General features: G+C 73.4%; 440 protein-coding genes, 4 tRNA genes and 1 pseudogene (2 of these 445 only partly in view). 286 read left to right on the top strand and 159 right to left on the bottom strand.

Annotated features, from left to right (window positions below; translation table 11 throughout):
• The 5 genes from EBO35_RS15265 to EBO35_RS15245 all read right to left on the bottom strand — a co-directional run.
• A protein-coding gene (locus EBO35_RS15265) for a TetR/AcrR family transcriptional regulator (protein ID WP_122818473.1) crosses the window boundary here: on the bottom strand, positions 1-164 show its beginning. Its footprint begins 403 nt before the window's first position; the window shows 164 of its 567 coding nt (coding positions 1-164); the start codon lies at positions 162-164; the stop codon falls past the left edge of the window.
• 79 nt (positions 165-243) lie between these two features.
• Positions 244-858, bottom strand: a complete 615-nt coding sequence (locus EBO35_RS15260) for a TetR/AcrR family transcriptional regulator (RefSeq protein WP_122818472.1) — start codon at positions 856-858, stop codon at positions 244-246.
• A gap of 73 nt (positions 859-931) precedes the next feature.
• Entirely contained in the window at positions 932-1,552 is a 621-nt protein-coding gene (locus EBO35_RS15255) for a TetR/AcrR family transcriptional regulator (protein WP_122818471.1), read from the bottom strand.
• A gap of 18 nt (positions 1,553-1,570) precedes the next feature.
• Positions 1,571-2,371 carry a purine-nucleoside phosphorylase gene (locus EBO35_RS15250; protein ID WP_122818470.1) on the bottom strand — a complete coding sequence of 267 codons (801 nt, stop codon included), beginning with the start codon at positions 2,369-2,371 and terminating at the stop codon, positions 1,571-1,573.
• Positions 2,372-2,544: 173 nt separating this feature from the next.
• On the bottom strand, positions 2,545-2,997 hold the full coding sequence (locus tag EBO35_RS15245; protein WP_122818469.1) for a gamma-glutamylcyclotransferase family protein: 453 nt from the start codon (positions 2,995-2,997) through the stop codon (positions 2,545-2,547).
• An 81-nt stretch (positions 2,998-3,078) separates the two neighbouring features.
• Here EBO35_RS15245 and lpdA point away from each other — a divergent pair, with 81 nt between their 5' ends.
• The 4 genes from lpdA to EBO35_RS15225 all read left to right on the top strand — a co-directional run bounded on the left by lpdA (position 3,079) and on the right by EBO35_RS15225 (position 7,746).
• A complete protein-coding gene (lpdA, locus tag EBO35_RS15240) occupies positions 3,079-4,479 on the top strand; it encodes a dihydrolipoyl dehydrogenase (RefSeq protein ID WP_122818468.1) in 1,401 nt (466 codons plus the stop codon).
• Between the two features lie 23 nt (positions 4,480-4,502).
• On the top strand, positions 4,503-5,894 hold the full coding sequence (locus EBO35_RS15235; RefSeq protein ID WP_122818467.1) for an NAD(P)H-quinone dehydrogenase: 1,392 nt from the start codon (positions 4,503-4,505) through the stop codon (positions 5,892-5,894).
• A gap of 131 nt (positions 5,895-6,025) precedes the next feature.
• Complete coding sequence (locus EBO35_RS15230; protein ID WP_122818466.1) at positions 6,026-7,243, top strand: SpoIID/LytB domain-containing protein; 1,218 nt, start codon at positions 6,026-6,028, stop codon at positions 7,241-7,243.
• A gap of 14 nt (positions 7,244-7,257) precedes the next feature.
• Complete coding sequence (locus EBO35_RS15225) at positions 7,258-7,746, top strand: GNAT family N-acetyltransferase (protein ID WP_122818465.1); 489 nt, start codon at positions 7,258-7,260, stop codon at positions 7,744-7,746.
• Between the two features lie 9 nt (positions 7,747-7,755).
• Here the strand turns inward: EBO35_RS15225 and EBO35_RS15220 are convergent, their stop codons facing one another.
• From EBO35_RS15220 to EBO35_RS15170, 11 genes are all read right to left on the bottom strand, one after another.
• Positions 7,756-11,154, bottom strand: coding sequence for a pyruvate carboxylase (locus EBO35_RS15220; protein ID WP_122818464.1), 3,399 nt, complete (start codon positions 11,152-11,154; stop codon positions 7,756-7,758).
• 54 nt (positions 11,155-11,208) lie between these two features.
• Complete coding sequence (locus EBO35_RS15215; protein ID WP_122818463.1) at positions 11,209-12,681, bottom strand: PH domain-containing protein; 1,473 nt, start codon at positions 12,679-12,681, stop codon at positions 11,209-11,211.
• A complete protein-coding gene (locus tag EBO35_RS15210; protein ID WP_122818462.1) occupies positions 12,678-13,166 on the bottom strand; it encodes a PH domain-containing protein in 489 nt (162 codons plus the stop codon). Before EBO35_RS15210 ends, EBO35_RS15215 begins: the two co-directional genes overlap by 4 nt.
• Positions 13,167-13,195: 29 nt before the next feature.
• Positions 13,196-14,416, bottom strand: a complete 1,221-nt coding sequence (locus EBO35_RS15205; RefSeq protein ID WP_122818461.1) for a hypothetical protein — start codon at positions 14,414-14,416, stop codon at positions 13,196-13,198.
• Positions 14,413-15,111, bottom strand: a complete 699-nt coding sequence (locus tag EBO35_RS15200) for a hypothetical protein (RefSeq protein ID WP_122818460.1) — start codon at positions 15,109-15,111, stop codon at positions 14,413-14,415. Before EBO35_RS15200 ends, EBO35_RS15205 begins: the two co-directional genes overlap by 4 nt.
• Positions 15,108-16,322, bottom strand: a complete 1,215-nt coding sequence (locus EBO35_RS15195) for a hypothetical protein (protein ID WP_122818459.1) — start codon at positions 16,320-16,322, stop codon at positions 15,108-15,110. Before EBO35_RS15195 ends, EBO35_RS15200 begins: the two co-directional genes overlap by 4 nt.
• Positions 16,323-16,338: 16 nt before the next feature.
• Positions 16,339-17,571 carry a hypothetical protein gene (locus EBO35_RS15190; protein ID WP_164477990.1) on the bottom strand — a complete coding sequence of 411 codons (1,233 nt, stop codon included), beginning with the start codon at positions 17,569-17,571 and terminating at the stop codon, positions 16,339-16,341.
• Positions 17,568-18,209, bottom strand: coding sequence for a hypothetical protein (locus tag EBO35_RS15185; protein ID WP_122818457.1), 642 nt, complete (start codon positions 18,207-18,209; stop codon positions 17,568-17,570). The genes EBO35_RS15190 and EBO35_RS15185 overlap by 4 nt, the downstream gene beginning before the upstream one ends.
• Positions 18,206-19,333: a hypothetical protein gene (locus tag EBO35_RS15180; RefSeq protein WP_122818456.1), complete on the bottom strand. Its 1,128-nt coding sequence runs from the start codon at positions 19,331-19,333 to the stop codon at positions 18,206-18,208. The genes EBO35_RS15185 and EBO35_RS15180 overlap by 4 nt, the downstream gene beginning before the upstream one ends.
• Positions 19,334-19,437: 104 nt before the next feature.
• Complete coding sequence (locus EBO35_RS15175; protein ID WP_122818455.1) at positions 19,438-21,228, bottom strand: acetyl/propionyl/methylcrotonyl-CoA carboxylase subunit alpha; 1,791 nt, start codon at positions 21,226-21,228, stop codon at positions 19,438-19,440.
• A gap of 127 nt (positions 21,229-21,355) precedes the next feature.
• The gene (locus EBO35_RS15170) at positions 21,356-22,552 is read right to left on the bottom strand and encodes an oxygenase MpaB family protein (protein WP_122818454.1); all 1,197 of its coding nucleotides are present in this window, start codon (positions 22,550-22,552) and stop codon (positions 21,356-21,358) included.
• A 57-nt stretch (positions 22,553-22,609) separates the two neighbouring features.
• Here EBO35_RS15170 and EBO35_RS19760 point away from each other — a divergent pair, with 57 nt between their 5' ends.
• From EBO35_RS19760 to EBO35_RS15155, 3 genes are all read left to right on the top strand, one after another.
• On the top strand, positions 22,610-23,221 hold the full coding sequence (locus tag EBO35_RS19760) for a TetR/AcrR family transcriptional regulator (protein ID WP_206422576.1): 612 nt from the start codon (positions 22,610-22,612) through the stop codon (positions 23,219-23,221).
• 64 nt (positions 23,222-23,285) lie between these two features.
• Positions 23,286-24,476: an acyl-CoA dehydrogenase family protein gene (locus tag EBO35_RS15160; RefSeq protein WP_122818453.1), complete on the top strand. Its 1,191-nt coding sequence runs from the start codon at positions 23,286-23,288 to the stop codon at positions 24,474-24,476.
• A 72-nt stretch (positions 24,477-24,548) separates the two neighbouring features.
• Positions 24,549-25,817, top strand: coding sequence for a glucose-1-phosphate adenylyltransferase family protein (locus tag EBO35_RS15155; protein WP_122818452.1), 1,269 nt, complete (start codon positions 24,549-24,551; stop codon positions 25,815-25,817).
• A gap of 53 nt (positions 25,818-25,870) precedes the next feature.
• Here the strand turns inward: EBO35_RS15155 and EBO35_RS15150 are convergent, their stop codons facing one another.
• Entirely contained in the window at positions 25,871-26,473 is a 603-nt protein-coding gene (locus EBO35_RS15150) for a Maf family protein (RefSeq protein WP_122818451.1), read from the bottom strand.
• An 80-nt stretch (positions 26,474-26,553) separates the two neighbouring features.
• Between EBO35_RS15150 and EBO35_RS15145 the strand changes: the two genes are divergently transcribed.
• Both EBO35_RS15145 and EBO35_RS15140 read left to right on the top strand, forming a co-directional pair.
• On the top strand, positions 26,554-27,300 hold the full coding sequence (locus EBO35_RS15145) for a response regulator transcription factor (protein ID WP_122818450.1): 747 nt from the start codon (positions 26,554-26,556) through the stop codon (positions 27,298-27,300).
• Positions 27,301-27,406: 106 nt separating this feature from the next.
• Entirely contained in the window at positions 27,407-28,318 is a 912-nt protein-coding gene (locus EBO35_RS15140) for a glucose 1-dehydrogenase (protein WP_122818449.1), read from the top strand.
• A gap of 36 nt (positions 28,319-28,354) precedes the next feature.
• On the opposite strand, the gene EBO35_RS15135 is transcribed toward EBO35_RS15140, so the two are convergent.
• The 4 genes from EBO35_RS15135 to EBO35_RS15120 form a co-directional block, all read right to left on the bottom strand.
• Positions 28,355-29,224, bottom strand: a complete 870-nt coding sequence (locus tag EBO35_RS15135; protein WP_122818448.1) for an NAD(P)H-hydrate dehydratase — start codon at positions 29,222-29,224, stop codon at positions 28,355-28,357.
• Positions 29,221-29,967: a histidine phosphatase family protein gene (locus tag EBO35_RS15130; RefSeq protein ID WP_122818447.1), complete on the bottom strand. Its 747-nt coding sequence runs from the start codon at positions 29,965-29,967 to the stop codon at positions 29,221-29,223. Before EBO35_RS15130 ends, EBO35_RS15135 begins: the two co-directional genes overlap by 4 nt.
• Before the next feature lie 179 nt (positions 29,968-30,146).
• The gene (locus EBO35_RS15125; protein ID WP_122818446.1) at positions 30,147-30,401 is read right to left on the bottom strand and encodes an acyl-CoA carboxylase subunit epsilon; all 255 of its coding nucleotides are present in this window, start codon (positions 30,399-30,401) and stop codon (positions 30,147-30,149) included.
• Positions 30,398-32,017: an acyl-CoA carboxylase subunit beta gene (locus EBO35_RS15120; protein ID WP_122818445.1), complete on the bottom strand. Its 1,620-nt coding sequence runs from the start codon at positions 32,015-32,017 to the stop codon at positions 30,398-30,400. The genes EBO35_RS15125 and EBO35_RS15120 overlap by 4 nt, the downstream gene beginning before the upstream one ends.
• Before the next feature lie 59 nt (positions 32,018-32,076).
• On the opposite strand from EBO35_RS15120, the gene EBO35_RS15115 reads away from it, so the two are divergent.
• From EBO35_RS15115 to EBO35_RS15085, 7 genes are all read left to right on the top strand, one after another.
• A complete protein-coding gene (locus EBO35_RS15115; RefSeq protein WP_122819835.1) occupies positions 32,077-32,883 on the top strand; it encodes a biotin--[acetyl-CoA-carboxylase] ligase in 807 nt (268 codons plus the stop codon).
• A gap of 75 nt (positions 32,884-32,958) precedes the next feature.
• Positions 32,959-33,465 carry a PH domain-containing protein gene (locus EBO35_RS15110; RefSeq protein WP_122818444.1) on the top strand — a complete coding sequence of 169 codons (507 nt, stop codon included), beginning with the start codon at positions 32,959-32,961 and terminating at the stop codon, positions 33,463-33,465.
• A complete protein-coding gene (locus EBO35_RS15105) occupies positions 33,452-34,441 on the top strand; it encodes an adenylate/guanylate cyclase domain-containing protein (protein ID WP_122818443.1) in 990 nt (329 codons plus the stop codon). Before EBO35_RS15110 ends, EBO35_RS15105 begins: the two co-directional genes overlap by 14 nt.
• A 209-nt stretch (positions 34,442-34,650) precedes the next feature.
• On the top strand, positions 34,651-34,983 hold the full coding sequence (locus EBO35_RS15100; protein WP_317983501.1) for a winged helix-turn-helix domain-containing protein: 333 nt from the start codon (positions 34,651-34,653) through the stop codon (positions 34,981-34,983).
• Positions 34,984-35,048: 65 nt separating this feature from the next.
• Positions 35,049-36,203 carry a 5-(carboxyamino)imidazole ribonucleotide synthase gene (locus tag EBO35_RS15095; RefSeq protein WP_122818441.1) on the top strand — a complete coding sequence of 385 codons (1,155 nt, stop codon included), beginning with the start codon at positions 35,049-35,051 and terminating at the stop codon, positions 36,201-36,203.
• Between the two features lie 4 nt (positions 36,204-36,207).
• Positions 36,208-36,726, top strand: a complete 519-nt coding sequence (gene purE, locus EBO35_RS15090) for a 5-(carboxyamino)imidazole ribonucleotide mutase (protein WP_122818440.1) — start codon at positions 36,208-36,210, stop codon at positions 36,724-36,726.
• Between the two features lie 5 nt (positions 36,727-36,731).
• Positions 36,732-37,955: a heparan-alpha-glucosaminide N-acetyltransferase domain-containing protein gene (locus EBO35_RS15085; protein ID WP_122818439.1), complete on the top strand. Its 1,224-nt coding sequence runs from the start codon at positions 36,732-36,734 to the stop codon at positions 37,953-37,955.
• Here the strand turns inward: EBO35_RS15085 and EBO35_RS15080 are convergent.
• The 4 genes from EBO35_RS15080 to EBO35_RS15065 all read right to left on the bottom strand — a co-directional run bounded on the left by EBO35_RS15080 (position 37,930) and on the right by EBO35_RS15065 (position 42,174).
• Entirely contained in the window at positions 37,930-40,053 is a 2,124-nt protein-coding gene (locus tag EBO35_RS15080) for a xanthine dehydrogenase family protein molybdopterin-binding subunit (protein ID WP_122818438.1), read from the bottom strand. The two genes, EBO35_RS15085 and EBO35_RS15080, sit on opposite strands and share 26 nt — an antisense overlap.
• Positions 40,050-41,069, bottom strand: a complete 1,020-nt coding sequence (locus EBO35_RS15075; protein ID WP_122818437.1) for an FAD binding domain-containing protein — start codon at positions 41,067-41,069, stop codon at positions 40,050-40,052. The genes EBO35_RS15080 and EBO35_RS15075 overlap by 4 nt, the downstream gene beginning before the upstream one ends.
• Positions 41,066-41,572 carry a 2Fe-2S iron-sulfur cluster-binding protein gene (locus EBO35_RS15070; RefSeq protein WP_122818436.1) on the bottom strand — a complete coding sequence of 169 codons (507 nt, stop codon included), beginning with the start codon at positions 41,570-41,572 and terminating at the stop codon, positions 41,066-41,068. Before EBO35_RS15070 ends, EBO35_RS15075 begins: the two co-directional genes overlap by 4 nt.
• A gap of 170 nt (positions 41,573-41,742) precedes the next feature.
• Entirely contained in the window at positions 41,743-42,174 is a 432-nt protein-coding gene (locus tag EBO35_RS15065) for a CoA-binding protein (protein ID WP_241153723.1), read from the bottom strand.
• A 131-nt stretch (positions 42,175-42,305) separates the two neighbouring features.
• Here EBO35_RS15065 and EBO35_RS15060 point away from each other — a divergent pair, with 131 nt between their 5' ends.
• The 6 genes from EBO35_RS15060 to EBO35_RS15035 all read left to right on the top strand — a co-directional run bounded on the left by EBO35_RS15060 (position 42,306) and on the right by EBO35_RS15035 (position 49,576).
• Entirely contained in the window at positions 42,306-44,540 is a 2,235-nt protein-coding gene (locus tag EBO35_RS15060; protein ID WP_122818434.1) for a chemotaxis protein CheA, read from the top strand.
• Positions 44,537-44,956, top strand: a complete 420-nt coding sequence (locus EBO35_RS15055; protein ID WP_122818433.1) for a chemotaxis protein CheW — start codon at positions 44,537-44,539, stop codon at positions 44,954-44,956. The genes EBO35_RS15060 and EBO35_RS15055 overlap by 4 nt, the downstream gene beginning before the upstream one ends.
• Before the next feature lie 80 nt (positions 44,957-45,036).
• Positions 45,037-46,602, top strand: coding sequence for a methyl-accepting chemotaxis protein (locus EBO35_RS15050; protein WP_122818432.1), 1,566 nt, complete (start codon positions 45,037-45,039; stop codon positions 46,600-46,602).
• A 57-nt stretch (positions 46,603-46,659) separates the two neighbouring features.
• Entirely contained in the window at positions 46,660-47,553 is an 894-nt protein-coding gene (locus EBO35_RS15045) for a hypothetical protein (protein WP_122818431.1), read from the top strand.
• A gap of 83 nt (positions 47,554-47,636) precedes the next feature.
• Positions 47,637-48,752 (top strand): protein-glutamate methylesterase/protein-glutamine glutaminase, encoded by a 1,116-nt coding sequence (locus EBO35_RS15040; RefSeq protein ID WP_122818430.1) that lies wholly within the window; start codon positions 47,637-47,639, stop codon positions 48,750-48,752.
• Positions 48,749-49,576, top strand: coding sequence for a CheR family methyltransferase (locus tag EBO35_RS15035; protein WP_122818429.1), 828 nt, complete (start codon positions 48,749-48,751; stop codon positions 49,574-49,576). The genes EBO35_RS15040 and EBO35_RS15035 overlap by 4 nt, the downstream gene beginning before the upstream one ends.
• 14 nt (positions 49,577-49,590) lie before the next feature.
• On the opposite strand, the gene csrA is transcribed toward EBO35_RS15035, so the two are convergent.
• The 5 genes from csrA to EBO35_RS15010 form a co-directional block, all read right to left on the bottom strand.
• Positions 49,591-49,827, bottom strand: a complete 237-nt coding sequence (csrA, locus tag EBO35_RS15030; protein ID WP_122818428.1) for a carbon storage regulator CsrA — start codon at positions 49,825-49,827, stop codon at positions 49,591-49,593.
• A gap of 75 nt (positions 49,828-49,902) precedes the next feature.
• On the bottom strand, positions 49,903-50,304 hold the full coding sequence (gene fliW, locus EBO35_RS15025) for a flagellar assembly protein FliW (RefSeq protein ID WP_241153722.1): 402 nt from the start codon (positions 50,302-50,304) through the stop codon (positions 49,903-49,905).
• Positions 50,305-50,324: 20 nt separating this feature from the next.
• Positions 50,325-51,197, bottom strand: a complete 873-nt coding sequence (locus tag EBO35_RS15020) for a flagellin N-terminal helical domain-containing protein (RefSeq protein ID WP_164477989.1) — start codon at positions 51,195-51,197, stop codon at positions 50,325-50,327.
• 14 nt (positions 51,198-51,211) lie between these two features.
• Positions 51,212-52,612, bottom strand: coding sequence for a flagellar hook-associated protein FlgK (gene flgK / locus EBO35_RS15015; protein WP_122818425.1), 1,401 nt, complete (start codon positions 52,610-52,612; stop codon positions 51,212-51,214).
• Positions 52,612-53,091 (bottom strand): flagellar protein FlgN, encoded by a 480-nt coding sequence (locus EBO35_RS15010; protein ID WP_122818424.1) that lies wholly within the window; start codon positions 53,089-53,091, stop codon positions 52,612-52,614. Before EBO35_RS15010 ends, flgK begins: the two co-directional genes overlap by 1 nt.
• Positions 53,092-53,378: 287 nt before the next feature.
• On the opposite strand from EBO35_RS15010, the gene EBO35_RS15005 reads away from it, so the two are divergent.
• The 34 genes from EBO35_RS15005 to EBO35_RS14840 all read left to right on the top strand — a co-directional run bounded on the left by EBO35_RS15005 (position 53,379) and on the right by EBO35_RS14840 (position 79,994).
• Positions 53,379-54,311, top strand: coding sequence for a sigma-70 family RNA polymerase sigma factor (locus EBO35_RS15005; protein WP_396954351.1), 933 nt, complete (start codon positions 53,379-53,381; stop codon positions 54,309-54,311).
• Positions 54,312-54,667: 356 nt separating this feature from the next.
• On the top strand, positions 54,668-55,453 hold the full coding sequence (locus EBO35_RS15000; RefSeq protein WP_122818423.1) for a flagellin N-terminal helical domain-containing protein: 786 nt from the start codon (positions 54,668-54,670) through the stop codon (positions 55,451-55,453).
• A 127-nt stretch (positions 55,454-55,580) separates the two neighbouring features.
• On the top strand, positions 55,581-56,900 hold the full coding sequence (fliD, locus tag EBO35_RS14995) for a flagellar filament capping protein FliD (RefSeq protein ID WP_122818422.1): 1,320 nt from the start codon (positions 55,581-55,583) through the stop codon (positions 56,898-56,900).
• Positions 56,901-56,926: 26 nt separating this feature from the next.
• A complete protein-coding gene (locus EBO35_RS14990; RefSeq protein ID WP_122818421.1) occupies positions 56,927-57,298 on the top strand; it encodes a flagellar export chaperone FliS in 372 nt (123 codons plus the stop codon).
• Between the two features lies 1 nt (position 57,299).
• The gene (locus EBO35_RS14985; RefSeq protein ID WP_122818420.1) at positions 57,300-57,644 is read left to right on the top strand and encodes a hypothetical protein; all 345 of its coding nucleotides are present in this window, start codon (positions 57,300-57,302) and stop codon (positions 57,642-57,644) included.
• A gap of 47 nt (positions 57,645-57,691) precedes the next feature.
• A complete protein-coding gene (locus EBO35_RS14980) occupies positions 57,692-58,075 on the top strand; it encodes a response regulator (protein WP_122818419.1) in 384 nt (127 codons plus the stop codon).
• Positions 58,072-58,527 carry a chemotaxis protein CheX gene (locus tag EBO35_RS14975; protein WP_122818418.1) on the top strand — a complete coding sequence of 152 codons (456 nt, stop codon included), beginning with the start codon at positions 58,072-58,074 and terminating at the stop codon, positions 58,525-58,527. The genes EBO35_RS14980 and EBO35_RS14975 overlap by 4 nt, the downstream gene beginning before the upstream one ends.
• 68 nt (positions 58,528-58,595) lie before the next feature.
• Entirely contained in the window at positions 58,596-58,964 is a 369-nt protein-coding gene (locus tag EBO35_RS14970; RefSeq protein ID WP_122818417.1) for a response regulator, read from the top strand.
• On the top strand, positions 58,961-59,455 hold the full coding sequence (locus EBO35_RS14965) for a hypothetical protein (RefSeq protein ID WP_122818416.1): 495 nt from the start codon (positions 58,961-58,963) through the stop codon (positions 59,453-59,455). Before EBO35_RS14970 ends, EBO35_RS14965 begins: the two co-directional genes overlap by 4 nt.
• A gap of 115 nt (positions 59,456-59,570) precedes the next feature.
• Positions 59,571-59,930 (top strand): flagellar basal body rod protein FlgB, encoded by a 360-nt coding sequence (locus EBO35_RS14960; protein ID WP_241153720.1) that lies wholly within the window; start codon positions 59,571-59,573, stop codon positions 59,928-59,930.
• Positions 59,930-60,322: a flagellar basal body rod protein FlgC gene (locus EBO35_RS14955; RefSeq protein WP_122818415.1), complete on the top strand. Its 393-nt coding sequence runs from the start codon at positions 59,930-59,932 to the stop codon at positions 60,320-60,322. The genes EBO35_RS14960 and EBO35_RS14955 overlap by 1 nt, the downstream gene beginning before the upstream one ends.
• A complete protein-coding gene (fliE, locus tag EBO35_RS14950; RefSeq protein WP_122818414.1) occupies positions 60,322-60,660 on the top strand; it encodes a flagellar hook-basal body complex protein FliE in 339 nt (112 codons plus the stop codon). The genes EBO35_RS14955 and fliE overlap by 1 nt, the downstream gene beginning before the upstream one ends.
• Positions 60,660-62,243, top strand: coding sequence for a flagellar basal-body MS-ring/collar protein FliF (gene fliF, locus EBO35_RS14945; RefSeq protein ID WP_122818413.1), 1,584 nt, complete (start codon positions 60,660-60,662; stop codon positions 62,241-62,243). Before fliE ends, fliF begins: the two co-directional genes overlap by 1 nt.
• Positions 62,243-63,256: a flagellar motor switch protein FliG gene (gene fliG, locus EBO35_RS14940; protein ID WP_206422575.1), complete on the top strand. Its 1,014-nt coding sequence runs from the start codon at positions 62,243-62,245 to the stop codon at positions 63,254-63,256. Before fliF ends, fliG begins: the two co-directional genes overlap by 1 nt.
• Complete coding sequence (locus EBO35_RS14935; protein WP_122818412.1) at positions 63,240-63,932, top strand: FliH/SctL family protein; 693 nt, start codon at positions 63,240-63,242, stop codon at positions 63,930-63,932. Before fliG ends, EBO35_RS14935 begins: the two co-directional genes overlap by 17 nt.
• Positions 63,929-65,245 (top strand): FliI/YscN family ATPase, encoded by a 1,317-nt coding sequence (locus EBO35_RS14930; RefSeq protein WP_317983499.1) that lies wholly within the window; start codon positions 63,929-63,931, stop codon positions 65,243-65,245. The genes EBO35_RS14935 and EBO35_RS14930 overlap by 4 nt, the downstream gene beginning before the upstream one ends.
• Positions 65,242-65,712 (top strand): flagellar FliJ family protein, encoded by a 471-nt coding sequence (locus EBO35_RS14925; protein ID WP_122818411.1) that lies wholly within the window; start codon positions 65,242-65,244, stop codon positions 65,710-65,712. The genes EBO35_RS14930 and EBO35_RS14925 overlap by 4 nt, the downstream gene beginning before the upstream one ends.
• The gene (locus EBO35_RS14920) at positions 65,709-66,689 is read left to right on the top strand and encodes a transglycosylase SLT domain-containing protein (RefSeq protein ID WP_122818410.1); all 981 of its coding nucleotides are present in this window, start codon (positions 65,709-65,711) and stop codon (positions 66,687-66,689) included. The genes EBO35_RS14925 and EBO35_RS14920 overlap by 4 nt, the downstream gene beginning before the upstream one ends.
• On the top strand, positions 66,689-68,032 hold the full coding sequence (locus EBO35_RS14915; protein WP_122818409.1) for a flagellar hook-length control protein FliK: 1,344 nt from the start codon (positions 66,689-66,691) through the stop codon (positions 68,030-68,032). Before EBO35_RS14920 ends, EBO35_RS14915 begins: the two co-directional genes overlap by 1 nt.
• Positions 68,033-68,041: 9 nt before the next feature.
• Positions 68,042-68,506 carry a flagellar hook capping FlgD N-terminal domain-containing protein gene (locus EBO35_RS14910; RefSeq protein ID WP_122818408.1) on the top strand — a complete coding sequence of 155 codons (465 nt, stop codon included), beginning with the start codon at positions 68,042-68,044 and terminating at the stop codon, positions 68,504-68,506.
• A 52-nt stretch (positions 68,507-68,558) separates the two neighbouring features.
• Positions 68,559-69,416 carry a flagellar hook-basal body complex protein gene (locus EBO35_RS14905; RefSeq protein ID WP_122818407.1) on the top strand — a complete coding sequence of 286 codons (858 nt, stop codon included), beginning with the start codon at positions 68,559-68,561 and terminating at the stop codon, positions 69,414-69,416.
• Positions 69,417-69,577: 161 nt separating this feature from the next.
• A complete protein-coding gene (locus EBO35_RS14900) occupies positions 69,578-69,910 on the top strand; it encodes a flagellar FlbD family protein (RefSeq protein WP_122818406.1) in 333 nt (110 codons plus the stop codon).
• Complete coding sequence (locus tag EBO35_RS14895) at positions 69,910-70,677, top strand: motility protein A (protein WP_122818405.1); 768 nt, start codon at positions 69,910-69,912, stop codon at positions 70,675-70,677. Before EBO35_RS14900 ends, EBO35_RS14895 begins: the two co-directional genes overlap by 1 nt.
• Before the next feature lie 2 nt (positions 70,678-70,679).
• On the top strand, positions 70,680-71,552 hold the full coding sequence (locus EBO35_RS14890; RefSeq protein ID WP_122818404.1) for an OmpA/MotB family protein: 873 nt from the start codon (positions 70,680-70,682) through the stop codon (positions 71,550-71,552).
• Positions 71,549-71,992 (top strand): flagellar basal body-associated FliL family protein, encoded by a 444-nt coding sequence (locus tag EBO35_RS14885; RefSeq protein ID WP_122818403.1) that lies wholly within the window; start codon positions 71,549-71,551, stop codon positions 71,990-71,992. The genes EBO35_RS14890 and EBO35_RS14885 overlap by 4 nt, the downstream gene beginning before the upstream one ends.
• Before the next feature lie 156 nt (positions 71,993-72,148).
• Positions 72,149-73,111, top strand: coding sequence for a flagellar motor switch protein FliM (locus EBO35_RS14880; RefSeq protein ID WP_241153719.1), 963 nt, complete (start codon positions 72,149-72,151; stop codon positions 73,109-73,111).
• Positions 73,108-73,944 carry a flagellar motor switch protein FliN gene (gene fliN, locus EBO35_RS20240; protein ID WP_122818401.1) on the top strand — a complete coding sequence of 279 codons (837 nt, stop codon included), beginning with the start codon at positions 73,108-73,110 and terminating at the stop codon, positions 73,942-73,944. Before EBO35_RS14880 ends, fliN begins: the two co-directional genes overlap by 4 nt.
• Positions 73,945-73,953: 9 nt before the next feature.
• On the top strand, positions 73,954-74,514 hold the full coding sequence (locus EBO35_RS14870; protein ID WP_122818400.1) for a FliO/MopB family protein: 561 nt from the start codon (positions 73,954-73,956) through the stop codon (positions 74,512-74,514).
• Positions 74,511-75,392: a flagellar type III secretion system pore protein FliP gene (gene fliP, locus EBO35_RS14865; RefSeq protein ID WP_241153718.1), complete on the top strand. Its 882-nt coding sequence runs from the start codon at positions 74,511-74,513 to the stop codon at positions 75,390-75,392. Before EBO35_RS14870 ends, fliP begins: the two co-directional genes overlap by 4 nt.
• Positions 75,389-75,658 carry a flagellar biosynthesis protein FliQ gene (fliQ, locus tag EBO35_RS14860; protein WP_122818399.1) on the top strand — a complete coding sequence of 90 codons (270 nt, stop codon included), beginning with the start codon at positions 75,389-75,391 and terminating at the stop codon, positions 75,656-75,658. The genes fliP and fliQ overlap by 4 nt, the downstream gene beginning before the upstream one ends.
• A gap of 13 nt (positions 75,659-75,671) precedes the next feature.
• On the top strand, positions 75,672-76,439 hold the full coding sequence (locus EBO35_RS14855; RefSeq protein WP_122818398.1) for a flagellar biosynthetic protein FliR: 768 nt from the start codon (positions 75,672-75,674) through the stop codon (positions 76,437-76,439).
• Positions 76,436-77,590, top strand: coding sequence for an EscU/YscU/HrcU family type III secretion system export apparatus switch protein (locus tag EBO35_RS14850; protein ID WP_122818397.1), 1,155 nt, complete (start codon positions 76,436-76,438; stop codon positions 77,588-77,590). Before EBO35_RS14855 ends, EBO35_RS14850 begins: the two co-directional genes overlap by 4 nt.
• A gap of 89 nt (positions 77,591-77,679) precedes the next feature.
• The gene (gene flhA, locus EBO35_RS14845; RefSeq protein WP_122818396.1) at positions 77,680-79,728 is read left to right on the top strand and encodes a flagellar biosynthesis protein FlhA; all 2,049 of its coding nucleotides are present in this window, start codon (positions 77,680-77,682) and stop codon (positions 79,726-79,728) included.
• Complete coding sequence (locus EBO35_RS14840; RefSeq protein ID WP_122818395.1) at positions 79,725-79,994, top strand: hypothetical protein; 270 nt, start codon at positions 79,725-79,727, stop codon at positions 79,992-79,994. The genes flhA and EBO35_RS14840 overlap by 4 nt, the downstream gene beginning before the upstream one ends.
• Before the next feature lie 96 nt (positions 79,995-80,090).
• Here EBO35_RS14840 and EBO35_RS14835 read toward each other — a convergent pair whose 3' ends face one another.
• Positions 80,091-80,375: a hypothetical protein gene (locus EBO35_RS14835; protein ID WP_122818394.1), complete on the bottom strand. Its 285-nt coding sequence runs from the start codon at positions 80,373-80,375 to the stop codon at positions 80,091-80,093.
• A gap of 89 nt (positions 80,376-80,464) precedes the next feature.
• Here EBO35_RS14835 and EBO35_RS14830 point away from each other — a divergent pair, with 89 nt between their 5' ends.
• Positions 80,465-81,043 carry a Dps family protein gene (locus tag EBO35_RS14830; RefSeq protein WP_122818393.1) on the top strand — a complete coding sequence of 193 codons (579 nt, stop codon included), beginning with the start codon at positions 80,465-80,467 and terminating at the stop codon, positions 81,041-81,043.
• Positions 81,044-81,131: 88 nt separating this feature from the next.
• On the opposite strand, the gene EBO35_RS14825 is transcribed toward EBO35_RS14830, so the two are convergent.
• From EBO35_RS14825 to EBO35_RS14815, 3 genes are all read right to left on the bottom strand, one after another.
• Entirely contained in the window at positions 81,132-81,821 is a 690-nt protein-coding gene (locus EBO35_RS14825) for an HAD family hydrolase (protein ID WP_122818392.1), read from the bottom strand.
• Between the two features lie 68 nt (positions 81,822-81,889).
• The gene (locus tag EBO35_RS14820; protein WP_122819823.1) at positions 81,890-82,765 is read right to left on the bottom strand and encodes a crotonase/enoyl-CoA hydratase family protein; all 876 of its coding nucleotides are present in this window, start codon (positions 82,763-82,765) and stop codon (positions 81,890-81,892) included.
• The gene (locus tag EBO35_RS14815) at positions 82,762-83,997 is read right to left on the bottom strand and encodes an LCP family protein (protein WP_122818391.1); all 1,236 of its coding nucleotides are present in this window, start codon (positions 83,995-83,997) and stop codon (positions 82,762-82,764) included. The genes EBO35_RS14820 and EBO35_RS14815 overlap by 4 nt, the downstream gene beginning before the upstream one ends.
• 174 nt (positions 83,998-84,171) lie before the next feature.
• On the opposite strand from EBO35_RS14815, the gene EBO35_RS14810 reads away from it, so the two are divergent.
• The gene (locus EBO35_RS14810; RefSeq protein ID WP_122818390.1) at positions 84,172-85,659 is read left to right on the top strand and encodes an LCP family protein; all 1,488 of its coding nucleotides are present in this window, start codon (positions 84,172-84,174) and stop codon (positions 85,657-85,659) included.
• 41 nt (positions 85,660-85,700) lie between these two features.
• Here the strand turns inward: EBO35_RS14810 and EBO35_RS14805 are convergent, their stop codons facing one another.
• Entirely contained in the window at positions 85,701-86,399 is a 699-nt protein-coding gene (locus EBO35_RS14805) for a hypothetical protein (protein ID WP_122818389.1), read from the bottom strand.
• Positions 86,400-86,484: 85 nt separating this feature from the next.
• Between EBO35_RS14805 and EBO35_RS14800 the strand changes: the two genes are divergently transcribed.
• The 7 genes from EBO35_RS14800 (at position 86,485) to EBO35_RS14770 (ending at position 96,389) form a co-directional block, all read left to right on the top strand.
• Complete coding sequence (locus tag EBO35_RS14800; RefSeq protein WP_122818388.1) at positions 86,485-87,462, top strand: glycosyltransferase family 2 protein; 978 nt, start codon at positions 86,485-86,487, stop codon at positions 87,460-87,462.
• Positions 87,459-88,358: a glycosyltransferase family 2 protein gene (locus EBO35_RS14795; RefSeq protein ID WP_122818387.1), complete on the top strand. Its 900-nt coding sequence runs from the start codon at positions 87,459-87,461 to the stop codon at positions 88,356-88,358. The genes EBO35_RS14800 and EBO35_RS14795 overlap by 4 nt, the downstream gene beginning before the upstream one ends.
• A 6-nt stretch (positions 88,359-88,364) precedes the next feature.
• Positions 88,365-89,561 carry a UDP-galactopyranose mutase gene (gene glf / locus EBO35_RS14790; protein ID WP_122818386.1) on the top strand — a complete coding sequence of 399 codons (1,197 nt, stop codon included), beginning with the start codon at positions 88,365-88,367 and terminating at the stop codon, positions 89,559-89,561.
• A complete protein-coding gene (locus EBO35_RS14785; RefSeq protein ID WP_122818385.1) occupies positions 89,558-91,588 on the top strand; it encodes a glycosyltransferase in 2,031 nt (676 codons plus the stop codon). Before glf ends, EBO35_RS14785 begins: the two co-directional genes overlap by 4 nt.
• Positions 91,585-92,481, top strand: coding sequence for an ABC transporter permease (locus tag EBO35_RS14780; RefSeq protein ID WP_122818384.1), 897 nt, complete (start codon positions 91,585-91,587; stop codon positions 92,479-92,481). Before EBO35_RS14785 ends, EBO35_RS14780 begins: the two co-directional genes overlap by 4 nt.
• Positions 92,481-93,278, top strand: coding sequence for an ABC transporter ATP-binding protein (locus EBO35_RS14775; RefSeq protein WP_122818383.1), 798 nt, complete (start codon positions 92,481-92,483; stop codon positions 93,276-93,278). The genes EBO35_RS14780 and EBO35_RS14775 overlap by 1 nt, the downstream gene beginning before the upstream one ends.
• 276 nt (positions 93,279-93,554) lie before the next feature.
• On the top strand, positions 93,555-96,389 hold the full coding sequence (locus tag EBO35_RS14770; protein ID WP_122818382.1) for an FG-GAP-like repeat-containing protein: 2,835 nt from the start codon (positions 93,555-93,557) through the stop codon (positions 96,387-96,389).
• Between the two features lie 24 nt (positions 96,390-96,413).
• On the opposite strand, the gene EBO35_RS14765 is transcribed toward EBO35_RS14770, so the two are convergent.
• Complete coding sequence (locus tag EBO35_RS14765; protein WP_122818381.1) at positions 96,414-97,154, bottom strand: TIGR03089 family protein; 741 nt, start codon at positions 97,152-97,154, stop codon at positions 96,414-96,416.
• A 53-nt stretch (positions 97,155-97,207) separates the two neighbouring features.
• Between EBO35_RS14765 and EBO35_RS14760 the strand changes: the two genes are divergently transcribed.
• Positions 97,208-98,293 carry a mannose-1-phosphate guanylyltransferase gene (locus EBO35_RS14760; RefSeq protein ID WP_122818380.1) on the top strand — a complete coding sequence of 362 codons (1,086 nt, stop codon included), beginning with the start codon at positions 97,208-97,210 and terminating at the stop codon, positions 98,291-98,293.
• A 50-nt stretch (positions 98,294-98,343) separates the two neighbouring features.
• On the opposite strand, the gene EBO35_RS14755 is transcribed toward EBO35_RS14760, so the two are convergent.
• The 3 genes from EBO35_RS14755 to cofD are packed head-to-tail and all read right to left on the bottom strand — an operon-like array spanning position 98,344 to position 101,129.
• Positions 98,344-99,114 (bottom strand): DUF3105 domain-containing protein, encoded by a 771-nt coding sequence (locus EBO35_RS14755; RefSeq protein ID WP_122818379.1) that lies wholly within the window; start codon positions 99,112-99,114, stop codon positions 98,344-98,346.
• Between the two features lie 54 nt (positions 99,115-99,168).
• Complete coding sequence (gene cofE / locus EBO35_RS14750) at positions 99,169-100,134, bottom strand: coenzyme F420-0:L-glutamate ligase (RefSeq protein ID WP_122818378.1); 966 nt, start codon at positions 100,132-100,134, stop codon at positions 99,169-99,171.
• Positions 100,134-101,129: a 2-phospho-L-lactate transferase gene (cofD, locus tag EBO35_RS14745; RefSeq protein WP_122818377.1), complete on the bottom strand. Its 996-nt coding sequence runs from the start codon at positions 101,127-101,129 to the stop codon at positions 100,134-100,136. The genes cofE and cofD overlap by 1 nt, the downstream gene beginning before the upstream one ends.
• Positions 101,130-101,409: 280 nt before the next feature.
• On the opposite strand from cofD, the gene EBO35_RS14740 reads away from it, so the two are divergent.
• From EBO35_RS14740 to EBO35_RS14730, 3 genes are all read left to right on the top strand, one after another.
• A complete protein-coding gene (locus EBO35_RS14740; protein WP_122818376.1) occupies positions 101,410-101,664 on the top strand; it encodes a WhiB family transcriptional regulator in 255 nt (84 codons plus the stop codon).
• Between the two features lie 187 nt (positions 101,665-101,851).
• On the top strand, positions 101,852-104,731 hold the full coding sequence (locus EBO35_RS14735; RefSeq protein ID WP_122818375.1) for a glycosyltransferase family 2 protein: 2,880 nt from the start codon (positions 101,852-101,854) through the stop codon (positions 104,729-104,731).
• On the top strand, positions 104,728-106,131 hold the full coding sequence (locus tag EBO35_RS14730; protein WP_164477988.1) for a DUF5719 family protein: 1,404 nt from the start codon (positions 104,728-104,730) through the stop codon (positions 106,129-106,131). The genes EBO35_RS14735 and EBO35_RS14730 overlap by 4 nt, the downstream gene beginning before the upstream one ends.
• Before the next feature lie 33 nt (positions 106,132-106,164).
• Here EBO35_RS14730 and EBO35_RS14725 read toward each other — a convergent pair whose 3' ends face one another.
• The gene (locus tag EBO35_RS14725) at positions 106,165-106,617 is read right to left on the bottom strand and encodes a metallopeptidase family protein (RefSeq protein WP_241153717.1); all 453 of its coding nucleotides are present in this window, start codon (positions 106,615-106,617) and stop codon (positions 106,165-106,167) included.
• Between the two features lie 49 nt (positions 106,618-106,666).
• Between EBO35_RS14725 and EBO35_RS14720 the strand changes: the two genes are divergently transcribed.
• The 16 genes from EBO35_RS14720 (at position 106,667) to EBO35_RS14645 (ending at position 125,754) form a co-directional block, all read left to right on the top strand.
• Positions 106,667-107,026: a DUF3499 domain-containing protein gene (locus EBO35_RS14720; RefSeq protein ID WP_122818372.1), complete on the top strand. Its 360-nt coding sequence runs from the start codon at positions 106,667-106,669 to the stop codon at positions 107,024-107,026.
• Between the two features lie 18 nt (positions 107,027-107,044).
• Complete coding sequence (locus tag EBO35_RS14715; RefSeq protein ID WP_122818371.1) at positions 107,045-108,418, top strand: phosphomannomutase/phosphoglucomutase; 1,374 nt, start codon at positions 107,045-107,047, stop codon at positions 108,416-108,418.
• Entirely contained in the window at positions 108,418-108,603 is a 186-nt protein-coding gene (locus EBO35_RS14710) for a Trm112 family protein (RefSeq protein WP_122818370.1), read from the top strand. The genes EBO35_RS14715 and EBO35_RS14710 overlap by 1 nt, the downstream gene beginning before the upstream one ends.
• 4 nt (positions 108,604-108,607) lie before the next feature.
• Positions 108,608-109,639 (top strand): SIS domain-containing protein, encoded by a 1,032-nt coding sequence (locus EBO35_RS14705; RefSeq protein ID WP_122818369.1) that lies wholly within the window; start codon positions 108,608-108,610, stop codon positions 109,637-109,639.
• A gap of 147 nt (positions 109,640-109,786) precedes the next feature.
• Positions 109,787-110,890, top strand: a complete 1,104-nt coding sequence (locus tag EBO35_RS14700) for an acyltransferase family protein (protein ID WP_122818368.1) — start codon at positions 109,787-109,789, stop codon at positions 110,888-110,890.
• Between the two features lie 69 nt (positions 110,891-110,959).
• Entirely contained in the window at positions 110,960-111,916 is a 957-nt protein-coding gene (locus tag EBO35_RS14695) for a DUF808 domain-containing protein (protein ID WP_122818367.1), read from the top strand.
• Between the two features lie 115 nt (positions 111,917-112,031).
• The gene (gene ahcY / locus EBO35_RS14690) at positions 112,032-113,480 is read left to right on the top strand and encodes an adenosylhomocysteinase (protein WP_241153716.1); all 1,449 of its coding nucleotides are present in this window, start codon (positions 112,032-112,034) and stop codon (positions 113,478-113,480) included.
• Positions 113,481-113,571: 91 nt separating this feature from the next.
• Positions 113,572-114,294, top strand: a complete 723-nt coding sequence (gene mtrA, locus EBO35_RS14685) for an MtrAB system response regulator MtrA (protein WP_122818365.1) — start codon at positions 113,572-113,574, stop codon at positions 114,292-114,294.
• Positions 114,295-114,306: 12 nt separating this feature from the next.
• Entirely contained in the window at positions 114,307-115,929 is a 1,623-nt protein-coding gene (gene mtrB / locus EBO35_RS14680; protein WP_241153715.1) for an MtrAB system histidine kinase MtrB, read from the top strand.
• Positions 115,926-117,671, top strand: coding sequence for an LpqB family beta-propeller domain-containing protein (locus EBO35_RS14675; protein WP_122818364.1), 1,746 nt, complete (start codon positions 115,926-115,928; stop codon positions 117,669-117,671). The genes mtrB and EBO35_RS14675 overlap by 4 nt, the downstream gene beginning before the upstream one ends.
• Positions 117,672-117,757: 86 nt before the next feature.
• Positions 117,758-118,489, top strand: a complete 732-nt coding sequence (locus tag EBO35_RS14670) for a ComF family protein (RefSeq protein ID WP_241153714.1) — start codon at positions 117,758-117,760, stop codon at positions 118,487-118,489.
• A 385-nt stretch (positions 118,490-118,874) separates the two neighbouring features.
• A complete protein-coding gene (gene hpf, locus EBO35_RS14665; protein ID WP_122818362.1) occupies positions 118,875-119,501 on the top strand; it encodes a ribosome hibernation-promoting factor, HPF/YfiA family in 627 nt (208 codons plus the stop codon).
• Positions 119,502-119,645: 144 nt separating this feature from the next.
• Positions 119,646-120,317, top strand: coding sequence for a response regulator (locus EBO35_RS14660; RefSeq protein ID WP_241153713.1), 672 nt, complete (start codon positions 119,646-119,648; stop codon positions 120,315-120,317).
• 40 nt (positions 120,318-120,357) lie between these two features.
• The gene (locus EBO35_RS14655; RefSeq protein WP_122818361.1) at positions 120,358-121,584 is read left to right on the top strand and encodes a winged helix-turn-helix domain-containing protein; all 1,227 of its coding nucleotides are present in this window, start codon (positions 120,358-120,360) and stop codon (positions 121,582-121,584) included.
• A gap of 62 nt (positions 121,585-121,646) precedes the next feature.
• Positions 121,647-124,472 carry a preprotein translocase subunit SecA gene (gene secA, locus EBO35_RS14650; protein WP_122818360.1) on the top strand — a complete coding sequence of 942 codons (2,826 nt, stop codon included), beginning with the start codon at positions 121,647-121,649 and terminating at the stop codon, positions 124,470-124,472.
• A 109-nt stretch (positions 124,473-124,581) separates the two neighbouring features.
• Complete coding sequence (locus EBO35_RS14645; RefSeq protein ID WP_122818359.1) at positions 124,582-125,754, top strand: hypothetical protein; 1,173 nt, start codon at positions 124,582-124,584, stop codon at positions 125,752-125,754.
• Positions 125,755-125,785: 31 nt separating this feature from the next.
• On the opposite strand, the gene EBO35_RS14640 is transcribed toward EBO35_RS14645, so the two are convergent.
• Together EBO35_RS14640 and EBO35_RS14635 are read right to left on the bottom strand one after the other, a co-directional pair.
• Entirely contained in the window at positions 125,786-126,355 is a 570-nt protein-coding gene (locus EBO35_RS14640; RefSeq protein ID WP_122818358.1) for an Rv3235 family protein, read from the bottom strand.
• Positions 126,352-126,966: a LysM peptidoglycan-binding domain-containing protein gene (locus EBO35_RS14635; RefSeq protein WP_164477987.1), complete on the bottom strand. Its 615-nt coding sequence runs from the start codon at positions 126,964-126,966 to the stop codon at positions 126,352-126,354. The genes EBO35_RS14640 and EBO35_RS14635 overlap by 4 nt, the downstream gene beginning before the upstream one ends.
• Before the next feature lie 208 nt (positions 126,967-127,174).
• Between EBO35_RS14635 and EBO35_RS19545 the strand changes: the two genes are divergently transcribed.
• Positions 127,175-127,711, top strand: coding sequence for a hypothetical protein (locus tag EBO35_RS19545; protein ID WP_164477986.1), 537 nt, complete (start codon positions 127,175-127,177; stop codon positions 127,709-127,711).
• Between the two features lie 19 nt (positions 127,712-127,730).
• On the opposite strand, the gene EBO35_RS14625 is transcribed toward EBO35_RS19545, so the two are convergent.
• From EBO35_RS14625 to EBO35_RS14610, 4 genes are read right to left on the bottom strand one after another with little or no spacing between them, the layout of a single operon-like run.
• Entirely contained in the window at positions 127,731-128,063 is a 333-nt protein-coding gene (locus EBO35_RS14625; protein ID WP_122818356.1) for a sec-independent translocase, read from the bottom strand.
• 3 nt (positions 128,064-128,066) lie between these two features.
• On the bottom strand, positions 128,067-129,230 hold the full coding sequence (locus EBO35_RS14620) for an Mrp/NBP35 family ATP-binding protein (RefSeq protein ID WP_122818355.1): 1,164 nt from the start codon (positions 129,228-129,230) through the stop codon (positions 128,067-128,069).
• Positions 129,231-129,241: 11 nt separating this feature from the next.
• Positions 129,242-129,769 carry a DUF1003 domain-containing protein gene (locus EBO35_RS14615; protein WP_122818354.1) on the bottom strand — a complete coding sequence of 176 codons (528 nt, stop codon included), beginning with the start codon at positions 129,767-129,769 and terminating at the stop codon, positions 129,242-129,244.
• Complete coding sequence (locus tag EBO35_RS14610) at positions 129,762-131,009, bottom strand: magnesium transporter MgtE N-terminal domain-containing protein (RefSeq protein ID WP_122818353.1); 1,248 nt, start codon at positions 131,007-131,009, stop codon at positions 129,762-129,764. The genes EBO35_RS14615 and EBO35_RS14610 overlap by 8 nt, the downstream gene beginning before the upstream one ends.
• A gap of 231 nt (positions 131,010-131,240) precedes the next feature.
• On the opposite strand from EBO35_RS14610, the gene EBO35_RS14605 reads away from it, so the two are divergent.
• Entirely contained in the window at positions 131,241-132,203 is a 963-nt protein-coding gene (locus EBO35_RS14605; protein WP_122818352.1) for an alpha/beta hydrolase family protein, read from the top strand.
• A 148-nt stretch (positions 132,204-132,351) separates the two neighbouring features.
• Complete coding sequence (locus tag EBO35_RS14600; protein ID WP_164477985.1) at positions 132,352-134,343, top strand: RCC1 domain-containing protein; 1,992 nt, start codon at positions 132,352-132,354, stop codon at positions 134,341-134,343.
• Positions 134,344-134,354: 11 nt separating this feature from the next.
• Here the strand turns inward: EBO35_RS14600 and EBO35_RS14595 are convergent, their stop codons facing one another.
• Genes EBO35_RS14595 through EBO35_RS14580 form a run of 4 tightly spaced genes read right to left on the bottom strand, consistent with a single transcriptional unit; the run spans position 134,355 to position 138,409 of the window.
• Positions 134,355-135,497 (bottom strand): hypothetical protein, encoded by a 1,143-nt coding sequence (locus EBO35_RS14595; RefSeq protein ID WP_122818350.1) that lies wholly within the window; start codon positions 135,495-135,497, stop codon positions 134,355-134,357.
• Positions 135,498-135,504: 7 nt separating this feature from the next.
• Entirely contained in the window at positions 135,505-135,762 is a 258-nt protein-coding gene (locus EBO35_RS14590; RefSeq protein ID WP_241153712.1) for a DUF6752 domain-containing protein, read from the bottom strand.
• Entirely contained in the window at positions 135,750-137,366 is a 1,617-nt protein-coding gene (locus tag EBO35_RS14585) for a methyltransferase domain-containing protein (RefSeq protein ID WP_122818349.1), read from the bottom strand. Before EBO35_RS14585 ends, EBO35_RS14590 begins: the two co-directional genes overlap by 13 nt.
• A complete protein-coding gene (locus EBO35_RS14580) occupies positions 137,363-138,409 on the bottom strand; it encodes a glycosyltransferase family 2 protein (RefSeq protein ID WP_164477984.1) in 1,047 nt (348 codons plus the stop codon). Before EBO35_RS14580 ends, EBO35_RS14585 begins: the two co-directional genes overlap by 4 nt.
• Positions 138,410-138,493: 84 nt before the next feature.
• Between EBO35_RS14580 and EBO35_RS14575 the strand changes: the two genes are divergently transcribed.
• The 4 genes from EBO35_RS14575 (at position 138,494) to EBO35_RS14560 (ending at position 144,288) form a co-directional block, all read left to right on the top strand.
• A complete protein-coding gene (locus tag EBO35_RS14575) occupies positions 138,494-140,542 on the top strand; it encodes a DUF6077 domain-containing protein (RefSeq protein WP_122818347.1) in 2,049 nt (682 codons plus the stop codon).
• 85 nt (positions 140,543-140,627) lie between these two features.
• Positions 140,628-141,827 carry a hypothetical protein gene (locus EBO35_RS14570; protein ID WP_122818346.1) on the top strand — a complete coding sequence of 400 codons (1,200 nt, stop codon included), beginning with the start codon at positions 140,628-140,630 and terminating at the stop codon, positions 141,825-141,827.
• Positions 141,824-142,339: a hypothetical protein gene (locus EBO35_RS14565; protein ID WP_127480758.1), complete on the top strand. Its 516-nt coding sequence runs from the start codon at positions 141,824-141,826 to the stop codon at positions 142,337-142,339. Before EBO35_RS14570 ends, EBO35_RS14565 begins: the two co-directional genes overlap by 4 nt.
• Positions 142,336-144,288 (top strand): endonuclease/exonuclease/phosphatase family protein, encoded by a 1,953-nt coding sequence (locus EBO35_RS14560; RefSeq protein WP_122818344.1) that lies wholly within the window; start codon positions 142,336-142,338, stop codon positions 144,286-144,288. Before EBO35_RS14565 ends, EBO35_RS14560 begins: the two co-directional genes overlap by 4 nt.
• Before the next feature lie 22 nt (positions 144,289-144,310).
• Here the strand turns inward: EBO35_RS14560 and EBO35_RS14555 are convergent, their stop codons facing one another.
• Both EBO35_RS14555 and EBO35_RS14550 read right to left on the bottom strand, forming a co-directional pair.
• Complete coding sequence (locus EBO35_RS14555) at positions 144,311-144,709, bottom strand: DUF2304 domain-containing protein (RefSeq protein ID WP_122818343.1); 399 nt, start codon at positions 144,707-144,709, stop codon at positions 144,311-144,313.
• The gene (locus EBO35_RS14550; RefSeq protein WP_241153711.1) at positions 144,706-145,551 is read right to left on the bottom strand and encodes a glycosyltransferase family 2 protein; all 846 of its coding nucleotides are present in this window, start codon (positions 145,549-145,551) and stop codon (positions 144,706-144,708) included. The genes EBO35_RS14555 and EBO35_RS14550 overlap by 4 nt, the downstream gene beginning before the upstream one ends.
• 233 nt (positions 145,552-145,784) lie before the next feature.
• Here EBO35_RS14550 and EBO35_RS14545 point away from each other — a divergent pair, with 233 nt between their 5' ends.
• From EBO35_RS14545 to EBO35_RS14525, 5 genes are all read left to right on the top strand, one after another.
• A complete protein-coding gene (locus tag EBO35_RS14545; protein ID WP_122818341.1) occupies positions 145,785-146,975 on the top strand; it encodes an acyl-CoA dehydrogenase family protein in 1,191 nt (396 codons plus the stop codon).
• 103 nt (positions 146,976-147,078) lie between these two features.
• Positions 147,079-148,362 carry a phospholipase D-like domain-containing protein gene (locus tag EBO35_RS14540; RefSeq protein ID WP_122818340.1) on the top strand — a complete coding sequence of 428 codons (1,284 nt, stop codon included), beginning with the start codon at positions 147,079-147,081 and terminating at the stop codon, positions 148,360-148,362.
• A gap of 8 nt (positions 148,363-148,370) precedes the next feature.
• A complete protein-coding gene (locus EBO35_RS14535; RefSeq protein WP_164477983.1) occupies positions 148,371-150,536 on the top strand; it encodes an acyltransferase family protein in 2,166 nt (721 codons plus the stop codon).
• A gap of 97 nt (positions 150,537-150,633) precedes the next feature.
• On the top strand, positions 150,634-150,825 hold the full coding sequence (locus EBO35_RS14530) for a DUF5302 domain-containing protein (RefSeq protein WP_122818338.1): 192 nt from the start codon (positions 150,634-150,636) through the stop codon (positions 150,823-150,825).
• 144 nt (positions 150,826-150,969) lie between these two features.
• Positions 150,970-151,503: a MaoC family dehydratase gene (locus tag EBO35_RS14525; RefSeq protein WP_122818337.1), complete on the top strand. Its 534-nt coding sequence runs from the start codon at positions 150,970-150,972 to the stop codon at positions 151,501-151,503.
• 130 nt (positions 151,504-151,633) lie between these two features.
• On the opposite strand, the gene EBO35_RS14520 is transcribed toward EBO35_RS14525, so the two are convergent.
• From EBO35_RS14520 to EBO35_RS14510, 3 genes are read right to left on the bottom strand one after another with little or no spacing between them, the layout of a single operon-like run.
• Positions 151,634-152,401 (bottom strand): adenosylcobinamide-GDP ribazoletransferase, encoded by a 768-nt coding sequence (locus EBO35_RS14520; protein ID WP_241153710.1) that lies wholly within the window; start codon positions 152,399-152,401, stop codon positions 151,634-151,636.
• Complete coding sequence (gene cobT, locus EBO35_RS14515; protein WP_122818336.1) at positions 152,398-153,426, bottom strand: nicotinate-nucleotide--dimethylbenzimidazole phosphoribosyltransferase; 1,029 nt, start codon at positions 153,424-153,426, stop codon at positions 152,398-152,400. Before cobT ends, EBO35_RS14520 begins: the two co-directional genes overlap by 4 nt.
• 51 nt (positions 153,427-153,477) lie before the next feature.
• Positions 153,478-154,659, bottom strand: a complete 1,182-nt coding sequence (locus EBO35_RS14510) for an MFS transporter (RefSeq protein ID WP_122818335.1) — start codon at positions 154,657-154,659, stop codon at positions 153,478-153,480.
• A 105-nt stretch (positions 154,660-154,764) separates the two neighbouring features.
• On the opposite strand from EBO35_RS14510, the gene EBO35_RS14505 reads away from it, so the two are divergent.
• From EBO35_RS14505 to EBO35_RS14495, 3 genes are all read left to right on the top strand, one after another.
• The gene (locus EBO35_RS14505; protein WP_164477982.1) at positions 154,765-155,403 is read left to right on the top strand and encodes a DUF6758 family protein; all 639 of its coding nucleotides are present in this window, start codon (positions 154,765-154,767) and stop codon (positions 155,401-155,403) included.
• Positions 155,404-155,473: 70 nt separating this feature from the next.
• Positions 155,474-156,352, top strand: a complete 879-nt coding sequence (locus EBO35_RS14500) for a PHP domain-containing protein (RefSeq protein ID WP_122818334.1) — start codon at positions 155,474-155,476, stop codon at positions 156,350-156,352.
• Complete coding sequence (locus EBO35_RS14495) at positions 156,349-156,960, top strand: MarC family protein (RefSeq protein WP_241153709.1); 612 nt, start codon at positions 156,349-156,351, stop codon at positions 156,958-156,960. The genes EBO35_RS14500 and EBO35_RS14495 overlap by 4 nt, the downstream gene beginning before the upstream one ends.
• A 21-nt stretch (positions 156,961-156,981) precedes the next feature.
• Here the strand turns inward: EBO35_RS14495 and EBO35_RS14490 are convergent, their stop codons facing one another.
• A complete protein-coding gene (locus EBO35_RS14490; protein ID WP_122818333.1) occupies positions 156,982-157,761 on the bottom strand; it encodes an SDR family NAD(P)-dependent oxidoreductase in 780 nt (259 codons plus the stop codon).
• Between the two features lie 61 nt (positions 157,762-157,822).
• Between EBO35_RS14490 and EBO35_RS14485 the strand changes: the two genes are divergently transcribed.
• Both EBO35_RS14485 and EBO35_RS14480 read left to right on the top strand, forming a co-directional pair.
• Positions 157,823-158,614, top strand: coding sequence for a ParA family protein (locus EBO35_RS14485; RefSeq protein ID WP_122818332.1), 792 nt, complete (start codon positions 157,823-157,825; stop codon positions 158,612-158,614).
• A gap of 5 nt (positions 158,615-158,619) precedes the next feature.
• Positions 158,620-159,333 carry a L,D-transpeptidase gene (locus tag EBO35_RS14480; protein WP_164477981.1) on the top strand — a complete coding sequence of 238 codons (714 nt, stop codon included), beginning with the start codon at positions 158,620-158,622 and terminating at the stop codon, positions 159,331-159,333.
• A gap of 21 nt (positions 159,334-159,354) precedes the next feature.
• Here EBO35_RS14480 and EBO35_RS14475 read toward each other — a convergent pair whose 3' ends face one another.
• On the bottom strand, positions 159,355-159,828 hold the full coding sequence (locus tag EBO35_RS14475) for a hypothetical protein (RefSeq protein WP_122818330.1): 474 nt from the start codon (positions 159,826-159,828) through the stop codon (positions 159,355-159,357).
• A 105-nt stretch (positions 159,829-159,933) separates the two neighbouring features.
• Positions 159,934-161,535, bottom strand: coding sequence for a DEAD/DEAH box helicase (locus tag EBO35_RS14470; RefSeq protein ID WP_122818329.1), 1,602 nt, complete (start codon positions 161,533-161,535; stop codon positions 159,934-159,936).
• A 109-nt stretch (positions 161,536-161,644) separates the two neighbouring features.
• Between EBO35_RS14470 and EBO35_RS14465 the strand changes: the two genes are divergently transcribed.
• Entirely contained in the window at positions 161,645-162,382 is a 738-nt protein-coding gene (locus tag EBO35_RS14465) for a ferritin-like fold-containing protein (RefSeq protein ID WP_122818328.1), read from the top strand.
• A gap of 22 nt (positions 162,383-162,404) precedes the next feature.
• On the opposite strand, the gene EBO35_RS14460 is transcribed toward EBO35_RS14465, so the two are convergent.
• The 3 genes from EBO35_RS14460 to EBO35_RS14450 form a co-directional block, all read right to left on the bottom strand.
• Positions 162,405-162,719, bottom strand: a complete 315-nt coding sequence (locus tag EBO35_RS14460; protein ID WP_206422573.1) for a hypothetical protein — start codon at positions 162,717-162,719, stop codon at positions 162,405-162,407.
• A gap of 36 nt (positions 162,720-162,755) precedes the next feature.
• Entirely contained in the window at positions 162,756-162,977 is a 222-nt protein-coding gene (locus EBO35_RS14455; RefSeq protein ID WP_122818327.1) for a DUF3107 domain-containing protein, read from the bottom strand.
• Between the two features lie 73 nt (positions 162,978-163,050).
• Positions 163,051-163,641: a TetR/AcrR family transcriptional regulator gene (locus EBO35_RS14450; protein ID WP_122819810.1), complete on the bottom strand. Its 591-nt coding sequence runs from the start codon at positions 163,639-163,641 to the stop codon at positions 163,051-163,053.
• Between the two features lie 227 nt (positions 163,642-163,868).
• Between EBO35_RS14450 and moeZ the strand changes: the two genes are divergently transcribed.
• The 3 genes from moeZ (at position 163,869) to EBO35_RS14435 (ending at position 166,215) form a co-directional block, all read left to right on the top strand.
• Complete coding sequence (gene moeZ, locus EBO35_RS14445; RefSeq protein WP_122818326.1) at positions 163,869-165,086, top strand: adenylyltransferase/sulfurtransferase MoeZ; 1,218 nt, start codon at positions 163,869-163,871, stop codon at positions 165,084-165,086.
• 124 nt (positions 165,087-165,210) lie between these two features.
• On the top strand, positions 165,211-165,531 hold the full coding sequence (locus EBO35_RS14440) for an MGMT family protein (protein WP_206422572.1): 321 nt from the start codon (positions 165,211-165,213) through the stop codon (positions 165,529-165,531).
• Between the two features lie 102 nt (positions 165,532-165,633).
• Positions 165,634-166,215 carry a DoxX family protein gene (locus tag EBO35_RS14435; protein ID WP_122818324.1) on the top strand — a complete coding sequence of 194 codons (582 nt, stop codon included), beginning with the start codon at positions 165,634-165,636 and terminating at the stop codon, positions 166,213-166,215.
• An 87-nt stretch (positions 166,216-166,302) separates the two neighbouring features.
• Here EBO35_RS14435 and EBO35_RS14430 read toward each other — a convergent pair whose 3' ends face one another.
• From EBO35_RS14430 to EBO35_RS14420, 3 genes are read right to left on the bottom strand one after another with little or no spacing between them, the layout of a single operon-like run.
• Entirely contained in the window at positions 166,303-167,703 is a 1,401-nt protein-coding gene (locus tag EBO35_RS14430; RefSeq protein ID WP_122818323.1) for a YlbE family protein, read from the bottom strand.
• Entirely contained in the window at positions 167,700-169,145 is a 1,446-nt protein-coding gene (locus tag EBO35_RS14425) for an FdrA family protein (protein ID WP_122818322.1), read from the bottom strand. The genes EBO35_RS14430 and EBO35_RS14425 overlap by 4 nt, the downstream gene beginning before the upstream one ends.
• Positions 169,142-169,843: a DUF2877 domain-containing protein gene (locus EBO35_RS14420; RefSeq protein ID WP_206422571.1), complete on the bottom strand. Its 702-nt coding sequence runs from the start codon at positions 169,841-169,843 to the stop codon at positions 169,142-169,144. Before EBO35_RS14420 ends, EBO35_RS14425 begins: the two co-directional genes overlap by 4 nt.
• A gap of 124 nt (positions 169,844-169,967) precedes the next feature.
• Here EBO35_RS14420 and EBO35_RS14415 point away from each other — a divergent pair, with 124 nt between their 5' ends.
• From EBO35_RS14415 to EBO35_RS14340, 16 genes are all read left to right on the top strand, one after another.
• Positions 169,968-171,191 (top strand): PucR family transcriptional regulator, encoded by a 1,224-nt coding sequence (locus tag EBO35_RS14415; protein ID WP_206422570.1) that lies wholly within the window; start codon positions 169,968-169,970, stop codon positions 171,189-171,191.
• Between the two features lie 353 nt (positions 171,192-171,544).
• Positions 171,545-172,906 (top strand): uracil-xanthine permease family protein, encoded by a 1,362-nt coding sequence (locus tag EBO35_RS14410; protein WP_164477980.1) that lies wholly within the window; start codon positions 171,545-171,547, stop codon positions 172,904-172,906.
• On the top strand, positions 172,903-173,718 hold the full coding sequence (locus EBO35_RS14405; RefSeq protein WP_122818319.1) for an FAD binding domain-containing protein: 816 nt from the start codon (positions 172,903-172,905) through the stop codon (positions 173,716-173,718). The genes EBO35_RS14410 and EBO35_RS14405 overlap by 4 nt, the downstream gene beginning before the upstream one ends.
• A complete protein-coding gene (locus tag EBO35_RS14400) occupies positions 173,715-174,239 on the top strand; it encodes a (2Fe-2S)-binding protein (RefSeq protein ID WP_122818318.1) in 525 nt (174 codons plus the stop codon). Before EBO35_RS14405 ends, EBO35_RS14400 begins: the two co-directional genes overlap by 4 nt.
• The gene (gene cutA / locus EBO35_RS14395; protein ID WP_122818317.1) at positions 174,236-176,653 is read left to right on the top strand and encodes an aerobic carbon-monoxide dehydrogenase large subunit; all 2,418 of its coding nucleotides are present in this window, start codon (positions 174,236-174,238) and stop codon (positions 176,651-176,653) included. The genes EBO35_RS14400 and cutA overlap by 4 nt, the downstream gene beginning before the upstream one ends.
• The gene (locus tag EBO35_RS14390) at positions 176,650-177,312 is read left to right on the top strand and encodes an SRPBCC family protein (protein WP_122818316.1); all 663 of its coding nucleotides are present in this window, start codon (positions 176,650-176,652) and stop codon (positions 177,310-177,312) included. The genes cutA and EBO35_RS14390 overlap by 4 nt, the downstream gene beginning before the upstream one ends.
• A gap of 11 nt (positions 177,313-177,323) precedes the next feature.
• Positions 177,324-178,736: an amidase gene (locus EBO35_RS14385; protein ID WP_122818315.1), complete on the top strand. Its 1,413-nt coding sequence runs from the start codon at positions 177,324-177,326 to the stop codon at positions 178,734-178,736.
• A gap of 22 nt (positions 178,737-178,758) precedes the next feature.
• Positions 178,759-180,069, top strand: a complete 1,311-nt coding sequence (locus EBO35_RS14380; RefSeq protein WP_206422569.1) for a cation:proton antiporter — start codon at positions 178,759-178,761, stop codon at positions 180,067-180,069.
• Between the two features lie 96 nt (positions 180,070-180,165).
• The gene (locus tag EBO35_RS14375) at positions 180,166-181,704 is read left to right on the top strand and encodes a SpoIIE family protein phosphatase (RefSeq protein WP_122818314.1); all 1,539 of its coding nucleotides are present in this window, start codon (positions 180,166-180,168) and stop codon (positions 181,702-181,704) included.
• Positions 181,705-181,754: 50 nt separating this feature from the next.
• Positions 181,755-182,417 carry a lysophospholipid acyltransferase family protein gene (locus EBO35_RS14370; protein ID WP_122818313.1) on the top strand — a complete coding sequence of 221 codons (663 nt, stop codon included), beginning with the start codon at positions 181,755-181,757 and terminating at the stop codon, positions 182,415-182,417.
• 90 nt (positions 182,418-182,507) lie between these two features.
• Entirely contained in the window at positions 182,508-184,625 is a 2,118-nt protein-coding gene (locus tag EBO35_RS14365) for a hydantoinase/oxoprolinase family protein (RefSeq protein WP_122818312.1), read from the top strand.
• Positions 184,625-186,613: a hydantoinase B/oxoprolinase family protein gene (locus EBO35_RS14360; protein ID WP_206422568.1), complete on the top strand. Its 1,989-nt coding sequence runs from the start codon at positions 184,625-184,627 to the stop codon at positions 186,611-186,613. The genes EBO35_RS14365 and EBO35_RS14360 overlap by 1 nt, the downstream gene beginning before the upstream one ends.
• A 13-nt stretch (positions 186,614-186,626) precedes the next feature.
• The gene (locus EBO35_RS14355; RefSeq protein ID WP_122818311.1) at positions 186,627-187,343 is read left to right on the top strand and encodes an NAD(P)H-binding protein; all 717 of its coding nucleotides are present in this window, start codon (positions 186,627-186,629) and stop codon (positions 187,341-187,343) included.
• Positions 187,344-187,387: 44 nt separating this feature from the next.
• Complete coding sequence (locus EBO35_RS14350; protein WP_122818310.1) at positions 187,388-188,134, top strand: SDR family oxidoreductase; 747 nt, start codon at positions 187,388-187,390, stop codon at positions 188,132-188,134.
• A 146-nt stretch (positions 188,135-188,280) separates the two neighbouring features.
• Positions 188,281-190,020, top strand: coding sequence for a M14 family zinc carboxypeptidase (locus tag EBO35_RS14345; protein ID WP_122818309.1), 1,740 nt, complete (start codon positions 188,281-188,283; stop codon positions 190,018-190,020).
• Positions 189,990-191,567 carry an Ig-like domain repeat protein gene (locus tag EBO35_RS14340; RefSeq protein WP_122818308.1) on the top strand — a complete coding sequence of 526 codons (1,578 nt, stop codon included), beginning with the start codon at positions 189,990-189,992 and terminating at the stop codon, positions 191,565-191,567. The genes EBO35_RS14345 and EBO35_RS14340 overlap by 31 nt, the downstream gene beginning before the upstream one ends.
• A gap of 69 nt (positions 191,568-191,636) precedes the next feature.
• Here the strand turns inward: EBO35_RS14340 and EBO35_RS14335 are convergent, their stop codons facing one another.
• On the bottom strand, positions 191,637-192,281 hold the full coding sequence (locus EBO35_RS14335) for a response regulator (protein ID WP_122818307.1): 645 nt from the start codon (positions 192,279-192,281) through the stop codon (positions 191,637-191,639).
• Positions 192,278-193,291 carry a sensor histidine kinase gene (locus tag EBO35_RS14330; RefSeq protein ID WP_241153708.1) on the bottom strand — a complete coding sequence of 338 codons (1,014 nt, stop codon included), beginning with the start codon at positions 193,289-193,291 and terminating at the stop codon, positions 192,278-192,280. The genes EBO35_RS14335 and EBO35_RS14330 overlap by 4 nt, the downstream gene beginning before the upstream one ends.
• 140 nt (positions 193,292-193,431) lie before the next feature.
• Between EBO35_RS14330 and EBO35_RS14325 the strand changes: the two genes are divergently transcribed.
• The 4 genes from EBO35_RS14325 (at position 193,432) to bar (ending at position 197,709) form a co-directional block, all read left to right on the top strand.
• A complete protein-coding gene (locus EBO35_RS14325; protein WP_122818305.1) occupies positions 193,432-193,983 on the top strand; it encodes a hypothetical protein in 552 nt (183 codons plus the stop codon).
• The gene (locus EBO35_RS14320; RefSeq protein ID WP_122818304.1) at positions 193,970-195,502 is read left to right on the top strand and encodes a potassium/proton antiporter; all 1,533 of its coding nucleotides are present in this window, start codon (positions 193,970-193,972) and stop codon (positions 195,500-195,502) included. The genes EBO35_RS14325 and EBO35_RS14320 overlap by 14 nt, the downstream gene beginning before the upstream one ends.
• Before the next feature lie 130 nt (positions 195,503-195,632).
• Positions 195,633-196,568: a carbamate kinase gene (locus EBO35_RS14315; protein ID WP_122818303.1), complete on the top strand. Its 936-nt coding sequence runs from the start codon at positions 195,633-195,635 to the stop codon at positions 196,566-196,568.
• Between the two features lie 46 nt (positions 196,569-196,614).
• Positions 196,615-197,709, top strand: coding sequence for a barbiturase (gene bar, locus EBO35_RS14310; RefSeq protein ID WP_122818302.1), 1,095 nt, complete (start codon positions 196,615-196,617; stop codon positions 197,707-197,709).
• 99 nt (positions 197,710-197,808) lie between these two features.
• Here bar and EBO35_RS14305 read toward each other — a convergent pair whose 3' ends face one another.
• The 3 genes from EBO35_RS14305 to EBO35_RS14295 all read right to left on the bottom strand — a co-directional run bounded on the left by EBO35_RS14305 (position 197,809) and on the right by EBO35_RS14295 (position 199,994).
• Positions 197,809-198,105, bottom strand: coding sequence for a hypothetical protein (locus EBO35_RS14305; RefSeq protein WP_122818301.1), 297 nt, complete (start codon positions 198,103-198,105; stop codon positions 197,809-197,811).
• Positions 198,106-198,133: 28 nt separating this feature from the next.
• Positions 198,134-198,727: a DJ-1/PfpI family protein gene (locus EBO35_RS14300; RefSeq protein WP_241153707.1), complete on the bottom strand. Its 594-nt coding sequence runs from the start codon at positions 198,725-198,727 to the stop codon at positions 198,134-198,136.
• A gap of 79 nt (positions 198,728-198,806) precedes the next feature.
• Positions 198,807-199,994, bottom strand: coding sequence for a CaiB/BaiF CoA transferase family protein (locus EBO35_RS14295; protein WP_122818300.1), 1,188 nt, complete (start codon positions 199,992-199,994; stop codon positions 198,807-198,809).
• Between the two features lie 83 nt (positions 199,995-200,077).
• On the opposite strand from EBO35_RS14295, the gene EBO35_RS14290 reads away from it, so the two are divergent.
• From EBO35_RS14290 to EBO35_RS20235, 3 genes are all read left to right on the top strand, one after another.
• The gene (locus EBO35_RS14290; RefSeq protein ID WP_122818299.1) at positions 200,078-203,299 is read left to right on the top strand and encodes an ATP-dependent helicase; all 3,222 of its coding nucleotides are present in this window, start codon (positions 200,078-200,080) and stop codon (positions 203,297-203,299) included.
• The gene (locus tag EBO35_RS14285; RefSeq protein WP_241153706.1) at positions 203,296-206,523 is read left to right on the top strand and encodes an ATP-dependent DNA helicase; all 3,228 of its coding nucleotides are present in this window, start codon (positions 203,296-203,298) and stop codon (positions 206,521-206,523) included. The genes EBO35_RS14290 and EBO35_RS14285 overlap by 4 nt, the downstream gene beginning before the upstream one ends.
• An 85-nt stretch (positions 206,524-206,608) precedes the next feature.
• On the top strand, positions 206,609-206,743 hold the full coding sequence (locus tag EBO35_RS20235) for a hypothetical protein (RefSeq protein ID WP_263457636.1): 135 nt from the start codon (positions 206,609-206,611) through the stop codon (positions 206,741-206,743).
• Positions 206,744-206,830: 87 nt separating this feature from the next.
• Here EBO35_RS20235 and EBO35_RS14280 read toward each other — a convergent pair whose 3' ends face one another.
• Positions 206,831-207,919, bottom strand: a complete 1,089-nt coding sequence (locus EBO35_RS14280; RefSeq protein WP_122818298.1) for an FAD-dependent oxidoreductase — start codon at positions 207,917-207,919, stop codon at positions 206,831-206,833.
• Positions 207,920-207,981: 62 nt separating this feature from the next.
• Here EBO35_RS14280 and EBO35_RS14275 point away from each other — a divergent pair, with 62 nt between their 5' ends.
• Both EBO35_RS14275 and nudC read left to right on the top strand, forming a co-directional pair.
• Complete coding sequence (locus EBO35_RS14275) at positions 207,982-208,170, top strand: hypothetical protein (protein ID WP_122818297.1); 189 nt, start codon at positions 207,982-207,984, stop codon at positions 208,168-208,170.
• The gene (gene nudC / locus EBO35_RS14270; RefSeq protein WP_122818296.1) at positions 208,167-209,099 is read left to right on the top strand and encodes an NAD(+) diphosphatase; all 933 of its coding nucleotides are present in this window, start codon (positions 208,167-208,169) and stop codon (positions 209,097-209,099) included. Before EBO35_RS14275 ends, nudC begins: the two co-directional genes overlap by 4 nt.
• Before the next feature lie 34 nt (positions 209,100-209,133).
• Here the strand turns inward: nudC and EBO35_RS14265 are convergent, their stop codons facing one another.
• Entirely contained in the window at positions 209,134-209,379 is a 246-nt protein-coding gene (locus EBO35_RS14265; protein WP_122818295.1) for a mycoredoxin, read from the bottom strand.
• Between the two features lie 77 nt (positions 209,380-209,456).
• Here EBO35_RS14265 and EBO35_RS14260 point away from each other — a divergent pair, with 77 nt between their 5' ends.
• The 6 genes from EBO35_RS14260 (at position 209,457) to EBO35_RS14240 (ending at position 213,331) form a co-directional block, all read left to right on the top strand.
• A complete protein-coding gene (locus tag EBO35_RS14260) occupies positions 209,457-211,487 on the top strand; it encodes an ATP-dependent DNA helicase UvrD2 (protein ID WP_122819798.1) in 2,031 nt (676 codons plus the stop codon).
• A 310-nt stretch (positions 211,488-211,797) separates the two neighbouring features.
• The gene (locus tag EBO35_RS14255; protein ID WP_122818294.1) at positions 211,798-212,040 is read left to right on the top strand and encodes a hypothetical protein; all 243 of its coding nucleotides are present in this window, start codon (positions 211,798-211,800) and stop codon (positions 212,038-212,040) included.
• Positions 212,041-212,224: 184 nt separating this feature from the next.
• Positions 212,225-212,533: a WhiB family transcriptional regulator gene (locus tag EBO35_RS14250; RefSeq protein WP_122818293.1), complete on the top strand. Its 309-nt coding sequence runs from the start codon at positions 212,225-212,227 to the stop codon at positions 212,531-212,533.
• Positions 212,534-212,615: 82 nt separating this feature from the next.
• Complete coding sequence (locus EBO35_RS19540; RefSeq protein ID WP_164477979.1) at positions 212,616-212,780, top strand: hypothetical protein; 165 nt, start codon at positions 212,616-212,618, stop codon at positions 212,778-212,780.
• A 29-nt stretch (positions 212,781-212,809) separates the two neighbouring features.
• Positions 212,810-213,076, top strand: coding sequence for a hypothetical protein (locus tag EBO35_RS19535; protein ID WP_164477725.1), 267 nt, complete (start codon positions 212,810-212,812; stop codon positions 213,074-213,076).
• Positions 213,077-213,160: 84 nt separating this feature from the next.
• On the top strand, positions 213,161-213,331 hold the full coding sequence (locus EBO35_RS14240) for a hypothetical protein (protein ID WP_164477978.1): 171 nt from the start codon (positions 213,161-213,163) through the stop codon (positions 213,329-213,331).
• A gap of 44 nt (positions 213,332-213,375) precedes the next feature.
• Here the strand turns inward: EBO35_RS14240 and EBO35_RS14235 are convergent, their stop codons facing one another.
• Together EBO35_RS14235 and EBO35_RS19530 are read right to left on the bottom strand one after the other, a co-directional pair.
• Positions 213,376-214,218, bottom strand: a complete 843-nt coding sequence (locus tag EBO35_RS14235) for a hypothetical protein (protein WP_164477977.1) — start codon at positions 214,216-214,218, stop codon at positions 213,376-213,378.
• 174 nt (positions 214,219-214,392) lie between these two features.
• Complete coding sequence (locus EBO35_RS19530; RefSeq protein ID WP_091115022.1) at positions 214,393-214,551, bottom strand: DUF5679 domain-containing protein; 159 nt, start codon at positions 214,549-214,551, stop codon at positions 214,393-214,395.
• Positions 214,552-214,714: 163 nt separating this feature from the next.
• On the opposite strand from EBO35_RS19530, the gene EBO35_RS14230 reads away from it, so the two are divergent.
• The 3 genes and pseudogenes from EBO35_RS14230 to EBO35_RS14220 all read left to right on the top strand — a co-directional run.
• Positions 214,715-215,509, top strand: coding sequence for an enoyl-CoA hydratase/isomerase family protein (locus tag EBO35_RS14230; protein ID WP_122818290.1), 795 nt, complete (start codon positions 214,715-214,717; stop codon positions 215,507-215,509).
• Positions 215,510-215,862: 353 nt separating this feature from the next.
• The gene (locus EBO35_RS14225) at positions 215,863-216,906 is read left to right on the top strand and encodes a PHP domain-containing protein (protein ID WP_122818289.1); all 1,044 of its coding nucleotides are present in this window, start codon (positions 215,863-215,865) and stop codon (positions 216,904-216,906) included.
• Positions 216,907-216,915: 9 nt separating this feature from the next.
• Positions 216,916-217,326 (top strand): annotated as a pseudogene (locus EBO35_RS14220) (M48 metallopeptidase family protein); the annotation flags it as partial.
• Positions 217,327-217,456: 130 nt separating this feature from the next.
• Here the strand turns inward: EBO35_RS14220 and EBO35_RS20040 are convergent.
• Entirely contained in the window at positions 217,457-218,071 is a 615-nt protein-coding gene (locus EBO35_RS20040) for an NUDIX hydrolase (protein ID WP_241153705.1), read from the bottom strand.
• Positions 218,068-219,486, bottom strand: coding sequence for a zinc-dependent metalloprotease (locus EBO35_RS14210; protein ID WP_122818287.1), 1,419 nt, complete (start codon positions 219,484-219,486; stop codon positions 218,068-218,070). Before EBO35_RS14210 ends, EBO35_RS20040 begins: the two co-directional genes overlap by 4 nt.
• A 45-nt stretch (positions 219,487-219,531) precedes the next feature.
• Here EBO35_RS14210 and EBO35_RS14205 point away from each other — a divergent pair, with 45 nt between their 5' ends.
• From EBO35_RS14205 to EBO35_RS14175, 7 genes are all read left to right on the top strand, one after another.
• Positions 219,532-219,960: a molybdenum cofactor biosynthesis protein MoaE gene (locus EBO35_RS14205; protein ID WP_122818286.1), complete on the top strand. Its 429-nt coding sequence runs from the start codon at positions 219,532-219,534 to the stop codon at positions 219,958-219,960.
• A 64-nt stretch (positions 219,961-220,024) separates the two neighbouring features.
• Entirely contained in the window at positions 220,025-220,282 is a 258-nt protein-coding gene (locus tag EBO35_RS14200; RefSeq protein WP_164477976.1) for a hypothetical protein, read from the top strand.
• Between the two features lie 52 nt (positions 220,283-220,334).
• Complete coding sequence (locus EBO35_RS14195; protein ID WP_122818285.1) at positions 220,335-221,429, top strand: YlbL family protein; 1,095 nt, start codon at positions 220,335-220,337, stop codon at positions 221,427-221,429.
• A 7-nt stretch (positions 221,430-221,436) separates the two neighbouring features.
• Positions 221,437-222,051 carry a PPA1309 family protein gene (locus EBO35_RS14190; RefSeq protein WP_122818284.1) on the top strand — a complete coding sequence of 205 codons (615 nt, stop codon included), beginning with the start codon at positions 221,437-221,439 and terminating at the stop codon, positions 222,049-222,051.
• Positions 222,048-225,053 carry a UPF0182 family membrane protein gene (locus EBO35_RS14185; RefSeq protein ID WP_122818283.1) on the top strand — a complete coding sequence of 1,002 codons (3,006 nt, stop codon included), beginning with the start codon at positions 222,048-222,050 and terminating at the stop codon, positions 225,051-225,053. Before EBO35_RS14190 ends, EBO35_RS14185 begins: the two co-directional genes overlap by 4 nt.
• A 50-nt stretch (positions 225,054-225,103) precedes the next feature.
• Positions 225,104-225,177, top strand: a tRNA-Met gene (locus tag EBO35_RS14180).
• Positions 225,178-225,366: 189 nt separating this feature from the next.
• Positions 225,367-225,657, top strand: coding sequence for a putative quinol monooxygenase (locus EBO35_RS14175; RefSeq protein WP_122818282.1), 291 nt, complete (start codon positions 225,367-225,369; stop codon positions 225,655-225,657).
• Between the two features lie 86 nt (positions 225,658-225,743).
• On the opposite strand, the gene EBO35_RS14170 is transcribed toward EBO35_RS14175, so the two are convergent.
• Both EBO35_RS14170 and EBO35_RS14165 read right to left on the bottom strand, forming a co-directional pair.
• Positions 225,744-226,421: a response regulator transcription factor gene (locus EBO35_RS14170; protein WP_122818281.1), complete on the bottom strand. Its 678-nt coding sequence runs from the start codon at positions 226,419-226,421 to the stop codon at positions 225,744-225,746.
• The gene (locus EBO35_RS14165) at positions 226,418-227,641 is read right to left on the bottom strand and encodes a sensor histidine kinase (protein WP_122818280.1); all 1,224 of its coding nucleotides are present in this window, start codon (positions 227,639-227,641) and stop codon (positions 226,418-226,420) included. Before EBO35_RS14165 ends, EBO35_RS14170 begins: the two co-directional genes overlap by 4 nt.
• A gap of 212 nt (positions 227,642-227,853) precedes the next feature.
• Here EBO35_RS14165 and EBO35_RS14160 point away from each other — a divergent pair, with 212 nt between their 5' ends.
• The 3 genes from EBO35_RS14160 (at position 227,854) to EBO35_RS14150 (ending at position 231,647) form a co-directional block, all read left to right on the top strand.
• Positions 227,854-228,795, top strand: a complete 942-nt coding sequence (locus EBO35_RS14160) for an ABC transporter ATP-binding protein (RefSeq protein ID WP_122818279.1) — start codon at positions 227,854-227,856, stop codon at positions 228,793-228,795.
• A 95-nt stretch (positions 228,796-228,890) separates the two neighbouring features.
• On the top strand, positions 228,891-229,616 hold the full coding sequence (locus tag EBO35_RS14155) for an ABC transporter permease subunit (protein WP_164477975.1): 726 nt from the start codon (positions 228,891-228,893) through the stop codon (positions 229,614-229,616).
• 339 nt (positions 229,617-229,955) lie between these two features.
• Positions 229,956-231,647, top strand: a complete 1,692-nt coding sequence (locus tag EBO35_RS14150; RefSeq protein ID WP_122818277.1) for a phytoene desaturase family protein — start codon at positions 229,956-229,958, stop codon at positions 231,645-231,647.
• A 28-nt stretch (positions 231,648-231,675) separates the two neighbouring features.
• On the opposite strand, the gene EBO35_RS14145 is transcribed toward EBO35_RS14150, so the two are convergent.
• On the bottom strand, positions 231,676-232,083 hold the full coding sequence (locus tag EBO35_RS14145; protein WP_122818276.1) for a DUF6463 family protein: 408 nt from the start codon (positions 232,081-232,083) through the stop codon (positions 231,676-231,678).
• A 75-nt stretch (positions 232,084-232,158) separates the two neighbouring features.
• Here EBO35_RS14145 and EBO35_RS14140 point away from each other — a divergent pair, with 75 nt between their 5' ends.
• The 3 genes from EBO35_RS14140 to EBO35_RS14130 all read left to right on the top strand — a co-directional run bounded on the left by EBO35_RS14140 (position 232,159) and on the right by EBO35_RS14130 (position 233,367).
• Positions 232,159-232,731 (top strand): TetR/AcrR family transcriptional regulator, encoded by a 573-nt coding sequence (locus EBO35_RS14140; protein WP_122818275.1) that lies wholly within the window; start codon positions 232,159-232,161, stop codon positions 232,729-232,731.
• A 130-nt stretch (positions 232,732-232,861) separates the two neighbouring features.
• Positions 232,862-233,155, top strand: a complete 294-nt coding sequence (locus tag EBO35_RS14135) for a hypothetical protein (RefSeq protein ID WP_122818274.1) — start codon at positions 232,862-232,864, stop codon at positions 233,153-233,155.
• Positions 233,156-233,293: 138 nt separating this feature from the next.
• Positions 233,294-233,367 (top strand) — tRNA-Met (locus EBO35_RS14130).
• 56 nt (positions 233,368-233,423) lie between these two features.
• Here the strand turns inward: EBO35_RS14130 and EBO35_RS14125 are convergent.
• On the bottom strand, positions 233,424-233,906 hold the full coding sequence (locus tag EBO35_RS14125) for a hypothetical protein (protein ID WP_122818273.1): 483 nt from the start codon (positions 233,904-233,906) through the stop codon (positions 233,424-233,426).
• 123 nt (positions 233,907-234,029) lie between these two features.
• Positions 234,030-234,539: a MarR family winged helix-turn-helix transcriptional regulator gene (locus tag EBO35_RS14120; protein ID WP_164477974.1), complete on the bottom strand. Its 510-nt coding sequence runs from the start codon at positions 234,537-234,539 to the stop codon at positions 234,030-234,032.
• Between the two features lie 89 nt (positions 234,540-234,628).
• Here EBO35_RS14120 and EBO35_RS14115 point away from each other — a divergent pair, with 89 nt between their 5' ends.
• The 3 genes from EBO35_RS14115 to EBO35_RS14105 all read left to right on the top strand — a co-directional run bounded on the left by EBO35_RS14115 (position 234,629) and on the right by EBO35_RS14105 (position 236,829).
• A complete protein-coding gene (locus EBO35_RS14115; protein ID WP_164477973.1) occupies positions 234,629-235,117 on the top strand; it encodes a PadR family transcriptional regulator in 489 nt (162 codons plus the stop codon).
• Entirely contained in the window at positions 235,114-236,013 is a 900-nt protein-coding gene (locus tag EBO35_RS14110; protein WP_122818271.1) for a CPBP family intramembrane glutamic endopeptidase, read from the top strand. The genes EBO35_RS14115 and EBO35_RS14110 overlap by 4 nt, the downstream gene beginning before the upstream one ends.
• Positions 236,014-236,214: 201 nt before the next feature.
• On the top strand, positions 236,215-236,829 hold the full coding sequence (locus tag EBO35_RS14105; RefSeq protein ID WP_122818270.1) for a lysoplasmalogenase: 615 nt from the start codon (positions 236,215-236,217) through the stop codon (positions 236,827-236,829).
• Between the two features lies 1 nt (position 236,830).
• Here EBO35_RS14105 and EBO35_RS14100 read toward each other — a convergent pair whose 3' ends face one another.
• The gene (locus EBO35_RS14100) at positions 236,831-237,310 is read right to left on the bottom strand and encodes a winged helix-turn-helix domain-containing protein (protein ID WP_122818269.1); all 480 of its coding nucleotides are present in this window, start codon (positions 237,308-237,310) and stop codon (positions 236,831-236,833) included.
• Between the two features lie 56 nt (positions 237,311-237,366).
• Here EBO35_RS14100 and EBO35_RS14095 point away from each other — a divergent pair, with 56 nt between their 5' ends.
• Positions 237,367-238,236 (top strand): S41 family peptidase, encoded by an 870-nt coding sequence (locus tag EBO35_RS14095; RefSeq protein WP_122818268.1) that lies wholly within the window; start codon positions 237,367-237,369, stop codon positions 238,234-238,236.
• A 28-nt stretch (positions 238,237-238,264) separates the two neighbouring features.
• Here EBO35_RS14095 and EBO35_RS14090 read toward each other — a convergent pair whose 3' ends face one another.
• From EBO35_RS14090 to EBO35_RS14075, 4 genes are all read right to left on the bottom strand, one after another.
• Positions 238,265-240,145 (bottom strand): FtsX-like permease family protein, encoded by a 1,881-nt coding sequence (locus EBO35_RS14090; protein WP_122818267.1) that lies wholly within the window; start codon positions 240,143-240,145, stop codon positions 238,265-238,267.
• Between the two features lies 1 nt (position 240,146).
• Entirely contained in the window at positions 240,147-240,902 is a 756-nt protein-coding gene (locus EBO35_RS14085; RefSeq protein WP_122818266.1) for an ABC transporter ATP-binding protein, read from the bottom strand.
• 145 nt (positions 240,903-241,047) lie between these two features.
• Positions 241,048-241,713, bottom strand: a complete 666-nt coding sequence (locus tag EBO35_RS14080; protein ID WP_122818265.1) for a response regulator — start codon at positions 241,711-241,713, stop codon at positions 241,048-241,050.
• Positions 241,710-242,993, bottom strand: a complete 1,284-nt coding sequence (locus EBO35_RS14075; protein WP_164477971.1) for a sensor histidine kinase — start codon at positions 242,991-242,993, stop codon at positions 241,710-241,712. Before EBO35_RS14075 ends, EBO35_RS14080 begins: the two co-directional genes overlap by 4 nt.
• Before the next feature lie 169 nt (positions 242,994-243,162).
• On the opposite strand from EBO35_RS14075, the gene EBO35_RS14070 reads away from it, so the two are divergent.
• Positions 243,163-244,887 carry an alkaline phosphatase gene (locus EBO35_RS14070; RefSeq protein WP_164477970.1) on the top strand — a complete coding sequence of 575 codons (1,725 nt, stop codon included), beginning with the start codon at positions 243,163-243,165 and terminating at the stop codon, positions 244,885-244,887.
• Positions 244,888-244,938: 51 nt separating this feature from the next.
• Here the strand turns inward: EBO35_RS14070 and EBO35_RS14065 are convergent, their stop codons facing one another.
• From EBO35_RS14065 to EBO35_RS14055, 3 genes are all read right to left on the bottom strand, one after another.
• Positions 244,939-245,712 carry a carboxymuconolactone decarboxylase family protein gene (locus EBO35_RS14065; protein ID WP_122818262.1) on the bottom strand — a complete coding sequence of 258 codons (774 nt, stop codon included), beginning with the start codon at positions 245,710-245,712 and terminating at the stop codon, positions 244,939-244,941.
• A gap of 168 nt (positions 245,713-245,880) precedes the next feature.
• Positions 245,881-246,918, bottom strand: a complete 1,038-nt coding sequence (locus tag EBO35_RS14060; protein WP_122818261.1) for a GmrSD restriction endonuclease domain-containing protein — start codon at positions 246,916-246,918, stop codon at positions 245,881-245,883.
• On the bottom strand, positions 246,915-247,943 hold the full coding sequence (locus EBO35_RS14055; RefSeq protein ID WP_122819791.1) for an MsnO8 family LLM class oxidoreductase: 1,029 nt from the start codon (positions 247,941-247,943) through the stop codon (positions 246,915-246,917). The genes EBO35_RS14060 and EBO35_RS14055 overlap by 4 nt, the downstream gene beginning before the upstream one ends.
• A gap of 84 nt (positions 247,944-248,027) precedes the next feature.
• On the opposite strand from EBO35_RS14055, the gene EBO35_RS14050 reads away from it, so the two are divergent.
• On the top strand, positions 248,028-249,953 hold the full coding sequence (locus EBO35_RS14050) for a glycoside hydrolase family 9 protein (RefSeq protein ID WP_164477969.1): 1,926 nt from the start codon (positions 248,028-248,030) through the stop codon (positions 249,951-249,953).
• 18 nt (positions 249,954-249,971) lie between these two features.
• Here the strand turns inward: EBO35_RS14050 and EBO35_RS14045 are convergent, their stop codons facing one another.
• Together EBO35_RS14045 and EBO35_RS14040 are read right to left on the bottom strand one after the other, a co-directional pair.
• Entirely contained in the window at positions 249,972-250,772 is an 801-nt protein-coding gene (locus EBO35_RS14045) for an SDR family oxidoreductase (protein ID WP_122818259.1), read from the bottom strand.
• Between the two features lie 28 nt (positions 250,773-250,800).
• Entirely contained in the window at positions 250,801-252,015 is a 1,215-nt protein-coding gene (locus tag EBO35_RS14040) for a lipase family protein (RefSeq protein ID WP_122818258.1), read from the bottom strand.
• Positions 252,016-252,149: 134 nt separating this feature from the next.
• On the opposite strand from EBO35_RS14040, the gene EBO35_RS14035 reads away from it, so the two are divergent.
• From EBO35_RS14035 to EBO35_RS14010, 6 genes are all read left to right on the top strand, one after another.
• Positions 252,150-252,452, top strand: coding sequence for a chorismate mutase (locus tag EBO35_RS14035; protein ID WP_122818257.1), 303 nt, complete (start codon positions 252,150-252,152; stop codon positions 252,450-252,452).
• 238 nt (positions 252,453-252,690) lie between these two features.
• Positions 252,691-254,187 (top strand): DUF3375 domain-containing protein, encoded by a 1,497-nt coding sequence (locus EBO35_RS14030; protein WP_122818256.1) that lies wholly within the window; start codon positions 252,691-252,693, stop codon positions 254,185-254,187.
• Positions 254,184-254,963 carry a DUF4194 domain-containing protein gene (locus EBO35_RS14025; RefSeq protein ID WP_122818255.1) on the top strand — a complete coding sequence of 260 codons (780 nt, stop codon included), beginning with the start codon at positions 254,184-254,186 and terminating at the stop codon, positions 254,961-254,963. The genes EBO35_RS14030 and EBO35_RS14025 overlap by 4 nt, the downstream gene beginning before the upstream one ends.
• A complete protein-coding gene (locus EBO35_RS14020; protein WP_122818254.1) occupies positions 254,960-258,475 on the top strand; it encodes an ATP-binding protein in 3,516 nt (1,171 codons plus the stop codon). Before EBO35_RS14025 ends, EBO35_RS14020 begins: the two co-directional genes overlap by 4 nt.
• A gap of 115 nt (positions 258,476-258,590) precedes the next feature.
• On the top strand, positions 258,591-259,919 hold the full coding sequence (locus EBO35_RS14015) for a PP2C family protein-serine/threonine phosphatase (RefSeq protein ID WP_122819789.1): 1,329 nt from the start codon (positions 258,591-258,593) through the stop codon (positions 259,917-259,919).
• A gap of 71 nt (positions 259,920-259,990) precedes the next feature.
• Complete coding sequence (locus tag EBO35_RS14010) at positions 259,991-260,182, top strand: DUF1918 domain-containing protein (protein WP_122818253.1); 192 nt, start codon at positions 259,991-259,993, stop codon at positions 260,180-260,182.
• A 16-nt stretch (positions 260,183-260,198) separates the two neighbouring features.
• On the opposite strand, the gene EBO35_RS14005 is transcribed toward EBO35_RS14010, so the two are convergent.
• Positions 260,199-260,963, bottom strand: a complete 765-nt coding sequence (locus EBO35_RS14005; RefSeq protein ID WP_122818252.1) for a PIG-L deacetylase family protein — start codon at positions 260,961-260,963, stop codon at positions 260,199-260,201.
• A 77-nt stretch (positions 260,964-261,040) separates the two neighbouring features.
• Entirely contained in the window at positions 261,041-261,964 is a 924-nt protein-coding gene (locus EBO35_RS14000; protein WP_122818251.1) for a TIGR01777 family oxidoreductase, read from the bottom strand.
• A 124-nt stretch (positions 261,965-262,088) separates the two neighbouring features.
• Between EBO35_RS14000 and EBO35_RS13995 the strand changes: the two genes are divergently transcribed.
• The 4 genes from EBO35_RS13995 to EBO35_RS13980 are packed head-to-tail and all read left to right on the top strand — an operon-like array spanning position 262,089 to position 264,898.
• On the top strand, positions 262,089-262,877 hold the full coding sequence (locus tag EBO35_RS13995) for an ABC transporter substrate-binding protein (RefSeq protein ID WP_122818250.1): 789 nt from the start codon (positions 262,089-262,091) through the stop codon (positions 262,875-262,877).
• A gap of 59 nt (positions 262,878-262,936) precedes the next feature.
• Complete coding sequence (locus tag EBO35_RS13990) at positions 262,937-263,728, top strand: amino acid ABC transporter permease (RefSeq protein WP_122818249.1); 792 nt, start codon at positions 262,937-262,939, stop codon at positions 263,726-263,728.
• The gene (locus tag EBO35_RS13985) at positions 263,728-264,498 is read left to right on the top strand and encodes an amino acid ABC transporter ATP-binding protein (RefSeq protein ID WP_122818248.1); all 771 of its coding nucleotides are present in this window, start codon (positions 263,728-263,730) and stop codon (positions 264,496-264,498) included. Before EBO35_RS13990 ends, EBO35_RS13985 begins: the two co-directional genes overlap by 1 nt.
• Before the next feature lie 40 nt (positions 264,499-264,538).
• Complete coding sequence (locus EBO35_RS13980) at positions 264,539-264,898, top strand: hypothetical protein (RefSeq protein WP_122818247.1); 360 nt, start codon at positions 264,539-264,541, stop codon at positions 264,896-264,898.
• 20 nt (positions 264,899-264,918) lie between these two features.
• Here EBO35_RS13980 and EBO35_RS13975 read toward each other — a convergent pair whose 3' ends face one another.
• The 5 genes from EBO35_RS13975 to EBO35_RS13955 all read right to left on the bottom strand — a co-directional run bounded on the left by EBO35_RS13975 (position 264,919) and on the right by EBO35_RS13955 (position 267,887).
• Positions 264,919-265,866, bottom strand: coding sequence for a hypothetical protein (locus EBO35_RS13975; protein ID WP_122818246.1), 948 nt, complete (start codon positions 265,864-265,866; stop codon positions 264,919-264,921).
• 79 nt (positions 265,867-265,945) lie between these two features.
• Positions 265,946-266,362, bottom strand: coding sequence for a hypothetical protein (locus EBO35_RS13970; RefSeq protein WP_122818245.1), 417 nt, complete (start codon positions 266,360-266,362; stop codon positions 265,946-265,948).
• A gap of 62 nt (positions 266,363-266,424) precedes the next feature.
• Positions 266,425-267,045 carry a dihydrofolate reductase family protein gene (locus EBO35_RS13965; protein WP_122818244.1) on the bottom strand — a complete coding sequence of 207 codons (621 nt, stop codon included), beginning with the start codon at positions 267,043-267,045 and terminating at the stop codon, positions 266,425-266,427.
• The gene (locus tag EBO35_RS13960) at positions 267,045-267,542 is read right to left on the bottom strand and encodes an SRPBCC family protein (protein ID WP_122818243.1); all 498 of its coding nucleotides are present in this window, start codon (positions 267,540-267,542) and stop codon (positions 267,045-267,047) included. The genes EBO35_RS13965 and EBO35_RS13960 overlap by 1 nt, the downstream gene beginning before the upstream one ends.
• Positions 267,543-267,545: 3 nt before the next feature.
• Positions 267,546-267,887 carry an ArsR/SmtB family transcription factor gene (locus EBO35_RS13955; RefSeq protein WP_122818242.1) on the bottom strand — a complete coding sequence of 114 codons (342 nt, stop codon included), beginning with the start codon at positions 267,885-267,887 and terminating at the stop codon, positions 267,546-267,548.
• A 78-nt stretch (positions 267,888-267,965) separates the two neighbouring features.
• On the opposite strand from EBO35_RS13955, the gene EBO35_RS13950 reads away from it, so the two are divergent.
• Entirely contained in the window at positions 267,966-269,639 is a 1,674-nt protein-coding gene (locus tag EBO35_RS13950; protein WP_122819787.1) for a bifunctional 3'-5' exonuclease/DNA polymerase, read from the top strand.
• Between the two features lie 65 nt (positions 269,640-269,704).
• The gene (locus EBO35_RS13945; RefSeq protein WP_122818241.1) at positions 269,705-269,959 is read left to right on the top strand and encodes a hypothetical protein; all 255 of its coding nucleotides are present in this window, start codon (positions 269,705-269,707) and stop codon (positions 269,957-269,959) included.
• A gap of 45 nt (positions 269,960-270,004) precedes the next feature.
• Here the strand turns inward: EBO35_RS13945 and EBO35_RS13940 are convergent, their stop codons facing one another.
• Positions 270,005-271,801: an alkyl/aryl-sulfatase gene (locus EBO35_RS13940; RefSeq protein WP_122818240.1), complete on the bottom strand. Its 1,797-nt coding sequence runs from the start codon at positions 271,799-271,801 to the stop codon at positions 270,005-270,007.
• A gap of 191 nt (positions 271,802-271,992) precedes the next feature.
• On the opposite strand from EBO35_RS13940, the gene EBO35_RS13935 reads away from it, so the two are divergent.
• The 5 genes from EBO35_RS13935 to EBO35_RS13915 all read left to right on the top strand — a co-directional run bounded on the left by EBO35_RS13935 (position 271,993) and on the right by EBO35_RS13915 (position 276,362).
• Positions 271,993-272,898 carry a DUF1838 family protein gene (locus tag EBO35_RS13935; RefSeq protein ID WP_122818239.1) on the top strand — a complete coding sequence of 302 codons (906 nt, stop codon included), beginning with the start codon at positions 271,993-271,995 and terminating at the stop codon, positions 272,896-272,898.
• Positions 272,899-273,119: 221 nt separating this feature from the next.
• Positions 273,120-274,382, top strand: coding sequence for an HNH endonuclease signature motif containing protein (locus tag EBO35_RS13930; RefSeq protein ID WP_122818238.1), 1,263 nt, complete (start codon positions 273,120-273,122; stop codon positions 274,380-274,382).
• A gap of 237 nt (positions 274,383-274,619) precedes the next feature.
• Positions 274,620-275,234, top strand: a complete 615-nt coding sequence (locus tag EBO35_RS13925) for a superoxide dismutase family protein (RefSeq protein WP_122818237.1) — start codon at positions 274,620-274,622, stop codon at positions 275,232-275,234.
• A gap of 49 nt (positions 275,235-275,283) precedes the next feature.
• On the top strand, positions 275,284-275,757 hold the full coding sequence (locus EBO35_RS13920) for an SRPBCC family protein (protein WP_122819785.1): 474 nt from the start codon (positions 275,284-275,286) through the stop codon (positions 275,755-275,757).
• Between the two features lie 134 nt (positions 275,758-275,891).
• Entirely contained in the window at positions 275,892-276,362 is a 471-nt protein-coding gene (locus EBO35_RS13915; protein WP_122818236.1) for a tRNA (cytidine(34)-2'-O)-methyltransferase, read from the top strand.
• Between the two features lie 15 nt (positions 276,363-276,377).
• Here EBO35_RS13915 and EBO35_RS13910 read toward each other — a convergent pair whose 3' ends face one another.
• Complete coding sequence (locus EBO35_RS13910) at positions 276,378-278,015, bottom strand: ABC-F family ATP-binding cassette domain-containing protein (RefSeq protein ID WP_122818235.1); 1,638 nt, start codon at positions 278,013-278,015, stop codon at positions 276,378-276,380.
• A gap of 281 nt (positions 278,016-278,296) precedes the next feature.
• Here EBO35_RS13910 and EBO35_RS13905 point away from each other — a divergent pair, with 281 nt between their 5' ends.
• Both EBO35_RS13905 and EBO35_RS13900 read left to right on the top strand, forming a co-directional pair.
• A complete protein-coding gene (locus tag EBO35_RS13905) occupies positions 278,297-280,888 on the top strand; it encodes a glycoside hydrolase family 3 C-terminal domain-containing protein (RefSeq protein WP_122818234.1) in 2,592 nt (863 codons plus the stop codon).
• 21 nt (positions 280,889-280,909) lie between these two features.
• Positions 280,910-282,376, top strand: a complete 1,467-nt coding sequence (locus EBO35_RS13900) for a right-handed parallel beta-helix repeat-containing protein (protein WP_122818233.1) — start codon at positions 280,910-280,912, stop codon at positions 282,374-282,376.
• 44 nt (positions 282,377-282,420) lie between these two features.
• On the opposite strand, the gene EBO35_RS13895 is transcribed toward EBO35_RS13900, so the two are convergent.
• Positions 282,421-284,094, bottom strand: a complete 1,674-nt coding sequence (locus EBO35_RS13895; RefSeq protein WP_122818232.1) for an MXAN_6640 family putative metalloprotease — start codon at positions 284,092-284,094, stop codon at positions 282,421-282,423.
• Positions 284,095-284,252: 158 nt separating this feature from the next.
• Positions 284,253-284,651, bottom strand: a complete 399-nt coding sequence (locus EBO35_RS13890) for an adenylyltransferase/cytidyltransferase family protein (RefSeq protein WP_122818231.1) — start codon at positions 284,649-284,651, stop codon at positions 284,253-284,255.
• Positions 284,652-284,695: 44 nt separating this feature from the next.
• Between EBO35_RS13890 and EBO35_RS13885 the strand changes: the two genes are divergently transcribed.
• Both EBO35_RS13885 and EBO35_RS13880 read left to right on the top strand, forming a co-directional pair.
• Complete coding sequence (locus EBO35_RS13885) at positions 284,696-285,958, top strand: DUF445 domain-containing protein (protein ID WP_122818230.1); 1,263 nt, start codon at positions 284,696-284,698, stop codon at positions 285,956-285,958.
• 154 nt (positions 285,959-286,112) lie between these two features.
• Positions 286,113-286,361: an RNA-binding S4 domain-containing protein gene (locus EBO35_RS13880; RefSeq protein ID WP_122818229.1), complete on the top strand. Its 249-nt coding sequence runs from the start codon at positions 286,113-286,115 to the stop codon at positions 286,359-286,361.
• Between the two features lie 34 nt (positions 286,362-286,395).
• Here the strand turns inward: EBO35_RS13880 and EBO35_RS13875 are convergent, their stop codons facing one another.
• From EBO35_RS13875 to EBO35_RS13865, 3 genes are all read right to left on the bottom strand, one after another.
• Entirely contained in the window at positions 286,396-286,764 is a 369-nt protein-coding gene (locus EBO35_RS13875) for an FKBP-type peptidyl-prolyl cis-trans isomerase (protein WP_122818228.1), read from the bottom strand.
• Between the two features lie 54 nt (positions 286,765-286,818).
• Complete coding sequence (locus EBO35_RS13870) at positions 286,819-287,250, bottom strand: CBS domain-containing protein (protein WP_122818227.1); 432 nt, start codon at positions 287,248-287,250, stop codon at positions 286,819-286,821.
• A gap of 94 nt (positions 287,251-287,344) precedes the next feature.
• Positions 287,345-288,223, bottom strand: coding sequence for an inositol monophosphatase family protein (locus tag EBO35_RS13865; protein ID WP_122818226.1), 879 nt, complete (start codon positions 288,221-288,223; stop codon positions 287,345-287,347).
• Between the two features lie 35 nt (positions 288,224-288,258).
• Between EBO35_RS13865 and EBO35_RS13860 the strand changes: the two genes are divergently transcribed.
• Complete coding sequence (locus tag EBO35_RS13860) at positions 288,259-288,699, top strand: DUF2231 domain-containing protein (protein WP_122818225.1); 441 nt, start codon at positions 288,259-288,261, stop codon at positions 288,697-288,699.
• 18 nt (positions 288,700-288,717) lie between these two features.
• On the opposite strand, the gene rsgA is transcribed toward EBO35_RS13860, so the two are convergent.
• The 3 genes from rsgA to EBO35_RS13845 are packed head-to-tail and all read right to left on the bottom strand — an operon-like array spanning position 288,718 to position 291,570.
• Entirely contained in the window at positions 288,718-289,710 is a 993-nt protein-coding gene (gene rsgA / locus EBO35_RS13855) for a ribosome small subunit-dependent GTPase A (protein ID WP_122818224.1), read from the bottom strand.
• Positions 289,711-289,720: 10 nt separating this feature from the next.
• Positions 289,721-290,998, bottom strand: coding sequence for a 3-phosphoshikimate 1-carboxyvinyltransferase (aroA, locus tag EBO35_RS13850; protein WP_122818223.1), 1,278 nt, complete (start codon positions 290,996-290,998; stop codon positions 289,721-289,723).
• 47 nt (positions 290,999-291,045) lie between these two features.
• Complete coding sequence (locus EBO35_RS13845; RefSeq protein ID WP_122818222.1) at positions 291,046-291,570, bottom strand: DoxX family protein; 525 nt, start codon at positions 291,568-291,570, stop codon at positions 291,046-291,048.
• 50 nt (positions 291,571-291,620) lie between these two features.
• Between EBO35_RS13845 and EBO35_RS13840 the strand changes: the two genes are divergently transcribed.
• From EBO35_RS13840 to rsrA, 4 genes are all read left to right on the top strand, one after another.
• Positions 291,621-292,385 (top strand): SOS response-associated peptidase, encoded by a 765-nt coding sequence (locus EBO35_RS13840; protein ID WP_122818221.1) that lies wholly within the window; start codon positions 291,621-291,623, stop codon positions 292,383-292,385.
• Positions 292,382-293,041, top strand: a complete 660-nt coding sequence (locus EBO35_RS13835; protein ID WP_122818220.1) for an alpha/beta hydrolase family protein — start codon at positions 292,382-292,384, stop codon at positions 293,039-293,041. Before EBO35_RS13840 ends, EBO35_RS13835 begins: the two co-directional genes overlap by 4 nt.
• 63 nt (positions 293,042-293,104) lie before the next feature.
• Positions 293,105-293,755, top strand: coding sequence for a sigma-70 family RNA polymerase sigma factor (locus EBO35_RS13830; RefSeq protein ID WP_122818219.1), 651 nt, complete (start codon positions 293,105-293,107; stop codon positions 293,753-293,755).
• Positions 293,752-294,042, top strand: a complete 291-nt coding sequence (gene rsrA / locus EBO35_RS13825) for a mycothiol system anti-sigma-R factor (protein ID WP_122818218.1) — start codon at positions 293,752-293,754, stop codon at positions 294,040-294,042. The genes EBO35_RS13830 and rsrA overlap by 4 nt, the downstream gene beginning before the upstream one ends.
• A gap of 81 nt (positions 294,043-294,123) precedes the next feature.
• On the opposite strand, the gene EBO35_RS20370 is transcribed toward rsrA, so the two are convergent.
• The 5 genes from EBO35_RS20370 to EBO35_RS13805 form a co-directional block, all read right to left on the bottom strand.
• Positions 294,124-294,198: a 50S ribosomal protein bL37 gene (locus tag EBO35_RS20370; RefSeq protein ID WP_369759046.1), complete on the bottom strand. Its 75-nt coding sequence runs from the start codon at positions 294,196-294,198 to the stop codon at positions 294,124-294,126.
• 88 nt (positions 294,199-294,286) lie between these two features.
• Positions 294,287-294,667, bottom strand: a complete 381-nt coding sequence (locus tag EBO35_RS13820) for a thioesterase family protein (RefSeq protein WP_122818217.1) — start codon at positions 294,665-294,667, stop codon at positions 294,287-294,289.
• Positions 294,667-295,200 carry a GNAT family N-acetyltransferase gene (locus tag EBO35_RS13815; protein ID WP_122818216.1) on the bottom strand — a complete coding sequence of 178 codons (534 nt, stop codon included), beginning with the start codon at positions 295,198-295,200 and terminating at the stop codon, positions 294,667-294,669. The genes EBO35_RS13820 and EBO35_RS13815 overlap by 1 nt, the downstream gene beginning before the upstream one ends.
• A complete protein-coding gene (locus EBO35_RS13810) occupies positions 295,193-296,887 on the bottom strand; it encodes an acetolactate synthase (RefSeq protein ID WP_122818215.1) in 1,695 nt (564 codons plus the stop codon). The genes EBO35_RS13815 and EBO35_RS13810 overlap by 8 nt, the downstream gene beginning before the upstream one ends.
• Before the next feature lie 49 nt (positions 296,888-296,936).
• On the bottom strand, positions 296,937-297,797 hold the full coding sequence (locus EBO35_RS13805; RefSeq protein ID WP_122819783.1) for a DUF2785 domain-containing protein: 861 nt from the start codon (positions 297,795-297,797) through the stop codon (positions 296,937-296,939).
• Positions 297,798-297,869: 72 nt separating this feature from the next.
• On the opposite strand from EBO35_RS13805, the gene EBO35_RS13800 reads away from it, so the two are divergent.
• Complete coding sequence (locus EBO35_RS13800; RefSeq protein ID WP_122818214.1) at positions 297,870-299,399, top strand: PAS domain-containing sensor histidine kinase; 1,530 nt, start codon at positions 297,870-297,872, stop codon at positions 299,397-299,399.
• 131 nt (positions 299,400-299,530) lie between these two features.
• On the opposite strand, the gene EBO35_RS13795 is transcribed toward EBO35_RS13800, so the two are convergent.
• The gene (locus EBO35_RS13795; RefSeq protein WP_011755173.1) at positions 299,531-299,782 is read right to left on the bottom strand and encodes a WhiB family transcriptional regulator; all 252 of its coding nucleotides are present in this window, start codon (positions 299,780-299,782) and stop codon (positions 299,531-299,533) included.
• Positions 299,783-300,011: 229 nt separating this feature from the next.
• Between EBO35_RS13795 and EBO35_RS13790 the strand changes: the two genes are divergently transcribed.
• Genes EBO35_RS13790 through EBO35_RS13780 form a run of 3 tightly spaced genes read left to right on the top strand, consistent with a single transcriptional unit; the run spans position 300,012 to position 301,567 of the window.
• Positions 300,012-300,428 (top strand): hypothetical protein, encoded by a 417-nt coding sequence (locus EBO35_RS13790; RefSeq protein ID WP_122818213.1) that lies wholly within the window; start codon positions 300,012-300,014, stop codon positions 300,426-300,428.
• 33 nt (positions 300,429-300,461) lie between these two features.
• Positions 300,462-300,920, top strand: coding sequence for a MarR family winged helix-turn-helix transcriptional regulator (locus EBO35_RS13785; protein ID WP_122818212.1), 459 nt, complete (start codon positions 300,462-300,464; stop codon positions 300,918-300,920).
• Positions 300,917-301,567 carry a maleylpyruvate isomerase family mycothiol-dependent enzyme gene (locus EBO35_RS13780; protein ID WP_122818211.1) on the top strand — a complete coding sequence of 217 codons (651 nt, stop codon included), beginning with the start codon at positions 300,917-300,919 and terminating at the stop codon, positions 301,565-301,567. The genes EBO35_RS13785 and EBO35_RS13780 overlap by 4 nt, the downstream gene beginning before the upstream one ends.
• 38 nt (positions 301,568-301,605) lie before the next feature.
• On the opposite strand, the gene EBO35_RS13775 is transcribed toward EBO35_RS13780, so the two are convergent.
• The 3 genes from EBO35_RS13775 to sodN all read right to left on the bottom strand — a co-directional run bounded on the left by EBO35_RS13775 (position 301,606) and on the right by sodN (position 303,470).
• Positions 301,606-302,421: an RNA polymerase sigma factor SigF gene (locus EBO35_RS13775; RefSeq protein ID WP_122818210.1), complete on the bottom strand. Its 816-nt coding sequence runs from the start codon at positions 302,419-302,421 to the stop codon at positions 301,606-301,608.
• Entirely contained in the window at positions 302,421-302,846 is a 426-nt protein-coding gene (locus EBO35_RS13770) for an ATP-binding protein (protein ID WP_122818209.1), read from the bottom strand. The genes EBO35_RS13775 and EBO35_RS13770 overlap by 1 nt, the downstream gene beginning before the upstream one ends.
• A 231-nt stretch (positions 302,847-303,077) precedes the next feature.
• Positions 303,078-303,470: a superoxide dismutase, Ni gene (sodN, locus tag EBO35_RS13765; RefSeq protein ID WP_122818208.1), complete on the bottom strand. Its 393-nt coding sequence runs from the start codon at positions 303,468-303,470 to the stop codon at positions 303,078-303,080.
• A 105-nt stretch (positions 303,471-303,575) separates the two neighbouring features.
• Between sodN and EBO35_RS13760 the strand changes: the two genes are divergently transcribed.
• From EBO35_RS13760 to EBO35_RS13745, 4 genes are all read left to right on the top strand, one after another.
• Positions 303,576-303,932: a S24/S26 family peptidase gene (locus tag EBO35_RS13760; protein WP_263457634.1), complete on the top strand. Its 357-nt coding sequence runs from the start codon at positions 303,576-303,578 to the stop codon at positions 303,930-303,932.
• Positions 303,933-304,128: 196 nt separating this feature from the next.
• Positions 304,129-305,310: an NAD(P)-dependent malic enzyme gene (locus EBO35_RS13755; protein WP_206422565.1), complete on the top strand. Its 1,182-nt coding sequence runs from the start codon at positions 304,129-304,131 to the stop codon at positions 305,308-305,310.
• A 60-nt stretch (positions 305,311-305,370) separates the two neighbouring features.
• Positions 305,371-306,339 (top strand): zinc-binding dehydrogenase, encoded by a 969-nt coding sequence (locus EBO35_RS13750; RefSeq protein ID WP_122818205.1) that lies wholly within the window; start codon positions 305,371-305,373, stop codon positions 306,337-306,339.
• A complete protein-coding gene (locus EBO35_RS13745) occupies positions 306,336-307,019 on the top strand; it encodes an SDR family oxidoreductase (RefSeq protein ID WP_122818204.1) in 684 nt (227 codons plus the stop codon). The genes EBO35_RS13750 and EBO35_RS13745 overlap by 4 nt, the downstream gene beginning before the upstream one ends.
• A gap of 4 nt (positions 307,020-307,023) precedes the next feature.
• On the opposite strand, the gene EBO35_RS13740 is transcribed toward EBO35_RS13745, so the two are convergent.
• The 3 genes from EBO35_RS13740 to EBO35_RS13735 all read right to left on the bottom strand — a co-directional run bounded on the left by EBO35_RS13740 (position 307,024) and on the right by EBO35_RS13735 (position 311,576).
• A complete protein-coding gene (locus EBO35_RS13740) occupies positions 307,024-307,626 on the bottom strand; it encodes an acetoacetate decarboxylase family protein (RefSeq protein ID WP_122818203.1) in 603 nt (200 codons plus the stop codon).
• 22 nt (positions 307,627-307,648) lie between these two features.
• Positions 307,649-307,825: a DUF6104 family protein gene (locus EBO35_RS19525; protein ID WP_164477967.1), complete on the bottom strand. Its 177-nt coding sequence runs from the start codon at positions 307,823-307,825 to the stop codon at positions 307,649-307,651.
• A gap of 97 nt (positions 307,826-307,922) precedes the next feature.
• Positions 307,923-311,576, bottom strand: coding sequence for a multifunctional oxoglutarate decarboxylase/oxoglutarate dehydrogenase thiamine pyrophosphate-binding subunit/dihydrolipoyllysine-residue succinyltransferase subunit (locus EBO35_RS13735; protein WP_241153994.1), 3,654 nt, complete (start codon positions 311,574-311,576; stop codon positions 307,923-307,925).
• Between the two features lie 330 nt (positions 311,577-311,906).
• On the opposite strand from EBO35_RS13735, the gene EBO35_RS13730 reads away from it, so the two are divergent.
• Together EBO35_RS13730 and EBO35_RS13725 are read left to right on the top strand one after the other, a co-directional pair.
• Positions 311,907-312,551: a hypothetical protein gene (locus EBO35_RS13730; protein WP_164477966.1), complete on the top strand. Its 645-nt coding sequence runs from the start codon at positions 311,907-311,909 to the stop codon at positions 312,549-312,551.
• Positions 312,548-313,498 carry an LCP family protein gene (locus EBO35_RS13725; RefSeq protein WP_122818200.1) on the top strand — a complete coding sequence of 317 codons (951 nt, stop codon included), beginning with the start codon at positions 312,548-312,550 and terminating at the stop codon, positions 313,496-313,498. Before EBO35_RS13730 ends, EBO35_RS13725 begins: the two co-directional genes overlap by 4 nt.
• Before the next feature lie 213 nt (positions 313,499-313,711).
• Here the strand turns inward: EBO35_RS13725 and EBO35_RS13720 are convergent.
• Positions 313,712-313,784 (bottom strand) — tRNA-Arg (locus tag EBO35_RS13720).
• 123 nt (positions 313,785-313,907) lie between these two features.
• On the opposite strand from EBO35_RS13720, the gene argS reads away from it, so the two are divergent.
• The 24 genes from argS (at position 313,908) to EBO35_RS13600 (ending at position 336,769) form a co-directional block, all read left to right on the top strand.
• On the top strand, positions 313,908-315,563 hold the full coding sequence (gene argS, locus EBO35_RS13715) for an arginine--tRNA ligase (RefSeq protein ID WP_164477965.1): 1,656 nt from the start codon (positions 313,908-313,910) through the stop codon (positions 315,561-315,563).
• Positions 315,560-316,957, top strand: coding sequence for a diaminopimelate decarboxylase (gene lysA, locus EBO35_RS13710; RefSeq protein ID WP_122818198.1), 1,398 nt, complete (start codon positions 315,560-315,562; stop codon positions 316,955-316,957). Before argS ends, lysA begins: the two co-directional genes overlap by 4 nt.
• 64 nt (positions 316,958-317,021) lie before the next feature.
• Positions 317,022-317,969: an alcohol dehydrogenase catalytic domain-containing protein gene (locus EBO35_RS13705; protein WP_122818197.1), complete on the top strand. Its 948-nt coding sequence runs from the start codon at positions 317,022-317,024 to the stop codon at positions 317,967-317,969.
• 65 nt (positions 317,970-318,034) lie between these two features.
• On the top strand, positions 318,035-319,342 hold the full coding sequence (locus tag EBO35_RS13700) for a homoserine dehydrogenase (RefSeq protein ID WP_241153704.1): 1,308 nt from the start codon (positions 318,035-318,037) through the stop codon (positions 319,340-319,342).
• A complete protein-coding gene (gene thrC / locus EBO35_RS13695; RefSeq protein ID WP_122819779.1) occupies positions 319,342-320,466 on the top strand; it encodes a threonine synthase in 1,125 nt (374 codons plus the stop codon). The genes EBO35_RS13700 and thrC overlap by 1 nt, the downstream gene beginning before the upstream one ends.
• A 5-nt stretch (positions 320,467-320,471) precedes the next feature.
• Positions 320,472-321,380: a homoserine kinase gene (thrB, locus tag EBO35_RS13690; RefSeq protein ID WP_122818196.1), complete on the top strand. Its 909-nt coding sequence runs from the start codon at positions 320,472-320,474 to the stop codon at positions 321,378-321,380.
• A 237-nt stretch (positions 321,381-321,617) separates the two neighbouring features.
• A complete protein-coding gene (gene rho / locus EBO35_RS13685; protein WP_455429446.1) occupies positions 321,618-323,657 on the top strand; it encodes a transcription termination factor Rho in 2,040 nt (679 codons plus the stop codon).
• A 113-nt stretch (positions 323,658-323,770) separates the two neighbouring features.
• Positions 323,771-324,142 (top strand): response regulator transcription factor, encoded by a 372-nt coding sequence (locus EBO35_RS13680; RefSeq protein ID WP_122818195.1) that lies wholly within the window; start codon positions 323,771-323,773, stop codon positions 324,140-324,142.
• Between the two features lie 128 nt (positions 324,143-324,270).
• Positions 324,271-324,486: a 50S ribosomal protein L31 gene (gene rpmE, locus EBO35_RS13675; protein WP_122818194.1), complete on the top strand. Its 216-nt coding sequence runs from the start codon at positions 324,271-324,273 to the stop codon at positions 324,484-324,486.
• Positions 324,487-324,588: 102 nt separating this feature from the next.
• On the top strand, positions 324,589-325,662 hold the full coding sequence (gene prfA, locus EBO35_RS13670) for a peptide chain release factor 1 (RefSeq protein WP_122818193.1): 1,074 nt from the start codon (positions 324,589-324,591) through the stop codon (positions 325,660-325,662).
• Entirely contained in the window at positions 325,659-326,498 is an 840-nt protein-coding gene (gene prmC, locus EBO35_RS13665) for a peptide chain release factor N(5)-glutamine methyltransferase (protein WP_122818192.1), read from the top strand. The genes prfA and prmC overlap by 4 nt, the downstream gene beginning before the upstream one ends.
• A 28-nt stretch (positions 326,499-326,526) precedes the next feature.
• Positions 326,527-327,186 (top strand): L-threonylcarbamoyladenylate synthase, encoded by a 660-nt coding sequence (locus EBO35_RS13660; protein WP_122818191.1) that lies wholly within the window; start codon positions 326,527-326,529, stop codon positions 327,184-327,186.
• Positions 327,187-327,189: 3 nt separating this feature from the next.
• Complete coding sequence (locus EBO35_RS13655; protein ID WP_122818190.1) at positions 327,190-328,356, top strand: glycosyltransferase family 4 protein; 1,167 nt, start codon at positions 327,190-327,192, stop codon at positions 328,354-328,356.
• A 127-nt stretch (positions 328,357-328,483) separates the two neighbouring features.
• Positions 328,484-328,981: a hypothetical protein gene (locus EBO35_RS13650; RefSeq protein ID WP_122818189.1), complete on the top strand. Its 498-nt coding sequence runs from the start codon at positions 328,484-328,486 to the stop codon at positions 328,979-328,981.
• Between the two features lie 13 nt (positions 328,982-328,994).
• Positions 328,995-329,225 (top strand): AtpZ/AtpI family protein, encoded by a 231-nt coding sequence (locus tag EBO35_RS13645; protein WP_122818188.1) that lies wholly within the window; start codon positions 328,995-328,997, stop codon positions 329,223-329,225.
• Positions 329,226-329,247: 22 nt separating this feature from the next.
• Positions 329,248-330,054, top strand: a complete 807-nt coding sequence (atpB, locus tag EBO35_RS13640) for a F0F1 ATP synthase subunit A (protein ID WP_317983493.1) — start codon at positions 329,248-329,250, stop codon at positions 330,052-330,054.
• Between the two features lie 83 nt (positions 330,055-330,137).
• Complete coding sequence (locus tag EBO35_RS13635) at positions 330,138-330,356, top strand: ATP synthase F0 subunit C (protein WP_122818187.1); 219 nt, start codon at positions 330,138-330,140, stop codon at positions 330,354-330,356.
• Between the two features lie 45 nt (positions 330,357-330,401).
• Entirely contained in the window at positions 330,402-330,932 is a 531-nt protein-coding gene (locus tag EBO35_RS13630; RefSeq protein WP_206422814.1) for a F0F1 ATP synthase subunit B, read from the top strand.
• Positions 330,932-331,744 (top strand): F0F1 ATP synthase subunit delta, encoded by an 813-nt coding sequence (locus EBO35_RS13625; RefSeq protein WP_122818185.1) that lies wholly within the window; start codon positions 330,932-330,934, stop codon positions 331,742-331,744. Before EBO35_RS13630 ends, EBO35_RS13625 begins: the two co-directional genes overlap by 1 nt.
• A gap of 45 nt (positions 331,745-331,789) precedes the next feature.
• Entirely contained in the window at positions 331,790-333,433 is a 1,644-nt protein-coding gene (gene atpA, locus EBO35_RS13620; protein ID WP_122818184.1) for a F0F1 ATP synthase subunit alpha, read from the top strand.
• A gap of 2 nt (positions 333,434-333,435) precedes the next feature.
• Positions 333,436-334,350, top strand: coding sequence for a F0F1 ATP synthase subunit gamma (locus EBO35_RS13615; RefSeq protein ID WP_122818183.1), 915 nt, complete (start codon positions 333,436-333,438; stop codon positions 334,348-334,350).
• A 5-nt stretch (positions 334,351-334,355) separates the two neighbouring features.
• A complete protein-coding gene (atpD, locus tag EBO35_RS13610) occupies positions 334,356-335,813 on the top strand; it encodes a F0F1 ATP synthase subunit beta (protein ID WP_122818182.1) in 1,458 nt (485 codons plus the stop codon).
• A gap of 1 nt (position 335,814) precedes the next feature.
• Positions 335,815-336,219, top strand: a complete 405-nt coding sequence (locus tag EBO35_RS13605; RefSeq protein ID WP_122818181.1) for a F0F1 ATP synthase subunit epsilon — start codon at positions 335,815-335,817, stop codon at positions 336,217-336,219.
• Positions 336,220-336,316: 97 nt separating this feature from the next.
• Positions 336,317-336,769 carry a DUF2550 domain-containing protein gene (locus tag EBO35_RS13600; RefSeq protein WP_122818180.1) on the top strand — a complete coding sequence of 151 codons (453 nt, stop codon included), beginning with the start codon at positions 336,317-336,319 and terminating at the stop codon, positions 336,767-336,769.
• Between the two features lie 25 nt (positions 336,770-336,794).
• Here the strand turns inward: EBO35_RS13600 and EBO35_RS13595 are convergent, their stop codons facing one another.
• Positions 336,795-337,742 carry a lytic transglycosylase domain-containing protein gene (locus EBO35_RS13595; protein WP_122818179.1) on the bottom strand — a complete coding sequence of 316 codons (948 nt, stop codon included), beginning with the start codon at positions 337,740-337,742 and terminating at the stop codon, positions 336,795-336,797.
• Between the two features lie 56 nt (positions 337,743-337,798).
• Complete coding sequence (locus tag EBO35_RS13590; RefSeq protein WP_122818178.1) at positions 337,799-338,374, bottom strand: cob(I)yrinic acid a,c-diamide adenosyltransferase; 576 nt, start codon at positions 338,372-338,374, stop codon at positions 337,799-337,801.
• 133 nt (positions 338,375-338,507) lie between these two features.
• On the opposite strand from EBO35_RS13590, the gene EBO35_RS13585 reads away from it, so the two are divergent.
• A complete protein-coding gene (locus tag EBO35_RS13585) occupies positions 338,508-338,816 on the top strand; it encodes an STAS domain-containing protein (protein WP_122818177.1) in 309 nt (102 codons plus the stop codon).
• Positions 338,817-338,922: 106 nt separating this feature from the next.
• The gene (locus tag EBO35_RS13580; RefSeq protein WP_122818176.1) at positions 338,923-340,944 is read left to right on the top strand and encodes a protein meaA; all 2,022 of its coding nucleotides are present in this window, start codon (positions 338,923-338,925) and stop codon (positions 340,942-340,944) included.
• Positions 340,945-340,956: 12 nt separating this feature from the next.
• On the opposite strand, the gene EBO35_RS13575 is transcribed toward EBO35_RS13580, so the two are convergent.
• Positions 340,957-341,256, bottom strand: a complete 300-nt coding sequence (locus tag EBO35_RS13575; protein WP_122818175.1) for a hypothetical protein — start codon at positions 341,254-341,256, stop codon at positions 340,957-340,959.
• A gap of 87 nt (positions 341,257-341,343) precedes the next feature.
• Here EBO35_RS13575 and EBO35_RS13570 point away from each other — a divergent pair, with 87 nt between their 5' ends.
• The 4 genes from EBO35_RS13570 to EBO35_RS13555 all read left to right on the top strand — a co-directional run bounded on the left by EBO35_RS13570 (position 341,344) and on the right by EBO35_RS13555 (position 344,245).
• Positions 341,344-341,532 carry a hypothetical protein gene (locus EBO35_RS13570; RefSeq protein ID WP_122818174.1) on the top strand — a complete coding sequence of 63 codons (189 nt, stop codon included), beginning with the start codon at positions 341,344-341,346 and terminating at the stop codon, positions 341,530-341,532.
• 37 nt (positions 341,533-341,569) lie between these two features.
• A complete protein-coding gene (locus EBO35_RS13565; RefSeq protein ID WP_122818173.1) occupies positions 341,570-342,094 on the top strand; it encodes a ferritin in 525 nt (174 codons plus the stop codon).
• Positions 342,095-342,168: 74 nt separating this feature from the next.
• Positions 342,169-343,107 carry an FAD-dependent oxidoreductase gene (locus tag EBO35_RS13560; protein WP_241153703.1) on the top strand — a complete coding sequence of 313 codons (939 nt, stop codon included), beginning with the start codon at positions 342,169-342,171 and terminating at the stop codon, positions 343,105-343,107.
• Between the two features lie 10 nt (positions 343,108-343,117).
• Positions 343,118-344,245 (top strand): PAS domain-containing sensor histidine kinase, encoded by a 1,128-nt coding sequence (locus EBO35_RS13555; protein ID WP_122818171.1) that lies wholly within the window; start codon positions 343,118-343,120, stop codon positions 344,243-344,245.
• 18 nt (positions 344,246-344,263) lie between these two features.
• Here the strand turns inward: EBO35_RS13555 and nucS are convergent, their stop codons facing one another.
• Positions 344,264-344,941 (bottom strand): endonuclease NucS, encoded by a 678-nt coding sequence (nucS, locus tag EBO35_RS13550; protein ID WP_122818170.1) that lies wholly within the window; start codon positions 344,939-344,941, stop codon positions 344,264-344,266.
• A gap of 38 nt (positions 344,942-344,979) precedes the next feature.
• Between nucS and EBO35_RS13545 the strand changes: the two genes are divergently transcribed.
• Complete coding sequence (locus tag EBO35_RS13545; protein ID WP_122818169.1) at positions 344,980-345,510, top strand: GNAT family N-acetyltransferase; 531 nt, start codon at positions 344,980-344,982, stop codon at positions 345,508-345,510.
• Positions 345,511-345,564: 54 nt separating this feature from the next.
• Entirely contained in the window at positions 345,565-347,385 is a 1,821-nt protein-coding gene (locus EBO35_RS13540; protein ID WP_122818168.1) for a 3-hydroxyacyl-CoA dehydrogenase family protein, read from the top strand.
• An 18-nt stretch (positions 347,386-347,403) separates the two neighbouring features.
• Here EBO35_RS13540 and EBO35_RS13535 read toward each other — a convergent pair whose 3' ends face one another.
• Positions 347,404-347,895, bottom strand: coding sequence for an SRPBCC family protein (locus tag EBO35_RS13535; protein WP_241153702.1), 492 nt, complete (start codon positions 347,893-347,895; stop codon positions 347,404-347,406).
• A gap of 52 nt (positions 347,896-347,947) precedes the next feature.
• On the opposite strand from EBO35_RS13535, the gene EBO35_RS13530 reads away from it, so the two are divergent.
• Together EBO35_RS13530 and EBO35_RS13525 are read left to right on the top strand one after the other, a co-directional pair.
• Positions 347,948-348,727: a hypothetical protein gene (locus EBO35_RS13530; RefSeq protein WP_241153701.1), complete on the top strand. Its 780-nt coding sequence runs from the start codon at positions 347,948-347,950 to the stop codon at positions 348,725-348,727.
• A gap of 3 nt (positions 348,728-348,730) precedes the next feature.
• A complete protein-coding gene (locus EBO35_RS13525) occupies positions 348,731-349,510 on the top strand; it encodes an endo alpha-1,4 polygalactosaminidase (protein WP_122818166.1) in 780 nt (259 codons plus the stop codon).
• Positions 349,511-349,541: 31 nt separating this feature from the next.
• On the opposite strand, the gene EBO35_RS13520 is transcribed toward EBO35_RS13525, so the two are convergent.
• On the bottom strand, positions 349,542-350,084 hold the full coding sequence (locus EBO35_RS13520) for a CGNR zinc finger domain-containing protein (protein ID WP_122818165.1): 543 nt from the start codon (positions 350,082-350,084) through the stop codon (positions 349,542-349,544).
• A gap of 38 nt (positions 350,085-350,122) precedes the next feature.
• Between EBO35_RS13520 and EBO35_RS13515 the strand changes: the two genes are divergently transcribed.
• A complete protein-coding gene (locus tag EBO35_RS13515; RefSeq protein WP_122818164.1) occupies positions 350,123-351,100 on the top strand; it encodes an EamA family transporter in 978 nt (325 codons plus the stop codon).
• A gap of 51 nt (positions 351,101-351,151) precedes the next feature.
• On the opposite strand, the gene EBO35_RS13510 is transcribed toward EBO35_RS13515, so the two are convergent.
• From EBO35_RS13510 to mce, 3 genes are all read right to left on the bottom strand, one after another.
• Positions 351,152-352,339 (bottom strand): coiled-coil domain-containing protein, encoded by a 1,188-nt coding sequence (locus tag EBO35_RS13510; protein WP_206422563.1) that lies wholly within the window; start codon positions 352,337-352,339, stop codon positions 351,152-351,154.
• 159 nt (positions 352,340-352,498) lie between these two features.
• Entirely contained in the window at positions 352,499-353,836 is a 1,338-nt protein-coding gene (gene ccrA, locus EBO35_RS13505) for a crotonyl-CoA carboxylase/reductase (RefSeq protein ID WP_122818163.1), read from the bottom strand.
• Positions 353,837-353,978: 142 nt separating this feature from the next.
• Positions 353,979-354,425, bottom strand: coding sequence for a methylmalonyl-CoA epimerase (gene mce, locus EBO35_RS13500; RefSeq protein WP_122818162.1), 447 nt, complete (start codon positions 354,423-354,425; stop codon positions 353,979-353,981).
• 166 nt (positions 354,426-354,591) lie between these two features.
• Here mce and EBO35_RS13495 point away from each other — a divergent pair, with 166 nt between their 5' ends.
• Positions 354,592-355,782: an acetyl-CoA C-acetyltransferase gene (locus EBO35_RS13495; RefSeq protein WP_122818161.1), complete on the top strand. Its 1,191-nt coding sequence runs from the start codon at positions 354,592-354,594 to the stop codon at positions 355,780-355,782.
• Positions 355,766-356,737: a methylmalonyl Co-A mutase-associated GTPase MeaB gene (meaB, locus tag EBO35_RS13490; RefSeq protein WP_122818160.1), complete on the top strand. Its 972-nt coding sequence runs from the start codon at positions 355,766-355,768 to the stop codon at positions 356,735-356,737. Before EBO35_RS13495 ends, meaB begins: the two co-directional genes overlap by 17 nt.
• A 6-nt stretch (positions 356,738-356,743) precedes the next feature.
• On the opposite strand, the gene EBO35_RS13485 is transcribed toward meaB, so the two are convergent.
• Positions 356,744-357,982: an endonuclease/exonuclease/phosphatase family protein gene (locus EBO35_RS13485; RefSeq protein ID WP_122818159.1), complete on the bottom strand. Its 1,239-nt coding sequence runs from the start codon at positions 357,980-357,982 to the stop codon at positions 356,744-356,746.
• 80 nt (positions 357,983-358,062) lie between these two features.
• Here EBO35_RS13485 and EBO35_RS13480 point away from each other — a divergent pair, with 80 nt between their 5' ends.
• Together EBO35_RS13480 and EBO35_RS13475 are read left to right on the top strand one after the other, a co-directional pair.
• Positions 358,063-359,004 (top strand): co-chaperone YbbN, encoded by a 942-nt coding sequence (locus EBO35_RS13480; RefSeq protein ID WP_122818158.1) that lies wholly within the window; start codon positions 358,063-358,065, stop codon positions 359,002-359,004.
• A complete protein-coding gene (locus tag EBO35_RS13475) occupies positions 359,001-359,780 on the top strand; it encodes an EI24 domain-containing protein (RefSeq protein WP_164477964.1) in 780 nt (259 codons plus the stop codon). The genes EBO35_RS13480 and EBO35_RS13475 overlap by 4 nt, the downstream gene beginning before the upstream one ends.
• A gap of 123 nt (positions 359,781-359,903) precedes the next feature.
• Here EBO35_RS13475 and EBO35_RS13470 read toward each other — a convergent pair whose 3' ends face one another.
• The gene (locus tag EBO35_RS13470) at positions 359,904-360,809 is read right to left on the bottom strand and encodes a LysR family transcriptional regulator (RefSeq protein WP_122818156.1); all 906 of its coding nucleotides are present in this window, start codon (positions 360,807-360,809) and stop codon (positions 359,904-359,906) included.
• Between the two features lie 72 nt (positions 360,810-360,881).
• Here EBO35_RS13470 and EBO35_RS13465 point away from each other — a divergent pair, with 72 nt between their 5' ends.
• On the top strand, positions 360,882-361,823 hold the full coding sequence (locus EBO35_RS13465) for an EamA family transporter (protein WP_122818155.1): 942 nt from the start codon (positions 360,882-360,884) through the stop codon (positions 361,821-361,823).
• A gap of 233 nt (positions 361,824-362,056) precedes the next feature.
• On the opposite strand, the gene EBO35_RS13460 is transcribed toward EBO35_RS13465, so the two are convergent.
• From EBO35_RS13460 to EBO35_RS13440, 5 genes are read right to left on the bottom strand one after another with little or no spacing between them, the layout of a single operon-like run.
• Positions 362,057-363,085 (bottom strand): NUDIX hydrolase, encoded by a 1,029-nt coding sequence (locus tag EBO35_RS13460; RefSeq protein WP_122818154.1) that lies wholly within the window; start codon positions 363,083-363,085, stop codon positions 362,057-362,059.
• Positions 363,086-363,137: 52 nt separating this feature from the next.
• A complete protein-coding gene (glgB, locus tag EBO35_RS13455) occupies positions 363,138-365,357 on the bottom strand; it encodes a 1,4-alpha-glucan branching protein GlgB (protein ID WP_122818153.1) in 2,220 nt (739 codons plus the stop codon).
• The gene (locus EBO35_RS13450; protein ID WP_122818152.1) at positions 365,354-366,772 is read right to left on the bottom strand and encodes a maltokinase N-terminal cap-like domain-containing protein; all 1,419 of its coding nucleotides are present in this window, start codon (positions 366,770-366,772) and stop codon (positions 365,354-365,356) included. The genes glgB and EBO35_RS13450 overlap by 4 nt, the downstream gene beginning before the upstream one ends.
• Positions 366,769-368,496 (bottom strand): maltose alpha-D-glucosyltransferase, encoded by a 1,728-nt coding sequence (gene treS / locus EBO35_RS13445; protein WP_122819771.1) that lies wholly within the window; start codon positions 368,494-368,496, stop codon positions 366,769-366,771. Before treS ends, EBO35_RS13450 begins: the two co-directional genes overlap by 4 nt.
• Before the next feature lie 20 nt (positions 368,497-368,516).
• Complete coding sequence (locus EBO35_RS13440) at positions 368,517-370,517, bottom strand: alpha-1,4-glucan--maltose-1-phosphate maltosyltransferase (RefSeq protein ID WP_122818151.1); 2,001 nt, start codon at positions 370,515-370,517, stop codon at positions 368,517-368,519.
• 233 nt (positions 370,518-370,750) lie between these two features.
• On the opposite strand from EBO35_RS13440, the gene glgP reads away from it, so the two are divergent.
• Complete coding sequence (gene glgP / locus EBO35_RS13435) at positions 370,751-373,372, top strand: alpha-glucan family phosphorylase (protein WP_122818150.1); 2,622 nt, start codon at positions 370,751-370,753, stop codon at positions 373,370-373,372.
• A 12-nt stretch (positions 373,373-373,384) separates the two neighbouring features.
• Here the strand turns inward: glgP and glgX are convergent, their stop codons facing one another.
• Entirely contained in the window at positions 373,385-375,535 is a 2,151-nt protein-coding gene (glgX, locus tag EBO35_RS13430; RefSeq protein WP_206422562.1) for a glycogen debranching protein GlgX, read from the bottom strand.
• 70 nt (positions 375,536-375,605) lie between these two features.
• Here glgX and EBO35_RS13425 point away from each other — a divergent pair, with 70 nt between their 5' ends.
• From EBO35_RS13425 to EBO35_RS13370, 13 genes are all read left to right on the top strand, one after another.
• Positions 375,606-376,409 (top strand): enoyl-CoA hydratase/isomerase family protein, encoded by an 804-nt coding sequence (locus EBO35_RS13425; protein WP_122818148.1) that lies wholly within the window; start codon positions 375,606-375,608, stop codon positions 376,407-376,409.
• A gap of 91 nt (positions 376,410-376,500) precedes the next feature.
• Positions 376,501-376,827, top strand: a complete 327-nt coding sequence (locus tag EBO35_RS13420; RefSeq protein WP_127480631.1) for a hypothetical protein — start codon at positions 376,501-376,503, stop codon at positions 376,825-376,827.
• Between the two features lie 294 nt (positions 376,828-377,121).
• Positions 377,122-378,183, top strand: coding sequence for an Ig-like domain-containing protein (locus tag EBO35_RS13415; RefSeq protein ID WP_122818146.1), 1,062 nt, complete (start codon positions 377,122-377,124; stop codon positions 378,181-378,183).
• Positions 378,184-378,479: 296 nt separating this feature from the next.
• Positions 378,480-379,259: an electron transfer flavoprotein subunit beta/FixA family protein gene (locus EBO35_RS13410; RefSeq protein ID WP_241153700.1), complete on the top strand. Its 780-nt coding sequence runs from the start codon at positions 378,480-378,482 to the stop codon at positions 379,257-379,259.
• A gap of 36 nt (positions 379,260-379,295) precedes the next feature.
• Entirely contained in the window at positions 379,296-380,258 is a 963-nt protein-coding gene (locus tag EBO35_RS13405) for an electron transfer flavoprotein subunit alpha/FixB family protein (protein ID WP_122818144.1), read from the top strand.
• Between the two features lie 100 nt (positions 380,259-380,358).
• A complete protein-coding gene (locus EBO35_RS20225; RefSeq protein ID WP_263457633.1) occupies positions 380,359-383,310 on the top strand; it encodes a DEAD/DEAH box helicase in 2,952 nt (983 codons plus the stop codon).
• A 10-nt stretch (positions 383,311-383,320) separates the two neighbouring features.
• Positions 383,321-384,220 carry a phosphotransferase family protein gene (locus tag EBO35_RS13395; RefSeq protein ID WP_241153699.1) on the top strand — a complete coding sequence of 300 codons (900 nt, stop codon included), beginning with the start codon at positions 383,321-383,323 and terminating at the stop codon, positions 384,218-384,220.
• Between the two features lie 42 nt (positions 384,221-384,262).
• Entirely contained in the window at positions 384,263-385,513 is a 1,251-nt protein-coding gene (locus EBO35_RS13390) for a glutamate-5-semialdehyde dehydrogenase (protein WP_122818142.1), read from the top strand.
• Positions 385,514-385,565: 52 nt separating this feature from the next.
• Complete coding sequence (locus tag EBO35_RS19520; RefSeq protein ID WP_164477963.1) at positions 385,566-385,721, top strand: hypothetical protein; 156 nt, start codon at positions 385,566-385,568, stop codon at positions 385,719-385,721.
• A gap of 1 nt (position 385,722) precedes the next feature.
• Entirely contained in the window at positions 385,723-386,355 is a 633-nt protein-coding gene (nadD, locus tag EBO35_RS13385) for a nicotinate-nucleotide adenylyltransferase (RefSeq protein ID WP_263457632.1), read from the top strand.
• The gene (rsfS, locus tag EBO35_RS13380) at positions 386,352-386,750 is read left to right on the top strand and encodes a ribosome silencing factor (protein WP_122818141.1); all 399 of its coding nucleotides are present in this window, start codon (positions 386,352-386,354) and stop codon (positions 386,748-386,750) included. The genes nadD and rsfS overlap by 4 nt, the downstream gene beginning before the upstream one ends.
• On the top strand, positions 386,740-387,372 hold the full coding sequence (locus tag EBO35_RS13375) for a histidine phosphatase family protein (protein WP_122818140.1): 633 nt from the start codon (positions 386,740-386,742) through the stop codon (positions 387,370-387,372). The genes rsfS and EBO35_RS13375 overlap by 11 nt, the downstream gene beginning before the upstream one ends.
• Positions 387,373-387,423: 51 nt before the next feature.
• Positions 387,424-387,499: transfer RNA gene (locus EBO35_RS13370), tRNA-Ala, on the top strand.
• A 95-nt stretch (positions 387,500-387,594) separates the two neighbouring features.
• Here EBO35_RS13370 and EBO35_RS13365 read toward each other — a convergent pair.
• Complete coding sequence (locus EBO35_RS13365; RefSeq protein ID WP_122818139.1) at positions 387,595-388,059, bottom strand: DUF1801 domain-containing protein; 465 nt, start codon at positions 388,057-388,059, stop codon at positions 387,595-387,597.
• Between the two features lie 137 nt (positions 388,060-388,196).
• Here EBO35_RS13365 and EBO35_RS13360 point away from each other — a divergent pair, with 137 nt between their 5' ends.
• Positions 388,197-388,631, top strand: coding sequence for a helix-turn-helix transcriptional regulator (locus EBO35_RS13360; RefSeq protein ID WP_122818138.1), 435 nt, complete (start codon positions 388,197-388,199; stop codon positions 388,629-388,631).
• A gap of 14 nt (positions 388,632-388,645) precedes the next feature.
• On the opposite strand, the gene EBO35_RS13355 is transcribed toward EBO35_RS13360, so the two are convergent.
• Positions 388,646-389,824 carry an acyl-CoA dehydrogenase family protein gene (locus tag EBO35_RS13355; RefSeq protein WP_122818137.1) on the bottom strand — a complete coding sequence of 393 codons (1,179 nt, stop codon included), beginning with the start codon at positions 389,822-389,824 and terminating at the stop codon, positions 388,646-388,648.
• A gap of 104 nt (positions 389,825-389,928) precedes the next feature.
• Here EBO35_RS13355 and EBO35_RS13350 point away from each other — a divergent pair, with 104 nt between their 5' ends.
• The gene (locus tag EBO35_RS13350; protein ID WP_122818136.1) at positions 389,929-390,537 is read left to right on the top strand and encodes a TetR/AcrR family transcriptional regulator; all 609 of its coding nucleotides are present in this window, start codon (positions 389,929-389,931) and stop codon (positions 390,535-390,537) included.
• A 66-nt stretch (positions 390,538-390,603) separates the two neighbouring features.
• Here EBO35_RS13350 and EBO35_RS13345 read toward each other — a convergent pair whose 3' ends face one another.
• The gene (locus EBO35_RS13345; RefSeq protein WP_122818135.1) at positions 390,604-390,897 is read right to left on the bottom strand and encodes a YiaA/YiaB family inner membrane protein; all 294 of its coding nucleotides are present in this window, start codon (positions 390,895-390,897) and stop codon (positions 390,604-390,606) included.
• Between the two features lie 147 nt (positions 390,898-391,044).
• Here EBO35_RS13345 and EBO35_RS13340 point away from each other — a divergent pair, with 147 nt between their 5' ends.
• On the top strand, positions 391,045-391,575 hold the full coding sequence (locus EBO35_RS13340) for a Dps family protein (protein ID WP_122818134.1): 531 nt from the start codon (positions 391,045-391,047) through the stop codon (positions 391,573-391,575).
• Between the two features lie 22 nt (positions 391,576-391,597).
• Here EBO35_RS13340 and EBO35_RS13335 read toward each other — a convergent pair whose 3' ends face one another.
• Positions 391,598-393,049, bottom strand: a complete 1,452-nt coding sequence (locus tag EBO35_RS13335; protein WP_122818133.1) for a flavin-containing monooxygenase — start codon at positions 393,047-393,049, stop codon at positions 391,598-391,600.
• A gap of 71 nt (positions 393,050-393,120) precedes the next feature.
• Here EBO35_RS13335 and EBO35_RS13330 point away from each other — a divergent pair, with 71 nt between their 5' ends.
• The 6 genes from EBO35_RS13330 to holA all read left to right on the top strand — a co-directional run bounded on the left by EBO35_RS13330 (position 393,121) and on the right by holA (position 402,092).
• On the top strand, positions 393,121-394,095 hold the full coding sequence (locus tag EBO35_RS13330) for an AraC family transcriptional regulator (protein ID WP_122818132.1): 975 nt from the start codon (positions 393,121-393,123) through the stop codon (positions 394,093-394,095).
• Between the two features lie 132 nt (positions 394,096-394,227).
• Positions 394,228-396,726 carry a leucine--tRNA ligase gene (gene leuS, locus EBO35_RS13325; protein ID WP_122818131.1) on the top strand — a complete coding sequence of 833 codons (2,499 nt, stop codon included), beginning with the start codon at positions 394,228-394,230 and terminating at the stop codon, positions 396,724-396,726.
• A 26-nt stretch (positions 396,727-396,752) separates the two neighbouring features.
• Complete coding sequence (locus tag EBO35_RS13320) at positions 396,753-397,619, top strand: DegV family protein (RefSeq protein ID WP_122818130.1); 867 nt, start codon at positions 396,753-396,755, stop codon at positions 397,617-397,619.
• A gap of 96 nt (positions 397,620-397,715) precedes the next feature.
• A complete protein-coding gene (locus EBO35_RS13315; protein WP_122818129.1) occupies positions 397,716-398,759 on the top strand; it encodes a ComEA family DNA-binding protein in 1,044 nt (347 codons plus the stop codon).
• A 13-nt stretch (positions 398,760-398,772) separates the two neighbouring features.
• Positions 398,773-401,100, top strand: a complete 2,328-nt coding sequence (locus EBO35_RS13310; protein WP_241153698.1) for a ComEC/Rec2 family competence protein — start codon at positions 398,773-398,775, stop codon at positions 401,098-401,100.
• 32 nt (positions 401,101-401,132) lie between these two features.
• Positions 401,133-402,092 carry a DNA polymerase III subunit delta gene (gene holA / locus EBO35_RS13305; RefSeq protein WP_122818128.1) on the top strand — a complete coding sequence of 320 codons (960 nt, stop codon included), beginning with the start codon at positions 401,133-401,135 and terminating at the stop codon, positions 402,090-402,092.
• A gap of 77 nt (positions 402,093-402,169) precedes the next feature.
• On the opposite strand, the gene rpsT is transcribed toward holA, so the two are convergent.
• From rpsT to EBO35_RS13285, 3 genes are all read right to left on the bottom strand, one after another.
• On the bottom strand, positions 402,170-402,430 hold the full coding sequence (gene rpsT, locus EBO35_RS13300) for a 30S ribosomal protein S20 (RefSeq protein WP_122818127.1): 261 nt from the start codon (positions 402,428-402,430) through the stop codon (positions 402,170-402,172).
• Between the two features lie 392 nt (positions 402,431-402,822).
• A complete protein-coding gene (locus EBO35_RS13290; protein WP_241153697.1) occupies positions 402,823-403,776 on the bottom strand; it encodes a phosphotransferase in 954 nt (317 codons plus the stop codon).
• Positions 403,777-403,897: 121 nt separating this feature from the next.
• Complete coding sequence (locus EBO35_RS13285; RefSeq protein WP_241153696.1) at positions 403,898-404,815, bottom strand: sterol desaturase family protein; 918 nt, start codon at positions 404,813-404,815, stop codon at positions 403,898-403,900.
• A 56-nt stretch (positions 404,816-404,871) separates the two neighbouring features.
• On the opposite strand from EBO35_RS13285, the gene lepA reads away from it, so the two are divergent.
• The 10 genes from lepA (at position 404,872) to EBO35_RS13235 (ending at position 419,405) form a co-directional block, all read left to right on the top strand.
• A complete protein-coding gene (gene lepA / locus EBO35_RS13280) occupies positions 404,872-406,785 on the top strand; it encodes a translation elongation factor 4 (protein ID WP_122818124.1) in 1,914 nt (637 codons plus the stop codon).
• On the top strand, positions 406,782-407,696 hold the full coding sequence (locus EBO35_RS13275) for an aminoglycoside phosphotransferase family protein (protein WP_122818123.1): 915 nt from the start codon (positions 406,782-406,784) through the stop codon (positions 407,694-407,696). Before lepA ends, EBO35_RS13275 begins: the two co-directional genes overlap by 4 nt.
• A gap of 187 nt (positions 407,697-407,883) precedes the next feature.
• Positions 407,884-408,855: an alpha/beta hydrolase family protein gene (locus EBO35_RS13270; protein WP_164477962.1), complete on the top strand. Its 972-nt coding sequence runs from the start codon at positions 407,884-407,886 to the stop codon at positions 408,853-408,855.
• A 77-nt stretch (positions 408,856-408,932) separates the two neighbouring features.
• A complete protein-coding gene (locus tag EBO35_RS13265; RefSeq protein WP_122818121.1) occupies positions 408,933-409,583 on the top strand; it encodes an MOSC domain-containing protein in 651 nt (216 codons plus the stop codon).
• Positions 409,584-409,801: 218 nt separating this feature from the next.
• On the top strand, positions 409,802-411,580 hold the full coding sequence (locus EBO35_RS13260) for an AMP-dependent synthetase/ligase (protein WP_241153695.1): 1,779 nt from the start codon (positions 409,802-409,804) through the stop codon (positions 411,578-411,580).
• Between the two features lie 68 nt (positions 411,581-411,648).
• Positions 411,649-412,338 (top strand): hypothetical protein, encoded by a 690-nt coding sequence (locus tag EBO35_RS13255; protein ID WP_241153694.1) that lies wholly within the window; start codon positions 411,649-411,651, stop codon positions 412,336-412,338.
• Complete coding sequence (locus tag EBO35_RS13250; RefSeq protein WP_122818119.1) at positions 412,338-413,882, top strand: DNA polymerase Y family protein; 1,545 nt, start codon at positions 412,338-412,340, stop codon at positions 413,880-413,882. Before EBO35_RS13255 ends, EBO35_RS13250 begins: the two co-directional genes overlap by 1 nt.
• Positions 413,883-413,909: 27 nt before the next feature.
• A complete protein-coding gene (locus EBO35_RS13245; RefSeq protein WP_122818118.1) occupies positions 413,910-417,323 on the top strand; it encodes an error-prone DNA polymerase in 3,414 nt (1,137 codons plus the stop codon).
• A 57-nt stretch (positions 417,324-417,380) separates the two neighbouring features.
• Entirely contained in the window at positions 417,381-418,613 is a 1,233-nt protein-coding gene (gene hemW / locus EBO35_RS13240) for a radical SAM family heme chaperone HemW (RefSeq protein WP_122818117.1), read from the top strand.
• 27 nt (positions 418,614-418,640) lie between these two features.
• On the top strand, positions 418,641-419,405 hold the full coding sequence (locus tag EBO35_RS13235; protein ID WP_122818116.1) for a TM2 domain-containing protein: 765 nt from the start codon (positions 418,641-418,643) through the stop codon (positions 419,403-419,405).
• Positions 419,406-419,420: 15 nt separating this feature from the next.
• On the opposite strand, the gene EBO35_RS13230 is transcribed toward EBO35_RS13235, so the two are convergent.
• The 4 genes from EBO35_RS13230 to EBO35_RS13215 all read right to left on the bottom strand — a co-directional run bounded on the left by EBO35_RS13230 (position 419,421) and on the right by EBO35_RS13215 (position 422,176).
• On the bottom strand, positions 419,421-420,266 hold the full coding sequence (locus tag EBO35_RS13230) for a DUF3097 domain-containing protein (RefSeq protein WP_122818115.1): 846 nt from the start codon (positions 420,264-420,266) through the stop codon (positions 419,421-419,423).
• Between the two features lie 72 nt (positions 420,267-420,338).
• Positions 420,339-420,539, bottom strand: coding sequence for a hypothetical protein (locus tag EBO35_RS13225; protein ID WP_122818114.1), 201 nt, complete (start codon positions 420,537-420,539; stop codon positions 420,339-420,341).
• Positions 420,540-420,568: 29 nt separating this feature from the next.
• Positions 420,569-421,417, bottom strand: coding sequence for an MBL fold metallo-hydrolase (locus EBO35_RS13220; protein WP_241153693.1), 849 nt, complete (start codon positions 421,415-421,417; stop codon positions 420,569-420,571).
• Positions 421,418-421,462: 45 nt separating this feature from the next.
• On the bottom strand, positions 421,463-422,176 hold the full coding sequence (locus EBO35_RS13215) for a hypothetical protein (protein ID WP_122818112.1): 714 nt from the start codon (positions 422,174-422,176) through the stop codon (positions 421,463-421,465).
• 132 nt (positions 422,177-422,308) lie between these two features.
• Between EBO35_RS13215 and hrcA the strand changes: the two genes are divergently transcribed.
• From hrcA to EBO35_RS13200, 3 genes are read left to right on the top strand one after another with little or no spacing between them, the layout of a single operon-like run.
• Entirely contained in the window at positions 422,309-423,331 is a 1,023-nt protein-coding gene (hrcA, locus tag EBO35_RS13210; protein ID WP_122818111.1) for a heat-inducible transcriptional repressor HrcA, read from the top strand.
• Between the two features lie 52 nt (positions 423,332-423,383).
• Entirely contained in the window at positions 423,384-424,550 is a 1,167-nt protein-coding gene (gene dnaJ / locus EBO35_RS13205) for a molecular chaperone DnaJ (RefSeq protein WP_122818110.1), read from the top strand.
• Between the two features lie 8 nt (positions 424,551-424,558).
• Complete coding sequence (locus EBO35_RS13200; RefSeq protein ID WP_122818109.1) at positions 424,559-425,299, top strand: 16S rRNA (uracil(1498)-N(3))-methyltransferase; 741 nt, start codon at positions 424,559-424,561, stop codon at positions 425,297-425,299.
• A gap of 430 nt (positions 425,300-425,729) precedes the next feature.
• On the opposite strand, the gene EBO35_RS13195 is transcribed toward EBO35_RS13200, so the two are convergent.
• Positions 425,730-427,064, bottom strand: a complete 1,335-nt coding sequence (locus tag EBO35_RS13195; RefSeq protein WP_122818108.1) for an HNH endonuclease — start codon at positions 427,062-427,064, stop codon at positions 425,730-425,732.
• Positions 427,065-427,289: 225 nt separating this feature from the next.
• Positions 427,290-428,225 carry a Gmad2 immunoglobulin-like domain-containing protein gene (locus EBO35_RS13190; protein WP_122818107.1) on the bottom strand — a complete coding sequence of 312 codons (936 nt, stop codon included), beginning with the start codon at positions 428,223-428,225 and terminating at the stop codon, positions 427,290-427,292.
• 118 nt (positions 428,226-428,343) lie between these two features.
• Between EBO35_RS13190 and EBO35_RS13185 the strand changes: the two genes are divergently transcribed.
• Positions 428,344-428,688 (top strand): histidine triad nucleotide-binding protein, encoded by a 345-nt coding sequence (locus EBO35_RS13185; RefSeq protein ID WP_122818106.1) that lies wholly within the window; start codon positions 428,344-428,346, stop codon positions 428,686-428,688.
• Positions 428,689-428,704: 16 nt separating this feature from the next.
• Here EBO35_RS13185 and EBO35_RS13180 read toward each other — a convergent pair whose 3' ends face one another.
• Positions 428,705-428,995: a hypothetical protein gene (locus tag EBO35_RS13180; protein ID WP_122818105.1), complete on the bottom strand. Its 291-nt coding sequence runs from the start codon at positions 428,993-428,995 to the stop codon at positions 428,705-428,707.
• Positions 428,996-429,117: 122 nt separating this feature from the next.
• On the opposite strand from EBO35_RS13180, the gene EBO35_RS13175 reads away from it, so the two are divergent.
• From EBO35_RS13175 to EBO35_RS13160, 4 genes are read left to right on the top strand one after another with little or no spacing between them, the layout of a single operon-like run.
• The gene (locus EBO35_RS13175) at positions 429,118-430,146 is read left to right on the top strand and encodes a PhoH family protein (RefSeq protein ID WP_122818104.1); all 1,029 of its coding nucleotides are present in this window, start codon (positions 429,118-429,120) and stop codon (positions 430,144-430,146) included.
• The gene (gene ybeY / locus EBO35_RS13170; RefSeq protein ID WP_122818103.1) at positions 430,143-430,622 is read left to right on the top strand and encodes an rRNA maturation RNase YbeY; all 480 of its coding nucleotides are present in this window, start codon (positions 430,143-430,145) and stop codon (positions 430,620-430,622) included. The genes EBO35_RS13175 and ybeY overlap by 4 nt, the downstream gene beginning before the upstream one ends.
• A complete protein-coding gene (locus EBO35_RS13165) occupies positions 430,619-431,932 on the top strand; it encodes a hemolysin family protein (RefSeq protein WP_317983487.1) in 1,314 nt (437 codons plus the stop codon). Before ybeY ends, EBO35_RS13165 begins: the two co-directional genes overlap by 4 nt.
• Entirely contained in the window at positions 431,925-432,284 is a 360-nt protein-coding gene (locus tag EBO35_RS13160; RefSeq protein ID WP_122818102.1) for a cytidine/deoxycytidylate deaminase family protein, read from the top strand. The genes EBO35_RS13165 and EBO35_RS13160 overlap by 8 nt, the downstream gene beginning before the upstream one ends.
• Positions 432,285-432,303: 19 nt before the next feature.
• Here the strand turns inward: EBO35_RS13160 and EBO35_RS13155 are convergent, their stop codons facing one another.
• Complete coding sequence (locus EBO35_RS13155; RefSeq protein WP_164477961.1) at positions 432,304-433,395, bottom strand: FUSC family protein; 1,092 nt, start codon at positions 433,393-433,395, stop codon at positions 432,304-432,306.
• Positions 433,396-433,489: 94 nt separating this feature from the next.
• Between EBO35_RS13155 and EBO35_RS13150 the strand changes: the two genes are divergently transcribed.
• From EBO35_RS13150 to EBO35_RS13130, 5 genes are read left to right on the top strand one after another with little or no spacing between them, the layout of a single operon-like run.
• Positions 433,490-434,872: an FAD-binding oxidoreductase gene (locus EBO35_RS13150; RefSeq protein ID WP_122818100.1), complete on the top strand. Its 1,383-nt coding sequence runs from the start codon at positions 433,490-433,492 to the stop codon at positions 434,870-434,872.
• The gene (locus tag EBO35_RS13145; RefSeq protein ID WP_122818099.1) at positions 434,869-436,152 is read left to right on the top strand and encodes a class I SAM-dependent methyltransferase; all 1,284 of its coding nucleotides are present in this window, start codon (positions 434,869-434,871) and stop codon (positions 436,150-436,152) included. Before EBO35_RS13150 ends, EBO35_RS13145 begins: the two co-directional genes overlap by 4 nt.
• Before the next feature lie 13 nt (positions 436,153-436,165).
• Positions 436,166-436,972 (top strand): siderophore-interacting protein, encoded by an 807-nt coding sequence (locus EBO35_RS13140; protein WP_122818098.1) that lies wholly within the window; start codon positions 436,166-436,168, stop codon positions 436,970-436,972.
• Entirely contained in the window at positions 436,969-437,907 is a 939-nt protein-coding gene (gene era / locus EBO35_RS13135) for a GTPase Era (RefSeq protein WP_122818097.1), read from the top strand. The genes EBO35_RS13140 and era overlap by 4 nt, the downstream gene beginning before the upstream one ends.
• 15 nt (positions 437,908-437,922) lie before the next feature.
• A complete protein-coding gene (locus EBO35_RS13130; RefSeq protein WP_122818096.1) occupies positions 437,923-438,582 on the top strand; it encodes a pentapeptide repeat-containing protein in 660 nt (219 codons plus the stop codon).
• A 62-nt stretch (positions 438,583-438,644) separates the two neighbouring features.
• On the opposite strand, the gene EBO35_RS13125 is transcribed toward EBO35_RS13130, so the two are convergent.
• Genes EBO35_RS13125 through EBO35_RS13115 form a run of 3 tightly spaced genes read right to left on the bottom strand, consistent with a single transcriptional unit; the run spans position 438,645 to position 441,179 of the window.
• Positions 438,645-439,466, bottom strand: a complete 822-nt coding sequence (locus EBO35_RS13125) for a septum formation family protein (RefSeq protein WP_241153692.1) — start codon at positions 439,464-439,466, stop codon at positions 438,645-438,647.
• A 26-nt stretch (positions 439,467-439,492) separates the two neighbouring features.
• Positions 439,493-440,293 carry a septum formation family protein gene (locus tag EBO35_RS13120; protein ID WP_241153691.1) on the bottom strand — a complete coding sequence of 267 codons (801 nt, stop codon included), beginning with the start codon at positions 440,291-440,293 and terminating at the stop codon, positions 439,493-439,495.
• A gap of 58 nt (positions 440,294-440,351) precedes the next feature.
• Positions 440,352-441,179: a sigma-70 family RNA polymerase sigma factor gene (locus EBO35_RS13115; RefSeq protein ID WP_164477960.1), complete on the bottom strand. Its 828-nt coding sequence runs from the start codon at positions 441,177-441,179 to the stop codon at positions 440,352-440,354.
• A 350-nt stretch (positions 441,180-441,529) separates the two neighbouring features.
• Here EBO35_RS13115 and EBO35_RS13110 point away from each other — a divergent pair, with 350 nt between their 5' ends.
• Both EBO35_RS13110 and EBO35_RS13105 read left to right on the top strand, forming a co-directional pair.
• Positions 441,530-443,467, top strand: coding sequence for a SpoIIE family protein phosphatase (locus EBO35_RS13110; RefSeq protein ID WP_122818093.1), 1,938 nt, complete (start codon positions 441,530-441,532; stop codon positions 443,465-443,467).
• Positions 443,468-443,589: 122 nt separating this feature from the next.
• The gene (locus EBO35_RS13105; RefSeq protein ID WP_122818092.1) at positions 443,590-443,946 is read left to right on the top strand and encodes an STAS domain-containing protein; all 357 of its coding nucleotides are present in this window, start codon (positions 443,590-443,592) and stop codon (positions 443,944-443,946) included.
• A 55-nt stretch (positions 443,947-444,001) separates the two neighbouring features.
• Here EBO35_RS13105 and EBO35_RS13100 read toward each other — a convergent pair whose 3' ends face one another.
• Together EBO35_RS13100 and EBO35_RS13095 are read right to left on the bottom strand one after the other, a co-directional pair.
• Positions 444,002-444,487, bottom strand: a complete 486-nt coding sequence (locus EBO35_RS13100) for a flavodoxin family protein (RefSeq protein WP_122818091.1) — start codon at positions 444,485-444,487, stop codon at positions 444,002-444,004.
• A gap of 64 nt (positions 444,488-444,551) precedes the next feature.
• On the bottom strand, positions 444,552-445,364 hold the full coding sequence (locus EBO35_RS13095) for a sigma-70 family RNA polymerase sigma factor (protein WP_122819755.1): 813 nt from the start codon (positions 445,362-445,364) through the stop codon (positions 444,552-444,554).
• Between the two features lie 118 nt (positions 445,365-445,482).
• On the opposite strand from EBO35_RS13095, the gene EBO35_RS13090 reads away from it, so the two are divergent.
• The 3 genes from EBO35_RS13090 to EBO35_RS13080 are packed head-to-tail and all read left to right on the top strand — an operon-like array spanning position 445,483 to position 448,776.
• Positions 445,483-447,399 carry a PAS domain S-box protein gene (locus EBO35_RS13090; RefSeq protein ID WP_241153690.1) on the top strand — a complete coding sequence of 639 codons (1,917 nt, stop codon included), beginning with the start codon at positions 445,483-445,485 and terminating at the stop codon, positions 447,397-447,399.
• A complete protein-coding gene (locus EBO35_RS13085) occupies positions 447,396-448,160 on the top strand; it encodes an ATP-binding protein (RefSeq protein WP_122818089.1) in 765 nt (254 codons plus the stop codon). The genes EBO35_RS13090 and EBO35_RS13085 overlap by 4 nt, the downstream gene beginning before the upstream one ends.
• A 43-nt stretch (positions 448,161-448,203) precedes the next feature.
• Positions 448,204-448,776 (top strand): sugar O-acetyltransferase, encoded by a 573-nt coding sequence (locus tag EBO35_RS13080; protein WP_122818088.1) that lies wholly within the window; start codon positions 448,204-448,206, stop codon positions 448,774-448,776.
• A 163-nt stretch (positions 448,777-448,939) separates the two neighbouring features.
• Here the strand turns inward: EBO35_RS13080 and EBO35_RS13075 are convergent, their stop codons facing one another.
• Together EBO35_RS13075 and EBO35_RS13070 are read right to left on the bottom strand one after the other, a co-directional pair.
• The gene (locus EBO35_RS13075) at positions 448,940-450,442 is read right to left on the bottom strand and encodes an FAD-dependent oxidoreductase (protein ID WP_206422561.1); all 1,503 of its coding nucleotides are present in this window, start codon (positions 450,440-450,442) and stop codon (positions 448,940-448,942) included.
• 28 nt (positions 450,443-450,470) lie between these two features.
• Positions 450,471-450,483: the end of a YihY/virulence factor BrkB family protein gene (locus EBO35_RS13070; RefSeq protein ID WP_122818087.1), read on the bottom strand. The gene runs 1,091 nt beyond the window's last position; only the last 13 of its 1,104 coding nucleotides appear in the window; its start codon lies beyond the right edge, outside the window — the gene reads right to left on this strand; it ends in the stop codon at positions 450,471-450,473.

Raw genomic sequence — 450,483 nt, 5'->3', positions numbered from 1 at the left:
TGGTGATAGATCGCGGTGCGGCCGAGGTCGGCGCGCTGGGCGATCGCGGCCATCGTGATGGCGTCGAAGCTCCGCTCGCCCATGAGGTCGGCGAACGCCTCGAAGACCCGCTGCCGCAACGACGCGCGGTGCTGCTCGAGGGTCTCGCCGGTGATGCGGGGCACGGGGCGAAGGGTAGCCGGACCCCGGCCGGACCCTGCCGGAGCCGGGCCCTGACCGGGCAGCGCCGGGGCGGGGCGTGTCTCAGGCCGGCACCGGGGCGAGCAGCATCGCGGTGGCCATGCTGGTCAGGTTGACGATGAAGCGCTCGGTGTCCAGGCGCCGCTCGTCGTCGGTGCGGGCCCGGTCCGCGGCGGAGCGGAGCACGAAGCCCGTGAGCAGGTGCAGCCGGTGGCGGCGCAGCACCTCGTCCATCGGCGGCATCCGCTCGATGATCAGCTCGACGACCTCCCAGCCGCCGGTCGACTCCAGGACGGTGGCGATCGCGCCGTCCGAGGGCGCGTGGCCGTCGGCGAGCAGGTCGGCGACGATCATCAGGTAGCACCGGCCGCGCCACCCGGCCTCGGCCAGCTCCACCACCGGGCGCACCAGTGCCTCGATCGCGGCCGCCAGGTCGCCGGGATGCAGCCTGGCCAGACCGAGCAGCTCGAGCTCGCGGGGCCGCAGGACGGCCGACTGCTGCTCCAGCGCCGCGACCAGCAGCCGATCGCGCGATCCGAAGTGGTAGTGGACGGCGCCCCGGTTGCGCTGCCCCGCCATCCGGGTGATCTCCAGCAGGGAGGCGTTGGGGACGCCGTTCTGCGCGAAGGCGCGCAGGGCTGCGTCGACGAGCAGCTGCCGGGTGTCGGTCGAGGACATGGCTGGTGCCTTCGGGCGGGAACGGCCCCGGGCGGCCTGCCCGGGGCTCTCAGCGTACGACGCTTCGGGCGGGTCAGTCGGGGACCGGTGCGGTGAGCATCGCGCTCGCCATCGAGACCAGGTTGGCGATGAACCGGTCGATGCCCATGCCGGGCGCGGAGCCGTCCGCCGGGACCCGGTCGGCGGCGGAGTCGAGCACGAACCGGGCCAGCAGCGCGAACCGCTCGTCGCGCACCGCGTCGTCCATGGGCGGCAGCCGCCGGGAGAGGCCCTCGAGGACCTCGTAGCCGCCGGTCTCCGCGATCAGCGCCGCCACCGGCGCCGACATCGTGGTGCGGGCCTCGTAGGCGACCTCGGCGAGGATCTTGAGGTAGCAGCGGCCGCGCCAACCGTTCTCGGAGAGCTCCACGACCGGGCGGATCACCGCCTCGAGCACCGGCGCGACGTCGTCCTCGGAGTGCTCCTGGGCCCGGGCCAGCAGCTCGCGCTCGCGGGTGCCGAGGATCGCCGCGGGCGCCTCCAGGGTGGCCAGGAGCAGGCGCTCGCGGGAGCCGAAGTGGTAGTGGACGGCGCCGCGGTTGCGCTGCCCGGCCATCCGGGTGATCTCCAGCAGGGACGCGTTGTGGATGCCGTGCTCGGCGAAGGCGCGCAGCGCTGCGTCGATGAGCAGCTCTCGGGTGTCGGCGGCCGACATGGTCCCTTCCCTGGGATATCAGATCCTGGGGACGACCTTCCCGAGCAGCTCGCCCATGCGTGACGCGGCGGCACGTCCGGCCGAGAGGACCTCCTCGTGGTTGAGGGGCTCCCCGCTGATGCCGGCCGCGAGGTTGGTGACAAGGCTGATTCCGAGAACTTCCAGGCCCGCCTCGCGTGCCGCGATGGCCTCCAGCGTAGTGCTCATCCCCACGAGGTCGCCGCCGATGGTCCGTACCATCCGCACTTCGGCAGGCGTCTCGTAGTGCGGGCCGGGGAACTGGACGTAGACGCCCTCGTCGAGGGTGGGGTCGATCTCGCGGCACAGGGCCCGCAGCCGGCTCGAGTACAGGTCGGTCAGGTCCACGAAGTTCGCGCCGTGGATGGGGGAGCGGCCGGTCAGGTTGATGTGGTCGCTGATCAGGACCGGCTGACCGGGCTCCCAGGTCTCCTTGAGGCCGCCGGCCCCGTTGGTCAGCACGATGCTGCTGCAGCCGGCGGCGGCCGCCGTACGCACGCCGTGCACGACTGCGTCGACGCCCCGGCCCTCGTAGTAGTGGGTACGGCTGAGGAAGACCAGCAGGTTCCGCTCGCCCGAGCGCACCGAGCGGATCTTCCCGGAGTGCCCGGCCACGGCGGCCGGGCTGAACCCGGGCAGGTCGGTCGTCGCGATCTCCGCGGTCGGCGTCCCCAGGGCGTCGACGGCGGGCAGCCAGCCGGACCCGAGGACCAGCGCCACGTCGTGGCGCTCCACCCCCGTCAGCTCGGCGAGGGTGCGGGCGGCCTGCTCGGCCAGGGCGTGCGGGGACTGATCGCTCACGGGCGCACTCTAGGTGGCGGGTGCTCGGGGGTGAAGTCCCGCCTGGGGGCTGCGGTGAGCCTGCCACGGTTTGAGTCGCGGAAACGGTGGCTAGGTCACCGCTGGTGGGGGTCGGAGCGGATCGCTTCAGCCGGGGAAGTCGCCGAAAAGCGGGTGGGGTGGGGAAGGCCCCCTCACAACCCCGTCGACCGGCACGGCCGCGCCCGCAGGGCGGCGACGTAGTCCGCGGGGGCGCCGGCGGCGTCGGCGGCGTCGGCGAGGGCGCCCAGGTGCAGGGCGGAGGGCAGGCCGCCCTCGTAGGCGTCGAGGACGTAGGTCCAGGCGACCACCTCGCCGGTCATCGTCGCGACCCGGACCTTGGTCTTGCGGTAGAGCCCGTAGTCGGCGGACTCCCAGCCGTCCAGGGTGGTCTCGTCCTTGCGGGTGACGTCGTAGACGGCGACGAAGACCTGCTCGAAGGAGTCCTGCACGATCGTGGGGAGGGCGCCGTTCCAGCCGTGCTCCTCGCCGCCGAAGGTCAGCCGCCAGCCCTCGAGCCAGCCGGTGGTCCGCAGCGGGGAGTGCGGACAACGTTCGCCCATCCGCGCCGGGTCGAGGTTGGTCCCGTAGGCGGCGTAGAGCGTCACGGCCCTCAGGCTAGGGCATGGTCCGCCGGGACGGGACGGCCCGCGTTGGGCCGAGGCAGTCGACGGTCCTAGGCTGGGGCCGTGAGCTCCCACTTCGATGTCCTCGTCCTTGGTGCCGGCCCTGGTGGCTACGTCGCGGCGATCCGCGCCGCGCAGCTCGGCAAGTCCGTTGCCGTGGTGGAGGAGAAGTACTGGGGCGGTGTCTGCCTCAACGTCGGCTGCATCCCGTCCAAGGCGCTGCTGAAGAACGCCGAGCTGGCGCATGTGCTGGCCCACGAGAAGGACAAGTTCGGCATCGAGGGCGACGCCACCATGTCCTACGGCCCGACCCACAAGCGGTCGCGGCAGGTGAGCGCCGGCATCGTCAAGGGCGTCCACTTCCTGATGAAGAAGAACAAGATCACCGAGATCAACGGGTGGGGCACGCTCACCGGCCCGAAGGCCGTGGACGTCAAGGACGCCGACGGCAACGTCGCCTCCTACACCTGCGACGACCTGATCATCGCGGCCGGCGCCCAGGTGCGGATGCTGCCCGGGATGCAGAAGAGCCAGAACGTCGTCACCTACGAGGAGCAGATCCTCGACGAGAACCTGCCCTCCTCGATCATCATCGGCGGCTCCGGCGCGATCGGCGTCGAGTTCGCCTACGTGATGAAGAACTTCGGCGTCGACGTGACGATCGTGGAGTTCCTGGACCGGATGGTCCCCACCGAGGACGCCGACGTGTCCAAGGAGCTGCTCAAGCACTACAAGAAGCTCGGCGTGAAGGTGCTGCTCTCGACCAAGGTCGAGAACGTCGAGGACACCGGCTCCGGCGTCAAGGTCACGGTCAGCCCCGCGGCCGGCGGCGACCAGCAGGTCCTCGAGGCCGACAAGATGCTCGCCGCGTTCGGCTTCGCGCCGCGGGTGGAGGGCTACGGCCTGGAGAACACCGGCGTCGAGCTCACCGAGCGCGGCGCGATCGCCATCGACGACTTCGGCCGCACCAACGTCCAGGGCGTCTACGCGATCGGCGACGTCACCGGCAAGATGATGCTCGCCCACGTCGCGGAGGCGATGGGCATCGTGGCCGCCGAGACCATCGCCGGTGCCGAGACGATGCCGGTCGCGTTCGACTTCGTCCCGCGCGCGACGTACTGCCAGCCGCAGGTGGCCTCCTTCGGCTACACCGAGGCGCAGGCCAAGGAGAAGGGGTACGACGTCAAGACCGCGACGTTCCCGTTCTCGGCCAACGGCAAGGCCCAGGGCCTGGGCGAGGCCGTCGGCTTCGTCAAGCTGATCGCGGACGCCGAGCACAACGAGCTGATCGGCGGGCATCTGATCGGCCCCGACGTGACCGAGCTGCTGCCGGTGCTGACCCTGGCCCAGACGTGGGACCTGACCGCCGACGAGGTGGCCCGCAACGTCTTCGCGCACCCGACCCTCGGTGAGTCCGTGAAGGAGGCCGTCCACGGCCTCGCCGGCCACATGATCAACTTCTGATCCGGGCGGACGAGCAGATGGCGATGGACCGCGCGGTCATCCTCGGCGGCGGCCCGGGCGGCTACGAGGCCGCCCACGTGGCGGCCCAGCTCGGCGCCGAGGTGACGATCATCGACTCCGACGGCGTCGGCGGCTCCGCGGTGCTCACCGACTGCGTGCCGAGCAAGACCCTGATCGCGACCGCCGAGGTGATGAGCGACCTGGGCGGCGCGGCCGAGCTCGGCATCGCCTTCGAGGACCAGGAGGGTGACGCGGCGAGCACGATCCGGGTCGACCTGGCCAAGGTCAACGCCCGGGTGAAGCGGCTGGCCACTGCCCAGTCCAGCGACATCGAGCGCCGCCTGGTCCGCGACGGCATCCGCATCGTGCGGGGCCGCGGTCGTCTCGACGGCCCCGGCCGCGTGGTGGCGAGCCTGGCCGACGGTGGCGAGGAGACGATCGAGGGCGACGCGGTGCTGGTCGCGACCGGCGCCGCCCCGCGCACGCTGCCGACCGCGCAGCCGGACGGGGAGCGGATCCTCACCTGGGAGCAGGTCTACGACCTCACCGACGTGCCCTCGGAGCTGATCGTGGTCGGCTCCGGCGTCACCGGCGCCGAGTTCGCCAGCGCCTACCTCAACCTCGGCATCCCGGTCACGCTCGTCTCCTCCCGCGACCGGGTGCTGCCCGGCGAGGACGCCGACGCCGCCGCGGTGCTCGAGGACGTGCTGCGCCGTCGCGGCATGAACGTGCTCTCCAAGTCCCGGATGGAGTCGGTCTCCCGCACCGGCGACACGGTCACGGTCACGCTCACCGACGGTCGGACGGTGGAGGGGTCGCACTGCATCCTCGCCCTCGGCTCGATCCCGAACACCGCCGATCTGGGCCTCGAGGAGGCGGGCGTCGTGCTCAAGGACGGCGGCTTCGTGAACGTCGACCGGGTCTCGCGGACCTCGGCCCGCGGGATCTACGCCGCCGGCGACTGCACCGGCGTGCTGATGCTGGCCTCGGTCGCCGCGATGCAGGGACGGATCGCGATGGCGCACTTCCTCGGCGACACCGTGCACCCGCTGGACCTGAAGAAGGTCTCCTCCAACGTCTTCACCGCCCCCGAGATCGCCACCGTGGGCTGGTCCCAGCAGGCCGTCGAGGCTGGCGAGATCGACGCCGAGGTCGTCACGCTGCCGATGTCGGGCAACCCGCGCGCCAAGATGCAGGGCGTCCGCGACGGCTTCGTGAAGCTCTTCTGCCGCCCCGGCACCGGCACGGTGGTGGGTGGCGTCGTCGTCGGCCCGCGGGCCAGCGAGCTGATCCACCCGGTCGCGCTCGCGGTCTCGGAGTCCCTCACCGCCGACCAGCTCGCCGGTGCGTTCACGGTCTACCCCTCGGTCAGTGGCTCGGTGGCCGAGGCCGCCCGGCGCCTGCACCGGGTCTGACGCACGCGGCGCCGCTCCCGGGACGGGACCGCCTCGTCGCGCCGCTAGTCCGGTACGCGACAGGTTTGCCAAGGTCCGGGCCGGTGTGCTCCGATCGGGAACCCGTGCTCGTTCCTCCCCCTGGAGTGCAGATGTCGTTCCCCCGGTCCCGGCGCGCCGCGCTGACCGCCGCCAGTGCCGCCCTCGCCCTGGCCGGCACCCTGGTCGCCGGCACCCCCGCGGTCGCCCGCGACCAGGTGGTGCCGGTCCCCGCCGGCGCCACGACGATCGTGGCCTCCGGCCAGGGCTACGGCCACGGCCACGGCATGTCCCAGTACGGCGCGAAGGCCGCCGCGGAACGCGGCGTCGGCTACCGCCAGATCCTCGCGCACTACTACCCCGGAACCCGGTGGGGCACCGCCCGCGGCAAGATCAAGGTCCTGATCACCGCCGACACCACCAGCGACGTGCGCGTCGACACCCGCTCGCGGCTCAGCGTCAAGGCCGTCGGTGCGCGCAAGAGCTGGCGCCTGGACAAGGGCAGCGACAAGGCCCGCCGGACCGCCGCGCAGTGGCGGATCAAGGGGGCCGGCTCGGGACGCAGCACGATCGCCTGGAAGGCGAAGGGCAAGGGCTGGCGCACCTGGCGCACCGTGCGCGGCGACGCCGAGTTCTCTGCCGGCGGCCGGGCGATCACCCTGCACACGTCGAAGGGCAAGGTCACCTACCGCGGCACCCTGCGCTCGGCCTCGCCGGCGAAGTCCGGCAAGTCCAGCAAGAACCGCGACACCGTCAACATCGTCGGCCTGGAGCCCTACCTGCGCGGCGTCGTCGCCGACGAGATGCCGGCCCTGTGGCACCCGAACGCGGTCCGCACCCAGGCCGTCGCAGCGCGCTCCTACGCCGCGTACGAGCGGCACTTCGACAGCCACGGCTACTTCGACGTCTACGACACCACCTCCGACCAGGTCTACGGCGGCGTGCCCGCCGAGCACCCGGCCGCCACCCGGGCGATCAAGGCCACGGCGAAGAAGGTCCTCACCCACGGTGGCCGGCCGGCGTTCACCCAGTTCTCCTCCAGCAACGGCGGCTGGATGCTGGCCGGCAACGCTCCCTACCTGGTCTCCGGGCCGGACGGCTACGACCCGGTCAGCACCTGGCAGGTCTCGATCCCGCTGGACCGCTTCGCCGCCCGCTGGCCCTCCGCCGGGGCCATCCAGAACCTGAGCGTGACGACGTACCCGGGCGCCGGCGGCTGGGTGCAGACCGTGACCATCGACGGTGCCCGCAACGACTACACGATCTCCGGCTCCGACTTCCGGACCTGGGCCGGCCTGCGGGCCGCGCACTTCACGCTCGCGGCCGGCTGAGCCCGGGGCGAGCGTTGGCGGCCGAGCTGACCCGGGTCGGGCCCGAGGACTGGCGGCGCCTGCGGGCGGTGCGGCTGGCTGCCCTGGCGGAGTCCCCGGAGATGTTCGGCTCCACCTGGGCGAGGGAGCAGGCGTTCGACGAGGCGGAGTGGCGCAGGCGGGCGGCCCGGCCGGCGACCTTCCTCGCGTCCCGAGACGGCGTCGACGTCGGCATGGCCGGCGTCTACGAGCTCGACGGCGGGTGGTGCGTCATGGGCATGTGGCTGGCCCCGGCCGCGCGGGGCACGGGTGTCCTCGAGGCTCTCGTCCACGCCTGCGAGTCCGTCGCGCAGGAGGCGGGGGCGACCACGCTCGCGCTCGGCGTGATGGAGGACAACCCCCGCGGCCGGCGCGCGTACACCCGCCTCGGCTACGCCTTCACCGGCGCCAGGGAGCACGTGCGCGACGGCCGCGAGGAGCTGATGATGTCCAGGACCCTGCCGTCGTCGCGACAGTCGGTGTGAGCCGCCGGCTCAGCCGACCACCAGCACCAGGTCGCCGCCCTCGACGGCCTGGGTGCTGCCCAGCGCGATGCGCTGCACAGTGCCGGCGACCGGCGCGGTGATCGCCGCCTCCATCTTCATCGCCTCGATCGTGGCCACGGTGTCGCCGGCCTCGACCCGGTCGCCCTCGGCGACCGCGAGGGTCACCACGCCCTGGAACGGCGCGGCGACGTGGCCGGGCTGGCCGGAGTCGGCCTTCTCGGCGGCCGCGACCTCCGCGGAGACGCTGGTGTCGCGGACGCTGATCGGGCGCAGCTGGCCGTTGATCAGCGACATCACCGTGCGGAAGCCGCGCTCATCGGGCTCGCTGACGGCCTGGACCCCGAGGATCAGGGTCTTGCCGGCGTCCAGCTCCACGTCGTGCTCGGTGCCGCTGCGCAGGCCGTAGAGGTAGTCCAGGGTCGGCAGCACCGAGGTGTCGCCGTACACCGCGCGGCCCTCGTTGAAGGTCTTCGTCGGGCCGGGGAAGAGCAGCTCGTTGAGGGTGCGGCGCCGGGTGGGGCTGCTCTCGCTCGAGGTGCCGGCGAGGCCGGCCTCCTGCTCCGCGCTGAGCTCCTCGTCCTGGGGCTGCCAGCTGCGGCCCTCCAGGGCGCGGGTGCGGAACGGCTCGGGCCAGCCGCCGGGCGGGTCGCCGAGCTCGCCGTTGAGGAAGCCGATCACCGAGTCGGGGATGTCGAACTTCTGCGGGTGCTCCGCGAACTCGGCCGGGTCGGCGCCGACGGCCACCAGGTGCAGGGCCAGGTCGCCGACGACCTTGGAGGACGGGGTCACCTTCACGACGTTGCCGAGGATGTCGTTCGCCGCGGCGTACATCTCCTCGACCTGCTCGAACTTCTCGCCCAGGCCCAGCGCGATGGCCTGCTGGCGCAGGTTGGAGAGCTGGCCGCCGGGGATCTCGTGGCGGTACACCCGGCCGGTGGGGGAGGGCAGCCCGGACTCGAACGGCGCGTAGACGCGGCGGGTGGCCTCCCAGTACGGCTCCAGGGCGTTGACAGCGGCCAGCGAGAGGCCCGTCTCGCGCTCGGAGTGGTCGGTGGCGGAGACCAGCGCGGACAGCGCCGGCTGGGACGTGGTGCCGGCCATCGAGGCGCAGGCCGCGTCGACGGCGTCGACGCCGGCCTCGATCGCGGCGGTCAGCGTCGCCAGCTGGCCGCCGGGGGTGTCGTGGGTGTGCAGGTGCACCGGCAGGTCGAAGTTCTCCCGCAGGGCGGTGACCAGCCGCCGCGCCGCCGGGGCCCGGAGCAGGCCGGCCATGTCCTTGATCGCCAGGACGTGGGCGCCGGCCTCGACGATCCGCTCCGCGAGCCGCAGGTAGTAGTCGAGGGTGTAGAGCTTCTCGCCCGGGTCGGAGAGGTCGCCGGTGTAGCACAGCGCGACCTCGGCGACCGTCGTGCCGGTCGCGCGGACCGCCTCGATCGCGGGGCGCATCTGCTCGACGTCGTTGAGGGCGTCGAAGATCCGGAACACGTCGAGCCCGCTGGCCGCGGCCTCCTGGACGAACGCGTCGGTCACCTTCGTCGGGTACGGCGTGTAGCCGACCGTGTTGCGCCCGCGCAGCAGCATCTGCAGGCAGATGTTCGGCACCGCCTGGCGCAGCTTGCTCAGCCGGTCCCACGGGTCCTCGCCCAGGAACCGCAGCGCCACGTCGTACGTCGCGCCGCCCCAGGCCTCCAGGGACCACAGCTCGGGGGTCGTGCGGGCCACGTGCGGCGCGACCGTGAGCAGGTCGCGGGTGCGCACCCGGGTGGCCAGCAGCGACTGGTGGGCGTCGCGGAAGGTGGTGTCGGTGACGGCGACCCGGGTCTGCTCGCGCAGCCGCCGGGCGAACTCCTCGGGGCCGACCTCGAGGAGCAGCTGCCGGGTGCCGTTCGGGGCCGGGACGTCCAGGTTGGTGTCCGGCAGCTTGGTGGCGGGGTCGACGCTGACCGGCGCCGGGCCGTGCGGCTGGTTCACCGTGACCTCGGCGAGGTAGGTGAGGAGCTTGGTGCCCCGGTCGCCGGAGCTGCGCGCCTGGAGCAGCTGCGGGTGGCTCTCGATGAACGAGGTGGTGACGTTCCCGGCGACGAAGTCGGGGTCGGCGAGCACCGCCTGGAGGAAGGCGATGTTCGTGGAGACCCCGCGGATGCGGAACTCCGCGATCGCCCGGCGCGCCCGGGCGACTGCCTTGTCGAAGGTCCGGCCCCGGCAGGTGAGCTTGGCCAGCATCGAGTCGAAGTGCGCGGAGACCTCCGCGCCGGTGTACGTCGTACCGCCGTCGATGCGCACGCCCGCGCCGCCCGGCGAGCGGTAGGTGGTGATCACCCCGGTGTCGGGGCGGAAGTTGTTGGCCGGGTCCTCGGTGGTGATCCGGCACTGCAGGGCCGCGCCTCGCACCGTGATGCTCTCCTGGGACAGGCCCAGGTCGGCGAGCGTCTCGCCGGCGGCGATGCGCAGCTGCGACTGCACGAGGTCGACGTCGGTGACCTCCTCGGTCACGGTGTGCTCGACCTGGATGCGCGGGTTCATCTCGATGAAGACGTAGTTGCCGTGCGGGTCGAGCAGGAACTCCACGGTGCCGGCGTTGCGGTAGCCGATCTCGCGGGCGAAGCGGACCGCGTCCGCGCAGATCCGGTCGCGGAGCTCCGGGTCGAGGTTCGGCGCCGGGGCGATCTCGACGACCTTCTGGTGGCGCCGCTGGACCGAGCAGTCGCGCTCGTAGAGGTGGATGACGTTGCCCTCGGCGTCGGCGAGGATCTGCACCTCGATGTGGCGCGGCTCGACGACTGCCTGCTCGATGAAGACGGTGGGGTCGCCGAACGCCGCCTCGCCCTCGCGCATGCAGGTCTCGACGGCCTCGCGCAGCCGGCTCGGGTCGTCGACCCGACGCATGCCGCGCCCGCCGCCGCCGGCGACGGCCTTGACGAACAGGGGGTAGGGGAGGTCGGCGGCGGACTCGACCAGCGCGTCGACGTCGGTGGACGGCTCGACGCTGGCCAGCGTGGGCACGCCGGCCGCCTTCGCGGCGGCGATGGCGCGGGCCTTGTTGCCGGTCAGCTCCAGGACGTCGGCGGTGGGGCCGACGAACGTGATCCCGGCGTTGGCGCAGGCCTCGGCCAGGGCGGGGTTCTCGGAGAGGAAGCCGTAGCCCGGGTAGACCGCGTCGGCGCCGGCGCGGACGGCGGCGGCGACGATGGTCTCGGGGTCGAGGTAGGTGCGCACCGGGTGGCCGCGCTCGCCGATCTCGTAGGCCTCGTCGGCCTTGAGCCGGTGCTCGGAGCCCCGGTCCTCGTAGGGGAAGACCGCCACCGTGCGCACCCCGAGCTCGTAGGCCGCACGGAACGCCCGGACCGCGATCTCGCCGCGGTTCGCCACCAGCACCTTGGAGAACATGGCGCACACGCTAGCGGGGCGAGCGGGCCGGCACCGCCCGAGGTGTCCGGCGTCTCACGGCGGTCCCACGATCCGGAACTGGGTGACCAATCCCGGCGTAGCGGCCGAGGCCAGCGCGACCGCCTCGGGGCCGGGGAGGTCGGGCACCTCGACGGCCTGGTCGCCGCCCGCGGTGGTGGCCAGCAGCGTGACCAGGCCCGCGCGCCGCTGGGTCCAGGTCTCGCGCAGCACCCACCCGATGACGGCGTCGGTCTGGAGCACCTCGCGGCGTCGGACGACGCTGCCGCTGCGGGCCACCAGATGCCGCTCGGTGAGCGCGTGGCCCAGGGAGGCGGCCCGGTCCCGGGCCAGCAGCGGCGCGACCCCGAGCGCGAGCGCGCCGGCGCCCAGCAGCCACGGGCTCGTCCCGGCCAGCAGCACCAGCGCCGCCGCGGTGGCGGCGACCCCGGCAGCGGGGCCCAGCGCGCGGACCCAGCGGCGCCGCACCGCGGCGGGGCCGTGCGGACGCAGCGGGTCGGTCAACGGCCGGTGGCTGCCGAGCACCGCCGCGGCCACCCCGGCGGCCACGGCGTACGGCGCCGGCGGGACGAGGGTGCTGCTGCCGCGCTCCTCCCGGTCCAGCCCGGTGACGATGGCCTGCACGGTCGCGGCGCCGGCCAGCCGCAGGCCGACCGGCTCGGCCAGCGTGACCCCGGCGACCCGGTCGTCGTCGAGGGTGGTCTCGCGGGTGGTGAGCGCGCCGCGCCGCAGGTGCCAGGACCGGCCCCGGTGCGAGAGCCGGAGGTCCCAGTTGGCCGCCAGGTAGCCCACGACCGCGAGCGCGGAGACCGCCGCCGCCACGACCAGGGCTCCCGCGGCCGCGAGGCCGAGCGCCGGCAGGCTCGCGGGCCGGCCCTCGACGTCGAGGACCCGCCAGGCTCCGAGGGAGTCCAGGACCTGGGCGCCGACGCCCAGTGCGGCCGCGGCCGCGACCAGCCCGGTGCTGGTCAGCGGGGCGTACCGGACCCAGCGCGGGTCGAGGCGCAGCGCGACCGGGGAGTCCTCGGCGGCCGGGGCCGGGTCGGCCGGGACCCCGCCCAGCAGCTGCTCGCGCAGCCGGCGCGCCGCGGCGACCGGGAGACCGTCGAGGTCGAAGCCGTCCTCGTCGGTGGACCCGGTCCCGATCCGCATCGTCGTCAGCCCCAGCAGCCGGTGCGTCGGGCTGGCGGTCAGGTCGACGGTGCGCACCCGGTCGACGCGGGTGGACAGCAGCCGGCGCTGCAGCAGGCCGGTGCGCAGCTCGACCCGGTCGGCGGTCAGCCGGTAGCGGGTGGTCAGGTAGCGCAGCACACCGAGCGCGACCGGGACCACCACGCCGAGGACCTGCCAGATGCCGGCGCCCGTGGCGCGGCCGGCCACGAAGGCGCCGATCAGGACCGGCAGGAAGCGGACCAGCTCCTGGACCGGGTGGACGACCAGCATCCGGGGGTCCAGCCGCTGCCACTGCTCGGTGCCGGCACCCTCCGGGTCCGGCGCCGCCCCGGTCACGTCGCGTCCCCCTCGACGGCGTCGGCCTTGCGGGTCAGCTCCTCGGCCAGGCTGCGGGCCCGGTCGTCCGGCAGCCCCTCGATGAGCAGGGCGCCCGCCGCCGAGGCGGTCGTGACCCGGACCGAGGCGAGCCCGAAGAGCCGGTCCACCGGACCCTGGGTGTGCTCGACGGTCTGGATCCGTGACATCGGTGCGATCCGGCGCTCACGGACCCACCAGCCGGTCTGGGTGTAGACAGCGGTGTCGGTGACCTCCCAGCGGTGCACGCGGTAGCGCCACTGCGGCACGACCACGGCGTACGCCGCCACGGCGAGCGCGAGCGGGACCAGCAGCCACCAGCGCAGCAGGTCGGTCAGCACCACGCCGGCCGTGAGCGCCGCCACCAGCACCAGGCCCTCCGCGACCGCGACGCAGCGCCACATCAGCCGCGCCCGCGGGGAGGCCCGTTCCTGCGGCTCGCGGAGGTCGGACCTCGGGGTGCCCATGGCGACGAGGGTAGAGAACCCGGCCCGGGCTAGCCCCGGCGGTCGAGGAGCCGGCCGAGCAGGTCGGGGTCCAGGGAGCCGTAGCCGGTCGTGCTCCACGGGCCGAGGTCGAGACGGAAGTAGTGGGCGGGCCGGCCCTCGGACACGAAGTCCAGGACGTCGGACGGCTCCTCGCCGGCCTCCAGGGCGCCGGCGCACGGCGCGCAGGCGGGCACCCGGATGGTGAGGTCGCCGTCGCGCCAGCGCACCGGCGCCGCCGTCCCCTCGTGCAGCGGGTTGAAGTAGCAGCCGGGCGACGGGCTCCAGCCGCGCCCGCGCGCCGCAGCGGCCAACGCCGACCGGCCCCGGCCCGCGAGCACGGTCGCGCCGACCGCGTCGGCGGGGGAGTGGTCGCGGTCCAGGATCCGGCGGGCGACGTCGTAGTGGTCCAGCGCCGCCTGCCAGGCCGCCAGGGAGGCGGCGCGGCGCGGGTCCAGCTCGGCGGCGTCGATCGCCTCGCCCAGGGCGAGCACGTCCGCCTGCGCGCGCGACTCGTTGCGCCGGTCCTCCGCCGCGCGCACGGTGCTCAGCACCGCCGGCGGGAGCGTGAAGGACGCGCCGGTGGCGGACGGCGGTGCGGGCAGGGTGGCCGGGAAGCGTCGGCGGTGGCGGACGGTGCCGACCACCGCGACGACCAGGACCAGCACCGCGAGCAGGAGGCCCGCGACATCGGATCCGCTCCCGTCGTCGCCGGCCGGAGCGGCCGGGGTGGGGACGGTGCCGGTCTCGCTCCCGGTGTCGGTCTCGGCTCCGGTCTCGATGCCGTTCAGCTCGTCGTGGAGCCGGTCGGCGTCGCCGGACTCCAGCAGCTCCAGGGCCCGCAGCGTCTGGGCGCCGAGGTCGTCGGGGTGCTCGGATCCGGCGACCGCGGAGACCGTGAACAGTCCGGAGTCCTCGGGATAGGCGACGAGGTCGAGCCGGTACGGCTCGTCGGCGATGCGTGCCTCCGGCACGACGTAGATCCCCGAGCGGCCGGTGTCGTCCCGAATCGTGTTCGCCAGCTGGTCGGGATCTCCGCTGGTCAGCGGGTCGCGGTGGTCGAGCTCGACGAGGACGACGTAGGTGGGCGTCGGGGCATCGACGACCGCCTCCTCGAGACGCGCCTCCTGGGCGGGCGGGACGTCCTTGCGCAGGGCGGGCGCGACCCAGACCCCGTCCTTGCCGAGCTCGGCCTCGATCTCCTTCAGCAGCGGCTCGTCGATCCGGGTCATGGCCCGGCCTCCGAGGCCACGCGGGAGCGCGTGGCGACGGCGCCGAGGGCGCCGAGGAGGAGCAGCCCGAGGTAGCCGAGGAACGCGAAGCTCAGCCCGGCAGCGAGGCCGCCACGGGCGCCTCCCCAGTAGTCCGAGCCGGGCCGAGGCTCCCCGGGGCGGGCGGGCTCCGAGGCGGCCAGCTCAGTGACCAGGCGGGTCAGGGCGGCGGCGGGCCGGCCCTTCCCGTCGGCCTCGAGTACCGGCTTCTGGTAGCCCAGCGCCGCGACGGTCGGCGGGGCGGCCGGGGAGACGAGCGCGTAGACCCCCTCGCGGCCGACGCCGACGCGCAGCTGGTCCATCGCGCTCTGCGGCTGGGCGTAGCCCGCGTCCGTGGTCTGGTCCCACCAGACCACGAACATCGGCACCGGGGAGCCGGCGATGATCTCCTCGATCGCGTCGACCTCGCCCTCGCTGAGCTCGCCGCGCAGCTCCGGGCCGACGTAGAAGCCGGTCTCCGGCACGGCCTCGACCGCGGCCCGCACCCGGTCGCCGGGCGTGGAGGCCCTGGCTGCGGCCAGGACTGCCTCGTCGTAGGCGTCCGGCTCCGGCGCGGCCTCGTGACCGGGGACCAGCCCGGCGAGCAGGCCGGCGCCCAGGGAGACGACGAGCGCCAGCGCCACGGTGGCCGGTCGCAGCCGGTGGCGCCGGCTCACCGGGACCGCCGCTCGCCGGCGACCTGCCGGGTCAGGTCGGCGAGGTCCGCGGTCAGGCTGCCGTACCCGGTGCGGGCCCACACGGTGTCCTCCTCGTAGTACGGCCGGCCTCCGCGGCGGACCACCAGGGCCGCCGGGGCCTGTCCGCCGGCGAACGCGCGCCCACACGCCCGGCACACCGGCACCTCGACCTCGGTGTCGCCGAAGCGCCATTGTGCCGAGCGCTTGGCGGCTCCGTGCAGTGGGTTGACGTAGCAGGCGCGGTAGGAACGCGCGCCGTGGACGAGGACGTGCCGTCCGGCCCGGACCAGCACCAGGGCGCCCACGACGTCGCGCAGGTCCGTCGAGCGCAGCAGCGGCTCGGCGGCCTCCCGGGCCAGCGCCGCCTGGTCGCTGCGCGGTCCGGCGGGGGCGGTGGCCAGGGCCTCGGCGAGCGCGGTCAGGCCGGCGTCCGCCTCGGCCCGGACCTCCGCGACGTCCGGGGGGACGAGCTCGCGGGCGGTGTGGACCAGGGCCGGGCGTCGCCGCCAGCCCGGCCAGCCGTGCAGGCTCTGCAGGAGCACCGCCAGGAGCAGGCCGCCGACCGTGGATCCGACCATCCAGCGCTTGCCGGCGGTCCAGTCCACGGGCGACGACGGCGACGCGTACTCCTCGGACCAGGCAGGCGTCTCGTACGGCGTCAGCTCCCGCTCGCGGGCGGCGAGGTCGTCGACGAGCCCGCCGTCGAGGGTGCTGTCCCCCCAGAGCGCGTTGCTGTCGGGCCCCACCGGCTCGGCGAGCGCCGTGCGCAGGATCGTCTCGACGTCGACGGTCGGGCTGAGGATCCGGACCCCGGCGGCGTCCGCGACCGTCTCTCGGTCCTCGGTCGCCTGGAGCTCGAAGTGCGTCTCGTCCCACGCGGTGCCGACCAGTCGGATGCCGGTCACGGCCTGCTCGGTGGCGACCACGTAGAGCCCGGGCTCGTCGATCCGCCGGCTCAGCGCGGTCGCGAGGTAGCGGCCGGACTCCATCCCGGCGTCCACCTCGGGCGGGGTCTCGACGACCGCGACGTAGGTCCGGAACGGCACCCGCGCCACGAGGCGGGCGATCCGGTCCATCCCCTCGTCGGTGTCGCCACCGCCGAGGGTCTCGTGGACGATGACCGGGTCGCGGCGCAGCGCGTCCGCGAGCGCCGCGACGGTGTCCGGGTAGGGAACGTCGGCCGAGATCATCCGTGCACGGACCCGGTCACCGGCGGCCGTGCAGGGCCGTCACGAGGTCGGGCTGGAGCGCGCCGTACCCGGTCGAGGCCCATGGCTCGACCCCGGAGTCGAAGTAGTGGACGGGCTCGCCACGACGCTCGACGTCGAGGGTCTCCGGCTCCCGCCCGGCCCGGAGCGCGGCTCGGCAGGCCTTGCACAGCGGCACCTGCAGCCGGCGCCCGCCGCTCTCGACGTCGTGGGTCCCCGTGGGGGTGTCGTGCAGCGGGTTCAGGAAGCAGACCGGGCCGGGGGTGAAGGCGCGTCCGGCACGGGCGTCGGCGAGCGCCTGCCGGCCGCGCCGCGCCAGCACCAGGGCGCCGACCACGTCGAGCACGCCGGCCATCCCGTCCGGGGCCTCGCCCCGCCCGGTGGCCCGGCGCCGCAGGACCTGCTTCGCCGCGTCGTAGTGGTCGAGAGCCGCCTGCCAGGACGCGGTCGCGTCGGTGGCGCCGATCTCGGCGTCGTCGATCGCCTCGCCCAGGGCGAGCACCTCGGCGTCCGCGGTCCTGCCGAGCTCCCGGTGCCGGGCCTCGCGGATCCTCACGACGGCCGACGCGGGCAGCACGTAGGGGCGGTCGGCCTTCACGCGGCGCCGCTCGGACCTCGAGCGCCACCGGGTGATCCGGTTCCACACCACGGCTCCCACCACCGTGACGATCAGCGCCGCGACGAGCAGACCGGTGAGGTCCGGGTCGTCACCGGGCCCCGGTCGGCTCGTCGCCTCCTGCTCGGTCCGGTACTCGGCGTTCCGCTCGGCCACGGTCTTCTCGTAGGTCCGGGTGAGGGCGGCGGGGTCCGTGCCGAGCAGCTCGGTCGCCTGCCGGAAGGCGGCTCCGAGCGTCTCGTGGTCGGTCATGTTGACGGTTCCGAGGAGCTCGTAGTCCATCTCGCCGTCCGGCGCCGGGGGCAGGCCCCACTGGCGGCCCTCGAGCTGGATCCCGCCGTACCCGGGCGAGCCGAGGAACTGCGTCGTCGACAGGTACTGGCCGGGCTCGGGGTGCTGGGCGTGCAGCCGGGTCAGCAGGTCGGCCGCCTTGCCGGCGTACGCGTCGTTGGTGGCCAGCGGCCAGGCGACCACGAAGACGGGCGTGTCGCTCGCGGCGACCTGCTCGGTGATGGCCGCCAGGTCGTCGGCGGAGAACTGGCCGGCCAGGTCGGGGTGGACGAAGACCCCGTCGTCGCTCAGCCCCTCGTGGATGAGTGTCAGGTCGTCGTTCATCCGCTCCTCCGTCGGCGCCATCGCCAGGTCACGATCAGGGCCGCCCCGCTCGCAGTCAGGCCGATCATCGCTCCGAGCGCGACGCCGGCAGCGATCGGGCCGCCGGAGCCGCTCGACTCGTCCTCGCGCCACTCGGTCTGCTGCGCGGTCTCGATCAGCTCGGGCAGGGTGGCGGCGGGGTCGCCCAGGAAGTCGTTGGAGTAGACGCCCGAGTAGGCGTAGCCCCCGGTCGTCAGGACCCGTCCGGTCTGCGGCCCCTGCCAGACCAGGATCAGCGACCGCTCCTCGCCCAGCGCCGCCTCGAGCTGGGCGTCGACGGTCATGGCGTCGTCCCCGACGTGCCGGCTCTCGGACCACACGATGACCCGCACCGGCACCCGGTCCGCGGCCGCGACCGCGGCCTCGACCCGAGCCTCGCCGGCCTCGTCGAGCATCGAGCGTCCGTCGGGGGCCACGTGCACGCCGTCGTCCCGGATCTCCGCGACCGCGTCCCGGACCCGGTCGCCGGGCGGGAACTCCGCGACGGCCCGGGTGTCCTGGGACGTGGCCACGGCGCCCCCCGAGCCGGCGCCGGCGAGCAGCCCGAGCACCAGGGCGCCCGTGGCCGCGAGCGGCCGCGGCGCCCAGCCCGAGCTCATCGGCGCTCCGTGCGCAGGACCTCGCGCCACAGGTCGCTGGTGAGCGATCCGTAGCCGGTGCGCGCCCAGACCGAGGTCCCGGCGTAGTAGGGCTGGTCGCGACCCCGGCGGCGGCGATCGAGGAGCGGGTCGAGGGGAGCGTGCCGGTCGATGGACCGGGCGCAGCGCGTGCAGACCGGGACCTGCTCCCCACCCCCGACCTCCCGCTCGGACCGGGCAGCGCCGTGCAGCGGGTTGACGTAGCAGCAGCGGTACGGCTCGGCGTCCCGCTTCTCCAGGGCCCGCAGTCCGGTGCGCGCCAGCACCAGGGCGCCGACGACGTCGAGGTCCTCGGTGGAGTCGAGGAGCTGCTCCGCCGCGGCCCGGCAGCCGAGAGCGGTCTCGAGCTGGTCGCCGGTGATCCCGGTCCGGGCGGCGCGGGCGGCGAGCCGGTCCACGGCGGACGCTGCCTGCCGGCGTACGCCGTCGACGTCGAGCGGCTCGGTCGCCGGCGCCGGATCCGGCGGCCGGACGCCGATCGGCCCGGTGCTCGCCCGGGTCCTCCCGGCCGCGCCGGTGCCGGGGGAGGAGCGCAGGGCGCGGTAGGCGAGGGTCGCGACCGTGAGCCCCACCGCGACGCCGACCAGCGCCGGCATGCTGACGTCGGCACTGTCGGGGCCGCCGTCGTACTCCGGGTTGTTGGCGACCCAGATCTCGGAGGTGTACTCGTCGAGCTGGTCGTCGCTGAGCCAGGGCTCGACGTAGGGCGGGATCGTCGTCCCGCCCGCGACGTCGAGGGCCAGCGCCGCGGTCGTCGCCGCGCTCACCTCCTGCTCGTCGTCCAGCCGGTCGCGCACCTCGCTGCTGCCCTGGTAGGTGGCGAGGCTCATCTGGATCTGGTCGTCGTCGTGGTCCGGGTCCAGGTCGCCCCAGACGCCGACGTGACCGATCCCGAGCGTGGTGTGGACGACGTACACGCCGTCCTGGCCGACCCCGGCGTGGACCAGGCTGGCGAGCTCCTCGTCGGGCCTCGTGCTGGTCACGTCCTGCGGGGTCCTGGTCAGCACCACGAAGACCGGCACCTCGGCGGCGTCGGCCTTCTCCCGCAGTGCGGCGACGATCTCCCGGGTGTGGCCGTTGCCCATCACGCTCTCGACCAGGACCGGGTCCTTCTCGAGAGCCGCGACGATCTCGGGGACGGTGTCGGCGAACCCGTCCGCCGCACCGGCTCCGCCGGGGGCCGTGATGCTCAGTCCTTGATCTCGCAGATCACGGCGCCGTTGGTGACGGTGGCCCCGACCTCGGCCTGGAGGCCGGTGACCGTGCCGGCCTTGTGGGCCTTGAGCGGCTGCTCCATCTTCATGGCCTCCATGACCACGATGACGTCGCCCTCCGCGACCTCCTGGCCCTCCTCGACCGCGATCTTGACGATCGTGCCCTGCATCGGGCTGGTCACCGCGTCGCCGCTGGCCGCCGCACCGGACTTCTTGCCGCCCGCCCGCTTCGGCTTCTTGGCGCCGCCGGTGCTGCTGCCGGCACCGAGCCCGGCGAGCCCGCCGGGCAGGACCACCTCGAGACGCTTGCCGCCGACCTCGACGACGACCTTGTGCCGGTCCTCGGCCTCGGCGGCCTCGCCGGCGTCGCCCGAGTAGGGCTCGATCTGGTTGTCGAAGTCGGTCTCGATCCAGGTCGTGTAGACGGCGAACTCGCCCTCGCCCGACGGCGTCGAGGCCCCGACGTACGCCGGGTCGGAGACCACCGCACGGTGGAACGGGATGACCGTCGGCATGCCGTCGACGACGAACTCGTCGAGGGCCCGGCGGGAGCGCTCCAGCGCCTGGGTGCGGTCGCGACCGGTGACGATCAGCTTCGCGATCAGCGAGTCGAACGAGCCCGGGATGGTCTGGCCGTTCTCGTAGCCGCCGTCGAGCCGGATGCCGGGGCCCTGGGGCGGGGTCCACGCGGTGAGGGTGCCGGGGGCGGGCATGAAGTTGCGGCCGCCGTCCTCGGCGTTGATGCGGTACTCGATGGCGTGGCCGCGGATCTCCGGGTCGTCGTAGCCGAGCTCCTCGCCGGCCGCGATCCGGAACATCTCGCGGACCAGGTCGATGCCGGTGACCTCCTCGGAGACGCAGTGCTCGACCTGGAGACGGGTGTTGACCTCGAGGAAGGAGATCGTGCCGTCCTGGCCGACCAGGAACTCGCAGGTGCCGGCACCGACGTACCCGGCCTCGCGCAGGATCGCCTTGGAGGACTCGTAGAGCTCGGTGACCTGCTCCTCGCTCAGGAACGGCGCGGGCGCCTCCTCGACGAGCTTCTGGTTGCGGCGCTGCAGCGAGCAGTCGCGGGTGGAGACGACCACGACGTTGCCGTGGGAGTCGGCCAGGCACTGGGTCTCGACGTGGCGCGGCTTGTCGAGGAACTTCTCGACCAGGCACTCGCCGCGCCCGAAGGCGGTGACGGCCTCGCGGACCGCGGACTCGTAGGCGTCGGGGATCTCCTCGAGCGTCCGGGCGACCTTGAGGCCGCGGCCGCCGCCGCCGAAGACCGCCTTGATCGCGACCGGGAGCCCGTTCTGCTTCGCGAACTCGACGACCTCGTCGGCGTCGGCGACCGGGTCCTTGGTGCCGGGGGCCAGCGGGGCGTTCGCCTTGGCGGCGATGTGCTTGGCCTTGGCCTTGTCGCCCAGGGCCTCGATCGCCGCCGGCGGCGGGCCGATCCAGATCAGCCCGGCGTCGATGACGGCCTGGGCGAAGTCCGCGTTCTCGGCGAGGAACCCGTAGCCGGGGTGCACGGAGTCGGCGCCGGAGCGCTGGGCGACAGCGATGATCTTGGCGATGTCGAGGTAGGACTCGGCCGGGGTCGAGCCGTCGAGGGAGTGCGCCTCGTCGGCCATCCGGACGAACACCGCGTCGCGGTCGGGCTCGGCGTACACGGCGACGCTGCCGATCCCGGCGTCCTTGCAGGCCCGGATGACCCGGACCGCGATCTCGCCGCGGTTGGCGATGAGGACCTTCTGCAGAGGCTTGCTCTCCGGCACCTGAACTCCTGGTCGTGATGGCACTGCGCGACACGGCTGATGTCGCCGGGGGTCGTCGGCGACTCCGCGCGGCAGGCTACCGCCTGGGGCCTGTGGGCCGGTCACAGGCCGGATCGTGGGCAGCGGCTCAGGCGGCCGGACCGGGGACCGCGCCGTCGGTGCCCCACCGGGCCACCTGGCGCTCGAAGACCCGCTCCCCGTGCGCCGCCAGGCGCTCCCGGCCCCCGGGGAGCCGCCCGACGAGGTGGCTCCACCACAGGTTGCTGGCCACCCGCGCCACGCCGTACCAGGGCACGCGCAGCGGCAGGCCGAGGTCGCGCATGGCGGCGGGCCCGAGCAGCCAGGTCCCGGCGGAGAGGGCGCGCTCGCGCTCGTAGCGGGCCCGCCACGCAGGCAGGCCGATGCCGTCGGTCATGTGCACCAGGGCCCGGGCCAGGGTCCGGCTGTTCTGGTCGGGCGGCGGGTCGTGGGAGAGGAAGTGGTAGAGCAGCCGCCGCCCGCGGCGCTCGGTGTGCGGCAGCCAGTCCTCGTCGACCCCCATCAGCCAGCCGACGTAGGACCACAGGTGCATCACCGCCCGGGCGTCGGCTCGGGAGACGCGGACGCCCAGCAGCCGCAGGTGCAGCAGGAAGCTGGTCGAGAAGACGCCGAGGGTGCTGGCCTGGTCGTACTGGTTGATCGGCACCCCGCGCTCCGCCCAGTCCCAGGTGGGGTCCTGCTCGAGCTGGTGGTTCACGAACCCGTGCATGACCCGCACGTGCAGCGCGAGCCGGTGCCCCTCGGCGCCCTCGGCCAGGCCGCCCGGCGCGGTGACCGCCCGCCACCAGGTCGTGGTCTCGGCGATCCGGCGCAGCGCCTCCGCACCGGTCAGCCGCCCGGTCCGGGCCAGGGGCTCGAGCGCCGCTGCTGTGCGGTAGCCGCCCAGCAGCGACCCGTACGCCAGCACCACCCCGGCGTCCGCGCCGAAGGCCCGGCAGGCGCGGGCGCCCCGGGCCAGCAGTGCGTCGTCGACCCAGACGGGGCGCACCCGCACCGCGTCCAGGAACGCCCGCAGCGGCGCGGGCACGTCGGCCCCGTCGGGAACGCCGTGCGCGAGGGCGTCGTGGACCTGGCGCATGGAGACGGTCCGGTCCTCGCGCACCGCCCGGGCCAGCGCGGCGGCCGGTTCGTCGCGGCGCAGCAGCCCGGCCGCCAGTGCGGCGACCTCGGCGGGGGTGGGCCGGGCGCCGGGTCCGGACAGCAGTCGCAGCGGCGCTGAGGCACGCTCGGCCCACTGCCTGTCGGGAGCGAACCGGGTGGGTGTCCGTGCCGGTGCCGGAGTCATGGGGTCACGCTAAAGTGAGCAAATGCTCAGGTTCTACTCGCGTTCCAGGAGCGGTCGATGAGCCGGCCCGGAGGTCGGCAGGAGCCGCGTCAGGCGCGTTCGCGGGAGATGGTCGACCGGATCCTGCTCGCCGCTGCTCAGGTCCTGGCAGAGCGCGGGTACGGCGGACTGAGCACGAACCGGGTCGCCGAGGTGGCCGGCGTGAGCGTCGGCTCGCTGTACCGCTACTTCCAGGACAAGGACGACCTCGTCGAGCACCTGCGCGAGCGGAGCACGGCCGACGTCCTGGAGGCGCTCGGCGCGGGCATGGCCGAAGCCGTCGCCCTGCCGACGCGGGACGCCGTACGCCACGTCGTCGCGACGCTGGTGGCGGGCCTCCAGCGTCACCGCGCGGTCATCTCCGCGCTCATCAACGAGGTCCCGCTCGGCTCGCACGGCAACGTGCTGCCCGACCTGGAGCGCCAGCTGGCGCACGTCACCCGGATGTTCGTGGCGAGCCATGCACCGGGGCTGGAGCCCGCCGAGGCCGAGGCGCGCATCTACCTCGCCATGGGAATCACGCTCACCACGAGCCTGCGGATCGCGCTGGAGCCGCCGCCGGGCATCACCGAGGAGCGGCTGGTGGACCTGACCGCCGAGCTGCTCGAGGTCGGGCTCCTCCTGCCCTGAGTGCTGCCCCGAGTGCTGGCCGCAGACGGTTAACAAACGCTAACCTCGCGGCTAGCATGCCGTCATGAGCACCGGATACGAGCTGTCCCGCGAGCACGAGGACTTCCGGCACAGCGTCCGCGAGTTCGCGGACGCCGAGATCACGCCGCACGCCGGGCAGTGGGACCGCGACCACCACTTCCCGGTCGACGTCGTGCGCAAGATGGGCGGGCTCGGGCTGTTCGGGCTGACCACCCCCGAGGAGTACGGCGGCGCCGGCGAGGACGGCGACTTCACCAGCCTGTGCGTGGCGATCGAGGAGATCGGGCGCGCCGACCAGTCGATGGGGATCACGCTCGAGGCCGCGGTCGGCCTCGGCATCAACCCGATCCTCACCTACGGCACCGAGGAGCAGAAGCAGGCCTGGCTGCCCGACCTGGTCGCGGGGGAGCGGCTCGCCGGCTTCGGGCTGACCGAGCACGCCGGCGGCTCCGACGCCGGGGCCACCACGACCAGGGCCGTGCTGGAGGACGGCGAGTGGGTCGTCGACGGCGCCAAGCAGTTCATCACCAACTCCGGCTCCGAGATCACCAGCCTGGTGACCGTGACCGCCCGCACCGGGGTCGTCAGGAACGCCGCGGGCGAGGAGCGGCCCGAGCTCAGCGCGATCATCATCCCGGCCGGCACCCCCGGCTTCACCGCGGAGAAGGCCTACGACAAGCTCGGCTGGCACGCCTCCGACACCCATCCGCTCTCCCTCGACGGCGTGCGGGTGCCCGAGGCGAACCTGCTCGGGGTGCGGGGTCGCGGCTACGCGCAGTTCCTGGCCACCCTCGACGACGGGCGGGTGGCGATCGCCGCCCTCGCCGTCGGCTGCATCCAGGCCTGCCTGGAGATGAGCGTGCAGTACGCCGGGGGCCGGGAGGCCTTCGGCGGGCCGATCGGCCGCAAGCAGGGCGTGGCCTTCCAGATCGCCGACCTGGAGGTGATGCTGCGGGCGAGCCGGCTGCTCACCTACCAGGCCGCGGCGATGAAGGACGCGGGCGCGCCGGTCCGGGAGTTCAAGCAGGCCGCCGCGGTCGCCAAGCTCTACGCCACCGAGTCCGCGGTGACCGCGACCCGGATCGCCACCCAGGTCTTCGGCGGCTACGGGTTCATGGAGGAGTACCCGGTGGCCCGCTTCTACCGCGACGCCAAGGTGCTCGAGATCGGCGAGGGCACCTCGGAGATCCAGCGGATGCTCATCGCCCGCGGCCTCGGCCTGCCGGTCGAGTAGCCGCGCGGGGGCACCGAGGGGGGCACCGGGGGGCACCGCGGGCCGTAGCCACCTCCGTGTGAGGATCGATCTATGACCCGGCACACCTTCCGGCCCCGCGTGCTCGCGATCATCCAGGCCGGCGGCGCCGGCGGACGCATGGATGTGCTGACCCGCGAGCGCGCCAAGCCCGCCCTCCCGTTCGCCGGCGTGTACCAGCTGATCGACTTCCCACTCTCCAACCTCGCCCACAGCGGGGTCATCGACGTGTGGGTCTCGGTGCAGTTCCAGGGCTCCACGCTCGAGGAGCAGGTCGCGAACGGCCGGCCCTGGGACCTGGACCGCAACCACGGCGGCCTGCGGCTGCTGCCACCCCAGCAGGGCACCGGCAGCCTGGACGAGGACGGGTTCGCGCAGGGAAACGCCGACGAGCTCTACCGGATCCGCGACCAGATCGAGGAGTTCGCGCCGGACGTGCTCGCGGTGCTGAGCGCCGACCACATCTACCGGCTCGACTTCGCCGAGGTCGTCGAGGCCCACCTGGCGGCCGAGGCCGAGTGCACGGTCGTCACGACCACGGTGCCGGTGGGCGACCGGGCGAGCGACCACGCGGTCGTCGAGTCCGAGGACGGGCGGGTGACCCGGTTCGACTACAAGCCCGACGAGCCCGGCACCGACGTCGTGGCGACCGAGGTCTTCCTCTACGACCCCGCGGTCCTCGCGACGGTCCTCGACGAGCTGCACGTCGAGCTCAGCCGCAGCCAGGACGCCGACGAGGGCGGCGAGGAGGGCGACACCGGCCTCGGCGACTTCGGGGAGCACCTGCTGCCCCGGCTGGTCGAGCGCGGGCGCACCGTCGTGTACCCCCTGGACGGCTACTGGCGCGACCTCGGCCAGCCGCACCTGTACCTGCGGGCGCACCACGAGGTGCTCTCCGACGACCTCGGGGTCTTCGCCGAGCCGGGCTGGCCGATCCTGACCCGGCAGCCGCAGCGGATCCCGGCGCGGGTCCTGGACGGTGGCTCGGTCTCCGAGAGCCTGCTCAGCCCCGGTTGCCGCATCGCCGGGACGGTACGCCGCAGCGTGCTGGGGCCGGGCGTCGTGGTCGAGGCCGGGGCGGAGGTCCACGACAGCGTGGTCGCCGCCGACTCGGTGGTCCTCGCCGGGGCGCAGGTGTGCTGGTCCCTGGTCGACACCGGCTGCGTCATCGGCGCCGACGCCGCCCTGGGCTCCCCGCAGGACCCGGGGGAGGCCGCGCTCGACGACCCCGACCTGATCACGATCGTGGGCCGGGACTCCACAGTCGACGGCGGCGTCCGGCTGGCGCCCGGCAGCAGGCTGGAGCCGGGCACCACGGCCTGAGCGGCCGGGCACCCAGCCGTGGTGCTCAGGCCGTGGTGCTCAGGCCGGGGTGCTCAGCGCGGCGCCCAGAGCTCGGTCCAGGAGTGGCCCAGCTCCGCCACCAGCTCCCGCAGCAGCGGCAGGCTGACCCCGACCACGTTGTGGTGGTCGCCCTCGATGCCGGTGACGAACGCTCCGCCGAGCCCGTCGACCGTGAACGCCCCCGCGACGTGCAGCGGCTCGCCGGTCGCGACGTACGCCGCGATCTCGTCGTCGTCGACGTCGGCGAAGTGCACGACTGTCGAGGCCGTGGCCGAGGCGACCCGGTCGGTGGCGGCGTCGCGCAGGCAGTGCCCGGTGCGCAGCACGCCGCTGCGCCCGCGCATGTCGCGCCAGCGACGGACCGCCTCCTCGGCGTCGGCGGGCTTGCCCAGCGCCGCCCCGTCCAGCTCCAGCACCGAGTCGCAGCCGAGGACGAGCGCGTCGGCCGGGACCTCCGCTCGCGGGGCGACCGCTGCGCACTTGAGCTCGGCCAGCTGGAGCGCGAGCTCGGCCGGCGGCAGGTCGGCGAGCTGGGACTCGTCGACCCCGGAGACGACGACGAGCGGGTCGAGGCCGGCGCTGCGCAGCGTGGCGAGGCGGGCGGGGGAGGCGGAGGCGAGGACGAGCGTGGTCACGCCGGCGAGGTTACGCACCCGGTTCGACCGACTTTCAGGACACCCAGCGGCGGGGCCCCGGCGTCGTTAGTCTCCTGCCCATGGACGGGGACGCGCAGTGGACGGCGGTGATCGTCGAGGACGACCCGGACGTGCGGGACCTCATCGACATCGTGCTCACCCAGTCCGGCTTCCGGACCGTCGTGGCGGGCGACGGGCCGGCCGGCGTCGAGGCGGTGCGTGAGCACCGGCCGCTGCTGACGACGCTCGACGTCAACATGCCCGGCATGGACGGGTTCGCGGTGGCCAAGCGGCTGCGCGAGTTCAGCGACACCTACCTGATCATGATCACCGCGCTCTCCGACGAGATCGACGTGGTCCAGGGGTTCGAGGCCGGCGCCGACGACTACCTGGTCAAGCCGTTCCGGCCGCGGGAGCTGCGTGCCCGGGCGGACTCGATGCTGCGCCGGCCGCGCCCGCACGCGGTGCCCGCGGCCGCGGAGGCGGCGCAGGTGCCCGACGCCGACTGGGTCCGGTTCGCCGACCTGGCCCTCGACCCCGGCAGCCGCGCGGTGACCGTCCGCGGCGTGCCGGTCGAGCTGGACCGTCCGGAGTTCGACCTGCTGGCCTCGCTGCTGGAGACCGGCCCGCGGGTGCGCAGCAAGGCCGACCTGGTGCTCACGATGCGCGGGCGGTACGCCACGTCGTACTTCGTCACCGAGGCCGACAAGAACTCGGTCGAGGAGCACCTGGCCAGCCTGCGGCGCAAGCTGGGGGACCAGTCCGGGCGGGCCCGCTACGTCGAGGCCGTGGGCGGCGTCGGCTACCGGATGGCCGAGCCGGGCTGAGCCGCGGTCCCGGGGCGGGGCCCCGGGATGGGTGGGGGCGTCGTGGGTACCTGCGCGCCGCCACGCGCGCCGGACCGTCGGGCGCGCCGGACCTCCAGGAGCCCCGATGTCGCAGCAGCGCCCCGAGACCACCGACCCCCAGCGGCAGCACGACCAGCCCGACACCGCGGGCGAGCAGCTGCCCCGCCCCGGGTCCGAGGAGTCGGTCACCAGCCGGATGGGCGAGCAGCCCGACCACGGCGAGGAGACCTACCGGGGGACCGGCCGGCTGGCCGACCGGGTCGCGCTGATCACCGGCGGCGACTCCGGGATCGGCCGCGCGGTGGCCCTGGCATTCGCCCGCGAGGGCGCCGACGTGGCGATCACCTACCTGCCCGGCGAGGACGAGGACGGACAGGAGACCGCGAAGCTGGTCGAGGACGCGGGGCGCCGCGCGCTGCTGGTGCCCGGCGACCTGACCTCGGAGGACTTCTGCGCCGAGCTCGTCGACCGCACGGTCGCGGAGTTCGGGCGCATCGACGTGCTGGTGAACAACGCGGCGTACCAGATGGCGCAGCCGGGCGGGATCGCCGACATCACCACCGAGCAGCTCGACCGGGTGATGAAGACGAACCTGTACGCGCTGTTCTGGATGTGCCAGAGGACGCTGCCGCACATGGCGCGGGGCGGCTGCATCATCAACACCTCCTCGGTGCAGTCCTCCTCGCCCTCGCCGGAGCTGCTGGACTACGCCACCACCAAGGCCGGCATCGTCAACTTCACCCGCGGCCTGGCGCAGCTGGTGGCCGCCGACGGCATCCGCGTCAACGCGGTAGCGCCGGGGCCGATCTGGACCCCGCTCATCCCGGCGACGATGCCAGCGGAGGAGGTCGAGTCCTTCGGCACCCAGACTCCGCTGGGCCGCGCCGGCCAGCCGGCCGAGGTGGCGACGGCGTTCGTCTACCTCGCCTCGGCGGAGTCCAGCTACATCACCGGCGAGGTGATCGCGGTGACCGGGGGCCAGCCGGTCACCATGTGACAGTGCCGGATGGGGCCGGACGCGCGGCGGGGCCGGTCAGCCGACCTCGCCGAGGACCTGGGGGATTTCGGCCAGCAGTTCACGGGCGAGGTAGCCCACGGTCCCCAGCCGGGCGGCCAGCCGCTCGCCGGCGCGAGCGTGCAGGTGCGCGGCCCAGACGGCCGCCTGCTCCGGCCCCGCGCCGCGGGCCACGAGCCCGGCGATCAGGCCGGCCTGGACGTCGCCGGAGCCGGAGACGCCCAGCCCGGGACCGCCGCCCTGGATCACCCAGCACCGGCCGTCCGGGGCCGCCACGAGCTTCTCGGTGCCGCCGCAGAGCACGACGGCGCCGGTGCGCTCCGCGACCGCGCCGGCGACGGCGCCCACCTCGTCGGGCCCCGGCGCCTCATCCCGCTCGCCGAGCCGAGCCAGCTCGCCGGGGTTCAGGTTGAGCACGGCCCGACCCTCGAGGCGACGCAGCGCGTCGGGGTGGTCGACGAGGTAGGCGGTCGCGAGCGCGTCCAGCACCACGGGGGACTGCACCTGCTCGAGCAGGCGTCCGCACAGCTCGCCGGCGGCGTCCGGGTCGAGGAACCCGGGGCCGGCCAGCAGTACGTCGCAGCTCTCGAGGGAGCCCTTCAGGTCCGCGGCGGCGTCCGGCGCGATGCTGCCGTCCAGCTCGCGCAGGCCGGTCACGGCGGACTCGGGGACCGCCGCGCCGAGCACGGCCACGTGCCGGTCGACGGTGGCCAGGGCCAGCTTCCCGGCCCCGGCGCGCAGGGTCGCCTCGCCGGCCAGCAGCACCGCGCCGGCGGTGGCGGCCGCTCCGGCGACCACCAGGACCTGTCCGCGAGCGTGCTTGCTCTCGCCCGGTGCGGGGAGCGGCCAGTCCCGCAGCACCGCGGGGGTGACGACGACGGGACTCATGTCCGACCGCCCTTGCCGGCCTCGCGGGTGACATCTGTCGGCGAGGCCTCCACCGCGGAGGTGTCCGCGAAGGACTCCAGCTCCAGCCACGGCCCGCGCCGGCAGTAGGTGGTCATCGACGCGTTGGGGATCGGGGTGCTCCGGTCCAGGTCCAGGACCTCCTCCTCGCTCAGGCCGTCGAGCACGTAGCGGAAGGTCATGATCACCGCCTGGTGGCTGAACAGCCAGACCCGCTCGCCGTCGAAGCCGTGCCGCAGGTCGTCCAGGAGACCCCGCACCCGCTGGGCGACGTCGGCCCAGCTCTCCCCGCTGGGCGGCTGGTAGTAGAACTTGCCGAGCCGCTGGCGCCGGGTCGCCTCCTCCGGGTGCCGGGCGCGGATCCCCGTCCCGGTGAGCCCGTCCAGGACGCCGAGGTCGCGCTCGCGCAGCCGCTCGTCGTGCTCGAGCGCGGGCGCGTCGCGCAGCTCGGCCAGGGCGAGCCGCGCGGTGTCCCGGGCCCGCAGGTACGGCGAGCTGATCGCGACCGTCGGCGCCAGCTCGCCGGGCTGCTCGCGCAGCCACGCCCCGAGTGCCGCCGCCTGGTCCCGGCCGGTCGCCGACAGCTCCACGTCGGCGTCCCGCGCGTCCAGGTCCAGCTCCTCGGCCCCGGCCTTCCGGGCCCGGGCGTCCGCCTCGTTGCCGACGCTGTTCCCGTGCCGCACGAGCACCAGCTCGGCGGGTCCCTCGTCCCATCTCGGTCGCACTGCGCGCCTCCTTCGACGGCGCTCAGTACCCACTTCGACGGTGCCTACTGAGGGGGCCTACTGAGGGGGCCTACTGAGGGGGCCTACTGAGGGGGCCTACTGAGGGGGCCTACTGAGGGGGCCTACTGAGGGGGCCTCCTGGCGGGGGCCCCTGGCCGGGGCTCACCGGCCCTGGGGGATCAGCGCGGCAGGCCGCTGGTGCGCCAGCCGCCGAGCCCGTGGGCTGGCAGCTGCGGGGTCGAGACCTGGCGCACGCCGCGGGCCGGGTGGCCCCAGGTGGCCCGGGGACCGCGTGGCGCGGGCGCCCCGCCGCCCAGCGAGGAGAGGACCGCGACGATCGCCGCGACCTCCTCCGGCGTGGCGTGCGGGCTCACCACCCGCAGCAGCGGGCGGGCCGCCTCGGGCGTCGTGGGGCCCTGCTCCTCGGCGCTCACAGCGGGATGTTCCCGTGCTTCTTCGCCGGCAGCGTCTCCCGCTTGGAGCGCAGCAGCCGCAGCGAGCGGACGACCTCCGCGCGGGTCTCGTGCGGGGGGATGACCGCGTCGACGTAGCCGCGCTCGGCCGCGATGTAGGGGTTCGCCAGCGTGGTCTCGTACTCGTCGATCAGCTCGGCGCGCTTCGCCTCCACGTCCCCGCCCTCGGCCTCGACGGCCTTGAGCGTCTTGCGGTGGATGATGTTGGCGGCGCCCTGGGCGCCCATCACGGCGATCTGCGCGGTCGGCCAGGCGATGTTCATGTCGGCGCCGAGGTGCTTGGACGCCATCACGTCGTACGCGCCGCCGTAGGCCTTGCGGGTGATGATCGTGACCAGCGGGACCGTGGCCTCGGCGTAGGCGTAGATCAGCTTGGCGCCGCGGCGGATGATGCCGTTCCACTCCTGGTCGGTGCCCGGCAGGAAGCCTGGGACGTCGACGAACGTGAGCACCGGGACGTTGAACGCGTCGCAGAAGCGCACGAAGCGCGCGGCCTTCTCGGAGGCGTCGATGTCCAGGCAGCCGGCGAACTGCATCGGCTGGTTGGCGACGACGCCGACCGGGCGGCCCTCGACGCGGCCGAAGCCGACGATGATGTTGGGCGCGAACAGCTCCTGGACCTCGAGGAAGTCCTCCTCGTCGAGGATCGCGCGGACGACGTCGTGCATGTCGTAGGGCTGGTTCGGCGAGTCCGGGATGATCGTGTCGAGCGAGCGGTCCAGGTCGGAGATCTCCAGGTCGGCCTCCTCGTCGAAGGCCGGCAGCTCGTCGAGGTTGTTCTGCGGCAGGTAGCTCAGCAGCGCCTTGACGTACTCGATGGCGTCCTCCTCGTCGGAGGCCATGTAGTGGGCGTTGCCGGACTTGGTGTTGTGGGTCCGGGCGCCGCCCAGGTCCTCCATCGAGACGTCCTCGCCGGTGACGGTCTTGATCACGTCCGGACCGGTGATGAACATGCCCGAGGTCTGGTCGACCATGACCGTGAAGTCGGTGACGGCGGGGGAGTAGACGTGCCCGCCGGCGCAGTTGCCCATGATCAGGCTGATCTGCGGGATCACGCCGGAGGCGTGCACGTTGCGCTTGAAGATCTCGCCGTACAGGCCCAGGGAGACGACGCCCTCCTGGATCCGCGCGCCGGCGCCCTCGTTGATGCCGACCAGCGGCGAGCCGGTCTTCATCGCGAGGTCCATGATCTTGGTGATCTTCTCGCCGTACACCTCGCCGAGCGAGCCGCCGAAGACCGTGAAGTCCTGGGAGAACGCGCACACCTGGCGGCCGTTGACAGTGCCGTAGCCGATGACGACGCCGTCGCCGTAGGGGCGGGTCTTCTCCAGGCCGAACGCGGTCGAGCGGTGCCGGGCCAGCTCGTCGATCTCGACGAAGGAGCCCTCGTCGAACAGCAGCCCGACGCGCTCGCGCGCGGTCAGCCGGCCCTTGGCGTGCTGCTTCTCGACAGCGGCCGCCGAGCCGGCGTGGACCGCCTCGTCGATGCGGCGGTCGAGGTCAGCGATCTTGCCGGCCGTCGTGTGGATGTCGATGTCCTGGGGGACTTCGGTGCCTTCGCCGGGCTGTGCGCTCACTGGTGTGGTCTCCTCGTTGGCGTCCGTGCTGGCCGTGGGTCAATGTAGTGCCCGTGATCATGGACGCGGGAGCACGCCCACCCCTCGACGGGACCCGGCTCGCCGCGGCCGCCGCCGACCGGCTTCCCGGGATGGGCGTCGAGGTGGCCGAGGAGGTCACCTCCACGAACGCCGTCGTCGCGGAGCGGGCCCGGGCGGGGGCGCCGGAGGGCCTGGTGGTGGTGGCCGAGCACCAGACGGCGGGCCGGGGGCGGCTGGACCGCTCCTGGCAGATGCCGGCCCGCGCCGGTCTGGTGTTCTCGGTGCTGCTGCGCCCGAGCGTCCCGGCCCGGTCCTGGCCGTGGCTGCCGCTGCTGACCGGCTGCGCCCTCGGTGCGGCGCTGCGGGCCGACGGGTACGCCGCCGGGGTGAAGTGGCCCAACGACGTGCTGATCGGGGAGCGCAAGGTCGCGGGCATCCTCGTGGAGCGGGTGGAGACTCCGGCCGGGGCGGCCGCGGTGGTCGGGGTGGGGCTCAACGTCGACCTGCGGGCCGAGGAGCTGCCGGTGCCGACCGCGACGTCGCTGGCCCTCGAGAGCGGTGCCGCGCCGGACCGCGTCGAGCTGCTGGTGGGGCTGCTCGCGAGCCTGCGGGCGGCGTACGACCGGTGGCAGGCGGGCGGGGAGCGGGGCCAGGCCGAGCTGCTCGCCGCCTACCGGGCGGCCTGCGTGACGCTCGGGCGCGACGTCCGCGTCGAGCTGCCCGGCGGGGGCGTGCTGCTCGGGCGCGCGAGCGGGATCGACCCCGACGGGCGGCTGGTGGTGGCCGGGCCCGACGGGCCGGTGCCGGTGGGCGCCGGGGACGTCGTGCACGTGCGTCCGGTCTGAGCGCGGACCCGGCGGCCCCGCGGCGCCGGTGAGTGCCGGGTCACATGGGAGCGCCGAGGGTGCGATGATCTGGCCGTGGCCATCTCTGCGAAGCTGCTGAACGAGGGCGAGCGCATCGTCGTCAGCAGCCGGACCCATGTCAAGGCACTGCTGGGCCCGCTGCTGACGCTGGTCGGGCTGCTCGCCGTCGGCGTCGCGGCCCAGGTCCTGATCGACCGCGACTTCGTGACGTGGGCGGTGTGGGTCCCGGTGGCGTTCCTCGCGCTGCGCTTCGTGGTCTGGCCGTTCCTGGAGTGGCTCACCTCGGCGTACGCCTTCACCGACCGTCGGCTGATCACCCGCACCGGCGTGCTCACCCGCCGCGGCCACGACGTGCCGCTGTCGCGGATCAGCGACGTGGAGATCGAGCTGCACCTCATCGACCGGCTGCTCGGCTGCGGGACCCTGGTGGTCAGCGACGCCAGCACCCACGGCCGCGTGGTGCTGCCGGACATCCCGCGGGTCGAGGAGACCAAGCGCCGCGTCCACGAGCTCCTGCACAGCCAGGGCACGGAGGCCACCACCCGCGATGAAGCAGTCTGAGGGCGGCGCCGAGCAGCCCGGGAGCCTCTCTCGCCGCGTGCTCGGCCACGACCCGGTCTACACCGCGAGCGAGGTGGCCGCCGAGACCGGCGTGAGCATCGAGCAGGCGCGTCGGCTGTGGCGCTCGCTGGGGTTCCCCGAGTACGGCGCGGACACGGCGTTCACGACGGCGGACGCCGAGGCGGTCTCGGTGATCGTCGACATGGTCGGCTCGGGGCTGGTCGACTTCGACCTCGCCGTGAACCTGACCCGGGCGATCGGCCAGACCATGGCCCGCCTGGCGGACTGGGAGACCACCGCGCTGCTGCCCCGCATCGAGGAGCTCGCGGGGACCGACGCCGGGACCGAGACCCGGGGGGACGCGGCTCGGCGGATGGTCGAGGAGCTCGGCGGCCCGTTCGAGGAGCTGCTCGTCTACGTGTGGCGCCGCCACCTCGCCGCGTCGATCGCCCGGGTGGAGGCGCTCAGCGCGAAGGAGGAGGACCTCCACACCACCCAGCTGACTGTCGGGTTCGCCGACATCGTCAGCTTCACGGCCCTGTCGAACGAGCTCTCCGAGGACCGGATCGGCGACCTGGTGGAGCTCTTCGAGTCCCGCTGCGCCGACGTCGTGGCCGCGCAGCGCGGCCGGATCATCAAGAGCATCGGCGACTCGGTGCTCTTCGTGAACGACGACGCGGTGGCCGGCTACGACACCGCCGAGGGGATCATCAACGTCATCGGCCGCGACCCGCGGATGCCCGACGTCCGCGTCGGGCTGGCCAGCGGGCTGGTGGTGATGCGACTCGGCGACGTGTTCGGCCCGCCGGTCAACATGGCCGCCCGGCTCACCGCTGTCGCGCGGCGCAACCGGATCATCATCGACGCCCGCACCGCCGAGCTGCTGCCCGACGAGGAGTTCGAGACCCGTCGGCTCCCGGCCCGGCCGGTCCGCGGCTTCGGCCTGATCGAGCCGGTCGCCGTCCGGCGGCACTGACGGGCCCGGGCTGCTGGTCGAGCCGCGAGCGCCAGCGAGCGTGTCGAGACCCGGTCGGCGTGGTCTCGACACGCTCAGGCGCCAGGGCGCCTTCGCGGCTCGACCGCCGGGCGTGGCCGATCCGGCCGGGCCCGTGTTCGAAGTGGCAGGAAGAGGACAGTGGCACTTTGTGTCAAACGCCTGCCGGTCGCCGCTCGGTCTTCTAGGTTGTGCGGGTGTTCGAGGTCCAAGACATCCGGCTAGACCCGGAAAGCCGCCGCGTTTGGAAGGGTGGCGACGAGGTCGCCATGTCTCGCAAGGAGTTCGACCTGCTCGCCGCGCTGATCTCGCGCGCCGGCGACGTGGTGACCCGCGAGGAGCTCATGCGTGACGTGTGGAAGACGAGCTTCTGGACCTCGTCGAAGACCATCGACGTGCACCTGGGCTGGGTTCGCCGCAAGCTGGGGGACGACAGTCGTCGGCCGCACCTGATCACGACGCTGCGGGGCCGCGGGCTGCGCTTCGAGGTGGCGGTGCCGGAGCGCCACGGCGCGCTGTCCTGACCCGGCCGGTCCCGAGCCGGGAACGGGCGTCGGGCGGTGCCGGGTGAGCCTCTAGAGTTCAGCCCGTGCCTGCCCCCACACTCGCCGTCATCGGCGGCGGTCAGCTCGCCCGGATGCTGGCGGAGCCCGCCAACGCGCTGGGACTGCCGCTGCGGCTGCTCGCGGAGGCCGAGGGCGTCTCCGCCGCCCAGGTCGTGCCCGACCAGATCGTCGGCGACTACCGCGACCTCCCCACCCTGCGGAAGGTGACCAGCGGCGCCGCCGTGGTCACCTTCGACCACGAGCACGTCCCGACCGAGCACCTGCGCGCCCTCGAGGCCGAGGGGATCGCCGTCCGCCCCGGGCCGGACGCGCTGGTGCACGCGCAGGACAAGGGAGTGATGCGGGCCCGGCTCGCCGAGCTGGGCGTGCCCTGCCCGCGCAACGCGCTGGTCGACTCGGTCGCCGACGTCGAGGCGTTCGGGTTCCCGTGCGTCCTGAAGACCACCCGGGGCGGGTACGACGGCAAGGGCGTCTGGTTCGTCCACGCCGCCGAGGACTGCGCGGAGCCGCTGCGGGTCGCCCGGGAGAGCGGCGTCGGGCTGCTCGCCGAGGAGCTGGTCGAGTTCCGCCGCGAGCTCTCCGCGCTGGTTGCTCGCTCGCCCAGCGGCCAGGCTGCGGCGTACCCCGTCGTGGCCAGCACCCAGAAGGACGGCATCTGCCACGAGGTGATCGCCCCGGCGCCCGACCTCGACCCCGAGCTGGCCGTCTCCGCCCAGGCGGTCGCGCTGCGGATCGCGGGCGAGCTCGGCGTCACCGGCATCCTCGCCGTCGAGCTGTTCGAGACCACCGACGGCCGGATCCTCGTCAACGAGCTGGCCATGCGCCCGCACAACACCGGGCACTGGACCCAGGACGGCGCGGTCACCAGCCAGTTCGAGAACCACCTGCGGGCCGTCCTCGACCTGCCGCTGGGCTCGCCCGCCCCGCGGGCCCGCTGGACGGTGATGGTCAACATCCTCGGCGGCCCGGACCCGGAGGTCGGCCGGCTCTACGACGGCTACCCGCACGCGCTGGCCCGCGACCCGCGGCTGCGCGTCCACCTGTACGGCAAGGAGCCGAGGCCGGGCCGCAAGGTCGGGCACGTCAACGCCTACGGCGACGATCTCGAGGACTGCCTGGAGCGGGCGCGGCACGCCGCCGCCTGGTTCCGCGGCGACCTCGGCAACGAGAGCGAGTGAAGCGATGAGCGACCAGCCCCGCGTCGGAGTCGTGATGGGCTCGGACTCCGACTGGCCGGTGATGCAGGCGGCGGCCGAGGCCCTCGCGGAGTTCGACATCGCCCACGAGGCCGACGTCGTCTCCGCCCACCGGATGCCCGAGGAGATGCTGGCCTACGGCAAGGAGGCCGCCGGTCGGGGCCTGTCGGTGCTCATCGCCGGCGCCGGCGGCGCGGCACACCTGCCCGGGATGCTGGCGGCGGTCACCCCGCTGCCGGTGATCGGCGTCCCGGTGCCGCTGCGTCACCTCGACGGGCTGGACTCGCTGCTCTCGATCGTGCAGATGCCCGCGGGCGTGCCGGTCGCGACGGTGGCGGTCGGCAACGCCCGCAACGCCGGGCTGCTCGCCGTCCGCATCCTCGCCGCCACCGATCCCGGGCTCCAGCAGCGGATGGTCGACTTCCAGGCCGAGCTGCGCACCAGCGCCCACGAGAAGGGCACGGCCGTGCGCAGCGCGGCCGGCCCCCGCCGCGTCGGGTTCTGACGCCGATGGCGCGGGTGCCGGCGGCCACCACGCGCTTCGGGGGGCGCTTCGAGGGGCGCTTCGAGGGGCGCCTGGTCGGGCTGGACGTCGCCCGGTGCCTGGCCCTGCTCGGGATGGTCGCCACCCACGTGCTCGACCCGTTCGGGCCGGACCGGGAGCTCGAGCCGGCCCAGTGGCTCGCCGGCGGGCGGGCCTCGGCGCTGTTCGCGGTGCTCGCGGGCGTCACGGTCGCCCTGGCCACCGGGGGTCGGCAGCGGTTCGCGGGCCGGGAGCTCGGCGCCCGGTGCGCGGGACTGGCGGTGCGGGCACTGCTGGTGGCGCTGCTCGGCCTCGCCCTGGGGGTCCCGGACTCCGGGCTGGCGGTGATCCTGACCTACTACGGCGTGCTGTTCCTGCTGGCGCTGCCGTTCACCGCGCTCGGTCCGCGCGCCCTGCTGGCGCTGGCCGGGGCGTGGGCGGTCGTGGTCCCGGTGCTCTCGCACCTGGTGCGGCCCGAGCTGCCCGAGCGGGGCTGGGAGAGCCCCGACCCCGGCCAGCTCGCCGAGCCCGGCCGGCTCCTCGCGGAGCTGCTGCTCACCGGCTACTACCCGGCCCTGCCCTGGCTGGCCTACCTCCTGGTGGGGATGGCAGTGGGACGGCTGGACCTGCGGGCGCGCACGGTGCAGCGGGTCCTGCTCGGCGCGGGGCTCGCGACCGCCGTGCTGGCGACGGTGGTCTCCCGGCTCCTGGTGGCGTGGGCGGCGACGCCGACGGTCGAGGGCGAGACCGCTGCCGCCACGGCCGCCCGGCTCGCCGACGCCCCCGCGGGCCTGTACGGCACCACCCCGACCGGCGGGTCCTGGCAGTGGCTGCTCGTCGCGCACCCGCACAGCGCCACGACGTTCGACCTGGCCCAGACGACCGGCAGCGCCGTGGCCGTGATCGGCGGCTGCCTGCTGCTCGTCGGTGCCCTCGGGGAGCTGCCGCGCGAGGCGCTGCGGGTCCTCGCCGGGGCCGGCACGATGACGCTGACCCTCTACAGCCTGCACGTGCTGCTGCGCACCGACGCCCTGTGGCCTCCCGACGACGCCTTCCACTGGCACGCGCTGGTGCTGCTCGCGATCGGGGCCCTGTACGCCGCGGTGCGGCGCCGCGGGCCGCTGGAGCGGGCCGTCGGCGCCGCAGCCACCGCGGCGACCCGGCTGGTCCGGGGGAGCCCGGAGGTCAGTCCAGGAACCGGTCGGCGGTGATCGGGATCTCCCGCACCCGGACGCCGGTGGCGTGGTAGGTCGCGTTCGCCACGGCAGCCGCGGTCCCGACGATCCCGATCTCCCCGATGCCCCGGGCTCCCATCGGGTTCGCCAGCGGGTCCTCCTCGTCGAGCCAGTGCGCCTCGAAGCCGGTCACGTCGGCGTGCGTCGGGACGTGGTAGGTCGCGAGGTCCTGGGTGACGAAGTGGCCGGTGCGCGGGTCGCGCCACGCCTCCTCGTGCAGCGCCGCCCCGAGGCCCATCGTCAGGCCGCCGAGCAGCTGGGAGCGGGCCGTGGCCGGGTTGATGACCCGGCCGAGCGAGTAGACCCCGACCAGTCGCGGCACCCGGACCTCACCGGTGAGGCGGTGCACGCGGGCCTCGGCGAAGACCGCGCCGAAGGCGTACATCGCGTGCGTCTCCTGGTTCGGGTTGTCCGCCGCCGAGACGGTCGTCTCCAGGCCCGGGTCGGGGGAGCTCCCGTGGTCGGCGCAGAACTGCTGGGCCGCCGCCACGACCGCGGTGCCCCACGAGCTGGTGCCCGAGGACCCGCCGGCCACGGTGGCGGGCGGCAGCCGGCTGTCGGCGATCTCCAGCTCGATGGCCTCGAGGGGGCAGCCGAGAGCGTCCGCCGCGATCTGCGCGAGCACCGTGCGTGCGCCGGTGCCGATGTCCACGGCGGCCACCGCGACGGCGTACCGCCCGTCGGGCAGGGACCGGATCCGGGCGGAGTTCCCCGGCATCTGGCTGGTCGGGTAGGCGGCCGACGCGACGCCGGTGCCGACCCACCAGTCGCCGTCCAGGGTCGCGCGCGGCTCGGCCGGCAGGGCCGACCAGCCGATCAGCTCCGCGCCGCGCTCCAGGCACTCGACCAGCCGGCGCGAGTTCCACGGGTTGCCGGTCTCGGGGTCGATCGCGGGCTCGTTGCGGACCCGCAGCTCGACCGGGTCGATGCCGCAGGCGACCGCGAGGTCCTCCATCGCCATCTCCTGGGCGAACATCCCCGGCATCTCGCCGGGCGCCCGCATCCACGACGGCACTGTCACGTCCAGGCGGGCCAGCCGGTGGCTGGTGCGGCGCGCGGACGCGGCGTACATCATCCGGGTCGGGGAGGCCGTCTGCTCGGCGAACTCGCGCACGGTCGAGGTCTGCTCCAGCACCCGGTGCTCGATCGCGGTGAGGGTGCCGTCGGCACGGGCGCCGAGGCGGAACTTCGAGATCGTGGCGGTGCGGTATCCGGTCATGCCGAACATCTGCTGCCGGGTCACGGCGAGCCGGACCGGGCGGCCGCCGGTGGTCCGGGCGGCCAGGGCAGCCGCCACCTCGTGGCTGTGCGGCTCGCCCTTGCTGCCGAAGCCGCCCCCGACGTACGGCGCCAGCACCCGGACCTGCTCGGGCTCCAGGCCGAGCATCGGCGCCAGCGCGGCGACCACCCCGTGCACGCCCTGGGTGGAGTCGTGCAGGGTCAGCACCGCCTCGCCCGGCGGAGGCTGGTCGAGCCAGCGGGCGACGAGCGCGTGCGGCTCCAGCGGGTTGTTGGCCTCGTAGGCGGTGCGGTAGGTCTCCTCGACGACCACGTCGGCCTCGGCCAGCGCGGCCTCCACGTCGCCGTCCTCGGTGTCGGTCGGCATGCTCGGGTTGACCACCTCGGGACGGTAGGTGGCGTTGTCCTCGCGCAGCTCGGCCTCGTGCGGCTCCACGCTGTAGGAGACCCGCACCAGCGCGGCGCCCTCCCGGGCGGCCTCGGAGGTCTCGGCCAGCACCACTGCCACGATCTGGCCGCGGTAGCCGACCGCGTCGTCCTGGAGGATCCGCAGCTCGCCGTTCTCGGCGTCTGCCAGCCGCGGGGCGTTGGTGTGGTCGAGCACCGAGACCACGCCCGGGTGCGCGAGCGCGTCGGCCGCGTCGACCGACCGGATCCGGCCGCGGGCGACGGTGGCGAGCACCAGCCAGGCCTGCAGCGGGTCGTGGATGCCGCTGGCCGCGCCGTGGTCGACGGCGTACGTCGCGCGGCCGGTGACCTTCTCGGGGCCGTCGTGGCGCGGGACCGGGGTGCCGATCGACCGGGGTGTCACGGGCTGGGTGCGGACCTCGGTCATCGCTGGTTTCTCCTCGTGATCTCGCGGGCCAATTGCCCGAGCACCAGCACTGTCGCGTTGCGGACCATCGCTGCCTTGTACGCCGTCTGCTCGTCGGTGCTGGCCGCCTCCAGCTCGGCCTCCGCCGCCGCGCGGACCGCTGCCTCGTCGATCGGGCCGCCGCGCAGCCGCTCCTCGGCGACCTCGGCCCGCCACGGCTTGTGCGCCACGCCGCCCCAGGCGATGCGGACGTCGCGCACGGTGCCGTCGGCTGCCAGGTCCAGGCCGGCGGCGACCGAGACCAGCGCGAACGCGAACGACGCCCGGTCGCGCGCCTTGTGGTAGCCCGAGCTCCGGGCGAGCGTGGAGTCGGCGAGCTCGACGGCCGTGATCAACTCCCCGTGCCGCAGGGTCGTGTCGTCCTGGGGGCGGTCGCCGGGCAGCCGGTGCAGCTCGGCGTACGGCATCCGGCGCTCGCCGTCCGGGCCGAGCACCACCACGGTGGCGTCGGTCGCGGCGAGCGCGACCGCCAGGTCGGAGGGGTGCACGGTGACGCAGTCCGGGCTGGCGCCGAGGATCGCGTTGTAGCGGCCGTAGCCGCCGATCGCCGAGCAGCCGGTGCCGGGCTCGCGCTTGTTGCAGGGGGTGCTGACGTCCTGGAAGTACACGCAGCGGGTGCGCTGGAGCAGGTTGCCGGCGGTGGTCGCCTGGTTGCGGATCTGGCCGGACGCCCCGGACAGCAGGGCGCGGGCGACGGCCGGGAAGCGGCGTCGCACCTCGGGGCGGGCGGCGAGGTCGCTGTTGCGCACCGAGGCACCGACCCGGAGGCCGGTGCCGCCGTCGGGGAGTTCGACCTCCTCGACCCGGTCCATCCCGAGCCGGCTCACGTCGACCAGCGCCCCGGGGCGGGCCACGCCGAGCTTGAGGTGGTCGACCAGGTTGGTCCCGCCGGCGAGGAACCGGGCGTCCGGGTCGCCCGTGACGGCGGCGACCGCCGAGGCGGCGTCGTCGGGGCGCAGGTAGGTGAGCTCCCTCATGCGCCCGCCGCCTCGCGCACCGCGGCGAGGATGCCGGCGTACGCGCCGCAGCGGCACAGGTTGCCGCTCATCCGCTCCCGGATCTCCTCGTCGGTGAGCTCGGGGTCGGACCCGAGGTCGTCGGTGACCGAGCTGGGATGGCCCTGGCGGACCTCGTCGAGGACGCCGACCGCTGAGCACACCTGTCCGGGGGTGCAGTAGCCGCACTGGTAGCCGTCGTGGTCGAGGAAGGCCTGCTGCACCGGGTGCAGGTCGTCGCCGTCCCCGAGCCCGGCGGCGGTGACGACCTCGGCGCCGTCCTGGGCGACGGCCAGGGTGAGACAGCTGAGGTGGCGCCGGCCGTCGAGCAGCACCGTGCACGAGCCGCACTGGCCGTGGTCGCAACCCTTCTTCGGCGAGATCACGCCGAGCCGCTCCCGCAGCGCATCGAGGAGGGTGGTCCGGGTGTCCACCGTGACCGAGCGGCGTTCGCCGTCGACGGTGAGCGTGATGTCGGCGTCCATGGCCGGCCCGGTACCCGCCGGTGCGGGTGCTCACCGGTGCGGGTCCGGTCGGCTCGGTCCGGGCCGTCCGGGGGCAGCGGTGAGCCTGCCACCGTTTCTGGTCGGGTTTCGGTGGCCAGCTCACCGCAGCCGCCGCAGCCGCCGCAGCCGCCACAGCCGGGTCAGCCGGGTCAGCGACGGCCCCACTCGATGGCGGGACAGGTGTCCATGACCATGGCCAGGCCGGCCGCGGTGGTGCGCGCGAAGGCGGCCTCGTCGATCACGCCGAGCTGGAACCACACCGCCCGGGCGCCGATGGCGACGGCCTGGTCGGCGAACTCGCCGGCCGCCTCCGAGCGACGGAACACGTCGACGACGTCGACGGGGAACGGCACTTCGGCCAGGCTCGCGTAGCCCTGCTCCCCGAGCACGGGGCGGGCGTCGGGGTGGATCGGGACGATCCGCTTGCCGCGCTGCTGGAGCAGCGCGGCAATGCCGTACGCCGTGCGCCCGGGGTCTCCGGAGAGGCCCACGACCGCCCAGGTCTCGCACTCGTCGAGCATCAGCGAGATCGCCGCGGGGTCCTGCCAGCCGCTCGTGCTCCCGGTAGCCCCGTCAGTCACACCGTCAGTCACACCGTCAGTCACACCGTCAGTCATGGCGTCAGCCTGCCACCGGGCCGGTCGTTTGGCTCAGGTGCGCCGGATCCGGACCGATAGGGAGGTGCTGCTCACGACGGAAGGCACGCCGCCGCATGGATGACATGGACGAGATCGTCCAGGAGTTTCTCGTGGAGAGCTACGAGAACCTGGACCAGCTGGACCGCGACCTGGTCGCGCTGGAACGGGCGCCGGGGTCGCGCGAGCTGCTCGCGAGCATCTTCCGCACCATCCACACGATCAAGGGCACCAGCGGGTTCCTGGCGTTCGGCCGGCTCGAGGCGGTGACCCACGTCGGCGAGAACCTGCTCGCGCGGCTGCGCGACGGCCAGATGTCGATGACGCACGGCACCACCGACACGCTGCTCGCGATGGTCGACGTCGTCCGCGAGCTGCTCGCCTCGATCGAGACCGGCGGAACCGAGGGCGACGTCGACGTCGCCGCCGTCGTGGCCCGGATCTCGGCGACCCTGGACGGGGAGCCCGCCCCCGCCGAGCCGGAGCCGGCTCCAGCGCCCGAGCCCGCCCCCCAGCCGGAGCAGGCTCCCGAGCCCACCCCGATTCCCGAGCCCGCCCCGGTCCCCGAGCTCGCGGCCACCCCCGAGACCCCGCGCCGCAACGCCGCGGACGCCTCGGTCCGCGTCGACGTCGACCTGCTCGACGCGCTGATGCGCCTGGTCGGCGAGCTGGTGCTCACCCGCAACCAGATCGTGCGCCAGGCGGGCGAGCAGGCGGCGGCACCGGAGATGGCCAGCGCCGCGCAGCGGCTGAACCTGATCGCCAGCGAGCTGCAGGAAGGCGTGATGCGCACGCGCATGCAGCCGATCGACCACCTGTGGTCGAAGCTGCCGCGGGTGGTCCGCGACCTCGGCTCCGCGCTGGAGAAGTCCGTCATGCTGGTGATGGAGGGGCAGGACACCGAGCTCGACCGGTCCCTGCTGGAGTCGGTCAAGGACCCGCTCACCCACCTGGTGCGCAACGCCGTCGACCACGGCCTGGAGGTCCCGGCCGAGCGGGTCGCCGCCGGCAAGCCCGCCGAGGGCGTGCTCACGCTGCGCGCCTACCACGAGGGCGGCCAGGTCGTCGTCGAGGTCTGCGACGACGGGGCCGGCATCGACCCGGCCCGGATCGCCGCGAAGGCCGTCGAGCGGGGGCTGCGCACCCAGGCCCAGATCGACTCGATGTCGCAGGCCGACGTCCTCCAGCTGATCTTCCTGCCGGGCTTCTCCACCGCCGCCGCCGTCACCAACGTGTCCGGCCGCGGCGTGGGCATGGACGTGGTCCGCACCAACATCGAGTCGATGGGCGGGACCATCGAGGTCGAGTCCGTGCTCGGCCGCGGCACCACCTGCCGGCTCCGGATCCCGCTGACCCTCGCGATCGTGCCGGCGCTCACGGTCGAGTGCGCCGGCGACCGCTACGCGATCGCCCAGGTGAACCTGCTGGAGCTGGTCGCGCTGGACGCCGACCGGGCGGCCACCGAGGTCGAGGACGTCAACGGCGCGGACGTCTACCGCCTGCGCGGGACGCTGCTGCCGCTGGTGCGGCTGGCCGACGTCCTGGGCGTGGAGTCGGTCCGGTCCGACGGGCACGTGCTGATCGCGGTCCTGCAGGCCGAGGGCAAGCGCTTCGGCCTGGTCATCGACCGGGTCCTGAGCACCGAGGAGATCGTCGTCAAGCCGCTCACCTCGCGGATCAAGGAGCTCGGGATCTACTCCGGGGCGACGATCCTGGGTGACGGCCGGGTGGCGCTGATCCTGGACGTGCCGGTCCTCGCCCGCCGGGTCCTGTCCACCGAGACGCTGGAGCGGGTGGCCGGTCAGGCCCGGGCCGTCGAGGCGCCCGCCGAGGTCACCGACTCCCAGCGGATGCTCGTGGTCGGCATCGGCGGCGAGCGCCGGGTGGCGATCCCGCTGTCCTCGGTCACCCGCCTGGAGCGGATCTCCAGCGCGTCGGTGTCGCAGGTCGGGAGCCGCGAGGTCGTGCAGTACCGCGGCGCGATCCTGCCGCTGCTGCGCCTGGCCCGCCACCTCGGTGCGTACGGCGCCGAGGAGGGCGAGGAGCTGACGGTGGTCGTGTACTCGGCGGGGGAGCGGAGCGTGGCGATCGTGGTGGAGGAGATCGTCGACATCGTCGAGGAGGAGGCCACCGTCCGCAGCGACGTCGACGACCACGGCCTGCTCGGGTCCGCGCTGGTGCGCGACCGCATCGTCGAGCTGCTCGACGTGCGCGCCGCGATCCTCGCCGCGGACCCCGGCTTCTACGACCCCGTCACCGCAGTCCCCGCCGTTCCCGGCCCCGGGGCGCCCGAGCTCGCGGAGGCGATGTGAGCACCCGACTGGTGACCTTCGCCCTGGACGGGCGCCGGTACGGCGTGGCCGTCGACGCCGTGCAGGAGGTGCTGCGCGGCCAGCCCCGCACCCGGGTGCCGCTGGCCCCCGCCACGGTCGCCGGACTGATCAACCTGCGCGGCCAGGTGCTCACGGCCATCGACCTGCGCGAGCAGCTCGGCCTGCCGGCGTACTCGGGCGAGGAGGAGCCGATGCTGGTGGTGATCCGGGTCGCCGGTGAGCCAGTGGCCCTGCTCGTGGACAGCATCGGGTCGGTCGTCGACGTCGACGCCGACCAGTTCGAGCCCCCGCCCGACACCCTCACCGGCATCGCCCGGGACCTCATCCTCGGCGCCTACAAGCTCCAGGACCAGCTGCTGCTGGCCCTCGACGTCGACCGCGCCGTCGCCGCCTGAGCTCGCCCGACCCGACCTGGCCCGATCTGGGCCGACCCGGCCTGATCCGGCCTGAACTTCACGACCCCGAGGACACCCCCATGAAGAACCTGGTCACCTGGACCGTCGGTCGCCGGCTCGCCGCGATCGCCGGCATCGGGATGCTGAGCTCGCTGGTCATCTGCGCGGTCGCCGTCCACAGCGTCCAGCAGCTCGACGAGTCCGGACACGAGCTGGACGCCCTGCAGGACACCCGGGCGGCGCTGCACGCCATCGACACCCGCTCCAGCGAGCTGAAGTACGACGCGCTGCGGTCGGTGAGCGCCGAGGATCCCGCCGCGCTGGCGGCCGAGGTCGAGGAGGACGTCGCGACGCTGAACGAGCTCGTCGACGCGATGCCCACCGGCACCCTGGAGACCACCGCGGAGCAGGAGGCGGCCTTCCAGCGGCTGCTGAGCGGCTACGCCGCGACCGTCACCGCGTTCGTCGCCGACGCCGTCGAGGACCAGAAGGCCACGCGGGACCGGGTGGCGGAGATCGAGGCCGCCAACGACGAGGTGGACGCCGTGCTCGGCGGGTCGATCGACCAGATCACCGCCGAGTCCCGGGAGCGGGCGGCGGACGAGGCCGGGGCCCGGTCGGGGACGATCCGCGCCACGATCCTCGTGGCCGTCCTGGCGATGGTGATCCTCGCGGCGATGGCCGCGGCGATCACGCGCTCGATCATCCGGCCGCTGCGCCGGGGCGTCCGGACCCTCCAGGCGCTCGCCCACGGCGACCTGACCCAGCGGGTGCCGGAGACCTCGGCCGCCGAGCTCGGCGAGTTCGAGACCTCGCTGAACGGGTCGATCGACTCGGTGGCGCGGATCGTGGCGTCGGTGGGGGAGTCGGCGGAGGCGGTGGCGGGTGCTGCTGAGGAGCTGTCGGTGGGGACGCAGCAGATTGCTGCGGGTGCGGAGGAGACGTCGGTGCAGGCGGGGGTGGTGGCGGGGGCTGCTGGTGAGGTCTCGCGGAATGTGTCGACGGTGGCGGCGGGTGCGGAGCAGATGGGTGCGTCTATTCGGGAGATTGCGCATTCGGCGAATGAGGCGGCGCGGGTGGCTTCGTTGGCGGTGGCGTCGGTGGAGTCGACGAATGTGACGGTGTCGCGGTTGGGGGAGTCGTCGGTGGAGATCGGGAATGTGGTGAAGGTGATCACCTCGATTGCGGAGCAGACGAATTTGTTGGCGTTGAACGCGACGATCGAGGCGGCGCGGGCTGGTGAGGCTGGGAAGGGGTTCGCGGTGGTGGCGAACGAGGTGAAGGAGCTGGCGCAGGAGACGGCGCGGGCGACGGGGGATATTGCGCGGCGGGTGGAGGCTATTCAGTCGGATTCGGGTGGTGCGGTGGCGGCGATCGGGGAGATTGCGGGGATCATCGCGTCGATCAATGACTATCAGTTGACGATTGCGTCGGCGGTGGAGGAGCAGACGGCGACGACGAATGAGATGTCGCGCAATGTGGCGGAGGCGGCGACGGGGGGTCATGAGATTGCGGCGAACATTGCGGGTGTCTCGCAGGCGGCGGTGTCGACGACCGAGGCGATGAGCCAGTCCCAGGCCGCGGTCGCCGAGCTCGCCCGGATGGCCAACGACCTTCGCGGCGCTGTGGCGTACTTCAAGGCCTGACGGGCACCGTCCGGACGTCGGGCGGCCCCGGGCCGCCGGTCGGGCGGACGGAGGGGCATGACCTACACGCTGGTGGCGGGCACCGCGCTCGGCTTCGACCTGGCCCGGCTCCCCGGCGGAGCGCGGGCCGCCGCGGTGCTGCGCACGGCGCTGGCCTGCCGCCCCGAGGACCTCGACCGGATCGCCGCCCAGCATCCCGGCGACTGCGTGCGGGCCGGCTGGGCCGAGCTGCTGGCGCAGCGGCCCGAGGACGGACGGATGGCCGGCACCGTGGGGCGTGCCGTCGAGGCGCTGCTGCGCGGTGACCGCGGCGACGCCCGGGTGCTGGGCCGCCTGGAGGCGGCGCTGCTGGGGGACCAGCGGGGGCTGGACCGGCTCGTGCGCCACGAGCTGCTCGACTGGACCTGGCTCGGCGGCGCCAGCCTGGCCGTCCAGGACCCGGCCGCGTCCCTGGCCGCGGACGTGCTCGTCGACGCCGCCACCGCCGGCTACCGCGAGACCGCACTCGACCCTGCCGTGCGTCGCGCCATGGCCGTGCCGCTGCTGCGCTCCGGGGTCCCGCTGCGCGACCGGACCGTGCCGGTCGGCGTGGAGCCCCTCGACCGCGCCCTCGCGACCCTGGCGTCGGCCGATGCCACGACCCGTCGGCGCTGGCGGACCGCGACCGACGAACGGCGCGCCCACACCGCCGCCTGGGCCCCGGCCGTGCACCGGGCCACCTGGGCGCTGTCGGTCACCGAGCGGCTCCGGCTCGCCCTGGACGCCCAGCTCGCCGCGGTGGCGGCCTTCCACGACGCCGGGCTCACCCCCCGCGACGCGGCGTACGGCGTCTGGAACGCGGCGTCCGGCGCCGTCGTGGCGCTGACGGCCATCGACCTGATCGACACCGCGGACGCCGAGACGCTCCTCGCCGGGTGGACTGCTGTGTACGGCCCGCCACATCTGGCCTGACCTCCTCAGGTCCGCACCCGCGCTGCCGATGAGGGCCCTGGCTGTCCGCACGGGTAGCGGGCCGAACGTGAGGACACATCCGGGTGGACAAGATCAAGGTGCTGGTTGTCGACGACTCGGTAGTCATCCGGCGGCTGGTGACCGACCTGCTCCGCGCCGACCCGGGCATCGAGGTCGTCGGCACCGCCGTCAACGGCCGGGCCGCGGTCGAGAAGGTGCAGGCGCTCGCGCCGGACCTGGTGACCATGGACATCGAGATGCCCGAGGTCGACGGCATCGAGGCCGTACGCCGGATCCGGGCGACCGGGTCGCGGATCCCGATCATCATGTTCAGCACCCTCACCGAGCGGGGCGCCGTGGCGACCCTGGACGCCCTCGCCGCCGGCGCCTCGGACTACGTCGCCAAGCCGGCCAACGTCGGCAGCGTGACCCGCTCGATGGACCAGGTCCGCGACGCCCTGATCCCGCGGATCCGGTCGCTCGTCCCGCGGATGGGCCACCCGGCCCCGCTGCCCGGCGCCGGTGCCACCACGGCCACAGTCACGGTCACAGCCACGCCGACCGTGCAGCTGCGCGACCCGCGCCCGGCTCCCCCCGGCGGCCACGAGCTGCTGGTGATCGGCAGCTCCACCGGCGGGCCGGAGGCGCTGGGCACGCTGCTCGGCGCGCTGCCGGTGCTGCCGGTCCCCGTGGCGATCGTCCAGCACATGCCCCCGGTGTTCACCCAGCAGCTGGCCGCCCGCCTGGACCGGCGGGTCGCCGCCCGGGTCGTGGAGGCCGAGCAGGGGCAGCCGCTGCTGCCCGGGTCGGTCTACATCGCACCCGGCGACCGGCACCTGCTGGTGGCCCGGTCCGGACGCGGCCTGGTCGCGCGGCTCTCCCAGGACCCGCCGGAGAACTACTGCCGCCCCGCCGTCGACGTGCTGTTCCGCTCCGCCGTGGAGGCAGTGGGCGGCGCCGTCCTCGCCGCGGTCCTGACCGGGATGGGTCAGGACGGCCGCCGCGGCGCGCAGGTGGTCGTGGACGCCGGCGGCAGCGTCGTGGTCCAGGACCGCGCCACGTCGGTGGTGTGGGGGATGCCCGGCGCCGTGGCACAGGCCGGGCTCGCGGAGCAGGTGCTTGCGCTTCCCGAGATCGCGACCGAGCTGGTCCAGCGCCTGGGCGCCACCCGCTGCGCCGTCGCGGCAGGAGCCCGATGAGCATCTCCGCCCGCACGTTCGCGTTCGTCGCGGGCGTGGTGCACGCCGAGAGCGCGATCGTGCTGCCGGCCGGCAAGGAGTACCTCGTCGAGTCGCGGCTGCTCGCGCTGGCCCGGGCCGCCGGGCACCACGAGGTGGACGCCTACGTCGCCGACCTCGAGCGACGTCCCCACCCGGCGGCGATCCGCGCGGTCGTCGAGGCGCTGACCACCAACGAGACCTCGTGGTTCCGCGACGGCGAGCCGTTCCGCACCCTCGAGGACCTGGTGCTGCCCCAGCTGGCCGCGAAGCGGACCGGGCCGATCCGGATCTGGTCCGGGGCGTGCTCGAGCGGTCAGGAGCCGTACAGCATCTCGATGGTCGCCGAGGACCTGCCGGTGCTCGCCGGTCGCCGGGTCGAGATCGTCGCCAGCGACCTGTCCGAGGAGATGGTGGCCAGGGCCCGGCTCGGGGAGTACTCCCAGCTCGAGGTCAACCGCGGGCTGCCCGCCACGACCCTGGTGCGGCACTTCGAGCGGGCCGGGCTGAGCTGGCGGATCCATCCGCAGCTCCAGGAGCGGGTCAGCTTCCGCAGCCTGAACCTGGTGCGGCCGTTCCCGCCGCTGGGCCGCTTCGACGTGGTGTTCCTGCGCAACGTGCTCATCTACTTCGACGTGGCGACCAAGCGCGACATCCTGCGGCGGGTCAGCCAGGTGCTGGCCCCGGACGGCTACCTGTTCCTCGGGGCTGCCGAGATGACGATGGGGGTCGACGACGCCTGGGAGCGGGTGCCGGCGGGGCGTTCGTCGATCTACCGGCCGCGGCAGACCGTCCGGGTCGCCTGAGGCGGGTCGGGCAGTCAGTCGCGACGCTGGCGCAGCTGCTCGGCGAGGGCCGAGACGGTCTGCTCGCTCGCGGACGCGGCGGCCCGGTTGCTGGACTCGAGCTCGGCGAGCAGCTCGGCACGGTTGACCGCGACCGAACGGGGGGCGTCGATCCCCACGCGTACGACGTCACCGCGGACGTCGAGGATCGTGACGGTGACGTTGTCACCGATCACCACGCTCTCGCCGATGCGGCGGCTCAGAACCAGCACGTCGTGCAGCCTACCCGGCGCCGGGCACCGGTGCCGCCGGACCGGGCCGTCGCAGGCGCGGGAGCGGCGAGTCGGTCAGCCGAGCAGGGGGGTGCTGACCGAGAGGTCGGCGTCCTCGAGGATCACCTGGGCGGCCCGGCGCGTCGTCGTGTTCAGCACGACGGGGGCCCGGAGGTTCGCGGTGGTGTCCGCGAGCGTGTCGCCGGGGGTGAGGATCAGCAGCAGCTGCACCTCCTCGGCGGAGGCGATCGCCAGGTCGCTCACGGTGGCGTCGTCGATCACCGGCGCGTAGTCGGGGTAGAACGGCGCCGGAGGCACCACGAGGAACCGCAGCTCGGGGTCGGACAGCGACCGCAGGGCGCACAGCGTGCCCTCGTCGTCGAGGCGCAGGAGGCGGAACCGGCGCTGGTCGGGGAAGCCCGGCAGCGGGTGCACGAGATCGATGACCGGCGCGTCGACGACGGTGGTGTCGGGCATGGTCGCAGCCTCCCACGTGCTCATCGCAGGAAGTCCAGCAGGCTGGGCTGCACCACGCGCGCGGTGGCGGCGAGTGCGGCCTGGTAGGCCATCTCCTGCAGCTTGAGGTCGATCGAGGCGGCGGCGACGTCGACGTTCTCGAGGTCGGTCAGTCGGGAGGTCAGGTCCACCTTCGCGTCCTCAGCTGCGGCCTGGGACCGCTCCACCTGGGCTTGGCGGGCTCCGACGGTCGCCCGGGCCGCGTTGATGTCGTTCATGAAGCCGCTGAGCTGGTCGAGGGCCGTGTTGATGCCGGCCTCGTCGCCGGAGCGCAGCGCGAGCGCGGCGTTCTCGACGGCCGCGAAGACCGAGGTCGGGCCCGAGCCGAGGAACTCGGTGGGATCGAGGTCGACGCGGACGGTGACGTCGGAGCCGACCTTGCGGCCGATGGTCCCGGCCACCCCGATGAAGGTGCCCGTGTCGTCGTAGGCGTCGGTGCCCGCGGTGATGCCGCCGAAGATCGGCCGGTCGAGGTACTTGGTGTTGGCGTCGGCGAGCAGGCTGCCGTGCAGCTGCTCGATCTCGGTGGCCAGCGCCTCGCGGGAGACCGTCGAGCTGGCGCCGCTACGGCTCTGCTGCACCAGCTCGCGGACCCGGCGGACCTGGTCGCCCATGGTGCCCAGGGTGGTGTCGGCCAGGCCCAGGCGACCGACGGCGTCGTCGGCGTTGCGGATGTACTGCTCGGTCCGGGTGTAGGCCGAGCGGATCCGCATCGCCGAGGTGGTGTCGGTGGGGGAGTCCGAGGGCCGGTTCAGCACCCGTCCGGTCGACAGCTGCTCCTGGACCTTGGCCAGCCGGCCCAGGCCGAGCTGCAGGGAGTCCAGCGAGCGGTGGCTGATCATGCTCTGAGTCACGCGGAACGTTGCCATCAGCGGGTCACCCCTGTGCGGTTGATGAGCGTGTCGAGCACGGAGTCGAGGACCGACATCACCTTCGAGGCCGCCTCGTAGGAGCGCTGAGCGACCAGCAGGTTGATCGTCTCCTCGTCGAGGTTCACGCCGGTCAGCTGCTCGCGGGAGCTGTCCACCTGCGTGGTGAGCAGCTGCTGGGTCTGGGCGAGCCGGGTCGCGGACTGCACGGTGCTGCCCAGCCCGTTGACCAGGCGCTGGTACGCCGAGGCAGCGCCGTCGGCCTCGGCGAGCGCGTCGGCGTTTCCGCCGTCCAGCACCCCACCGGGCAGCGACGAGGCCGCGACCTGGTCGGGGTCGGTCAGCGCGACGCGCAGGCTGGCCGCGGCGCCCGCTGCCGGGTCGTAGGTGAAGAAGGCGACGCCGGGGTTGCCGTCGGCGTCGTACCCGCCGGTGTGCAGGGAGTTGACCGAGTCCGCGACGGTCTTGGCCACGGCGTCGAGGCCGGCGAGGTAGTCGGGCAGCGTGATGGTCACCAGCTCCGCGACGGCGCCGATCTGCCCGCCCCAGGCGGCGTTGGCCAGCGGCGTGGTGGTGGCGCCGACCGTGATGCCCAGCGAGAGCGGCGCGCCGTCGGAGGAGCCGTCGGGGGCCACGCCGGAGATGACGGTCACCTGTCCGGCGGTGCTGCCCGAGACCAGGCTGACGCCGTTGACGGTCACGTCCATGCCGCCGTCGGGGCGCTCGGTGCCGACGGCACCGGTCAGCTCCGAGAGCCGCAGCGTGAGCAGGTCGCGCTGGTCGAGCAGGTCGTTGGTGCCGGTGCCCTCGAACTGGGCGGCGGCGAGGTTCCGGTTGATCGCGGCCAGGTCGGCGGCGGTCGCGCTGACCTCGTCCGCGAGGTTCATCAGGTGGTTGCGCTGGTCGGACAGCTCGGAGGTGAGGTTGCTCGACTGCGCCCGGAGCGCGTCGGCGACGGCCACCCCGGTGGCGATGACCTGGCTGCGGGAGGCGGCGGTGTCCGGGTGGTTGCCGAGGTCGTCCCAGGCGGCGGAGAAGCTGTCCATGGCGGCCGAGACGCCGGACTTGCCGGGCTCGCCGACGCCGCTCTCGACCCGGGAGAGGACCGTGACCCGGGTGTCGAGGAAGGCCTGCTTGCCGTGCTCGCGGCGCGAGCGCAGGTCCAGGAACGGGTCCACGATCCGCTGCAGGCTGCCGAGGCCGACACCGTCGCCGGAGCTGCTGGAGCGCGACCACATGCTGGTCTGGGTCGGGGCGCCCACCGTGACCGCCTCGGCGCGGCGGCGCACGAAGCCCTCGGTGGTGGCGTTCGCGACGTTGTTGCTCGCGACGTCCATGGCGATCTGCTGGTAGCGCAGCGCGCTCAGGGCGGTGTTGAAGGAGGCGAAGGTGCCGGTCATCACAGGGTCCTGTCGATCCGGGAGGGCGGGAGGTCGGCCTCGGTGACCGCTGTGCCGTCGGCGCCGTACGTCGTCGTGGTGCCGCCGAGCGTCATCAGGGTCTCGCGGGCGGAGCGGTAGCCGTTGGTGATCAGGTCGCGGTTGGCGTCGGCGAGCGCGACGACCTCGCGGGTGGTCGCTGTCAGCGACTCGCGGTGGTCCTCCAGGATCGAGCGCCAGGGCTCCTCCGCGGCGTCGACCAGCTGCTGGAGGGACGGGTTCGGCTTGAGGCCCACCAGGGCGGCGGCCTCGTCGGCGGCGACGGAGCGCAGGACCTCGGTCCTGCGCATGTCGTCCAGGACCGCCTCGACGTCCTTCGCGGCCTTCAGCAGCCACTTGGAGCGCCCGCTGGCCAGCACCAGCTGCTCCACCTCCAGGTGGAACAGCAGGTCGTCGAGGAGCTCTCGCTCGCGCCACAGGATGACTGACAACTTCTCCATGAGCCCTACCCACGCTGTTCACCGTCCCCGGCCGGGAGCGGCGGCCACCCTGACCGGTGACGTCGAGGAAGATCGGCACCGGACCGGACGTCCTGAGGATCTTTTCCCAATTCGGGCCCGCGGGCCCGCAACTAGTCAACCAGGACCTTCTGCCTGGCCCGGACGACGGTTGGCACCACCCGAACGGACTACGGCGGCCTGGCCCAGGTAGTCCGGTTCGGCCATTTGTAGGAGGGGTCTTTAGGAATCCCTTCCGCTGGCGCCCTCCCGCGTGCGGGAATGATCTCGTGATCCCCCCCATCGCGCCCCTGCCGTCCCCCGCGGCCTCGGTTCCCCCTGGTTCTGTCCCCGGCTCTACGTCTGGGTCGGCTGCTGCCGACCGGTTGGCGGTCGACCATGTCCCGCTGGTGGCTCATCTGGTCCGCGAGACGATGAGTCGGGTTCCCTCGCATGTGGATCGTGATGATCTGCGTTCGGCGGGGTTGGCGGCGCTGGTGTTGGCGGCGCGGGCGTTCGAGGCGGAGCGGGGGGTGCCGTTCGCGCGGTATGCGAGCACCCGGATCCGGGGCGCGATCATGGATGAGCTGCGGTCGGTGGACTGGGCCTCGCGGTCGGTGCGGCGTCGTGGTCGTGAGGTCGAGGAGGCCCGGAACCGGTTGGCGGTGACGATCGGGCAGCTGCCGGACAATGCGGCGGTCGCGGCGGCGTTGGGGATCGAGGCCGAGGAGGTCACGGCCTCGGACGAGGATCTGACGCGGGCGAGTGTGTTGTCGTTGCAGGCCACGGTCGAGGGGCCGGAGGGTGCGGCGGGGTCGCTGGCGGAGTCGTTGGTCTCGGCGGGTCCGACGCCGGAGGCGTTGGTGTTGCACCGGGAGCGGTTGCAGTATCTGGGTGAGGCGATCGCGGAGCTGCCGGCGCGGCAGCGGGCGGTGGTCGAGGGGTACTTCCTGGCGGAGCAGCCGATGGCGGAGATCGCTGAGGAGCTGGGGGTCAGTGAGTCGCGGGTCTCCCAGATCCGGGCCGAGGCGATGGTGATGCTGCGTGATGCGTTGAATGCGGCGTTGGATCCTGAGCAGCTGGCGCCGGTGGCGAAGCCGGGTGGGTGTGTGGCGCGTCGTCGGGATGCGTACATCACCGCGGTCGCGGAGCGGCACGCTGCCGCGCGGCCGGTCGCCGTCCGCGACGCCTCCCGGCTGGCGAGCCTCAACATCACGGCCTGACGCGGTCCTCTTCTTCAGTTCCCGGCTGGCGTGCTGCCGCCTCGGGTGAGCGGTGAGCCTGCCCCCGTTCTGGTGCGGCCATCGGTGGCTAGCTCACCGCCGGCCCCGGGTGGCTGGCTCACCGCTGGCCCGGGCCGCGCCCGCCCGCCGACCACCCGCGGCGGGACCTTCGAGATTCGGCCGAGTTTTCTCTCAGCGACATCACGATCCCGCCGATGAAGGGCTCGGATCGACACGAAGTCGCAAAATAACTTCGCAGATCTTCTCAACCAGCACCTCCGGGTGCCGATTCACAGTCCGACGGGGCCCACGGATGGGCCCCAGCAGCACGGACTCCCCCCAAGGAAGGAACCATCATGAGTCTCCGCATCAACCAGAACATCGACGCGCTCAACTCCTACCGCAACCTGTCGAGCACCCAGAGCGCGCAGTCGAAGTCGCTGGAGAAGCTCTCCTCGGGCTTCCGGATCAACCGGGCCGCCGACGACGCCGCCGGCCTGGCGATCTCCGAGGGCCTGCGCTCGCAGGTCGGTGGCCTCAAGGTCGCCGTCCGCAACGCCCAGGACGGCATCTCGGTCGCCCAGACCGCTGAAGGCGCCCTGACCGAGGTCCACTCCATGCTGCAGCGCATGAACGATCTCGCCGTGCAGTACAACAACGGCACCCAGAGCACCGAGTCGCAGGCGGCGCTGTCGGCCGAGTTCGGCCAGCTGCACACCGAGATCGAGCGGATCGAGACGAACACCAAGTTCAACGGCAACACGCTGTTCGGCGGCGGTGAGCGCACCTTCCAGACTGGCTTCGAGAGCACCGACACGATCGACATCTCGGCGACCGCCCTCGCCGCGATCGACGTCTCGGCCGCCGTGATCACGGACAGCAACACCGTCCAGACCGCGATCACCACCATCTCGACGCAGCGCGCCGAGCTGGGTGCGATCCAGAACCGGTTCGAGCACACCATCAACTCGGTGAACGTCGCGATCGAGAACCTCTCGGCCTCCGAGAGCCGGATCCGCGACACCGACATGGCCTCCGAGATGATGAACCTGACCCGGAGCCAGATCCTGTCGCAGGCTGGCACCGCCATGCTCGCGCAGGCCAACCAGGTCCCGCAGGGCGTTCTCCAGCTCCTGCGCTGATCCTGTGAACGGGCCGGGCAGGGGCAGCACGCCCCTCCCGGCCCGTTCCGCTTCCCGGCCGTCGTCGCTCATCGGCGGCGGCCCCCGCTCCACCGGCACGCTCGTGCCGAACTGACCAGGAGGAACCGTGGCCACCGCCCAGATCAGCGGTCTCAGCGGCTTCGACGGCGCCAGCCTCGTCGACCAGCTCATGCAGCTCGAGGCGAACACGCAGCGGAGCCTGCAGACCAAGGTCAAGGCCGAGCAGACCGTGCTCAGCACGCTGCAGTCGCTGAACACCGCGCTCAGCAAGCTCGCCGAGCAGGCCAAGAACCTCGGCAAGGCCGAGACCTGGAACGCGCTGACGCCCACCTCCTCCTCCACGGCCGTCACGGTCATCGCCGACAAGACGGCCGCGGCCGCCCAGCTCGACTTCACGGTCAGCTCGGTCGCCCGGTCCCACCAGCAGGCCTGGAACGACCCCCGGGCACTGACCGACACGGTCCTGACCGGAACCACCCTCACGCTCACCCGCGGCGGCACCAGCACCGAGATCGCGGTCGCCGACGGCAGCCTGAAGGGCGTCATGGACGCCATCAACGGCGCCGACGCCGGGCTCCGTGCGACAGCTGTACGCAGCGGCACCGGCTACAACCTGCTCGTCGAGTCCACGGCCACCGGCGCGGCCGAGCGGTTCACGCTCGAGGCCGGCCCCGGAGGCTCCCTGGCCCTCGGCCAGCCGAGCACCCGGGAGGCCACCGACGCGCGTCTCGTCCTCGGTGCGCTGGAGGTGACCTCGGCGACGAACACCTTCGAGGACCTCGTGCCCGGGCTCGACGTCACCGTCTCCGCCGCCGCGGTCGGCACCACCCCGGTGAGCGTCACGGTCGCCCGCGACCCGAAGGCCCTCTCGGACTCGGTGAAGGCGCTGGTCGACGCGGCGAACGCCATCCTGACCGGGATCGGCAGCCAGACGGCGTACGACTCGAAGACCGGCAGCGGCGGGCAGCTGCTCGGCGACTCCACGGTCCGGGCCCTGCGCAACGACCTGCTCGAGTCGATCTACCCGGCAGACGGCACCTCGCTGGCCGGTGTCGGGATCCAGGTCGACCGCTACGGGAAGCTGGTCTTCGACGCGGACGCGTTCGCCTCGGCGTACGCCGCCGACCCGGCCGGCGTCGCCGCCAAGTTCGACACCGCGGGCAACGGGTTCGCCGCGCGCGTCGAGAAGGTCGGCAAGGACTACAGCGACCCGTACACAGGGACGCTCACGGCGGCCATCACCGGGCGCACCGCCGGCATCGACCGGCTGGAGGACTCGATCGAGGCCTGGTCCGTGCGGCTGGAGCTGCGGCGCAACACCCTGAGTCGCCAGTTCACCGCGCTCGAGGTCGCCCTGAACACGATGAACAGCCAGTCGAGCTGGCTCTCCAGCCAGCTCGGCCAACTCTCCGCCAACAACGGCTGAGCCCCGGCCCTCGCGAAGGAACCGCCATGAACGTACGTGCCGCCTACCTGGACGCCTCGGTGGCGACCGCCAGTCCCGCCCGACTGCTGGTCATGCTCTGCGACCGGCTGGTCCTCGACGTGACCCGAGGCACCGACGCCCTGCGCGCCGGCGACCCGCTGACGGCGCACGGCCAGCTGGTGCACGCCCAGGAGATCGTGATGGAGCTGCGCAGCAGCCTCCAGGTCGACGCCTGGGCCGGCGGCCCGCAGCTCGCGTCGATCTACGACTTCCTGCACGCCGAGCTGGTGCGGGCCAACGTCGGCAAGGACCTCGCCCGGGCCGAGGGCTGCCTCGCCCTGGTCGAGCAGCTCGCCGACACCTGGCGCGAGGCCGCCCTGCAGAGCACGGTGGCCTGAGATGTTCGTCGACCACGGCGGTCTCGGCCGCGCCCCGGACGCCGACCACGAGGCCTGGCAGGTCGCGCTCGACCGGATCGAGCTCGACGTCATCCGGGTCGAGAAGGCATTCGCCGCCGACGACGACCCGGACCTGGAGGGGTGGGACGTGCCCGCCGCCCGCGGCCCGATGCCCGAGGCCGTGCGCGCCCGCGCCGAGGACCTGTTCGCCCGCCAGCAGGCGCTGGTGCAGACGATCTCCCAGCGACTCGCGGCGACGCTGAAGCAGCAGTCGGTCGTGGAGAACGTGGACCGCGCCTCGGGCCCGGCCGAGCCGCGACCCGTCTACATCGACCTGACGGCCTGACCGGCGCCGGTCGAAGCCCGTCACCGCCTGCCCCGACTGGAGCCGCCATGCACGCCCTGATCATCGACGACTCGCGCGCGATGCGCTCGATCCTGCGACGGATCGTGGCGGGTCTCGGGTGGGAGACCACCGAGGCCGGGGACGGCCAGGCGGCGCTCGACCACCTCGAGGCCGGCCTGCTGCCCGACCTGTGCCTCATCGACTGGAACATGCCGGTGATGGACGGCTACACGTTCGTCACCCGGGTCCGGGCCGACCCGCGCTGGCGCGCGATCACCTTGATGATGGTGACCACCGAGAGCGAGCACGGTCAGATCGTGCGGGCGCTCGCCGCCGGCGCCCACGAGTACGTCATCAAGCCCTTCACCGCCGACGCGATCCTCGACAAGCTCGCCCTGCTCGGCCTGCGCGACCAGGAGGTCTCCGCGTGAGCGTCGTCGCCCCCACCGCACCCGACCTGGCGGCGCTCCTCGACGAGGTCTGGTCCTCGCTCGTGGGCGCTCCGGACGAGCTGGCCCTGGGGGGCCCGCCCCCTGACTGCTCGACCCTGTGGTCGGCGACGGTCACGATCACGGGGGAGTGGCGGGCCATGGTCAGCCTCGACCTGGGCGACCCGGTCGTCCTCGCGGTGACCCGGGCGATGCTCGGGTTCGCCGAGGACGAGGTCCCCGATGTCGCGTCCTGCACCGACGCGATCGGCGAGCTGGCGAACATCGTGGGCGGCAACGTCAAGAGCCTGATGCCCGGCCCCAGCGTGCTCTCGCTGCCGGTGGTCTTCCACGGCCCGGTCCAGGTGCCCTCCGAGCTCGCGGCGAGCACCGACCTGCACCTGAGCTGGTACGGCGCGCCGCTCCGGGTGCGGGTCCTCACCCCGTCGTCCTGACCGCACCGCTCACCATCGCGGCGCCTCACGCCCGCCTCACACCCGCGCAACATCTCCAGGAGCGAACCATGAAGATCGTCGTCGCCGACGACAGCAGGGTCATGCGTCAGATCGTGATCCGCACCCTGCGCCAGGCCGGTCACGGCGGGCACGAGGTGCTCGAGGCCGAGAATGGCAGACAGGCCGTCGAGCTGGTCCAGACCGAGAAGCCGGACCTGGTGCTCTCGGACTGGAACATGCCCGAGATGAACGGCATCGACGCCCTGCGGGTGCTGCGCGGCGCCGGCAACGACATCCCATTCGGGTTCGTCACCTCGGAGGGCTCCGAGGCGATGCGCCAGCGCGCCGAGCAGGCCGGCGCGGCCTTCCTGATCGCGAAGCCCTTCACCCCCGAGGCCTTCGACGATGCCCTCGCCTCGGTAGGGGTCCGCCCGTGAGCTCGATGGCGGCGGAGACCCACCTGCCCACGAACAAGGAGATCCGGGACCTGCTCTCCGGCCTGCTCGGCCGGGAGGTCACGCTGCAGCCCGCCGCGCCCCTGGTCGTCTCGCCGAAGAAGCCGGCCAGCGTCGGGGTGTACGTCGACGACAGCCTCGTGGTCCGGGCCGTCATCGCCTGCGACGTCGCGTTCTCGGCGTACGCCGCCGCGGCGATCGCGCTGATGCCGCTGCCCGCGACGGAGTCCTCGCTCGCCCAGAACCACCTGCAGGAGACGCTCGCCGAGAACCTCTACGAGGTGCTCAACGTGGCGGCCTCGCTGTTCAACGTCGGGAACGCGATGCACCTGCGCCTCCTCGACCTGCACCCGGCGGGGGCCAAGCTGCCCGGGGACGTGCTGATGCGCACGCTCACCCTGGGCCGGCGCGAGGACCTCACGCTCGACATCGCGGGCTACGGGACCGGTCGCATGTCGGTGATCTTGACCTGACCGGGCGGCCGCTCGGAACTTTTCCTCAGGTCACCCCCGGCGCTGTCGATAGGTGAGGCGAGCACGGATCGCTCACTTGGCGCCGACGGAATGGCACACCTGAGGAAGGACGGCTGTGCCCATTTCCCCCGTCGGTCACGATGCGGTCGCGTCCGTGCTGGCCACGACGCTGGACGGTCTCGCCCTGCGTCGCGACGTCATCGCTGACAACATCGCCAACGTCGACACCCCGGGCTTCCGCGCCACGAGCGTCGACTTCGAGTCGGCCCTGGAGCGGGCCATCGACCGTGGCGAGCGTCCCTCCCTCGAGGTGAGCACCCAGGCCACCGACACCCCCGTGGGCGCGAACGGCAACAACGTCGACCTGCGTCACGAGTCGATGGCTGCCATGCAGACCCAGTACCAGTACCAGATCATGACCCGCGCGGCCGCCGACCGGCACCAGCTGGTCAAGATCGCGGCGGAGGCCCGCTGATGAGCGCCTTCGACACGCTGAAGATCGCCGGCTCGAGCCTGGGCATGCACCAGACCTGGCTCGACACCCTGGCGTCGAACATCGCCAACCTCAACACGGTCACCTCCACCGACGAGGACGCCTTCCAGGCGCAGATGGTCATCGCCGCCGCCGACCCGCAGGGCGGCGTGGAGGTGGCCGGGGTGGCCGTCAGCGACCCGGAGGGCGTGCTGAAGCACGACCCGGGCAACCCGCTGGCCGACGAGGACGGGTACGTCCGGGCCCCGGCTGTCGACATGGCCAGCCAGATGTCCCAGCTCATCCAGGCCCAGCGCGGCTACCAGGCCTCGGTCCAGACCACGAAGTACGCGCAGGACGCCTACACCAGCGCGCTGCAGATCGGAGCGCGCTGATGAGTGTCGCCGGCATCGAGGGCTTCGCGCCGCTCAACCTCTCCCAGATCGCCGCGACCGATCCCGCCACGCGGGTCGTCGGTCCCGGCGGCACCGAGGGCGTCCAGGGCGCCCAGGGCCCCGACTTCGCCAGCCTGCTGACCGACGGCATCGAGCGCCTCGACGGCGTGCAGAAGTCGGCCGACACGCTCGCGGTCCAGGCAGCCACCGGTGACCTGCAGAACATCCACGACTACACGCTCGCCGCGGCCGAGGCCCAGGCGACCTCGCAGGTCACGGTGGCCGTGCGCAACAAGGCGATCGAGGCGTTCACCGAGATCCTGCGGATGCAGGTGTGATGAAGACCCAGATCACCCGGCTGCTCACCCGCGGCCGCACCACCTTCACCGCCTTCACGACCGGCCAGAAGCTGGTCGCCGTCCTCGGGACCCTGGCGCTGCTGCTCGGCGGCTTCATGGTCTTCCGCTGGGCTTCGACCCCCTCCTACGCCCCGCTGTACTCCGACCTGTCGGCCAGCGACGCCAGCGCCGTCGTGGAGCAGCTGGAGGCCCAGGGCACGCCGTACGAGCTCGCGGGCGGCGGAACCACGATCATGGTCCCGCGCGACGCCGTCTACTCGACGCGCATCGACCTGTCCGGCGAGGGGCTGCCCACCGGCTCCGACGGCGGCTACTCGCTGCTCGACGACCAGGGCCTGACCACCTCCGACTTCAAGGAGCGCACCGACTACAAGCGCGCCATGGAGGGCGAGCTGGCCAGCACCATCGAGGCCATCGACGGCGTGCAGACGGCAGTCGTCCACCTGGCCATCCCGGAGAAGCAGGTCTTCGCCGACGAGCAGGACCCCACCACGGCGTCCGTGCTGATCAAGACCCAGGCCGGCGACGCGGTGGAGCCCGCCCAGGTCCAGGGCGTCATCAACCTCGTCGCCTCCAGCATCGAGGGCCTCGACGCCGACCAGGTCACGGTCACCGACTCCAAGGGCGCGGTGCTGTCCTCGCCCGGCGGCGTCGCCGGGGCCGACGGCACCGGACGCTCGCAGCTGGTCGCCGACGTGCAGAGCGAGTACCGCACCAAGCTGCAGAGCATGCTCGACCGCGTCGTCGGCCCGGGCAACTCGACAGTCCAGGTCAGCGCGGAGCTCGACTTCGACAAGGCCGTGACCGAGACCCTCGACTACGTGGCCGAGGCCGACGCGCTGCCGCTGTCCTCTGAGGAGGTCACCGAGACCTACAACGGCACCGGGCCCGGGAACGGCGCCAACGGCGTCGTCGGCCCCGACGGCCAGGTGGAGGACAACGGCACCGCCGAGGGCGCGGGCAACGGGAACTACGAGAAGTCCCACCGCACCGTCGACAACGCGGTCGGCTCCCGCAAGGTGCAGCGCGAGAGCACCCCCGGGGCGATCGACAAGCTCAGCATCGGCGTCGTCCTGGACTCGAACACCACCGGACAGATCGCCTACCAGGACATCGAGGAGCTGGTCGCGGGCACCGCAGGCATCGAGCCGGACCGTGGGGACAGCATCGCCGTCTCCGCGCTGCCCTTCGACCGGTCCGCCGAGGAGGCGACCGAGGCCGACCTGGCGAAGGCGGAGGCCGAGGAGGCCGCTGCCGCTCGCAACAAGACGATCCGCAACGTCGCGATCGTGGTCCTGGTGCTGGCCTTCCTCGCGCTGGCCGCGATCCGCAGCCGGCGCCGGGCCAAGCGCCGGGAGGCCGAGACGTCCTACCTCGTGGAGCAGCTGCGTGAGCGGGAGCCGGTGGCCCCGGCCATCGAGCCCTCGCCCGCCGCGCTCGCGCTGGAGGAGTCCGAGGCCTCGCGCTCCGAGGAGCTGCGCGACGAGCTGACCATGCTGATCGAGCGCCAGCCCGACGACGTCGCGGGCCTGCTCCGCGGCTGGCTGGCGGAGAGGCCCTGATGACCGCGACGATGAACGGACTCGGCGTCCGCAAGGCCGCGATCCTGCTGATCCAGCTGGGCCGGGACAAGGCCGCCGAGGTGCTGGGCCAGCTCAGCGACTCCGAGGTCGAGGCGGTCTCCGCCGAGATCGCGCGGCTGGACTCGATCAGCGGTGCCGAGGGCGAGGCGGTCATGGAGGAGTTCCGTGACCTGTTGATCGCCCGCGGGCACATCGCCCAGGGCGGCCTGGGCTACGCCCAGCAGCTGCTCGTGGAGTCGCTCGGCGCCGAGCGCGCCGGCGAGATCATGGACCGCCTCAACGCGGCGGCCGTCCAGATGCCCTTCCAGTTCCTGCACGCGGCCGACCCGGCCCAGCTGCGCTCGTTCATCATCGACGAGCACCCGCAGGTGATCGCGCTGGTCCTGGCCCACCTCACCGCCGACAAGGCGTCGATGCTGCTGGCCAGCCTCGACCCGGACAAGCAGGCGGCGGTGGCGCACCGGATCGCGGTGATGGACCGCAGCTCGCCGGAGATCGTCAAGGCCGTCGAGAGCAACCTGGAGCGCAAGCTCTCCTCGATGCTGCAGCCGGTCGGGGTCTCCCGGGTCGGCGGCGTCGAGCCGCTGGTCAACATCATCAACCGCTCCGACCGGGCCACCGAGCGCCAGATCGTGGAGGGCCTCGAGGCTCTCGACGCCGAGCTGGCCGACGAGGTCCGCAGCATGATGTTCATGTTCGAGGACATCGTCAGCCTCGACGACCGCTCGGTGCAGCAGGTGCTGCGCCAGGTGGACACCAACCAGCTCGCGCTCGCGCTCAAGGGCGTCCAGCCCGCCGTGCGGGACAAGATCACCTCGAACCTCTCCGAGCGCGCGTCCACCACGCTGGTCGAGGAGATCGACCTGCTCGGCGCGGTCCGCCTCGCCCAGGTCGAGGAGGCGCAGCAGGCCATCATCCGGATCATCCGCGAGCTCGAGGAGCAGGGCCAGATCATGGTCCGACGAGGGGCCGACGATGACTTCATCGAGTGAGGCCCTGCTCCGCGGGCCCGAGGCCGGCGCGGTGCGCCGGCCCGGGAGCCCCGAGCTGCGCACCGGCACCTGGACCCGCCTCGGCGACGCGGCGGTGCTCGGGGACGAGACCACCGAGCACGCGCTCTCCCAGCTGGCCGAGGCCACCCGCAGCGCCGCCCGCTCGCAGGGGTACGCCGTGGGCTGGGCGCAGGGGCGCCGCGAGGCGACCGAGACCGCCCGTGCGGCGCAGCACCGGCTGGCCGAGGAGCACGCCGCGGCCGAGGCCCGGCGCGAGCGCGAGCACCGCCAGGCGGTGGCCGGCCTGGTCCGGGCCGCCGAGCTGGTGAGCCAGCGCGTCGGCGCCGTCGAGGCGCTCGTCCACGACCAGGCCGTCGAGCTGGCCCGCGAGCTCACCGAGGCGCTGGTCGGGCACGAGCTGCGCTCGAGCCCCGACCGGGCCGACGACGTCGTACGCCGGGTGCTCGCCGAGCGGCCCGGCGACGCGCCGATCGTCGTGCACCTGCACCCCGGCACCCTCGACGTCCAGCGCGTCGCCGAGCTCGCGGCCAACGGCGTCCGGGTCGCCGACGACCCGCGGCTCGCCGCGGACGACGCGGTCCTCGAGGTGGAGGACCACGTGGTGGACCTGCGCCTGACCCGCCAGCTCGAGCGGGTCCGCGAGGTGCTGTCGTGACCGCGGTGACGCAGCACCTCCTCGCCGGCCTGCGCGAGCGGGCCCTCCAGGCGACCCGACCCGAGACCCTCGGCCGGGTCTCGCAGCTGCTCGGCCTGCAGCTGCAGGTCACCGGCCTGCGCGCCGCGGTCGGCGACCTCCTGGAGATCCTCGGCGACCGGCCGGTGCTCGCCGAGGTCGCCGCCAGCAGCGCCGTGGGGCTCACCTGCCTGCCGCTGGGGGAGACCCGGGGCATCCAGGTCGGCGCGCTGGTGCGCCACACCGGCGGTCCGCTGCGGATCCGGGTCGGCGAGGAGCTCGCCGGCCGGGTGCTCGACGGACTCGGCCGCCCCATCGACGGAGGCCCCTCCCTCGACGGGCTGACCGAGGTCAGCGTCGACCACGACGCCCCGGACGCGATGCGTCGTCCGCGCATCGACACCCAGCTGGCGCTGGGGGTGCGGGCGCTGGACGCCCTGGTCCCGTGCGGGCGCGGCCAGCGGCTGGGCATCATGGCCGGCTCCGGCGTCGGCAAGTCCAGCCTGCTCTCGATGATCGCCCGCGGCACCGACGCGGAGGTCTCGGTGATCGCGCTGATCGGGGAGCGGGGCCGCGAGGTCCGCGAGTTCCTCGAGAACGACCTCGGTCCCGAGGGCCTGGCCCGCTCCGTCGTGGTCGTCGCCACCTCCGACGCCCCGCCGGTCGAGCGGCTGCGCGCGGCGTTCGTGGCCACCCGGATCGCGGAGTCCTTCCGCGACCGCGGCCGGCACGTGGTCCTGATGATGGACAGCCTCACCCGGATCGCGATGGCCCAGCGCGAGATCGGCCTCTCGGCCGGCGAGCCGCCCGCCACCCGCGGCTACCCGCCGAGCGTCTTCTCGCTGCTGCCGCGCCTGCTCGAGCGGGCCGGCACCGCGCCCGCGGGCTCGATCACCGGCCTCTACACCGTCCTCGTCGAGGGCGACGACCTCCAGGACCCGGTCGGGGACACCGCCCGCTCCATCCTCGACGGCCACGTGGTCCTCTCGCGCCGGCTCGCGACCTCGGGACACTTCCCGAGCATCGACGTGCTGGAGTCGATCTCCCGGGTGACCTCCGCGGTCACCGACGCCGACCAGCAGTCCGACGCGGTCCGGCTGCGCCGGATGCTCGCCGCGCACCGCAACGTCCGCGAGCTCGTCGAGATCGGTGCCTACGTCAGCGGCAGCGACCCGGACGCCGACGCAGCGATCGCCCGGACGGGCCGCATCGACGACTTCCTGCGCCAGGGCATGTCCGAGTCCACCCCGCTGGACCAGACCTGGTCCGCACTGCGTGACCTGGTGGCGTCGTGAGCGCCCGGCACGACCGCGGGCTCCGGGCGGTCGCCCGGGTCCGGGAGGTCCGGGAGCGGGACAGCCGGATCGGTCTGCAGGGTGCGCTCGGCGAGCAGCGTGAGCGCGAGGCGGCCGCCGACCGGCTCGCCGACGGGCTGGCGGCCCAGGCCGGCGAGTCCGGCGGGTCCGGCGGGTCAGGCGGGTCCCTCGTCGACGGCGCGACGTACCTCGCGCAGCGCACGATGCTCCAGGCCCTGGCCGGTGCCGTCAGCGCGGCGCGCAGCGAGGCCGAGTCGGCCGCCGTGCTCAGCGCGGCGGCGACCGCGCACTGGCAGGCCGACCACGCCCGGCTCTCGGCCGTGGAGGGACTCCTGGAGTCCCGGGCCGACCAGCGGCGCGCCGAGGCGGCCCGCCACGAGGCGAAGGAGCAGGACGACGCCGCGGGCCGGCAGTGGCTGCGCCGCACCCGGGAGGGAGACCGATGAGCATCACGGAGGTCACCGGCCGGATCGCGCAGATCGAGGCCCGGCTCGCCCAGCTGGCGCCGGCGACGACGAGCGCCGCCACCGGCTCGTTCCGCACCACACTGGACGGGGCGCTCGCGACCGCGGCGCCCACGGCCGCGCCGTACGCCGCGGGCAGCACCACCGGCACGCCCGGCACCACGCCGGCCGCGGCCGACGGGGCCCGGGTGGTCGCGGAGGCGGAGAAGTACCTCGGCATCCCCTACGTCTGGGGCGGGACCGACCCCGACCGGGGCCTGGACTGCTCCGGTCTGGTGCAGCTGGTCTACAAGAACCTCGGCGTGGACCTGCCGCGGGTCTCCCGGGACCAGGCGACCGCGGGTCAGCCCGTCGCGAGCATGGACCAGGCGCAGCCCGGTGACCTGCTGGCCTTCAACTCCCCGGTCTCCCACATCGGGATCTACATCGGCGACGGCAAGATGATCCACGCCCCGCGCCCGGGCGCGCAGGTGCGGGTCGAGGACGTCTACGACACCCCCACCGCGATCCGCCGGGTGATCCCCGCGGACGGCCTGGCCGGGACGTCGGCGCCCGGCGCGGCCGACGCGCGACCGGTCGCCGGCGTGCCCTACGCGGACCTGTTCAACCGGGCCGCCGCCACCCACGGCGTCGACGCAACCCTGCTCGCCGCCATCGCCAAGCAGGAGTCGGGCTACCGCGCCGACGCCGTCAGCTCGGCCGGGGCCCAGGGCCTGATGCAGCTGATGCCGGCCACCGCTCGCGGGCTCGGGGTGAGCAACAGCTTCGACCCGGCGCAGGCCGTGGACGGGGCGGCGCGACTCATGAGCGACCTGCTGGGCCGCTTCGGCCGCACCGACCTGGCCCTGGCGGCGTACAACGCCGGGCCCGGCGCGGTGCTGCGCTACGACGGCGTCCCGCCGTACCGCGAGACCCAGAACTACGTCCGTTCCGTGATGTCCCTGGCAGGAGCCGCCTGATGAGCATCCAGCTGACCGACCTGGTGCCGGTCGCCCCGGCCCGGGGCACCCAGCCCGCGTCCCGACCCGGCGCGCGCGAGGAGGGCCGGCGCAGCTTCGGCGACCTCCTCGACTCGATGGTGGGGGAGCGCAGCGTGGACGAGCGCAGCGTGGACGAGCGCAGCGTCGAGGGCGCTCCCGCGGGGCCGGCCTCCGCGCCGGATGGTCCGCCAGCCGGGCCCGACCCGGTCCTGATCGAGGCCGGCCTGGTCGGCCTCGCCGCGCTCTTCGCCGGGCCGCCGGCCACCTGGCCCACCGCCGTCCCGTCCGGGCTCGCCCCGGCCGCCGAGGCCGGCGCCGGGCAGCCCCTCGCAGGCACCGGGCTCCTCGCCGACGGTGCTGCCGCTGCGGCGTCCGGCCCGGCCCTGTCGCCGGCCGGGACCGCCGTCGCGGTGGACGCCGGGGCCCTGCCGGCCGGAACGCCGACGACCGGAGCCGCGATGACATTGCCCCGGCCCGCCGGGCCGACAGGCGTCGCGGACGCAGCGGCGATCCCGGTGGCAGCGCTCACCCCGACTGCCCCGAGCGACGCGATCGCCCCGGTCGGTGCCGAGGGCACCTCCGGCGCCGTCGCGGCGTCCGCCGCCGTCGGCACGGCGCCCGAGGCCGATCCCGGCGGCACGGACGCCGGCGACCGCCGCGGTGCCCCCGGTGCCGGCGAGCCCGTGGCGGCGCGCCCCGTCGAGCAGACCGGACCCACGGCACAGGCCGGTAGCGCCTCGGTCCTCGGAGCGCCCACTGTCACGCCGACCGGGCCGCCCGGCCCGGGCGGTACCGCGACCGGCCCGACGCCGGTGAGCCACCAGCTCTTCGACGCCGTCACCCGGGCGACCCAGACCGGTGAGGGAAGCCATCGGATGACCGTGCGCCTGGACCCGGGCACGCTCGGGGAGGTACGGGTGCACCTCGTCGCCCGGGACGGCGCGCTGCAGGTCCACCTCACCGCGGGCCCCGAGGCGCTCGCCGCGCTCGGCGACGGCTCCAGCGAGCTGCAGCGCCTGCTGCAGAGCACAGGTGCGGTGGACGTGAAGGTCACGGTTCGTGACCTCGGCGCGGACCAGCACCGCCCGGACCAGCACGGTCCGGACCACGACGGCCGGGCCGACCGGCCCGAGACGAGCGGCACGACCGGCGGATCAGCCGGCGACCGCAGCGGGCGCGAGCAGGGCGAGCCCACGCCCGCGCCCGACCTCCTGGCACGGATGCCGGGCAGCGCCACCACCCAGCGGGGCCAGGGCCACGGAGGGCCCCTCCCGCACCACCCCACCGGGTCGACGCCGGCACGCGTCGACCTGGCTCTGTGAGGAGCTGGCATGAGCATCAGCGCGACCGAGGGCGTCACGCCGTCGTCGGTCTTCACCACGACCCCCGCCCAGGCCGCCTCGGGCAGCAAGGACCAGGACATGTTCCTGCAGCTGCTGATGGCCCAGATGAAGTACCAGGACCCGATGAACCCGGCGGACTCCGGCGAGTTCCTCAGCCAGAACGCCCAGTTCACCGCGCTGGAGAAGATGCAGGAGGTCGCCGACCAGACGAGCCTGCTGCTCAACGTGACGCTCGCCTTCGGCGCGACCTCGATGGTCGGCCGGACGGTCAGCTACACCGCCGCGGACGGCACCACCGCCACCGGTGCGGTCAGCGCCGTGAGCTTCGGCGCCTCCGGGCCGCTCCTCGACGTCAACGGCACCGAGGTGCCGATGGTCTCGGTGCTCAAGGTCACCGACGGCTCCACCGGCTCCACGAACGCCACCGGCTCCACCGGCTCCACCGGCATCTGATCGTCCCCCTCGTCCGGGCCACCCCCTGGCCCACTCCCGAAAGGAACCCCCCGTGCTTCGCTCCCTCTTCGCCGGCATCAGCGGCCTGCGCACCAACCAGACCATGCTCGACGTGACCGGCAACAACATCGCCAACGCCAACACCATCGGCTACAAGTCCAGCAACACGGTCTTCTCCGACACGCTCAGCCAGATGCTGACCGGTCCCGCCGGCGCCAACGCCGGCCAGGGCGGCACCAACCCGATCCAGATCGGGCTCGGCGTCCAGCTCGCCGCCACCAACACCAACTTCACCCAGGGGTCGAACCAGACCACCGGCGGACCCACCGACCTGATGATCTCCGGCGACGGGTTCTTCGTCGTGCGCTCCGGCCCCGAGCAGCTCTACACCCGGGCCGGTGCGTTCACCTGGGACGAGTCCGGCGACCTGGTGACCCCCACCGGCGCCCGGGTCCAGGGCTACCGGCTCGACGCGGCCGGCGACCCGGTCGGCGGCATGGTCAACCTCAACCGCAACGTGACGGCCGGGCTCACCCCCGCCCTCCCCGCGGGCGCCACCATGACCGGCTACAGCATCGGCAGCGACGGCAAGCTGGTCGGCTCCTTCAGCGACGGCGTGAACCGTGAGGTCGCCCAGCTGGCGATCGCGGACTTCGACAACCCGATGGGCCTGGTCAAGGTCGGCAACACGTCCTACCGCGAGAGCGCCAACTCCGGCGCGGCCGACATCGGCGTGCCCAGCGAGGGCGGCAACGGCTCGATCGTCGCGGGCGCCCTGGAGATGTCGAACGTCGACCTCGCGGCCGAGTTCACCAACCTGATCCTGGCCCAGCGCGGCTTCCAGGCCAGCTCGCGGGTGATCACGACCTCCGACTCGGTCCTCGAGGACCTGGTCAACCTCAAGCGCTGATCGGGCCGGTCCCGGCGTCCGCACCGCGGGCGCCGGGGCCTCCCCATGTCAAGGACCGCACGGCGGTCGGGTTTCGCTCAGGTTCGCTGCCCGGTCGCCGAACTGAACAGGGACGGCCACGGAAGGCCGTCGCTGCAGACAGCACTAAGGATGGTGCCCCCATGATCTCGTTGACCCGTCTCTCGGGTGCGGAGTTCGTCATCAACTCCGACCTGATCGAGCGCGTGGACAAGACGCCCGACACGGTCGTCACGCTGACCACCGGCTCGAAGTACGTCGTGGCGGAGAGCCTGGGCGCTGTGGTGGCCGAGATCCGGCTGCACCGCGCCGAGGTGATCGCGCTGAGCGAGCTGGTGCACGTCGATCCCACCCTGCTCGGCCAGGACGACCGCTCGGCGGCCGACTCCCGCCCCCGCCGCGAGCCCGCCGAACGCACCCTGGCCAGCGTCACCCCGCACCCGGCCGGCCTGAACTCCCCGGAGGGGAGCGTCTGATGGAGAAGGCAACTGTCATCGGCATCGGCGGAGCGATGGTCGTCATCGTCACCGCCAACATCCTGGAGGGTGGCAGCCCCTCCAGCCTGATCCTGCTGCCGCCGATGCTCCTGGTCTTCGGGGCGACGCTGCTGGTCTCGTTCGCCGGCGGCACCGTCGCCGACGCGAAGTGCTCCATGATCGGCGCCCGCCGGGCCTTCACGACCAACGTGCCGCCCGCCGGCGACGTCGTCCCGACCGTCGTCGGCCTGGCCGACAAGGCGCGCCGCGAGGGCCTGCTGGCCCTGGAGGACGCGACCCGGGACATCGACGACAAGTTCCTGGTCAAGGGCGTCACGCTCGCCATCGACGGCACCGACCCCGACGAGGTGCGCGACATCCTCGAGGGCGAGGTGGACGCCAAGCGCCGCACCGACAAGATGTCGGCCAAGTTCTTCGCCGACGCCGGCGGCTACGCTCCCACGATCGGGATCATCGGCACCGTCATGAGCCTGGTGCACGTGCTGGAGAACCTGGCGGACCCCGAGTCCCTCGGGCACTCGATCGCCGGTGCCTTCCTCGCGACCCTGTGGGGCGTGATGACCGCCAACGTGATGTGGTTGCCGATCGCCGCCAAGATCAAGCGGATCAGCGAGCTCGAGATCGCCCGCATGGAGGTCATCATCGAGGGCGTGGCCGCCATCCAGGCCGGCTCCAACCCGCGGGTCGTCGAGCACAAGCTGGTCGCGCTGCTCCCGGCCGGTCAGCAGCGCCCGGAAGCGGCCTGACGATGGCCGCCCGCCGACGCCCCAAGCGGCACGTGGAGGAGGAGCACGAGGACAGCGAGCGCTGGCTCGTCACCTATGCCGACCTGATCACGCTGCTGATGGCACTGTTCATCATCCTCTACGCGATGAGCTACACCGACACCGAGAAGTACACGGCCCTCAAGCAGGGCCTGGCCGTGGGCTTCGGGGAGGCGTCGGTCGTCCAGGACGGCGGCACCAGCCTGCTCAAGGAGACCGGCAGCTCCGCGATCTCGGCCGTCGCGGCCAAGCAGGTCCCGGACGCCGCGTTCGTGGCGCCGCGGACCGCCGACGCGGACGTCGAGGTGCGCAACGCCGCGCGCAAGGAGCTCGCTCGGCTGCGCGACATCGAGACCCGGCTGCGTCGGGCGCTGCGGGCCGAGGGGCTCAGCAGCGACGTGCGCACCAGCTACGACGAGCGCGGCCTCGTCGTGAGCCTGGTCTCGCGCCACGTGGTGTTCCGCAACGACCTCGCGACGCTGTCCCCGCGCGGTGAGCGGGTCGTGGACGTGCTGGGCCCGGTCCTCGCCGGGCTCTCCGACGACCTCGAGATCGCCGGCAACACCAACCAGGTCGACGTGAAGCCGGCGTACTTCAACACCGACTGGGACCTCTCGTCGGCGCGGGCGATCACGGTCCTGCGTCGGCTGGAGGAGCGGCTCGGCGTCGCCACCGCCCGCCTGGCCGTCGCCGGGTACGGCGTCACCCGGCCCCTGATCGACCCGTCGCAGCCGGAGTCGCAGGCAGTCAACAAGCGGGTGGACGTCGTCGTGCTGTCCGCGGCCGAGGCGGCCGTGCGCGAGCTGCTCCCCGACCTGGCCCGGAGCACCACCACCCAAGAAGGGACCACCCGATGAGCACCACGACCCTGTCGCCCCCGCAGGCGGCGCCCGCCGCCGAGGACGAGCAGCCGACCGGCCGCAAGAAGAAGCTGCTGATCGTGCTGGTGGCACTCCTGCTCCTCGGCGGGGCCGGCTACTGGTTCTTCCTCAAGCCCTCCGGCGAGGCGGAGGCGGTCCCGGGCGAGGTGGTCGCCCTGGACCCCGTCCAGGTCAACCTCGCGGACGGCCACTACCTCAGCGTCGGGATCGCGCTCCAGCTCGTCGAGGGCGCCCACGAGGTCGAGGGCAGCAAGGCCCTGGACGCGACCATCGACATGTTCAGCGGCCAGTCCGTGCCCACCCTGACCGACCCTGAGACCCGCCGGAAGATGAAGGCGAGCCTGACCCACGAGCTCGCCGAGCTCTACCACGAGGAGGTCCTGGAGGTCTACTTCACCCAGTTCGTCACCCAGTGACGGCCCAGTGACGGGCCAGTGACGGGCCCAGCGCCGGTCGCTCGGGCGGGCTGAGCCCGGACCGGACCCCCAAGTTCACATTGCGCCGTCGAGCGCACGCGGCCCCTTTCGCCCGGTTTCCCTCAGGTCATCCGCCGGCGGACCGATGGGTCCCGCGTGAGTACGACGATGCCGTCCCCAGCCGAGCGCCGATCCGCGCCGTCGGCCGTCCGCGCGCGCCGTCGTTCCCGCAGCGCGGAGCCGGTCGCCTACGACTTCAGCCGCCCGCTGCAGCTCAGTCGCGAGCACCAGCGGATGCTGCACGTCGCCTTCGACGGCTTCGCCCGGCAGACCACGACGGTCTTCACCTCCATGCTGCGCAGCGTCTGCCAGGTCACCCTGCGCAGCATCGACCAGCGCACCTACGGCGAGTACATCCAGCTGCTCGACAACACGACCTACCTGACCATGTTCAGCGCCGAGCCGATGCCCGGGCGCGGCATCCTCGAGCTGTCCCTGCAGTCGGTGATGTCCTCGATCGATCACATGCTCGGCGGCCCGGGCACCGAGCACCAGCCCGAGCGACCGCTGACCGAGATCGAGAGCGGCGTCGTCGAGGGCCTCATGCAGCGCCTGTTCAGCGAGATGCGCTACTCCCTGGGCCCGGTGGTGCCGCTGGAGCCCACCGTCGTCGGCGTCGAGTACAGCCCCCAGTTCGCGCAGGCCGCCGGTGCCTCGGACGTGGTGATCGTCGTCGAGTTCGAGCTGCGCATCGACGACCGGCCGCACCGGATGACCGTGTGCCTGCCGTTCGTCGGGCTGCTCCCGCACCTCACCTCCGCCGCCGCCCCGGCGCCGGTCTCGAACCGCGAGCGCGCCCAGCGCGCCCATGCCGCCGACCTGCTGCGCCAGCAGTTCCAGCTGGTCCCCGTGGAGGTCGGGGTCCGGTTCCGCAGCACCGAGCTCACCCCCCAGGTCTTCGCCGACCTGCGCGTCGGCGACGTGCTCCGCCTGCGCCACCCCGCCTCGGCGCCCCTCGACGTCGCCGTCGGCGGCACCGTGTTCGCCCATGCCACCGCCGGGACCCAGGGTCCGCGGCTGGCAGCCCTCATCGTCACCACCCCGGAGGAGACCCCGTGACCACCCCCGCCCCCCAGCCCGGCAGCCACCGCGAGCCCGAGCAGGTCGCCGTGGCGGCCGCCGAGGCCGCCGGCACGGTGCTGCCGGCCAGCGAGCCGCTGACGGCCCCCGGCGCCCAGCCGGGCACCGCCCAGGTCACCGGCCTGTTCGCCGGTGCGGTCGTCGCCGACCTCGGCGGGCCCCTTGCGGGCGTGCTGGGCGTCCTGGTGGCCGAGGACCTCGTCTCGGCGCTGGCCTCCAGCCCGCTGGGCGACCTCGAGCTGCCTGCGGCCATCCAGCCGGCGCTGGACGCCGCCGCCGCGTCGATGGGCGCCTCCGTGGGTGCCGCCCGGCAGGTCGGGCTGGACGCCGTCGTGGCGGCGGTCGCCGGGAGCGCCGACGCCCCGTTCACGGTCGTGCCGCTGGTCGGCGAGAGCATCGCTGCCGCCCTGCTGGTCTCGGCCCCGACCCTGGCCTCCGCCGCCGCGGGAGCTCCCGCCCCCGCGTCCGCCGGTGCCGCCGTCCAGGCCGCGGTCCAGGCCCCGGTCCCGCCGCCGGTCACCACCCCCCAGGTCCCGGCCGGCCAGACCTTCACCCCGGCACCGCGCCGGGGCATCGAGCTGCTCAGCGACGTGGACATGGAGGTGACGGTCGAGCTGGGCCGCACCCGGATGGCGATGCGCGACCTGCTGGCGCTCAGCCCCGGTCACGTCCTCGAGCTGGACCGGGCCGCCGGGAGCCCGGCGGACCTGCTGGTCAACGGCCACCTGATCGCCCGGGGCGAGGTCGTGGTCGTGGACGAGGACTTCGGCCTGCGGGTCACGGAGATCCTCGAGTCCTCGACCGCGAGCTGACGGCCCTCCATGTTCGAGATCCTCCTCCGGCTGGTCTTCTCGCTGGCTGCGGTCGTCGGCCTGATGCTGCTGATCGCCCGCGCCGCCGGCAAGCGCTTCAAGGGCCGGCCCGGTGCCATCGTCTCGGTGGTGCACCGCCAGCCGATCAGCCGGCACGCCTCGGTCGCCGTGGTCACGGTCGGCAGCCGGGTGCTCGTGCTCGGTGCCACCGAGCAGCAGGTGCAGATGCTCGCTGAGCTCGATCCGCTGGACCTCGTCGCCGCCGAGGAGGTCGGCCTCGCGGAGGTCGACGGGCCCGCAGACACCGCCGGGTACGCCGACGAGCCGGTCGACCTGGCCGTTCTCGGCCTCCACGACCGCCGTGGTGCCGCCGGCCGGACCCGGTCCTTCGCCCAGATCCTGCGCGCCGAGACCGAGCAGCCCGAGGGCGGCGCCCACCGGGCGGAGCGGCCGGTCTCGATGGTGCCGCGGACGGGCTCCGCGCCCGCCGACGGCCCGTTGGCCGGATCCCTGCTCTCCCCGACCACCTGGCGCCGCGCCATCGACGCGGTCACCGGCCGGGCGTCGTGACCGCCCCCGCCCGCCGGCCCGGCACTGCGCCGGGGCGGCTGCTGGCCCGTGCCCTCGTGGTGGCGGCCCTGGCCGCGCTGTGCTGGCTGCTGCTGCCCGCGGGCGCCGCCCAGGCGGCTGTCCCCGGGGACCTGGCGACCGGCGACCTCGCCACGGTCGAGGTGCTCGCCGTCGCGACCCCGGAGGGTCCGCGCGGTCCGAACGGCACCGGTGACTCGTCGGTCACCGTGGAGCTGGACGGGCTCACCGACAAGCCGAGCACGTCGGTCACGGTCCTGATCACGCTGACCCTGCTCTCGCTGCTGCCCGCGATCCTGCTCACCTGCACCAGCTTCACGAAGATCCTGGTGGTGCTCGGGCTGACCCGCAACGCGCTCGGCCTGCAGCAGACGCCGCCCAACCAGGTGCTGGCCGGGCTCGCGCTGTTCCTGAGCCTGTTCATCATGGGACCGGTCCTCGCCGACATGAACGAGATCGGGGTGCAGCCCTACCTCGACGGCGACAAATCCAGCACCGAGGCCTGGGACGACGGCATCGAGCCGCTGCGCGGCTTCATGCTCAAGCAGACCGACGAGTCCGAGATCGAGCTGCTCACCAACGTCGCCGACCGCGAGCTGCCCGAGACCCGCGAGGACACCCCGATGTCCACGCTGGTCCCGGCCTTCATCCTCAGCGAGCTGAAACAGGCATTCATCATCGGCTTCATCATCTTCATCCCGTTCCTGGTGATCGACATCGTCGTGAGCGGGGCGCTGATGGCGCTGGGCATGATGATGATGCCGCCGACGATGGTGTCGCTGCCGTTCAAGCTGCTGCTGTTCGTGCTGGTCAACGGCTGGGCCCTGATCATCACGGCGCTGGTGGGGAGCTACGGATGAGCGACACCGCCATCATCGAGATCGCGATGCAGACCATGATGGTCGCGCTGAAGCTCTCGGCGCCGATCCTCGTGACCGCCCTGGTCATCGGGTTCGCGGTGTCGCTGTTCCAGTCGATGACGCAGATCCAGGAGTTCACGCTGGCCTTCGTGCCGAAGGTCATCGGGATCGGCATCGCGCTCCTGGTCAGCGGCAACTGGATGCTGCACACGCTGGTCAACTTCACCCAGCAGCTCTACGAGCGCATCCCGTCCCTGCTCGGGTGACCGGGAGCCTGTCGTGACCCTGACCGTCGCCGGCGAGCCGCTGATCGCCTTCCTGCTCGCCTCGGTGCGCATCATCGCCTGGCTCGCGATCGTGCAGCCCTTCTCCTCGCGGGCCGTGCCGGCGATGGCGAAGGTGGTCCTCGCCCTGGGCCTGGCGTTCGCGGTCGCGCCGACGCTGGCGGACACCGAGGTGCCGGTCGACACCCCCGAGCTGGTGATGACACTGCTGACCCAGGTGCTGCTGGGCGCGGCGATGGGCTACGTGACGTCCCTGCTGTTCACGGTCGTGGCGACGGCCGGCAGCATCATCGACGTCTTCGGCGGCTTCTCCCTGGCCCAGTCCTTCGACCCGCTCGGGATGAACGCCAGCACCGTCTTCGGCACCCTGCACCAGTGGCTCGCCACGGTGCTGCTCTTCGTCAGCGGCGGCTACCTGATCGTGTTCGGCGGGCTGCTGAGCACGTTCCGAGTGGTCCCGATCGGCTCCGACCCGGGCCTGGACAGCGGGCCGGCGGTGTTGATCTCGATCTTCCAGCTGTTCTTCGTCACCGCCGTGCAGATCGCGCTGCCGATGGCCGCTGTGCTGTTCATCGCCGACCTGGGCCTGGCGCTGCTCACCAAGGTGGCACCGCAGCTCAACGCGCTGAACGTGATGTTCCCCGCGAAGATCGGGCTGACCCTGCTGCTGGTGGGCCTCTCGTTCCCGGTCCTGCCCGGTGTCGCCGACCGTCTCGTCGAGCACGCCCTCGAGGCGATGGCGGCGATCGTGGGGGCGACGTGAGCGACAGCGGGGGCGAGAAGACCGAGAAGCCGACACCCAAGCGGCTCAAGGAGGCGCGCAAGGAGGGCAACGTCGCCCGCACCCAGGAGCTGGGTGCCTGGGGCGCGTTGCTGCTGGTCTCGCTGGTCGTCCCGCTGATGGTCAAGCACGAGGCGTCCGCGATGGCCGCGCTGTTCGAGCGGTGCCTGCGCTCGATCGAGGACCCGTCGGTGCCGGCGGCGTTCGAGCTGTTCCTCGAGGGCGGCAAGCACATGCTGATCTCGGTGGTGGTGCTCGGCAGCGGGATCATGCTCGTCGGCGTCGCGGGCGCCCTCGCCCAGGGCGGGTTCTTCCTGGCCACGAAGCGGGTCAAGCCGGACCTGAAGAAGCTGGACCCGATCAAGGGGTTCAAGCGGATCTTCGGACCCCAGGCCCTCTGGGAGGGCGCCAAGATGCTGGTCAAGTGCGCGGTGGTGGCGTTCCTGGTCTACGGCAGCATCCGCGCGATGATGCCGCTGCTCGGCGGCTTCGTGCCGATCGGCACGCTGCTCGCGATCGTCGGCGACGAGGCCACGGCGATGCTGCGCAACGTCGCCATCGCGGGCGTGGCGATGGCGGCGCTGGACTACCTGATGCAGCGCCGCCGGACCGGCAAGCAGACCCGGATGTCGAAGGACGAGGTCAAGCGCGAGCACAAGCAGGCCGAGGGTGACCCGCTGGTCAAGAGCGCGATGCGCTCGCGCCAGCTCGCCGCGGCGCGGAACCGGATGATGGCCGACGTGCCGACCGCCGACGTGGTGCTGGTCAACCCGACCCACATCGCGGTCGCCCTGGCCTACGCCGAGGGCAGTGCCGCCCCTCGGGTGGTGGCCCGGGGGGCGGGCGTCGTGGCCCAGCGGATCCGCGCCATCGCCGTCGAGAACGATGTGCCGCTGGTCCGCGACGTCCCGCTGGCCCGTGCTCTGCACGCCTCCACCGAGGTCGGCCGGGAGATCCCCGCGGAGCTGTTCGCGGCGGTCGCGCAGGTGCTGGCGTTCGTGATCGGCCGCCGCAGCCGCGGGCACCGCGGCGGGGAGCACCCGACCCCGCGCCCGGAGGAGCCGCTGCCCGAGGTGCTGCGCTCCGGACGCCGTCGCGCGAAGTCCTCAGATCCGGCCGAGCCCGGTCGATAGGGCATCCGTAGGACCGCGACCCAGGACGGGGCGCGGCTCACCACCGCGCCAGGGACGGCGCCCGAGGAATCCCTCTCGAGAGGCCCCGCGTGTCCCTGAAGCGCCTGACCCAGCTGGGCGTCCCCGTCGGCATCGTGCTGATCGTGGTGATGCTCGTCATCCCGCTGCCCCCCGTGGTGCTGGACCTGCTGATCGCCCTGAACATCACCGGCGCGCTGCTGGTGCTGATGACCGCGATGTTCGTGACCCGACCGCTGGACTTCGCCTCGTTCCCCGCGGTGCTGCTGGTGATGACCCTGTTCCGCCTGGCGCTTAACGTCAGCGCGACCCGCCTGGTGCTCCTGGACGGGTACGCCGGCAAGGTGATCGAGACCTTCGGCCACTTCGTGGTGGGCGGCTCGCTGATCGTCGGCCTGATCATCTTCGCGATCCTGCTGGTCATCCAGTTCGTGGTCATCACCAACGGTGCGGGCCGGGTCGCGGAGGTCGGGGCGCGGTTCACCCTCGACGCGATGCCCGGCAAGCAGATGGCCATCGACGCCGACCTGAACAGCGGCCTGATCGACGAGGACACCGCCCGGCGGCGCCGGTCCGAGGTGCACGCCGAGGCCGACTTCTACGGCGCGATGGACGGTGCGTCGAAGTTCGTCAAGGGCGACGCGATCGCCGCGATCATCATCACGCTGGTGAACCTGCTCGGCGGCTTCGCGGTCGGCATGCTCCAGCGGGACATGGCCGCCGGCGACGCGGTCACGACGTACAGCCTGCTGTCGGTGGGCGACGGCCTGGTCTCCCAGATCCCGGCGCTGCTGCTCTCGGTCGCCACCGGACTGGTGGTCACCCGCGGCGCGGGCGACGACGACATGGGCTCGGAGATCATCCGGCAGCTGACCCGCAACAAGATGCCGCTGATGATCGCGGGCAGTGCGGCGCTGGGGCTGTGCCTGATCCCGGGCCTGCCGAAGATCCCGTTCCTGCTCGCCGGGGGAGCGTTCCTGCTGCTCTCGACGCGGATCGACGAGAACAAGGACGCGGCCGCCGCGGCCCCCGAGCCGCCCGCGCTGGTGCCCGCGGCCGAGACCCCGGAGATGCTCGCCGCCGAGATCCAGGTCGACCCGCTCAGCCTGGAGCTCTCCGCGGACCTCATCGATCTCGTCGACCGCGAGAACGGGGGAGACCTGCTGGAGCGGGTCAAGGCGCTGCGCCGCAAGGTGGCCCAGGACACCGGCGTGCTGATCCCGCCGGTGCGCACCCGCGACAACCTCGAGCTGCCGATGCGCACCTACGTCATCAAGCTCTTCGGCATCGAGGTCGCCCGCGGCGAGGCGCCGCGGGGGACCGTGCTGGCGATCGGCGAGCAGCTCTCCCGGCTGCCCGGCGAGCCCACCCGCGAGCCGGTCTTCGGGCTGGACGCCAAGTGGATCCCGGCGGAGCTCGCCAGCCAGGCCGAGCTGGGCGGCGCGACGGTCGTCGACCGCACCGCCGTGGTCACCACCCACCTCTCCGACGTGGTCACCACCCACGCCAGCCGGCTGCTCGGCCGCGAGGACGTGCGCCTGCTCACCGACGTCGTCAAGCGCTCGCACCCGGTCGTGGTCGACGAGCTCACCCCGGCCCTGCTCAGCCTCGGCCAGATCCAGCGGGTGCTGCAGACGATGCTCGACGAGAACGTCTCGATCCGCGACCTGGTCCGGATCTACGAGGCGCTCTCGCTGCGGGCCGCGGACACCCGTGACCACGACGCGCTGGTGGAGGCCGCCCGACTGGTGCTCGGCCCGGCAGTCGTCTCGCCGTACCTCAAGGACGGCGTCGTCTCGGTGATCAGCTTCGAGCCGATGCTCGAGCAGCGGATGCTGGAGTCGCTGCGGCCCGGCGAGGAGGGCTCGGTCCTGCTCCTGGACCCGCTGCTCGCCCAGTCGGTGCTGACCCGGCTCGCCCAGCTCGTCGTGGCCGCCGAGGAGGACAACGTGAACCCGGTGCTCGTGTGCGCCCCGCAGATCCGGATGGCAGTACGCCGCCTGGTGCGGCAGGCCGTCGACCGGCTGCCGGTGCTGTCGTACTCCGAGATGGTCGGGAGCGCCCAGCTCCGCTCGGTCGGCGTCGTGTCCGGCGACCAGGTGCTGGAGGTGGCGCCGTGAAGCTCGTGTCCGCCCCGGTCCTCGGCGCCGCCGCCGTCCTCACCGGGCCCGCCCTGTGGGCGGCGTTCGTCACCGGGCAGCTGCCCACCGACACCGCCGTGCTGCGCTACGCGGTGGTCGCCGTCCTCACCTGGGCGGCGCTCTCGGCGTGGGTGGCCCTGGTCGGCGAGCCGCCGCGCCCGGAGAAGCCCGCGCCGCCCGAGGACTCCGAAGGCCCGCCGACGGTGCCGCTGGCCGGCGCCGACGGCGTGGCCCGCGCGGCCTGACCGGGCCGGTCGCTCAGCCGCGGACCTCCGGAAGCACCTCGCGGCCGTACGCCTCGGGCATCCCGGGCATCCCGGGCATCTCGGTCGCGTACCCGCTCAGTCCTCCCGGACCGGGCGGGCCTCGGTCCTGTGCTGGCCCCCGAGCTGGTCCCCGAGCTGGTCCCCGAGCTGGTCACTGTGCGCGGCGTCGTTGCCGGGCCGGTCGGCGGGGCGGTCGTCGGGGAGCTCCGCGTCGTCGACCTCGATGTGCGGCTCCTGCCGGTCCCGGTCCCAGCCCTGGTCCTCGGGGTCCTTGTCGAGCCGTTCGGTGACGTCCCCGCGGTCGACCCCCTCCTCGTCGGGAACCTCGCCGAGCTCGATCGGGCGGCCGTCGTGCGACATGGGTCCAGGCATCGTCATGGGCCGCCGGTACCCGGTGCCCGGGGGGCGATGCCGTTTCGCCGCGCGAGGGCTCGGGTACCGGCGTGACCATGGCCACCAACAAACTTCACTACACGGTCCCCGGCATCCCCACGAAGGACGCGGAGCGAGTCGTCGCACTGCTCCAGGGACGCCTGCACGCGTGCAACGACCTGCACCTGACGCTCAAGCACGTGCACTGGAACGTCGTGGGTCCGCACTTCATCGGGGTGCACGAGATGATCGACCCCCAGGTGGAGGCCGTCCGCGGCTTCGCCGACGACCTGGCCGAGCGGATCGCCACCATGGGCGGCTCCCCGATGGGCACTCCCGGCGCGATCGTCCGGGAGCGCGACTGGGACGAGTACTCCATCGGGCGCGCCAGCACCCAGGAGCACCTCGGCGCCCTCGACCTCGTCTACCAGGGCGTGATCAAGAGCTACCGCGAGGGCATCGAGGAGCTCGGCGAGCTGGACCCGGTCACCGAGGACATGTTCGTCAGCCAGACCGAGCAGCTCGAGCTGTTCCACTGGTTCGTCCGGGCGCACCTCGAGGACAGCTCCGGCAACCTCTCCACCGCCAACGCCAGCACCGAGAAGGGTGCCGCCAGGGCCGCCAAGGAGAAGTCGGGGAAGTCGAGCAAGCGCTGACGGTCCCTCCGGGCCACCCGCGAGCACCGCGAAGGCCGCGTCCCTCCGGGGACGCGGCCTTCGCGTTTCTGCTGTGCTCGCGCCGGGGTCAGGAGCGCCCCGCGGCGGCGTTGAGCAGCGCCTGGTCCAGGTCGGCGAGCAGGTCCCGGGGGTCGTCGTACACCGCGACGGCACCGGCCTCGCGCAGCTCCGCCTCGGAGAACCCGCCGGACCGGACGCCGATCGTGGGCAGGTGCGCGCGGCTCGCGGCCTCGACGTCCCACACCGAGTCGCCGATCATCACCGCCCGCCGCTCCCCGTCGAGACGGTCCAGCGCCCGCTCGAGCAGCTCCGGGTCCGGCTTGGTGGAGTCGGCGTCCTCGCTGGTGGTCCACGCCGCCGCGCGGTCGTCGGCCCCGAGCAGGCGCAGCGGGTGCTCGGCGTGCTTGGGGATGCTGGAGCTGGCCAGCGCCACCCGCAGCCCGGCGGCGGCCAGCCCGTCGAGCAGGTCCCGGGCCCCGGGCAGCAGCGTGGTCTCGTCGATGAGCGCGTCGAACTCCTGCTCCCACCGGTCCCGGACTGCGTCACCGTGCTGGCGCTCCACCTCCTCGCCGGCGGCGGCGGCCACGAGCCGGTCACCGCCCATGCCGAGCGCGCGGTGGATGCGCCAGGCCGGGATGTCGCACCCGACGTGGGCGAACGCGCGGGACCAGGCCAGCGTGTGGTGGTAGTTGGAGTCGAGGAGGGTGCCGTCGATGTCCACGACGGCGGTGTCGAACGGCGGCTGGGAGTTGTCCATGCGGCCACGGTGACCTCGGTCGAGCGCTCGCATGCACCCGGGGCCGCTGGTGGTGGGACCGGGGCAGATCAGCCCGGGAAGAGCCGGGGCAGCTCGGAGGCCCGGCCGGTGAACCGCGGCGCCCGCTTCTCGCGGAACGCCGCCACCCCCTCCTTGCCGTCGCGCACCGAGGTCCAGAACATCGCGAGCGAGTCGCTCAGGTGCGCCTCGAGCGGGTCGCCCGCGGCGCCGTTGCGGTAGAGCAGCTGCTTGGCGAGGCCGAGCGCCACGGGGGAGCGGTCCACGACGAAGGAGCGGGCCAGCGCTTGCGCCGCGGGCAGCAGGTCCTCGGGCTCGTGCAGCGACCGGACCAGCCGTCCCGCGTGCGCCTGCTCGGCGCTGAGGACCTCGGCGGAGTAGACCCACTCCAGCGCCTGCTGGATGCCGACGATCCGGGGCAGGAACCAGCTCGATGCCGCCTCCGGGACGATGCCGAGCCGGCCGAACACGAACCCGATCCGGGCCCGGGTCGAGGCGAGCCGCAGGTCCATGGCCAGCGTCATCGTCGCCCCGATGCCGACGGCGGGGCCGTTGATCGCCGCGAGGACCGGCTTCGGCAGCGCGTGGATCGCGAGCGTGACCCGGCCACCGGTGTCCCGCACGCCGTCGGCGTACGCCGGGTCGGCGAGGTGCTCGCGCAGCGACTCCGGAGTCGGCTCCAGGGACTCGTCGAGGCCGAAGACGTTGCCCTCGGCCGAGAGGTCCATGCCCGCGCAGAACGCCCGGCCGGCGCCGGTGACCACCACGGCCCGGACCGCGTCGTCGTGCGCGTCGGTCGAGAACACCTCCAGCAGCTCGGCTGCCATCGTGAGGTCGAAGGCGTTGAGGGCGTCGGGACGGCTCAGCGTGAGCGTGGCGACGCCGTCGGCGTCGACCTCCCACCGCAGCGTCTCGTAGCGGCTCACCCGGTCACCGACTTCGGCAGCCCGGTGGGCGTGCACAGGCTCTTCGGGATGTCGTCGGTGCTGTCGTTGATGATCGCGTCGAACATCTGCTTGCTGCGCTCCTCGTCCCAGCGCACGCTGAGGTCGGAGATCGGGACCCCGCAGGTGAGCCCGGCGTCGCCGTCGACCCGGGTCATCGCCAGGGCCCACTTCGCAGCGTCGACCGGGCCGGTGCCCTCGCCGAACCCGAAGAACCCGGGCACGGAGTTGTTGAGGTTCCAGTAGCGGACCGGGTTCAGGAACGTCCAGGGGGAGAGGACCTTGTCGCCGACCGCGGAGACGACCTCGCGCTGGTGCTTGGCGCGGGTGATGTCGCCGAACCGGGGGTCGGTCTTCCGGGACCGGGCGTAGCCGAGCGCGGTCGCGCCGTCCACCTCCTGGCAGCCCTTCTTGATGTTCAGCTTGGCCTGGGGGTCCCGCATCCGGAACTCCGGGCAGACCTCGACGCCGCCCACGGCGTCCACCACGCCGGCCAGCCCGCCCATGCCGATCTCGACGTAGTCGTCGATGCGGATGCCGGTGGCGTCCTCGATCGTGCGGGTCAGCAGCCGCGGCCCGCCGTACGCGTAGGCGGCGTTGATCTTGCCTGGGCCGCGGCCGGGGATGTCGACGATCGAGTCCCGGGGGATCGACATCAGCAGGTTCGGGCCCGAGCCGGTGTGCAGCAGCATGATCGTGTCGGTGCGCTGTCCCTCCGCCCCGCCGGTGCCGAGGCGCTTGCGCTCCGCCGCGGACAGGTCGCCGCGCGAGTCGCTGCCGACCAGGAGGTACGTCGTGCCCGGCTGGTCGCCGGGTCGGTCGCCCTCCGGCTCCCACTCGACCTTGTCGACCTGGCCCCAGGCGATGAACGGGACCACCACGAGGAAGACCAGCCACGCGACCGGGATCAGCAGCAGCAGGCGCGGGCGCAGCCGCGGGCGCCAGCGACCCCGTCCGGACGAGCCCGGGGTGGGTGGGCGCGGGGTGGGTGCCGGGGCGGGCGCGGGCGCGGGCGCGGGGCGAGGTGCGGGCGCCGGCTGGGCGGGCCCGGCCTGCTGGCCCGCGCGCGGCTGGGTGCGCATCACCCGGGTCTCGTCGGGACGTGGCTCTCGGGCGGCTCGCGGAGCCTCCGGATCGGGGCCGTTCTTGCCGTAGAGCCAGCCGAACTCCGGGTCGCGCTCCCCGGGTCCGCCGTTCCGGGGACGGTCTGCCATGGCGCCGAGGGTACCGGGAGGACCCGACCGCGAGGGCCGTGGACCTGCCGGAGAGCGTGGGGTTTCTCCGGCGCGTCGCGACCGGGTGTGACCCATGGGGTTGGTGATACTGAGCGGGCAGCACTGACCTTCCCCTTCAGTACTCACCGCAGTACCCAGCAGAGAGGCACCTCGATGCCACCCGACTCTTCCCCCGGGTTGCTCGACGGCCACGGCGGAGCCGTGCGCGCCAGCGCCGCGGAACGCGCCGCCCGCGTGCGGTTCCGCCGGGCCATCGCGCTGATGGTGATGACCCTGCTGGTGCCGGGCTCGGCCCAGCTCACCGCCGGCAACCGCAAGGTCGGCCGGATCGCGGTGTTCTCCTGGCTCGGTCTGATCGCGCTCGGGCTGGTGACCCTGCTCGTGGTCGCGGTGCACCGCGAGTTCGCGTACTGGATGGTCTCCGACACCGGGCTGCTGCTGTTCCTGCGACTGCTGCTCACGGCGGCCGCGATCGGGTGGGCGCTGCTCTTCGTCGACGCCTGGCGGATCGGCCAGCCGCTCACGCTCGGGCTCGCCCACCGTCGCGCCACCGTCGGCGTCAACGGCTTCCTGGCCCTGGCCGTCGCCGGGGTGCTGCTCTTCGGGGCCCACCTGGTCGCGGTCCAGCGCGACTTCATGCTCACGACGTTCGGCGACGGTGCCGCGAGCGGCGCGAACGCCGGCCGGTTCAACGTGCTGCTGCTCGGCGGTGACTCCGGCTCCGACCGCTGGGGCCTGCGCCCGGACGCGATGATCCTGGCCTCGATCGATGCCGAGACCGGCCGGACCGTGCTGGTCAGCCTGCCGCGCAACCTGCAGCGCTTCCCGTTCCGGAAGGGCTCGGTGATGGCCGAGCAGTTCCCCGACGGCTTCGACTGCGACGGCTGCTACCTCAACGGCGTGAGCACCTGGGCCCAGGACAACGTGGAGCTGTTCCCCGACTCCGAGAACCCGGGGGTCGACGCCACGGTGATGGCAGTCGAGGGCATCACCGACCTCGACGTGAACTACTGGGCGATGGTCAACCTGCGCGGCTTCGAGAAGCTCGTCGACGCCGTGGGCGGGGTGACCCTCAACGTGCGCTCGCCGATCCCGGTCGGCGGCCTCGGGGACGACGTGACCGGCTACATCCAGCCGGGCGAGCGCAAGCTCGACGGCCACGACACCCTCTGGTACGCCCGGGCCCGGGAGGGCTCCGACGACTACTCGCGGATGGCGCGCCAGAAGTGCGTGATGACCGCGATGCTCACCCAGGTGAGCCCCCAGTCCGCGGTGAAGAACTTCGGCGCGATCGCCGAGGCGTCCGCCGCGATGGTCTCGACCGACGTGCCCGGCTCCGAGGTCGACATGTTCCTCGACCTGGCGCTGAAGGCCAAGGACCAGAAGGTCTCGTCGGTCTCGCTGGTGCCCCCGGCGATCAACACCGCCGAGCCGGACATCGCCAAGGTGCGCGCCATGGTCCGCGACGCGATCGCGGCCGCCGAGGGCAAGAAGCCCGCTGCTGCCGCCGGCGGTGCCGCCAAGAAGAAGGCCCCGGGGGCGACCCGGCCGACGCCGAGCAGCGTCACCGGCGGGTCGCTGGGCTCCCGCAACGAGGGGTACGCCGCGAACCAGGCCGAGGACGTCGCCGCCGCCTGCTGAGGTCCGGCCGCGCGCCCCGGTTCACCGGGGACCTCGCCCCGCTAGCCGTGCTGACCAGGCGCCGGCGCGAACAGGGCGTCCCAGACCTCGACGAGCGTGTCGGTGCGCACCAGGGCCTCGGCGTCCAGGGCGGAGGCCCGGCGGGCCAGGCCGCTGGTGGTCATCGCGAGGCGCCGGGCCGGGTCGGCGTCGTGGACGGGCAGGGGGGCGCCGGTCGCGTCGGTCCGGGTGAAGCGGGCCAGGTAGTCGACGTCGACGAAGACCGTCCCCCGCGTGGGTGGCTGCTCGGGGGAGCGCTGCGCGACGTAGGGCAGGTCCAGGCCGCTGCCGCCGCCCGGTGTCGCCAGGCGGGTGAAGCCGGCGTACGTGCTCGGCGGTGCCACGGCCGCTCGCCCGGCCGCCGGGGCCAGGTCCGCGCGGTGGTGCAGCGTGACGCCCACCCGGGGGTACGCGCGCCCCGGCTGCTCGGGAACCGCGAAGCCCTCGAAGACGAGCTGCTGCTGGGTGAGCCGGGTGATCTTGGTGTGGACGACGTGCAGCTCGAAGTCGGCGCCGGCGCTGGGCGCCTCGGCCCGCCCGGCGGCCGGGTCGGCCGCCGTCGGCAGCACGTAGAGGTGCAGGTCGGTGTCGCGGTAGACGATCCGCAGGGTCTCCTCCGGCCCGATGTCCCGGACCCGGGTGGCGTCGGGGCCGGCGGGGTAGCGGGTCTCGATGCTGTTGAACAGCGGGTTGCTCAGCACGGCGGGGGGCCTCTCTGGACCGGGGTCGCGGCCGGGGTGGGTGGCCCCGGCGCCCGGGTCAGCGTAGTGGCCCTAGGGTTGGCGCGTGCCGGACCCGACGTACCCCGACCCGACGGACGGGCCCGACCGGCGCCGGGTGGTCGCCGTGGTCGTGACCTTCAACCGGCTCGACCTGCTCCAGCGGCTGCTCGAGCGCCTCGACGAGATCGACGGGCTGGCCGAGGTCCTCGTCGTCGACAACGCCTCGACCGACGGCACCGGGGAGTGGCTGGCGACGCTGGACGACCGCGAGGCCGGCGACGAGCACCCGACCACCCCGGTCCTGGCCCGCACCCTCGCCGAGAACCTCGGCGGGGCGGGTGGCTTCCACACCGGGCTGGGCTGGGCCATGGAGCGCGGCGCGGACCTGGCCTGGCTGATGGACGACGACGGGCTGCCCGAGCGGGACTGCCTCGCCCAGCTGCTGGACGGCGCCGAGGGCCTGGACTTCTGGGGCCCGCTGGTCGTGGCCGAGGACGACGAGGACCGGCTGGTCTTCCCGATCCGCAAGCCCGGCACCGCGACGGTGCTGCGCACCACGGCCGACGCCCGTCGGCACGCCGACCGGCCGCCGTACGTCGACGGCGTGGTGATCCCGTTCAACGGGGTCCTGGTGACCCGCGAGCTGGTCGAGCGGATCGGGCTGCCGCGCGAGGAGTTCTTCATCTGGGGCGACGACGTGGAGTTCCTGTGGCGCGCCGAGGCCGCGGGCGCCACGGTGGCCACCCACACCGGCGCGCGGGTCGTGCACCCGGCCGTGGGCGACCTCGGGACCCCGATGATGTTCGGCCGGACGACGTACAACCACAGCCCCAGCGACCTCAAGCACTACTGCATGGCCCGCAACAACCTGGTCAACCTGCGCACCTACCGGGGGCCGGTGCACGCGCTGGCCTTCGTCGTCAAGACGCTGTGGTTCTACGGCGTCACCCGGCCCAGCGCGGCCCGGCTGGCGCTGAGCGCCCGCGGCATGTGGGCGGGGCTGCGCGGCGACTTCACCGGACACCGGCGGTACCTGCGATGAGCGAGACCGTCGCGATCGTGGTCGTGACCTACAACCGGGCCGACCTGCTGGAGCGGATGCTGGCCGGGCTGAGCGCCCTGGAGCACGTCCCGGACGCGGTGATCGTGGTGGACAACGCCACCACCGATCACACCGCCCAGGTCCTGGCCGAGGCCACGACCCCGAACCTCCAGGTGATCCGCACCGAGGAGAACGTCGGCGGCGCGGGCGGCTTCCACCGCGGCGTCCGGTCGGCCTACGACCAGGGCTTCGACCGGATCTGGCTGATGGACGACGACGTGGTGCCGGCGCCGGACTGCCTCTCGGTGCTGATGGCCGCCGACGAGGACTGCCTAACAGCGGTCCGCGAGGACCTCGAGGGCCGGCTGGTGGAGAAGGCCGCGGTCCGCTTCGACCTGGCCAACCCGCTGGCGCTGAAGCCGAAGACCGCGATGGTGGAGACCGAGTACGGCGAGCGGTCCCGGATGCCGGAGCGGGTCGAGGTCGAGAACGTCGCCTTCGAGGGGTTCATGGTGCGCCGCCGGGTCGTGGAGCGCATCGGCCTGCCGGACCCGTCGTACTTCATCTTCTACGACGACGTGGACTTCGCGCTGCGGGCCCGGCGGGCCGGCTGGCGGATCTGGGCGCTGCGCGAGGCGGTGCTGGTCCGGCAGCTGCCCTTCGACCAGCAGCACGACCTGTCGGGCTGGAAGGGCTACTACATGTACCGCAACCTGTTCGCTGTCCACTTCCGCTACGGCGAGAACCGCGCGGTCCGGCTCAAGCCGTGGCTGCTCACCGCCGCGGTGGTGCTGCTCAGCCCGTTGCGCGGCGGTCGCGGCGAGGCGCTGAACGTGATCCGGGCCCTCCGCTCGGCGCGGGGAATGCGGACCCCTCCCGTGGCCTCCGTAGACTGACCCATCGTGTCCACCCCTGATTCCGCCTACGACCTGGTCGTCGTCGGTTCCGGCTTCTTCGGCCTGACCGTCGCCGAGCGCTGTGCCGCCGAGCTCGACCTCAAGGTCCTCATCCTCGAGCGCCGCGACCACCTGGGCGGCAACGCCTACAGCGAGATCGACCCGGAGACCGGGATCGAGGTGCACAAGTACGGCACCCACCTGTTCCACACCTCCAACGAGAAGGTGTGGGAGTACGTCAACAGGTTCACCGACTTCACCGGCTACCAGCACCGGGTCTTCGCCAAGTACCAGGGCCAGGTCTACTCGTTCCCGATGAACCTGGCGCTGATCAACCAGTTCTTCGGGAAGAGCCACAGCCCCGCCGAGGCCCGGGCGCTGATCGCGGAGCAGGCCAGCGAGATCGCCACCGAGGACGCCACGAACCTCGAGGAGAAGGCGATCAGCCTGATCGGGCGCCCGCTCTACGAGGCCTTCGTCAAGGGCTACACCGCCAAGCAGTGGCAGACCGACCCGCGCGAGCTCAGCCCGGACATCATCACCCGGCTGCCGGTCCGCTACACCTTCGACAACCGCTACTTCAACGACAAGTACGAGGGGCTGCCGGTCGAGGGCTACACCGCCTGGCTGGAGCGGATGGCCGACCACCCGAACATCGAGGTCCGCACCGGGTGCGACTTCCTCGAGGTGGCCGAGGAGTTCAGGGGCAAGGTCCCGGTCGTCTACACCGGCCCGGTCGACGAGTACTTCGAGCACCGCGAGGGCCGGCTGTCGTGGCGCACCATCGACCTGGAGGCCGAGACCCTCGACGTCGACGACTTCCAGGGCACCGGCGTGGTCAACGCCAACGACCAGGACGTGCCCTACACCCGCACCCTGGAGTTCAAGCACCTGCACCCCGAGCGCACCTACCTGCCGGGCAAGACGATCGTCGTGCACGAGTACAGCCGTTTCGCCGAGGAGGGCGACGAGCCGTACTACCCGGTGAACACCGCCGAGGACCGCGCCAAGCTGTTGAAGTACCGCGACCTGGCCAAGGCCGAGGCCGACCGGTTCGGGGTGCTCTTCGGGGGCCGGCTGGGCACCTACCAGTACCTCGACATGCACATGGCGATCGGGTCGGCGCTGTCGATGTTCGAGAACAAGCTCAGGCCGCACTTCGCCGACGGAGTGCCGCTGAGCAGCGGAGGAGTCGAAGGATGATCACCAGGCTGCTGCAGCGTCAGATCCTGCCGCTGGACCGGGACTTCGACGTGCTCCCGCTCTACGTCGACCCCGAGGAGGCCCGCCTCGACGCCGACAAGTACCAGGTCGGCGGCAACCGGGCCGCGAAGGCGCTCAACCAGGCAGCGATCCGGCAGACCACCTCGACCGGCCGCAGCGTGCGTCCCGACCAGATCGAGTCGCGCACCGCGATGCGCGTCGACGCCGGGGAGCGGCTCTCGTTCGGCACCTACTTCAACGCGTTCCCGGCCAGCTACTGGCGCCGCTGGACAGTGGTCAAGGACGTGACCCTCACCGTGCGGCTGCGCGGTGCCGGGGCGAGCGTGATCGTCTACAAGTCCATGGCCAACGGCCGCTCCCAGCGGGTCGAGTCCGCCAGCACCGACGAGCTGGGCTCGGGCGAGTTCAGCTTCGAGCTGAGCCTGAAGCCGTTCGTCGACGGCGGCTGGTACTGGTACGACGTCGTGGCCGGTGACGAGGACGCGGTCGTCGAGTCCGCCGAGTGGACCGCGGAGGTCCCCGAGGACCGGGCCGCCCACGGCACCGTCGACGTCGCGATCACGACCATGAACCGCCCCGACTTCTGCGCCCGGCTGATCGCGCAGCTGGGCGAGGACCCGGACGTCGCGCCGTACCTCGACACGGTCCTGGTCATGGAGCAGGGCACCGACCTGGTCGTGGACTCCCCGGAGTTCCCCCGGGCGGAGAAGTCGCTGGGCGACCGGCTCCGGGTGATCCGCCAGGGCAACCTCGGCGGCTCCGGCGGCTACGCCCGCGGCCAGCTCGAGTCGGTCCGCAAGGGCACCGCGACCTACGCGCTGATGATGGACGACGACGTCGTCTGCGAGCCCGAGGGCCTGATCCGGGCGGTCACCTTCGGGGACCTGGCCCGGCGCCCCACCATCGTCGGCGGGCACATGTTCAGCCTCTTCAGCCGCGCGCGGCTGCACAGCTTCGGCGAGATCGTGCAGCCCTGGCGCTTCTGGTGGATGTCCCCGCTGGACACCTACCCCGACTGGGACCTCGGCGCCCGCAACCTGCGCTCCTCGCGCTGGCTGCACAAGCGCGTCGACGCCGACTTCAACGGCTGGTTCATGTGCCTGATCCCGCGGCGCGTGCTCGACGAGATCGGGCTGTCGCTGCCGCTGTTCATCAAGTGGGACGACTCCGAGTTCGGCCTGCGGGCGAAGGCTGCCGGCTTCCCGACCGTCACGTTCCCGGGGGCGGCGGTCTGGCACGTGCCGTGGACCGACAAGAACGACGCGCTGGACTGGCAGGCGTACTTCCACCTGCGCAACCGCTTCGTCGCGGCGCTGCTGCACTCCACCTACCCCCGTGGCGGCCGGATGATCCGGGAGAGCCTCAACCACCAGATCGCCCACCTCGTCTCGATGCAGTACTCCACCGCGGAGCTGCGGGTGATGGCGCTCGAGGACGTGCTCGCCGGTCCGGAGCGGCTGCACGAGATGCTGCCGACCCGGCTGGCGGAGGTGAACCGGTTCCGCAAGCAGTTCGAGGACGCGCAGCTGCACGACGACCTCGACGACTTCCCGCCGGTGCGCCGCACCAAGCCCCCGAAGAAGGGCAAGGACATCGCGGAGGTGCCGGGCCGGCTCTCCCAGCTGATCACGGCCGGCACCGCCCCGCTGCGTCAGCTGCTGCCGCCGCGCGAGCTGTCCCGCAAGCACCCCGAGGCTGAGATCCGCGCGATGGACGCCAAGTGGTACCGCCTGGCCGGCTTCGACTCGGCGGTCGTGTCGATGAACGACGGCACCTCGGCGGCCTTCTACCGTCGCGACCACCGCCAGTTCCGCGACCTGCTCAAGCGCACGCTCGAGCTCCACGAGCGGTTCCGCCGGGAGTGGCCCGAGCTGGCCCAGCGCTACCGGGAGGCGCTGCCGGAGATCACCTCCCCGGAGACGTGGGAGCGCACCTTCGCCCCGTGGACCGAGCCCGACGGCGCGGACAGCGATGCCAGCGAGGCCAGCGAAGGGAGCCGGGGATGACCGGCACCGAGACGCCGGAGCGCGTCGAGCGCCACCACGTCGACGCCCCGCTGGCGACGCCCGCGCCGAAGGCCGGGCTGGTCGAGGTCCTGCGCCGTCGCTACCTGCTGCGGCTGCTCGTGCGACGCGAGGTCAGCGCCCGCTACCAGCAGTCGGTGCTCGGCTTCCTGTGGTCCTACATCAACCCGCTGTCCCAGCTGTTCATCTTCTGGTTCGTGATGGGCATCATCGTCGGGCGCGGCACCGAGAACTTCGCGATCCACGTCTTCTGCGGCCTGATCGTCGTGCACTTCTTCACCGAGACCTTCGGTGCCGGCACCCGCTCCATCGTGCGGAACAAGTCGCTGGTCAAGAAGATGGCGGTGCCCCGGGAGATGTTCCCGGTGGCCTCGATGCTGGTCTCGATGTACCACATCGGCCCGCAGCTGCTGGTGCTCACCGTGGTCTGCCTGTTCCTGGGCTGGACGCCGGACCCGGTGGCGATGCTCGGGTTCCTGCTCGCGCTGGCGATCATCGCGGTGCTCGGCACCGCGCTGGCCCTGATGTTCAGCGCCGCGAACGTGTTCTTCCGCGACGTCGGCAGCATCGTGGGCATCCTGACCAACTTCGTGCGCTTCGGCGTGCCGATGATCTACCCCTTCACGCTGGTCGAGGAGCGGTTCGGCGACTTCGCGAAGTACTACCTGATGAACCCCGTCGCCGACGCGGTACTGCTGGTCCAGGACGCGTTCTGGGTCGGCACCACCGACGACCCGGCCGCCACCCGGGCCACCCACATCCCCGACCACCTGTTCACCTACGGCGGCATCGCCCTGGGCGTCTCGCTGGTGCTGCTGGTCCTCGGGCAGCTGGTCTTCTCCCGGCTGGAGAACAAGATCCCGGAGCGCCTGTGATGAGCTACCCCGCCAGCACCTCGATCGCCGTCGAGGACGCGACCAAGCTGTTCACGCTGCGCTACCAGCGCACGCTGAAGCAGATGTCGGTCGCGAAGCTGAAGGGCCGCGAGGTCAGCGACACCTTCAAGGCCCTCGACGGCGTCACGTTCAACGTGGAGCAGGGGGAGTCCATCGGCCTGATGGGGCTCAACGGCTCGGGCAAGAGCACGCTGCTGAAGCTGATCCACGGCGTGATGCGCCCCGACACCGGCCGGGTGCTGACCCGGGGTCGGATCGCCGGCCTGATCGCCACCGGCGCCGGCTTCCACCCGCAGCTGACCGGGCGCGACAACGTCTACCTCAACGCCGCGATCCTCGGGATGACCGAGCAGGAGACCCGGCGTAAGTTCGACGCGATCGTCGAGTTCGCCGACGTGGGGCGGTTCCTCGACACCCCGGTCGGCAACTACTCCTCGGGCATGTTCGCGCGCCTGGGCTTCTCGGTCGCGGTGCACGTGGACTCCGACATCTTCCTGGCCGACGAGGTCCTCGCGGTGGGGGACCGGCCCTTCAAGAAGAAGTGCATGGAGAAGATGCAGGAGATCCGGCGCAGCGGCCGGACCCTGGTCTACGTCAGCCACTCCGCAGGCTCGGTGCGCAAGATGTGCGATCGGGTGATCGTGCTCGAGAAGGGCGTCGTCGGCTTCGACGGCGAGGCCGCCGCCGGCATCCGCTACCTGAAGTACGACGAGGACCAGGGCGACCGTGCCGACGAGCAGGACGCCGAGGACGAGGAGATCGGCGCCGACATCTAGTCGGTCCTAGCCGGGTCCCGCCGGTCCCGCAGCGCCCGGTCGGTCCACCTGCTCCAGGTGGTCCGACCGGGCGCTTCGTCGTGCCCGGAAGCGGGCGGTCCGGCGGGCGAGCGCGGCGGCAGCGGAACCCGCCGAAACTTGACATTTCTAGGATTGACCGGCGTGTCGACTGGAAATTACACGATTGTAGTTACTCGGATTCGCTTCCGGGTCGGGTGTTACTCGTGTGAAAGTTGGGCCACGTGTGAACTTCCCCCACACACCTGGAGAACCCCCATGCACCCCATCAAGGCCCGCTTCGTCACGGCCTGCCAGCAGCTGCTGGCACTCGCCGTCGTGCTCGCCGTCCTCGTCCCGACCACCGGCGTGATGACGCTCGACGTCGCCAGCCCGGGGGTCTCGGGAGCCGGCGCCTCGTTCGCGGCGTACGCCGCGGAGTCGACGCAGACCTCGCCGGTCCCGGCCGGTCAGGTCGAGGCCACGGTCGAGGAGGTGCCGCTGACGCCGCCCGCCGGCGCGCCCGCCGAGCGCCGCGCCGTGCCCGGCGCGGAGGCCGCGCCGGGTGAGGCGGGGGCGCTCACCGTGACCAGCGAGCCGCAGGCGGTCGAGGGGTACGGCGCCGTGGGCGTCACCTGGGACAGTGGGGACCGGATCTCCGACGCCGACCTGACCGTGCGCGCCCGCACGCTGAGCGACGGTGCCTGGTCGGACTGGACCGAGCTGGAGTACCACGACGAGCACGCCCCGGACCCGGGCAGTCCGGAGGCCGCGGCCGTGCGTCCCGGGACCGACGAGCTCCTCGTCGGCGAGGTCGACCAGGTGCAGGTCGAGGCGACGGTCGCCGACGGCGCAGCGCTGCCGGCCGACATGCGGCTGGCCGTCGTCGACCCCGGCGAGGCCGAGGCCACGGCGATGGAACGCCCTGCGATCGACACCGGTGAGCTCCCGGGCACGGCGGCCGCCCCGGTCGAGGCCGAGCCGGCCGGCGAGGTCTCCGACGACGCGATCGAGCTGCGCGCCGCCGCCACCGCCCCCAAGCCGACGATCTACTCCCGGGCCCAGTGGGGCGCGGACGAGAAGCTGCGGGACAAGAAGTCGCTGCGCTACGGGAGCGTGAGCGCGGGCTTCGTGCACCACACCGTGAACGCCAACGACTACACCCGCGCCCAGGTGCCGGGCATCCTGCGCAGCATCTACGCCTACCACACCAAGTCCCGGGGCTGGTCGGACGTCGGCTACAACTTCCTGGTGGACCGCTTCGGGCGGATCTGGGAGGGCCGGGCCGGTGGCGTCGACAAGGCGGTCGTCGGCGCGCACACGCTGGGCTACAACGACTACGCGTTCGCGATGTCGGCGGTCGGCAACTTCGAGACCGCCAAGCCCAGCGCGGCGCTGGTCCAGGCGTACGGCGCGCTGATGGCGTGGAAGCTCTCGCTGCACGGGGTCTCCCCGTCCGCGTCCTCGCAGAAGGTCGGCAGCAAGCGGTTCCCGGCGATCAGCGGGCACCGCGACGCCGGCTCCACCGCCTGCCCGGGCAAGAACCTGTACGCGAAGATCCCCGAGATCCGCAAGCTCGCGGCAGCTGTGCAGACGCCCGCGACGCCCACGCCGCCCGCCTGGACCGGCCGCGAGCTGGAGGCGAACCTCGCGGACAGCCCGCACCCCGACCTGGTGGTCCGCCGGGCCAGCGACAAGCGGCTGCTCGTGCTGCCGACCCGCGGCCTGACGTCGTTCGCCCGCCGGTCGATCTCGAGCGGGTGGAAGAAGTACACGGCGGTCGTGGCCTCGCCCGACCTCACCCGCGACGGCCGGGCCGACGTTCTCGTCCAGAACAAGGCCGGAACCGTCGCGGTGCGGCCGGGCAAGGCCGGTGGCGGCTTCCGCGGCCCGCTCAAGGGCACGAAGCAGTTCCGCAAGATGTCACTGATCACCGCGGTCGGCGACCTGAACCGCGACGGGCGCAACGACGTGGTCGCGCTGCACAAGGCGAGCACCCGGCTCTACGTCTTCTTCGGCCGGGGCAACGGCACCTTCAAGCGCAAGCGGCTGGCCAAGGGCTGGGGCTACACCCGGCTGGCGGCGACCGGCGACGTGACCGGCGACGGGCGGGTCGACCTGATCGGCCGCGACGCCCAGGGCGTCGCCTGGCTGCACAAGGGCGCCGGCCGCCGGTTCGCGGGGCGCACCAAGATCGCGACCGGCTGGAAGTCCTACGACGCCGTCACCGGGTTCGGCGACTACACCCAGGACGGTCGCAACGACCTCTTCGTCCGGCACAAGAACGGGCGCGGCTACGTGCTCCCCGGGACCGGTCGCGGGAGGTTCGGCAGCGCGATCGGACCGATCGGCGGGGCGGCCGGGATGAAGGGGCTCAGCGCCGGCGGCTCGATCTCCGGCACCGCGGACCCCGATCTGCTGGGCCGGCGCGGCGACAAGCTGGTAGTGCTCCAGCACGCCGGCACCACCGAGCTCGGCGGCTACGTCGACACCGGCCAGACGGCGCCCGACGCCCGGACCGTGCTCAACGTCGGCGACTGGGACCGTGACGGCGACGCCGACGTGATGATCGTGACCACGGCGGGCGAGCTGCGGCTGCTGGCCGGCGACGGCCAGGGCCACCTCGCGGCGCCCCAGACGATCGCGACCGGCTTCGCGGGCGTGACGCTGCTGGCGGCGGTGGGGGACATGACCGGCGACGGCTGGCCGGACCTGATGGGCCAGCCGGCGGGCAGCGGCATGCACCTGTATCCCGGGGCCGGGCCGGGCGCGCTGGGCGCCGGCTCGCTGGTCCTCGGCGCGATCCCCGGCAGCGTGCCGCTCGGGGTCGCCCGCTGGGACGGCGGTACGCCGGGCATCCTGGTGCGCGCCTCGAACCGGCCCACGCTGTACGGGACCGGGCCGGGCAGCGCCGGCGCTCGCACCCTCGCGGGGAACCTGAAGCCCTACAACTGGGCAGTCGGGATCCGCGACATCGGGCTGACCGGCCACCCGGACGTGCTGGTGCGACGCAAGGGGACCGGTGACCTGTTCCTGCTGCCGGGTTCGACCGCCGGGTTCGGCAAGCCGCGCTACCTCGGAGGAGGGATGAACGCGTTCGACCTGGCGGGCTGAGCCCGCCGGTCGCGACGCACCTGATCAGTCCTGGCCGTGGCCGCGCGGGAAGCGAGCCGTGGCGCGCTCGGCGGCGTACGTGCCCTCGAGCCGCTCCGGGTCGGCGTTGGCGACCAGGACCAGCGAGCCGCCCTTCACGAGCGGCTCGGTGAAGGTGGCGACACCTGGTGGGGAAGCCGGGTTCGCCTCCGTGAGGAGACGGCCGCCGCCGGAGATCAGAGCTCCGGCGGCGGCTGTCGTCCACAGCTGGGCCTGCTGGACCCGCCCCTGCGGGAAGTCGGTGGCGACGTCCTCGGGCGTCGGCGGGTCGTAGGCCAGGAACGAGTCCGGCTGCGACCAGATGTCCACCCCGACGTCGTGTACGCCGGCCGGCAGCGGCTCGGCGAACCGGACCCCGAGCGGCCGCAGGGCGCAGGCCAGCACCGGCAGCTGCGCGGCGTGCTCGGCCCAGGTGTCCAGCGTCGCCGGGCCGCAGACGACGGCGTCCGGGTGCTCGCCGGTCGTGACCGCGAGGCCGACGTTCCAGGCGGCGCCGAGGAAGACCGGGCCGAGCCAGTGGGTGGGCAGGTCGACGCGCAGCGAGCCGCCACGCTCGAGGCCGTGCTCCTCCACCAGCAGCGAGGACGCCTTGGCCACCCAGTTCGCGTAGGTGGCCACTGACAGCTCGACGCGCTCGCCGGTGGCGTCGTCGTAGAACGTGACGAGCGGCCGGCCCGGGTCGCTGCGCAGCAGCCCGGCGAGAATGGTCGGGAAGGTCGTCGTCATGGACCAGAGCCTAGGGTCCGGGGCCGCTCACCGGCGTCGGTAGGGTGCCGCCCATGCCTGCCATCGACCACTTCTGGGCCGTGATCCCCGCGGGCGGTGCCGGCACCCGGCTCTGGCCGCTGTCGCGGTCCTCCGCGCCGAAGTTCCTGCGCGACCTGACCGGCAGCGGGCGCACGCTGCTGCAGGAGACCCACGACCGGCTCGCGCCGCTGGCCGAGGACCGCTTCCTGGTGGTCACCGGCGCTGCCCACGCCGACGCGGTCGCCGAGCAGCTCGACGGGCTGCCGGCCGGGGCGATCCTCGCCGAGCCGTCGGCGCGCGACTCGATGGCCGCCATCGGCCTGGCGGCGGCGCTGCTGGAGCGCACCGACCCCGAGGCCGTGCTCGGCTCGTTCGCCGCCGACCACGTCATCGACGACCAGGACGCCTTCGGCGAGGTGGTGCGTACGGCGGTCGAGGTGGCCCGCGCGGATTGGCTGGTCACGATCGGCATCGAGCCGACGTTCCCGTCCTCGGCCTTCGGCTACATCCACCAGGGCGACCCGCTGCCCGGACACCCCGGGGCCGCCGAGGTCCGCGAGTTCGTCGAAAAGCCGACCACCGAGGTCGCGGCCGGCTACCTGGCCGCCGGCGGGTTCCGCTGGAACGCCGGGATGTTCGTGGTGCGCCCGACGGTGCTGCTGGACCTGCTGGCCCGCTGGCACCCGGAGTTCGCCGCGGCGCTGCGGGCGATCGCCGCGGACCAGTCGCTGCTGGAGCAGACCTGGCCGACGCTGCCGAGCATCGCGGTCGACCACGCGATCGCCGAGCCCGCGGCCGCCGCGGGCCGGGTCGCCACCGTCGCCGCCGGCTTCGGCTGGGACGACATCGGCGACTTCGACTCCCTCGCGACCCTGCTGGCCGACTCTGCGGGGTCGGACGGGCCCACCGTGCTGGGCGACCGGGACCTCGTGCATGCAGTGGGGAGCACCGGCCTCGTGGTGCCGCGCGGCGACCGGCTGGTCGCGGTCGTGGGCCTCGAGGACGTCGTGGTCGTGGACACTCCCGACGCGCTGCTGGTCACCACCCGGGCCCGGGCCCAGGAGGTCAAGGGCGTGGTCGCCGGGCTGAAGGCCGCGGGCCGCACCGACCTGGTCTGACCCGACCTGGTCTGACCGGGCCGGCTGCGCCAGCCCGGTCAGACCGGTGGTCACATCGCGTTCGGCTCGGGGGAGTCGGTGTAGGGGTAGTCGACTGTGAACTTCTCGAACGCCTCGCCGCTGACCTCGGAGCAGTACTGCCACACGCCGACCTGCTTGGCGGCGTCGGTCTCGCCGCTGCCGCCGACCGACCAGTGCGTGAACGCGACGTGCTGGCCCTCGGGCCACTTGCCGGAGGTCTCCTCGGCGTCGTCCTTGGTCCACGGCACGACCTTGACCTTGTCGCGGAAGTTGGCGGTGCCGGTGAACTTGTCGGCGATCGCGCGCAGCTCGGCGAGCTGGTCGTCGTCCTCGGCGACCGTCTCGTCGTACCAGATGATGTTGTAGCCGTGCTCGGAGTTGTGGACCAGGGCCTCGAGCTCGGGCCGGTCGTCGGCGGTGTAGAACTTCCGGTCCATCGGGTCCGGCGCCAGGTTCGCGACGTTCCAGTGCGGGCCGAAGGCCGGCGGCGCGAAGTCGTAGGTGACCTGCTGCGACTCGTCGACGTGGTCGTTGCTGCCCTCGGCGGGCTGGGTGGTGATGTCCTGGCAGACCGAGGCGGCCGAGCCGATCTCGGCGAGCGGGGTGTCGGAGTAGCCGCGCTTGTCCCACCAGTTCATGACCGGGCGGTAGGCGGCGGCGCCGATGATGATCAGCGCGACGGCCGCGCACACGCCCACGATCGCGAGACCACGGCGCTTCTCCGCGCCCTTCTGCTTGCGTCGGATGTCGTCGATGACCGCCTGGCGGTCGGACTTGGCGGACTTGGGCGTCTTGGCCACGTGCGGTTTCCTCGCGGTCTGGGTGGGGTACGGCGCGTCGGCGCCCCGGCGAGTCTACGGAGTCAGTGGGCGCAAGCGGACGGCACTACCGGAATCCGGCTGGATCTCCCAGCCGTGCGCGAACGCGAGCGCGGCGAGGACGGCCCGGGGCGGAGCCCCCGAGACCAGGAGGCCCTCGCCGTCGCGGCGGGGCCGGGAGCCGAGGACATCGGTGACCGCGGCCGCGAGGTCCTCCGCCGGGGCCGGCGCGCCGAACGGCAGCGCCTCGGCCGGGTCCCCGCGCAGCGCCCGGACCACTGCCTCGCGGGCGCCGTAGCCGAACATGTCGCCGCCCTCGGGGCGGATCAGCGCCCGGGCGCCGGGGCCGTCCTCCCCGGGCGCCAGCACCAGGTCGCGGCGGCCGCGCACGACCACGACCGGCCGACCGCCCAGCTTGCCGGAGGCGAGCTCGGCCAGCCCGGCGATCTCGTCGGCGACCGCGGGAGCGGTCACGGCCAGCGGGTTGCCGTGGGCGTCGACGCGACCGGCGTACTCCTCGGCGACGAGGAGGCCCGCCGCGCCGACCGCGATGTCGGTCTGGCCCTCGCGCCAGGCCCGCCCGGCGGTGTCGGTGACGACCACGCCGACGTTGCACCCGGCGCTCTCGGCGATCCTCGCGCGCAGGGCGCGGGCCGAGGCGTCCGGGTCCTCCGGGAGCAGCACCACCGAGCCGGCCTCGACGTTCGAGGCGTCGATGCCGGCCGCGGCCATGGTCAGCCCGTGGTGGGTGCGCACGATCGTGGTGGGCCCGCGGCGGGCCACGACCCGGGCGGTCTCGCCGGCCAGCGCCTGGTCGCGGTCACCGGGCCGGACCCGGCCCTCGGCCTTGCTGACGACCTTGCTGGTCACCACGACCACGTCCCCGTCGGCCAGGTCCACCAGCGGCAGGAACAGCGCGACCAGGTCGTCGCCGCGGCGTACCTCGGGAATCCCGTCCGGTGCGAACGCCTCGACGCGCCCGCCGGGCCGGCTCGACGACATCAGCCGACCAGCGCGACCGCGGCGGCGGCCATCGCGGCCGTGGTGGCCGGGTCGGTCATCATCAGCGGCACCGCGCGCGCGGCCAGCCCGCCGGCCTGCAGCGCCGGCACGGCGTCCGCGTCGCGCTCGTCCACCAGCCAGCCGTCGAGCACCCCGCCGCCCGTCCGGGCGCCGTAGTGCAGGCCGACCGCGGCGGCGGAGACCTCGACCCCGATGGCCCCGAGCACCTGCTCGGCCATCCCGCGCACGTGGGCGCCGCCGACGATCGGGGAGAGCCCCACGACCGGCGCGCTGGTGGTGCGGATCGCGTCGCGGACCCCGGCCACGCCGAGGATCGTCCCGACGCTGACCACCGGGTTCGACGGCGGGAGCACCACCAGGTCGGCGCCGGTGATCGCCTCGAGCACCCCCGGCCCGGGCGTGGCGTCGTCGAGCCCGACGAAGACCAGGCTCTCGGCGGGCACCGCGGCCCGCAGCCGGATCCAGTACTCCTGGAAGTGCACCACGGCCTTCCCGCTGGGGGAGTCCTCGTCCGCGACCACGACGTGGGTCTCGACCCGGTCGTCGCTCATCGGCAGCAGCTCGACACCGGGCTGCCAGCGGCGGCACAGGGCGGCTGTCACCTGCGAGAGGGGGAAGCCCGCCTCGAGCATCTGGGTGCGGACCAGGTGGGTGGCCACGTCGCGGTCGCCGAGGCCGAACCAGGTGGGCTCCACGCCGTACGCCGCCAGCTCCTCCTTGACCCGCCAGCTCTCGTCGCGCCGGCCCCAGCCGCGCTCGAGGTCGATGCCGTCGCCGAGGGTGTACATCACCGTGTCGAGGTCGGGGCAGACCTTGAGGCCGTGGACCCACAGGTCGTCGGCGGTGTTCGCCACGACCGTGACCCGGGCGTCCGGGGCGAGCCCGGGGATGGTGCCGGCGTCGATGCCGTGCAGCAGGCCCTGGAGGAAGCGCGCGCCGCCCATCCCGCCGGAGAGCACCGTGATGTTTCGCATGGCGCTACTGTGCCGCACGGTCCTCCGGCTCCCGACCCTGGCCGTCCCTGCCCGTCCCTGCCCGTCCCCGGGGCGCGGAACCCCGCCCGGCGCCCTCTCCCGCCGCACTGGACCACTGGGTGCCATACCAGATCCGGGCTTGACTTCCGGTGTGCGACAGGCATGTAATTCCAACAGTGTCATGACAGTGGCATCCACACGGTGCCAGCCACGGGTCCCCGCCCATGGCTCGCACCCGCTGGGCGGGTCAGAGCAGTACCGGGTCGAAAGGGCGAGTGCCGTGAGAGAGCTATTTCTGCTCGAGAACGACGCCGGGGACGCGGGATGGCAGGAGCGGGCGCTCTGTGCGCAGACCGATCCCGAGGCGTTCTTCCCCGAGAAGGGCGGGTCCACGAGGGAGGCCAAGAAGGTCTGCCTCACCTGCGAGGTGCGCCCGGAGTGCCTGGAGTCCGCGCTGCTGAACGACGAGCGGTTCGGCATCTGGGGCGGTCTCTCCGAGCGGGAGCGTCGCAAGCTGAAGAAGAGCGCCGTCTGAGCGGCGCCGACCAGGCGCCCACCGGGCGCCGTCCGAGACGCCACATCACAACCACGGCGGGCTCGGGCGAGGATGACGAGGGGGAGCCCCGGCCGATGACGGCCGGGGTCCCTCGCATTTCGGGCCCCCGGTCTCGGCACGGGCACCGTGCGGGCCCGCCACCCGGTGGTCGCTAGGGTGGGGCGTCGTGTCTGCCTCCGTCGTCGTGCTCCTCGTCAGCCACGACGGTGCGCGCTGGCTGCCCGCCGTCATCGACGGCATCCGCGCCCAGACCCGTCCGGTGGACCGGGTGGTCGCCGTCGACACCGGCAGCAAGGACGAGAGCCCCGCGCTGCTGGCCTCCGCGTTCGGTGCGGCGCTGCGGCTGCCCGGGAACACCTCGTTCCCCGCGGCGGTGCAGGCGGGCCTGGGGGCCTGCGGGCCGGACGCGGACTGGATCTGGCTCCTGCACGACGACGCGAACCCTGAGCCCGGCGCCCTGGCTGCGCTGCTGGCCGCGGCCGAGGAGGACCCCGGCGCGGACATCCTCGGGCCGAAGCTGCGCGAGTGGCCCTCGCTGCGCCGGCTGCTGGAGGTCGGCGTCACGATCTCGAGCACCGGACGCCGCGAGACCGGCCTGGAGCGCGGGGAGTACGACCAGGGCCAGCACGACCGGGTCCGCGACGTGCTCGCCGTCAACACCGCCGGCATGCTCGTGCGCCGCTCGGTGCTCGAGGAGCTCGGCGGGTTCGACGACGCGCTCCCGATCTTCGGCAACGACCTGGACTTCGGCTGGCGCGCCGCGGCCGCGGGCCACCGCACCGTCGTCGTCCCGCAGGCAGTGGTCTTCCACGCCGAGGCGGCGCACCGGGGCCTGCGGCGCACCTCCCTGACCGGACGGCACACCCACTACCAGGAGCGGCGCGCGGCCCTGCACACCCTGCTGGTCAACGCCCCCGCCCGCTCGCTGCCGTTCCGGGTCGTGCGGCTGGCGCTCGGCACCCTGCTGCGGGTGCTGGGATTCCTGCTGGTGCGCTCGGTCGGGCAGGCCCTCGACGAGCTCGCTGCGCTGGTCTCGGTCTACTCCGCCCCGCGGGCGATCCGGTCGGCGCGCGCCGAGCGCCGGGTCCGCGGCGAGAGCGACCCCGAGCGGGTGCGGCCGCTGCTGGCGCCGTGGTGGCTGCCCTACCGGCACGGGCTGGACTTCCTCAGCGACCTCGCCGCGGCAGCCACCCACCAGGCCTCCGACGTCGCGGAGCGCCGGCGCGCGGCCCGCGCCGACCAGGACCCCTCCTCGTTCGCCGCCCGCCGCCAGGCGGCCGCCGAGGAGGACGACCTCGCCGAGGACGCCGGCTGGGTGGCGCGCTTCGTGACGAACCCGGTGGCGCTGCTGCTCGCCCTCGTTGTCCTCCTGGCGCTGGTCGGGTCCCGCGCCGCCTTCGGCTCCGTCGCCGGCGGCGGCCTCGCGCCCGTGCCGACGGGGGCCGGCGACTGGTGGAGCCTGTACCTGGAGAGCTGGCACCGGCTCGGGCCCGGCACCGCGGTGCCGGCGCCGGCGTACCTGCTCCCGCTGGCGCTGCTCGCGACGCTGCTGCTGGGCAGCCCGGCGGCCGCCGTGACGGTGGTGCTGGTGCTCGCGGTCCCGGTCGGGCTGTGGGGCGCCTGGCGGTTCCTGCGCGTGGTGGGCCGCCTGGTCTCGCCGTACGGCGTCTCGCGGTGGCTGATCCTCCTCGGCGCGACGACCTATGCACTGGTCCCCGTGGCCAGCGGCGCCTGGGGCGACGGCCGGCTGGGCATCGTCGCGGCCGCCGCCCTGCTGCCCTGGCTGGCGCACGCCGCGCTGGGCTTCGCCGACCCGCAGGCCGACCGCCGCTGGCGCGCGGCCTGGCGCGTCGGACTGCTGCTGGCGCTGGTCTCCGCGTTCGCGCCGGTGGCCTGGCTGGTCGCGGTCGCGATCGGGGTGGTCGTGCTGGGCGCGGCGGCGCTCGTCGTGCGCTCGGCGGTGCGCTCGCGCACGGTGTGGGGCCCGCCCGCCACGGCCCTGGCCGTGGTGCCGGTGCTGCTGCTGCCCTGGTGGCTCCCGGCGCTGCTGGAGGGCGCCGGCGAGGCGCTGCTGCTCGACACCGGCCGAATCCCGGGACCCGTCGCCGACGGCGTCGGGCTGCTGACGGGGCGGCTGGCCGAGGGCGGCGCCCCCGCCTGGACCGGCCTGGTGCTGGTCGCGCTCGCCCTGGTGGCGCTGGTGCCGCGCGCGACCCGGGTCCCGGTGCTGGTCTGCTGGCTGATCGTGCTCGTCACCGGCGGCGTCGCTGCCCTGCTCGGGACCGTCACCCTCGACCTCGGCTCGGTGTCGGTGAGCCCCGGGCCCGGCTTCCCGCTGGTCCTCGTCCAGGGACTGCTCGTCGTGGCTGCGGTGATCGGCGCCCAGGGCTTCCTCGGCAGCCGCGACCGCTGGCGGGTCCCCGGCCGGGTCGTGGCCGTGGTGCTGGCCGCAGCCGCGGCGCTGGTGCCGCTGGTGACGCTGGGCTGGTTCGCCGCGGGCGGGGCCGACGACCTCGACGAGGACTCGCGCGCCGGCATCCCGGCGTACATGCTGCAGAGCGCGGAGACCGACCCCTCCCGGGGCATCCTGGTGATCCGCGGCGACGTCGAGGGCGGCGTGAGCTACGTCGTGCGTCGCGGTGACGGGGTCACGCTCGGTGAGGACGAGGTGCTGGCGCTGACGGCCGAGGACGAGGAGCTGACCGCGGAGGTCAGCGCGCTGGTGACCCGCCCGACGCTCGGGGTCGTGGAGGCGCTGGCCGCCGACGGCATCGAGTACGTCGTCCTGCCGGCGCCCGCCGACGGCGAGGTCGCCGCGGTGCTCGACGCCGCCGACGGGCTGGTGCCCGCGAGCGCCGAGGACCGCACCACCCGGGCCTGGCGCGTGGACCCCGAGCTCGACCCCGACGCGGTCTCCGATCCCCGGTCCTTCCCGGAGTCCTGGGTGCGCCCGGCGCTGCTGGTCGTGCAGGGCGTGGCGCTGGTGTGGGTGCTGGTGCTGTGCCTGCCCACCACGGCCGCCGCGGCGGCGCGGAGGCAGTCGTGAGCGGGCGGCGGCAGGCGCCGGCGGCCCCCCGGCGGCGCAGCGAGCGCGCCCGGGGCGGGCGCCCGGACCTGCTCGTGGTGCTGGCGGTCCTGGTCCCGCTGCTCGCCGTGGTGCTGGTCCTGCTCGGCGGGGGCGACCCGGCCGGCCGGCCGGCCACCCCGGCCTCCGACAGCGCCCTGACCCGCACCACGCTGGTCTGTCCCTCGGCGCGCGAGGACGCCCGGAGCCGGGTGCTGGTCGCGACCACCGAGCCGGCGTCCGGTGCGGTGCGGGCCGGCCGGGGGGAGCAGGAGACGACACTCGACCTGCGGCCGGAGCGCACGGCGTCGGTGACCGACCCGGACACGGTCCCGGTCACGGGCGAGGGCGATCTCGCGCCGGGGCTGGTGGCCAGCCGCGTCGAGACCGGTCCGCTCGCCGCGGCCGACTGCCTGCCCGGGGCGGCGCGGGCCTGGTTCACCGGGGTCGGTGCCGGCGCCCGGCACTCCTCGGTGCTCGAGCTCGCCAACGAGGGCTCCGGCCAGGCAGTCGTCGACGTGCGGGTGCTCGGCGCCGGCGGTCCGGTCGAGGCCGACGACCTGCTCGGGGTGGTGGTGCGCGGCGGCGAGACCGTCCGTGTGGACCTGTCCCGGACCGTGCCGCGCCGCGACGAGCTCGCGCTGGAGGTCACCACGACCCGGGGCCGGATCTCGGCCACGGTCCTCGACCAGGTGGACCGGCTCGGCCGCAGCGAGCCGAGCCGCGACTGGCTCGCCTCCCAGGCCGAGCCGGACGTCCGCAACGTGCTGCTCGGCCTGCCGGGACGGGCGCCGGAGCGCGAGCTGGTGCTCGCCAACGGCGGGGCCGACGAGGTGCGGGCGGACGTGCGGCTGCTGAGCGCCGACGCCGTGTTCCGGCCCGAGGGCCTCGACGAGGTCCGGGTGCCCCCGGGCGGGGTCACCCGGGTGTCGCTGGCCGGGGTGCTCGCCGCGGCGGAGGACGAGGGCGTCGCCGGCGTGCAGGTCGACTCGACCGGGCCGCTGACCGCGACGCTGCGTTCGGTGAGCGGGGGAGACCTGACGTCCACGGTGGCGGGGGCCACGGTGGGCGAGGTCTCCGCGCTGCTGGTGCCGGCGGGCCCCAAGAGCCTGGTGCTGGGCAATGCGGACGCGGTCGGCGTGGTCGAGGTCACCGCTCGCGACGGGGCCGGCAAGGTGCTGGCGACGGAGCGGGTCGAGATGGCCCCGGACCGGGCCAGCACCGTCGACCTGCCCCGGCGCGCCGTGCAGGTGGTGGTGGATCCGCGCCGGACGACGGTCTCGGGCAGCGTGCTCGTCACCGGGGACGGCGTCGCGACACTCTCGCTGCGCGAGCTGGACCGCGCCGCCCGGGTGCCCGACGTCCGCCCCGGGCTGCCCTGAGCTGCCTCAGCGGCCCGAGCGCTCCGGTCGGCCTCAGTCGTCGGGGTCGTAGCGCGGGTCGACGTCGGCCGCGTCGATGCCGAGCAGCTCGGCGACCTGCTCCACGACCAGCGTGAGCACCAGCGCCTCGAGCTCGCTGCGGGACTCGCAGCGGTGCTCGATGGGGCGCCGGAAGAGCACCAGCCGGGTCGGGCGGGTGCCCTGCCCCCGGACCAGCGAGGACAGCGGCACGGTGTCGGGGTCCCAGTCGTCGGGGACCTGAGGGGTGTCCTCGACGGCGTACTCGACCAGGCCGAGCCGGTCCTGCCAGCGGCGGTCGACGTCGGTGACGATCCCCAGCACCAGGTCGTCGAAGCGCTGCCTCGAGGTGCGTACGGCGGTGGTGCCCGGGGTCCGCGGGAGCACCCCGGGCCCGCGCATTCCGCGACCGCGGCGGTCTCGGCTGCGCCGTCCCCGCGGCGCGGGTCCGGCCCGCTGCTCATCCACGCCGCGAGCCTAGTCCGGCCGGGCCCGGCCGGGCGGTACCGTCTGCCGCGTGAGTCCCGCCCGCCGCTGTTCGCGCACCGCCTGCAGCCGCTCGGCGGTCGCGACGCTGACCTACGTCTACGCCGACCAGACGGCGGTGCTCGGCCCCCTCTCGACGTACGCCGAGCCGCACGCCTACGACCTGTGCGAGGCGCACAGCGAGCGGCTCTCGGCCCCGCGCGGCTGGGACGTGCTGCGCCTGGCCCGGGAGCCCGTGGACACGGGTCCGTCCAACGACGACCTGCTGGCCCTGGCCGACGCGGTGCGTGAGGCCGGGCGCCCGGCGCCGCCCCGTCAGGCGGCGGCGGTGTCGGAGACCGGCCGCGAGACCGCGCGCAAGGGACACCTTCGCGTCCTGCGCCCCGAGTGACGCACTAGGGTCGGCGTCATGCCCGGCACCCTCGACTCCGCGAACCTCTCGGCGATCTTCAAGGCCTACGACGTGCGCGGGACGGTGCCCGACCAGATCGACGACGCGCTGGCCCACGCCACCGGCCGCGCGTTCGTGCAGGTCGTCGGCGCCTCGGCCGTGGTGGTCGGCCACGACATGCGGCCCAGCTCCCCGGCGATGGCCGGCGCCTTCGCGCAGGGTGCGAGCGAGGCCGGCGCGGACGTCGTGATGATCGGGCTGGCCTCCACCGACCAGCTCTACTTCGCCTCGGGCCACCTCGGGCACCCCGGGGCGATGTTCACAGCCAGCCACAACCCCGCGCAGTACAACGGGATCAAGCTGTGCCGCGCCGGCGCGGTGCCGGTCGGCCAGGACAGCGGGCTGACCGAGATCCGCGACCTGGTGCTGTCCGACCAGGTGGCGCGGGCGGCGACGCCGGGCCGGATCTCCGAGACCGACGTGCTCGCGGCGTACGCGGCGTACCTGCTCCAGCTGGCGCCGGTCACCGGGCGCCGGCTCAAGGTGGTCGTCGACGCCGGCAACGGGATGGCGGGGCACACGGCGCCGGAGGTGTTCGAGCGGATCGGCGCCGAGCACGTCGAGCTGGTGCCGATGTACTTCGAGCTCGACGGCACCTTCCCCCACCACGAGGCGAACCCGATCGAGCCGGAGAACCTGCGCGACCTGCAGGCGCGGGTGCTGGCCGAGGGCGCCGACGTGGGGCTCGCCTTCGACGGCGACGCGGACCGGTGCTTCCTGGTCGACGAGCGCGGCCGGGCGGTCTCGCCCTCGACGCTGACCGCGCTGATCGCGGCCCGGGAGCTCGTGAAGTCGCCCGGTGCGGCGGTCATCCACAACCTGATCACGAGCCGCGCGGTGCCGGAGATCGTGACCGAGCTCGGCGGGCGGCCGGTGCGCACCCGGGTCGGCCACTCCTACATCAAGGCGACGATGGCCGAGACCGACGCGGTCTTCGGCGGGGAGCACAGCGGCCACTTCTACTTCCGGGACTTCTGGCGTGCCGACTCCGGCATGCTGGCGGCCCTGCACGCGCTCGCGGCGCTGGGGGAGACCGACCGCCCGCTGTCGGAGCTGCTGGCGCAGTACGAGCGCTACCCGCTCAGCGGGGAGATCAACTCCACGGTCGCCGACCAGGCTGCGGTCGTCGACGCCCTGGAGAAGGAGTACGCCGGCCAGGACGGCGTCTCCACCGACCGTCTCGACGGTCTGACCGTGTCCCACCCCGACTGGACCTTCAACGTCCGGCCGTCCAACACCGAGCCGCTGCTGCGCCTGAACGCCGAGGGCAAGGACGAGGCGACGATGGCGGCCGTGCGCGACGAGGTCCTCGCGAAGATCCGGAGCAACTGATGGCTGCTGACCTCGACCCCGACCTGCTCGCCATCCTGGTGTGCCCGCGCTGCCGTGCGGAGCTGGCCCAGGAGACCCACGACGGCACCGACGAGCTCGTCTGCCAGGGTGAGTGCCGCCTGGCGTACCCGGTCCGCGACGGCATCCCGGTGCTGCTCGTCGACGAAGCCCGCACCCCGGCCTGATCCGGTGGGCACCTGGTTCGACGAGTCGCGGCTCGACGACGAGTCGGCGCTGAACTCCGCCGACCTGCGCCTGCGCACGCTGGCGGAGTCCGGCGCACGGGTGCGCCGGGAGGCCGCCGCGGCCGGGGAGGTCCTCGACCGGGCGGTCGAGACCGCGCGCGAGCAGGCCCGGCCCCGGGCCGTGATCGCCGCCGGGCCGGACTCCCGCCTGCTGCGGGCGGTGCTCGAGCCGTGGTGCCCGGTGCCGTTCGTGGCGTGGCCCGGGCCGGCGCTGCCGGGCTGGGCGGGCAGCCTGGACCTCGTGGTGGTCCTGGCGCCCGAGGGCGCGGACTCGGGGACCGCATCAGCGGTCGCCGAGGCGGTCCGCCGCGGCTGCCAGGTCGTGGTGGCCTGCCCGCCGCGGTCGATGGTCGCGGAGCACGCCGCGGGGCGGTGGACCACGATCTTCCCGACCTCGACCGGGGACCAGCTGGCCACGGCCGTGGTGATGCTGACCTACCTGGACCGGGTCGACCTGGGCCCGCAGACCGACGCCGAGGAGCTGGCGAACGCACTCGACGAGGTCGCGACGGTCTCCTCGCCGCACCGGGACCTGGCGGTGAACCCCGCCAAGATGCTGGCGATCGCCCTCGCCGACGCCAACCCGCTGATCTGGGGCGGGTCGGTGCTGGCGGCGCGTGCGGCGCGCCGGGTCGCGGAGTCGATCCGCCGGGCCAGCGGCCGCACGGCGCTCGCCGGCGACGCCGAGCACCTGTTGCCGGTGATCGAGGCCGCGCGCCAGCGCGACGTCTTCGTCGACCCGTTCGCCGACGGTCCCACCGAGCTGCGCCCGATGCTGGTAGTCCTCGACGACGGCGCCGAGGAGCCCGCGGTGCGCGAGCAGCGCACCCGTCTCCAGGCGGCCGCCGCGGCCCGCGGCGTACGCGTCCACCCGGTGACGACCGACGCGCCCACCGAGCTCGCGCGCTACGCCTCCCTGGTCCTCTCCGGCCGGTACGCCGCCGAGTACCTCGGCCTGGGGCTCGTCGAGGACTGAGCGGGGGCGGCCGAGGATCCCCGGTTCACCGGGGACCCCCAGGGTTCTGGGGCATTGCAATGCCGGAGGAGCGCGGGAAGTGCCCGAGGAGTCCGGTCGGCGTCGATGCCCCTTGGAGCCGTCGGGTAACGATGAGGGGTGCCTGCCGTGACGACCTCTGCCACGACGACCCGACCGACGCGCGACCCCTGGCTCGACAACGCCAAGATGGCGTTGGTGACGCTCGTGGTCGTGGGCCACACCTGGACCCTGCTGCCCCTGACCGCGCTGCACGGCCACCTCTACGACTTCCTCTACGCGTGGCACATCCCCGCGTTCGTGTTCGTGACCGGCTACCTGTCCCGCTCCTTCGATTGGTCGCGGCGCCGCCTGTGGCAGCTCTTCTGCACGGTCGCGGTGCCGTACGTGATCTTCGAGTGCGCGCTCGCGCTGTTCCGGGTCCACGTCGGGGGCGAGGACCTCGACCGGCTCTTCGCGGATCCGCACTGGCCGATGTGGTACCTCGCGGCACTGTTCTTCTGGCGGCTGCTGACACCGGTCTTCAAGAACCTCCCGGGCGGGGTGGTGCTGGCGGTCGGCATCAGCCTCCTCGCCGGGCTGTACGCCGGGGACACCCTGGACATCGCCCGGGTCCTCGGGCTGCTGCCGTTCTTCGTGCTGGGCCTGAAGGCCACGCCGGAGCGGCTGGAGCGGCTGCGGTCCTGGCCAGCTCAGGTGGCAGCCGTCCTGGCCCTGGTGGCGATCTGGGTGGCCACGACCTGGACCGACCGCTGGGCCAGCACCGAGTGGCTCTACTACCGCTCCCGCTACGACGAGCTCGGGACCAGCGACGTGGAGGCCATGGTCATCCGCGGCGTGCTGCTGGCCGTGGGCCTGGCCGGCGCCTGGGCGTTCCTGGCCCTGGTCCCGCGTGGTGGCGGCTGGTTCGCGCGGATGGGCGCCTGGACGCTGGTGGTCTACCTCTTCCACGGGTTCGCGGTGAAGGGCGCGGCGTACGCCGGCTACGACCGCTGGGCGGCCGAGCGGCCGGAGCTCGCGCTGGTGCTGACCACGACCGTCGGAGTGCTCCTGGCCCTGACCCTCGCCTGGCCGCCCGTGGCGACCCGGCTCGGTCACCTCGTCGACCCGCTGGGCTACGCGCAGCACAAGGTCCGCGCGGCGGTCCAGGTCGCCGCCGCCAAGGGCGAGGCCGACGTGTTCGCGGGCGCCATCGAGGATGCCGCGTCTCGGAAGCTCACTTATGCGCGCTGACGTGCGCGCGGTCGGTACCATTTCCGACATGTGTGACCAGAGGACCGTCCGGGCCGGAGCCCCGACGCAGTGAGTGGCGGACTGTTCGCACTGCTCGACGATGTCGCGGTGCTCGCGCGGATGGCCGCCGCCTCGGTCGACGACGTCGGTGCGGCCGCGAGCCGGGCGACCCTCAAGGCGGCCGGTGTGGTCGTCGACGACACCGCTGTCACGCCGCAGTACCTGCACGGCGCCCTCGCCGACCGCGAGCTGCCGATCATCAAGCGGATCGCCGTCGGCTCGATCCGCAACAAGCTGATCTTCATCCTGCCGGCGGCGCTGCTGCTCAGCCAGTTCCTGCCCTGGCTGCTGACTCCGATCCTGATGCTCGGCGGCGCGTACCTCTGCTACGAGGGCGCCGAGAAGATCTGGGGCAAGATCAGCGGCCACCAGGACCATGACGCGCCGGCCGCCGAGGTCGGCAAGGACGCCGAGGACACGATGGTCTCCGGCGCCATCCGCACCGACCTGATCCTGTCCGCCGAGATCATGATCATCTCGCTGAACGAGGTGGCCGACGAGGGCTTCTGGAGCCGGCTGATCATCCTCGTCGTCGTCGCGCTCCTCATCACCGCCGTCGTGTACGGCGTGGTCGCGCTGATCGTGAAGATGGACGACTTCGGCCTGCGGCTGGCCGAGCGGCCCTCGCAGCTCGTCCAGAGGATCGGGCTCGGGCTGGTGCGCGGGATGCCGAAGCTGCTCACCGCGATCTCGGTCGTCGGCACCGCGGCGATGCTCTGGGTCGGCGGCCACATCGAGCTGGTCGGTCTCGACGACCTCGGCTGGCACGCGCCGTACGAGTTCGTGCACCACCTGGAGGTGGAGGTCAGACACGCCGTCCCGGCCATCGGCGGGGCGCTCGGCTGGCTGGTGAACACCGCCTGCTCGGCCGTCTTCGGCCTGGCCCTGGGCGCGCTGCTGGTCGCCGTCGTGACGCTGCTGCCCAACCGGTCGAGCAAGAAGTCCGACGCCGCCGCCGCGCACTGAGTCCCGCCTGGTCCGGTCGGGTCCGGGCCGGAGATCGCCGGGGATTCCCGCTCGGGCCGGGTCGCGTTCTAGCCTCGTGGGAATGCGAACCGCGCCACACCCCCAGGAGAGCTCCATGGACCACAAGGTCGCCGACCTCAGCCTTGCCGACTACGGTCGCGCCGAGATCCAGCTTGCCGAGCACGAGATGCCGGGCCTGATGGCCATGCGGGAGCGGTACGCCGCCGAGCAGCCCCTCCGGGGTGCGCGGATCGCCGGCTCGCTGCACATGACCATCCAGACCGCCGTGCTCGTCGAGACGCTGGTCGCGCTGGGCGCCGAGGTGCGCTGGGCGTCGTGCAACATCTTCTCGACCCAGGACCACGCCGCCGCCGCGACGGTGGTCGGCCCGAACGGCACCCCCGAGGACCCGCAGGGCGTCCCGGTCTTCGCCTGGAAGGGCGAGACCCTGGAGGAGTACTGGTGGTGCGCCCAGCAGATCCTGCTGTGGCCGGCCAAGGACGGTCAGCCCCAGTTCGCCAACATGATCCTCGACGACGGCGGCGACGCCACGATGCTCGTCCACCTCGGCGTCGAGGCGGAGAAGACGGGCGTCGCTCCGGACCCGGCCTCCGCCGCGAGCACCGAGCAGCGGGTCGTCTTCGAGCTCCTGCAGGCCTCGCTCGCGGAGAGCAAGGACCGCTGGACCCAGGTCGCCGGCGAGCTGATGGGCGTCACCGAGGAGACCACCACCGGTGTGCTGCGCCTCTACGACATGATGAAGGAGGGCACGCTCCTCGTCCCCGCCATCAACGTCAACGACTCGGTCACCAAGTCGAAGTTCGACAACAAGTACGGCTGCCGCCACTCGCTGATCGACGGCATCAACCGCGCCACCGACGTCCTCATCGGCGGCAAGGTCGCGGTCGTGTGCGGCTACGGCGACGTCGGCAAGGGCTGCGCGGAGTCGCTGCGCGGCCAGGGCGCCCGGGTCATCGTCACCGAGATCGACCCGATCTGCGCGCTGCAGGCGGCGATGGACGGCTACCAGGTCACCACGCTCGACGACGTGGTCGAGATCGCCGACATCATCGTCACGGCGACCGGCAACAAGGACGTCGTCACGGTCGACCAGATGCGCCGGATGAAGCAGAACGCGATCCTGGGCAACATCGGCCACTTCGACAACGAGATCGACATGGCTGGCCTGGAGACCTACCCGGGCGTGGTCCGCAAGACCGTCAAGCCGCAGGTGGACGTGTGGACGTTCCCCGAGGGCGAGGGCCACGCGATCATCGTGCTGTCCGAGGGCCGGCTGCTGAACCTCGGCAACGCGACCGGCCACCCGTCGTTCGTGATGTCGAACTCGTTCACCAACCAGGTGCTCGGCCAGATCGAGCTGTTCACGAAGCCCGAGGAGTACCCCGTGGGCGTCTACGTGCTGCCCAAGCACCTCGACGAGGAGGTCGCCCGGCTGCACCTGGGGTCGCTCGGCGTGAAGCTGACCACGCTCTCCCAGAGCCAGGCCGACTACCTCGGCATCGACGTGGCGGGGCCGTTCAAGTCCGACCAGTACCGCTACTGAGCACCACGTCACCACCGCTGCCACGGCAGCCGACACACGCCACAGCCCGGGTCCGTGCCCACGGACCCGGGCGAGTGGCAGGATTGGCCTCATGAGCCAGACCGCAGGCAGCGCCTCGCGCGTGCCGAGCGACTACGCGACGAAGGGCTCCGTGCTCGTCGTCGACGACGATGCTGCACTGGCCGAGATGCTGACGATCGTCCTGCGCCAGGAGGGCTTCGACAGCCGGATGTGCACCCGCGGCGACCTCGCGCTGGAGGAGTTCCGCGACTACCGGCCCGACCTCGTCCTCCTCGACCTGATGCTGCCCGGCAAGGACGGCATCGACCTGTGCAAGGAGATCCGCGCCGAGTCGGGCGTGCCGATCGTGATGCTGACCGCGAAGGGCGACACCGTCGACGTCGTCGTCGGGCTGGAGTCCGGCGCCGACGACTACGTCGTCAAGCCGTTCAAGCCCAAGGAGCTGGTGGCCCGGATCCGGGCGCGGGTACGCCGCAACGACGCCGCCCCCCAGGAGACCCTGACCGTCGGCGACCTCACCATCGACGTGGCCGGCCACAGCGTCACCCGCGACGGGCGGTCGATCAACCTGACGCCGCTGGAGTTCGACCTGCTGGTGTGCCTGGCGCGCCGGCCCTGGCAGGTCTTCACCCGGGAGGTGCTCCTGGAGCAGGTGTGGGGCTACCGGCACGCCGCCGACACGCGGCTGGTCAACGTGCACGTCCAGCGGCTGCGCTCCAAGGTGGAGCACGACCCGGAGAACCCGGAGATCGTCGTCACGGTCCGCGGCGTCGGCTACCGCGCCGGCCAGTAGCAGGAGGTCGCTGTGCGCCTGCCGACGCGGCGGCTGCCGGCCGGCGTACGACCGGCCCTGACCTTCTGGCGGCGCTCGATCCAGGCCCGGGTCGTGGTGAGCACGCTGGTCCTCTCGGCCATCGTGGTCGGTGCGGTCGGCTGGTTCCTGCTCCAGCAGACCCGGGAGGGGCTGCTCGAGCACCGGGTCGACGCCGTGGTCGCCGAGGCGGAGAACGAGACCGCCGAGGCCCAGAACCGGCTCGCGGCGGCCGCGGGGACGAACGCCGACGCCACCGGCCAGCAGGCGGAGCTGGTCGAGCCGATCATCGCCCGCGGGGTCGCCCGCGGGTTCGGGGTGGTCCTCGCCGGCCCGATGGGGGAGGGCACCGGTCGGATCGCCGACGGCGGGGCCCGGTCCTCCCCGGGCCTGGACCGCAGCAGCGTCCCCGCCTCGCTGGAGGACCACTTCTCCGAGCCGGCGGCCACGGCCTGGACCTACACGACCATCCGCACCACGGACACCGGGGACCCCGACCACACCCAGCCCGGGATCGCGGTCGGCTCGCAGGTCGACCTGGTCGCCGACGGCGGCACCTACACGATGTACTTCCTCTTCCCGCTCGATGAGCAGCAGCAGACCCTGGCCCTGGTCACCCGGGCCCTGCTGGCCGCCGCGGCCCTGCTGCTGGTCCTGGTCGCGGGGGTGACCTGGCTGGTGACCCGGCAGGTGGTGGCGCCGATCCGGATGGCCCGGATGGTCGCCGAGCGGCTCGCAGCGGGCCGCCTCCAGGAGCGGCTGCAGGTCTCGGGCGAGGACGACCTGGCCCGCCTGGCCACCTCGTTCAACCAGATGGCCGCCAACCTGCAGCGCCAGATCCGCCAGCTCGAGGACCTCAGCCGGGTCCAGCGCCGCTTCGTCTCCGACGTCTCCCACGAGCTGCGCACCCCGCTCACCACTGTCCGGATGGCCGGCGACGTGCTCCACGACGCGCGCGACGACTTCGACCCGGTCACCCGGCGCGCCGCCGAGCTGCTCCAGACCGAGCTGGACCGGTTCGAGAACCTGCTGGTCGACCTGCTGGAGATCAGCCGGTTCGACGCCGGGGCCGCCGTGCTCGAGGCCGACGACGTCAACCTCGTCGACGTCGCCCACCGGGTCGTGGACGCCACCCGGCCGCTGGCGGCCCAGCGCAACGTGCACCTCGAGGTCCGGGCGCCGGACCACCCCTGCCTCGCGGAGGCCGACGTACGCCGGGTCGAGCGGGTCGTGCGCAACCTGGTCACCAACGCGATCGACCACGCCGACAGCGGCACCGGCGAGGCCCGGGTGCTCGTGGAGCTGGCCAGCGACGAGCACGCCGCGGCCGTGACCGTGCGCGACTTCGGGGTCGGGCTGGCGCCCGGCGAGTCGGCGATGGTGTTCAACCGCTTCTGGCGCGCCGACCCGGCGCGGGCGCGGACCAGCGGCGGCACCGGTCTGGGGCTGTCGATCTCGCTGGAGGACGCCCACCTGCACGGCGGCTGGCTGCAGGCCTGGGGCCGTCCCGGCCAGGGTGCGCAGTTCCGGCTCACGCTGCCGCGCCGGGTCGGCCAGCCGCTGCGGCGCAGCCCGCTGCCGCTGGTGCCCGCCGACACCCCCGAGGTCCTGGCATGAGGCGGGCGCGGGTCGGCATCGCGGTCCTGCTCGTCGCGCTGCTCGGCTCCGGCTGTGTCGGCATGCCGGGCGAGGGCCCGGTCGTGGAGACGGCCGGCGGGGGCGGGGAGTCGGTGGTCCGCGGCTACAACTACGACCCGCTGCCCCCGCAGCCGGACGCTCGGCCGGCCGAGATCGTGCGCGGCTTCCTCGACGCGATGATGGCCTCGCCGGTCCAGGCCAACTCGGCCCGGCAGTTCCTGACCAAGGACGCCCAGGCCGGCTGGGACCCCGAGCGCCGCACGCTCACCTACGTCGAGCGCGGGACCACTGTCGGGGACTCGCCGGTCACCGTGGACCTGCCCGGCGGCGGGGACGTCTTCGACGCCCGCGGGGCCTGGCAGGGCTCGCTGCCGGAGGGCCAGCGGCGGCTGAGCTTCGACCTCGCGGTCGAGAACGGCGAGTGGCGGATCTCCTCGGCCCCCGACGCGATGATCGTCTCCGAGCAGTTCTTCGAGCAGCGCTTCCGCCGGGCCGCCCTGTACTTCTTCGACCCGACCGCGCAGATCCTGGTCCCGGAGCCGGTCTACGTGCCCTCCGGCGGCCAGCTCGCGACCAGCCTGGTCAACGGGCTGCTGGTCGGCCCGGACCCGGCGCTCGACCGGGCCACCCGCACCTTCCTGCCGGCCGGGCTCTCCGCGGGCCTCTCGGTGCCGGTCTCCGAGGACGGCGTCGCGGAGATCGACCTCGGCGGCGAGGCCGCGCGCCCCACGCCGGAGTCCGTGCGCTACATCGTCGCGCAGCTGGCCTGGACGCTGCGGCAGGTTCCCGGGATCGAGCGGTTCCGGCTCGCCGTCGGGGACGTGCCGGTGCGGCTGCCCAACGGGGACTCGGTCTTCTCCGTCGACGCCGGCGCCGACTTCGACCCCACCGGGCCCCGCCCCAGCGACAGCCTGTTCGGGGTGCGCGCGGGGCGGCTGGTCTCCGGGGTCCCGGAGGCGCTCGACGACGTGGGCGGACCGCTCGGCGCGGAGTCCGCCGACCTGTCCCGGGTGGCCGTCGACCTGGACGCCGAGCTCGCGGCCGGCGTCTCCGCGGACGGCACGTCCGCCCGGGTCGCGCCCGTGACGGCCGACCGGACCGCGGAGGTCCCGGTCGCGGAGGCGGTCAGCGGGGCCACCGACCTGCTCGACCCCGCCTGGGACTTCAGCGGCCGGCTGTGGCTGCTCGACCGCCGCGACGGCGACGCGCGGGTCCTCTACCGCGAGGAGGGGCGCACCAGGACGCTGCGCGTCCCCGGCATCACCGGGGCCTCGGTCCGCTCGGTCCTGGTCTCGCGCGACGGGTCCCGGCTGGTCGCGGTGGTGCGCCGCGGTCGCTTCGACGTGCTCCTCGGGAGCCGGCTGCTCTACGACAGCGTGGGGCGCGTGCTCCGCGCGGCTCCGGCCACCCGCCTGGTGCTGGATCCGGGGGTGTCCCACCAGATCCGCGACATCGCCTGGCTCAACCCGACGACGGTCGCCGCCCTGACCCGGGTCGGGGGACAGCTGTGGGAGGTCCGCACGGTCTCGGTGGACGGCGCGCCGATGAGCCAGGACAGCGTGGCCACCCTGCGCGGCCCGGTGCGCGGCCTGGTCGGCTCGCCGGTGGCCGGCCAGGGACTCCTGGTGGTGACCGGCGCCCAGGCGCTGGACCTGTCCGGTTCGGCAGTGCGCCCGGTGGCGCTCGACCCCGACGTCACCGACCTCGACTACGCGGGTTGAGGGGTGGGCTGAGGGTGGGCTGACGTCGTCCACAGGCGGCGCCGGCCACCGTTGCCGGGCGGCCGTGGTGCTGCTGGGGTGGCCTGGTGCGAGACGCCGCCGCGGACCTGCTCCTCGGTGCCTCCTGCGTGGGATGCGCCCGCCCCGGCCGGCTGCTGTGCCCCCGCTGCGCGGCCACGCTGCCGCGCGGAGCGGTCCCGGCCTGGCCCACGCCGGTCCCGCCCGGCCTGGCGACCCCCTGGGCGGCGGGGGAGTACGCCGGGCTGGTGCGCACGCTGGTGCTGGGCCACAAGGAGCACCGCCTGCTCGGGCTGGCCGCGCCGCTGGCGGGCCTGCTGGGCGGCGCGGTGACCGCGGCGGTGCCTGCCGGCGTACCCCTGGTCCTGGTCCCGGTGCCCTCGCGTCCCGCCAGCGTCCGGGCCCGGGGGCACGACCCCACGCGGACCCTGGCCCGGCTGGCGGCGGCCGGTCTGCGCCGCGGGGGGCAGGACGCGCTGGCGCAGCGGCTGCTGGTGTCCCGTCCGGGCGTGGTCGACCAGGCCGGGCTGGGCGCGGCCGAGCGGGCCGCCAACCTGGCCGGCTCGATGGCCTGCCCGACGGCGCTGCTGCGCCGGCTGGGACGCCGTCGACAGCGCGCCCTGGTCGTGGTCTGCGACGACGTCCTCACCACCGGGGCCACCGCCCGTGAGGCCCAGCGGGCGCTCGAGGCGGTGGGCCTGCCGGTCGCGGCCGTCGCGGCCGTGGCGGCGACTCGCCGGCGGATCCGGCCGGGTGGTGAGACTGGGCGGACCCGTCCTTTGTTCGTCACCGGCGAGTGACTACGGTCAAGGCATGGAGTCCGCCCGGGTCCGTGGTTGCGTCCTCGAGGCGCCCCCGGTGCCTCGAGGGCAAGCCGATGCCAGTCGCAGGCGAAACGGTCCACGTAAGTCCGTCCGCGAGGGCGGGCGATCACGGTGCGGCTTAGACGTAAGTCCTGCCTCGTCCCCACCGTCAGATGCGGTGGCCGGCGGGAGAAGGCCGGTAGTGGCACAGAAGCTGCGGAAGCCTCGGCAGGCGATTGTGGGGTCGAAGACCAGGTCGGCCGGGCGGACTCCTCCTCAGCTCCCCGCAGGTGCACGGGCGCGCTGCCCGGGTACCGGCTCTCCTTGAGAATTTCGGGAGCTGAGGCAGCCGAAGTCACCAACTGTGCATCGGGAGGTTCACATGGAAGTTGTGGTCACGGGACGTCACTGCGAGATCACCGAGAGGTATCGCGAGCACGTGGCGGAGAAGCTCACCCGGCTCGAGAAGCACGACCACCGGATCATGAGGATGCACGTGGAGGTGGAATGCGAGACCAACCCCCGCCAGCACGACCGGGCGGTGCGGCTGGAGCTCACGGCCCACTCCAAGGGGCCGGTGATCCGCGCCGAGGCCGCCGCCGAGGACAAGATGGCGGCCCTCGACCTCGCCCTGGACAAGATGGCCGCCCAGATGCGGCGGGCCGCTGACCGGCGCCGGGTGCACCGCGGGAACAAGGCTCCGGTCTCGGTCGGGCAGGCACTCGCCGACACCGAGCCGCTGCTGGCCGACGCCGAGGAGGAGACCTCGGAGACCCTCGAGCGGCAGGCGGGACCGATCGCGGTCACCGGCGACGGTCCGCTGGTGGTCCGGGAGAAGGCCCACCAGGCATCCCCGATGACCCTCGACCAGGCCCTGTACGAGATGGAGCTGGTCGGCCACGACTTCTACCTGTTCGTCGACAAGGAGAGCGAGCGGCCCAGCGTCGTCTACCGGCGCCACGGCTACGACTACGGCGTGATCTCCCTCGACCTGGGAGCCGGGGACTGACCCGGAAATCGATCGCGGAGGCCGGCTCGACCCGGCCGTGCACACCGGGGTGGCCCGTCCGGGCCACCCCGGTGTCCCATTTCGGGGCCCGGACGGAAGCCAGAGGGGGCCCGTTCGTGCCATGATGCGACCGTGGCGGATGGCGTGAGTGAGTCAGCGGCGGAGCCGATCCGGGTGCTCGTGGTCGACGACCAGCAGTTGTTCCGTCGGGGTCTGACGATGCTGCTCACCGTCGAGGCCGACATCGAGGTCGTCGGCGAGGCCGGCGACGGTGTCGAGGGGACGAACCTCGCGGCCACCACCGCCCCCGACGTCGTGCTGCTCGACATCCGGATGCCGAAGCGCTCCGGCATCGAGGCCTGCCTGGCGATCAAGGAGGCGGTGCCGTCGGCGAAGATCGTGATGCTCACGGTCTCCGACGAGGAGGCGGACCTCTACGAGGCCGTCAAGAGCGGCGCCTCGGGCTACCTGCTCAAGGACTCCTCCATCGACGAGGTCGCCCAGGCCGTCCGCGTCGTCGCCGACGGGCAGTCGCTGATCAGCCCCTCGATGGCTGTGAAGCTGATCGACGAGTTCAAGCAGATGTCGCGCCCCGAGCGTGACCACGTCCCCGGCCTGCGGCTCACCGAGCGCGAGCTCGAGGTGCTGCGGCTGGTCGCCCGCGGGATGAACAACCGGGAGATCGCGCGCCAGCTGTTCATCTCCGAGAACACGGTGAAGAACCACGTGCGCAACATCTTGGAGAAGCTCCAGCTGCACTCCCGGATGGAGGCGGTCATGTACGCCGTCAAGGAGAAGCTCCTCGAGCTTCCCTAGCCGGCGGCGGGCTGTCCCCGGCACCCACTAGCCTCCCCGCATGGAGTCGCTCAGCGCCGCCCAGGCGCGGCGGGTCGCGCTGGCCGCCCAGGGGTTCCTCGACCCCCGCCACGCCGTGCCCACCATGCGCACGGTGCAGCGCACCCTGGCCCGCACCGGCGTGCTGCAGGTCGACTCGGTCAACGTGCTCGCCCGGGCGCACCTGATGCCGCTCTACTCCCGCGTCGGCGCCTACGACGTCGAGCTGCTGCGCCGGGCCGCCGAGCGGCGTCCCCGGCGGCTGGTCGAGTACTGGGCGCACGTGCAGGCGCTGATGCCGGTCGAGCTGTGGCCGGTGATGCGGCACCGGATGGACCACTACCGCGCCCGGCGCGGCAAGTGGAGCCTCGTCGCCACCTCCGAGGACGCGCTGGAGCGCTCGCTGCTGGCGGAGGTCGCCGAGCGGGGCCCCTCGACCGCGCGGGACCTCGACGACGGGCTGCCCCGGAGCCGGGAGCACTGGGGCTGGAACTGGTCGGAGACCCGCAAGGTCCTCGACTACCTCTACATGAGCGGGGACCTGGCGATCGCCTCGCGCAACAGCCAGTTCGAGATCCGCTACGACCTGCCCGAGCGGGTGCTGCCCGCCGAGGTCCTGGCCGCGCCCACGCCGACGCCCGCCGAGGCGCACGTCGAGCTGGTCCGCCGGGCGGCGGCGTCCCACGGGGTGGCGACGCTGCGCTGCCTGGCCGACTACTACCGGATGCGCGGCGACGAGACCCGGGCGGCCGTGGACACGCTGGTCGAGACCGGTGAGCTGCGGCCGGTCAGCGTGCAGGGCTGGACCCGCCCGGCGTACCTGCACCGCGACGCCCGGCTGCCGCGGCGGGTGCGGGCCCGGGCGCTGCTGAGCCCGTTCGACCCGGTCGTGTGGGAGCGCGAGCGCGCCGAGCGGCTCTTCGGCTTCCGCTACCGCATCGAGATCTACGTGCCCGCCGCCCAGCGGGTGCACGGCTACTACGTGCTGCCGTTCCTGCTCGGCGACCGGATCGTGGCGCGCGTCGATCTCAAGGCCGATCGTCGGGCCCTCGGCGGCGCGGGGCGGCTGCAGGTCCGCGCGGCGTACGCCGAGCCCGGCGCGCCCGTGGAGACCGCTGCGGAGCTGGCGGCCGAGCTGCGCCGGCTGGCCGGCTGGCTGGGCCTGGAGGCGGTGCTGGTCGAGCCCCGCGGCGACCTCGCCGCGGCCCTGGCCGCCGAGAGCGCCACGGAAACCTCGGCCGATCGTTAGGGACCGCTCAGCCGGGCTGGGTAGAGTGGCGCAGCCGCATCAACCCAAGGAGTATTTCCCTCGTGCCTGCCATTCTCGACAAGCTCCTCCGCATCGGTGAGGGCAAGATCCTCCGTCAGCTCGAGGGGATCGCGAAGGCCGTCAACGCCATCGAGGACGACTTTGTCTCGATGAGCGACGCCGAGCTCCAGGGGATGACCGTGGAGTTCAAGAAGCGGCTCGAGGAGGGCGAGACCCTCGACGACCTGATGCCGGAGGCGTTCGCCACCATGCGCGAGGCCGCCAAGCGGGTGCTCGGCATGCGGCCCTTCGACGTCCAGATCATGGGTGGCGCCGCGCTGCACCTGGGCAACATCGCCGAGATGAAGACCGGTGAGGGCAAGACGCTGGTCGCCACGCTGCCGGCGTACCTCAACGCGCTCTCGGGCGAGGGCGTCCACGTCGTCACCGTCAACGACTACCTCGCGAAGTACCACGCGGAGTGGATGGGGCGCGTCTACCACTTCCTCGGCCTCACCACCGGGGTGATCCTCCCGGAGATGCGCCCGGCCGAGCGCCGCGCGGCGTACCTGGCCGACATCACCTACGCGACCAACAACGAGCTCGGGTTCGACTACCTGCGCGACAACATGGCCTCCTCCATCGAGGAGTGCGTGCAGCGCGGCCACAGCTTCGCGATCGTCGACGAGGTCGACTCGATCCTCATCGACGAGGCGCGGACCCCGCTGATCATCAGCGGCCCGACCCAGGACGAGGTCAAGTGGTACGGCGAGTTCTCGAAGATCGTGGGCCGTCTGGAGAAGGACGTCGACTACGAGGTCGACGAGAAGAAGCGCACGATCTCGGTCCTCGAGCCCGGCATCACCAAGGTCGAGGACCACCTCGGCATCGAGAACCTCTACGAGTCGGTCAACACCCCGCTCATCTCGTTCCTGAACAACGCGATCAAGGCCAAGGAGCTGTTCCGCAACGACAAGGAGTACGTCGTCATGAACGGCGAGGTGCTCATCGTCGACGAGCACACCGGCCGGATGCTCTCGGGGCGGCGCTACAACGACGGCCTGCACCAGGCCATCGAGGCCAAGGAGAACGTGCAGGTCCGCGAGGAGTACCAGACCCTCGCCACCGTCACGCTGCAGAACTACTTCCGCCTCTACGAGAAGCTCTCCGGCATGACCGGCACGGCGATGACCGAGGCCTCGGAGTTCGACAAGATCTACAAGCTCGGCGTGGTCCCGATCCCGACCAACAAGCCGATGCAGCGCGTCGACCAGCCCGACCTCGTCTACCGCACCGAGGAGGCGAAGTACGAGGCCGTCGCCGAGGACATCGCCGAGCGCAACGCCAAGGGCCAGCCGGTCCTGGTGGGCACGGTCTCGGTGGAGAAGTCCGAGCACCTCGCCGCCCTGCTGAAGAAGAAGGGCATCCCGCACTCGGTCCTGAACGCCAAGGTGCACGCCGACGAGGCCAAGATCGTCGCGATGGCCGGCCACAAGGGCGCGGTCACCGTGTCGACGAACATGGCCGGTCGAGGCACCGACATCATGCTCGGTGGCTCGGTGGAGTTCCTCGCCGACCAGGAGCTGCGCAAGCAGGGCCTCGACCCGGTCGAGCACGCAGCGGAGTACGAGGCCGCCTGGCCGGCCGCCGTCGAGCGGATCAAGGCTCAGGTGCAGGCCGAGCACGACGAGGTCCGCGAGCTCGGCGGCCTCTACGTCATCGGCACCGAGCGGCACGAGTCGCGACGCATCGACAACCAGCTGCGCGGTCGCTCCGGCCGACAGGGCGACCCGGGCGAGTCCCGGTTCTACCTGTCGCTCGAGGACGAGCTGATGCGGCTGTTCAAGTCCGACTGGGTCGACCGGGTCCTGCAGATGCTGAAGATCCCCGACGACGTCCCGATCGAGAACAAGCGGGTCACCAGCGCGATCGCCAACGCCCAGGGCCAGGTCGAGTCCCAGAACTTCGAGTCCCGCAAGAACGTCCTCAAGTACGACGACGTCATGGACCGCCAGCGCAAGGTCATCTACGCCGAGCGCCGCGAGGTCCTCGAGGGCGCCGACCTCAAGGAGCAGGCCCGCGGCTTCATCGACGACGTCGTGCGCGGCGTCGTGACCGGCGCGACGCAGGAGTTCGCCGAGGAGTGGGACCTCGAGCAGCTGTGGACCGACCTCGGCCAGATCTGGCCGGTGACGGTCTCCCACGAGCAGCTGGTCGAGGAGGCCGGCGCGAAGTCCGAGCTGGACCGCGACCACGTCGTGTCGGTCCTCCAGGCCGACGCGCACGCGGCGTACGACACCCGCGAGGCGGAGGTGGGCGAGGAGGTCATGCGCGAGCTGGAGCGGCGCGTGCTGCTCTCGGTCCTGGACCGCAAGTGGCGCGAGCACCTCTACGAGATGGACTACCTGCGCGAGGGCATCTACCTGCGTGCCTACTCCCAGCGCGACCCGCTGGTCGAGTACCAGCGCGAGGGCTTCGACATGTTCGGCGCGATGATGGACGGCATCAAGGAGGAGACCGTCGGCTTCCTGTTCAACGTCGAGGTCACCCTCGAGGAGGTCGGCGAGGACGAGGAAGGCGGCATCGAGTTCATCGACGAGGCCGATGAGGCCGACGAGGACGCCGGTCGCCCGCTGCCCACTCCGGAGCGCGACGCCCCGCAGATCCGGGCCAAGGGTCTCGAGGCGCCCAAGCGCCCGCAGAACCTGGCCTACTCCGCGCCCGCCGAGGACGGCGAGGTCGAGGTCGTCTCGGCTCCCGCCGAGGACGACCCGTACGCCGGGGTCGGGCGCAACGCCAAGTGCCCCTGCGGCTCGGGCAAGAAGTTCAAGCAGTGCCACGGCGCGCCGGGCGGGCCGACCGGCCTGACCGCCCGCGCCAGCGGCTGAGCCGCGCGAGCCGGCTGAGGGGCTGCCCCGCCCCTCAGCCGGACCCCGCCGGCGGCTGGCTGAGTAAATCGGTTCTCGGCGACGCTCGGGCGTGCCTACGCTCGCCGACATGGACGCCTCTGCGCGCTCCCGGCGGACGCTCGCCGGGCTCCTTGCCCCCGTTGCCCTCCTGGCCGGCGCCCTCCTGACCCTCGTGCTCGTGGCCGGCGGCCTCGGCGGCGCGCCGGCCGCCGGCGCCCCGGCTGCTGCCTCGCCCGAGCCACGGGTCCCGGTGTACTCGCTGGACTACGGCAACGACCACGAGGTGCTCGACCGCCGCGACCGGCGCCGCGACGTGCGCGGTCGCGGGCTGGGCAGCCGGGCCCGCGCCGCGGCCGACCTGACCCGGGTCCGGGTGCTGCACGCGCTGACGACCGACCCGGCGCTGGTGGCGGTGCTCGACCACCGACGCGCGACCGGCCGGCTCCCCGGCCGCACCTACCGGGTCGAGCTGACCTGGGGCGGCCCGCGCCAGCGCGCCCGCCGGGCCGCTGTGAGCTACCGGACCAAGCCGCGCTCGGTGGACATCACGGGGGACGCCAAGCGCTCCTGCCGGCGGAACCCGCGCTCGGAGGTCCTGGTCGACGATCGGCGCACCGCCGTGTTCGCCGGCGTCGCCACCTCCTGCTTCGGGGACGCCCGCAGGTACCGGGTGCGGGCCACGACCCTGGCCCGCGGCCGGGTCGTCGACCGGACCGGGTGGCGCACCACCCGCCGCCTGGACCTCGCGGACCTGCGCACGACCACGCTGGCAGACCCTGTCGGGGACGTGGCGATCCTGGGCAGCTTCCCCAGCACACCGCCCCCGGTCCCGGCCCCTGACCTGGACGTCACCGCGGTCCGGATGACCGGCGGGCACCGGTCGGTGCGCGTCACGATGACCCTCGGGAAGCCGTCGGTGGCCCCGGGAGACCCCGAGCAGAGCTACGGCGTCTCGATTCACTCGACCGAGATGTTCGACGACGGGCGCGGGTCGCTCCGAGGCTCCGCCGACCGGTCCGGCACCCGAGCCCCGTTCCCGCTGAACGCGACCGTCGACGACGAGGGCGAGCTGACCTGGCCCTGCGCCGCCACCGGCCGGGCCGAGGGTGCGACAGTGGTCGTGACAGTCGACCGCTCGGTCTGCCGGCTGCCCACCGACGAGGCGCCGTACCGGGTCTCGGTGTACGTCAGCCGCTCGCTGGACGGGACGGTCACCGTCGGCGACGGCACCGTGGCGTCCGAGCCGGTCTGGCTGCCCTGACCTCCCCTGATCTCGTGGCGCCGTACGCCGGTCAGGACCAGTCCAGGGCGGTGCAGATCCAGCGGGGTGCCTCCTCGCGGCGCGGGGCGCGCAGCTCGAAGCGGGCCGCGAGGGCCCGGGAGCGCTCGCCGTAGCGGACGTGGATGCCGCTCTCGACGACGCCGCGGTCCAGGAAGCAGGTGCGGACGCTGAGCACCTTCGGCCGGACCGGCTGCACGCGGCCCTGAGCGGCGCCGTGCCCGCCCGCCTGGGCGACCAGGCGCGCGCGGCGCTCCAGGTCGGCGTACACGGCGCTCGTGGTCCAGCGCAGCAGCTGGGAGACCGGCCGGTCCCCGCCGACGATCTCCACCGCCGCCTGGGCGAAGCGGTGTGACCACTGCTCGACGTCACCGCGCCAGCGCCTGTCGATCGGGACCACGTCGCCCGCGGCTCGGCCGGCCGGGCTGGCCGCCGCCGGCGGGTCGTGGCGCGGCTCCAGGTCGAGGGCGAGGGTCCCCTGGGTGCTGGCGAGCGGCACCGGGACCCGGATCGGCACCACTGTCTCCCGGAGCGGCCGGAAGCGGCGGGGCGGTCCGGCGAGCGGGCGGTCGGCAGCGGTCATGGGTGCTCTCCTTCGGGGGACGGGGCCGGCAGACGCAGCTGCTGGCCCGGGTGGACGAGGTCGGGATCGGGGCCGATGACGCGGCGGTTGAGGTCGTGCAGGGCGCGGACTCGGCGGGCCACCGCGGTCCCGTCGGCTCCGGCGCCGAGGTCGCGCCGGGCGATCGCCCACAGGGTGTCGCCGGGGCGGACGGTGATGCTGGCTCCGGTCTGGGGCGCCGGGCGCGCCGGGGTCGGCCGGGCCGCGGCCCCTTCCGCGCGGTCGGGCAGGGGCAGCCCGTCGACGACGGCGGCACCGGCGGTCCGGTCCCCGGGCTCGCCCGGAGCGGCCGCGCCGGCGGCGGGGACCACCAGGCCGCTGACCGCCGCGAGCCCGCACAGCGCCAGCACGCCGCGGCGTACGACGCCGGGCGGCGCGGGGCGGGGAGCTCCGCGCACCACCTCGACCACCACCGCCGTGGTGACGGCCCACGCCCAGGCCGCGCAGCCGAGGAGCACCGCGCTGCAGCCGCGCACCAGCGCGGTCTCGAGGTCGTCGGCGCCGGTCCGCAGGGCGAGGGCGGCCGGGCCGACCAGCGAGACGACCAACAGGGCCGTCGCCGTGGCCAGCACCCAGACCCCGCAGGCCCGTGTTCGCGCCGTACCTACCATGTCGAATCCTTGCGTTTGCGTTAGTTTGACCACTGTCGCCCGCCTTTGATGAGCGGTCAACGGAGTCTCCACAGGAGTGGGTAGCGAGCGTGACGGCGGCCGGATCGGGGTAGCGGATGCTCAGGGCGCGCCGGACCGGCCGCCCCGCCGGAGCGAGCGAGGAGCGGGGATGGCCTGGGAGGAGCAGCTCTTCGCGGTCCTCGACGACCTCGAGCAGCAGGCCGCCGCGGCGTACGCCGCCGAGCGGGAGGTCGACCTGGTCGACCGCCGCCGGGCGGAGTACCAGCAAGTCACGCTCGCCAGCCGGCTGGTCGCGTCCGTGGGCCGGGACGTCACGCTGGGCGTGCTCGGCGTCGGCACGGTCGCGGGGGAGCTCACCCGGGTCGGGGCGGGGTGGTGCCTGGTCCGGGGCGCCGATCAGGACTGGCTGCTGCTGCTCGCGGCGCTCACGGCCGTCGGCGGCGCCTCGGATCGCTCGGTGCCGGAGGTCGCCTGGTCACCGCTGCTGCGGCTCGGCCCCGGCTCGGTGCTGCGCCGGCTCGCCGAGGCGGGCGAGCGCTGCGTGGTGCACCTGCGCGACGGCGGGCGTCACGAGGGGGTGCCGCGCCGGGTGGGCGCAGACTTCGTGGAGCTCGCGGTGGGGGAGGAGCCCCGGGTGCTGCTGGTCCCGCTCGCCGGCCTCGCCGCAGTGCAGAGCAGGGACTGAGGCCCCGCGGACCTCGGCCTCAGGTCGCGTCGGCGTCGTACGGCGGGACCTCGCCGTCGGTGAGGGGACGCAGCCCGCGGCGCCGCGGCGCCGGCTCGGCGTCCGCGTCCTCCATCGCCTCGATGATGTGCTTGCGCACGATCGTGCGCGGGTCGAGGTCGCGCAGCTCGAGGTCGGCGTACTCCGGGCCGAGCTCGTCACGCAGCTCGTCGCGCGCGGCGTTGGCGAACTGGCGGGCCTTGCGCAGCATCTGCCCGGCCTGGCGGGCCAGGTCGGGCAGGCGCTCGGGGCCGAAGACGAGGACGGCGATGAAGGCGATCACCGTCGCCTCCGCCAACCCGACCCCGAACATGGGTCAGAACTTACTGGTCGGAGTGAGTCCCAGCTGCATGCCGGCCAGTCCGCGGCCACGCCCGGCCAGGGTCTGGGCCACGTCGGCGAGCACGCGGGCGGCCGGGGCGGCCGGGTCCGCGGTCACGATCGGCGTGCCGGCGTCGCCGCCCTCGCGCAGGGCGATGTCCAGCGGGATGCGTCCCAGCACCGGGACGTCGTACCCGAAGCGGGCGGAGAGGGTCTGGGCGACCCGGTCGCCGCCCCCGGAGCCGAAGATCTCCAGCCGGTGGTCGGTGCCCTCGGCCGTGCAGTGCGGGCAGGGCAGGTAGCTCATGTTCTCCACGACGCCGACGACGCGCTGGTGCATCATCGAGGCCATCGTGCCGGCCCGCTCGGCGACCTCGGCCGCTGCCTCCTGGGGGGTGGTCACGACGACCACCTCCGCGCCCGGGAGGTGCTGGCCCAGCGAGATCGCCACGTCGCCGGTGCCCGGCGGCAGGTCGAGCAGCAGCACGTCCAGGTCGCCCCAGTAGACGTCGGCGAGCATCTGCACCAGGGCCCGGTCCAGCATCGGGCCACGCCAGGCGACGACCTGGTCGCGGCGCGGCTTGAGCATCCCGATCGAGATCACCGAGACGCCGCTGGGGGTCGGCACCGGCATGATCAGGTCCTCGACCTGGGTGGGCCGGGAGTCGGCCACGCCCAGCATCGCCGGCACCGAGTGTCCGTAGATGTCGGCGTCGACGACGCCGACCTTGAAGCCCTGCGCGGCCATCGCGAGAGCGAGGTTGACGGTGACCGACGACTTGCCGACGCCGCCCTTGCCGCTGGCGATCGCGAAGACCTTGGTCAGCGAGCCCGCCTGGGCGAACGGGATCTCGCGCTGGGCCTTGCCGCCGGACAGGACGCCGCGCAGGTTCGTGCGCTGCTCGTCGGTCATCACGCCGAGCTCGAGGTCCACGCCGGTGGTGCCCGGGACCGTGTCGATCGCGGCGGTGACGTCCCGCTCGATCGTGCTCTTGAGGGGACAGCCGGCCACGGTGAGGAGCACCGTGAGCGCCACCTTGCCGGCCTCGTCGACCGTCACGGAGTCCACCATGCCCAGCTCGGTGATCGGCCGCTTGATCTCGGGGTCGTTCACCGTCGCGAGCGCAGCCTGGACCTGCTCGAGGAGGGGGGTGCTCATGATCGACGATTCTAGGTGGTAGAGGCGTTCGGCCCGTCATCGCGGCCCGGCTGGGACCGCTCGTCGAGCTCGGCGAGCAGCGAGCGCAGCTCCGAGCGCAAGTAGTCGCGGGTCGCGACCTCGCCCACCGCCATCCGCAGCGAGGCGACCTCGCGGGCCAGGAACTCCATGTCGGCGTGGGCGCGGGCGTCCGCCTGCCGGTCCTGCTCGGCGATCACCCGGTCCCGGGCCTCCTGCCGGTTCTGGGCGAGCAGGATCAGCGGCGCGGCGTACGACGCCTGGAGGCTGAGCATCAGGGTCAGGAAGATGAACGGGTAGGCGTCCCACCGCAGGTCCTCGGGCGCCACCCAGTTCCAGCCGAGCCACACCAGCACGAACAGCGTCATGTAGATCAGGAAGCGCGCCGTCCCCATGAAGCGCGCGAACTGCTCGGCGAAGACGCCGAACGTGTCGGAGTCGTACGCCGGGCGGCGCACCAGCGGCCGGCGGGTGTCGCGGGGCGTGTCCAGCCGCTCGCGGGGGGAGTGCCCCTCAGCCATGGCGCACCGTCCGGTCCCGCCAGCCCTCGGGCAGCATGTGGTCGAGCAGGTCGTCGACGGTCACGGCGCCCAGCAGGTGGCCGTTCTCGTCCACCACCGGCGCAGCGACCAGGTTGTAGGTCGCCAGGTGCGCGGCGACCTCGTCGATCCCGGCCTCGGGGCGGAGGTTCTCCATGGACTCGTCCAGCACGCCCGCGACCAGCGTCGACGGCGGCTCGCGCAGCAGCCGCTGGATGTGGGCGACGCCGATCAGCCGGCCGGTCGGGGTCTCGAGCGGCTGGCGGCAGACGTAGACCAGCGCCGCCAGGGCCGGGGTCAGGTCGGGGTTGCGGACGTGGGCGAGCGCGTCGGCGACGGTGGCCTGGGGTCCCAGGATCACCGGCTCGGGGGTCATCATCGCGCCGGCCGTGTTCTGCACGTAGGACATCAGCCGGCGGACGTCCTCGGCCTCCTCGGGCTCCATGAGCTGCAGCAGGGTCTCGGCGGTCTCGGGGGAGAGCTCCGCGATCAGGTCGGCGGCGTCGTCGGCCGACATCTCCTCGAGCACGTCGGCGGCCCGCTCGGAGTCGAGGTGGCTGAGGATCTCGACCTGGTCCTCCTCCGGCAGCTCCTCGAGCACGTCGGCCAGGCGCTCGTCGTCGAGCGCGGCGACGACCGCGGACCGGCGCTCGGCCGGCAGGTCGTGGATCATGTTGGCGGCGTCGGCGGGGCGCATCTCGTTGAGCGCGTGCACCAGGTGGGTCGCGCCCTGGGTCGGCTCGCGCCGGCTCAGCCCCTCCACGTCGCGCCACTCCACGACGTGGGTCTGGCCGCGGCGGCGCAGCCCTTTGCCGGGCTCCTGCACGGCGACCCGGCTCAGCACCCAGTCCCGGTTGCGCGCCTGCTCCATCGCGACGTCGTACACGGTGCCGGACACGCCGGTCGGCGTGATCCGCACGTTGCGGTCCAGCATCTGCCCGATCACCAGGGTCTCGGTGGAGCGCTGCTCGAAGCGGCGCATGTTGAGCAGCCCGGTGGTGTAGACCTGCCCCGCGTCGATGTTGGTGACCCGGGTCATCGGGACGAAGATGCGCCGGCGGCCGAAGACCTCCGCGACCAGGCCGAGCACCCGCGGCTGGGTGGCCTCGGTGCGCACGGTCACGACGACGTCGCGAACCTTGCCGACCTGGTCGCCCTGCGGGTCGAAGATCGGCAGCCCGACCAGTCGGGCCGCATACACGCGGGGCGGGGTGGTGCTCACGGGCGCCCACGGTACCGGCCCCCCGGCCTGCGCCCGACCCCGCCGCGCTCGGGGCCGGCGGACGCCGTCCACGCGACCAGACCTGCCGAGTCGGCACTTTCGGCGCGACCAAAGGTGCCGGGTCGGCAATCCGGGCGGGCCGTCTGGACCAGGGTGTCGGGCCGGTCGGGCGTGGAAGGGTCCGGACACGGAGCGGCACCCGAGGCTGCCCCACGTCAGAGAGGCCCCCCAGTGAAGAAGATCCGCACCGCGCTCGCCGCGGTCTCGGCCGCGGCCGCCTTGGTCGCCGCGACCCTCGTCGGTGCCGCCCCTGCGGCGCATGCCGATGCGGCCTGCAACAACTACTCCTCGAGCTCCAGCACCTGCGTGAACAGCACCCTCAGCATCGCCGGCACCTCCTACAGCGTGGACTGGTACCTGCCGAACGGCACCGCCTCTGCCCTGATGGTGTTCCAGAACGGCTTCAGCCGGAACTGCGCCCACCTGCGCGGAAGCAGCAAGGCGATCGCCGAGAAGGGCGTGATGGTGCTGTGCATCAACGCCGACATGACGGCCGGCAACCCGGACCTGGCCGCCCAGGTCGGTGACCTCCTCAAGGCCCGGACCTTCGCGCCGCCGGCCGGCCGGCCGCTGCCGGCCCGCTACATCGCCGGGGGCCACTCCGCTGGGGGCCACTTCGCCAGCGCGCTCGGCGCCCGGCTGGACGCGAACGGCTACCCGAACTTCGCCGGCGCGATCCTGTTCGACCCGGTCGCGGCCTCGGGATTCACCGCGAACCTGGAGGCCATCTCGGACGGCGGCGCCCGGCCGGTGCTCGCGGTCACCGCTCGGCCGAGCGTGACCAACCTCTTCAACAACTCCGCGGAGGCCCTGGTCGGCCTGGACAACCCGTACGTCGGGATCCAGCTGGTCTGGGAGAAGTACGTCGCGGGCATCCCCGTCGGCGGCAGCTGCCACATCGACGTGGAGGGCGAGAACACCGACGTCATCGGCGTCGTGGGGGCTGGCTGCTCGGCGAACGCCACCCAGACCGCGCGGCTGCGTGACTTCGGCTCCACCTGGGCCCGTGACCTGGCGACGGGCACCCGCACCGGGGCGTACTACTGCACCGACGCGGCCGCCGTGGCGACCTGTGGCACCAAGGTGAAGGCCCTCGTGGACCGCTCGCTCCCGCTGGCGGCGCCCATCCGCTGACGACCGCGTGCCGTCCGATCGGCCACCCCACGCTCGGGCTCGTGGGGTGGCCGATCTCATCCGGCGACACGCCGGGTCGGAAATGGACGTCTCACCCACAACTCCTGTATCGGTGCACAACAGCAGTAACAGCCTTATGATCGTGGCCATGCCTCTCTCCCCGGTACGGATCGTGGCCGCGCTCGCGCTCGTGATCGCCTCCTGTCTTGCCGGGGCGGCCACCTCCCCGGCGCTCTCCGCCCCGGCCTCCGCCGCTGCCCCCGCCGCGCCCGCGGCGGAGCCCGGCGTCCCGGTCGCCAACCTGAGCTCCGGCGGCCAGACCAGCTGCGAGGTCAGGCCGGACGCGACCGCCTGGTGCTGGGGCGACAACAAGTACGGCCAGCTCGGGCTCGGCACCAACCAGGACCGCAGCGTCCCGGCCCAGGTCCTCGGGGGTGCTGTGTGGTCGAGCATCGACACCAGCGGCTCGACCACCTGCGGCATCCAGCTCGACTCCTCGCTGTGGTGCTGGGGCGCCAACCACCGCGGCCAGCTCGGCATCGGCACCAACGCGGCCTCCTGGCACCCGGTGCGGGTGGGTCTCGGCGCCTGGCAGCGGGTCTCGACCGGCTGGACGAACACCTGTGGTGTCACCACCGACGGCGGCCTGTGGTGCTGGGGCTCCAACCACTTCGGTCAGCTCGGGCACGGCAACACCACCGACCAGCGGGCCCCGGTCCAGGTCGGCTCGTCGCGGCGCTGGGTCGACGTCTCCGTCGGGGGTCAGCACGCCTGCGGCCTCGTCAACGACGGCCGGCTGCTGTGCTGGGGGCGCAACAACTTCGGTCAGGTGGGGGTCGGCGACACCAAGACCCGCACCAAGCCGCGCGACGTCGCCGTCCAGGGCGCCTGGAAGTCGGTCTCCTCGGGATGGCGCTCGACCTGCGCCACCGACACCTCGGGCCGTGGCTGGTGCTGGGGCGACAACTCCTCGGGCCAGCTCGGGGTGGGCGGCAGCGGCGCGACAGTGCCCACGCACGTGCCCGGCAACACCTGGCAGACGATCACGGTGGGGGACACGTTCGCCTGCGGCCTGGACCCGGCCGGCGCCACGATCTGCTGGGGCAGCAACCGGTACGGGCAGCTCGGCGACGGCCAGGCGATCCTCGACGCCCGGGCCCGGCGCACCGCCGGCCCGGCCAACTGGACCGCGATCGACGCCGGCTGGTACCACGTCTGCGGGCGGACCGCCGACGGCACCCGGCTGTGCTGGGGCAACAACGAGCAGGCGCAGCTCGCTCTCGGCGGCGGCGACCGGACCGACCGCAGCACCCCGAACGGCGCCCCCTCGGCGAGCCCCCGGTTCGCGCTGCGCAAGCAGGGGCGCAAGTTCAGCGTCACGACGTTCAACATCCTGGGCAGCCAGCACACCGAGCCCGGCGGGGGGGTGCCGTACTGGGCGCCCGGCCGGCTGCGCTCGGAGTGGGCCGCTGACGTCATCGCCGACACCGGCAGCAGCATCGTCGCGATCCAGGAGAGCCAGCGTGACCAGGTGGTCGCGCTGCAGAAGATCCTCGGCCAGCACTACGACTTCTGGCCCGGTACGTCGCTGAGCGCGCGGCACGGCTGGCAGACCGTGATGTGGGACCGCCGGGTCTGGACCCGGGAGAAGGCCCAGAACCTGGAGCTTCCGGTCCTCGGCACCACGCGGCCGCACCCGGTGATCCGGCTCAAGCACCGCAAGACCGGGCGCAAGACCTGGGTGATCAACATCCACAACTCCTCCAAGCAGACCAAGGAGCGGATCCGCGAGCGGGCCAAGGCGCTGAAGAAGATCAACCGGGTCGTGCGGAAGAAGCGGAAGACCGGCGCCCAGGTGCTGCTGCTCGGCGACTTCAACGACCGCAAGCGCGCGTTCTGCTCGGTGGTCGGGGACACCGACCTGGAGTCGGTCTTCGGCGGCTCGGTGACCAAGAAGGCGACGAAGAACAAGAAGAACAAGAAGAAGAAGAACGTCTGCCGGACGCCGCGCGGCATGGGCATCGACTGGATCTTCCACTCGCCGGGACTCAAGAACCGCTCCGCCACCCGCACCCGGACGCCGTGGGTGACCAGCGTGGCCGACCACCCCGTGGTCACCGCGCGGATGAAGATCCGCTGACCCGGGTCTGACTAGCGCCGGCTCCGCGCTGCGGCGCGGAGCCGGCGCCACCAGGTCGAGGCGGCGCCGGGACCGCCGGCGTCGGCGGCCGCGGACGTCCCCTGGGTGCGCCCCGGGCGGGCGCCGTCCTTGAGGTCCACCATCAGCCGGGCGGCGAGCGCGACCGCCACGTCGGCGACCTCCGCGTCGGTCACCGACGACGGGTGCCGGCGGGGAGGCAGCTCGGCGGGGACCGCCAGGCGGTCCAGGTCGCCGACCACGTCGAAGCCGGCCGAGCGGACCAGCTCCACGGCGCGGTCCCCGCGCCGCCGGCAGTCCTGCTGCTGATCCGCGCCGGGCCAGAACCTCTCCCCGCCGCGGGGGACCAGGCGCTCGTCGGCGAGGAAGGTCCGGATCCAGACGCCGCGGTCGTAGGCGCGCTCGAAGGACCCGGGGAGGTCCGCCCCGGGGCCGGTGAAGTGCTGGTTGAGCCGGCGCAGGGTCTCGGCCTCGGCAACCCCCATGGAGGCGTTCGGGAACCCGGTCACCGGGCCCACCACCTCCGGGTCGGTCCCGAGCACCGCGCAGAACCGCCGCCACAGCTCGTCGGGCGGGTCGCCCGGTCCGGGGGCGACGACGACGTGCACCCGGTCGGCAGGCACGGCCGGCGCCCAGCGCTCCAGGACCAGCGCCAGGTCCAGGGCCCGCCAGTCCCAGACGTCCAGCGGGTCGCTCGACTCCGACCGGCCGTACTCCTCGATCGGCGTGGTCCCGCGGTTCTTCAGCGACTCCTGCCAGCTGGAGGTGAACAGGCCGAGGGGCTCGCGGGCCGTGACGACCACGTGCACCTCGGCCGGCTCCAGCTCGCGGACGGCGCGCCGAGCCTGCTCGGCCGAGGCCGAGCAGAAGAACTCGTGGCTGATCACGACGTCGTCGGCCCAGTCGGTGGCCTCCGAGCGCAGCACCGACCAGGAGTCCGGGGCCCGCGGGTGCCGGCGGGCCACCTTGGGGTCCGCACGGACCACCAGCGAGGCCCAGAGGTGGTCGCGGCGCTCCCGGCCGGGGACGAGCAGGCCCGCCTCGCGCAGCTCGTCGCGGTGGGCCCACAGGATGGTCTGCAGGTAGCTGGTGCCGGTCTTCGGCAGCCCGATGTGCAGGAAGACGCGTCGCGCCACGGTCCGCTCAGCCCAGCTGGTCGGTGTACGTCGCGAGCAGCTCGTCGACGGCGTCCTGGTCGCGCCGGGCGATCGGCACCAGGAGCTCCTGGACGACGTCGGTCAGCTCGGCGACCCGCAGCTGGTGGCGACGGGCCTCGTGCATGGCCTCCTCCAGCTCCTCGACGCGGGCCCGCAGCTCACGGACCTGGTGGCGCAGCGAGCGCCGGCGGAAGCGGTCCCGCAGCCCACCCTCCGGCGTACCGGTCGGGTTCAGCGCGTCCATTCGACCACCATCCTGCAGGTTCGTCGGCCGGCCCGGTGGCCGGCGTCGTCGTTGTCGTCACGGTCGTCCCGCTCGTCCCGGTCGTCCCGGTCGTCGGAGTCGGTTCCGTTCGCGTCGCTCTCGACGCAGGACACTATCCGGCCGTGGCGCCGCTCGACCTCGGCGGCCACGGTCTCCGGATCGATCGGACTGATCAGCTTGCGCGCGAGCAGCGGGTCGTCGTCCACGGCCGCGCTCAGGAAGCGCAGGTGGAAGCGGCCGCCGGGGCCTGCGGCCATCCGGGCCAGCCGGTAGGCGTTCTGGCGGCCGCGGGGCGGCAGCGCGTCGATCAGGTGGTTGGCCATCACGACCTGGCGGACCGGGCGCCGGGCGAGGCGCGCGCCCCAGCCCAGCACCGACCGGGTCTCGAGGAGGTTCACCACGTCGAACGAGAGCGGCAGGTCCGGGTCGGCCGCCTCGGCCACCGCCCGGAAGCCGTTCACGGAGTAGTCGAGGCCGAGCGCCGGGACCCCCCGGCCGGCCAGCCACCAGGCCGACTCGCCGCGCCCGCAGCCGAGGTCCACGACCTCGATGTCGGTGCCCTCCTCGCGCAGCAGGTCGCGCACCAGCCGGGTGCCGCGGGGGCTCGGCTCGTAGCGGCGCTGCCCGACGTAGCGGCGGTCCCAGTCCGGGCGGTGCTGGTTGGTGCCGCGGAACCAGTCGTTGAGGCGCTCGCGGGTGCTGGCCGGGGTCGTGAAGGAGAACGCCGGGTCGGGGGTGCGCCAGGTCGGGCCGTAGGTGGCCGTCAGCAGCTTGTCGGGGTCCGCGGGCGCCGGGAAGGTCCGGCCCTCGAGGGTGGTCGTGCCCAGCGGCCGGATCCACTCCTCGCGGAAGGGCGCCCGGACCTCGCCCATCAGCACCAGGTGGCCGTCGCTGAAGAACCCGGCGAAGACGTCCAGGCCGCGGATGGAGCCGTCGGCCTCGGGGACGAAGACCTTGAAGCCGCCGCCGCTGTAGCGCTCGACGCGGTAGCCCAGCTGGACCAGGCGACGGGTCACCGTGAAGTTCTCGCGGATCACGTCGACCGGCGTCGTGTGCCGGCTGACGTAGCCCAGGTCGGCGTCGGAGTCGTGGCCGAGCAGCCGGCCCTCGCGGACCGCCCCCAGCAGGGTGCCGTACGCCGGGAACGCCTCCAGGCCGGCGGCGGTGAGCTCGTCGAGGATCCGGCCGATGGCGTCGATCAGCGGTGCCGTCTGCTCGGCGGTCCGGGTGTCGAAGGTCCGCTGGAGCCGTCCGGAGTTGTCGATGCCCAGCGGACGGCCCTCGTCGTCGAGGACGGCGATCCGCTCCTCGCTGGTGCCGAACCGGTGCTCGGCCTCGTAGAGGACAGTGGTCGCCACGTGCGCGCGCACCTGGATCGTCGTGCGCCCGTCGAGGAAGCGCTCCAGGCGGCGCGGCCACGCGATCGTGCGCTGCGGACCCTGCTCGACGCTGTCGCGCAGGGTCCAGAACGACCAGATCCGGCGGCCGTCGAAGTCGACGTCGAGCACGACGTCCTCGGCGGTGGTGAAGGTGAGGCCGGTCGCGTCGACGGAGTCGATGCGGACCGCTGGCGCGGCACTCACGGGCTCACCTCGCGGACGGTCCGGCGGGCGAGGGACCAGAACGCGACCGAGAGCCGGCGCAGGACCGGGGGGATCGACAGTCCGTCGACCCCCGGGGTGACATCGCCGGTGAGCAAACCGGTGAAGCCGTGGTCGTCGCGGCGCTGGGCCTGGACCCAGCGGCGGCGCTCGCGCAGCGTCCCGGCGTTCGCCAGCAGCCACCGCCAGCCGGCGACCTTCTGGCGCCACCAGCCGTCGCGCGCCGACATCGCGAGCATCGCCACCTCCAGGGCCAGCAGGGGTGCCGCCACGACGGCGAGCAGGCGGCGGGGGAAGACGGTCAGCACCAGGATCAGGCGGTTGCGCTCGACCAGGTAGAGCTTCTGGGGGTTGCGGCTGAACTCGTAGCGGTGCGTGACGACGGCGGTGGGCTCGTAGACGACCCGCCAGCCGCGCTGCCAGGAGCGCAGGCTGAGCTCGGTGTCCTCGCAGTAGGCGAACATCGGCTCGCAGAAGCCGTCCAGGGCCGCGAACCGGTCGGCCCGGCACACCGTGGCGGCCCCGGACGCCGACGCGACGTCCGCCGGCCGGGCGTGCGCCGCCGCGGGCTCGCCGAGCCCGCCGGCCCAGCTGAGCCCGAGGTAGTGGACCGGGTTGCCAGCGGAGTTGATGGTCTCGGGGTCGTCGTAGAGGCGCACCGAGGCGGTCACCAGCCCGACGTCCTCGGCCTGCGCGGCCAGCACCATCCGGGCCAGCGCGTCGGGTCGGACCACGGCGTCGCCGTTGACGAAGGCGAGGTACTCGCCGCGGGCCGTGCGGGCCCCGCGGTTGCACCCGGCCGCGAAGCCGAGGTTCTCCCCGGGGTCCACCACGCTCACCCCGGGCAGGTCGGCGAGGTTGCGCACGGCCTCGGAGGTGCAGCCGTTGTCGACGACGACGACGTCGACGTCCAGACCACCGGCCAGACCGGTCCCGTCGGCCGTCGAGGCGAGGAGGGCGTGGACGGCTTCCTCCAGGACGGGTTCGTCGCGCCACGCCAGGACGATCGCACTGACGCTCGGCATGGCTGACATAGTAGGCGCGCCCGGTTGCGCGCCGCGCCGCCGGACCCCGCCCGGGACCGACCAGGAAGTGGACCAACCTCCGCGATGATCCGACGTACCGTCGACGCCGTCCTCGACAGCGCCGTCCTCTCCTTCGCGCTCTGGACGCTGTTGTACTGCCTGGGTCTGCCCACCCAGTGGTCGCTGTGGCCGAGCGGCTGGATCTGGCTGGTGGCCACGCTGGCGATCCTGGTCTGGCAGGTCCGGCGCGCGCTGCGAGCGCCCGGGCGTGGCGCGGAGCCGGCAGCCGGCCCGGAGCCGGACCTCGACCCGGGCCTGGACTCCGGCGACGCCCGGCCCGGCTCCCTGGCCTCCGCGGCGCGGGCGCTGCTGGTCGTCGGCCTGGTCGCCGCGGCCGGGGCCCTGCTCGGCGGCCTGCTGTGGCGTCCGGGCCTCTTCTGGCCCACCTGGCTGGCGACGGTCGTCGCCGCCGCCAGCCTCGCCTGCTGGGCCTGGATCTCCGGCCGCGTCGAGCTGCGCCGCAGCGCCCGCGAGGCCGTGGGCGCCGGCCCGGGCGCCCGCGCCGACCTGACCGTGCTCGCGGTCGCCGCCGGAGTCGCGGTGCTGAGCCTGTTCGTGCACCTCGGCGACACCGACGACCCGTACTACATGAACCGCTCGGTGTGGATCGCCGAGCAGGGCAACGCGGCGACCCGGGACACGATGTTCAGCCCCGAGGTGTTCAACACGCCGTACGGCGGCGGCATCCCGGTCGCCTCGATCGAGGGCCTGATCGGCGTGCTCGCGCACCTGCTCCGGCTCGAGACCGGCACGGTGGCGTACCTGCTGGTGACCCCGGTCGCGAGCGCCCTCTCCGTGTGGGCGCTGTGGCGCCTGGTCCGGGCCTGGGCTCCGCGGCGCCAGCTGCTGGCGCTGCTGGCGGCCGTGGCGTTCCTGCTGCTCAGCGGGGACTCGATGCTCGGCAACTTCTGGATCGTGCGGATCTGGCAGGGCAAGGTGCTGGCCGTCGCCATCCTGATGCCGCTGATCTGGGCCTACCTCACCGACCTCGCCGGCACCCGCGACGCGGGGGAGCGCCGGCGCCTCCTGCTCCTGCTGCTCGCCGCCGGCGTCGCGTTCTTCGGGCTGACCCCGACCGCGATGGTGTGGGCCCCGCTGATGTTCGCGGCGGCGCTGCTGGCCGCCGTGGTGCTGCGCTCGCGGCCGCTGGCCCTCGGCGGCGGCCTGATGGTGCTCGGCCCGATCGTCAGCGGCCTGGCCGTCGTGGTGTTCTCCAGCGAGGTCGGCGGCAAGGACCCGGTGCCGCTCAGTGCCTACGACAGCTTCGTGCGGATGCTGGGCGACCTCGCGCCGATGGTGGCGCTGAGCCTGGTCGCGCTGGCCCTGGCGCCGGCGCTCGCCGCCCGCGGCGCGGCCACCGCCCTGGCCGCTGCCTCGGTGCTGGCCGCCGTCGTGGTCTACGCGCCGGGGATCCTCGGCCTGGTCAACCTCGTGACCGGCTCCGGCCCGATCCTGTGGCGGATGCTGTACGTCGCGCCGGTCCCGGTCCTGGTCGGGCTCCTGGTGACCCTGCCGTGGGCCACGCCGCGGGCGGTCCGGCCCGCGCTGGTGCGCGCGGTGGCCGTCGCCGGCGTCGCGGTGGTGGTCCTCGGCCTGGCGTTCGGGGGCCGCCCGATCTGGAGCCACACCGGGCACGGCGGGCCGGTCACCGTCGAGGACGGGCCGGTGTGGAAGCTCGACCTCGAGGCGCTCGACGACGTCCGCGCGCTCGACGAGCGCGGCATGGAGGGTGTGGTGCTGCTGCCCCCGCGGCGGATGAAGGTGATGACGATGTACACCACCGAGGCGTTCCCGGTGGTGCCGCGCGACTGGTTCGTGGGCAACATCGAGGAGCCGGCCGCCAGCCGGAAGGCCCGCAAGCTGCTCTCCGGCGTGGCCGCTGGCAAGCCGCCGTTCCCGTCGGCCCGCGCGGTCGACAAGGCGCTGGACCAGCTCGACGTGAGCCTCGCCTGCACCGGTGAGACCCCCTACCGGGACCGGGTCGTGGAGCTGTTCGAGCAGGCCGGCTACGGCCCGGAGGAGCAGGTCGGGTCGTTGACCTGCCTGCCCCGCGAGGACCGCTCCGACGGCTGATCGGGCTGTGTTACCCCGTTAGGCTGGGCGCGGCGTCCGGGAACGTACCGTCGCGAGCAGCACCTCAGGACACGAAAGGACACCCGTGGGGGACACCGTGGGCGAGCAGCGGGTCATCCTGCACATCGGTCTGCCGAAGACCGGCACCTCGTTCGTCCAGAGCGTGCTCCGGGACAACGCCGACACGCTCGCCGGCCACGGCGTGCGGCTGCCCGATGTGACCCGCCACCAGGTGTTCCTCGGCGTCCTGCACGTCACCGACCGGGTCCGCAGCTGGGGCCGCTCCGAGCAGGCCGCCGAGCAGGCCTGGGAGCAGATCGTGGCCGGCGTACGCCGCCGGCCGGGCACCGTCGTGCTGAGCAGCGAGACGCTGTGCCTGGCCAGCCCCGACCAGATCCGCCGGATCCTCGCCGACCTGGAGGGGGTGCGCGTCGACGTCGTCGTGAGCGCCCGCGACCTGGCCCGGCAGCTGCCCGCGGAGTGGCAGGAGAGCGTCAAGCACGGGCGCCGCACCAGCTACCCGGCGTTCCTGCGCTCGGTGCTGGGCCCCGTCCCCGACGGACCGGAGGAGCCGGACGAGCCGGGCGAGCCGGTCGAACCGGACGAGGACGACGCGGTCGCGGGCGACCGGGCCGGGACCGGACGGACCGGCCGCCGGTTCTGGCGCGCCCAGGACCTGCCGGCCGTCCTGGACCGCTGGGCCACCGCCGTGGGGGTCGAGCGCGTGCACGTCATCACCTGCCCGCCCCCGGGCGCTCCCCGCGACCTGCTGTGGCGCCGCTTCGCCGAGGTCGCCGGGCTCGCCGGCGTTCCGGTGACGCTCCCGGAGGCCTCGGTCAACCACTCCCTGGGTCGGGCCCAGACCGAGGTGCTGCGCCGGGTCAACCAGCGCCTCGTGCGCCGCGAGGACGTGCTCGGGTACGGCGACGTGGTCAAGCGCCTCTACGCCGGCACCTTCCTGCGCGGCCAGGGCGGGGCGAAGGTCGTGCTGCCGCCGGCGTACGACGAGCGCGTCCGCGAGCTCGGGGCCGCCTGGCGCGACGAGCTGGCCGGGCGCGGCTACCCGGTGGTCGGCGACCTGGACGAGCTCGTGCCGCCGCCGCGCACCGAGGACCCCGGCGCGCAGCGGCCCCGGACCGGCGAGCTGCTCGAGGTCTCCCTGGACGCCACGGCCGAGCTGCTCACCGAGGTGCAACGGCTGCGTCGGGAGAACAGCCGGCTGCGTGAGGAGTCGGAGCGTCCCCGCAACCGGTGGAGCCGGCGCCTCGGAGCGGGCCGGCGATGACCGGCCGGCGCTCGGCCGAGGACCGCGCGACGATCGGCGTCGTCGCGCTGATCGGCGTCGCGGTCGTGCTGCTCCTGCTCGCGCTGACCGGCGTCTTCGGCGGCGACTCCCCGGAGGCCGGGACCGACCGGCCGACGCCTGGCCCCGGCAGCGCGTCGTCCTCCGCCGGCACCGAGCGCTCGGAGGCCGAGGACGACGCCGCCCGGTTCGCCCAGATCGTGCTGCTGGAGTGGAGTCGCCCGGACGTCGGCTACACCGAGTGGTGGTCGGCGCTGCGCGAGCACCTGAGCCCGGGCGCCCGCGAGGCCTACGCCCACACCGACCCCGCGTCGGTGCCGGTCCTGGGCGACCCCGAGGTCGAGGAGGTCGACCTCGACGAGCGCGGGAGCAGCGGGACGGTCTGGTTCACGACCGGCGCGGGCCGGTTCGGCGTCGACGTCTCCCGCACCCTGGAGGAGCGCTGGCAGGCGCACCGGATCGTGTTCCCGGAGACGAGGTCGATGTTCGGATGAACAGGTGGAGCCGCAGGACCCCGGCCTCCGGGCTGGCGGGGCTGGCCGGGCTGGTGGCGACGGCCGCGCTGGTCGGGCCGCTGGCCGGGCCGGGCGCCGGACATCCGGCCGCGGTCGCCGAGCCGGCCCAGGACGCGGGCGTCTACGAGGTGACCTGCGCCCGGGCCGCCCCGGCCCCCGCCCTGCGGGTGCGCGGGCGGGATGCCGACCGCGAGCAGCGGGGCGTCCGCGCGGTCGCCGCGCGCGGCCAGGCGCTCGGCGTACCGGCCCGGGCGCAGGCGCTCGCCGTGGCCGCCCATCTCGCCGGCGGCCTCTCCGGGGACTCCTCCGACGACCCCTCCGACGACGACGAGGCCGCGTCGTTCTACCGGCGCCTGGTCCGCATCGACGACTGGACCTCGCTGCCGCCGACGCTCGCGATCCACCGGGTCCTCAAGGGACCCGACCCGTTCGCCTACGAGTCCGCCTGGGCCTCGGCGCTGGTCGCCCTGGCCGGCGCCACCGGGCGCAGCCCCGCCTCGGTCACCGCCCGCACGGCCACCGGGGCCCTGACCCCCGCGTCCTGCCGGTCCTCGGCGGGCGAGGAGCGGGGCCTGCCGCTGCCCGAGGGCACCGGCTACCTGGTGCGCAACGCAGGAGCTCCGGTGACTCCCGCGGCCCCCGGGACGATCACCGCGGCGCCGACGGCGGCTCCGGGCACCGAGCCGCCCGCCGCGCCGACGCCGTCCGAGACTCCCGGGAGGTCCGCCCAGCCGGAGCCCGGTCGCCCGGCGGCCGCCACCCTGTTCGAGGCCTCCTGCGGCACCCCCGTGCTGGCGGCCACCGCGGGCCGGGTGCGGGTCGCCGACAGCCCGGCCGCCGCGGGTCGCTGGCTGGTCGAGGTGCGCTCGGGGGCGGAGTCGGTCTGGTACTCCCACGTCCAGCAGCCCAGCGTGAAGACCGGCGACGTGGTGGTGGTCGGGCAGCCGATCGCCGAGGTGGGCGACCTCGGCGACGTCGAGCGCTGCGCCCTGGGGCTGGCGCTGCGACGCCAGGACGGCGTCGAGCTCGCCGGCCTCCCACTGCTGCGCCACCTGCTGGGCAGTACGACGGTGCGCGGCGCCGGCGGCGGTGCTGCCGCGCCGGGCGCGCCCGCCACGGTCCGCCCCCGGCCGCCGGCGCCGACCGCCACGACGGTCCCGGAGACGATCTTCCGCGCCGCCTCCTTCAACGTCCTCGGCCACCACCTGACCGCACCCGGCGGCTCGAAGAAGGGCTACGCCGCCGGGACCACCCGGATGGCCCAGGCGCTGGCGCTCCTGGAGCGGCAGCAGGTCTCGGTCGTGGTGCTCAACGAGTTCGAGTCCGAGCAGGCCGGCGTGGTCACCGGCGACGGGGACTGGGGCCTGCACCGGGCCACCCCCAACGACACGTTCCGCCGCTCGGGGAGCACCGGTGGCAACGCGATCGCCTGGCGCAGCGACACCTGGGAGCTGGTCGACACCACCGAGGTCCAGGTGGCCTGGGAGCGCACCCTGCACATGCCGGTGGTGCTGCTGCGCCACCTCGACACCGGCGCCACCGTGTCGGTGATGGGCGTGCACAACCCGGCGTCGACGGCGAAGCAGGGCGACCAGCAGGGCGCCCGCGAACGGGCCCGGGCCACCGAGCTCGCGTTCATCACCAGCCAGCTCGAGGCCACCCAGGCTCCGCTGCTGCTCGCCGGCGACTTCAACGAGCGGGACTCCGCGTTCTGCGGCATGACCGCCACCGGGCTGCTGTCGTCCTCGGCCGGCGGCAGCTCCGGCCCGGGCTGCTCGCCGCCGCGGCACGGCCCGGTCGACTGGATCTTCGGCTCCCAGGAGCTCACCTTCACCGGCCAGTACATCGACCGGTCCACGTTCGGCTCGATCAGCGACCACCCGCTGGTGATCGCCGACGTGGTCTACCCGGCCCACCAGGAGGGCTGACCCCCGGCGCGGGCGTCGCGGGTCAGGCGCCGGGGCGCTCGGGGCCGTCGCCCGGGTCGGCCGGGTCCGGGCCGCGCTGAGGTGCGGGGGAGGAGATCTCCAGGCGCAGCAGCGCGACCTCCTCGGCCAGCACCCGGGTCTTCTCCTCCAGGCGCCCGAGCTCATAGCTGTGCTGGAGCGTGATCAGCAGCAGCACCAGGCTGGCGGCGAAGAAGAGCAGGTTCGCCGGCACCTCCACGCCGATCAGCTCGGCGACCCCGGTGAGCAGGCTGGGGAAGACCGCGAGCGTGATCACGCCGAGCGCGACCACGAACCAGAGCACTGCGTACTTCTCCCGGATCCGGTGGCGGCGCAGCAGCTCGAAGAGCGCCACCAGCACCACGACGGAGCCGAGCAGGCCCAGGACGATGCTCGACCTCATGGGCGGCCTCCCTCGGATGCGGACGGCCGGGCCGGATCGGACGAGCCGGCGGCCTCGACGACGGGTACGCCGCCGGGCGGGCTCGGCAGCGCGTCGTGCGAGCTGTCGATGTTCGGCCACTTGCGGACCAGGGCGAGACCGAGCGCGACCACGGCCCGGGACAGGTAGACAGCCGCCTGCACCGGGGTCTGGCTGGCCGTCCCCGCCTGGCGCGGGCGCATCTGCACCGGCACCTGGGTGACGGTGCAGCCGGCCCGCAGTGCGATGACCGTCGACTCGACGGTGTCCCCGAGGTACTCGGCCGGGTAGTGGGCGGCGAAGAGCGTGGCCGCGCGCCGGTTCGCGACCCGAAACCCGCTGGTCACGTCGGTGAGGCGGGTCCGGGCCATCCGGGACAGGGTGCGGGCCAGGACCTTCATCGCCACGCCGCGCAGCAGCGAGACCCGGTACGGGGCGCCCTCGCCGGCGAACCGGGCGCCGATGACGAGGTCGGCGTGCTCGAGGTGGTCCAGCAGCGTCGGCAGGTAGCGGGGGTCGTGCTGGCCGTCGGCGTCGATCTGGACCGCGACGTCGTAGTGGTGACGCAGCGCGAACCGGTAGCCGGCGCGCATCGCGCCGCCGACGCCGAGGTTGAACGGCAGCCGGCACACCAGCGCCCCGGCCGCCTCCGCGACCGTCGCGGTCGCGTCGGTGGAGCCGTCGTCGACGACGAGGACGTCGACGGAGGGGTTGGTGGCGCGTACCTCGGCGATCGTCGCGGCCACCGAGTCCTGCTCGTTCCAGGCCGGCACGATCACCAGGACGCGACCGTGGGGGCGCGCGGGATCGGCGGGGGTGGACACGACCGGCACCCTACCGGCCCGCTGCCGGCAGACACCGCGCCGGCCGGTGCCCCGCGCGGCCATCCGCCCGCGGCCCGCCCGCGGGCCGCCCGTGTGAAGCACGTCACGGCGCGGATTCGCGTACCGATGGGTAACGTCTGGGCGGTCGCCCGCGCCGTACGATCCGGGCTGCACCGGCAGCACCCAGGCCAGCACCCGCCGTACCCAGCCAGCACCTGACTAGGAGCGTCACCATGGGCCGCCTCTGCGAGACCGACGGACTCACCGAAGACCAGACCGAGATCCTCAAGGCGGTGCGGACCTTCGTCGAGGAGAAGATCCTCCCGGTCGCCACCGAGCTCGAGCACGCCGACGAGTACCCCACCGAGATCGTCGAGGGCCTCAAGGAGCTCGGCATCTTCGGGCTGATGATCCCCGAGGAGTACGACGGGCTGGGGGAGTCGCTCCTGACCTACGCGCTGTGCGTGGAGGAGATCGCGCGGGGCTGGATGAGCGTCTCCGGCGTCATCAACACCCACTTCATCGTGGCGTACATGCTGATGAAGCACGGCACCGAGGAGCAGAAGCGCAAGTACCTGCCCCGGATGGCGACCGGCGAGGTCCGGGGCGCCTTCTCGATGTCCGAGCCGTCGCTGGGCTCCGACGTCTCCGCGATCCGCACCAAGGCCACCCGCACCGAGGACGGCTACGAGATCACCGGCCAGAAGATGTGGCTGACCAACGGTGGCTCGTCCAACCTGGTCGCGGTGCTGGTGAAGACCGACGAGGGTGCCGACTCGGTCTACAAGAACATGACCACGTTCCTGGTCGAGAAGGAGCCGGGCTTCGGCGAGACCGCCCAGGGCGTCACGGTCCCCGGCAAGATCGAGAAGATGGGCTACAAGGGCATCGACACCACCGAGATGGTGTTCGAGGGCCACCAGATCTCCGCCGACCAGATCCTCGGGGGCGAGCCCGGCAAGGGCTTCTACCAGATGATGGACGGCGTCGAGGTCGGCCGCGTGAACGTCGCGGCCCGCGCCTGCGGCATCGCCAACCGCGCCTTCGAGCTCGGGGCCGCCTACGCCCAGCAGCGCGAGACCTTCGGCAAGCCGATCGCCCAGCACCAGGCGATCCTGTTCCGCCTCGCGGAGATGGCCACCAAGGTCGAGACCTCGCACGCGATGATGGTCCGCGCGGCCCGCAAGAAGGACGCCGGCGAGCGCAACGACGTCGAGGCCGGCATGGCGAAGATGGTCGCCAGTGAGTACTGCAACGAGGTCGTCGAGGCGTCGTTCCGCATCCACGGCGGCTACGGCTACTCCAAGGAGTACGAGATCGAGCGGCTCTACCGTGAGGCGGCGTTCATGCTCATCGGCGAGGGCACCTCCGACATCCAGAAGATGATCATCGGGCGCAGCGTCCTCAAGGAGTACCGCCTGTAGTCGGCGGGCTCGACCAGGGGGCGGACGCGCCGCTGGGGATGCCTCGATCGCCGGACGGCTGGGATACCGTGACCCGGTTGTCCGGTGCTAAGGAGTTCCCTGCATGTCTGTCTTCCGATCCGTGGCGGTCGCCGCGACTGCGGCGATCCTCTCCGTGGTTCTCGCAGTCCCCGCCGGAGCCGCGCCGGTCGCGGCCGGCCAGGCGCCCGTGGCCGAGGCCAAGAAGAAGGCCGGGGGCTGGACTCCGAAGAACGGGGTCATCTTCAGCGACCCGACCGTGGCGAAGCGCAAGCGCGTGATCCACAACCAGGTGCTGCGCTCGATCCGCTCGACCCACCGCTCGGGCTCGATCCGGATCGCGGTCTGGAACTTCGACAACCGCCAGCTGGCCAGCGCGCTGATCGCGGCCCGCCGCCGCGGCGTGACCGTGCAGATGGTCGTCGCCGGCAGCGTGGAGAACCCGAACTTCTCCTACCTGCGCAAGCAGCTGAACAAGAACCGCAAGGACGACAGCTGGGCGCGCAAGTGCACCGGCGGCTGCCGCAGCAGCGCGAAGGTGATGCACTCGAAGTTCCTGCTCTTCAGCCGGATCCGCGGGGCCCGCAACGTCAGCATGTTCGGCTCGCTGAACCTCACCACGGCCGCGATCCAGCGGCAGTGGAACGACCTGGTCACCACCCGGGACGCCAAGCTCTACACCAAGCTCGGCAAGGTCTTCGGCGAGTACGCCCGCGACATCCGCAAGAAGAACCCCTACCAGGTCACCGACCTCGGCAAGTACCGCGTCACGCTGTTCCCCGCGCGCAACCGCAACCCGGTCGCCGCCGAGCTGCGCAAGGTCACCTGCAAGGGCATCCCGCGGCGCAACGGCAACGGCAACGGCCGCACGGTGATCCGGATCGCGATCGCCGGCTGGTACGACTCCTACGGCGACCAGATCGCCAAGCAGGTTCGCCGGCTGTACAACGGCGGCTGCGACGTCAAGATCGTCACCACTCAGTCCGGCCGCGGGATCAACGCCAAGCTGCGCAGCACCGCCGGCCGCGGCCCGATCGCTACCCGCTCCCTGGCCCCGGACACGAACCGCGACGGCGTGCCGGAGCGGTACCTGCACATGAAGTACCTCGCGATCAACGGCGGCTACAACGGCTCCAAGACCGCGAACGTCGTGTTCACCGGCTCCCCGAACTGGAGCACCCGGGCGCAGACCAGCGACGAGATCTGGATCCGGATGAAGGGCCTCTCGCGCCGCTACATCCGCCACGTGAACCGCCTCTACGCCTCGCCGTCGGCCGGGTACGCGTTCTCCTCGAACTTCGGCAGGAACGACGCCGACGGGCGCTCCCAGACCCCGACTCCGATGCCTGACTGGTTCGAATTGAATTGATCCCCCGCGTGCGCGCCGGTCGCCGCGCGTCCTCGCAGGGGGACGGCGCGGCGGCCGACGCCGGGAGCGGCGCTCGGCGCGGCTTCCGCGGTGACATCCAGGGCCTGCGCGCCGTCGCGGTCCTGCTCGTGGTCGCCGACCATGCCGGTCTGGGTCCGCTGCACGGCGGGTTCATCGGCGTCGACGTCTTCCTGGTGGTCTCGGGGTTCCTGATCACCGGCCTGCTGCTGGCCGAGGTCGAGCGCAGCGGCACCGTCTCGCTCGCCGGGTTCTACGCCCGCCGGGCCCGCCGGATCCTGCCGGCCGCCTCGCTCGTCCTGGCGGTCACGGCGGTCGCGGGCTACCTGATCCTGGCCGGTGCCGACCTGCTCCGCCTGGTGCAGGACAGCATCTGGGCGGCGTTCTTCGCGGCGAACATCAAGTTCGCGCGCGACGAGACCGACTACTGGGCCCAGGACGAGAGCACCTCCCCGATCCAGCACTACTGGTCGCTGGCCGTGGAGGAGCAGTTCTACCTGGTCTGGCCGCTGCTCCTGGTCGTCCTGGTGCTGCTCCTGCGGCGGCGCGCCCGCGCGGGATCGTCAGCACCGGCCACGCCCGGTGCGGGCGCCGTACGCCGGGCCGCCCTGGCCACGATCGCGCTGCTCAGCCTCGCCTCGTTCGCGTTGGCGGTGCGCGGCGTCGCCGCCGACCCGACCGGTACCTACTTCTCCACAGCGGCCCGGGTCTGGGAGCTGGGCCTGGGCGCCGGCCTGGCCGCCGCCATGCCCTGGGTGGCACGTCGCCCGGCAGCCGTCCGCGGCCTGCTGGCCTGGGCCGGCCTGGCGGCCGTGGCAGCGAGCGCGCTGCTGTTCACCGAGGCGACCCGGGTGCCGGGCTGGCCCGCGCTGCTCCCGGTCCTCGGCGCGGGCGCGCTGCTGGCCTGCGGGGACGCGCCGGTGCGCTGGGGGCCCGCCCGGGCGCTCTCGGTGGCGCCGCTGCGCTGGGTCGGCGACCGCTCCTACTCGCTCTACCTCTGGCACTGGCCGGTGCTGGTCCTCGGCGCCGCCCTGCTCGAGGTGCGCGGGCTCTCCGGGTGGCAGGCCCTGGCCGCGGTGCTGCTGGCGCTCGTGCTCTCGGACCTCTCCTACCGCTTCGTCGAGAACCCGGTGCGGCACACGCAGCTCCTGCGCGGCCGGCGCCGCGGCCTGGTGCTCTACCCGGCCTCGCTGGCCGCCCTCGGCGTCGTCCTGGCGGTGGTGCACACCGTCGTGGTCCACGACTTCGCCCAGCCCCGGCCTCCGGTCACCGCCGCGGCGTACGCCGACCGGGGCCTGGCGAAGGACCCGCACGTCGCGCTGGTGCAGGCGTCGGTGCTGGCCGGCCGCGCCGACGCCGAGGTGCCCAGCCCGCTGCGGCCCGCCGCGCTCGGGCTGTCCGACCGGGTGGCGGCCGACCTGGGGGAGTGCTCCTACTCGGGCCAGGACTATCCGCTGCCGCTGTGCCCGCGCGGAGACCCCGACGGTGAGAAGGTCCTCGTGGTCCTCGGCGACTCCCACGGGCGGCACTGGGCCGAGGTGCTCGACGGGATCGCCCGCAAGCACGGCTACCGGGCGTACTTCCTGGTGCTGGCCGGCTGCAACGCCGCGTCGGTGCAGCCCTGGTCGGCCGTCGACGACGCCCCGGACGAGGAGTGCGCGGCGTTCCACGCCTGGTCCCAGGAGCAGGTCGAGCAGCTGCGGCCCGACGTCACAGTGCTCTCCAACGACACAGTCGGCGCCTACGTCGGCCCGGACGGCGAGCGGGTCTCCGACACCGCCGAGGTGGCTCGCCTGCTCGAGGACGGGCTCACCGAGCGGCTCGCCTCGCTCCGGCCGCTCGCGGAGCGGGTGGTCGTGCTGGCCGACGTACCGCGGCTGCGCACGCACCCCAGCGACATCTCCCGCCGCGGCGCCACGCTCGGCGACGGGCTGGCGAAGCCGAACGGCCGGTCGATGCGGATGCGGGACGCGGCCAAGCGGGCGGCGGAGCGGGCCGGGGCCGAGCACGTCGAGACCCGGCAGTGGTTCTGTGCCTACGGCGAGTGCCCGGTCGTGGTCGGCGACTTCATCACCCGCCGCGACTACGGCCACCTGACCCTGGAGTACGCCGCGTCGCTGGCCGACCCCCTCGACCGGGCCCTGGCCCTGCGCTGACCCGGCCGGGGTCCGCGGGTCGGTTACCCGGTCGACGGCTCCGCCCGCGCCTGGAAGGGTGGGAGGGCCCCTACCCGTCACGACCTCGGAGGACCCCATGACCGAACCGCGAGAAGACGACAGCGCGGAGGACCTCAAGTCCCGGATGCGGGAGGCCCTCGAGCGCAAGCAGGCGAACGACCGGGGCGTGCCCCAGGCGGGTCCGGTGCGCGAGAAGGCGCACGGCTCGGAGGTCGTCGGCGGCGGGCCGCGGATGCACCGCCGCAAGGCGGGTGGGGGCGGGTCCTGAGCGTCCCGGGTCGGCGCCCCCGGACGCCGGTCACGAGCGTGACGAACCGCACGCGGGAGCCTCTCCCGCGTGCGGTTCGCGTTCGGCCAAGATGAGGCCCACCCGCCGGCCCCGGAGCCGGTCCGTCGAGGTTGAGGAGCACCCGTGCAGTTCGGTCGCAGCTACGAGGAGTTCGAGGTCGGCGCGACGTACAAGCACTGGCCGGGCAAGACGGTCACCGAGTACGACGACCACCTGTTCAGCCTGCTCACGATGAACCACCACCCGCTGCACATCGACGAGAACTATGCAGTGGAGACGACCCAGTTCAAGAAGAACGTCGTGGTCGGCAACTACATCTACTCGATCCTGCTCGGCATGAGCGTCGCCGACGTCTCCGGCAAGGCGATCGCGAACCTCGAGGTCGAGTCGCTGCGCCACGTCGCGCCGACCTTCCACGGGGACACGATCTACGGCGAGACCACGGTCCTGGAGAAGGTGCCGTCCAAGAGCCGCGACGACCGTGGCGTGGTCACCGTCGAGACCATCGGCTACAAGCAGGACGGCACTGTCGTGTGCATCTTCCGCCGCAAGGTGATGGTGCCGACCCGTGCCTACCTCGACGAGCGCGGCGGCGACCAGCCCGGCCGCCCCCGCCCGGTGCCGGACAAGAACTGGCCCGGCCCCCAGACCGACTGACCCGTACGCCGACCCGGCAGTTCTGGTCGCGCGGAGTACGCCGACCCGGCAGTTCTGGTCGCACCCGAGCGACCATTTCTGCCGGGTCGGCGGGTCTGGCGCGACCATTTCTGCCGGGTCAGCGGAACGGTCAGGTCGCGGCGAGCAGCATCAGGGCGAGCGCGACCTCGATCGCGGCGCCCATGACGTCGCCGGCGACGCCGCCGAAGCGGCGTACGGCGCGCCGGGCCAGCCAGGCGACCGCGGCCAGGGCGACCGCCGCGCAGAGCAGGCCGCGCCACCACGGCAGGTCGGCGAGGGCGGCGACGGCGCACAGCGCCGCGGCCAGGACCAGCCACAGGCCGACGATCGCCGCCGGCGGCACCGAGGACACGTAGCTCGCCGCGAGCCCGGTCTTGCGGGCCGGCGGCAGGCCGCGCACGCAGAGCACGACGGCGACCCCGCGGGAGGCGCACACCAGCGCCCCCGCCAGCACCGGTCCCCAGGCCGGCGCGAGGAGTGCGGCGGCCGCACCGACCTGGACGGCTAGCACCAGCGCGATCGCCGCGGCGCCCGCCGGCCCGGTGTCGCCGCGCTTCATCACCGCCAGCGACCGCTCGGCGTCGTAGGAGCTGGCCAGGGCGTCGGTGGTGTCCGCGAGCCCGTCGAGGTGGAACCCGCGGGAGCCCAGGGCCAGGGCGGCGATGGCAGCGGCGGCGACCGCGAGCGGCGCCAGCCCGAGCTCGCGCCCGCCCCACAGCACCCCGGCCACCAGCAGCCCCAGCGGCAGCACGGCCACCGGGGCGAGCAGCATCCCGGGCACGGTGACCCGTCGCTCGAACGAGGCCGGCGGCCGGACCGGGATCGCGGTCAGCGTGCCGACCGCGAAGCGGAGCGGGTCCAGGGCCGCGTGGGTCAACCAAGCACCTCGGAGAGCAGCGCGACGTCGCGCAGCACCAGCGCCGCCGAGCGCAGCACCGGCAGCGCGAGCAGCGCCCCGCTGCCCTCACCCAGCCGCATGTCGAGGTCGAGGACCGGGTCCAGCCCGAGCTTGTCGAGGGCCAGCGCCTGGGCGGGCTCGGTGGACCGGTGCCCGGCCGCGAACCAGGCGGCGGCGCCGGGTGCCAGCCGGTCGGCGAGGACCGCCGCGGCCACCGAGATGACCCCGTCGAGCAGCACGGGTACGCCGGCGCGGGCCGCCGCGGCGAGGTACGCCGCCTGGGCGGCGAGGTCGGCGCTGCCCAGGGCGGCGAGGGTCTCGATCGGGTCAGCGACCCGGTCGCCGGCCCGGTCCAGGGCCTGCTGGACGACGGCGGTCTTGTGCGCCAGCCCCGCCTCGTCGACGCCGGTGCCGCGGCCGGTGACCTCGCTGGCCGGCAGGCCGAGCGAGGCCGCGATGAGGGCGGCCGCCGGGGTGGTGTTGCCGATGCCCATGTCGCCGCCGACGAGCAGTTGGGCGCCGGCGGCGATCTCCTCCGCGGCGACGGCCTCGCCGACGCCGATGGAGGCCCGGGTCTCCTCGGGGCTCAACGCGTCCTCGAGGTGGATCGCGCCACTGCTGCGGCGTACCTTGCGGGCCCCGATGCGCGGGTCCAGGCCGGTGAGGTCGCCGGCCACCCCGAGGTCGAGCAGCCGCAGGGCGACGCCGTGCTGCGCGGCCAGCGCCGAGACGACCGCGCGGCCGGAGGCCATCGTGCGGACCATGGCGGCGGTCACCTCCGCCGGGTACGCCGAGACGCCGTGCGCGGCGACCCCGTGGTCACCGGCGAAGACGACGGCCCGGACGCGCTCCAGGGGTGCCGGGACCGCCGACCCCTGGGTGGCGGCGACCCAGACCGCCAGGTCGCCCAGGCGGCCCAGGGCGCCCGCGGGGGTCGCCAGCGCGGCAAGCCGGCGGGTGGCCTCGTCCCGGACCTGGGCGGACGGGGGCTGGACGGGCGACACGGGGGACCTCCGGGGATCGGGAGCTGGCCGTGGCAGGCTACCTCCGCCGGGTCAGCCCGCGGCCGATGCGGGGGCCGGGCGCGGAACCACGAAGACCCGCGCGAGCGGCACCATCGCGAGCACCAGCACCATCGGCACCGCGAAGCCCACGCGCAGCGACCCGGCGCCGACCACGCCGGTCAGCACGGAGCCGAGCAGCGCGCCGACGTAGTTGAACTGGTTGAAGCGCGCGATCACCGCGTCGACGCGGGCCCGGCGCACGGCCGGGTCCAGGCCCGAGCCGGCCGCGAGGCGGGCCGCGGCGGAGAAGCTCAGCGGGGCGATCACCGAGACGCCGGCACCCAGCAGCGTGAAGCCGAGCACGGCGACCGGCCAGGACGGGGCGGCGACGACGACGGCGAGGGCCAGCGCGGCGAGGAGTGCGCCGACCCGCAGCACCCGGGCCGGCCCCCACCGGGCGACCAGCCGGTCCCCGCCCAGGCGCACCAGCCCGCTGGCCACCAGGTACGGCAGCGTCGCCAGGGCCACCAGGCCCTCGGGGCTCTCAACGACCTCGTCGAGGTAGACGGGGCCCCAGGTGGTGGCGGCGGTGTCGACCATGTAAAAGAGCACCATCGCGACCCCGACGAGCGCGATCGGGCGCCACGGGACAGCCACCTGCGCCGCGGTGAGGCGGGTCGGCGCCCCGCGGTCGCCGGGCAGGAACCCGGCCCCGAGCGCGACGGTCAGCGGCACCACCGCGAGCGCCGCGGCCACCTCGGTCGGGAGGCCGCTGGTGGCCAGGGTCAGGCCGGCGCCGACCACGCCACCCAACGTCCACGCCCCGTGGAAGGACGGCAGCAGCGGGCGGTCGTAGCGGTGCTCGAGCGCCACCGCCTGCATGTTCGTGCCGGCATCGACCAGTCCGAGCGCCACCCCGTAGGCGGCCAGGGCGGCGGCGAAGACGCCGGCTGCCGGAGCCAGGGCGAGCACGCCGACGGCCGCCCCGACGAGCAGCAGCCCGGTGCGCAGCACCCGGGCGCTGTCGTGGCGGCGGGCCACGGACTCCGCCAGCACCGAGCCGACCCCGGCCAGCAGCACCATCATCAGCAGCAGCCCGGAGAGCTCGAGCTCGGAGAGGTCCCACCGCTCGGCGAAGTCCGGGAGCCGGGTGGTGAGGCTGATCAGGACCAGGCCCTGCACGCCGAAGCCGGCCAGGACCGCGGCCCGGGCCCGACGCAGCGTCGGTGTCATGGGCGGGATCGTCGCACGCGCGCCCCCGCCGCGGGCGGGAACCGCGCGGCCCGGGGGTCACGGGCTGGGCTTGACGGACTGGGGCCGGCTGGCCACGGTGGGAGGATGTCGCTGGAGGCCGGCTGCCCGCGTTGCCCGATCCCGGTCGCCCGGTCGACGCCCGCCGGCGGGTGGTGCTGTCCCGAGCACGGCCCGGTCCCGCCGCTGTGGCGCCCGGCCGAGGCCGGCTACGAGTGCTTCGTCGAGCACCTCGGACGCTCGGCGAACCTCCCGACCTACCTGCCCTGGCCGCTGGGTCCCGGGTGGCAGGTCACCGACGTCGCCTCGGTCGGCGAGCCCGGCCGCGCGGTCGCGACGGTGACCGGCTGCTCCGGCAGCACCGCCCTCGACGGGCCGGTCGACGTCCTCGTGGTGGCCGAGGACCCCGGGACCGGCCTCGGCGCGCGGGTGGCCGGCACCCGGCACGTCGACGCCGGCGGGGAGGTGGGCCTCGGGCCGCCGGCGGTCGTCGTGCGCCTGGGCAGCCAGACCGTCCGGATGTGGCCGGTCTCGGTCCACGACGGGGCGGGGGAGTGGGACCGCTCGGTCGTCGTGGGGGAGGCGCACGGACGCTGGCTGTGGCTGGTGCTGCGGCCGGCGTCCGCGATCCTGCTGCTGGCCGGGGACTGGATCATGCGCGACGTCTCCGAGCTCGGCCCGCAGCTGGTGGAGCTCTCCTTCGGAGGCCCGCGGCCACCCTGGTGAGGGGCCGCGTGAGTCGATTCACGCTCGTGCGGGCAGGGGGTCGGAGGCCCCGCACCCCTAAGGTAGGCCGGTGCGCATCGACCTCCACACCCACTCCCGGGCGAGCGATGGCACCCAGACCCCGACCGAGCTCGTCGGCGCGGCGGTCGCCGCGGGCCTCGACGTGCTCGCGCTCACCGACCACGACACCACCGACGGCTGGGCCGAGGCCGCCGAGGCCGCCGAGCGCCAGGGGCTGGAGCTGGTGCGGGGCATGGAGCTCAGCACCCGCCACCAGGACCACGGCGTGCACCTGCTCGCCTACCTGCCCGACCCGACGTACCCGCCGCTGGTCGAGGAGCTGGACCGGGTCCTGGCGGGCCGGCGCGGCCGGGTGCCGACGATGATCGCCCGGCTGCGGGAGCTCGGCATCGGGATCGACGAGGAGGACGTGCGCCGGGCCGCGGCCGGCACCGCCGCCACCGGCCGCCCGCACGTCGCCGACGCCCTGGTCGCCCGCGGTGTGGTGGCGGACCGCACCGAGGCGTTCGACCGCTTCCTCGGCTGGGGGCGTCCCGCCCACGTGGACCGGTACGCCGCGCCGCTGGTCGACGTGATCCGGCACGTCGCCGCCGCCGGCGGCGTCACGGTCGTGGCCCACCCCTGGGGACGCAGCAGCCGCCGACGACCCGACGAGCAGGACCTCGCGCAGCTGCAGGAGATCGGGCTGGCCGGGATCGAGGTCGACCACCAGGACCACGACGAGCCCACCCGGGCCGAGCTGCGCGCGATCGCGCGCAACCTCGGGCTGGTCGTCACCGGGTCCAGCGACCACCACGGCGCCGGCAAGCTCGACCACGACCTCGGCGTCAACACCACAGCACCCGAGGAGTACCACCGCCTGCTGGACCTGGCTGCCGCCGCCTCGGCGGCGTCCGGCCGCCGCACCCCGGAGGTCGTCCGACCGTGAGCGTGCTGGACACGGTGCTGCTGGTCGAGGTCTTCGTGACGCTCTTCGTGATCATGGACCCCGTCGGCACCGTCCCGATCTTCCTGTCGCTGACCAGCGGGCGCTCGGCGGACTACGCCCGCCGGGCGGCCGGCCAGGCGGTCGGGGTGTCGTTCTTCGTGATCGTGGCCTTCGCGATCTTCGGCCAGCAGATCCTGTCCTACCTGCACATCTCGCTCCCGGCCCTGCAGTGCGCCGGCGGGCTGCTGCTCCTGCTGATCGCGCTGGAGCTGCTGACCGGCAACGAGAAGGAGCCGACCTCGGCCACCGGCAACGTCGCGATCGTCCCGCTGGCCACCCCGCTGCTGGCCGGACCGGGCGCGATCGTGGCGGTGATGCTGTTCGTCGAGCGCATCGACGACGTCGCGACGTTCGCCGCGGTGGCGATCGGCGTGATCGCGATGCACGCGTGCCTGTGGGTGGCGATGCGGTTCTCGCTGCCGATCCTGCGGCTGATCCGGGAGTCCGGCGTCCTGCTGGTCACCCGGATCGCCGGCCTGCTGCTCTCGGCCATCGCGGTCCAGCTGGTCGCCGACGCAGTCCGGGCGTTCATCGCCGGCGAGGGCTGAGCCCGGGCGGTCGGCCCGCGGTCACCTCCGGCCGAGGGCCTGGAGCCGCTGGAGCACCCGGTTCGGCACCACCCGCGCCAGTCCGGTGATCACCTTGTACTGCGTGCTGGGCACCGAGTACACCCGACCCCGGTCGTAGTCGGCCAGTGCCTGGGCCACCAGGTCGTCGGCGTCGAGCCACAGGAAGTCCGGGGCCGAGCCGCGCCCGACCTCCATCCGGGCGTGGAACTCGGTCTTGGTGAAGCCCGGGCACAGCGCCATCACCCGCACGCCCCGGTCGCGGTACTCGTTCGCTGCCCACTCGCTGAAGCTGTTCACCCACGCCTTGGCGGCCGAGTAGGTGCCGCGGGGGAGGAACGCCGCGACGCTGGAGACGTTGATGACCCCGCCGCGGCCCCGCTCGGACATCGGGCCCAGTGCGGCGTGGCTGAGCCGCAGCACCGCGGTGACCAGGACCTCCAGCATCCCGGTCTCGGCGTCGATGTCGTTGTCGAGGAAGCGGCCCTTGAGCCCGAACCCCGCGTTGTTGACCAGCAGGTCGACCGGCCGCTCTGGGTCGCGCAGGCGCTGCTCGACCCGGCCCAGCTGCTCGCGGTCGGCGAGGTCGGCGGGGAGCACCTCCACCTCCACGCCGTACGTCGTGCGCAGCTCGGTGGCCACCTCGTCCAGGCGGGCCCGGTCGCGGGCGACCAGCACCAGGTCGTGGCCGCGACGGGCGAGCTGGTGGGCGAAGGAGAGGCCGATGCCGGCGGTCGCGCCGGTGACCAGCGCGGTGGGGGCAGTGGAGGTCGCGTCGGGCATGACGGAAGTCAAGCAGGTCGCTGAGTGGCGTCCGGCCCGGCGTCCGGCATGATGGGCCCCGATGACCACCACACTCGCGGTCGCGAACCAGAAGGGCGGCGTCGCCAAGACGACCTCGGTCGCCTCCCTCGGTGCTGCGCTCGCGGAGCTGGGCCACCGGGTGCTGCTCGTCGACCTCGACCCGCAGGCGTGCCTGACGTTCTCGCTGGGGATCGACCCCGAGGACCTGGAGCTCTCGGTCCACCAGGTGCTGACCGGCGGCCTCGCCCCCGACGAGGTGGTGCTCGGCACCGAGGACGGCGTGGACCTGATGCCGGCGACCATCGACCTGGCGCGCGCGGAGGCCGAGCTGCTCACCCGCACCGGTCGGGAGCAGGCGCTGAAGGTCGCGCTCGCGGACCTGCGGACGCCGTACGACTGGGTGCTGCTGGACTGCCCGCCCTCGCTCGGGGTGCTGACGGTCGCGGGGCTCACGGCCGCGGACGGCGTGCTGGTGCCGCTGCAGTGCGAGACCCTCTCCCACCGCGGGGTGGGCCAGCTGCTCGACACCGTCCACGACGTACGCCGGTTCACCAACCGCGGGCTCGAGGTCTGGGGCGTGCTGCCGACGCTCTACGACGGCCGGACCACCCACGCGCGCACGGTGCTGGAGACGATCTCGCAGACCTACGACCTCGAGGTCGTCGGGCCCCCGATCCCGAAGACGATCAAGTTCGCCGAGGCGCCCGCCGCGGGCCGCTCGATCCTCGCCACCAGCCGCACCAGCAAGGGCGCCCAGGCCTACCGCGCGGTGGCCGAGGGCCTGGTGGCCCGGGCCGGCCGGACGCCGCGGGCCGCGGCCGGGCGGTCGTGACCCCGGTGGCCAAGCACCGTGCCCAGCCCGTCCGGCCGCGCTACGGCCGGATCTCGGTCCTGGCGACCTCGCTGGCGGTGACGGCCGTGGCCGTCCTGGGCGCGAGCGGCGTGCTGCCGACGCCGGGCGGGGAGACAGCCAGGGGAGCAGCCAACCGAGCCGCCACGGCGGAGGACTCGCCCGGGCCGGTGGCCGCGCCGACGCCGAACGTCGTCGCGAGCCCGGAGGTCGACGCGAGCCCCGAGCCGGCCGCCGCCTCCCCGGAGGCGGCACCCGCCGCCTCCCCGGAGGCAGTACCCGCCGCCTCCTCGGAGGCAGTACCCGCCGACTCCGGCCAGGGACGGCGGATCGTGTTCAGCCAGTCGCGGCAGCGGGTCTGGCTGGTCACGCGCTCGGGCCGGGTGCAGCGGACCTACCCGGTCTCGGGCAGCGTCGAGGACAACCTCGACCCCGGCACCTACACGGTCTACTCCCGCTCCGAGGACGCCGTGGGCATCGACGACTCCGGGACGATGCGGCACTTCGTCCGGTTCACCCAGGGCCCCAGCGGCGCCGCCATCGGCTTCCACGACATCCCGGTCGACGACGGCCGCCGGGTGCAGACCGTCGCCCAGCTCGGCACCCCGCGCTCGCACGGCTGCATCCGCCAGCGGCCGGTCGACGCCCGCGCGCTGTGGGCGTTCGCCCCGCTCGGCACCACTGTCGTCGTCACGCCCTGATCGACGGCGCCGAGCCGTCGCTCAGCTCGCCGCGCACCGGCCCTCGGCGGCCCGCACCGCCATCCGGTGGCCGTCGTCCGCACGCGTGACCACGACGGTGAGGCACCCGGCCGGGCCGCCGTCCCGGGCGCGCAGCGTGACGTCGTACGCAGTCTCCTGCCGCTCGGCGGTGTGGGGACCGGTGTCGACGCGCGAGGCCAGGTCGACCGGATGTCCGAGCTCCGCCCCCACCTGACGGCGCAGCTCCACCGCCGGCAGCACGAAGCTCTCTCCGTCGAGCCGGTCGGCCACCTGCTCGACGGCATCCGCCAGCTCGTCCTCGGAGGCAGTCAGCTCGTCCCAGGTGAGAAAGGCGGAGCACGCCGCTGCGACTCCCGTCAGCAGCCAGGGGACGACCAGGACCCGGGAGCGGGGGCCGCGGCGCGCCGCCCACGTGCCGAGCACCGCGCTGATCAGCAGGCAGAGGACGAGGGCCCAGCCCCACCACAGGTTCACCGCCTGGGTCTACCCCGCCGGCACGGGAGAAAACGTCAGGCAAATGCCGACCGGCCCGGCTGCCGGAGCAGTCGGGCCGGAGGGCGCGGGAGGTCGTGCCGGGGCTCAGGCGCCCGTGGGTGCGGCGTCCTGCGCCGAGCCGCCGGCCTCGGACGAACCGCCCGGGCCGGAGGAGCGCCGGCGCCGGCGCCGGTTCCGGCTGGGGCGCGCCTCGCCGTCGGCGGCGGGGGCGGCCGCGGGCTGCTCGGCGACGGGCTCGGCAGCGGCAGCAGTGGCCGGGGCCGGGGCGTCGCCGGCCACTGTCGAGCCGCCGCGGGTGCGGGTCCGGCTGCGGTTGCGGGCCGGGCGGTCGCCGCTGCGCTCCCGGCGCTCACCGCGCTCACCGCGCTCGTCGCGGGACTCGCGCGGCTTGCGCTCCACCGGGGCGGCGTCGACGACGCGGCCCTTGGTGCCGGGCGGGATGCCCATGTCGTGCAGCAGGTGGTCGGAGGTGGAGTAGGTCTCCTGGGGCTCGTCGAAGGGCAGGTCGAGCGCCTTGTTGATCATCTTCCAGCGGTGCAGGTCCGCCCAGTCGACGAACGTGACAGCGATGCCGGAGGCCCCCGCGCGGCCGGTGCGGCCGATGCGGTGGATGTAGGTCTTCTCGTCCTCGGGGCAGGTGTAGTTGATGACGTGCGAGACGCCGCGCACGTCGATGCCGCGGGCGGCCACGTCGGTCGCGACGAGGACCTGGATCTTGTCCTCGCGGAACTTCGTCAGCGCCTTCTCGCGCGCCACCTGGGCCATGTCGCCGTGCAGCGGGCTGGCCTTGAAGCCGCGCTCGGTGAGGTCGTCGGCGATCCGCTGCGCCTGGCGCTTGGTGCGGGTGAAGACGATGATCTTCTCCACGTCCACCGCCTGCAGGATCCGCCCGATGATCTCGGGCTTGTCCAGGTCGTGGGCCTGGTAGATGAACTGCGCGGTCGCCGGGACCGTGGCGTTCTCGTAGGAGGACTCCGCGCGGATGTTCATCGGGTGCCGCATGTGGGTGCGGGCCAGCGCGACGATCGCCGCGGGCATGGTGGCCGAGAACAGCATGGTCTGGCGGGTCTCGGGCGTCATCGAGAGGATCCGCTCGACGTCGGGCAGGAAGCCCAGGTCGAGCATCTCGTCGGCCTCGTCGAGCACGAGCGCGTGCACGTGCGAGAGGTCGAGGGCGCGGCGGTTGGCCAGGTCGATGAGGCGGCCGGGCGTGCCGACGACGATGTCGACGCCGGACTCGAGCGCCTCGAGCTGGGAGTCGTAGCCGACCCCGCCGTACACGGTCAGGACGCGCAGGCCGCGGTCGGCGCTGGCCAGGGTGAGGTCGCTGGAGACCTGGAGCGCGAGCTCTCGGGTCGGCGCCACGATCAGGGCCTGCGGCTTGCCCTGGGGGAGCTGGGCGTAGTCGGGGTCCTTGGGGGAGACGCTGCGCTGCAGCACCGGGATGCCGAAGGCGAGGGTCTTGCCGGTGCCCGTGCGGGCCTGGCCGATCATGTCGGTGCCCATCAGGGCGACCGAGAGCGTCATCTCCTGGATGGCGAAGGGGGTGCTGATGCCGGCGCGCTCGAGCGCGTCGCAGATCTCGGCGTGGACTCCGAGCTCGCGGAACGTGGTGGTCAGTGTCTTGTCTCTTTCGTGAGTTTCAGCCGTCAGACCGAAGTGAGTGTCGGTTGCGGCGGAACTCATCGAGAAGGCTCGTGACCCAGACGACGGCATCAGCCGCGCACATGCAGGCGGCGCCGCCACGGGGGGCGCCACGGACTATCGCCGGCCAGTCTATCGGTAGGGTCGGGCCATGACTGCATCGCGGGAAGAGCCGGTGACCCCGGTCGGGGACCGGGACGCAGCCACCGACGAGCCGCTGGCCATCCAGGACCCGGTCTACCGCGAGGCAGTGGTGGACCTGCTCGGCGCGATCGCGTACGGCGAGATCTCCGCGTTCGAGCGGCTGGTCGAGGACGGCAAGCTCGCCCCGACCCTGGAGGACAAGGTGGCCATCGAGACGATGGCCAGCGCCGAGTTCGCCAAGGTGGGGCGCCTGCACGAGCGGCTGCGGGTGCTCGGCGCGGACCCGTTCGCGGCGATGACGCCGTTCCGCGGGCCGATCGAGGAGTTCCACGACTACACGGCGCCCTCGGACTGGTTCGAGGGCCTGGTCAAGGCGTACGTCGGCGACGGCCTGGCCGACGACTTCTACCGGGAGGTCGCGGCGTACCTCGACCCCGGGACCCGGGACCTGGTCGTCGCCTCGCTCGAGGAGACCGGGCACGCGGCGTTCGTCGTGGACCGGGTGCGCTCGGCGATCGCGGCCGACCCGCGGCTCGGCGGCCGGCTGGCGCTGTGGGCGCGGCGGCTGATGGGGGAGGCCCTGACCCAGGCGCAGCGGGTGGTGGCGGACCGGGACGCGCTCTCGGCGCTGCTCGCCGGCGGTGTGGACCGGCCGGGCCTGGACCTGGCCGCGATCGGCCGGATGTTCACCCGGCTCACCGAGCGGCACGCCGAGCGGATGGCCGAGCTCGGCCTGGCCAGCTGAGCGGTCCTCGGCCCGAGACTCGTCAGCGCCGAGACTCCTCTGGGCCCGCCGGCGGCGCGGACGACCGGCGGCGCCGGCGTACCAGCGCCAGGTCGGCCGCGGCGACGAGCGCCACCGCGCCGGCGACCTGCCAGGCGTGGCGCCACCAGTCCGGGCCCGGGGTGGTCGGCTCGAAGATGCTGACGTAGGCGAGGTTGCCCAGGACCACCCCGCCGATGCCGCACAGCACTGTCAGCCACAGCGGCGCGTCGTCGCCGTGGCCCGGCAAGGCCCACGTTCCGAGCAGCGCGATCCCGCTGCCGCCGAGGAGCGCCCAGAGAAGGTCGCTGACGAGCACGGGATCGACGCTGCTTGGAACGGTTCGGGAGCCGGGTCAGCTCCGGAAGCCGACCTGTCCCACGACGCCCGTGCCGACCTCGACGTAGGCGATCTTCGACGCGGGGATGATGACGCTGCGGCCCTTGGTGTCGGCGAGGGTGAACACGCCCTCGGCGGCCACCGCCTCCGAGAGCAGCCGCTCGACGGCGGGGCCGTCCAGCTCGGTCTCGACAACGAGCTCGCGCGGCGCGTGCTGCACGCCGATCTTGACCTCCACGGGTCCTCCTTGAGTTGGGTCTGGTGCAGCGGCCCCGGGAACCCGGGGCGCTGGGTGTGGCTGGTGCTGTGGGTCAGTGCTGCTCATCGATGAGCGGATAGCCGCGGATGCCCCGCCAGGCGAGGCCCGCGACCAGGGCGGCGGCGTCGGGACGGCTGATGCCGCCCGCCTCCGCGAGCCAGAACCGCGCCGAGACCTGGGCCATTCCCACCAGGGAGACCGCCAGCAGGCGGGCGGCCGGCCCGGGCAGGTCGGTGTCCTCCTGGATCACCTCGGCGATCATCGCGGCGCAGTCGGTGGTGACCCGCTCGGTGTGCTCGCGCACCGCCGGCTCGCTGGTCAGGTCGGACTCGAAGACCAGCCGGAAGGCACCGGTCTCGCTGGCCACGTAGTCGTAGAAGGCGTCGATCGCGGCCGCGACCCGCAGCTTGTTGTCCTGGGTCGACTTCAGCGCCGCCCGGCAGTTGCCGATGATCGTGTCGCAGGAGGCGTCGAGCAGGGCCAGGTAGAGGTCGAGCTTGCCGGGGAAGTGCTGGTAGAGCACCGGCTTGGACACGCCCGCGCGCTCGGCGATGTCGTCCATCGCGGCGGCGTGGTAGCCCTGGGCGACGAAGACCTCCAGGGCGGAGGAGAGCAGCTGGGCGCGACGCTCCCGCCGGGGCATCCGCGCGCCGCGCGGACGTCCACCCTCGACGTCGTACTGCTCTGAGCTCACCTGCGATGCTCCTCCCGAATCAGCCACGGCGACCCTACCGGTCCGTAGCCCAGGTCCGGATGACGGGACGATGTTCGGCGGCGTTCTCGGGGCCGGGGAACATGAACAGGTCCCCGGGCGTTGCGCCGAGGACCTGTGTAGTGACCTCGCGAAGAGAATCTGGCAAGGAGCGTGTCGTGTCCTTTACCCCGCTGGTTGAGCCGGCGACCGAGCTGACCGTCGACGAGGTGCGCCGCTACAGCCGCCACCTGATCATCCCCGACGTCGGCATGAGCGGACAGAAGCGCCTCAAGAACGCCAAGGTGCTGGTGATCGGGGCCGGCGGCCTCGGCAGTCCCGCGCTGCTCTACCTGGCCGCTGCCGGCGTGGGCACGATCGGCATCGCCGAGTTCGACGAGGTCGACGAGTCCAACCTGCAGCGCCAGATCATCCACGGCCAGTCCGACATCGGGCGCCCCAAGGCGGAGTCCGCGCGCGACTCCATCAACGAGGCCAACCCCTACGTGAACGTCGTGGTGCACAACGAGCGCCTCGACAACGACAACGTGCTCGGCATCTTCGAGGGCTACGACCTCATCGTCGACGGCACCGACAACTTCGCGACCCGCTACATGGTCAACGACGCGGCGTACTTCCTGAAGATCCCCTACGTGTGGGGCTCGATCTACCGCTTCGACGGCCAGGCGTCGGTCTTCTGGCCGCACGCCACCGACGAGAACGGCGAGTCGGTCGACGCGCCCTGCTACCGCTGCCTCTACCCGGAGCCGCCGCCGCCGGGCATGGTCCCGTCCTGCGCCGAGGGCGGCGTCCTGGGCGTGCTGTGCGCCTCGATCGGCTCGATCCAGGTCAACGAGGCGATCAAGCTGCTCACCGGCATCGGCGACCCGCTGGTCGGCAAGCTGATGATCTACGACGCCCTGGAGATGGAGTACCGCAAGCTGAAGGTCCGCAAGGACCCCAACTGCGCGCTCTGCGGCGAGCACCCGACCGTCACCGGGCTCATCGACTACGAGTCCTTCTGCGGCGCGATCTCCAACGAGGCCGCCGACGCCGCGGCCGGCTCGACGATCTCGGTGACCCAGCTCGCGCAGATGCTCAAGGAGCGCGAGGAGGGCACCCGCGACTTCGTGCTCGTCGACGTGCGCGAGCCCAACGAGTACGAGATCAACAAGATCCCGGGCTCGGTGCTGATCCCCAAGGGCGAGTTCCTCAACGGCTCCGCGCTGGAGAAGCTGCCGCAGGACAAGCAGATCGTCATGCACTGCAAGTCCGGGGTCCGCTCCGCCGAGACCCTCGCGGTCGTCAAGGGCGCCGGGTACGCCGACGCGGTGCACGTCGGCGGCGGCGTCGTGGCCTGGGTCAACCAGGTCGACCCGAGCCAGCCGACGTACTGATTCCGGCTGATTCTGGCTGAGTCCGGCTGACCCCGGCTGAACTCTGCCGGCCTCGCGCAACCCGCTGCCCCCGACCGGTCCGCCGGTCGGGGGCAGCGTGCGTCCGGGGAACTAGCCTGTGCCCGTGTCTCCTGCAGCGGATCGCGACGAGTACGTCGAGGCGGTGCTGACCTGCGTGGAGCAGGTGCCTCGCGGGCGCGTCACGACGTACGGCGCGATCGCGGAGGCGGTGGGCCGCGGGGGCCCGCGGCAGGTCGGCGCGGTGCTGGCCGCCCACGGCGGTGGCGTGCCGTGGTGGCGGGTGGTCCGGGCGGACGGGTCCCCACCGACCCGCCACGCGGGCGCCGCGCGCCAGCACCATCTCGCCGAGGGCACGCCGCTGCGGGCCTCCGGCAAGGTCGACATGGCCACGGCGTTCTGGGAAGGTGCGACCGCCGGGACCTAGGTCCCGGCCTCCGCGTGCCCCCCGCCCCTGCCGGAGCAGCCGGGTGGCGGTCACTGTGGAGGTGTCAGCAACACACACCGCACCAGAGCAGGAGGTCCCGCCATGTCGAACATCAGCGCCAGCAGCCGAGGACGCGACGGGGTGACCGCCACGACGGCGGGCACCGGTACTGTCCCCGCAGCAGTCGAGACCTCCTCCGGACGGGCCGCCCGCTACGTCGCCGGCGCCCTGCGGATCGGGCTCGGCTGGATCTTCCTGTGGGCCTTCCTGGACAAGCTCTTCGGGCTCGGCTTCGCCACCGAGAAGGAGGCGTCCTGGCTGGAGGGCGCCAGCCCGACCGAGGGCTACCTGAGCTTCGCCACCAAGGGGCCCTTCGCCGACGCGTTCCAGTCGCTGGCCGGCTACGCGATCGTGGACTGGCTGTTCATGCTCGGCCTCGCCGCGGTCGGCATCGCGCTGGTCGCGGGCGTCGGGGTCCGCCTCGCGGCGGTCGCCGGGTCGGTGATGCTGTTCCTGATGTGGCTGGCCGCGCTGTGGCCGGAGAACAACCCGTTCCTCGACGACCACCTCATCTACATCGGCGTCCTCGCCCTGCTGGCCCTGACGAACGCCGGTCGGACCCTCGGGCTCGGGACCTGGTGGGAGAGCCTCCCGCTCGTCCAGCGCCACCGCTGGCTGGTCTGACCCGCCCCCACGACGGACCGCCTGCGCCACCCTCGGCGCAGGCGGTCCGTCGTACGTCGGACCGCCTGCGCCGCGGCGGCTGCGGCCTCAGGCCCCGGCGCGCTCGCGGGTGCGCTCGGCGAGCCGGGCCAGCGCCTGCGGGAAGATCTCCGCGGGCGGGGTCACCAGCCCGGCGCCGACCTGCCCGACGCCCGCGACCCGCCCGGCCATGCCGGTGTTGATCTGCGGGAGGATGCCGGTGCGGCAGACCCGGGTGACGTCGATGCCGGTGGCCGTGCCCTGGAAGTCCAGGACCGGGATCGACCAGCGCGGGTTCTCGCCGAGCGTGATCTCGTGCATCCGGCGGGTCGTGGCCAGCGCGTCGGGCACCGTCCCGCCGACCAGCCGGACGATCGCCGGCGCGGTCGCCATCGCGAAGCCGCCGATGCCGGCGGTCTCGGTGATCGCGGAGTCGCCGATGTCGGGGTTGGCGTCCTCGGGGCCGTAGCTGCCGAGGAAGAGCCCGTCGGCGAGCTGGGCGGGCCCGGTGAACCACTCGTCGCCGGTGCCGGCGACCTGGATGCCGAAGTCGGTGCCGTTGCGGGCCATCGCCACCACCATCGTGGAGCCCTCGATCCCGCGGGCGGCGTCCAGGGCGAGCTTGCACGCCGGCATCGCGAGGTTGAGGAAGAAGTGGTCGTTGCCGCCGATGAAGCGCATCGACTCGGCCACGTCGGCGGTGTCGAAGCCGCTGGTGACCATCGCGGGGGACAGGTCGCGCATCATCATCAGGGTGCCGGCCCGGTTGCGGTTGTGGGCCTCGTCGCCCATCTGCAGCATCTGGGTCAGGATGCCGGTCACGTCGACCGGGCCCGCGGCGTCACGGGTGCTCCGGACCGCCGACTGCAGCAGCGGGCCGAGTACGTCGCGCATCCAGCGCAGCCGGGTGAGCACGTCGGGGCCGTAGGCGCCGTAGCGCAGCACCTTGCCGAGCCCCTCGTTGAGCGAGCAGTAGGTGCGCCGGCCGGTTTCGGTGTCCTCGAGCACGAACATCCACATGCTCGGGGTGACGACGCCGGCCATCGGGCCGACAGCGCTGCGGTGGTGGCACGGCTCCAGGGAGACGTTGGCCCCGGACTCGAAGAGCGCGACGGCGTCCTCCGGGTCCTCGACAAGGCCCTCGAGCGCGGCGCCGCCCATCAGCGCGCCACGCAGCGGGCCGGACGCCCGCTCCCAGTCGATCGGCGGACCCGCGTGCAGGAACTGCCCGCGCTCGAGGCCGAGGACCTCCGAGGCCGGGGCGACGTCGACGAGCCGGGCGGTGACGCCCAGCATCGCGGCGACCGCGCGCTGGTTGGCCTCGTGGCGCAGCGGGTCGGCGACGACAGTGGCCAGGTCGGTGTCGGTGCCCGGCATCGGGGGGCGCCAGTCGACGCGGACGACGTCGACGGCCTGGGCCTCGACCCCCTCGGCCAGCAGGTCGGTCCCGACGTTCACGACGGTGCTCATGCGTTGCTCCCCAGCAGCTCGAGGGCGCGCCGGGTGGCCCGGGCGTTGGACAGGTGGACCTCGGCGCCGGCCTCGGCCAGGACCTGGACCTGGCGGTCCAGGCCCTGCGGGTCCGAGGAGGTGCCGACGACGGTGACGATGACGGGCACGCTGAGCTCGGCCAGGGCCGGCGCCAGCAGGCTGGCCGGGTCGGCCTCCGCGCCGTGGCCGAGCACGACGTCGAGGACGATCACGCCCGTGGCCGGGTCGGCGGCGACCTGCGCGAGCCGGTCCAGGCGCAGGGTCGGGTCGATCATCGGGTGGGCGCGGCCGGCGGTGAGGCTGTCGTCGCCGAAGTCGACGATCGCGTGCCCGGGACCGGTCAGGTCGCCGAGCTCGGTGCCGACGGTGCCGAGGGCGGCGCGGGCCACCAGCGTGGACTCGCCGGCCAGGGTGCCGCCGACGAACAGGCCGCGCAGCAGCTTCCCGGTCGCGGGGCCGGCGGTGCCGACCACCGGCCACTCGGGCACGGGGACGCCGAGCCGGGTGAGGATCCGCTCGGCCGACTCGGTGAGGTCGGGCTGGTCGGCGCCGAGCAGGGCGAGCTCGACCGGGGTGGCCAGGTCGGCGGCGTACTTCTCGAGCTCGGCGGCGACCGAGGCGGCCGGCGGCTTGGAGACCAGCACGGCCAGCTCGACGGCCGGGTCGGTGTCGAGGCGGCGCAGCGCCTCGCGTGCGGAGAGCCCGCCCACCTCGGCGGAGAGGTCGCGCCCGCCGACGCCGAGTGCGGAGGAGACGCCCACGCCGGCGTGGTCGAGGAGCGCGAGCAGCTGCTGGCAGCCGGTGCCGGACGCGGCGACGATGCCGACCGGGCCGGGCTGCACGACGTTCGCGAAGCCGAGGCCGACGCCGTCGACGACGGCGGTGCCGCAGTCGGGGCCCATCACCAGGCGGCCGCGGTCGGCGGCCGCCCGCTTCAGGGCGACCTCGTGCTCGAGCGGCACGTTGTCGCTGAAGATCATCACGTCGTGGCCGGCGTCGAGCGCGTCCATGGCCTCGACCAGTGCATGCTGCCCGGCGACCGAGACCAGCACGACCGCGTCGGGGTCGGCCTCGCGCAGGGCGGCGGCGGTGGTCCGGTGCGGGGCCAGCTCGGCGCCGCCCTCGCTGCGGCGGGAGGCGTTCTTCAGGGCCTCCTCGACCCCGGCGAGCGCGGCGTCCAGCGCGGCCGGGTCGGCCAGCCGGATCGCGACGACCATGTCGTTGGGGGTGGCGGTCGGGGGGACCTCGAAGCCCATCGAGGTCAGCACGTCGACGTTGAGCTCGGTCGCCATCGCGACCTGGGCGGCCTCGACGCCGTCGAGGCCCTGGACGGTACGACTGACCTGCAGCAGCGCCACGGAGTCGGCATAGGCGCCGGCTCGCAGCTCCACGTGGGTCGTTCCGGGGGAGGGGTCGGTCATGCAGCAGCTCCGATCTCGAGACCGAGCCCGGTCAGGGCGCGGTGGGCACCGCGCAGCAGACCGAGCCCGGAGGTGTGGCCGACGGCGGCGAGCCGGGCGGCATGGGTTGGCGCCGCGGCGGTGCCGAGCGCCGCGAGCCAGGCGGCGAACTCCGGCAGGACCTCGCCCCGGAGGGCGCAGTCGAGCAGGGTCGCCGAGAGCAGGGTGGTGCGGTGGAGCTGGGCGCGGACCGCGCGGTCGACCTCGGGGGTCGCGATCCCGGCGCTGCGGTGGGCGGCCAGCCAGCCGCACAGCAGGTCGTCGCCGTACGGCGTCAGCCCGTCGCCGGACCCGACCAGCTCGGCCACCTCGTCGGCGCTCATCGGCGCCGGGGTGGTGCCTGGGCTGGTGACTGGGATCTGCAGCCGGGGGACCGCCACGTCGACGTACCGGCCCACGAGCAACGGCCGGTCGTCGAGGTGCAGGACGCCTCCGGCGACGTGGGCGCCCCGGACCTCGGGCAGCTCGGTGCCGGTGGTCCGCAGTGCGCAGGGCACCGCCGTGGACAGGCCGTCGACGACGCCGACGCACCAGCCGTCGAGGTCGGCGTACACGGCGTGCAGACCGCGGTGCACGAGGGGAACCGGGCCGTCCGCCGCCGCCCGCAACCGGTCGCGCACGCGCACCGGGGCGCTGACGGCGATCGGGAGGGGGCTCACGGGGTCCGACGCTAGCCGCCGGGTTACGGTGAGGCCGATGTGAGGTTGTGCCAACGATCTCGGAAAGTGAGCGCACATCTTGATAGCCAACCGCGAGGACGGTGCCATCGCGGCGCTGGCACGCGTGGATGCCCTCCACTCCGGCCTGACCCAGATCGTGCTGGAGGGCGGCGATCTCGACGGGATCGCGGCCGAGGTGGCCCGCGTGCTCGACGTCGGGGTGCTGTTCACCTCCTCCGACGGCCGGGAGCGGGCGGCGGCGATCGGCGAGGACCTGCGCGAGCAGCTCTCGGTCCACACCCTGGTCGACCACACCGGCCGGGTCCGCGTGGAGCGGATCGGGGCGGACGGCGCCAGGATCGGGGACGGCGAGGTGCGCCTGCTGCGGGTCGCCGCGGGCGGCGTCGACCTGGCTCGCCTGGTGTGCGTGCGCCCGGGGGCGCCGATCTCCTCCGACGACGTGCACGCCCTGGAGCGCGCGGCCGCGGTGGCGGCGCTGCTGATCACCCGCCAGGAGGCGGTGACGGCTGTCGAGAACAAGTACCAGGGCGACTTCCTGCGCGACCTCTTCCTGCGCCGCGCCGGCGACGGCGAGTACGTCGCGGAGCACGCGGAGACCTTCGGCTGGGACCTGAGCCGGCCGGTCGTGGTGCTGGTCGCCGAGCTCGACGAGGCGCTCCCCGGCGGGGAGGCCGACTCCCGCGCGATGCGCCGGCTGTGGCAGGAGCGCTTCTCGGCGGCGTGGCGGCAGGTGAGCCGCAGCGTCGACGAGCGCGTGCCGTGCGTGGACTTCTCCTCCGAGGTGGTCACGCTGCTCCCGGTCGACCCGGATGCTGAGGAGAGCATGCCGGGCCAGGCGCTGGTGGCCCGGGTGGCCGCCGCCGTCACCGGCGACCGCGGCGGGGGTCGCCGGCCGTTCTCGGTCGGCGTCAGCCGGATCGCGACCACCCTCGACGACCTGCCGGGTGCGTACGCCCAGGCCCGGCGCGCCGTCGACGTGGGCCGCCGGATCCACGGCGGCCGCTCCACGACGTTCTTCGACCAGCTCGGCGTACACCGGCTGATCGCACTGATCCCGGACCCCGAGGAGCTGCGCGCGTTCACCCGGGACGTGCTGGGACCGCTGGCGGAGGCCACGACCGAGGCCGCCGACCTGCGGGTGACCCTGCAGGTGCTGCTGGACACGAACTTCAACGTCGCCGAGGCGGCGCGGCTGCAGTTCTTCCACTACAACACGATGCGCTATCGGGTCTCCAAGCTCGAGCGCCTCCTCGGCCCGCTCTCCTCGGACCCGCACCTGCGCCTCGACGTCGCCGTCGCCCTCCGGGTGCTGGAGATCATCGACTGATCGGTGCTCGAGCCGCTCCGGGTCTCCTCACGGCTCGAGCAGCGGTCAGGGGGACTCCTCGGGCACCTCCCGCGCTCCCGCGGCACTGCAGTGCCCGAGAACCCTGGGGTTCCCCGGTGAACCGGGGATCTTCGCCCTCGCCCGCCGGACTGGTCTCGACCACGTACGGCCCGGCCGGGACCCGTGGCACGCACCCGCCGCCGTGGACACAGAAATGCTGTGTCACAGGACACACGACTTGCCAGCAGGTTTGGCGTTCCTTCGGCACGTGTCGCCGTTCAGGGTGTGTCATGACCCTCACTACCTTGAGGGTGCCTCGGGCCCCGTGTTGGCACGAAGAGAGGGAACGACCGATGTCGATGTTCAAGTGGGAAGTCGTTGACCCGGCGCCCGGCGAAGCCGTGATGCCGCATCAGCGACTCGGATGGGGAAAGACGGTGGGCCTCGGCGCCCAGCACGTCGTGGCGATGTTCGGGGCGACCTTCGTCTTCCCGTTGGTCATGGGCCTGGACGCGAACCTCGCGATCATGTTCTCGGGCATCTGCACGATCCTGTTCCTGCTCGTCTGCAACAACAAGGTGCCCAGCTACCTGGGCACCAGCGCCGCCTTCGTCGGCGCCGTGGCCGCGATCCGCCTCCAGGGCGGCGACTCCGCCGACGTCACCGGTGCCATCCTCGTCGCCGGCCTGGTGCTCGCGGCGCTCGGCGTGGTCGTGCACTTCGCGGGCGCCGGCCTGATCAACAAGATCCTCCCGCCCGCCGTCACCGGCGCCGTGGTCATGCTGATCGGCTTCAACCTCGCCCCGGTCGTGGCCCAGACCTACTGGCCCCAGGACCAGTGGGTGGCGCTGCTGACCACCACGTTCCTGGTGGCCGCCTCGGTGCTGCTGCCCGGCTTCTGGTCCCGGATCGCGGTGTTCCTCGCCCTGATCTTCGGCTACGTCATCTCCTGGATCTTCGACGGCGTCTTCGGTCCGATCACCTCCACGCTGGCCGGCGCCACCGAGGCCACCGAGCACGACCGGGTCACCTGGGCCGGCGTGAAGGCCGCCGACTGGATCGGCCTGCCCAGCGGCCAGCTCGGCGACGGCGTGGACGTCGTGCACGGCCCGAGCTTCTCGCTGAGCTTCATCCTCCTCGTGCTGCCCGGCGTCATCGCGCTGATCGCCGAGAACACCGGCCACGTGAAGGCCGTCGCCGAGATGACCGGCGACGACCTCGATCCCTACATGGGCCGGGCCATCGGCGCCGACGGTGCCGCCACCGCGCTCGCGAGCCTCTTCGGCGGCTCGCCGACCACGACGTACGCCGAGAACATCGGCGTCATGAGCGCGACCCGCGTCTACTCGACCGCCGCGTACTACGTCGCCGCGGCCGTCGCGATCCTGCTCGGCCTGTGCCCGAAGTTCGGTGCGATCGTCAACGCCACCCCGGGCGGAGTCCTGGGCGGCATCACCGTCGTGCTCTACGGCATGATCGGCCTGGTCGGCGCCAAGATCTGGGTCGAGAACCGGGTCGACTTCGGCAACCCCGTCAACATGGTGGGCCTGGCCGCCGGCATCATCGCCGGCATCGGCGGGGTCACGCTGACGATCGGCGACGACTTCGAGCTCGGCGGCATCGCCCTCGGCTCGATCCTGGTCATCGTCTACTTCCACATGGTCAAGGGCCGTACTCCGGCCAGCACGTCAGGAGAGGTGACGAAGACACTGTGAAACCCGCTCCGTTCGCTTACCACCGACCCACCACCCTGGGCGACGCACTGGAAGTTCTCTCGGGCAATGCAGACGCCAAGGTATTGGCAGGCGGACAGAGCCTCGTGCCACTGCTGTCGATGCGCCTGGCCGGGCCCAGCGCCCTGGTCGACATCAACGCGATCCCCGGCCTCGACACCATCGAGGTGACCGAGGCCGGGGTCCGCATCGGCGCACTCGCCCGGCACGCCGACGTGCTCGCCCACGAGGGCGTACGCCGGGTCCAGCCGCTGCTGCCCGAGGCGCTCTCGTACGTCGCGCACGCCACGATCCGCAACCGCGGCACCACCGTCGGCTCGATCGTGCACGCCGACGCCGCCGCCGAGATGCCCAGCGTGCTGGTCCTCCTCGGCGGCTCCGTGGAGGCCGCCTCGACCGGCGGCACCCGCACCATCGCGGCCGAGGACCTCTTCCTCGGCCCGCTGGAGTCCACCCTGCGCCCGGAGGAGATCGCCACCTCGGCGTTCTTCCCGGCGCTGCCCGCCGGCGCGGGCGTCGCGTTCGACGAGATCGCGCGCCGCCAGGGCGACTACGCGCTGGTCGGCCTCGGCGCCGTCGTCGACGGCGACAGCGTCCGCGCCAGCTACGTGTCGGTCAGCGACGTCCCCACGGTCGTCGACCTGTCCGGCGTACCTGACGACAGGCTGGGCGAGGTCGCCCTCGAGCACCTCGACCCGGTCGACGACATCCATGCCACTGCCGCGTACCGCGCCCAGCTCGTTCGGGTGCTCACCAAGCGCGTGGTCACGAAGGCTCGGGAGGCCGCACGATGAGCGCACAGGACACGGTTCGCCACGGCGAGCAGCTGCACCTGATCCGGTTGCGGGTCAACGGGATCGGCCACGACGTGGAGGTGCCGGCGCGCCGGCTGCTCTCCGACGCGCTGCGCCACGACCTCGGCCTGACCGGCACCCACGTCGGGTGCGAGCACGGCGTCTGCGGCGCCTGCACGGTGCTGATGGACGGCAAGCCCGTGCGCGCCTGCCTGATCTTCGCGGTCTCCGCGGTCGACGCCGAGATCACCACCGTCGAGGGGCTCACCGAGCCCGACGGCTCCCTGAGCCCGGTCCAGCAGGCCTTCTCGGAGTGCCACGGCCTCCAGTGCGGCTTCTGCACCCCGGGCTTCCTCACCACGATCACCGCCGGGCTGAACGAGAACCCCTGCCCGACCCACGAGGAGGCCCGCGAGATGATCGCCGGCAACCTGTGCCGCTGCACCGGCTACCAGAACATTGTGAAGTCCGTCGAGCGCGCCGCCGAGATCACCCAGGCCAAGGAGGCGGAGTCGGCATGACCACCAAGCTGATGGGCCAGGGCATCCAGCGGGTCGAGGACCAGCGGTTCCTGCGCGGCAAGGGCCGCTACGTCGACGACGTGCACGCCGACCCCGCGACCCTGCACGCAGCGGTGCTGCGCAGTCCGCACGCCCATGCCCGGATCGTCGACATCGACGTCGCCGACGTCCTCGAGATCGAGGGCGTCCACCTGGTGTGGACCTATGAGGACCTCGGCCCGCTGTCCGCGCCGATGGGGGAGCCGCTGCCGCTGCTGATCCCGCACCCCGACCTGACCCAGGGCCGCACCCAGTACGCCCTGGCCAAGGACGAGGTGAACCACGTCGGCGAGGCCGTCGCGTTCGTCGTCGCCGAGGACCGCTACCTGGCCGAGGACGCCGTCGGTCGGATCAAGGTCACCTGGGAGGTGCTCCCGCCCGTCGTCGGCGTCGAGGCCGCCCGCGCCGCGGACCGGCTGGTCCACGAGGACGTGCCCGGCAACATCGGCGCCCGCAGCGAGCAGAAGACCGGTGACGTCGAGGCCGCGATGGCCAAGGCGCCGCACCGCCTCGAGCTCGACCTCGACATCGAGCGCAGCGCCTGCACGCCGCTCGAGGGCCGCGGCACCGTGGCCCGGTGGGACCCCGACGTCAACCGCCTGCAGGTGTGGAGCTCCACGCAGACCTCCACCGGCGTGCGGGCCGCGATCGCTGTCAAGCTGGGCCTCGACCTCGGCCAGGTCGACGTGATCACCCCCGACGTGGGCGGCGGCTTCGGCGTCAAGGTCGTGCACCCGTGGCCCGAGGAGCTCCTGGTCCCGCTCGCGGCCCGCGCCCTGAACCGCGTGGTCAAGTACACCGAGGACCGCCGCGAGCACTTCATCTCCTCCTCCCACGAGCGCGGCCAGATCCAGCACATCGAGGTCGGCTTCGACGACGACGGTCGGCTGCTCGCGCTCGACGTGATGTTCTGGCACGACCACGGCGCCTACACGCCCTACGGCCTGATCGTCCCGATCATCACCTCGACCCAGCTGCTCGGGCCCTACAAGCCCGAGGTCTACCGGGTCGTCTACGAGTCGCTCTACACCAACACCGTGATCGTCACGCCGTACCGCGGCGCGGGTCGCCCCCAGGGCTGCTTCGCCATGGAGCGGACCATGGACGCCATCGCCGAGTACCTCGGCAAGGACCGCACCGAGGTGCGGGCGGTGAACTTCATCCAGCCCGACGAGTTCCCCTACGACCAGGGCCTGATCTTCCAGGACGGCCGGGAGCTGGAGTACGACTCCGGCGACTACCCCGCCTCGCTGGAGAAGATCAAGGAGCTGATCGGCTGGGACGAGTTCCCCGCGTTCCGCGCCGAGATGGCCGCCCAGGGCCGCACCGTCGGCATCGGCCTGGCCTGCTACGTCGAGGGCACCGGCGTCGGCCCCTACGAGGGCGCTCACATCAACATCGAGACCACCGGCAAGGTCAAGGTCGCCACCGGCCTGACCACCCAGGGCCAGGGCCACGCCACGGTCTTCGCCCAGCTGGTCGCCGACGAGCTCGGTGTGAAGTTCGAGGACGTCGAGGTCGTCACCGGCGACACCCGCCGGATGCCGTACGCCGTCGGCACGTTCGCCTCGCGGGCCGCGGTGATGAGTGGCTCGGCGATCCACCTGGCGGCCAAGCGCACCAAGGAGAAGGTGCTCAAGATCGCCGCCGAGGCCCTCGAGGCCGACGAGGCCGACCTGGAGATCGTCGACGGCGTCGTGTCGGTGAAGGGCTCCCCGGGAGCCTCGATGGACCTCGCCACGATCTCGGTGCTGTCCAACCCGCTGCGCTACGCCTTCGACGAGGCGTCCAAGGCCGCTACCCAGTTCTCGGTCGGCGACCCGGGCAAGCCCCCGGTGGCCGAGGACGACGAGCCCGGGCTCGAGGGCAAGGACTTCTACAGCCCCGAGCGCGCGACGTACGCGTCCGGCATGCACGCGGTGATCGTCGAGACCGACCCCGACACCGCCGAGATCACGATCCTGAAGTACGCAGTCGTCCACGACTGCGGCCACCTCATCAACCCGATGATCGTCGAGGGCCAGATCCACGGCGGCGTGGCCCAGGGCGTCGGCGGTGCGCTGTTCGAGCGGATGGCCTACGACGAGTCCGGTCAGCTGCTCAACGCCTCGTTCATGGACTTCCTGATGCCGTTCGTCACCGAGATCCCCGACGGCATCGCGATCGACCACCTCGAGACGCCCTCCCCGCTCAACCCGCTCGGCATCAAGGGCGCCGGCGAGGCCGGCGTCATCCCCGGGTCGGCCGTCTTCGCGTCCGCGATCGAGGATGCCGAGCGGATCCCGATCACGGCGATGCCGATCTCCCCGTCCGAGCTGTTCACGCTCCGCGCCCTGCACGCGGAGACCCCCACCACCCAGGAGCGCCCCGCATGAAGATCGCCGGTTCCAACACCATCGCCGCCCCCGTGGAGAAGGTCTGGGACGCCCTGCTCGACCCGGCCGTCCTGGTCGCGACGATCCCGGGCTGCGAGCGGCTCGCCGCCACCGGCGAGAACGCCTACGACATGACCGTGACCGCGGGCATCGCCGCGATCAAGGGCACCTACGCCGGCACCTGCGTCCTCTCGGACCTCCAGGAGCACCAGTCCCTGACCATGCACCTGCAGGGCGCCGGGGCGCCGGGCACCGTCGACGCCACCGTCGCGGTGACCTTCGCCGCGGCCGACGGCGGCACCCAGATCGCCTACGAGGCGGAGGCGACCGTCGGCGGCATGGCCGGCGGCGTCGGCCAGCGGATGCTGACCAGCGTCGCCAAGAAGATGGCAGCGGAGTTCTTCGGCAACGTCGAGCGGGTCATCGAGGGCGGGCTGCCCTCGGCCGCCCCGGCCTCCGCGACCGCATCCGCGATGAGCTCGACGGCCGCGGTCGACGGTGCTCCCGCCGCCGCGCCGGCCCAGCCGGGCGTGTTCACCGCCCCGGCGAAGGTCTCGGCCGTGGGCTCCCCGGACGACCTCACCAAGGGCGTCGTCATCGGTGCCGGCCTGGTGCTCCTCGGCGTGCTCGCCGGGGCGATCCTCGGCCGCCGGCGCTGAGCGGGCGGGCGATGGGCACCGACCTGACCCCCGACTCCCCGGCCCGGGTCCTCGCGGCGGCGCTGCGCGAGCGCCGGATCTCGGCGCGCGAGGTGCTCGACCTGCACCTGGCGCGGATCGCCGAGCGCAACCCCGACGTCAACGCGATCGTCTCCCTGGACCCCGAGCGGGCCCGCGCCGGCGCCGCGGCCGCCGACGAGCACCTGGCCCGCGGCGGGCGGCCCGAGCCGCTGCACGGGCTGCCGTTCGCGGTCAAGGACACCCACGCCACGGCCGGGTGGCGTACGACGTACGGCTCGCCGGTCTTCGCCGACCACGTGCCCGCCGCCGACGAGCTGCTCGTCGAGCGAATCCGCCGCGCCGGCGTGGTGCTGCTCGGCAAGACCAACGTGCCCGAGTTCGCGGCCGGCTCACACACCTTCAACCCGGTCTTCGGCACCACCCGCAACCCGCACGACCTCAGCCGCTCCGCCGGCGGGTCCAGCGGTGGCGCCGCGGCCGCGCTGGCCGCCGGCATGGTGCCGCTGGCCGACGGGTCCGACATGGGCGGCTCGCTGCGCAACCCCGCGTCGTTCTGCGGCGTGGTGGGCATGCGTCCCAGCCTCGGCCGGGTGCCGGAGTGGCCGCTGTACAACCAGTGGGAGACCACCTCGGTCGGTGGCCCGATGGCGCGGGACGTGCGCGACCTCGCGCTGCTGCTCGGCGTGCTCGCCGGGCCCGACCCGCGCACGCCGATGGCGCTGGGGGAGCCCGGGCACCTGCTGTCCGCGCCGCTGGACCAGGCCGCGAGCGGTGCGCTCGCCGGGCTGCGGGTGGCGGTCTCGGTGGACCTCGGCGGCTCCTTCCAGGTCGACCACGAGGTCGCCCGGGTGGTCGAGGAGTCCGCCGCGGTGTGGTCCGCCGGCGGTGCCCGCGTGAGTGCGGCCGCCCCGGACCTGCACGAGGCCGAGGACACCTTCCGCACCCTGCGCGCCTGGCACCTCCAGGCCAAGCTCGGCAAGGTGCTCGCCGACAACCCGGGCCAGCTGAAGCACTCGCTGGCCGACAACATCCGGGCGGGGGAGTCCCTGACCGGGGCGGACATCGCCCGCGCCTACACCCAGCGCACCACGCTGGGGCAGCGGATGCGGGAGTTCTTCGTCGACCACGACGTGCTGGTGCTGCCGGTCTCCCAGGTGCCGCCGTTCCCGGCCGACCAGGAGTTCCCGACCGAGATCAACGGCCAGCCGATGGCGACCTACCTGGACTGGATGCGCTCGGCGTACTTCATCACGGTCACCGGCTGCCCGGCGATCGCGCTGCCGGCCGGCCGGACCCGGGACGGGCTGCCGGTCGGGATCCAGGTCGTGGCCCCGCACGGTGCGGACCGGCGGCTGCTCGAGATCGCCGCCGCGTTCGAGGACCGGACCCGTGGGCTGACCTGACCCGATCGGGGTATCGGGGGCTGTGACCTCCTCCGACCTGGTGTACGTGGTCGCGGGAGGCAGTCTCCTCCTCGCGATCGTGCTGCCCGCCCTCCTCGAGCGCTGGGCGATCTCGGCCCCGATGGTGCTGGTGGGCGTCGGCATGCTGCTCGGCCTGACCCCGCTGCCCGACGGCCTGCCGCTGGACCCGCAGGAGAACCGGGCCGCCATCGAGCACGTCACCGAGCTCGTGGTGATCGTGGCCCTGATGGGGGTCGGCCTCGCGCTGGACCGTCCGCTGAGCTTCCGGGACCGGCGGTCGTGGGCGGCGTGGGCGCCGACCTGGCGGCTGCTGCTGGTGGCGATGCCGCTCACGATCGGGGCGGTGGCCCTGCTCGGGTGGTGGTGGGCCGGGCTGCCGGTCGCGGCCGCGCTGCTGGTCGGCGCCGTCCTCGCGCCCACCGACCCGGTGCTCGCCTCGGACGTCCAGGTCGCCGGGCCGCGGACCGCCAGCGGCGCCGCCGCCGGCGAGAGCGTCGCCGAGCACGAGGTCGACGAGCGCGACGAGCTGCGCTTCACGCTCACCTCGGAGGCGGGGCTCAACGACGGCCTCGCGTTCCCGTTCGTGTACGCCGCGATCCTGTTGGCCACCGAGGGCGGGGTCAGCCACTGGGCGCTGGAGTGGGTCGGCTGGTACCTCCTCGGCAAGCTGGTCCTGGCGGTCGTCGTCGGCATCCTGGTCGGCCGGGTGCTGGCCTACATCGCCTTCCGGTCCGCCAGCCCGTCGCTGCGGGTCGCCGAGCGGGGCGAGTCGTTGCTGGCCCTCGCGGCCCTGGTCACGGCGTACGGCCTGGCCGAGGTGGCCGGCGGCTACGGGTTCGTGGCCGTCTTCGTCTGCGCGATGACCTTCCGCTCGGCCGAGCGCACCCACGACTACCACGCCGCGATGCACGAGGTCACCGAGCGCCTGGAGCGGCTGCTCACGCTGTTCGTGCTGCTGGTGCTGGGGGTCGCGGTGACCAGGGGGCTGCTGGACGCGCTGGACTGGCGGGGCGTGGTGATCGGGCTGGCGCTGATCTTCGTGGTGCGCCCGCTGAGCGGCTGGGTGGCCCTCGCGGCGTTCGCCCGGCGCAGTGACCGCAGCGGCGGGCTGACCCGGCCCCAGCAGCTGGCCGCCGCGTTCTTCGGCGTCCGCGGCATCGGCTCGATCTACTACCTGGCCTACGCCAGCGCGGAGTCCGACGTGCTGGCGGCCGACTGGCTGTGGTCGACAGTGGCGTTCACGATCGTGGCCTCGGTCCTGGTGCACGGGGTGCTGGCCTCGCCGGTGATGGCGCGGGTGAGTCCCGACTGAACCCGGACAAGTCCCGATTCGACCCGAACAGGTCCCGACTCAACGGGGTGCCCCTCGACGCCGAGCCGGCGGTCGGGATGGGGTTGGATATGGCGCGTGGCCGACCTCTTCCGCGCCGCCGGCTCGATCCGGCGGGACTACGACGCCGTCGACTGGGCTGCCTCGCCGCTCGGCGACGTCGCGAGCTGGTCGCCGGCGCTGTGCAACGCGGTCGACCTGGCGCTGAGCACCCGGTTCCCGGTCACGCTGCTGTGGGGCCCCGAGCACGTGCTGGTCTACAACGCCGCCTACGTCGAGCTGATCGCCGGCAAGCATCCCGGGGCGTTGGGGCGCCCGGCGCGCGAGGTCTTCCCCGAGGCGTGGTCGGTGATCGGACCGATGCTGGCCGCGGTGCGCGCCACCGGGGAGCCGACCTGGTCCGAGGACATCCTGCTCCCGCTGCATCGTCGCGGCTTCCTAGAGAACTGCTGGTTCACGTTCTCCTACTCGCCCGTCCGCGGGCCGGACGGCGAGGTCGAGGGAGTCCTCGACATCGCCACCGAGACCACCTCCCGGGTCGTGCTCGGCCGGCGGCTGCAGCTGCTGACCCGGCTCGGCGAGGCGCTGGCGCCGGCGACCGGGGTCGAGGACGTCGTGGAGCGCGCGGTGGCGGTGCTGCGGGCGGCGCCCACCGACCTCGCCGGCGCCGAGATCGGCAGGGTCCGCGGGACGTCCGGGCGCCGGGTCCGCGTCGAGCACGGCCCCGACGGCACCTGGGTCTGGCAGCCGCTGGTCAACGGGACGACGTACGGCGCCTCGTTCCTCGGCGTCCGGCTCCATCCGCACCTGCCGGAGGACGCCGACTACCTCGGCTTCGTCGCGCTGCTCGGCGGGGCCGTCGACCAGGCCCTGGACCGGGTGGCCGCCCTCGAGGCGGAGCGCTCGTTCTCCGAGGCGCTCCAGCGCAGCCTGCTGAGCCGGCCGCCGACCGTGCCCGGCCTCGAGGTGGCGGTCCGCTACCAGGCAGCCCTCGAGGTGGCCCAGGTGGGCGGCGACTGGTACGACGCGTTCGAGCTGCGCGACGGCTCGCTGACAGTGGTGGTGGGAGACGTCGCCGGTCACGACGAGAACGCCGCCGCCGCGATGGCGCAGCTGCGCAACCTGACCCGGGGCGTGGCCGTCACCCGGTGGTCCGAGCCGGCGACCATGCTCGGCGACCTCGACCGGGCGGTGCTCGGCCTCGGCCTGGACGTGGTCGCGACCGCCGTCCTCGGCCAGGTGCGGCCCATCGAGGGCAGCGCCGGCCGGCTCCTGGAGTGGAGCAGCGCCGGGCACCCGCCGCCGGTGCTGATCGAGCCGGACGGCACCGCCCGGGTCCTGGAGCGGGCCCCGGACCTGCTGCTGGGGTTGGACCCCACCGCGGAGCGCGGCAGCCACTCGGTGGTCCTGGAACCGGGGTCGACGGTGCTGCTCTACAGCGACGGGCTGATCGAGCGCCGCGGCGTACCGCTCGACGAGAGCGTGCGCTGGCTGGTCTCCGAGCTCGACGGCCGCCGCTTCCTCGACGCGGAGGCGGTGTGCGACCACCTGCTCGGCGAGGTGGGCCTGCTCGTCGACGACGACATCGTGCTGCTCGCGCTGCGGGTGACCGGCTGATCGGGACGCCCGGAATCGGCGGACCGGCCGGTAACCACCAGACTGGGCACGTGCTCTACCGCGCCCTGCACTCGGTCGTGCCCCCGCTGGCCAAGGCGGTGTGGCGCCCGACCGTGCGCGGGCTCGCGAACGTGCCGGGCACCGGACCGGTGGTGCTGGCCAGCAACCACCTCTCGTTCGCGGACTCGATAGTGATCCCGGTCGTGGTGCCCCGCAAGGTGGTCTTCCTGGCCAAGTCCGACTACTTCACCGGCACCGGGGTGCGCGGTGCCCTCAGCCGGATGTGGTTCGAGGGGCTGGGCATGCTCCCGGTCGACCGGGACGACTCCAAGGCCGCCCTGGCCAGCCTGGACACCGCGCTGGAGGTGCTCGGCCGCGGCGACGCCTTCGGGATCTACCCCGAGGGCACCCGCTCCCGCGACGGGCGCCTCTACCGGGGCCGCACCGGTGTGGCCCACCTGGCGCTGACGGCGGGATGCCCGGTCGTGCCGGTCGGGCTGACCGGCACCGAGCGGCTCCAGCCGGTCGGCGCCCGACTGCCCCGGATCGTCCCGATCACCGTCGAGTTCGGCGCCCCGATCCAGGTGGCCGGCCGCTTCGGGGGCCTGCCCGCGGGCCGGGCCCGCCGGGAGCTCACCGACGAGGTGATGGCAGCGATCGGCGCGCTCACCGGCCAGGAGCCGGCGGGCGTCTACAACGCGCGGCCGGTTTAGCGAGACTGGGCAGAGATTGTCGAGGAATCGCGGTTCCTACGGCAAGGTATGCCGTGGCTCGGCGGGGTCGCGGACCGCTTGAATCGATCCATGGCCGACGCTACCTCTCCAGCGCAGCGCCGGATCCGGATCGGGATCGACACCGGTGGCACCTTCACCGACGTGGTCGCTCTCGACGAGGACTCCGGCTCGCTGGTCACCACCAAGACCCCGTCCACCCCGAGCAACCCCGCTGACGGCTTCATGGCCGGCATCGAGAAGGTGCTCGGCCTGATGGGCCTGCCGCAGGGCGAGGGTGACGCGATCTCCGCGGTCAGCCACGGCACCACGGTGGCCACCAACCAGCTCCTCGAGGGCAAGGTGGACCGGCTCGGGTTCATCACGAACACCGGCTACGAGGCGATGCTCGAGATCGCCCGCCAGTCCGTGCCCGACGGCTACGGCAACTCCTACTTCTGGGTCAAGCCCGACCGGATCGTGCCGCGCGACCTGGTCAAGGGCGTCGAGGGTCGTCTCGACTTCACCGGCGCGGAGGTGCGCCCCTTCGACGAGGACGGCGCCCGCGCCGTGGCCCGCTGGTTCCGCGCCCAGGGCATCAACACCCTCGGTGTGTGCTTCCTGCACGCCTACGCCAACCCCGACCACGAGGAGCGGATGCGGCAGGTGCTCGCCGAGGAGCACCCCGACGCGGTGGTCTCGGTCAGCAGCGAGGTGCTGCGCGAGTACCGCGAGTACGAGCGGGCGATGACCACGCTGGTCGACGCCGCGGTGAAGCCGCGGCTCTCGGCGTACGTCAACAACATTGCCCAGCGGCTGAACTCCTACGCCGGCCAGCGCGGCGTGCCGTTCTATGTGATGAAGTCCAACGGCGGCGTCCTGTCCGCCGCCGAGGTCGTGCACCAGCCGATCACCACCGTGCTCTCCGGCCCCGCCGCCGGCGCGCTCGGCGCGGCGCTGATCGCCAAGGTCGCCGGCTTCGACCGGGTCCTGACCAGCGACGGCGGCGGCACCTCCACCGACGTCTCGGTCGTCATCGACGGCGAGCCGACGCTGACCACCGAGGGCTCGGTCGGGGCGTTCCCGTCCAAGATCCCGATGATCGACGTGGTCACCGTCGGCGCGGGCGGCGGCTCGATCGCCTGGCTCTCGCCCGAGGGCACCCTCAAGGTCGGCCCGCAGTCGGCCGGCGCCGACCCGGGCCCGCTCTGCTACGGCAAGGGCGGAACCGAGGTCACGATCACCGACGCCCACGTGTTCCTCGGCCGGATCCCTCCCCACCTGCTCGGCGGGGAGATCCCGCTGGACGTCGACGCGGCGCGCGCCGGTGTCGAGGCGCTGGCCAAGGAGCTCGGCCTGACCCCGGAGGCCTGCGCCACCGGCATCCTGGAGATCTCCGCCTGGAACCAGGCGAACGCGCTGCGCCAGGTCACCGTCAAGCGCGGCCTGGACGTCCGGGACTTCGCGCTGGTCACCTTCGGCGGCTCCGGCTCGCTGCTGCTGTGCCGGCTGATGGACGTTCTGGGCATCCCGACCGTGCTGGTGCCGCCGAACCCGGGCAACGTCTCGGCGTTCGGGCTGCTCACCGTGGACGTCAAGAACGACTACGTGCAGACCCACGTCCGGCTCGCCGACGCGCTCGAGCCCGACTCCGTCGCCGGCGTGTACGACGAGCTGACGGCGCAGGCCGCCGCCGCGCTCGAGGCCGAGGGCTTCGGGCCCGAGGTGCGCTCGTTCGCCCGCACCGCCGACCTGCGCTACTTCGGCCAGGCCTTCGAGGTCCGGGTCGCCGTGCCGGAGGGGCCGGTCGACCAGGCAGTCCTCGACGAGGTCGCCGCGCGCTTCCACGCCGAGCACCGGGCGCTCTACGGCTACGACTTCGCCACCGACCCCAGCCAGCAGGTGGAGTGGGTCAACCTGCGGGTCTCGGGCATCGGCCCGATCCAGCGTCCCGAGATCGCCCGCCACGAGGTCGCCGACGGCGCCGAGGGCGCCACCGCCGGCGAGAAGGGGCGCCGCGAGGTCTGCTTCGACGCCGAGGGCGGCTACCTGGACGTCCCGGTGCTGTGGCGCCCGGACCTGGCCTCCGGGACCGTTGTCCAGGGGCCCGCGATCATCGAGGAGTTCGGCTCCACGGTGCCGCTGCACCCCGGTTTCTCGGCCCGCGTGGACGAGTACCTCAACATCATCGTGACGAGGGAGAACAACTGATGTGCACCAGCTCCGTCGGTGTGACGGCCACCGCCGCGCCCACGTCCACCGGCGGCGGCAGCCGCCGGGCGCCCACGCAGTTCCCCTTCGGGCCGCTCACCGCTGACGCCGGCGCCAGCGCCGACCCGGTGCTCGTCGAGATCGTCCAGGGCTCGCTCGCCGCTGTCGAGATGGAGGTCGAGACCGCCATCGGCCGCACCTCCCGCAGCCCGATGATCCGCGACGCGCACGACTTCCGGGCGGGCATCCACGACCGGCGGCTGCGCAAGCTGACCGGCCGCTCGTACTCCGCGCTCGTGCACCCGGTCGCCCGGGACTTCCCGATCGAGGAGATGCGCGAGGGCGACGTCTTCTTCCACAACGACGTCTACCTCTCCGAGGGCGGCATCGGGCACCTGCCCGACCTGTGCGTGACAGTGCCGGTCTTCGCGGGTCCCGAGGGTGAGCGCCGCGTGGTCGCGTTCGTGCAGGCCTTCGGCCACCACGACGACATCGGCGGCGCCGTGCCGGGCTCGATGCCCAGCGCCGCGACCAGCGTCTTCGAGGAGGGCCTGGCGGTTCCGCCGATCCGCCTCTGGGACGCCGGCGTGCCGAACCGGGCCGCGCTGTCGATCATGACCCGCAACTCCCGGATGCCGGACTCGCTGGCCGCCGACCTCGACGCCGAGTGCTCGGCGTGCCTGATGGGCGCCCGCCGGCTCGGCGAGCTCTTCGACCGGTACGGCGTGGAGACCGTCGAGTCCTGCTTCGACGCGATCATCGAGCGCACCACCGCCACCTACCGCCGTGAGATCCTCTCCAAGATCCCGGTCGGCAGCTGGGTGTGGGAGGACTACGCCGAGCACGACGGCGTCGACGAGCCGCAGCTGCACACGCAGCGGATCACGCTGACCCGCACCGCCGCCGACGACCCCGAGGGCGAGCGCCTGGTCATCGACTTCGACGGCACCGGGCCCCAGGCGAAGGGGCCGATCAACCACTGCGGCGACTACAGCGACGGCGTCTTCCTCAAGAAGTGGCTGGCGCCGATCCTGCGCAACCTCGCGGACACCCCGGAGCGGATGGCCGAGCTCGACGTCAACGAGGGCATCGTCCCGCTCATCGAGATGCGCTTCCCCGAGCCCGGCACGCTGCTGACGCCGGTCTTCCCGGCACCCACCAACGCCCGGACGTTCGTGATCCTGCGGCTGCTCGGCGTGCTCGCCGGCGTGGTCGCCAAGGCGGTCGACGGCAAGATGCCGGCCGACCAGGAGACGATCCGCTACACCGGCGTGTACGGCGACGACCTCGACGGCCGTCCCTACCTGATGCGCGAGGTGCTCGGCGGCGGCTCGGGTGGCCGCTACTACGCCGACGGCGAGGACACCATCCACGTGGTGCCGGACAGCCGGAACCTGCCCAGCGAGTTCACCGAGGCGCGCTTCCCGTTCCGGGTCGAGGCGCTCACGCTCGCCATGGACTCCGGCGGCGCCGGCAAGTTCCGTGGCGGCCTGGGCTACGAGAAGCACATCCGGATGCTCAAGGACGGCCACTTCATGTCCATCGCGGACCGGTCGATCCTGGCCTGCTGGGGCGTGAAGGGCGGCAAGGCGGGCAAGCCGTTCGAGGTCACCATCGACCCGGGTGGGCCGAACGAGCGCGAGGTCGACGCCCTCGCCGACGCCGAGGAGATCAAGGCCGGCGAGGTGGTCCGGATCCGGACCACCGGCGGTGGCGGCTGGGGCAACCCGCTCGAGCGGGACCCGCAGCTGGTCGTGCGCGACGTGGTGTGGCGCAAGGTCTCCGCCGAGGCGGCGCTCGCCGACTACGGCGTGGTGCTCACCGGCTCGCTGGAGGACGACTCGCTGTCCTTCGACGCCGACGCCACCGCTGCCGAGCGGTCCTCGCGGGCCGTCGACGAGGCAGTCGAGGAGCCGTTCTTCGACCGTGGGCCGGGCTACGCCAGCCTCGCCGGCGGCGCGGCGTTCGCCGCCGTCGACCTGGTCTGAGGACGACCGGACGATGACGCGCGTCGCGGTCCTCGGGGGACACGGCAAGACCGGGAGATCGGTCCGGGCCGCGCTCGAGGACCGCGGCGCCACCGGCGTACCGCTGGGACGGGCCGACTGGCCCGACCTGGTGGGCGCCCTGCGCGGGTGCGCCGCGGCGTACCTGATCGCGCCGAACCTGTACCCCGACGAGCCGGCGTACGTCGCCGAGGCGCTGGCCGCCGCGCGCTCGGCCGGGGTCGGCCGGGTGGTGCTGCACTCGGTGGCCTCGCCGTACGCCCCGGCGATGCCGCACCACCTGGGCAAGGCAGCGGCCGAGGACCTGGTCCGCCGCGCCGGCCTGGCCTGGACGGTGCTCCAGCCCGGCGCCTACCTGCAGAACCTGGACCTCTCCGGTCCGGTGCGGATCGCCTACTCCGCCGACGTCCCGTTCGGCTTCGCCGACCTCGCCGAGGTGGGGGCGGCCGCCGCGACCGTGCTGCTCGAGGACGGGCACGCGGGCGCGACCTACGAGCTGGCCACCCGGGTCGCCACGGTCCGCGAGCTGGCCGACGAGGCCGGGGTACCGGTCGAGGTGGTCACGCCCGAGGCGTGGGCGGCCACCGACGGGGCCGGCCTGGAGCCGCGCGAGCGGGAGTGGCTGCAGGCGATGTTCGGCTACTACGACAGCCACGGCCTGCCGGTCGGCACGCTGCCGCTGCGGGCGCTGCTCGGCGGGGCCCGGACCTAGAGCAGCTGGGGGCGGATCCACGCCCTCCTCGGCACAATGGCCCCATGACCCGGCCCCTCACCCTGATCACCGGCGGCACCCGCGGCATCGGTGCCGCGACGGCGCTGCGCCTGGCCGCGGACGGCCACGACCTGGTGCTCGGCTTCCGCGAGGACGTGGAGGCCGCCGAGGAGTGCCGGCTGGCCGTCGAGGACGAGGGCGCCCGGTGCACGCTGGTGCGCGCCGACGTCACCGAGACCGCCGGGATCGACCGGCTCTTCGCGCGCGCCGCCGAGCTGGGCCGGCTGACCGGGGTCGTCAGCAACGCCGGCGCGACCCTGCACCTCGCGCCGCTGGTGGAGACGCCGGTGGCGCGGATCCGCGAGTCCGTCGAGCTGAACCTCACCTCCGCGCTCCTGGTGGCGCGGGCCGCGGTCCGCGCGCTCGGGACGTCGTACGGCGGCCAGGGCGGGGTCCTGGTCAACCTCAGCTCGGTCGCGGCCAGCCTCGGTGCACCGGGGGAGTACGTGCCGTACGCCGCGGCCAAGGCCGGCGTCGAGGCGCTGACGGTGGGGCTCGCCCAGGAGGTCGCCGACCAGGGCATCCGGGTGGTGGCCGTGGCCCCGGGCGTGGTTCGGACCCGGATCCACGCGGACGCCGGCGACGCCGGCCGGGCCGAGCGCATCGGCGCGGGGGTGCCGCTGGGGCGGGCGGGGGAGCCGCACGAGGTCGCCGACGCGATCGCCTGGCTGCTCAGCGACCAGGCGTCCTACGTCACCGGCACCACGGTGCGGGTCAGCGGCGGCCGCTGACCCGATTCGTGCTCGGGGGCCGAGAAGTTGCCTGACAGGTCTGTTCCGGACGGCTGCGGCGTGTGATCGTTCGACTGACGGCGGCGCGGCTGTTCTCTCTCTCGTGGGCGTTGCCGGCATCCCCGCACCCAGAGAAAGAGCGTTCCGTGACCAAATCCCGTGCGCTGGTCGGCCTGACCAGCTTCGCGCTCGCCGCCTCCGTGGCCGCCGGTCTCGCACCGGCGACCGCCCGCGAGCCGTCTCCTCCCACGGCGGCGAAGGCCGCCGAGCCGACCGGATCCGGTGAGGGCCGCGGCCCGGCCACCGCGAACCGGGTCGACCCGCTCGACAAGGCCGAGGTCGCCCGGGCGGCCGCCGCCGCCCCGGTGGCCGGCACGCCGCTGACGATGCCGACGTCCTACCCCTTCCAGCCGCAGCTGCGGCTCTACCGCGACAACCCCGACGACGCCGCGCACACCGCGGGGCTGCTGGGCCACCCCGACCTGGCTCCGAAGCTGATGGAGCTGATGCGCACCAGCGACCGGATCTCGGTCCAGGTCGTCGGGCAGTCCACCGAGGGGCGCGACCTCTACCTGGTCACGCTCACCGCTCCGGAGCGGACCGAGGACACCGCCCAGCAGACGGCGTGGCGGGCGAAGATCAAGACCGACCCCACCGCCGCGGCCGCCGACCAGGCCCTGCTGGCCCAGTACAAGACGCCGATCTGGATCAGCAACAACATCCACGGCAACGAGTGGGAGGGCACCGACGGCGCGATGCGCTACCTGGAGTACCTCGCCACCGCACCGCTCTCCGAGGTCGGCGGCATCCTGCGCAACAACCGGGTGTACTTCTCCCCGGCGCTCAACCCGGACGGGCGCACCAACGCGACCCGCGCCACCGCGCTCGGCCTGGACCCGAACCGCGACATGATCACGAACTCGACGCCGGAGACCCGGTCGTTCATCCGCACCGCGCAGGCGATCCAGCCGATCTACGCCGCCGACTTCCACGGCTACACCGACGTGCTGCAGCTCGAGCCCTGCGGCCCGCCGCACGGCTCGAACTACGAGTACGACCTCTACATCCCGCACAACTACGCGCTCTCGCTGGCGGTGGAGGAGAAGGTCGTCGCCGCGGCGATCCCGGGCAACACCTACTACAACGTCGAGACCGGCGAGGTGGTCCCGCAGAACACCGGCCCGGAGACCGCGCACGTCAAGATCCCCTACCGCGACACCCCGGACGGCTGGGACGACTTCCCGCCGATCTTCACCGCCCAGTACGCCGCGTTCTACGGCGCCGCGAGCGCGACCGTCGAGCTCCCGCTGACCCGGGGCGCGGCGGACGGCACCCGGCAGACCCCGGAGCGGGCCACCGTCAACGTGGCGGTCGCCCAGGAGACCATGGAGGGCATCGTCGAGTACCTCGACGACCCGGCCAACGCCCGCGAGATGCTGCTCAACCAGATCGAGACCTTCCGGCGCGGGGTGGCCGGCGAGCCGAAGGCCACGCTGACGACGGAGGACGTCGCGGACGTTCCCGGTCCCGAGCAGTGGAAGGCGCTGTGGGACGTCGTGGACGACCAGGAGCCGGTGACGCTGCCGCGCGCCTACGTCATCCCGCGCGGCTCCGGGCAGCGCTCGACGAGCGACGCCTCCCGGCTGGTGCGCCAGCTGCTGCTGCACGACATCGAGGTCGGCACCCTCGACGCGCCCGTGACCGTGGGCGGCACGACGTACCCGGCGGGCTCGTGGGTGGTCGACATGCACCAGCCCCTGCGCGGCCTGGCGAACTCGCTGCTCGACCTCGGGGACGACATCTCCGCCAAGCTGCCGTCGATGTACGACATCTCCGCGTGGAGCTGGTCCTACCTGTGGGGGCGACTGTCGACAAGGTCGGCCTGACCACCGACGCGCCGCTGGGTGCGGTCACCCCGATCCAGGCGCCGGCGTCGAACGCGGCGGTGCCGGACCGGGCCACGCACCTGCGCCTGGAGCTCGCCGGGATCGCCGACTTCCAGGCCCTCAACGCGCTCCTCGAGGACGGCGTCGCGGTGTCGATGCTGGCCGACGGCGGTGCGGTCGTCGAGCCGGACGGGTACGACGAGGCGGCGGCCGCCGCGCAGGAGTTCGACGTCACGTTCGCGCCCGCCGACCGCGGGGACCTCGACGCGCTCGACGACGCGGACACCCGGGGCCTGCAGGACCTGCGGATCGCCTACGTCGGCAACCAGGACGACCGGCTCTCGCTCACCGAGCTCGGGTTCGACGACCTGGTCCAGGTCACGGCCGCCTCGCTCGAGGCGACCCCGGCGCAGCTCGACGGCGCCGACGCGCTGTGGATCGGCGGCGGGTTCGACCCGGCTGCCGGCTCGGCGGCCCGGACCCGGGTCCAGGCGTTCGTCGACGCGGGAGGCGCCATCGTCGGTCGCACCGCCGCTGCCTTCAACGCGGCCCGGTCCTTCGGGCTGCTCAGCGGCACCGCGGTGACCGGCAACCGGTCGGGCAACGGCATCGTCGACGTCGACACCCCGGCCGGCTCGCTGCTCGCCGGGCACCCCCAGGAGGCGTCGTTCATCTACCCGGCGTCCTGGTTCACCGGGCTCGGCGCGGGCGTCAAGGTCGAGCAGACCTACGGCGCCGACCCGCTGCTGGCGGGCCACTGGCGGCAGTCGCCGGACGGCGCGACCGGCCCGGTGCTGGACGGTCCGGCCAGCGCCGCCGGCCAGGCCTCGGTGGTCTCCGCCGAGGCGGCCTCGGGCGCCCGCACCGTGGTCTTCGGCACCTCGGTGTTCTTCCGCAACCACCCCAAGGGTGCGATGAGCCAGGCCGCGACCGCGCTGTTCTGGGCGGCCCCGGCCGGGGAGCGGGTGCTGGCACCGGGTGACACCACCGTCACCGTCGCTCCGGTCAAGAAGGTGACCTACCCCGGGACGGCCACCGTCCGGGTGAGCGCCGCCGGCACGGCCGGTCCGGTCGACGGCCGGGTCGGCCTGCTGGTCGGCGGCAAGGTCGTCGCCACCGGCACGACCTCCGGCGGCTCGGCGTCGCTGTCGCTGTCGGGTCTCACCCCCGGCACCACGTCGGTGGTCGCCCGGTTCACGCCGGCGGACCCGGCGTACGACGGCTCCACCAGCGCGCCGGCGCCGGTCACCGTGGCGAAGGCGCCGTCCACCACGCGGCTGAAGGTCAAGCGCCTCGGCAAGGCGGGCGGCCGGCACCGGGTCGCGGCGACTGTCACCTTCACGGTTCCCCGGCTGCCCGACGTCGGCACGGTCGTGCTGACCGACCGGGGCAAGGTCGTCCGGGCCGTGCGGCTGACCGCTGGCGACCGCGGCCGCCGGACGGTGACGCTGCGGGTCGGTCCCGGCAAGCACGTCCTGAAGGCGACCTTCACGGGCACCCGCCTGGTCCGGGGCAGCGCGGCGCGGAAGGTCCTCACTCTGCGCTGAGCAGCACCGGCGGTCCGAGGGGCCGGCACTCCCTGACGGGGGTGCCGGCCCTTCGGCGCGGCTGCCGGCTCACGGCTCGAGCAGCCCGGCCCGGATCGCGTAGCGGGTCAGCTGGGTCCGGTCCCGCATGCCGAGCTTGGCCAGGATGTTCTCCCGGTGCCGCTCGACGGTGCGCACGCTGATCACCAGCTGCTGGGCGATCTCCTTCGACGACAGGCCCTCGGCGATCAGCTTCAGCACCTGGTCCTCGCGGCCGGTGAGCACGGTCTCGGGCACCCGCTCGCCGCGGCGCAGCCGGTCCAGGTAGTCGCGGGCCAGCGCCCCCATCGCACCGGGGTAGACGAAGGCCTCGCCGCGCATCGCGGCTCGGACCGCCGAGACCAGGTCCTCGTCGGCCACCGACTTCAGCACGTAGCCGCTGGCGCCCACCTTGAGGGACTCGAAGAAGTACTGCTCGTTGTCGTGCATCGAGAGCATCAGCAGCCGCGGCCGGTCGCGGCGCCGGGAGATCTCCCGGGCCGCCTGGAGGCCGGTCATCAGCGGCATCGCGATGTCGAGCACGACCAGGTCCACCTCGACCTCGCGCAGCAGCCGGACCGCCTCCGCGCCGTCGCCGGCCTCCGCGACGACCTCGAGGTCGGGCTCCTGCTCGAGGATCAGGCGTACGCCGCGGCGCACCAGCGCGTGGTCGTCGGCCAGCAGGATCCGGATCACCGGGTCTGCTCCGGGATCTGCTGGGGGCTCTGCTGCGGGGTCTCCTCCAGCGGCAGCGCGAGCCGGACCGTCGTGCCGTGCCCGGCGCCGCCCTCGACGCCCAGCCGCCCGCCGACCAGCAGCGCCCGCTCGCGCATCCCGAGCACGCCCGAGCCGGGCACGATCGCGGCGGTGCTGCGGCCGTCGTCGCGGACCTCCAGCACCACCTCGGGGCCGAGCCGGGAGAGTGACACCTCGACCTCGGTCGCCTGGGCGTGCCGGGCCGCGTTGGTCAGCGCCTCCTGGGCGACCCGGTAGACGACCAGCTCCCGGTCCGCGCCGAGCGGCGGCAGCCCGGGCGCGATGGTGCGTCGCACGCGGGCGCCGCCGTGCACCGCGAACTCCGAGCACAGCGCGGCCAGCGCGCTGGCCAGGCCGAGGTCCTCCAGGACCCCCGGCCGCAGCTCGCGCGCCACCCGGCGCACGTCGTCGAGGGCCGCGCGGGTGCTGTCGCGGACCAGCCGCAGCTCGGCGTCCAGCTCGGCGGGTGCCCGGGCGTGCACCTGCTTGAGGCCGAGCAGCACCACTGTCAGGCCCTGCCCGACCTGGTCGTGCAGCTCCTGGGCGATCCGGTGCCGCTCGGCCTCCTGGGCGGCCAGCGCCCGGGCGTTGCTGGTGCTGCGCTCCGACTCGAGCCGGTCCAGCATCGCGTTGTAGCTGTGCACCAGCCGGCCGCCCGGGCCGTCGCCGTGCTCGGTCAGCCGGCCGCCCGGCTGCGTCAGCTCCACGGTCCCCATCTCCCGGACCACCCGGTCCACGGGGCCGAGGCTGCGGCGCAGCAGCAGCGCGTTGGTCAGCAGCATGACGCCGAGCCCGACCACCAGGACCAGGGCCTCGGAGAGCACCACCTGCTCGGAGACGCTCGCGGGGGAGAGCACCAGCGCGAGTGTGCCGGCGACGAACACCGCGCCGTTGATCAGGCACACCTGCCAGTACAGCGGGAGCCGGCCGAGCCGGGAGAGGACGCGCACCCGGCCAGGGTCCCCGACCGGCCGTGCGGAGTCACGCCCGACCCGGGGTCCACGCCGGAGATGGGTGCTGGCCCCCATTCCGTGCGGGCTCCCGGTCACGAAGAATCGAGGTGTCGGTCGGGACGGGACGAGGAGGAGCTGTGGACGCGCAACCGGGTGCTGCGGTCTGGGCGGTCCTCGGGGTCCCCCTGCTGGTGCTGCTCGCCGGCGCCGTGGCCCGCCCGGTGCTTCCCGGGGAGCTGGTGCACGTGGTGCGCCGCGACGTCGTACGCCGCTCGGGGCACCGCGGCGTCACGCTCCGGGTGCCGCTGCTGGACCGGTTCGTCGTCGTGGACGCGGCGCCGACCCAGCTGCTGACCTCGGTGCGCGCGAGGACCGGCGACGGCCACGAGGTGCTGGTGCTGCTGGAGGCGACCTGGCAGCCGGTGGCGTGCCCGCCCGGTACGCCGTACCTGCCGCCGGCGAGCGCCGTGGACGACGCGCTCGCCGCCGCCGTGCGCGACAGCGCCGCCTGGCTGGGCGTCGAGGAGCTGCCGGACGGGTTGGGCGTCCACCTGGACGCGCTGGCCGCGGCGGTCCGGGTCCCGGGCGTCGTGCTGCTCGACGTGGAGCTGGTGGAGGTCGACGTGCTGCTGCGGCCGGCGTCCGCTCCGGGCGTCCGGACCGCCGCGGGGACTGATGGATCCGGCTGACCTCAACGCGGTCGTGCTCCTGGGCGCGGCCGTGCTGCTCGCCGCGGTCGCCGCGGTGCGGATCTCGACCCGGGCCGGCCTGCCCAGCCTGCTGGTCTACCTCGCGATCGGGCTCGCGCTGGGGGAGTCGGGGCTGGGGCTGCAGTTCGAGGACGCCGAGCTCACCCAGGTGCTCGGCAACGTCGCGCTCGCGATGATCCTCGCGGAGGGCGGCTTCACGACCCAGTGGTCGGCGATCCGGCCGGTCGCCCCGCTCGCCGGCGTGCTCGCGACGCTCGGCGTCTTCGTGAGCGTCGCGGTCACCAGCGGGCTGGTCCTGCTCCTGCTCGACGTGGACCTGCGCACCGCGATCGTGCTGGGCGCCGTGGCGTCCTCCACCGACGCGGCGGCGGTGTTCTCGGTGCTGCGCCAGCTCCCGGTCCGCGGCCGGCTGCGGGCGGTCGTCGAGGCGGAGTCCGGCTTCAACGACCCGCCGGTGATCATCCTGGTCACGGTCGTCACCTCGGACGCCTGGAACAGCTCCGGCGCGCTCGGCATCGCCGGCCAGATCGGCTACCAGCTCCTCGCCGGCGTGGCGCTCGGGTTCGCGGTCGCCCGCTGCGGCGTCTGGCTGCTGGCCCGCAGCGCGCTGCCCGCCTCCGGCCTCTATCCGCTGGCGACCCTGGCGATCGCGTTCCTGGCCTTCGCGGTCTCCGGCATCGCCGGCGGCAGCCCGATCATGGCCATCTACGTCGCCGGGCTGGTGCTGGGCAACTCCCGGCTGCCGCACCGTGCGGCCACCGACAGCTTCGTGGAGGGGCTGGCCTGGCTCGCCCAGATCGGGCTGTTCATCCTGCTCGGGCTGCTCGCCAGCCCCGACCGCCTCCTCGACGCGCTGCCCACCGCTCTGATCGTCGGCGGGGCGCTCACGCTCGTCGCGCGGCCGCTGTCGGTGCTGCTGTGCGCGACCCCGTTCGGGGTGCCCTGGCGCGACCAGGCGTTCATCAGCTGGGCCGGGCTGCGCGGTGCCGTGCCGATCGTGCTGGCCACGATCCCGATGAGCGTCGGGCTGCCGGGGGCGGAGCGGGTCTTCGACGTGGTCTTCCTGCTGGTGGTGCTGTTCACGCTGGTGCAGGGCCCCACGCTGCCCTGGGTGGCGCGCCGTACCGGGGCTGCGCTCGCGGTAGGCGCCCGGGACGTCACGATCGACTCCGCGCCGCTGGAGGACCTCGACGCCACGCTGCTCCAGCTCAGCGTGCCGCCGGACTCGCGGATCGCCGGGGTGGAGGTCGCCGAGCTGCGCCTGCCCGAGGGCACGGCGGTGGCGCTCGCGCTGCGCGAGGGACGGCTCTTCGTGCCCGCCGACACCACGGTCCTGCGCGCCGGTGACCACCTGCTGATCGCCGCGCCCCGCGACGCCCGTCCCGAGATCGAGGAGCGGCTGCGCCGGGTCAGCCGCGACGGCCGCCTGGCCGGGTGGTACTCCCGGCTGCCCCCGCGGGTCCGCCCGCTCACCGCCACCGGCGGCCCCCGCCCGTGATCCGGGGTGCCGAGCGGCCGCCCCGTCGCAGCGCCCGCACGGCGCTTGGCAACACCTGCCAGCACCTCGGGGAGTCTCTGGCCGGTGTTGCCCTGCTCCCGACGTGCCCCGGCTCACTAGGTTCGACTCCATGAGGGTCCTGATCGCGCTCGGCGGAAACGCCATGACCAATGCCGAGGGTCGCGCGCGACCCGACGACCAGATCGCAGCGGTCGCGACCGCTGCCGAGGCGGTGGCCGACCTCGTCGTGTCCGGCGTGGAGGTGGTCCTCACCCACGGCAACGGGCCCCAGGTCGGCAACCTGCTGGTGAAGAACGAGATCGCCGCCTCCGTGGTGCCGCCGGTCCCGCTGGACTGGTGCGGCGCCCAGACCCAGGGCACGGTCGGCTACGTGCTGATGAACGCCCTGGACGGGGCGCTGGCCGCCCGCGGGTCCGAACGGCGTACCGCCACCGTGGTGACCCGCACCCGCGTCGCCGCCGACGACCCCGGCTTCGTCCGCCCGACCAAGCCGATCGGCCGCTACCTGTCGGCCGAGGAGGCCGCGGTGCTCGTCTCCCACGGCGAGACCTGGGAGGACCGCGGCGAGAAGGGCTGGCGCCGGATGGTCGCCTCGCCCGAGCCGCTGGAGATCGTCGACGCCCCGGCCGCGACGGCCCTGGTCGACGCCGGGTACGTCGTGGTCGCCGCGGGCGGCGGCGGGATCCCGGTCGTGGCCGACGCCGACGGCCGGCTCAGCGGCGTCGAGGCAGTCATCGACAAGGACCTCGGAGCCGCGATCCTGGCCCGTGGCCTGGGCGCGGACGTGCTGGTCGTCGCCACCGACGTCACCCATGCAGTGCTCCGCTTCGGCCAGCCCGACGCCGAGGAGCTCGGCACTCTGACCGTCTCCGAGCTGCGCGGCCACGCCGCCGAGGGCCACTTCGCCAGCGGCTCGATGGGGCCGAAGGTCGACGCCGCCTGCCGCTTCGTCGAGCAGACCGGCGGCCGGGCCGTCATCACCAGCCTGGAGAACATCACCGCCGCGCTCGAGCAGGGCGCCGGCACCGTCGTCGTCCCCGACTGACCCCCCGTACTGTCCGACCAGTCCGACCGATCAACCGAGGAGAAACATGCCCAGCGCCATCGAAGTTCGCAAGGTCCCGATCCACTCCGTCGCCGACGCCTCCGAGCTCGCCAAGCTCCTGGACGAGGGCGTCATGGAGGCTTCGCGGGTGATCGCGATCATCGGCAAGACCGAGGGCAACGGTGGTGTGAACGACTACACCCGGATCATCGCCGACCGCGCCTTCCGCGAGGTGCTGGTCGAGAAGGGCGCCGACCCCGAGGCTGTCAAGCAGGTCCCGATCGTGTGGTCCGGCGGCACCGACGGCGTGATCAGCCCCCACGCCACGGTCTTCGCGACCGTCGACGCCGAGCCCACCGACGACCAGCGGCTCACGGTCGGCTTCGCGATGAGCGAGCAGCTGCTCCCCGAGGAGATCGGCCGCACGCCGATGATCTCCAAGGTCGCCGACGCCGTGAAGGTCGCGATGGAGCGGGCCGGGATCACCGACCCGGCCGACGTGCACTACGTCCAGACCAAGACCCCGCTGCTGACGATCGACACGATCCGCGACGCCAAGCGGCGCGGCAAGGACGTGTGGACCGAGCACACCCACGAGTCGATGGACCTCTCCAACGGCGTCACCGCGCTCGGCATCGCCGTGGCGCTGGGCGAGATCGAGATGCCCTCCGACGAGGACGTCATGCACAACCGCGAGCTCTACTCGGCCGTCGCATCCTGCTCCTCGGGCGTGGAGCTGGACCGGGCGCAGGTCGTCGTCGTGGGCAACGCCCGCGGCGTGGGCGGCCGCTACCGGGTCGGGCACTCGGTGATGACCGACGCCCTCGACCAGGACGGCATCTGGAACGCGATCAAGGACGCCGGCCTCGAGCTCCCCGAGCGCCCGCACCACACCGACCTCGACGGCAAGCTCGTCAACGTCTTCCTCAAGTGCGAGGCCTCGCAGGACGGCACCGTCCGGGGTCGCCGCAACGCGATGCTCGACGACTCCGACGTGCACTGGCACCGCCAGATCAAGTCCTGCGTCGGTGGCGTGACCGCCGCCGTCACCGGCGACCCGGCGGTCTTCGTCTCGGTCTCCGCGGCGCACCAGGGCCCCGAGGGTGGCGGCCCGGTCGCCGCGATCGTCGACCTGGGCTGATCGACCAGATCCCGCAGAACCCGCCACCCGGCGTGGCCGCCCCGGCGGCCACCCCGGGTGGCGTTCTGCTGTCCGGCCCAGGTCTCGGGGCCGCCGGTCTCAGGGGCGCGGGTTGACCCGTCGCCAGGGCCGTTCGTCGCGGCGCGCGCCCATCCCGGCGGCGCACCGGGGGCAGACCTCCTGGACCCGGTCGGCGTCGCGGCCGGTGGCCGGCTGCACGTCGGCCCACTGGATGTGGGGGAACCGCATCAGGCCGGCCCGGCTGAGCGGGATCCCGCACAGTGTCTGGTTGGTCCCGCGCAGCCAGGCGTGCACGCTCCCGGCGGGGGAGCGGTAGCCGTCCGGGTCGGTCCAGCGGCTGGAGGCGGCGACGGCGGCGTCCCGGGGCGGCTTCACGCCGAGCCGGTAACCACTCCGGCTCCGATCAGGAGCGCCAGCCCCACTCCATCTCGGCGACCACGTCGTCGTGGACCCGGGGCCCGGCGAGCTCGCGGACGACCCGCAGGGACAGGTCGATGCCGGCCGAGATGCCGCCGGAGGTCCACAGCCGGTCCGCGCTGCGCACGAACCGGGGTCCGCGCTCGACCTGCACGGTCGGGTCCAGGCCGGCCAGCTCGGCGTACGCCGTGTGGTGGGTGGTGGCGCGCCGCCCGTGCAGCAGCCCGGCCGAGGCCAGCAGCAGTGCGCCGGTGCAGACCGAGACCAGCACCTCGACCTCGGCCGCCCGGTCGCGCAGCCAGGCCAGCAGCCGGTCGTCGGACTGGAGCCGGCGCACGCCGGCGCCCCCGGGGACCACCAGCAGGTCGGTGGCCGGGCAGTCGTCCAGGCCGTGGTCGGGCAGCACCCGGAAGCCGCCCCGGCCGGTCGCGACCTCACCGGTGAGCCCCACCGAGAGCACCGAGAACGCGCCCGGGTCGCTGACCTCGCCGGCCACGTTGAAGACCTCGTAGGGCCCGGCGTAGTCGAGGACCTCCATGTCGTCGAAGGCCAGGATCGCCACGGTGCGGGTGCTCGTCACGGCGCCAGTCTGACGGTCCGGACCTCCGCTGGCGAGGCCCATTCCCCCAGGTGGACGCGGCCCCGCCCGGCCCGCGGGCTCAGGAGTCCAGCCACTCCCGGATCGCGGCGCCGTGCTGGTCCAGGGTCGGCGGCGCGGTGTGCGTCGGCCGCCCGCCCGAGAACGGGTTGTCGTCGAAGCGGATCGGGGAGCCGGGCAGCTCGAGCTCGCCCTGGGTGGCGTGGTCGACCGTGAGCAGCAGGCCCTGGGAGCGGGTCTGGTCCCAGGCGTAGACGTCGTCGAGGGTGCGGACCTTGCCCGACGGGATGCCGGCGTCGGCGAGCAGCGCGAGCCAGTGCTCCGCCGGCTGGGCCGCGAAGAGGCCCTCCAGCACCGCGATCAGCTCGTCGCGGTTGGCGACGCGCAGCGGGTTCGTGGCGAACTGCGGGGCGTCGGCGTCCAGCTCGAGGGCCCGGCACAGCGCCTTCCACAGGCCCTCGGAGCCACAGGCGATCTGGATCGGGGCGCTCGCGGTGGCGAACATGCCGTACGGCGCGATCGAGGGGTGGTGGTCGCCGGCCAGGCCGGGGACCTCCTTCGCGACGGTCCAGCGGGTCCCCTGGAAGGCGTGGACGCCGACCATGCCGGCCAGCAGCGAGGTGCGGACCACCCGGCCGCGGCCGGTGCGCTCGCGCTCGTGGAGGGCGGCGACGACGCCGTACGCGCCGTTCATGCCGGCGAGCAGGTCCGCGATCGGGACCCCGACCTTGGTGGGGGCGCTGGTCCCGGTCAGCGACATCAGGCCGCCCTCGCCCTGGGCGATCTGGTCGTAGCCGGCGCGGGTGGCCTCGGGGCCGTCGTGGCCGAAGCCGGTGATCGAGAGCACGATCAGTCGCGGGTTGAGCTCGTGCAGCCGCTCCACGGAGAAGCCGAGCCGGTCCAGCACCCCCACCCGGAAGTTCTCCATGAGCACGTCGGCGCGCTCGACGAGGCGGGTGAGCACGTCCTTGTCCTCGGGCGACTTGAGGTCCAGGACGATGGACTCCTTGTTGCGGTTGGCCGCCATGAAGTACGTCGACTCGCGCTCGTGCTCCTCGCCGACGAACGGCGGGCCCCACGACCGGGTGTCGTCGCCGGTGGGGGACTCGACCTTGATCACCCGGGCCCCGAGGTCGCCCAGCATCATCGCGGCGTGCGGGCCGGCGAGAGCTCGGGTGAGGTCGAGGACGATCAGGTCCGAGAGGGGACCGGTGGGGGCATCGGCTGCAGCGTGGGTTTCCGGGGCCATGCCCGCAACCCTCCCATCCCGCCCGAACGCCCGGAACGGCAAGTCTCGACAGGACTGTCGGCCCCGGATGATCGAATGAGGTCATGACCGCGCCGACGTCCTACCGCCTCGTGCGCCGGCGCGCCGACCTCGACGTGCCGGTCCTCGACGAGCACCAGCAGCGCGTCGTCGACCACCCCGGGGGCCCGCTGCTCGTGCTCGCCGGCCCCGGCACCGGCAAGACCACGACGCTGGTCGAGGCGATCGTCGAGCGCATCGAGACCCGCGGCGCCCGCCCCGACGAGGTGCTCGCGCTGACGTTCTCCCGCAAGGCCGCCGAGCAGCTGCGCGACCGGGTCACCGCCCGGCTGGGCCGCACCATGGCCTCCACCCTGAGCTCGACCTTCCACTCCTTCGCCTACGGGCTGGTGCGCCGCTTCGCGCCCGCCGAGCTGTACGCCGCGCCGCTGCGGCTGCTGACGGCCCCCGAGCAGGACGTCGTGCTGACCGAGCTGCTCGGCGACCACCCCGAGGCGGTCCGCTGGCCCGACGGGCTGCGGGCCGCCGTCGGCACCCGCGGCTTCGCCAAGGAGGTGCACGCGGTGCTCTCCCGGGCCCGCGAGCGCGGCCTCGACCCCGCCGACCTCGCCGAGCTCGGCCGGCGCGAGCGGGTGCCCGAGCTCGAGGCGGCCGGCGCCTTCATGGCTCAGTACCTCGACGTCCTGGGCGACCAGAGCGCGATCGACTACCCCGACCTGATCGCGCGCGCGGTCATCGAGGCCCAGGTGCACCGCGACGAGCTGCGCGCCCAGTTCTCCCACGTCTTCGTCGACGAGTACCAGGACACCGACCCCAGCCAGGTCGCGCTGCTGCAGGCGCTGGCCGGCGACGGGCGCAACCTGGTAGCAGTGGGCGACCCGGACCAGTCGATCTACGGGTTCCGCGGCGCCGACGTGCGCGGCATCCTCGACTTCCCCCGCGAGTTCGCGCTGCCCGGCGGCGCGCCGGCGCCGGTGGTCGCGCTGGCCACGACCCGGCGCTTCGGGTCCCGGCTGCTGCGTGCCTCCCGCTCGATCGCGGCCGGGATCGCGGTGAGCGGGGCCATCCCCGCCGAGCAGTACGCCGCCTTCCGCAACCCCGCCCCGGTGGCCCACGCGCTGGGGCCCGGCACCGTCGACGTGCTCACCTTCGACACCGCTCGCGCGGAGACCGAGCACGTCGCGGACCTGCTGCGCCGCGCGCACCTCGAGGACGGCATCCCCTGGTCGGACATGGCGGTGCTGGTCCGCTCCGGGCGCACCGAGATCCCGGGGCTGCGTCGCTCGCTGGTCGCGGCCGGGGTCCCGGTCGAGGTCGCCAGTGACGAGACGCCGCTGGTGCGGGAGCCGGCCGTGCTGCCGCTGCTCGCCGCGCTCGGGGTGGTCGTCGACGCCGACGTCGAGGACCCGGCGTCCCCCGACCACGTCGGCGCCGACCGCGCACAGGGGCTGCTCACCTCCCAGCTCGGCGCGCTCGACGCCACCGACGTGCGGGCGCTGACCCGGGCCCTGCGCGAGCGCTTCCCCGACGTCGCGCCCCGCGACCTCGTGCGGCGTGCCGTGCTGGATCCGCAGACGCTGGCCGGCCTGCCCGGCGACGCCGCGCGCCGGGCCCGACGGGTGGCCGCCACGATCGCCCGGGCCCGCGCCGAGCTGAGCGAGGGCGCCACCGTGGAGGAGGTGCTCTGGACGCTGTGGGAGGGCTCGGACTGGGGGCGCCGGCTGCGCCATGCCACGTCCTCCGGCGGCCACGGCGCGCGGCTGGCCCACCGCGACCTGGACGCGATCTGCGCGCTCTTCGAGACCGCGGCCCGCGCCGAGGAGCAGCGCGGCCACACCAGCGTCCGGGAGTTCGTCGCGACGCTGAGCGCCCAGGAGATCCCGGCGGACACCCTCGCCGACCGCGGCGTGCGCGGCGACGCCGTCCGTCTGCTCACCGCGCACCGGTCCAAGGGCCTGGAGTGGCGGCTGGTGGTCGTGGCCCGGGTCCAGGAGGGCGCCTGGCCCGACCTGCGCCGGCGCGACTCCCTGCTCCAGGCCGACCGGATCGGCCGCGACGAGCTGCTGCCGCCGCTGACCCGCGGCACCATGCTGGCCGAGGAGCGGCGGCTCTTCTACGTCGCCGCGACCCGTGCCCGCCAGCGCCTGGTGGTCACCGCGGTGGCCTCCAGCGACGACGAGGGCGAGCAGCCGTCCCGGTTCCTCTCCGAGCTCGGTCGCGACCCCGAGCACCGGGTCGGCCGGCCGCGCCGGCCGCTGTCGGTGGCCGGGCTGGTCGCCGAGCTGCGGCGTACCCTCGCCGACCCCGAGCAGCCCGAGCCGCTGCGCCGGGCCGCCGCCCGCCGGCTGCGCCGGCTCGCCGAGGCCGAGGTGCACGGCCGGCCGGTGGCGCCGGCGGCCGACCCCGCCAGCTGGTGGGGCCTGCGGGCGCCGAGCCGCGCGGACCGGCCGGTGCGCCCGACGGAGGAGCCGCTGACGATCTCGGCCAGCACCCTCGAGGGCTTGCTGACCTGCCCGGCCCAGTGGTTCCTGTCCCGCGAGGCCGGCGGCGAGGTCGTCAGCTCGGCCAGCCAGGGCTTCGGCAAGGTCGTGCACGCGATCGCCGAGCGGATCGCGGTCGGGGAGCTGCCCTCCCCGGTCGACGTCGACGCCGACCTGATGCCGCTGGTCGACGAGGTCTGGGACCGCATGGAGTTCCGCACCCCCTGGTCGCGGATGCGCGAGCGCGCCGCGGTCCGCGACGCGCTGGCACGCTTCGTGGCCTGGCACCAGCGGCCCGGCGCCCGCACGGTCCTGGCCACCGAGCCCCGGATGCAGGCCGAGGTCACGCTGCCCGACGGGCAGCGGGTCCGGCTGCACGGCTACGCCGACCGCCTGGAGCTGGAGGAGGACCCCGAGGCCACCGGACGCGGGCCGCGGGTCGTCGTCGTGGACCTGAAGACCGGCAAGTACCCGCCCACCGGGCCCCAGGTCGAGCGGCACGCCCAGCTGGGGCTCTACCAGCTCGCCGTCGAGCACGGCGCCGCCGACGCCTGGCTGCCCGAGGGCCTCGGACCGGGCGCCCCGGGTGGCGCGGAGCTGGTGCAGCTGCGCCACGGCGTCGACCTGCCCAAGGTGCAGCGTCAGCCTCCGCCGACCGAGGGCGCGGGCTTCGTCGAGGAGCAGCTCGTCCAGGCCGCCGCGGTCCTGCGCGCCGAGGACTTCGTGGCCCGCCCCGGCCCGCAGTGCGACCGCTGCTCCTTCCACGCCCTGTGCCCCGACAAGACCGCCGGGACGGTGCTCTCGTGACGCTGCGCGACATCACCACCCCCGAGCAGCTGCGCGACGTCCTCGGCGCCGACTGGACCTTCAGCGACCAGCAGTTCGCCGCGATCACCGCGCCCCTGGAGCCCGCCGTCGTGATCGCGGGCGCCGGCTCGGGCAAGACCACGGTGATGGCCGCCCGGGTGGTGTGGCTGGTCGCCACCGGCCGGGTCCGCCCCGAGGAGGTCCTCGGCCTGACCTTCACCACCAAGGCGACCGCCGAGCTGCAGTCCCGGATCCGGGAGAACCTCCGCCAGGCGGGCCTGCTGCCCGAGCGCGGCACCCGCCGGGTCGACCCCGCCGACCCGGACGCGGCCGACGAGGTCGAGGAGCCGACCGTCGCGACGTACCACTCCTACGCCTCGGCGCTGCTCTCCGAGCACGGCCTGCGCATCGGCCACGAGCCCGACACCCGGCTGATCGCCGACGCCAGCCGCTACCAGCTCGCCGCGCGGGCGGTGCAGCGCTACACCGCCCCGGTGGCGGCGCTCAGCGACTCCCCGCGCCACGTCGTCCAGTACCTCCTCGCCCTGGACGGCGAGATGAGCGAGCACCTGGTGAGTCCCGCCGAGGTGCGCGCCCACGACGCCGCGCAGCGCCCGCTGTTCGAGGCCGGGATGGCCACCGAGCACCGCAAGACCTACCGGGAGAAGAACGAGAAGGCGATCGCCGCGATCGACCGGCGCGCCGAGCTGCTCGGCCTGGTCGAGGCCTACCGCGCCCTCAAGCGGCGCCACGGCCTGATGGACTTCTCCGACCAGATCGCGCTCGCGGCCCGGCTCGCGCAGGAGTGCCCCGAGGTCGGCGAGGCGGAGCGCGCGAAGTTCAAGGTCGTGCTCCTCGACGAGTACCAGGACACCTCGGTCGCCCAGGCGCTGATGCTCAGCCGGCTCTTCTCCGGACCCGACGCCGAGCACGGCCGGGGCCACCCGGTGACAGCGGTCGGCGACCCCAACCAGGCGATCTACGGCTGGCGCGGCGCCTCGGTGTCCAACATCTTGGAGTTCGGCCAGGACTTCCCCGCCCGCGACGGGGCGACCACGACCTATCCGCTCACGGTCAACCGTCGCTCCGACGCGCGCATCCTCGCCACCGCCAACCACCTCGCCGCGGAGCTGTACGCCGACCGGCCCGAGCTGCTGCCGCTGGAGGCCAAGCCCGGTGCCGACCCGGGGGAGGTGCGGGCCGTCGTGCACGAGACCTGGGACGGCGAGCTGGCCTGGCTGGCCGACCAGGTGATCGCCACCCACGCCGAGCTGACCCGCCGCCGCGAGGGCCCGTGCTGGAAGGAGATCGGCGTCCTGACCCGCGACAACGCCCACGCGGCGGCGGTCTTCGACGCGCTGTCCGCGCGGGAGGTGCCGGTCGAGATCGTGGGCCTCAAGGGGCTGCTCCGACTGCCGGAGGTGGCCGAGGTCGTCGCGACCCTGACCCTGGTCCAGGACGTCACCGCGAACGCCGCGCTGCTGACGCTGCTGGCCGGCCCCCGGTGGGCGATCGGGCCGCGTGACCTGGCCCTGCTCGGGCGCCGGGCCCGGGAGCTCACCGGCGGCGCCGGCGGCCCCCAGGACTTCGCCGACCTGCAGGCCCAGCTGGGTGCGGCCGTCGAGGGCGCGGACCCGACCGAGATCCCCGCGCTGTGCGACGCGCTGGAGGATCCCGGCGAGCTCGACTACTCCGCCCAGGCGCGCGAGCGCTTCACGCTGCTCGCCGACGAACTGCGCCGGCTGCGCTCCTCGATCGGCGAGCCGATCCTCGACCTGGTCCGCCGGATCGTGGAGACCACCGGGATCGACGTCGAGCTGGCCTCCTCGGTGAGCCCCGCGGCCGCGGCCCGGCGCGACAACCTGGACCTGTTCGTCCAGGCCGTGGCGGAGTTCCAGGCCGTCGACGGCCAGGTCACGCTGGCCGCGCTGCTGGCCTGGCTGGAGGCCGAGGACGAGTTCGGCCAGGGGCTCGACGTCGCCACGCCCTCCGAGGCCGACTCCGTCAAGCTGCTCACGGTCCACCGCGCCAAGGGCCTGGAGTGGGACGCGGTCTTCCTGGTCGGCGTGACCGAGCGGAAGTTCCCCACCAACCGGACCCGCTCCAGCTGGCTGACCGTGCCGTTCGTGATGCCGACCGCGCTGCGCGGTGACGCCCGGGACCTGCCGGCGCTGACCGGGCACACCTGCGAGGACATCGTCGCGGTCGGCAAGGCCGCCAAGGCCCACGAGGCCCTCGAGGAGCTCCGGCTCGGCTACGTCGCCTGGACCCGCGCCCGCCATCAGCTGTGGGTCTCGGCGTGGTGCTGGGCGCCGCACCTGAAGACCGGGCTCGGCCCCTCGGCGTACCTCCAGCGCACCCGCGAGGCCATGACCGCCTGGGGTGGCGAGCCGGACCAGTGGCTGGCGATGCCGGAGAAGGGCACGCCGAGCCCGTACGCCGAGCGGCTCACCGACCTGCCCTGGCCGATCTCGCACCGCACCGCCGAGGTCGAGCGGCGGGTCGAGGCGGCGGCTCGGGTCCGCGCGGCCGATCCGGACGCCCCGGACGACCTGGAGGACGTGCTCCTGCTGGACCGGGTCGGCCAGTGGGACGACGAGATCGAGCGGCTGCTCGAGGAGGCCTCCCGGGACCGGTCGCCGGCCCTTGAGGTGCCGCTGCCCTCGAGCCTGTCCGCGACGGCGCTGGCCCGGCTGCGCGACGACCCCGAGGGCTTCGCCCGCGACCTGGCCCGCCCGATGCCCCGCCCGCCCTCGCCCTCGGCCCGGTTCGGCACCCGCTTCCACGCCTGGGTCGAGGCGCGCTTCGGTCAGCAGCTGCTCCTGGACCCCGACGAGCTGCCCGGCCGTGCCGACACCGACATCGCCGACGAGGCCGAGCTCGCCGAGCTGGTGAAGCTCTTCGAGGAGGGGCCGTTCGCCGACCGGGTCCCGCACGCCGTCGAGCCGGCGTTCGCGCTGGTCCTGGGCGGTCAGGTGGTGCGCGGCCGGATCGACGCGGTCTACCGCGACGGCGACGGCTTCCTGCTCGTGGACTGGAAGACCAACCGGCACCAGAGCGCCGACCCGCTGCAGCTGGCGATCTACCGCCAGGCCTGGGCGGAGCTGGAGGGCGTGGACCCGGCCTCGGTGCGGGCGGCGTTCTTCTACGTCCGCACCGGCGACCTGGTCGAGCCCGCTGACCTCCCGGGCCGCGACGAGCTGGAGCGGCTGCTGGCCGGCTGAGGCAGGTCGGCCCCTGGTCGGCCCCTGGTCGGCCCCTGTCCGGCGTGGCACCCCGGCGTACGCCGCCGGGTCCGGGCACGATGGGATGCGGGTCCACCCCACCGGCACGGCGGGGTGGCGTGAACCAACCGAAGGAGAACCCGTGGTCAAGAAGCTGCTCGTTGCCCTCGTCGTCGCCGCCGTCCTCGGCGCCGTGGCCAAGAAGGTCACCGACAAGTGACGCCCCGGTGGTGAGCCGGCCCGTCCACGGCGACGCGGCCGGCTCATCACCCGCTCGGTCTCACCGGGCAGTTGACACCGCCCGGTCTCACCGGGCAGTCGACACCGCCCGGTCGCGCTCCAGCCAGCGGGCGACGCCGCGCGCGGCGAACCGCCCGGCGCGGTTGGCGCCGATCGTGCTCGCGGAGGGCCCGTAGCCCACCAGCTGCACGCGCGGGTCGGCGAGCGCCGTCGTCCCGGCCTCGTCGAGCCGGATCCCGCCGTGCTCGCTGCGCAGGTGCAGCGGGGCGAGGTGGGAGACCGCCGGCCGGAACCCGGTCGCCCAGACGATCGCGTCCACGGCCTCGAACGACCCGTCCGCCCACCGCACGCCGTCCTCCTCGACCGCTGCGAACATCGGCCGCCGCCGGTAGGCGCCCAGCCGCTCCGCGGCCAGCTCCTGGGGACGGAGGACGAGGCCGGTCACCCCGACCACGCTGCCGGGCGGCAGCCCGCGGCGCACCCGGTCCTCGACCTGGGCCACCGCCGCCCGGCCGTCCTCCGGGCCGAGACCTCCGGTGCGCCACACCGGCGGCCGGCGGGTCACCCACAGGGTGTCGGTCACCAGCGCCAGCTCGCCGAGGAGCTGGACCGCCGACGCCCCGCCGCCGACCACGAGCGTCCGCCGCCCGCGGAAGTGCTCGGTGCCCGGATAGGCCCGGGCGTGCACCTGCACGCCCCGGAACGTCTCGATGCCGGGGTAGTGCGGAACGAACGGCTGGGTCCAGGTCCCGGTGGCGTTGACCAGGGTCCGGGTCCGCCAGGTCCGGGCCCCGGCGTGCACCGCGAGCAGTCCGTCGGTCTGCGAGGTCACCCGGTCCACCGGCACCGGCCGCAGCACCGGCAAGCCGTGCTGGCGCTCGTACGCCGCGAAGTACGCCGGCACCGCGGCGTTGGCGCGCTCGCCGGACTCGGGCAGGGCGGGGGCGTCCGGCAGCGCGGCGATCCCGTGCACGTCGTGCATGGTCAGGGAGTCCCAGCGGTGCTGCCAGGCGCCCCCGGGGGCGTCGTCGGCGTCCAGGACGACGTGGTCGATCCCGCGGCGCAGCAGGTGGTAGGACGCGGAGAGCCCGGCCTGGCCGGCGCCGATCACCACGGCGTCCAGCACCGGCCCCGTCACCGTGTCATCGGTCTCCATATCGGTCCCAACACCGCGGCCCGGCCGCTGCTTCCGGCTCCCCGGGATGACATGCTCGACGCGTGAGCGACAACCGCCCCGTCAAGTGGCCGCTGCTGATCCTCGCCGGGTTCTGCCTGATCCCCGCCGTGTGGGGAGGCCTGTGGGCGTGGGGTGGTGACGAGGGCGGGGAGGCGCTCGGCCTCGCGGTGCTGGGCTTCTTCGGTGCCGGCGTCGTGGTCCTGGCCCAGAACGCGTTCCGCCGGCCGTGAGCTTCCCCCACCAGCGGCTCGCCGCCGACCCCCACGACCGGGTGGCCCTGCGCCGCACCGACGAGGCCTGGCTCGAGCAGCGCTGGGCGGACCCCGCGACGCGGGTCCTGGTCGTGGCCGGGACGAGGGTCCGCGCGGTCGACGGCGCCCTGGACTGGGTGGCGCCGCAGGACGCTCCGCCGGGGGTGCGGGTGCTGCTGGGCGAGCAGGACGGGCGGGTGTGGTTCGCGGTCCTCGCGGACCCGGCGTACGCCGGGTCGGGGCTCGCCGGGGACGGCGCGGAATGGCTGCGGGTGCGCGAACTGCTGGCGCCGCTCGCCGCGGGCACGATCGCGGACGCGCCGCTGCTGTTCCACGCGATCGGGTTGGCCGAGTGGCACGCCGTGACCCGGTTCTGCCCGCGCTGCGCCGGCGCCCTGGAGCCCCGCAAGGCAGGCCACGAGCTGGCCTGCACCCGGTGCGGACGCACGCAGTTCCCGCGCACCGACCCGGCGGTGATCATGCTGATCACGGCGGGGGAGCCGGGCGCCCCGGACGAGCGCTGCCTGCTCGGCCGGCAGGCGGTCTGGCCCGAGGGCCGGTTCTCGACGCTGGCCGGCTTCTGCGAGCCGGGGGAGTCGCTGGAGGACGCGGTGCGCCGCGAGGTCCAGGAGGAGAGCGGGGTGCTGGTCGGCGAGGTCGACTACCTGGGCAACCAGGCCTGGCCGTTCCCGGCGAGCCTGATGCTGGGGTTCGTCGGGCGCGCGACGTCCACCGAGATCACCGTCGACGAGGACGAGCTCGAGGAGGCGCGGTGGTTCACCCGCGCCGACCTGCGCAGTGAGGTGGAGGCCGGCCGGGTGCAGCTCCCGGGCGGGGTCTCGATCAGCCGGTCCCTGGTCGAGCAGTGGTACGGCGGTCCGCTGCCGGGCCAGTGGGGCGACCGGTGAGCTGCCCGCCGCGCCGGGGCACGGCTCGTGGGAGTCAGGCCAGGGTGGCCAGCTTCTCCTTGATCTGGGCCAGCGACGGGTTCGTCATCGCGGTCCCGTCGGCGTAGACCAGCGTCGGCACTGTCTGGTTCCCGCCGTTGGCCTGCTCGACGATCTGCACGGCCTCCGGGACCTGCTCGATGTCGACGACGTCGTAGCTGATCCCCTCACGGTCCAGCTGGCTCTTCAGACGGTGGCAGTAGCCGCACCAGGGGGTCGTGTACATCGTGAACGAGCTCATCTGGGACTGTCGCCTCCGCGGTCTAGGGTTTGCCTGCACCGAATCCAACCAGCCACCCCCAGGAGATGTTCCCCCTGATGCCCGCCACCGACCCCGACCAGCTGCTCGCCGCGCTCGACCCCGAGCAGCGTCGCGTCGCCGAGGCGGTGCGGGGTCCGGTGCGGGTGCTCGCGGGTGCCGGGACCGGCAAGACCCGGGCGATCACGCACCGCATCGCCTACGGCGTCGCCACCGGGGTCTACGCGCCGACCGAGGTCCTCGCGGTCACCTTCACGACCCGCGCGGCCGGCGAGATGCGCCAGCGGCTGCGGATGCTCGGCGCCGGCCCGGTCCAGGCGCGCACCTTCCACTCCGCGGCGCTGCGCCAGCTGCGCTACTTCTGGCCGCGCGCCCACGGGACCGAGCTGCCCTCGCTGATCGAGTCCAAGATCGGGCTGCTGGCCAGCGCCGCCCGGCGCCAGCGGATCACCGCCGACCAGGCCCTGCTGCGCGACCTCGCGTCCGAGGTGGAGTGGGCCAAGGTCAGCAACGTCCGCCCCGACGACTACGCCCGGGTCGCGACCGCCCGCGGCCGCTCCGTCACCGGCCACGACGCCGAGACCGTGGGCCGGGTCTTCGGCAGCTACGAGGAGGTCAAGCGCGGGCAGGGCCGGATGGACATGGAGGACGTGCTGCTGCTGACCGCCGGCATGCTCGCCGACGACGAGCGGGTCGCGGCCGAGGTGCGCCGCCAGTACAAGTGGTTCGTCGTCGACGAGTTCCAGGACGTCTCCCCGCTCCAGTCCGCGCTGCTGGACCTGTGGCTCGGCGGGCGCCACGAGATCTGCGTCGTCGGCGACCCCGCCCAGACCATCTACAGCTTCGCCGGCGCCAACGCCGACTACCTGCGCGACTTCCCCCGCAAGCACGCCGACACCACGTCGGTGGAGCTGGTGCGCAACTACCGCTCCACCCCCGAGGTCGTCGAGGCCGCCAACACGCTGCTCGCCGGGTCGGGTAGCGAGGGGGTGCGGCTGCGGGCCCAGCGCCCCTCCGGGCCGACGGTCACCTATGCGCCGTACCCCGACGAGGTCGCCGAGGCCGAGGCCGTGGCCGCCAAGATCCTGCGCTTCCGGGACGCCGGCCGCACGCTCGGCGAGGTCGCGGTCCTGTTCCGGATCAACGCCCAGTCGGAGGCCTTCGAGGAGGCGCTGGCCGCGCGTGGCATCCCGTACGTCGTCCGCGGCGCCGCCCGCTTCTTCGACCGCCCCGAGGTGCGCGAGGCCGTGACCCGGATCCGTGGGGCCGCCCGCTCCGGCGAGGGCACCGAGGTGGTCGAGACCGTCGCCGCGGTGCTCTCCGGGATGGGCTGGACCGACCGGGCCCCGACCGCCCGCGGCCAGACCCGGGACCGCTGGGAGTCCTGGCAGGCCCTGGTCGACCAGGCGACGGAGTTCGCGGCAGCCGGGGGCGACCTGGCCGCCTTCGTCGACGACCTGGACCGGCGGGCGGCGGAGCAGCACGCCCCGGTCGCGGACGGCGTCACGCTCGCGACGTTCCACGCGGCGAAGGGGCTGGAGTGGGACTCGGTCTTCCTCTGCGGGCTCCAGGACGGCACGCTCCCGATCACCTACGCCGACACCCCCGCGGCGGTGGAGGAGGAGCGGCGCCTGCTCTACGTCGGCATGACCCGGGCCCGCGTCGACCTCTCCCTGTCGTGGGCCCTGGCCCGCAACCCCGGGGGCCGCGGCTCCCGCAAGCCGTCGCGGTTCCTGGATCCGCTGCTGCCCGACGACGCGCGCTCGCGCCCGGAGCCGGCGCGCAGCCGCAAGGTCGCGAGCTGCCGCGAGTGCGGGCGCCCGCTCGGCACCGGCGCGGAGAAGAAGCGCGGCCGCTGCGAGGGCTGCCCGGCCTCCTACGACGAGGCGCTCTTCGAGCGGCTGCGGGACTGGCGCAAGGTCCGCGCCGCCGACGAGAGCGTGCCGGCGTTCGTGATCTTCACCGACGCCACCCTCCAGCTGATCGCCGAGCACAAGCCCCGCGACCCCCAGGCGCTGCTGCGGATCAGCGGCATCGGCCGGTCCAAGGTCGACAAGTACGGCGAGGACGTCCTGGCCCTGGTGCAGTAGCGCGACGGCCGGCTGCTCCGGGCGAACGGATCCGACGACCAGAGGACCGGACGACCAGCCGAATAGCTGATGACAGCGGCTGCCCCGGTGGCGCACTGTGAGACCGGTCCTCCCGGGGGCCTCGAGCGCCGAGCGGCCCGGATCCGGCGCGCGGAGCCGGGCCGGTGAAACGTTGAAAAATCTTCTTCGGAAATAGTCAAAAAATGGTTTGCCCATGACTTCGCGGCGGCGATAGCGTGCCATCACGAAACCGAACGCGCCCCACGGCCCTGACGAAGCCGGCGCCCGAGAACCCGAAGGAGGTGGCCTCATGAACAGCATCAAGCGCTCGATGACGGATCAGATCCCGTCCCGCTTCGGCATGCCCACGTGCGGCCGCGCCTTCGTCGACGCGGCCCGGCGTGGGACCGACGTGCGCACCGTCGTCCGGGGCGGCGCCGTGCCGTCTGCCCGGACCTGGACCGTCGTCACCGACGACAAGGCTGCCAAGGCACACCTGGGTCTCATTCCGACCTACGCGGGGACCAGTGCCTGGAGACCACCGATCAGCTGACCAGATCAGCAGCATCGGCGCCTCCAGGCCGCGGACCCCACACCGGGATCCGCGGCCTTTGTCGTATCTGGAGCCGGATCCCGACCCTCGAAAGAAGACGACATCCATTGGCCGAGCACCGAACAGAAACCCAGCACCACCGAGTCAGCAAACCGACATCAAACCCACCACCAGGAGGTGAAACATGACCATCAGCGTCCTCGATCCGCCGACGACTCTGGGCCTGCTCCACGACCAGGCGGAGCGCGTCGACGATGCGCGGCTGCCCTGCCGGGTGCGCAACCCGGAGCTCTGGTTCGCGGAGTCCCCGTCCGATGTGGAGATTGCCAAGGCCCTGTGCCAGGAGTGCCCGGTCCGGGCCCTGTGCCTGGAGGGTGCCCTGGAGCGCCGGGAGCCCTGGGGCGTCTGGGGCGGCGAGCTGTTCCTTCAGGGAGCAGTGATCCCCCGCAAGCGTCCGCGCGGCCGCCCACGCAAGAACGAGTCAGTCGCCTGAGGCTCGGCTCGACCAGCACCAACGCCTCAGCGCCATCCACCACCGACCCACCACCGACCCACCACCGAGATGGAAGAGCGACATGAACGTGATGACCGAGAGCATCGCCCGGACGCAGGTGACCACCCGCGTCGGAGCCGCCCGGGAGCAGCGTCGGGGCCACCAGCTGGCTCGGGCACACCGGCTGTCCCGCCGGGCCGAGCTGGCCGCCCGGGATGCCCGCACCGCACTCGCCCGGGCGCTCTGAGCGCCCCCACCAGGAAGCACCGGACACCGATGAGCACCTGCACCCCGGGCCGCACGGCCCCGACCACCGCCCCTGACGCCGAGACCATCCCGGTCGCCGCCGTCGACAGCCACCAGAACCGGAGCAACGCCATGAATCTGATGAACGAAGACCTGGCGCGCGCGCAGATGGCCGCGCGCCTGGGAGAGGCGCAGGAACGTCGCCGCGGCCACCAGGTCGCCCGCGCGGCTCGCCTGAGCCGCAAGGCCGAGAAGGCCGCCCAGCAGGCCCGCCTGGCTCTCGCCCGGGCCCTGTGAGAACCGGAGCCGGGCACGACGTACGTCGTGCCCGGCTCCGCCGCGTCCGTCCCACGCCTCGCCAGCCGCAGTAGCCTCGAGCGGGTGAGGACCTGCGACTTCTGCGGCCGGCGCGAGGACGAGGAGCCCGACGACCTGACCCGGCTGGCCTGGACGACGGCTGTCGAGAACGGGCGCCGCCGGACCTTCTGTGCGGCGTGCTCACGCGAGCACCTGCGCTCCGCGGAGGCCCGCCTCGACAGTGAATGGTGGTGACCGCCTGGTGACCGCCGGGGCCTCGGGGAGACGGCGGTCCGACCTCACCCGGTGGTGAGCGCCGCGCCCCAGGCGCACCCGCAGCCCGGGTGACGGGTCCATTCCTGCCGCTCGTGGGTCGGGGCGGTCCCGTCCGCGCCGGCGAAGCGCACCGAGGCCGACCAGGTGCTGGGCCTCGCGCCCTCGGCCCAGGCGCGCAGGTCGGCGGCGGCCCACACCAGCGCCAGGTGCTGGAGCAGCGGGTCGACGGGCAGCCGCCCGGCCTGTCCGCGAGACCCGGCCTGCCCGGCCTGCTCGACCAGCAGTGGCCACCGCGGGTCGGCCGCAGCCCGGTGGGCGTCCAGGCAGCGCAGGCACGCGGTCACGCCGGGGTGCACGAACGGGCCGACCGTCACGCTGCCGGGCTGGGCGCCGACGACGAGATGGGGCAGTCCGTCGCGGGCGGCGTCGTCGAGTCCGCTGCGCGGCACCACCCCCTCGCGCACGACGAGGCGGACGCTGGGGTCGGGCCGGTCCGCGGGCTCGCCCCGGTGGGCTGCCAGGCCCGCGGCCGCGAGCACCGGAAGCACCCGGGCGCGCACGTCGGCCGACGCGTCGACCTCGACCAGGCAGGCGGCCCGGGCCAGATGCCGGGCCGCGAGATCCGCCGGGTCGGTGATCAGGCCCGCCTCCGCGAGGACCTGGAGGGCCCGCGCCGCCGGGTGGTCCGTGGCGTGCGGGCCGTCGGGGTGGACGCCGCCCGCCCGCGCCTCAGCCAGCACCCGGCGTACGCCGGGCTCGTCGGGCAGCACGACCGCGCGGCCCGGCTCCAGGCCCACCTGGAGGTGTCGCTCGTCGCGCCGCAGCACCGGCAGCCCCGGGAGGAGTCGTAGTCGGGTGCCGGCCATGGCCGCCACGATGGCAGAGCGGGTGCCTCGGCACCGGATGCCTTCCACAGGGCCAGGCCGGGTGCTCAGCCGGACCGGGCGGAGCCGGCGGAGCCGCCGGGACCGGTGGAGATGCGACGACGGCGCCGCCCCTCGGGGCGACGCCGTCGTGTCGGCTCGTGGGCGCGGGTCAGCTCACGCCTTGCCGAGGATGCGGTTGAGGTTCGTGCTGCAGACGGGGCACACGGCCTTGGCCATCCGGGTGCCCTTGTCGTTCACCTTGACCTCGCCCTCGGCCTCGCGCTTCTCCTTGCACTTCACGCAGTAGAACTCGCCGCTCCAGGTCTCCGCCATGACGGCCTCCTTGCTCTGTCTCACTCGGGTCGTCGCGACGGGATCCAGGGAGCCCGTCGGGGTCGGGCGACGGTGTGCCGCCGAACCGCAACGACCCTACGGCACCTGCTGGTGCGGTCGTCGCACGCCGACCTCGGCCGTGTCGGTCGCTAGATTGCCCTCCATGCCCGACGTGACCCACCTGCGCCTCGACCGCCCCAGCGAGGGCGTCGCCCTGCTCACCCTGGACAACCCCGACCAGCGCAACGCGATGTCGGAGCCGATGACCACCTCGTGGGTGGCCGCCATCGACGAGCTCGCCGCGGACCGGTCGGTGCGGGCGGTGGTCGTCACCGGTGCCGGCAGTGCCTTCTGCTCCGGTGGGGACACCAGCTGGATCGCCGGTGACCCGGACGCCTCGGTGGACAGCCTGCGCACCCGGATGCTGGCGTTCTACCGTTCCTGGCTGGCGCTCCAGCGGCTCGAGGTGCCGACGATCGCGGCCGTCAACGGCCCCGCGATCGGCGCCGGCCTGTGCGTGGCGCTCGCCTGCGACATCCGGTACGCCGCTGCGGGGGCGAGGCTCGGCGCGCCGTTCGTGAAGCTCGGGCTGCACCCCGGCATGGCTGCGACCCGGCTGCTGCCCCAGGTCGTCGGCGCCGCGCACGCGCGCGAGCTGCTGCTCACCGGGCGGCTCGTGGACGCCGAGGAGGCGCTGCGCCTGGGCATGGTCTCCGCGGTGCTGGCGCCGACGGGGTTCCTCGACGCGGTGCTCGAGACGGCCGCCGGGATCGCGGCGACCGCTCCGATCGCGAGCCGGATGACCAAGCTGGCCCTGGCCGACGGCGGCCACGGCGACCTCGAGAGCGCCCTGCAGTGGGAGGCGATGGCCCAGCCGATCACGCTGGCCACCGAGGACCTGCAGGAGGGCATCCGGGCCGCTCGCGAGAAGCGGACGCCGCGCTTCACCGGGCGCTGAGACCCGGGCCGGTGATGTGAAAAGACCCCCGGCCCGGGGCGTGAGACCCGCCTTCCCCTTGCGGGCCTCGCGCGCCGGGCCCGGGGGCCCCGTCTGCTCTGAACGCTAGGAGCAGCGCCGGGGCGCGGTCAACGGGTAGCCGTGCCCGCCTGTGGACAGGGTTGTGGAGAAGGCTGTGGAGAAGGGACGAAACCCGTGGAGTACGGCGGAGAATCTCGGGACCAACCTGTGGAGAGGATTCCCCGGCGCGCGGCGTACCCTGCTCTGACCTGCCGGAACGGCTGTCCACGCCCTGTGGACGAAAGACGGGCGGGACAGAACCGTCGGGGGAGCGAGCGGAAGGGGCGGCGGGCGTGAGCGAGGAGTACGACGCCGGGCCGGTGGCCGCGCTGCGACGGATCGCGTTCCTGCTGGAGCGTGGGCGCGAGGACACCTACAAGGTCAAGGCGTTCCGCAAGGCGGCCGCCGCGATCCTGCCGCTGCCGGAGGAGGAGGTGCGCCGCGCCGTCGCGGACGACACCCTCACCAAGGTGCCCGGCGTCGGGGCGAGCTCGGCGGCGGTGATCGCGTCCGCCGTGCGCGGCGAGCTGCCCGAGCGGCTGGCCCGCGCGGAGCGGGAGCACGGGGGCCCGCTCGTCGCGGACGGCGCCGACCTGCTGGCGACACTCCGCGGGGACCTGCACTCCCACTCGGACTGGTCCGACGGCGGCTCGCCGATCGAGGAGATGGCCTTCACCGCGATGGAGCTCGGTCGGGAGTACCAGGTGCTCACCGACCACTCGCCGCGGCTCACGGTGGCCCACGGGCTGAGCGCCGAGCGGCTGGCCCGCCAGCTCGACGTCGTCGACGCCGTCAACCGGCACCTCGCCGCCGCCGGGGGAAGGTTCACGCTGCTGAAGGGGATCGAGGTCGACATCCTCGACGACGGGTCGCTGGACCAGACCGACGAGATGCTCGCCCGGCTGGAGGTCCGGGTCGCCAGCGTGCACTCGAAGCTGGCCATGGACGCCGACGCGATGACCCGGCGGATGGTGGCTGCGGTCGCCAACCCGTTCACGAACGTGCTGGGCCACTGCACCGGGCGGCTGGTGACCGGCGGGCGCGGCACCCGCAAGGAGTCGCAGTTCGACGCCCGCGCCGTCTTCGAGGCCTGCGTCGAGCACGACGTGGCCGTCGAGATCAACTCCCGCCCGGAGCGGCGCGACCCGCCGACCCGGCTCCTCGAGCTGGCCCGCGACGTGGGCTGCCTGTTCTCGATCGACACCGACGCGCACGCGCCGGGGCAGCTGGACTTCCTCGCGTACGGCGCGGAGCGGGCCGCCGCGGCCGGGATCGAGCCCGAGCGCATCGTCAACACCTGGCCGAAGGACCGCCTGCTGGCCTGGGCGAACCGCTAGGGTCCCGGCATGGAGCGCCCCGAGGTGGAGGTCCGCCGCTCGTCGCGGCGGCGCCGCACCGTCTCGGCGTACCGCGAGGGCGAGCGCATCGTCGTGCTGGTCCCGGCCACGCTCAGCCGCCGCGAGGAGGCTGACTGGGTGGAGAAGATGGTCGCCCGCCTGGAGCGCTCCGAGCGCCGCCGGCGGCCCAGCGACGCCGACCTGATGCGGCGGGCGGCCGGCCTGAACGACCGCTACCTGGGCGGGATCGCCAAGCCGGAGTCGGTGCGCTGGGTCGACAACCAGAACAGCCGGTGGGGCTCGTGCACCCCCGCGGAGCGCAGCCTGCGGCTCTCCACACGGTTGCAGGGGATGCCGGCGTGGGTGATCGACTACGTCCTGGTCCACGAGCTGGTGCACCTGATCGAGCCCGGCCACAACGACCGGTTCTGGGCCTGGGTGGACCGCTACCCGCAGGCCGAGCGGGCCAAGGGCTACCTCGAGGGCTGGTCGGCAGCGGCCCGGATGGAGCCCCCGAGGACGGGGCCGGGCCGGTGCCGGACGAGCTCGACTAGCCCGGCTGGCCCGCCGGGTCCGCCTGGGAGGTGGACTGCAGCGCCAGCTCGACGAGCTCCACCAGGTCGGCGTCGGGGTCGGGCAGCGCCCGGACCGGCCACCAGCGCACGTCGAGCGACTCCTCGCTGACGGCGTGCCGGGCCTCGGGCGCGGCGACCGCGACGTACCGGACATCGAGGTGGTGCACGGTCGGGCCGCCGTCAGCGGGCCCGCAGAACTCGACCGGGTGCTCGCTGAGCTGGACCGGCCGGGGGCCGAGCACGAGGCCGTCGAGACCGGACTCCTCGGTCGCCTCGCGCAGGGCGGCGCCGGCGAGGGTGGTGTCCCCGGCCTCGCAGTGGCCGCCGAACTGGAACCAGCGGCCGGCCTTCGCGTGCAGGGTCAGCAGCACCCGGCTGCGGTCGGCGCTCAGCACGAGCGTCGACGCGGTCAGGTGGTCGGGGCGGCAGATCCGGCTCATTGCGTCGGGCCGCTCCCGCAGGTGGGCGACGTACCGGTCCCGGAGGGTGGCCTGGGCCCGCGTGGGCGGGGTCCAGGCGGTCAGCGTGCTCAGCGCGTCGGCGTGCAGGCCCGGCTCCCCAGTCGGGGCTGGGGTCGGTGCTGGGGTCACTGCCGCCCGTCGCCGGTGTCGCCGGAGCCCTCGGCCGGGCCGTCCCCGGCGTCGGGGCCCTCGCCGCCGAGCAGCTTGGCCAGCTCGGCGTCGAAGTCGGCCTCGCTGAGCTCGGTGGGCGCGGCCGCGTCCTCGCGGAAGCCCAGCGGGTCGTCGAGATCGGCGTCGGTCGGCAGCAGGTCGGGGTGCATCCAGACCCCGTCGCGGGCCTCGACGCCCTGACGGGTGCGCAGCGAGCCCCACAGGGTCGAGGCGTCGCGCAGACGGCGCGGGCGCAACTCGAGCCCGACCAGCGTCGCGAACGTCTGCTCGGCCGGCCCGCCGGCGGCCCGGCGGCGCCGGAACGCCTCCTGCAGCTTGCCGGCGGTGGGCATCCGCTCGGCGGTGGCCTGGCCGACGACCTCGTCGACCCACCCCTCGACCAGCGCGAGCACGACCTCCAGGCGGCGCAGCGCGGCCTCCTGCGCGGGGGACTTGGGCATGTCGAAGAGCCCGCCGTCGAGCAGCTGCTGCATCGACTCGGGGTCGGTGGGGTCCATCCCGCGCATCTGCTCCTCGAGGCGGGACTGGATGGTCTCGGCGCTGACCTCGATGCCGCGGGCGTAGTCGGTGATCGCGCCGATGACGTGCTCGCGCAGCCACGGCACGTGCACGAAGAGGCGCTGGTGGGCGGCCTCGCGCAGCGCGAGGTAGAGCAGCACGTCGTCCTCGGGGATGTCCAGGCCGGAGCTGAACGCGGTGACGTTGGAGGGCACCAGAGCGGCGCGGCCCGGCTTGGCCAGGGGCACCCCGGTGTCGGAGACGCTGAGCACCTCACTGGCGAGGGCGCCGAGGCCGGAGCCGACCTGCGTGGCCAGCATCGCGCCGACGGCCTTGCCGATGATCGCGAGGATCGGGCCGGCCTGGGCGCGGGCCTCCTCGGGCACGGCGCCGCTCATCGCCTGCACGGACTGCGCGGCGACCGGCTCGACGAGGACCTTCCACACGTCGGTGGTCTCCACGACCCACTCGGCGCGGCTCCACGCAGCGGTGGTCTGCACCCCGGAGGGGAAGCTCGTGGTCTCGTCGAGCCAGTGGTCGGCGAGCCGCAGCGCGTCGGCCACGGCGTCCTTCTGGCGCTGGCTCACCGAGGGGTCGGACGTCGCGGCGACCGCCTGGCGGGCCAGGTCGATGGCGAGGTCCCAGTTCAGCGGGCCGTCGTAGGGCTGCATCATGGCCTGGAGCTGGCCGAAGAGCTGGTTGAGGTCGGGGAAGCCGCCCGCGCCGCCGGCGCCGCCCATTCCGGGGAACATGCCGCCGAGGCCGCCGAGGCCGCCGGCACCGCCGCCGAAGAACTGCTCGAACGGCGTGCCCTTGAAGGGGTTCTGGCCCTCGTCGGGCCCGTCGGAGGACGGGTTGCCGGAGTCGTTGCTCATGTGGCCAACGGTACGCGGTTCGGCCAACGGCTCTACCCTCGTCCCGTGGCCCACCCCGCAGTCCGCCTGGTCGACCTCCGCGACACGCCGCTGGAGGTCGACGAAGTGCTCGCCGCCCTGGACGACGACGCGTCCGGCGGCCTGACCCTGTTCGTCGGGCGGGTGCGTGACCACGACGGCGGCAAGGGCGTCGTCGGCCTCGACTACACCGCGCACCCGAGCGCGCTGGAGCGGCTGGCGGAGGTCTGCGACCGGGTCGCCGCGGCCCACGACGTGACCGGCGTCGCCGCGGTGCACCGGACCGGGACGCTCGCGATCGGGGACGCGGCGGTCGTGGTCGCCACCACCGCGGCGCACCGGGGTGCGGCGTTCGAGGCGTCCCGGGACCTCATCGACACCCTGAAGGCCGAGGTCCCGATCTGGAAGCACCAGCGCTTCGGCGACGGCACCGAGGAGTGGGTGGGCTCGCCGTAGGTCCGCCCGGGAGCCGCGGGCGTGGCGCCGCGGGCCCGGCGGCGCGCGCCCCTACCCTCGGACCGTGGAGATCCTGCTGTGGCTGGTGCCGTCGGCCGTCGTCACGGTCGTGGCGATGTGCTGGGTGTCCTGGCTGGGCCGCGAGGGACGTGGCGAGGTCGACCGCGACGTGGCCGCCCAGCGGTTCGCCCGGGCGCTGCAGAAGGACTCCGGGGTCCGGTACGCCGCGCGTCCCGCGCAGCGCGACCGCAGCACCGGCATCGCCGTCCGCCCCTCCCGGGCGCCCCGCCCCGGCACCGACCGGGACCGCCGCGCCTCCTGAGTCGAAGCCGGGTCGTCGCAGGCCGGTTGTCGGCGGATGAGAGGCTGGCGCCATGACGCAGCGCACGATCGCCGCCCTCGTGGCGGTGCCGTTGCTGCTGGCGTTGTTCGCGGTGGCGGTGTTCACCCCGCTGCCCTACGCCACCTACGCGCCGGGCCTGACCGTCGACGTGCTCGGCACCACGGAGGACGACGGCAAGGGCTCGGGCGACGGTGAGACCGAGACCGAGGAGACCGGCGAGGTCGAGATCATCCAGGTCGACGGCCACGAGGTCTACCGCGACGAGGGCCAGCTGCGGATGACGACAGTCTTCGTCTCGCTGCCCGGCGCCGAGAAGACCCTGCCCGAGCTGATCGGGGCCTGGTTCGACGAGGACCGCGCGGTCTACCCCTACGACGCCGTCCACGACGAGGACGAGACCGTCGAGGAGAGCCGCCGCACCGGGGCCATCGACATGGTCTCCTCCCAGGACCAGGCCGTGGCCGTGGCCCTGGAGGAGCTGGGCTATCAGGTCACGCCGGCGGTGATGGCCGCCTACATCGAGAAGGACACCCCGGCGCAGGGCGTGCTCGAGGTGGGCGACCTGTTCCTGCGCGTCAACGGCACGGCGGTCAGCACCCCCGACCAGATGGCCGAGCTGGTGGCGGCCACCCCGGAGGGCGACCCCGTCGAGATCGACCTGCTGCGCGACGGCGAGAAGCGCACCGTGATGCTGCTGCCCGAGCAGGTGGACGGCCAGGCCCGGGTCGGCGTCACGCTCGGCACCGGCTACCGGTTCCCGTTCGAGGTCTCGGTCAACATCGACGCCCAGATCGGCGGCCCCAGCGCCGGCCTGATGTTCTCCCTGGCCATCTACGACGCACTGACCCCCGGCGCGCTGACCGGCGGCAAGTCCGTCGCCGGCACCGGCACGATCAGCGCCGACGGCGAGGTCGGGCCGATCGGCGGCATCCAGCAGAAGATCGCCGGGGCCCGCCGCGACGGCGCCGACCTGTTCCTGGTGCCCGAGGACAACTGCGCCGACGCCCTCGGCGCGGAGGCGGGCGACATGCGCCTGGTCCGCGCCACCACCATGCACGAGGCCCGCCTGGCCATCGAGGCGTACGCCGAAGACCCCGACGCCAAGCTTCCGAGCTGTGAGGACTGACTGACCCGTGACCTCGTCCCCGACCGACACCAGCGACTTCGACGTCGACCCCGCCCTGGCGGCCGCCGTGCTCGAGATCGAGCAGCACGTCGCCGCCGAGGGCTGGGACCAGCCGGCCCGGCTCTACGCCCTGGTGGACACCGGGCAGCTGGTCGAGCACGAGCCCGCGCTCGCCGCGGCGATGGGTCTCGACGAGTCCTCGGCCGAGGGGTCGCTGACACCCGTCGAGCAGGACCGGCTGCCGCCCGGCGGCGTGCTGGAGCGGATGCTGGAGCAGATCGCCTGGCCCGCGGGGGTGGCCGGCTGCGCCGCGGTCGTGGAGCGCCTGGTGCTGCCGCCCGCGGCCGACGACGACATCCCCGAGGACGCGGACGAGGCGGAGCGGTTCGCGCGCGAGCACCCGGACCGCCAGGAGGTGCGGATCGTGGCCGGCGCCACCCGCGCCGGATCGACGTACTGCGCGCTTCGGATGCGGGCCCACGACGACGACACCTCCGTCGTCGGCGGCGGGGACCTGGTTCCCGGACTGCTCGCCCTGCTGGCTGCCACACTGACCGACGACGACACCACTGACATCGCCGACACCACCGACGACACCGACGCAACTGGAGTGACCGAGTGAGCGAGCTTTACGACCCCGATCCGCGCGAGGCGGCGACGCCGAGCCGGCCGAGGCGGTCGCGGGCCCTGATCATCACGGCCGTGGTGCTGGTGGTCGCCTTCTTCGGGCTGACCACCTTCTCCACTGTCTACACCGACCGGCTGTGGTACCGCGACGGCGGGTACGGCGGCGTCTTCAGCACGCTGTTCTGGACCCGGGCGGTGCTGTTCCTCGTCTTCGGCCTGCTGATGGCGGCCGTGGTGTCGGCCAACGTCTACCTGGCCTACCGGTTCCGGCCGCTGTTCTACCCCTCCTCGCCGGAGCAGACCGGCCTGGACCGCTACCGCCAGGCGATCACGCCGGTGCGCACCTGGCTGCTGGTCGGGATCGCGGTGATCTTCGGCCTGTTCGCCGGCACCTCCGGTCTGGGGGAGTGGCGCAACTACCTGCTGTGGCGCAACTCGGAGTCCTTCGGCACCGACGACGCCCAGTTCGGCAAGGACATCGGGTTCTACGTCTTCGAGCTGCCGTTCCTGCACTACCTGGTGGACTTCGCGATGGCCGCCGCCGTGATCGCGCTGATCGCGGCCGCCCTCGTGCACTACCTCTACGGCGGGATCAAGCTGCAGTCGCCGGGGGACCGGCTCACCGGCGCCGCCCAGGTCCAGCTCTCGATCCTGCTGGGCGTCTTCGTGCTGGCCAAGGCCGCCGACTACTGGTTGGACCGCTACGACCTGGTCAGCCAGTCCGGCTCGCTGATCACCGGTGTCACCTACACCGACGACAACGCGGTGCTGCCGGCCAAGAACATCCTGATGGGCATCGCGATCATCTGCGCGCTGCTGTTCTTCCTCAACGTCTGGCGCCGCACCTGGATGCTGCCGTCGGTCGGCATCGCGCTGCTCGCGCTCTCGGCCGTGCTGCTCGGCATGATCTGGCCCGGCGTGGTCCAGCAGTTCCAGGTCAAGCCCTCGCAGGCTGACAAGGAGGCCACCTACATCGCCCGCAACATCGAGGCGACACGGGCGGCCTACGACCTCGAGGACGTCGAGGTGACGCCGTACACGAGTGCGGCGATCGCCGACCCGAAGTCGGGGCAGACGGTCCGCGCGCAGGCGTCCTCCGCGCCGCTGGTGGACCCCAAGCTGGTGCGCCAGACCTTCGAGCAGAACCAGCAGGGTCGTGCCTACTACTCGGTCGCCGACGTGCTGGACGTCGACCGCTACGAGCTGGACGGTCAGGAGCGGGCGCTGGTGCTCGGCGTCCGGGAGCTCGACCAGAGCGGCCTGAACCCCGGGGACCGCAACTGGTCCAACCTGCACACGGTCTACACCCACGGCAACGGCGTGATCGCGGCCTACGCCAACCAGCGGGGTGCCGACAACAACAGCGAGGGCACCGACATCCAGTGGGCGGAGGGCAACCAGACCAACGCCGACGGCACCGCCCAGGACGCGCTCAGCAAGGCGGTCGGCGGCTACGAGAGCCGGATCTACTTCGGTGAGCAGAGCCCGGAGTACTCGGTGGTCGGCAAGGCCGGCAAGAGCGGCAAGGACGTGGAGCTGGGCCTGGCCGGCGCCACCGACGACGAGGAGCGCACCACGACGTACGACGGCGCCGGGGGCGTCCCGCTCGGCTCGACGTTCCGGGAGCTGATGTACGCGATCAAGTTCGGCGAGCCGAACTTCCTGCTCTCCGGTCGCGTGAACGGCAACAGCGAGGTCATCTACAACCGGACCCCGCGCGAGCGGGTCGAGAAGGTCGCCCCGTGGCTGACCATCGACGACGACGCCTACCCGGTGATCGTCGACGGGAAGGTGCAGTGGGTGCTGGACGGCTACACCACCACCGACCGCTACCCGAACGCCGCGCGGGAGTCGTTCGAGGAGATGACCGACGACTCGCTGCAGCAGTCCGGCGGCCTGGCGACGCTGCCGACCGACGAGATCAACTACATGCGCAACGCGGTCAAGGCGACCGTCGACGCCTACGACGGCACTGTCAAGCTCTACGCCTGGGACGAGTCCGACCCGATCCTCAAGGCCTGGCGCAGCGCGTTCCCCGGCACCGTCGAGGACCGCTCGGAGATCTCCCCGGAGCTGCTCAAGCACCTGCGCTACCCCGAGGACCTGTTCAAGGTGCAGCGCTACCAGTACGCCCGCTACCACATCACCGACGCCGGTGACTGGTACCAGGGCAACGACCGCTGGGAGGTCCCGGAGGACCCGAACAGCGCGAACAACCTGCAGCCGCCGCACCGGCTCTTCGTGGACCAGGCCGCCAACGAGGAGGGCGCGACCCAGGACACCTGGGCGCTGACCTCGGTGTTCGTGCCGTACGGCAAGAACAACCTGGCCTCGTTCGTGTCGGTGAACTCCGATGCGACCTCGGAGGACTACGGCAAGATGAGCGTGCTCCAGCTCGAGGACCAGAACACCAAGGGCCCCGGGCTGATCGCCAACGAGTTCAGCAACGACGACAACGTGCGTGATGCGTTGCTCCCGTTCCAGACCGGCCAGTCGCCGCCGCTGTTCGGCAACCTGCTCACGCTCCCGGTGCAGAACGGGCTGATCTACATCGAGCCCGTGTACGCCGTGCGGGCCGGGTCCACCTCCGGCTACCCGATCCTGCGGTTCGTGCTGGTCTCGATCGGCGAGAACATCGGCATCGGCACCACGCTGACCGAGTCGATCGCCGACGCCCTCGGCGTCGACCTCGGCGAGGGCACCCCACCGCCGGACACCGGCGGCGGAGCCACCGAGCCGCCGGCGCCGGAGGGGAGCGTGGATCAGCAGATCCGGGCGCTGCTCACCGACGCCGAGGCGTCGTTCGAGGAGGCGGAGGCCGCCCTGGCCGAGGGTGACCTCGCGGCGTACCAGGAGGCCGTCGAGACCGCCGAGCAGCTGGTCTCCGATGCCGTCGCGCTCGCGGCGGAGCGGGACGGCGACGCGGCCGGTGGCGACACCGGCGACACCGACTCGGACTCGGACTCGCCGACCGACGAGGGCGACGCCGGGGAGTGACCCCCGGATTTGGCCGCCGGCTGCCCATCCCGTACTGTTCTTCTCACCGGCGCGGGGTGGAGCAGCTCGGTAGCTCGCTGGGCTCATAACCCAGAGGTCGCAGGTTCAAATCCTGCCCCCGCTACAAGTGAGAAACCGCCGCTGACCTGCAGGAATGAGGTCAGCGGCGGTTTCTGTTCTGTGGCCGTGCCACGAGACCCACGGCATGCGTCCGGCCCTGCCGATGAGCGGGCCTGCGGTGACGGTGCGTCAGCGATGAGTCTCCGGTGTCCGCGGGGTCGTGGTCTGCATGAGTGCAGAGACCGCAGGACCGATGCTGATCATCACCGGCCACTACCGGGTGGATCCCGAGGGGCGCGACGCGTACATCGCCGCGTTCGCCGACCTGCAGCGGCGGGCGCGTCAAGCACCCGGATGTCTGGACGTCGCGATCACGGCAGACTCCCTGGACCCCAGCCGCGTGAACAACCTCGAGCGATGGGAGTCCCACGAGGCGATGGAGTCGTTCCGCGCGGTGGCCAATCCGCCTCATCTCGACGAAGAGATGCACGATGTCCAGGTCCGGCTCTACACGGTGACCGACGAGCGCGATCCGTTTGACTGAGTCACCGATCTCAGGCGTCGCCTGCAGCTGCCGAGAGTCGGGTCCACGTACCGCACCGGCCCGCCCAGGCGCGGGCGGGTGGCGGCCTACGCCGGTCCGGGCCGGATCAGGCCGCTCTGGTAGGCGGCGACGACCAGCTGGGCCCGATCGCGTGCGCCCACCTTCATCATCGCCCGGTTCACATGGGTCTTGGCCGTCAGTGGAGAGACGAAGAGGCGCTCGGCGATCTCGTCGTTGGTCAAGCCCTGGGCCGCCAGGGCGACCACCTCGCGCTCCCGATCGGTCAGCTCGGGCAGGAGCGTCGAGTCGACGGTGGCAGACGAGTCGGCCGCGGCCGGTCGGGCGTAGCGGCTGATCAGCGTCCTCGTCGCCTTGGGCGAGAGCAGGGCGTCGCCGGCTGCCAGCGTCCTGATCGCCTGCACCAGCTCTTCGGGATCGACGCTCTTGCCGAGGAACCCGCTGGCACCGGCCTCGACCGCTTCGAGCACGTACTCGTCGAGCTCGAAGGTCGTCAGGATGAGAACGCGCACGCCGGCGAGGTCCTCGTCGGCGCAGATGAGGCGTGTCGCCCCCAGGCCGTCCAGCTCGGGCATGCGGATGTCCATCACCACGACGTCGGCTCGGGTGTCGCGGACCAGGTTCACCGCCTCCTGCCCGTTGGTGGCCTCTCCCACGACGCTCATGTCCGGCGCGGAGTCGATCAGCGACCTGAAGCCCACCCGGATGAGCCCCTGGTCGTCCGCGATGACCACACGAATGCTCACCGGTCCACGCCCGCTCGGTCGGGCAGCCGGACCGACACCCGGAAGTGCCCATCGGGGTCTTGTCGTGCCGCCATCTCCCCGCCGACCGCCGCCACGCGCTCACGCATCCCGATCAGGCCGAAGCCGGCGCCCCCGGAGGGATCTGTCTGGAAACCCGACGCCGCCGCGGCCGCGGAGGGGAGCACGGCGGCCCGGTCAGCGCCGACGGGGTTGGTGACCTCGAGTCCGATCTCGACGGGCTCGTAGCAGATGGTCATGGTGGCCTGTCCGGTTCCGTGTTTGTGGGCATTCGTGAGGGCCTCCTGGAGGACCCGGTACGCCACCAGATCTGCTCCCCCTGGGACAGCGCGGGGACTCCCTGACACAGACTGCCTGATGCTCAGCCCCACGGACTGGAAGGAGGCCACCAGCCGGTGCACCTCGTCAAGGCCCGGTGCGGGCGCGTGGGGGTTCACCGCTTCATCCGGCTGACGCAGGACGTTCAACACGTCACCCAGCTCGTCGAGGATCGCTCGCCCCGCTTCCCGCACGTGCTCGATCGCCGAGAGTGCGGCCGGGGGGTCGACGAGCACGAGATGATGAGCCACGGAGGCCTGGACGTTCACGATCGCGACGCGATGCGCGACCACGTCGTGGAGCTCGCGCGCGATGCGCAGCCGCTCCTCCGCGACGCGTCGAGCAGCCTCCTGCTCGCGCATGCGCTCCGCCCGCTCGGCGCGCTCCTCGACTGCCACGACGAAGGCGCGACGGGACCGGACCGCCACTCCGACGGCGGTGGCGACGGCGAACGACGAGATGTACTGGAAGGCTGCGGGATCGGGCGGCCACGGGTCTGTCACCAGTGCGACTGCGGCCGACACAGGCACCAGTGACGCTGCCCAGGCCACCACGGCGCTGCGTCGGTCGCGCAGGACGGCGAACGTGTACAAGGCCACGACCGGCGTCAGGACGATCCAGGACGCTCCCCCCGCGAGCATGATGACGACCGCGGCGCCCACGCTGGTGCCCGCCAGGACGATGCCGGGCCACCGGCGACGTAGTGCCAGTCCGGCGCAGGTGATGATCGCGATGGCCGTCGCCGCGCCGGAGAGCGAGGAGCCGTCCGGGTGGTCGGGATCGGGGAGGAGCACCGCGATGGGCATGAGCCCCACCGCCACCAGCGCGTCGAACACCGCAGGGTGTCTCGCGGGGAGTGCGCGCAGGTCGCTGAGCCCGGTCATACCCGGAGCCTACGAATCCGACCGGGTCTGTGGCGTCCTCCGGTCGCAGTACACAGCCCTACCGCCAGCGCGGTAGCCGTCCCCTCCCCGTCCGGTGCGCTGCTGCGCGTGCAGCAGACACAGGTGTCTGCGACTGCACGACGCGGGCCAGCACTCCGGACGAGCAGGCTCGTGCCAACGCCGGAAGGTCCGGTCCCCACGAGGAGAACCTCATGATCGAGCTACAGCACCTGACCAAGCAGTACGGCTCCAAGACCGTGGTCGACGACCTCACGGTCACCGTGAAGCCCGGTGTCGTGACCGGCTTCCTCGGGCCCAACGGTGCGGGCAAGTCCACCACAATGCGGATGTTGGTCGGGCTCGAGGACCCGACCGGCGGACGCGCCACCGTCAACGGTCGTCCGTACCGCGAACACCCCATGCCCATTCGCGAGCTCGGCGTGCTCCTGGACGCAGGGGCCAGGCACCCCGGCCGTTCCGCCCGCAACCACCTCCTGGCCCAAGCCCATACGCACGGCCTGCCGGCGAGCCGCGTCGACGAGATGCTGGAGCTGGTCGGGCTCGCCGACGTCAGCAAGGACCGGGTGGGCGGGTTCTCACTCGGCATGGGCCAGCGGCTCGGGATTGCCGGCGCCCTGCTCGGAGACCCCCAGACGGTCGTGCTGGACGAGCCGGTCAACGGGCTCGACCCCGACGGCATCCGCTGGATCCGCGAGCTGCTCCGCAGCCTCGCCGCCGAAGGTCGCACGGTCTTCGTCTCCTCCCACCTGATGACCGAGATGGCCATGACCGCCGAGCATCTGGTCATCATCGGTCGCGGGAAGCTCATCGCGGACCTGCCCGTGGCCGAGCTGATGAGCAGGTCCATCCGCAGCGTCCGGGTCCGCAGCCCGCAGGCGGCGCTGCTGCAGCCGCTCCTCACCGGCGAGGGCGTGACCGTGACGACAGAGCCGGACGGGTCTCTCGACGTCATCGGCCTCACGCCCGAGCAGATCGGCGCCCGAGCCAGCGAGGCCTCGATCCCCGTGCATGAGCTGAGCAGCAAGCAGGCCTCTCTCGAAGAGGCCTTCATGGAGCTCACCCGAGACGCCGTCGAGTACGCCGGCGAGACCACCGCCACCGTTCATTCGGCACCCGAGAGGACAGTTCGATGAGTACCCAGGCAACCGCACCCGCAGGTCTTTCAGCCGGTCCAGGCCGGATCACGATGCGCAACGTGATGCGCTCGGAGTGGACCAAGCTCCGTTCGGTGAGGAGCAACATGGTCACGCTCGCCGCTGCGGCAGGCGCGCTCCTGTTCATCGGCCTGATCTTCTCCGCCATGGTCGGTGGGGTGGTCGGGGACCCACCGGCGGACGCCGGAGACGACCCGGCCGGGGTAGCCCTGGCCGGAGTCCAGGTCGCCCAGCTCATCATCGGCGTGCTCGGTGTCCTCGCCATCACCAGCGAGTACAGCACCGGCACGATCCGGACCACGCTGACCGCGGTGCCGTCCCGGCTGCCAGTGGTCTGGGCCAAGGTCGCGGTCGTGACCATCGCGACCTTCTCCGTGCTCGCCTTGAGCGCCCTCGTCGCGTTCTTCGCCGGTCAGGGCCTGATCGCCAGCGGCGACGTCGACACCGCGACGCTGGGCGACCCCGGCGTGCTCCGTGCCGTCATCGGTGCCGCTGCCTTCCTGACCGGCACCGCCCTGCTGGGGCTCGCTCTGGGCGGCCTCCTGAGGAGCACGGCAGGGGCGATCTCGACGCTGTTCGGGATCATCTTCGTCCTCCCCGGCCTCGGCTTCATCCTGCTCCCCGAGAGCGCGCGAGAGGACCTCATGAAGTACCTGCCGTCGATGGCCGGGAGCTCCTTCACCTCGGTGGCGCCGGACGCGTCCCAGCTCAGCCCGAGCATGGGTGCGGTCGTCTTCGGGGCCTGGATCCTCGTTCCTCTCCTGGGGGCCACCGTCGCGTTCGTGCGTCGACCGGTGTGACCGCGCCGAGGTCGTGAGGATCGGCACAGGCCAGCGAGGAATGAGAAGACATCGCCTCCCAGCCCTCTTCGGCAGATCCGCACGCCGCTCGAGCGTCCGGGGCCGTGTGCCTCGAAGATCTGTCCGGTCTCCCCGCTACAAACCCAAGAGGCCCTCCAGTCTGTCCGACTGTGAGGGCCTCTTGCATGCCCGGTCGGTCAGGCCACGGGGCGGGCCGATGCTCCTCGACGTTCTGGTCCTGGGGTCGCCGTCCACCTGACGTGGGCCCTCTGGTGAACGGCGGCCGGAGCGAGTTGACTGGAGTCTCACTCCAGATACCGCGTGCGAAAGCGATCCGTCATGACGCAGACCACGGCCACACCGTCGAGGCGGGACGTCGGCGAGACCTGGGACGCCGTGGTGGTGGGCGCGGGTCCCGGCGGCCTCACCTGCGCGGCGTACCTCGCGGCCAACGGCAAGCGGGTGCTGGTGCTCGAGGCCAACCAGGTGGTCGGCGGCAGCACCCAGGTCTTCCGCCGCGCCGGCAACAAGTTCGAGTTCGACGTCGGCACCCACTACGTCGGCGAGTGCGGCCCCGGCGGCCGGATGCAGACAGCGCTCTCCGGGCTGGCGCTGACCGAGCGCGTCAACTGGCTGCGCCAGCGCCCGGAGGGCCACTGCCAGATCATGATCCCGGGGACGACGTTCCAGACCCCGACCGGCTGGGACACCTACCTCGAGCGGCTGATCGCCGCCTTCCCCGCGGAGGAGCCGGGCCTGCGCCGGTGCGTGCGGATCATGCGCATCATCGCCGCCGGCGAGAGCCCGCGCCGGCGCCCGCTCATGCTGCTGCGCTGGGGCATCCGCCCGATCACGACGCTGATGGCGGCGTGCGGCCTCAGCGCCGACGCCCAGGCGGTGATCCTCGCGGAGAACGGCGACTACACGTGGCCCCCGCACCGCACGCCCACGGCCATGCACGCCGGGTTCCTGCACCACTACCTCCAGGCCGGCGCCTACTACCCGCGGGGCGGCGGCCAGGTGATCGGCGCCCACCTCACCGACGTGGTCCAGTCGCACGGCGGCCGGGTCCGCACCAAGGCCCGGGTCGAGCGGATCCTGGTCGAGGGCGGGCGCGCCGTCGGCGTACGCCTGCGCGACGGCGAGGAGATCCGCGCCGGGATCGTCGTCTCCGCTGCCGACTTCAAGAGGACCTGGGCGGAGCTGGTCGGCGAGGAGCACCTGACCCGCCGGCTGCGGCGCAGGCTGGCGAGCCTGGAGATGACGCTGCCGATGTTCGCGGTGTACGTCGCCCTCGACGTCGACCTGCGCGAGCGCGGCACCCCGCCACTGGCCTGGGTGTGGCCCACCAACGACATCGACGGCTACTACCGCGAGGTGGCCGCGGGCCGCTGCCCCGAGCGGATGCCGGTGGGCATCAGCTGTCCCACCGCCAAGGACCCCGAAGGGACGCACTCGGCGCCCCCGGGCTACTCGACGCTCGAGCTGGTGAGCTGGGCGCCCAAGGACCACGAGTTCTGGAACGTGCAGTCCAGCCCCGCCGACGGCGGCAGCTACGGCCGCGACGAGCGCTACCTCCAGCTCAAGGACGAGCTCACCCAGCGGGTGCTCGACACCGCCGAGCTGATGATCCCGGACCTGCGGGAGCGGATGGTCTTCTGCGAGGCGTCCACCCCGATCACCCAGGAGCGCTTCACGCTGACCACCGACGGCTCCTGCTACGGCATCGCCCCGCTGCTGAGGAACCTCGGCCCGTTCCGGCCCCGGGTCACCACCCACATCCCGGGGCTCTTCCTCGCCGGCGGCAGCACCGAGCACATGTTCGGCATCAACGCCACGATCTGGGGCGGGATGGGCACGGCCGGCGCCGTGCTCGGCCGCGACCTCGTCCAGGAGGTGCGCGACGGCGCGGTGTTCGTCGACGAGGAGCGCCTGACGCCGGTCACCGACGACTTCGACCCGCTCCTGGCCTCGAAGCCCGGCTCCGTCATCCGCCGACCGGCGCGCCGCCGCCCCCGGGCCACGGCCTGACGGCTGCCGTTCGGGGGAGCGCGAGGGGTCAGGGCACGGACACCGCGACGGCCGTGCTGCGGCGGGCGGACCGCACCCGCAGCCAGGCCAGGACGGCGATGGGGAAGAAGAGCCAGAAACCGCTCTGGGGGTCGAGGAGCACCCCCCAGGCGCCCAGCCCGAGGAGGGTGGGCGGCAGGACCGGAGCCGGGGAACCGAGCTGGCTCTCGGAGTGCCGGGAGAGCAGGCCGAGCGCCATCACGGCGACCCCCGACGTGGCGTACCAGAAGCCGGAGGCGCGGAGCGTCGTCGCCTCCGCATCGGCCTCGACGCTGAACAGGACGCCTCCCTCGACGACGCTGCGCAGCGCGTCGCCGAAGAAGACCGGGGTGGCGGCGAGGTGGACGGCACCGACGGCCAGGAGCCAGGTGCCGATGCGGACACGGGAGAGTCTCATGACCAGACCATACGGAATGGTATGGTCTGGTCGCATCCCGAATTCTGCCGAAGTTCGAGTGGTAGGAGGAGCCGCATGACGGCGCGCGATCAGTGGCTGGAGAAGGGCTTCGCCGTCCTGGCGGCCGAAGGCTTCCGTGCCGTCACCATCGAGCGGCTGTGTGCGGAGATGGGGCTGAGCAAGGGCAGCTTCTACCACCACTTCGGTGGGGTCCCGGGCTTCGAGGCTGCGCTCCTGGAGCACTTCGAGGCGGTCGAGACTCAGCGGTACGTCGATGCGGCCGAGGCCGATCCAGCCGCGTCGGCGCGCCAGCGGCTCGACCGGTTGCGGGCCGCGGTGGTCGCCGATGGCGACCGCGCCGCGGCGCTCGAGGTGGCGGTGCGTGCGTGGGCGGCCCAGGACGAGGCGGCTCGGGCGGCACTCGAACGGATCGACGGCCGGCGCCTGAGCTACCTGGAGTCGCTCTTCGTCGAGCTGACCGACGGCGGGCGCGAGGCCCGCGACCTCGCGCGCACCGTGTACCTGCTCCTGCTCGGCAGCTTCCACGTGCTGCCGCCGGTGCCGGTGGCGGAGGTCGGCCGGCTCTGGGATCGCGCCCTCGACACCCCCGGAGAGCTCCCGGATGTCCTCCCCAGCGGCCGCGCGTGACCGGAATCACCCTCGCCCACGGTGGTATTCGCGGATGGGTCTGCCGCTGCTGGGCACTGGCGGCTTTGATGCCGGGCGAGAGCGTCGCGGGTCATGGGGTCCGCGCGGGCCCGGCCCAAGGGGGAACTGCATGTCGAACCACACGAGCACGGCACCGGCGCGGACCGGCCGGCGCATCAGCACCGAGACCAAGGCGTCGTTCAAGACGACCGAGCTCATCGCGTACGTCGTCGTCGCGATCGCGGTGCTCATCGCATCGGCCGTCGTCGACGCCTCGGACTTCGGGCCGCAGGAGGCATGGTTCTACGTGACCCTGCTGACCATCGGCTACATGGTGAGCCGCGGCCTGGCGAAGTCCGGATCGCGCGACTTCTTCGACGACGACGCCGACGCTGCGCACGACGGTCAGCGCCGCGCCGTCTGAATCACGAGCTGAACGCCAGCCCCGCCGCCCGCACCTGGGTGGCGGGGCTTCGTGCGTCCGCACGGCCGGGTGCCGGCTCCGTCCCGCGGGGGCGGGGGTGAGCCGCCGAGCGGGGGCGGGTAACGTCCTCCTCACCGACGCGGGGTGGAGCAGCTCGGTAGCTCGCTGGGCTCATAACCCAGAGGTCGCAGGTTCAAATCCTGCCCCCGCTACCCGATGAAGGGCCCGCACAGAACCTGTGCGGGCCCTTCTCCTTTCAAGGCTGCGGCTAGCGCGTGCCGGGGGTGGCTCGGCGCACGGCCTTCTTCGAGGACTTCACGCCCGACTTCACGCCGGCCTTCGCGGCTCCCAGGATCCCCTGGCTCGCCAGCGTCAGTCCGGCCCCCACCAGCCACGAGTCCTTGGCCAGGCCCATGCCCTCCTGGCTGGGGCGGATGCCGTCGGCCAGGGTCATGGACGGGGTCCTGAAGTACATCCCCATCAGGCTCGCCCCGAAGCCGGACAGCGCCGCGCCGGCGACGGTCGCGGGCACCATCGGGGCGAGCAGTGCCGTGCCCACGGCGATCTCGCTGTAGGCGAGCAGCTTCGCGAACTTCTGCGGCTCCATGTCCTTGAAGAGCGCCGGATAGGTGGAGGCGGCGGCGCCGTGGAGGTACTGGGCCGTGCCCTCGTCGGCGCCGATCTTGCTGATGCCGGAGTTGAGGATGTACGCGCCGGTGGCGACACGGAGGGGGACATGAGTCGGATGCACGGCGGCTCCTCGGTCGGAAAGGGCAGGGTCCCTCGACCATAGTCCGCGGACCCGGGTGTCGCCCGGGTGCTGATCGCCGGGGGCGCCGCGACCGGCGTCCAAGGCGCGGGGCATGAGGTCTCCTCAGGTCTCGCGTGGGCGGTTCTCGGCGGGCCGGTCCGAGCCGAGGTCGGCGAGCGTGCCGATGATCGCGTCGTCGAGCCGGGCCAGGATCTCGCGGGCCGCGGCGACGTCGGCGGCCGAACCGATCGCCCGGTCCAGGCGGCGCACCGTGCTGCGGAAGAGGGGGCGGCACTCCTCGACCTTGGCGTGACCGGCGTCGGTGAGCTCGACCAGGCGGGAGCGGCCGTCGCGGGCGTTGCGGGTCCTGATGGCGTGCCCGTCGCGCTCCATCGCCTTGAGGTAGCCCGACAGCGTGGTCGGGCGGACGCCGAGGTGCTCGCTCAGCTGGCCCGGCGTGAGGGGGCCGCGGCCCAGCTGCGAGTAGACGGCGTACAGCGTCGCGGTGAGCCCGGCGGGCGCCAGTGCCGTGTCCAGGAGGGCCCCGAGGTGCTGGTCGAGGACGAACAGGTCCAGCGCGACGTTGCTGCCGGGGCGGTCCACGACGGCACGCCGCCGCCGGGGAGTCGTCATCCGCCGGAGTATAGGACGGTCGAGGCTGCTACGGTCCGGACATGCAACCGTCCGAATCAGACCGTGCATATCGGCCGGTTTCGTACGTCGTGCTCGGGCTGCTGGCCACCGCGGGGCCCCAGACCTCCTACGAGCTGGCGAGCAACGTCGAGGTGTCGGTGTCGTTCTTCTGGCCGGTGCCGCGCTCGCAGCTGTACGCCGAGCCGCAACGGCTGGCGGGCCTCGGACTGGTCTCGGCGACGCAGGAGGAGGGCGGCCGACGGCGTCGTACCTTCGCGATCACCGACGCCGGTCGCGCGGTGCTCGTCGCGTGGCTGGGCGAGGCAGCCGAGCCCGCGCAGTACCGCGACCCGGCGATGCTGCGGCTGTTCTTCATGGACGCCGCCCCGGATCTCGCCGCGCCCCTCGCGCGGCAGCGGGTCGAGGAGCTGACCGCCGCGCTCGAGTTCCTCCACCAGCCGGGGCTGGGCGGCGACCAGCCCAGTCACCGCCGCGTCCTGTCCTGGGGGCAGATGACGATGCGCGCGGACCTCGCCTTCTGGCGATCAGTGCTCGACGACCTCGAAGGACGCCCATGACCGCCCTGATCCGACGCCACCCGCTGACGGCGTTCTTCGTCCTCGCCTACCTGGGCTCCTGGACGGTGTGGAGCCCGTGGTGGCTCTCCCGCAGCGGCGTCGGGGTCCTGCCGTTCGAGCCGTCCTTCTCCGCGGTCGCCGGGATCAACCAGCTCGGGCTCTTCGCCGGCCCGTTCGCCGCCGCGCTGGTCGTCGCCCGGATAGCCGAGGGGCCCGGCGCACCGCGAAGACTGCTGGATCGCGTCCTGCAGTGGCGGGTCCGCCAGCGCTGGTACGTCCTCGCTCTCGTCGCCATCCCGCTCGCCACCGCCGCCGGCTACCTGCTGTCGCCCGGCACCGCCCTGTCCCCGGAGGACGGCGCCGCCGCCACGTCGGTGCTGGTGACCACCACGTTCCTCGTCTACCTGCTCGGCGGGCCGATCCAGGAGGAGCCCGGCTGGCGCGGCTTCGCCCTGCCCCGGCTCCAACGACGCCTGCACCCGATGACCGCGGCCCTCGTCCTCGGGGTGATCCACTGCTGCTGGCACGCCCCGCTGTTCCTCACCGAGGAGTGGGACACCGCCCGGCAGGATCCCGGGCAGCTGCTGGCCTATCTCGTGCTCGTGGTGAGCATGTCGTTCGTGCTGTCCTGGCTCGCCAACGGCGCCGACGGCTCCGTGCTGCTCGTCGTCCTCGGCCACAACGCCGTCAACTGGGCGCTCTTCAGCGCCGGGCACCTCACCGGAGAGCCGGTCGCCGACAACTGGCCCGCCGCGATCGGCCTCGCGGTGCTCGCGTCCATCGCCGTCGTCACGACCCGAGGACGGCTCGGGCACCCGAGCACCCGGGGCGGGGGAGGTGCGCTGACCGAACCGGCACCGGACGTCCTAGGCGGTCGGGCGCGGTCAGGTCGGTAGCCGGCCCACGACCACCACGGCGGGTGGCGCTCACCGGATCGTCCTGCCCCGGGACCGGGTCCCCGCTGTCGACATCGGTGACGCGCGTGCCGGCGGGGGCGTCGGGTACTGCCCCTGCGGCGGCCCTCCGGGCCGCCGATCGCGTCGTAGGGTTCCGCGATCACGTCGGAGACGGGCCAGGACGTGGCCGAAGGAGACCGGATGAGCGAGCAGTCCCGCGACGAGGGCGTGATCGGCTGGGTCCGGCGGGTCGGCAAGCCGCTGCTCGTGCCGGCGCTGGCCGTCCGGATCCTCCGGGCCCCGCACGGGCCGGGCCGGTCCCGCGTGCTCGCGGCCCTGGGACTCTCCTGGGGTGGGGACCTCGCCCTGAACCGGCACGGCAACGGCGCGTTCCTCGCCGGGCTGGGCTCCTTCCTCGCCGCGCACCTCGCCTACATCTCGGCGTTCCGCCGGCTGTCGTCCGCGCCGGTCCTGGCCACACCCGGGCGTCGCCGGGCCCTGTTGGCCGGCGGCACCGGGTCCGCGCTGATGGCGCTGGCCGCCGGCCGCGGCGACCGGGCGCTGGCGGCACCCGTCGCGGCGTACGGCGTCACGCTGTCCGCCCTGGCCGCGTCGGCCGCGGCGGTCGACCGTGGCCCGGGCCGGGGCCACCTGCTGGCCGGCACGGCGCTCTTCTTGACGTCCGACGTGCTGATCGGGGTCCGCAAGTTCTTCGCCGGCGACCGCGGCACCGCGCTGGAGGCCGCCGTCCTGACGACGTACGCCGCCGCGCAGTGGTCGATCGGCGAGGGCCTGGTCCGGCGGTGGCGGGGATAGGTCAGCGCGGGTAGACGCTGACCAGCACGCCGTACGACGGCTCCCGCTCGCCCGCCGGCTCCAGCTCGGTGACCACGCGGTCGAGGTGCCGGGCGAGGGCCTCGGCCTGCCGGCGGGTGAGCCGGACGGTGCGGTGGTTGAGCAGCGGGTCGGGGGCGGCCGCGACCTCGTCGGCGACCGAAGCGAGCATCGCGCGGGTCGCGTCGCGGGTGTCGCCGGCGAGCCGGAGCTGGGGGGTCGTGGCGAGGTAGTACTGCTCGGTGCCGCCACGGACGGTGCGGGTCGGGCCGGGCGCGAGCAGGCCGCTGGCGACCAGGACCTTCACGTGGTGGGCCACGTTGCCCTTGTTGGTCGCGAGCCGGTGGGCGAGCTGGCTGACCGTCGCGCCCTCGCGCCCCACCGCCCGCCAGATGCGGTGCCGCATCGGGTGGTCGAAGGCGCGCAGCTGGGCCGGGGTGGCGGTCTCGACGGGGTCGGTCACCAGTCAAGCGTCAAGAGCAGTAGACGCTTTGTCAACGGCCCGGGTCCACTGGTCGCATGATGCTCTCCGAGATCCAGCACCTGGTCCGCTCCCGCTACGTGTTCCCCGACGTCGCAGCCGAGATCGCGGTAGCCCTCGATGCCGTGGTGCTCACCGGCACCGACGAGGCCGCGGACGCCGTCACGCTCAGCGCTGCCCTCCAGTCCGTGAACGGGGACCGCCACCTCCGGGTCCAGCACTGTCCCGGGGGCGTGCCCAGCCAGGTCGACGAGGAGTCGGTGCGTGCCTGGTTCGCCCAGGTCGTCCGCGACGAGGGGCCCGGCATCACCGAGGTACGACGGCTGGGCGGCCGGGCCGGTCTGGTCGCCCTCGGCGCGATCATCCCGCCGCCGGAGCACGTCGGCCCCGCTGCGGCGGCGGCGTTCACGCTGCTGGCGGGCCTCGAGCGCCTGGTCCTCGACCTACGCGGCTGCCTGGGCGGCGTGCCGGAGTCGGTGGCGCTGCTGGTCAGCCACCTGGCTGGTGACGAGCCGGTGCACCTGCAGGACCTGGTGGCCCGCGACGGCACCGTGGTCCGCTCCTGCACCACGCCGTCGGTCACCCCGAAGGTGCCGGCCGACGTGGCGGTCGACGTGCTCACCAGCGCGCGGACCTTCAGCGGCGGGGAGGAGCTGGCCTACGACCTCCAGGCCCTCGGCCGCGCCCGGGTCGTCGGCGAGATCACCGGCGGTGGCGCGCACCCGCGGGAGGCCTTCGACCTCACCGCGCACCTGCAGCTGCACGTGCCCACCGCCGTCCCGGTCAACGCGGTGACCGGGACGAACTGGGAGGGCGTCGGCGTGCTGCCCGACCTCGCCTGCCCGGCATCGCGGGCCCTGGACGTCGCGCTCGCGACCGACCGCCGGCCAGGCCCCGCGCTGCGGTGACCCGGCCGGCGGCACAGCCGCCCGGTGCTCACCGGCGGGCGGCCGCCGGGACCGAGCACGCGACCGAGACGAGGACGACCAGCCCGACCAGGACGCCGTACGTCGTGACGTCGAGGACCGGGACCACCGGGCCGAGCAGGCCGAGGGACACCCCGAGGACGGCCGGTACGACGGCGAGGGTCCCGATCACGATCGCGGCGGTCGCGGTGATGGCGGACTCGACCAGTGCCAGCCGCACCTGCTGCGGGCGGGTGAGGCCGATCCGGCCCAGCAGGGCCCGCTCCCCGCGCCGCCCGGCGGTGAGCATGACCAGCGCGTTCGCGGCGCCGACCAGCATGAAGCCCAGCAGTGCCAGCAGCAGGACCGCGGAGAGTCGCTGCTGGCCCTCGCCGGCGGCGGTGGCCGACTCCACGTAGCCCTGCTGGCTCACCGTCTCCAGCCCGAGGTCGCGCAGCCCGCCCGCCACGGTGTCGGGAGCTCCCGAGGAGACCAGCACCGTGTCGACGGGCCGGTCCAGCCGGTGCTCGGCGAGGGTCGCCTCGCCGAGGGTGTAGTCCCCGAACCCGAGGCCGCGGTCGTACACCGCGACGACCCGCAGCTCGGTCGTCTCGCCGCCGGCGAGCTGGACGGCGACCGTGTCGCTCATCCCGTGCCCGATCGTGAAGCGGGCGTCGCTGCTGACCGCGATGCTGCCGGCGTCGTCGAGGTCGTCGAGCGAGCCGGCGACGACGTCGGGGTCGTAGGAGGCGTCCGGGCCGCCGAGGGGCAGGACCCGTAGCTGGTAGGGCTCCCAGGAGAGGCCCTCGAGCCCGGCGATCTCCTCGTCGTCGGTGCGGACCCGCGCGGGGACCGCCGCGAGCGCCGTGGTGCTGTCGACCTCCGGGAGGTCCTGGATCCGGGCGATCTCCTCGTCGTCGAGGCCGTCGGGCGCGGTGACGACCAGGTCCGCCTGCAGCCCGTCGCTCAGCTGCTGGGCCGCGGCGTCGCCGAGCGCGTCGCCGGTGCTGGTCTGGACGGTCCCGACCGCGATCACCGCGGCGAGCGGCACGATCACGGCCGTCAGCCGGCGGGAGAACCCGCGGGTGTTCGCGAAGGCGAGCCGGGTGACGGGGCGGCGTCGCCCGCCGCCCGCCCGGCCCGAGGACCCGAGCGCCCAGGCCACGAGGACCGGCCCCGCGAGCGCGGCCGCCGCGACGAGCAGCAGCGCGGAGCTGGCGGCGGTCGCGCCGCCGATCGTCCCCGGAACCACGAGCGGCGTGCCGGCTGCGGCCAGACCGCCGGCGGCGGTCACCGCGGCCAGCACCCGGCGGGTCCGGCCGACCTCCCGCGGCTCCGCGAGCGTGGCGGTCACCGCCGCGGTCGGCGGCAGCCGGAGGGTCTCGCGGGTCGCCAGGAACGCGGCGGCCACGGCCACCGGCGCGAGCACCACGACGGCGCCGAGGACGGGAAGCGGGGAGAGGGTCAGGGAGAACCCGGGCGGCACGATGCCGGCGTCGGTGAGCAGCGGCGTCGTCAGCCGGGCGGCGGCGAGCCCCGGCAGGGCGCCCAGGGGTGCGACCACCGCGGTCAGCAGGAGCAGCTCGGCGGCCACCATCCGGCGTACCTGGCGGCGGGTGGCACCCAGGGCGCGCAGGACCGCGAGGTCCCGCTGGCGCGGGCGCATCGCCAGGCTCACCGTGGCCGCGACGACCAGGATCACCACGACGGAGGCGGTCCCGATGAAGGACCCGGCGAGCACGGTCAGCAGGCTGGCGTCACCGGTCCCGTCGGTGGGGCGGGGCGCCCGGACCCCGGACTCGATGAGGACGCCGGCGGCCGACAGCACGGCCGCGGCCAGGGCGACGACGACGATCGTCCCGATCAGCGACGACAGGTGCGCCGCGATGTTGGAGCGGGCCAGGCGCCACATGTCAGGCACCGCCCATCGAGAGCATGGTGGCGGCGATCTGCTCGGGGGTCGCGCGCTCGACGCGGTCCACCAGCCGGCCGTCGGCCAGGAACGCCACGCTGTCGGCCGCGGCCGCGACGTGCGGGTCGTGGGTGACCACGACGACGGTCTGGGAGAACCGGTCAGCGGCGGCCCGGAGGACGGACAGGACCTGGGCTCCGGTCCGGGAGTCGAGGGCCCCGGTCGGCTCGTCGGCGAAGACGACTGTCGGCTTCGCGAACAGGGCGCGGGCGATGGCGACCCGCTGCGCCTGGCCGCCGGAGAGCTCGGTCGGGCGGCGCTGCTCCATCCCGCTCAGCCCGACGGCGTCGAGGAGCTCGGCCCGCCAGGCCGGGTCCGGGGTGCGGCCCGCGAGGACCACCGGCAGCTCGATGTTGTCGGCCACTGACAGGTGCGCGATGAGGTTGTAGGCCTGGAAGACGAAGCCGACGTGCTCGCGGCGGAAGCGGGTGAGGGCGTCCGCGGACAGGCCGCTGACGTCGCGCCCGCCGATGACGACCTGGCCGCTGGTGGGGGAGTCCAGGCCGGCGGCGCAGTTCAGCAGCGTCGACTTCCCGGACCCGGAGGGGCCCATCACCGCGGTGAAGGACCCCATCGGCAGGCTGAGCGACACCCCCCGCAGCGCGTGGACGGGCTCCGGGCCCGGGTAGGTCTTGTGGACGTCGTGCAGCCCCACGGCCGTGGTGCTGGGACGCAGGGACGGAGAGGTGGTGGGCACGAGGTGCTCCTGGGGGTCGTGGAGTGGACTACCACGACGCTAGGGAGCGCCGGCGCGCCGTACGAGCGCCGAAGGATCGAACCTGGCGGCCTCCATCCTTCGATGTAGGCCGCCCCCACCCCGGCCGCGGACCGCCCGCCCGGGGTCAGGTCGGCAGGTCGACGATGCGGTTCTGGTAGGCCCACACGGCGGCCTGCAGCCGCGAGCGCACGCCCAGCTTGGGCAGGATGCGGGCCAGGTGCGACTTCACCGTGGACACCTCGAGCACCAGCGCCTCGGCGATCTCCTCGTTCGACATCCCCTGGGCCAGCAGCAGCACGATGTCGAGCTCGCGCGCGGTGAGGAGGTCGGTGCCCCGAGCCGCGGTGACGGGTTGGATCCGGCGGCGGCTCAGCACCTCGCCGACCACCCGCTTGGTGAGGGTGTCGTCGAGGGTCCCGTTGCCGGCGGCGACCGAGCGGACGGCCCGCACCAGGACCGCCGGGTCGGCGTCCTTGAGCTGGAAGCCGGACGCACCGGCCTCGAGCGCCCCGAACAGGTACTCGTCGATCTCGAACGTCGTGAGCACCAGCACCGGGATCGGGTCCTCGACGTCCGGGCCGGCCAGGGCCCGGGTGGCGGCGATGCCGTCCAGGCGGGGCATCCGGATGTCCATGCAGACGACGTCGGGCCGCAGCCGGCGGGCCACCTCCACGGCCTCCTCGCCGTCGGCGGCCGTCCCCACCACCTCGATGTCCGGCTCGGTGCCGAGCAGGGTCACCAGGCCCGCGCGCACCAGCGGATGGTCGTCGGCCACGACGGTGCGGATCACGATGCTCCCCTCTCGTCCGGTGCGGCTGCCCGGACCTCTCCGGTCAGCTGGCCCGGCACTTCCCCGGGCCCCTCCCTGGGCACCCGCATGGTCACCTGCCAGCCGCCGTCCTGGGTCGACCCGGCCTCGAGGGTGGCGTTGGTCAGGTCGGCGCGCTCCCGCATGCCGACGAGCCCGAATCCGGTGCCGGGAGCCGGGGACGGGGCTCCGGGCGCGGGGCCGTTGCGCACGCTCACCACCACCGCGTCGTCGGCCCGGGCGTCGACGCTCACCCGGCTCGCGGCGCCGGGGGCGTGCCGGGCCGCGTTGGACAGGGCCTCCTGGACGGCGCGGAAGGCGGCGAGCTGGGCGAGCGGGCCGACCTCCCGGCCGGGGACGTCGGGGTCGCCGAGCATCGTGAACTCCACGTCGCGGCCGGCCGCCGCGACCTCGGTCACCAGGTCGGGGATCCCGGCCAGCGTCTCGGGGCGCGAGCCCGCGGCGGCCTGCTGGTCGCGGAGCAGGCCGACCAGGCTGCGCAGGTCGCGCAGCACCAGCGTGGCCTGGTCGCGGACCTGGTGGACAGCATGCTTCGCGCCGACCGGATCGGTGTCGATCTGCCGCTCGACCGCGGCGGCCAGGACCGCGATGCCGGTCAGATGGTGGGCCGCGATGTCGTGCAGCTCGCGGGCCATGTCGGTCCGCTCGCGGGCGATGGCCGCCTGCACCAGCGCGTCCTGCTCGCGGGCCACGGCCCGTCCCTGGGCGGCCCGGGCCTGCTTGCTCTCCCGGAGGGCCCGGACCCAGGTGGCGGCGAGCAGCGCCACGCCCACGGTCCCCGCGGCCTGGAGCAGGGAGCCGCCGAGCGCCTCGGCCGGGGGGACGCCGAGGTCGTCGCCGACGATCAGCCCGCTGAGCAGAATGGCCCCGGCGACGACGCCGAGCGGCAGCGCCAGGGCGCCGACCGGCCGGGTGCTCGCGGCGAGGTAGACCGCCACGAGGATGGCCAGGGAGGTGATGCTCGCCGCGTCCGCCGCACCGGCCAGCGCGACCAGGGGCGCCGGGAGCGCGGTGCCGATCAGCGCCGCCCGCGGCCGGCTGCGGACCCACAGCAGGGCGACGGCCTGGGCCACGACGCCGAGGGCCGTCAGCCGCCAGGCGGGCTCGCGCGGGGACGGGACCACCGTCGCGGCCTCCCCGATCAGGGTCACCGCCACGAGGGCGACGAGCGCCAGCGATCCGCAGCCGATCGCGACGGCGTACGGGGCGTGGCTGGGCGACTCCTGGCGCGACGTCCCCACCTCCTCACCCGCGTCGACGTCGTCGAGGGTAGCGAGGGTCCTCCCCGCCCGGAGCGCGGCACGGTCGGGAACCGGTCACCTGCTCGACGTCTCCCGGTCAGCCGACCCCCTCCGTGCGGACGCGCAGCCACGGGACGGTGCGGAGGTCAGCCAACCCGAAAGGACTCCCGTGCACGCACCTCAGCGCCACACCGTCGCGATCGGGGGACTCGCGTCCCTCGTCGCCCTCGGCACCATGGCCGCCGCCATCGCCGTTCCCGCCGCGCCCCAGCAGGACGCCGGCCCGGAGCGGTCGGCGCAGCTCGCCGGCCAGATCGACCCGGCCAAGCCCCGCAACGTCATCCTGATCATCGGCGACGGCATGGACGACTCGGTCATCACCGCCGCCCGCAACTACGAGTACGGCGCCGGCGGCCGCTTCCCGGCGCTGGACGCGCTGCCGTTCACCGGCGCGATGACGACGTACGGCCTCCAGGCCGGCGCCGGACCGGACTATCCGATCGCCTACGTCTCCGACTCCGCGCCCACCGCCAGCGCCTGGTCGACGGGGCGCAAGACCATCGACGGGCGGATCTCCCAGGGCCCGAGCGCCGCGTCCACCACCCCCGGCGTCGACTACGAGACCGTGCTGGAGAAGCACCATGCGGCCGGCAAGCGGGTCGGCAACATCAGCACCGCCGAGATCACCGACGCCACCCCCGCCGCTGCTGGCGCCCACATCAGCCAGCGGGGCTGCCAGGGCCCGGCGGACACCGCGAGGAGCTGCGCCGGGGAGGCGAAGCCCGCGGGCCGGGGGTCGATCGCCGAGCAGCTGGTCGACAACCGGATCGACGTGCTGATGGGCGGCGGTCGCAGCCGCTTCCAGCAGGCCACCACCGCCGGTCCCACGGCGCTGGCCTACGCGCAGTCGCGGCACGGGTACCGCCTGGTCTCGGACGCGGCCGAGCTGGACGCGGTCACCTCGCTGAGCGACGGGCCGGTCCTGGGCCTGTTCGCGAACGGCAACCTGACGCCGAGGTACCGGCCGCTGGTGGCCACCGCCGCCGGGGCGGGCGGCCCGGACACCACCTGCACCCCCGCGGACCGCGGCACCCAGCCCGACCTCTCGACGATGATGGAGAAGTCGATCGCCCTGCTGGACAACCCGGACGGGTTCTTCCTGCAGGCGGAGAGCGCGATGATCGACAAGCAGGAGCACGCCTCGGACATCTGCGGTGCCATCGGCGACCTCGCCGAGCTCGACGAGACCGTCGCGGTCGCGCTGGACTACCAGCGGACCCACCCCGACACCCTCGTCGTCGTCACCGGCGACCACGCGCACTCGACCCAGATCGTGGCCGGCAACCCCGATGACGGGGTCCAGCGCGCGACGGTCAGGACCGCCGACGGCGACCCGATGACCGTGGCGTACTCCACCAACGCGGTGGGCTCGGACCACACCGGCGCCCAGATCCGGGTCGCGGCCTCCGGCCCGCAGGCGGCCAACGTCACCGGCGTGATCGACCAGACCGACCTGTTCCACACGCTGCTGGGCCGCGCTCCCAGCACGCTGCCCGGCTCCGGCACGCCCGGCCCCGGCACGCCCGGCCCCGGGGCACCCGCACCGGCGCGGCCGTCGGCGTCGGTGCTGGCCGGCGCGTCGGCCCTCTCCACCAAGGCCCTGGCCCGGCGGGGGCTGCGGGTCGTCGTGGCCGCCGCCGGCGCCACGACGGTCCGGGTCAGGCTGGTGCAGAGGGGCAGGACCCTCGCGAGTCGGGCCACCCGGGCCGCCGGGGGAACGTTGACCCTGCGGACCCGGAAGGCCACCCGGGGCCCGGTCCGGGTCGTGGTGACCGCGACCGGCCGGGGCGGCGTCGCCACCGCCAGCGACACCGTGCGGGTCAGCAGGAGGTAGCTGCCGGCGGCCCGGTCGGCGAGCCCGGAGGGGTTCGCCGGCCGGGCCGGCTCACGGCTCGGGGGCGGGCGCAGCCGGCGCGGTCTCGTCGAGGACCCGCAGCCCGTTCAGGGTGCGGGGATAGCCGATGAACGGCAGCAGCTGGGTCAGCACCGCCAGCAGGGTGCCGCGGTCGTTCCCGACCCGGACGTTGCCGGCGACGTGGCCGGCGACCTGGGGCTCGCAGCCGCCGAGCGAGACCAGCATCGCGAACGTCAGCAGCTCGCGGGTCGGCAGGTCGAGGCCGTCGCGGGTGACGTAGTCGCCGAAGCAGTTCGCCGACAGGTGGCGCTGGAGGTGCTGGGAGTCCGCCGGCGCGGCGGCGTACATCGCCTGGAGCGCCTGCCTCCCGGCGACCTCCCGCTGCCGGGCCAGCCCCTTCTTCATCCGGTCCTGCGGGGTGGTGGTGGCCCGGCCCGGCAGCGGCAGGTCCACCCCGCGCTCGCCGAGCACGTCGTTCGTCGTGTTCAGGAACTCCAGGACCGGCCCCATGCCGACGTACGGCACCGCCTGGTAGACGACCTCCCTGGCCTCGACCGGGGTGACGCCCACGGTGAGCGCCGCACCGAGCATCCGGCGGTAGGAGGCGTGCGCCCCGCCCGCGATCAGGGCCGCCAGCTGGACCATCAGGCGCAGCCGAGGCGTCAGCCCCCCGTCCTGGAGGACCTCGTCGAAGGCGAAGTTGTCGAAGACCTCGACCAGCTCGGGGTCGGTGACGGCCAGCGGGGAGACGTGGCCGCGGAAGAGCTCGTCGTGGGTGCGGCGAGCCCGGTCGCTCAACGCCATGGGGGACCTCCGAGGGGACCGAGAGACTCACCGCGTCGCGCGGTGATCGCCGAGGGCGGCTCGTGCACCTGGCCGCGGACGCCGGCCCGGTCGTGTCTGCCTTCGACGGTAGGTCCTGGCGGCGACGACGGGAAGGTGCTGGCGCCACCTGCGTCCGCCGCCGGCGGGTCAGGACTCGCAGACCACGCCGTCCCCGTCGTTGTCGCGGTACCAGGAGTACTCGGGGTCCTGGCCCCGGACGTAGGGGCCGTAGCCGGCGTCGAGGACCGAGTAGCAGAAGTCGAAGCGCGGGTCCGTGCCGCCGGCCGCCGGGGGCGCCGGGGGCGGGGACGGGACGCGGGTCGCCGCGGGCGCCGGGGCCGGAGGCAGCGAGGCCGCGTCGGAGGGCCGGGCGTCGGCGGTGGAGCCGGTCGGGGTGACCGCCGCGATGCGGACAGTCGTACGCCGCGCGCCGCAGCGCTCGGCGTACTCGGCCAGCGCCGCCCGCTCGGTCTCGTCCACGCTGAGCTGCCAGCGGGTCTTCACCGCGACCCAGGACGAGACGTACACGCAGCTCTGGTAGGCCGGCATCCACTCGGCCGGGTCGGCGGCGGACTTGGACCGGTTCGAGGACGCCGAGACCGCGATCAGCGCGCGGCGCTCCCCGAGGTCGTTGGCGAACGCGCGCCGCCGGGCGGGGTCCCAGGCGTGGGCGCCGGACGACCACGCCTCCGCGAGCGGAACCAGGTGGTCGACGTCGAAGTCGGCGGCGTGGCCGGTGGTCTCCTGGTCGTAGTAGGAGAACCACTCGCCGGCCAGGACCGTGCAGCCCGCGCCGAGGGTGGCGCCGGGAGCCCGGTTCTGGGTGATCAGCACCTCCCGGCGGGTGTCGCAGCCGTTGCCGTCCGCGTCGTCCCAGTGCGGGAACAGATCCCGGTCGTAGCCGCCGGCGTGCTCGGGGCGGACCGGGAGGGCGGCGACGGCGTCGCGCAGGGTGGTCCGCACGACCTCGCCGGGTCGCGCGTCCACGGTGGGTGCGGGCGCCGGGTCCGGGGCCGGTGCTGGGGGAGGTGTCGGGGTCTCGGTCGGCTCCGCGGCGGCTGTCGGGTCGGAGACCTCGGCGGGGCCGACCGGCCCGAGGTCGCTGCAGCCGGCCAGTCCGCCGGCCGCGCCGAGGGCCAGGGCGAGCGCGGACAGCCGCAGCCGCCACGGTCGGGGGACCCTCATCGGTCCGCCTCCGGGGTCAGGCCGAACGCTCGGGCCAGCAGCTCGTGGGAGCGGATCCGGTCGTCCGGGTCGGCGATCAGGTTCTGAACCATCACCTCGTCGGCACCGCTCTCCGCGACCATCCGCTCCAGGGTGGCGCGGACGTCGTCGGGACCGCCCGCGACGAACCGCGGCCACCGGCCCGCCTCGATCGTGGTGGGCTCCGCCGCCTGGGCCGGCGTCAGCTCCCGGGCCGCCTCCTGCGCCGACGGGATCGTGGCCGCGCCACCGGCCCGTCCCAGCCGGGCGTAGAAGCCCTTCGCCGAGCCCGCCAGGCGCTCGCCCTCGGCCCGGGTCTCGCCGACGGTGACGTTGACGGCGAGGATCGCGCGCGGCGCCTCCAGCCCGAAGCCCTGCGGGCGGAACGTCTCGCGGTAGTGCCGCAGCGCCGCAGCCGCGCCGGCGGGGTTGATGAAGCCGGCGAACGTGTAGCCGATGCCGAGCCCCGCGGCCAGGTTCGAGCCGCTCGGGCTCGAGCCCAGCAGCCAGGTCTGCGGCACCCCGGGGGTGGTGCGGACCAGCGGGTGCGCCGCGAACGGGTGGTCCTCGGGAAACGGGCCGTAGAGCCAGGACACCGTCTCCAGGACCTGCTGCTGGTGGTCGGGCCGGCTCGGCTGGCGGCGGTCCGGCTGGAGCGCCAGGTCGAGGACCGGCCCGGACGTCGCCCGCCCCATGCCCAGGTCGATGCGGCCGGGGGCCATCGCCTCGAGCTGCTGGAACATCTCGGCGACCTTGAACGGGCTGTAGTGGTTCATCAGCACCGCGCCGGATCCCAGCCGGATCCTCGAGGTCTGGGTCGCGGCTGCCGCGATCAGCAGCTCGGGGTGGTGCGAGGCGCCAGACCGGCTGGCGTGGTGCTCGGCGAACCACACCCGGTGGAAGCCGGTCGCCTCCGCGTGCCGGGTCACTGCCAGCGAGTCCGCCAGCGCCTCGGTCTCGGTGCTGCCGGGGGCGACGGTGCCCAGGTCGACGACGGACAGCCTCATCGGCAGCGCTCCTGGCGGGTCGGGGTCACCGACGCAGTCTGGACGATCGGTGCCGGATCCGCGGCACTCTGGTTGCCTTGGCCGGTGACGACTCGGCGCTCGACGTACCTGCTCGGGCTCGTGACCTGCGGACTGGCCCTGCTGCTGAGCGCCACCACGCTCTCCCCGGTCGTCGGGCGGCCGGGCGAGCCGACCCAGCCCCGCGAGGCGGTGGCGGCCGTGGTCCGCGTCAACCAGGTCGGGTACGCCGTGGGCGAGCCGGTCGTCGCGCAGGTGATGACCCGGGCCGCGGCGCCGGGCGCCGGCTTCGAGGTGCGCGACGAACGCGGCGCGACGGTCGCCTCGGGCACGCTCGGGGCGGACACCGGCCGCTGGAGCGAGCGGTGGCCACACGTCTACCGCACGTCGGTGCCGGCGGTCGGTACGCCGGGGCGCTACCGGCTGGTCCTCGTGAGCGGGGCGAGCGGCAGCTCGCCGGTCTTCACCGTCGGCGCGGCGGGGTCCCTCTACGAGCCGCTGGCCGCCAACGGGGTGCGCTTCTTCCAGGCCCAGCGCGACGGCACGGACCAGGTGCGCGGGGTGATGGCCCGCCGGCCCAGCCACCGGGCGGACCGCCGGGCTCGTCTGCACCGGACGCCGCGCTACCGCGGGCAGCGCCTCGTCGGCTCCCTGAAGGCGACCGGGGCCCGGGCGAACCTCTCCGGTGGCTGGTTCGACGCGGGCGACTACCTGAAGTTCGTGGAGACGACGAGCTATGCCGACGCGCTGCTCCTGGTCGCGGCCCGCGACGCGGCCCGGCCGGTGCCGGGCCTGCGCGCCGAGGCGCTGTACGGCGCCCGCTGGCTCGACCGCGCCTGGCTGGACAGGTCCCGCACCCTGGTCCACCAGGTCGGCCTGGGGGAGGGCGCCGGCCGGTTCCTCGGCGACCACGACGTCTGGCGGCTGCCGCAGGCCGACGACCGGCGGCGGGTCGAGCTGGGGTCCCGCGGCTACTACCTCAAGCACCGGCCGGCGTTCGTCACCGGCGACCGAAGCACCAGGATCAGCCCCAACCTGGCCGGCCGCACCGCTGCGTCGTTCGCGCTCGCCGCCCAGGTGCTCGCCCCGGGCCACCGCAAGCAGGCCCGCCGCTACCTGCGGAAGGCGCGCGCCGTGCTGGCCCGGGCCCGCACCCGCGACGTCGGGCGGCTGGTCACGACAGCGCCGTACTCCTACTACGAGGAGGACGAGTGGCGCGACGACCTCGAGCTCGGGGCGACCGAGATCGCGCTCGCCGGCCAGGCCCTGGGCGCCCCGGCGGCCCGGCAGCGGGCCGACCTGCGCCGGGCGGCGCGGTGGGCGGCGGCGTACCTGCGCAGCCCACGGCACGGCTGGTACACGCTGGCCCGCGACGACCAGTCCGCGCTCGCGCACGCCGACCTGGTCCGGGCGCTGGGCGCGCACCCGGGGCTCCGCCTCGCGGTCACCCGCGCGGACCTGACCGGCGACCTCGCCGCCCAGCTGCGGATCGCCCGGGACCGGTACGCCGGCCCGCTCGGGTTCGGGGGAGACGAGGATCCGGGCGCTGACTTCGCCTTCGGCGCCGCGGTGACCGAGCGGCTCTACCGGCGGGCCACCGGCGACGCGTCGTACGCCGCGGTCGGGGCCGGGCTGCGGGACTGGGCGCTCGGGGCGAACGCCTGGGGCACCTCGCTGGTGATCGGCGCCGGCACGACGTACCCCCGCTGCCCGCACCACCAGGTCGCCAACATCCTCGGCGCGCGCCGGGGCGGCGGACCCCAGCTGCTGGGCGCGGTCTCCCACGGGCCGGCCCCGGCCGCCGAGCTGCGCGGGCTGGGCGCGCCGGGGGCCTACGCCCGCCGGTGCTCGACGCCGGGGAACTGGGCGGCCTTCGACGGCCAAGGCGCGCGCTACCGCGACGACGTCCGGGCGTACGCCGTCACCGAGCCGGCCCTGGACTACGTGGCCGTCTCGGTGCTCGGGTTCGTGCTGGAGGCGGCCGGCCGCTGACCGGTCCCGCCGGACCGGTCAGTCGCGGGCCAGCAGCCGGGTCGTGAGCCGGTTGATCCAGTGCGGGGCGACCTGGGACGCGCCGGCCATCAGCCGGGCCTGCCGGCCCACCGGGTGGTGCGGCGAGCCGACCGCGCGGGGGCGGGGCCTGGCGTCGTGGTCGTCGACCAGGGCCAGCAGGGCCTCGGCCACGTCGCGCTCGGAGAGCCGGACGCCCAGGGACCGGGTGGTGCCGGTCGAGACGCCGTCGACCATGGCGGTGGCCACGAACAGCGGCCACAGCGCCTGCACGGCGATGCCGTGCCGAGCCCACTCCAGGTCGAGCGCCTCGGTCAGGCCCCGGACGGCGAACTTCGTGGCCGAGTAGGTCGCCAGCTCGGGCTGGCCGTAGATGGCCGAGGCCGAGCAGAGGTTGACGACCAGCGCCGCCCGGGAGCGACGCAGGTGGGGGAACGAGGCGTGGCAGCCGGTGAGCACCCCGGTGACGTTGACGTCGACCAGGGCCCGCTGGCGCTCGAGCGGGATCTCCTCGAAGGCACCGGCGACCAGCACGCCGGCGTTGTTGACCAGCAGGTCGAGGGGCCCGTCGCCGCAGGTAGTCCGCAGCGCCTCGGCCCAGCCGTCGGCGTCGCGGACGTCGAGCGCACCGGTCACCGCCCCGCCGGACCCGGCGAGGTCGGCCAGGCCGGCCGGGTCGACGTCGAAGGCGCCGACCCGCCAGCCGCGGTCGAGCAGGGCCTGGGCGGTGGCCCGGCCGATGCCGCGGGCGGCGCCGGTGACGAGTGCGGTGCGGGTGTCCTGGGGGGAGCCGGGAGTCATGGCCGCACCCCCGGGGCGGACCGCCGCATCACAGCCGCCGGCACGAGCTGACGGCCGGGACCCCGGCGAACCGGGCCTCGAGGTAGCCGTAGACCTCGGCGGCGTTGTTGAGCATCCCGCCGATGTGCCCGGGGCTGGCGTTGGTGCTCAGTCGCACCGTGGCGCCACCGGCGCACCAGTCCTTGGCCAGCTGCTTCCCGACCCGGTACGGCACGACGTCGTCGAGCAGGCTGTGGGTGACCAGGACCGGCACGGCCGGCGCCCGGCGGCCGATGCGCTGGTCGTCGATCATCGTGCGGAACGGCTCGCGGGCGATCAGCCCGCCGAGGCTGACGCCGTCGGCTGTGTAGTCCTCGGAGCTGCGGAAGGCGGCGTTGAACAGGTCGAAGACGCAGTCGTCGGCGATCTCGGCGTACAGCGCCCGGCCGGCGTCGTTGAGGTAGGGGTCGATGTCGACGCCGTAGCTCGCGGTCTGGCCGGCGATCGCGAACCAGAGGAACTCGGTGAAGATGCTGCTGTCGATCGCGCCGGGCAGCGCGGTCAGGTCGGCCGGCACGGCGCCTGCGACGGCGCCCTTCACCTTCAGCTCGGGGGCGTACGTCGGGGCCAGCTCGGCCGCCGACGCGCTGCCGGCGCCACCCTGGGAGTAGCCGTAGAGCCCGACCGGGCTGGCCGCCGAGAGCCCGGAGCCGGGCAGCCGCTGGGCGGCCCGGACCGCGTCCAGCACGGCGTGGCCCTGGGACTCCCGGTCCATGTAGGTGTGCATCCCGGCGGTGCCGAGGCCCTCGTAGTCGGTCATCGCGATCGCGTAGCCGCGGGCGAGCAGGCCGGACATGAAGACGCCCTCGTACTCCAGGCCCTCGCTGAACTGGCGCGACGGCGCGCAGTCGTCGCCGATGCCCTGGGTGCCCACGGCGTACCCGATCACCGGGCGCGGGCCGGGCCCGGCCCAGCGCGCCTTCGGCACGAAGACCGAGCCGGAGACCGCGATCGGCTCGCCGGTGCGGTCGGTGGAGCGGTAGAGCACCCGGGTCGAGGTCACGGCGACCCGGCTGGCCCCGGCGGGGTCGAGCAGGAAGCGCATCGGCTCGCTGCGGACCAGGTCGCCGTTGGCGGCCGGGAGCGTGGCCGGGGCCTGGTAGAACGCCGGCAGCTCCTCGGCCGAGGCGGGGACGGCGGCGAGGGGGACGAGCACGGCGGTGGCCAGTGCGGCCAGCGCTGCGGTCAGGCGGGATGAGGGCACAGGGGACTCCTTCGTTACCTCCGAGTAGGTAGCCGCAGCAGACCATGTGACGGCGACCACGGCAAGGGGGTGCGTCGGTCCGCGAGACGGACCACCCGGCCACCCGGCCGACCCCGCGGTGCTTGGATGAGGCCGTGACCGACGACGACCCTGTTGCCCACCTCGCCCGGCTGCGCGCGAGCATCGACAACCTCGACGCCGCCCTGGTCCACCTGCTGGCCGAGCGGTTCCGCTGCACCCAGGAGGTCGGCGAGCTGAAGGCGCGGGCCGGCATGCCGCCCGCCGACCCGCAGCGCGAGGCCGTGCAGATCGCCCGGCTGCGCGAGCTCGCCCACAGCTCCGGCCTGGACCCGCAGTTCGCCGAGAAGTTCCTCGCGCTGGTCATCGACGAGGTCATCCGCAACCACCAGTCGATCAAGCGGGCCGCGGGCAGCTGAGGCCCGCGCCGGGCGCGCGGCGTACGGCGGGGGGCTGGCCGCCGCGCCTGTTGGCGCCCGCCCGCTTGTAACGCGACGTTCGCCTGACTAGGCGCCCGCTGCAACGGGCGCCTAGTGCAGCGAACGTCGCGTTACAAGGTCCTCGGCCCGCCCCCGAATCGGCGTACGCCGGAGCCGGATGGGATGCTGTCGCGTCGATCAGCCAGGTGCAGCGGGCCCGTCCCGTGGAGGGACGAGCATGAGCGAGGTGGCCGGTGAGCTGGCCCGGGTGCGCAGCGCCTTCGAGCAGCCCACCCTGACCCTGCTGCACCAGCGCCAGGCGCCGGTGCTGATCACGGTCTTCCGGGCGGCCTTCGGCCGCGACAACCGGCCGGTGCCGACCGGGCGGCTGCACACGCAGGTCGAGGACCACCTCGCCGAGCTGCGGCTGGCGGGGGAGAAGGACGTCCCGCAGGGCAGCGGGCGGGACCTGTGCGGACGCTGGATGCGCGGGCAGTGGCTGGTCCGCTCCCTCGACGACGCGGGCCACGAGGTCTACACGCTGACCTCGCACGCCCAGCAGGCCCTGGAGCTGGTCAAGACGCTGTCGCGGGACCGGGCCACGCTCAGCGAGCACCGGATCGGCACGCTGCTCTCGACCGTGCGCCGGTTCAACAGCGAGGCCAACCCCGACCGCACCACCCGGGTCGCGATCCTCAACGCCGAGCTCGCCCGGCTGCGCCACGAGCGGGACCGGCTCGTCGACGGCGAGGAGATGGAGCCCGCCAGCGTCGACTACATGGCGGAGGGCTTCACCGAGCTGCAGCTCCTGGTCTCCGCCCTGCCCAGCGACTTCGCCCGCGTGGAGGAGCGGTTCGCCGAGATCCGCGCCGAGATCCTCGCCTCGTTCCGGGCCGAGGACCGCCCGGCCGGCGAGGTCATCGACGACTACCTGGCCCGCGCCGACGCGCTGATGACCGCCACTCCCGAGGGGCGGGCCTTCGAGGGCGCCTTCGCGCTGCTGCGCGACGAGGCGCTGGTCGGCCAGCTGCGCGAGGACCTCACCGCGCTGCTGGAGCACCCGCTCGCCGACACCATCCTCGGCGATGCCGAGCGCGCCGAGCTGCGCGGCACCGTCCGGCTGATCCGCGACGGCCTGGACCGGGTGCTCTCCCAGCGGTCCCGGGTCACCAGCACCCTCAAGGACTACATCCTCGCCCACGACGCCGCCCGCGACCGCGAGCTCGAGCAGACCCTGCGACAGGTCGAGTCCGAGCTGATGACCTGGCTCGGCACGGCGGGACCGCGCGCCGTCGTCGAGCTCCCGCTGCTGCCGGCCCGCGCCCACGTCGAGCACCTGCGCGAGCGCTTCTACGACCCGGCCGACCACATCGGCCCGGAGCGGCTGGCCGCCACCGCGCCGCCGGAGGCCAACCCGCCGTCGTACGCCGAGCTGATGGCGCAGGGCGGGCCGTCGGTCCCCGCGCTGCGCGAGCGGCTGGCCGCGGCGCTCACCTCGCTGCAGCCGGTGGCCACCCTCGGTGAGCTCTTCGACTCCCTGGAGCCCGAGCTGCGCCGTCCGGTGGAGATCTTCGGGCTGCTGCACCTGGCCGGCGACCACGAGCTGCCCGTCGACGGCGAGCGCGAGCTCTACCGCACCGTCCGGCCCGACGGCACCCAGCGCACGTTCGCCGTGCCCCGCGTCGCCCTGCCCGACCCCGACCTGGACCGTCCCCGCCCGGAGGACCCGCGATGACCAGCACCGACGAGCACGCACCCGTGACCGACAGCGAGACCGACAGCGAGACCGACAGCGAGACCGACCGCGAGGTCGAGCCCGAGGTCGAGGAGCTGGCCGCCTCGGTCTCGCTCTTCGAGGGCGACGAGGGCGGCCTGGCGTACGCCGAGCGGCACGCGCTGGTGGCGCTGCTCAAACAGCGGTTCATCAGCGCCCGCACCCACCCGCGGGACTGGCAGGCGCTGGTCGAGCACGAGCGGGTCCTGCGCGGCCGCCTCAACGAGCTCTTCCTCGAGCTGCACGTGGACCCGGTGCGCGAGGTCGCCTGGAAGCGGCAGGCCTTCTCCGAGACCGGCGCCCGGTTCCCGACCCTGCTGCACGACGCGGCCTGGAGCCGGGAGGAGACGATCGTGCTGGTGCACCTGCGCGACCGGCTGCGCCAGGCTGCCGCGGCCGGGGAGGAGCGGGTGCACGTGGACCGCGAGGACCTGGTCGACCACGTCGCGGGCTTCCGGCCGCCGCACGCCACCGACGTCGCCGGGGACGAGAAGCGCGCCCGCAACGCGGTCGCGTCGATCCAGAAGGCCGGCCTGCTGGTCGGCGCCCCCACCGACGAGCGGTTCGAGATCAGCGCCGCGGTCGAGTCGCTGCTGCCGCTGGAGCTGCTGCGCGAGCTGCTGGAGACGCTGCGCGAGATCAACGACCCGGCCCCCGAGCCGGTCGAGGACCCGCTGTTCGGCGCGGCCGAGCCGGCCGCGCGCCAGGACGGCCAGGACGGGGAGGCCCGGGCATGACGAACCTCGACGAGACCACCCCCGACGAGCTGGCCGACCCAGTGACCGACACCGTGTACGACCCAACAGACCAGGACCAGGACGAGGACGCCGGCGAGGGCCTGTTCGTCGAGGCGATCGTCCAGGCACCCTCCGACGACACCCTGCAGTGGCGCGCCGAGCAGCTGCAGCTGGTCAACTGGGGTGGCTTCTCCGGCAGCGTCGCGGTCGACCTGCACGGCGACGCGACGATGATCTCCGGCGCCTCCGGGGTCGGCAAGAGCACGGTGCTCGACGCCTACACGGCGCTGATGATGCCCTCGGACACGAAGTTCAACGGGGCCTCGAACGACGCCGTCGCCGGCCGGGCGCGCGGGGCCGGCCAGCGCAACCTGCTCTCCTACCTGCGCGGCGCGGTCGACGTCGTCGACGACCCGCGCACCGGCCGCCCGGTCGAGCAGCTGCTGCGCGGCAAGGGAAGCGACACCTGGGGCGCGGTCGCGATGACGTTCGTCAACGACCAGGGCCGCCGGTTCACCGCGCTGCGCGTCTACTACGTGCCGCGGCGCGCGACCCGCTCCGGCGAGGTGCAGATGCAGCTGGCCACGCTGGACGCCCCGGTCGACCTCGCCGCCCTCGAGGCAGCGGTCCCGGACCGCTTCCACGCCAACACGCTGAAGAAGCTGCACCCCGGGCTGCGCGTGCACCGCACGTACGCCGAGTTCTCCGCGATCCTCTACGCCCGCCTCGGCATCGGCGCGAACGGCGACGGCGCCAAGGCCCTGGGCCTGCTGGCCCGGATCCAGGCCGGCAACCAGGTGCGCAGCGTCGATGAGCTCTACAAGGAGATGGTCCTGGAGCGGCCGGCGACCTACGCCGCCGCCGACCGGGCCATCGAGCACTTCGACGACCTGGAGTCGGCGTACGCCGCGATGCGCACCGAGGAGCAGAAGCTGGAGCTGCTCGGCCCGATCACCGACCTGCACGCGCGCCGGGTCGCCGCGACCGAGCGCGCCGCGGAGCTGGACGCGTTCGGGGTCACCGCGAGCGGCGACACCCCGGTGCGGCTGTGGCTGCTGCGCACCCACGCCCGGCTGCTGAGCACCGGCGTGGAGGCCAACCGCCAGGCCCGGCGGGCGGTGCTCGACGAGCTCCAGGCCGCCGACCGCGCCGTGACCTCCCTGGACGCCGACCTCGAGGCCGCCAAGGAGCAGCACCGCGCCGCGGGCGGCGCCGGCGTCGAGCGCCTGGACGCCGACCTGGAGCGGGAGCGGCTGGTGCTCGAGGAGCGCCGGGCCCGCCGCGAGACGCTGCTGGAGCGGTTGGCCGCGCTGGCGGTGCTGGAGGAGGCGGACGGGGCAGCGGCGGCCGACCCCGAGGACGTGCTCGCCTCCCGGGAGGCGTTCACCGCGCTCGTCGGGCGCGCCGAGCAGTGGTTGGCGCAGCCCGCGGACACCGACCTGGTGGCGCAGCGCGACGAGGTCGTCGGCTCCCGCTACCCGCTGCTGGCCCGCCGTACCGAGCTCCAGGGCGAGCGCGCCTCGCTCGCCGGCCGCTCGGGCCGGGTGCCCGAGCACCTGCACGCGCTGCGCCGCGAGGTGGCCCGCGCGAGCGGGCTGTCGCTGACCGAGCTGCCGTTCGTGGCCGAGCTCATCGACGTCGCGCCGGAGGAGTCCCGCTGGCGCCAGGCGATCGAGACAGTGCTGTCCGGGACGGCGCGGCTGATGCTGGTGCCGGCCGAGAAGCTCGAGCAGTTCTCGACAGCGATCGACTCGCTGCGGCTGCGCGGCCGGCTCACGTTCGAGGGCGCGGAGCTGGGCCTGGCCGGGCCCGACCTGCTCGATCCCGAGCGGGTCGCCGGCAAGCTCGCCTTCGCCGAGTCGCCGTTCCGCGGCTGGGTGGCGCGCCACGTCGCCGAGCCGGGCCGCAACGCGCTGTGCGTCGAGGACGCCGCGGACCTCGCCGGTGGCGGCTACCGGGTCAGCCTGGCCGGCCAGACCCGGCAGGGACGCCGCGGCTCCCACGGTCGCGGCGAGCAGCGCAACATCATCGGCTTCTCCAACGCCGACGCGCTCGCCGAGATCGACGCCGAGCTGGCGTCGCTGGCCGAGCGGCTCGACGAGCTGGACACCCGCCTGGAGGACGTCGAGAACGCCACCCGACTGCTGGAGCGGCGCCGGGCGGCGTACGACGCGGTCCGCACGCAGGGCTTCGACGACGTCGACGTCGCGGCCTGCGAGGCGCGGATCGCCGACCTGGACCGGCGGCGCACCGAGATCCTCTCGACCGACGACCGGCTCAGCACCCTCGAGGGCCAGATCGAGGAGCTCTCCGGGCGGCTGGAGGAGGCCCGCCGGCAGCGCTACCAGCTCGGCGAGCGCCGCAACCGCCTGGACGCCGAGCACGCCGAGCTCGTGGACTCCGAGGACCTCGTCAACGACGAGCTGGAGCGCATCGAGCGCTCCGGGACTGTCACGCTCGACGACGAGCAGGCGGTCCGGCTGGACGCCGAGTTCGCCGAGGCGGCCGCACCCGACGACCCCGAGGACCTGGACCGGTTCCACGAGAGCTCGGGGCGCCTGCAGGCCCGGCTGTCGTCGGCGGTCTCCGGCGCCCAGTTCGAGATCGAGCAGGTCGACCGGGAGCTGTCGGCGATCTTCCGCGCCTACCAGCTGCACTGGGCCGACCCGAACCTCGGCACGACCGCCGAGTCCTACCCGGACTTCGCGCGGATCCTCGCCGACGCCGAGTCGACCGGCCTGGCCCAGCGCCGCTCGGAGTGGCGGCGCCGGCTCACCGAGTGGAGCGGCCAGGACCTGGTGCCGCTGGCCGGCGCGATGTCGGCGTCGGTGGAGGAGATCGAGGACCGGCTGGAGCCGATCAACGCGATCCTGCGGCGCCTGGAGTTCGGCGCGGAGAAGGACCGGCTCCGGATCCGGCTGCGCCGGCTGGCGCCCGCGCACGTGCAGGTCTTCCTGCGCGACCTGCGCGAGCTGTCCCGCGGGACCGGCCGCGACCTGGGCGAGGAGGAGCTGGAGCAGCGCTTCACCCAGCTCTCGCGGTTCATGGCGCAGCTGCGCCCGGGCTCGGACGGCGACCGGGCCGGCGACCGCGACCGGCTGCTCGACGTACGCCGGCACGTGGAGGTCAGCGCCGAGCGCTACGACCGGCTGACCGGCGAGCTGAAGTCGACGTACCGGACGCTGGGGGAGAAGAGCGGCGGCGAGAGCCAGGAGTTGGTCGCGTTCATCGTCGGCTCCGCGCTGCGCTTCCGGCTCGGCGACGAGATGCGCTCCCGGCCCCGGTTCGCCCCGGTCTTCCTCGACGAGGGCTTCGTCAAGGCCGACTCGGAGTTCGCCGGCCGCGCCGTCCAGGCCTGGCGCGGGCTGGGCTTCCAGCTGATCATCGGCGTCCCGCTGGACAAGGTCACCGGCCTGGAGCCGCACATGGACGACCTGCTGGTCATCACCAAGCACACCGAGACGCACCTGTCCTCGATCCACCGGGTGACCGAGGCGGTCCCGGCCGGCTGATCACCCGGGTTGGCGGCTGGCGTGGCCGGTGTCGGCGGGGTGCCACCGACCCGTCCCGGTCCGCCGGGCCCGTCCGGCCCGGCCCCACCGGGTGGTCCGTTATGCTCCCGGCGTGATGCGTCGGCGCAGGCTTACAGACGTCCGACGTTTCCTGGAGACGGCGGAGGCTGCCTCTCCGGTCGAGGCGGTCGAGCAGGTCGCGCGCGAGCTCGGCCTGGCGTACGGCGCAGCGGCGGTGTCCTTCCTGATCACGGACCTGTCGGGGCGAGCCCTGGTGCGGTTGGCACACGTGCCGCTCGCGACCGCGCAGGGTGGCGGCCCGGCCCCGGTGCAGGGCGAGCGCCGCTGCGACGAGGAGTCGGCGGCGGTGCTGCCCTTCGACGGCGGGCGGGAGGAGCAGGCCGTCCGGACCCAGACGGTCCAGGTGGCGCCGCCCGACCGTCCGGACGAGGGCAGCGCCGGTCAGGACGCCGACGTCCAGGACATGTGGCGCGTGCTGGCACCGGTGACGGAGCGGGGCGAGTCGATCGGTGTGCTCGAGATGTTCCTGCCCGGCGAGCCTGACGCCGAGACCGTCGACGAGATCGCCCAGGTCGCGCACCTCCTCGCGTTCGTGGTGATCGCCAACCGCCGCCACACGGACCTGTTCGAGTGGGGGCAGCGCAGCCGGGCGTTCAACCTGTCCGCCGAGATCCAGCAGCGCCTGCTTCCCGGGGCCCGCACGTGCGAGGCGTCCGCGTTCACGCTGGCCGGGTGGCTGGAGCCGGCCGCGAGCATCGGCGGGGACACCTTCGACTACAGCCTGGAGCGGGACTCCCTGCACCTGTCGCTGACCGACGCGATGGGGCACGGCGTCAACGCCGCCCTGACGGCCAGCGTGTGCCTCGGCGGCCTGCGGGGGGCACGGCGCAGGGGCGCGTCGTTGCTGGAGCAGGCGACGGAGGCCAACAGCGCGCTGTCCGAGCACGCGGTCCGCCGCGCCGGCGACGACTTCGTCACGGGTCTGATCGGCCGGGTGGAGCTGCAGACCGGGACCGTCGAGATCGTCAACGCCGGCCACGTCCCGCCGTACCTGCTGCGCGACGGGGTGCTGACGCAGCTGGACCTGAACGCCGACCTGCCGTTCGGAATGTTCCCGGACGCCACGTACGACACCACCCGGCTGACCCTGGAGCCGGGGGACCGCGTCGTCTTCGTGACCGACGGCATGCTCGAGCGCCATCTCGCGGGCGTCGACCTTCCCGGCGCGATCCGGGACACCGCGGGCCTCCATCCGCGCGAGGTCGTCCGGGCCCTTGCCGACAGCGCGCTCGCCGCCGCCGGGCACGCGCTGCAGGACGACGCCACCGTGCTGGTCCTGGACTGGCACGGGCAGCACGAGGAGACCAGGGATGCGGTGTCGGGGGCCGACCAGTCCCGGGCGAGCGACCCGGTGACGTCCTAGCCGGCGGGCAGCCCCGGTTGCCGCCGACGCGCTCGAGGCGCATCGTGGAGGCAACGGCACGAGGAGGGCTGATGAAGGCGAACGTCGGCGACTGGTTGAGGGTCGAGAGCAGCTCGGCGGAGACGCACCGCCGGGAGGGCGAGATCCTGGAGGTGCACGGCGCGGAGGGCCAGCCCCCGTTCCTGGTGCGGTGGCCCGACGGGCACGAGGCCCTGTGCTTCCCGGGACCGGACGCCAGTGTGCGGCCCGGTCCGCAGCCGTGATGACAGCCCGGTCGCGCTACTCGACGGCCTCCGGCGCGACCGGTGGCGGGGCGTGGAAGTCGTAGGCGCGGAACAGCACCGCGGCGGCGACGCCCATCCGCCGTCCGTCCGCCGCGGTGATCGCGGTGACCAGCGCACGCGGGGGCGGGTGGCCGGGGAGGCCGGCGAGGTACTCCCGGTGCGCCTCGAGTGAGGCGATCCCGCGCTGGAGCGGGTCACCGGTGACGTCCACGCCGTGCGTGGGAGCGGTGTGGCCGGCGACGAGCAGCCACCGCGGCGACCACGGCTCCAGCCCCTCGTCGAGCAGCTCGCGGAACACCCACCGGTTGCCGGCGTCGCGGGTCGCGTCCAGGGCGGCGAGACCGGCCACGCGGTGGTCCGCCTGGTTCAGGCCGGCGCCGAACTCCAGCTCCCAGCTACCGGTGACGACCGCGTCGGGGCGGTAACGCCGGATCGTCCGGGCGATGTCGCGGCGCATGTCCAGGGAGTAGACGAGCACACCGTCGGGGTGGTCGAGGAAGTCCACCTGGGAGACCCCGACGGCGGCCGAGGCCGTGACCTGCTCGCGCACGCGCAGCTCGGCGGTCTGCGGGGGACTGCTGGCGTCCATCCCGGCCTCCCCTCGGGTCAGCAGGAGGTACGCCACGTCCACCCCGCGGCCGGTCCACGCCGCGACGGCCGCCGAGGTGCCGTACTCGACGTCGTCCGGGTGGGCGACCACGCACAGCACCCGCCCGAACGCGTCGGCCGGGAACGACGACAGGAGGTCCTCAGCACTCATCGTCCGAGGCTAGCTGCGGGCGAGAGAATCGCGACAGCACCAGATCGACGACGTCACCGGGAGGCGACCGGGTGCGCTCAGCGCTCGGCCCGGGCGCGGGCCCTCAGGTCCGCGAGAGCCTCGTCCAGGTCCGGGTGCTGGAACTCGAACCCGGCCTCCAGCAGACGGGCGGGGAGCGCGCGGCGTCCGGTGAGCGCCAGCGCGGGATCGGTCCGCAGCAGTACGGCGCCGAGCCGGACCAGGGCCGCCGGCGTGGGCGGGGCGGCCGGGCGCCCGACGCTGCGCCGCAGCGCCCCCATCAGCTCGGCGTTCGGCACCGGCCGCGGTCCGGTGGCGTGGACGACTCCCGACAGTGCGTCGGGCGCGGTGTCGGTGAGGAGCCGGTCGACGATGTCGAGCCAGTCGTCGACGTGGAGCCAGCTGACCCACTGCGTGCCGGGCCCGACGCGGCCACCCATTCCCCACCGGGCGAGCGACCACAGCCGGTCGAGCGCGGGCGTCCCGTGGTCGAGCACGATGCCGGTGCGCAGCGTGACCAGACGGCCGGTGTGAGCGCCCTGGACCGCCGCCTCCCACGCCGTCGCGACGCCGGCCATCTGCGGTGGCCCGTCCGCCGGCGGCGCGGACTCCTCGAGCACCCGGTCGCCCGCGTCGCCGTAGATCGCCAGGGTGCTGGACTGGATCCAGACCGGCACCGGCTCGGCCAGGCCCGCACTGGCCTCCACCAGGGCGCGGGTCGGCTCGACCCGGGACCGGGTCAGCAGCTCCACGTTGGCCGCCGTGGGTCGCCGGTCGACTAGCTCGCCGGCGAGGTTGACCACCGCGGCGCCCGCCAGCTCGGTGCGCCACGGGCCGACGGTCCTGCCGTCCCACTCGACCTGTCGGACCGGGCCGGGTCGCACTCGGCGGGTCAGGACCACGACCTCGTGCCCGTTGCGCCGTAGGCGCTCGCTGAGCCGGCGTCCCAATGCCCCGGAGCCACCGGCGAGAACGATCTTCACGCCGGGAAACCTACGCGGTGCGCTCCCGCGGCGGACGATGCTGCGCCCGCGGGGGTGTCGATTCCGTCTCGACACCCGTTCGAGGAGGAAACGGATCCACCGGCGAAAGGACTACGGTGCTCGCATGAAAAACCGAAACCTCGCCATCGCCCTGGGTGCCGCGGCCGTCGTCCTGGGTGCCTCTGGCTGCGCCAAGGACGACACGACCACGACCACCGAGTCCGGTGCCGAGCTCGTCTCCGAGGGCACCCTGACCATCTGCACCCACCTGCCCTATGAGCCCTTCGAGTTCACCGAGGACGGCAAGGTCGTCGGCTTCGACCCGGACGTGCTGACGATCGCCGCCGACGCGGAGGGCTGGGACACCGAGGTCGTCGACATCTCGTGGGAGACCATCGTCTCGGGCGAGGCGCTCAACACCGGCCAGTGCGACGTGGCCGCCGGCGCGATGACCATCACTGACGAGCGCGAAGCCGTCATGGACTTCACCGACCCCTACTTCGAGGCCACCCAGGCGCTGATGACCAAGACCGGGTCCGGCATCACCTCGCTCGAGGACCTGGCCGGGAAAACCATCGCCGTCCAGGACGCCACCACCGGCGCCGACTACGTTCGCGAGAACGCGCCGAAGGACGCGGAGATCGTCTCCTTCGAGGACTCCGCGCTGATGCAGCAGGCCGTCAAGACCGGCCGCGCCGACGCGGGTGTCAACGACAACGGGCTGCTCAACTACTTCGTCAGCCAGAACCCCGACGTCGAGGTGGTCAACGAGTTCACCACCAACGAGGGCTACGGCTTCTCGGTCAAGAAGGACGGAAACGACGAGCTGCTCACGGTGATCAACGACGCGATCGCCAGCGACGAGTACGACAAGGTCTACGAGCAGTGGTTCGGCAAGGCGCCGGACGCGTGAGTCGGCCGCACCGGGTGGCTCCGGCGAACGACAACCCGAGCAGCCGGGTGATCTGAGACATGGCGAGTCCACGCCAGCGCGCCGCGAGGTGGCGCGCGGTCCAGTACGCCGTACTGGTGCTCATCGTCGTCGCGGTCGTCCTCCTCGCCGACTGGGCCCAGCTGCGTCGGGCGTTCTTCAACTGGGAGCTGGTCAAGGAGCAGTTCCCGGACGTCATCACGATCGCGCTGAAGAACACGATCATCTACACGGCGTGCGGCTTCGCGTTCGGGCTGGGGCTCGGGCTGGTGCTGGCGCTGATGCGGCTCTCGAGCGTGGGGCCGTACCGCTGGATCGCCACCTTCGTCATCGAGCTGTTCCGCGGCCTGCCGGCGCTGGTGGTCTTCATCGCGCTCAGCGTCGGCTTCCGGCTCGCGTTCCCCGACCGCGAGATCCCGTTCGGCAACCTGGGCATCGTGACCCTGGCCCTGGGTCTGGTCGGTGGCGCCTACATGGCCGAGACCATCCGGGCCGGCATCCAGGCGGTGCCGAAGGGGCAGATGGAAGCGGCCCGCTCGCTGGGCATGTCCCACTCGCGGGCGATGATCAGCGTGGTGATCCCGCAGGCGTTCCGGATCATCCTGCCGCCGCTGACCAACGAGCTGATCCTGCTCACCAAGGACTCCTCGCTGGTCTACATCCTGGGGCTCGCGCTGGCCGACTACGAGCTCACCAAGTTCGGTCGCGAGGCGATGAACAGCTCCGCCAACATGACCCCGATCGTGGTGGTCGCGCTGTGCTACCTGCTGATCACGGTGCCGCTGTCGATCGTCGTACGCCGTATGGAGAGCCGCTCGGAGAGGGCCCGCTGATGACCACCACGAGTACCAGCCGCAGTGACACCAACCGCAGTGATGCAGCGATCGACGTCCAGGACCTGCACAAGTACTTCGGCGACAACGAGGTGCTCAAGGGCATCGACTTCCACGTCGGCAACGGGCAGGTGGTCTGCGTCATCGGCCCCTCGGGATCGGGCAAGTCGACGCTGCTGCGCTGCGTGAACCTGCTGGAGACCCCCACGAAGGGCAAGATCTTCGTCGAGGGCGTCGAGATCACCGACCCCGACGCCGACGTGGACAAGCTGCGCTCGCGCATCGGCATCGTCTTCCAGCAGTTCAACCTGTTCCCGCACATGACGGTGCTGCGCAACCTCACGATCGCGCAGGAGAAGGTCGCCGGCCGCAAGAAGGACGAGGCGGTCCAGATCGCCCGGGCCAACCTGGAGAAGGTCGGGCTCGCCGACAAGGAGTCGGCCTATCCCGCGCACCTCTCCGGTGGGCAGATGCAGCGTGCGGCGATCGCGCGGGCGCTCTCCATGCAGCCGGACATGATGCTCTTCGACGAGCCGACCTCCGCGCTGGACCCCGAGCTGGTCGGCGACGTGCTGGCCGTGATGAAGGACCTGGCGACCGAGGGCATGACGATGATGGTCGTCACCCACGAGATGGGCTTCGCCCGCGAGGTCGGCGACAAGCTGGTCTTCATGGACGGGGGCGTCATCGTCGAGGAGGGCATCCCCACCGAGGTGCTGGCCAACCCGCAGCACGAGCGGACCCAGGCGTTCCTGTCCAAGGTCCTCTGAGCGTCGGTCGCGACGGCGCCAGCGCGAGGAACGTCGGGCCATGGACCTGCAGGTGACGCGCGACAGCGTGGCGATGGGCGACGACGTCCTCGCCCCACACGCACGCGACCTCGACCTGGGCGGCCCGGTCACCGTCGAACGGGTCGCGCGGTGGCTCGCCCGCGGTTCCTATCTCGCCTCGGTCCACGGCGGGTCGACCTGGGTGCTGCGCGAGGACGGGCGGGCCCTGGCGGTCGTCGCGTTCCCCGACTCGCACCTGCGGGACGGCCGGGTGACGTTGGTGGCCGGTCCCGGCGACCCGGTCCGTGCGAAGGCCGTCCACGTCGACTACGCCTTGGCGGCGGATCCCGAGGCGCTGGCCGCCCGGCTGCGGGCCGACCCCGCGCAGCGCACGCGGTGAGGGTGAGCCCTGCCCGACGCTCAGTCCGCCTCGCAGGGACCGAACCGCCTGGTGACCCAGGCCTCGAGCTCGTCGTCGTAGGGACCCTCCGAGGACGTCATGCAGACGTAGCGGTCGATCTCGGCCAGATAGGTGCCGCGGTGCCCCAGGAGGGTGTAGGCCCACTCGCCGTCGCCCAGAGCGCGCAGCTGGGGACGGGTGATCTGGTCGAGCGCCCGGCGGTCCGCCGGGTCCTCGACGTCGTACCGCCTCCGCACGCGTGCCTCGACCAGGAGCGCGCCGTCCTCGAAGGCGCGGACCGCGAGGGGGGCCTCGGGTCGCTGCATCCGCTCCCACCGGGCGATGAGCTGCGCCGGAGGGAGGCCGCTGTCGTAGCTCAGGGCGGAGCCGTCGGCGGCCGCGCCGCCCCAGCCGATCTGCCTGTCGGGCTGATGTGCGGCGAGCGATCCGAGGAGCGGCGGCACCTCCGCGAAGGTCGACCCCACGGGGAGTCCCACGAGGTAGGTGCCCGCCACGTGGTCACCCTCCGGAACGTCGTCGGTGGTCAGGTCGATCGTGATCGACGCGCCGTCGGGAGCGGCCAGGAGCCCGGTGCGCACGGCCTCGCTGACGGCGCCCACGGAGGCGTCGGGCTCGAAGGCCCGGAGTGCGACAGCGGCGTGCCCGGCGCGGATCGCGAGGTCCGCTTCCTCGCGGTGGTGGGTCGAGGCGAAGGCGCGGTACGCCGTCTCGGTCACCGCGACCACCTGGTCGGGGGTGGCGGTCCCGCTCATCTCGACGCTCAGCGCCAGCTTGCCGGAGTCCAGGGTCACCGGCTCGGTGTAGTCGAGCCGCGCCGACGTGACTCCGGGCAGGCCCGCCACCTCGGCGCGGAGCTGGTCGGCCTCCGGGTCCAGGCTCGGGTCGGCGCACCCGACGCACAGCCCGGCGACGGCGACGAGGACTGACAACCAGCTCAGGGATCTCATGCGACCAACCTGTCCGCGAACGGGCCTCGCAGCGTGAGCCGGCGTACTCAACCGGGCATCGGCCGTGGCAGAACGCTCGCTAGGGGTTCCGCCGGAACCAGGAGCGCCGCGTCGGGCGGGTGCTGGCTCGGGCGGGTGGCGGACGCAGTGCCTCGCGCTGGGGGTCGTAGCAGACCAGACCGTGGTCGTGTGCCAGCCGGGCGGCGAACTCGGAGGCCTCGTCGGCGGCGCTCCAGACCAGCGAGAAGTGGATCGAGCTTCCGGAGGCGTTGCCGATGAGCGGGCCGTCCGCCCAGGGGGAGTCCTCGCCCGCGTCCTCGGTGATGTCGGGCCAGCGCGCCAGGAGGGCGTCGACATAGGCGCGGATGGCGGGCGTCGGCTCCGCGGTGGCGTGGGGGTCGGACTCGGGGCGGTCCAGCCGCTGGGCGAAGCAGATCGCGGCCGACTCGTCGGACTCCGGTCGAGGTCCCTCCCAGACGGCGAGGTCGTAGGTCATGGGAGGACCCTGGCACGGCGCGAGCCGGTCGGTGAAAGCCGCGGCCGGGCATGGTCGTTGGGCTACCGCTCCCGGACCGCGTAGGTCAGGTGGGTGACCCGCTGCGTCGGCTCCGCGCGGACCTGCTCCAGGGCCACGCGGGCCGCGTCCACGCCCTCGAACAGGCGGATCCCGGAGCCGAACAGCACGGGTGCGAGCGCGATCGAGAACTCGTCGACCAGGCCGGCGTTCAGGTGTTCCAGGATCGTCGTGCCGCCGCCGGCGATGCGGACGTCACCGTCGCCGGCGGCCTCGCGGGCCCGCTCGAGCGCGGGCTCGATGCCGTCGTTGACGAAGTGGAAGGTCGTGCCGCCGGGCCGCTCCCAGGGGTCCCGCTTCTCGTGCGTCACGACGAAGACCGGCGTGCGGAACGGCGCCTCCGCCGGCCACGCCTGCTCGCCGGCGTCGAACATGCGCTTGCCCATCACGCTCGCGCCGGTGCGCTCGAACGTCTCCCGCACGATGTCGTTGTCGCGCCCCTCCTCGCCGCCCGAACCGAGCTTCAGGCGCTCCCGGAAGAACCGCTGGGGGAATACCCACCGCTGCAGCTCCACCCACTGTCGCCCCATCAGCTCCTCGGGGGACTCGGGCGCGATGAAACCGTCCAGCGACATCGACACGCTGAAGAACACCTTTCCGGCCATCAGTCCTCAGCTCCGGACCGGGGGATCTCGGTGAGGTAGGCGGCCAGGTTGCCGAGGGTCTGCTGGCCACCCTCGACCGCGTGGTACTTCTCGACCGCCTCGTCGCGCAGCTCCTTGGTGGGGAACACCGTGCGCATCCCGATCCGGGTCCCCTCACCGTCGGGCTGGAACGTCAGCACCGACTCGAAGGCGTTCGGGTCGTCGCGGGACTCGCCGTGGAGCAGCGCGATCCGCTCCGGCGGGGTGATCTCGGTCCAGGAGATCCACTCCTGGTAGTCCGTCCCGTCCGGCCCATGCATCACGAAGTCCCACGCCCCGCCGACGCGGAACTCGAACGCCCGCGTGGTGGTGCTGAACCCGTCGGGTCCCCACCACTGCGAGAGGTGCCGGACCTCGGTGAAGGCCTCGAACACCAGCTCCCGCGGGGCACTGACGACCCGGGAGATCGCGATCTCGCGGTCGGCCGTCGCCCCCGTCTTGTGTCTGGTCTCTGCCATCGCTCATTCCTCCTGCCTTGCCTGTTTGAGGTCCTGCACGTAGGCGTCCAGCCGCTCGAAGCTCTCGTTCCAGAACCGCTCGAACCCACCGGTCCACTCATGGACCGGTCGCAGCCCGCGGGCGTCCAGGTCGTAGAGGCGCTGCTTGCCGGCCTTGCGGTCCCGCACCAGCCCCACCTCCCGGAGCACCCGCAGGTGCTTGGACGCCCCCGGCTGGGTCATCCCCAGCTCCCGGGCCAGGTCGGTCACCGGCCGCTCGCCCGTCCGCAGCAGCACCAGGATCTGCCGGCGCTGCGGCTCGGCGATCGCGTTGAAGACGTCGGAGGTGGTCGCTGCTCGGGCCATGCCCACGATCGTATGTCGATATGGGCATGCGTCAAGGAGGAATTCGGACCCCGGCGCCCCGGGTGTCACTGTGTGCGGATGACCCGGGTCTCGCTCTCCCGTCTTCCGGGCGACCGGGTGCGGGTCGTCGACGGCGACCGGGTCAGTGAGCTCGCGGTGGATGAGCTGGCGGCGTACGTGCGTGCTCGCGAGGCCGACGCGCCGCGCTGGGTGTGGGACGACACCGCGCGGTGGTACCCCCCGCTCCTGGCGGCCGGGGTTCGGGTCGAGCGCTGCCACGACCTGCGGCTCGGGCACCACCTGCTGCGGCGGGCGCCCGCCGTCGACGGGCGACTGCTGGCGGGGGAGCAGTCGTCGGGCTGGGAACGCCTCGGGCCGAGTACGCCGTCCGACCCCGCGCTGTTCGCGGTCGACGACGCGACCGAGTACCTGCGCGCCGACCTCGAGGACGTCCGCCAGCTGGCGGCGGTGGCGGCGTCCGCCGAGGCGGCCCGGCTGGGGCTGCTGCTCGCCGCCGAGTCGGCGGGTGCCCTCGTCGCGGCCGAGATGACGTACGCCGGGGTGCCGTGGCGGGTCGACCTGCACGAGCGGCTGCTCGCCGACCTGCTCGGCCCGCGGCCGCCCCGGGGCGCCCGCCCGCGCGGGCTCGACGACCTCGTCGCGGAGGTCCGCCGCGCGTTCGACGCTCCCGGCCTGAACCCCGACTCGCGGCCCGAGCTGCTGGCGGCGCTGCGCCGGGCCGGGCTGGAGGTCAGCGACACCCGCGCGTCCTCGCTCCGTGCGCTCGAGCACCCCGGCATCGTTCCGCTGCTGCGCTACAAGCAGCTCGCGCAGCTGTTCTCGACCAACGGCTGGGCGTGGATCGACCAGTGGGTGCGCGAGGGCCGGTTCCGGCCGTCGTACCAGCCGGCCGGCTCGGCCACCGGCCGGTGGTCCTCCAACGGCGGGGGTGCGCTGTCGATCCCGGTGCAGGTGCGGCCGGCGGCGGTGGCCGATGACGGCTGGCGGTTCGTGGTGGCCGACGTCGCGCAGCTCGAGCCGCGCGTGCTGGCCGGGATGAGCGGCGACCGGGCGCTGGCCAGGTCGGCGCGTGGCGCCGACCTCTACCAGGGGATGGTCGACGACGGCGCGGTCGCCAGCCGCAACCACGCCAAGCTCGGCCTGCTCGGCGCGATGTACGGCGCCACGAGCGGCGAGAGCGGCCGGATGGTCGCGGGGCTCACCCGGCGCTACCCCGACGCGTTCGGTCTCGTCGAGGACGCCGCCCGGGCCGGGGAGCGGGGTCAGGTGGTGCGCACGCTGCTCGGGCGGGGGTCACCGGGCCTGGGGGAGGTGTGGGACCGCGACCCCGACGACCCGCCGATCGATCCAGGCAGCCAGGCGCGGTTCCGGCGGGCCTACGGGCGCTTCACCCGCAACTTCGTCGTGCAGGGGACCGGGGCCGAGTGGGCCCTGTGCTGGATCGCCGACCTGCGCAACCGGCTCTGGCGGCTCGGCGGCGCCGGCCCCCTCGTCGCGCGGCCGCACCTGGTCCTCTTCCTCCACGACGAGGTCGTCGTCCACACCCCGGCCGCGCTCGCCGACGCGGTCGCCGTCCAGGCCACCGAGGCGGCCGCGACCGCGGCCGGCCTGCTCTTCCGCGACCTCGCCATCGACTTCCCGCTCAACGTCTCGATCGTGCGGTCGTACGCCGAGGCGGGCAAGCCGGGTGCTGTGAACAGCGCATCTCCCGGACCCGTGACACCGACCTGAGCCTGGGGCACACTCGGTCCATGATCGGCCTTCGAGGCTCCCGTGGCAGCGTCGCCTGGCCTCGCTTGTCCTGGATCCTCTTCTGGGGAGTCTCGGTCCTCGCCCTCGGTGTCTGCATCGTCACGGCGGTGGCAACGGGCAGCCGGTCGAGCGCGGCGCTGGTCCTGGTGGGCGGTCTGATCGTGATCGGCGTCGCGGCCGCGCTCCTGGACTCCCTGGTCTCACCGCGCGACGGCAGCACATCCACGTCCTACGGCGCAGGAGGGCTGTGGGACGGCGGTGGCGGCACCGCGGGTCGTGACGGCGGGGATCGCCCGTAGAACACCCCCTGTCGGCGTACGCCTGTCTCGCCCGACAGGGGACGGTCAGGGTGTGACGATGGGGAAGGCCGGGTCGGGCTCGTCGACGAGACCGAGGATCGTGGACAGGACCGCGTGGTCGCCGTCGAGCTGGACGCCGTCGGTGCCGGCCCCTGCGACCAGGCCCAGCAGCTGGGCGTGGGTCAGGGTGACGGTGAGGTCGGCGGGTGCCGTGCGGGCCGTGGGGTAGTGGACGAGGGCTCCGTTGCTGAGCTCCATCCGGTACGTGGCTCCCGCGTCGGTGAGGTGCCACAGGACCGACGCGGTGGTCCCGGCGGCGCGGGGGCCGTCGATGCGGATCGCGACGGCGTCGAAGAGCTGGGTCGGGGTCATCGCCGCGGCCATCCCCGAGGCCGAGACGGGGGTGTCGGGGACCTGGCCGGTCAGCTCGCTGGCTCCGACGAGGTAGCAGTTGCGCCAGGTCGCGTTCTCGGCGCCGTACCCGAGCCGCGTCAGCACGGAGGCGAGGGTCTCGCGGGCCTCAGCGTCGTCCGGGGCGGCGAAGACCGCGTGGCCGGCGAGCTCGGCGGCGAATCTCAGGTCCCCGTCCTCGGCGTACCGACGGGCCCTCGCCAGGGTCTGCGCGACCCCGCCGAGCATGGCGACGTACCGCTCGGCCTGCGCCTCGGGCGGGTGCTGCCACAGGTGGGCGGGGTTGGCGTCGTACCAGCCGAGGTAGCGCTGGTAGATCGCCTTCACGTTGTGGCTGACCGAGCCGTAGTAGCCGTGCGTGTGCCACGCGTCGTCGAGCGAGGGCGGCAGCTCGATCATCTCGGCGATCTCGGTCCCGGTGTAGCCCTGGTTCATCAGCCGCAGGGTCTGGTCGTGCAGGTAGCAGTAGAGGTCGCGCTGCTGGGTGAGGAGCGTCGCGATCTCCTCGCGGCCCCAGGTCGGCCAGTGGTGCGAGGCGAACGCGACCTCGGACTGGGCGCCGAACAGCTCGGCCGCCTCGGCGATGTAGCGCGACCAGATCCGGGGGTCGCGGACCTGGGCGCCGCGCAGCGTCACCAGGTTGTGGAGGTTGTGGGTGACGTTCTCGGCCAGGCACAGGGCCCGCCGGTCGGGGAGGTGGAAGTTCATCTCGGCGGGTGCTTCGGTGCCGGGGGTGAGCTGGAAGACGATCCGGACGCCGTCGAGGATCGCCTCCTGCCCGGTCGCGACGATGTCGACGGTCGGCGCGAGCAGCCCCACCGATCCCGCCGACGCAGCGGGCCCGAGACCCATGCCGACCCGCCCGGTCGGCGAGAGCGGCAGGCCGGCTCCGCTGTAGTACATGCCGCGGCGCAGCATCGCGGTGCCGGCGTACACGTTCTCCGACACGGCGTGCTCGAGGAAGTGCTCGGGCGCCAGGATCGGGACGGACGTGTCCGGCGTGACGACGCCGAGGACACCGCCGAAGTGATCGATGTGGGCGTGGGTGTAGATGACGGCCGCCACCTCGCGCTCGCCGCGGTGGGCGCGGTACAGCGCGAGTGCTGCGGCCGCGGTCTCTGCGGAGATGAGCGGGTCGATCACGATCACGCCGTTGTCACTCTCGACGAAGGTGATGTTCGAGAGGTCGGCGCCCCGGACCTGGTAGATGCCGGAGGTGACCTCGAACAGTCCCTGGATCGCGGTCAGCTGGCCCTGCCGCCACAGGCTCGGGTTCACCGTGTCCGGGCAGTCCCCGGCGAGGCCGCTGCTGAACTCGTCGATGTCGAACACCACCCGGCCGTCCGCGGCCCGGATCACGCCGGGGTCGAGGCGGGCGATCAGCCCGCGCTCGGCGTTGTCGAAGTCCGTGCGGTCCGCGAAGTCCGGCATCCGTGCTCCCTCTCCGGTCCAGCTTTCCGGTCCAGCGGGCTCCGCCCGCCGACACCAGCCTGGAACGAGGGCGCGGCGGTGGGTTCACCCGAATCGGGCCATGAGCCGCAGCGGATCGGGTTCGTGGATCCCCGCCCCGGCCGCGCCCCGCGCTGCTAGCGTCCGGCCCGCTGCCTGCGAAGGAGTCCGCCGTGACCAGCTCCGTCCCGCTCGACCTCGCCGCGTCCCCGCGCGACAACCTCTACGCGTTCGGCAAGACCTGGGGGACCTTCGGCGAGGACCCGCTGATCTCGACGTTCCACGGCGCGATGTACGCCTCGATCGGGACCTCTCGGCTGCAGCCGCTGTTCGGGTACGCCGGCACCGGCATCACGAAGGTCCGGTTCGTCGGCGAAGGCGCCACCGAGCGCCTCCAGATGCGTGGCAAGGAGACCGGCTTCTTCTACGACCTGCGCACCGGCGAGGTCATCGAGACCTGGGACAACCCGTTCACCGGCGAGACGGTCGAGGTCTTCCCGTTCCTCAACGACCGGATCGGCGGCGAGCTCACCCTCGAGATGCCGAAGCTGTACGTCGGGGACGCCGAGGAGCACGGCGTCGCCATGAACGAGAACGTCGAGGCCGCCTCCGACGGGTCGCTGCCGTTCCTCCTGCCCTGGGCTGTGTACGGCGACGAGGTGCTGCTCGAGTGGGACTACGCCCACGAGTACCCCAACCCGGTCACCCCGTCGGGCTGGCCGAGGTCCTCGACCGGCGCGACGATCAACCCCTCGGAGCACTTCGTCATCTACACGTCCAAGCGTGAGCTCGAGGACCGCGACCTCGCCTCGGCGCACTTCCGCGCCGGGTTCTCCCGCGTCTCGCCGTTCTGGCCGTGGATGCGGATGGGCGGCTCGGGCCTGGAGGGCGGCGTGCTGACAGGCCGGCTGCACAGCCGCAAGACGATCCGCGGGCTCGACGACGTACCGCCGAAGATCCGGGCGTACACCGAGAAGCACCACCCCGACTACTTCGAGGCTGCGAAGGACTGGGATGTGTCCGGCCCGATCCTGTCGTCGTGGGAGGCCTACGCGCGCGCTACGCCGCCGGAGGCGTGAACCGTTCGATCACCTGGGGCCGGCCACGTTCTCGCCCGGGCATGGCGTGAGGGCTCCGGCCGGGCGTCGCCCGTGGTCAGCGGTGAGCCTGCCACCGTTTCGGTGCGGGAAATGGGTGCCAGCTCACCGCTGCCGCATGACTTCGCACGGTTGTCCACAGGACCTCTGACCTGCGGGAACAGCGATATGAACTGTCGGTGGTCGGTGGTGTAGTGGGTCAAATGACGGCAGCGTTCGCACCTCGATCCGGGGACCCGGTGGCCCGGGCGGTGGCGTGCGTGCACGAGGCGCTGGACGGGGTGGCCGAGGCTCCGGTGTGGTCGCTGGACGCGGCCGAGGCGGGTGTCGCGCTGCTGGAGCTGACGTCCGAGATCGCCCGGTTGCAGGAGCTGCGGCTCCGGGTCGCGGCCCACGCCCACACGGTCGAGGTGGGTGCGGCGGTCGGGGCGACGAGTACGGCGAACTGGTGGGCTCATGAGGCGCGGCTGACCCGCCCGGAGAGCCACCGGTTGATGCGGCTGGCCCGAGCGTTGGACACGCCGCGGCACGACCCCGTCCGGGAGGCGCTGGCCGCCGGCCGGGTTCACGTGGACCAGGCGCAGGTGGTCGTGGACGCGGTCGACGACCTTCCTGCGGAGTACGTCGACGAGGACACCCGGCTGCGGGCCGAGGAGTTCCTCCTGGGCCAGGCCCGTCACCACGACGCCATCGCGTTGCGCCGGCTGGGCAAGCGGCTGATCGAGGTCATCGCCCCTGAGCACGCCGACGCGGTCGAGGCCGCGCGGCTGGAGCGGGAGGAGGCCGCGGCCCGTGCCGCGGCCCGGTTGACGATGGCGGATGACGGGCACGGCAAGACTCACGGCCGGTTCACGATCCCGACCCACCATGCAGCGATGCTGCGCACTGCTTTGTTGGCGATCGCCGCGCCGAAGCACCAGCACGCCGTTCACGGTGCCGGAGCCGCCGAGCGGCGGCCGGGGCCGGAGCGGATGGGTCAGGCGTTCTGCGAGTACCTCGAGCGCTATCCCGCAGACCGGCTCCCCGAGGCAGGTGGGGTGGCGGCGACGATCGTGGTCACGATGGAGCTGGAGTCCCTGGTCGGCGGACTCCGGGCCGCGCACCTGGGCACCGGCGAGACCATCTCCGCCAGCGAGGCCCGCAGGCTCGCGTGTCAGGCCGGGATCGTCCCGGCCGTCCTCGACGGCGCCGGTCAGCCCCTCGACGTGGGCCGGACCCGGCGGCTGTTCACCAAGGCCCAGCGGATCGCGATGGCCCTACGAGACGGGGGCTGCACGGCCGAAGGATGCGACTGGCCCCCGGGCCTGTGTCACGGCCACCACGTCATCCCCTGGCACCTCGGCGGCGACACCAGCCTGGCCAACGGCCGGCTGCTCTGCCCCCGCCACCACGCCCGCGCCCACGACCCGGCGTACGAGACCCGGACCCTGCCCGGCGGGAAGATCGCCTTCCACCGACGCTGCTAAGTCGAGCACCGTTCGGGGCGCGTCAGTGCCTTCACCGCGGAAGTCGGAGCGCAGCCTGCTGTCCCCGAACCCTTGACAGCCCAGCGAGGCGGACGCACGGTCGTGGGTGAGAGGAGCGCCTGGCTGGCCGCCGGGCGTCGAAGGGCCCGAGCCCCGTCGAGGGGTCGTGGGTCCGGAGCCGCACCGCGTCCGGGGGCTGCGTCGACCATGCAGGGTTCACGGATGAGGTGACGACAGATGGGACGAACAAGCACACTCAGGCTCGCGATCGCGGGAATCGCGGCGCTGGTCCTGGTCGCTGGCGCGTTCGCCGCGAACGCCAGCAGCGGCGGCCGGGGCGGGGACCATCGGCACGGCAGCCACCAGGTCATGAAGGTGACGCTCCGCGGCGTCGACGGCGGCAAGGTCGGCACGGTCACGTTGCGGCAGACCCGCGGCCAGGTCGAGGTCCGCGGGGTCGTGCGCGGCCTGGCGCCCGGGTTCCACGGGTTCCACGTCCACGCGATCGGGGTGTGCGACGCCGACGCGCCGGACGGGCCGTTCACCACCGCCGGCGGGCACTACACCGGGGGGCTCCCGAACCACGGCGACCACGCCGGTGACCTGCCGTCGCTGCTGGTGACCGAGGACGGCCACGCGTTCTCGAGCTTCGTCACCGACCGGTTCAGGCTGGCCGATCTGCGTGACACCGACGGGTCCGCGGTGATGGTGCACGCGGGACGCGACAACTTCGCGAACATCCCCGACCGGTACACCGCCGGCGGCGTCCCCGGACCCGACGCGGCCACCCTCGCCACCGGCGACGCGGGGGCGCGGGCGGCGTGCGGCGTCATCCGCCCAGCGCGGAACTGACCCGGCGAGGCGGGGGAGGAGACCCTCGCTCCGTGACATGCTGCCGCGCATGCCCCAGGTCACAGCACAGGCGTGGGTGGCGGCCGACCCTGCCACGGCGTTCGCGGTCTCCCAGACGACCGGCGAGGTCCGGCTGGAGTGGGACCCGTTCATCCGGCACCAGCACCTGATCGACGCCGACCGGCCGGGCACGGGGGTCCGCACCCTGACCAAGGCGCGGGTCGGGCCGACGATGATCAGCCGGTACGTCTCCTACCGCCCGCCGACCTCGGTCGGCATGACGATGGAGAAGGGTCCGTGGTTCTTCGCGGCCTTCGGCGGCGGCTGGCGCTTCACGCCTGAGGACCGAGACGGGGTGGCCGGGACCCGCGCGGTGTGGAAGTACACCTGGTCGGCCCGGCCGTCCTGGCTGGGTCCACTCGCCGATCCGATCGGCCGATGGCTGCTGGGCCGGGAGATCCGGGCCCGGATCGCGGCGTTCGCCCGGGCCTGCGAGGACCCCGAGGTGCTCGGCGCCCTGTAGCGAGCAGCGCTCGGCAGTCGTGAGGCCGACCGAAGTGCTGACGTTCACAGGTCTGGTTCGGTCTCGCTCGCGCTCAGCGGTGAGCGTGGATCGCCCGTTGGCTCAGCACTTCGGCGGACCTGAGATAGTGGCGCGTGTTCCACGTGATGTTCCTCGAGCCCAGGATCCCGCCCAACACCGGGAACGCGATCCGGATGGTGGCCGGGACGGGGGCCACGCTGCACCTGATCGAGCCGCTCGGCTTCGACCTGGCCGAGCCGAAGCTGAAGCGCGCCGGGCTCGACTACCACGACCTCGCGTCGGTGGTGGTGCACCCGGACCTGGAGACGGCGCTGACCAGCGCGGACCTGGCCTCCTCGCGGGTGTTCGCCTTCACCGCCCACGCGAGCCGCTGGTACACCGACATCGCGTTCGAGCCGGGCGACGTGCTGCTCTTCGGGCCGGAGCCGACTGGGCTGCCGGACGAGGTGTTGGGCCAGCCCCGGGTGACCGAGCGGCTCCGGATCCCGATGGTGGCCGGCCGCCGGTCGCTGAACCTGTCGAACTCCGCGGCCGTGGTGACCTACGAGGCATGGCGCCAGCAGGGCTTCCCGGGCGCGCGGTAGGCCTTGGCCGGGCACTCAGCGGACGGATACCTGCCCGCCGCTGACCTCCCACCGCTGGTCGAGGCGCACGTTCTCCAGCAGCCGCCGGTCGTGGGAGACGAGGAGCAGGGCGCCGTCGTACTTCTCCAGGGCCTGCTCGAGCTGCTCGATCGCGGGCAGGTCCAGGTGGTTGGTGGGCTCGTCGAGGACCAGCAGGTTCACGCCGCGGGCCTGGAGCAACGCCATCGCGGCGCGGGTGCGCTCGCCGGGGGAGAGGCGGGCGACGAGGCTGCCGACCTGGTCGGCCTTGAGGCCGAACTTCGCCAGCAGGGTGCGGACCTCGGCCGCGGTCATCGCCGGTACGGCGGCCTCGAACGCGTCGCCGAGGGGGAGGTCCTCGGCCAGTCCGGTGCGGGCCTGGTCGATCTCGCCGATCGCGATGCTGGCGCCGAGCGAGGCGCGGCCGGAGTCCGGCGTATCCCGGCCCAGCAGGAGCCGCAGCAGCGTGGTCTTGCCGGCGCCGTTGGGTCCGGTGATGCCGATCCGGTCGCCGGCGTTGACCTGCGCGGAGACCGGGCCCAGCACGAAGTCGCCGCGGCGAGCGGTGGCGGCGTCCAGGGTGGCCACGACGCTGGAGGAGCGCGGGGCGGCGGCGATGTCGAACTGCAGCGTCCACTCCTTGCGCGGCTCCTCGACCTCCTCCAGGCGCGCGATCCGGGACTCCATCTGGCGCACCTTCTGGGCCTGCTTCTCCGAGGACTCGGCCTGCGCCTTGCGGCGGATCTTGTCGTTGTCCGGCGTCTTCTTCATCGCGTTGCGGACCCCCTGGGAGCTCCACTCCCGCTGGGTGCGGGCCCGGGAGACCAGGTCCGACTTCTTGTCCGCGAACTCCTCGTAGGCCTCGCGGGCGTGCCGGCGCGCGACCGCGCGCTCCTCCAGGAACGCGTCGTACCCGCCGTCGTAGACCGACACCTGGTGCTGGGCCAGGTCCAGCTCCACGATCCGGGTCACGCACCGCGCCAGGAACTCGCGGTCGTGCGAGACGAGTACGACGCCCGCGCGCAGGCCGCGGACGAACGACTCCAGCCGCTCCAGCCCGGCGAGGTCCAGGTCGTTGGTCGGCTCGTCGAGCAGCACCACGTCGAAGCGGCTGAGCAGCAGCGCCGCCAGCGCCACCCGGGCCGCCTGGCCACCGGACAGCGTCGTCATCAGCGCGTCCGGGCCGACGTCGAGGCCGAGCTCGCCGAGGGTCGCCGGGATCCGGTCGTCCAGGTCGGGCGCGCCGCTGGCCAGCCAGTGGTCCAGGGCCACGGCGTACGCGTCCCCGGCCCCGGGGTCGTCGGACTCCAGTGCCGCCGCGGTCGCCTCCATGGCGGCGGTCGCCGCCGCCGCACCGGTACGACGGGCCAGGTAGCCGGCGACGGTCTCGCCGGGGACCCGCTCGTGCTCCTGGGGCAGCCAGCCCACGAACGCATCCGACGGCGCCGTGCTGACAGTGCCCGCCATCGGGGTGTCCGCGCCGGCCAGCAGCCGCAGCAGCGTGGACTTGCCGGCGCCGTTGGCGCCGACCACCCCGACCACGTCGCCGGGCGCGACCGTCAGGTCCAGGTGTTCGAAGAGGACGCGGTGCCCGTGGCCGCCGGCCAGGTCCTTCGCGACGAGGGTGCCACTCACCGCCGCATCGTAGTCGGGCTCCTCAGTGCGGCGGCACGACGGTCACCCCGACGACAGCGGGGTCTCGCTGAGGGCGGCTCCGGGGCCCGAGGTGGGGGGCTTGAAGTCGTTCCGCGAGCGGCGCATGCTGAGTGATTCCCCTCACACCCCTCTACGGATCGGGCCGTAGCCATGAAACGAACAGCTGTCAGCGCCATCACCGCAATCGCCGTCACGGTGGCGACCCTCGGGCCACCGTCGGCGTCCAGCAACCATCCGCGGCGCAGGAGGAGCTGCCGTGGATGAACACCAGCCTTCCAGCGGAGCGACGAGCCGATCTGCTGATCGACGCGATGACCCTGGACCAGAAGCTCGAGCAGATCTTCAACCGCCCCGTCTACAACGAGGACCTCGACGACGGGGACCCGGACAACGGCGTGGGCTGCGACTTCACACTGATCGGCCGCCACATCGAGGGCATCCCCGAGCTGGCGATCCCCGACTTCCGGATGGCCAACGGCGGCACCGGCATCCGGGGCGGCGACTGCCTCCCCGAGCCGACCGCTACCGCGCTGCCGGCCCAGATCTCCTCGGCGGCGACGTTCAACCGCGAGATGAACCTGAACTGGGGGCGGGTGCTCGACGTGGAGCTGCGGGCCTGGGCGCACCAGGTGCTGTGGGGGCCGGTGCTGAACCTGATCCGCACGCCGTACGGCGGGCGCAACAACGAGTTCTTCAGCGAGGACCCGTACCTGACCGGCGCGCTCGGGTCGCAGATCATCCGCGGCATCCAGGAGCGCAGGGTGAGCCAGGCGACTGCCAAGCACTTCGTCGCCAACGACTCGGAGTTCCAGTTCGAGCGGTGGACCGCGGCCATCCGGGTCCCCTCGCGGGCGATGCACGAGCTCTACCTGCTGCCCTTCGAGATGGCCGTCAAGGACGCCGACGTCGCCTCGGTGATGTGCGCCTACGGCTACGTGAACTTCAGCTACAACTGCGACAGCAAGCCCCTGCTGCGCGAGACCCTGCGCCAGAAGTGGGGCTTCGACGGATACGTCTTCTCCGACCGGCGCGCCCAGCAGAGCACGGTGCCCTCGATCCTCGCCGGCACCGACGTCGAGGTCGACGAGGCGCCGGAGTGGTACCAGCCCGACCTGGTGAAGGCCGCGATCAGGAACGGTGAGGTCACCGAGGCCGACATCGACGACATGCTGCGCGAGCGCTACATCAAGATGTTCGAGTACGGCGACTTCGACGACCCGCACACGGAGTTCACCTGGGACCAGCTCGAGGACGAGATCGTCCCGGGCGGCACCCACGCCCAGGTCGCCAAGGACGCTGCCGAGGAGAGCCTGGTGCTGCTGCGCAACGAGCGCCGGATCCTTCCGCTCAACGCCGAGGCGATCGACTCGGTGGCGCTGATCGGCGCCAGGTGGTTCGCCGGCGAGGCCACGCTGCCGCCGCGCAGCGGCGACCGCAACAACAACGTCTCGGTCAACGCGCCGTACGAGGTCACTCCCAGGCAGGGCCTGCAGAACGTCCTCGGCTCGCTCGGCTCCGATGCCACGGTCACCTACAACAACGGCAACGACATCGACAGCGCCGTCGCGCTGGCCGAGAGGTCCGACGTGACCATCCTGATGCTCGGTGACGTCGCCCGCGAGACGTGGGACAAGAACAGCAACTGGCAGGACGAGAACCCCAGCGGTGGGACCTCCGGAGCCGGCAACGAGGTGCCGGACCTGGACCTGCCGACGGTGACGGGGACCAACCAGCAGCAGCTGGCCCCGGCCGTGCTCGACGCCGTCCCGAACACCGTCACGGTGCTGAAGACGCAGGGTCAGGTGAACATGCCGTGGATCGACAAGGTCGACACCCTGGTGGAGGCCTGGTATCCGGGCCAGGAGGACGGCAACGTCGTGGCGGAGGCCCTGTTCGGGGTCAACAACTTCTCGGGCAAGCTGCCGGTGACCTTCGGGAAGACCGACCGGGAGGCGGCCTACCAGACCCAGGAGCAGTACCCGGGCTACAAGGAGGACACGGGGGTGCCCGGTGGCATCGGCCGTGACCCGATCCCCGGCGAGCCGCAGCGGGTCGTCCGCTACACCGAGGGCCTGAAGATGGGCTATCGGTGGTACCAGGCGACCGGCACCCAACCGCTGTTCCCGTTCGGCTACGGCCAGTCCTACACGACCTTCGGCTACAGCAACCTCGACGTGGCGGAGGTTCGTCGGAACAGGCGGCAGACCGGTCTGCGGGTCAGCTACACGGTGACCAACACCGGCAACGTCGCCGGCAAGGAGGCCTCGCAGGTCTACCTGAGGCTCCCGCGGGAGGCCCGCGAGGACTTCAACCGCCTGGTCGGCTTCGAGAAGGTCAACCTCGCCCCCGGCGAGAGCAGGCGCGTCTCGGTCGTCCTCGATGCCGACGCCGCCAACCACCCGCTCTCCTACTTCCACCCCGACGACCCCGACGACCTGAGGAAGTGGGCGGACGGGGAGTGGCGGACGCCGAAGGGCTCCTTCACCGTGTCCGTCGGCGGATCCTCGGAGAGCACCCCGCTGAGGCAGACGGTGCCGGTGGAGATCGGCAAGATCACCAAGGCGAACTCGCGGATCCAGAAGCCGACCGTGCGCCCGAAGCCCCTGACGCCGAACCGCCGGGCCCGCATCACCTTCCGGGTCGTCTCCGGCGGGGAGCCCGCCACGGGCAGGGTCCTGGTCAAGAGGCGCGGCGCGGTGATCGGCCGCGACACCCTCAACAACCGGGGCATCGCGCGGGTGCGGATCTCCAGGCTCAAGGCCGGCACCCACCGGCTGCGGCTCGTCTACACCGGCTCGGAGGAGTCCAAGCGTGCCACCAGGACGCTGGTGGTCCGGGTGCGGAGGAGGTAGCGCAGGCACCCGGGGCGCCGGGTGTCGACCCTTCGGCGGTGCGGGATCGTCGTCTCGCTGCTTGCGGTCCCATTGGCCGCCTGCACCGGGGACGGTCCCGCATCGCCGCGTGCCACGCCCGAGCCGACCGGCGCCTCCCGGGTCGAGCCCAGGGCCGGCCTGGTCGACGACGAGGGGACTCCCGTCGAGGTGCCCGTGCCGGCCCGGCCCACCGGGACGTCCCACGACGTCACGGACCTGGGGGCCGACCCGGAGCCCGGGACAGGGGACGACGCTCCCGCCATCCGGGAGGCACTGGCCGCCGCGCGGGCGGGCGACGAGGTGGTCCTCCCTGCCGGGGTCTACGACCTGAGGTCCGCCGACCCCGACGACGGGGACGCGAACCTGCTGCTCGCCGACGACGTGTGGCTGCGGGGTGCCGGGCCCGGGGCGACGGTGCTCCGTACGTCGTTCGACGGGGAGGACGACAGCGCCGTCGTGCGCGGTGAGGGCGTCGAGAACGCCGCCGTCAGCGGCCTCACGATCACCTCGGCGTACGACGGGGAGCTCGGCACCGACCCCGACGAGGAGGGGCCCGGGGGAGGCCCGATGTACGGCGTGCAGATCGGCGAGGACGACGGCGAGGGCAGCCGGCGGGTGCTCGTCGAGGACGTCTCCGTCGAGCGGTTCCAGCGTCACGGCATCACGGTCAAGGCCAGTCGTCAGGTGACCGTGACCGGCTGCCGGGTCGCCGACGCGACCAGCGTCGGTCCCGGAGGGTCCGGCTACGGCATCGCGGTCGAGGGCAGGGCGGACCAGCGCGACCCCGACGCGGGCAACGACTCGCGGCACAACGTGGTCGTGGGCAACCGGCTGGACGGCACCCACCTGCGCCACGGCGTCCTGCTGCAATTCCCCACCCACCACAACCTGGTCGCCGACAACGTCATCGACGGAGGCGTCCTGGACGCCATCGACCTGCACGGCGAGGGCGAGTACCTCAACGAGATCCGCGACAACACGGTCACCGGTGTCGATGCCGCCGCGGTCGCGCTGGGCAACTCCGGCGGCGAGGAGAACCCGCACGACGCCAGCGGCGAGGGGAACTGGGTCCACGGCAACCGCCTGGTCGGCAACGAGCGGGGTGTGCTGGTCATCCTCGGCACCCCCGACACCCTCGTCGAGGGCAACGAGATCGTCGGGCGCGACGACTCCGTGGCGGGCATCGAGCTGCGCAACGCACCGGGGACGGTGGTCCGCGACAACACGGTCACCGGCGACGACGGGGACTTCTGGGCGATCCTGGTGGCCGAGGACGACGGCGCGGACGGCCGGGGCGCCGGCGCCGCCACCGACGTGCTCATCGCCGACAACCGGCTCACCGGCGCCGGGAACGGGATCGACGTCCAGGCCGGGAGCGACATCGAGGTCGCCGGCAACGAGGTCGACGTCGACGGCACGCCGTGGCAGGTCGGCGAGGGGGCCGAGGTCGACGGTGCTCCACCGTGAACCTCGTTCAGGTCGACCTGGTCACGCCCGCGACGGCCGCCGCGTCAGCGGCGTACGGCGGTGACGCCGAGGCGGAACTTCGCCCGGTCGTCGCGGGGCGCGCCCAGGCAGCTGTAGAGGCGGGATGCGGTGGCGGCGTCCAGGGCTCCGCAGCGGTAGCGGGTCGAGGCGTTCACCAGGGCCACGGTGACGCCCTTGACCTGCCCGCGGCCGAAGGCCACCCGGGCGGTGCCGGTGCCCTTCTTGTTCAGCCTGACGACCTTGCGGGCGACCCCGCCGCCGCGCTTCTTCACCAGCACCACGGCGCTCGGGGCCGCGGCGCGGCCGGGGCCGTCGACGCGCACCTTCAGCGCCCACCGCTTGCCGCGCAGGCTCGCCGCCGGCTTCACCCGGACGTTGGCTGAGGCCAGGTGGTTGACCCGGACCTTGACCGCGGCGGACTTCCGCTTGGCGGTCAGGCGCCGGGTCGCGGACGCCTTGGGGGACGGCCAGGCCGATCCCTCGCGGTAGGACCGGGCGGGCGTCAGGTTGGCCGACACGAAGCTCCGGTACGCCTTCGCGATGCCGCCCTTCTTGGCCAGTGCGGCGTCGATGGCCCGCACCGAGTACAGGTTGCGGGTCGCGGTCGGGGTGGCCCGCTCCCAGACCTTGCGCACGATGCCGCGGCCGTGCTTCTGGCTCAGGTGCTCCCAGAACGCCCAGTTGCCGTACTGGTTGAAGCCGCCGTAGCGCGACCAGGTGTCGAGCGCCTGCCCGGGACGGCGGACCTGGCTGAAGCGCAGGTACTGCCGGTTGTCGTTGATCGCGTCGGCGAACCGCTCCTCGACCCAGGCGGCGGTGGACTCCAGCATCCAGCGGTCCTCGAGCGCGTCGTAGGCGTACTGGACGGCGTGGAAGTACTCGTGGACAGCTGTCACCTTGAGCACCTCGGCGGGGTTGCCGCCGTACTGCCAGGTCGCGAAGTCGTTGTCGAGCACGCAGTAGGCGATGGCCTGCGAGCCCCGGCGGGCCTCCTGGGCGCAGTAGCCGTAGATGCCGCTGCTGCCGAGGTCCTTGAGGTAGACGTCGAACCGGGCGTCGCCGCCGTCGTTGGCCAGCACCTCGTCGGTGAGCGGGCGCCGGTAGCCCAGGGTGCCGGTCACGAACTGGTCGACCTGGCCCATTGTGCTCAGCGTGCTCTGGACCCAGGCGGGGCTCGGCGGGGCGTCGGCGGTCGAGGTGACGTAGTGCACGCAGAAGGCGGCGCTGCACGAGCGGGAGGACGGCACCGTGTAGCCGAACCGCTGGGGGTCCCCGGCTCCGTCGGTGGGGCGGGCAAGGATCGCCTCGGCGCGGGCCCGGTCCTTGCCGCGCAGCAGCGGGACGGCGGCGAACAGGTCACGCATCACCAGCGAGGCCTCGACCGGCGTGGCGGCCACGGGCCCGTCTTCGGCGGCGGCGACCGCCTCGCCCTCGATCAGCTCGGTCGCGGTCTCCAGCGCGGTCTGGGCCTCGGCAGCGGTCACCGGTACGTCGGGCACGGCCTCGGTCGGCAGCTGCGCCGGCACGCCAGCCGGGACGGTCGCGGGCGGCTCGGTCGGGGTGACGGGATCGAGCGCGGCGACGGTGCCGATCGGCGTGAGGCCCGGCTCTGCTGCACTCGCGGAGCCCGCGGCGGTCAGCGGCAGCAGGCTGGCGGCGGTCAGCGCGACCAGGACGGCGGCTGCGGTGCGGCGCATGCGTGAGGTTCCTCTGCGTGGTGCGGTCGGCCCCGAGCCCGGCGCCGCTGTCCGCCTGGCATCCTGCCACCGGCGGCGGCCCGATCCCAAGACACCGGCCCGCCCGGCGCGCCCCCGGGAGGGGGCAGGTCAGCCCGGATCAGCCCGGGTCAGCCAGATCAGAACGTCGCCGAGATCTTCTCGATCAGGGCCGTGGTCGAGATCGCCGGCGTACGGGTGAGGTAGACGACCTCGCAGATGTCGCGGAACTCGTCGAACCGGCCGGCCCAGTCGTCACCCATGACCAGCACGTCCGCGGCGTACTTGGTGATGTAGTCGCGCTTGAGCTCGAGGCTCTCCTCGACGAACACCTCGTCGACCGGCTTCAGCGCCGCGACGATCGCCAGCCGCTCGGCCTGGCTGAAGACCGGCTCGCGACCCTTCTTGCGCAGGTTGAGCGCGTCGGCGGAGACCCCGACGACGAGCCGGTCGCCCAGCGCGGCGGCTCGCTCGATCACCTTGAGGTGCCCGACGTGGAAGACGTCGAAGGTGCCGAAGGTGATCACGGTGCGCGACATGCGGGAGATTCTGGCACCAACCGGGCGTCGGCAAGAATCACCGCGTGGCGACCATCGACATGATCACCGGGGACCCGGCAGCCGACGAGGTGCGCCGGCGGGCGCTGCGACAGATGCGGACGGTGGCGGTCTCACTGCTGCTCTTCGCGGCCGCCGTGTACGCCGTGACGCTGGGGGAGGACGGCTTCCTCGGGTTCGTCAACGCCGGCGCCGAGGCGTCGATGGTGGGCGCGATCGCTGACTGGTTCGCGGTGACCGCGCTGTTCCGCCACCCCCTCGGCCTGCCGATCCCGCACACCGCGCTGATCCCCAAGCGCAAGGACCAGCTCGGGCAGGGGCTGCAGGAGTTCGTGGGCGAGAACTTCCTGCACGAGGACATCATCCGCGAGCGGGTGCTGGCCGCGGAGCCCTCGCTGCGGGTCGGCCGCTGGCTCGAGGACCCGGACCATGCCCGCCGGGTCGTCGACGAGGCCGCGGTGGTCGTCTCGGCCGCGCTGCGCCGGGTGCGCGACGAGCACGTGGAGTCCCTGGTGCGCGACGCGCTGGTGCCGCGCTTCCACGAGGAGCCGATCGCGCCGCTGCTGGGCAGCCTGCTCTCGGAGACGCTGCACGACAACCTGCACCAGGGTCTGGTCGACCTGACGCTCTCCGAGCTGCACGACTGGCTGGTCGACAACCCCGACACGGTCATCGAGGTGCTGGGGGAGCGGGCGCCGTGGTGGACCCCGCCGGTCCTCAACGACCGGGTGGCCGCCCGGATCCACGTGGAGCTGGTCCGGTGGGTGCGCGACATCCGCGACGACCCGCGCCACCAGGCCCGGCAGGCCCTGGACTCGATGCTGGAGCAGCTGGCCCGCGACCTGCTCGAGGACCCCGAGACTCAGGAGCGCACCGAGCGGCTCAAGGAGCGGCTGCTCGACCACCCGCAGGTCATCGCCTCCGCCGTCTCGCTGTGGAACGCCCTGCGCCGCGCCCTCACCACGTCGCTGGCCGACCCCGAGGGCATGGTCCGCAGCCGCGCGCTGGTCGAGCTGCAGTCCTTCGCCCGCCGCCTGGTCGCCGAGAAGTCGCTGCGCGACCGGCTCGACGGCCTCGGTGCCGACGCGGCCGTCTTCGCCGTCGAGCGGTACGGCGAGGAGGTGACCGCTGTCATCACCCACACCATCGAGCGCTGGGACGGCAAGGAGGCGGCGCGCCGCATCGAGCTGCACGTCGGCCGCGACCTGCAGTTCATCCGGATCAACGGCACGATCGTGGGCGGGCTGGTCGGGGTGCTGATCCACACCATCAGCGTGCTGGTCCACTAGGTGTCCTGAGCGCGCCCGGCATGGCCCGGGCGCGTGCTCAGCGGTGAGCCTGCCACGGTTCGAGGCGCGGAAACGGTGGCCAGGTCACCGCTGGCCAGGGCCGGGCCGGGGCCGCGAGGGTGCTCCCGCGGTGGGCGTGCGAGAGGATGGGGGCGTGACCCCCGAGCCGTTCGACGTCCCCATCCGCGACGAGTCGATCCGACTCGGCCAGTTCCTCAAGCTCGCCAACCTGGTGGAGTCGGGGGCGGAGGCCAAGCCGCTGATCGCGGAGGGCCGGGTCCTGGTCAACGGCGAGGTGGAGACCCGTCGCGGGCGTCAGCTGGCCAAGGGCGACGTCGTCACGCTCGGCCCGCAGGCGGCGCGGGTCTCCGACGAGTCGGCGCCCGACAACCTGCCCTGGTGACCCGGCGCGCCTGCGCGCGCCGGGCCGAGAAACATCAGGAGACGCCGAGCAGGTCCACGACGAAGATCAGGGTCTCGCCGGGCTTGATGGCGCCCGGGGCGCCGCGGTCGCCGTACGCGAGGTGCGGCGGGATCACGAGCTGGCGGCGGCCGCCGACCTTCATGCCCTGCACGCCGGTGTCCCAGCCGGCGATGACCTGGCCGGCGCCGAGCCGGAAGCGCAGCGGCTGGCCGCGGTCGTAGGAGGCGTCGAACTGCTCGCCGGTGGAGTGCGCGACGCCGACGTAGTGGACCGATACGGTCTGGCCGGCGGTGGCCTCGGGGCCCTCGCCCACGGTGATGTCGGTGACGACCAGGTCGGTCGGGGCTTCGAAGTCAGGGAAGTCGATCTCGGGCTTGTCCATGCGACCAGCCTAGGGCCGCCCGGTCTGGGCCGGCCCGGGGGCGGGGCCGGGGCCTCAGGTCTGGTGGAGGTAGCTGTCGAGCTGGTCGCGCTCGAACTGCAGCTGCCCGATCTTGTGCTTGACCAGGTCGCCGATGCTGACGATGCCGACGAGGCCGCCGCCGTCGACGACCGGGAGGTGGCGGACCCGGCGCTCGGTCATGGTCTGGAGCACCGCGTCGAGGTCGTCGCGGGGTGCGCAGGTCTCGACGCTGCTGGTCATGATCGCGCCGACTGTGTTGTTCAGGACTGTGCCGTCGAGGTGCAGCCGGCGTACGACGTCGCGCTCGCTGACGATGCCGGCGATGGCGTCGGCCGGGGAGCTGACCACGACCGCGCCGATGTTGCGCTCGGCGAGCACGGCGAGCAGCTCGCGGACGCCGGTCTCGGGGCCCACCGTGACGACCTCGGTCGCGGCCTTGGCATGCAGGACGTCCTCGATGTGCATCGCCGCTCCTCCGGGCTCGGGACCGTGCGCAGGTCGCCGTTGGCCCGACCGTAGCGCCGGGTGGCGACGCTGGCCAGACCCCTTCCGCAGCGGTTCAGTCCTCCCGCGGCCGGCTCGGGCGCAGCTGGGAGACCGAGCCGGGGCCGTGGCTGCGCGAGTCCGGATCGTCCTCGTCGTGCGGCATCGAGGCCAGGAACGCCAGCGCCGCCTCGTGGAGGTGCCCGTTGGACGCGATCGCGTTGCCGCCCCACGGGCCGTCGGCGCCGTCGAGGGAGGTGAACCGGCCACCGGCCTCGCGCACGATCACGTCCAGCGCGGCCATGTCGTAGACCTCGAGCTCCGGCTCGGCGGCCAGGTCGACGGCCCCCTCGGCGAGCAGCATGTAGGACCAGAAGTCGCCGTACGCGCGCGTGCGCCAGCAGCGGCGGGTCAGTGCCAGGAAGTCGTCGAGCTGGCCGCGGTCCTCCCACCCGGACAGCGAGGAGTAGGACAGCGAGGCGTCCTCGAGACGGCGTACGTCGGAGACGTGGCAGGCCGTCGCCTTGAGCAGGGACCGCCCGGTCCAGGCGCCGTTGCCCTTCGAGGCCCACCAGCGCCGCTGCAGCTGCGGGGCCGAGACCACGCCGAGCACGACCTCGTCGTCGACGACCAGCGAGATCAGCGTCGCCCAGACCGGCACGCCGCGCACGAAGTTCTTGGTGCCGTCGATCGGGTCGACCACCCAGCGCCGCTGGCTGTGGCCGGTCGAGCCCTGCTCCTCGCCGGTGACGGCGTCGCGGGAGCGGACCCGCGACAGCGTGCGGCGGATGCCCTCCTCGACGGCCTGGTCGGCGTCGGTCACCGGAGTGAGGTCGGGCTTGCTCATCACGTGCAGGTCGAGCGCCTTGAACCGCCCCGTGGTGAGCGAGTCGGCGTCGTCGGCGAGGACGTGGGCGAGGCGCAGATCGTCGGTGAAGTCGGTGGACACGGGCACAGGCTACGTTCAGCCGCTTGGTTTAACGTTCACCTATGGAGATCAATGGACTTCCGCTGCACGCGCTGGTGATCCACGGCGCCGTCGTGCTCGGTCCGCTGGCGGGCCTGCTGGCGCTGGTGTACGTCGTTCCCCGCGGGCGGGAGTGGGCGCGCTGGCCGATGGTCGGCGCCGCCCTGGTCGCGGCCGGCTTCGTCGTCGCCGCCTACCTCTCCGGGCGGGACCTGCTGGACTCGAACCCGGCGCTGGGCCAGCTGCCGGCCGTGGCGACCCACGAGGACCGCGCCGGGCTGGCGCTGTGGGTGACGCTGGTCTTCGCGGTGCTCGCGGTGGTGGTGGGCCTCGCGCACCGGCACCTGGAGGGGCCGGTGCGGCTGCTGGGCTCGCTGCTGCTGGCGGTCGCGGCGCTGGCCACGATCGTCGCGGTCGTGCTCACCGGCGACGCCGGTGCCGAGGCGGTCTGGGGCGGCCGGTAGGCCGCGTCCCCGGAGGGCTCAGTACGCCGACTCGGTGCGGGCTGCGAGCAGGCGCCGGAACGACGAGACCCGCTCGGGGTCGGCGGCGGCGCGGGCGACCGCCTCGTCGAGACCGCACTCCGGCTCGGCCTCCCCGTGGGTGCAGCCCCGCGGGCACACCTCGGTCATCTCGTCGAGGTCCGGGAAGGCCTCGATGAGGTGCTCGGGCTGGACGTGGGCGAGCCCGAAGGAGCGGATCCCGGGGGTGTCGATGATCCACCCGTCGAGGTCCGGCAGCGCGAGCATGTAGGCCGACGTCGAGGTGTGCCGGCCGCGGCCGGTCACCGCGTTCACGACCCCCACGTCGCGGTGCGCCGCGGGCACCAGCGCGTTGACCAGCGTGGACTTGCCGACGCCGCTGGAGCCGACCAGGACGCTGGTGCGCCCCGCCAGCCGCTCCCGGATGGCGGCCAGGTCGCCGCCGCGCTCGGTGACCACCCACGGGACGCCCAGCGAGCGGTAGGTCCCCAGCAGGGTCTCGGGATCGGCGAGGTCGGCCTTGGTCAGGCACAGCAGCGGCGCCATCCCGGCGTCGTACGCCGCGACGAGCGCGCGGTCGATGAGCCGGGGCTGGGGGTCGGGGTCGGCGAGTGCCGTCACCACGACGAGCTGCTCGGCGTTCGCCACGATGATCCGCTCGACCGGGTCGTCGTCGTCGGCGGTACGCCGCAGCGTGGTGGTCCGCGGGGTCACCTCGACGATCCGCGCCAGCGAGCCCTCGGCGCCGGTGACGTCGCCGACCACCCGGACCCGGTCGCCGACGACGACGCCCTTGCGGCCCAGTGGCCGGGCCTTCATCGCGGTCACCGCGTGGCCCTCGAGCAGCAGCGTGTAGCGCCCGCGGTCCACGGTGACGACCACGCCGTCGTGGGCGTCGTCGTAGGTCGGCCGGTCCTTGGTCCGCGGCCGGGTGTGCCGGCGGGGGCGGTCGTAGTGCTCGACGTCCTGGTCGGAGTAGCGGCCCGTGCCCATCAGTGCACCATCAGCTCGTCGTCGCCCCGAGCAGCCCCGACCAGGTGCCCGGGAAGTCGGGGAAGGTCTTGGCGGTGGTGGCGACGTTCTCGACCAGCACGCCGTCCACGGCCGCGCCGACGATCACGCCGGCGTGGGCCATCCGGTGGTCGGCGTAGGTGTGGAAGAGACCGCCGTGCAGCGCGGCGGGCCGCAGGCTCAGCCCGTCGGCGTGCTCGACCACGTCCGCGCCGAGGCCGCCGAGCTCCCGGGCCAGCGCCGCCAGCCGGTCGGTCTCGTGGTGGCGGATGTGGGCGATGCCGCGCAGGTGCGACGGGGTGGCGGCCAGCGCGCAGAGCGCCGCGACAGCCGGGGCGAGCTCGCCGACGTCGTGCAGGTCCACGTCGACGCCCTGGAGCTCCTCGGGCCCGGTGACCCGCAGGCCCTCGGGCACCCGCTCCACGACACAGCCCATCGCGGCCAGGATGCCGCGCAGCGCGTCGCCGGCCTGGGTGGTCTCGGTCGGCCAGTCGCGGACCGTGACGCTGCCGCCGGAGACGGCGGCCAGGGCCAGGAACGGAGCGGCGTTGGACAGGTCCGGCTCGATCAGGTGGTCGACGGGCCGGACCGGGCCGGGGGCGACGGTCCAGCGGTTCGCGCCGCCGTCGTCGACCTCGACGCCGTGCTCGCGCAGCATCGCAACGGTCATGTCGATGTGCGGCAGGGACGGCACCGGCTTGCCGTCGTGGCGGACGTCGACGCCCTCGTCGTACCGAGCGCCCGCCAGCAGCAGCGCGGAGATGAACTGCGAGGAGGACGAGGCGTCCACGACGACAGTCCCGCCCCGCACCGACCCGGTGCCTCGGACCGTGAACGGCAGCGCGTCGCCCTCCACGTCCACGCCGAGGGTCCGCAGCGCACCGAGGACCTCGCCGACAGGGCGGGTGCGCATGTGCGGGTCGCCGTCGAAGCCGACCCGGCCGGTGGACAGCCCGGCGACCGGCGGCACGAATCGCATCACGGTGCCGGCCAGGCCGCAGTCCACGGCCGCGTCGCCGGCGAACGGGGCGGGCGTGACCCGCCAGTCCTCCCCGGTGGTGTCCACCCGCGAGCCGAGCGCGGTGAGCGCGGACGCCATCAGCAGGGTGTCGCGCGAGCGCAGGGCGCGGCGGACGACCGAGGGCTCCTCGGCGAGGGCCGCCAGCACCAGTGCCCGGTTCGTCAGCGACTTGCTGCCGGGCAGCGAGACCGTCACGGCGACGGGTGCGTGCGCGCGCGGCGCTGGCCAGGGATCGGGGGCGCTGGTCACCCGCCGCAGCCTAGGCCACGGGCTCACGGCGGTCGGTGGACGCCGGGTCAGCTCAACTTCGCCTTCGCCAGCTTGGCCTCGCGACGGGCGGCGCCGGCGAGGTGCCGGGCCTCGCGGCGGGCGTCGCGGGTGGCGCGCCGGGCGCGCCAGGCGACCCCGGGCTTGGCGTTGGTGTCGCCGGCGGCGATGACCAGGCCGCCGAGCATCGAGACGTTCTTGAGGAACTGGGTCCGCTGGGCGACCTTGTCCTGCTCCGAGGAAGCCTCCCAGAACCGGTGGCCGGCCAGCGTGGTCGGCACCAGCGAGAGCGCGAGCGCGGTGGCCCCCAGGCGCGGCGCCTTGCCGGTGGCCAGCGCCAGCGCGCCGACGAGCTGGATCGCGCCGTTGATGCGGACCAGGGTCGCGGGGTCCTCGGGCAGCGGCACGCCGGCCTTGCGGATCAGCGGCGCCACCTTGTCGGTCACGACGGCCGCGGCCGGGGCGGTGACCTCCGGGGTCCGGATGGACTTGACCCCGCCCATCACGAACGTCGAGGCGAGCATCGGACGGGCGAGAAGTCTGCTGACGGTCATGGGCGTTCCGTACCCCCGACCGCCGGGCGCCAACCCCTAGGCTGGACCCCATGTGCGGCCGGTACGCCTCCAGCAGACGCCCGGAGGACCTCATCGAGGAGTTCGAGGTCACCGAGGCGGTGATCGAGGCGCCGTTGGAGCCGGACTACAACGTCGCGCCCACCAAGGACGTGTACGCCGTCGTGGAGCGCCCACCGTCCGGCTCGGGCGGACGGGACAGCACCGAGCCCGCCGAGCGGCAGCTGCGGGTCGTGCGGTGGGGCCTGGTGCCGTCGTGGGCCAAGGATCCGGGCATCGGCTCGCGGATGATCAACGCGCGGATGGAGACGGTGGCCGAGAAGCCTGCCTACCAGCGCGCGTTCGCCAAGCGCCGCTGCCTGCTGCCGGCCGACGGCTACTTCGAGTGGTACCCGACCTCGCAGACCGGGAAGAGCGGCAAGCCGCTCAAGCAGCCGTTCTTCATCCGCCCCAAGGACGGCGGCTCGCTGGCGATGGCGGGGCTCTACGAGATCTGGCGCGACCCGACCCGGGCCGAGGACGACCCGGCGCGGTTCCTGTGGACCTGCACGGTGATCACCACCGACGCCGAGGACGACCTGGGGCACATCCACGACCGGATGCCGCTGATGGTGGCCCCCGAGCGGTGGGCGGCCTGGCTGGACCCGACGGCGCCCCGGGACTCGCTGCTGGACCTGCTCACCCCGGCCGCGCCCGGGGCGCTGGAGGCGTACGCCGTCTCGGCAGCGGTCAGCAACGTGCGCAACAACGGTCCCGAGCTGGTCGAGCCGCTGCCGCTCGAGGAGGTCGTCCAGTGAGCGTCGAGCGCTCCCTGTCCACCCCGCACGGGCCCGGGCGCCTGGTGACCGACGCCGCCGCCGACCCGATGGCGACGCTGCTGCTCAGCCACGGGGCCGGCAACGGCATCGAGACCCGGGACCTGGACGCGCTGGCCGCGACCCTGCCCGCCCAGGGCGTGAGCGTGGTCCGGCTCGAGCAGCCGTGGCGGGTCGCCGGCCGGCGGATCGCCACCCGGCCCGCGACCCTGGACGACGCGCTGCTCGCCGCGGTCGAGGCGCTGGCGGATGACGGCCTGCCGCTCGTCGTCGGGGGTCGCTCCGCCGGTGCGCGCTCGGCGGCGCGGTGCGCCGTCGCGGCGGGGGCGGCCGGCTGCCTGGCGCTGGCGTTCCCGCTGCACCCGCCCGGGCGGCCCGAGCGGTCCCGCCTGCCGGAGCTGCTCGGAGCGGGGGTGCCCACGCTGCTGGTGCAAGGGGAGCGGGACCCGATGGGGCGCCCCGAGGAGTTCCCCGAGCTGATGGACGGCGTGGAGATGTGCGTGGTGCCCGGCGCGGACCACGGGCTGGCGGTGCCCGCCCGCGGCGCGGTCTCCGAGGCCGAGGCGATGGAGATCGTCGTGGAGTCGGCCCTGGAGTGGCTGGTGCGCGAGGCGAGCGGGAATGGCTCGCGCTCCTGAGGCGTTCCCCACCACGTGATGGCACTCCTGGACCCGCCAGCTCCCGGCGTACGCTGGGGCGCGATGACTGACTTCACCGGCCCCGATCTGGACGCCCCCGCCGAGCCGGTGGACGTCGCCACCGAGAGTGACGCCGACCGGGCCGCCCGGTTCGAGCGCGACGCCCTGCCCTTCCTCGACCAGCTCTACTCGGCCGCGATGCGGATGACCCGCAACCCCGCGGACGCCGAGGACCTGGTCCAGGAGACGTTCGCGAAGGCGTACTCCTCCTTCCACCAGTTCCGGCCCGGTACGAACCTGAAGGCCTGGCTCTACCGCATCCTCACCAACACCTTCATCAACACCTACCGCAAGAAGCAGCGCCAGCCCCAGCAGTCGATGTCCGAGGACGTCGAGGACTGGCAGCTCGCCCGTGCCGAGTCGCACTCGTCGGCGGGACTGAAGTCCGCCGAGACCGAGGCGCTCGAGCACCTCCCCGACTCCCAGGTCAAGGACGCCCTCCAGCGCCTGCCCGAGGAGTTCCGCCTCGCGGTCTACCTCGCCGACGTCGAGGGGTTCGCGTACAAGGAGATCGCCGAGATCATGGAAACTCCGATCGGCACGGTGATGTCCCGGCTGCACCGGGGCCGCCGCCAGCTGCGCGACCTGCTCAGCGACTACGTGCGGTCCAACGACCTGCTGGCCACCTCGACCAGGGCGGGAGTCGACCGATGAGCGAGCACCACCCCGACGGCAAGCACCCGCGCGAGCTCACCGAGCTCGAGTGCGCGGACTATCTCGAGCAGATCGTGTACTTCATCGACAACGAGCTGGCCGAGGCCGACTGCGAGGTCGTCCGCCACCACCTCGACAGCTGCAACCCCTGCCTGGAGAAGTACGACCTGCAGCGGACCGTGAAGTCGGTCGTCGCCCGGTCGTGCTCGGAGGCCGCGCCGCAGGAGTTGCGCGACCGGGTGCTGGTCCGGCTGCGCGAGGTCCAGGTGCGGATCAGCGAGGGCTGAGCCGCCCCGGGCCGGCACCGGCCCCCTCAAGCAAGGAACCCCGGCCGGATGGCTCGGGGGTTCACTGCTGTGTGGCTGCGCTCAGGCGTTGGGGCGCTTGCCGTGGTTCGCGCCCTTCTTCTTACGAGCGCGGCGCTTGCGGCCGGTCTTGCCCATGGTGTCCTCCTGCGAATCGACGTCGACCCTGCAACGGAAACGCGGCGGGCCAGCGGACATTCTCGCAAACCTCGCCGGTGAGACGAAATCAGGCCCGCCCCGACGAGATCCGGGACAGGAACCGGTCGCTCTCGACGACCACCCGGGTCACCTCGCCGGAGGCCACCACCCGGCCGTTTCCGCCCACGTGGCGGGCCCCCACCGTGAAGCGGTGCAGGCGGCCGTCGACGTAGGCGAGCGAGGCCGAGACCTCCACCTCCTGGCCCACGGCGCTGGGGGAGAGGTGCTCCAGGCTGACCCGGGTGCCCAGCGACGTCGAGTCGGCGGGCAGGGTCGGCTCCAGGGCGGCGCAGGTGGCCGCCTCGCACCACGCCAGCAGCCGGGGGGTGCCGAGCACCGGCAGGGTGCCGGAGCCGACCGCGACAGCGGTGTCGTCCTCGGTGACCGTGAAGCGCAGGCTCGCGTCCACTACAGCTCCTTGCGATAGGCGATCAGGTGCATCCCCGGACGCGGCGCATGATCGCGCTCGGGAAGCCGGGTGAAGCCAAGCCTCTCGTAGAGCCGGTGGGCAGCTGTCATCGTGACCAGGCTGGAGAGCACCACCGCGTCCGCGCCGTCGGCGGTGAACCGGTCGATCGCCAGTCGGGCCAGGGCCTCGCCGACGCCGCGCCGCCGGGCCGTGGGGGCGACCGCGAGCATCCGGAACTCGCCCTCGTCCGGCTCGGCGATCTCGCGCCACGGTGAGCCCGGCGAGCCCGGGGGGCCCGGGGGGCCCGGGGGGCACAGCGTCACCGTGCCCACGACAATCCCGTCGGGCAGCGACTCCGCGACCCACAGCTCGGCCTCCCGGTCCCGGCGGGCCGCGTCCCGCAGCCGCGCGACGTAGGGGTCCTCGGGGCCCGCCAGCAGCTCGGCGTACGCCGCGACCGTGACCGCGCCGGCGGGGCCGTGGTCGGCCGGGGTCGCCCGCCGGACCCGCAGCCCGCCGGCCGGCTCAGACACCGAAGGTGGCTCGGGGGTAGGCGGCCTCGACGTCGGTGATGACGTTGACGAGGTAGGGCACGCCGGAGGCGAACGCCCGGTCCAGGGCCGGGCCGATCTGCCGGGGGTCGGTGACGGTCTCGCCGCCGCCCCCGAGGGCCCGCACCACCTCGTCGTACGCCGTGCGCGGCGCCAGGTCGGCGGCGACGTCGTAGCCGTAGAGCATCTGCATCGGGCCCTTCTCCAGGCCCCAGGCGGAGTTGTTGCCCAGCACCATCACCACCGGCAGCCGGTGCCGCACCAACGTGTCCACGTCCATCAGCGAGAACCCGGCGGCGCCGTCGCCGAGGAGCAGCACGACCTGGCTGGAGGGACGCGCGATCCGGGCGGCGATCGCGGCGCCCAGGCCGGCGCCGAGGCAGCCGTAGGGGCCGGGGTCGAGCCAGCAGCCGGGGCGCTGCGGCTCCACGTACTTGCCGGCGAACGAGACGAAGTCGCCGCCGTCGCCGATGACGACGGCGTCGTTGGCCAGCCGGGGGACCAGCTCGCCGTAGATCCGCGCCGGGTGGATCGGGTCCGCCTCGGCTCCGAGCAGCTCGGCGTCGCGGGCCACGGCCGCGCCGACGGTGTCCTGCAGGGCGCTCACCCAGGCCGACCAGTCGGGGCGGCGCGGGGCGCGCTCGAGAGCGGCGAGGATGCCGTCGAGCACCGCGGTGAGGTCCCCGCAGGCCGAGGCGGCCAGCGGAGCGTGGCCGGAGAGCTGCGCGGGGGAGTCGGCGACGTGGACGACCCGGGCCTCGCCGAAGACGCCGTAGGAGAGCCGGAAGTCCAGGGGCGTGCCGACGACGATCACCAGGTCGGCCTCCTTGAGCGCCTGGCCGCGGGCCTTGGTGACCAGCAGCGGGTGGCCGCCGGGGAGCACCCCGCGGCCCATCCCGTTGGTCAGCGCCGGCAGGCCGGCGGTCTCGACCAGGCGGCGCGCGGCCTCCTCGGCCCGGTCCGCCCACACGTCGGTGCCGAGGACGAGGGTGGGGCGGGCCGCCTCGGCCAGCAGAGCGGCGATCCGCGCCACGTCGTCCGGGTCGGGCTCCGCGCCGCGGGCGGGCACGACGGGCGCCGGCGCGGGACCGGAGGCGGGGGCGAAGAGCTCGTCCATCGGGACGTCCACGAAGACCGGCCCCCGGTGCGAGGAGCCGGCGGCCCGGAACGCCTCGTCGACGCCGCCGAGGACGTCGCCGGCGGTGGGCAGGGTGCGGGCGAGCTTGGACACCGACGCGACGATCGGCGGCTGGTCGAGCTCCTGGAGGCTGCCCGAGCCCCACCGGTTCGCGGGGGCGCGGCCACCGAAGACCACCATCGGCGAGCCGGCGAACTGGGCCTGGGCGATCGCGCTCACGCCGTTCGTGACGCCCGGGCCCGCGGTCAGCACCGCCAGCCCCGGCACCCGGGTCAGCTTCCCGGTGGCCTCGGCGGCGAACGCCGCGGTCTGCTCGTGTCGCACGTCGAGCAGCCGCATCGGCGGGTCCGCCTGCACGGCGCCGTCGTAGAGCGGGAAGACGTGCGCCCCGGAGAGCGTGAACATCGTCTCGACGCCGTGCGCGCGGGCCGCCGCGACGGCCAGCTCACCGGCGTGGCCGCGCAGGTGACCCTCGGGAAGCGGCTCGTCGGCGGAGAGGTCGGGCCAGGGGTCGGATGTGACGTCACTCATACCGCGCAGGGTAGGACACCGGACCGAGCGGCCCGGCGCAGCGACGCGCTTAGCTCCGGCCGGGGGTGCGGGCGCGCAGGTGGTGGGGGTTGGTCGAGCGCAGCGCCTCGACGACGACCAGCAGCAGGTCGGACCGGTTCGGCGGCGGCTCGGGGGCCAGGGCGAGCTGGAGGTACAGCGAGCGCAGCAGCGCCTCGGCGTTCCCGCCGGCCAGGAAGGGGTCCCGGTCGTCGTAGCGCGAGCGGGTCCGCGCTCCGGCGCTCAGCCGGGCGACCCACGGCTCGAGCACCTCCAGCGGCACCTTGCCGCGGCGCAGCACCTGCATGGTGGCGTGCGCGAGCCGGTCCGGCTCGCCGGCGGTCAGCAGCCGGTCGGTCGGGAGCAGCGCGCGGTCGGCCACGACATCGAGCACGACCGTCAGCTCGGGGGTGCCGAGGTGCGGGGACTGGGCGAGGGCGGCCAGCGCGTCGGCGCCGTGGGCGACGGCGTGGGCCCAGCCCTTGCCGGGCACGTAGCCGCGCAGATCGCGCTCGCGCAGCAACCAGGTCGCGATCCGGTCGCCCCACTCCAGGATCTTGCCGGCGGGCACCAGTGCGTTGTCGTTGTCGCGCTCGATGCACTCGCCGAGCAGCAGGGCGGAGAAGCTGCGCCGGAAGATCGTGTCGGTGCCGTCCTCGCCGAGGCCGTTCTGCAGGCCGGCGGCCATCCCGTCGCCGAGGCCGGGCAGCAGATCGTCGTACACGCCGCGGCTCAGCCAGGTGGCCAGTGCGGGATAGGCGGTGCCGTCGCGCAGCTCGGGATCGGTCGCGCCGAGCATCGTGGTGAGCTCGGCGGTGAGCTCGTCGAGGGGTCGGTCCGAGGGCACGGCGAGCCGCCGTGCGTGGACCTGCTTCCAGTAGGGACCGGACATGGCGTCGATCATGCCAAAGATCGGGCAGGTCTGGACCGCTAGGTCCACACCGGTGCCTCTAGGCTGGTGTCCGTGGTGTCCCTGGTCGAGCTGGTTCGCACCCATACCGACCTCGACGAGGACGACGTCGCCTGGCTCCAGCTGCTCCAGGCGGACTGGCAGATCATCGCCGACCTCTCCTTCGCCGACCTGGTGCTGTGGCTGCCGGACCGCGACGGGAAGGGCTTCTGGGCGGCCGGTCAGATGCGCCCCACGACCGGCCCCACGGCGTACGTCGACGACGTGGTCGGCACGTTCATGCCGCACGGCCGCCGGCCGATGCTCGACCTGGCGTACGCCGAGGCGCGGCTGGTACGCGAGGGCGACCCGGAGTGGCGCGACGACGTGCCGGTGCGGGTGGAGACGATCCCGGTGCGGCGCGCCGGCGCGGTGATCGCGGTGGTGGCCCGCAACACCAACCTGCTCGGCGTCCGCACCCCCAGTCGGCTGGAGCTGTCCTACCTGCAGACCGCTGCGGACCTGACCCAGATGATCGCCCAGGGCGACTTCCCGGTCCCGGGGCCGCGCAGCGACCACACCGACACCCCCCGGGTCGGGGACGGGTTCCTGCGGGTGGACGCCGAGGGGCGGGTCGCCTACGCCAGCCCGAACGCGCTGTCGGCCTACCGCCGGCTGGGGCTCTCCGGCGACCTGGCCGGCCTGCTGCTCGCGGACCTGACCCGGGAGCTGGTGCCGCCGCGGCGGCGCCCCGACGAGGAGACGCTCAGCGCGGTGCTCGGCGGGCGCGCGCACCGCGACACCGAGATCGGCACCGACGGGGTCTCGTTGATCGTCCGCTCGATCCCGCTGCGCCGTCACGGGGAGCACATCGGCGCGCTGGTGCTCGCCCGCGACGTCACGGACCTGCGCCGCCGAGACCGGGAGCTGGTCACCAAGGACGCGACGATCCGGGAGATCCACCACCGGGTGAAGAACAACCTGCAGACGGTCGCGGCGCTGCTGCGGCTGCAGGCGCGCCGGATGGACTCCGAGGCGGCCAAGGCCGCGCTGGAGGAGGCGGTGCGCCGGGTGGGGACCATCGCGATCGTGCACGAGACGCTCAGCCAGGCCGTGGAGGAGACCGTCGAGTTCGACGCGGTCGCGGACCGGCTCGGGGCGATGGTCACCGACGTCGGCGCGGTCGGCGGGCGGATCCGGGTCCGGCGTACCGGCTCCTTCGGGGTGCTGCCGAGCGAGACGGCGACGGCGCTGGCGATGGTGCTCACCGAGGTGCTCCAGAACGCCGTCGAGCACGGCTACGACCCCGACGACCCAGGCGACCTCGGTGATCCCGGCGACCCCGCGGCGCCGGGGGCCGGGCTGGTCGGCTCGATCGAGGTCCGCGTCGAGCGGTCCGCGGGACGGCTGCGCCTCAGCGTCGAGGACGACGGCCGGGGACTGCCGCCCGGGTTCGACCTCGACGGGTCCACGAACCTCGGGCTCTCGATCGTGCGCACGCTCGTGGAGTCCGAGCTCGGCGGCCACCTGGACCTCGGCTCGGCGGCCGCGAGCGGCGGGCGGGGGACCCGCGCGGCCATCGACGTACCGCTCGAACCGGCCTGAGGGCCCGCCCGGAAAGCACGATGGTCCAGCGCCCGCTGGCGGGCGATCTCGTCGAGATCACCACCAGAAGACGCCGGACCGTCGGGTCTGGCTGGTGAAGCTGTTCTGCTCGGCTGTGTCGGGCTACCGGATCACGCGGTGCGGACGCGGGCGCGGGCGTTGCGACGCTTGAGTGCACGTCGCTCGTCCTCGCTCAGACCGCCCCAGACTCCGTGGTCCTGGCCAGCCTCGAGCGCCCACGCGAGGCACTGTTCGCGCACCTCGCAGCGTCGGCACACCTGCTTGGCCTCCTCGATCTGGAGGATGGCCGGACCGGTGTTGCCGATCGGGAAGAACAGCTCCGGGTCCTCGTCGAGGCATGCGGAACGGTGGCGCCAATCCATGGCTGGGGAATCCCTCATCTCTACTACGTACGTGCAGGCCAGGGGCAGCTCAGGCCTGCGGGCGCTCGGGTGGAGGCACCACAAAGTGAACGCATTCACGAGCGCTGTTACAGCCTCGCAAGGTTTACGGTGGCAGACAAGGGGTCTCGGTGGTCTCGTTCGTCACAGCAGTCACCGTCGGTGCGCTCCTCTGGACGGTACCCCGAGGTCGAACGCCTAGGCTTCAGCCGTGATCGAGCCCGCCCCGACCGCCCCGCCCCGACCCCTCCTCGTGGCCGCCGCCGTCACCGGCCTGGAGGCCCTGCTGCTGGCCCTCAGTGCCGTGCTGGAGCTGGCCAACATCTCGATGGAGCGGGTCACGATGGGCGTGACCACCAGCATCTTCTTCCTCGGGTACGCCGCGGCGCTCGCCCTGTGCGCCTGGATGCTGACCCGGCTCGCGACCTGGGCGCGGGCCCCGGTCATCCTCACCCAGCTGATCCTGCTCGGGCTCGCCTGGAGCTTCCGTGGCGGGGACACCACCCTCGTGGCAGTCGGGCTCGCCGTGCTCGCTGCGGTCGTGCTGGTCGGGGTGCTGCACCCCGCGAGCACCGCCGCCCTGGTCGACGACCCCACCGGGTCGCGGCGTACCGACGAGAACGGGTAGACCCCGCCACGCCAATATGACAACCTTGTTGTCATGTCCCGGGAGCGAGGGGTCGCGTGGTACGCACTGCTGCGGCAGGTGCGCCCGCTCGTCCTGAACTCGGCGCGGGTGGTCGAGGCGTCGCTGAGCAGCCAGGGCCTGACCGTCGGCATGCGCGCGGTGCTCGAGGTCCTCGTCGAGTCCGGCGACTCCACAGTGCCGGCGATCGCGGCGCGGCTGCAGATCGCTCGGCAGGGCGTCCAGCGCCATGTCGACGACCTGCGAGCCCGCGGCTACGTCGGGGTCCGCGCCAACCCGGCGCACCGCAGGTCGGTGCTCGTCGCCGCCACCGGTCCCGGCGCGGAGGCGATGCGGCGGATCAGGGAGGACGAGCTGAGCGCGCTGTCCGCACTGGCCCCGGGGTGCACCCGAGAGGACATCGAGGTCGCCGTCCGGGTCGTGAGCGCGCTCAACGACGAGATCCGGCAGTTGGCCGCGGGCGGCCGGCCATGAGCGCCGCGGAGATCCACGACCTGACCCACCGCAACCGGCTGCTGATCGCCGACTTCCTGGACTCGCTGTCCCCCGAGGAGTGGCGGGCTCCGTCGCTGTGTGCCGGATGGAGCGTGGGGACGCTCGCGGCGCACCTCCTGCAGCCGATGACCGTGAGCTTCGCGCGCTTCTTCCTCACGGCCATGCGGCACCGGGGTGACACCGACCGCACCGTCGACGACGTCGCCCGCCGGCTCGCGCGCCGGCCCCGCGAGGAGACGCTCGCGCTGCTGCGCCGGCACGCGGCGGACCGGGTCAGCCCGCCCCGGGTCGGCCCGATGGGCCCGTTCGCCGAGACCTGCGTGCACCTGCGCGACATCGCCCGGCCGCTCGGAGCTGCCGTCGACGTACCGCGGGAGCACTGGACCCTCCTGCTCGATCACCTCGCCTCGCCGGGCGCCGCCGCCGCGCTCGTGCCCGCCGGCCGGCTGACCGGCCTGCGGCTGGAGGCGGCCGACGCCGACTGGGCCGCCGGCTCCGGCAGCCCGGTCCGCGGGCCGGTCGAGGCGCTCGCCATGGCGGTCACCGGCCGGGCGGTCGCGCTCGCCGACCTGACCGGTCCGGGCGTCGAGGTGCTCGCAAAGCGGATGGGGGCGGAGGCGGGGTAGCGGCGAGGTCCCGCTGATCGGGACCCCGCGGCCGGAGGTCAGTCCACCTGCTCCAGCGACTGGCGCAGCTGGGCGAGGGTCCGGTTGAGCAGCCGGGAGACGTGCATCTGGGAGACGCCGATCTCGGCCGCGATCTGGGACTGGGTCATGTTCTTGAAGAACCGCAGCAGCAGGATCTTCTTCTCCCGGGCCTCCAGCCGGTCCAGCAGCGGCTTGATCGACTCACGGATCTCGACGTGCTCCAGACCGGCGTCGTCGATGCCGATCGCGTCGAGCATCGTGGCCGCGCCGTCGTCGCTGTCGTCGCTCGCATCGAGGGAGAGCGTGCTGTAGGCGTTGCTGGACTCGATGCCCTCGACGATCTCCTCCACCGAGCAGCCGATCGACTCGGCGAGCTCGCGGGGCGTGGGGGAGCGACCCAGGCTCTGGGTGAGCTCGGCGGTGGCGGCGCCGATCTGCATGCGCAGCTCCTGGAGCCGCCGCGGCACCCGGATCGCCCAGCCCTTGTCGCGGAAGTGTCGCTTGATCTCGCCGATGATCGTCGGGGTGGCGTAGGTGGAGAACTCCACGCCCCGGTCCAGGTCGAAGCGGTCGATCGACTTGATCAGCCCGATCGTGCCGACCTGGACGAGGTCCTCGAACGGCTCCCCACGGTTGCGGAAGCGTCGCGCGCAGTGCTCGACCAGTGGCAGGTGGAGGTGCACCAGCGCGTCGCGGGCGTCCTCGCGCTCCAGGGCCGAGGTGGTCTCGGCGCGCAGCGCGGCGAAGAGCTCCGCGCTGCGCTGGCGGGTGGCCTCCCCGGTCGTGGGCGGCGGATCGGGCGCCGCCGAGGACGGCTGGGGTTGCTCCACCATCAGGCGTCGTCCCCGAACAGCGAGGAGCGCATGGTCATCGTGACGGTCAGGCTCCCCGGAGCGGTCTCGGAGCGGGCCGACTCCGCGATCGTGGTCAGCACCTGCCAGGCGAAGCTGTCCGGGTCCGGCGCCGCCGGCGTGGTGGTGTCGACGCCGACCGCGACGGTCAGGCGGCCCGGTTGCAGGTAGAACCGGCAGCACAGGTCCGAGGCGGGGTCGGCCTCGGGAAGGACGATCGCGCAGGCCTCACCGACGGCGATCCGCAGGTCCTCGATGTCGTCGATGGTGAAGTCCAGGCGGGCAGCGAGACCGGCCGTGGTCGTGCGGAGCACCGAGACGTAGGCGCCGTCGGCGGGCAGTCGCAGCTCGACGTCCGGGCGCGGCCCGGGGCCGTGGGTGCTGCCAGCCAGGGAATCGCCAGCCATGTGATCGTCCTTCGTCCGGTCGGTGTGCCGGGGGCGACCCTAGTGGACGACGGCTGCGAGACGTCGGAGGTCGACCAGGACCGGGGCCAGGCCCACCCAGTTGTTCGGGCGACCTTCGGGGCCGGTGTTGCGAACTCAGGGCCCGCAACGTGCTCGACGCCGCCCCGGTCCGTGTGGACCGGGGCGGCGTCGAGTGGGTAGAGCTGCAGGTCGGACGACCCGCGGTGGATCTCAGGCCTTCTTGGTCTCCCAGAAGATCTCGGCGATCTGGTCGATCTTCGCGAGCAGCTGGTCGGCCACCTCGGCGTCGAAGACGGCCTTGGTGCCACCGCCGCCGCCGGCGAGCTTGGTGGCCTCGTTGAACAGCTGGTGCAGCTGCGGGTACTTCTCGAAGTGCGGCGGCTTGAAGTAGTCGGTCCACAGCACCCACAGGTGGTGCTTGACCAGGTCCGAGCGCTGCTCCTTGATGAGCACGGCGCGGGTGCGGAAGTCGGGGTCGGCGTTGTCCGCGACCTTGGCGATGATCGCCTTGACCGACTCGGCCTCGATGCGGGCCTGAGCGGGGTCGTAGACGCCGCACGGCAGGTCGCAGTGGGCGGAAACCTCGAGGGTGGGGGCGAACATACGGGTCCTCTCGTCTTCGGTTGGCGACGCTGGCCGGCCGAGCTCGACCGACCGGCCCACGGGCTCCGGCAACGGAGCCGCGGGCTGGGCTGCGACACTACTCCCGTGACGCGGGGAGCACGAGGCAGCCGCCGTCTGGCGGACCGGTTACCCAGACTGGGCCTGGCCCATGTGAGCGGCGCGTCGATGGAGCCGACGCTGCGTCCCGGTGACCTGCTGCTCGTCGACCACCACGGACAGGTCCGCCCCGGACGGCTCGTCGTGGCGCGCTTCGCCGACGGCACGGTTGCGGTCAAGCGCGCGGTCGAGCGGCGTACGGCGCGCGACGGGTCGCCCGCGTGGTGGCTGCTCAGCGACAACCCGGCCCGCGGGGTCGACTCCCGGCACCGCGGCCCGGTCCCCGAGCGCGAGGTGCTCGCCGTCGTCCGGGGTCGGCTGCGGCCCCGCCCGCGACCGTTCTGACCCGGGCCGGGCCCGGGTGCGGTCCCTCGCGGGGCCGCCCCGGTGTGACGCGATCCACCCGGGTGCGCTCGACCGGCTGTGTCAGACTGCGAGCAACCCAGCCCCGTCCGGGCCGGTTCCGCGGTGCCACCCCTGTCGCGTCGAGCCAGCCCCCTCCTCCATGACGGCCTCGTGCCTGGAAAGTGTGCCGATCCCGATGACCGCAGCTCCGACCCCGCCCTCGCACCCGCACGCCGGGGACCCCGTCTTCGACCTCCACCTCGGCGGCAAGATGGAGATCCGCTCCACCGCCCCGCTCGCCGACCGCGACGACCTGTCGCTGGCCTACACCCCCGGAGTCGCCCGGGTCTGCGAGGCGATCGCGGCGGACCCCGCGATGACCCAGCACTACACCTGGGTCCCGAACACGGTCGCGGTGGTCACCGACGGCACCGCGGTTCTCGGGCTCGGGGACATCGGGCCCGCTGCCGCGATGCCGGTGATGGAGGGCAAGGCGGTGCTGTTCAAGCAGTTCGGCAACGTCGACGGCGTGCCGATCTGCCTCGACACCACCGACGTGGACGAGATCGTCGAGACGGTGGTCCGGCTGGCCCCGAGCTTCGGCGGGATCAACCTCGAGGACATCTCCGCGCCCCGGTGCTTCGAGATCGAGGACCGGCTCAAGGAGCGCCTGGACATCCCGGTCTTCCACGACGACCAGCACGGCACCGCAGTGGTGGTGCTGGCCGCGCTGATGAACGCGCTGCGCCTGACCGGGCGTACGCCGGAGCGGACCCGGGTGGTCATCTCCGGGGCCGGCGCCGCCGGCGTCGCGGTCACGAAGATCCTCCTGGAGGCCGGGATCACCGACCTCGCCGTCACCGACCGGCAGGGGTCGCTGCACTCCGGCCGGGACGGCCTGACCGAGGTCAAGGGCCGGCTGGCCGCGACGACCGCCGGGCGGACCGGCTCGCTGGGCGACGTGCTCGCCGGCGCCGACGTCTTCATCGGCGTCTCCGGGGGCAGCGTCCCCGAGGAGCAGATCGCCACGATGGCCCCCGACGCGATCGTCTTCGGGCTGGCCAACCCCACCCCGGAGGTGCACCCGGACATCGCGCACCGGCACGCCCGGGTCGTCGCGACCGGGCGCTCGGACTACCCGAACCAGATCAACAACGTGCTCGCGTTCCCCGGCATCTTCCGCGGGGCCTTCGACGTGCACGCCAGCGCCATCACCGAGGGCATGAAGCTCGCGGCGGCGCAGGCGATCGCGGGCCTGGTGGCCGAGGACCTGCGCGAGGACCACATCATCCCCTCGCCGTTCGACCCCCGCGTCGGCCCGACGGTCGCGGCCGCCGTGGCCGCGGCGGCCCGGCGCGACGGGGTCGCCCGGGCCTGACCCGGCCCGGGGTGAGGCGCGCCACGTCGCCCCGCCGCGGTCCCGACTAGGGTCGGGCGCATGTTCGCCGTCTACGCCGACCAGTTCTCCGCCGACGACCCCGTCTCCGTGCTGCAGGTGGGGGAGCGACCCGACCCGGTCGCCCCCGACGGCTGGACCACGGTGACGGTGCGCGCCGCCTCCCTCAACCACCACGACCTGTGGTCGCTCAAGGGGGTGGGCCTGCGCCAGGAGGCGCTGCCGATGATCCTGGGCTGCGACGCCGCCGGACTCGACGAGGACGGCAACGAGGTGGTCGTCCACGCGGTCGTGAACGACCCGCGCTGGACCGGCGACGACACCCTGGACCCGAAGCGCTCGATCCTCTCCGAGCGGCACCAGGGCACCTTCGCCGAGCGGGTCGTCGTCCCGGCCCGCAACGTGGTGGCCAAGCCCGCGTCGCTCTCCTTCGAGGAGGCCGCCTGCCTGCCGACGGCCTGGCTCACGGCGTACCGGATGCTGTTCACCCAGGGTGGTCTCAAGGCCGGCGACACGGTGCTGGTGCAGGGCGCCGGCGGCGGCGTCGCCACCGCGCTGATCACGCTCGGCCGGGCCGCCGGTCTGCGGGTGCTGGCCACCAGCCGCGACGAGGCCAAGCGCGCCCGGGCCCTGGAGATCGGCGCGCACGAGGTGTTCGAGTCCGGCGCGCGGCTCCCGGTCAAGGTGGACGCGGTGATGGAGACCGTCGGGCGGGCCACCTGGTCGCACTCGGTGCGGGCGCTGCGTCCCGGCGGCACCATCGTCATCTCCGGCACCACGTCAGGGGCGCAGCTCGACGACGCCGAGCTGACCCGGATCTTCTTCCTCCAGCTGCGGGTCGTCGGCTCCACGATGGGCACCAGTGGGGAGCTCGCCGCGCTGGTGAACCTGCTCGACGCCACCGGAGCCCGGCCGCTGGTCGACCGGGTGCTGCCGATGACGCAGGCCCGCGAGGGGTTCGCCGCGATGGCCGAGGGTGACCTGTTCGGCAAGATCGTCTTCACCCGATGACCCGCACGCACCTGATCACCGGCGCGGGCTCCGGCATCGGCGCGCTGGTCGCGGACCTGCTGCACGCCCGGGGTGACGAGCTGGTGCTGGTGGCCCGCTCCGCGCCGCGGGCCGCCGAGCTGGGCGAGCGGTACGCCGGGGCGACGACGCTGGTCGCCGACCTGGCCGACCCGGCCGCCGTGGAGGGCCTCGGGGCCCAGCTCCCGGACCGGCTGGACTCGGTGGTCCACGCCGCGGGCGTCGTCGCGCTCGGCACGGTCGCCGAGCTGCCGGTCGCGGCCTGGACCGACCAGCTGAGCGTCAACCTGGTCGCGCCGGCCGTGCTGACCCGAGGAGCGCTGCCGGCGCTGCGGGCGGCGCGCGGCACGGTGGTCCTGGTCAACTCGGGCTCCGGCCTGGTCGCCCACCCGCACTGGGCGGCGTACGCCGCGTCCAAGCACGGGCTGAAGGGGCTCGCCGACGCCCTGCGGGGCGAGGAGCGCGAGCACGGCGTACGGGTCAGCAGCGTCTACCCGGGCCGCACCGCCACCCCGATGCAGGCCGAGGTGCACCGCCAGGAGGGCCGGGAGTACGACGACACCGCCTGGATCGACCCCGCCACGGTGGCCGACGCGATCCTGCACGTGCTCGACCTGCCGGCGGACGCCACGATCAGCGACCTGACCGTCCGGCCCCGCTAGGGGCTCAGCCGAAGGAGAGCCGGAAGTCGGTCAGCCGGAACGAGGCCAGGCTGCGCCGCCCGGCGAGCCAGCCGAGCGGGCCGTCCGGGGCGAAGTCCCAGCGGGCCCGGCAGGCCATCGCCCTGGCCGAGCCGGACAGGGGCGCGGTGCGCTCCAGGCCGCGGGTGTCCTCGATGGCGGGCTGCCAGATGCCGGCGCGCATCGGGACCCGCGGCGCGGCCCGGGAGACGTCGTCGAAGCGGGCCCGGGCGATCGGGTGCTGCGCTCCGGCGCTCCACTCGGTGTGCGTGAGCGGGCCGCGGCGGGAGGTGTCCTGGGTGAAGTCGCACAGCTCCTTCGGGATGCCCCACAGCTCGCGCCCGCCGGCGCGGGAGGCGGGGGAGTCCACCCAGATGTCGGTGATGCTGATCCGCCGGCCCAGGGACCCGGCGTTGACCGGGCGGGCGACGAGCAGCTCGCCGTACGTCAGCGGGCTGGGCTCCTCGTAGCGCACGAACGCGACGCCGTACACGCCGGGCGGGCGCAGCGGACCGGTCTTCTCCGGGATCCGGAACACCGAGAGCCACATCTGGCCGGTCAGGTTCCAGGGGGCGGCGGGATAGTCCATGCCCGCAGACCCTAGCGCCGGCTCAGTCCTCGGGGTCGTCGAGGCGCGCCAGCCAGGTGGCGAAGCGCTCGACGGGGGTCTCGAACTCCGGGTGGGCGTCGACGAACGCCTGGAGCTGGTCGGCCACCCAGGCGAGGGTGACCTCCTCGTCGCCCCGGCGCTTCTCGAGCTCCTCGATGCCGCGGTCGGTGAAGTACACCGCGAACCTCCTTCGAAATCGGGGGTGGAAACCGGAAGGCCCACCGTGCGCCGAAGCACACGGTGGGCCAGCCGGGTGGAGCCGGTGAGACGTGGCCTCAGGCGAAGGCGCGGTTGAGCAGGTCCTTCTGCTCGGCCTGGTGCCGCTTGACGGTGCCGACGGCGGGCGAGGAGGACTCCGGACGGGTCACGGGGACCACCTGGGCGTCGACCTCCGGCCACACGTTGAGCGCGTAGTGCGGCCAGGCGCCCATGTTCTGCGGCTCGTCCTGGACCCAGCGCACCTCCTTGAGGTGGGGGTAGCGCGCGATCTCGGCCTTGATGTCGTCGGTCGGGCGCGGGTAGAGCTGCTCGACCCGGCCGATCGCGAAGCGCTGGGCGTCCTCGCGCTTGGCCCGCTCGACCATCAGGTCCCAGGTCACCCGGCCCGAGCAGAGCAGCAGCGTGTCGACCGTGTTCGGGTCGGCCTGCTCGTCGGGGATGAACGGCCGGAACGTCCCGGAGGTGAAGTCCTCCGGCCGCGAGGCCGCCTCCTTGCGCTTGAGCATCGACTTCGGCGTGAAGACGATCAGCGGCCGGTGCTGGTGCTGCAGGGACTGCTGGCGCAGCAGGTGGAAGTACGACGCCGGCGTGCTCGGCTGGGCGGCCGTGAACGCCTCGTCGGCGGCCATCGTCAGGAACCGCTCGATGCGCGCCGAGGAGTGGTCGGCGCCCTGGCCCTCGTAGCCGTGGGGGAGCAGCAGCACGACGCCGGACTGCTGGCCCCACTTGCTCTCGCCGGCGCTGATGAACTCGTCGATCACGGTCTGGGCGCCGTTGACGAAGTCGCCGAACTGGGCCTCCCACAGCACCAGCGCCTCGGGACGCGCCACCGAGTAGCCGTACTCGAAGCCGAGTGCGGCGTACTCGGAGAGCAGCGAGTCGTAGACGTGGAACTTGGCCTGGTCCTCGGTGAGCGCCGAGAGCGGGGTCCACTCGTCCGCGTTCTTGCGGTCGATGATCGTCGCGAAGCGGGACACGAACGTGCCGCGCCGCGAGTCCTGACCGGCCAGGCGGACCGGGCGGCCCTCCATGAGCAGGGAGCCGAACGCGAGGATCTCGCCGGTGCCCCAGTCGATCGGGCCCTCCGCGATCGCGGCGGAGCGCCGCTGCAGCTGCGGCATCACCTTCGGGTGCACGGTGAAGCCCTCGGGCGGGGTGACGTAGGCGTCGGCGATCCGCTTGAGGTAGTCGGCCGGCACCGCCGTCTGGGTCTCGCCGGTGGGCTTCTCCGGGTAGTCCGGCACCGTGGTCCACTCGGTCGGCGGCTCCGCGCTGGCCTCGCGGACCTCGGTGAAGACCCGCTCGAGCTGCTGCTGGTAGTCGCGCAGGACCTGCTCGGCCTCCTCGATCGTGATGTCGCCACGACCGATGAGGGACTCGGTGTAGAGCTTGCGCACCGAGCGCTTCTGCTCGATCAGGTCGTACATCAGCGGCTGGGTGTACGACGGGTCGTCGCCCTCGTTGTGACCGCGGCGGCGGTAGCAGACGAGGTCGATGACGACGTCCTTGTTGAACGCCTGGCGGTACTCGAAGGCCAGCCGGGCCACGCGGATGCAGGCCTCGGGGTCGTCGCCGTTGACGTGGAAGATCGGCGCCTGGACCATCCGGGCCACGTCCGTGCTGTACAGCGAGGAGCGCGAGGAGCCCGGCGAGGTGGTGAACCCGACCTGGTTGTTGACGACGACGTGGATGGTGCCGCCGGTGCGGTAGCCGCGCAGCTGGGAGAGGTTGAGCGTCTCCGCCACCACGCCCTGGCCGGCGAACGCGGCGTCGCCGTGGACCAGCAGCGGGAGCACGGGGTACTCGGCGCCTCGGTCCAGGACGTCCTGCTTGGCGCGGGCGATGCCCTCCAGCACGGGGTCGACGGCCTCGAGGTGCGAGGGGTTGGCCGCGATCGAGACCTTGACCGTGGCGCCGGACCCGGCCTCGAACTCCCCCTCGGCGCCGAGGTGGTACTTCACGTCGCCGGAGCCCTGGACGGTGCGCGGGTCGATGTTGCCCTCGAACTCCCGGAAGATCTGGGAGTACTTCTTGCCCACGATGTTGGCCAGCATGTTCAGGCGGCCACGGTGCGCCATGCCGATCGCGACCTCGTTGAGGGACGCCTCGGCGGCGGCCTCGCAGAGCTCGTCGACCAGCGGGATCGTGGTCTCGCCGCCCTCGAGGCTGAAGCGCTTCTGGCCGACGAACTTCGTCTGCAGGAACGTCTCGAAGGCCTCGGCCTGGTTCAGCTTCTGCAGGATGCGCAGCTGCTCCTCACGCGGGGGCTTGCTGTGCGGGACCTCCACGCGCTCCTGGATCCAGCGGCGCTGCTCGGGATCCATGATGTGCATGTACTCGATGCCGGTGGTGCGGCAGTAGGAGTCGCGCAGGATGCCGAGGATGTCGCGCAGCTTCATGAAGCGCCGGCCGGCGCCCCCGAAGGACCCGGTCGCGAACTCCCGGTCGAGGTCCCACAGGGTGAGCCCGTGGGTCTCGATCTCGAGGTCCGGGTGGGTGCGCTGGCGGTACTCCAGCGGGTCGGTGTCGGCCATCAGGTGGCCGCGCACGCGGTAGGCGTGGATCAGCTCGAGGATCCGGGCCTGCTTGCTGATCTCGTCGTCGTGCGAGGCCGCGATGTCGGCGTTCCAGCGGATCGGCTGGTAGGGGATCCGCAGGGCGCGGAAGATCTCGTCGTAGAACCCGTCCTGGCCGAGGAGGTACTTCGCGATCTGGCCGAGGAACTCGCCCGACTGGGCGCCCTGGATGACCCGGTGGTCGTACGTCGAGGTCATCGTCATGATCCGGGAGATCGCGTTGCGCGCGATGGTCTCCTCGGACGCGCCCTGGAACTCCGGGGGGTAGTCCATCGAGCCGACGCCGATGATCGCGGCCTGGCCCTTCATCAGCCGCGGCACGGAGTTGTTGGTGCCCAGGCCGCCGACGTTGGTGAGGCTGACCGTCGTCCCGGAGTAGTCCTCCATGGTCAGCTTGTTGTCCTTGGCCTTGCGCACGATCTCCTCGTACGCCGTCCAGAACTGCGCGAAGTCCATCGTCTCGCAGCCCTTGATCGACGGCGCCACGAGCTGGCGGCTGCCGTCCGCCTTGACCTGGTCGATGGCCAGGCCGAGGTTGATGTGCGCGGGCGTCACCAGGGTGGGCTTGCCGTCGACCTCGTCGAAGGTGTTGTTCATGGCCGGCAGGGCCTTGATCGCCTTGATGATGGCGTAGCCGATGAGGTGGGTGAACGACACCTTGCCGCCGCGCGCGCGCTTGAGGTGGCTGTTGATGACGATGCGGTTGTCCCAGAGCAGCTTCACCGGGATGTTGCGCACCGACGTCGCGGTGGGGACGGAGAGCGACACGTCCATGTTCTTCGCGGTCGCCGCGGCGATGCCGCGCAGCACCGTGTAGGACGGCTGGTCGCTGGCCGCCGCCGGCTCGGCCGGCCGCGACTCCTTGGGCATCGGGCTGCTCGTCCCCTTGGCGGGCTCCGCTGCCTTCGACGCCGGCCGCGGCTTGGCGACCGGGGCGGGGGTGCCCTTCGCCGGTGCCGGGCTGGCCGGCTTGGCCGGGGCCGCCTGGGCCGTCTCGGCCTTGGCGGGCGCCGACTTCGCGGCCGGCTGCGGGGTGCCGGCGCCGTCGGTGCTGCCGTTCTTGCCGTTGTCCCGGAAGTACGTCGCCCACGCCGGGTCGACGCTGGCGGGATCCTTCCGGTAGCGGTCGTGCATCTCCTCCACGAGCCACTCGTTGGCTCCGAAGTCGTCCACGGGAGGTTCGTGGGGGGTGGATCGTTCAGGAGCCTGGTTGCCAGAGGACTGCGGCACGACTTGCTTCGCCTCTTCCGATGAGCGCGCGTGAATGGTCTAGGAGGCCAAGGCTAGTCCCCTGAGGGATGAAGTGCCGAGCCCAGGCCCACGTGTCGGGCAGGGGGCTTCCCAGGGGGTCGATCAGGGTGTCGTGGGGACCGCAGGGAAGCGCCGTGAAAGGCTGGCGGATCGCCGCCGGGGGGTGGCGTCGGCGACGGATGACCGGCTCGGACCGGTGATCGAGGAGGCAGGGTGAGCGCGACCAAGACTGGGACGACCGGGACGCCGGGCGGCCCCCGGAGGGCCGGTGGGTCACGCCGGGCGCATCGTCTCGGCGCGTCAGTCCTCGCTGGGGTGCTGGCGCTGGGCGCCACGGCGTGCAGCGGTGACGACGAGCCGGAGCCGGACTCCCGGCCGCGCAGCAGCGACGCGGCGCCGACCACGGACCCCGGCACGGACGTGCGGTTCGGGAAGCTCGCCGGTCGGCTGCCGGCCGCCCGTCGGCCCGCGGTGCGCGAGCGCATCCAGCAGGTCTTCGACCGGTGGGTGGACGCGGCGTACGTCGGCGGGGAGTGGCCGCGGGCCGACGTCGACGGCGCGTTCGCCGACTTCACCGGCCACGCGCGCGCCCGGGCGCGCCGGGACGTCGACCTGATGTCGAACCTGGCCATCGCCGAGCAGGTGGAGGGTGTGGAGCAGCTGGGCCGGACCCTGCGCATCGACGTCGTCTCCAGCCGGGGCCGGGCGTCCGGGGCGACGGCCCGCTTCCGGCTGCGGTTCCGCACCACCGGCGCGGTCGCCACCACCAGCACCGTGCGGGGCCGGCTGTTCCTGGCGCCGGAGCGCGGCGGCTGGCGGATCTTCGGGTACGACGTGAGCAGGGGAGAGAGCGCATGAGCGGCGGAGGCTCGACCATCTGGAGCGGCAGGCTCGGCAGGCTCGTCGGGGTGCGGCGCCTGCTGCGGGTGACGGTCCTCGGCTGTGTGCTGGCGCTCGTGGCCGTGCTGCTGCCCGACTCCGCGCCGCGCGCCGAGCAGGTGTCGCTGGTCAAGATGGAGCGCTCCGCGAGCGTCGACGTGGACCCGGCCGTGGTCTGGATCCTGGCGGTCGGCTCGGATGCCCGCCCGGGGGAGAACATGAGCCGCACCCGCGCCGACGCCCTCCAGCTGATCGGGATGAACACCCGCACCGGCGCCGCGTCGGCCATCGGCATCCCGCGGGACTCCTGGGTGCCGATCCCCGGCCACGGCTCGAGCCGGGTGAACGCGGCGCTGACCTACGGCGGGCCCGAGCTCCTCGGCCGCACCGTCGGAGACCTGGTGGGCGTGCAGCCGGACTATGTGTTCGTCACGAAGTTCCCGTTCTTCCAGCGGATGGTGAACGCCATCGGCGGCATCGACGTGGTCAACCCGGCCGCCTTCAAGGACCCCATCCTGAAGCCGGGGGGCTTCCGGGCGGGCCGGATCCACCTCGGCGGCTACCAGGCGATGGCGTACGCCCGGATCCGCAAGGAGCTGCCGACCGGCGACTTCGGCCGCTCCGCCCACCAGCAGGTCGTGCTGCGCGGCATCCACCGCAAGATCCGGGCCAACGCCGACCGGGCGGGCTTCCTCGAGAACGGCGTGCTCAGCGCCATCCAGCACCTGCGCACCGACCTGCCGCCGGCCGAGCTGTTCCGGCTGGCCCAGGCGGTCGCCCAGGTGGAGCCCGCCAAGGTCCGCACCTGCGTGCTGCCGGGCAGCATCGGCAACGTGGGCGGCGCCAGCGTCGTGCTGCCCTCGGTCGCGACCGCGCGCCGCTACGGCGACGACGCCCGGCGCGACGCCACGATCGAGCGCTGCTGAGCGGTGAGGCCGAGGTTCCCCGGTTCACCGGGGATCCTCGCGCCTCTGGGGCACTGCAATGCCCGAGGAGCGCGAGAACTGCCCGAGGAGTCCGCGGGTCAGGACGTCGCTGGCCGCGACCAGCCCGTGCCGGCGGCGGTGAGATCCCCGGCCTGCTGCGGCGAGCGGCGCGAGTGCCCGGCGGCATGGTCGGCCGGTCCGTGCGAGTGGTTGTGCCCCCGGCAGGATTCGAACCTGCGGCACCTGGTACCGGAAACCAGTGCTCTATCCCCTGAGCTACGGAGGCGCACACCGGCGAGCGGTGCGAGCGAAACCCTACAGCCCAGCGGGGCGGGTGCAGAAACCGGGCCGGTCTGCGGCCGGTGATACCGACGTGAGTCGGGCTCCGTCACCTCGATACCCTGGGTTGGTGACTCCCGAACAGCTCTCCACTGCGATCGTCGACGCCCTGACGACGCTGTCCGACGAGGGTGCGATCACCCTCCCCGACGGCGTCCCCACGACGGTGACGGTGGAGCGGCCCCGACAGAAGGGGCACGGCGACTACGCCACGAACGTCGCCCTCCAGCTCGCGAAGAAGGCGGGGAAGAACCCGCGGGAGTTCGCGACCCTCGTCCAGAAGCGCCTCGAGGACGCCGACGGCATCGCCGGCGTCGAGATCGCGGGGCCGGGCTTCCTCAACATCACCGTCGAGGCCGGCGCCCAGGGCCAGGTCGCGCTGGAGATCCTCGCCGCGGGCGAGCGGTACGGCCGCAACGAGGCGCTGGCCGGGGAGCGGATCAACGTCGAGTTCATCTCCGCCAACCCCACCGGCCCGCTGCACCTGGGCCACACCCGTTGGGCGGCCGTCGGCGACGCCCTCGCCCGGGTGCTCGCCGCGGCCGGGGCCGAGGTCGACCGCGAGTTCTACATCAACGACCGCGGCAACCAGATGAACCTCTTCGGCGCCTCCATCGAGGCCGCCGCGCTCGGTCGGCCGATCCCCGAGGGCGGCTATCAGGGCGGCTACGTCAAGGACCTGGCCGACCGGCTGGTCGCCGAGGACCCGGGTCTCCTCGACCTGCCCGAGGGCGAGCGGACGGTCGCGTTCCGCGAGGCCGGGTACGCCGCCCAGCTCGCCGAGCAGCAGGAGCAGCTGCGCCACTTCCGCACCGAGTTCGAGACCTGGATGTCCGAGCGCTCGCTGCACGACAGCGAGTCGGTCGCCGACACGCTGCTCTCGCTGAAGCAGAAGGGCCACGTCTTCGAGGCCGACGGCGCGGTGTGGATGCGCACCACCGACTTCGGCGACGACAAGGACCGGGTGCTGATCCGCACCAACGGCGAGCTGACCTACTTCGCCAGCGACACCGCGTACTACCTGAACAAGCGGGCCCGCGGCTACGGCCGCTGCATCTACCTGCTCGGCGCGGACCACCACGGCTACGTGGGCCGGCTCAAGGCGATGGCCGCGTGCGCCGGCGACGACCCCGAGCGCACGATCGAGGTCCTGATCGGGCAGCTGGTCAAGATCATGAAGGACGGCGAGGAGATGAAGCTCTCCAAGCGCGCCGGCACGATCGTGACCCTCCAGGAGCTCACCGACGAGATCGGGGTCGACCCGCTGCGCTACACGCTGTCGCGCTATCCCGCGGACTCGCCGCTGACCCTCGACGTCGCCCAGATGACCAAGCAGTCCAGCGACAACCCGGTCTTCTACGTCCAGTACGTGCACGCCCGGGTCTCCTCGATCCTGCGCAACGCCGCCGACCTCGGCCTGGAGCCGGGCGAGCAGATGGACCTGCTCACCCACGAGAAGGAGGGGGAGCTGCTGCGCGCGCTCGCCGCGCTGCCGCGGGTCGTCGCCAGCGCCGCCGAGCTCCGCGAGCCGCACCGGGTCGCGCGCTACCTCGAGGACACCGCCGGCATCTATCACCGCTTCTACGACAACTGCCGGGTGCTGCCGATGGGCGACGAGGAGCCCACCGAGCTGCACCGGGCCCGGCTGGCGCTGGTCGCCGCCACCCGCGTGGTGTTCGCCAACGCCCTCGCGCTGCTCGGCGTCTCGGCCCCGGAGCGGATGTGACCACCACCCACGAGGCCGGCTGGGCACACGCCGCCGGCGCGCTGCGCGGACCCACCTGGCTGCGCCAGCCCGCCGACCCCAACGACCTGGTGCCGCAGCTGTGGTCCTCGACGGCCCGCAAGGCCGAGGGCGTGCTCTCGGTCGGGGGAGTGTCGCTCCCCGACCTGGTCGCGGAGCACGGCTCCCCGGCGTACGTCCTGGACGAGGCGGACTTCCGGGCCCGCGCGGGGGCGTTCCGGGACGCGTTCGCGGCGTACGACGTCTACTACGCAGGCAAGGCGTTCCTCTCCACGGCCGTCGCCCGCTGGGTCGCCGAGGAGGGCCTCTGCCTGGACGTGTGCTCCGGCGGCGAGCTGAGCGTCGCCGAGCGGGCGGGCTTCCCGATGGCGCGCGTCGGCTTCCACGGCAACAACAAGTCCGTCGCCGAGCTGACCCGCGCGGTCCGGCTCGGGGTGGGCCGGATCATCGTCGACTCCTTCGACGAGATCGAGCGGCTGGCCGCGATCACCGCGGAGCTCGGCGCCACGGTCAGCGTGATGGTCCGCGTCACGGCCGGCGTCGAGGCGCACACCCACGAGTACATCGCCACCGCCCACGAGGATCAGAAGTTCGGCTTCTCGATCGCCTCGGGCGACGCCCTCGAGGCGGTACGCCGGGTGACGGCCACCCCCGGACTGGAGATCCTCGGCCTGCACAGCCACATCGGCAGCCAGATCTTCGACTCCTCCGGCTTCGAGGTGGCCGCGCGCCGGGTGCTGGCCCTGCACGCGCAGGTCCGCGAGGAGGTCGGCGTGACGATGCCCGAGATGGACCTGGGCGGCGGCTTCGGCATCGCCTACACCACCCAGGACGACCCCTCGGACCCCGCGCAGCTGGCGACCGAGATGACCAAGATCGTCGAGCACGAGTGCCGGGCGCTGGGGATCGAGGAGCCCCGGCTCTCGATCGAGCCGGGCCGCGCGATCGTCGGTCCGGCGATGTGCACGGTCTACGAGGTCGGCACCGTCAAGCGGGTCCGGCTCGACGGCGGCGCGGTGCGCACCTACGTCTCGGTCGACGGCGGGATGAGCGACAACATCCGCACCGCGCTCTACGACGCGGACTACTCCTGCACGCTCGCGTCGCGCGCCTCGGCCGCGGTCCCGGTCCTGGGCCGCGTGGTCGGCAAGCACTGCGAGGCCGGCGACGTCGTCGTCAAGGACGAGTTCGTGCCCGCGGACCTGGCGCCCGGCGACCTGCTCGCGGTGCCCGGCACCGGTGCCTACTGCCGCTCGATGGCCTCGAACTACAACCACCTGCTGCGGCCCCCGGTGGTCGCGGTCCGCGACGGCGTCGCGCGCGTCGTGGTCCGCCGCGAGACCGAGGACGACCTGCTCGCCACCGACCTCGGCTGACCGGGCCGGCGATCGGCGGCCTCCGGGTTGACCTCAACCTGAGTTGACGTTGTTCGATCGCTTCATGAGAGCCGTCCGACACCACTCCTTCGGCCCGGCCGAGGTCCTGCGTCTGGAGGATCTGCCCGATCCTCGCCCCGCCTCCGGGCAGGTCCGGATCGCGGTCGAGGCGGCCGGCGTGCACGTGCTGGACACCGCGATCCGGGCCGGGCAGGCGTTCCCGGCGTCCGCGCCGCCCCGGCTGCCGATGGTGCCGGGCCGGGAGGTGGCCGGGTTCGTCGACGCGGTCGGGGCCGGCGTGGACCAGCGCTTGCTCGGGCGCCGGGTCGTGGCGCACCTCGGCCCCGGTGCCAGCGGCGGGTACGCCGAGCTGGTCGTCGTGGACGCGGCCCGCCTCCACGAGGTCCCGGACGGCCTGGATGCGGCCACCGCCGTCGCCGCCATCGGCACCGGCCGCACCGCCGCCGGGGTGCTCGCCCACGCCGCGATCACCGACGACGACGTCGTGGTGGTGACCTCGGCGGCCGGCGGTCTCGGCACGCTGCTCCTCCAGGGCGCCCGCAACGCCGGCGCCCGGGTGGTGGGACTCGCCGGTGGAGCCAAGCTCGACGTGGTCCGCCGGCACGGCGCCGACGTCGCGATCGACGACCGCGACCCGGCCTGGGCCGCCCGGCTGCGGGCAGCGGAGCCCCGGCTGACGCTGCTGCTGGACGGTCGTGGGGGTGCCGTGGCCCGCACGGCGCACCGCCTGCTCGAGCCCGGCGGGCGGATGGTCCGCTTCTCCGGCGAGCAGGAGGGCTACGACGCGCCCGGACGCCCGGTCGTCGACGTCCTCGGTCCCGCGATCACCGGCCGCCTGGCCGAGTTCGAGCGCGAGGCGCTGGCCACGGCCGCCGACGGCTCGCGGGTCCCATACGTCGGCTCGGTCTTCGGCCTCCCCGAGGCCGCGGCGGCGCACCGGGCGCTCGAGGACCGGACGGCGCTGGGCAAGGTCGTGCTGACGCCACGGTGAGGCCCCGCTGTCCGCCGTGGACCATCCCTGTCCGGGGCGGCGACGAGCGCCGATAGGCTGGACCGGTGATCAGCGACCGGACACTCAAGGTGGCCGTGCTGGGCTGCGGCTCGGTCGGCTCGCAGGTGGTGCGGCTGCTCCTGGAGCAGTCCGACGACCTGGCGGCGCGCGTGGGCGCCCCCATCGAGCTCGCTGGCGTCGCCGTACGCCGCCTGGACGCCGCCCGGGAGGTCGAGGTCCCCGCGGGCCTGCTGACCACCGACGCCACCGGCCTGGTCTCCCGTGGCGACATCGACCTGGTCGTCGAGGTGATCGGCGGCATCGAGCCCGCTCGCTCGCTGATCCTCGCGGCGCTGGAGAACGGCGCCAGCGTGGTCACTGCCAACAAGGCACTGCTGGCCGAGGACGGCCCCACCCTCTTCGAGGCCGCCGACAAGGCCGGCCGCGACCTGTACTACGAGGCCGCCGTCGCCGGCGCGATCCCGATCCTGCGGCCGCTGCGAGAGTCCCTCGCCGGCGACCACGTGACCCGGGTCCTCGGCATCGTCAACGGCACCACGAACTTCATCCTCGACAAGATGGACACCTCCGGGGCCGGCTTCGAGGAGGCGCTGGAGGAGGCCCAGGAGCTCGGGTACGCCGAGGCGGACCCGACCGCCGACGTCGAGGGCTTCGACGCCGCGGCCAAGGCCGCGATCCTGGCCTCGCTGGCGTTCCACTCCCGGGTGACCGCCGCCGACGTGCACCGCGAGGGGATCTCGGAGGTGACCGCTGCCGACATCGCCGCGGCCCGCGAGATCGGCGCGGTCGTGAAGCTGCTGGCGATCTGCGAGCTCCACCAGGCCGGCGGGGAGGAGTCGGTCGCGGTGCGTGTGCACCCGGCGATGATCCCGCGCTCGCACCCGCTGGCATCGGTGCGCGAGGCCTACAACGCGGTGTTCGTGGAGTCCCGCGCCGCCGGCCAGCTGATGTTCTACGGTCCGGGCGCCGGTGGCGCCCCCACGGCATCCGCCGTGCTCGGCGACCTCGTGACGGTCGCCCGCAACCGGATCTCGGGCACCCGCGGCCCCGGCGAGTCGGCGTACGCCGACCGGGCGGTGCTGCCGATGGGGGAGACCCTGACCCGCTACCACGTCGCGATCGACGTCGACGACCGTGCCGGCGTGCTCGCCCAGGTGGCGCAGGCCTTCGCCGAGCACGACGTGTCGATCCAGACCGTCCGCCAGGAGGGCCGCGACCTGGACGCCCAGCTCGTCGTGGTCTCCCACGAGGCCACCGACGCCCAGCTGTCGGCCACGGTCGCGAGCCTGCGTGAGATGGAGACCGTCCGCGAGGTCACCTCGGTGATGCGCGTCGAAGGAGAGGCCGAATGATGCTCGAGGACCGGACCGCCCAGACCGCCCAGACCGCCCAGACCGGCAGTGGCGTGACCCGCACCCACCAGTGGCGCGGCGTCATCGAGGAGTACCGGCACCTGCTGGAGATCCCCGAGGGCACGCCCGCGGTGACGCTGCGCGAGGGCGGCACCGCCCTGGTCCACTCCGAGTGGCTCTCCGGCCTCACCGGGGGCGACGTCTGGCTCAAGGTCGAGGGCGACAACCCGACCGGGTCCTTCAAGGACCGCGGCATGACCGCAGCGATCTCGGTCGCGAAGCACGACGGCGCCGAGGCGGTCGTGTGCGCCTCGACCGGCAATACCTCGGCCTCGATGGCGGCGTATGCCGCGAAGGCCGGCCTCAAGCCGCTGGTCCTGGTGCCCGAGGGCAAGATCGCGGCCGGCAAGATGGCCCAGGCGATCGTGCACGGCGCGCAGGTGATCATGGTGCGCGGCAACTTCGACGACTGCCTGACCATGGCCAAGGGGCTGGCCTGGGACTACCCGGTCGCGCTGGTCAACTCGGTCAACCCGGTCCGGCTGCAGGGCCAGAAGACCGCGGCCTTCGAGATCGTCGACCTGCTCGGCGACGCCCCTGACGTGCACCTGCTGCCGGTCGGCAACGCCGGCAACATCTCGGCCTACTGGCTGGGCTACAGCCAGTACGCCGACCTGGGTCTGGCCACCAAGCGGCCGATCATGCGCGGCTTCCAGGCGGAGGGCGCGGCCCCCCTGGTGACCGGCGAGCCGTTCCCGAACCCCGAGACCCGCGCCACCGCCATCCGGATCGGCAACCCGGCCTCGTGGAAGCTCGCGGAGGCGGCGCGCGACGAGTCCGGCGGCGTCTTCGAGGCGGTCAGCGACGAGCGGATCCTCGCGGCGCAGCGCGAGCTGGCCCGCCGCGACGGCGTGTTCGTCGAGCCGGCCTCGGCGGCGGGCGTGGCCGGCCTGCTCCAGCAGCTGATCTCCGGCGTGTCCTACGCGGGGCTGCAGGTCGTCATCACCGTGACCGGTCACGGCCTCAAGGACGTGGCCACCGCACTGGAGGGCGTCGGCCCGCTGGTCGACACCGTGGTCGACGCCGACGTCACCGCGGCGGCTGCGGCCGCCGGGCTCGCCTGATCCCGGTGGCGACCTTCGTCGACGGGCCGGTGCAGGCCTCGGTCCCCGCGACCTCGGCCAACCTCGGTCCGGGCTTCGACTGCCTGGGGATCGCGCTCGACCTGCGCGACGAGCTCCGCGCGGAGGTGCTCGCCGAGGGCCTGGAGGTCACCGTCGAGGGTGCGGGGCAGGACGACGTCCCGCTCGACGAGCGACACCTCGTGGTCCGCGCCATGCGCGTCGCGTTCGAGGTCATGGGTGCCCAGCCGCCCGGCCTGCGCCTGGCCTGTCGCAACGTGATCCCGCACGCCCGCGGCCTGGGCTCGTCCTCGGCGGCGATCGTCGGTGGCCTGGTCCTGGCGCGGGCCCTGGTGGCCGGTGGGTCGCTGCTGCTCGACGACGACACCCTCTTCGAGCTCGCGGCCGACCTCGAGGGGCACCCGGACAACGTCGCGCCGGCGATGTACGGCGGGTTCGTGATCTCCGGGTGCGAGGACGGCTCCTTCTACGCGATGTCCTCCGCCGTGGACCCCCGGATCGGCGCCATGGCGTTCGTGCCGCCGGTCGGGGTCTCGACCGAGGTCGCCCGTGGGCTGCTGCCCCCGCAGGTGCCGCACGCGGACGCGGCCGCCGGGGCCGGCCGGGCGGCTCTCCTGGTCGCGGCCCTGGCCGGACGCCCCGAGCAGCTGCTGCTCGCGACCCGCGACTACCTGCACCAGGAGTACCGCCGTCCGGCGATGCCGGACTCCCTGGCCCTGGTCGACGCCCTGCGTGCGGACGGGGTGCCGGCGGTCGTGTCCGGAGCCGGTCCGACGGTGCTGGCGTTCTGTGCGCAGGCAGGGGGAGCGGCCACCGAGGCCCTGCTCGCCCGGTGCCCCGAGGGCTGGGACGCGCACCGCCTGGCGATCGACACGGGTGGCGCCCGCGCGTCGTGAGGGGTCCCGGCCGGGCCCAGGCTCCGGTGGTACATTGACGACGCGCCGCACCTCTTGGCGTAGCACCTCGGACCCGTCCTCGGGGACTCTCGTCCGGTGCGCCACTCACCTCATCTCGCCGCGGATCTGTTCCGCACCCGCCGCCGAGCCTGCGCGCGTGGGCTCCCGGGCGAGGTGATGCCAGGACCCGCCGCAACGGCTTCGCCGACCGGCACCGATACGTGGGAAGGACCTCACGTGACCGAGACCATGGACACTGCCGATCAGGGAGCGATGGGCACTGCTGCCGATGCGGGCGCGAGCGCGCCGAAGAAGCGCGGCGGTGGGTTGAACGCGATGCTGATCGCCGACCTCAAGGCGATGGCCGGAGGGTTGGGGATCGCCGGCGCCGGCGGCATGAAGAAGGCCCAGCTCGTGGAGGCCATCAAGGCCGCCCAGAGCGGCGGGGGCCCTGCCAAGTCGGCCGGCGGCGCCGAGAAGCAGCCTCGAGGGCGGGCCCGGTCCGGCTCGGCCGACCAGCAGGCCCAGGCTGCCGGCACCCCCGCTGCGGACGCCCCCGCTGCTGAGGCTCCGGCGGAGAAGCGCTCCCGGCAGCGGACCGGCAAGCGCGCCGAGCGTCCGGCCGACCAGCAGGCCGACCAGGGCGAGCAGACCGTCCAGCAGTCCGGCGGGCGCCGCGAGCGAAGCCGCGGTGAGCAGCGCCAGGAGACCCGGGCGGAACGGCGCGAGCCCCGCCAGGACCAGCAGGACCGCCAGGACCGGCAGGACCGCGAGGACCGGCAGGACCGCGAGGACCGGCAGGACCGCCAGGACCGCCAGCAGGACTCCCGTCAGGACCGTGAGGACCGGCAGGACCGGCAGCAGGACTCCCGTCAGGACCGTCAGGACCGGCAGGACCGGCAGCAGGACCGCCAGCAGGACTCTCGTCAGGACCGGCAGGAGCGCCAGGACCGCCAGGACCGGCAGCAGGACTCCCGCCAGGACCGGCAGCAGGAATCTCGTCAGGACCGCCAGCAGGACCGGCAGCACGAGGACGACGAGGACGGTCGCGGCCGCAACCGGCGTCGGCGCGGCCGGGACCGCGACCGGGTCCGCACGGGCGGTCGCAACGAGCCCGACACCACGATCCTCGAGGACGACGTCCTGGTGCCGGCCGCCGGCATCCTCGACGTCCTCGACAGCTACGCGTTCGTGCGCACCAGCGGCTACCTGCCGGGCGCCGACGACGTCTACGTCTCGCTCTCGATGGTCCGCAAGTACGGGCTGCGCCGCGGTGACGCCCTCGTCGGGCAGGTGCGCCAGCCCCGGGAGGGCGAGCGCAAGGAGAAGTTCAACCCGATGGTGCGCATCGACAGCGTCAACGGGGCCGACCCCGACGCCGCGCGCAACCGGGTGGAGTTCTCCAAGCTGACACCGCTCTACCCCTCCGAGCGACTGCGGATGGAGACCGACTCGGCGAACATGATCGGCCGGGTCATCGACATCGCCGCGCCGATCGGCAAGGGCCAGCGCGGGCTGATCGTCTCGCCGGCCAAGGCCGGCAAGACCATGGTCATGCAGGCGATCGCGCGCTCGATCACCGCCAACAACCCCGAGTGCCACCTGATGGTGGTGCTGGTCGACGAGCGGCCCGAGGAGGTCACGGACTTCGAGCGCTCGGTCAAGGGCGAGGTCATCTCCTCGACCTTCGACCGGCCGCCGGCCGACCACACGATGGTCGCCGAGCTCGCGATCGAGCGGGCCAAGCGGCTCGTCGAGCTCGGTCACGACGTCGTGGTCCTGCTCGACGGCATTACCCGCCTGGGCCGGGCGTACAACCTCGCGGCCCCCGCCAGCGGCCGGATCCTCTCCGGCGGCGTGGACTCCGCAGCGCTCTACCCGCCCAAGAAGTTCTTCGGCGCCGCCCGCAACATCGAGAACGGCGGCTCGCTGACCATCCTGGCGACCGCGCTGATCGAGAGCGGCTCGAAGATGGACGAGGTGATCTTCGAGGAGTTCAAGGGCACCGGGAACATGGAGCTCCGGCTGCGCCGGGACTTCGCCGACAAGCGGCTCTTCCCCGCGATCGACGCGATCCAGTCCGGCACCCGGCGCGAGGAGCTCCTGCTCAGCAAGGAGGAGCTCGCGATCGTGTGGAAGCTGCGCCGGGTCCTCTCCAGCCTCGACGGGCAGCAGGCCCTCGAGCTGCTCCTGGAGCGGCTGCGCAAGACCCAGAGCAACATCGAGTTCCTGATGCAGGTGCAGAAGAACACCCCTGCGCCGGGCACGGACGGCTGACGCAGCGCGAGCAGCGCCGCAGACGACCTGCGGGGGACCTGGCCACTTCGGCGGTCAGGTCCTCCGCAGGCCGCTACTCTTCGAACAGGTTGCACGGCATGAGAGGTGGGCGAGTGGCACGGATCCTGGTCGCGGACGACGACGTCGACATCCGCGAGCTCGTGGAGTTCAAGCTGTCCTCGCTCGGGCACGACATCACGGCGGTCTCCGACGGTCAGGCGGCGATCGACGCCTGCCGGGCCCAGCGGCCCGACCTCGCGGTGCTCGACGTGATGATGCCCGGCGTCTCGGGCCTGGACGCGATCCGGGTGATCCGCGCGGACCCCGCGCTCGCCGACCTCCCGGTGATCCTGCTGACCGCACGCGCCCAGGAGTCCGACGTGGAGACCGGCTTCGACTCCGGCGCCGACGACTACGTGACCAAGCCGTTCAGCCCGCGCGAGCTCGCCTCCCGCGTCGAGTCCCTGCTCTCGCGCGTCGGCTGACCCCGCCCGGCGGGGCGGGAATGCCCTGGATTACCGCGGCGTTGGCAGGGGTGGCACACTTGTGCGCTGGTTCCGGTTCACGTGCAGACCGCACCCCGCGGCGGCGACCCGGCGACTGAGAGGACACCATGAAGAAGGACATCCACCCCACCTACGTCGACACCCAGGTGACCTGCACCTGCGGCGCGACGTTCACCACCCGTAGCACCGAGACCTCCGGCGCGATCCGTGCCGACGTGTGCTCGCAGTGCCACCCGTTCTACACCGGCAAGCAGAAGATCCTCGACACCGGCGGCCGTGTCGCCCGCTTCGAGGCCCGCTACGCCAAGGCCGCGAAGAAGTAGCTGTCTCCATGCGCCGGTCGTCGCCTTCGGGCGGCGACCGGCGTTGGCCATTTTCTGCCCCGTATCCACCCCGCTGAGCCGTCACAGGACGAGGAACCACACGTGTTCGAGGCCGTCGAGGGCATGCTCGCCGAGCATGCCGACCTGGAGGAGCGCCTGGGCGCGCCAGAGACCCACGCGGACGCCCGGCTGGCCAAGCGCCTCAACCAGCGCTACGCCGAGCTGTCGTCGGTGATCTCCGCCTGGCGGGACTGGCAGCGGCAGGGCGAGGACCTCGAGGCGGCGCAGGAGCTCGCCGTCGAGGACCCGTCGTTCGCCGGCGAGGTCGAGGCGCTCGCCGCCCAGCGCGAGGTCGCCGAGGAGCGGCTGCGCCGGCTGCTGGTGCCACGCGACCCCGCGGACGCCAAGGACGCGATCCTCGAGGTCAAGTCGGGGGAGGGTGGCGAGGAGTCGGCGCTGTTCGCCGGCGACCTGCTGCGGATGTACACCAGGTACGCCGAGCGCCGCGGCTGGAAGGTCGAGGTCCTGGACGCGGCCGAGTCCGACCTGGGCGGCTACAAGTCGGTCACGGTCGCGGTCAAGGCCAAGGGGGCCTCCGAGCCCGGCGAGACGCCGTACGCACGGCTGAAGTTCGAGGGCGGTGTGCACCGCGTGCAGCGGGTGCCGGTCACCGAGTCCCAGGGCCGCGTGCACACCAGTGCGGCCGGGGTGCTGGTGCTGCCGGAGGCCGAGCCGGTCGACGTGTCCGTCGACGACAACGACCTGCGCATCGACGTCTTCCGCAGCAGTGGGCCGGGCGGCCAGAGCGTCAACACCACCGACTCGGCCGTGCGGATCACGCACCTGCCGACCGGGATCGTGGTCAGCTGCCAGAACGAGAAGAGCCAGCTGCAGAACCGGGAGCAGGCCCTGCGGATCCTGCGCTCGCGGCTGCTCGCCGCGGCCCAGGAGGCGGCCGACGCGGAGGCCAGCGACGCCCGGCGCAGCCAGATCCGCACCGTGGACCGCTCCGAGCGGATCCGCACCTACAACTACCCGGAGAACCGGATCTCCGACCACCGCACCGGCTACAAGTCCTACAACCTCGACCAGGTCCTCGACGGCGACCTCCAGCCGGTCCTGGACTCCTGCGCCGAGGCCGACCTCGCCGCTCGCCTCGAGGCGCTCGAGCAGTGAGTCCCCGCGACCTCCAGCGCGCGGCAGTGCTCCGGCTGGCCGAGGCCGGCGTCGCCAGCCCCGAGCACGATGCCGCCGAGCTGCTCGCCCACGTGCTGGGCACCACCCGGGGGCGCCTGGTGCTGCTCGACACGGTGCCGCCGGACGCCGCCGAGACCTACGAGGGCCTGGTGGCCCGCCGGGCGGCGCGCGAGCCGCTGCAGCACCTGACCGGGGTCGCCTGGTTCCGCCACGTCGAGCTGGCGGTGGGGCCGGGGGTCTTCGTGCCGCGGCCCGAGACCGAGCTCCTGGCCGGCTGGGCCGTCGAGCAGCTGGCCGACCTCGCCGACCCGGTCGTCGTCGACCTGTGCACCGGCTCGGGGGCGGTCGCGAAGGCGATCGCCGACGAGGTGCCGCACGCGCGGGTGCACGCGGTGGAGCTGGACCCCGCGGCGTTCCGCTGGGCCGAGCGGAACCTCGAGGACACCGGCGTGGACCTGCGCGAGGGAGACATGGCGACGGCGTTCCCGGAGCTGGACGGCACCGTCGACCTCGTCACCTGCAACCCGCCGTACATCCCGCTGGACGCCTGGGAGTCGGTCGCCGCCGAGGCCCGCGACCACGACCCCGAGCTGGCGCTGTTCTCCGGTGCCGACGGGCTCGACGCGATGCGGGTCCTGGAGGTGCGTGCGGCCGCGCTGCTGCGTCCGGGCGGGCAGGTCGGTGCCGAGCACGCCGACGTCCAGGGCCGCTCCGCGCCGGGCGTCTTCGCGGCCGCCGGACGCTGGCAGGAGGTCCGCGACCACGACGACCTGGCGGGCCGTGCGCGCTTCGTGACGGCGCGGCTGGCACGATGACTCGGGTGCGAAGCCTCAGGAGGTACCGGTGAGCGAGCGCTATCCGACCACGACGGACGAGGAGCGCGAGGCAGCCGTCTCGGCCGCGACCGCTGCCGTCCAGAACGGCGGCCTGATCGTGCTGCCCACCGACACCGTGTACGGCGTCGGGGCTGACGCGTTCGACGCCGAGGCAGTGCGGTCGCTGCTCAAGGCCAAGGGCCGCGGTCGCGAGATGCCGCCGCCGGTGCTGGTCAGCTCGGCCACCACGCTGGACGCGCTGGCGATCCGGGTGCCCGACTGGGCCCGGGCCCTGGTCGAGGAGTTCTGGCCCGGCCCGCTCACGCTGGTGTGCCACCAGCAGACCTCGCTGCAGTGGGACCTCGGTGACACCCGGGGCACTGTCGCGGTGCGGATGCCGGACCATCCGGTGGCCCTCGAGGTTCTCGAGCGCACCGGACCACTGGCGGTGAGCTCGGCCAACCGCACCGGCCTGCCCGCCGCGACTGACGCCGACCAGGCCGAGGAGATGCTGGGGGAGTCGATCCAGGTCGTCGTGGACGCGGGCGCCTCGCCCGGCGGCGAGGCCTCGACCATCGTCGACGCCACCGGTGAGCGCGGCCGGGTGCTGCGCCGCGGGGCGCTCTCGCTCGCCGACCTCAACGCGGTCCTCGAACCCCTCGGCGCCGCCCTCGTCGACGAGGGATAGCCGGTGCGCGAGTACATCCTGGTCTTCCTGGTGGCCGCCGTGGTCACCTCGCTGCTCACGGTCGTGGCCCGGGAGATCGCGCTGCGCACCGGGGCGGTGGCGCGGGTGCGCGACCGCGACGTCCACGACACCCCGATCCCGTACCTCGGTGGCCTCGCGATGCTCGGCGGCCTCGCCGCGGCGTACCTCGTGGCGCGCGAGCTGCCGTTCCTCTCGATGGGCGGGCCGTTCGTCTTCCGCGACGCCAAGGTCGTGCTGATCGCCGGCGCGCTGATCTGTGCCGTCGGCGTCCTCGACGACCTCTTCGAGCTCGACGCGCTGGTGAAGCTGGGCGGCCAGGTGCTCGCCGCCGGGTTCCTGGTCGGCTTCGACATCCGCTACTTCTTCTTCCCCTGGTCCGACGGGGTCCAGTTCTCGTTGGACGGCACCCAGGCGGCACTGCTCACCGGCTTCGTGGTGGTCGGAACGGTCAACGCGGTGAACTTCGTCGACGGCCTCGACGGGCTGGCCGCGGGCGTGGTCGGCATCGGCGCGCTCGCGTTCTTCCTCTTCTGCTACGAGCTCACCCGGATCAACAGCGCGGACCGGGCGACGACGGCGGCGCTGCTGAGCGTCGCCCTCGCCGGGGTCTGCGCGGGCTTCCTGGTCCACAACTTCCACCCGGCCCGGCTGTTCATGGGCGACAGTGGATCGATGCTCATCGGCCTGGTCCTCTCGGCCAGCGCCGTGACGCTCACCGGACAGTTCTCCGGCCCGCAGATCTCCGAGGGCGGCGGCGGCGCGCAGGCGAGCCTGCTGCCGACGCTGCTGCCGATCCTGCTGCCGGTCTCGATCCTGATCGTGCCGATCCTGGACCTGGTCCTGGCAGTCGTACGCCGCACGCGCGCGGGCCGCTCGCCGTTCGCCCCCGACAAGCAGCACCTGCACCACCGGCTGCTGGAGATCGGCCACTCCCAGCGCCGGGCGGTCTTCATCATGTGGCTGTGGGCGGCGCTGATGGCCTTCGGGACCGTGGCCGCCTCGCTCTACACCGGGCCGTGGCTGTGGGGGAGCGTCGGCCTGGGAGCGGTCCTGACCGTCGTGCTCACGTTTGTGCTGCCGCGGCTGGGCAAGCCCCGGATCCTCGAGGTGCTCGACGAGCCCGAGGACCGCACGCCGGCTCGCCCCTGAGCCCCATTCCCGTGGACCGGCCTGCCTGGAACGATCCAATTCAGGGCTGGGAGCACCTTGTGATAGTTTTCACGAGCGGTCCGACGGGTCGCGCTACCTCCTCCGACGACCGGAAATCGCCGCTGTGATGACCTCCGAGCTCCAACGCCCCCGGGTCCGCCCCGCAGGGCCGACGACGGCGCGGTCGGTCAGCGGGATCCTGGCCCGCACGGTGCTGCTCGCCGGCGCGCTCGCCGCCGTGGCCGCCGTCGTCGTGGCGCTGGCCGGGGGAGCGGGTCTCGCAGGTGCCTTCGCCCTGGGAGCCGGGCTCGCGCTCGTCGTGCTGACCTTCGGCGCGTTCACGCTCAGCTTCGTGGCCGGCGCCATGCCCGGCGCCTCGCTGATGATGGCGCTGCTGACCTACGCCCTGCAGCTGCTCCTGGTGCTGGTGGGGGTGGTCGCCCTCGGGCGCTCCGGGCTCGTCGACGCCGAGTCCGAGCAGCTGTGGTGCGGCCTCGGCGTGATCGGGATGACCCTGCTCTGGGTGGCCCTGCAGGTCGCGCTCACGGTCCGGTCGCGGATCCCGCTCTACACGCCGGTGCCCACCGCGACGGGCGGGGCGAGGGAGGCCGGCGATGACTGCTAGAGTCCGGGTCTCGATGGCCCAGAACGACGAGCGGGACCGCACCCAGCCACAGCCAGATCCGTGGCAGGCGGTGAGCATGATGCTCGCCGGCGTCCTGTTCTACGGAGTGCTCGGCTGGCTCGCTGATCGCTGGCTGGGCACCGACTTTCTGGTGGCCATCGGAATTCTCGTGGGTGCCGGTCTCGGTGTCTATTCGGTCGTGAAGCGGTTCGGCGCTCCTGAAGAGCCCGGCCCCAAGAAGTGACGTACATGAAGGAGACACGGCGTTGATCGCTGGGAATCTTGCCGCTGCGTTCGCCCCCCTGGCGAGCGGAGGCGGCTTCAGCCCGCCCGGGCCGGCTGACTTCGACCTGCCCGGCATCGCCGGCACGTCGGTCACCAAGCCCATGGTGATGATCGTGCTCTCCGCGGTGCTGATCTTCGCGGTGACCTACGCGATGTCGCGCAAGGCCGAGCTGGTGCCGGGTCGCCTGCAGTACGCCGGCGAGTGGGCCTACGGGAGCGTGCGCAACGGCATCGCGCGCGACATCATCGGCACCGACCACTTCATGAAGTTCGTGCCCTACCTCTTCACGCTGTTCGCCTTCGTGCTGGTGAACAACTACTTCGGGATGATCCCGTTCGTCCAGTTCCCGACCTTCTCCCACTCCGGGTTCGCCTACGGGCTCGCAGCCCTGAGCTGGCTGCTCTACAACGGCGTCGGGATCTGGAAGCACGGTGCGCTGGGCTACCTCAAGCACACCTGCGTCCCGTCCGGCGTCCGCGGCCCGGTGCTGCTGCTGATCGCCCCGCTGGAGTTCCTCTCCAACATCCTGGTCCGCCCGGTCACGCTGGCCCTGCGTCTGTTCGCGAACATGTTCGCCGGCCACCTCCTGCTGATCCTCTTCGCGCTCGGCGGCGAGTACCTCCTCTTCGAGGCGTTCTCCCCGATCAACGCCGTCGGCGGGGTCCTGGCCTGGGTCATGTTCTTCGGGGTCTCGGCCCTGGAGCTGCTGGTGATGTTCCTGCAGGCCTACGTCTTCACCCTGCTGACCGCCATGTACGTCTCAGGTGCTGTCGCCGACGAGCACTGAGCAGCACACCGTGCCCCGGCACGGTGAGCGCCCGAGAATAGAAACTCGAAGCACCACCCAACCGAAAGGAAACCCTCACCGTCATGAATGGTGACATCAACGGCTCGCTGAACATGCTCGGCTACGGCATCGCGACGATCGGCCCGGCCCTGGCCGTGGGTCTGATCTTCGCCGCGTACATCAACGGCGTCGCCCGCCAGCCGGAGGCGCAGTCGCGTCTGCAGTCCATCGCGATCCTGGGCTTCGCGCTCGCCGAGGCGCTTGCCATCATCGGTATCGCGCTCGCCTTCGTCCTTAACTGACGCACGTTTCGCGTTCCGATCCTGAGGTGACCCATGCGTGAATCGATCCAGGCGGCAGAGGGCGAACTGAACCCGCTCATCCCGCACGTCTCGGAGATCATCCTGGGGATCGCGGTCTTCCTGGTCCTGCTCTTCGCGATCAAGAAGTTCGTCGTTCCCAACTTCGAGAAGGCGTTCGCTCAGCGGACTGCTGCCATCGAGGGCGGACTCGCGTCTGCCGAGACCAAGCAGGCCGAGGCCGACGCCAAGCTCGCCGAGCTCGAGAAGCAGCTCGCCGACGCCCGGCACGAGGCTGCGCGCATCCGCGAGGAGGCGCGTGAGCAGGGCGCCACGATCGTGGCCGAGATGCGGGAGCAGGCCCAGGCCGAGGCGACCCGCATCGTCGAGCACGGCAAGACGCAGATCGAGGCGGAGCGCCAGCAGGCGGTCACCTCGCTGCGGGCCGAGGTCGGCACGCTCGCGACCACGCTCGCCGGGCGGATCATCGGCGAGAGCCTGGACGACGACGCTCGCCAGAGCCGCGTCGTCGAGCGCTTCCTCGCCGACCTCGAGACCGGGACGCCGGGGGTCAACTGATGGGCTTCCGCGGAGCTTCGGCCGACACGGTCGCGACGCTGAGCACCGAGCTGGCCGGCATTCTCGCCGCCAGCCCGGCCTCGGCATCGACGATCGGTGACGACCTGTTCTCGCTGGCGCAGACCCTGCGTTCCGAGGGCTCGCTGCGCCGGTTCGCCACCGACGCCTCGATCGCGCCCGCGGCCAAGTCCGGGCTCGTCCAGCAGGTCTTCGGCGCCAAGGTCGACGCCGGTGCGCTCGCCGTGCTCGACAAGGCGGTGCGCTCCCGGTGGACAGTCGGTCGCGACCTGGCCGACGCGCTGGAGCACCTCAGCGTCGTGGCGGCCGTCCGCTCCGCGGGTCCCGAGGGCGAGCGGATCTCCGACGAGTTGTTCGGGGTGGCCAGCCTGGTCAAGGACAACCCGGCCCTGCGCGACGCCCTCTCCGACCCGGCGCGGTCGATGGAGGACAAGGGCCGGCTGCTCGACGACCTGCTCGGCGGCAAGACGCTGCCGCAGACGGTCGTGCTCGCCCGCCGTTCCGTGGCGGGTGCGCACCGCACGGTCGCGGTGGCTCTCGAGGAGTACCAGAAGGTCGCCGCCGAGGTGCGCGACCAGGGCGTCGCCACCGTGCGGGTCGCTCGCGACCTGTCCGAGGGCGACCGCCAGCGGCTCGCGGACGCGCTGGCTCGCCAGTACGGCCGGCGGGTCCACCTGAACCTCCTCGTCGACCCCGACGTGCTCGGGGGAATCCGTGTTGAGATCGGTGACGACGTCATCGACGGCACGGTCTCGAGTCGGCTCGACGACGCCCGCCGCCGGCTCGTCGGCTGACGGCACCACCACCAGACCTGTAGAGACAAGAGAGAAGGCACCAAGATGACGGAGCTCTCCATCCGTCCGGAGGAGATCCGCGACGCGCTGCAGAAGTACGTCGCCGACTACCAGCCCGAGACGGCCAGCAAGGAAGAGGTCGGCTACGTCGCCGAGGCCGGTGACGGCATCGCGCGGATCAGCGGGCTGCCTTCGGCGATGGCGAACGAGCTGCTCGAGTTCGAGGACGGCACGCTGGGCCTGGCCCTGAACCTCGACACCCGTGAGATCGGCGCCGTCGTCCTCGGTGACTTCGACGGCATCGAGGAGGGCCAGCCGGTCCGCCGGACCGGCGAGGTGCTCTCGGTGCCGGTCGGTGACGGCTACCTGGGCCGGGTCGTCGACCCGCTCGGCAAGCCGATCGACGGCCTCGGCGAGGTCGCGACCACCGGCCGCCGCGCTCTGGAGCTGCAGGCCCCCTCGGTAGTGCAGCGCAAGTCGGTGCACGAGCCCCTGGCCACCGGCATCAAGGCGATCGACGCCATGACGCCGATCGGCCGTGGCCAGCGCCAGCTGATCATCGGCGACCGCGCGACCGGCAAGACCACCGTCGCGATCGACACGATCATCAACCAGAAGCAGTACTGGGAGACCGGCGACCCGAGCAAGCAGGTGCGCTGCATCTACGTCGCGATCGGTCAGAAGGGCTCGACGATCGCCTCGGTCCGCGGCGCCCTCGAGGAGGCCGGCGCGCTGGAGTACACGACGATCGTGGCGGCCCCGGCGTCCGACAGCGCCGGGTTCAAGTACCTCGCGCCGTACACCGGCTCGGCCATCGGCCAGCACTGGATGTACGAGGGCAAGCACGTCCTCATCGTCTTCGACGACCTGACCAAGCAGGCCGAGGCCTACCGCGCCGTGTCGCTGCTGCTGCGACGCCCGCCGGGCCGCGAGGCCTACCCGGGTGACGTCTTCTACCTGCACAGCCGGCTCCTCGAGCGCTGCGCCAAGCTCTCCGACGAGCTCGGCGGCGGCTCGATGACGGGCCTGCCGATGGTGGAGACCAAGGCCAACGACGTCTCGGCGTTCATCCCGACCAACGTCATCTCGATCACCGATGGCCAGATCTTCCTGCAGTCGGACCTGTTCGCGGCCAACCAGCGCCCGGCGATCGACGTCGGCGTGTCGGTCTCCCGCGTGGGTGGTGCGGCGATGACCAAGGCGATGAAGGCGGTCACCGGCTCGCTCAAGGTCGACCTCGCGCAGTTCCGCGCGATGGAGGCGTTCGCGATGTTCGCCTCCGACCTCGACGCGGCCTCGCGCCAGCAGCTCGACCGCGGCCAGCGCCTGATGGCGCTGCTCAAGCAGCCCGCGTACTCGCCGTACCCCGTCGAGGAGATGACCGTCTCCCTGTGGCTCGGCACGTCCGGCCGGCTCGACCGCGTCCCGGTCGAGGACGTGCTCCGCTTCGAGCACGAGTTCCTCGACTACCTGCGCCGCTCGCACGAGGGCATCCTCTCCGCGATCCGGGAGTCCTTGAAGTTCGAGGACGAGACCGCGACCGCTGTGGCGGGCGCCTACGACTCCTTCCTGGACCAGTTCGAGACCTCCGAGGGTGGCTCGATCAAGGTCGGTCGCGAGGCGCAGGCCGAGGCGCTGGCGGACGAGGACGTCGAGCAGGAGCAGATCGTCAAGCAGAAGCGGGGCTGACGATGGCCGTATCGCTGCGTGAGTACCGCGCGCGGATCAAGTCGACGGAGTCGATGAAGAAGATCACGCGCGCCATGGAGCTCATCGCTGCGTCTCGCATCATCAAGGCGCAGCAGCGGGCCCAGGCGGCCGCGCCGTACGCCCGCGAGCTGACCCGCGCCGTGTCGGCGGTGGCGACGTTCTCGAACGTCGACCACCCGCTGACCCGGGAGGAGGAGAACCCGAAGCGGGCCGCCGTCCTGGTCGTCACCAGCGACCGCGGCCTCGCCGGCGCCTACTCCGCGAGCGCGCTCAAGGAGGCCGAGCGGCTCGCCGAGCGGCTGCGTGGCGAGGGCAAGGAGATCGACTGGTACATCACCGGACGGAAGGGCGAGGCGTACTTCAAGTTCCGCTCGCGCCCCGTCGTCCGGACCTGGACCGGCTTCTCCGACCAGCCCTCCTACGACGTGGCGGCCGAGATCGGCGGCGCGCTCATCGAGTCCTTCCTCAAGGAGCAGGGCGAGGAGGGCGACGTCGACGAGGTGCACGTGGTCTACACGCGGTTCCGCTCGATGCTCGTGCAGGAGCCGACCGCCGTCCGCCTGCTGCCGCTGGAGGTCGTGGAGGGGGAGGAGCGCCCGGACGAGTCCGAGCTGCTGCCGCTCTACGAGTTCGAGCCGTCGGCTGAGGAGGTCCTCGACGGGCTGCTGCCTCAGTACGTCCAGAGCCGGATCTTCTTCGCCCTGCTGCAGGCGGCCGCCTCCGAGCTGGCCGCCCGTCAGAAGGCGATGAAGTCCGCGACGGACAACGCCGATGAGCTGATCAAGAAGTACACCCGAATCGCCAACCAGGCCCGTCAGGCCGGCATTACCCAGGAAATCAGCGAGATCGTCGGTGGCGTCAACGCGCTCGCCGATGCCAACGCCGGGAGTGAGTGAGAGACATGACTGCCACTGTGGAAGAGACCAAGCAGGGCGCTGCTGCCGGAGGCACCGGTCGGATCGCCCGCGTCACCGGCCCCGTCGTCGACGTTGAGTTCCCCGCCGACGCGATGCCCGAGATGTACAACAAGCTCGAGGTCACCCTCGAGCTGAACGGCGAGTCGAAGACGCTGATCCTCGAGGTCGCGCTGCACATCGGCGACGGCATGGTCCGCGCCATCTCGATGCAGTCGACCGACGGCCTGGTGCGCGGCACCACCGTGACCGACACCGGGGGCCCGATCACGGTCCCCGTCGGCGACGTCACCAAGGGCCACGTGTTCAACGCGACCGGCGACGTGCTCAACCTCAAGGAGGGCGAGCAGCTCGAGATCACCGAGCGCTGGGGCATCCACCGCAAGGCGCCGGCCTTCGACCAGCTGGAGTCGAAGACCCAGATGTTCGAGACCGGCATCAAGGTCATCGACCTGCTGACCCCCTACGTGCAGGGCGGCAAGATCGGCCTGTTCGGTGGTGCCGGGGTCGGCAAGACCGTGCTGATCCAGGAAATGATCGCCCGCGTCGCCAAGGACCACGGCGGCGTGTCGGTCTTCGCCGGTGTGGGTGAGCGCACCCGTGAGGGCAACGACCTCATCGAGGAGATGACCGAGGCCGGCGTCATCGGCCAGACCGCGCTGGTCTTCGGCCAGATGGACGAGCCGCCGGGCACCCGGCTGCGCGTCGCGCTCTCGGCGCTGACGATGGCGGAGTACTTCCGCGACGTCCAGAACCAGGACGTGCTGCTCTTCATCGACAACATCTTCCGGTTCACCCAGGCCGGCTCCGAGGTCTCCACGCTGCTCGGCCGGATGCCCTCCGCGGTGGGCTACCAGCCCAACCTGGCCGACGAGATGGGTCAGCTCCAGGAGCGGATCACCTCGACCCGAGGCAACTCGATCACCTCGATGCAGGCGATCTACGTGCCGGCGGACGACTACACCGACCCCGCGCCGGCCACGACGTTCGCGCACCTCGACGCCACCACGGAGCTCTCGCGAGAGATCGCCTCGCTCGGCATCTACCCCGCGGTGGACCCGCTGACGTCGACCTCGCGGATCCTCGACGCCCAGTACATCGGGCAGGAGCACTACGACTGCGCGATCCGGATCAAGCAGATCCTGCAGCGCAACAAGGAGCTCCAGGACATCATCGCGATCCTCGGTGTCGACGAGCTCTCCGAGGAGGACAAGATCATCGTCTCCCGGGCCCGTCGCATCCAGCGGTTCCTGTCGCAGAACACCTACGTGGCCAAGCAGTTCACCGGCATCGAGGGCTCGACCGTCCCGGTCAAGGACACGATCGAGGCGTTCAACAAGATCGCGAGCGGCGAGTACGACCACGTCGCCGAGCAGGCCTTCTTCATGTGTGGCGGTCTCGACGACGTCGAGGCCAAGTGGGCCGAGATCCAGAAGAACCTCTGAGATGGCGTCCGCGGATTCCGGCACTGCGCTGCAGGTGGAGCTCGTCGCGGCCGACCGCACGGTCTGGTCCGGCGAGGCCACCATGGTGATCGCCCGCACGACCGAGGGCGACGTCGGTGTGCTGCGCGGGCACGCGCCGCTGCTCTCGCTGCTGGTCGACGCGGTCGTGGAGATCGCCACGACCGACGGCGAGGTCGTGGTCGCCGCGGTGGACGGGGGCTTCCTGTCCGTCGCCGGTGACCGGATCTCGATCCTCTCCGAGCGCGCCGTGCTCTCTCACGAGATCGACGTGAACGCGGCGCGCACCGAGCTCGAGGTGGCCGGCGGACTCGCCGACGCCAGCGAGTCGGAGGCGCGGATCCGGCGTGCCGAGGCACGCATCCGCGCGGTCGAGCGGGCCTCCTGAGCCTGCTCGGCCCCCAGCTCCACCACCGGCCCGACCCGCTCGTCCTCCGGTGCCGTCTGCCCGCTAGGGTGACGGCACCGAGGACGAGGGGGAGGCAATGCCGGTGTGGCAGTGGCTGCTCGACGCAGCCGGCGTACTGCTCCTCCTGGTGCTGGCGTACGGCGCCGCTCTGGTCCTCCGGCGCCGCCTTCTCTCCCGCCACGGCGGCACCTTCGAGCTCAGCTACCGGGCCCGGTCGCACCGGGCCGGTCGGGGCTGGCTGCTCGGCCTCGGCCGGTACTCCGGCGAGCGGCTGGAGTGGTTCCGGATCTTCTCCCTCTCGCCGCGGCCCAAGGTCACCTGGGGCCGCTCGGACCTGACCTACGACACTCGCCGCGCGGCGCACGGGCCCGAGGAGATGTCGCTCTATCCCGACCACGTCGTCATCGAGCTCACCGATGCCACCGGCGGGCGGGTCGAGCTGGCGATGAGTCCCGCCTCGCTCACCGGCTTCCAGGCCTGGCTCGAGGCGCGCCCGCCCGGCACCGACTGGACCAGCCCCCGGCGGTGAGCGCCGCGCGCCCCGCGCGGATGCCCTAGTCGGTGGCCGAGCCCAGCAGGTGCTCCGGGTGCCGGGCCAGGTAGGACCGGACCGGCACGGAGCGGCGCTGGCGATAGCCGGTCGGGAGCCACACGTCCCCGGCGGCCGAGAGGTAGACCACCTGCCAGCCGTGGAGGCCGGCGTAGGCCCGCGGGTCCGCGCGCAGGACCTCGGCGTACGCCTGCACGCCCCGCACGTAGGCCGGATGCCGGTTGTAGGCGTACAGGGCCGCGTCGACCCGACCGCGGCCGCCCCCGTTGTGGGCGAGATAGCGGGCGGCGGCGAGGATCGCGTCCCGGTCGTCGTCGATGTCGCCGCGGCCGAAGGCCGCCCAGGTCTGCGGCATGAACTGCATCGGCCCGCGGGCGCCGGCGACCGAGGTACCGCGGATCCGGCCCATCCCGGTCTCCACGAGGTGCACCGCGGCCAGGACCTCCCACGGCACGCCGAAGCGCCGCTCGCCGGCGCGGTAGTAGGCGAGCAGCCGGCCCGCGGGAGCGGGGTCGACGATCCGCCAGGTGGGCAGGGTGCGCGCGAGCTGGGTGTGCATGCCGCGGAACTCGCGGCGCGCGGTGACGTGGGCGCGGACGGTGGGGCGCAGCGAGGGCTCGACCGCCCGCAGCACGGGGCGGAGCCACTGGTCGCGCCGAGCCAGCTGGCGATAGAGCAGCTGGGTCTCGAACGCCGCGCGGGCCCGGTCGTCCGGGCTCGTCGCGGGGGAGCGCGCCACGGTCTCCGCCGCGACCAGCCGGGCCGCCAGTCGGCCCGGGGACCGGGCGGGCCGGGGTGCGGCCAGTGCGGCCCCGGTGGAGCCGCGCTCGGACCCGGGCGACGGTGCGTCAGCAGTCGCGCTGCTGGGCGGCGACCCGGCGGGCCTGTCGTCGTTGCCCGGGTCGGCCGCCGGCTCGGTGACGCAGCCGGCCGCGAGCACGACCGTCAGCACCGCGGCGGCCGTCTTGGCCGCCGGGATGCGTCGAGCACCCTGGCGTCGCAGCGTGATCAGTCCCGCTCGCCGCCCGGCACCCAGAGCACGTCGCCGCGCTCGCGGTTGGCATGCCGGGCGAGGATGAACAACAGGTCCGAGAGCCGGTTGAGGTAGGTCAGCGCCAGGCGGTTCATGACCTCGCCGTGCACCTCGTACGCCGCCCAGCCGGCCCGCTCCGCACGGCGTACGACGGTCCGCGCGACGTGCAGCTGGGCCGCGGCGGGCGTGCCGCCGTTGAGGATGAACGAGCGCAGCGCGGGAAGCGCCTCGTTGTACTCGTCGCACCAGCGCTCGAGCCGGTCGACGTAGTCCTGCTCGATGCGCAGGGGCGGGTACTCGGGGTGGGCGACGACCGGCGTGCACAGGTCCGCTCCCACGTCGAAGAGGTCGTTCTGGACCCGGGTCACCACCGCCACCACGTCGTCGGCCAGACCGCCGGTCGCGACCGCGACGCCGAGGGCGGCGTTGGCCTCGTCGACGTCGGCGTAGGCGTGCAGGCGCAGGTCGTTCTTCGTGGTGAGGCTCATGTCGCCGAGACGGGTCTCCCCGCCGTCGCCGGTGCGGGTGTAGATCCGGGTGAGGTTGACCATGGCACGAGTTTATCGACGCCCCCGGTCCGGCTCGTCGCCGCCAGCCGCTCCGGCGGCGGATAAATGCCAGGATTCTCTACTTCATCCTGGGTACCTTCTTTGTCAGAGTTGCGCGGGGCAGCGGGGGTCAGCGATGGAGATCAGCACCGACGGGTCCGTCCTCGTGCTGGCGGGCGACTTCGACGTCCGCAGCACCTTCCAGGTGCGCGACGCGCTCCACGACCACCTCCGGCGGCACTCCGGCGACGTCGTGGTCGACCTCACCGGCGTCGGCACTGTCGACCTCACGGCGCTGAAGGTGCTCGCGTTCGCGACCCGCCGGGTGGTCCGGGAGGGCCAGCACCTCACGCTGCGCGGCTGCGGGCCCGCCGTACGCCGGATGCTGCACAAGAGCCACCTGATCCGGCTGGTCGAGGTGGAGCGGGTCGCCGAGAGCGCCTGACCGCGGCACGCCGGACCTGCGCACCTGCGCCCGGGATCGAAACGTGTTGCGAGCGCCACACTCCGGGCGGTTACCAAGGGGTAGTCACACCCCTAACCTTCAACCCATGACCGAGAACGAGCAGCAGGACCGGCCCGTGAAGGATCGACCCTGGGTGATGCGGACCTACGCGGGTCACTCGACCGCCGAGGCGTCCAACGCGCTGTACCGGTCGAACCTCGCCAAGGGCCAGACCGGCCTCTCGGTCGCCTTCGACCTGCCGACCCAGACCGGCTACGACCCGGACTCCTCGCTGGCCCGGGGCGAGGTCGGCAAGGTCGGCGTCCCGGTCCCGCACCTGGGCGAGATGCGCAAGCTGTTCGCCGACATCCCGCTGACCGGGATGAACACCTCGATGACGATCAACGCCACCGCGATGTGGCTGCTGGCGATGTACCAGGTGGTCGCGGAGGAGCAGAACCCCGACCTCACCCCGGAGGAGGTCGCCGCGCAGCTCGCCGGGACGACCCAGAACGACATCATCAAGGAGTACCTCTCCCGCGGGACCTACGTCTTCCCGCCGGAGCACTCGCTGCGCCTGATCGGCGACATGATCGCCTACACGGTCCACCAGATCCCGCAGTGGAACCCGATCAACGTGTGCAGCTACCACCTCCAGGAGGCCGGCGCGACGCCGACGCAGGAGCTGGCGTACTCGCTGTGCACAGCGATCGCCGTGCTCGACCAGGTCCGCGACGCCGGGCAGGTGAGCCCGGAGGACTTCGAGAAGGTCGTCGGCCGGATCTCGTTCTTCGTCAACGCCGGGGTGCGCTTCGTCGAGGAGACCTGCAAGATGCGCGCGTTCGTCCAGCTCTGGGACGAGATCACCCGGGAGCGGTACGGCGTCCAGGACCCGAAGATGCGCCGGTTCCGCTACGGCGTGCAGGTCAACTCCCTCGGCCTGACCGAGGCGCAGCCCGAGAACAACGTCCAGCGGATCGTGCTGGAGATGCTCGGCGTCACGCTCTCCAAGGACGCCCGGGCGCGCGCCGTCCAGCTGCCGGCGTGGAACGAGGCCCTCGGCCTGCCCCGGCCCTGGGACCAGCAGTGGTCGCTGCGGTTGCAGCAGGTGCTGGCCTTCGAGTCCGACCTGCTGGAGTACGACGACATCTTCGCCGGCTCGACGGTCATCGAGGCCAAGGTCGCCGAGCTGGTCGAGGGCGCCCGTGCCGAGATCGACCGGGTCCAGGCGATGGGCGGCGCGATCGCCGCGGTGGAGTCGGGCTACATGAAGCAGGAGCTGGTCTCCAGCCACGCGGCCCGCCGAGCGCGCATCGAGGCCGGCGAGGAGGTCATCGTCGGGGTCAACCGGTTCGAGACCACCGAGCCCTCGCCGCTGACCGCCGACCTGGACGCCGCGATCATGGTCGCCGACCCGCAGGCCGAGAAGACGGCCCGGGCCAGCGTGGAGGCCTGGAAGGCGCAGCGCGACGAGGCCGAGGTCGCCGCCGCGCTGGCCGCGCTGGCCGAGGCGGCGAAGACCGACGCCAACCTGATGGCGCCGACGCTGGTCGCGGCCCGGGCCGGGGCGACCACGGGGGAGTGGGCCGAGACCCTGCGCTCGGTCTTCGGGGAGTTCCGGGCGCCCACCGGCGTCAGCGGAGCGGTCGGGATGGCCCGCCCCGGTGCCGAGCTCGGCGCTGTTCGCGACCGGGTCCGCGCCACGGGAGAGGAGCTCGGCGGCCGGCTGCGCCTGCTGGTCGGGAAGCCCGGCCTGGACGGGCACAGCAACGGCGCCGAGCAGGTGGCCGTCCGGGCCCGCGACGCCGGCTTCGAGGTGATCTACCAGGGCATCCGGCTGACGCCGGAGCAGATCGTCTCGGCCGCGGTGGCCGAGGACGTGCACTGCGTGGGTCTCTCGATCCTCTCCGGGTCCCACATGGAGCTGGTCCCGGCCGTGCTCGAGGGGCTGCGCGAGGCCGGGCTCGGCGACGTCCCGGTGATCGTGGGCGGCATCATCCCCGACTCCGACGCGCGCCGGCTCCGCGAGCTGGGCGTCGCCGGCGTCTACACCCCCAAGGACTTCGGGCTGACCGAGATCATGGGCGGGATCGTCGACGTGATCCGGACGGCGAACGGGCTCGCCTGAGCGCGGGCCGGCTCAGCGCGCCCGACGGCGTACCAGCGCGACCGCGAAGCAGGCGAGAGCGGCGACCGCCAGCACCAGCCCGACGGTGACGAAGGCGCCCTCCACGAGGTTGCGCACGTAGGACTTCAGCGCGCCCAGGTCGCCCTCGCCCTCCCCGTCGCCGAACCCCTGCGCGTGGGTGAGCGCGCCGGGCAGGGCGGAGAGCAGCAGCGCCGCCAGCCCCGCTGCCGACAGGACGACGCCGGCGGTCAGGGTGCCGGCGACGTCGGGGCGGGCGGGGCGGGTGCGAGCCGTGGGCGCGGGAGAAGTCATGGCCGCAGGCTTCCCGCTCCCGGGGCGCTCGAAAACTGGTCGGCGAAAGAAAGGCAAGCCTTACCTGAGTCCGCTACTCTGTCGAGCGTGGGCAAGAAGACCAAGGGCAAGCTCCCCAAGACGGAGTGCTGCGTCTCGAAGTCCCAGTGCGGCCGGTGCCCGCTCCGGATGCTGAAGGAAGGCACCCTGCCCGAGGGGTATACCGTCAAGAAGCGCAAGCTCGTCCGGGTGGACGGCACCAAGGTCACCAAGAAGAAGCTTGCCAAGGCCGCCTGAGCGCGGCACGTCCGCGACCCAGCACAGGAGTCCTTTGATGCCCGCCGCGCGCTTCGCCAAGCAGCTCAACGTACAGATCGGCAACGAGCTCGCCGCCCACAACCAGTACCTCGCCTGCGCGGTCTACTACGACGCGCAGACGATGCCCCGGATGGCGGCCTTCTTCTACGGCCAGGCGCTCGAGGAGCGCGATCACGCGCTGATGATGATGCAGTACCTCCTCGACACCGACGCCGAGGTGGTCGTGCCGGGCGTCGAGGCGCCCACCGCGTCGTTCGCCGACGTCGTCGCTCCGGTGGCGCTCGCCCTCGAGCAGGAGCGCCGGGTCACCGACCAGATCAACGACCTGCTGCGGATCGCCCGCGAGGAGAGCGACTACGCCTCCGAGCAGTTCATGCAGTGGTTCATCAAGGAGCAGGTCGAGGAGGTCGCGACGATGAGCGACCTGCTGGCCGTGGTCACCCGCAACGCCCAGGACATCGAGGACATCGAGGAGTACGTCGCCCGCGAGCAGGCGGGCGAGGCCGCCGACCCGACGGCTCCGCGGATCGCCGGGGCCTGACCCCCCGCCGGCCCCGCCGGGCCGGATCCGGCCGATCCCTGCCTGGTCGGCCACGGATGCGCGACACTGCACCCGTGAAGCGCGTGATCGTCGTGGGAGCCGGGGTCGTGGGCCTGACCTGTGCCATCCGGCTGCTCGAGGCCGGGCACCGGGTCGACGTCGTGGCGCGCGACCTGCCGCTGGAGAGCACCTCGGCGGTGGCGGCCGCGATCTGGTACCCCTACCGGGCCCTGCCGCAGGACCGGGTGACGCGCTGGGGCGCCCGGACCTACGAGGTCCTCACAGGCCTGGCCGCGCAGGCCGGCACCGGCGTGCGGATGGTGCCGGGGACCGAGGTGCACCGCACGCCGCGGGTGCACCCCTGGTGGGCCTCGGCGGTCCCGGACCTCGCCGACCCCGAGGCGCTGCCGGACGGCTACGCCCACGGCTGGTCCTTTGTGGCCCCGGTCGTGGAGATGCCGGTGTACCTGGCGTGGCTGCGCGCGCGGGTCGAGGAGCTCGACGGCACCGTCACCCGGCTGCACCTGCGCGACCTGCCGGCCCACGGCGGCGACGTCGTCGTCGTGAACTGCTCGGGCCTGGGCGCCAGGATGCTGGTCGGGGATCCCACGGTGGCTCCGGCGCGCGGCCAGGTGCTCCACGTTGAGCAGGTCGGGATCGAGCGCTGGTGGCTGGACAGCGCCGGTCCGACGTACGTCGTGCCGCGCAGCGGCGACGTCGTGGTCGGCGGCACCGACGAGGAGGGCAGCTGGGACCCCGCGCCCTCGCCCCGGACCGCGGCGCAGATCCTCGCCCGGGCGGTCGCGGTGGAGCCGGCGCTCGCGGGGGCCCGGGTGCTGCGCCACCGCGTCGGCCTGCGCCCCGTGCGGCCGGCGGTCCGGGTCGAGCGCGACGGCGGCCTCGTGCACTGCTACGGCCACGGGGGCGCCGGCGTCACCTTGTCCTGGGGGTGCGCGGAGGAGGTCACGGCCCTGGTCGCCGGCGAGGCCACCGAACCCGACCACCACGGCTAGGCTGCCCGCTGTGCCGTTGACCCCCGCCTCCGCGAGCGGCGAGGTGTTCCGGATGCTGCTCGACGCGGCTCCGGACGCGACGGTCATCGTCGACGAGCGCGGCGACATCGTGCTGGTGAACAAGCAGGTCACCTGTCTGTTCGGGTACGCCAAGGAGGACCTGCTGGGCAAGCCGGTCGACGTGCTGGTGCCCGAGCGGTTCCGCGAGGGGCACCCGAGCCGTCGCAACGGCTTTCTCGGCCACCCCAGCGCGCGCCCGATGAGCGTCGACATGACGCTGTACGCCGTGCACCGCGACGGGCACGAGGTGCCGGTCGAGATCTCCCTGTCCCCGCTGCGCACCGACCAGGGGCTGCTCGTCTCCGCCTCGCTGCGCGACATCAGCGAGCGGCTGCGGATGCAGGAGGAGGCCGACCGGATGCGCGACGAGCTGATCGCGACGGTCTCCCACGAGCTGCGCACGCCGCTGACCTCGATCATGGGCTACGCCGAGCTGCTCGCCGACCTCGACGAGGACGAGCTCGGGGGCCAGGCGCGCCGGCTGCTCGCGGTCATCCAGCGCAACGCGGCCCGCGAGCTGCGGCTGGTCGACGACCTGCTGACGATGGCGTTCCTCCAGGACGGCCGGCTGCGCTTCGACCCCGAGCCGGTGGCCCTGGCCGACGTGGCCTGCCGTGTCGTCGCCGAGCACCGGGCTCGCGCGGAGGCGGCCGGGCTGACGCTCGCTGTCGACGTCGATCCGGTCCGTCCGGTGGCGGGCGACCAGCGTCGCCTCGCGCAGGCGGTGGAGAACCTCGTGGCCAACGCGATCAAGTTCACCCCGGCCGGGGGACAGGTCCGGGTCCGGGTGCACGAGGTCGACGGCAGCCCGGTCCTGGCGGTCACCGACACCGGGGTCGGCGTCCGCCCCGAGGAGAAGGCGCGGCTGTTCGACCGGCTCTACCGCACCCCCGGGGCCGTCGCGGCGCAGACCCAGGGGGCCGGTCTCGGGCTGGCGATCGTGCGCCGGATCGTCGACGCCCACGGCGGCCGGATCGAGGTCGAGAGCGAGCCCGGCGTCGGCTCGACGTTCACGGTGCGCCTCGGCTACGCCTCGGTCGACTCCTCCGTCGACGCTCCGGTCGACGCGCCCGTCTGACGCGCCTGCCCGAGGCGGCTAGAAGAGCCGGTGGGTGGGGTCGTCGAGGCCCCGGAGCAGGTCGTAGTCCACGACGCAGCACTGGATGCCGCGGTCCTCGGCGAGGGTGCGGGCCTGGGGCACGATGGACTGGGCGGCGAGGATGCCGCGCACCGGCGTCAGCAGCGGGTCCCGGTTGAGCAGCTCCAGGTAGCGGGTGAGCTGCTCGACCGCGTCGATGGTGGCCTTGCGCTTGATCTCGACGGCGACCGCGAGCGCCGCGGCGTCGCGGCACATCAGGTCGACCGGCCCGATCGCGGTCGGGTACTCGCGGCGGACCAGGCTCAGCCCCGGGGCGAGCGTCGCGGGGTGCTCGGCGAGCAGCTCCTGGAGGTGCTTCTCCACGCCGTCCTTCTGCAGCCCGGGGTCGACCCCGAGGTCGTGGCTGGAGTCGCTGATCACCTCGGCGAGCAGGATCCGCAGCGTGTCATCGGTCTTGGGGTTCGTGACCGTCCACTCCAGGACGCCGTCCTCGGTGGTGCCCTCGCGCAGCGTGCACGGCGGCGACATCCAGTTCAGCGGCTTGTAGGAGCCGCCGTCGGAGTGCACCAGGACGGATCCGTCGGCCTTGATCATCAGCACCCGGGTCGCCATCGGCAGATGGGCGGTCAGCCGCCCGGCATAGTCCACCTGGCAACGGGCCACGACGAGTCTCACGGGCGCAGAGGCTACCTGCCCGCGCGTAGGGTCCCCGCATGCCCACCGATGCCGTCGGTCTCCCGGTCCGCCTGGCCCGTCCCTCGGACCTGCGCCACCTCGGCGCGATCGAGGACGCCGGGGGCGCGCTCTTCGAGGCGCTGTGGGGCGACCTGGCCGGGGACCCCCTGGTGGCGCCGGCCCCCTCGGGGGGAAGCCGGGCCGACCAGCCCGGGTTCCTCCTGGTGGCCGGGGACCCGCCGGTCGGGTTCGCCCACGTCCTGGAGATCGACGGCGCGGCCCATCTGGAGCAGCTCGCGGTGCATCCCGACCACGGCCGGCAGGGGATCGGCGCGGCGCTGGTCCGGGCGGCGATGGAGGAGGCCCGCTGGGCTGGCTTCGACCGGATGTCGCTGAGCACCTACCGCGACGTGCCATGGAACGGGCCGTTCTACGAGCGCCTGGGGTTCGTCGCGGTGGCCGATCCCGAGCCCTGGCAGCGCCGGCTGCGCGACCGCGAGCGCGCCCTGGGGCTGGATCGGCACGGGGAGCGGATTCTGATGCACGCGAGGCTCGCGCGCCAGAGCTGAGGCGATGGGATTGGTCACTGTTACCCGGCGGTAATGCATGCCATGATCCCCGGCATGACGAGCGCCCCCGCACCGGCCACCGAGTCCGCAGCTCCGCCCGTTCCCGGCACCACCGTCGGGGTCGTCGGCCTCGGCACCATGGGCGCCGGCATCGCCGAGGTCTTCGCCCGGCACGGCTATGCAGTGGTCGGGGTGGAGCAGGGTGAGGAGCCCCTCGCCCGGGGCCGCCAGCACCTGGAGCACTCCACCGGGCGGGCCGTGCAGCGCGGCAAGATCACCGAGGCCGAGGCCCAGGAGATCCTGGGACGGATCACCACGACCACCTCGATGGCCGACCTCGCCGAGGCGTCGCTCGTGGTCGAGGCGGTCGGCGAGTCGATGGACCTGAAGAAGCGGGTCTTCCGTGAGCTCGACGGGATCGTCGGGCCCGACGCCGTGCTCGCTACCAACACGTCCTCGCTCTCGGTCACCGACCTCTCGGCCGCGACGGCCCGCCCCGGGCGCGTGGTCGGCATGCACTTCTTCAACCCGGCGCCGGTCCAGGACCTCGTCGAGGTGGTCCGCACGGTGGTCACCGAGGGCGCCGTGCTCGAGCGGGTGCGGGCGCTGGTCGAGGGGCTCGGCAAGAGCGCTGTCGTCTGCGGCGACAAGGCCGGGTTCATCGCGAACACGCTGCTCTTCGGCTACCTCAACCACGCGGTCTCGATGTACGAGGCCAGGTACGCCTCCCGCGAGGACATCGACGCCGCGATGCGCTACGGCTGCGGCTACCCGATGGGCCCGTTGGCGCTGCTGGACCTGATCGGGCTGGACACGGCGTACGAGATCCTCGAGACGATGTACCGCCAGGGCCGCGACCGCCTGCACGCGCCGGCGCCGATCCTCAAGCAGATGGTGACCGCGGGGCTGCTCGGCCGCAAGACCGGGCGCGGGTTCTACACCTACGAGGCGCCGGACAGCCCGGTCGTCGTCGCCGACGACCGGACGCCGTCGGCCGACCAGAGGCCGGCGCTGCGCCGCGAGATCCGGCTGGTCGGCGTGGTCGGCACGGGGACCATGGCGAGCGGGATCGTGGAGGTCTTCGCGAAGGCCGGGTACGACGTGCTCTACACCGGTCGCAGCCAGGACAAGGTCGACGGCGTGGTGGCCACGATCGCCCGCAGCTTCGACAAGCAGATCCAGCGCGGCCGCGCCACCGAGGACCAGAAGGCCGAGGTTCTCGGGCGGGTCCGCGGCACCACGAGCCTGGAGGACCTCGCGGACGTGGACCTGGTCGTCGAGGCGATCGCCGAGGACCTCGCCATCAAGAGCACGCTGTTCCGCAACCTCGACGAGATCTGCAAGCCCGGAGCCATCCTCGCCACGACGACCTCCAGCCTGCCGATCATCTCGATGGCCGCGGTGACCGAGCGGCCCCAGGACGTCATCGGGATGCACTTCTTCAACCCGGCGACCGTGATGAAGCTGGTCGAGGTCGTCTCCACGGTCTCCACCGACGAGGAGGTCACCGAGACGGTGCTGGCCGTGTGCGACCGGGTCGGCAAGACAGCTGTCTCCTGCGGCGACCGGGCCGGGTTCATCGTCAACGCGCTGCTGTTCCCCTACCTCAACGACGCGGTGAAGATGCTCGAGGCCCACTACGCCGACGCCGACGACATCGACACCGCGATGAAGCTGGGCTGCGCGCTGCCGATGGGCCCCTTCGAGCTGCTCGACGTGGTCGGGAACGACGTCTCGCTGGCCATCCAGCGCGAGCTCTACCTGGAGTTCCGCGAGCCGGGCTTCGCGCCGGCGCCGTTGCTGGAGCACCTGGTGACCGCTGGCTACCTGGGTCGCAAGACCGGCCGCGGGTTCCGGGACCACCGCAGGCGCTGAGCGCGCCCGGTCGTGGGGTCAGTCGGCGGCGGGGTGCGGGTAGCCCCGCCGCACGGTCCGGTCGAGGATGCCCAGCGTGGCGCGCAGGGCGTCCTCGGAGACGACCGGGAACATGTCCAGCGCCCGCCAGTCGGGGTGGATGTCGGACCAGTCGTAGAACGAGGTCACCAGGGTCCCGCCGTCCGCCTCCGCGAGCCGGTAGCCGTACACGTGGCCGATCTGGGGCCGGACCCGGCCCAGGATGGTCCACGAGATCAGCGCGTCGGGCTCGAGGTCGCGGATCGTCACCGTGACGTCGTAGCGGCCCATCTCCGGGAGGTCGCCCAGCGACTCGCGGTCCATGTGCACCGCGAAGGAGTCGCCGGCCTCACGGACCGGGTCGCCGGTGGCGTCCTGCAGCATCCCGGTCGCGTCGATCGCGACGTGGCCCTGCGGGTCGCACAGCAGGGCGAAGATCGCTGCGGGCGGGGCGGGGATGAGCCTCGAGGTCTCGATGCGGGTCGTGGTCACGGCGCGATCCTGCCAGAGTGCCCGTGCTCGGGCCGCCGCGTACGCTGGGCCCATGGTGGAGCTGCTGGTGGTCCTCGTCGTGGTCGCGGCCGTCGCGTGGCTGGTCGTCGCCACGAACAAGCGGTCCCGGCAACGTGAGCTCGAGCGCCGCGAGGCCGAGCTGGCCCCGGTGAAGAAGCTGGCCGCCGAGGACATCACGGCCTTCGGCGTCGACCTCCAGGACCTCGACCTCGAGCTCGCGGGGCAGCCGCTCGACGCCGGCGCCAACGCCGACTACCAGCGCGCGCTGGACGCCTACGAGTCCGCGAAGACCGCTGGCGACGGGATGCAGCGGCCCGACGACGTCCGGCACGTCACCACGATCATCGAGGACGGCCGGTATGCAGTGGCCTGCGTGCGTGCCCGGGTGCACGGCGAGCCGCTGCCGACCCGGCGCCCGCCCTGCTTCTTCGACCCTCGCCACGGCCCGTCGGTGCAGGACGTGCCGTGGACGCCGCCGGGTGGCACCCGCCGCGACGTCCCCGCGTGCACCCTGGATGCCGAGCGCGTCACCGCCGGCGCGGACCCGGACGTGCGCCAGGTGATGGTCGGTGCCCGACGGGTGCCGTACTGGCAGGGCGGCCGCGCCTACCAGCCCTACGCCGCCGGCTACTTCGGCGGCTTCGCGCCGATGAACTTCATGTTCGCCGGCCTGATGTTCGGCGGCCTCGGCGGCTTCGACGCGCTCGGCGAGCTCGGTGAGGGCATGGGCGACATGCTCGGCGGGATCGGCGACGGGATCGGCGGCATCGGCGACGGGATCGGGGACATGTTCGACGGATTCGACTTCTAGGTCGTGCGCGCGACCGGCCCGCTGCCCGCTGCCCTCCTGGCCCTGCTCCTGGCCCTGACGCTCACGCCGGCCTCGCCCGCCTCCGCGGCGCCCGAGCCCTGGCCGGCCGACACCGACGGCGACTACCAGCTCGGTGGCCCGCGTCCGACGCCGGCCCGCGTGGGCGTGGTGGTCCGCGACCGGCGCGCGGCACCCGTCGCCGGGCGCTACAACATCTGCTACGTCAACGCGTTCCAGACCCAGCCCGACGAGCTGCGCGACTGGCGCTCCCGGATGCGTCTGGTGCTGCACCGCCGCGGGCGGCCGGTCGCCGACCAGGCCTGGGGCGAGTGGCTGCTCGATCTGCGCACCCGCGACCGGCGCGAGCGCCTGGCGCGGATCGTGGGCCGCTGGCTCGACGGCTGCGCCCGCGCCGGGTTCGACGCCGCCGAGCTGGACAACCTCGACTCGTTCACCCGCAGCGGTGGGCTGCTGCGGCGCCGGCACGCCGTCGCCTACGCCCGGCTGCTGGTGCGCGCTGCTCACCGCAGCGGGCTGGCCGTGGGCCAGAAGAACCTGCCCGGGCTGCGCGGGACCCGGCTCGGCTTCGACTTCGCCGTGGCCGAGGAGTGCGGGCGCTACGCCGAGTGCGGTCGGTACGCCGCGACGTACGGGCGGCGGGTGCTGGCCGTGGAGTACCGGCGCCGGGACTTCCGGCGCACCTGCCGGACCCACGGGGCGCTGTGGCCGGTGGTGCTGCGCGACCGGGCGGTCTCGGTGCGCGGGACGCGCCGCTTCTGCTGAGGTCGACCTGCCTCCGGCCCGGCCGGCGGAGCTACTCGGCCCCCGCCGCCTGGCGGGCCCGGTAGGCGGCGACCGCGTTGCGGTTGCCGCAGCCCACCGAGCAGAACCGCTTCGAGCGGTTGCGGGACAGGTCGAGGACCAGGCCGTCGCACTCGTCGTCGGCGCACACCCCGAGCCGTGAGAGCTCGTCGGCGCGGATCACGTCGACCATCGCCATCGCGGTCTCGACGGTGATCCGGACCGCGAGCGGGGCGTCGGGGGTGACCGCGTGCAGGTGCCAGTCCCAGTCGTCGTGGCGGACCAGCTGGGGGAGGGCGCGCGCCTCGAGCAGCATCGCGTTGACCAGGTCCACCGCCCGGTCCCGGTCGGCGGTGAGCAGCTCGCGCAGCTTCGGGCGCAGTGCGCGCACCTCGTCGAGCTCGGCGCGGGTGCGGTCGTGGCGCCCGGTGTAGTCGTGGTGCTGGTAGAACTCGTCGAGGTCCGCTGTCGTGCTCAGCGTGTCCGGCTCGAGGGCGGAGTTCGCGAGCACCACCGCGCTCTGGAGCGCCATCTCGGTGTCATGGTTGAACGGCACGTTGACAGGTTACTCGGCGCCGCCTAGCGTCATTACCCATGACCGCGGTGACTCATGACGCCTCCTCGTCCGCGCCCGCGGCCGGAGGGCCCCGACTCGCCAGCGGCCTGGGCTTCGCGGTGGCCTCGGCGCTCGCGTTCGGGCTCTCCGGGTCCTTCGCCCGCGGCCTGCTGGACACCGGCTGGAGCCCGGGCGCGGTCGTGCTCGTGCGGGTGGGGCTGGCCGCGCTGGTGGTCGCGCCGTTCGGGCTGCGGGCGCTGCGGGGCCGCTGGTCGGTGCTGCGCGGCAACGCCGGCGTCGTCGCGGCGTACGGCGTCCTGGCCGTCGCCGGCGCCCAGTTCTGCTACTTCTCCGCCGTCCAGCACATGCAGGTCGGGCCGGCGCTGCTGATCGAGTACACCGCGCCCGCGGCGGTGGTCGTCTGGATGTGGCTGCGCCACGGACAGCGGCCGGGCCCGGTCACGCTGCTCGGCGCCGCCCTCGCGGTCGCCGGGCTGGTGCTGCTGCTCGACCTGCTCTCGGGGGCCGACCTCAGCACCGCCGGGGTGCTGTGGTCACTGGGTGCCATGGTCGGCGCCGCGACGTACTTCGTGATCTCCGCCGACGAGTCGACCGGGCTGCCCGCCCTCGCGCTCGCGGCCGGCGGGCTGCTGGTCGGCACGCTCGTGCTGGGCCTGCTCGGCCTGGTCGGGGTGCTCTCGATGACCGCCTCGACCGACGACGCGGTCTACGCCGCCGGCTCGGTGCCGTGGTGGCTCCCGCTGCTGGGCCTCGGCATCGTGACCGCGGCGATCGCCTACACCACCGGGATCGCGGCGGGTCGCCGGCTCGGCTCGCGGCTCGCCTCGTTCGTCGCCCTGCTGGAGGTGGTGGCGGCCGTGGTCTTCTCGTGGCTGCTGCTCGACGAGCTGCCCCGGCCGGTCCAGCTGCTCGGCGGCCTCCTGGTCCTGGCCGGGGTGCTGGCTGTCAAGGCGGGGGAGCGGGGCGTGCGGCGGCTGGCCGCGACCCCGACCTGAGTCCGGACCCCGGGCCCGGGACGGGTTCGGCGCTCGTGGTGAGGCGCTCGCTCAGCTGTCGTCCTCGCCGAAGCCGGCGACCACGTCACGCAGCGACGCCAGCTGGGCGGTGATCGCGTCCCGGCGCTTGCGCAGCCGGTCCAGCTCGGCCCGCGTCGCGGCGAGCTCGCGCTCGACCTCGGCGTTGCCGGTGGACTCGATCGAGTCGGCCTGGCTGCGCGCGGTCACGAGGATCTGCTCGGCCTCGCGGTGGGCGCGCGAGAGCAGTGCCTCGGCCTCGGTCTGCGCCTGCTCGCGGTGGGCCGTGGCCTGCGCAGTCGCCTGGCGGGCGCGCTCCTCGGCCGCGGACGCGCGCTCCTCGGCCTCCTGGACGAGCTTGCGGGTCTCGGAGGTCGCGTTGTTGTGGAAGTCGGTGGCCTCACGGGCCAGCCGCTCCTTCTCGACGGCGAGCATCCGACGCGCCTCCTGGACCTCGCGGTCGGCGGCGGCGCGGGCCTGCTCGACCTCGCGCTGCGCGGTCGTGCGCAGCTCGGTGGCCTCCTGCTGGGTGGCGAGCCGCAGCTGGTCGGCCTCGCGACGGGCCGAGGCCAGCAGGTCCGCGGCCTCGGCGCGGGCGAGGGTGCGCTCCTGCTCGGCGTCGGCCATGGCCCGGGCGCGCTGCTCGTCGAGCGACTTCAGCTGCACGATCCGCATGTCCTCGGCCTCGCGGCTGGCGTCGTCGCGGGTCGCCTTGGCGTCCCGGACGGCCTGCTCCCGGATCTCGCGCGCCTCGCTGACCGCGGACTCGCGGATCTCGGTGGCCTCCTCCTCGGCGAGCCGCAGCATCGCGCTCGCGCGCCCGCCCAGCCCGGCGTACGACGGGGTGCCGGCCTCCGCGAGCTCCTGCCGGACCGCCGCGACCTCGGCCTCGAGCGCGGCGGTCCGCTGCTCGGACCCCGTGAGGCTGGCGCTCAGGGCGGCCCGCTCGGAGAAGAGCTGGGAGAACCGGGCGTCGACCGCAGCGGGGTCGTAGCCGTTGCGGCGCACGATCGGGAACCGCTCGGCGGGCGTGGCGGGCGGGCGGGTCGGGGCCGTCCCGGGCGGCACCACCGGCTGGGCGGTGGTCGCCGTGGCGCCGGAGGCCTGAGCGGCCGGCCGGGAGGGCCGCTTCTCGGGCGTGGCCGGGATCACCTGCGTCTTCTCCGCGTCCGGCTGGTCCTCCGGCTGGTCGTCGAAGATGGACAGACCCTGGTCGCTCATGTGGCGTTCCTCTTCCGTCGGTTCCGCTGCATCTGCCGGGGCGCGGGGGGAGGTGCGCCGCCGGGGTCCATCCTCCCCGATGGGCGAAGCGGAACGCACCCCGGCTCGCTGCCGCGGGCGGCGCGAGCCGGGGTGCTCCGGGCCCGGGGGCGGGGCGTCTCAGACGCCGCGGAACCGGTTGATCGCGGTCTCGTGCTGGGCTCGGAGCTCGTGGTTGCGGACGCCCAGCCCCTCCTGCGGGGACAGGCACAGCACCCCGACCTTGCCCTGGTGCTTGTTGTGGTGCACGTCGAGGGCCGCCTGGCCGGTCTCCTCGAGGGTGTAGGTGCGCGACAGGGTGGGGTGGATCCGCCCCTTGGCCACTAGGCGGTTGGCCTCCCAGGACTCGCGGTAGTTGGCGAAGTGGGAGGAGATGATCCGCTTGAGGTTCATCCACAGGTAGCGGTTGTCGTACTCGTGCATGTAGCCCGAGGTCGAGGCGCAGGTGGTGATCGTGCCGCCCTTGCGGGTGACGTACACCGACGCGCCGAACGTCTCGCGGCCGGGGTGCTCGAAGACGATGTCGATGTCCTCGCCGCCGGTGAGCTCGCGGATCCTGGCGCCGAAGCGCTTCCACTCCTGGGGGTCCTGGGTGTGCTCGTCCTTCCAGAACCGGTAGTCCTCCTCCGAGCGGTTGATGATCAGCTCGGCGCCCATGGAGCGGGCGATGGCGGCCTTCTCCTCGTTGGAGACCACGCAGATCGGCGTGGCGCCGCCGTTGAGGGCGTACTGGGTCGCGAAGCCGCCCAGGCCGCCGGAGGCGCCCCAGACCAGGACGTTGTCGCCCTGCTTCATGTCGCCGCCGTTCTTGCTCACGAGCTGGCGGTACGCCGTGCAGTTGACCAGGCCGGGGGAGGCGGCCTCCTCCCAGGTGAGGTGCTCGGGCTTGGGCATCAGCTGGTTGGCCTTGACCATCGCGACCTCGGCGAGGCCGCCGAAGTTGGTCTCGAAGCCCCAGATCCGCTGCTCGGGGTCGAGCATCGTGTCGCCGTGCCCGTCGGGGCTCTCCAGCTCCACGGAGAGGCAGTGCGCGACGACCCGGTCACCGGGCTTCCACTTCGTGACGCCGGGGCCGGTGGCCAGCACGACTCCGGAGAGGTCGGAGCCGACGACGTGGTAGGGCAGGTCGTGGCGCTTGCCCAGCGGCGAGGTGCGGCCGTACCGCTCGAGGAACCCGAAGGTCGAGACCGGCTCGAAGATCGAGGTCCAGACGGTGTTGTAGTTGATCGCGCTGGCCATCACGGCCACGAAGGCCTCGCCCGGGCCGAGCTCGGGGAGCGGGACGTCGTCGACGTGCAGCGACTTGCGGGGGTCCTTCTCCTTGGTCGCGAGCCCCTCGAAGAGCTCCACCTCGTCCTTGTGCACGGTCACGGCACGGTAGGACTCGGGGAGGTCGAGGCTCGCGAAGTCCTGCGAGCTCGCGTCGTCACTGAGGATGGCGTCGAGGATGTTCTGCACGGCAGCTCCTGTGGTCGGGTGTTCCGCGAAAGATACCCATCGGTAACCACGATGAATAGGGATGTGACCCACGTCTCGGCCGGCCGGTTCGGGGCGGCTCGCAGAAAGCCCCGGCGGGCCGCCCCGGGCCGCCCCGGACCACTCAGTGGCCGGCGGCCGCCGGCTCCACCAGCTCGACGAGCACGCCCCCGGCGTCCTTGGGGTGCACGAAGTTGATCCGCGAGCCCGCGGTGCCGCGGCGGGGCGCGTCGTAGAGCAGGCGCAGCCCGCGCTCGCGCAGGATCGCGCTGACCTGCTCCACGTCGGTGACCCGGTAGGCCAGCTGCTGGAGGCCGGGGCCGGAGCGGTCCAGGAACTTCGCGATCGTCGACTCAGCGGTCAGCGGCGCGAGCAGCTGCAGGGAGGAGCCGGACTCGCCGACCGCCATCATCGCCTCGCGCACGCCCTGCTCCTCGTTGACCTCCTGGTGGGCCAGGCGCATGCCGAACGCGGTCTCGTAGAAGGAGATGGCCTCGTCGAGGTCGGGTACGGCGATGCCGACGTGGTCGATGGCTGTGAACAGGTGCTCGGGGATCTCCAGGGTGGTCATGCCCGCCATGCTCGCCCCTGGACGCGCGGGGTCGCAGCCCGTTGTGACAAGTGCCTCACCGAGCAGGCTCCGCCGGCCCCTCGCCACCCTCGCCGGGCGCTCGGTATGGTCCAAGGCACATGCGGGCACGGCCCGTCCGGCCCCCGTCTCCTTGGAGGAACACCCCATGTCCGGAAACGTCATCGTCGCTGGCGCGCGCACCCCGATCGGCCGCCTCTCCGGCAGCCTCAAGAGCCTGACCGCCGCCGAGCTCGGGGGGTTCGCGATCCAGGGCGCCCTGGAGAAGGCCGGCGTCACCGGCGAGCAGGTCGACTACGTGATCATGGGCCAGGTCATCCAGGCCGGTGCCGGGCAGAACCCCGCGCGGATGGCGGCGGTCAAGGGCGGGATCCCGATGCGGGTCCCCTCGATCACGATCAACAAGGTGTGCCTCTCCGGGCTCAACGCCATCGCGATGGCCGACCAGCTGATCCGCGCCGGCGAGGTCGACGTGGTCGTCGCCGGCGGCATGGAGTCGATGACCAACGCGCCGCACTTCCTGCCGAAGTCGCGCGAGGGCATCAAGTACGGCGACGTGAAGCTCGTCGACTCGCTCGCCTACGACGCGCTCTTCGACCAGTTCACGACCCAGGCGATGGGCCTGCTCACCGAGGAGTGCAACGCCGCCGCGCAGAACCTCACCCGCGCCGAGCAGGACGAGTTCGCCGCCCAGTCCCACGCCAAGGCAGCGGTCGCCTGGAAGAACGGCGTCTTCGACGAGGAGGTCGTCCCGGTCTCGATCGCGCAGCGCAAGGGCGACCCGGTCGTCGTGGCGACCGACGAGGGGGTCCGCGCCGACACCACCGCCGAGTCCCTCGGCAAGCTGCGCCCGGCGTTCAGCAAGGACGGCACGATCACCGCCGGCTCCGCCTCCCAGATCTCCGACGGCGCCGCCGCAGTGGTCGTGATGAGCAAGGCCAAGGCCGAGGCGCTCGGCCTGGAGTGGCTGGCCGAGATCGGCGCGCACGGCCAGGTCGCCGGCCCCGACTCCACGCTCCAGCTCCAGCCCGCGGCCGCGACGGCGCTGGCCTGCGGGAAGGAGGGCATCGCCCCCTCCGAGCTCGACCTCGTCGAGTTCAACGAGGCCTTCGCGGCGGTCGGCATCTCCTCGGCGCGCGAGCTCGGCCTCGATGACGCCAAGGTCAACGTCAACGGCGGGGCCATCGCGCTCGGCCACCCGGTCGGCATGTCCGGGACCCGCGTCGTGCTGCACCTCGCGCTGGAGCTCAAGCGCCGCGGTGGCGGCGTGGGCGCCGCGGCCCTGTGCGGCGGCGGCGGACAGGGCGACGCGCTGATCGTGCGTGTCCCGCAGGGCTGAGGCCTCGGTCCCGGACCTCGTCGAGCGCGCCCGCGCCGGCGAGGCCCGGGCGGTCGCCCGGCTGGTCTCGCTGGTCGAGGACGCCTCCCCGCTGCTGCGCGAGGTGATGGCCGCGCTGGCGCCGTACGCCGGGCGGGCCCGGGTCGTGGGCCTGACCGGCGCCCCGGGCGTCGGCAAGTCGACCTCGACGAACGCGCTGGTCCGCGAGCTGCGCGCCGCCGGCCAGCGGGTCGGCGTCCTCGCCGTCGACCCGTCCTCGCCGTTCTCCGGCGGCGCGCTGCTCGGCGACCGGGTCCGGATGTCGGACCACGCCGCCGACCGCGACGTCTTCATCCGCTCGATGGCCGCCCGCGGGCACCTCGGCGGCCTGGCGTGGTCGACTCCGCAGGCCATCCGGGTGCTGGACGCCGCCGGCTTCGACGTGGTGCTGGTCGAGACCGTCGGGGTGGGCCAGAGCGAGGTCGACATCGCCGCGCAGGCCGACACCACTGTCGTCCTGCTGGCACCGGGCATGGGCGACGGGATCCAGGCCGCGAAGGCCGGGATCCTCGAGATCGGCGACGTCTACGTGGTCAACAAGGCCGACCGCGACGGCGCCGACCAGGTGCGGCGCGACCTGCGCACGATGCTCTCGCTCGCCGACCGCGACGAGGATGCCTGGCGCGCACCGGTGGTCAAGACCGTCGCCTCGTCCGGGGACGGCGTCGCCGAGGTCGCCGCGGCGATCGAGGAGCACCACGCCTGGCTGGCCGGGACCGGCGAGCTGGCGGCCCGGCGCACCCGCCGGGCGCGCGGGGAGGTGGAGGCCATCGCCCTCACCGCGCTGCGCGAGCGCTGGGACCGGCTGGGCGAGAGCTCGGCGCTCGACGGGCTGGCCGCAGCGGTCGCCGCGGGCGAGCTCGATCCGTACGCCGCGGCCGACCGGCTGCTGGCTGAGCGGCCCTCGACCGGCTGAGACCGCTCAGCGGGGCACGCGCACGTCCACCCACACCGCGCGGTGGTCGGAGGAGGGGAACGGGAAGACGCCGGTCAGCCGCGAGAGCGGGTCGGCCTGGACCGGCCAGAACACCCCCGCGTCGCGGACCCTGAGGTCGCGCGAGGGCAGCACGTAGTCGACGCGCAGGTTGCCCGGCGCGGTGTCGGCGAAGTCGGCGGTGTCGTAGGCCGGGTCGCCGCGGTGGGTGGCGTTCGCGCCGCCCTGCAGCGCCGACGCCTCCGTCGCACCGGCCGAGGCCGGCAGCGGGTCGCGGACGAACGGCGAGTCGAGCAGCTGGTCGATCGCGCTGTCCACCGAGTCACCGTCCAGCGGGTCGGCGTTCTGGTCCCCGGCGATCACGAACGAGGCGCCGCGCCGCAGCCCGCCGCGGCGGCCGCGGTCGTCGTACGGGTAGCGCGCGCCCGCGACGTAGTCGGCCCAGAACCGGATCTCGTCGTGGTTGCGGGCGCCGTTGCGGTCCTCGGGGCCGTCGAAGGTGGGCGGGGTCGGGTGGGAGACCAGGAAGTGCACGGTGCGCCGGCCCACCCGCACCGGGACGTCCCAGTGCGACTTGCTCGACAGCCGCAGGTCGGCGGCGGCCTCGGGCGAGTACCAGTCGGTGGGCAGCAGGTTGCCGGGCATGTCCTGCCAGCGGAAGCGCTGGAAGGTGCGCACCCGGCGCTGGTCGATCGGGAGCCGGCTCAGCACGACCATGCCGTACTGGCCCGGGAACTCCCCGAAGCCGTACGCGTCGTTGCCGCCGCCGACGGTCCCGTTGTTGTCGAGGTCGTGGCCGCTCGGGATGCCGGTGTTGGACGGCGCCACGAAGGAGTACCGGTAGCGGATGGGGCGGGCGCCGTCCTGGGGGACCTCGAGGTAGTTCTCCCGGAACAGGTCGACCGCGGCGCCGTCGGCCACGTAGTCGAACTCGTTGAGCAGCAGCACGTCGGGGCGGGTGCGCTGGACGATCTCCGCGACCGCCGCCGCCTGGGGGTCGTCGGGGGTGGACAGATCGGCGACCAGCTCGCCCGCGGCGGCGCGGTTGAGCGAGGCGTTGAAGGTCTGGAAGCGGACGGTCTGGTCGGGCCGGGGCTTGCCGTGGTGGCCGTGCCCGGGCCGGTCGTGGTGGCCGGGATGGCGGCCACCGGCCTCCGCGGCCGGGACCGCGGCCGCGAGGAGGCCGAGGGCGAGCAACGAGCTGAGGGTGCCCCGGGAGGTCGTCATGGGGTCAGCATCCCCGTCCGGGACGAGCGAAAACAGAGCACGCGCTGCCCCGCTCGACCGGCATCCCTAGGATTGCGCACATGACGCAGCAGCCGTTCTCCCGTCCCGGCGCCATCGACCTCTCCGCGCTCAAGCGCCCCGCTCCGGCCGCCGCCCCGTCGGCGCCCGCTGGTGGTGCCGCTCCCGGGGCCGCCGGCGTCTCGTCGTACGCCGTCCAGGTGAGCGAGGAGAACTTCCAGGCCACCATCGAGGCGTCGATGACCGCGCCGGTGATCCTGGTCTTCTACAGCCGCACCCGGATGCCGGAGAGCGGCCAGCTCGCCGACGACCTCGCCACGCTCTCCGGGGAGTTCGAGGGCCGCTTCCTCGCGGGCCTCGTCGACGTCGACGCCACCCCCGCGATCGCGCAGGCGATGCAGATCCCCTCGATCCCGCTCGTGGTCGCGGTGCTCGACGGCCGCCCGGCCCCGCTCCTGCAGGACCCGCTGCCGATGGAGGAGCTGCGCACCGCGCTGACCCAGGTCATGCAGCAGCTCACCACCCAGGGCATCACCGGACGCCACCAGCCCCGCCACGCCGAGGCGGCGACGGCCGCGGACGGCGAGGAGGTCGACCCCCGGTACGCCGCTGCGCAGGACGCGCTGGGCGAGGGCGACATCGACCGGGCCGTAGCGGAGTACCAGAAGCTGGTCGACGCCAACCCGGCCGACACCGAGGCGGCCGCCGGCCTGGCGATGGCCAAGGTGCTCCAGCGCACCCAGGGCGTCGACCTCAACGCCGCCCGCGCGGCCGCGGCGGCTGCCCCCGCGGACGTCGACGCCCAGACGCTGGTCGCCGACCTCGACCTGCTCGGCGGTCACGTCGAGGACGCGTTCGCCCGGCTGGTCGACGTGGTCCGCCGGACCGCCGGCGACGAGCGCGCGCAGGCCCGCGACCACCTGCTCGGCCTCTTCGCCGCCGTCGGCAACGAGGACCCCCGGGTGCTGCGCGGTCGACAGAACCTCGCCTCGGCGCTGTTTTGAGCGGCACCGGCCGCCAACGGCCGGCACTGGGCGCGGCGCCGGTGCTCTCCGGGCCGGCGTACCTGCTGCGCGGCTTCGGGATGTGGCGTCGGCGGCCGGGCCTGATGGTGCTGGGCATGGTGCCGGCGCTGCTGGTGCTCGCGGTCCTGGTGGCGGTCTTCGTGGTGCTCGTCCTCCAGGTCGGTGACCTGGTGGGCTGGGCCACGCCCTTCCTCGACGACACCGGGGAGGTGGCGCGCAGCGCCGTGCGGGTGAGCCTGGCCGTGGTGGTCGTCGTCGGCTTCGTGGTCCTGGCAGCGGCGACCTTCGTCGCGCTGACGCTGCTGGTCGGCGAGCCGTTCTACGACCGGATCTGGCGCGAGACCGAGCGGATGCTGGGCGGGGAGGTGCCCGACGCGGACGTGGGGCTGCTGCGCGGCATCCGCGACGGCGCGGTGCTGCTCGGCCTCGGCGCGGCGACCGCGGTCGGGATGGTGGTCCTCGGCCTGCTCCCCGTCGTCGGGACGATCGCCGCCGGGGTGGCCGGCTTCGGGTTCTCCGCCTGGCTGCTGGCCGGTGAGCTCCTCACCCGCCCGCTGGAGGCCCGCGGCCTCACCGCCGCCGACCGCTCGGAGCTCGTCCGCGGCCGTCGCGGCCCCGTGCTGGGCCTGGGGATGTCGGTGCAGGCCTGCTTCCTGATCCCGCTCGGCGCCGTCGTGGTGATGCCGGCAGCGGTCGTGGGTGCCACGATGCTGGCGCGCGACCTGCTCGACGCCTCCGCCGCGCGGCGTACCTGACCGACGCTGGGCTCGCGCCTGGTTGCCGCGGCCGCGGGGTCGGTGGCCGGGGGGAGCGGTGAGCTGGCCACGCTTTGGTACGTCGCAACGGTGGCAGGCTCACCGCCCGCAGCGCGCCCGGGGTCAGGCCCCCGAGGCACCGGCCGTCACGAGCGCGGCGAGGACGGCTCCCACCGGCGGTGAGTCCGACATGCTGCGCCGGTGCACCGCGATCACCTCACGGGTCGGCACCGGGGAGTGTGCCGGCACCGCGACGATGCCGTCGCCGAGCGGGGCGCGGCCCAGCCGCGGCACGAGCGCGATCCCGAGGCCGGCCCGGACCATCGCGAGGTGGGAGTCGAACTCCATCGACCGGTGCGCGATGCGGGGCAGCCGGCCGGTGCCGTCGTACATCCGGTTGAGCCACTGGCGGCAGATGGTGCCCTCCGGTGTCGCGATCCAGCCTTCGTCGACCAGGTCCGCCGGGCTGACCGCCTCGCGCTCCGCCAGCGGGTGCCCCACGGGCACGACCACGTCGGCGACGTCGTGGGTGACCACGGTGGCGACCAGGTGCTCGGGGACCTCGATCGGCACGTCGCCCCAGCGGTGCACGACCCCGAGGTCGCTCTGGCCCGAGGCGACCAGGGCGACGGTCTCCCAGGGCTCGCGCTCGGAGAGCGAGACCCGCAGGTCCGGGTGCTCGTCGAGGATGCCACGCAGCACCGGTGCGATCAGCCCGCGCAGGGCCGTGGAGAACGTCGCGATCCGCAGGTGCCCGGCCACGGTGCCGGCCTGGCGGTGCAGTCCCGCCTCGAGCTCCTCCAGCCCTGCGAGCAGCCCGGCGCCGGCTTCCACCAGGTGGCGGCCGTGCTGGGAGAGGACGACCCCCCGGCCGACCCGCTCCAGCAGCGGCACGCCCGTCTGCCGTTCCAGCCGTTTGACCTGCTGGGAGACAGCGCTCGGCGTGAACCCGAGCGCCTCGGCCGCGCCGACCACGGATCCGTGGGTGGCGACGGCGCGCAGCGAGACCAGAGCGGGCAGATCAATCATGTAACAACGCTACCTGTTTTTCGGGTCCAGTATTCGCTGGTGCTTCACGGTCGGTGTCGTCAGGCTTTCCGTGTGAACCGTCGTGACGCTCTGCTCGCCGCCCTCGTCGCCGCCATCTGGGGATTCAACTTCGTGGTCATCGACTGGGGGATGGGCGAGGTGCCGCCGCTGCTGTTCCTGGCCGCGCGGTTCGTGTTGGTCGTCTTCCCCGCGGTGCTCCTGGTCCCGCGGCCGGCGGTGTCCTGGCGGGTGCTGGCGGCGGTCGGGGTGACCATGTCGCTGGGCCAGTTCGGCTTCCTCTACGTCGCGATGCACGCCGGGCTGCCCCCCGGCCTCGCGGCGCTGGTCCTCCAGGCGCAGGTCATCTTCACGATCGTGATCGCGGCGGGAGTGCTGCGCGAGCGGCCCACCCGCAACCAGGCGATCGGGGTGCTGGTGGGCACGGTGGGGCTGGTGGTCGTCGGCCTGGGCCGGGGCGGTCAGGTCCCGCTCGCCGCGCTGCTGCTGTGCCTGGCCGGCGCCCTGTCGTGGGGCATCGGCAACGTGGTGTCCCGGGCCGCGAAGGTGCCCGGCGGGCTGTCGCTGACCGTGTGGTCGGCCACGGTGGTCCCGGTCCCGCTGGTGGCGCTGTCGCTGGCGATCGACGGCCCGGCGGCGATGCAGGCGGGGCTCGGGGCCGTCGGCTGGCAGGCGGTGGTCTCGACGCTGTACACCGCCGGTCTGGCCTCGCTCGTCGGCTATGGGATCTTCAACACCCTGCTCGCGCGCAACCCGTCGGCCGCGGTGGTGCCGTGGGTGCTGCTCGCGCCGGTGGTGGCGATGACCTCGGCCTGGCTGCTGCTGGCCCAGCGGCCGAGCCCGGGGGAGGCGCTCGGTGGCCTGCTGCTGGTCGCCGGCGTACTCGTCGCGCTGCGGCCGGCGCGGCGTCCCCGCAGCGGTGAGCTGGCCACCGTCCCCGCGGCCGGAACGGTGGCAGGCTCACCGCCGGCCCCGGCCGCCGCCGGTCAGCGGTGAGCTGGCCACGGTTCGCCCGGCCGGAACGGTGGCAGGCTCACCGCCGGCCCCGGCCGCCGCCGGTCAGGGGTGAGCTGGCCACGGTTCGCCTGGCGGGAACGGTGGCAGGCTCACCGCCGGCCCCGGCCGCCGCCGGTCAGGGGTGAGCTGGCCACGGTTCGCCTGGCGGGAACGGTGGCAGGCTCACCGCCCGCCCCGGCCCGACGCTAGACGCCAGATGCCAGACGGAGCCGTCAGCGACCCGACTCGGTGTACGCCGCGCCGGTGCCGTCCACCCCGGCGAGGGCGGCCCGGATGCGGCGGGCCGTGAAGTCGGCGCACCGCTCCTCGACCTCGTCGAGGGTGCAGAACTGCGCGTCGCGGATCTCGCGGGCCTGGAGGACCGCCCCGTCGAGGACCGCGGCGTCCAGGACCCCGCCGTCGAAGACCAGGCAGATCGCGTCGTCCCAGCCGCTCCACGGGGGCAGCCAGTCGGTGAGCACCAGCGGCCCGGGAGCCAGCTCCAGGCCGAGCTCCTCGTGCACCTCGCGCGCGGCGGCGAGCTGGGGGGACTCCGAGACCTCGACCACCCCGCCGGGCAGGTCCCAGTCCTGCTTGTAGGTCAGCCGGCACAGCAGGACCCGGCCCTCGCGGTCGCGGACCAGCATCTGGCTGATCGCGCGCTTGCGCGGCAGGAAGGAGTTCAGCAGCGCCCGGAAGCTCTGCGGGTCGCTGGTGGGCGGGTCGTCGGCGAGCCGGGCCAGGACGACGTACTCGGTCGCGGCGGGCTGCTCGCCGGTGCCGGCCACGACCCGGCGCACGCCCTCGCGCAGCAGCCCGGCCCGGGTGGCCACCCGCAGCGCCGCCTCGTTGCCGGGCTCGATGCGGGCCTCGACCCGGCTCAGCCCGAGGCCGCCCTGGCCGACAGCTGTCATCGCCCAGTCGGCCAGCACCCTCACCGCCCGGGTGGCGAAGCCCCGGCCGCGGTTGCCGGCGTAGAGCACCCAGGACAGCTCCCCGGTGGTGTCGTCGACGACCCGCACCTGGCAACCGCCGATCAGCCGGCCGTCGTGCTCGATGACGTAGCCGATGGGGTGCTGGGTGGCGAACCGCTCGTTCCAGATCCGCACCGCCGCCGTGTGCTGCTCGGCGGTCGGCCCCTCCCGGACGCCGAGCCACCGCAGCACCACGTCGTCGTGGCCGGCGATGGCCTCCTCGACGTCGGTCTCGCGCCACGCGCGCAGCGTGACCGTCCCGTCCGTGAGGGTCGGCTGCGAGTTCACGGGGCCACCCTAGCCACGCCCGCCGCGCCGAGGAGCCGCCCGGGCCGCGGGCTCAGGCCCGCCGCCGGAACCACACCGTCGCGAGCGGCGGCACCACGATGTCGGCGTGGGCGGGCTGGCCCGACCACTCGCCCTCGACCGCCGTCACCGACCCGAGGTTCCCGACCCCGGAGCCGGTGTAGGCCTCGGCGTCGGTGTTGAGGATCTCCTCCCACACGCCCTCCGCGGGCAGGCCCAGCCGGAAGTCCTGGTGGGGGACCGCCGAGAAGTTCGCCACGCACACCACGTCGGATGCCCCGGGCGAGCGGCGTACGAACGAGAACACGTTGCGCCCGGCGTCGTTGGCGTCGATCCACCCGAAGCCGCTGGGGTCGTCGTCGCGCCCCCAGATCGCCTCGCTGGAGGAGTACGCCGTGTTCAGGTCGCGCACCAGCGCGTGCACGCCGCGGTGCTCGGGGTGGTCCAGCAGCCACCAGTCCAGCTCGCGCGACTCCGCCCACTCCGACTCCTGGCCCATCTCGGCGCCCATGAACAGCAGCTGCTTGCCGGGGTGGGCCCACATGTAGGCCAGGTAGGCGCGCAGGTTCGCCAGCTGCTGCCAGCGGTCGCCGGGCATCTTGCGCAGCAGCGAGCCCTTGCCGTGCACGACCTCGTCGTGGCTGATCGGCAGCACGTACTTCTCCGACCACGCGTAGACCAGCGGGAAGGTCATCTCCCCGTGGTGGTGGGCGCGGTGCACGGGCTCGTGCTGGAGGTAGCTGAGCGTGTCGTGCATCCAGCCCATGTTCCACTTGAAGCCGAAGCCCAGCCCGCCGTCCGAGGTCGGCTGGGTCACGCCCGGCCAGGACGTCGACTCCTCGGCGATCGTGACGATGCCGGGGACCCGCTTGTAGGCGGTGGCGTTCATCTCCTGGAGGAACTGGACCGCCTCGAGGTTCTCGCGGCCGCCGTGCTTGTTCGGCGTCCACTCGCCCTCCTCGCGGGAGTAGTCGAGGTAGAGCATCGAGGCGACCCCGTCGACGCGCAGCCCGTCGGCGTGGAACTCCTCGAGCCAGTAGATCGCGTTGGCGTAGAGGAAGTTGCGCACCTCGTTGCGCCCGAAGTTGAAGATGTGGGAGCCCCACTCCTTGTGCCACCCGCGCTGCGGGTTGGGGTCCTCGTACAGCGGGGTGCCGTCGAAGCGCACCAGCGCCCACTCGTCGGTGGCGAAGTGACCGGGCACCCAGTCCAGGATCACGCCGATCCCGGCCTGGTGCAGCCGGTCGATGAGCAGTCGCAGGCCGTCGGGGTCGCCCATCCGGGAGTCGGCGGCGAAGTACGACGTGACGTGGTAGCCCCAGGACCCGCCGAACGGGTGCTGCATCACCGGCATGAACTCGACGTGGGTGAAGCCCAGGTCCGAGAGGTAGGCCGGCAGCTCCTCGGCGAGCTGCTCCCAGCTCTTCTCGCGCCGCCAGGAGGCGAGGTGGATCTCGTAGGTGCTCATCGGCTCGTGGGCCGGCTGCCGGGTGGCCCGGGCGGCCATCCACTCCTCGTCGCCCCAGACGTGCTGGGACTCGAAGACCCGGGAGGCGGTCAGCGGGGGAACCTCGGCCCAGGCGGCCATCGGGTCGGCCTTCTCGCGCCACTCCCCGTCGGCGCCGAGGATGGCGTACTTGTAGCGGGTGCCGCTGCCGACACCGGGCACGAACAGCTCCCAGACCCCGGAGCTGCCGAGCTGGCGCATCGGGTGCTCGCGCCCGTCCCAGGAGTTGAACTCGGCCTTGAGGCGTACGCCGCGCGCGTGCGGCGCCCAGACGGCGAACGAGGTGCCGCTGACCGGGCCCGCGGCGCCGGGGTAGTGGTGCACGCGGGCGCCGAGCACCTGCCAGAGGTTCTCGTGGCGCCCCTCGTTGACCAGGTGCAGGTCCATCTCGCCGAGCGTCGGCAGGAACCGGTACGGGTCGTCGACAGTCGTCGGGGCGGCGTCGTAGGCCACCTCGATCCGGTAGTCGGGAACCTCCGAGGTCGGCAGGACGCCGGCCCAGATGCCCTCGTACTCGTGCTCGAGGCGGGCGCGGGTGCCGTCCGCCGCGACCACGCTCACCGAGGCGGCCATGGGCTTGAGCACCCGCACGGTCACGGCGCCGTCGTGGGGGTGGGCGCCGAGCACTGCGTGCGGCTGGCCGTGCTCGCCGCGGACGAGCTGCTCGAGCTGGTCCCGGTCGACCGGGAGCACCGCGGCGGGGCGGCCGGTGGCGTCGTCCGGGCCGGGGTTCTGCGGGGTGTTCATGAGGCTCCGATTCTCGCGATGGCCTGCAGCGGGATGCGCACCCACGTGGGCCGGTTGCGTGTCTCGTACACGGTCTCGTAGACGGCCTTGTCGGCGACGTAGCCAGCCAGCAGCGCGTGCTGCTCGGGGGTCAGCTCGCCGCCGGCGTACGCCGCCAGGAAGTGGTCCTTGTTGCGCTGGGCCCACTCGTCGGCCCGGTAGGCCAGCTGGGCGGCGCCCTCGGGGTCCTCCTCCACCGCCGCGCGCTCCACGACGTGCGGGGCGTAGTCGAAGGAGCGCAGCATGCCGGCGACGTCGCGCCAGCGGGAGTCCGGGAGCTGGCGCTGGGCCAGCGGCTTGGCCGGCTCGCCCTCGAAGTCGACGATCTTCCAGCCCAGGGAGGTGCGCATCGTCTGGCCGAGGTGCAGGTCACCGTGGATGCGCTGGACCCGGATCTCGCCGAGCTCGGCGACCCGGTCGTACGCCGCGCGCAGCCCGGCGGCGTGCTCCTCCAGCTCGGGCACCACGCCGAGCGCGTCCTCGAGCCGGGCCCGCATCCCGGCGGCCAGGTCGGCGGCGTCGGCGGGCTCCGCGGCGGGGAAGGCATGCGTGAGCGCCTCGTGCACCTCCCGCAGGGCGTCCCCGAGGCGGGTGGCCTCGCCGGCGAAGTCCCCGCCCACCTCGTGGGCGTGCAGGTCGGCCTCGGCGAACAGGTTGCGCACGCTGGCCAGGGCCAGGTCCCAGCCGTCGGTGGCGGTGCGGAGGAACTGCTGGAGCATCGCGAGGTGGTGGACCTCGTCCGCGTCCTGGCCGCCGTTGCGCCACTCCACCCAGCCGTACAGGGCGGCGACGTGCTCGGCGCCGGCGCGGGTCAGCGCCTCGTGCACGGTGATGTCGGGGTTCGCGCCGGCGGTCACCTTGCGGAACAGCTTCATCACCGCGTCCTCGCCGTAGAGCACCGAGGAGTTCGACTGCTCCCCGGCGAACAGCGAGGGCTGCGCCTCGAGATCGAGCTCGTGCCCCGGGAGGCGGTGGAAGGTCAGCCCACTCGCCTCGTCGGTCCACTCGTCGGCGGTGCGGGCGAAGCTGCGCAGCCAGTTCTTCATCGCGACCCGGTCGTGCAGCGCGTCGTAGGCGTGCACCCAGCCCAGGTCCGGCTCCTCCCACCAGCCGATGAAGGCATGCTCGAGGCGGGTCTGCGCCTCCGGGTAGAGCGCGAGCGGGACCTGGTAGACCTCGGTGCCACCCTCGGCGTCGGCGTAGCCCAGCTCGACGAGGTGGAGCAGCACCGGCGGGCCGTCCTCGACCCCGCCGGGGACCTCCGCGCCGACCCGGTGCACGGCGGTGACCGTGAAGGGCCGGCCCTTGCCCCCGAACCAGCGGGTTCGGGACAGGAATCGGACGAACAGCTCCGGGTCGATGTGCTCGACGATCACAACAGGGTCCCCTCGTCGCCGGTGTCGGGAGTGGTGAGGCGGAACCAGTAGAACCCGTAACCGCTCAGCGTGAGCAGGTAGGGGAGCTCGCCGATCCGCGGGAACGGCACCCGGCCGAGCAGCTCGACCGGGACCATCCCTTCGAAGCGCCGCAGGTCCAGCTCGACCGGCTGCGGGAAGCGGGAGAGGTTGTTGACGCACAGGATCACGTCGCGGGTGCCGTCGGCCTGGTCGTGCTCGCGGGTGTAGCTCAGCACCGTGGGGTTCGAGCCGCCGAGGTCGTGGAAGGAGCCCAGGCCGAACGCCGGGTGCTGGCGGCGCGCGTGGATCATCCGCCGGGTCCAGTGCAGCAGCGAGGAGGAGTTCTCCAGCTGGGCCTCGACGTTGACGCTCTGGTAGCCGTAGACCGGGTCCTGGATGGTCGGCAGGTGCAGCTTGCCGGGGGTGGCCGAGGAGAAGCCGGCGTTGCGGTCCGGGGTCCACTGCATCGGGGTGCGGACGCCGTCGCGGTCACCGAGCCAGATGTTGTCGCCCATCCCGATCTCGTCGCCGTAGTAGAGCACCGGGGAGCCCGGGAGCGAGAGCAGGATCGCGCAGAACAGCTCCATCTGGTTGATGTCGTTGTCCAGGAGCGGGGCGAGGCGCCGACGGATGCCGATGTTGGCCTTCATCCGCGGGTCCTTGGCGTACTCGTTCCACATGTAGTCGCGGTCCTCGTCGGTGACCATCTCCAGGGTCAGCTCGTCGTGGTTGCGCAGGAAGATGCCCCACTGGCAGCCGCTGGGGATCGGCGGGGTCTGCTCGAGGATCTCCGAGATCGGGAAGCGCGACTCGCGGCGTACCGCCATGAAGATCCGCGGCATCACCGGGAAGTGGAAGCACATGTGGCACTCGTCGCCGCCGGACTCGTAGTCGCCGAAGTAGTCGACGACGTCGGCCGGCCACTGGTTGGCCTCGGCCAGCAGCACCTTGCCGGGGTAGTGCTCGTCGACGAAGCGGCGCACCTTGCGCAGGAACTCATGGGTCTCGGGGAGGTTCTCCCCGTTGGTGCCGGGCCGCTCGTAGAGGTACGGCACCGCGTCGAGCCGGAAGCCGTCCAGGCCCATGTCGAACCAGAACGAGATCGCCTCGAGGATCGCGTCGTGGACCGCCGGGTTGTCGAAGTTCAGGTCCGGCTGGTGGGAGAAGAACCGGTGCCAGTAGTACTGCTGCCGGACCGGGTCCCAGGTCCAGTTCGACGGCTCGGTGTCGACGAAGATGATCCGGGCGTCGGAGTACAGGTCGTCGTTGTCGGACCAGACGTAGAAGTCCCCGTAGGGGCCCTCGGGGTCCTCGCGGCTGGCCTGGAACCACGGGTGCTGGTCGCTGGTGTGGTTCATGACGAAGTCGATGATCACCCGGATGCCGCGCTCGTGCGCCGCGTCGAGGAAGTCGTGGAAGTCGTCGACGGTCCCGATCTCGGGAAGGATGTTGGTGTAGTCGGCGACGTCGTACCCGCCGTCGCGCAGCGGCGAGGAGAAGAACGGCGGGATCCACAGGCAGTCGACGCCCAGCCACTGCAGGTAGTCGAGCTTCTCGATCAGTCCCTTGAAGTCGCCGACGCCGTCGCCGTTGGAGTCCCGGAACGAGCGCACCAGGACCTCGTAGAAGACAGCTGTCTTGAACCAGTCCGGCGTGTTCCCCGGCTCGTCGGGGAACGGGTCACCCTCGTGGGTCTGCCCCATCGGGGTGACATGGACCTCGGTCAACTCGTTCTCCTCACGCTCAGAATGTGGGCCGGCTCGTGGTGCGGGTCGAGCCGGACGTAGTTGTGCTGGCCCCAGCTCCACTCCTGGCCGGTCAGCTCGTCGACCACGCCGAAGGTCTCGCCCCACTCCATGCCCATGGCGGGCAGGTCCAGGTGGACTGTCGTCTCGCGGGCGGCGTGCGGGTCGAGGTTGACCACGACCAGCACGGTGTCGGCCGTTCCGGCGCCGGTGGGCCCCGGCGGGACCCCCTTGCTGAAGACCAGCACGTTCTCGTCGTCACTGTGGTGCACGACGATGTTGCGCAGCTGCTGCAACGCCGGGTGCTGGCGCCGGATCTCGTTGAGCCGGGTGAGGTACGGCGCCAGGCTGCGGCCCTCCTCCTCGGCCTTCGCCCAGTCCCGGATCCGGATCTGGTACTTCTCGGAGTCGAGGTACTCCTCGCTGCCCGGCTTCACCGCGACGTGCTCGTAGAGCTCGTAGCCGGCGTAGACGCCCCACGAGGGGGAGCCGGTGGCCGCGATGACGGCGCGGATCTTGAACGCCGCCGGGCCGCCGTACTGCAGGTAGGAGTGCAGGATGTCGGGGGTGTTGACGAAGAAGTTCGGCCGGATCAGGTGGTCGGACTCGTGCGACACCTCGCGCAGGTACTCCTCGAGCTCCCACTTCGCGGTGCGCCAGGTGAAGTAGGTGTAGCTCTGGTGGTAGCCGACCGCGCCCAGGCCGTGCATCATCGCGGGCCGGGTGAAGGCCTCGGAGAGGAACAGCACGTCGGGGTCGGTGCGGCGCACCTCCTTGAGCAGCCACTCCCAGAAGGCCAGCGGCTTGGTGTGCGGGTTGTCGACGCGGAAGATCCGCACCCCGTGCCGCATCCAGTGCTTGACGATGCGCAGCACCTCGCGGCTGATGCCGGTGGGGTCGTTGTCGAAGTTGACCGGGTAGATGTCCTGGTACTTCTTCGGCGGGTTCTCCGCGAACGCGATCGTGCCGTCGGCGCGGGTGGTGAACCACTCCGGGTGGCTGGTCACCCACGGGTGGTCCGGCGCGGCCTGGAGCGCGAGGTCGAGCGCGATCTCCAGGCCCAGCTCGCCGGCCCGCGCGACGAAGGCGTCGAAGTCCTCGAGCGTGCCCAGGTCGGGGTGGATCGCGTCGTGGCCGCCGTGCCGCGACCCGATCGCCCACGGGGAGCCGGGGTCGTTCGGACCCGGGTCGAGGGTGTTGTTGGGGCCCTTGCGGTTGACCTCGCCGATCGGGTGGATCGGCGGCAGGTAGACCACGTCGAAGCCCATCGCGGCGACCGCGTCCAGGCGCTTCGCGGCGGTCCGGAAGGTGCCGCTGGTGACCACGCCGGTGGCCGGGTCGCGGGTGGCGCCCTCGGAGCGGGGGAAGAACTCATACCAGCTGCCGAACAGCGCCCGCGGGCGGTCGGCGTACGCCGGGAACGGTCCCTCGACCGTGACCAGCTCGCGCAGCGGGTGCGCCAGGAGGATCGCGTCGAGCTCGGGGGACTGGAGCACCGCGAGCCGCGCGCCGGCCGGGCGGTCGGTGTCGCCCGCTGCCTCGATCGCGCCCTCGAGGACCGGGATCGCCTCGGCGTCGGCGCGGGGGTCGAGCTCGGCGAGCACCCGCTCCAGCAGCAGCCGGCCCTCGGTGAACATCAGCTCGACGTCGACGCCGGCGGGGATCTTCAGTCCGGCGGCGTGCTGCCAGGTGCCGACCGGGTCCGACCAGGCCTGGATCTCGAAGGTCCAGGCCCCGCCGGTGTCGGGGGTCACCCAGGCGCCGTACCGATCGGGCACCTCGGGGTCCTTGGTCATCCGGACCGGGGGCCGGCGGGCGCCGGAGGGGTCGGTGAGGACGACCTCCGCCCCGAGCCGGTCGTGGCCCTCGCGGAAGACCGTGGCTCGCACGGGGAACGGCTCGCCGACGGTGGCCTTGGCCGGCAGGCGGCCCAGATCAACGACGGGGTGGACGTTCATGACGGGGATGCGTCCGACCATTGCTCCAACCTAGTGGTGGGTGATGACGACGCGCCTTGTACCCACTGACCCCGGATCGCTGTCGGGTGTGCCTCGCCACGTGCCCCGGGTGCAGCCGAGGAGCGCCGCGCGGCCGGACTTCTCGGACAGTCCTCGCGCTTCTGGGGGTTTGCAATGCCCGAGAACCCCGGGCCCCGACCCCCAACCCCCAGACTCGGTTGGAACGGCAGGGGTCTGCCGCTAGCGTCAGGCCGGTGCGAGCCCTCCGGCGATTCACCGTCCGCCCCGTCCTGCCGCCCGCCCTGGGCGCCCTCGGCCGGCTGGCCGGCAACCTGCGCTGGTCCTGGCACCCGCCCACCCAGGACGTCTTCGCCGAGGTGGACCCGGAGCTGTGGGCGGCCACCGGCCACGACCCGGTGGCGCTGCTGGCGTCGGTGGGGCAGCGGCGGCTCGAGGAGCTGGCGGCGGACGCCGGCTTCCGGGAGCGGCTGGCGGCCGCGGACGCCGACCTGACGGCGTACCTCGGCGACGAGCGCTGGTTCCAGCGGCGCGCCCGGACCACGGGAACGCCGGCGGCGATCGGCTACTTCTCCCCGGAGTTCGGGATCTGCGCCGCGCTGCCGCAGTACTCCGGCGGACTGGGGATCCTGGCCGGCGACCACCTGAAGGCGGCCAGCGACCTCGGGGTGCCGCTGGTCGGGGTCGGGCTGCTCTACCGGCACGGCTACTTCCGCCAGGCGCTCTCCCGGGAGGGCTGGCAGCAGGAGAGCTACCCGGCCCTGGACCCCGAGGCGCTGCCGATCTCGGCGCTGCGGGAGGCCGACGGGTCGCCGGCGACGATCGCGGTGGCGATGCCCGCGGGTCCGGACCTGCTTGCCCGGATCTGGGTGGCGAGCGTCGGGCGGGTCCCGCTGCTGATGCTCGACACCGACGTCGAGGGCAACCCCGAGGACTACGTGGAGGTGACCGACCGGCTCTACGGCGGCACCAGCGAGCACCGGCTGCGCCAGGAGCTGCTGCTCGGCGTCGGCGGGGTCCGGGCCCTGCGGGCGCACGCCCGGATCACCGGGCACCCCGCCCCCGAGGTCTTCCACACCAACGAGGGGCACGCCGGCTTCCTGGGCCTGGAGCGGATCCGGGAGCTCACCGCCGCCGAGGACGGGCCGCACCTGGACTTCGAGACCGCGCTGGAGGTCTGCCGCGCCTCCACGGTCTTCACCACCCACACGCCGGTGCCCGCCGGGATCGACCGGTTCTCGCGCACCCTGGTCGAGCAGTACTTCGCCACCGGCGGCGCCACCCCCGGCGTCCCGGTCGAGCGGGTCCTGGCCCTGGGCGCGGAGGACTACGAGGGCGGCGACGCGGCCGTGTTCAACATGGCGGTCATGGGCTTCCGGCTGGCCCAGCGCGCCAACGGCGTCTCCCGGCTGCACGGGCACGTCTCCCGCGGCATGTTCCACGGGCTGTGGCCCGGACTCGACGAGGGAGAGGTCCCGATCGGGTCGATCACCAACGGCGTGCACGCGCCGACCTGGGTCGCGCGCGAGATCCTCGAGCTCGCCGCCCGGCACGGCGGCGACGCCGCCGGCGCGGACCCGGCGCAGTTCTGGGCGGCCGTGGACCGGGTGCCGGCCAAGGAGGTCTGGGCGGTCAAGCGGCAGCTGCGCGAGCGGCTGGTCCACGACGCCCGGCGCCGGGTCGCCGGGTCCTGGGAGGAGCGTGGTGCGGCCCGGGCCGAGCTGGGCTGGACCGAGACGGCGCTGGACCCGGACGTGCTCACGATCGGCTTCGCGCGCCGGGTGCCGTCGTACAAGCGGCTGACGCTGATGCTGCGCGACCCCGAGCGGCTCAAGCGGCTGCTGCTCCACCCCGAGCGTCCGGTGCAGCTGCTCGTGGCCGGCAAGGCCCACCCCGCCGACGACGGCGGGAAGCGGCTGGTCCAGGAGCTGGTGCGCTTCGCCGACGACCCCGAGGTGCGGCACCGGATCGTGTTCCTGCCGAACTACGACATCGCGATGGCGCAGCCGCTGTACGCCGGCTGCGACGTGTGGCTGAACAACCCGCTGCGTCCCTACGAGGCCTGCGGCACCTCGGGGATGAAGGCCGCGCTCAACGGCGGCCTGAACCTCTCGATCCTCGACGGCTGGTGGGACGAGTGGTTCGACGGCCGGAACGGCTGGGCGATCCCGTCCGCCGACGGGGTCGCCGACCACGACCGCCGCGACGACCTGGAGGCCGAGGCGATCTACCAGCTGCTGGAGCACGAGGTCGCGCCGCGCTTCTACGACGTGGACGCCGACGGGGTGCCGACCCGCTGGGTGGAGATGCTGCGCCACACCTGGGCCTCGCTGGGCCCGAAGGTGCTGGCCACCCGGATGGTGCGCGACTACGTCGAGGAGCTCTACGTGCCCGCGACACGGACCGCCCGGCTGCTCGACGGTGACGGTGGCAACAGCGGGAACGGCGAGGACGGCAGGCGAGGCGGGGCCGGCGAGCTGGCCGCCTGGAAGCAGCGGGTCCGCCGGGAGTGGCCGCGGGTGCGCGTCGAGCTCGTCGAGACCGACGGGGACCCGGCGCAGGAGCCCGCGGTGGGCGACCGGCTGCGGGTGCACGCGTTCGTCGCCCTGGGCGAGCTGTCCGCCGACGACGTCGAGGTGCAGCTGGTGCACGGCCGGTCGACGCCCGAGGGCGACCTGCTCGACCCGGCCATCGACCTGCTCGCGCCGGCCGAGACCTACGAGGACGGGCGGCGCCGCTACGACGGCGAGGTCGTGCTGGACCGGCCCGGCGCGGTCGGCTACACCGTTCGCGTGGTGCCGCAGCACCCGCTCCTGGCCTCGCCCGCCGAGCTGGGCCTGGTGACGCTCCCGACCTGAGCCGGCGCGGGCTCACACCTCGCGCAGCACCACGACCGAGCGCCGGCGGATCTCGAGGCACTCGCCGGCGGAGACGGTGGTCCCGACCGGCAGCCGGTCGTCGGTGCTGAGCACGACCTCGCCGCGCTGGACCCAGTCGTTCTCGGGCAGCTGGACCTGCTGGGGCACCGCGCCCGCGTTGAACCACATCATGAACGAGGCGTCCTGCTGCTGCTCGCCGTGCGGCCCGGGCGCGCGCAGCGGCTTGCCGGAGAGGAACATCCCCACGGTCTGCAGCTGCGGGTCATGCCAGTCCGCGCCGGTCATCTCCCGGCCCGACGGGTGCAGCCAGGCGAGGTCCTTGGGGCCGCCGACCATCGTGGGCCGCCCCTCGAACCAGTGCCGCTGGCGCAGCGCCGGGTGCTCGCGGCGCAGCCGCAGCGCGCACTTGGTGATCTCGTAGACGTCCAGCCAAGCGTCGTCGGGACGCCAGTCGATCCAGGAGGTCTCGTTGTCCTGGCAGTAGGCGTTGTTGTTGCCGCGCTGGGTGCGGCCCCGCTCGTCGCCGGCGGTGATCATCGGGACGCCGTTGGACAGGCACAGCGTCGCCATCATGTTCGCGGCCTGCCGGCGGCGTACGGCGAGCACGCCCGGGTCGTCGGTCTCGCCCTCGACGCCGTGGTTCCACGAGCGGTTGTTGTCGGTGCCGTCGCGGTTGTCCTCGCCGTTGTCCTCGTTGTGCTTGTGGGCGTAGGTGACCAGGTCGCGCACGGTGAAGCCGTCGTGGGCGGTCACGAAGTTGACCGAGTTGTACGGCGAGCGCCCGTCGTCGGCGTACAGGTCGCTGGAGCCGGCCAGTCGGGTGGCGACCGCGTGCAGGCCGGGGGAGTGGTTGCGCCAGAAGTCACGGAGCTCGTCGCGGTACCGGTCGTTCCACTCCACCCAGGGCGGGGGGAACTGGCCGACCCGGTAGCCCTCCATCGAGGCGTCCCACGGCTCGGCGATCAGCTTGACGTGGCGCAGCACCGGGTCCTGGCCGATCGCGATCAGCAGGTGGCAGTCCATGTCGACCTCGTGGTCGACGCGGGTCAGCGCCGACATCAGGTCGAAGCGGAACCCGTCGACGTGCATCTCGGTGACCCAGTAGCGCAGCGAGTCCAGGATCAGCCGCAGCGCGAACGGGTGGCCGGCGTCGACGGTGTTCCCGCAGCCGGTGACGTCCCAGTAGGTGTCGGGGGCCGGCAGGTCGGCGTCCGTGGCGGGCACCCGGCAGTAGACGCTGTCGTCGAGGCCCCGGAAGGACAGGGTCGGACCCAGCGGGCCGCCCTCGGCGGTGTGGTTGTAGACCACGTCGAGGATCACCTCGAGGCCGGCGTCGTGGAACGCCTTGACCATCGCCTTGAACTCGGTGACCTGCTCGCCGCGGTCGCCGCCGGCGGCGTACGCGTTGTGGGGGGCGAAGTAGCCCAGGGTGTTGTAGCCCCAGTAGTTGCGCAGCCCGCGCTCCAGGACGCCCGGCTCGGAGACGAACTGGTGGACCGGCAGCAGCTCGACGGCGGTCACCCCGAGGTCGCGCAGGTAGTCGGTGACCGCCGGGGTGGCCAGGCCGGCGTAGCTGCCGCGCAGCTCCTCCGGCACCCGGTCGTGCAGCGCGGTCATCCCCTTGACGTGCAGCTCGTAGATGACCGTGTCGCGCCAGCGCCGGCGCAGCGGGGCGTCGTCGCCCCAGTCGAAGTCGTCGTGGTGCACGACGCTGTGGGGGACGTGGGGAGCGGAGTCGGTGGTGCTGCGCTCGGTGGGCCGGCCGGGGACGTGGCCGAAGATCGCGGGGTCGAGGGTCAGGTCATCCGAGACGGCCCGGGCGAACGGGTCGAGCAGCAGCTTGTCGACGTTGAACCGCAGCCCCGAATCGGGGTCCCAGGGCCCGTCCACCCGGTAGCCGTACCGGGTGCCCGGCGCGAGCCCGGGCACCGCGCCGTGCCAGATCCCGAGCGTGTGCTCGGTCAGCGGGTGCCGGCGCTCGCCGCCCTCGTCGTCGAGGACGCACACCCACGCCCCGCTCGCCCGTGGGGCGTGCACGGCGAAGTTCGTGGCCTCGGGGGACCAGGTCGCGCCGAGCGGGTAGTGCCGACCGGGCCAGACGGGGGAGCGCTCGCCGGGGTGCTTCCACAGACGGGGGCTCACCCGGTCATTGTGGCAAAGCCGGGGCACAATGCGACCCGGAACGTGTCGACGAGCAGAGAAGAGGCAGGTCATGGCGGAGCAGGCGGGCGGTTTCACCGGCGAGTTCGTGCGGTTGGAGGTCGCCGACGGGGTGGCCACCATCCGGTTGGACCGGCCCAAGATGAACGCCCTGGACGCGGCCATGCAGGAGGAGATCCGCGCCGCTGCCGGCGAGGCCTCGCGTCGTGAGGACGTCAAGGCCGTCGTGGTGTACGGCGGCGAGCGGGTCTTCGCGGCCGGCGCCGACGTCAAGGAGATGGCGCAGATGTCCTACACCGACATGGTCCGCCGCTCCGGCGAGCTGCAGGCCTGCTTCACAGCGGTGGCCCGGATCCCCAAGCCCGTTGTCGCGGCGGTGACCGGCTACGCGCTGGGCGGCGGCTGCGAGCTGGCGCTCTGCGCGGACGTGCGCTTCGCCGCCGAGGACGCCGTCCTCGGCCAGCCCGAGATCCTGCTCGGGATCATCCCCGGCGCCGGCGGCACCCAGCGGCTCACCCGCCTGGTGGGGCCGGCGAAGGCCAAGGACCTGGTGTTCACCGGCCGCTTCGTGAAGGCCGACGAGGCGCTGGCCATCGGCCTGGTCGACCGGGTCGTCCCCGCTGCCGAGGTCTACGAGCAGGCGCTGGCCTGGGCGCGGCAGTTCACCGGCGCCGCGACGTACGCGCTGCGGGCGGCCAAGGAGAGCATCGACCGCGGTCTGGAGACCGACCTGGACACCGGCCTGGAGATCGAGCGCCAGCAGTTCGCCGCGCTGTTCGCGACCGAGGACCAGACCATCGGGATGCGCTCGTTCGTCGAGAACGGGCCGGGCAAGGCGGAGTTCCTCGGCCGCTGAGCAGCGCGCGGCGCAGCGCCGCCGCTTCCGGGGTGTGCCATCCTCGGGCCAGATTTTTTCACGAGGGCGGGAGCCCGGAACGGGGTGTGGCGTGGCGGAGACGAGGACCAAGGCGAGCGGTACGACGGCGCGGGTGCGGGTGTCGCTGGCCCAGGCGGCCTGGGCGCTGTGCGCCCTGTGCGCGCTGGTGCTGGCGGTCGGCGCGCTGCTGGTCGCCATCGAGGCGACCAACGAGTCCAACGACCTGGTCCGGTTCGTCCTGGACCTCGCCGGCGTCGTGGACCTCGGCGTCTTCTCCCGCACCGACGGGGTCTTCGACTTCGCCACGCCCACCAAGGACGCCCTGTTCAACTGGGGTCTGGCCGCGATCGTCTGGCTGGTGATCGGCCGGGTGCTGGACCGGCTGCTGCGCCCGTGAGCCTGGCCGCCCGGTGTTGAGGGGTGCCGGCCGGACCGAATCGGTCGGGACCTTTCGCTCCTGACCCCGGAAAACGAGGACATCTGGCGGTTGACAGATCTCCGGGCCGTTTGTCCTGCCGGTCAGTGCATCCGCGCTCATGCCCCCCGGAACCGTCAGCGCACACCGCCACGACGCCGGTCCAGACCAGGCTGGAGAAAAGGTGACCGGCCAGCCGCTACGACATCATTTATCGTATATTCCCCACTGAGATGTGGGCCACACCGCCGCGGTTGGTCCATCAGAGGAGGACTCATGCGTTTGCGTAGATATGCGGGCCTGCTGGCCGGGGCGCTCGTCGCCGGCACCATGTCCATTCCGATGCTGGCGTCGTCGGCGTCAGCCGCCCCGAGCACGGTCTCGGTGAGCCGCGACTTCGCCTGCAGCTACGGCGACTTCTCGCTGCCGTACGTCGTCACCACCTCGGTGACCGCGGACGGCGCCGCCGTCACCGCGACCCTGAATGACATGCCAGCGACCGGGTTCCCCACGGGCCTTAAGGTCGCGGGTTTCGAGGCCGAGATCGGTCTTGACCTGGATGGCGAGTCGGTGGAGCTCGCGGGTGAGAACACCTACCCCACGAACATCTCCGGTGGCGGCACCGGCGTCACGGTCCAGCTTCCGATGCCGGCGTTGGCGGGCACTCGTACGGCCACTGCCGCGCTGACTGCCGGAACGATCGACAGTCTTGACCTGGTCATGAAGGCTGGCTTCCAGTTCAGCCCGGCCGTCCCGGTGACGATCACCGACAACCCGCTGACCTGTGTGGCTGGTGCTGTGCAGACGTCGACGACGCTGGCCGCGACCTCGCCGTCGGCGGGTGTCGTGCAGCTCGCCGCGACGGTGGCCCCGACCGCGGAGGGCACCGTCGAGTTCCAGGAGGCTGGCGCCACGGTCGGCACCCAGACGGTCGCCGGTACCGGCGCGTCGCTCAACCTGAGTGGCGTCAGCGCCGGTGACCACAGTTACACGGCGAAGTTCGTGCCCACCGACGCTGCCGAGTTCGCCGCCTCGACCTCGGCCGTCGTCAAGGTCACGGTTGCGGCCTCCGGCCCGTCCGCGGCGTGCGTCACGGCACAGGACAGCGTCAAGAGCGCGCTGACTGCGGTCACGAAGGCTAAGGCTGCGGTCAAGAAGGCCAAGGCCAAGATCAAGAAGGCCAAGACCACGGTCAAGAAGGCCAAGGGCAAGAAGAAGCAGAAGGCCGCCAAGAAGCTCAAGAAGGTCAAGGCGTCCGCGAAGAAGGTCAGCAAGACCCTCGGCGCAGCGACGAAGAAGCACGCAGCCGCTGCCGCTGCGGCCAAGAAGGTGTGCTGATCAGGTAGCAGCGCACTGGTCGACGTGCCCCGGTCCTTCTTCCCTGAAGGGTCGGGGCATCGTCGCGTCCCCAGTGCCGCGTCGTCGACTTGCCACGTCGCGCAGCCGTCGTCGCGAGGCGGTCCAAGACAGGGGTCCCGCCGGTCGGAGCAGTCCTGTCGACCATGACAGCGGCACTGTGACGCAGCCAACCGCGGACGCCTGTGTCGCCGCTCAGGACGCGGCGGTAGCCTCACAGCCACACTCGAGTCCACAGGAGGGGCCGTCAGGCCATCGCCATGAACATTGTTGTCTGTGTGAAGCACGTGCCCGACTCCACCGCCGACCGGCAGTTCGAGTCGGACAACACCGTTGACCGCGTCGGCGTCGACGGACTGTTGTCCGAGCTCGACGAGTACGCCGTGGAGCAGGCGCTCCAGATCAAGGAGAAGGCCGGCGACGGCGCCTCGGTCACCGCGCTGTGCATCGGCCCCGAGAAGGCCGTCGACGCCGTCCGCAAGTCGCTGCAGATGGGCGCCGACAAGGGGGTCCACGTCCTCGACGACGCGATCGCCGGCTCGGACGCGATCGCGACCTCGCTGGTGCTGGCCAAGGCCGTCGAGAAGGCCGGGGCCGAGGGCCCCGTCGACCTCGTCGTGTGCGGCATGGCCTCCACCGACGGCTCGATGAGCGTGGTTCCGGCGATGCTCGCGGAGCGCCTCAACCTGCCGCAGGTCACCTTCGCCTCGGTCATCGAGAGCCAGGGCGACCAGGTCCGCATCAAGCGCGACGGCGACACCGCGACCGAGGTCATCGGCGCGACGATGCCGCTGGTGCTCTCGGTCACCGACCAGTCCGGGGAGGCTCGCTACCCCTCGTTCAAGGGCATCATGGCCGCGAAGAAGAAGCCGCTCGAGACCTGGTCGCTCTCCGACCTGGGCGTCGACGCCGGCGAGGTCGGCCAGGCCGCCGCATGGACGGAGGTCCTCGAGACCGCCGCCCGCCCGCCGCGGACCGCCGGCGAGATCGTTCAGGACGAGGACGGCTCGGGCGCGACCGCGCTGGTCGACTTCCTCGCGTCGAAGAAGTTCATCTGAGCCGCGGCTCAGGCCGCGTAGAGGAGCGAGTCACCCATGTCTGAAGTTCTGGTTCTCGTCGACCACGTCGACGGCACCGTCCGCAAGCCCACCCTCGAGCTGCTCGCGCTCGCCAAGCGCCTCGGCGAGCCCTCGGCCGTCTTCATCGGCGGGGCCGACCAGGCCGCCGCCGCGAGCGAGAGGCTCGCGGCGTTCGGGGCCGAGAAGGTCTACGTCGTCGACGACGCGCAGACCAAGGGCTACCTCGTGGCGCCCAAGGCCGAGGTGCTCCAGCAGCTGGCCGAGAAGACCTCCGCGGCCGCGGTGCTGCTGGTCTCGGGCTACGAGGGCAAGGAGATCGCCGGTCGCCTCGCGATCAAGCTCGGCTCCGGGCTGATCACGGACGCCGTCGACATCCAGGTCGACGGGGGAGTCCCGGTGACCACGCAGAGCGTGTTCGCCGGCAACTTCACGGTCACCGCGAAGGTCACCCGCGGCACCCCGATCATCACGGTCAAGCCGAACTCGGCGAGCCCCGAGGAGTCGGCAGGCGCGGGCACCGTCGAGGAGTTCGCCGCGACGATCTCCGACGACGCGAAGAAGGCGCAGATCGTGGCCTCGCAGCCGCGCAAGGCGACCGGTCGTCCCGAGCTCACCGAGGCCGCGATCGTGGTCTCCGGCGGCCGTGGTACCGGCGGCAACTTCGAGCCGGTCGAAGGCCTGGCCGACGCCCTCGGCGCGGCCGTCGGCGCCTCGCGGGCCGCGGTGGACTCCGGCTGGATGCCGCACACCTTCCAGGTGGGCCAGACCGGCAAGACCGTCTCGCCGCAGCTCTACGTCGCGAACGGCATCTCCGGCGCGATCCAGCACCGCGCCGGCATGCAGACCTCCAAGACCATCGTGGCTGTCAACAAGGACGAGGAGGCCCCGATGTTCGAGCTCGTCGACTTCGGCGTCGTGGGCGACCTGCACGCCGTCCTCCCGGCCGCGACCGAGGAGATCAACAAGCGCAAGGGCTGAGCCTGCGGCTCCCGCCTCCCGAGCCCGTCCCGCGCATTGCGCGGGGCGGGCTCGTGGCGTCCCGGCCCGTCGCCGCCGAGGCGGCGATAGCGTGCGGGGCGTGAGCCCCCCACCCCTCCGCCTGCACCAGCGGCGCGCGCTGGACGCGCTCGAGGAGGTCTGGGCGGCGCGGCGGGCCCGGGCCTGGGTGGTGCTGCCGCCCGGCGCGGGCAAGACCCGGGTCGGCACCGAGACCATCGCGCGGCGGCTGGCGTCCGGCGCCATCACCCACGCGGTCGTGCTCAGCCCGAACACCGCGATCCAGGGGCAGTGGGCGGCCGCCGCGGCCGCGCAGGGGCTGGAGGTCGGGGACTCCCGCGACCTGGCGACCACTGTCACGACGCTGACCTACCAGTCGGTCGCGGTCTTCGATCCCGACTCAGAGGCCGACCCAGGGGTCGACGCAGGGGCCGACCCAGGGGCCGATCCCGCGGCGGACGCCGACGACCAGCCCGGCGCTGCCGCCGAGCCGTCGCTGCTGGACCGCCTGCACCGCAACGGCCGCGCCCTGGTGGACCGGATGGACTCCATCCCGCGCCTGCTGATCGTGCTCGACGAGTGCCACCACCTCCTGGAGGTCTGGGGCCGGCTGCTGGCCGAGGTGCTCGAGCGGGTCCCCGACGCGCTGGTCCTGGGACTGACCGCTACCCCGCCGGAGGCGCTGAGCGGGGACCAGGCCGAGCTGGTCGCCGAGCTCTTCGGCGAGGCGGCCTTCACCGCGGGCGTGCCGGCCGTGGTCCGCGAGGGCGACCTCGCGCCGTACGCCGAGCTCGCGTGGCTGACCACGCCGACCGTCCACGAGGAGGAGTGGCTGGCCGGGGAGGCGGTGCGGTTCGCCGAGCTGACCACCGACCTCACCAGCCCCGACTTCGGCTCGGTGCCGTTCCTCCAGTGGCTCGACGCGCGCTTCGTCACCCCGGTGCCGCGGGTCCGCACCTGGGCGGAGGTGACCCGCGCCGAGCCGGCCGCGGCGGCCGCGGCCCTGCGCATGCACCACGCCGGCCTGCTCGCGCTGCCGGCCGGGGCCCGCCCCGCCGAGGCGCACCGGCGCCCGCCGACGGTCGAGGACTGGGTGCTGCTGCTCGACGACTGGCTGGACCGGCACGTGACGCTCACCGACGACGAGCGCGACCACCAGGTCCTGGAGGCGGTACGCCGCGCGCTGCCCGCGGTGGGCCACGTGCTGACCCGCCGCGGCATCCGCCGGGGGCGCTCCGCCGTCGACCGGGTGCTGGCCCGGTCGGAGTCCAAGACCACCGCGGTCGTGGAGATCGCCTCCGCCGAGGCGGTGACGCTGGGGGAGCGGACCCGGGTGCTCGTGGTCTGCGACCACGAGCGCGCGAGCGCGACCGTGTCCACCCGGCTGCTGGACGTGATCGACCCGCAGGCGGGGTCCGCCACCGCCGTGCTCGCGGCCCTGGCGGCGGACCCGACGACCCGGGCCCTCTCCCCGATGCTGGTGACCGGCTCGACAGTCGCCGGCACCCGCGAGGTGCTCGAGGCGCTCGTCGACCACGTCGGCCGCAGCGACCTCGCGCTGGCCGCGGCCCTGGTGATCACCGAGGACGGGCCGGTGGCCCGGGTGACCGGCCCCTGGACCAGCCGCCGCTGGGTCGGCGCGATCACCGAGCTGTTCGAGGCGGGCCGGTGCCAGGTGCTGGTCGGCACCCGCGGGCTGCTCGGCGAGGGCTGGGACGCCCGCCGGGTGAGCACGCTGGTGGACCTGAGCACCGCGACCACCACGACCGCGGTGGTCCAGACCCGGGGCCGGGCGCTGCGCACCGACCCGGCCTGGCCCGAGAAGGTCGCGGTGACCTGGTCGGTCGTCTGCGTCTCCGAGGAGCACCCCAAGGGCGGCAACGACTGGGACCGCCTGGTGCGCAAGCACACCGGCTTCCACGGCGTGGACGAGGACGGGGACATCGTCGACGGCGTCGCTCACGTGGACGCCGGGTTCTCGCCGTACGCACCACCGCCGGTGGCGGACTTCGCCGAGGTGAACCGGCGGATGCGGGAGCGCAGCACCCGCCGCGACCTGGTGCGGGCCAGCTGGCGGGTCGGCGAGCCGTACCGGGACCTGGTCGTCCCCACGCTGCGGGTGCTGGCCCGGGAGGTCCCGCCGACGGCGGCGGCCCCTGCGCCCGAGTACCCGACCGGGGAGCTGGAGCTGCTGATGGCCGCCGCGGACGGCGGGGCCGGGCCGGACCGGGTCCGGCCCGAGGACCGCGTGGTTCGGCTGTGGCCGCGCCCCCCGGAGGTGCGGCTCGGGCCCGACGGGCTGGACCCGGGACCGCACCGCCCGCCGCGCCTGGTCGGCGTCCGCGAGGCGACCACGACGCTCCTGGCCGCGACCGCGGCGAGCGGCTGGCTGGCGCAGCCGAGCGTGGGAGCGATCGCGGCGGTCCTCGCCGCGGGCGGCGCCGCGGCCACGCTCGGCCACCGCACCCGGGTGCTGAACCGGTGGGCCGGCGGCGTGCTCGCCCAGGTGGCCGGGCCGCCGAGCCTGGAGCGGGTCTCCTGCGCCCTGGCCGACGCGCTGCACGCCGCCGGCCTGGCCGGCGTCGGCGCGGAGGCGGTGGTCGTCGAGGTGCATCCCGGCGGCGAGCACCGGCTCCGGCTCGAGGACCCCACCGGCGCGGGGGCGGCCACGTTCACCGAGGCCCTCGACGAGCTGCTCGCCCCGGTCGGCACCCCCCGCTACCTGATCGGCCACCACGTCCTGGCCGCGCCCGCCGGCCCCGACGAGCGTCCGGTCGGCCGCGCCCGCCGCGGGGCGAGCGCGCTGCGCCGGCTGCGCCGCACCCCGCCGTCCGGACAGGTCTGGCACCAGGTGCCGACCGTGCTGGGCACCAACGGCGAGCGCGCCCGCACGCTGGCCGACGCCTGGGGGCGCTGGGTGGGCGGGACGACACTGCTGTTCACCGGCTCCCCGGAGGGCGCCGGGATCCTGGCCGCCTCCCAGGGCGCCGACCCGTTCGCGGTCACCACCGTCGTGCGCCGGCACTGGACCTGAGGCGGCGACCGTGGACCCCTTCTCCGACGCCGGGATGTCGCTGCGACCGCTCGAGGGCGGCTGGTCGGGCGAGACGTTCCTCGCCGAGGCCGGCGGCGAGCGCTCCGTCGTGCGGATCTACTCCCGGCCCAGCGACCGCGGGGACGCTGCCCACGAGGTCGACGCGGCGCTGCTGCGGCTGGTCCGCGGCCTGGTGCCGGTGCCGCGGGTTCTGGAGGTACGCCGCGCCGACGCGGCCTCCGGCGCCCCCGCGCTGCTGGTCACCGAGCACCTGCCCGGGACCCGCGGCGACCTGCTGCTGGCGACGCTCGACGAGGACGGGCTGCGGCGCGCGGGGGCCGCGACCGGCCGGATCGCCGCGACCCTGGCCGGCATGCCGCAGCTGCGTGCCGGCTCCTTCGTCGACGGGGACCTGACGGTCAGGCCTTTCGAGGCCGACGGCCTGCCCGCCTGGGTCGAGGACGCGCAGGCCCGGCTGCGCGGGTGGTCGGCCGCGGAGCTGACCGGGCTGCGGCGGGTCGCCGAGGACGCGCAGGCGCTCCTGGACACCGTGGAGCGGGTGAGCCTGGCCCACAGCGACCTGAACTCGAAGAACCTGCTGCTCGACCCCGTCTCCCTCCGGGTCACCGGGGTCCTGGACTGGGAGTACGCCCACGCCGGGCACCCGTTCACCGACCTCGGGAACCTGCTCCGCCTCGACCGGCACCCGGCGTACGTCGAGGCAGTGCTGGGCGCCTGGACCGAGCGGCACGAGACCCCGCCCGACCGGGCGCTGGACCTGGCCCGCTCGGCGGACCTGGTGGCGCTCCTCCACCTCGCGGTCCGGGCGGGGGAGAACCCGGTCGCGACAGCGGCCGACCGGCAGCTGCGCGCGGTCGCCACGACCGGCGACGTGCACGCCGTCCCCTGAGCACCCGAGCGCCCCACGGCGGGTGCTCACTAGGCTGGACCCATGAGCATCGAGCAGGACGTCGTCGCGGTCGCCGAGCGGTCCCGGGAGGCCAGCCACGAGCTGGCCCTGGCGACCCGGGCCCACAAGGACGCCGCGCTGCACGCGATGGCCGACGGCCTGCGGGCCCGGGCCCCGGAGGTCCTCGCGGCGAACGCCGAGGACGTCGCCCGGGCCGAGGCCGCGGGGACCCCCGCGAACATCGTCGACCGGCTCCGCCTCACCGAGGAGCGCATCGAGGCGATGGCCGGCGGACTGGTCGAGGTCGCCGGGCTGCCGGACCCGGTCGGGGAGGTGGTGCGCGGCAGCACGCTCGCGAACGGGCTGGAGCTGCGCCAGGTCCGGGTCCCGTTCGGGGTCGTCGGCATGATCTACGAGGCCCGGCCCAACGTGACCGCCGACGCCGCTGGCATCTGCCTGAAGTCCGGCAATGCAGTGCTGCTGCGCGGCAGCTCCAGCGCCCGATCCAGCAACCGGGCCGTCGTGGCGGTGCTGCGCGATGCGCTCGAGGCGACCGGCCTGCCCGCGGACGCCGTCCAGCTGGTGCCCGGCGACTCCCACGACAGCGTCAAGGCGCTGATGCGGGCCCGCGGCCACGTGGACGTGCTCATTCCGCGCGGTGGCGCCGGGCTGATCCGCTCGGTGGTCGAGGAGTCGACGGTGCCGGTGATCGAGACCGGCACCGGCAACTGCCACGTCTACGTCGACGCCGGGGCCGACCTCGACAAGGCCCTCGCGATCGTCCTCAACTCCAAGACCCACCGCACCAGCGTCTGCAACGCGGCCGAGTCGCTGCTCGTGCACGCCGACGTCGCCGAGGCGTTCGTGCCGCGGGTGCTCGCGGCGCTGCAGGAGCAGGGCGTCACCGTGCACGGTGACGCGGCGTTCGCGGCGTACGACGGGGTCGTCCCTGCCACCGACGAGGACTGGGCCGCCGAGTACCTCTCCCTCGACCTCGCGGCTCGCGTCGTGCCCTCGGTCGAGGAGGCCGTCGCCCACATCCGGCGCTGGTCGAGCGGGCACACCGAGGCGATCGTGACCGAGGACCTGGGCGCGGCCCGGCTGTTCACCGCGGCCGTCGACTCCGCCGCGGTGCTCGTCAACGCCTCGACCCGGTTCACCGACGGCGGGGAGTTCGGGTTCGGCGCCGAGATCGGGATCAGCACCCAGAAGCTGCACGCGCGCGGGCCGATGGGACTGCCCGAGATGACCTCCACCAAGTACGTCGTGACCGGGAACGGGCACGTGCGCTGAGTTCGGCCGCACCGACCGCTCGCGAGCGCAGCGGGCCGGGTAGGCTGCAGCCATGCTCAGCCCTCTGATGACCGTGCTCGCCGCCGAGGAGACCCACCACGAGGTCGACCACGCCCTGTCCTGGGGCATCGGCGCCGTCGTCCTGGTGATCCTGCTCGCCATGATCGGCGCGCTCGTCGCCTTCGGTGCCGGCCGCGACCACAGCTGACGTGACGCGTGCCGTGACCGGGCCCCGCCGCGTCGGGGTCATGGGCGGCACGTTCGACCCGATCCACCACGGGCACCTGGTGGCCGCCTCGGAGGTCCAGGCCTGGTTCGACCTCGACGAGGTCGTCTTCGTGCCGACCGGCGACCCGTGGCAGAAGAGCGAGCGACAGGTCTCGCCGGCGGAGCACCGCTACCTGATGACGGTGATCGCCACCGCCGCGAACCCCCGGTTCACGGTCTCCCGCGTCGACATCGACCGCGAGGGCCCGACGTACACCCGGGACACCCTGGCCGACCTGAAGGCCACGATGCCCGACACCGAGCTGTACTTCATCACCGGCGCCGACGCCCTGACCGAGATCTTCACCTGGCGCGACCCCGAGGAGCTGTTCGCGCTGGCCCGGTTCGTGGGCTGTACCCGCCCCGGGTACACCATGGACCCGGCGACGCTCGCCCTGATCCCGGACGACCGGGTCACGATGGTGGAGATCCCCGCCCTGGCGATCAGCTCCACCGACTGCCGGGCCCGCAAGGAGCGGGGCGAGCCGGTCTGGTACCTCGTCCCCGACGGCGTCGTCCAGTACATCGCCAAGCACGACCTCTATCCCGCCAAGCCCGATTCCGGAGTCTCATGACCGCCACCGACCACGCCGTCGAGCTCGTCCACGCCGCTGCCCGCGCGGCCTCCGACAAGCTCGCCCAGCAGCTCATCGCCTTCGACGTCAGCGAGCAGCTGGCGATCACCGACGCCTTCCTGCTCGCCTCGGCCAGCAACGACCGGCAGGTCAAGGCGGTCGTGGACGCCATCGAGGACAAGCTGCGCGAGCTCGGCGCCAAGCCGATCCGCCGAGAGGGCCAGCGCGACGGCCGCTGGGTGCTGCTGGACTACGGCGACATCGTCGTGCACGTCCAGCACGAGGAGGAGCGGGAGTTCTACGCGCTGGAGCGGCTCTGGCGCGACTGCCCGGCGATCGCGCTGCCGGCCGACGTGACCGAGGCGCCCGCGGCCCCCGCCACGGATGAGCAGTAAGCGCCTGGTCCTGCTGCGGCACGGGCAGACCACCTGGAACGCCGAGCACCGCATCCAGGGCCAGCAGGACGTCGAGCTCGACGACACCGGGCACGCGCAGGCCGCCGCCGCGGCGCCGTACGTCGCGGCGTACGCGCCGAGCCTGCTCTGGTGCTCCGACCTGGCCCGGGCCCGCCAGACCGCGGCGTACGTCGCCAAGGAGACGGGCCTGGACCCGACCTACGACGCCCGGCTGCGCGAGAGCGCGCTGGGGGAGTGCGAGACGCTGACCCACGAGGAGCTCGCCGCGGCCTCGCCCGAGCAGTACGCCGCGTTCCGGCGCGGCGACTGGGACCTGCTCCCGGGCGCCGAGGGTCAGGCCGTCGTGCGCGAGCGGATGGTCGCGGCGCTGGAGGACCTGCGCGCGGCGCTGCCCGAGGGCGGCACCGGCGTCGCGGTCTCCCACGGCGCGGCGCTGCGGGTCGCGGTGGCGGGGCTGCTGGGCTGGCCCGAGGGCGCCCAGTGGACGCTGGGGAACCTGCGCAACTGCCACTGGGTGGAGCTCGCCGAGTCTCCCGCCCGGGGCGGCCGGCTGGTGCTCGAGGGCTACGGCCTGACCCCGATTTCCCTTTCCCGGGACTGACTGGCTAATATTCCGCAGGTCGCTCGGCCGGGGAACCGGAAGAGCAACGATGGGGCTGTGGCGCAGCTGGTAGCGCATCTGCATGGCATGCAGAGGGTCAGGGGTTCGAGTCCCCTCAGCTCCACCATCGAGACAGAGTCGAAGCAAGGCCAGTGGCCGTGCCCGGTTCCTCCACGGAGGAGTCGGACACGGCCACTGGTCATTTGCGGCCCCGGCGCTCGGTCAGCCCACGGCCTTCTTGACCAGCGTGGCGATGGTCCTCGCCGCCCGCTCGCCGAGGTCGGTGACGGCGTACGAGGTCGGCCACAGGCCGATGTCGTCGTCGAGGTCGGCCTCGGGGGTGAACCCGAACGTCGAGTAGCGCTCCTGGTCGGCCCGGCCGCTGCGGAAGAAGCACACGACCTTGCCCCGGCGCGCGTAGGCCGGCTGGCCGTACCAGAGCTTCGGCGCCAGCTCGGGCGCACTCTCGGTGACGATGGCGTGGATGCGCTCGGCCACGGCCCGGTCGGCGGGCTCCATGTCGCGGACCTTCGCCAGCACGTCGAGCTCGTCGGCGGCGGCCCTGTTGCCGCGGCCCCGGGACCTCTCCTTCGTCAGCTCGGCGGCACGCGCCTCGAGTGCCGCCCGCTCCTCCGCGGAGAACCCGCCTGTGCTGCTGCCGGTGCCGTCGGGGCCCTTCGTGCTCATCGCTGCCTCGCTCGGGTCGGTGGGTCGGTCCTCGGACGCTAGCCGCGCTCCGGCGGCCAGTGCTTCCCGATTCCTGACCGATTCCCGACCGGTTCCGCCCGTTCCCCACCGTCCTCGACCCTGGCACGATGGCGGCCATGGGGCAGGAGGACGCCCAGGCGCAGCGCCTGCGGGCGATCACGGTCATCCGGCGGGTCCGGGACCGGATCGACCGCGAGTACGCCGAGCCGCTGGACGTCGAGGCGCTGGCCCGCGGCGCGCACCTGTCGGCCGGGCACCTGAGCCGGGAGTTCCGTCGGGTGTACGGCGAGTCGCCGTACGCGTACCTGATGACCCGGCGGATCGAGCGGGCGATGACGCTGCTGCGCCGCGGGGACCTCAGCGTCACCGAGGTCTGCTTCGCTGTCGGGTTCTCCTCGCTGGGCACGTTCAGCACGCGGTTCACCGAGCTGGTCGGTGTCGCGCCGAGCGTCTACCGGCGCGACCACTCCCGCGCCGCGGCCGGCATCCCGCCGTGCCTGGCCAAGCACGCGACCAGGCCGGTCCGGAGCCGGGAGACGCGCACCGGATAGTCGCCGCCGGCGCCTCAGGCGGGCCCGCGGACCTCGCCGTCGCCGCCGGCGGCCAGGGAGCGGCCGATCACCAGCCGCTGGATCTGGTTGGTGCCCTCGAAGATCTGCATCACCTTCGCCTCGCGCATGTAGCGCTCGACGGGGAAGTCGCGGGTGTAGCCGTAGCCGCCGAGGACCTGCACCGCGTCGGTGGTCACCCGCATGGCGTTGTCGGTCGCGACCAGCTTGGCCACCGACGCCTCCCGTCCGAACGGGAGCCCGGCGTCCTTGAGGCGTGCGGCGTGCAGGGTGGTCGCGCGGGCCGAGGCGACGGCCGCCTCCATGTCGGCCAGCAGGAAGGCGAGCCCCTGGTGGTCGATGATCCGGGAGCCGAAGGTCTCCCGCTCCCGGGCGTAGGCCACCGCGTGGTCCAGCGCTCCCTGGGCCAGCCCGGTGGCGACCGCGGCGATGCCGAGCCGGCCGGAGTCGAGCCCGGCCAGCGCGATCTTCAGGCCCTCGCCCTCCGCGCCGAGGCGCCGCTCGACAGGCACCCGGACGTCGTCGAAGCGGACGGTCGCGGTGGTCGACCCGGTCAGGCCCATCTTGTCCTCGGGCTTGTCCGCGGACAGACCGGGCGTGTCGGCGGGGACCAGGAAGCAGGAGATGCCGCGGCGGTCTCCGGGCTCTCCCGCGGTCCGCGCCATCACCGTGTAGAAGTCGGCCTGGCCGCCGTGGGTGGTCCACGCCTTGGCGCCGTTGATGACGTACTCGTCGCCCACCCGGGTGGCCTTGGTCCGCATCGCGGCGGGGTCGGACCCGGCGTGCGCCTCGGAGAGGCAGTACCCGCCGAGCAGCTCGCCGCCCAGCAGGTCCGGCAGCCACCGCCGCCGCTGCTCCTCGGTGCCGCGGGTGGCCAGCGCGAAGCCGGAGAGCGCGTGCACCGAGACGCCGACGCCGACGCTGGCCCAGACCGCGCCCAGCTCCTCGAGCACCTGCAGGTAGACCCCGTAGGGCTGGCCGCCCCCGCCGTCCTCCTCGGGGTAGGGCAGGCCGAGCAGTCCGGTGCGGCCGAGCAGCCGGAACACCTCGCGCGGGAACTCCTCCTCGCGCTCGGCGCGGGCCACGCGCGGCGCCAGCTCGGTGGTGGCGATCTGGCGCACCAGTCGGATCAGGTCGGCGGCCTCGTCGGTGGGCAGCACGCGTCGTGCGGTCATGGTCGCGGCTCGCTCTCGCGCTCGGGAACTGTACTCAGCAGCGTACGGGAGTACGGTTATCCGCTTCGATAGGGTCCTGCGAGCAGCCCAGCGGGAGGTGAGGGATGACGACGCCCGTCGTACGCCGTCGGCGCAGCGCGCGCCAGCTCGACCTGCTCGACCGACTGGTGGCCCTGATGGCCGCGGAGGGGTTCGCCCACCTCACGCTCGACGACGTCGCGGAGCGGCTGCACTGCTCGAAGTCCACCCTCTACGTGCTGGCCTCCTCCAAGCAGGAGCTGGTCGTCGAGGTCGTCACCCAGTACTTCCGGACCTCGGCGGCCGTCGTGGAGGAGCGGGTGGCCCGGGTCGAGGGGCCGCTGGAGCGCGTCGTGGCTTACCTGGAGGCGGTCTCCTCGCGTCTGGCCCTGCTCTCGCGGGAGTTCCTGGAGGACCTGGCCGACTTCGGCCCGGCCGCCGCGGTCTACCGCCGCAACACCGAGCTGGCCGCCGACCGGATCCGCGAGCTGATCGCCGAGGGGATCGCGGGCGGCGGGCTGCGCTCGGTGCACGCGGCCTTCACCGCCGAGATGATCGCGGCGACGATGTTCGACATCCAGCGCGGCGAGCTCACCGCCCGGCTCGGCATGGACGACGCGGCGGCGTACGCCGAGCTCTCCACGCTCGTCGTCCAGCTGCTGGCGCCGGCCGACCCGCCCGGGTCTCGGACGTGAGCCGACCCGCCAGGACGAGGTCCTGGCGGGTCGGAGCCGGGGCGCGGCGGGGGCGGGGGCGGGTGCTCAGCCGGCGGCGCGGAACGGGTCGTGCTCGGCGAGGATCCGGTCGACACGCGCCTGGTCCAGGCGGGTGACGACGTACTGGGTCTCCTGGGCGTCGCGCACGCACTTGGCGAGCGTGAACGTCGAGGAGACCAGGAACAGGGAGGTCATCGCCAGGAAGGCCCGCACCCAGGGGTCGACGGGCAGGAACAGCATGGCGAGGCCGAGGGCGAACAGGCTGATGCCGAAGGCGAGGCCGGCCTGGACGAAGAAGGCGGTGGTGTTCTTGCTCTGGTTCGGGTTCGGAGTGGTCATGGGGAAGACCCTCCCGGGAATCGGCGCCCGGCGCCTGAGTCGACGTACTCAAAACCCGGTTTAGGGCAGCCTCACCTTTCTGGAATCACTCCAGAAAGCGTGGCAGGGTGGGGGCTTCCCCGACCGCTCCCCCCGAGAGGAACCCCCGTGTCCGACGTCCTGCACACGAACGCCCCGACCCACGTCGCCCGCCCCGCGTTCCAGGCCTCCGAGCAGCTCGCGACCCACCTCCAGCAGCTCCTCGTCGACCTGACCGACCTGCACCTGCAGGGCAAGCAGGCGCACTGGAACGTCGTCGGCCTGAACTTCCGCGACCTGCACCTGGCCCTCGACGAGGTCGTCGACGCCGCACGCGAGTTCTCCGACACCGTCGCGGAGCGGATGCGCGCGATCTACGTCACGCCCGACGCCCGCGCCGCGACCGTGGCCGAGCTGACCAGCCTCGCGCCGTTCCCCGCCGCCGAGGTGAACACCGCGGAGACCGTCGACCTGATCAGCGGCGCGCTGTACGCCGTGGCCGGCACCGGCCGCCGCATCCACGACGAGGTCGACGCCGAGGACCCCACCAGCGCCGACATCATCCACACGGTCCTCGAGCGCCTCGAGCAGCTGGCCTGGATGATCGACGCCGAGAACCGGGTCGCGAACAAGAGCCTGCCCCGCCCGATCCACCGCTGAGCCGCGGCCGGGGCGCGCCGGGTCAGCTCACCTCGAGCTCGGACCAGTCGACCCGGGCCAGCCGGGCGCGGTACTCCGCAACCAGGCCGGGCCAGTTGGTGGTGATCCGCTCCCCGTCGACGTACCAGCTCTCGCAGCCCGCGAACGCGCTGCGCGAGAGCCGGGTCTGCATCTCCCGGTCGTAGTCGTCGTAGACCTCGGGGCGGACGCCGACCAGCCGGGCCCGGCCCGCCGCGACCGCGGCGGCCACCTCGGCGACGTACTCGGCCTGCGCCTCGAGCATCGCGATGATCGAGCTGCCGCCGAGGTTGGTGTTGGGGCCGTAGAGGCAGAACAGGTTCGGGAACCCCGGGACGCTGAGGCCGAGGTGGGCGCGGGCGCCGTCCGCCCAGGCCCGGCGCAGCGAGGCGCCGCCCGGGCCGGTGACCTCGAGCGAGCCGAGGAAGTCGGTGGCCGCGAACCCGGTGCCCCAGACCAGCACGTCCGCCTCGTGCAGGCGCCCGTCGGCGGTGCGCACCCCGCCGGCCTCCAGTCGGGTCGGGGGATCGGTGACGACCTCGACGTGCGGGCGGGCCAGCGCGGGATACCAGTCGTTGGAGAACAGCATCCGCTTGCAGCCCAGTCCGTAGTCCGGGACCAGCCGGGCCCGCAGTGCCGGGTCCGGCACCTGCGCCCGCAGGTGCGCCCGCCAGCCCAGCCGCAGCGCCCCCAGCAGCGGCCGGCTCAGCCGGGAGTCGCCGGACAGGGCGGCGTTGAAGCGCTCGGTGAGCCAGAACCAGGCCCGGCGCTCGGCCTTCATCAGCGCGGGGAGCCGACGCAGCACCCGGTGGTGGCGGGGCCGGAAGGCGCGGTCCGGCTTCGGCACGACGTACGGCGCCGAACGCTGGAGCACCGTGAGCGAGCCGACCCGGTCCACGATGCCCGGCACCAGCTGGATCGCGCTGGCGCCGGTGCCGACCACCAGCACCCGCTTCCCGGTCAGGTCGACGTCGTGGTCCCACTGCGCGGAGTGGAACGTCGGGCCGTCGAAGCGGCCGGGCAGCCGCGGCACCGCCGGCTCGGAGAGCTGACCGGTCGCGGTCACCACCAGGTCCGCCTGGTACGTCGTGCCGGTGGCCGTCTCGACGCGCCAGCAGCCGGCGGTGTCGTCGAAGCGGACAGCCGTGACAGCGGTCCCGGTGCGGACCAGGTCGAGCAGTCCCTCCGCCGCGGCGGTGCCCCGCAGGTAGTCGAGGATCTCGGGCTGGGTGGGATAGCGGCGCCCCCAGTCCGGGTTGAGCGCCCAGGACCACGAGTAGAGGACCGAGGGGACGTCGCAGGCGGCGCCCGGATAGGTGTTGTCGCGCCAGACCCCGCCGATGTCGTCGGCGCGCTCCAACACCGTGACGTCGCGGATGCCGCGCCGCAGCAGCGTGCGGGCGACGCCCAGCCCGCCGAACCCGGCACCGACCACGACCACGCGAGGACCAGTCATGGGGCCGAACCTAGGGCGGCCGGCGCCGGCGGGGGAGACGCCCGCGGGCGGCAGAGTCCATAATTCCGGCCATGACCGTGCTCGCCGACCCGGCCGCCCGCGGCTGGGACTTCCCGCGCGCGGTCGCCGGCGTCGCGCTGCTGGTGCGGCACGGCCGCTCCCGCGGCGTCCCGGCCGAGGCGGCGCTGGCCGGCAGCGGCCTGGCCGCCGAGGACCTGCTCGCCCGCGACCCGGCGCCCGAGGTCACCGCCGCCCAGGAGCTGCGGGTGGTCCGCAACCTGGTGCGCCACCTCGGCCCGGACGCCGGCGCCGAGGTCGGTCGCGCCTACCGGGCCGAGACCTTCGGCGCGTTCGGCTACGCGCTGGTGGCCAGCCGGACGGTCCTGGACGCGGTGGACCTCGCGCTGCGCTTCATCGACCTGTCCTTCACGTTCGCGATCCCGCGCGCCGCGGTGGTCGGCGACCGGGTCGTCGCCACGGTGGACGCCGGCGGGCTGCCGGCCGACGTCCGGGCGTTCCTGCTGGCCCGCGACGCCACCGCCATCCACACAGTGCTCGCCGACCTGGTCCCCGGCGGCGTCGGCGCCGACCTGGTGGTCGGCGAGCGGACGGCGACGCTGAGCTTCGCGGCCACCGAGCTCGCCCGCCCGCTGCCCACGGGCGACGCCCGGTCGCTGGCGGTGGCCCGGTCGGTCTGCGCGGAGGCCGCCCGGCGGCGCCGCGAGCGACCCGGCACCGTCGCCGACGTCCGGGTGCTGGTGACCCAGCAGCTCGTCCACGGCGCCCCGATGGCGGTGGTGGCCGCGGGTCTCGGGCTCAGCGAGCGGACCCTGCGCCGCCGGCTGGCCGCCGCCGGCACGTCGTACCGCGCCGTCGTGGAGGAGGTCCGCGCCGGGCTGGCCTGCTCGCTGCTGGCCGGTCCCGCCACCATGCCGGTGGCCGGGCTGGCGCAGCGCCTCGGGTACGCCGACGCGACCAGCTTCGGGCTGGCCTTCCGCCGCTGGACCGGGACCAGTCCCGCGGCGTACGCCCGAGCGGCGCGGTAGCATGGCCCCATGCGCAGGCCCCTGCTTCTTACCTAGCCGCGTCGAGACGCACGACCCGACGCGGCTGCCCCTCGTCCTCGAGGGGTTTTTTTGTGCCCCGGGCCGGACTCCACCGCCACACGAGAGACGAGAATGAGCGACCAGACCCAGAGCCACCAGGACGAGCAGACCGCGTACGACGTGCGGGGCGTGCAGGAGAAGTGGCGCCCGGTCTGGGAGCGGCTCGACCCGTTCCGCGCGGGCTCGGCGGGCGAGGGCGCGGAGAAGCGCTACGCGCTGACGATGTTCCCCTATCCCTCCGGCGACCTGCACATGGGGCACGCCGAGGTGATGGCTCTGCACGACGTGATCGCGCGCTACTGGTGGCAGCGCGGGTACGACGTGCTGAACCCGATCGGGTGGGACTCCTTCGGCCTGCCGGCCGAGAACGCCGCGATCCGCAACGACGAGCACCCGGCGACCTACACCTACGCGAACATCGAGACCCAGGCCGAGTCGTTCCGCCGCTACGCGGTCTCCTTCGACTGGTCGCACCGGCTGCACACCTCCGACCCCGAGTACTACCGCTGGACGCAGTGGCTGTTCCTGAAGTTCCGCGAGCGCGGGCTGGCCTACCGCAAGAACAGCCCCGTCAACTGGTGCCCTAACGACCAGACGGTGCTGGCCAACGAGCAGGTCGTGCAGGGTCGGTGCGAGCGCTGCGGCGCCGAGGTGACCAAGCGCGAGCTCAACCAGTGGTACTTCCGGGTCACCGACTACGCCCAGCGGCTGCTCGACGACATGGACGCGCTGCAGGGCACCTGGCCGGACCGGGTGCTGGCGATGCAGCGCAACTGGATCGGCCGCTCCGAGGGCGCCCACGTGGACTTCGACATCGCGCTGACCGACGGGTCCACGCGGACGGTCACCGTGTTCACGACCCGCCCCGACACGCTCTTCGGGGCCACGTTCATGGTGGTCGCGGCCGACGCGAAGCTGGCCGAGGAGATCGTCGACCCCGAGCGCGCCGATGCGCTCGCGGCGTACCTCGCGGAGGTCCGCAAGGCCTCCGACATCGACCGGCTGGCGACCGACCGGCCCAAGACCGGCGTCGACCTGGGCGTCACCGCGCTGAACCCGGTCACCGGGGAGCAGATGCCGGTGTGGGCCTCCGACTACGTGCTGGCCGACTACGGGACCGGCGCGATCATGGCGGTGCCCGCCCACGACCAGCGCGACCTGGACTTCGCGAAGACCTTCGGGCTGCCGGTGCGCCGGGTCGTCGACACGGGGGAGGACAACCCCGAGGAGACCTACGTCGCCACCACCGGCGACGGCACCTACGTGAACTCCGGTCCGCTGGACGGGCTCGCCGACAAGACCGCCGGCATCACCCGGATCATCGAGCAGCTCGAGGCGGACGGGCGGGGGACCGGCACCGTCAACTTCCGGTTGCGCGACTGGCTGCTGAGCCGGCAGCGCTTCTGGGGCGCGCCGATCCCGATCGTGCACTGCCCGGCGTGCGGCGAGGTCCCGGTGCCCGAGGACCAGCTGCCGGTGCGGCTCCCGGACAACCTCAAGGGCGCCGACCTCAAGCCCAAGGGCACCTCGCCGCTGGCCGCGGCCGAGGAGTGGGTCAACGTCGAGTGCCCCTCGTGCGGCGGCCCGGCCAAGCGCGACAGCGACACGATGGACACCTTCGTGGACTCCTCGTGGTACTTCCTGCGCTACCTGGACCCGAACTACACCGAGGGCCCGTTCGACCCCGCCAAGGCGCGCGAGTGGATGCCGGTCGCGCAGTACGTCGGCGGCGTCGAGCACGCGATCCTGCACCTGCTCTACAGCCGGTTCTTCACCAAGGTGCTCCACGACATGGGGATGCTCGACTTCGTCGAGCCGTTCTCGGCGCTGCTCAACCAGGGCCAGGTGATCAACCAGGGCAAGGCGATGAGCAAGTCGCTGGGCAACGGCGTCAACCTCGGCGAGATGATCGACGAGTACGGCGTGGACGCGGTGCGGCTGACGATGGTCTTCGCCGGCCCGCCGGAGGACGACATCGACTGGGCGGACATGTCGCCCGGCGGCGCGCTGAAGTTCCTGCAGCGGGCCTGGCGGCTCTCCGGGGACGTCACCTCCCCGGTCGGGACCTCGCCCGAGGGCGGGGACCCGGCGCTGCGCCGGGCGACGCACCGGACCCTGGCCGAGGTCGAGCAGCTCCTGGAGAGCCACCGGTTCAACGTGGTCGTGGCCCGCACGATGGAGCTGGTCAACGCCACCCGCAAGGCCGTCGACACCGGCGCCGGGCCGGACGACCCGGCGGTGCGGGAGGCCGTGGAGACCGTGGCGATCCTGCTCTCGCTGGTCGCGCCGTACACCGCGGAGGAGATGTGGGAGCGGCTCGGCCACGAGCCCACCGTCGCCCGTGCGGGCTGGCCGGTGGTCGACCCCGCGCTGCTGGTCGAGGACACCGTGACCGCCGTGGTGCAGATCCAGGGCAAGGTCAAGGCGCGCCTCGAGGTCGCCCCGGACATCTCCGAGGCCGACCTGGAGTCCCTGGCGATGGCCGACCCGGCAGTGGTGCGCGCGATCGACGGCCGGCCGGTGCGCAAGGTCGTCGTCCGGGCCCCGAAGCTGGTCAACGTCGTCGTGTGAGCGGTTCCTCGTCTAGCGTTCGGGGCATGCCGGTCCGGATCGTCACCGACTCGACAGCGATGCTGCCGCCGGAGCTCGCCGCCGAGCGGGACATCGCGGTGGTCCCGCTGCAGGTCGTCATCGGCCCGCACGTCCACGACGAGGGGGCCGACGGGGCGACGCCGGAGGCGGTCGCGGCCGCGCTGCGCTCGTTCACGCCGGTCAGCACCTCGCGCCCGGCCCCCGCGGTCTTCGCCGACCTCTACCGCCGGCTGGCCGAGGAGGGGGCGGAGGAGATCCTCTCCATCCACCTCTCCGCGGACATGAGCGGCACCTACGAGTCCGCCCAGGTCGCCGCGCGGGACGCGGGTGTGCGGGTGCTGACCGTCGACACCCGGCTCGTGGGGCCGGGTGTCGGGTACGCCGTGCTGGCCGCGGCCGACGTCCTCGCCGCCGGGGGCGGTCTCGAGGACGCCGCCCGGGCCGCCCAGGAGTCCGCGGCCGCCTCGACCTCGCTGTTCTACGTCGACACCCTGGAGCACCTGCGCCGCGGGGGCCGGATCGGCGCTGCCGCCGCGCTCGTCGGCAGCGCCCTGGCGGTCAAGCCGCTGCTCGGCTTCGACGACGGCCGGGTGGTGCCGTTGGAGCGGGTCCGCACCTCGGGGCGGGCGCTGGCGCGCCTGGAGGAGCTCGCCGTGGAGGCGGCGGACGGTGCGGAGGCCGGTGTCCGCGTGGAGGTGAGCGTCGCCCACCTGGCCAGCCCGGACCGGGCTGCCCAGCTCGCCGAGCGGCTGGCCGAACGGCTCGCCGAGCGGCTGGACGGCGCCGAGGTGACCTGCGGCGAGCTGGGCGCGGTGCTCGGGGCGCACGTGGGTCCCGGGGTGGTCGCGGTCTGCGTGGCGCCCCGCGCCTGACCGGGCGCCGTCCACAGCCGGCCTTCGGGCCGGCGTCCTCCACAGGCACGTGGTGCCCGGACCCGGCCGGCCGGTCGTGCTGCCTAGGTTCGCGGCATGCGCAGCCGACCCAGCCCCGACCACCAGGCGGCCGTGTCGCGGCGGCTCGCCCAGCTCGGCGCGGAGCTGGCGGCCTCGCGGATCCCGGCCCCCGGGCCTGAGGGTCCGCACGCCCCGAGCGGGCCTGAGGACGACGACGCGTGGTGGGCGGGGCACACCCGGGTCGCGACGGTCGCCCCTGCGGGACGGCTGACCCCGCCCGGCCCCGCCGAGCCCGAGCCGGAGCCGGACCTGCTGGCACCGGCGCCGCGGGCGTCCGTGGTCCCGGTCCCGGGCCGGCACGCTGCCCGGCGCGGCGGCCGGGCGCCGGTGGCCGCGGGGACGACGGCGGTGGCGGGCCTCGTCCCGGAGCCGCTGCGCGGGCGGGCCGGCCTGGGCCCGGGGCCGGTCGCCGTGGTCGCGGTCCTGGTGGCGCTCGGCCTGGCGGCCACCTGCTGGTGGGTGGTGCGGGCGGACCCCGGGGAGCCGGTGGGCAGGCTGGCGTCGGCCGACCGCGGTGCGCTGGCCACGCCTGCCGGCCCCGGCAGCCCGGGCGTGGCCCCGGGCGCCGAGGCGGCCTCCCCGGGCGCCGAGGAGGGGGCTTCCGGCACCGGCACCGTCACCGTCGACGTGGCCGGGAAGGTCCGCCGTCCCGGCATCGCCGTGCTTCCGGCCGGGTCCCGGGTCGTCGACGCCCTCGAGGCCGCCGGCGGCGCCCGCCCCGGGGTGGACCTGACCGGGCTGAACCTGGCGCGGCTGCTCGTCGACGGCGAGCAGGTGCTGGTCGGCCGGGCCGCGGCTGCGGTCGCCGGGCCGTCGTCGGGGCCGCCGGGCGGCACCGCGCCAGGCACGGCCGGTGCGCCCGGGGCCGCCCTGGTCAACCTCAACCTCGCCTCCCAGGCCGAGCTGGAGCTGCTTCCCGACGTGGGGCCGGTGACGGCGCAGGCGATCATCGCCTGGCGCGAGGAGCACGGCGGGTTCGGCGCCGTGGAGGAGCTCCTCGAGGTCGACGGGATCGGCGACGTGACGCTGGCGAAGCTGACGCCGCACGTCACGGTCTGACCCGGCCGACCCGGTGCGGCCCGCTGACGAGGGCACTCCGTGGGCACAGCTGCGGGCCCGGCCCGACCTCCGGCTGCCGCTGCTCGGGCTGGCGGCCTGGGTCGGAGCGCTGGCGGCCCACCTGCTTCCCCGGGGCGCGCTGGCCGGGCTCGCCGCCGGGGCGCTCCTCTGGCTGGTCCGGGCCCGGCGACGGGGCTCGCCCCGGGTGCTGACCGTGGCCGCGATGGTGCTGGTCGCCGGTGCGGTCGCGTGCTCGGTCCTGGTGCGCGCCGAGCAGGTCGCCACCAGTCCGCTGGCCGAGCTCGCCCGGGACCGGGCGGTGGTCTCGACCGAGGCCGTGGTGACCTCCGACCCGCGCCCGGTCGCCGGCCGCTTCGGCGAGGTGGTGCTGGTCCGGCTCTCGGTGCGCGAGGTGACCGGCCGCGGCGCGACGCACCGACTGCGGGCGGCGGTCCTCGTCCTCGCCGACGAGGACTGGCTCGACGTACAGCTCGGCGCGCGGGTGCGGGCCACCGGCCGGCTCGCCCCCGCGGACGACGCGGACCTCGCCGGGGTGCTCTCCGCGTCCGGGGCGCCGCGCCCGGTCGCGGCCCCGGACCTGTGGTGGCGTGGCGCCGCCGCCGTGCGCGCGTCACTGCGCGAGTCGGTGGCGCACCGCCCCGAGGACCAGCGGGTGCTGGTCCCGGCGCTGGTCAACGGCGACGACGCCGGACTCGACCCGGGGCTCGCCGAGGACTTCCGGGCCACCGGCCTGACCCACCTGCTCGCGGTCTCCGGCACCAACCTCACCCTCGTGGTCGGCTTCCTCCTCGTCCTCGCCCGGTGGGCGGGCGTCCGCGGCCGGTGGCTGTACCTGGTCGGGGCCTGCGGGATCGTCGGGTTCGTGCTGCTGGCCCGCACCGAGCCCAGCGTCCTGCGCGCCGCGGTGATGGGCACCGTCGCGCTGGTCGCGATGGGGAGCAACGGCCTCCAGCGCGGTCTGCGCGGCCTCGGCGCGGCGGTGCTCGGCCTGCTGCTGGTCCAGCCGTCGCTGGCGGTGGCACCGGGCTTCGCGCTCTCGGTCCTGGCGACTGCCGGGATCCTGGTGCTCGCGCCCGGCTGGCGCGATGCGATGGCCCGCTGGCTCCCGCGCTGGCTGGCCGAGGCCGTGGCGGTTCCGGCCGCCGCGCAGCTGGCCTGCACACCGCTGGTCGCGGGCATCTCGGGGCAGGTGAGCGTGGTCGCGGTGGTCGCCAACCTGGTGGTCGCGCCGGTGGTCGGCCCGGCCACCGTGCTGGGCCTGGTCGGCGGGCTGCTCGGCCTGGTCGCCGAGCCCGCGGGGCGGGTGGCCGGGACCGGCGCGGCCTGGTGCGTGGCGTGGATCGTGGCGGTCGCCCGCCGGGGCGCCGGGCTGCCGACGGCCGCGGTGGAGTGGGGGACCGGTGCCCTGTCGCTGGCGGTGCTGACCCTGGGCTGCGTGCTCCTGGCAGTCCTCGCGCCCCGGCTGCTCGCGCGGCGTACGACGGGGATCGGCTGCTGCCTGGTCATGGTCCTCGCCGTCCTGGTCCGGCCGCCGACCCCCGGCTGGCCCCCGGCCGGCTGGGTGGTGGTCGCGTGCGCGGTCGGTCAGGGCGACGCGCTGGTGGTCCGCTCCGGCCCCGACGCCGCCGTCGTGGTGGACGCGGGCCCGGACCCGGACCTGGTCGACGCGTGCCTGGACGAGCTCGGCGTGGACCGGGTGCCCCTGGTGGTGCTGACCCACTTCCATGCCGACCACGTCGACGGCCTGCCCGGGGTGCTGGCCGGCCGGGCCGTCGACGCGGTGGCGACCGGGGCGCTGCTCGACCCGCCCGCCGGCGTCGCGGCTGTCGAGTCCGCGGCGGCCGCAGCGTCGGTGCCGGTGGCGCCGCTCGCCCCCGGCGTCCACGAGGTCGGCGAGGTCACCCTCCAGGTGCTGCGCCCCACCGACCCCGGCGTCCGCGGCGGCCCCGGCGACGGCAGCACCGCCAACGACGCCAGCGTCGTGCTGCTGGCCAGCGTCCGCGGGGTCCGGGTGCTGCTGACCGGGGACGTCGAGCCCCCGGCCCAGGCAGCCCTGGCCCGGGACTGGCCGGGCCTGCGTGCCGACGTGCTCAAGCTCCCGCACCACGGCAGCCGCCACCAGGACCTCGACTGGCTGACCTCGCTGGGCGCCCGCGTGGTGCTGGTGCCGGTGGGGGAGGACAACGACTACGGCCACCCGGCCCCGGCGCCCCTGGCGGCCCTCGAGCGCGCCGGAGCCCGGGTCCTGCGCACCGACACCGACGACGACCTGGCGGTCACGGTCGACGGTGACGAGCTCGGCACCGACGCCCGCGGCTGAGCGTCGGCGGGCTGTGGCAGGCTGGACCCACCATGGCGAGGGGACCGAAGGCAGCTGACGTGCTCGGGCGGGTCACGCTGGTGACCGGCAAGGAGGAGTTCCTGGCCGAGCGCACCGTCCAGACGGTCCGCGCCGCGGTCCGGGCGCACGACCCCGAGGCCGAGCTCGCCGACAGCCCGGCCGCCGACCTGACGCTGGCCACGCTGGGCGAGCTCGCCGCCCCGTCGCTGTTCTCGACGATCCGCTGCGTGGTCGTGCGCAACCTGGAGAACCTCCCTGAGGAGTCGGCCGAGGGGCTGCTGCGCTACGCCGCCGCACCCGCCGAGGACGTCGCGCTGGTGCTGGTCCACGGCGGCGGACCGAAGGGCAGCGGGGTGCTGACCAAGCTGCGCAAGCTGGGCCCGGTCACCGAGGTGAAGTCGGCGGAGCTGAAGGCCTCCGAGTACCCCTCCTTCGTGGCTGCCGAGGTCCGCAGCCACGGGTCGACGATCGACTCCGAGGCCGCCGGCGCGCTGGTCCAGGCCGTCGGTCAGGACCTCCGCTCGCTCGCGGCCGCCGCCTCCCAGCTCGTCAACGACTTCGCCGGCGGGCCCCTCAACGTCGAGAAGGTTCGGCAGTACTTCGGCGGGCACGCTGAGGTGAAGAACTTCCAGATCTCCGACGCGATCCTCTCCGGCGACCGGGCGCGGGCGCTCGAGGAGCTGCGGTGGACGATCGCCAACGGCACCTCGCCGGTCTACGTCCTGGCAACCGTGGCCGGACAGCTGCGCAGCGTGGCCAACTACGCCGGCGGCAACCGGGAGTCGGGGATGCCCTCGTGGAGGCAGGACAGCCTGCGCAAGCAGGCGCGTGGCTGGTCCCACGCGGGTCTGGCCAAGGCGATCCGAGCGGTCGCCCGCGCGGACGCCGACCTGAAGGGCGCGGCGAGCGATCCGGCGTACACGATGGAGCGCCTGATCCTCACCGTGACCGGGCTGCGCGAGCGGCGCTGACCCGGTCTGGACCCGCGTCGAGGGGCAACGCAAAAAGGCGCCGCCCCCGAGGGGGCGGCGCCGAAGTGCGAGGGGCCTCAGAGAGAGGCGGCCTGCTTGGCGATCGCGGACTTGCGGTTCGCGGCCTGGTTGCGGTGGATGACGCCCTTGGAGACGGCCTTGTCCAGCTTCCGGGAGGCCTCGCGGCCGGCCAGGACGGCAGCGTCCTTGTCGCCGGTCTCCGCGAGCTCGCGGAACTTGCGCACGGCAGACTTCAGGCCGGTCTTCACGGCCTTGTTGCGCTCGTGGCGCTTCTCGTTCTGCTTGTTCCGCTTGATCTGGGACTTGATGTTCGCCACTACTGCGCCTTCGTCGTAGGTGTGGGGATGGTGCTAGACGGTGCTGCTGAGTCCAGGTGTGCTGTCGGCGCCGCTGCCCTCGGGAGGGCGCGCAACAAGCGACGTGCAAGATTAACAGCGCCGGACGCGGCCGCCCAAATCAGGCGGCGCGGGCCGAGATCAGGGCGTCGGCAGGTCGAGCTGGTCGCAGCGCCGACAAGTGGTACGCGTCGGGGCGCTCGCGGTCGACCTCGGCACCCGCCAGCCGTGTCCCTGGAGCCGACAGGTGAGGGGCAGCGCCGTCGCCGGCGCGCCGGCCTGGGCTCCAGCCGGGATGAGCCCCGTCCGCTGGGCCACCAGTCCGACCCCGCCAACGACACCCAGGACCACGAGGATCCGTACGACCATCCTGTTCACGACCACGCCCTTCTCTCGCTCAACCAGTTCCACACGACGTCACCCTGCCAGCGCTGCGCGTCGCGGATGTACGGCGAGGTGTGCGGCACCGGTTGGGTCGATTGGTGGAGGAAGTACCCAGCTACCAGCGCTAGCAACACATCGACGTGCTCGGGCGGCAGATCGCGGGTCAGCGGCCGGGCGGACAGCACGGCCTCCACGTCCAGGCCGTCGCCGCGCGGCCCGATCAGCGCCAGCACCGAGTCGATCCAGGCGGCGCCCGCCACCGGCCAGTTCCAGTCGCACAGCAGCGCGGTGCCGTCCGGGGCCAGCAGCACGTTGTCGTCGCGCACGTCGGTGTGCACGAGGGTGCGCCCGCCGCACACCGAGGCGTACGCCGCCGCGAGCGCCGCGGCCTCGTCGGCGTGCTCGGCGAGGCCCGGCACGCCCAGCGGGGCGGCCCGCAGCGCGTCCCAGTACGCCGGGAACGCGGCGAACTCCTCCTCGAAGGTGCCGGCGCCCGCTCCGCCCGGGGCCGGGGTGAGCACCCGGGCGCACTCCTCGAGGGCGTCCAGCGTGGCGTCCAGCTCCGCGGGCCGCCAGGGTCGGGCCGGGGCGCGGCCGGTGACGTGCTCGATGCCGAGGACGACCCAGTCCTCGTCGTCGAGGGACCAGCGCAGCCGCGGCGCCGGGGTCTCGGCGGGAAGGTCGGCGAGCTTGCGCGCCTCCTCGCGGTAGGACTCCGCGAACATCCGCTGCGCCCGCACCGAGGCCGCCTTCACGAAGTGCCGGCTGCCGTCCGCACAGGTCAGCACCGAGGCGAAGCCCGGCGTGAAGCCCGCTCCCTGGGACTCGGCGGAGACGACCGGGGAGCCGCAGCGGCGGGCGATCAGCGCGCGCACGGCAGGCGGCAGGTACTGCCACTCGAGCCGCCGCGCCGTGCGGCCGTGGGGGATGGTCGTGGGGATCACCGGCACATCCTCGCCCGGTGCGGTGCCCGGGTCCCGCCGCGGCTCGCCCGGAAGTCGGGCAAAGGACTGGGTTCCTCGTCACCGTCTCCCGGAGCCCCGCGGACGGGGCGGGGCCGCCGCGTCAGGCGGCGCCCGCCGGTGCGGGGGTCTCGCGGGCCACCGGGTCGGGCCGCCACCCCGGGGGTCCGAAGACGTAGCCGAGCTTGTCGCGCAGGCGCGGGGTGGCGCGCACGTCGCGGGCGATCGCGGCGTACTCGTGGGTCTGCAGGCGCAGCACGTGGTAGGTCCCGACCGGCGTGGTCAGCCCGTACGTCGGGCGGTGCAGCTCGGGCTGGAAGGAGCCGAAGAGCCGGTCCCAGACGATCAGGATCCCGCCGTAGTTGCGGTCGAGGTACTCGGGGTCGCTGCCGTGGTGCACCCGGTGGTGCGAGGGCGTGTTGAAGACCAGCTCGATGGGCCGCCACAGGGTGCGGATCCGCTCGGTGTGGACGAAGAACTGGTAGACGAGGCTGACGGAGAACCCGAAGAAGACCAGCGCTGGCGGCACGCCCAGCAGCGGCAGCGGCGCCCAGATCACCAGCTCGTGGGAGTTGTTCCACTTCTGGCGCAGCGCGGTCGCGAAGTTGAAGTGCTCGCTGGAGTGGTGGGCCTGGTGGGTGGCCCAGACCAGTCGGACCCGGTGGGCCACCCGGTGGGCCCAGTAGAAGAAGAAGTCGACTCCCACGATGGCCAGTGCCCAGGTCCACCAGGCGTCGGCCGGCAGCTGCCAGGGCGCGACGTAGGCGAAGAGCACTGCATACACCGCGAGGCCCGCCGACTTCCACAGCGCCATCGTCACCACCGAGACCGCGCCCATGCTGAGGCTGGCGACGGTGTCCCGCCGGTCGTACCCGGCGAACCCGGCGATCCCGTCGGGACCCTCGTCCTCCAGGAAGTACGCCGCGAGCGCCTCGACCACGACGAAGACCACGAAGAAGGGCATCGCGAGCGCGACCGGGTCGCGCAGGGGCTCGGGCAGGGAGTGCCACAGGTCCGTCACGGCTCGGGATCCTGCCTCAGTCGTCGAGTCGGGTCCACCACCTCCGGCATGGGAGGATGGTCGCGTCCGTCCCGACCCACGTACGTCGAGAAGAGCTCGTGCCCCAGACCCCCGCGCCGAAGCCCGGCTCCACCGATCCCGCGATCATCCGCAACTTCTGCATCATCGCGCACATCGACCACGGCAAGTCCACGCTCGCGGACCGGATGCTGCAGCTGACCGGCGTCGTCGACGCGCGGGCGGCCCGGGCCCAGTACCTGGACCGGATGGACATCGAGCGCGAGCGCGGGATCACGATCAAGAGCCAGGCCGTCCGGATGCCCTGGACGGTCCCGGTGGGCAACGAGGAGGGTGCCGAGTCCGGCACCTACGTGCTGAACATGATCGACACCCCCGGTCACGTGGACTTCACCTACGAGGTGTCCCGGTCCCTGGAGGCGTGCGAGGCAGCGGTCCTGCTCGTCGACGCCGCGCAGGGGATCGAGGCCCAGACCCTGGCGAACCTCTACCTCGCCATGGGCGCCGACCTGCACATCATCCCGGTGCTCAACAAGATCGACCTGCCCGGCGCCAACCCCGACAAGTACGCCGCGGAGCTGGCCGGCCTGGTCGGCTGCGAGCCCGAGGACGTCCTGCGGGTCAGCGCCAAGACCGGCGTCGGCGTGGAGGGCCTGCTCAACGAGATCGTCAAGCAGACCCCCGCCCCGGTCGGGGACGCGGACGCCGCGCCGCGCGCGCTGATCTTCGACTCCGTCTACGACACCTACCGCGGCGTGGTCACCTACGTCCGGGTCATCGACGGCAAGCTCACCCACCGCGACCGGATCAAGATGATGTCGACCGGCGCCGTGCACGAGATGCTCGAGGTCGGCGTGATCAGCCCGGAGCCGGTCAAGGCCGCCGACCTCGGGGTCGGCGAGGTCGGCTACCTGATCACCGGCGTGAAGGACGTGCGCCAGTCCCGGGTCGGTGACACGGTCACCAGCCAGCACCACGGCGCGACCAAGGCGCTCGGCGGCTACAAGCACCCGAACCCGATGGTGTACTCCGGGCTCTACCCGATCGACGGCGACGACTACCCGACGCTGCGCGACGCCCTGGAGCGGCTCCAGCTCAACGATGCGGCGCTGACCTTCGAGCCGGAGACCTCCGGCGCGCTGGGCTTCGGCTTCCGGATCGGCTTCCTGGGCCTGCTGCACATGGAGATCACCCGCGACCGCCTGGAGCGTGAGTTCAACCTCGACCTCATCTCGACGGCCCCCAACGTGGTCTACGAGGTGCTGATGGAGGACGGCAGCGAGCTGGTGGTCACCAACCCCAGCGAGTATCCCGAGGGCAAGATCGCCGAGGTGCGCGAGCCGGTCGTCAAGGCCACGATCCTCAGCCCCAGCGACTACATCGGCACGATCATGGAGCTGTGCCAGACCAAGCGCGGCACCCTGCAGGGGATGGACTACCTCTCCGAGGACCGCGTCGAGATGCGCTACACGCTGCCGATGGGCGAGATCGTCTTCGACTTCTTCGACCAGCTGAAGTCGCGCACCAAGGGCTACGCCTCGCTGGACTACGAGCGCTCCGGCGAGCAGGCCGCCGACCTGGTCAAGGTCGACATCCTGCTCCAGGGCGAGCCGGTCGACGCGTTCTCCGCGATCGTGCACCGCGACGCGGCCTACGCCTACGGCGTGATGATGGCCGGGAAGCTGAAGGACCTGATCCCGCGCCAGCAGTTCGAGGTGCCGATCCAGGCCGCGATCGGCGCGCGCATCATCGCCCGCGAGAACATCCGCGCGATCCGCAAGGACGTGCTGGCCAAGTGCTACGGCGGTGACATCACCCGCAAGCGCAAGCTGCTGGAGAAGCAGAAGGAGGGCAAGAAGCGGATGAAGATGGTCGGCCGCGTCGAGGTCCCCCAGGAGGCCTTCGTGGCCGCGCTTTCCACGACCCAGCCCACGGAGAAGTCGAAGAAGTGAGCCTCCCCGCGGGGCTGCTGGCGTACGCCGCCCGCGGTCCCGCGTGGGTGCAGTGGCTCGACCGGCTCCCCGCGCTGCTGGGCGAGCTGCAGGAGGAGTGGCAGCTCACCGGTGACGGCGCGGCCGCCCACGGCCACACCGCCGTCGTGCTCCCGGTCCGCACCGCCGGCGGCCGCCCCGCCGCGCTGAAGGTGGGCTTCCCCCACGAGGAGGCCGAGCAGGAGCACCTCGCGCTCCAGCACTGGCACGGCCGCGGCGCCGTCGAGCTGCTGCGCGCCGACCCGCACCGCTCCGCGCTCCTGCTCGAGCGCCTGCACCCCGAGGACCTCGCCGACCTCTGGGACCTGGAGTCCTGCGAGATCGTGGCCGGGCTCTACGACCGCCTCCACGTTCCGGCCCCCGGACGGATCCGGCGCCTCGCGCCGCACGTCCTGCGCTGGGCCGACCAGCTCGCGGCGCTCCCGCGCGACGCCCCGCTCCCGCGCCGGCTGGTCGAGCAGGCCGTGACCAGCGCCCGGGACCTGGTGGCCACCGAGCCGCCCGGCGGGGACCGGCTGCTGCACACCGACCTCCACGACGCGAACGTGCTCGCGGCCGATCGCGAGCCGTGGCTGGCGATCGACCCCAAGCCGCTCGCCGGGGACCGCCACTACGAGCCCGCGCCGCTGCTGTGGAACCGCTGGGAGGAGCTGGTCTCCGGCCCCGGCAGCGTGCGCGACGGGCTGCGCCGGCGCTTCCACACAGTTGTCGACGTCGCCGGGCTCGACGAGGGCCGGGCCCGCGACTGGGTAGTCGTGCGGATGCTCGTCAACGCGCTGTGGCACCTCCAGGACCCGGCGGGAGCCGTGCCCGCGCCCGCCGACGAGTGGCTGACGCGCTGCATCACCGTCGCCAAGGCCGTGCAGGACTGAGTCGTCGGCGGTGCTGGCGCCCGACCCACGGCGGCCAGTCGCGGTCCAGACCGCGTTGACGGCGTACGCCGGCGTGCGCGGACACTGCGCTGGCGCCGCTGCCGTGTCCCTGGCTGTGTCATGGCTGTGTCCCTGGCTGTGTCATGGCCAAGGCGACGGACGCCGTCCCCCTACCGAGAGGACCCCGATGAAGATCCCCCCGCTTCGCCGTCTCGTTCCCGCGATGCTGCCGGCCCTGCTCCTGGTCGGCTCCGCCGCCCTGGTCGCCCCCGGCGCCGCGACGGCCGGCGCCCTGCCGGCGCCCGCGCCGGCCGCTGCCGCCGGGCCGATCACGCCGGTCCCGGTCTCGAGCTACCAGAGCAAGATCACCAACGACGGCACGACGGTCTTCCACCCGACTGCTGGGACCGGCCGGCTGCCGGTGGCGCTGCTGCTCCAGGGCGGCAAGGTGCACCGCCAGCACTACGAGGAGTACGCCGCGACGGTGGCCTCCTACGGCTTCGTCGTCGTGACGCCCAACCACCGCCGGCTGAACTTCGTCGACCTGGACTACTACACCTCCACCAGCCAGGTGGGGGAGACGCTGAGCTGGATGGCGGCCGAGAACGCGAGGGCCGGCTCGCCCCTGCGCGGGCGGATCGACACCGGCACCATGGTCCTGCTGGGGCACTCCTTCGGTGGGGCCACCGGCCTCTCGATCGCCGAGGACAAGTGCTCGATCCCGTTCTGCACGACGCTCTCCTTCGACCTGCCGGCGGCCGTGAAGGCGGGGTCGTTCTACGGCACCAACAACGCGATCCTCGGCATCTATCCGAAGATCGACAACCAGATCCCCGTCCAGCTCGTGCAGGGACAGGCCGACGGCGTCGCGGAGCCGGCGCAGGCCGAGGCGACGTACGCCAAGCTCGGCAGCGGCCCGAAGCAGCTCGTGCGGGTCGCCGGGGCGAACCACTACGGCATCACCGACGGCCAGGACCCCAGCGGCGCTGAGCCCGAGGTGAGCCCGCAGTCGCTGCCCCAGGCGACGAGCATCGAGGTCTCGGCCCGCTGGGCGGCCCTGTGGCTGCGCGCGCAGCTGGGCCACGCCGGCGCCGCCGGCTACGTCACCGGCACCGGGGACGCCTCGGACCCGCTCGTGACGGTGACCAGCGCGCCCTGAGCCGATCCCGTCACCTCTTCGGCCGGACCTGGGGCCGAAGAGGTGACGGGCGGGCCCGGGCAGGTCAGGATGTCCGCGTGGAGAACGCGCGCGTGCTGTCGGTGAACCTCGGCCGCCCCGAGACCGGTGAGTGGACCGGCCGGGTGGGCAGCTCGGGGATCCGGAAGACGGCCACCCCCGACCCGGTCGCCGTCCGCCGCGACGGGCTGGTCGGTGACTCGGTGTGCGACCGGCGCGACCACGGGAGTCCGGACAACGCCGTCTACGTCTTCGCGCGCGAGGACCTGGACCGCTGGTCCGACGAGCTCGGCGCTGCGCTGCCGGACGGGCAGTTCGGCGAGAACCTCACCACCCGCGGGATCGACGTCAACGAGGCGCTCGTCGGCGAGCGGTGGCGGGTCGGCACCGCCCTGCTCGAGGTCGCCAAGGTGCGTACGGCGTGCCGGGTCTTCGCCGGGTTCATGGAGCTGAGCGGTCACGACCCGACCGGGTGGATCAAGCGGTTCACCCGCGACGGTCGCCCCGGTCCGTACCTGCGGGTCCTGGAGGAGGGCGTGGTGCAGGCGGGCGACCCGATCGTCGTCGAGCACCGCCCCGACCACGACGTGACAGTCGCGGTGCTGTTCCGGGCGTTGACCACCGAGCGGGACCTGCTGCCGCACGTGCTGAGCGTCCCGGCGCTCTCGGAGACCGTGCGCAGCAGGTACGCCGCCCGGGCCCCGCGCTGAGGGGGCGCGGCGGCTGCCAGCCGGATCCCAGTCGGATCCCAGTCGGATCCCAGCCGGACTCGGCGTGGGGGTTACCCGCCAGTGTTGATGTGACGTAGGTTACCTGCCATCCATCCCGCGGGGAGGGTGAGGTCCGGGTCCGACCTTCCGCGCCGTCCGGCAGGAGAGACATGCCCGCGAATCCCGACACGAGCTTCGTCGACCACCTTCCTCCCAACATGGCCGTGCAGCTTCTCGAGCGCGTGGCCACGACGCCGGACGCGGAGGCCTTCCGCTACCCGCGTCCCGACGAGACCTGGGAGTCGGTCACCTGGCGAGAGGCCGGGGAGCGGATCAACCGGCTCGCGGCCGGCCTGCTGGCCCTCGGCCTCGAGCCCGAGCAACGGGTCGGGATCGCCTCCAGCACCCGCTACGAGTGGATCCTCGCCGACCTCGCGATCATGTGCGCCGGGGGTGCGACCACCACTGTCTACCCGACGACCAACGTCGAGGACACCGCCTACATCCTCGGCGACGCGGAGTGCCGGGTGGTCTTCGCCGAGGACGACGAGCAGATCGCGAAGATCCGCGCGCACCGCCACGAGCTGCCGCACCTGGCGAAGGTCGTCACGTTCACCGGCACCCCGGACGGCGACTGGGTGATCGACCTCGAGGCGCTGGCCGAGCTCGGCGACGCCCACCTGGCCGAGCACCCGACGATCGTGGAGGAGACCGCGAAGTCGATTCCGCCGGACCAGCTCGCGACGCTGATCTACACCTCCGGCACCACCGGGCGTCCCAAGGGGGTGCGGCTCCAGCACCGCTCGTGGGTCTACGAGGGCGCGGCGATCCAGGCCCAGGACATCCTCGACGAGAGCGACCTGCAGTTCCTCTGGCTGCCGATGGCGCACTCCTTCGGCAAGGTGCTGCTCTCGGCCCAGCTCGCCTGCGGGTTCGCCACCGCGATCGACGGCCGCATCGACCGGATCGTCGACAACCTCGGCGTCGTGAAGCCGACCTTCATGGGCGCTGCGCCGCGGATCTTCGAGAAGGCCCACGGCAAGATCGTGACGATGCAGCAGGCCGAGGGCGGGGCCAAGGAGAAGATCTTCCTCAAGGCCTTCGAGGTCGGCCAGCGCGTCGACGAGCTCAAGCGCGTGGGCAAGCCGGTGCCGTTCGCGCTCGGGCTGCAGCACAAGGTCTTCGACAAGCTGGTCTTCAGCAAGGTCCGGGACCGCTTCGGCGGCCGGGTGCGGTTCTTCATCTCCGGCTCGGCCGCGCTGAACTCCGAGATCGCGCAGTGGTTCCATGCCGCGGGCATCCTCATCCTCGAGGGCTACGGGATGACCGAGAACGCCGCCGGGGCGACTGTCAACAGCCCCGAGCACTACAAGATCGGCACGGTCGGCCCGGCACTGCCGGGTGCGGAGATCCGCATCGGCGAGGGTGACGAGGTGCAGCTGCGCGGCCCGCACGTGATGGAGGGCTACCACAACCTGCCCGAGGAGACCGCGAAGGCGTTCACCGAGGACGGCTGGCTGCGCACCGGCGACAAGGGGAGCATCGACGCCGACGGCTTCCTGACCATCACCGGGCGGATCAAGGAGCTGTTCAAGACCTCGGGAGGCAAGTACGTCGCGCCGCCCGCGATCGAGTCGAAGTTCAAGGCGATCTGCCCCTACACCAGCCAGTTCATGGTCTTCGGCGACGAGCGCAACTACTGCGTCGCGCTGATCACGCTGGACCCGGACGCGATGAACATCTGGGCGGCGGAGAACGACATGGCCGGGGCGTCGTACGCCGAGATCGTGCGCTCCGAGAAGGTGCGCGCGATGGTCGCCGGCTACGTCGACGAGCTCAACTCCCGACTCAACCGCTGGGAGACCGTCAAGAAGTGGGACATCCTGGAGTCCGACCTCAGCATCGAGTCGGGGGAGCTGACCCCGTCGCTGAAGGTCAAGCGCACAGTGGTGGCCGCCAACAACGCCGACCGGATCGCCGCCCTGTACGACGCCTGAGGTCCGTCCCGGGCGGCCGAGCCGCCGCCCGGGATTGACCTGATCGAACAAGTGTTCGATCATGGGGTGTGGTCATCTCCATCCCGACCGCGGCTGCGGCCGCCGACGAGATCCGGGCGCTGCGCGAGCGCATGCACCGGATGACCGACGGCGTGCCCAGGATGCCCCTGGACACCCACCCGGCGCTCTCCGGGGTGGTCCAGCTGCGCACCGGCGGAGCCTACGAGGTCGACAGCACCGCCCTCGCGCTGGCGCTGATGGCCGGGCCCTCCCGGGCGGGCGCCTGGTGCGCGGTGGTGGGGGTCCCCGACCTCGGTGCGGAGGCCGCGGCCGAGGTCGGCGTCGAGCTCGGCCGGACCGTCCTGGTCCCCGAGCCCGGAGACCTGTGGCTGGAGGCCACCGCAGCCCTCGTGGACGTCGCCCAGGTCGTCGTGGTCCGGCCGCCGGGGCGGGTGGCCGAGCACCTCGCCGAGAAGCTCGGCGCCCGGCTGCGCAAGCGGGGCGCGGTGCTGGTCGCGTGCGGCCCGTGGCCCCGCGCCGAGGTCCGGCTCTCGGCGACCGAGTCCCGCTGGACCGGCGTCGGCCGCGGCGAGGGCGCGCTGCGGGCGCGCCGGCTGGTGGTCGAGGCGCGGCGGGGGGCCGCGCCCGCCCGGCGTACCTCCCTGTGGTTCCCGGCCCTCGACGCACCGCTGCGCCGGGCCGAGACGGCCCCCGAGGCAGCCTCCGAGACGCTGGCGCCGGTGCGCGAGGCCGGCTGATGGCGGGCCGGATGCTGGTGGTGTGGTGCCCCGACTGGCCGGTCGTGGCCGCGCTCGCCGAGGAGGGCCGACCCACGCACCTGCCGGCGGCGGTCTTCTCCGCCAACCTCGTCGTCGCCTGCAACGACGCCGCCCGTGAGTACGCCGTGCGCCGCGGCATGCGGCGGCGCGACGCGCAGTCGCGCTGCCCCGAGCTGCTGGTGCTGGCGGCCAACCCCGACCGGGACGCACGCTCCTTCGAGGACGTGCTCGCCGCGCTGGAGGAGCTGCGGCCCGGGGTGGCGCCGCTGCGCCCCGGGCTGGTCGCGCTGCGCTCGCCGGGCCGCTACTACGGCGGGGAGCGCGAGGCGGCGGCGGTGATCACCGAGTGCCTGGTCGAGCGCGGGATCTGGGACTGCCGGGTGGGCGTCGCCGACGAGCTGTTCACCGCCGAGCAGGCCGCCCGGCGGGCGCTGCCCCAGGACAGCGTGGTGGTGCCGGCCGCCGGGTCCGCGGGGTTCCTGTCCGGGCTGCCGGTCGAGGTGCTCGACGACCCGGGGGCCGTGAGCCTGCTGCGCCGCCTCGGGCTGCGCACCCTCGGCAGCCTGGCCGACCTGCCGCCCGCCGACGTCCAGGCCCGGTTCGGCCCCCGCACGGCCTGGGTGCACCGGGTGGTCCGGGGCGAGGAGACCGACCTGCTGGCCGCTCGCACGCCGCCCCCGGAGCTGGCCTGCCACGTCGACTTCGAGCCGCCCCTGGACTCCGCGGAGACCGTCTGCTTCAGCGCCCGGCGCACCGCCGAGCAGTTCGTCGAGGGGCTGGCCCGCCGCAACCTGGCCTGCACGGAGGTCCGCGTCGAGGTCGAGAGCGAGGGGGCGGTGGTCTCCACCCGGCGCTGGCTGCACCCGCGCTGGTTCAGCGCCGCCGACGTGGTCGACCGCCTGCACTGGCAGCTCCAGGGCGGGTTCCGCGGCGGCGAGGTGCGGGCGCCGGTGGAGCGGGTGCGGCTGGTGCCCGAGACCGTGGTGCCCGACGCCGTGCACGCCGACGGCCTGTGGGGCGGCACCGACGAGCGGGTGGAGCGCGGCATCGCCCGGGTGCAGGGGATGCTCGGCCACGATGCAGTGGTGGCGCCGGTGCTCCAGGGCGGCCGGTCGCCGGCGGAGCGGCAGGCCGTGGTGCCGTGGGGCGAGCGGCCCACCGGGCTGCGGCCCCGGGAGCTGCCCTGGCCGGGCAGCATCCCGCCCCCCGCCCCGGCCCGCGTGCTGGCCACCCCCTGGCCGGCCGAGGTGGTCGCCGGGGGCGGGCACCTCGTCTGCGTCGACGAGCGCGGCGCCGTGCGCGGCGAGCCCACGCGGTTCCGCACCGGCTCCGGCGAGGGCTGGCAGCAGGTCGCGGCCTGGGCCGGCCCGTGGCCGGTCGAGGAGCTGTGGTGGGAGGCAGCGCCCGGCAGTGAGCCGCGCCGGGTCGCGCGCTTCCAGGTGGTCGGCGTCGACGGGCGGGCCTGGCTGCTCACCTACGACAGTGCGGGCGGCCGCTGGGTCACCGAGGCGGCGTACGACTGATGGGGCACGACTGATGGGGTACGACTGATGGGCTGGAGCAACCCGCCGATGCCGTGGGGGGAGCTGGAGAGCCGGCTCTCCGGTCGGCCGCGCCCGCAGGACGAGGCGCCGGTCTCCCGGCGCAAGCGCCGGCCCCAGCGGGCCGAGATCGAGCGGCCCGACGCCGTCGTGCCGTACGCCGAGCTGCACTGCCACAGCAACTTCAGCTTCCTCGACGGGGCCAGCGGCCCCGACCAGCTGGTCCGCGAGGCGCTGCGGCTGGGGCTGCACGGGCTCGCGCTGACCGACCACGACGGGTTCTACGGCGCACCGCTGTTCGCCGAGGCCGCCCAGGTGCACGCCCGCGGCGACGGCCGCGACCTGCGCACGATCTACGGCGCCGAGCTCTCCCTCGGGCTGAGCCGCCCCCAGCAGGGCGTCCCCGATCCCGAGGGCAGCCACCTGCTGGTGCTGGCCCGCGGGGTGGAGGGCTACCACCGGCTGGCGGCGGCGATCACCGACGCGCAGCTGCGCGGGGACGAGAAGGGCCGCCCCGACTACGACCTGGGCGAGCTCGCCGAGCGCGGGCGCGGGCACTGGCTGGTGCTCACCGGCTGCCGCAAGGGCGCCGTACGCCGGGCGCTGGCCGAGAGCGGCCCGCCCGCCGCGGCGGCGGCGGTGGACCTGCTGGTCGAGCTCTTCGGGCCCGAGCACGTCGCGGTCGAGCTGATCGACCACGGGCTGCCGCTGGACTCCGGGCACAACGACGTCCTGGCCCGGATCGCCCGCGAGCGCGGCCTGCCCCACGTCGCCACCAACAACGTCCACCACGCCCGGCCCGAGGGGCACCGCCTGGCCGCGGCGATGGCAGCGGTCCGGGCCCGCCGCAGCCTGGCCGAGATGGCCGGCTGGCTGCCGCCCTCGGGGGCGGCCTCGCTGCGGTCGGGGGAGGAGATGGCCCGCCGGTTCGCCCGGCACCCCGGCGCGGTGGCCCGCTCGGTGGAGCTCGCCGACGAGGTTGCCTTCGACCTGCAGAAGGCTCGGCCCCGGCTGCCCAAGATCGGGATCCCCGAGGGCCACACCCCGATCAGCCGGCTGCGGGAGCTGACCGAGCGCGGCTTCGCGCAGCGCTACGCCGGGACGCCGCTGGCCGCCGACGCGCGGGCCAAGGTCGACCACGAGCTCGACGTGATCGAGCGCAAGGACTTCGCCGGGTACTTCGTGATCGTCCACGACATCGTCGAGTTCGCCCGCTCCCGCGGCATCCAGTGCCAGGGCCGCGGGTCGGCGGCCAGCTCGGCGGTCTGCTTCGCGCTCGGCATCACCGCCATCGACCCGGTCTTCTACCGGCTGCCCTTCGAGCGGTTCATCTCCGCCCACCGCGAGGAGGAGCCCGACATCGACGTCGACTTCGACTCCGACCGGCGCGAGGAGGTGATCCAGTGGGTCTACGAGCGCTACGGCCGTCTCAACGCCGCCCAGGTCGCCAACGTCATCGGCTACCGCCCCAAGATGGCGGTGCGCGACGCCGCCAAGGCGCTCGGGTACTCCCCGGGCCAGCAGGACGCGTGGTCCAAGCAGGTCACCAGCTGGAGCCACGTGGCAGCGGAGGGCGAGCAGGAGGGTGAGCACGAGCTGCCGGCGCCGGTCGCCGACCTGGCCAACCAGCTGCTCGGCGCCCCCCGCCATCTCGGCATCCACTCCGGCGGGATGGTGCTGACCGAGCGGCCGATCGGGGAGGTGTGCCCGATCGAGCGGGCCCGCATGGACAAGCGCACGGTCCTGCAGTGGGACAAGGACGCCTGCGAGTTCATGGGGCTGGTGAAGTTCGACCTGCTCGGGCTCGGGATGCTCAGCGCGCTGGACCACATGATGCGGATCAGCGCGGAGCACCTCGGGGAGCACTGGGAGCTGGCCACGATCCCCAAGGAGGAGCCGGCCGTCTACGACATGCTCTGCCGGGCCGACTCGATCGGGGTCTTCCAGGTCGAGAGCCGCGCCCAGATCGGCACCCTGCCGCGGCTGCGGCCGCGGGAGTTCTACGACCTGGCCATCGAGATCGCGCTGATCCGGCCCGGCCCGATCCAGGGCGGCGCCGTGCACCCCTACATCCGCCGCGCCACCGGGCGCGAGCCGGTCGACTACCCGCACGTCTCGCTGGTGCCGGTGCTCGAGCGCACCAAGGGGGTGCCGCTGTTCCAGGAGCAGCTGATGGACATGGCCCGCACGCTGGGGGACTGCACCCCCGACGAGGCCGACCTGCTGCGCCGCGCGATGGGCTCCAAGCGCGGGGTCGAGCGGATCGAGAGCATCAAGGAGAAGCTGTACGCCGGGATGGCGGCCAAGGGCCTGCACGGCGAGGAGGCCGACGCGATCTACGTCAAGATCCTCTCCTTCGCCAACTTCGGCTTCGCCGAGAGCCACGCGCTCTCCTTCGCCAAGCTCGTTTACGCCAGCTCCTGGTTCAAGCTGCACTACCCGGCCGCCTTCCTCGCGGCGCTGATGCGCGCCCAGCCGATGGGCTTCTACTCAGCCCAGTCGCTGACCGGGGACGCCCGCCGCCACGGCGTCGAGGTGCTGCGCCCGGACCTGGCCCGCTCCGCGGCCACCGCCGACCTCGAGCTGCGGCCGGGGATGTCCCCGGGGCCCACCGGCCTGGCGGCCTGCTGGCGCGACCAGCAGCGCACCGAGTGGGTCCCCGGCACCCCCGACCCCACCCCCGTCCACCGCCGCGACACGGCGTACGCCGTCCGGCTGGGGCTGGACTCGGTGCGCGGCATCGGCACCGAGGTGGCGATGCGGATCGTGGCCGCCCGGGCCGAGCGGCCCTTCGCCGACCAGGCCGACCTGTCCCGGCGGGCGGGCCTGGACACCCGGCAGCTGGAGGCGCTGGCCACCGCCGGCGCCTTCGAGGGCTCCGGCCTGACCCGGCGCCAGGCGTTGTGGAACGCCGGCTGGACCGAGAGCCCCGACCAGCTCGAGGGGCTGCGGATGGCCGCGCCCGCCCCGATGCTGCCGGAGATGGACGAGGTGGAGACCACGATGGCCGACCTCTGGGCGACCGGCATCACCCCGGGCGGGCACCCGTTCGGGCACCTGCGCGAGCAGTTGCGCCGCGCGGGGGTGCTCGCCGTCGGGGACCTGGCCGCCGCCGAGGCCGGCCGGCGGGTCACGGTCGCGGGCCTGGTCACCCACCGGCAGCGGCCCGGCACCGCCGGCGGCGTCACGTTCCTCAACCTCGAGGACGAGACCGGGATGCTCAACGTCGTCTGCACGGTCGGGGTGTGGCGGCGCCACCGCAAGGTCGCGGTCTCCTCGGCGGCGGTGCTGATCCGGGGGATGCTGGAGCGCTCCGACGGGGTGACCAACCTGGTCGCGGACCGGATCGGCCCGATCGAGGAGCTGCACCCCGAGGCCGGGCGGGCGCTGCGGGCCCGGCACCGCTCCCGCGACTTCCAGTGAGGGCCCGGCGGCTCCCTCGACGTGCCGGTTCAAGGCCCCGGGTGGGAGGATGGGGCAGTGCCTTCCGCCCTTCCCGACGGTGATCCCGTCCCGGTCGACGGCGCGCTCCCGGAGTCCGCGCTGGCCGAGGTCGGACGGCGTCCCTTCGGCCTCTACGTGCACGTGCCGTTCTGCGTCGTGCGCTGCGGCTACTGCGACTTCAACACCTACACCGCCAGCGAGCTCGGACCGGTCGGCAGCGCGCCCGGCGCCTCGCGCGCGACGTACGCCCAGGCCGCGGTTGCCGAGGTGCGCCAGGCCCGGCGGGTCCTGGGCGACGCCGCGCCGACGGTGTCGACGGTATTCCTCGGCGGCGGCACCCCGACGCTGCTGAGCCCGGCCGACCTCGGCTCGATCGTCGCGGCGATCGACGAGGAGTTCGGCCTGGCGCCGGACGCCGAGGTGACCACCGAGGCCAACCCCGACAGCGTCTCGCTGCGCGACCTGGACGGGCTGCGTGCCGCCGGCTTCACCCGGGTCTCCTTCGGGATGCAGTCAGCGGTCGAGCACGTGCTGGCCGTCCTGGACCGGACCCACGACCCGCGGCGGGTGCCGTCGGTCGTGGAGTGGGCGCGCGCGGCCGGCTTCGAGCAGGTCAGCCTCGACCTCATCTACGGGACGCCGGGGGAGTCCGTCGCGGACTGGGCCACGACCCTGGACGCGGCGCTGGCCTGCGCGCCAGACCACGTCTCGGCGTACTCGCTGATCGTCGAGGAGGGCACCGCGCTGGCCCGGCGGGTGCGCCGCGGCGAGCTGCCGATGCCCGACGAGGACGACCTCGCCGACAAGTACCTCCTCGCCGACGAGCGGCTCGGCGCCGACGGGCTGGCGTGGTACGAGGTGTCGAACTGGGCGCGTGACGAGCAGAGCCGTTGCCGCCACAACGTCCTGTACTGGACCGGTGCGGACTGGTGGGGCGTCGGTCCCGGCGCGCACTCCCACGTCGGCGGCGTGCGCTGGTGGAACGTCAAGCACCCCGCGGCGTACGCCGACCGGCTGGCTGCCGGGCGCAGCCCGGCCCACGCCCGGGAGGTCCTCGACGCCGAGGACCGGCGGGTGGAGCGGGTGCTGCTGGAGGTGCGGCTGCGCGAGGGCCTGGCGGCGGACGTGCTGGACGCCACCGGCCGGGCCGCGGTCCCCGGGCTGGTCGACCGCGGCCTGGTCGAGCCCGGCCCGTGGCCGGACCGGGTGGTGCTCACCCGCCGCGGTCGGCTGCTCGCCGACGCGGTGGTGCGAGACCTGCTGCCCTGAGGTCCGCGCGAGCCCTAGGGTGTGGTCATGACCCAGGGACCCGAGACCCCCCGCCCGGAGAACGAGCCCGAGGAGACCCGCCCGCAGGCTGCGGAGGACCGTCCCGCAGGCGGCCCGGCGGACTCGGGGGACTCGGGAGACGCGGGCGGCCCGGAGTACTCCTCGCCGTCCTACCACCAGCCCTCCTACGAGCGGCCCTCCTACGACGCGCCGCCGACCACCCCGCAGCCGCAGGACCCGCCGCAGCCGCCGGCCGGCCAGTCCCCGGCTCCGGAGCCGGGCGCCCAGCAGCCGCCGTACGCCCCGGACCCCGCCACCCAGGACCCCGCCACCCAGGACCCCTACGCCCAGGACCCCTACGGCCAGCCGCCCGTGGACCAGGGCTACCAGCCCTACGGCCAGGAGTACGGCCAGCCGGGCTATCCGCAGCAGGGCTACCCCCAGCAGGGCTACCCCCAGCCCGGGTACGAGCAGTCCGGCTACGGCCAGGGCTACGCGCCGGGCTATCCGCCGGCGTACGGCCAGCAGGGCTACCCGGGCGCGCCGTACGGCGTGCACCCGGTCACCGGCGTGCCGTACTCGGAGAAGTCGAAGCTGGTAGCGGGCCTGCTCCAGATCCTGCTGCCCTTCGGCATCGGCCGGTTCTACGTGGGCGACACCGGCATCGGGGTCGCCCAGCTGCTGGTCACGATCCTGACCTGCGGCATCGGCGCGCTGTGGCCGTTCATCGACGGCATCGTCATCCTGGCCACCGACAGCTCGGACTCCCAGGGGCGCCCGCTGCGCGACTGAGCGGAGCGGGCCGGCTCAGTCCGAGGTGACGAAGTCGATGAGCTCCTCGACCCGGCCCAGCAGGGCCGGCTCCAGGTCGTTGTAGGAGGAGACCCGGCCCAGGATGTGCTGCCACGCCCGGGCGATGTCGGCCTGGTTGCGGTGCGGCCAGCCCAGGTGCTGGCAGACCCCCTTCTTCCACTCGATCGAGCGCGGGATCGTCGGCCACTCCTGCAGCCCGATGCGCTCGGGCTTCACGGCCTGCCACACGTCGATGAACGGGTGGCCGACGATCAGCACGTGCTTGCCGACGGGGGAGCGGGCGATGCCCTGGGCGATCCGGGACTCCTTGGAGCCGCGGACCAGGTGGTCGACCAGTACGCCGACGCGGCGGCCGGGCCCGGGCTTGAAGCCGACCAGGTGGTCGGCGAGGTCGTCGACGCCGCCGAGGTACTCCACGACCACGCCCTCGATGCGCAGGTCGTCGCCCCAGACCTTCTCGACCAGCTCGGCGTCGTGGCGGCCCTCCACGAAGATCCGGCTGGCGCGCGCGACCCGGGCCTTCGCGTCGTGCACGGCCACGGACCCCGACGCGGTGCGGGTCGGGCGGGCCGGGGCCGCGGCCCGCACGGGCGCACTGAGGATCACCGGGCGGCCCTCGAGCAGGAAGCCCGGGCCGAGCGGGAACGTGCGCCGCTTCCCGCGGCGGTCCTCCAGGGTCACCGTGTGCAGGTCGCGGTCGACAGCGACGACCTCGCCGCACCAGTCGGTGGTGACCTCCTCGACCACGGTCCCGAGCGCCGCAGGGGCCTCGGTGGCCCGGCCGCGCTTCGGGGCCCGCCAGTCGGTGGAGAGGACGTCGGGTCCGTATCGGTCTGCCACGTCGGGCCACGCTAGGCGGCAGCACCGACCGGGCGGGGACGGCGCGCCGGGCGGGCCGGGGTGTGACCTGCGCTACTCGGCGTCCGGCTGGCCGGTGCCCTGCTCAGCGCCCTGGTCAGCGCTCTGCTCGGCGCCCTTGCCCTCCAGGAGGTCCTCGACCGTCTCGCCGGGCTCGAGGCCCTCGGCGAGGGGGTTGTCCTCGCCGGGCTGGAGGTCGTCGGGCAGCTGCTCGTCCGGAATGCCGATGGCCGGCTCGTCGTCGGAGGTGGTCATGCCGGGTAAGTACCCCGACGACCCGGAGGTCAGACCAGCGGCAGGCGCCGCTGGCTCAGCGGGAGCTGCTCGTAGCCGCGGCGCACGGCGTCGCTGAGGTCGGCGCTCGGGAAGGGCCACTCGGCGGACCCCAGCGCCTGGTCCAGCGGCACGCCGCGGGTCGCGAGGTCGCGGATCGTCTCGGCGACCACGCCGACGGCGTCGCGCTGGTCGACGACGAACTCCCGGTCGACCACGGCACCGTGACCGGGGACCACCACCGAGTCCGGTCCGGTCAGGCCGAGCACCAGGTCCAGGGCCAGCGGCCAGTCGAGCGGATGGCTGTCGGGACCGTAGGCCGGCGGCCCGGACTCCTCCACGAGGTCACCGGCCAGCAGCACGTCCGCGTCGGGCACGCGTGCGACGAGGTCGCCCGCGGTGTGCCCGCGGCCGGGGTGGAAGAGCTCGACGACCCGGTCGCCGAGGTCGACCGCGAGCGCGGAGGAGAACGTGACCTCGGCGGGCACGATCTCGGTCGCCAGCACCTCGGCCCGGTGCGGGTCGTCGGGATCGGCGGCGTACGCCGCCTTGATCCGCTCGCCGGCGGCGCGGGTGGCGGCGGCCGCGTGCTCGTGGGCGTGCACCGGGATCGCGCCGTACTCGGCGCGGAAGGTGCCGTTGCCGAAGGTGTGGTCGAAGTGCTCGTGGGTGTTCACGAGCCCGACCACGTCGCCGCGCCCGAGTCGGCGCACCTGCTCGACGACCGCCCGTGCCGCGGCAGCGGAGGCGTGGGTGTCGACGACGAGCAGTCCCCGCGAGCCACCGACCGCGACGATGTTGACGTCGAACCAGTCCTGGCGCGCGACCCAGACCCGGTCGGCGATCTCCTCGAATCCCATCAGGTCACTCTAGGGCGGCGCGCCGGCTGGCGGTGGCGCTGCGCCTCAGCAGCCGGTGCCGAGCTCGCGACGCAGCAGGTCGCCGAGCTCGGCGGGGGTGCGGGCGGTGCGCGGGAAGGTCAGGACGGAGCGGTGGGCGCCCTGGGGGTCCACCCAGCTGAGCGTGACGCGGCCCGGTCGCAGGTCGCTCACCGCGACCCCGAGGACCTCGCCCACCGGCGTGCCGGTGGCCGCCGAGACGCTGCGGCGCAGCTGGTCCTGGTGGCAGTCGTTGGCGTGCTCGCTGGAGCGTTGCAGGAAGCCCCGGTTCAGGGCGTGCCCGGCGGCGGCGTACTCGGCCAGCGGGACGTGGGTGCGCTCGGCGGCGTCGGGGCCGCTGCACAGCGCCACGGCGCGGGGGACCACGCTGACGAACAGGCGTGGCTCGGCGCAGCACTCGCAGGTGTCGTTGCCGGTCACCTCCAGCCGGCCGGTGATCGTCACCACGGCCGCGCGCTCCTTGCTGGCGCTGGGGCCGAGGCCGCTGCGGACCGTGACGACGGCCTCCCGCCCGACCGCCGCGGCGAGCCCCGAGCCCGGGACGCACAGGAAGGTCGGGGTGCCCTGGGCGTCCTGCAGCCCGAGGCCGTCCTCGGCGCCGACTCCGCTGCGCCCCGGGACCATCAGGGTGACCGAGGCCGGGCAGGCCAGGATGCTGCGGGCTTCGGCGGCCGCCTCGCGGGGGTCGAGCTGCGGGCGGATGGTGGGATCGGCAGTCATGGGCCCTCCTTCGAGCACTTAGGTTAGCCTAACCTGCACCGCCGCGCAGCGAATGTCCCACGTCCCGCACCGGCGTCGGAAGGCCTTGTAGGATTGGCACTCAGATCAGTGGAGTGCCAGCTAGGAGGCGAGATGCAGGAGGACCGCAGGCTCGCCGTGCTCCGGGCGATCGTCGAGGACTACGTCTCGACCGAGGAGCCGGTCGGCTCCCGTGCGCTGGTCGAGCGGCACCGACTCGGCGTCTCGCCGGCCACGGTGCGCAACGACATGGCCGTGCTGGAGGACGAGGGCTACATCACCCAGCCGCACACCAGTGCCGGCCGGGTGCCGACGGACAAGGGCTACCGGCTGTTCGTCGACCGGCTCACCACCGTGAAGCCGATGACAGCGGCCGAGCGTCGCGCGATCTCGTCGTTCCTCGACGGGGCCGTCGACCTCGACGACGTCGTCCAGCGCTCGGTCCGGCTGCTCTCGCAGCTGACCCGCCAGGTCGCCGTGGTGCAGTACCCCACGCTCTCGCGCTCGACGGTGCGTCACGTCGAGCTGGTGGCGCTCGGCGCCCGCCGGCTGCTCGCGGTCCTGATCCTCAGCACCGGCCGGGTCGAGCAGCGGGTCGTCGAGGTCGCGGCCGACCTCGGCGACGACCCGCTCGCCGACCTGCGCACCCGGCTCAACCGCGCCGCGGTCGGCCGGACCATCGCCGAGGCGGCGACCGCGCTGCGCGAGGCGGTCCCGGAGGGTGAGGATCCCGCAGCCCTGGCGACCGGCGTGCTGGTCGAGGCGCTGGTCGAGGCCATGGTCGACCACCGCTCCGATGAGCGGATCGCGGTGGGCGGCGCGGCGAACCTCGCCCGCTACGGCGACTCCTTCGACTCCGCCGTACGCCCGCTGCTGGAGGCCCTCGAGGAGCACGTCGTGCTGCTGAAGCTGCTCGGCGAGGCCACCTCCGGAGGCGCGCTCACCGTGCGCATCGGCGCCGAGGGGCCCTACGAGCAGCTCGCCTCCACCAGCGTCGTCGCGACCGGCTACGGACCCCGCGACGAGGCGCTCGCGACCCTGGGCATCGTCGGCCCGACCCGGATGGACTACCCGGGCACCATGTCCGCCGTGCGCGCCGTGGCCCGCTACGTCTCGCGCATCCTCGACGAGGGCTGAGCGCGCCGCCCTCGCGCACCACCGACTCACCCACCAGCACGAAGGAACCACGTTGAGCCAGGACCTGTACCAACTTCTCGGTGTCGACCGGGACGCGGACGCCGACGCGATCAAGAAGGCTTATCGGCGCCTGGCGCGCACGCTGCACCCCGACGTCAACCCGGACCCGGAGACGCAGGAACGGTTCAAGGAGGTCACCCGCGCCTACGAGGTGCTCTCCGACCCGCAGAAGCGGGCGGCGTACGACCGCGGCGGCGACCCGTTCGGCGGCGCGGCCGGCGGGTTCGGTCAGGGCCCTGGCTTCTCGTTCACCGACATCATGGACGCGTTCTTCGGCGGTCAGGGCGGGGCGGCGCAGGGGCGCGGTCCGCGGCCGCGGCACCGGCGCGGCCAGGACGCGCTGATCCGCCTGGACGTCGAGCTGGCCGAGGCCGCCTTCGGCGTCACCCGCGAGCTGAAGGTCGACACCGCGGTGCTGTGCAGCACCTGCCACGGCGACGGTGCGGCTCCGGGCAGCCACCCGGTGCCGTGCGAGACCTGCCACGGCCAGGGCGAGGTCGCGCACGTGCAGCGCTCGTTCCTCGGCGAGATCCGGACCCTGCGCCCCTGTGCGGCCTGCCGCGGGTTCGGCACGATCATCCCCGACCCCTGTCGCGAGTGCTCGGGCGACGGCCGGGTCCGCTCGCGCCGCACGCTGACCGTGAAGATCCCGGCCGGGGTCGACGACGGCACCCGCGTCCAGCTCGCCGGCGAGGGCGAGGTCGGTCCCGGCGGCGGCCCCGCCGGTGACCTGTACGTCGAGATCCACGTCGCTCCGCACTCGACGTTCACCCGGCACGGCAACGACCTGCACTGCACCGTGCTGGTCCCGATGTCCGCCGCCGCGCTCGGCACCACGATCACGCTCCCGACCCTGGAGGCGGACGTCGAGAAGGGCGCCGACAGCGGGGTCGAGACCGAGCTGGAGATCGAGATCAAGCCCGGCACCCAGTCCGGCACCGACCAGGTGCTGCGGGCCCGCGGCGTGCCCGGCCTCCGGGGTGGACGCGGGGACCTCGTGGTCACGATCGCCGTCGAGACTCCGACCCGCCTGGACTCCCGTCAGGAGGAGCTGCTGCGGGAGCTGGCGGCCCTGCGCGGCGAGTCCGACCCGGCGGGCCAGGTCCGACCCGGCACCAAGTCGGTGTTCGGTCGGCTCCGCGACGCGTTCAACCACTGAGCGCGGCGATGTCACTTCCAGTCCACCTGGTCCCGTCGCTCGAGGGGATCCGCGAGGGTGACGAGGTCGTCGTCGAGGGCGACGAGGCCCACCATGCGGTCGCCGTACGCCGCCTGCGCGTCGGCGAGCGCGTCGTCCTCACCGACGGGCGCGGCACCGCCCTCACCGGCGAGGTGACCTCGACCGGCAAGCGGGTCTTCACGGTCGCCACGCTCTCCATCGGCGACGTGATCGCCGCCGACCCGTCCTTCACGGTCGTCCAGGCCGTTCCGAAGGGGGACCGCGGCGAGCTGGCCGTCGAGATGCTCACCGAGATCGGCGTCACCCGGATCGTCCCGTGGGCCGCGTCGCGGTCGGTGGCGGTGTGGAAGGGGGACCGGGCCGAGAAGTCCCTCGCCAAGTGGCGGAGCACCGCCCGGGAGGCCGCCAAGCAGGCTCGGCGCGCCTGGTTCCCCGAGGTGACGCCGCTCGCCAGCACCGACGAGGTCGTCGCGCTGATGGAGGGCGTGGACCTGGTGGTCGTGCTGCACGAGGAGGCGCACGTGCCGCTCGCCTCGCTGGAGCTGCCCGACTCCGGGGAGGTCATGGTCGTGGTCGGTCCCGAGGGCGGCCTGGCCGAGGACGAGATCGACGGCTTCGTCGCCGCGGGGGCGGTCTCGGTCCGGATGGGTGGCGAGGTGCTGCGCACCTCCACCGCCGGGGTGGCGGCCGTGGCCGCGCTGCTCGCGCGCACCCGCCGCTGGGGCTGAGCGACCTAGGTCGCGAGCAGCTCCTCGACCGGGCGGGCTCGGTCGTCGGGTCCTTCCGCGCGGCCGCGGTGAGCGGCGGAACGTCTCCACGACCTGCACCCGGTCGAACGCCTTCCGGTCCAGGAGGGGAGCCTCGCGTGCGGCGAGAGGCACGGCGGCGGTCCCTCCTGCGCCTGCAGCCCCACCAGGTGCCGCACCTCGTCGTCCTCCGGCGACGCCGACACGCTCCATCAGGTGATGGCGCAGCAGTAGGGTCCGGTTGAGCCGGCGCCGGGTGAGCCTCTCTCCCGCACCCCAGGCGCGCTCCCGGTCCGCGTGCGGGCGCAGCGGGTCTCGACACCCTCAGGCTCCAGGGCGCCTTCGCGGCTCGACCACCGGGGCAGGTGGTCGAGCCGTGAGGAGCGCAGCGACGAGCGTGTCGAGGCCCGGGTCAGGTGGTGACGATGGTGGTGCCGGTGTGGTCGCGGCGCAGGTGGATGCCGTTCGGGGTTCGCCACAGGTAGGTGGTCTCGTCGAGCTTGGTGTAGGTCCAGGCTGTGTGGGTCTTGGCTCGGTGGTGGGTGCGGCACAGGGGTGCGAGGTTGGGGTCGGTGGTCTCGCCGAAGTCCTCGTCGTCGCCCGGTGGTCCTTCGCGCTCATGGCGGTGGCGGATGACGTGGTCGGTGTCCGCGCGGCGGGCCGAGCGGCCGCACCAGGGGAAGACGCAGGCCGGGTTGTTGAGCTGGACCCGTTCTGACATTCGGTCGGGGACCTCGTAGGCGGTGGTGTGGTCGACGTCGGCGAGGTCGATGACCGGCTTCACGATGACCTGGGAGTCGGGGCTGGCGCACCAGGTCCTGACCTGGTCGACGGAGACGAACGAGCGGCTGTTCTCGACCCGGGCCAGATGTAGCCCGTCCGCGCCGGCGATGGCCGCCTCGGTGAGGTGGACGTGGACGACGACCTGGCGGGGCTGGCAGCGCTTGGACAGGCCCTCGATCTCGCTCGGGGTGGTGTCCAGGTCGAGGGCCAGCTGGCGGCGGGCGATCTCGCCGACCGCTAGGGAGCGGCGTACGTCGAGGGACTCCGCGCAGCCGAGCTCCCCGAGGATCCGGGCGCCGCGGGCGACCGCGCCTTCGAGGTCGAGGGCGTCGGCCAGGTCGAGCTCGCCGTCGACGATCACGGTGCCTGCGAAGGAGATCCGTCCGGTGTCGAGGTCGAAGTGGCGCCGGTCGGCGGCTGCCTTGCGCTTCTCCTCCGCGCCGGCCGGGTCGAACCGAACCCGGGCCTCCTCGATGAGCCGGTCCAGGGCGGCGTACCCGATCTTTCCGGCCACCGCGTGGACGTGGGTGTCGACGTAGGCCGCGCCGTCGGCGGGCAACGAGAGGGTGTTCGCCGCGACCTTCCGGCCCCGCCAGGCCGGCACCTCTCCGGCCCGCACGGCAGCCCAGGTCCGCGGGAGCCGGTGCGCGAGCTCGACCGCCTCGCCGAGCATCGCCCGGGCCGCGTCCGAGGACATCCCCAGTGCGGCGCCCAGCTCGAGTGGCGCGAACTCGGTGACCAGTGGCGCGCCGGGGCCCGCGATCGCGACCTCACCCTCGGCACCCGGGAGGCAGGCCGCGTCGTCCAGGCAGTCGACCGAGTGCATCGACGCCCAGGCCACCGCGGCCTCGATCAGCTCGACCTCGGCCCGATCCGCGAGAGCCCGGCGCGACCGCACGAAGGCCAGCACCGCGGCGGGGCTGTCGCACTCGCCCAGCGGGGCGGGGTTCGGGTCGATGGCCATAGCACATCCTACTCGAACACGTGTTCGAAGCACCAGGGCTGAGGCGAGCAATGTGGAAGGAAATTCTGCGACGGAGGGCGGGACCGTCACCCCAAGACAACGGCAACGCGACCGCGGGCGGAACCAAGACCCTCAACCCCAGCGGCGCGGAACCACCTGGTCCGGTGACCGGGGTCTCGACACCCTCGAGTGCCCCGGCGGTCGAGCCCGCCGGGGTGACGCCGACTACTTGACGGTGATCGTCCGGGTGTCCTCGGTGGGCCCGAAGCCCTCGCCGCCGGACTGGTCGTCGGTGCGGGCGACGAAGGTGTACTCGCCGGGCGCCAGACCGGCCACGTCGACCTGGGTCTGCCACGGGTAGAGCTTGTCCATCCAGCCGTCGGCGGTGGCGAAGCCCTTCTTGACGACCTTCTTGCCCTGGCGGATCTCCCACGGGACGTTCGCCTCGGGGGAGTTGGCGACACCGCTGGCGGTGAAGCTGCCGGAGACGGTGGCGCCCTCCTCGGGGGCGGTGATGCTGACCAGGGCCAGGGTGTCGAGCTGGTCGCCCGCCGTGACGCCGGAGCCGGCGGTGTCGACCCCGAAGAGCGCGGCCGGGGTGTCGCCGACGAAGACCTGGACCGGCACCCGCTTCTGCTGCACGCCCTGGAGCGTGTAGACGAGCTGCTGGACGGCCAGCGGGCCCTCCTCGGAGGAGTCGAGCCCGGCGGGGGTGGTCCAGGAGTCGTCGGGCAGCGTCACCCGGAAGGCCTCTCCGGTGAACTCGATGCTCGCGAAGCTGCCGGTGGGGTACGCCGTGCGGTAGTCCGGGTCGAGCGCGGCGCCGGAGGTCACCAACGCGGCAGCGGCGGCCAGCGGGTCGGCGGCCGCGACCTTGCGGAACTCGCGGAACAGGCGGGGGCCCTGCGGGGTGTCGCCGACGAAGTACACCGGCACGGTCACCTGCTCGCCCGACTCGGACGCACTCGGGGCCGGGGACGAGGGGGAGGAGGAGGCCGGGTCCGAGGGCGAGGTGCTGGCCGACGGGGTCGCGGAGGTCTCCGGGGAAGCGGGGTCCTGGGCGCGCGACGGCTCGTCCTCCCCGCAGCCGGTGAGGGCGGCGAGGCTGAGCGCCGCGGTGGCGGCGAGGACGGCGGTCCGGAACCTGGGGGAAGAACTCATGGGCCCATCCTCCCGCGAACGCTCGGAACTGGGTGGACCTGCTCCCACATCGGCGGTCCGCGTGTCGGTCCGCGGAGCGGCGCAGCCCCCAGGCCAGGTTCCGTGCGAGCATGCCCGGATGGAGGAGACCGACTGCCTGTTCTGCAAGATCGTCGCCGGCGAGATCCCTGCCGAGGTGGTGCACAGCACCGAGCGGACCGTCGCGTTCCGCGACCTGAACCCCCAGGCGCCCACGCACGTGCTCGTGGTGCCGAAGGCCCACTTCGCGAACGCCGCCGAGCTGGCGGCGGGCGACCCGGTGGCGTCGGCCGAGCTGGTGACCGCGGCGGCCGCGGTCGCCGCTGCGGAGGGGCGCGAGGACTACCGGCTCGTCTACAACACCGGCGCCGACGCCGGGCAGAGCGTGTTCCACACCCACCTGCACCTGCTCGCCGGGCGCTCGTTCGGCTGGCCGCCGGGCTGATCCCGGCGGATCCGCCTCAGTCCAGGACCTCGACGACCAGCCGAAGCGCGTCCAGCACGACGGGCAGGCCGAAGACCGCCAGCATCACCCAGGCCGTGATCCGGTGCACCCGCTTGCGGGGGTCCAGCGAGCCGGCGAAGTCCAGGAGCGCACCGTCGGGCACCGTGTGGTTCAGGCCCATCCGTCGGGCGTCGGGCGGCAGGTGCTGCCCGGGGAACCACGACGGCGGGGTGTCGTCGTCGTGATCGTCGAGATAGGACAGGTCGTCCGGGCCCGGCGGGTCCGCGGGGTCGTCGGGCGGTCTCATCCGTCCACGGTACGTCGCACCCGCCGCCCGCAGGCCGATTCGCCCTCGTTGAAGTGGTGCCGCTCCCGTAACATGGTGATGCTCCCAGCATCTTCCGGAAAGGCCGCCCGGTCCGGGCATCCATGACTGACACGCACCACAACGACGGCGAGCCCCAGGGCACGCCCACCACCAGGCACACCGTGCTGGTCCCCAACAGCATCGACATGGTGAGCCTCCTCGGCCCCGGTGACGAGCACCTCGGGATCATCGAGGGCGGCTTCGAGGCCGAGATCCACGTCCGCGGCAACCGCATCACGATGCGCGGCGAGCCCGGCGAGGTGGCGCTGGCCGAGCGGCTGCTCGACGAGCTGGTGACGATCCTGCGCACCGGGCAGGGGATCAGCTCCGAGACCGTCGAGCGTGCCATCACGATGCTGCGCGCCGAGACCACCGAGCGCCCGGCCGACGTGCTGAGCCTGAACATCCTCAGCAACCGGGGCCGCTCGATCCGTCCCAAGACGCTGAACCAGAAGCGCTACGTGGACTCCATCGACAAGCACACGATCACGTTCGGCATCGGCCCGGCCGGCACCGGAAAGACCTACCTGGCGATGGCGAAGGCCGTGCAGGCGCTGCAGGCGAAGAACGTCAACCGGATCATCCTGACCCGGCCGGCGGTCGAGGCCGGGGAGCGGCTCGGGTTCCTGCCCGGGACGCTGAGCGAGAAGATCGACCCCTACCTGCGCCCGCTCTACGACGCCCTGCACGACATGATCGACCCCGACACGATCCCGAAGCTGCTCGCGGCCGGGACCATCGAGGTCGCGCCGCTGGCGTACATGCGCGGACGCACGCTCAACGACTCCTTCATCATCCTCGACGAGGCGCAGAACACCTCGCCGGAGCAGATGAAGATGTTCCTGACCCGGCTGGGCTTCGGCTCCAAGATCGTGGTCACCGGTGACGTCACCCAGGTCGACCTGCCCAACGGCACGAAGTCCGGACTGCGGGTGATCCAGGACATCCTCACCGACGTCGAGGACATCTCGTTCAACCGCCTGAACAGCCACGACGTGGTCCGGCACCGGCTCGTCGGCCGCATCGTCGCGGCGTACGACGAGTTCGACGCCCGCGGCCCGGTGGCCGGCACCCAGGGCGGCCGCTCGTGAGCATCGAGGTGCTCGACGAGTCCGGCCACGCCCTCGACGTCCGCCACCTCGCCGAGCTGGCCCGCTTCGTGATGGACCGGATGCGGGTGCACCCGATGGCCGAGCTGTGCATCAAGGCCGTCGACGAGGACACGATCGCCGAGCTGAACGAGCAGTGGATGGAGAAGGAGGGCCCCACCGACGTGCTGGCCTTCCCGATGGACGAGCTGCGGCCCGGCCTGGTCGACGAGGAGCCCGAGGAGGGCGTGCTCGGCGACCTGGTGCTGTGCCCGGCCATCGCGGCCCGGCAGGGCGAGGCCGCCGGGCACGGTGAGCTCGCCGAGCTGGAGCTGCTCACCACCCACGGGATCCTGCACCTGCTCGGCTACGACCACGCCGAGCCGGAGGAGCACCGCGAGATGTTCGGCCTCCAGGACGAGCTGCTGGCCCAGTGGCGCGCCACCCGGGCCGCCGGATCTCCGGTGACACCGCAGTGATCCCTGGTGACGTCTGGCTGCTGGTGACGGCAGCCGTGCTGGTGCTGCTCGCCGGCGGGCTCTCGGCGGCCGAGGCGGCGCTGTCGTCGTTCTCCCGGGCCCGTGCCGAGGAGCTCGCGGAGGAGGGCAAGGCGGGTGCCCGCGGCCTGGTGACGCTGCTCGCCGAGCCCGCGGCCGCACTGAACACGGCCTTGTTCCTGCGGCTGCTCTTCGAGATCTCCGCGACCGTGCTGGTCGCCCAGCAGGTCGATGAGATCCTCGACGGCGCCTTCTGGGTCAGCACCCTGATCGCGATCGCGGTGATGCTGGTCGTGCTCTTCGTCGTCATCGGCGTCGCGCCCCGGACCCTGGGCCGCCAGCACTCCGAGACCGTCGCCCGGATCTCCTCCGGCCCGCTGTCGGCGATCACCCGGGTGCTCGGCCCGCTGCCACGGCTGCTGATCCTGATCGGCAACGCGCTCACGCCCGGCAAGGGCTTCCGGGAGGGCCCGTTCTCGACCGAGACCGAGCTGCGGGAGCTGGTCGACCTGGCCGAGGCGTCCTCGGTGATCGAGACCAGCGAGCGGCGGATGATCCACTCGGTCTTCGAGCTCGGCGACACCTCGGCGCGCGAGGTGATGGTGCCGCGCAACGACGTGGTCTTCGTCGAGCGCCACAAGAACCTGCGCCAGACGCTCTCGCTGTTCCTGCGCAGCGGCTTCTCCCGGGTGCCGGTCATCGAGGACAACCTGGACAACATCGTTGGCTTCGCCTACCTCAAGGACGTCGTGCGCCGCGACTTCGAGGCCCCGGACGTGGAGTTCACCCAGCGCATCGACTCGGTGATGCGCCCGGTGCACTGGGTCCCGGAGTCCAAGCCGGTCGACGCGCTGCTCTCCGAGATGCAGGCCAACCACCAGCACATCGCGGTCGTCGTCGACGAGTACGGCGGCACCGCCGGCCTGATCACGATCGAGGACATCCTCGAGGAGATCGTCGGCGAGATCACCGACGAGTACGACCAGGAGGAGGTCGAGGTCGAGCGGCTCGACGACGGCTCGGTCCGCGTCTCCTCGCGCTACCCGGTCGACGACCTCGACGAGCTGGTCGGCTTCGACGTCGCCGAGGAGGACGTCGACTCGGTCGGCGGCCTGATGGCCAAGCACCTCGGCCTGGTGCCGATCCCCGGCTCGCAGGTGGACGCCCACGGCCTGCGCTTCGTCGCCGAGGACACCGCCGGGCGGCGCAACAAGATCGGGACCGTGCGGATCAGCCGACTGACGCCGGCCGACGAGGAGCAGCCCGAGAGACAGGAGTCGATCCGTGAGTGAGCCCCGTGCCGAGCTGAGCGCCGAGGACCGGAAGCTGGTGACGCTGGCCCGCGCCACCCGGGCCCGCACCGGCGCCGCGGAGGGTGCCGCCGTGCGTGACAGCGACGGGCGCACGTACGCCGCCGCGACCGTGGACCTGCCCTCGCTGCGGGTCTCCGCCGTCGGGGTCTGCGTCGCGATGGCTGTCGCGTCCGGGTCCTCGGGCCTGGAGGCCGTGGTCGTGCTCACCGACGCGGACCGGGTCGCCGCTCCCGACCTCGCCGCGATCGCGGAGTTCGCCGGGCCCGAGGTCGTCGTCTACCGGGGGGACCCGCGCGGGACCGTGACAGCGACGGGCACCGCCGGCGCCTGAGCCGGGGCGCCGGCCCCCGTCACCAGTGCGAGGGGATCTGGTCGCCGAGCTCCTCCGGAGCCAGGGCCGCCAGCGCCCGGCGCACCGAGGTGACGATCGTCGCGGCGACGAAGCCGTCGCGGCGCGAGCCCGCGTCGTGCTCGCGGATCGCGGTCGCGAGCCGTTGCACCGCCTCGTCCGTGGCCTCCAGCCGCTCGGGGTCGGCGGTCGGTCCGTCGAGGGAGCGCAGCAGCTCGGCCATCGACTCCAGGGTCCGGGCCGCCGGCGTGATCAGCTCGCCGCGGTCGCGACCGTCGCGCAGCAGGTGCCCGCGCGCGACGACCAGCGAGGCGACGTCGTCGATGAGCAGGGCGAGCTGGTGCAGCGCCCGGGCCTGCTCGTACTCGTGGTCCAGCGTCTCTCGCCAGCGCCCGAGCCGCCAGTTGCCCCGCCTGGCCTCGGTCAGCTCGGCAGTCATCATCTGCAGCCGGCCGATCGCCGGGTGCAGGTCGTGGCGCCGCTTCGCCCACTCGGCTGCGGTCAGCTCGTCCTCGCACCGTAGGCCCTCGGCGAGCGCGTCGAGCTGGTCGGCCAGCATCGTGCGCAGCTCCTCGATGCGCCGCTCGGTGCGCAGCAGCGGCAGCGGCGGCACGGCGAGGTTGACCGCCACGCCCACCGCCGCGCCCATGGCGGTGAGCCCCAGGTAGGCGAGCGGGTAGTGCACCGGGTCGGCGGCGCCGACGAGCAGCACGAACAGGCCGGAGACCGGCACCCAGCTGCCCATGGCGCGCAGCGGCCGCAGGCCGGCAGCCATCGTGCCGATCCCCACGACCACCGCCACCCCGAGGCCCACCGGGACGTCGAGGAGCCGGACCGCGAAGGCCAGGGCCGCCCCGACCGAGACCGCCAGCACCGTCTGGGCGGCGTCCCGTGCCGACCGGGCGACGGTGTTCGTCACGGCGACGACAGCGCCCAGCGGGGCGTAGTACGGGTAGTCGGCCAGGAAGCCCCCGAGCTGCCGCACCAGCAGCCACGCCAGGCCCGCCGCCACGGCGGTCTTCAGCCCCTGGACCACCAGCGGCCGGTGCGCCAGCCAGGTTCCGGCCCGGCCGGGCAGTTGGCGCCACGTCATGGCACACATTCCATCCGAGGTCGGTCCCCGATGACGCATCGGGGCAATCCCGCGACCCGAAACGGGGGAGGCGGGGGAGGAGTACCTTGCAAGAGTGACCGGCGAGAGGGGCCACGACGCCCACCCGCACGCTGTCCGGAGGCTGCAGAGGTCGTACGCGGCGATCCCGGCCGGCTCGCCCGTGCGCCTGGCCAAGCAGACCTCCAACCTGTTCCGGCCGCGGGCCGCGACCACCGCCCCGGGCCTCGACGTGAGCGGCCTGCACGGCGTGCTGGCCGTGGATCCGGTCGCGCGGACCGCTGTCGTGCAGGGGATGTGCACCTACGAGGACCTCGTCGACGCGACGCTCCCGCACGGCCTGATGCCGACAGTCGTCCCCCAGCTGCGCACGATCACCCTCGGCGGCGCGGTCAGCGGGCTCGGCATCGAGTCCACCAGCTTCCGCAACGGGCTGCCGCACGAGGCGGTGCTGGAGATGGACGTGTTCACCGGCGCCGGCGAGGTGGTGACGACCCGGCCGGGCGAGGAGCTCTTCGATACCTTCCCCAACAGCTACGGGTCGCTCGGCTACGCCACCCGGCTGGTGATCCGGCTCGAGCCCGCCCCGCCGTACGTCGCGCTGCGCCACGTCCGGTTCCCCGATGCGGCAGCGCTCGCCGACGCGGTCGCCAAGATCGTCGCCACCGGCGAGCACGACGGCACCCGGGTGGACGGGCTGGACGGCGTCGGCTTCGGGCCCGGCGAGCTCTACCTCACCCTGGCGACCTGGCAGGACGAGCTGGGCGGGACCACGGCCGTCGCGCCGCTGGAGACCAGTGACTACACCGGCCAGGAGATCTACTTCCGCAGCATCCAGCAGCGCAGCACCGATCTGCTCACGGTCTACGACTACCTGTGGCGCTGGGACACCGACTGGTTCTGGTGCTCGGGCGCCTTCGGCCTGCACCGGCCGCTGGTGCGCCGGCTGTGGCCGCGGCGCTGGCGCCGCTCGGACACCTACCACCGGCTGATCGGGCTGGACCGCCGCCTCGGCATCGCCGACCGGCTGGACCGGCGGGCCGGCCGGCCGCTGCGCGAGCGGGTGATCCAGGACATCGAGGTCCCGGTCGAGCGGCTCGCGGAGTTCCTCGCCTGGTTCGACGCCGAGGTCGGCATGCGGCCGGTGTGGCTGTGCCCGCTGGTCGCGGCTCGGGCCTGGCCGACCTACCCGCTCCAGCCGGGCACGACGTACGTCAACGTCGGCTTCTGGGGCACGGTGCCCGTCGGGCCCGAGGCGCCCCGGGGCCCGGTCAACCGGGCGGTGGAGGCGAAGGTCCACGAGCTCGGCGGCCACAAGTCGCTCTACTCCGAGGCCTTCTACGACCCCGAGACGTTCGACGCCCTCTACGACGGGCAGCACCTCGCGGCCGTCAAGGACCGCTACGACCCCGACCACCGGCTCACGAGCCTCTACGACAAGGCGGTGAAGAAGAGATGACACTCCTCCAGAAGCCCACGGTGCCGATCGGCGAGGCGGTCTCCGCGCTGCTGCCCGACGGCCTGCCGGTGCGGTTCACGGCGTACGACGGCAGCGCCGCCGGCCCCGAGGACGCCCCGATCCACCTGGAGCTCCGCACCGAGCGGGGGCTGCGCTACGTGCTCACCGCCCCCGGCGACCTGGGAATGGTGCGGGCGTACGTCTCCGGCGACCTGGTCCTGCACGGCGTGCACCCCGGTGACCCCTACGAGGCGCTCGCGGTGCTGCAGGGCAACCTGCGGTTCCGGGTGCCCAGCCCGGGCGAGGCCGTGCAGCTGGTCCGCGGCATCGGGCTGGGACACCTCAAGCCGCCGCCGCCCCCACCGCAGGAGCAGCTGCCGCGCTGGCGCCGGGCCGTCGAGGGCCTGCGGCACTCGCTGGCCCGCGACGCCGAGGTCATCGGGCACCACTACGACGTCTCCAACGCGTTCTACCGCCACGTGCTGGGGCCCTCGATGGTCTACACGTGCGCGGTGTTCCCCGACGCCTCGGCGACCCTGGAGGAGGCGCAGACCGAGAAGCTGGACCTGGTGGCCCGCAAGCTCGACCTGCGTGCCGGCCAGCGGCTGCTCGACGTGGGCTGCGGCTGGGGCGCGATGGTGCTGCACGCCGCCCGGGAGTACGGCGTGCAGGTGATCGGCGTGACGCTCTCCCGCAAGCAGGCGGAGTGGGGACAGGCAGCCATCGAGGAGGCGGGTCTGGGCCAGCTCGCCCAGGTGCGCCACCTCGACTACCGCCAGGTCGAGGAGAGCGGGTTCGATTCGGTCAGCTCGATCGGGCTGACCGAGCACATCGGGGTGCGCAACTACCCGGCGTACTTCTCGTTCCTGCGCAGCAAGCTGCGCCCGGAGGGGCGGCTGCTCAACCACTGCATCACCCGCCCGCACAACCGCCGCGCGGAGACCGGGGCGTTCATCGACCGCTACGTCTTCCCCGACGGCGAACTCACCGGGTCCGGCACGATCATCGCCGCCGCGCAGGACGAGGACTTCGAGGTCATGCACGAGGAGAACCTGCGCCAGCACTACGCGCTGACCCTGCGGGAGTGGTCCCGCAACCTGCGCGAGCACTGGGACGAGTGCGTCGCCGAGGTCGGCGAGGCCACCGCCCGGGTGTGGGGGATCTACATGGCCGGGTCGCGGCTGGGGTTCGAGCGCAACGAGATCCAGCTGCACCAGGTCCTCGCGGTGCGCACCACCGAGGACGGCTCCGACGGATTCCCGCTCCGGCCGACGTGGTGACTACGCTGCTGCAGTGAGCACGAGGGCCGAGCAGTACACCGCGCAGGTCCGCCGCCGTGAGCAGCTCTCCGACCACCTGGTCCGCCTGGTCCTGGGCGGACCCGGGCTGGCCGGCTTCACCTCGACGGGGATCCCCGACGAGTGGGTCGGCCTGATCGTGCCCGGCCAGTTCCAGAGCCGGTACTACACGGTCCGGTCCTGGGCCGAGGGCGAGCTGGTCCTCGACGTGGCCGTCCACGACGTCGGGCTGGTGACCGAGTGGGCCCGCCGCGACGGCCCGGGCGAGGTCGTCGGGGAGACGGTCACGATCACCGAGCCGAAGGGCTCCTTCGCGCTGCCCGACGGGGCGCAGTGGCTGATGCTGGTCGGCGACCTGACAGCGATGCCGGCGATGGCCCGGATCGCCGAGCACAACCGGGCCCACCTGGACCTGCCGACCCGGATCTGGGCCGAGGTCCCCAGCGACGTGGCCGGCTACCTGCCCGAGGGGCCGGAGGTCACCTGGCTGGCCCAGCCCGGTGACGGGCGCAGCGCCCTGGCCGCGGCGGTCGAGTCGATCCAGTGGCCGGCCGGCGAGGGGTACTTCTGGATGGCGGGGGAGTCCGCGCAGATGCGGGCGATCCGCAAGCACCTGATGCGCGAGCGGCGGCTGCCGAGCACGGCGTACGACGTGATGGGCTACTGGCGCGGGGGTGCGGCCCGCCAGCCGCGCGCGGTCGACCCCGGTCCCGTGTGGCGCGCCGGCAAGGCAGCCGGCAGGACCGACGACCAGATCTGGGCCGACTACGACGCCCAGCAGGAACCAGCGAGGGACTCGTGAGCACCCCACCGAACGGCACCATCCCCCACCGGAGCGGCTTCGTGTCGTTCGTCGGCCGGCCCAACGCCGGCAAGTCCACGCTCACCAACGCGCTCGTGGGCGCGAAGGTGGTGATCACCAGCTCCAAGCCGCAGACCACGCGCACGGTCGTGCGCGGCATCGTGCACCGTCCCGACGCACAGCTGATCCTGGTCGACACCCCGGGCCTGCACCGGCCGCGCACCCTGCTCGGCGAGCGCCTCAACGACCTGGTGAAGACCACGCTCGCCGAGGTCGACATCGTGGCGGCGTGCTTCCCGGCCAACGAGAAGATCGGGCCGGGCGACCGGTTCATCGTCAACGAGATGGCGAAGGTCAAGCGGACCACCAAGGTCGCGATCGCCACCAAGACCGACCTGGCCACCCCCGAGCAGATCGGCCAGCACCTGCTCGACATCCAGGCCCTCGGCGTCGAGACCGGCACCCAGTGGGCCGAGATCGTGCCGGTGTCCGCGCAGGCCGGCGACCAGGTCGAGCTGCTCAAGGACCTGCTGGTCGGGCTGCTGCCCGAGGGGCCGCGGCTCTATCCCGACGGTGACCTCAGCGACGCGCCGGAGGAGATCCTGGTCGCCGAGCTGGTCCGGGAGGCGGCGCTCGAGGGCGTGCGCGACGAGCTTCCGCACTCGATCGCCGTCGTGGTCGAGGAGATGGGCCTGCGCGAGGGGCGTCCGGACGACAAGCCGCTGCTCGACATCCACGCCAACGTCTACGTGGAGCGGGACTCGCAGAAGGGGATCATGATCGGGCACAAGGGCGCCCGGCTGCGCAAGGTCGGCACCGACGCCCGACGCCAGATCGAGGCGCTCCTGGGCACCCCGGTCTACCTCGACCTGCACGTCAAGATCGCCAAGGACTGGCAGCGCGACCCCCGCCAGCTCCGCAAGCTCGGCTTCTAGCCCGCAGGAGCAGTCATGGCGTCTCGGACCTCTCCCCGGCCCCCGCAGGTCCGCGAGCTGCGGCTGCCCGGCCTCGCCGACGGCGACCCGGCCGACCTGGTCGGCAGCGCCGACCTGGAGTCGGTGCGGTACGCCGACCTCACGCTGTCCCGGCTCGACCTGCCCGGCGCCCGGCTGAGCGGCGTCCGGCTGCAGGGCGTGAGCGCGGCCGAGGCGGACCTGACCGGCGCCCGCCTCGCCGAGGTCCACCTGGACCTGGTCGACCTGCCGGTGGTCCGCGCCGGGCGAAGCCAGTGGCGCGAGGTCCAGGTCACCGGACGGCTGGGCTCGGTCGAGGCCCACGAGGCCCAGCTCCGCTCGGTGCACTTCATCGGCTGCAAGCTCGGCTTCGTCAACCTGCGCGGCGCCGAGCTCCTCGACGTCGCGTTCACCGACTGCGTCGTCGAGGACCTCGACCTGGTGCAGTGCCGGGCCCGCCGGGTCGGGTTCGCGGGCACCCGGGTCACGAACCTGCGGGTGCAGGACAGCGAGCTGCACGACCTCGACCTGCGCGGCGCGCGCCTGGACGGGGTCGCGGGGCTGATGCACCTGCGCGGCTCGACCCTGAGCCCCGCCCAGCTCGCCGACCTCGCGCCCGCGATGGCCGCGGAGCTGGGCATCGGCGTCGGGGACTGAGCCGGGCTGGCGGGTCCGAGGATCCCCGGTTAGTGCCCGAGAAGTACGCCGTGGCCCGAAGCTCAGTCGGGGACCCAGCAGCGCCCGTAGGTCTGGCCGTTGGCCCACTGCCGCCGGGTCGGCCACTCGTAGCCCCACTGGAAGCTGAGCGGGTCCTCGGCGCGGTCCCGGCCGGCGTCCTCGCAGACGCCCTGGCCGGCCCGCCGGGCCGCGGCGGCGCCGGGATAGCGCCGACCGGGCAGGTCCACGGTGGCGACGGCGCGCCAGGTGTGGCGTGCCGAGCAGATCACCCGCTCGAAGTCGGGCTCGTCGGGGGCCGCGGTGGCGCACATGCCGTACCGGTCGCGTCCGGCCTGGCCGTCGAGCACGCCGCGCAGCCGGCCCGACAGCCCCGCCAGCCGTCCGTCCCGCGCCACCGCGATCAGCTCGCAGCGGTACCAGGACGCTCCGGTGTCGGACTGCGCCACGGTCGGGGTGAACCAGACGGCGCGCAGCATCGACAGGCGCAGGTCCTCGGTGGAGCCGCCGACATAGCGGCGCAGACGCTTCGGGCAGGTGCTGGCGACCTGCTCCTGGACCGCCGCCGAGTCGACCCCGAGCAGGTGCCCGGCCAGCAGGTCGTCGAGGCTCCCGACCGCGAAGGTCACCGAGGTGTGCCGGCTCCCGCACCGCACCGGGGCGGCGTCACTGGTGGGGGCCAGCGCCTGGTCCCAGGTGAGCTGGTAGCAGGCGCCCGCGGCGGGCCGGGGTGCCGGACTCGCGGTCGCCGTCGGGGAGGAGCTGCCCGCGCTCGCCGGGCGGTCCTCCTCGTCCTCGGAGCCGCCGTCGTCGCCGGTGCAGGCGAGCAGCACGGGGACCAGCACGGCCAGCAGTGCGAGCAGCACCGCGTGGACGGGGCGGTGTCGGTACCTCACTCGCTCGTCCGGGCCCAGCAGACCGAGCGCCGGTTGCCGGCCTCCCACTCCGCCTTGTGGAACCAGGTGTAGGCGAAGTCGTAGCTGGCGGGGTACTCCAGCCAGGCGCCGACCCACTTGGAGCAGAAGTCGCGGCTGGTGACCTCCACGACCCGGTCGCCGGGGTAGGGATCGTCGGGCTCGCCGACCTGGATGGCGCTGACCGCCCGCCAGTCGTGCTCCTGCGAGCACGGCACCCGCGGCGCCCCGGTGACCGAGGCCCCCTGCACGCAGGCCATCCACTCGTCCGGGAGTCCCTGCAGCAGGCCCTCGGCGTCCTCCGGCAGCGGGGCGTACGCCGTGGTCTGCTCGCCGCCGCCCACGACGTCGCAGCGGTACCAGCGCGCGCCGTCCGCCCACGCCTCCTCGGAGGGGCGGAACCAGGCCCAGCTCAGCATGCTGCGCATCACCATGCTCTGGTCGGCGCCGAGGAACTCCATGAACCGGGCCGAGCAGGTGCGGTAGGCGAACGCGCCGAGCTGCTCGTCGTCGTGCTCGGCGTCAGCGAAGCGCTCGGGCAAGGTGCCGACCAGATAGGTCTGGGCGGTGTGCTCCTCGGTGCAGGGCACCGCGGGGCTGGCGTTGTCGGGGCGGGCGACGTCCTCGGGGGTGAGGACCCGGCACACGCCGTTCTCCGGCGGCTTCTCCGGGCTGGCCTGCGCCTCGGAGTCCTCGTCCGCGCCACCGCAGCCGGCCATCGCGAGGAGCAGGGCCAAGGCCGCCGTGGCGCGAGCGGCCAGGGGTGCGACGCGGCGCAACGCGTTCCTCCCGGTGCGGCTCGGCGGTGGACCGCTGTGATCCTAGCCGGTCGCCTGCTCAGCCCACCTGCTCGCGCAGGTTCTTCAGGATCCGGGTGAGCAGCCGGGAGACCTGCATCTGCGTGACTCCGAGGTCGGCGCCGATCTCCTCCTGGGTGCGGTCCTCGAAGAAGCGCAGGTAGAGGATGCGCCGGTCGCGCTCCGACAGGCTGCGCACGACCGGAGCCAGCGTGACCCGGGCCTCGCTGGCCTCGCGTGCGCGGTCCTCGTCGGCCACGAGCTCACCGAGGGTGGTCGGCGACTCGTGCGTGACCGGGGTGTCCAGCGAGGTCGGCTGGAAGCAGCCGAAGGCCTCGACGGCCTCGCGGTACTCGTCGTGGTTGATCCGCAGGTGCGCGAGGATCTCCAGCTCGGTCGGGTCCCGGCCCAGGTCGTGGGCCAGCTCCTCGATGCCCCGGTTGACCCGCCACTGCAGCTCCTGGATCCGGCGCGGTGGCCGCACCGTCCAGCCCTGGTCGCGGAAGTGGCGCTGCAGCTCGCCGCGGATCGTCGGCACCGCGTAGGTGAGCAGGTCGTTGCGCAGGCCGGCGTCGAAGCGCATCACGGCCTTGGTCAGGCCCTCGTAGGCGACCTGGACGAGATCGTCCTGCGCGATCCCGCGCCCGCGGTAGCGGGACGCCACGGCCTCGGCCACGCCGCGGTTGACCAGCACGACCTCCTCGAGGATCCGGGTCCGGGTCGCTGCGTCCTCGGCGATGGCCGCCAGCGCGAGCAGGTGGGTGGTGCGGGACGAGCGTTCCTTGCGGCTCAGTCCGCGGTCGCCGCTGCGGGGGCCGGCGGGGCGCCTGGTCGGGTCGCCCGGGGGCGTGCGGGGGTCAGTGGTCATGAGCATCCATCTCCCAAGATCGATGGAGGGTCCGCCGGCTGCGGTGGAGGCCAGTGACGTGCCCTGCGTCACCTCGACGGTACTCACCGCAGCCGCAAGCGCAAGCAGGTGCGGCCCGCCGGAAGGCGCTGTCCGGCCGGTCCCGCGCCCGGCGGTGGGCCCGAAGCCACCCCCTGGGGTGTGGTCGCAATGCCTCGTTACGGACCGACGGGGCCGGGGTACCGGCGTCCGGACCGCGCGACCGGGACGACGGATTCGGCGGTGACCATCCCTGGACGAGAGGCGCGGAGGCATGACGTGGCAGTGACCCCGCTGGTCGGTGCACACGGCGTACCCGCGAAGGTGTCCGCGTGAAGCACTATCGTCCCGAGCCCGCCGCTGCTGCCTTCGAGTACGCGACCTCGGCCCTGGCGCTCGCCGAGGGCCCCGAGCTGGTGCTCACCGCACAGAACTTCGCCGCGCGCACGGCGTACGGGGATCGGACGGGGCTGCCGCTCGGTGCGGCCTTCCCCAGTGCGGTCACGTCGGGCGTGGTCGAGCTCGCGAGCGAGGTGTACCGCACCGGGTCGGCGCAGGTGCGCGACGAGCTGCGTCTGGAGCTGCCCGGAGCCGGACCGATCCCCGACCTGCCCGGCGAGGTGTTCGTGCGGCTGAGCCTGTCGCCGACGCTCGCCGCCGACGGGTCCGTCGACGGGGTGCTGCTGGAGACCTCCGACGTGACCGCGTCCGTCTACGCCAAGCGGGCCGCGGACGCGCGCTCCGCTGACGCGAAGCGTGGTTTCGACGCCGCCGCCGACACGCTGGTCGTGCTCCAGGACGCCCTGCTGCCGGAGGGGCTCCCGGTCGTGCCGCGCCTCCAGCTGGCGGCGCGCTACCTCCTGGCCGAGGACGGCCCCACCGCCGGCGGGGACTGGTTCGACGCGATGGCGCTCGCCGACGGCCGCACGGTGCTGGTGGTCGGCGACGCGGTGGGCCATGGCGTGCGCGCCTCGGTGGTGATGGGTGAGCTGCGCACCCTGTTCGAGGAGCGGGTCCGCGTGGACGGCGATGTCCTCGGCGCCCTGGACCTGCTCGAGCGGCGGGCCCGGCGCGTGGCCGCCGCCCGCGCCGCGACGGTGTGCGTCGCGATCGTGGACGCGGACCGCCGCGCGATGCGCTACTGCACGGCGGGGCACCCGCCGCCGCTGCTGGTCGGCGAGGACGGCGAGGCGCGGTACCTGCCCCTGACCGGGGGCGCCCCGCTGGGGTCGGGGCAGCCGTTCCCGATGGCCGAGGTCCCGCTCTCCCCGGGGGACACCCTGGTGCTCTACAGCGACGGCCTGGTGCAGCGGCCGGGCCGCTCGACCGGCCAGAACACTCTGGACCTCGCCCAGACCGTCGCCCGCCTCGTCCGCGCTGCGCCCGAGGACCGGTGCGGCGAGACGCTGGTGGAGCTCATCGCCCGGGAGACGGTCGAGCAGCTGTCCCTGGTCGGCGGGGTCGAGGACGACGTCAGCCTCGTGGCGGCCCAGGTGGTCGAGCCCATCCCCGATCTCGCCATGACGATGCCGGCCTTCCCCGACGCCCTGCGCGCGGTGCGCCACAACGTCGCCGACTGGCTCGCCTCGCACCACATCGACGAGCTTGACGAGCTTGCGCTCCAGCACGCCGTGGGCGAGCTGGTCAGCAACGTGGTCGAGCACGCCTACCCGCCCGACGCGGACCGCGACACCGCGACGGTGACGGTCAGTGGCCGGCTGCGTCCTGACGGCGCGGTCGAGCTCACGGTCACCGACCGTGGCCGGTGGCGCCCGGCGCCGGCGGCCGGTGGCCGGGGCCGCGGCCTGGCGATGGCTCAGGGCTTCGCCGACGAGCTCGAGATCTCCGACCGTGCGGAAGGCACCACCGTGTGCGTGCGGCACTGGCCACGGGTCGCGGTCAGCCTGCTGACCTCCTCGGGCCCGCGCCGTCCCAGCCTCCGTGCCGGATCCGACTCGCTCGTCGTCTCCGGCGACGGTCCGGTCGTCGCCGTCAGCGGAGCACTCGACGGCCGGACCGCCGACGAGCTGCGGCACCGGCTGGGCCAGGTGAGCCGCGGGGGCACCAAGACGGTCCACCTTGACCTGTCCGATGTCCTCGTGCTGGCGAGTGCCGGCGTCCAGGTGCTCTACGAGGCGGGCGCGGGGCTTCCCCGGTCGCCACTGGTGCTGGTGGCGCCGGCGGGGTCGGTGGCCCAGCACGTGCTCGAGCTCGTGCAACTGCCGTACCTGACCCAGGTTCCGGATGATGAGACGCCGGGGGGTTCTTAGGCGCGACTTATGGCCGCGCACCCCCCATTTAGAGCGACATCCCTCTTCCGGCGATGCCAATCTCACCCGCAGGGGTGGGGTCCGCGGATGACTTCCAGCCCTGATACCCCTAGGGTCGGGGTATGGATGAGAGGCCGTTCGCGGTAACTGCGAGCCCCGGTGTGCTGAAGGTCAGTGGTTCCGTCGACGAGTACGCCGTGATCGCGCTGCGCAACGCGCTGCGCGAGCAGACCCAGGACTACACGCGCTCGCTCGCCGTCGAGCTGAGCGACGCCGACTACCTCCCGAGCGTCGCGGTGAGCGTGCTCGTCACCGCGATCCGCTCCGCAGGCCAGAACGGCGTGACGGTCTCCCTGGTCGCCAGGACCGGGACCATCGCCCAGCGGGTGCTGCTGGTGTGCGCCCTGCCGTACTCCACCGAGCTCCCCGACATCGCCGAGAGCAGCGAGACCCCGCCCGGCCCGTCCGTCGTCGCCTGACCGGTCCGCCGATCGGCTCGCGACGGATGTCGGGGGCCTCCAGCTCGGGCTGGCGTCAGTAGCTGAGCAGCGCGGCCAGCGTGCCGCCCAGCTGGTAGCCGGCCGCCGTGGCGTCGTCGTCGACGTCGCCGAGCACCTCCAGCACGGCGGCCGCCTGCGTCCACGGGAGCGCCTGGACGATGCTCTGCACCGAGCGCACGGCACCGGTGGTGTCGTAGCGTCCGTGCACCCACAGCCCGTACGGCTTGCGGCCACCGCCGGCTGCGGACGCCGCGCCGTCGTCGGCCAGCGCGCCGCCGGCCTCGAGGAAGATCGTGTCGAAGAAGTGCTTCAGGGCACCCGACATGTAGCCGAAGTTCGCCGGGGTCCCCAGTAGGTAGCCGTCGGCCTCGAGCACGTCGGCGGCCCGGGCCTCGAGGGCCCCCCGGACCACGACCTCGACGTCCGTGATCGCCTCGTCGCGGGTCCCCGCGAGCACGGCCTCGGTCAGTGCAGCGACGGACGGAGTGGGGGAGTGGTGGACCACGAGCAGACGCTTCATCGCCGCCAACGCTAACCGCCCCCCGTCCTGACGGACGAGGGGCGGCGCATGGTTCGGGTGGTGGTCAGACGGCGGCGTGCGTCCGGTCGGTGGACTCGTCGACCGCGAGGTCCTCGCGCAGCCCGTCGAGGATCCGGCTGAGCAGACGGGAGACCTGCATCTGCGTGACGCCGAGCTCCTGGCCGATCTGCGCCTGGGTGCAGTCCTCGGCGAACCGGAGGTGGAGGATGCGGCGGTCCCGCTCGGAGAGGCGGCGGACCACGGGCTGCAGCATGACCCGGGCTTCGAGCGCCTCGCGCTCGCTCTCGTCGTCGCTGGCGAGCAGGTCGCCGACGGTCATGTCCCCACCCTCGTGGAGGGTGTAGTCGAGGGACGCCGGCTGGAAGCAGCCCTGGGTCTCCAGTGCCTCGCGGACGTCGGCCACGGGGATCTCGAGCGCCTGGGCGATGTCCTCGGGCTTCGCCGGCCGGCCGTCCTCGAGGCCGGAACGGTGCAGCGCGACGACCCGCGAGTGGATCTCCTGGATCCGGCGCGGCGGACGCACGGTCCAGCCGTGGTCGCGGAAGTAGCGCTTGAGCTCGCCGCTCATCGTGGGCACGGCGTAGGAAAGGAAGTCGCGCTCCTGCGCGACGTCGAACTTGCGCGCGGCCCGCACCAGGGCACAGCACGCGACCTGCTCGAGGTCCTCGAGGGCCACCCCGCGGTTGCGGAAGCGGCGGGCCACGGCGTGGGCAACCTGGATGTTCAGGACCACAACCTCGTTCAGGAGCTCCTCGCGCTGCTCCGGGGACGCCTCGGCGGCCTCGGCGAGCAGGGAGGCAGTGCGTTCGCGACGGACCTGGTCCGGCGCCTGGCGGTGCATCGCTGCGGTGGTCATGGTGAGGTTGATGCCCGGGCCCAACCGAGTTGAAACTCAAAGCATCCGCAACTTCGGTGTGATCCCGGGCTCGGGAGGCGTCCCCCGTCAGGCCGGGCTCCTGCTGTACGTTCGCGCCATGCCGGGGACGAGCTCGAAGCTGCCGACGGTCGTCGTCGTCGATGACGTCGCCGATCTGCGCTCGGTCGTCCGCTCCCGGCTGCGCCTGTCCGGGCGCTTCGAGGTCGTCGGTGAGGGGCAGGACGGCCGCGAGGCCGTCGACCTGGTCGCCGAGCACCGGCCGGACCTGCTGCTGATGGACGTCTCGATGCCCGGCGTGGACGGCCTGCAGGCGCTGCCGGAGGCCCGGGCGGCCTCGCCCACGACGCGGGTCGTGATGTTCAGCGGGTTCGACGAGCACGGGCTGGCCGACCGGGCCCGCGCGCTAGGCGCCGCGGCGTACCTGCAGAAGTCGCTGACCCTGGACACGCTCGTCGACGACCTGCTCGAGGTCCTTCGGGACCCCTCGTCCACCGTCCTGGTGCCCCCGCCCGGAACCTCGAGCGACGGCGTCCCGGAGGAGGGCCCGGTGCTCGCCGAGCACCAGGAGCGGTTCCGCGAGGTCTTCGAGGACGCCGCGATCGGCATGGCCACGGTCACGCTCTCGGGGCGGATCGTGCGCAGCAACCGGCATCTCGCCGGCTTGCTGCAGCGGCCCGCGGCAGAGCTCCTCGGCAGTGCGTACGCCGAGGTCGTGACCGGGGTGGACGTCGAGGGGCTGATCCGCACGATCGTCGTCGACGGCCATGACGACGCCCGCGCCGAGCACACCGTGCCGGGTCGGCCCGGCGTGCTGCTGCAGTCGACGCTCACCCCGGTGCTCAGCGCCGAGCGGGAGCCGCTGTACCTGTTCCTCCAGGTGCAGGACGTCACCGGCCAGCGCGAGGCCGAGGCCGGGCTGCGCGAGAGCGAGCAGCGGTTCCGGCTGATGGTCGAGACCGTCCAGGACTATGCGATCTTCATGCTCGACCCCGACGGGCGGATCGCGAGCTGGAACGCGGGCGCTGAGCGGCACAAGGGCTACACGGCCGAGGAGGCCGTCGGGCAGCACTTCCGGATGTTCTACCCGCCGGAGGTCCGGGAGCGTCGCCATCCCGAGCACGAGCTGCAGCTCGCGCTGGCGCACGGGCGCTACGAGGAGGAGGGCTGGCGGCTCCGCAAGGACGGCAGCCGGTTCTGGGCCCAGGTGACGATCACCGCCGTGCGGCGTCCGGACGGGAGCCACCTCGGGTTCGCCAAGGTCACCCGCGACGTGACCGAGCGCCGCCGGCTGCTGCAGGAGCAGGAGGCGGCGGCCGAGGCCCTGGCCGCAGCCAACGAGCGGCTCCAGCAGGTGGCCGACGAGCAGGCCCAGTTCGTCGCGGTGACCGCCCACGAGCTGCGCGGGCCCGTGGGCACCATGGCGATGTCGGCGGAGACGCTGCGCCGGCACTGGGCGGACCTCGAGGCCGGGGAGCGCGATGAGTTCCTGCAGGCGATGGCGTCCAGCGCCAACCAGCTCAACCGGCTCCTCGCCGACCTGCTGACGGCCTCCCGGCTCCAGGCCAGCGCCCTGGAGATCCGGTCCGGCGCCGTCCCGGTGTGGCGACACCTCGAGGAACTTGCCAGCGTGCACCGCAAGGCGCATCCTCAGTCGGTGGTGCACCTCGAGGGGGACGAGGGCGCCATCGTCCACGCCGATCCCGGAAGACTGACGCAGGCCATGGAGAATCTCTTGGGCAACGCGCTGCGACACGGCCGCCCGCCGGTCCGGGTCCGGGTCGTGTCGCACCCCGCCACCGTCGACATCGAGGTCCGCGACGCCGGCGACGGAGTGCCGGAGACGATGCGCCAGCGGCTCTTCGACCGGTTCGCGACGAGCGGTCACGGCGGCGGCACCGGGCTGGGCCTGCACATCGTCCGGGAGCTGGCCCGGGCCCAGGGTGGCGACGCGGCGTACCGCCCCGCGGACGGCGCCTTCGTCCTGACCCTGCCGCGCGCCGAGGAGACACCATGAGCGCCGCCGGCCGACCCGGGGGCGTGGTCCGGGTGCTGCTCGTCGACGACGCCGTCGACGCCCGGCGCCTGGTGCGCACCGCGCTGCGCTTCCGCGGGGGCTTCGAGGTGACCGGCGAGGCCGGGACCTGCGCCCAGGCGGCCGAGCTCGCCGCCGAGCTCCAGCCGGACGTCATCGTGCTGGACCTCGGCCTGCCCGACCTGGCCGGCCGCGACGTGCTGGGCCGGGTCCGGGCGAGCGCGCCCGCCGCGAAGGTGGTCGTCTTCTCCGGCGCCGACCCCGACGACCGGCTCTGGTTCGAGGAGAACACCGCCGGCTACGTGCTCAAGAACGAGGACCTCGACTACCTCGTGGACCTGCTCGAGTCAGCCGGCCGCCCCGAGCAGCAGTCCGTCGAGGTGGACCTCCCGCAGGACCTCGGCAGCGTGCGCCAGGCGCGGTCGCTGGTGCGCAGCACCCTCGACGACTGGGAGCTCGGCCACCTGCTGGACGAGGCCTGCCTGGTCGTCAGCGAGCTGGCGACCAACGCGCTCAACCACGCGGAGTCCTCCTTCCGGGTGCGCGTCAGCCTGAACCCCGGCACCCTGCGCCTCGAGGTGGCCGACAGCGGCCCCGGTACGCCGGAGCCGCAGCCCCAGAGCGACACCCGGGAGGGCGGCCGGGGACTGGTGCTGATCGCCGCCATGTCGGCCTCGTGGGGCATCGAGGAGTCGGCGCGCGGCAAGGTGGTCTGGGCCGAGCTGGCCCGCGAGGTCTCCTGAGCTCGAGCTCGCCCCCCGTCGCGATGGCCGCCAGGATGGCGGGATGGACGACACACGCACGATGCGGGAGCGGATGCTCGCCGGCGACCTCTACCTCGCCGACGACCCGGAGCTGGTCGAGGCCACTCGCGCTGCCCAGGACCTTGCTGCGACGTACAACGCGACGACCAGTCGCCAGGAGCCGCTGCGCCGCCTGATCCTCGAACAGCTGCTCGGCGCCGTCGGGGAGGACACCGACCTGCGACCGCCGGTGCAGGTCGACTACGGGACGAACATCCGGATCGGTGCGCGCTGCTTCGCGAACTTCGGGCTGCTGGCCCTCGACGTCGCCGCCATCACGATCGGCGACGACGTCCAGATCGGGCCGAACGTGCAGCTGCTCACCCCCACCCACCCGGTCGAGCCGGAGGCCCGCCGCGCCAAGTGGGAGGCCGCGCGCCCGATCACGATCGGGGACAACGTCTGGCTCGGCGGCGGGGTGATCGTCTGCCCCGGGGTGCGCATCGGCGAGAACACAGTGGTCGGCGCCGGCTCGGTCGTGACCCGGGACCTGCCGGCGAACGTGGTCGCCGTGGGCAACCCGGCACGGGTGATCCGGTCGGTGGCCGAGGCCTGAGACGTCCTCGACCTCACCCCGGGCGACCTTCACCCCTGGGGGTGAAATCGAATGAGAGGGGTGTTTTCGCGGCGGCGAAGGGGTAAATCAGATGTCAGGAACACCGCTCGCCCCCGTCGGACTTACGCAGTTCCGGACGGGGGCGTTGCGGTTTCCGGCCGGCTCAGCGCCGGCCCAGGCCGCAGGTGGCCGGCCCCTCCAGGACCTCGCCGTCCGGGCCGAACCGCGAGCCGTGCAGCGGGCAGTCCCAACTGCGCTCGGCGTCGTTCCAGCGCACCACGCCACCGAGGTGGCTGCAGACCGCGGAGACCCGTCGCTCGGTGCCGTCGACCGTCGACACCGCCGTGGGCGGGCCGGCGTGGTCCAGGCGGACGGTGCCCTGGCCCTCGGTCGGGGGCGTGCCGGCACCCGGGTGCAGGGCCGGGCGCAGCCAGCCGCCGGCCATCTCCAGGGCGACCTCGCCGTTGAGCTTGGCGGTGTCGAGCGCGCCGCGCAGCTCGGCGCGCTGCCACGGGCGCAGGATGTCGGCCCACGGCCGCTGCTCCCCGAGGACCTGGCCGGCGACCGCGAGGGCGGCCGCCACGCCGTTGGTCATGCCCCACTTGGAGTAGCCGCCGGCGACCAGCACCTCGTCGGCTCCGGGCAGCACCGGGCCGGCGAACGGCAGACCGTGGTGGGGGACGTAGTCCTGTGCGGACCAGGCGTGGGTCTCCTCCGCGTCGGGGAACCAGTGCGCGGTCCACTCCCGCAGCCCCTCGATCCGCTGCTGCTCCGAGACCGGGGCGCCGACCTTGTGCCCGTTGCCGCCGACGAGCAGCAGTGAGGCGCCGTCGGTGCCGGGGGCGTCGCGCAGGGACCGCGACGGGGAGTCGGCGGAGAGGTACATCCCGTCCACGTGCGGCTCGGCGGTCCGGAACGCCAGGCCGTAGGAGCGCGACGGCGACATCCGGGCGAAGAACCCGCCGCGGTCCAGCACCGGCATGTTGGTGGCGACCACGACCGTGCGAGCCGTCGCGGTGCCGTGCTCGGAGACGACCTGCACCGGGTCCTTGCCGGTCACCCGGCGGACCCGCACCCCCTCGACGAGGCGTACGCCGTGCGCCACTGCCTCCCGGGAGAGCGCCTCGAGCAGCTCGCACGGATCGACCTGCTTCTGGTCGGCCAGCCGCACCGCACCGCGGGTGGGGTAGGGCAGCGGCACCTCGTCGAGCCACTCAGCCTCGAGGCCCGCGGTCCGCACCGCCTTGAGCTCCGCGCGGATCATCCGCTCGCCCAGCGCCGTGGTGGCGTAGGTGTAGGCGGGCCGGTCCTGGATGCCGACCTGCTGGTCGGCGCAGAACCGGACCAGCCAGGCCTGGGCCTCGAGGTTCGCCTCGGCGTAGCGGCGCAGGACCTGGTCCGGATGCCGGCGGGAGAGCCGGGAGAACTGGGTCCCCTGGAGCAGGCTGATCTTGGCGGTGCTGCGCCCGGTGGTGCCGACGCCGACGTGCCCGGCCTCGACCACCAGCACCGAGCGCCCGGCGCGGGCCAGCAGCACGGCGGTGGTCAGCCCGGTCAGGCCGCCCCCGACCACGACGACGTCGTGCTCGCCGGACAGGCTCGCAGGGGTGCTCGCCTCGAGGGGCGAGCGTGGGTGCCGGTCCTGCCAGAGGGAGGTCAGTGCCACGGGGAGGCTCCTGGGTCGGTTCGGTGGGTCAGTCGCGGTCG

Source organism: Nocardioides pantholopis (assembly GCF_003710085.1).
Lineage (GTDB): Bacteria > Actinomycetota > Actinomycetes > Propionibacteriales > Nocardioidaceae > Nocardioides > Nocardioides pantholopis.
Note: the sequence above shows the minus strand (reverse complement) of the source record. Positions and strands in the feature narration are given on the sequence as shown.

Bases quoted from the DNA above. Each gene is read 5' to 3' on its own strand.
- EBO35_RS15260 (WP_122818472.1), bottom strand. From the start codon at position 858: ATGTCCTCGACCGACACCCGGCAGCTGCTCGTCGACGCAGCCCTGCGC.
- EBO35_RS15255 (WP_122818471.1), bottom strand. From the start codon at position 1,552: ATGTCGGCCGCCGACACCCGAGAGCTGCTCATCGACGCAGCGCTGCGC.
- EBO35_RS15235 (WP_122818467.1), top strand. From the start codon at position 4,503: ATGGACCGCGCGGTCATCCTCGGCGGCGGCCCGGGCGGCTACGAGGCC.
- EBO35_RS15230 (WP_122818466.1), top strand. From the start codon at position 6,026: ATGTCGTTCCCCCGGTCCCGGCGCGCCGCGCTGACCGCCGCCAGTGCC.
- EBO35_RS15220 (WP_122818464.1), bottom strand. From the start codon at position 11,154: ATGTTCTCCAAGGTGCTGGTGGCGAACCGCGGCGAGATCGCGGTCCGG.
- EBO35_RS15210 (WP_122818462.1), bottom strand. From the start codon at position 13,166: ATGGGCACCCCGAGGTCCGACCTCCGCGAGCCGCAGGAACGGGCCTCC.
- EBO35_RS15205 (WP_122818461.1), bottom strand. From the start codon at position 14,416: ATGACCCGGATCGACGAGCCGCTGCTGAAGGAGATCGAGGCCGAGCTC.
- EBO35_RS15195 (WP_122818459.1), bottom strand. From the start codon at position 16,322: ATGATCTCGGCCGACGTTCCCTACCCGGACACCGTCGCGGCGCTCGCG.
- EBO35_RS15190 (WP_164477990.1), bottom strand. From the start codon at position 17,571: ATGAACGACGACCTGACACTCATCCACGAGGGGCTGAGCGACGACGGG.
- EBO35_RS15185 (WP_122818457.1), bottom strand. From the start codon at position 18,209: ATGAGCTCGGGCTGGGCGCCGCGGCCGCTCGCGGCCACGGGCGCCCTG.
- EBO35_RS15180 (WP_122818456.1), bottom strand. From the start codon at position 19,333: ATGGGCAACGGCCACACCCGGGAGATCGTCGCCGCACTGCGGGAGAAG.
- EBO35_RS15170 (WP_122818454.1), bottom strand. From the start codon at position 22,552: ATGACTCCGGCACCGGCACGGACACCCACCCGGTTCGCTCCCGACAGG.
- EBO35_RS19760 (WP_206422576.1), top strand. From the start codon at position 22,610: ATGAGCCGGCCCGGAGGTCGGCAGGAGCCGCGTCAGGCGCGTTCGCGG.
- EBO35_RS15160 (WP_122818453.1), top strand. From the start codon at position 23,286: ATGAGCACCGGATACGAGCTGTCCCGCGAGCACGAGGACTTCCGGCAC.
- EBO35_RS15155 (WP_122818452.1), top strand. From the start codon at position 24,549: ATGACCCGGCACACCTTCCGGCCCCGCGTGCTCGCGATCATCCAGGCC.
- EBO35_RS15145 (WP_122818450.1), top strand. From the start codon at position 26,554: ATGGACGGGGACGCGCAGTGGACGGCGGTGATCGTCGAGGACGACCCG.
- EBO35_RS15140 (WP_122818449.1), top strand. From the start codon at position 27,407: ATGTCGCAGCAGCGCCCCGAGACCACCGACCCCCAGCGGCAGCACGAC.
- EBO35_RS15135 (WP_122818448.1), bottom strand. From the start codon at position 29,224: ATGAGTCCCGTCGTCGTCACCCCCGCGGTGCTGCGGGACTGGCCGCTC.
- EBO35_RS15115 (WP_122819835.1), top strand. From the start codon at position 32,077: ATGGACGCGGGAGCACGCCCACCCCTCGACGGGACCCGGCTCGCCGCG.
- EBO35_RS15105 (WP_122818443.1), top strand. From the start codon at position 33,452: ATGAAGCAGTCTGAGGGCGGCGCCGAGCAGCCCGGGAGCCTCTCTCGC.
- purE (WP_122818440.1), top strand. From the start codon at position 36,208: ATGAGCGACCAGCCCCGCGTCGGAGTCGTGATGGGCTCGGACTCCGAC.
- EBO35_RS15085 (WP_122818439.1), top strand. From the start codon at position 36,732: ATGGCGCGGGTGCCGGCGGCCACCACGCGCTTCGGGGGGCGCTTCGAG.
- EBO35_RS15080 (WP_122818438.1), bottom strand. From the start codon at position 40,053: ATGACCGAGGTCCGCACCCAGCCCGTGACACCCCGGTCGATCGGCACC.
- EBO35_RS15075 (WP_122818437.1), bottom strand. From the start codon at position 41,069: ATGAGGGAGCTCACCTACCTGCGCCCCGACGACGCCGCCTCGGCGGTC.
- EBO35_RS15070 (WP_122818436.1), bottom strand. From the start codon at position 41,572: ATGGACGCCGACATCACGCTCACCGTCGACGGCGAACGCCGCTCGGTC.
- EBO35_RS15060 (WP_122818434.1), top strand. From the start codon at position 42,306: ATGGATGACATGGACGAGATCGTCCAGGAGTTTCTCGTGGAGAGCTAC.
- EBO35_RS15050 (WP_122818432.1), top strand. From the start codon at position 45,037: ATGAAGAACCTGGTCACCTGGACCGTCGGTCGCCGGCTCGCCGCGATC.
- EBO35_RS15045 (WP_122818431.1), top strand. From the start codon at position 46,660: ATGACCTACACGCTGGTGGCGGGCACCGCGCTCGGCTTCGACCTGGCC.
- EBO35_RS15035 (WP_122818429.1), top strand. From the start codon at position 48,749: ATGAGCATCTCCGCCCGCACGTTCGCGTTCGTCGCGGGCGTGGTGCAC.
- fliW (WP_241153722.1), bottom strand. From the start codon at position 50,304: ATGCCCGACACCACCGTCGTCGACGCGCCGGTCATCGATCTCGTGCAC.
- flgK (WP_122818425.1), bottom strand. From the start codon at position 52,612: ATGACCGGCACCTTCGCCTCCTTCAACACCGCCCTGAGCGCGCTGCGC.
- EBO35_RS15010 (WP_122818424.1), bottom strand. From the start codon at position 53,091: ATGGAGAAGTTGTCAGTCATCCTGTGGCGCGAGCGAGAGCTCCTCGAC.
- EBO35_RS15000 (WP_122818423.1), top strand. From the start codon at position 54,668: ATGAGTCTCCGCATCAACCAGAACATCGACGCGCTCAACTCCTACCGC.
- EBO35_RS14990 (WP_122818421.1), top strand. From the start codon at position 56,927: ATGAACGTACGTGCCGCCTACCTGGACGCCTCGGTGGCGACCGCCAGT.
- EBO35_RS14985 (WP_122818420.1), top strand. From the start codon at position 57,300: ATGTTCGTCGACCACGGCGGTCTCGGCCGCGCCCCGGACGCCGACCAC.
- EBO35_RS14980 (WP_122818419.1), top strand. From the start codon at position 57,692: ATGCACGCCCTGATCATCGACGACTCGCGCGCGATGCGCTCGATCCTG.
- EBO35_RS14970 (WP_122818417.1), top strand. From the start codon at position 58,596: ATGAAGATCGTCGTCGCCGACGACAGCAGGGTCATGCGTCAGATCGTG.
- EBO35_RS14955 (WP_122818415.1), top strand. From the start codon at position 59,930: ATGAGCGCCTTCGACACGCTGAAGATCGCCGGCTCGAGCCTGGGCATG.
- fliE (WP_122818414.1), top strand. From the start codon at position 60,322: ATGAGTGTCGCCGGCATCGAGGGCTTCGCGCCGCTCAACCTCTCCCAG.
- fliF (WP_122818413.1), top strand. From the start codon at position 60,660: ATGAAGACCCAGATCACCCGGCTGCTCACCCGCGGCCGCACCACCTTC.
- fliG (WP_206422575.1), top strand. From the start codon at position 62,243: ATGACCGCGACGATGAACGGACTCGGCGTCCGCAAGGCCGCGATCCTG.
- EBO35_RS14935 (WP_122818412.1), top strand. From the start codon at position 63,240: ATGACTTCATCGAGTGAGGCCCTGCTCCGCGGGCCCGAGGCCGGCGCG.
- EBO35_RS14920 (WP_122818410.1), top strand. From the start codon at position 65,709: ATGAGCATCACGGAGGTCACCGGCCGGATCGCGCAGATCGAGGCCCGG.
- EBO35_RS14915 (WP_122818409.1), top strand. From the start codon at position 66,689: ATGAGCATCCAGCTGACCGACCTGGTGCCGGTCGCCCCGGCCCGGGGC.
- EBO35_RS14910 (WP_122818408.1), top strand. From the start codon at position 68,042: ATGAGCATCAGCGCGACCGAGGGCGTCACGCCGTCGTCGGTCTTCACC.
- EBO35_RS14900 (WP_122818406.1), top strand. From the start codon at position 69,578: ATGATCTCGTTGACCCGTCTCTCGGGTGCGGAGTTCGTCATCAACTCC.
- EBO35_RS14895 (WP_122818405.1), top strand. From the start codon at position 69,910: ATGGAGAAGGCAACTGTCATCGGCATCGGCGGAGCGATGGTCGTCATC.
- EBO35_RS14890 (WP_122818404.1), top strand. From the start codon at position 70,680: ATGGCCGCCCGCCGACGCCCCAAGCGGCACGTGGAGGAGGAGCACGAG.
- EBO35_RS14885 (WP_122818403.1), top strand. From the start codon at position 71,549: ATGAGCACCACGACCCTGTCGCCCCCGCAGGCGGCGCCCGCCGCCGAG.
- EBO35_RS14870 (WP_122818400.1), top strand. From the start codon at position 73,954: ATGTTCGAGATCCTCCTCCGGCTGGTCTTCTCGCTGGCTGCGGTCGTC.
- fliQ (WP_122818399.1), top strand. From the start codon at position 75,389: ATGAGCGACACCGCCATCATCGAGATCGCGATGCAGACCATGATGGTC.
- EBO35_RS14835 (WP_122818394.1), bottom strand. From the start codon at position 80,375: ATGTCGCACGACGGCCGCCCGATCGAGCTCGGCGAGGTTCCCGACGAG.
- EBO35_RS14830 (WP_122818393.1), top strand. From the start codon at position 80,465: ATGGCCACCAACAAACTTCACTACACGGTCCCCGGCATCCCCACGAAG.
- EBO35_RS14825 (WP_122818392.1), bottom strand. From the start codon at position 81,821: ATGGACAACTCCCAGCCGCCGTTCGACACCGCCGTCGTGGACATCGAC.
- EBO35_RS14815 (WP_122818391.1), bottom strand. From the start codon at position 83,997: ATGGCAGACCGTCCCCGGAACGGCGGACCCGGGGAGCGCGACCCGGAG.
- EBO35_RS14810 (WP_122818390.1), top strand. From the start codon at position 84,172: ATGCCACCCGACTCTTCCCCCGGGTTGCTCGACGGCCACGGCGGAGCC.
- EBO35_RS14795 (WP_122818387.1), top strand. From the start codon at position 87,459: ATGAGCGAGACCGTCGCGATCGTGGTCGTGACCTACAACCGGGCCGAC.
- EBO35_RS14785 (WP_122818385.1), top strand. From the start codon at position 89,558: ATGATCACCAGGCTGCTGCAGCGTCAGATCCTGCCGCTGGACCGGGAC.
- EBO35_RS14780 (WP_122818384.1), top strand. From the start codon at position 91,585: ATGACCGGCACCGAGACGCCGGAGCGCGTCGAGCGCCACCACGTCGAC.
- EBO35_RS14775 (WP_122818383.1), top strand. From the start codon at position 92,481: ATGAGCTACCCCGCCAGCACCTCGATCGCCGTCGAGGACGCGACCAAG.
- EBO35_RS14770 (WP_122818382.1), top strand. From the start codon at position 93,555: ATGCACCCCATCAAGGCCCGCTTCGTCACGGCCTGCCAGCAGCTGCTG.
- EBO35_RS14765 (WP_122818381.1), bottom strand. From the start codon at position 97,154: ATGACGACGACCTTCCCGACCATTCTCGCCGGGCTGCTGCGCAGCGAC.
- EBO35_RS14760 (WP_122818380.1), top strand. From the start codon at position 97,208: ATGCCTGCCATCGACCACTTCTGGGCCGTGATCCCCGCGGGCGGTGCC.
- cofE (WP_122818378.1), bottom strand. From the start codon at position 100,134: ATGTCGTCGAGCCGGCCCGGCGGGCGCGTCGAGGCGTTCGCACCGGAC.
- cofD (WP_122818377.1), bottom strand. From the start codon at position 101,129: ATGCGAAACATCACGGTGCTCTCCGGCGGGATGGGCGGCGCGCGCTTC.
- EBO35_RS14715 (WP_122818371.1), top strand. From the start codon at position 107,045: ATGCCCGGCACCCTCGACTCCGCGAACCTCTCGGCGATCTTCAAGGCC.
- EBO35_RS14710 (WP_122818370.1), top strand. From the start codon at position 108,418: ATGGCTGCTGACCTCGACCCCGACCTGCTCGCCATCCTGGTGTGCCCG.
- ahcY (WP_241153716.1), top strand. From the start codon at position 112,032: ATGGACCACAAGGTCGCCGACCTCAGCCTTGCCGACTACGGTCGCGCC.
- mtrA (WP_122818365.1), top strand. From the start codon at position 113,572: ATGAGCCAGACCGCAGGCAGCGCCTCGCGCGTGCCGAGCGACTACGCG.
- EBO35_RS14675 (WP_122818364.1), top strand. From the start codon at position 115,926: ATGAGGCGGGCGCGGGTCGGCATCGCGGTCCTGCTCGTCGCGCTGCTC.
- hpf (WP_122818362.1), top strand. From the start codon at position 118,875: ATGGAAGTTGTGGTCACGGGACGTCACTGCGAGATCACCGAGAGGTAT.
- EBO35_RS14655 (WP_122818361.1), top strand. From the start codon at position 120,358: ATGGAGTCGCTCAGCGCCGCCCAGGCGCGGCGGGTCGCGCTGGCCGCC.
- EBO35_RS14645 (WP_122818359.1), top strand. From the start codon at position 124,582: ATGGACGCCTCTGCGCGCTCCCGGCGGACGCTCGCCGGGCTCCTTGCC.
- EBO35_RS14640 (WP_122818358.1), bottom strand. From the start codon at position 126,355: ATGACCGCTGCCGACCGCCCGCTCGCCGGACCGCCCCGCCGCTTCCGG.
- EBO35_RS19545 (WP_164477986.1), top strand. From the start codon at position 127,175: ATGGCCTGGGAGGAGCAGCTCTTCGCGGTCCTCGACGACCTCGAGCAG.
- EBO35_RS14625 (WP_122818356.1), bottom strand. From the start codon at position 128,063: ATGTTCGGGGTCGGGTTGGCGGAGGCGACGGTGATCGCCTTCATCGCC.
- EBO35_RS14620 (WP_122818355.1), bottom strand. From the start codon at position 129,230: ATGAGCACCCCCCTCCTCGAGCAGGTCCAGGCTGCGCTCGCGACGGTG.
- EBO35_RS14615 (WP_122818354.1), bottom strand. From the start codon at position 129,769: ATGGCTGAGGGGCACTCCCCCCGCGAGCGGCTGGACACGCCCCGCGAC.
- EBO35_RS14600 (WP_164477985.1), top strand. From the start codon at position 132,352: ATGCCTCTCTCCCCGGTACGGATCGTGGCCGCGCTCGCGCTCGTGATC.
- EBO35_RS14590 (WP_241153712.1), bottom strand. From the start codon at position 135,762: ATGGACGCGCTGAACCCGACCGGTACGCCGGAGGGTGGGCTGCGGGAC.
- EBO35_RS14580 (WP_164477984.1), bottom strand. From the start codon at position 138,409: ATGCCGAGCGTCAGTGCGATCGTCCTGGCGTGGCGCGACGAACCCGTC.
- EBO35_RS14575 (WP_122818347.1), top strand. From the start codon at position 138,494: ATGATCCGACGTACCGTCGACGCCGTCCTCGACAGCGCCGTCCTCTCC.
- EBO35_RS14565 (WP_127480758.1), top strand. From the start codon at position 141,824: ATGACCGGCCGGCGCTCGGCCGAGGACCGCGCGACGATCGGCGTCGTC.
- EBO35_RS14560 (WP_122818344.1), top strand. From the start codon at position 142,336: ATGAACAGGTGGAGCCGCAGGACCCCGGCCTCCGGGCTGGCGGGGCTG.
- EBO35_RS14555 (WP_122818343.1), bottom strand. From the start codon at position 144,709: ATGAGGTCGAGCATCGTCCTGGGCCTGCTCGGCTCCGTCGTGGTGCTG.
- EBO35_RS14545 (WP_122818341.1), top strand. From the start codon at position 145,785: ATGGGCCGCCTCTGCGAGACCGACGGACTCACCGAAGACCAGACCGAG.
- EBO35_RS14540 (WP_122818340.1), top strand. From the start codon at position 147,079: ATGTCTGTCTTCCGATCCGTGGCGGTCGCCGCGACTGCGGCGATCCTC.
- EBO35_RS14530 (WP_122818338.1), top strand. From the start codon at position 150,634: ATGACCGAACCGCGAGAAGACGACAGCGCGGAGGACCTCAAGTCCCGG.
- EBO35_RS14510 (WP_122818335.1), bottom strand. From the start codon at position 154,659: ATGACACCGACGCTGCGTCGGGCCCGGGCCGCGGTCCTGGCCGGCTTC.
- EBO35_RS14505 (WP_164477982.1), top strand. From the start codon at position 154,765: ATGTCGCTGGAGGCCGGCTGCCCGCGTTGCCCGATCCCGGTCGCCCGG.
- EBO35_RS14490 (WP_122818333.1), bottom strand. From the start codon at position 157,761: ATGCCCGACGCGACCTCCACTGCCCCCACCGCGCTGGTCACCGGCGCG.
- EBO35_RS14485 (WP_122818332.1), top strand. From the start codon at position 157,823: ATGACCACCACACTCGCGGTCGCGAACCAGAAGGGCGGCGTCGCCAAG.
- EBO35_RS14470 (WP_122818329.1), bottom strand. From the start codon at position 161,535: ATGAGTTCCGCCGCAACCGACACTCACTTCGGTCTGACGGCTGAAACT.
- EBO35_RS14465 (WP_122818328.1), top strand. From the start codon at position 161,645: ATGACTGCATCGCGGGAAGAGCCGGTGACCCCGGTCGGGGACCGGGAC.
- EBO35_RS14450 (WP_122819810.1), bottom strand. From the start codon at position 163,641: ATGCCCCGGCGGGAGCGTCGCGCCCAGCTGCTCTCCTCCGCCCTGGAG.
- EBO35_RS14435 (WP_122818324.1), top strand. From the start codon at position 165,634: ATGTCGAACATCAGCGCCAGCAGCCGAGGACGCGACGGGGTGACCGCC.
- EBO35_RS14430 (WP_122818323.1), bottom strand. From the start codon at position 167,703: ATGAGCACCGTCGTGAACGTCGGGACCGACCTGCTGGCCGAGGGGGTC.
- EBO35_RS14425 (WP_122818322.1), bottom strand. From the start codon at position 169,145: ATGACCGACCCCTCCCCCGGAACGACCCACGTGGAGCTGCGAGCCGGC.
- EBO35_RS14410 (WP_164477980.1), top strand. From the start codon at position 171,545: ATGTCGATGTTCAAGTGGGAAGTCGTTGACCCGGCGCCCGGCGAAGCC.
- EBO35_RS14400 (WP_122818318.1), top strand. From the start codon at position 173,715: ATGAGCGCACAGGACACGGTTCGCCACGGCGAGCAGCTGCACCTGATC.
- cutA (WP_122818317.1), top strand. From the start codon at position 174,236: ATGACCACCAAGCTGATGGGCCAGGGCATCCAGCGGGTCGAGGACCAG.
- EBO35_RS14390 (WP_122818316.1), top strand. From the start codon at position 176,650: ATGAAGATCGCCGGTTCCAACACCATCGCCGCCCCCGTGGAGAAGGTC.
- EBO35_RS14385 (WP_122818315.1), top strand. From the start codon at position 177,324: ATGGGCACCGACCTGACCCCCGACTCCCCGGCCCGGGTCCTCGCGGCG.
- EBO35_RS14365 (WP_122818312.1), top strand. From the start codon at position 182,508: ATGGCCGACGCTACCTCTCCAGCGCAGCGCCGGATCCGGATCGGGATC.
- EBO35_RS14360 (WP_206422568.1), top strand. From the start codon at position 184,625: ATGTGCACCAGCTCCGTCGGTGTGACGGCCACCGCCGCGCCCACGTCC.
- EBO35_RS14355 (WP_122818311.1), top strand. From the start codon at position 186,627: ATGACGCGCGTCGCGGTCCTCGGGGGACACGGCAAGACCGGGAGATCG.
- EBO35_RS14350 (WP_122818310.1), top strand. From the start codon at position 187,388: ATGACCCGGCCCCTCACCCTGATCACCGGCGGCACCCGCGGCATCGGT.
- EBO35_RS14320 (WP_122818304.1), top strand. From the start codon at position 193,970: ATGGATCCGGCTGACCTCAACGCGGTCGTGCTCCTGGGCGCGGCCGTG.
- EBO35_RS14315 (WP_122818303.1), top strand. From the start codon at position 195,633: ATGAGGGTCCTGATCGCGCTCGGCGGAAACGCCATGACCAATGCCGAG.
- bar (WP_122818302.1), top strand. From the start codon at position 196,615: ATGCCCAGCGCCATCGAAGTTCGCAAGGTCCCGATCCACTCCGTCGCC.
- EBO35_RS14295 (WP_122818300.1), bottom strand. From the start codon at position 199,994: ATGGCCCCGGAAACCCACGCTGCAGCCGATGCCCCCACCGGTCCCCTC.
- EBO35_RS14290 (WP_122818299.1), top strand. From the start codon at position 200,078: ATGACCGCGCCGACGTCCTACCGCCTCGTGCGCCGGCGCGCCGACCTC.
- EBO35_RS20235 (WP_263457636.1), top strand. From the start codon at position 206,609: ATGCGGGTCCACCCCACCGGCACGGCGGGGTGGCGTGAACCAACCGAA.
- EBO35_RS14280 (WP_122818298.1), bottom strand. From the start codon at position 207,919: ATGGAGACCGATGACACGGTGACGGGGCCGGTGCTGGACGCCGTGGTG.
- EBO35_RS14265 (WP_122818295.1), bottom strand. From the start codon at position 209,379: ATGAGCTCGTTCACGATGTACACGACCCCCTGGTGCGGCTACTGCCAC.
- EBO35_RS14260 (WP_122819798.1), top strand. From the start codon at position 209,457: ATGCCCGCCACCGACCCCGACCAGCTGCTCGCCGCGCTCGACCCCGAG.
- EBO35_RS14255 (WP_122818294.1), top strand. From the start codon at position 211,798: ATGAACAGCATCAAGCGCTCGATGACGGATCAGATCCCGTCCCGCTTC.
- EBO35_RS14250 (WP_122818293.1), top strand. From the start codon at position 212,225: ATGACCATCAGCGTCCTCGATCCGCCGACGACTCTGGGCCTGCTCCAC.
- EBO35_RS19540 (WP_164477979.1), top strand. From the start codon at position 212,616: ATGAACGTGATGACCGAGAGCATCGCCCGGACGCAGGTGACCACCCGC.
- EBO35_RS19535 (WP_164477725.1), top strand. From the start codon at position 212,810: ATGAGCACCTGCACCCCGGGCCGCACGGCCCCGACCACCGCCCCTGAC.
- EBO35_RS14235 (WP_164477977.1), bottom strand. From the start codon at position 214,218: ATGGCCGGCACCCGACTACGACTCCTCCCGGGGCTGCCGGTGCTGCGG.
- EBO35_RS19530 (WP_091115022.1), bottom strand. From the start codon at position 214,551: ATGGCGGAGACCTGGAGCGGCGAGTTCTACTGCGTGAAGTGCAAGGAG.
- EBO35_RS14230 (WP_122818290.1), top strand. From the start codon at position 214,715: ATGCCCGACGTGACCCACCTGCGCCTCGACCGCCCCAGCGAGGGCGTC.
- EBO35_RS14210 (WP_122818287.1), bottom strand. From the start codon at position 219,486: ATGAGCAACGACTCCGGCAACCCGTCCTCCGACGGGCCCGACGAGGGC.
- EBO35_RS14195 (WP_122818285.1), top strand. From the start codon at position 220,335: ATGACGCAGCGCACGATCGCCGCCCTCGTGGCGGTGCCGTTGCTGCTG.
- EBO35_RS14175 (WP_122818282.1), top strand. From the start codon at position 225,367: ATGCTGATCATCACCGGCCACTACCGGGTGGATCCCGAGGGGCGCGAC.
- EBO35_RS14165 (WP_122818280.1), bottom strand. From the start codon at position 227,641: ATGACCGGGCTCAGCGACCTGCGCGCACTCCCCGCGAGACACCCTGCG.
- EBO35_RS14160 (WP_122818279.1), top strand. From the start codon at position 227,854: ATGATCGAGCTACAGCACCTGACCAAGCAGTACGGCTCCAAGACCGTG.
- EBO35_RS14150 (WP_122818277.1), top strand. From the start codon at position 229,956: ATGACGCAGACCACGGCCACACCGTCGAGGCGGGACGTCGGCGAGACC.
- EBO35_RS14145 (WP_122818276.1), bottom strand. From the start codon at position 232,083: ATGAGACTCTCCCGTGTCCGCATCGGCACCTGGCTCCTGGCCGTCGGT.
- EBO35_RS14140 (WP_122818275.1), top strand. From the start codon at position 232,159: ATGACGGCGCGCGATCAGTGGCTGGAGAAGGGCTTCGCCGTCCTGGCG.
- EBO35_RS14135 (WP_122818274.1), top strand. From the start codon at position 232,862: ATGTCGAACCACACGAGCACGGCACCGGCGCGGACCGGCCGGCGCATC.
- EBO35_RS14120 (WP_164477974.1), bottom strand. From the start codon at position 234,539: ATGACGACTCCCCGGCGGCGGCGTGCCGTCGTGGACCGCCCCGGCAGC.
- EBO35_RS14110 (WP_122818271.1), top strand. From the start codon at position 235,114: ATGACCGCCCTGATCCGACGCCACCCGCTGACGGCGTTCTTCGTCCTC.
- EBO35_RS14105 (WP_122818270.1), top strand. From the start codon at position 236,215: ATGAGCGAGCAGTCCCGCGACGAGGGCGTGATCGGCTGGGTCCGGCGG.
- EBO35_RS14095 (WP_122818268.1), top strand. From the start codon at position 237,367: ATGATGCTCTCCGAGATCCAGCACCTGGTCCGCTCCCGCTACGTGTTC.
- EBO35_RS14090 (WP_122818267.1), bottom strand. From the start codon at position 240,145: ATGTGGCGCCTGGCCCGCTCCAACATCGCGGCGCACCTGTCGTCGCTG.
- EBO35_RS14065 (WP_122818262.1), bottom strand. From the start codon at position 245,712: ATGGCGTTGAGCGACCGGGCTCGCCGCACCCACGACGAGCTCTTCCGC.
- EBO35_RS14060 (WP_122818261.1), bottom strand. From the start codon at position 246,918: ATGAGGGTCCCCCGACCGTGGCGGCTGCGGCTGTCCGCGCTCGCCCTG.
- EBO35_RS14055 (WP_122819791.1), bottom strand. From the start codon at position 247,943: ATGAGGCTGTCCGTCGTCGACCTGGGCACCGTCGCCCCCGGCAGCACC.
- EBO35_RS14045 (WP_122818259.1), bottom strand. From the start codon at position 250,772: ATGACTCCCGGCTCCCCCCAGGACACCCGCACCGCACTCGTCACCGGC.
- EBO35_RS14030 (WP_122818256.1), top strand. From the start codon at position 252,691: ATGAGCGAGGTGGCCGGTGAGCTGGCCCGGGTGCGCAGCGCCTTCGAG.
- EBO35_RS14025 (WP_122818255.1), top strand. From the start codon at position 254,184: ATGACCAGCACCGACGAGCACGCACCCGTGACCGACAGCGAGACCGAC.
- EBO35_RS14020 (WP_122818254.1), top strand. From the start codon at position 254,960: ATGACGAACCTCGACGAGACCACCCCCGACGAGCTGGCCGACCCAGTG.
- EBO35_RS14015 (WP_122819789.1), top strand. From the start codon at position 258,591: ATGCGTCGGCGCAGGCTTACAGACGTCCGACGTTTCCTGGAGACGGCG.
- EBO35_RS14010 (WP_122818253.1), top strand. From the start codon at position 259,991: ATGAAGGCGAACGTCGGCGACTGGTTGAGGGTCGAGAGCAGCTCGGCG.
- EBO35_RS14005 (WP_122818252.1), bottom strand. From the start codon at position 260,963: ATGAGTGCTGAGGACCTCCTGTCGTCGTTCCCGGCCGACGCGTTCGGG.
- EBO35_RS13995 (WP_122818250.1), top strand. From the start codon at position 262,089: ATGAAAAACCGAAACCTCGCCATCGCCCTGGGTGCCGCGGCCGTCGTC.
- EBO35_RS13990 (WP_122818249.1), top strand. From the start codon at position 262,937: ATGGCGAGTCCACGCCAGCGCGCCGCGAGGTGGCGCGCGGTCCAGTAC.
- EBO35_RS13985 (WP_122818248.1), top strand. From the start codon at position 263,728: ATGACCACCACGAGTACCAGCCGCAGTGACACCAACCGCAGTGATGCA.
- EBO35_RS13980 (WP_122818247.1), top strand. From the start codon at position 264,539: ATGGACCTGCAGGTGACGCGCGACAGCGTGGCGATGGGCGACGACGTC.
- EBO35_RS13975 (WP_122818246.1), bottom strand. From the start codon at position 265,866: ATGAGATCCCTGAGCTGGTTGTCAGTCCTCGTCGCCGTCGCCGGGCTG.
- EBO35_RS13970 (WP_122818245.1), bottom strand. From the start codon at position 266,362: ATGACCTACGACCTCGCCGTCTGGGAGGGACCTCGACCGGAGTCCGAC.
- EBO35_RS13965 (WP_122818244.1), bottom strand. From the start codon at position 267,045: ATGGCCGGAAAGGTGTTCTTCAGCGTGTCGATGTCGCTGGACGGTTTC.
- EBO35_RS13960 (WP_122818243.1), bottom strand. From the start codon at position 267,542: ATGGCAGAGACCAGACACAAGACGGGGGCGACGGCCGACCGCGAGATC.
- EBO35_RS13955 (WP_122818242.1), bottom strand. From the start codon at position 267,887: ATGGCCCGAGCAGCGACCACCTCCGACGTCTTCAACGCGATCGCCGAG.
- EBO35_RS13950 (WP_122819787.1), top strand. From the start codon at position 267,966: ATGACCCGGGTCTCGCTCTCCCGTCTTCCGGGCGACCGGGTGCGGGTC.
- EBO35_RS13940 (WP_122818240.1), bottom strand. From the start codon at position 271,801: ATGCCGGACTTCGCGGACCGCACGGACTTCGACAACGCCGAGCGCGGG.
- EBO35_RS13930 (WP_122818238.1), top strand. From the start codon at position 273,120: ATGACGGCAGCGTTCGCACCTCGATCCGGGGACCCGGTGGCCCGGGCG.
- EBO35_RS13925 (WP_122818237.1), top strand. From the start codon at position 274,620: ATGGGACGAACAAGCACACTCAGGCTCGCGATCGCGGGAATCGCGGCG.
- EBO35_RS13920 (WP_122819785.1), top strand. From the start codon at position 275,284: ATGCCCCAGGTCACAGCACAGGCGTGGGTGGCGGCCGACCCTGCCACG.
- EBO35_RS13905 (WP_122818234.1), top strand. From the start codon at position 278,297: ATGAACACCAGCCTTCCAGCGGAGCGACGAGCCGATCTGCTGATCGAC.
- EBO35_RS13895 (WP_122818232.1), bottom strand. From the start codon at position 284,094: ATGCGCCGCACCGCAGCCGCCGTCCTGGTCGCGCTGACCGCCGCCAGC.
- EBO35_RS13890 (WP_122818231.1), bottom strand. From the start codon at position 284,651: ATGTCGCGCACCGTGATCACCTTCGGCACCTTCGACGTCTTCCACGTC.
- EBO35_RS13875 (WP_122818228.1), bottom strand. From the start codon at position 286,764: ATGGACAAGCCCGAGATCGACTTCCCTGACTTCGAAGCCCCGACCGAC.
- EBO35_RS13870 (WP_122818227.1), bottom strand. From the start codon at position 287,250: ATGCACATCGAGGACGTCCTGCATGCCAAGGCCGCGACCGAGGTCGTC.
- EBO35_RS13860 (WP_122818225.1), top strand. From the start codon at position 288,259: ATGGAGATCAATGGACTTCCGCTGCACGCGCTGGTGATCCACGGCGCC.
- rsgA (WP_122818224.1), bottom strand. From the start codon at position 289,710: ATGGGCACGGGCCGCTACTCCGACCAGGACGTCGAGCACTACGACCGC.
- EBO35_RS13845 (WP_122818222.1), bottom strand. From the start codon at position 291,570: ATGACCGTCAGCAGACTTCTCGCCCGTCCGATGCTCGCCTCGACGTTC.
- EBO35_RS13840 (WP_122818221.1), top strand. From the start codon at position 291,621: ATGTGCGGCCGGTACGCCTCCAGCAGACGCCCGGAGGACCTCATCGAG.
- EBO35_RS13830 (WP_122818219.1), top strand. From the start codon at position 293,105: ATGACTGACTTCACCGGCCCCGATCTGGACGCCCCCGCCGAGCCGGTG.
- rsrA (WP_122818218.1), top strand. From the start codon at position 293,752: ATGAGCGAGCACCACCCCGACGGCAAGCACCCGCGCGAGCTCACCGAG.
- EBO35_RS13810 (WP_122818215.1), bottom strand. From the start codon at position 296,887: ATGAGTGACGTCACATCCGACCCCTGGCCCGACCTCTCCGCCGACGAG.
- EBO35_RS13805 (WP_122819783.1), bottom strand. From the start codon at position 297,797: ATGTCCGGTCCCTACTGGAAGCAGGTCCACGCACGGCGGCTCGCCGTG.
- EBO35_RS13795 (WP_011755173.1), bottom strand. From the start codon at position 299,782: ATGGATTGGCGCCACCGTTCCGCATGCCTCGACGAGGACCCGGAGCTG.
- EBO35_RS13785 (WP_122818212.1), top strand. From the start codon at position 300,462: ATGTCCCGGGAGCGAGGGGTCGCGTGGTACGCACTGCTGCGGCAGGTG.
- EBO35_RS13780 (WP_122818211.1), top strand. From the start codon at position 300,917: ATGAGCGCCGCGGAGATCCACGACCTGACCCACCGCAACCGGCTGCTG.
- EBO35_RS13775 (WP_122818210.1), bottom strand. From the start codon at position 302,421: ATGGTGGAGCAACCCCAGCCGTCCTCGGCGGCGCCCGATCCGCCGCCC.
- EBO35_RS13770 (WP_122818209.1), bottom strand. From the start codon at position 302,846: ATGGCTGGCGATTCCCTGGCTGGCAGCACCCACGGCCCCGGGCCGCGC.
- sodN (WP_122818208.1), bottom strand. From the start codon at position 303,470: ATGTTCGCCCCCACCCTCGAGGTTTCCGCCCACTGCGACCTGCCGTGC.
- EBO35_RS13755 (WP_206422565.1), top strand. From the start codon at position 304,129: ATGACCGCAGCTCCGACCCCGCCCTCGCACCCGCACGCCGGGGACCCC.
- EBO35_RS13750 (WP_122818205.1), top strand. From the start codon at position 305,371: ATGTTCGCCGTCTACGCCGACCAGTTCTCCGCCGACGACCCCGTCTCC.
- EBO35_RS13745 (WP_122818204.1), top strand. From the start codon at position 306,336: ATGACCCGCACGCACCTGATCACCGGCGCGGGCTCCGGCATCGGCGCG.
- EBO35_RS13740 (WP_122818203.1), bottom strand. From the start codon at position 307,626: ATGGACTATCCCGCCGCCCCCTGGAACCTGACCGGCCAGATGTGGCTC.
- EBO35_RS13735 (WP_241153994.1), bottom strand. From the start codon at position 311,576: ATGCACGACCGCTACCGGAAGGATCCCGCCAGCGTCGACCCGGCGTGG.
- EBO35_RS13725 (WP_122818200.1), top strand. From the start codon at position 312,548: ATGAGCGGCGGAGGCTCGACCATCTGGAGCGGCAGGCTCGGCAGGCTC.
- EBO35_RS13705 (WP_122818197.1), top strand. From the start codon at position 317,022: ATGAGAGCCGTCCGACACCACTCCTTCGGCCCGGCCGAGGTCCTGCGT.
- thrC (WP_122819779.1), top strand. From the start codon at position 319,342: ATGCTCGAGGACCGGACCGCCCAGACCGCCCAGACCGCCCAGACCGGC.
- rpmE (WP_122818194.1), top strand. From the start codon at position 324,271: ATGAAGAAGGACATCCACCCCACCTACGTCGACACCCAGGTGACCTGC.
- EBO35_RS13650 (WP_122818189.1), top strand. From the start codon at position 328,484: ATGACCTCCGAGCTCCAACGCCCCCGGGTCCGCCCCGCAGGGCCGACG.
- EBO35_RS13645 (WP_122818188.1), top strand. From the start codon at position 328,995: ATGGCCCAGAACGACGAGCGGGACCGCACCCAGCCACAGCCAGATCCG.
- EBO35_RS13635 (WP_122818187.1), top strand. From the start codon at position 330,138: ATGAATGGTGACATCAACGGCTCGCTGAACATGCTCGGCTACGGCATC.
- EBO35_RS13625 (WP_122818185.1), top strand. From the start codon at position 330,932: ATGGGCTTCCGCGGAGCTTCGGCCGACACGGTCGCGACGCTGAGCACC.
- atpA (WP_122818184.1), top strand. From the start codon at position 331,790: ATGACGGAGCTCTCCATCCGTCCGGAGGAGATCCGCGACGCGCTGCAG.
- EBO35_RS13615 (WP_122818183.1), top strand. From the start codon at position 333,436: ATGGCCGTATCGCTGCGTGAGTACCGCGCGCGGATCAAGTCGACGGAG.
- atpD (WP_122818182.1), top strand. From the start codon at position 334,356: ATGACTGCCACTGTGGAAGAGACCAAGCAGGGCGCTGCTGCCGGAGGC.
- EBO35_RS13605 (WP_122818181.1), top strand. From the start codon at position 335,815: ATGGCGTCCGCGGATTCCGGCACTGCGCTGCAGGTGGAGCTCGTCGCG.
- EBO35_RS13600 (WP_122818180.1), top strand. From the start codon at position 336,317: ATGCCGGTGTGGCAGTGGCTGCTCGACGCAGCCGGCGTACTGCTCCTC.
- EBO35_RS13590 (WP_122818178.1), bottom strand. From the start codon at position 338,374: ATGGTCAACCTCACCCGGATCTACACCCGCACCGGCGACGGCGGGGAG.
- EBO35_RS13585 (WP_122818177.1), top strand. From the start codon at position 338,508: ATGGAGATCAGCACCGACGGGTCCGTCCTCGTGCTGGCGGGCGACTTC.
- EBO35_RS13580 (WP_122818176.1), top strand. From the start codon at position 338,923: ATGACCGAGAACGAGCAGCAGGACCGGCCCGTGAAGGATCGACCCTGG.
- EBO35_RS13575 (WP_122818175.1), bottom strand. From the start codon at position 341,256: ATGACTTCTCCCGCGCCCACGGCTCGCACCCGCCCCGCCCGCCCCGAC.
- EBO35_RS13565 (WP_122818173.1), top strand. From the start codon at position 341,570: ATGCCCGCCGCGCGCTTCGCCAAGCAGCTCAACGTACAGATCGGCAAC.
- EBO35_RS13545 (WP_122818169.1), top strand. From the start codon at position 344,980: ATGCCCACCGATGCCGTCGGTCTCCCGGTCCGCCTGGCCCGTCCCTCG.
- EBO35_RS13540 (WP_122818168.1), top strand. From the start codon at position 345,565: ATGACGAGCGCCCCCGCACCGGCCACCGAGTCCGCAGCTCCGCCCGTT.
- EBO35_RS13530 (WP_241153701.1), top strand. From the start codon at position 347,948: ATGGTGGAGCTGCTGGTGGTCCTCGTCGTGGTCGCGGCCGTCGCGTGG.
- EBO35_RS13515 (WP_122818164.1), top strand. From the start codon at position 350,123: ATGACCGCGGTGACTCATGACGCCTCCTCGTCCGCGCCCGCGGCCGGA.
- EBO35_RS13510 (WP_206422563.1), bottom strand. From the start codon at position 352,339: ATGAGCGACCAGGGTCTGTCCATCTTCGACGACCAGCCGGAGGACCAG.
- mce (WP_122818162.1), bottom strand. From the start codon at position 354,425: ATGACCACCCTGGAGATCCCCGAGCACCTGTTCACAGCCATCGACCAC.
- EBO35_RS13495 (WP_122818161.1), top strand. From the start codon at position 354,592: ATGTCCGGAAACGTCATCGTCGCTGGCGCGCGCACCCCGATCGGCCGC.
- EBO35_RS13485 (WP_122818159.1), bottom strand. From the start codon at position 357,982: ATGACGACCTCCCGGGGCACCCTCAGCTCGTTGCTCGCCCTCGGCCTC.
- EBO35_RS13480 (WP_122818158.1), top strand. From the start codon at position 358,063: ATGACGCAGCAGCCGTTCTCCCGTCCCGGCGCCATCGACCTCTCCGCG.
- EBO35_RS13470 (WP_122818156.1), bottom strand. From the start codon at position 360,809: ATGATTGATCTGCCCGCTCTGGTCTCGCTGCGCGCCGTCGCCACCCAC.
- glgB (WP_122818153.1), bottom strand. From the start codon at position 365,357: ATGAACACCCCGCAGAACCCCGGCCCGGACGACGCCACCGGCCGCCCC.
- treS (WP_122819771.1), bottom strand. From the start codon at position 368,496: ATGGGGCAGACCCACGAGGGTGACCCGTTCCCCGACGAGCCGGGGAAC.
- EBO35_RS13440 (WP_122818151.1), bottom strand. From the start codon at position 370,517: ATGGTCGGACGCATCCCCGTCATGAACGTCCACCCCGTCGTTGATCTG.
- EBO35_RS13425 (WP_122818148.1), top strand. From the start codon at position 375,606: ATGGCGGAGCAGGCGGGCGGTTTCACCGGCGAGTTCGTGCGGTTGGAG.
- EBO35_RS13415 (WP_122818146.1), top strand. From the start codon at position 377,122: ATGCGTTTGCGTAGATATGCGGGCCTGCTGGCCGGGGCGCTCGTCGCC.
- EBO35_RS13405 (WP_122818144.1), top strand. From the start codon at position 379,296: ATGTCTGAAGTTCTGGTTCTCGTCGACCACGTCGACGGCACCGTCCGC.
- EBO35_RS13390 (WP_122818142.1), top strand. From the start codon at position 384,263: ATGAGCATCGAGCAGGACGTCGTCGCGGTCGCCGAGCGGTCCCGGGAG.
- EBO35_RS19520 (WP_164477963.1), top strand. From the start codon at position 385,566: ATGCTCAGCCCTCTGATGACCGTGCTCGCCGCCGAGGAGACCCACCAC.
- rsfS (WP_122818141.1), top strand. From the start codon at position 386,352: ATGACCGCCACCGACCACGCCGTCGAGCTCGTCCACGCCGCTGCCCGC.
- EBO35_RS13375 (WP_122818140.1), top strand. From the start codon at position 386,740: ATGAGCAGTAAGCGCCTGGTCCTGCTGCGGCACGGGCAGACCACCTGG.
- EBO35_RS13365 (WP_122818139.1), bottom strand. From the start codon at position 388,059: ATGAGCACGAAGGGCCCCGACGGCACCGGCAGCAGCACAGGCGGGTTC.
- EBO35_RS13360 (WP_122818138.1), top strand. From the start codon at position 388,197: ATGGGGCAGGAGGACGCCCAGGCGCAGCGCCTGCGGGCGATCACGGTC.
- EBO35_RS13355 (WP_122818137.1), bottom strand. From the start codon at position 389,824: ATGACCGCACGACGCGTGCTGCCCACCGACGAGGCCGCCGACCTGATC.
- EBO35_RS13350 (WP_122818136.1), top strand. From the start codon at position 389,929: ATGACGACGCCCGTCGTACGCCGTCGGCGCAGCGCGCGCCAGCTCGAC.
- EBO35_RS13345 (WP_122818135.1), bottom strand. From the start codon at position 390,897: ATGACCACTCCGAACCCGAACCAGAGCAAGAACACCACCGCCTTCTTC.
- EBO35_RS13335 (WP_122818133.1), bottom strand. From the start codon at position 393,049: ATGACTGGTCCTCGCGTGGTCGTGGTCGGTGCCGGGTTCGGCGGGCTG.
- EBO35_RS13330 (WP_122818132.1), top strand. From the start codon at position 393,121: ATGACCGTGCTCGCCGACCCGGCCGCCCGCGGCTGGGACTTCCCGCGC.
- leuS (WP_122818131.1), top strand. From the start codon at position 394,228: ATGAGCGACCAGACCCAGAGCCACCAGGACGAGCAGACCGCGTACGAC.
- EBO35_RS13320 (WP_122818130.1), top strand. From the start codon at position 396,753: ATGCCGGTCCGGATCGTCACCGACTCGACAGCGATGCTGCCGCCGGAG.
- EBO35_RS13315 (WP_122818129.1), top strand. From the start codon at position 397,716: ATGCGCAGCCGACCCAGCCCCGACCACCAGGCGGCCGTGTCGCGGCGG.
- holA (WP_122818128.1), top strand. From the start codon at position 401,133: ATGGCGAGGGGACCGAAGGCAGCTGACGTGCTCGGGCGGGTCACGCTG.
- lepA (WP_122818124.1), top strand. From the start codon at position 404,872: ATGGTCGCGTCCGTCCCGACCCACGTACGTCGAGAAGAGCTCGTGCCC.
- EBO35_RS13270 (WP_164477962.1), top strand. From the start codon at position 407,884: ATGAAGATCCCCCCGCTTCGCCGTCTCGTTCCCGCGATGCTGCCGGCC.
- EBO35_RS13260 (WP_241153695.1), top strand. From the start codon at position 409,802: ATGGCCGTGCAGCTTCTCGAGCGCGTGGCCACGACGCCGGACGCGGAG.
- EBO35_RS13250 (WP_122818119.1), top strand. From the start codon at position 412,338: ATGGCGGGCCGGATGCTGGTGGTGTGGTGCCCCGACTGGCCGGTCGTG.
- EBO35_RS13245 (WP_122818118.1), top strand. From the start codon at position 413,910: ATGGGCTGGAGCAACCCGCCGATGCCGTGGGGGGAGCTGGAGAGCCGG.
- EBO35_RS13235 (WP_122818116.1), top strand. From the start codon at position 418,641: ATGACCCAGGGACCCGAGACCCCCCGCCCGGAGAACGAGCCCGAGGAG.
- EBO35_RS13225 (WP_122818114.1), bottom strand. From the start codon at position 420,539: ATGACCACCTCCGACGACGAGCCGGCCATCGGCATTCCGGACGAGCAG.
- EBO35_RS13220 (WP_241153693.1), bottom strand. From the start codon at position 421,417: ATGGGATTCGAGGAGATCGCCGACCGGGTCTGGGTCGCGCGCCAGGAC.
- EBO35_RS13215 (WP_122818112.1), bottom strand. From the start codon at position 422,176: ATGACTGCCGATCCCACCATCCGCCCGCAGCTCGACCCCCGCGAGGCG.
- hrcA (WP_122818111.1), top strand. From the start codon at position 422,309: ATGCAGGAGGACCGCAGGCTCGCCGTGCTCCGGGCGATCGTCGAGGAC.
- EBO35_RS13200 (WP_122818109.1), top strand. From the start codon at position 424,559: ATGTCACTTCCAGTCCACCTGGTCCCGTCGCTCGAGGGGATCCGCGAG.
- EBO35_RS13195 (WP_122818108.1), bottom strand. From the start codon at position 427,064: ATGGCCATCGACCCGAACCCCGCCCCGCTGGGCGAGTGCGACAGCCCC.
- EBO35_RS13190 (WP_122818107.1), bottom strand. From the start codon at position 428,225: ATGAGTTCTTCCCCCAGGTTCCGGACCGCCGTCCTCGCCGCCACCGCG.
- EBO35_RS13185 (WP_122818106.1), top strand. From the start codon at position 428,344: ATGGAGGAGACCGACTGCCTGTTCTGCAAGATCGTCGCCGGCGAGATC.
- EBO35_RS13180 (WP_122818105.1), bottom strand. From the start codon at position 428,995: ATGAGACCGCCCGACGACCCCGCGGACCCGCCGGGCCCGGACGACCTG.
- EBO35_RS13175 (WP_122818104.1), top strand. From the start codon at position 429,118: ATGACTGACACGCACCACAACGACGGCGAGCCCCAGGGCACGCCCACC.
- EBO35_RS13155 (WP_164477961.1), bottom strand. From the start codon at position 433,395: ATGACGTGGCGCCAACTGCCCGGCCGGGCCGGAACCTGGCTGGCGCAC.
- EBO35_RS13145 (WP_122818099.1), top strand. From the start codon at position 434,869: ATGACACTCCTCCAGAAGCCCACGGTGCCGATCGGCGAGGCGGTCTCC.
- EBO35_RS13130 (WP_122818096.1), top strand. From the start codon at position 437,923: ATGGCGTCTCGGACCTCTCCCCGGCCCCCGCAGGTCCGCGAGCTGCGG.
- EBO35_RS13115 (WP_164477960.1), bottom strand. From the start codon at position 441,179: ATGACCACTGACCCCCGCACGCCCCCGGGCGACCCGACCAGGCGCCCC.
- EBO35_RS13105 (WP_122818092.1), top strand. From the start codon at position 443,590: ATGGATGAGAGGCCGTTCGCGGTAACTGCGAGCCCCGGTGTGCTGAAG.
- EBO35_RS13100 (WP_122818091.1), bottom strand. From the start codon at position 444,487: ATGAAGCGTCTGCTCGTGGTCCACCACTCCCCCACTCCGTCCGTCGCT.
- EBO35_RS13095 (WP_122819755.1), bottom strand. From the start codon at position 445,364: ATGACCACCGCAGCGATGCACCGCCAGGCGCCGGACCAGGTCCGTCGC.
- EBO35_RS13090 (WP_241153690.1), top strand. From the start codon at position 445,483: ATGCCGGGGACGAGCTCGAAGCTGCCGACGGTCGTCGTCGTCGATGAC.
- EBO35_RS13085 (WP_122818089.1), top strand. From the start codon at position 447,396: ATGAGCGCCGCCGGCCGACCCGGGGGCGTGGTCCGGGTGCTGCTCGTC.
- EBO35_RS13080 (WP_122818088.1), top strand. From the start codon at position 448,204: ATGGACGACACACGCACGATGCGGGAGCGGATGCTCGCCGGCGACCTC.